Source organism: Pseudomonas sp. SCB32 (assembly GCF_009189165.1).
In the GTDB taxonomy this organism is placed as follows: domain Bacteria; phylum Pseudomonadota; class Gammaproteobacteria; order Pseudomonadales; family Pseudomonadaceae; genus Pseudomonas.
On the sequence record NZ_CP045118.1, the window covers coordinates 4,525,651 to 4,982,428 of the forward strand.

Consider the following 456,778-nt stretch of genomic DNA (forward strand, 5'->3'; position numbering starts at 1 on the left):
CGCGCCTTCGTCCAGACGCTGGTGGAAGCGACAGGTACGGCACAGGCCGAAGCCCGGCACATCCTCCTGGCGCTGGATGGTCGCCAGCAGTTCGCGCAACAGCACCACCAGAAGCTCGCCACGCTCACCCAGGGCATCTTCCGCACGACGGAGGAAAGCCGGTGGTACCAGCGACTCGATCATTCCCTGTCCCGCCGCCGTCAGCTCCAGGTGCACGCTGCGCCGATCCTGCGCATCCGGACGCTTGCGAATCAGCCCTTTCGCCTCCAGCGCCTTCAAGGATTGCGACACCGTCCCCTTGGTCAGCCCAAGGTAATCCGTAACTGCCAGCGGGGTATTCGAATAACGATTGCAGCGCGCCAGGTAGTTCAGCGCACTCAACTGGATCGGCTGCAGATCGGCCATCAGCGGCTGCTCGCGGGCCCAGGCGCGCATCAGGCTGGCGATGCGTTCGAGGTAGTCGTAAAGGCTCGTATCGGTCATGGGCTAATCCTCCCGACAGATAGTATCGATCAAAAACCAGTTTGACAGAAGCCAGTTCGCACTCGCAGACTGAGCTGGTATCGATTCGATACATAACTGGTCAGGAGAAGGAATCATGAACAACGCCGTCTATTACCATGCCGGTTGCCCCGTCTGCGTCGAAGCTGAACGCGCACTGCTGCCGCTGTTGAACCGGGACGTGGAAGTGGTGCACCTGGGCGAACAGGCGCCGCGCATCGCCGAGGCGGAAGCTGCCGGAGTCAGATCGGTGCCCGCCCTGGTGGTCGATGGTCAGGTGCTGCACCTGAACTTCGGCGCCGCCATCGCTGACCTCAAGTAACGGGCCCGCCATCCGGGAACAGAGGGGCTTGCCCAGAGTTACCAGGAGATTGCCGCGCCTGAAGTGCGGGGCGGTTTGAGATCCTGCTCTCACCACGCGATCGCGGCGGGCAAAGGATGCACTGCGCAGGAGTACGAGCGGACGACACCAGCCGGAATACCGGCTGGATCGTCTGCGCGCCATCAGGCCACGGCTGCGGCGGCGCGCTTGGCAGGGGTAGTGCTGAACCCGGCCTGAAGTCCGGCCGGGACGGCCTTACCACATGAGGTCGTCGGGCACCACGTAATCCTTGTACGGATCGTCATCGTCCGGTTCGCCGCTGGGCTCGTTGAGCAGCACGATGCGACGCTCGTCGCGCTCCTTGATGCGCAGCGCCGCGTCACGCGGGACGATCTCGTAGCGGCCGTCGTAGCTGACGATGGCCAGGCTGCCGCGGCTCAACTTGTCGCGGATCAGGTCATTCACCGCAATACGCTTGACCTTCTTCGCGTCGACGAAGTTGTAGTAGTCCTCAGTCTCCAGTTTCGGCAGACGCGTGCCTTCGATCAGTTGTTTGATCTGGGCGGTTCTGGCTTTCTTGTCAGCCTTTTCCTGCTGCTGGCGATTCAACTCGGCATCGCGGGACTGCTTCTCGGCCTGCGCCTGAAGGGCGGCCTGACGCTGACTGTCATCCTTCTCCACCTGGCCCTTGTGCTCCAGGCGCTGCTGCTTCTGCTTCTGCTTGCCGGCCTGCTTGGCCTGCTTCTCGCTGACCAGCCCGGCTTTCATCAGCTGGTCACGTAACGACATGCTCATTCGATAAGACTCTCGACAATCCTTGATTGACGCGGGGCAACTTTACTGATGGCACAAGGCTTTGCGCGCCCGCCACAGTGGGTATAATCCTCGGGCCTGTGCGTGCGCTGCGCAAGAGCCCAGCTCGATTTCACTCATCCAGGGCCCCCATGATCAAGTTCATCGTTCTCGCGATTCTTGCCATATTCCTTGTCGCCATCCTCTACGTGCACCTGCGCGGCAAGGTGCGACTGCCCTTCCTGCGTCAGGTGGTGAACCATTCCGCGTGGTTCGCCCCGTACAACTCGCTGATGTATCTGAACTCCAGCGTGCCTTCCAAGCCGTACCTGGACCGCGAGCACTTCCCCGAGCTGGACAAGCTGCGCGACAACTGGCAGATGATCCGCGAGGAAGCCGAGAAGCTGTTCGACGAGGGCTACATCCGCGATGCCCTGAACAACAACGAGGCCGGCTTCGGCTCCTTCTTCAAGAAGGGCTGGACCCGCTTCTACCTGACCTGGTACGACGGCCCCCTGCCCTCGGCGCAGCAGCTCTGCCCCAAGACCGTGGAGCTGGTCAGCAGCATCCCCAACGTCAAGGGTGCGATGTTCACCCGCCTGCCGCCGCGCAGCCATCTGAACAAGCACCGCGACCCCTATGCCGGCTCGCTGCGCTACCACCTGGGCCTTGCCACGCCGAACTCTGAAGAGTGCCGCATCTTCGTCGACGGCCAACCCTACGCCTGGCGAGATGGCCACGACGTGATGTTCGACGAGACCTTCGTCCACTGGGTGAAGAACGAAACCGACGAATCGCGCCTGATCCTCTTCTGCGACATCGAGCGCCCCCTCAAGTCCTCGCTGCTGACCCGCATCAACCGCCGCGTCAGCGCCTTCCTCGGCCGCGCCACCGCGCCGCAGAACGTCGAGGGCGAGCGTGTTGGCGGGATCAACCAGGCCTACTCGGTACTGATTCGCCTCGGCGACGCCGTGGGCAGCAAGGTAAAGGTGTTCAAGCGCCGTTATCCGAAGGCCTACCGCATCGGTCGCCCGATCCTCGCGGTGGTGCTGCTGGTGTGGCTGCTGCGCTGGATGTTCGGCTAACTGTTCGTGTAGGAGCGCGCCATGCGCGCGATCGCGGGCATGGCCCGCTCCTACAGGAAGCCCCATGAAAAAGCCCCGCGTTTGCGGGGCTTTTTCATGGGTGGAAGAACTTATCCGCAGCTGAGCGGGTTCTTCTCGTCGCGCTTGGCCGCGCCCCAGAGCTCGTCCATTTCTTCCAGGCTGGTGCCTTCGAGGTTGCGGCCCTGATCGCGCAGGGCTGTCTCGATGTAGCGGAAGCGTCGTTCGAACTTGGCGTTGGCCGCGCGCAGGGCGGTTTCCGGGTCGACCTTGAGCTTGCGCGCCAGGTTGACCACCACGAACAGCAGGTCGCCCACCTCTTCCGCCTGGGCCTCGGTGTCGCCACCGGCCATGGCTTCGAGCACCTCGTCCAGTTCCTCGCGGACCTTGTCCACCACCGGCAGGGCATCGGCCCAGTCGAAGCCGACCTGGGAGGCCCGCTTCTGCAACTTGTTGGCGCGGCTCAAGGCGGGCAGTGCGTTGGGCACGTCATCCAGCAGGGACAGCTGGACCGGCTCGGCAGCCTTGGCGGCGCGCTCCTCGGCTTTCAGCTCTTCCCAGCGCTGCTTGACCGCCGCCTCCTCCAGTTTCGCCGGGTCCGGCTCGCCGTAAAGGTCACCGTCGGGGAATACGTGGGGGTGCCGGCGGACCAGCTTGCGGGTAATACCGTCGACCACCGCGTCGAACTCGAAGCGCCCTTCCTCGCGCGCCAGCTGCGCGTAGTAGACGACCTGGAACAGCAGGTCGCCCAGCTCCTCGCGCAGGTGGACGAAGTCACCGCGCTCGATGGCGTCGGCGACCTCGTAGGCTTCTTCGAGAGTGTAGGGAACGATGGTCGCGTAGCTCTGCTTCAGGTCCCAGGGGCAACCGTTCTGCGGGTCGCGCAGACGGGCCATCAGGTACAGCAGGTCGTCGAGCTTATACATCCTTGCCACCCGCGCGGTCGCGGCGCGCCTCGATGATGTTGGGCAGCTGGGATACCCGCGCCAGCAGGCGCCCCAGGGCATCGAGTCCGGGGATCTCGATGGTCAGGCGCATCACGGCGGTGTTGTCTTCCTTGTCCGAGCGGGTGTTCACCGCCAGCACGTTGATGCGCTCGTTGAGCAGCACCTGGGAGACGTCGCGCAGCAGGCCGGAGCGGTCGTAGGCGCGGATGATGATATCCACCGGATAGGTGCTGACCGGCACCGGGCCCCAGCTCACCTGGATGATCCGCTCCGGCTCGCGACCGGCCAGTTGCAGCGCGGTGGCGCAGTCCTGGCGGTGAATGGTCACGCCACGGCCGAGGGTGATGTAGCCGACGATCGGGTCGCCCGGCAGCGGCTGGCAGCAGCCGGCCATCTGCGTGAGCAGGTTGCCGACGCCCTGGATCTGGATGTCGCCACGCTTGCCGTGGCCGATCTTGCTCGGCTTGCGCGGGATGAGCTCGAGCTGCTCGCTGCCGCGCTCCGGCTCCACCAGCTGCTGTGCGTAGCTGACCACGTGCGCCAGACGCAGGTCACCGGCGCCCAGGGCGGCGAAGAGGTCTTCGCCGGTCTTGTAGTTGGCTTTCTCGGCGAGCTTCTCGAAGTCCACCGGCGGCAGCGCCAGGCGACCCAGTTCGCGTTCGAGCATGGCCTTGCCGGCGGCGACGTTCTGGTCGCGCGCCTGCAGCTTGAACCAGTGGACGATCTTCGCCCGCGCCCTGGAGGTGGTGACGTAACCCAGGTTCTGGTTTAGCCAGTCACGACTCGGCCCGCTCTGCTTGCCGGTGATGATTTCCACCTGCTCGCCGGTCTGCAGGCTGTAGTTCAGCGGCACGATGCGGCCGTTGATCTTGGCGCCACGGCAGTTGTGGCCGACCTCGGTGTGCACGCGGTAGGCGAAGTCCAGCGGGGTCGAGCCCTTGGGCAGGTCGATGGCGTGGCCATCCGGGGTGAAGACGTAGACCCGGTCGGGCTCGATATCCACCCGCAGCTGTTCCGCGAGACCGCCGATGTCGCCCAGTTCCTCGTGCCACTCGAGTACCTGGCGTAGCCAGGAAATCTTCTCTTCGTAGTGGTTGGAGCTGGCCTTGACGTCGGTGCCCTTGTAACGCCAGTGCGCACATACGCCCAGCTCGGCTTCTTCGTGCATGGCGTGGGTGCGGATCTGCACTTCCAGCACCTTGCCTTCGGGGCCGATCACTGCGGTGTGCAGCGAGCGATAGCCGTTTTCCTTGGGGTTGGCGATGTAGTCGTCGAATTCCTTGGGGATGTGCCGCCAGAGGGTGTGCACGATACCCAGCGCGGTGTAGCAGTCGCGCATTTCCGGTACCAGCACGCGTACGGCGCGCACGTCGTAGATCTGGCTGAAATCCAGGCCCTTGCGCTGCATCTTCCGCCAGATGGAATAGATGTGCTTGGCGCGCCCGGAGAGGTCGGCCTTGATGCCGGTGGCGGCCAGGGCGTCCTTGAGCTGCTGCATCACGGTGGCGATGTATTGCTCGCGGTCCAGCCGGCGCTCGTGCAGCAGCTTGGCGATCTGCTTGTACTGGTCGGGTTCCAGGTAGCGGAAGGACAGGTCCTCCAGCTCCCATTTGATGTGGCCGATGCCCAGGCGATGGGCCAGCGGCGCGTAGATGTCGAACACCTCGCGGGCGACCCGCATGCGTTTTTCATCGTCGCCGTTCTTCACCGCGCGGATCGCGCAGGTGCGCTCGGCCAGCTTGATCAAGGCGACGCGGACGTCATCAACCATGGCCACCAGCATCTTGCGCAGGTTCTCGATCTGCGCCTGGGTGCCAAGCACCAGGGACTGCCGGGGACTGAGGCTGGTGCTGATCGCAGCCATGCGCAGCACGCCTTCGATCAGCTTGGCGACCACCGCGCCGAAGCGTTGCTGGACCTCTTCCAGACTGGTCTTGCCCTCGCGCACGCCACGGTAGATCACCGCCGCGACCAGGGACTCCTGGTCAAGCTTGAGGTCCGCCAGGATCTCGGCGATCTCCAGGCCCGTCTGGAAGCTGGAGGTGCCGTCCGCCCAGGAGTTGTCCGCCTTGCGGACCGCCTTGCTTTCCACCTCGCGGGCAAATTCGCACGCGTCCAGCAGGACCTTGCGATCCAGTACCGGGACCAGGGTCTGGACATGGTCCAGCCAGGCCTCGAGGTTGATGCTGCCGTCGGTATTGACCGGCTGGTGCGCTCTCACCTGTACCATCGTGTCTACCCTTCCCCACGGTGCCCCACGGTGCACCGCTCACAGCGCCGGCCTTTCTTCTTGCTCGGGCCGGTCGGATTGCGCGAGCCGTCCTAGCTCGCCTCGAACAAAGCCATGGCCTCCACATGCGCCGTCTGCGGGAACATGTCGAGGATGCCGGCGCGCTTGCAGCGATACCCTTGTCGGGCCAGTTCGCCTGCATCGCGCGCCAGGGTCGCCGGATTGCAGGACACATAAAGTACCCGCTCGGCGCCCAATGAACGCATTTCCCGTGCCGCTTCGAAGGCCCCGTCGCGCGGAGGGTCGAGCAGCACAGCGGTGAAATCCTCCGCCGCCCAGGGGGCGCCGGCAAGCGGTTTCGAAAGGTCCGCCTGGTGGAACCGAGTATTTTCCAGGCCGTTGGCCAGGGCATTGGCTGCGGCGCGGTCGACCATTGCCTGCACGCCCTCCACGCCGACCACTTCGCGAACCTGGCGCGCCAGCGGCAGGGCGAAGTTGCCCAGGCCGCAGAACAGATCCAGTACACGCTCATCGGCAGCCGGCTTCAGCCAGTCCAGCGCCTGGGCGACCATGGCCTCATTGACCGGCGCATTCACCTGAACGAAATCGCCGGGACGGTAGGCCAGGGTCAGGTTCCAGGTATCGAGCCGGAAGCCGAGGTCGGCGTTCCCGGCGTACGGCGTCGGTTCCCCGTCGCCCTGCAACCACAGCTGCACATCGCGTGCCGAACAGAATTCCAGCAGTCGCGCCAGGTCGCCATCGGACAAGGGCTCGATATGCCGCAGCAGCAACGCGCTGGCGGTGCCCTGGAACAGCTCGACGTGCCCCAGTGCCTGCGGTTTGGAAAACCCGCGCAGCAATTCCGGCAGCTCGCGAGCGAGGGTTTGCAGTTCGGGCACCAGCACCAGGCAGTCGTCGAAGGCGACGATGGCTTGGCTGGCGGCGGCACGGAAGCCGACTTCCAGGCGCTTGGCCTTGACGTCCCAGCGCACGGCGAGGCGCGCGCGGCGACGGTAGCCGAACTCCGGACCGACCAGCGGTGCGGCCCACTCTTCCGGAATCAGCCCGGAGAAGCGTTCGAGTTGTTCAGCGAGGGTGCGCTGCTTGAGTGCCAGCTGGTCGGCATGGGGCAGGTGCTGCAGGCTGCAACCACCGCAAATGCCGGCCACCGGGCAGGGCTCGGCGCGACGGTTCTCGGCCGAGGTGAATATGCGTTCGCTGCGGGCTTCCACGACCTGGCTGCGGGCAGACAGCACACGGGCCTCCACCGCTTCGCCCGGCAATGCGCCGGCGACGAACCAGGTGCGACCGTCTGCATGGGCGATGCCGCGACCGTCGTGGGCCAGGCGCTCGATGTTCAGGCGCTGCTTCTTGCCCACCGGTACCGCGGGGCCTCGCGCTCCGCCGCTAGGCTGGAAGCGCAGGCCGGATCTCTGTTTGGCCATGTCAGTGGGGATCGAACACGCCCGAGGACAGGTAACGGTCGCCACGGTCGCAGATGATCGCCACCAGGGTCGCGTTTTCCAGTTCGCGCGACAGGCGCAGCATGGCCGCCACCGCACCGCCGGACGACACGCCGCAGAAGATGCCCTCTTCACGGGCAAGGCGGCGCATCACGTCTTCGGCTTCGCTCTGCTGCATGTCGACCACGCGGTCAACGCGGGTCGAGTCGAATATCTTCGGCAGATACTCCTCCGGCCAGCGGCGGATGCCGGGGATGGCCGAGCCCTCCATCGGTTGCAGACCGACGATCTGCACCTTGGGATTCTGTTCCTTGAGGTAGCGCGACACGCCCATGATGGTGCCGGTAGTGCCCATGGCGCTGACGAAATGGGTGATCTCACCGCCGGTCTGGCGCCAGATTTCCGGGCCGGTGGAATAGTAGTGGGCCTCGGGATTGTCACCGTTTGCGAACTGGTCGAGCACCTTGCCCTTGCCTTCGCGCTGCATCTGGTCGGCGAGGTCGCGGGCGCCTTCCATGCCCTGCGACTGGGTCACCAGGATCAGCTCGGCGCCGTAGGCGGTCATGGCGGCCTTGCGCTCGGCGGTCGAGTTGTCCGGCATGATCAGGATCATGCGGTAGCCCTTGATCGCCGCCGCCATCGCCAGGGCGATGCCGGTATTGCCGGAGGTGGCTTCGATCAGCGTGTCGCCGGGCTTGATGTCGCCGCGCAGCTCGGCTCGGGTGATCATCGACAGCGCCGGGCGATCCTTCACCGAACCCGCGGGGTTGTTACCCTCGAGTTTCACCAGCAGAGTATTGGAAGTATTCCCAGGCAGGCGTTGCAGGCGCACCAGCGGGGTATTGCCGACGCAATCGGCGATAGTCGGATACTGCACGGTCATGGAGGCACTCGGATCTGAAACCAGACCACCTATGATAACGGCAAACCGCGGCGCGCCATACGAAGTTTCCTAACAAGCCGTGTGCAATTGCTTAGAGGCCGCTCGCGGCGGGCAAGCGCAGGTGCACACGCAGCCCCGCCTCACCGCGATCCGCCCAGAGTTCACCGCCCTGCATGCGTACCGAGCTGCGGGCGATGCTCAGCCCCAGGCCGAAGCCTTCGTCGCTGCGCGCGGCGGACAAGCGGGTGAAGGGCTGGAAGATACGTTCGAGATCGCCACTCGGAACGCCGGGGCCGTCATCTTCAAGCCAGAGGTGCCAGTCCGAGGCCTCACGACAGCCATTCAAGCGGACACAGCCGTTCTCAGGGGAGTGGCGGATAGCGTTGCGCAGCAGATTCTCCAGCGCGCGCGCCAGAGCGTTGAGGTGGCCTCGCACACGACACTCCGCCGGCAGCTCATAGAGGAAGCGCTCCGGTGCCCAGCCGGCTTCGAAGCAGGCGTCCTCCACCAACAGCTCCCAGAGCGGCATCAGGTCGATGTCCTCCAGCTCCAGGTGCGGCCGCTCGGTATCCAGCCAGGCCAGCTCCAGGGTATCGGCGACCAGGCGCTGCATCACCTCCACCTCGCGCTCCACCCGCTGGCGCAGCGCCGCTTCGCTGATCGGGCTGTCACCCGCCACGCGCAGGCGGCTGAGCGGTGTACGCAGCTCATGGGACAGGTCGCGCAGCAATTGCCGCTGGAAGCCCACGTAGCTGCGCAGGCGCTCCGCCATGTGGTCCAGCGCGCGCCCCAGCTCGCCCAGTTCGTCGCGGCGGGTACTGAGTTCGGGGCCAGCCACTGACCCCAGGTCGTCGGCCTGCAAGGCGTTGGCGTGCTCGCGCAGCCGAGCCAGCGGACGCACCAGGTGCCGGTACAGCAAGGCACACAGCAGCAGCGCCAGCACAGCCGGCACCAGGCCGTGGGTCACCGACTGGTGCATGAGCGTGAAACCGCTGGGCAGGTAGCGCGCCGGCAATTGCAGTACCAGGCGGCCCGCAGCCGGCTCGTCGGGGAACGGGATGCCGATGTAAGGCAAATGCACCGAGCGCGAACTCGCCGGCCAGTCCAGGCCGCGCTGGAAGGTCAGGTGGGCGACCTCTTCCAGCGTCAGCGGCGCGCTGCCAAGCGCCTGCAACCGGGCGTCGACCACGGTCATCCAGCTCGCTTCGCGCTGGCGCATCCGCGTAAGCCAGGCATCAACCCCGACAGCGCCGCCGGAGCGCCATGCCTGCTCCGCCTCGCGGGCGTATCCAGCGAGGACTTCCCGGGCTTCGGCGGACAGGTAGTAGCTCTGCCGCTCGACCTGCTTGCCCCACGACCAGGACAGCCAGATCAGCAACAGGCAGAACGCCACCAGCGCGACCGCCAGCGTCCAGAACAGTGAATGACGCCCGGGTACCTTAGCCATCGCCGTCACGCAACACGTAGCCCTTGCCCCACACCGTGTGCAGTTGGTGACGCAGGTAGCCGATGGCCTGCAGCTTTCGGCGCAGGTGGCTGACGTGCATGTCCAGGGAGCGGTCGTGAGGGGTGAAGGCGCGGTGCAGGACGTGCTGGTAAAGGAAGGCCTTGCTCAGGGTCTCCCCCTCACTTGCGAGGAAGGTCTCCAGCAGTCGGAACTCGGTAGCCGTCAACCCTGCCGTGCGACCGTCGAGACTGACGTCGGCCTTCTCACTGTCCAGTTGCAGACCGTCCCCACCACCCTGCGGCACCTGTACGCCGCGCTCCAGCGCCACGCGGCGCAGCACGGCATCGACCCGCACGCTCAGCTCCAGCAGGCTGAAGGGCTTGGGCAGGTAGTCGTCGGCGCCCTGGGAGAAGCCAGCGATGCGGTCCTGCTCGGCGCCCAGGGCGGACATCAGGATCACCGGCACCGAGTGCTCGCGACGCAGCCGGCGCAGGATGTCCAAGCCACCGATGCCCGGCAGCAGGATGTCCATCAGCACCAGGTCGTAATCGCCGCCACGCGCCTCGGCCAGGCCGGCGTCGCCGTCCCGGCACCAGGTGACCTCGAAGCCACGCTCGCTCAAATGGGCAGACAGGTGCGCGCCCAGGGTCGGATCGTCCTCGATGGTCAGCAGGCGCAGCCCCGAGGAGGAAAATGCGTTCATATTGAATAAGAGTGATTAGCAATTGCGCCCAGTATTCCCGATTCAGCGCAATCTCGGCAAGGCAAAGGCTCCGCCGGCAGGTCCGAACCGCTACACTGCCGTGGAAAACCGCACCGGAGGAATCGCGTGTTCAAGGATCTCGGCATCAAGGGACGTGTCCTGCTGCTCACCCTGCTGCCCACCAGCCTGCTGGCGCTGGTATTGGGCGGCTATTTCACCTGGGTGCAGTTGTCGGACATGCGTGCCCAGCTGATCGAGCGCGGCCAGCTGATCGCCGAGCAACTGGCACCGCTGTCCGCCCCGGCGCTGGCGCAGAACAACACCGAGCTGCTGTCGCGCATCGCCGCAGAGGCGCTGGACCAGCCTGACGTCCGCGCCGTCACCTTCCTCAATGCCGAGCGGGAACGCCTGGTTCACGCCGGACCCAGCATTCTCACCCCCATGCCCAGCGGCGACGGTTCGCGCCTGAGCATGTCCAGCAACCTCGATACCACCCATTTCCTCCTCCCGGTGCTGGGCCGGCACCGCAGCCTGTCCGGCGAACCGGACAGCGACGGCGCGAAGCTGCTCGGCTGGGTCGAACTGGAGCTGTCGCACCACGGCACCCTCCTGCGCGGTTACCGCAGCCTGTTCACCAGCCTGCTGCTGATCATCACCGGCCTGGTCGTCACCGCCCTCCTCGCCCTGCGCATGAGCCGGGCGATCAACGCGCCGCTGGGACAGATCGCCCAGGGTGTGGCGCAGCTCAAGGAAGGCCGCCTGGAAACCCGCCTGCCGGCGCTCGGCAGCCACGAACTGGACGAGCTGGCCGGCGGCATCAACCGTATGGCGGAAGCCCTGCAGAGCGCGCAGGAGGAGATGCAGCACAATATCGACCAGGCCACCGAGGACGTGCGGCAGAACCTGGAGACCATCGAGATCCAGAACATCGAACTGGACCTGGCGCGCAAAGAGGCCCTGGAGGCGAGCCGGATCAAGTCCGAGTTCCTCGCCAACATGAGCCATGAGATCCGCACCCCGCTCAACGGCATCCTCGGCTTCACCAACCTGCTGCAGAAGAGCGAACTCACCTCGCGCCAGCAGGACTATCTCGGCACCATCCACAAGTCCGCCGAAAGCCTCTTGGGAATCATCAACGAGATCCTCGACTTCTCGAAGATCGAGGCCGGCAAACTGGTGCTGGAGAACATCCCCTTCAACCTGCGCGAACTGATTCAGGACACCCTGACCATCCTCGCCCCCGCCGCCCACGAAAAGCAGCTGGAACTGGTCAGCCTGATCTACCGCGACACCCCGCTGCAGCTGGTAGGCGACCCGCAACGCCTGAAGCAGGTGCTGACCAACCTGGTGAGCAACGCCATCAAGTTCACCCACGAAGGCAGCATCGCCGTGCGCGCCATGCTCGAAGACGAGAGCGACGACCGCGCGCAGCTGCGCATCAGTGTGCAGGACACCGGCGTCGGCCTCACCGACGCGGACCTGCGCGCCCTGTTCCAGGCCTTCAGCCAGGCCGACAACTCGCTGTCACGCCAGGCCGGCGGCACCGGGCTGGGACTGGTCATCTCCAAGCGCCTGATCGAGCAGATGGGCGGCGAGATCGGCGTCGACAGCAGCTCCGGCGAAGGGTCGGAATTCTGGATCAGCCTCAACCTGCCCAAGGCCCGCGACGACGGCGACGACCTGCTGCCGGCCCTCTCGGGCGGGCAGCGCGTGGCCCTCTACGAACCCCATGAACTGACCCGTACCGCACTGCACCACCAACTGGAGGACTGCGGGCTTGAGGTCAACGAATTCGCCGATCTGGCGGCGCTGGAACGAGCACTGGCGGTCGACCCACAAGGCAAGCCGCCGATCAGCCTGGCCCTGCTCGGCGTGACCTCCGCCACCCATCCGCCGGAATTGCTGCGGCAGTCCATTCGCGAACTCGAGCAGCACGGCTGCAAGAGCCTGGTGCTCTGCCCGACCATCGAACAGGCGCACTACAACGCGGTGCTGCCCGAATCCCAGGTACAGAGCAAACCGGCCTGCACGCGCAAGCTGCAGCAGGCGCTGAACGAACTGCTGCACCTGCGACCGACCCGCAAGGACAAGATCGTCAACGGGATGCTGGAGCGCGCACCGCACCTGCTGTGCGTCGACGACAACCCGGCCAACCTGCTGCTGGTGAAGACCCTGCTCGGCGACCTGGGCGCCCAGGTGGTGGCCGTCGACAGCGGCCAGGCCGCCGTGGACGCGGTTCAGCGCGAGCGCTTCGACCTGGTGTTCATGGACGTGCAGATGCCCGGCATGGACGGTCGCCAGGCCACCGACGCGATCCGCCACTGGGAAGCCGAGCGCGAAGTGAGCCCGGTACCGATCATCGCCCTCACCGCCCACGCCCTGGCCAACGAGAAGCGCGCCCTGCTGCAGGGCGGCATGGACGACTACCTGACCAAGCCCATCGACGAACGCCAGTTGGCCCAAGTGCTGCTGAAATGGACCGGGATGCGCCTGGGCGCACCGCGCACGGAGCCGCACGGCAGCGATTCGGGACTGAGTGCCCTGAGCGTGCTCGACGCCACCGAAGGCCTGCGCCTGGCCGCCGGCAAGGCGGAACTGGCCGCCGACATGCTCGGCATGCTGCTCGCCTCCCTGTCCGCCGACCGCCAGGTGATCCGCCAAGCACGCGAGCGCAATGACCGCAACACCCTGCTCGAACGCATCCACCGCCTGCACGGCGCCACCCGCTATTGCGGCGTGCCGATGCTGCGCGCCGCCTGCCAGCGCGCGGAGACGCTGCTCAAGCAGAACGACCCGGACGCCCCCTCCTCCCTGAACGAGCTCGACAATGCCATGGCCGAGCTGGCCAGGGTCACGGAAGACCTCGAGACAGAGGCCGACGCGGCGCTTCCGCAAGACACGCCCTGAGACCGCAAGACGATGCGCATCATCCTGTTCAGCAACCAGCCCTACGACCACGACAGCTTCCTCGCGGCCAACCGCAGCCACGGCTTCGACCTGCACTTCCAGCAGGCGCAGCTGCGCCTGGACACCGTGGCCCTGGCCAGCGGCTTCGACGTCGTCTGCCCGTTCGTCAACGACGACCTGTCGCGTCCGGTACTGGAACGACTGGCCGCCGGCGGAACCCGCCTGATCGCGCTGCGCTCGGCCGGCTACAACCATGTCGACCTCAAGGCCGCCCACGCCCTGGGGCTCTCCGTGGTGCGCGTTCCAGCCTATTCACCCTATGCCGTGGCCGAACATGCCGTAGGCTTGGTCCTGGCGCTCTGTCGGCAATTGCACCGAGCCTACAACCGCACCCGCGACGGCGACTTCTCGCTGCACGGGCTGACCGGCTTCGACCTGCACGGCCGCACGGTCGGCATCATTGGCAGCGGCCAGATCGGCGAAGTCTTCGCCCGCATCATGAGCGGCTTCGGCTGCCACATCCTCGCCTATGACCCTTACCCCAACCGAGCCATCGAATCCCTGGGCGGCCGCTTCGTCGCGCTGGACGAACTGCTCGCCCAGTCCGACATCCTCAGCCTGCACTGCCCGCTCAACGACGCCACCCGGCACCTGATCAACCCGCGCAGCCTGCAGCAGATTAAGCGCGGCGCGATGCTGATCAACACCGGACGCGGCGCGCTGGTGGACACCCCGGCGCTGATTGAAGCTCTCAAGAGCGGCCAGCTCGGCTACCTCGGCCTGGACGTCTATGAAGAGGAAGCCGACATCTTCTTCGCCGACCGCTCCGACCTGCCACTGCAGGACGACGTGCTGGCACGCCTGCTGACCTTCCCCAACGTCATCATCACCGCCCACCAGGGGTTCCTGACCCGCGAGGCGCTGGCCGCCATCGCCGAAACCACGCTGGACAACATCGGTGACTGGCAGGCCGGCAAACCCGTCAACCTGGTCGAAGGCTAGTCGGACGGCGCTCGCATCCCGACGCCGCGCCGCCTAGAATGCCGCGCTTTCCCGGAGGACCCATGGCCCAGCACGATTTCCGCTACACCCTGCTCAACCCGCAGTTCACCCTCAATGAATGCCGCGCGCTGACCCCGGGCCGCTATCAGGTCACTGGTGTCGGCGGCTCGATCCAGGCAGGCGACACCCTGCTGGTCAGCCTCAAGGGCAGCAAAGACCTGAGCATGAACCTGGAGGTGGAAAAGGTCCGCCACCTGATCAACCCGCCGGGACAGTGGATGGCGGTGGCCAAGGGTCCGGTATTCCGCGAACTGGCCATCCATGAATGGACGGTCAACTGTGACGGTTGCGCGGCTACACTGAAGTTCGAATTCGCCGTCGACGCCAGCCTCGGCAAGGCCGCCCAGAAGCCCGCCGCTGAAGCGCGCATCGGCGAACTGGGTTGGACGAAAGTCGGCACCCGCCATCTCTGCCCGGACTGCCAGAGCAAGGAGACCGCATGAAAGTCCTGATCGCCGGCGCCTGTGTGGCGCTGGCCCTGGCTGGCTGTGCCAGCAAGCCGGTACCTGAAACCGATCAGACCTACCGCATCGAATGGATCGGCGAGCGCCCGCTCATCGACTACAGCCACGTCACCCTGACCCTCGACGGCCAGGGCCGCGCCTACGGCAGCGCCGGCTGCAACCATTGGTTCGCCAGCTACACGCTGGAGGGCGACAAGTTGACCTTCGGCCAGCCGGGCTCCACCCGCAAGATGTGCGCCGACGCGCTGATGGAGCAGGAACAGCACTTCCTCAAGATGCTCGGCGAAGTCCAGCGCTGGGACATCACCGACGAAGGCGAACTGCGTCTGTGGCCGACCTCGGGTCGCGCCATGCGTATGTGGCCGGAAGGCTGACCCCGGCATCGGCGGCCTCAGAACAGGCTGAGCTGCTCGTGCGCCCCGCGCATATCGACGAGGCGCACGCCCACGCCGATCAGCCGCACAGCCCTGTTGCCGCGCTGGAACGCCTGCCCCAGCAGCGACCGGTAGCTGTCCAGGTCGCGCGCCGCGCCAGCCTGCTCCAGGGTGGTCTGGGTGAAGTCGTGGAATTTCAGCTTGATGAAAGGCTTGCCCGGCCGGTAGCTGGCATCCAGGCGGGTCATGCGCCGCTCCAGCTCGCCCAGCAGTGACGGCAATTCTTCCTGGCACGCCGCGAGGTCCGGCAGGTCCTGGTCGAAGGTGTTCTCCACGCTGATCGACTGGCGCCGACTGTCGACCTGAACGGGACGCTCATCGATCCCCCGCGACAGCCCCCAGAGGCGCTCACCGAAGCTGCCGAACTCCTTCGCCAGCTGGATACGCGACCAATCGCGCAAGTCCGCGCAGGTACGGATACCCAGGCGCGCCAGCTTCTCCGCGGTGACCTTGCCCACGCCGTGCAGCTTCTTCACCGGCAGTTCGGCGACGAAGCCGTCCACCTCGTCCGGCGTGACCACGAACAGGCCGTTGGGCTTGCGCCAGTCGCTGGCGATCTTGGCAATGAACTTGTTCGGCGCCACCCCGGCCGACACCGTGATGTGCAGGGTTTCCCACACCCTCCGGCGAATCTCCTGGGCGATCCGCGTGGCGCTGCCGCCACAGCGCTCGCAGTCGCTGACGTCCAGGTAGGCTTCGTCCAGCGACAGCGGTTCGATCTGATCGGTGTAGTCGCGGAAGATCGCGTGGATCTCGCGGGAAGTCTCGCGGTACACGTCCATACGCGGTCGGACGATGGTCAGGTCGGGGCACAACTTCACTGCCGTGCGCATCGCCATCGCCGAATGCAGGCCGTAGGCGCGCGCCTCGTAGTTGCAGGTGGCAACCACCCCGCGCTTGTCCGGTGAACCACCCACGGCCAGCGGCTTGCCCACCAGGCTGGGGTCGTCGCGCATTTCGATGGCGGCATAAAAGCAGTCGCAATCGATGTGGATGATTTTTCTCTGCCGAGTCACGAAAAAGCGCCTGCATCACCATCGGAGGCCGCCCGGAAGGCGACGGGAATCCTCTCCATGGTAATGCAAAAAGCCTCCGGCCCCGTTATCCACAGCCGAGAAAATCCCGCTCAACAGCCCCCTGTCCGTACGCCGGGCCGCAGCCTTAAGCCGCTGCTAAATATTTGATAAAAAATCACTTTTCCCAGTTTTTCATTGACACCCAGGGCGACCGGCGTAGAATGGCTGCCGCGGGATGGAGCAGTCTGGTAGCTCGTCGGGCTCATAACCCGAAGGTCGTAGGTTCAAATCCTGCTCCCGCAACCAGACACCGTGAAAAGGCCACTCTTCGGAGTGGCCTTTTTCGTTTGCGCGCGATTTAAATTATTGATCAAACAAGAAATATCGATTGACAAGACCTTTTACCTGCGTAGAATGGCCGCCGCGGGATGGAGCAGTCTGGTAGCTCGTCGGGCTCATAACCCGAAGGTCGTAGGTTCAAATCCTGCTCCCGCAACCAGACACCGTGAAAAGGCCACTCTTCGGAGTGGCCTTTTTCGTTTGCGCGCAATTTGGGCGTGAATTTAAATTATTGATCGAAAACGAAAAATTGATTGACAGACCCTCTCATATCCGTAGAATGGCCGCCGCGGGATGGAGCAGTCTGGTAGCTCGTCGGGCTCATAACCCGAAGGTCGTAGGTTCAAATCCTGCTCCCGCAACCAGACATCAAGAAGAAAGCCACTCTTAGGAGTGGCTTTTTTCGTTGGGCCAGAGAAACTGCCTCAGCAAGTCGTCGCCCCCTAGGAAGAAATCCTCCCGAGGGACTTGGGAAAACGCGCTACTGCCCCTACTCTGTCGCGCAAAATCGATGAGGTGCCCGATGAGCGCCAACCCTGCCCCACCAGACAGCCCTGCAACCGGCGAACAGCCGCAGCGCAGTGGGCTTCTGCACTGGATCAATGCCAATCGCCAGCCGATCGGTCTGGGCGTTACGCTGCTACTGTTCAGCCTCGCGTTGATCGCCTGCTATCACCTGCTGCGCGACATCGACGCCTACTCCCTGCACGACGCCATTCTCGACGTCCCCACCGCCTCGCTGGTGGGCGCCTTCGCCGCCACCGTCGCCGGCTTCATCACCCTGCTGGGTTATGAATGGTCGGCCACCCGCTTCGCCGGGGTGAAACTCTCCCCTTCCGCGCTGCTCACCGGCGGCTTCTCGGCCTTCGCCATCGGCAATGCCGTGGGGCTGTCGATGCTTTCCGGCGGATCGGTACGCTATCGCCTGTACGCCCGCCAGGGTCTGGGCGCCGCCGAAGTCGCGCGGATGACGCTGTTCGCCAGCCTGTCCCTGGGCTGCGCCTTGCCGATACTGGCCGCGCTGGCCGCCCTGAGCGATCTGTCCGACGCCTCCCTCGCCCTGCACCTGCCGAGCTGGCTGGTCGCAGTGCTCGCCGTGGGCATCATCGCCTTCTGCATCCTGCTGGTAGTGGGCATCGAACGCCGCCGCCTGCCGGATCAGCCGTCGCCCGACAGCCACCTGGTGCGCATCGGTCGCCGCACCGTACGCCTGCCTGGCCTGCGCCTGTCGCTGCTGCAACTGCTGATCACCGCGCTGGACGTCGCCTGCGCCGCCACCGTGCTCTATATGCTGCTGCCCGAGGCCCCGCCCTTTGGCGCATTCCTGCTGGTCTACCTGATTGCCCTGGCCGCCGGCGTGCTCAGCCACGTGCCGGGCGGTGTAGGGGTCTTCGAGGCGGTACTGCTGGCGGCCTTCGCCGGGCAACTGGGCGCCGCGCCGCTGGCCGCCGCACTGCTGCTGTACCGCCTGATCTACGTGGTGCTGCCACTGATCGTCGCCTGCCTGCTGCTGCTGTTCCTCGAAGCCCACCGGGTCCTGGTGGCCAAGCAGGCGGTACGCGTCGCCTCGGGCTTCGCCGCGCAGATACTGTCCCTGCTGGTGTTCATCTCCGGCGTCGTCCTGCTGTTCTCCGGCGCCACGCCGTCCATCGACACCCGTCTGGAGGACATCGGCTTCCTGGTTCCCCATCGCCTGATCGACGCCTCGCACCTGGCCGCCAGCCTGATCGGCGTGCTCTGCCTGCTGCTCGCCTACGGCCTGCGCCGTCGCCTGTCCGCCGCCTGGGCGCTGACCCTCGGTCTGCTGGTAGCCGGCGCGGTTCTGTCGCTGCTCAAGGGCTTCGACTGGGAAGAGGCACTGATCCTGAGCTTCACCGCCGTCCTGCTGGTGGTTTTCCGCAGCGCCTTCTATCGCCGCAGCCGCCTGATGGACCTGCCCTTCTCGCCGCTCTATCTGGGCGCCGCGGCCTGCGTGATCGCCGCCTCGATCTGGCTGCTGCTGTTCGCCTACCAGGACGTGCCCTACAGCCAAGAGCTGTGGTGGCAGTTCGCCCTGGACGCCGACGCCCCGCGCGGCCTGCGCGCCGCCCTGGGCAGTTGCCTGCTGCTGGCCGCGCTGGCGCTGTACTGGCTGCTACGTACCGAACCCCCGGCAATCCTCGAGCCCAGCCGCGAAGAACTGGACACCGCCGCCGGCATCCTGGCCAATTCCTCGCAACCGGACGGCGGCCTGGCCCTGTCCGGTGACAAGGCACTGCTGTTCCACGCCGGCAACGACGCCTTCCTGATGTACGCCCGCCGTGGCCGTAGCCTGGTGGCGCTGTTCGACCCGGTGGGCCCGGCGCACTCCCGCGCCGAGCTGATCTGGCAGTTCCGCGACCTCTGCGACCTGCACCACGCGCGCCCGGTGTTCTATCAGGTACGGGCGGAGAACCTGCCGCTGTACATGGACATAGGCCTGACCGCCCTCAAGCTCGGCGAGGAGGCGCGGGTCGACCTGCGCCGCTTCGACCTGGAGAACAAGGGCAAGGAAATGAAGGACCTGCGCTACACCTGGAACCGTGGTCAACGCGACGGCCTGAGCCTGGAATTCCACGACGCAGGCCAAGCGCCGATGGAGGAGCTGCGGGCGATCTCCGACGCCTGGCTGGGCGGCAAGAACGTCCGCGAGAAAGGCTTCTCCCTGGGCCGCTTCACCCCCGAATACCTGAGCTATTTCCGCATCGTGGTGATCCGCCACGAAGGCCGCGCCGTGGCCTTCGCCAACCTGCTGGAAACCGGCAGCAAGGAACTGGCGAGCATCGACCTGATGCGCATGGCGCCCGACGCGCCGAAGCTGACCATGGAATTCCTCATGCTCGGCCTGATCCTGCATTACAAGGAAAGCGGGCACACCCGCTTCAGCCTGGGCATGGTGCCGCTCGCCGGCCTGCAGCCGCGCCGTGGCGCGCCGCTGACCCAACGCCTGGGCGCCCTGGTCTTCCGCCGGGGTGAGCAGTTCTACAATTTCCAGGGGCTGCGTCGCTTCAAGGACAAGTTCCAGCCCGATTGGGAACCCCGTTACCTGGCCGTGCCCGCCGGATTGGATCCGCTGGTGGCCCTGGCCGATACCGCCGCACTGATCGCCGGCGGTCTGAGTGGATTGGTGAAACGCTGAAATGTTGAAACGTCGCTGGCGGCATCTGCTCGCCCTGCTCCTTCTGGTCATTATTGCCGCGGGCCTGTTCCTGTGGAGCCGCCCCGCCGCCCAGGCCGTTCTGGAACACCACCAGTTGGCCGATGGCAGCGCGATCGGCCTGGCCATCCCTGCCAAGCAACCCACTGCGCGCGTCCTGCTGGCGGTGCAACCGGACCAGAAACTGGAAGACGGTCAGCTGCTGGCCCTGGCCCACGACACCGGCGCCCGCGTGGTGCAGTTCGTCTTCCCGGACAAGGACTGCGCCGCCCAGCAGGCACGCATCAAGGCCGCCAGCGAGCTGCTGGATGGCCAACCGACCCTGGTGGCCGGCATCGGAGAGGGTGGCGCCTATGCCTGGCGCTGGCTCGCCGGGCAAAGTGACGACAAGGCCCACGCCCTGTCCGTCGGCTTCTCCCTGGAAAAAACCGACTGCACCGCCACGCCGCTGCCGCAGAGCGCCGCCCACGGCCACTGGCTGGCCGCCTGGAACGACAACCCCGACGACGCCAGCGCGCGCTTCGCCCGTGGTCTGAAGAACGCCGAAACGGTGATCAGCGACTACGACACGCCGCTGCCCAAGGTCCTCGCCGACCAGCTTCGCCACCTGCTGCAGGGCGGCAACGACAACGTGCCGGTGGTGGAAGTCCCCGCCGCCAAGCCGTCGGAAACCGTCACCCTGTTCTACTCCGGCGACGGCGGCTGGCGCGACCTGGACCGCGATGTTGCCGCGCAGATGGCCGAGCTGGGCTACCCGGTGGTGGGCGTCGATGCGCTGCGCTACTTCTGGGAGCACAAGAGCCCCGAGCAGAGCGCCGCCGACCTCGCCGTGCTGATGCAGCACTACCGCCAGAAGTGGGGCGCCAAGCACTTCGTGCTGGCTGGCTACTCCTTCGGTGCCGATGTGCTGCCGGCGATCTACAACCGTCTGCCGGCCGACGCCAAGAAGGACGTCAGCGCGGTGATCCTGCTGGCCTTCGCCCGCAGCGGCAGCTTCGAGATCGAAGTACAGGGCTGGCTGGGCAAGGCCGGCCAGGAAGCCGCCACCGGCCCGGAAATGGCTCGCTTGCCGGGGCCCAAGGTGCTCTGCGTGTACGGCATCGAGGAAAAGGACGAGAGCGGTTGCACCCAGCCGCAGTCGGTCGGAGAGAACCTCCAGCTCCCTGGTGGCCACCACTTCGACGAGAACTATCCAGCCCTCGCCAAGCGCCTGGTCAACGCCATCCGCTCGCGCCAGGCGGCCGACAACGAAGGTTGATCCCCATCAAAGGGCCGCGCAATGCGGCCCTTTCTCCATGGCCCGGTGCTGCTTCAGACTTGCTTAAGGCTCTACACTGACACTTTAAGCCCCGCTGCCAGAGCGGGGACCGTGAAGCTGAACAAGGAACCGTCATGAGCCTGACAAAGAAACCCTCCCGGTACGGAAGCCTGTCGATCGCCATGCATTGGCTCATGCTGCTGCTGATTGCCGCCGTATACGCCACCATGGAGCTGCGCGGGAACTTCCCGAAGGGCAGCGAAGCCCGTGAACTGCTCAAGCAATGGCACTTCATGCTCGGCCTCAGCGTCTTCGCGCTGGTCTGGCTGCGCCTGATCGGCCGTTTCATCTACCCGACCCCGCCGATCCTCCCCGCTCCGCCGAGCTGGCAGATGACGCTGGCCAAATTGATGCACGTGGCACTCTACGTCCTGATGATCAGCCTGCCCCTGGCCGGCTGGGTGATTCTCAGCGCCGCCGACAAGCCCATCCCCTTCTGGGGCATGGAGCTGCCACCCCTGGTGGGCAAGAACCCTGACCTGGCCAAGCAGGTCAGGGAATGGCACGAGGTCATCGCCTCGCTGGGCTACTGGCTGATCGGCCTGCACGCGCTGGCCGCCCTGTTCCACCACTACATCAGCCGCGACAACACCCTGGTACGCATGCTGCCAGGCAAGGGCGAGGCACGGCCGGAGTAACGGGCCAGTCACTGTTCGCGAGCAAGCTCGCTCCTACACGGATGAGCCGCTACGGAGCCAGCTTTGCTCTTGAGGACTTCCAGCGAAACCTCCGCACACGCCAGAACGCCCCTTCAGGAGGCCGAGTGGAATCGGAGTTTCAGGGGTTGAGCGGCATGGATGCCGCGAGAGCGTCGTTGGGCCATGGATGGCCCGTCGACGCGTGCCCCTGAAACTCCGATGGAGCGAGGGAAACGAAGCGAAGCGTAGTAACAGCCGAAGGATGGCCCGAAGGGTGAGCGAAGCGAATCACCCCCGGCGAAGCCGGGGCCGGATGATGGGGCAAGACCTTTGCCTCCTTTGGGTCGTTTGCCAAAGGAGGTCGCCCGAGGGGGCGAAACAAGAAATCCCAATACACGCCGAAGCGGCGCAGAACACCGAACGAGAAGAGCATCGCGGAGAAGCTCCGCTCCTACGAAAATCAACAGCGGCTTAATCTCAGCGAGCCGCCCAACAAAAAAGCGCGCCATCGGCGCGCTTTTTTAATGCAGCAGAAACTCAGATCTCCACCTGCGTCCCCAGCTCGATCACCCGGTTCAACGGCAGGTTGAAGTAGCGCAGGTTGCCGTTGGCGTTCTTCAGCAGGAAGGCGAACAAGCCCTCGCGCCAGCGCGCCATGCCAATCAGCTTGGACGGGATCACCGTCTCGCGGCTGAGGAAGTAGGTGGTGCGCATCGGGCTGAAGTCCAGTTCATTGAGGTGGCAGAGCTTGAGTGCCAGCGGAATGTCCGGGTCCTCCATGAAGCCAAAGTGCAGCACCACGCGGAAGAAGCCTTCGCCGTAGGCATCCACCTCGAAACGCCGATCCGGGCTGACGCGCGGGCTGTCTTCGTTGACCACGGTGAGCAGGACCACCTGCTCATGCAGCACCTGGTTGTGCAACAGGTTGTGCAACAGCGCGTGGGGTACGGCGTCGGAGCGCGCGGTGAGGAACACGGCGGTACCCTGCACTCGGTGCGGCGGCTGCGAACGGATACTGGAGATGAACAACGGCAGCGGCAGCGAGCCTTCGTCCAGGCGGTCCACCAGCAACTGGCGGCCACGCTTCCAGGTGGTCATCAGGATGAACAGGGCAATACCGGCGATCACCGGGAAGGCACCGCCCTGGACGACCTTGGGCAGGTTCGCAGCAAAGAACAGGCTGTCCACCAGCAGCATCAAAAGGAAGAACGGAATGGCCAGCCACATCGGCCATTTCCACAGCAGCCAGATCACCACACCCATCAGCAACGTGGTCATCAGCATGGTGCCGGTGACCGCCACGCCATAGGCCGAGGCCAGGGCCGCGGAGGACTCGAAGCCCAGCACCAGCAGCACCACGCCCACCATCAGCGCCCAGTTCACCATGCCGATGTAGATCTGCCCCTGCTCATGGCTGGACGTGTGCTGGATCACCATGCGCGGCACGTAGCCGAGTTGGATGGCCTGGCGGGTCAGGGAGAAGGCACCGGAAATCACCGCCTGGGACGCAATCACGGTCGCTGCGGTGGACAGCGCCACCATCGGCACCAGTGCCCAGCCGGGGGCGGTCAGGTAGAAGGGGTTACGTGCAGCTTCGGCGTTGACCAGAATGGTTGCGCCCTGGCCGAAGTAATTGAGCACCAGCGCCGGCAGCACCAGGGCGAACCAGGCGCGGGCGATCGGCTTGCGGCCGAAGTGACCCATGTCCGCATACAGCGCTTCGGCGCCGGTCAGCGCCAGTACGGTTGCGCCGAGGATGGCCACGCCGATGCCGGGATGGGAGATGAAGAAGTTCATCGCCCAGGCCGGATTCATCGCCTTGAGCACTTCGGGCTGCTGCGACACGCCATAGGCGCCCAGCGCCGCCAGGGCGACGAACCAGGCCACCATCACCGGGCCGAACAGGATGCCAATGCGCGCCGTGCCGTGCTTCTGGATCAGGAACAGGCCGACCAGCACGATCAGCGACAGCGGCACCACCCAGTGTTCCAGGCCGTCGAAGGCGATCTCCAGGCCCTCGATGGCCGAGAGTACCGAGATCGCCGGGGTGATCATGCTGTCGCCGTAGAACAACGCCGCGCCGATTAGGCCGGCGATCACCACGAACGCCTGCATCCGATGCCGGCCGGTGGCAGCGCGACGGGCCAGGGCCGACAGCGCCATCACCCCGCCCTCACCCTGGTTGTCGGCGCGCAGCACGAAGATCACGTACTTGATCGACACCACCCAGATCAGCGACCAGAAGATCAGCGAGAGTACGCCGAGCACGCCGTCATGGTTGGGCTGCACACCGTAGCCGCCGACGAACACCTCCTTGAGGGTGTACAGCGGGCTGGTCCCGATATCGCCGTAGCAGACGCCTACGGCGCCAACCATCAGACCGATCGCGGAGCTGGAATGGGGCTGTTCATGCTCAACGGTGCCGGCACTTGCATCGGACATGTAACAAAATTCCTCGAAAAATTCGGCGCATCCTGCTCCGACCCTTTCGGCGATGCAAGAGCCGGTAGCATTCGATTTGAAAGACTATAGAGCCTGTTGCCCACAATTACCGGCTGGCCGGCGTTATCGAGAGCCTGCGACAGCTTGTCCCAGGGAGACTGGTCAAGCGCGCGGCCTGCCGCTAGAATTGCGCACTTTTTGATCAGAGGCGCCACCAGCGCGCCCTTCGAGGTTAGCCGCACATGTCCACCGCCACCCCAAAAGTCGGATTCGTCTCGCTCGGATGCCCCAAGGCGACCGTCGATTCCGAACGCATCCTCACCCAACTGCGCATGGAAGGGTACGAAATCGTCCCCACCTATCAGGACGCAGACGTGGTGGTGGTGAACACCTGCGGCTTCATCGATAGCGCCAAGGCCGAATCCCTCGACGCCATCGGCGAGGCCATTGCCGAGAACGGCAAGGTCATCGTCACCGGCTGCATGGGCGTATCCGAAGACAGCATCCGCGACGTACACCCCAGCGTGCTGGCCGTGACCGGCCCGCAGCAGTACGAGCAGGTGGTCAGCGCCGTCCACGAGGTGATCCCGCCCAAGGCCGAGCACAACCCGCTGATCGACCTGGTGCCGCCGCAGGGCATCAAGCTGACCCCGCGCCACTACGCCTACCTGAAGATTTCCGAAGGCTGCAACCACAGCTGCAGCTTCTGCATCATCCCGTCCATGCGCGGCAAGCTGGTCAGCCGCCCGGTGGGCGACGTGCTCAGCGAAGCCCAGCGCCTGGTCAAGGCCGGCGTGAAAGAGCTGCTGGTCATCTCCCAAGACACCAGCGCCTATGGGGTGGACCTGAAGTACAAGATGGACTTCTGGGACGGCCAGCCGGTGAAGACCCGCATGCTGGAGCTGTGCCAGGCGCTCTCCTCCATGGGCGTATGGGTGCGCCTGCACTACGTCTACCCGTACCCCAACGTCGACGACGTGATCCCGCTGATGGCCGAGGGCAAGCTGCTGCCCTACCTGGACATCCCCTTCCAGCACGCCAGCCCGAAAGTGCTCAAGTCCATGAAGCGCCCCGCCTTCGAGGACAAGACCCTGGCGCGCATCAAGAAGTGGCGCGAGATCTGCCCCGAGCTGACCATCCGCTCCACCTTCATCGTCGGCTTCCCCGGCGAGACCGAGGAAGATTTCCAGTACCTGCTGGACTGGCTGACCGAAGCCCAGCTCGACCGCGTAGGCTGCTTCCAGTACTCCCCGGTGGAAGGCGCCCCGGCCAACGACCTGGGCCTGGATATCGTTCCGGACGACGTCAAGCAGGACCGTTGGGAGCGCTTCATGGCGCACCAGCAGGCGATCTCCGCCGCCCGCCTGCAACTGAAGGTCGGCAAGGAAATCGACGTGCTGATCGACGAAGTGGACGATGAAGGCGCGGTCGGCCGTTCCTACGCCGACGCCCCGGAAATCGACGGCGCCGTCTACATCGACAGCTTCGACGTGAAGCCGGGCGACAAGGTGCGCGTACGCATCACCGACGCCGACGAGTACGACCTCTGGGCCGAACTGGTCTGATCCGCAAAAGCCCCGCTGAAGCGGGGCTTTTCATTTCAATGGTAAGAACATGACCAACAACGACGTACTGCGCAGCCTGCGCTACCTGCTGGATATCCGCGATGCCCAGGTCGCCGAGATCACCGCGCTGGCCGGCTTCAACCTCAGCGCCGAGGACGTCGGCGCCTTCCTCGCCCGCGACGACGAGCCGGACTTCAAGCCCTGCAGCGACCGCGTGCTGGCGCACTTCCTCGACGGCCTGATCGTGCATCGCCGTGGCCGCGACGAATCCCGCCCGCTGCCGCCGGTGGAACTGCCGCTGACCAACAACATCACCCTGAAGAAGCTACGTGTCGCCTTCGAGCTGCGCGACGACGACATCCTCGCGATCCTCGACAGCGTGGGCTTCATCGTGACCAAAGGCGAACTGGGCGCGCTGTTCCGCAAGCCCGGCCACAGCAACTACCGCCCTTGCGGCGACCAGTTGCTGCGCAATTTCCTCAAGGGCCTGACCCTGCGCCAGCAGCGCTGAGGCGGCCGTGCTCCAGCGCCTCGCCGCCGATGCCGTGGTGTTGCTGCACCTGGGCTTCATCCTCTTCGTCGTGCTCGGCGGGCTGCTGGTGCTGCGATGGCCACGCCTGGCCTGGCTGCACCTGCCAGCGGCAGGCTGGGGCATGGCGGTGGAATTCCTCCACCTATATTGCCCGCTCACGCCGCTGGAGAATCACTTCCGCCAGTCCGCCGGCGGGCTGGGCTACAACGGCGGCTTCATCGAGCACTACCTGATCCCGCTGATCTACCCCGCCGGCCTGACCGAGGCGATTCAGATCGTCCTCGGCCTGGCGGTGCTGGCGATCAATCTGCCGCCTTACCTGCTGCTGGCTCGGCGGCGACTGCGCTCCCGCTAGCAGGCGCCGGCAAATAGGCCAGGCTGGTGTCCGTGGTCTTGTGTCCCAGCCGCTGGCCGTTGTTCGGCCCGGACTCGACGACACTGTGATCCTTCTCCAGCCACGTCAGCGGGCGCGCGCCGCGATGCGATGCCAGAGTGATGATCAGGGTCCGCTGCGGGTTCCAGTCATCACCGGTACGCTGGCGCAACCAGGCGAACAGAGCGGCGCTGTCTGTCTCGGGATATCCGGAACGTACGTAGAGGAACGGATGTGCCTGGGGAGAGCCGAACTTCTCCAGGTACATCGGCACCCGCGCATCGAGATCGCCCAGCATCACCACTCGCCACTGCGACCACGGCGCCGTGCGCTCAGCCTGGCTACGCACGTCGCTGGCGAAGGTCGGTGCGCCGCCATTGCCATTGCTCCACGGATAGACCACACCCAGCACCAGCAGCATCAGCACGGCCGCTGCCGCCACTCCGCGTGGCCACGCACGCCCGAGGCCTGCCAGGCCACGCTCGTGGCGGGATTCGACGACCCACCAGGCCGCGATCAACTGGGCGAACGGCACCAGGGGCAGCACGTAATAGCTGCGGCGGCTGCCACTGGCGGTAAAGAACGCGAACAGCAGGATCAGCGCCCAGATCAGCCAGCGCGCATTGGGTTCCAGCTGCTTCCAGCGGCGCGCGGCGAACCACAGCCCGAGAATCCATAGCGGCGCCCAGGGCAAGGTGTAGGCCGGCAGATAAAGGAGATAGGTATAGATCGGCCCCACGTGGTCGAAGGGCTGGAAGAAGCGCACCACGTTCTCGCGGAACACCAGGGCCAGGCCGCTCTCGCCATAGGTGGGTTGGCCATAGAAGTGCGACAGCACGAAGGGAATCGCGTACACCCCGCCAGCCACCACCACGGCCGCCACCAGCCGCAGGTTCAGATGCCGGCGCCAGCGCCCCTCGCTGAACAGGTGCGGCACCAGCGCCAGCACGGGCAGGATGAAGCCGATCAGCCCCTTGCACAACGAGGTCAGCGTCAGGAGCAGGCAGAACCCCAGGTAGCGCGAGAAACGCGTATCCTCCGGCCCGCGCCAGTACCACGCCAACGCCGCCAGCACGCCGAACACCGTCAGCATGTCCGCCGTCGCCACCCGCGCCCAGAACAGGAAGTAGAAGGTGGTCGCCATCAGCCAGCCGGCCAGCAGGCCGGTGCCCTTGCGCAACAGGTGCTCGCCCAGCCACCAGACCAGCCAGACGCTGCCCAACCCTGCGAGCACGCTGCTCGCACGCAGCGTCCAGTGATTGAGGCCGAACAGGCTGGCGGGGGCGGTGATCAGCCAGTAGGACAACAGCGGCTTGTCGTAGTAGGGCCGTCCGTTCAGGTAGGGGTCAAAGTAGTCCTTCGACTGCAGCATCTGCAGCGCGATATCCGCCCAGCGTATTTCCGGTCCCCAGAGTTCGCGGCCTCCCAGGCCGAACACCAGCAACAAGAACGTGGCGCCCAGCAGTATCGCCAGCGCTTTCCGCTCCCTCGTCCACTCCCGCATCACCATCCCCTCAGAGGCACCGCGCCCAATTTGCGCCAGCAGACACTAGTCCGGAAAAGGTTATGCCGTCGTTAAAGTTTTGCTGGAATCCTGTGATATGCCGCCATTTGCGCTCAGTTCGACGCCCTCAGCGCCAGCGGCCCGTCCGGGGCACGGCGGCCTCAGATCAGGTACCATGGCGCCCCCTGCACCCGCTTCCGCCGCCATGCCCCACGCCATCACCCCCATCGGCCACGTCCGCTCCTGTTTCAAGGAGAAGTTCGCCATTCCGCGCCAGCCGCAACTGGCCCCAGCCGCGACCGGCGTGCTGGAGTTGCTGCCGCCGTTCGACACCGGCGACGCGGTGGAAGGCCTGGAGCAGGTCAGCCATGTCTGGCTGCTGTTCCTCTTCCACCAGGCGCTGGAAGACAAGCCGCGACTGAAGGTGCGTCCTCCGCGCCTGGGCGGCAACCGCTCCCTCGGCGTATTCGCCACCCGCGCCACCCACCGCCCCAACGGCATCGGCCAGTCGGTGGTGAAGTTGGATAAGGTCGAGCCCGGCCGTCTCTGGCTGTCCGGCATCGACCTGCTGGACGGCACGCCGGTGATCGACATCAAACCCTATGTGCCCTACGCCGACATCGTCGACGATGCGCGCAATGCCATCGCCGATGCTCCGCCTGCGCCCATCGCCGTGCACTGGAGCGACGAAGCCCTGCGCCAGGCCCATGAGCACGGCCTGCGCCTCGGCCAGCCGGTGCATGAACTGGTCGAGCAGTGCCTCGCCCAGGACCCGCGCCCGGCCTACCAGAAGCCTCCGCCCGAGCGCCGTTATGGCGTGCGCTTGTGGGACCTGGACGTGCACTGGCACTACCCCGCCGACGGCGAAATCCGCGTACTCGACCTGACGCGCAGCGCCGACTGAACCGGATCAGCTCACCGGGTTGAGGGCGATCACGTCGCTCTCGAAGCAATCCTGCTCAAGAATCAGCGGCTCCACCAGCGGACGGCTGTCGCGGAAGTGCGCGGTCTGGGTATGCGCGTCGTACGCCGCATCGTCGCGATAGATCTCGTAGAGGTAGATCACGTCCGGATCGAGGCGGTCCTGGGACACATCGAACACCAGGCAGCCCGGCTCGCTGGCAACCGACGCGGCGGCATTGACCTTGATGGCGGCGAGGAAGTCGTCGGCGGTTCCGGGCTTTACACGGGTCTTGATAAAGAGACTGTACACAGGGCGATCCTTTTGTTTTAAATTTGAAAACAAATTGTATACAAAAAAGGAATCCCGTTCATGTCCGATCTCCCCGCCCGCCCCGGCCGCCTCAATGGCCTGCGCCACCTCGCCCTGCTGGTGCCGAACCTGGAAGAGTGCGAGCGCTTCTATGTCGACGTGCTCGGCATGCAGGTGCTCAATCGCGCCAACGAAGACCTGGTCTACCTCACCTGCGGCAACGACAACCTCTCCCTCGGGCGCGGGATAGGCGCGGCCAACGGCCTGCAGACCATGGACCATTACGGTTTCATCGTCGACAGCGTGGAAGAGCTGGAAGCCTGGTACCAGTACTTCAAGGCCCGCGGCGTGACCCTGCTGGACCGCCCCTTCGACCATGGCGACGGCGCGCGCAGTTTCCACCTGCTCGACCCGGCCGGGAACAAGGTGCAGCCGCTGTATCACCCGGCGGTGTCCGGGCAGCGCCTGGCTTGAAGCATTTGTAGGAGCGAGCTTGCTCGCGAACGGTGGCGCACCGTGCCTCGCCCTACTCTGATTGGCGGGTTATTCGTGCGTGCGGCTTTCCCGTAGGAGCGGACTCCGTCCGCGATAAGCCCCGAGCGGAACCTGATCGTGGACGGAGTCCGCTCCTACGAAAAACCAAGCTCCAGGCGAAAATACGGCCCATAAAAAACGCCGCGATCCCCAGAGGAATCGCGGCGTTCTTTCGACTGAATCGTCGGGCGCTGCTTACTTCTCGACGAAGGCGCGCTCGATCAGGTAGTCACCCGGCTCGCCCATGCGCGGGGAGATCTGCAGGCCGAAGCTGTTCAGCACTTCGCTGGTCTCGTCGAGCATGCTCGGGCTGCCGCAGATCATGGCGCGGTCATCCTGCGGGTTCATCGGCGGCAGGCCGATGTCGGCGAACAGCTTGCCGCTGCGCATCAGGTCGGTCTGGCGGCCCATGCTGTGGAACTCTTCGCGGGTGACAAGCGGGCAATAGATCAGTTTCTCTTTCACCATGTCGCCGAAGTACTCGTGCTCTGGCAGGACCTTGGTGATGAAGTCCGCGTAGGCCAACTCGCTGACCCAACGCACGCCGTGAACCAGGATGACCTTCTCGAAGCGCTCATAGACTTCCGGGTCCTGGATGACCGACAGGAACGGCGCCATGCCGGTGCCGGTGCTCAGCAGGTACAGGTGCCTGCCGGGCTTGAGGTCGTCCAGCACCAGGGTGCCGGTGGGCTTGCGGCTGACCATCAGCTCGTCGCCTTCCTTCAGGTGCTGCAGACGCGAGGTCAGCGGACCGTCCGGGACCTTGATGCTGAAGAACTCCAGGTGCTCTTCGTAGTTCGGGCTGGCAATGCTGTACGCGCGCATCAGCGGACGACCGTTGACTTCCAGGCCGATCATCACGAACTGACCGGTCTTGAAGCGCAGGCCCGGGTTACGGGTGGTCTTGAAGCTGAAGAGGGTGTCGTTCCAGTGGTGCACGCTGAGAACGCGTTCGGTGTACAGGTTGCTCATCAAGGACTCCTAGGAAAATCGTGGCGCACCCCAGCAAATCCCGGACGTAGCGCAATTGCGCGACATTTTATAGGCGGCGACAATATCCGCAAAATAAATTATCTGGATATTGCTAATCCAAAACGCAGATAAGGCCGCGTCATGTCGACGCGCAAGGATACTGTCAGACCTTTCCTAGAGCGGGGCGACCGAATGTCGCGCTGCCCTTCCGGAGTCCATCCAATGAAATTCACCCTGCGCCAGCTGGAGGTCTTCGTCGCTGTCGCCCAGCAGGAAAGCGTCTCCCGCGCCGCCGAGGCGCTGTCGATGTCGCAGTCGGCCACCAGCACCGCCCTGGGCGAGTTGGAGCGACAGTTCGACTGTAAGCTGTTCGACCGTTCCGGCAAGCGCCTGACCCTCAACGCCCTCGGCCGCCAATTGCTGCCGCAGGCGGTGGCCCTGCTAGACCGGGGCAGCGAGATCGAGAACATGCTCAACGGCAAGAGCGCCTTCGGCTCGCTGGACCTGGGCGCCACGCTGACCATCGGCAACTACCTCGCGACTCTGCTGATCGGCACCTTCATGCAACGCCAGCCGGACTGCCGGGTGCGCCTGCACGTGCACAACACCGCCCACGTGGTACAGCGCATTGCCCACTACGAGCTGGACCTGGGATTGATCGAGGGCGACTGCCAGCACCCGGACATCGAGGTGCAGCCATGGATGGAGGACGAACTGGTGGTGTTCTGCGCACCGCAGCACCCGCTGGCGCGCGAAGGCCGGGCCGACCTGGCGCGGTTGATCGAGGAAGCCTGGATTCTGCGCGAACAAGGTTCCGGCACACGCCTGACCTTCGACCAGGCCATGCGGCACCACGTCGAGCCGTTGAACGTGAGACTGGAGCTGGAACACACCGAGGCAATCAAGCGCGCGGTGGAGTCGGGCCTGGGGATCGGCTGCATCTCGCGCCTGGCCCTGCGCGATGCCTTCCGTCGCGGCAGCCTGGTACCGGTGGAAACCCCGGACCTGGACCTGCGTCGGCAGTTCTATTTCATCTGGCACCGGCAGAAGTACCAGACCGCGACCATGCGCGAGTTTCTCGAGCTGTGCCGCAGCGAAACGGCCGGAGTGACGCGCAGCGACGATATCGTCCTGCCGATGATTCCGTAGGCCATACAACCGCTCGCGGTTGCACGCCGCTACACCGCGCCCGGCGCGGGCGACAGGGTCGAATCCAGTGGGCTCTGAAACCAAGGCCAACCGGGGTATAACGCGGAGCGTTATACGCCCTGCGCTCTGCCGATGATTCCGTGTGGATGCGCTTTTCGTAGGAGCGGGCCACGCCCGCGAATCGCGCCCTTGGGGCGCTCCTGCAAATGAATGACCAGCACTTAACCCAGCAGGATTCCCGCCCAGGTCACGGTGATGATGGTCAGCGCCACGAACTGGGCCGCGCTGCCCATGTCCTTGGCGTTCTTCGACAGCGGGTGGCGCTCCAGGGAAACGCGGTCCACCACCGCCTCGATGGCGGAGTTGAGCAGCTCGACGATCAGCGCCAGCAGGCACACCGCGATCATCAGCGCGCGCTCACCACGGGTGACGTCGCAGAAGAACGACAACGGAATCAGGATGACGTTGATCAACACCAGCTGGCGGAAGGCCGCTTCACCCTTGAAGGCGGCGACGAAGCCGGCCAGGGAATAACCGGCGGCGTTGAGGATGCGTTTCAGGCCGGTCTGGCCTTTGAAGGGGGAAGCGGACACAGCGGTTCTCACAGGTAAAAGTCGCGGCACTCTATACCAGTGCGCGTCAAAAAGGATTCATACGGTTTGACAGGATGTGACGAGGTCAAGCCCCGGGGACCGACTCCATCTGTTGCAACAGCAGCGCCGCCTGGGTGCGGGTGCGCACATTGAGCTTGCGGAAGATGGCGGTGACGTGGGCCTTCACCGTGGCCTCGGAGACGTTCAGCTCGAAGGCGATCTGCTTGTTCAGCAGGCCCTCGCAGACCATGGTCAGCACACGGAATTGCTGCGGCGTGAGGCTGGCGAGGCCGGCGCTGGCCGCGCGGGTCTCCTCGCTCAGCTCGGTCACCGCATCCACCTGCGGCGGCCACCAGACGTCGCCGTCGAGCACCGCGCGCACCGCCTGCTGCAGGACGCTCAGCTCACTGGATTTGGGGATGAACCCGCTGGCACCGAACTCACGGGAACGCTGCACCACGGCGGCGTCTTCCTGGGCCGAGACCATCACCACCGGAATCTGCGGGTACTGCCCGCGCAGCAGCACCAGGCCGGAGAAGCCGTAGGCGCCGGGCATGTTCAGATCCAGCAGCACCAGGTCCCAGTCCGCCTTTTCGTTCAGCCTGGCCTCCAGCTCCGCGATACTCGCCGCCTCCGACAGTCGCGCCTCGGGCCCCAGGCCGATGGTCAGGGCCTGGTGAAGAGCACTGCGGAACAGCGGGTGATCGTCAGCGATCAGGATCTCGTAGGAAGCCATGGAAATTCCTTGAAGGCCGCGCCGAAGTCATGCCGTGGATAACAGCCAGACTTGCGCAGGAAAGGTCGGAGCCGGATAGAGCACTGCCCTTGCATTGTACGCAAAGACAGCACCCGGTGTCCGCGCGAATGCGCCGCCCAGTCACTGTCATTGCGCCCGCGCGCAAGGTGCGCCTCTTTCCAACAGCCCGGGCTTGCGGCAGAGTTCCGCTTTTTTCCTGCCGTTCGAGAACAACAAGATGAAAAGCCACGCGCTGCGCGCCGATATCCTGATGCTGTTTACCGCGATGATCTGGGGGGTTTCCTTCGTCGCGCAGCGCCTGGGGATGGACGCCATCGGCCCGTTCCTCTACACCGGCCTGCGCTTCGCGCTGGGCGCGCTGGCGCTGCTGCCGCTGCTGGCCTGGTCGCGCAAGCGTGGCGCCCAACCCTTCAACCGCGGCCTGCTGCTGGCGGGCCTGGCCATCGGCGTTGCGCTGACCCTGGGGATCAACCTGCAGCAGGTCGGCCTGCTGTTCACCAGCGTCACCAACTCCGGCTTCATCACCGGCCTGTACGTGATCATCGTGCCGCTGCTGGGGCTGCTGCTCGGCCATCGGGCCGGCGTGGGCACCTGGCTGGCCGCCGCGCTGGCGGTGATCGGCATGGCCATGCTGAGCATCGGCCCGGACTTCCACGTGGCCTCCGGTGACTGGCTGCAGCTGACCGGCGCCTTCGTCTGGGGCGGCCACATGCTGCTGGTAGGCCTGTTCGCCAGCCGCTACGACCCGATCCGCCTGGCCTTCCTGCAGTTCATCACCTGCTCGGTGGTGAGCCTGATCCTGGCCATGATCTTCGAGGAGATCCACTGGGCCGCCATCGTCCAGGCCGGCCCCGCGCTGCTCTATGGCGGCCTGTTCGGCGTCGCCACCGGCTTCACCCTGCAGGTCGTGGCGCAGAAGCACGCCATCGCCTCCCACGCGGCAATCATCCTGTCGCTGGAAGCGGTATTCGCTGCTATCGCCGGGGCCCTGTTCCTCGACGAAAGCCTGCATATGCGCGGCTACATCGGCTGTGCGCTGATGCTCGCCGGCATGCTGGTGGCACAGCTGTGGCCGAAGAAGGCCGAGGCAAGGGCCGCCTGATAGCCATTTGACGCTTCGCCCGCTACGACAGACGAGCCACATGCGTGCCGGCTGTCGTAGGAGCGGACTCTGTCCGCGATCGATTCAACCTCACTCCGAGCGACCAGGTGGCACCAGTCCCCCATCGCGGACGGAGTCCGCTCCTACGCTCGTCTCAGCGCCGGAGTGCCCTTGCAGGAGCGCCTTCGCAAGAATGCGTGGAGCGCAGCGATATCTGCCCTGCAGGCGAGCCCGGAGGTATCCTGTAGGAGCGCCGGCAAGGGGACTTAACGCTGGGTAAAGGGCATCAGCGCCTGGTGCGCCGGGCTCTGCTCGTCCAGCGGCTGCTGGCGCTTGGAGCCCAGGTAGCGCTCGCTGAACACATCCAGATAGGCATCCAGCGCATCCCCGGCGCGGCGGTCGCCGGCCAGCCCCAGGCACAGCGCGGCCACTTCGGCGGTGCACAGGTGCTCGTCGAACTTGGAGCGGCGCAGGCGGTAGCGCGACAACGCATCGGGGGTGATGCTCAGCACCGGGAAACGGTCCAGGTACGGACTCTTGCGGAACATCTTGCGCGCCTCGTTCCAGGTCGCATCGAGCAGGATGAACAGCGGTCGCTTGCCTTCCTGCGGCACCACCTCGGTCACCACGCGCTCGGGCTGGACGAACTCGCCGGGGAATACCACGTAGGGTTGCCACTTAGGATCGTCCAGCAAGGCCACCAGGGCCGGATCGACCTCGATGCGCGACCAGCCGAAAGCCCAGGTATCGGGCACGGTCTCGGCGATCAGCCAGCCGGTGTTGCTGGGCTTGAGCGGTTCGGTATCGAACATCACCAGGCACATCGCCGAGTTCGACTCCACCTGCGGACGCAGGCCGCACATGCAGTAGTTCGGCCGCAGGCGGCAACCGGCGCAACGCGGCGAGCGCGAACCACGGGCCACGAACGGCTTGACGCAACGGGCCAGGCGTTCATCGCGAAGACGGGCAACGGCGTGGCTCATGGTTGCGCCACCGGAGGGGAAAGACGGGATCGGAACATCGGTGGCTCGGATAGAACGATGAATGCAGACCGCCGATTGTACCAGAGCCGCCCTCGCGCCCTGCTCCGGGATGACCGGCGAATCCTTCGCCGGCGGTCATTCGCCGTCCGTGTGACAAGTGTTTCTCGGCACGGACGCGCTTTTCAGGGACAATGGCGGCCTTGAAATAACCGGCGAACCCAAATCGGTCCGCACGGTCGAATTGGCACCATTGTCAGGAGATGCCCATGCTGCGCCTCACCGCCCTCGCCCTCTGTCTCGTCCTTCCCGCTGCGCACGCGGCCTCGAAGAACGACTACGAACTGTCCAAGATGCTGGACAAGGTCGCCAAGGAAAGCAGCGAGGGCACCCCGCGCGCGATCAACGAGGACATTCTCGACCAGGGCTACACCGTCGAGGGTAATCAGCTGATCAACCACCTCAGCGTACGCGCCAGCCACGCCGAACGGATGCGCGCCAACCCCGACAGCGTGCGCAGCCAGCTGGGTGACAGCGTCTGCCGCAACACCGGCTATCGCCAGTTGCTGGCCAAGGGCGCGATCCTCACTTACAGCTTCACCGAGTACAAGACCAACGTTCCGGTCGCCACCGAGCGCTTCGACGCCGGCAGCTGCAAGATCAAGCTGCAGAAGTAACCTCGCCCCGCCATGCTCGACAAACTGCAGCTGCTGAAGATCGCGCGCACGCCGATGCCCTTCGGCAAGTACCAGGGACGCATGCTCGTGGACCTGCCCGAAGAGTACCTGCTGTGGTTCCACCGCAAGGGCGAGTTTCCCAAGGGTGAGCTGGGTCAGCTGATGCAGCTGACCCTGGAGCTGAAGATCGATGGCCTCGACGGCCTGATCAAACCGCTGAAGCGCTGAGCACCGCGCAATCGTCCGCTGACGATTGCGCGCCGTACCCATTCCTTCAACGCAACAACGCCGGATCACCCTTTCCCGCCACCGCCGCCGTCTCTTCGGGCGTCAGCAGCGCGGTGCGCGGAACGTCCATCAGACGCGCACAGGCAACCAGCACATTGGCCCAACAGGCGCGGTTGGCAAACAGCATGCCGGCCTCATCGAGCGTGCCACCCTGGTTGCGATAACCCAGCACCGAGGTTTTCAGCGCATCGGGCAGGATCGGCCAGAGATGCCCACGCGCCACCTCCGGACGCATGTGCGTCAGCAGTACCCGGCGCTCGCAATGATCCGGGAATAGCCTTGCAGTCAGCGCCTCGTCGGCGACCGCCTGCAGCTCCCAGTTGTCGCGCGGGGCGCGGAATCGCCCGGGTTCCTGCAGGTAGACCAACCGATACGGGTAGCCGGCTTCCTCCAGGCGCATTGCTGCGCGGCGCATCTCCGCCAGTTGATAGCTGCCGTTGGCGATCAGCAGCAGCGGATTGCTGCCCGGATGCTCCTCCAGCACCAGCGCGCCATCACGCGCCAGCTGCTCGGCCTGGGCGCGGCTGAACTCCGAAGGTCGTTCGCGCTTGGGAATCACCATGCAGGTCAGTTGCCCACGGCTGCGATAGATCTCCGGCAGCAGCGCCAATGCACTGTTGTGGTCGGCGGGGAAGACCACTCGCACCATATCGCTCATCTCGCCGAGCAGCGCCTCGCAGAACGTGGTGTCCTGGTGTGACTGCTGGTTCTTGCCGTTCTCCCAGGTATGCGAGGTCGCCACCAGCGGCCAGCCGAGCCAGCCGGCGGGCCGGCCGACTTCCTTCTGCTGGCGGGCGAAGAGGATCGTCTGGCGCACCGCTCCCAGCATCTTCACACAGAAGGCCTCATAGCTCGCCACCAGATTGAGCCCGCCCTGGTTGGCGAGGCAGGCGGAAACCACCGCCTCCTCGTTGAGGGCAGTGATCACTCGCCCGTCGACGGCCTCCAGCTCGCTTTCCGGCTCACATACCCGGTGCTTGAGTGCCTTGAGGATGCCGCCCAGGCGATTGCTCGCCAGCTCATCCGGGTTGCCGACGCGAGCGCGCAGGTCGGGGTTCGCGGCGCACATTTCCACATAGAAGCGGTCCAGCGCCGCCATTGGCGAACAGAAATCGCTGCGGTAATGCAGTTCGGGAATCGAGGGCTCGATGGGACGGCGCACCGCCAGCGGGTTGTCTCGCTCCAGCCCCCGGCCGGCGCGGGAGGCGCTGAACAGCGCACAGGCATCGGCCAACTCCTGCGGCTCGACCCAGAGCGGCGCCACGTGCTGGTTGAACAGCTCGCGCGCTTCGGCATTTTCACTCGGATTACCCGGCAGCGGCAGGTTATGCGCCGCATTGCTGCCCGCGCCATAGAAGCCAAAGCCCTTGACCGTTTCGGCGATGCCGTAGGGGATCGGTAATGGGTAGTGGAGGATGCCACGGGCCATTTCCTCCACTCGGTGCTCCAGCCGCTGCTCCATTTCCCACAGGGCGCAGACGAAGGCGGCGGGGTCGCGCCCGTCGAAGCTGATCGGGTCGAAACCGCAGCGGCGCAGGTGCTGCTTGAAGCCTTCCAGCCCTTCGTGGGTACCCAGGTCCGTGCGCTGCTCGATGCGCCGGCCGTTGGCGATCATCACCGGTAACGCCGCGCCACAATCCTCGGCGCGCCACCAACGGGGAATCCAGTCGCTGCCGCGCTGCTCCTCGGCCGCACCGTCGGAAAGGAAGGCCACTAGGGTCTCCCCCGGCAACGGCATGTGCGCATACATCAGCTCGGCGAAACCGAGGTAGCCGCCTTCGGCGATACCCCCCGCGGTGTGCGGATTGACGTGGCTACCCAGCGGTGCGGCAACCTTACCGTCCGCCGCCTGGACATAGCTGTAGAAGTCCTGCACCAGGCGATTCAGACCGTTATCACCCTGTCCGTAGGCAGCGGCCTGCTCGGCATGCAGATTGCCGGTCAGCACGTTCAGCGCGTCGATGGCCGCCACACAGTGCCCCTGCCCCATCAACCAGCCCCGCGTCTTGCCGCTCAGCGCATTGAGCGCCAGGTAGCCCGCGTAGGCCGGCACCATGTTCAGCGCGCCGCCCGTGTGCCCCTCGGGTTGCGCCTTGAAGTCTTCGACCTCAAGCGGCGCGCCGTCCAGGCGCACGCGCTGGGCATAGGTCATGTGCGCGACCAGCCAGAGGCCGGCGCAGGTCAGTTGGTCCAGTGCGCTGAACAGCCGGTAGACACTGGCCAGGTCCGGCTGCAGCCGGTACTGGACCAATTGATGAGCCATGCGAAAGACCGCCGCCCGGGTCTGCGCGCTATGCTGAAGCGGACCTCGGCCATGCAGCCACTGGGCATATTCCGGATTGGCTGCCGCATGGGCGGCAAGCTCTTCCGGACTGGGCAGGATCTGGGACATATCGACTCTCCTCGGGTATGACAGGAAGTCTAGGTCGCCAGGCCGATGGGGCGCTGATATGTATCAACGCCCCGCCCAGGCAATCGGGCAAGGCTGAAAGAGAATTCCGACAAGGAGGCGACATGGCGCTACTCACCTTCATCGGTGCGATCCAGGAAGTCACCGGTTCCTGCTATCTGCTGGAAACCCACGACGGCGTGCGCGTGCTGCTCGAATGCGGCATGCGCCAGGGACGCAGCCCGAGCAAAGGCACCCGCGACAACGAAGCGAGCAACCGCACACCCTTCCCGTTCGACCCCAAGGAACTCGACGCGGTGGTACTGTCCCACGCCCATCTCGACCACAGCGGCCTGCTGCCGCGACTGGCGAAGGAAGGCTACACCGGACCGATCTACGCCACCGAATCCTGCTGTGACCTGCTGGAACTGATGCTGATGGACTCGGCACACATCCAGGAAAAGGACGCCGAGTGGGAGAACAAGTGGCGAGCCCGCCTCAACCGTCCCCTGGTGAAACCGCTTTACACCCTGGAGGACGCCTCCCGCGCACTGAACCAGCGCCGCCGCGTCAGTTACGGCAGCACGGTCGATGTAGCACGGGGCATTCGCGTCACCTTCCACAACGCCGGCCACATCCTTGGCTCGGCCATCGTAGAGATCGAGATCCACGAATTCGGCATGACTCGCCGCCTGGTGTTCTCCGGCGACCTGGGCAGCACCTGTTCGCCGCTGATGCGCACGCCGACGCCGCTGACCCGCGCCGACGTGGTGCTGTTGGAGTCCACCTACGGCGACCGCGACCACCGCGACGCCAACGAGACGCTGCTGGAACTGGCCGGCATCCTCGCGCAGGCGCAGAGTGACGGCGGCAATGTGCTGATACCGTCCTTCGCCGTCGGCCGCACCCAGGACCTGATCTACTACCTCGGCCGCTTCTACCAGGAAGGCCGGCTACCGCAGCAGGTGGTCTACCTCGACAGCCCGATGGCCGCCCAGGCCAACCGCATCTACCTGCAGCACATCGGCGAGATCGCCGACGTCGATCGTGAGTACATGCGCGGCACCGGTACGGCGAAAGAGGGGGAATGGCTGCCGATCCTGCGCACCACCCAGAGCGCCGAGGAGTCCATGGCGCTCAATCGCATCCAGAGCGGCGCGATCATCATCGCCGGCAGCGGCATGTGCACCGGCGGACGGATCGTCCACCACCTCAAGCACAACCTCTGGCGCGAGGAGTGCCATATCGTCTTCCCTGGCTTCCAGGCCAAGGGCACACTGGGGCGCGCCATCGTCGACGGTGCCGAGAGCGTCCGCATCCTGCGCCAACGCATCGGCGTGAAAGCGCAGATCCACACCCTCGGCGGATTCTCCGCTCACGCAGGACAATCGCAATTAATTCAGTGGGTTGGCCACTTCGAGCACAAACCCGAGCTATACCTGATACATGGCGAACGAGAAAAGATGGATGCGTTGCAGAAAGCGCTCCACGAACGCCTTAACTGGAACGCGAACATTCCGGAACCGGGGGACCGGATAGCGATCTGAAGTGGAGGTCTCACGGACTGTCACACCCTGCGTGTCAGACTGCACAGGCCTCCTGCATGAGACCTGTGCATGACGCACGCGATACCCGCCATGGCGACACCTTGCGTGAACGGCTGCGGCGCATGGACAGGCCAACAGGGGTTGATGAACAAGGAGTATCAACATGCCCTATGAGCCCGACGACTACCTCTCCAGACACTTCCAGACCAGCGGCACGGACCTGACGCAGAAGATCGAGGAACTGGCCGAACTGGCCGCCCCCGGTGACAGCCAGAACCTGCCGCTGTACCGCGAGATGCTCACCACCGTCGCCCGCATGGCCCAGGCGGACCGCAACCGCTGGGACGCCAAGATCATGCTGCAGACTCTGCGCGAGATGGAACACGCCTTCAGTATCCTGGAGCAGTTCAAGCGTCGCCGCAAAGTCACGGTATTCGGCTCGGCCCGCACGCCGGTCGACCACCCCGTCTACGCCCTGGCGCGCGAGCTGGGCGAAACCCTCGCCCGCTATGACCTGATGGTCATCACCGGTGCCGGTGGCGGCATCATGGCCGCCGCCCACGAAGGCGCAGGCCTTGAAAACAGCCTCGGCTTCAACATCACCCTGCCCTTCGAGCAGCATGCCAATCGCACCGTGGACGGCACCAGCAACCTCCTGTCGTTCCACTTCTTCTTCCTGCGCAAGCTGTTCTTCGTCAAGGAAGCGGACGCTCTGGTGCTCTGCCCCGGCGGCTTCGGCACCCTCGACGAAGCGCTGGAAGTCCTGACCCTGATCCAGACTGGCAAGAGCCCGCTGGTGCCCGTGGTTCTGCTCGACCAGCCAGGCGGACACTTCTGGGATCACGCCCTGGAGTTCATCAAGGAACAGCTCGAAGACAACGGCTACATCCTGCCCAGCGACATGAACCTGATGAAGCTGGTGCACTCGGCGGAAGAAGCAGTCGAGGAAATCGCCCAGTTCTACAGCAACTTCCACTCCAGCCGCTGGCTCAAGGACCGCTTCGTGATTCGCCTGAACCACCCGTTGAGCAACCGCGCACTGGAATTGCTGGAGCAGGAATTCGGCAGCCTCTGCGTGACCGATGGCTTCCACCAGCAGCCCTACAGCGAGTCGGAGCTGGACGAACCGGAGTTCTCCCAACTCACCCGCCTGGCCTTCGCCTTCAATGGTCGCGACCAGGGGCGGCTGCGCGAGCTGTTGAATTTCATCAACCAGCCGGAAAACTGGGCTCGCTGATTCATGGCCCCAAAACGAACAAGGCACCCTTGCGGGTGCCTTGTTCGTTTCAGTCGTCCGACTGTCGACCGCTCAGCACTCGACTGATGGCCTCCATCGAATAGCCTCGATAGCTCAGGAACCGCCCTTGCTGAGCTCGCTCGCGTGCGTCCTGTGGCAGCCGGGCGAACTTGCGGCGCCAGACTTCACGCAGGTTTTCGCTCCAGTCGACACCCGATTCGCTCAAGGCGCTATCGATTTCGCCACGGGGCAAACCACGCTGCGACAGCTCCTCGCGAATCCGCACCGGACCGTAACCGGCCCGCGCGCGACTGGCGATGTAGCTTTCCAGATAGCGGCTTTCGTTGAGCAACCCCTCCTCGGCCAGACGGTCGAGGGCGGGGTCGATCAGTTCCTGCACAGCACCACGTTGCCGCAGCTTGCGCGAGAGCTCAGCACGGCCATGCTCGCGTCGCGCCAGCAGGTCCATGGCGACCCGCCGCACCGCGACGGGGTTATCGAGCTCGACGGCCATGGCTATCAGTAGTCGGCTTCAGCTTCCGCTTCGGCTTCCGCCGCTGCGAGCTCGGCCTTGGTCGGCGCCGGCTGGTTGGTCAGCAGTTGCTCGCGGATGGCCTTGTCGAGGGTGTTGCAGATCTCGGTGTTGTCTTCCAGGAACTTGGCGGCGTTGGCCTTGCCCTGGCCGATCTTGTTGCCCTGGTAGCTGTACCAGGCGCCGGACTTCTCGATCAGGCCCAGCTGCACGCCCAGGTCGATGATCTCGCCGGTGCGGTAGATGCCGCGGCCGTACATGATCTGGAACTCAGCCTGACGGAAGGGCGGTGCAACCTTGTTCTTCACGACCTTGACGCGGGTTTCGCTGCCGACCACCTCGTCGCCTTCCTTCACCGCGCCGGTACGGCGGATATCCAGGCGGACCGAGGAGTAGAACTTCAGCGCGTTACCACCGGTGGTGGTTTCCGGGTTGCCGAACATCACGCCGATCTTCATACGGATCTGGTTGATGAAGATGACCAGGCAGTTGGCATTCTTGATGTTGCCGGTGATCTTGCGCAGGGCCTGGGACATCAGGCGCGCCTGCAGGCCAACGTGCTGATCGCCCATCTCGCCTTCGATTTCGGCTTTGGGTACCAGCGCGGCCACGGAGTCGACGATGATCACGTCAACGGCGTTGGAGCGCACCAGCATGTCGGTGATTTCCAGGGCCTGTTCGCCGGTGTCCGGCTGGGAAACCAGCAGGTCGTCGACATTGACGCCCAGCTTGCCGGCGTAGTCCGGGTCCAGCGCGTGTTCGGCGTCGACGAAGGCGCAGGTGGCGCCGGCCTTCTGGGCCTGGGCGATGACGGACAGGGTCAGGGTGGTCTTACCCGAGGATTCCGGACCGTAGATTTCGACGATACGGCCCTTCGGCAGGCCGCCGATGCCCAAGGCGATGTCCAGGCCCAGCGAGCCGGTGGAGATGGCCGGAATGGCCTGACGCTCATGGTCGCCCATGCGCATGACCGCGCCTTTGCCGAATTGGCGTTCGATCTGTCCCAGGGCCGCGGCCAGGGCGCGCTTCTTGTTCTCGTCCATTGAAGTCCTCGCGAAGTCAGGGGGCCGGACGGCCACGAACAACTGTATAAGTAGCCAGTATTATTCCACAGGGCAAGCCGCTCGCCTACCCCTGGAGCGGATTTTCCCCGTCCGCCAGTCGCAACAGCCCGGCCAGAGCGGTCGCCACGGTCTGCCGGCGCACAGCCTCCCGATCACCGGCATATAGGCGGCGTTCGCTGAACACCCGTTCGCCTTTCCGCCAGGCCAGCCAGACGGTGCCTACGGGCTTCTCGGCGGAACCGCCATCCGGACCAGCAACGCCGCTGACCGCGACGGCGATATCCGCGCCGCTACGCGGCAACGCACCGGCAACCATCGCCTCGACCACCTCCCGGCTCACCGCACCAACCTCGGGAAACAACTCGGCCGGCACATCCAGCTGGCGGGTCTTCTGTGCATTGGAATAGGTAACGTAGCCGGCCTCGAACCACGCCGAGCTGCCGGGAATACGGGTGATCGCCTCGGCGATCCCGCCGCCGGTGCAGGATTCGGCGGTGGTGACGCGCAGCCTGTTGGCGGCGAGTCGCGCCCCCAGTCGGGCAGAGAGTTCGGTAATCGTGGAATCGGTGACGGGCACGGCGCGCTCCGGGGTTAAAGAAGGCCAGGCGGATACCGTACACTAGGCGCTTTTGCATGTTGAAGCCGGACAGCCAGAAGCCATGAGTCAAAGCGACCTCTCCGCCCACACACCGATGATGCAGCAATATTGGCGACTGAAGAATCAGCACCCGGATCAGCTGATGTTCTATCGCATGGGCGACTTCTACGAGCTGTTCTACGAGGACGCCAAGAAGGCCGCCAAGCTGCTCGACATCACCCTGACCGCGCGTGGCCAATCCGCTGGCAACTCCATCCCCATGGCGGGCATCCCCTTCCACTCCGCCGAGGGCTACCTGGCCAAGCTGGTGAAGCTCGGCGAATCGGTGGTGATCTGCGAGCAGATCGGCGACCCGGCCACCAGCAAGGGCCCGGTGGAGCGCCAGGTGGTGCGCATCCTCACCCCCGGTACCGTCAGTGACGAAGCGCTGCTCGACGAGCGCCGCGACAACCTGATCGCCGCCGTGCTGGGTGACGAGCGTCTGTTCGGCCTGGCCGTGCTGGACATCACCAGCGGCCGTTTCAATGTCCAGGAAATAAAAGGCTGGGAAACCCTGCTGGCCGAACTGGAACGCATGAACCCCGCCGAACTGCTGATCCCCGACGACTGGCCCCAGGGCCTGCCGGCGGAGAAACGCCGTGGCGCGCACCGCCGCGCGCCCTGGGATTTCGATCGCGACTCGGCGAAAAAGAGCCTGTGCCAGCAGTTCGGCGTGCAGGACCTCAAGGGCTTTGGCTGCCAGGAACTGACCCTGGCCATCGGCGCCGCCGGCTGCCTGCTGGCCTACGCCAAGGAAACCCAACGCACCGCCCTGCCGCACCTGCGTAGCCTGCGCCATGAGCGCATCGACGACACCGTGATCCTCGACGGCGCCAGCCGCCGCAACCTGGAGCTGGATACCAACCTCGCCGGTGGCCGCGACAACACCCTGCAATCGGTGGTCGACCGCTGCCAGACCGCCATGGGCAGCCGCCTGCTGACCCGCTGGCTGAACCGCCCGCTACGCGACCGCGCCGTGCTCGAAGCCCGCCAGGAGTCCATTGCCTGCCTACTGGAGCGCTACCGCTTCGAAATCCTCCAGCCGCAACTGAAGGAAATCGGCGACGTCGAACGAATCCTCGCCCGAATCGGTCTGCGCAACGCCCGCCCGCGCGACCTCGCTCGCCTGCGCGACGCTCTGGCCGCCCTGCCGGAACTGCAGAACGGCATGACCGAGCTGGAAGCACCGCATCTCGGCGAACTGGCTGGTAGCATCCGCACCTATCCGGAACTGGCCGACCTGCTCGCCCGCGCGGTGATCGAGAATCCGCCTGCGGTGATCCGCGATGGCGGCGTGATCGCCCGTGGCTACGACGCCGAGCTGGACGAGCTGCAGATGCTCAGCGAGAACGCCGGCCAGTACCTGATGGACCTGGAAACCCGGGAGAAGGCCCGCACCGGCCTGCCGAACCTGAAGGTCGGCTACAACCGCATCCATGGCTACTACATCGAACTGCCCCGCGTGCAGGCCGAACAGGCGCCCGCCGACTACATCCGCCGGCAGACGCTGAAAGGCGCCGAGCGCTTCATTACGCCGGAGCTAAAGGCCTTCGAAGACAAGGCTCTGTCCGCCCAGAGCCGAGCGCTCGCCCGCGAGAAACAGCTCTATGAAGAGCTGCTGGAACTGCTGATCGACCAACTGGCACCGCTACAGGACACCGCCGCCGCGCTGGCCGAGCTTGATGTACTGTCGAACCTCGCCGAACGTGCGCTGAACCTCGATCTGAATCGCCCGCGCTTCGTCGAAGAGTCGGGCATCCTGATCGAACAAGGCCGCCACCCGGTCGTCGAGCAGGTGCTGGATACGCCGTTCGTAGCCAACGACCTGAACCTCGACCAGGACACCCGCATGTTGGTGATTACTGGTCCGAACATGGGCGGTAAGTCTACCTATATGCGGCAAACGGCGCTGATCGTGCTGCTCGCTCATATTGGCAGCTTCGTCCCGGCGGCGCGCTGCGAATTGTCGCTGGTGGACCGTATCTTCACCCGTATCGGCTCCTCGGATGATCTGGCCGGCGGTCGCTCCACCTTCATGGTGGAGATGAGCGAAACCGCCAACATCCTGCACAACGCCAGCGACCGCAGCCTGGTACTGATGGACGAAGTGGGCCGCGGCACCAGCACCTTCGATGGCCTGTCGCTGGCCTGGTCCGCCGCCGAGCATCTGGCCAAGCTGCGCGCCTTCACCTTGTTCGCCACCCACTATTTCGAGCTGACCGTGCTGCCGGAAAGTGAGCCGGCAGTGGCCAACGTGCACCTCAACGCCACCGAACACAACGAGCGCATCGTCTTCCTGCACCACGTGCTGCCCGGACCGGCCAGCCAGAGTTACGGCCTGGCAGTGGCACAACTGGCCGGCGTTCCGGGTGCGGTAATTCAGCGCGCCCGCGAGCACCTGGCTCGCCTGGAAACCACCAGCCTGCCCCACGAAGCCCCGCGCTCCAACGACTCGAAAAGCCCGGCGCCGCTGCAGAGCGACCTGTTCGCCAGCTTGCCGCATCCGGTCGTCGACGAGCTGATGCGCGTCACCCCCGACGACCTGACGCCGCGCCAAGCTCTCGATTTGTTATATGCATGGAAGATGCGAGTCTGACGGACCGTGAAACAAGCTGTTAGAATCGCGCGCGCTTAGCCGCCCGCCTGAGGAGAGAATTAGAAAATGACCTTCGTCGTCACCGACAACTGCATCAAGTGCAAATACACCGACTGCGTGGAAGTCTGCCCGGTCGACTGCTTCTACGAAGGCCCGAACTTCCTGGTCATTCACCCGGATGAGTGCATCGATTGCGCCCTGTGCGAACCGGAGTGCCCGGCCCAGGCGATCTTCTCCGAGGACGAGGTCCCGGATGGCATGCAGGAATTCATCGAGCTGAACAAGGATCTGGCTGACGTTTGGCCGAACATCACCGAGAAGAAGGAATCGCTGCCGGACGCCGAAGAGTGGGACGGCAAGCCGAACAAGCTGCAGCACCTGGAGCGCTGATCTCCGAAAAGGCCCGCCTCGCGCGGGCCTTCTTATTTCTGCTGTGCCACTTTTTCGCGGGCAAAAAAAAGGGGCGGGATAACCCGCCCACTCTTTCTTCCCTAATTCATCATCCTGATGAATCGCCATCCTGCGATGTCCTGACCGGCATCCTTACCGGCCTGCGCCTTTCCGTGTACGCAGGAGTGATATTACTCGGCTCCCGCATCGCAGCAACCGGGCCAGTTTGCCCCATGCGCCCCTCTCCTACGCTGATGCAGAGAAATAAAATCCTTATAAAACAATAAGATAAAAAATATTGCAGCTTAGGCGAGCAGCATTTGAAGCTGAACACTCACACGCCGCGTAAGCGAATGCTTACATCGAGACGCATAAAAAAGCCCGGAATCATCCGGGCTTTTTTGGGGTCGATCCGTGTTAACGGAACAGGGCGCTACTGGAACAGGGCGTCGCTGGAGAGACCATTCTTCTCGAGTATCTCGCGCAAGCGCTTGAGTGCCTCGACCTGGATCTGGCGAACCCGTTCGCGGGTCAGGCCGATTTCCTGCCCAACCTCTTCCAGTGTGCTGCTTTCATGCCCACGCAAGCCGAAGCGACGGATCACCACTTCCCGCTGCTTATCGGTCAACTCCGACAACCACAGGTCGATGCTCTCGCTGAGGTCATCGTCCTGCAGCAACTCGCAGGGGTCGGTCGGCCGGTCGTCCGTGAGCGTATCGAGCAGCGTCTTGTCGGAGTCCGGGCCAAGCGAGACGTCCACGGAGGTCACCCGCTCGTTGAGGCCCAGCATGCGCTTGACCTCGTCTACTGGCTTCTCAAGCAGGTTGGCGATTTCCTCGGGCGAGGGCTCGTGGTCCAGCTTCTGGGTCAGCTCACGAGCCGCCCGCAGGTAGACATTGAGTTCCTTGACCACATGGATCGGCAGGCGAATCGTGCGCGTCTGGTTCATGATGGCCCGTTCGATGGTCTGTCGAATCCACCAGGTCGCATAGGTGGAGAAGCGGAAGCCACGTTCCGGATCGAACTTTTCCACCGCCCGGATCAAGCCGAGGTTGCCCTCTTCGATCAGATCAAGCAGCGAGAGGCCGCGATTGACGTAGCGCCGCGCGATCTTCACCACCAGACGCAGGTTACTCTCGATCATTCGACGTCGGCCGGCAGGATCGCCCTTCTGCGCAAGGCGCGCAAAGTGGACTTCTTCTTCCGGGGTCAGCAACGGCGAAAAGCCGATTTCATTGAGATACAGCTGGGTCGCGTCGAGCGCCCGCGTGTAGTCGATGTGCTTGTGTTGCTTGAGAGAGGAGAGTGTTGAGGCTTTGGGAGTGACTTGAAGCGATACCTGCTCTTCGGCAAGCGACTCTTCAAAAATGATGCCGGGCTCCAGAAGGAGCACTTCATCATCGACGTCAAACTCCGGCCCTTCTTTTTTAAGTGCCATGTCGTTATCCCTTGCTGAGTTCGACAACAAGCCCAGGTGCGTCCTTATCCTTAGGACACCGAGGCCCGCTCACCCACGCAGGGGAACAGCAAACGTCAACGACTTGGCAGGTATTGCAGAGGATCTACAGGCTTACCCTGGCGGCGAATCTCAAAGTGCAGCTTCACCCGGTCAGTCCCTGTGGAGCCCATCTCGGCAATGTTCTGCCCGACTTTGACCTGTTGCCCTTCCCGCACCAGCAACCTGCGGTTGTGACCGTAGGCGCTTACGTAGGTATCGCTGTGCTTGATGATCACGAGTTCGCCGTAGCCCCGCAAACCACTACCGGCATACACAACCGTGCCATTGGACGCAGCCAAGACAGGCTGGCCCAATTGCCCGGCTATATCAATCCCTTTATTCAAACTGCCGTTTGATGCAAAACGCCCAATCAGGGTGCCGTCGGTTGGCCATATCCACCCACTCACACCACCGCCCGAAGGCGCGGGAGTTGCGGTGCTGGCGCTGGCCTGCGACGAAGGTGTCGCCGCTGGCGAAGTCGGTTTACTGGCACTGGACGTCGTAGTAGCCGGTTTATTGACAACCACCGGAGCGACGGGCGCAGAATTTTTGGCGACGGACGGTTGTGCCGTAGAAGAGCCGCCATCGAAGCGGATCGCTTGTCCGGGGCGAATGGTATAGGGCGCGTCAATGTTGTTGCGCGCGGCCAGGGCTTTCCAGTCCCAGCCGTAGCGGAAGGCAATGGAATACAGGGTGTCGCCGCGACGTACGACGTACTGCCCGCTGGTCACGGCCGGCTTGCGCGCAGAGGCGCCGCCGTCGACCACGGTGGTGCCGCTACGTGACGAGGATGAACAGGCTCCCAGCAGAGAGCAAACGGCAATGGCCAGCACAGCATGGCCCAGGCCCTTGATCCAGTTCCGTTGTCGCAGGGTCGCTGTCAAGCTCACCCATCCCCCTTATCCATGAATTACGTCCAGCCTGTTGGCCGGTATTGTATCCGCTGCCGCTGCGCCTGTTTCAGCCCAGCGGGCCGTTGAGCAGCGGAACGAAGCGTACCGAGTCCAGCACCTGGCGCTGGAATCCATCCTCGGTGCGTACGATCAGCAACAGTTGCTGGACCTCGCCGCCACCCACCGGGATCACCAGGCGCCCACCCGGCGCCAGCTGGTCCAGCAAGGCCTGCGGGACTTCGGCCGCCGCCGCGGTGACGATGATGCCGTTGTAGGGTGCCAGAGCTGACCACCCTTCCCAACCATCGCCCCAACGAAAGACAACATTTCGCAGGTTTAGCTCCGCAAGTCGCTCTTTCGCACGATCCTGCAGCGCCTGGATACGCTCGACCGAGAACACCCGCTCGACCAATTGCGACAACACGGCCGTCTGGTAACCGGAGCCGGTGCCGATCTCCAGCACCTTGTCCAGGGGACCTGCCGCCAGCAACAGCTCGGTCATCCTCGCCACCATGAAGGGCTGCGAGATGGTCTGGTTATGCCCGATCGGCAGCGCCGTGTCTTCGTAGGCGCGATGCGCCAGCGCCTCGTCGACGAACAGGTGGCGCGGCGTGCGGCGAATCACTTCCAGCACGTGCGCGTTGGAAAGCCCCTCTTCGTACAGACGCTGAATCAGGCGCTCGCGGGTGCGCTGGGAGGTCATCCCGATCCCGCCGCGGCGAGACATTTCATTGGCCATGGTCGAGCCCTCCGATCCAATCGCCAAGGATATTGAACGCCTCACGGAAGGTCCGGTCCATCTGCAACGGCGTGATGGACACGTAGCCCTGCATCACCGCATGGAAATCAGTGCCCTCCCCGCCATCCTCGGCGTCGCCGGCGGCGGCGATCCAGTAACCTTCCTTGCCACGCGGGTTGACCACCTTCACCGGTGCGGCGGCGCGGGCGCGATGCCCCAGGCGGGTCATCTGGATGCCACGCACGCGATCCAGCGGGAGGTTGGGGATGTTCACGTTGAGCACGGTGCGCGGCGGCAGATCGAGCTTCTCGTGGGACTCCACCAGCAGACGCGCGAAGTGCATCGCGGTGGGCAGGTTGTCCGTCAGGCGCGAGCACAACGAAAAGGCGAACGCCGGGCGGGACAGGAAGCGCCCCTCCAGGGCAGCCGCGACGGTGCCCGAATAGAGCACGTCGTCACCCAGGTTGGCGCCCAGGTTGATCCCCGATACGACCATGTCCGGCAATTCATCCAGCAGGCCGTTGAGGCCCAGGTGCACGCAGTCGGTCGGCGTACCGTTGAGACTGATGAAGCCATTGCCCAGGCGATGGGGATGCAGCGGCCGGTCCAGCGTGAGCGAACTACTCGCTCCGCTGCGGTCGGCTTCCGGGGCGATCACGACACAGTCCGCATGATCGGACAGCGCGTCGTAAAGCGCGGCGATACCGGGTGCAGTCACCCCGTCGTCGTTGGCAATCAATATGCGCATGGGTTTTCCGTCTGCCCTGCCGGCACGAGTTCGATCAGCTCGCGCACGACCGCGGTGGCGAAGCAGCCAGCCGGCAGGACGAATTCCAGTTGCAGAATGTCAGGGGCGGGATAATGCCATGCCAGGCTCGGGATGGGGAGGCGCAGAATGCGCCGTTCGTGCGCCAGGTCCGCACCGGCAAGCCACTGGCAAAGCGCCATCTCCGCCTGTTGCACACTGCGCTCGAGGTCGCCGGGCGCACCGCTGGCCGGTGAATCGCCTTCGCCCCACATCGGCCCAGTGGGATGCAGGTCCAGCGCTGCCAGGCGCGGATCGGCACACTCCGCCTCTCCCGCCGGGAAGAAGCTGCGGCTATCGGTGAAGGCCAGCAGATCGCCGACCTGCGCCTGGTTCCAGATTCCTTGCGCCACGCGTTGCGCCAGTACCTGATTGAAGAGGTAGCTGCGTGCTGCCGACAGCAGGCGCGAACGGATATTGCGGTGGTCCGGCAGCTTGCCGCGTTCGGCGAAGCCCCGTGCGTCGAAGACGTTGCCGCCACCGTGGCCGAAGCGCTGGGTACCGAAGTAGTTGGGCACGCCGATGGCCGCGATGGCCTTCAGGCGTGCATCCAGCTGCTCCCGGTCCGCCTGCAGCTCGGTCAGGCGCAGGGTGAAGCCGTTGGCCGAGTGCGCGCCGCGCTGCAGTTTGCGGCGATGGCGGTTGCGTTCGAGGATGCGCAGGCTGTCGTCTTCGGCGGCCGACAGGTCCGGATCGGACTTGCCCGGCAGGTGCAGGCTGAACCACTGGCGGGTCAGTGCCTGGCGATCCTTGAGGCCGGCGTAGCTGATCATTTTCACCGGTACACCGGCGGCGCGGGCCAGGCGACGTGCCGCTTCCTCGGTGTTCAGGCCACGCTTTTCCACCCACAGCCAGAGGTGTTCACCATCACCCGACAAGGGAATGTCCAGTACTTCGTCGACCTGGAAGTCCTCGGCCACGGCCTTGAGCACGCCTCGCCCGCAAGGCTCCCCATGGGCGCACGGCCCCAGCAGCTCCAGCTCGGTCATGCGCGGCTCAGCAGGGCAACGGCGTGTACCGCGATGCCCTCTTCGCGGCCGGTGAAGCCGAGTTTCTCGGTGGTGGTCGCCTTGACGTTGACCTGGTCCAGTTCGACCTTCAGGTCGGCGGCGATGGTCTCGCGCATGGCCTGAATGTGCGGCGCCATCTTCGGTGCCTGGGCGATGATGGTGGTATCGACGTTTTCCACTTTCCAGCCTTTTGCCTCCACCAGAGACAGCACGTGGCGCAGCAGCACGCGGCTGTCGGCGCCCTTGAACTGCGGGTCGGTGTCGGGGAAGTGCTTGCCGATGTCACCCAGCGCGCAGGCGCCGAGCAATGCGTCGGAAAGGGCATGCAGCAGCACGTCGCCGTCGGAATGGGCGATCAGCCCGAACTTGTGGGGAATGCGCACCCCGCCAAGGGTGATGAAATCGCCCTCGCCGAAGCGATGCACGTCGTAGCCATGTCCGATTCGCATGAAAAAACGCCCTGTTGAAGTCAGGGCGTCGATTCTACCGGATCAGCGTTGCCATGCGGCGACACCCCGACCTTCTCAGCTATAGAGCACTTGGGCGTGATGCCGCAAGTGATCCTCGATGAAGCTGGCGATGAAGTAGTAGCTGTGGTCATACCCCGGCTGCAAGCGCAGCTCCAGCGGATGACCGACTGCAGCCGCCGCTTCACGAAGGGCTTCGGGCTTGAGCTGAACGGCCAGGAAGTCGTCGCGATCGCCCTGGTCCACCAGTATCGGCAGGCGCTCGCTGGCATTTGCCAGCAGTTCGACCGCATCCCACTCCCGCCAGGCAGCCGGGTCTTCGCCAAGGAAGCGGCCGAGCGCCTTCTGCCCCCAGGGACAGTCGCTCGGATGGGTGATGGGCGCAAACGCTGACAACGACAGATAGTGCCCCGGATTACGCAACGCGCAGACCAGAGCACCGTGGCCGCCCATGGAGTGGCCACTGATGCCGCGCCGCTGGGACACCGGGAAATTGGCCTCGACCAGCGCAGGTAGCTCCCGCACTACATAGTCATGCATGCGGTAATGGCGCGACCAGGGTTCCTGGGTGGCGTTGACGTAGAAGCCGGCGCCAAGGCCGAAGTCCCAGGCGCCGTCCGGATCACCCGGCACTTCAGGGCCACGCGGGCTGGTGTCCGGCGCGACGATGACCAGGCCCAGCTCGGCCGCCATGCGGTGGGCACCGGCCTTCTGCATGAAGTTCTCGTCGGTGCAGGTCAGCCCGGACAGCCAGTACAACACCGGCAGGCCCGCCTCGGGCTCGGCCTGGGGCGGCAGGTAGACCGCGAAGACCATGTCGCAGCCGAGCGTTTCGGAACGGTGGCGATAGCGCTGATGCCAGCCGCCAAAACTCTTCTGGCTGCTGATCAGTTCGATGGAATCCGTCATGGGAACCTCCTCTCCTGTGAAGCCGGGCGCTCAAGGCGCCCGGCTACCCGATCAGTAATGGATGACGGAACGGATGCTCTTGCCTTCGTGCATCAGGTCGAAGGCCTCGTTGATCCTCTCCAGCCCCATGGTGTGGGTGATGAAGGTATCCAGCGGGATTTCGCCCTTCTGCGCCTTCTCCACGTAGCTCGGCAGCTCGGTGCGACCCTTCACGCCGCCAAAGGCGGAGCCACGCCAGACGCGACCGGTGACCAGCTGGAACGGACGGGTGCTGATTTCCTGGCCGGCACCGGCGACGCCGATGATGGTGGATTCGCCCCAGCCCTTGTGGCAGCACTCCAGCGCCGCGCGCATCAGCTGCACATTGCCGACGCACTCGAAGGAATAGTCCACGCCGCCGTCGGTCATCTCGACGATGACGTCCTGGATCGGCTTCTGGTGATCCTTCGGATTGACGAAGTCAGTGGCGCCCAGTTGCCTGGCGATGTCGAACTTGGACGGGTTGATGTCGATGGCGATGATGCGCGCGGCCTTGGCCATCTTCGCACCGATGATCGCCGCGAGGCCGATGCCACCCAGGCCGAAGATGGCGACGGTGGCGCCCTCTTCCACCTTGGCGGTGTTCAGCACCGCGCCGATGCCGGTGGTCACGCCGCAACCGAGCAGGCAGACCTTCTCCAGCGGCGCCTCTTCGGGGATCTTGGCCAGGGAGATTTCCGGCAGCACGGTGTACTCGGAGAAGGTCGAGCAGCCCATGTAGTGGAAGATCGGCTCGCCCTTGTAGGAGAAGCGGCTGGTGCCGTCGGGCATCAGGCCCTTGCCCTGGGTGGCGCGCACGGCTTGGCAGAGGTTGGTCTTGCCGGATTTGCAGAATTTGCACTCACGGCATTCAGCGGTGTACAGCGGGATCACATGGTCGCCGACCTTCAGCGAGGTGACGCCCTCGCCCACCGCTTCAACGATGCCACCGCCCTCATGACCGAGGATGCACGGGAACACCCCTTCGGAATCCTGGCCGGACAGGGTGTAGGCGTCGGTATGGCAGACGCCGGTGGCGACGATGCGTACCAGCACTTCGCCCTTCTTCGGCGGCGCCACATCGACTTCGACGATTTCCAACGGCTGGTTGGGAGCGAAGGCGACGGCGGCACGGGACTTGATCATCTGGAAACTCCTGAACGAAGGAAAACGACAACGCCCGCTGCGCGGACGGGATTCGGCAGCAGGGCCGAGAAACCGGCGACGGGCCGTAGCCACGTCGGAGATTGCCGGGGCCGCTCATGGAAAAGCGCGCCCTAAAGCCTTGGAAGTGTAGAAAACCCCGTTTCAGGGAATAATCAGGCAATAATCAAAACATTATTGCCATACAGGGATAATCCAGATGCACCGCTGGGAAGGACTGGACGAATTTGTCGCTGTCGCCGAAACCGGTCAATTCACCGCCGCCGCCGAGCGCCTGGGCGTGTCGTCGTCCCATGTCAGCCGCCAGGTGGCGCGGCTTGAAGAGCGCCTGCAGACCCGGTTGCTCTACCGCAATACCCGCAAGGTCACGCTGAGCGAGGCCGGACAGACTTTCCTGCAGCACTGCCGACGTTTGCAGGACGCCCGTGAGGAAGCCCTGCGCGCGGTCAGCGATCTGTCTGCCGAACCCAAGGGCTTGCTGCGCATGACGTGTGCGGTGGCCTACGGCGAACGCTTCGTGGTGCCGCTGGTGAATGAATTCATGGCGCACTTTCCGCAGCTGCGGGTGGAGATCGAGCTGTCCAATCGCCAGCTCGACCTGCTGCATGAAGGTTTCGATCTGGCGATCCGCCTCGGCCGCCTGAGCGACTCGCGGCTGGTGGCGACGCGCCTGGCGCCACGAGTGATGTACCTGTGCGCCACGCCGGATTACCTGGCGCGCCATGGCTCGCCGCAGCACCCGACGGAACTGGCGCAGCACAATTGCCTGGTGGGCAGCAGCGACCAGTGGAGCTTCCTTGAGGGCGGCCGGGAAACCCAGCACCGGGTACAGGGCAATTGGCGCTGCAATAGCGGCCAGGCGGTGCTCGATGCGGTTTTACGCGGATTCGGCCTGTGCCAGCTGCCGGACTATTACGTGCTGGAGCATCTGCGCAGCGGCCGCCTGGTTTCCTTGCTGGAGGCGCATCAGCCGCCGAATACCGGGGTCTGGGCGCTTTATCCACAGCAGCGGCACCTGTCACCCAAGGTTCGGCAATTGGTGGATCACCTGAAGGAAGGCCTGCAACACCTGCAGCCACAGCCCCTGTCATAGGACAAGCGTGGCCGGGCCTGCTTGGCTAGAATGGCGGGCTTCCCGCAACACAGGTTCAAGGACGACAGATGTCAGCCCTATTCTCCTTCCGCGAGCGCTATCTCGTGCGCTTCTGGTCGCCACTCCCGACCTTGATCGCCCTCGGCGTCGCCTCGGCCTACTACTTCGCCATGACCGGCACCTTCTGGGCGGTCACCGGCGAATTCACGCGCTGGGGCGGGCATGTACTGTCCTGGTTCGGCCTGCAGCCGCAGGAGTGGAGCTATTTCAAGATCATCGGCCTGCAAGGCACGCCGCTGGACCGCATCGATGGCGTGATGATCATCGGCATGTTCCTCGGCGCGTTGTGCTGCGCACTCTGGGCCGGAAACGTCAGCCTGCGCTGGCCAACCAGCAAGCGGCGCCTGCTGCAGGGGCTGGTCGGTGGAGTGATCGCCGGCTTCGGCGCGCGCCTGGCGATGGGCTGCAACCTTGCGGCTTTCTTTACCGGCATCCCGATGTTCTCGGTGCACGCCTGGGCCTTCATGTTCTCCACCGTGATCGGTGCCTGGTTCGGCGTGAAGATCAGCCTGCTGCCTTTTCTGCGCATTCCACTGAAAGTTGGCGGCAAGGCTGCGGCCTTGCCAAGCGCCAAGGCCCTGGCCCGCCGCGCGAAGCTGCAATGGCGCCTGGGCATGGGCGTCCTGGCGCTGGCCGCGCTGTTCGCCGCCTGGCGCTTCGAGGCCTCCCTCGTGCTGGGCATGGCCTGTCTGTTCGGCCTGCTCTTCGGCGGCCTGATCGAGCGTGCGCAGATCTGCTTCACCAGCGCCGCCCGCGACCTCTGGACCACCGGCCGGACCCAGGCCGCGCTGGGCATCCTGCTAGGCATGGCGGCCGCCTGTCTCGGCACCTTCGCCGCGATCCACAACGGTCTGCCGCCGAAGATATTCTGGATGGGCCCCAACGCCGTGATCGGCGGCGTGCTGTTCGGCATCGGCATCGTGCTGGCCGGCGGCTGCGAGACCGGCTGGATGTACCGTTCGATGGAGGGCCAGGTGCACTTCTGGGTAGTAGGTGTCGGCAACGTGATCGGCGGCACGCTGGTCGCCGTGTACTGGGATCAGTTCGGCACCAGCCTCGCCCTGCCCTATCCCAAACTCAACCTGCTGCAGGAATTCGGCCCTGGAGGCGGCCTGCTGATCACCTTCGCCGGCCTCGCTCTCTGCATGCTGTTGGTGCAACTCAACGCGCAACGATTCACCCGCAAACGGAAACCGTCCGATGCCCGACACCAAGACGCCGACGCTGTCGCTTGATCTGCGCGGCGAACACTGCCCGTACAACGCCATCGCCACCCTGGAAACCCTGGAGACGCTCAAGCCGGGCGATCTGCTGGAGGTGATCACCGACTGTTCGCAATCGGTGCATGGCATTCCCGAGGACACCCAGCGTCATGGCTACCACTGCCTGGCAGTGGAGCAGCATGGGGCGTTGTTCCGCTTTCTGATTGAAGTGCCGATGCTGGGCTGATGAACGTGGTGTAGGAGCGGACTCCGTCGCTCGACCTGTAGGAGCGCGCCATGCGCGCGATCGCGGGTATGGCCCGCTCCTACAGGGAGGTTCGTTCTAACCGCGAATGACTCAGTGCTTGGCGAAGTTACGCTGCAGGCGCTGCAGGTCTTCCGGGGTGGTGACCTTGATGTTGTCCACCCGCCCTTCCACCATGCGCGGCTTGTAGCCCGCCCATTCCATGGCCGAGGCTTCGTCGGTGATGGCCGCGTCGGCCACCAGCGCATCGGCGAGCGCGCGATGCAGCGCACCGAGGCGGAACATCTGCGGGGTGTAGGCCTGCCAGACCACACTGCGGTCGATGGTCTCGACCACACGGCCATTGGCATCGACGCGCTTCAAGGTATCCCGCGCGGGCACGCCAAGCAGGCCGCCCACGGTATCGAATTCCAATTCGTCCAGCAGGCGATCCAGATCGGCGCGCGCCAGGTTCGGCCGGGCAGCGTCGTGCACCAGCACCCAATCATCGGTGGCGGCGCCGAGCTCACTCAGGCGCAGCAAGCCATTGAGCACCGAAGCGGCACGCTCACGGCCGCCTTCGGCACGCTGGATCAGTTCGTTGGAGGCGCTCGGCAGGGTCGGCCACCAGGGATCATCGGCGGCCAGGCACACCACCAGGCCCTTGAGCCGGGGATGACCAAGGAAACAGTCGAGAGTACGTTCGAGAATGCTGCGACCGGCAAGGTCGAGGTATTGCTTGGGGCGATCGGCACGCATCCGCGAACCGATGCCGGCGGCCGGTATTACGGCCCAGAAGGCAGGAGTGGTCATTGCGCGAGCTGGTAGAGGGTTTCCTTGTCCTTGACCATGCCGAGTTCGTGGCGGGCACGCTCCTCGACCGTCTCGGTGCCTTTCTTGAGCTCGGCCACTTCGGCCTCGAGGATGCGGTTACGCTCGAGCAGACGCTCGTTTTCGCCCTGCTGGTCGGCGATCTGCTTCTGCAGGTCGCGCACCTGCGCCAGGCTGCCATCGCCGACCCACAGGCGATACTGCAAACCGGCCAACGCCAGGATCAGCACGACGAACAGCCAATAAGGGCTACGTAACCTCAAACCATCAGCTCCATATGCAAAGGGGTGGCTCCTGCCACCCCTTCACCGTACCAGACTAGCGTCAGCCGCGGAATTCCGCGCGACCACGGTACGGCGCCTTGGCGCCCAGTTGCTCTTCGATACGCAGCAGCTGGTTGTACTTGGAGACGCGGTCGGAGCGGCACAGGGAGCCAGTCTTGATCTGACCGGCGGCGGTGCCGACAGCCAGGTCAGCGATGGTGCTGTCCTCGGTTTCGCCCGAACGGTGCGAGATCACTGCGGTGAAGCCGGCGGCCTTGGCCATCTGGATGGCTTCCAAGGTTTCGGTCAGCGAGCCGATCTGGTTGAACTTGATCAGGATCGAGTTGCCGATCTTCTCGTCGATGCCGCGCTTGAGGATCTTGGTGTTGGTTACGAACAGGTCGTCACCGACCAGCTGCACCTTCTCGCCGATCTTGTCGGTCAGGACTTTCCAGCCAGCCCAGTCGGACTCGTCCATGCCGTCTTCGATAGAGATGATCGGGTAGCGCTGAGTCAGGCCGGCCAGGTAGTCGGCGAAACCTTCGGCGCTGAACACTTTACCTTCGCCTTCCAGGTCGTACTTGCCGTCCTTGAAGAACTCGGAGGAAGCGCAGTCCAGGGCCAGGGTCACGTCTTCGCCCAGCTTGTAGCCGGCGTTGGCGACGGCTTCGGCGATGGCGGCCAGGGCGTCTTCATTGGAAGCCAGGTTCGGCGCGAAGCCACCTTCGTCACCCACGGCGGTATTCAGGCCACGGGCCTTCAGCACGGCTTTGAGGTGGTGGAAGATCTCGGCGCCCATGCGCAGCGCGTCGGCGAAGTTCTTGGCGCCAACCGGCTGAACCATGAACTCCTGGATGTCGACGTTGTTATCGGCGTGCTCGCCGCCGTTGATGATGTTCATCATCGGAACCGGCATGGAGTACTGGCCCGGGGTGCCGTTCAGGTCGGCGATGTGCGCGTACAGCGGCACGCCCTTGGCCTGAGCGGCGGCCTTGGCGGCAGCCAGGGACACGGCCAGGATGGCGTTGGCGCCCAGCTTGCCTTTGTTCTCGGTGCCGTCGAGGTCGATCATCGCGTGATCCAGACCTTTCTGGTCAGCCGCGTCCTTGCCCAGCAGCAGGTCGCGGATCGGGCCGTTGATGTTGGCCACGGCTTTCAGCACGCCCTTGCCCAGGTAACGGCTCTTGTCGCCATCGCGCAGTTCGAGAGCCTCGCGGGAACCGGTGGATGCACCGGACGGGGCGCAAGCGCTGCCGACGATGCCGTTGTCCAGGATCACGTCCGCTTCAACAGTCGGGTTGCCGCGGGAGTCCAGGACCTCACGGCCCTTGATGTCGACGATCTTTGCCATTCTTGATAACACTCCGAAGATAGAGATAAACGGGGCGGCTGGTGAGACGTTCAGAACCTGCTCGATGTCTGCTCAAGGCAGCATCGAGCGGATTCTCAGGCAGTCTCGATAGTGGGGAAACTCTTGACCAGGTCGTCCAGCTGCTTGAGCTGGGACAGGAAAGGCTCGAGCTTGTTCAGGCGCAGGGCGCACGGACCGTCGCATTTGGCGTTCTCGGGGTCCGGATGGGCCTCCAGGAACAGGCCGGCGAGGCCCTGGCTCATGCCGGCCTTGGCCAGGTCGGTGACCTGGGCGCGGCGGCCGCCGGCGGAATCGGCGCGACCACCCGGCATCTGCAGGGCGTGGGTCACGTCGAAGAACACCGGGTACTCGAACTGCTTCATGATGCCGAAGCCGAGCATGTCCACCACCAGGTTGTTGTACCCGAAGGAGGAGCCACGCTCGCAGAGGATCAGCTGGTCGTTGCCTGCCTCCTCGCACTTGCGCAGGATGTGTTTCATCTCCTGCGGCGCAAGGAACTGGGCCTTCTTGATGTTGATCACCGCGTTGGTCTTGGCCATGGCCACGACCAGGTCGGTCTGCCGGGACAGGAAGGCCGGCAGTTGGATGATGTCGCAGACCTCGGCCACCGGAGCGGCCTGGTAGGGCTCATGCACGTCGGTGATGACCGGCACCTTGAAGGTCTTCTTGATCTCTTCGAAGATCTTCAGCCCTTCTTCCATGCCCGGACCACGGAACGAAGTGATCGAGGAACGGTTGGCCTTGTCGAAGCTGGCCTTGAACACGTAGGGGATACCGAGCTTCTCGGTGACCGTCACGTACTCTTCGCAGACCTGCATCGCCAGATCGCGCGACTCCAGCACGTTCATGCCGCCGAACAGCACGAACGGCAGGTCGTTACCGATCTGGATATCACCGACGCGAATGATCTTCTGGGTCATGCTCAGGCTTTCCCGGCTTGCTTCAGGGCGGCGTTGACGAAGCCGCTGAACAGCGGGTGGCCATCACGCGGGGTGGAAGTGAATTCCGGGTGGAACTGGCAGGCCACGAACCACGGATGGTCCGGAGCTTCCACGACTTCCACCAGCGCGCCGTCGCCGGAGCGGCCGGAAATCTTCAGGCCGGCGGCTTCCAGTTGCGGACGCAGGTTGTTGTTCACTTCGTAACGGTGGCGGTGACGCTCGACGATCACGTCCTTGCCATAGCAATCGTGCACCAGGGTACCGGCGGACAGCAGGCATTCCTGGGCGCCCAGGCGCATGGTGCCGCCCAGGTCGGAAGCCTCGGTGCGCACTTCGGTGGCTCCGGTAGCGTCCTGCCATTCGGTGATCAGGCCGACGACCGGGTGGCCGCTGGACTTGTCGAACTCGGTGGAGTTGGCATCGGTCCAGCCCAGCACGTTGCGGGCGTACTCGATGACGGCCACCTGCATGCCCAGGCAGATGCCCAGGTACGGAACCTTGTTTTCGCGGGCGTACTGGACGGCGGTGATCTTGCCTTCCACGCCGCGCAGACCGAAGCCGCCCGGAACCAGGATGGCGTCGGCGCCTTCGAGCAGGCTGGTGCCCTGCTGCTCGATGTCCTCGGAGTCGATGTAGCGCAGGTTGACCTTGGTGCGGCTCTGGATGCCGGCATGGGTCATGGCTTCGATCAGCGACTTGTAGGCGTCGAGCAGTTCCATGTACTTGCCGACCATGGCGATGGTGACTTCACGCTCAGGGTTGAGCTTGGCGTCGACCACGCGGTCCCATTCGGACAAGTCGGCCGGGCCGCACTCGAGGCCAAAGCGCTCGACGACGAAGTCATCGACGCCCTGGGCGTGCAGCACGGACGGAATGCGGTAGATGGTGTCGACGTCTTCCAGCGAGATGACCGCGCGCTCTTCCACGTTGGTGAACAAGGCGATCTTACGGCGGGAGGACACGTCCACCGGATGGTCGGAGCGGCAGACCAGGATGTCCGGCTGCAGACCGATGGAGCGCAATTCCTTGACCGAGTGCTGGGTCGGCTTGGTCTTGGTCTCGCCAGCGGTGGCGATGTACGGGACCAGCGTCAGGTGCATCAGCATGGCGCGGCGCGAACCGATCTCCACGCGCAGCTGGCGGATAGCCTCGAGGAAGGGTTGCGACTCGATGTCACCGACGGTGCCGCCGACTTCAACCAGGGCCACGTCGGCATCGCCGGCGCCCTTAATGATGCGACGCTTGATCTCGTCGGTGATGTGCGGGATGACCTGCACGGTGGCGCCCAGATAGTCACCACGGCGCTCCTTGCGGAGCACGTCCATGTAGACGCGGCCGGTGGTGAAGTTGTTGTTCTGGGTCATCGTGGTACGAACGAAACGCTCGTAGTGGCCCAGATCGAGGTCGGTTTCCGCGCCGTCGTGGGTGACGAACACCTCACCGTGCTGGAACGGGCTCATGGTGCCCGGATCGACGTTGATGTAGGGGTCCAGCTTGAGCATCGTGATCTTCAGGCCACGCGCTTCCAGAATGGCAGCCAAGGAAGCCGAGGCGATGCCTTTCCCCAATGAAGAAACAACACCACCCGTGACGAAGATGTAGCGCGTCATGAAAAGCCCTGAATGTCAGCGTTTAGGCGGCTCGGCCGCCGGGGAAGCGAAGGTGTCGGACCGTAGTCCGGCTCACGACTTCGTCGTGATCAATAGCGAACTCCCGCTGATTCCAAGGGAATCGGCAGGAGCGATATAAGACGGGAGCGTAGTCTACCGGAAAGCGGCTATCAGCTCAAACCCGAGTCATTCGTCGGAGGTGTCCAACCCAGGATCCAGGACTGTCCCGGCTCCACGCGCAGCTCCGGCAGCAGCGCTACACCCAGCAGTTCGTCGGCTCGCCAGAGCAGTGGCAGGCGGCCGCGAAGGAACGCCGGAACCCCAGCCTCGTTGAGTAGGCGCTTGAGATCGCGGTGGCCACGTCCAGGCAGCGCCATGACTTCCCCGCCCTGTCGGTAGCGAACCTCCAACGGCCCGCGCGGCGACTCGCCCTCGACGTGCAACGAGCCGTTTCCAGGCAGCACCAGTGCGTGAGAGGCATCCGCCCAGGACTGCACCTGCGGCACGAACGCCAGCCAGGCATTCGCCAACCACCAGAGCCGACCATTGGCGCGGCGCAGCTCGCCGTCGGCGAGGCGCCAGACGGGCTCGGCATCCGCCCGCGCATCGCGCAGATCCTGCCAGCCGGCCCAATGCGCGCTGTCGGGTAATCGAGCCAGGGGCGCCAGCCAATGACGAAGGGCATTACGCTGGCGCGCCTCGCTCAGGGCAATCAACGGCCCGATTGCCAGGGAAGGCAACGGCATTTCCCGGTAATGCGCCTGCTGGTCCGCCGCCATCAGATCAGCCTGGGCCAACTCCGTCAGCAGACCGTCAGCCTCGGCCAGATGCCCGGCACTGCGAACGATGGTTTCGCCCGCTGCCGGCCAACGCCAGGCGATGAACGGTAGCAATTGGTTGCGCAGGTAATTGCGGTCAAAATCGTCGCTGGCGTTGGACGGGTCCTCCACCCAACTCAGGCCATGGCTGCGGGCATAGCGCTCCAGCTCGTCGCGGGAGATGCCCAGCAACGGCCGCAGCAGAAGCCCGCTACCCAGCGAGCGACAGGCGGGCATTCCTGCCAGACCGCGCACGCCCGCACCACGGAACAGGCGGAACAGCACGGTTTCGGCCTGATCATCGCGATGCTGGCCGGTCAGCAGGCACTCGCCCTCCCCCAGGATTGCGGTGAATGCGCCATAGCGAGCCTCCCGGGCGGCACGCTCCAGGCTCGCCCATCCATCCACCCGCACACGCTCGACACGCAACGGCACGCCAAGCGCGTCGCAAAACCTCTGGCAGTGCTCCGGCCAGGCATCGGCGACGGTCTGCAGGCCGTGATGAACATGAATGGCGGAAATCGGCGGCAACACCTCGCGACGGGCGAGCTGTACCAGTAGATGCAGGAGAACGGTGGAATCCAACCCGCCAGACAGCGCCACCCGCCACGCCGGCGCGCGGCGCCAGGGTACGAGTGCAGCTAGAAGTCGGTTTTCCAGAGACACGGAGTCAAGGGACATGGCGCAGTAAGGCGGGATGGATGACGAGGCAAGGATACCTCGTCATCCACGCTGCGCCGAAGGCATCGATCAGGCGATGCCGTAGCTCATCAGGCGCTCGTAGCGGCGCGCCAGCAGTTCTTCGGTGCTCAGCTGCTTGAGGGTATCCAGCTGGCCGGTCAGGGCCTTGCGGATCGACTCGGACATCGCGGCCGGGTCGCGGTGGGCGCTGCCCAGCGGCTCGGCAATGATGTTGTCGACGATGCCCAGGTCCTTCAGGCGATTCGCAGTGATGCCCATGGCCTCGGCGGCTTCCGGCGCCTTCTCGGCGGTACGCCAGAGGATCGAGGCGCAACCTTCGGGCGAGATCACCGCGTAGGTGGAGTACTGCAGCATGTTCAGTTGGTCGCACACGCCAATGGCCAGTGCGCCGCCGGAACCGCCTTCGCCGATCACGGTAGCGATGATCGGAGTCTTCAGGCGCGACATGACGCGCAGGTTCCAGGCAATCGCCTCGCTCTGGCCGCGCTCTTCGGCGTCGATGCCCGGGTAGGCACCGGGGGTGTCGATGAAGGTCAGGATCGGCATCTTGAAGCGTTCGGCCATTTCCATCAGGCGGCAAGCCTTGCGGTAGCCCTCCGGACGCGGCATGCCGAAGTTGCGGCGGACCTTCTCGCGGACTTCACGGCCTTTCTGGTGACCGATGATCATTACCGGCTGTTCGTCCAGACGGGCAACGCCGCCGACGATGGCCGCGTCATCGGCGAAGTGACGGTCGCCGTGCAGCTCTTCGAACTCGCCGAAGATGTGCTCGATGTAGTCGAGGGTGTAGGGGCGACGCGGATGGCGAGCGAGCTGGGCGATCTGCCAGCTGGTCAGGTTGCCGAAGATGTTCTCGGTCAGCGCCTTGCTCTTCTCCTGCAGACGGGAGATTTCGTCGGTGATGTTCAGGGCGTTGTCGTTACCGACCAGGCGCAGCTCTTCGATCTTGGCGTGCAGGTCGGCAATGGGCTGTTCGAAATCGAGAAAATTCGGGTTCATGGGCTATCCGTCGTGATGATGGCGGCAGGGCCTGGTCCGTAAAGCGCCCTACCTTACGGTATCGGGCGCAAGGGGTCGAGACTGGCGGGCGGGCGGCCTATGGCCACCGACCTCACTAGCGGTAGTTCAGGAAGACGTTGTCGCGGCCGAACTGGTCACGCAACGCTTGAATCAGGTTGTCAGCGGGGTCGATCCGCCACTGCTCGCCAAACTGCAGCAAGGCGCGCGCCTGCTCGCCGCTGTAGTCGACAGTGACCGGGCAACTGCCGCGGTGGCGGGTGCACAGATCGGCCAGCCAGCGCAGGCGATCACCCTTGAGCGCATCGGCATGGACGCGGACCCGCAGGCTCTCGGCCAGCGAGGTGCGGGCCTCTTCCAGGCCCATCACGCGTTTGGCGCGCAGGCGCAGGCCGCCGGAGAAATCGTCCTGGCTGACTTCACCCTCGATCACCACCAGCGCGTCAGTCTGCAACAGCGCCTGGTTGGCGGCGAAGGCTTCGGCGAACAGCGAGGCTTCGATACGGCCGGAGCGGTCGTCCAGGGTCACGAAGCCCATCTTGTCGCCGCGCTTGTTCTTCATCACCCGCAGGTTGACGATCAGACCGGCGACGGTCTGGGTATCACGCGCCGGTTTCAGTTCGACGATGCGCTGGCGAGCGAAACGTCGCACCTCGCCTTCGTACTCGTCGATGGGGTGACCGGTCAGGTACAGGCCGAGGGTATCCTTCTCGCCCTTCAGGCGCTCCTTGAGGTTGAGCTCCTTGACCTTGCGGTGGTTGGCGTAGACATCCGCCTCGGGCTCGGCGAAGACACCGCCGAACAGGTCCATGTGGCCGCTGTCGTGGCTGCGCGAGGTCTGCTCGGCGGCCTTCACGGCCTCTTCCATCGACGCCAGCAGCACCGCGCGGTTGATGTCGACGTGGGCGTGGTAGGCCTTGGGCTCGTCATAGAAGTGCGGGCCGAGACGATCCAGCGCGCCGGCACGGATCAGCGCCTCCAGGGTGCGTTTATTGACGCGCTTGAGGTCGATGCGGTCGCAGAAGTCGAACAGCGTCTTGAACGGTCCGCCTTCGGCACGGCACTCGGTGATGGCTTCCACCGGGCCTTCGCCGACGCCCTTGATCGCGCCCAGGCCGTAAACGATTTGATCTTCGTCATCCACGGTGAAGCGGAATTCGGAGTTGTTCACGTCCGGCGCGACGATGCGCAGCTTCATGTGGCGGCACTCTTCGATGAGCGTCACCACCTTGTCGGTGTTCTGCATATCCGCGGTGAGTACCGCGGCCATGAACGGGGCTTTCCAGTGGGTCTTCAGCCAGGCGGTCTGGTACGACACCAGGCCGTAGGCGGCGGAGTGCGACTTGTTGAAGCCGTAGCCGGCGAACTTCTCCACCAGGTCGAAGATGTTGCCCGAGAGGTTGGCGTCGATGCCGTTGCTGGAGCAGCCTTCGATGAAGCCGCCGCGCTGCTTGGCCATTTCCTCGGGCTTCTTCTTGCCCATGGCGCGACGCAGCATGTCCGCACCACCGAGGCTGTAGCCCGCCATCACCTGGGCGATCTGCATGACCTGTTCCTGGTACAGGATGATGCCGTAGGTGGGCTTGAGCACCGGCTCGAGGCCGGGATACTGGTAGTCAGGGTGCGGGTAGGAGATTTCCTCGCGACCGTGCTTACGGTTGATGAAGTCGTCCACCATGCCCGACTGCAGCGGACCGGGACGGAACAGCGCCACGAGTGCGATGAGGTCTTCCAGGCAGTCCGGCTTGAGCTTCTTGATCAGCTCCTTCATGCCGCGCGATTCAAGCTGGAAGACCGCGGTGGTTTCCGCCTTCTGCAGCAGGTCGTAGGTCTTCTTGTCGTCCAGCGGGATGCGGTCGATGTCGACCAGATCGGTATCGCCGGCTTTCTGCTGCTTGCGATGGATGATCTCCATCGCCCACTTGATGATGGTCAGGGTACGCAGGCCGAGGAAGTCGAACTTCACCAGGCCAGCAGCTTCCACGTCGTCCTTGTCGAACTGGGTCACCAGGCCGGCGCCCTCTTCGTCACAGGCGATGGGGGCGAAGTCGGTGAGCTTGGTCGGCGCGATCACCACGCCACCGGCGTGTTTGCCGGTACCACGGGTGACACCTTCCAGCTTGAGCGCCATGTCCCAGATTTCCTGGGCTTCCTCGTCGGTCTTGAGGAAGTCGCGGAGCATTTCTTCCTGCTCGAAGGCCTTCTCCAGGGTCATGCCGACTTCGAAGGGGATCATCTTCGACAACTTGTCGGCCAGGCCGTAGGACTTGCCCTGCACCCGCGCCACGTCGCGCACCACCGCCTTCGCGGCCATGGAGCCAAAGGTGATGATCTGGCTCACCGCGTTGCGGCCGTACGCGCCGGCCACATAGTCGATCACCCGGTCGCGGCCTTCCATGCAGAAGTCGACGTCGAAGTCGGGCATGGAAATACGTTCGGGGTTGAGGAAACGTTCGAATAGCAGGTCATAGGCCAGCGGATCGAGGTCGGTGATCTTCAGCACGTAGGCGACCAGCGAGCCGGCACCCGAGCCCCGGCCAGGGCCTACCGGCACGCCGTTGTTCTTGGCCCACTTGATGAAGTCCATCACGATCAGGAAGTAGCCGGGGAAGCCCATCTGGATGATGGTGCCCAGCTCGAACTCCAGGCGGTCGACGTAGATCTGCCGCTTCTCTTCGTAGTTCGGCGTGGTGTCCTGCGGCCAGAGCACCGCAAGACGCTCTTCCAGGCCCTCGTAGGAGACATGGCGCAGGTAGTCGTTGATGTCCATGTCGTCGTACGGGATCGGGAAGTTGGGCAGGAAGTACTTGCCCAGCTGCACATCGATGTTGCAGCGCTTGGCGATCTCGACGGAGTTTTCCAGAGCCTCGGGGATATCGCTGAACAGCTCGGCCATTTCCGCCGGGCTTTTCAGGTATTGCTGGTCGGAATAGTTGCGCGAACGGCGCGGGTCATCCAGGGCGCGGCCTTCGCCGATACAGACGCGGGTCTCGTGGGCCTCGAAGTCCGACTCCTTGATGAAGCGCACGTCGTTGGTCGCCACCAGCGGCGCGCCACTGCGCGCGGACAGAGCCACGGCGGCATGCACGTGCTCTTCATCGTTGACCCGGTTGGTACGCTGGATGTCCAGGTAGAAGCGGTCCGGGAAGACTTCCAGCCACTCGGCCAGCAGTGAGTCCGCGAGGCCGTCGTCACCCTCCAGCAGGGCCATGCCGATCTCGCCTTCCTTGGAGCCGGACAGCGCGATCAGGCCTTCGGCGGCCTCCTTCACCCACGCGCGCTCGATGATGATCTCGCCGTTGCGCTGGCCTTCCTGCCAGCCACGGGAAATCAGCTCGGTGAGGTTGCGGTAGCCCTTGGCGTTCATCGCCAGCAGGGTCAGGCGGGTCAGCGGGCCGTCCTCGTCACGGTTGGCCAACCAGATGTCAGCGCCGCAGATCGGCTTGATGCCGCCGCCCATGGCCGTCTTGTAGAACTTCACCAGCGAGCACATGTTGCTCAGATCGGTCACCGCCACCGCCGGCATGCCCGAGCCGCCCACCGCCTTGACCAGCGGCTTGACCCGCACCAGCCCGTCAACCAGGGAGAATTCGGTGTGCAGACGCAGGTGAACGAAGGTGGCGGTCATGGTGGTCCTTGGGCAAACGCGAAAAACGGCAAGCCCCGGATTGTACCGGGGCTGTCCGCAAAGCTACAGGGATCAATGGGCCAGCCGTCGCGCCGGGTGATTCAAGTCACCGACGGGCCGCTGGCCGCGAGGAATTCCAGAGTAATAACAGCGTGTTACAGGATGCCGGCAGGATTTTCCAGCAGGGCGCGCACCGGTCCGAAGGAGCGGCGATGGATCGGCGTCGGGCCCAGGCGCCGGAGGGCTTCCAGGTGCACCGGGGTCGGGTAACCCTTGTGCCCACCGATACCGTAGCCGGGGTACATCGCCTCCATTTCCTGCATCTCTCGGTCGCGGCTGACCTTGGCCAGGATCGAGGCGGCGGCGATGGCCGGCACCTTGGCGTCGCCCTGCACGACCGGCGCGGAAGGCACCTTCAGCTTGGGGCAGCGGTTGCCGTCGATCAGCGCCAGTTTCGGCGTCACACTCAGGCCTTCGACCGCACGCTGCATCGCCAGCATGGTGGCGTGGAGGATGTTCAGTTGGTCGATCTCGTGCACGTCCGCACGGGCGATGCACCAGGCCAGTGCCTTCTCGCGGATCTCGTCGAACAGCGCCTCGCGGCGCGCTTCGCTGAGCTTCTTGGAGTCGTTGAGACCCTTGATCGGGCGCGCCGGATCGAGGATTACCGCCGCCGTGACCACGGGGCCACACAGCGGACCACGACCGACTTCGTCGACACCCGCGACCAACTCTTCCACCAGGGTGAAGTCCAGGCCCATCTGCATCAGCGTTTCTCCACCAGGGCGAGCACCGCTTCGGCGGCCTGCGCCGACGCATCCTGGCGCAGGGCGCGATGGATGGCGTCGAAGGGTTCAGTCTGCACACTGCCGTCGTCCAGCAGCGGCAGCAGGGTAGTGGCCAGCGCCTCGGGCGTCGCCGCATCCTGGATCAGTTCAGGCACCAGCAAACGCCCGGCCAGCAGGTTCGGCAGGGAAATATAGGGGCTCTTCACCAGCCGCTTGAGGATGCGATAGGTCATCGGCGCCACCTTGTAGGCGACAACCATCGGTCGCTTGTACAGCAGCGCCTCCAGCGTGGCGGTGCCGGAGGCGATCAGGACCGCATCGCAGGCCGCCAGGGCTTCATGAGAAGCACCGTCGAGCAACTGCACCGGCAGATCGCGACCGACCAGCATTTCTTCGATCTGGGCACGACGCTCCGGACTGGCGCAGGGCAGCACGAAACGCAGGCCGGAGCGGTCTTGAAGCAGACGTTGGGCCGTATCGAGGAACAGCGCGCCGAGCTTGCCGACCTCCCCTCCCCGGCTGCCCGGCAGCAGGGCTACGACACTGGCGTCCTGCGGCAGGCCAAGTCGTTCACGCGCACCCGCGCGGTCGGCTTCCAGGGGAATGGTATTGGCCAGCGGATGGCCGACGAAGCGCACCGGTACTGCATGCTCTTCGTAGAATCGCGCCTCGAAGGGGAAGAGCGCGAGCATCAGATCGCAGGCTTCCTTGATCTTCAGCACGCGCTTCTGCCGCCAGGCCCAGACCGACGGGCTGACGTAGTGCACCGTGCGGATGCCCGCGTGGCGCAGCTTCAATTCGATGTTCAGGTTGAAGTCCGGCGCGTCGATGCCGATGAATACGTCCGGCTTGGCCGCGATCAGCATCTGGACGAGGTCCTTGCGCCGGCGCAGCAGTTCGCGCAGGCGGCCGAGCACCTCGACCAGGCCCATGACGGCCAGGCGTTCCATCGGGAAATGCGATTGCAACCCTTCAGCCTGCATGCGCGGACCGCCGACACCGATGAACTCGATGTCGGGGTGACGCTGCTTGAGCGCCTGCATCAGGCCGGAGCCGAGGATATCGCCGGACGCCTCGCCCGCGACCAGGGCGACGCGCAGCTTGCGTACGGTCGATTGCATGGTCAGCGGGTGATGCCGCGGGTGGAGCTCTGGATGGAGTCGCGGAATACCGCTACCTCCGGGAACTGCTCCGAAACCTCGACCAGCTCGGCCAGGGCCTCGTCTACCGTCAGCCCCTGGCGGTAGACCACCTTGTAGGCCCGACGCAGCGCGTGGATGGCCTCGGCACTGAAGCCACGACGGCGCAGGCCTTCGAAGTTCATGCTGCGGGCTTCGGCAGGGTTGCCAAAGACGGTCACATAGGCCGGAACGTCCTTGCCGATCGCACTGCCCATACCGGTGAAGCTGTGCGCGCCGATGCGGCAGAACTGATGCACCAGGGTGTAACCGGACAGGATCGCCCAGTCATCCACGTGCACATGGCCGGCCAGCGCCGTGTTGTTCACCAGAATGCAATGGTTGCCGATCACACTGTCATGGCCGATATGCACATAGGCCATGAGCAGGTTGTGGTCCCCGATTGTGGTTTCCGAACGATCCTGGATGGTGCCGCGATGGATGGTTACACCCTCGCGGATCACGTTGTGGTCGCCGATCACCAGGCGAGTCGGCTCGCCCTTGTACTTCAGGTCGGGAGTGTCCTCGCCGACGCTGGAGAACTGAAAGATGCGATTGTGCTTGCCGATCTTCGTGGGGCCCTTGAGCACCACGTGCGGACCGATCACCGTACCTTCTCCGATCTCCACATCCGGCCCGACGATGGACCAGGGGCCCACCTCTACGTCGTCAGCCAGTTTTGCGCGCGGGTCGATGATGGCGCGAGGATCGATCAAACTCATAGTTTGCGTTCCGCACAGATGATTTCAGCCGAGCATACCGGCTTGTCATCGACGGTGGCGTGGCAGTCGAACTTCCAGATGCCGCGCTTGACGCTGATGAACTGGGCATGCAGCTGCAGCTGGTCACCCGGCAGCACCGGCTGGCGGAAGCGCAGCTTGTCGGAGCCGACGAAGTAATACAGGGTGCCGTCGGCCGGCTTCACGTCGAGCATCTTGAAGCCGAGGATACCGGCCGCCTGGGCCATGGCTTCGATGATCAGCACGCCCGGCATGATCGGGTGTTGCGGGAAATGGCCATTGAAGAACGGCTCGTTGATGCTGACATTCTTGTAGGCGCGAATGCGCTTGCCTTCGATGTCCAGCTCCACCACCCGATCCACCAGCAGGAAGGGGTAGCGATGAGGCAGGTATTCGCGAATCTCGTTGATGTCCATCATGTTCAGGGAAGCCTGTTCAGAAAAGGGAAACGCCAAAAAATGCGCTGATCACGCATCAGATGGAGCGTCTCCGCTTGGGGTCACGGCAGCCAGACGCTTTTCCAGCTGCTGCAGACGACGGGCCATGTCATCCAGCTGGCGAATGCGAGCGGCGCTCTTCTTCCATTCGCCGGCCGGCTGCATGGCGGTACCGGACGAGTAGGAACCCGGTTCGGTAATCGAACGGGTCACCATGGTCATCCCGGTGACGAAGACGTTGTCGCAGATCTCGATGTGGCCAACCAGACCGACACCACCGGCGAGCATGCAATGCTTGCCGATCTTGGCGCTGCCGGAAATCCCGCAGCAGCCCGCCATCGCGGTGTGGTCACCGATCTGCACGTTGTGGGCGATCATGATCTGGTTGTCCAGCTTCACGCCATTGCCCACCAGGGTATCGGACAGCGCACCGCGGTCGATCGTGGTATTTGCGCCGATCTCGACGTCATCGCCAACGGTCACACCGCCAATTTGCGCGATCTTCTGCCAGACGCCCTTGTGGTTGGCGAAGCCGAAGCCTTCCCCTCCCAGCACGGCGCCGGACTGGATCACCACGCGCTTGCCGATGCGTACGTCGTGGTACAGGGTCACTCTCGGAGCCAGCCAGCCGCCCTCGCCGATCACACTGCGCGCGCCGACGAAGCAATGGGCGCCGATGGTGACGCCTGCGCCGATCAGCGCACCAGCCTCGATCACCGCATAGGGACCGATGCTCGCGGCTGGATCGACCTGGGCAGCCTCGTCGACCACCGCAGTCGGATGGATGCCGACTGGAGCCTTGGGCTTGCGGTCGAACTGGTGCGACAGGCCGGCGTAGGCCAGATAGGGGTTGGCGACGATCAGCGCGTTGCCGGTGAAGCCTTCGGCATCGGCCTCCGTCAGCAGCACTGCACCCGCCTTGCACTCAGGCAGGAACTTGCGGTACTGCGGATTGGCCAGGAAGCTCAGTTGGTCCTCGCCGGCTTCCTGAAGGGTTGCCAGGCCGCGAACGACTAGAGCGGGATCGCCACGCAGCTCGGCATCGAGCTGCGCAGCCAGTTCAGCGAGGGTAAAGGACAGCTCGGTCATCATCAGCGCAGCTGGTTCATGCGCTCGATGACTTGGCGGGTGATGTCGTACTGCGGCTTCACGTCCACCACGGCACCACGCTCGACCACGAGGTCATAGCCACCCTTCTTGATGGTTTCCTCGACGGCCTGGTCCAGCTTCGGCTTGAGCTTCTTCAGCATGTCGCGGTCGGCGACGGCCTTGGCCTCGTTCAGCTCCTTGGACTGGAACTGGAAGTCACGGGCCTTCTGCTTGAAGTCGTTCTCGGCCTTTTCACGCTCGGACTGGGACATCTTGCTGCCGCCGCTGACCAGCTTGTCCTGCAGCGTCTTGGCGTCGCTTTCCAGCGCCTTCAGCTTGTTCAACTGGGGACCGAACTTCTTCTCGGCATCCACGGCATATTGCTTGGCCGCATCCGACTCGAGGAGTGCCATCTGATAGTTGAGCACCGCAATCTTCATGTCGGCGAACGCAGGGCTCGCCATCAGGGCAGCGGTGATCAGAACGAACTGGGTCAACTTACGCACAATGCACTCCTGCACAAAGCTTGGTTGTCATTACAACGATACGGCCAATTAGAAAGTCTGACCCAGGGAGAACTGGAAGATCTGGGTTTCGGCGTTCTGCGGTTTCTTGATCGGGGTTGCCAGGGCGAAGCTCAGCGGACCCAGCGCGGTGATCCAGGTCAGGCCCACACCGGCGGACATAGCCATGTCATTGAACTTGACGCCATCGCAGCCCTGGGTGGTGGAGATCGGGCATTTGCTATCGAACACGTTACCCACATCCCAGAACACTGTGCTGCGCAGCTGGCGCTGATCCTTCACGAACGGCAGCGGGAACAGGATTTCCGCACCACCGGTGATCAGGATGTTACCACCGAAGGCTTGCGGGCTCTGATCCGGGTCGGTGTAACGACCCTTGGCATCGGGGCCACTGGTGCCTGGCGGCGTGGTTGCCGGATCGGCCACACTCGGTGTACTGCGTGGGCCGAGAGAGCTGTCCTTGAAGCCACGCACCGAGTTGAAGCCACCCGCATAGTAGTTCTCGTAGAACGGCAGGCTGTCGGTGGAGCCATAGCCATCACCGTAGCCGAGCTCGGTGTGGAAGCGCATGGTGTAGTTTTCGGTGAGCGGCGCGAAGAGCTGGCCGCGGTAGTCGAGCTTGTAGAACGACAGGTCGCTGCCCGGAACGGTGGACTCCAGCACCAGGCTCTGCGAGTGACCACGGTTGGCCAGCACGCCCTTGTTCAGGGTCGACTCGGACCAGCCGACCGACGCCTTGTAGTTGGTGAAGGTGTCGCCTTCCTTCTGGATGAAGTCGAAGATCTCGTCGACGGTATAGATGCCGGTATCGATCTGGTCCCGCTGCGCGGTCAGGCCATAGGTCAGGCGCGAGGTTTCGCTGATCGGGTAGCCAATGCTGACGCCGGCACCGTAGCTGTTGACCGAGTAGCTGGAAACGTCGACGTTCAGGTTGCTGTAGTCGGTCTTGCGGTAGAAGGCGTTGTAGCCAAGGCTCACGCCGTCGACGGTCCAGTAGGGATCGACGAAGCCGAAGTTGTAGCGGGTCTGGTAGTCGGACTTGGTCAGACCGATGCTGACCTTGTTACCGGTACCCAGGAAGTTGTTCTGGCTGATCGAGCCACCGAGGATCAGGCCGGCGCTCTGGGCGAAACCGACGCTGGCGGTGATGGAGCCGGACGGCTGCTCTTCCACGCTGTAGTTGACGTCTACCTGGTCGTCGGTGCCCGGCACGGCCGGTGTCTCGACGTTGACTTGCTTGAAGTAGCCCAGACGCTCCAGGCGCTGCTTGGACTGATCGATCAGGTAGGTCGAAGCCCAGCCTCCTTCCATCTGGCGCATCTCGCGACGGAGTACCTGGTCCTCGGTCTTGGTGTTGCCACGGAAGTTGATGCGGTTGACGTAGGCGCGCTTGCCCGGATCGACCACGTAGGTGATCGAAACGGTCTTGTCGTCGTCATGGGGCTCCGGCACGCCGTTGACGTTGGCGAAGGTATAGCCCTCGTTACCCAGACGGCGGGTGATCAGGTCGGACGTGGTGGTCATCACCTTGCGCGAGAAGACCTGGCCTTTCTTCACCAGCAACAGCTTCTTGATATCGTCTTCCGGCACTTTCAGGTCGCCGGAGAGCTTCACGTCGCGAACGGTGTACTTCTCGCCTTCGTTGACGTTGACGGTGATGTAGACGTGTTTCTTGTCCGGCGTGATGGAGACCTGAGTCGAGGCGATATCCATGTGGATATAGCCACGGTCCAGGTAGTAGGAGCGCAGACGCTCCAGGTCGCCGGAGAGTTTTTCGCGGGAATACTTGTCGTCGTTCTTGAAGAAGGACAGCCAGTTGGTCGTCTTCAGCTCGAACAGATCGGTCAGGTCTTCCTCGGAGAAGACGGTGTTGCCTACAACGTTGACGTGGGCGATAGCCGCCACGGTGCCTTCGTTGATGGTGATCTTCAGGGCGACGCGGTTGCGCGGCTGCGGGACCACCTCGGTTTCGATCTCGGCGGAGTAGCGGCCCTGGGCCACGTACTGGCGCTGCAGCTCGTTACGCACACCTTCGAGGGTCGCGCGCTGGAAGATCTCGCCTTCGGCCAGGCCCGACTGCTTCAGGCCCTTCATCAGGTCTTCGGTGGTGATGGCCTTGTTGCCGGAGATCTCGATGCTGGAGATCGACGGACGCTCGACCACGTTGACGATCAGCACATTGCCGTCGCGGCTGATCTGGATGTCCTGGAAGAAGCCGGTCTTGAACAGCGAGCGGGTCGCCTCGACCAGGCGACGGTCGTCAATCTGCTCCCCCACGTTCAGCGGCAGGGCGGCGAACACGCTACCGGCGGAAACGCGCTGCAGACCATTGACCCGGATGTCGGAGACAGTGAAGGACTCGGCGTGAACCTGGGCGATCATCAGCGCGGAAAGGGCCGCGGATAGCAGAAAGCGTTTCATGGAGTCCTTTTATTCCAACTGACAAATAAAGAATCTGCCGCAGGTGGCGGCAGATCCGGAATTCAATGGCGGGTTACAGTCGACTCAGATCGTTGACCAGGGCCAACAACATGACCCCAACCACCAGGCTGATGCCAATTTGCATCCCCCAAGCCTGGACCCGCTCCGACAGTGGGCGACCTCGCACCCACTCGACCACGTAGAACAGCAGATGCCCGCCGTCGAGGACGGGAATCGGCAACAGGTTGAGAACCCCCAAACTGATGCTCAGATAGGCGAGGAAATGAAGAAAGTCCCCCACGCCCGACTGGGCTGAAGCGCCCGCCACTTTAGCAATGGTTATCGGCCCGCTCAAGTTTTTTACCGAGAGCTGTCCGAGCACCATTTTCTTTAGAGAATCTAGGGTTAGCAGGCTCATCGACCAGGTTCGAGAGAGTGCCTGCCCGACTGCGTCCACCGGTCCGTAGCTGATTTTGCGAAGCATGTCCGCCGGCCATTGACCCGCCGCGACCCCCGCCCCCAGGTATCCAGTGCGAGCCTTGCCCTCACCTTTCGCCGCCAGGGTCAGCGCTATTTCCTGCCGCTGGGCGTCGCGCTGGATACCCAGCACCACACGTGCCTCAGGGCGAGCCCGGACCTTGTCCACTACCTGCTGCCAGTCGTCCACCAACTGCCCATCGACACTCAGCAGACGATCCCCGATCTTGAGCCCGGCGGCCTTGGCCGGCCCCTTCTCGTCCAGTTCCGCCAATACCGGCGCAATGGCAGGACGCCAGGGCAGGATCCCCAGCCCCGCGATGGGGTCGGGATTGTCGGCGCTCTTGAGCCAGGCATTGAGCTGCAGTTGATGCATGACCGGCACGGAAGAGCCCTGCTCGAGCACGGAGACGCTCAGTTCGCCGGTCTCGCCAAGACGACGCACCAATTGCAGGTTGACGCCGTTCCAGCCATCCACGGCCTTGCCGTCGACCGCCACCACTTCCTGGCCCGCGGCCAGACCGCCGAGCGCCGCAGGGCTGTCAGCAACAACGGAGCCGATGACCGGCTTGATCTGCTGGCTGCCCAGCATGGCCAGCACCCAGAAGAACAGGATCGCCAGGAGGAAGTTGGCCACGGGCCCGGCAACGACGATGGCGATACGCTGGAACACCGGCTTGCGATTGAAGGCCTGCTCGAGCAACTCCGGGGGAACCTCCCCCTCGCGCTCATCGAGCATTTTCACGTAACCGCCCAGCGGAATGGCGGCCACGACGAACTCGGTGCCCTGGCGATCATGCCAGCGGACCAGTGGGGTACCGAAGCCCACGGAGAAACGCAGGACCTTCACCCCGCAGCGGCGCGCCACCCAGAAGTGCCCGAATTCGTGAAAGGTAACCAGCACACCCAGTGCGACCACCAGGCCGACGATCATGTATAGGGCGCTCATCGCTACCTCCTGGGCATCAACGCCCGCGTTCCTGCAACCACGCCTGAGCGGCGTCACGTGCACGCCGGTCCGCCGCGAGCACCGCATCGAGGGATTCGACCGGGGTATGCGACTCGCGGTTCAGCACGTCTTCGATGATAACCGCGATCTCGGTAAAGCGGATGCGTCGCTCGAGGAAAGCCGCCACCGCGATTTCGTTGGCCGCATTGAGCATGGCCGGGACGCTGCCACCGACTTCGGCCGCCTGCCGGGCCAGGCGCAGGCAAGGGAAACGCTGCTCGTCCGGCGGGCAGAAATCCAGCCGTGCAATAGCGAACAGGTCCAGCGGCGAGACACCGGAATCGATCCGCTGCGGCCAGGCCAGCGCATGGGCGATGGGTGTCCGCATGTCCGGGTTACCCAACTGCGCCAGCACCGAACCATCCACGTAGTCCACCAGAGAGTGAATGACGCTCTGTGGATGAATCACCACCTCGACCTTCGAGGGCGGCGCATCGAACAGCCAGCAAGCCTCGATCAGCTCCAGCCCCTTGTTCATCATGCTGGCGGAATCGACGGATATCTTCCGTCCCATCGACCAGTTGGGGTGAGCGCAGGCCTGCTCCGGGGAAACGTCCGACAAAGCTTCCAGAGGCGTCTCGCGGAAAGGGCCGCCCGAGGCCGTCAACAGAATCCGGCGCACCCCGACTTGACCGAGTCCGCGCGCATAGTCCGACGGCATGCACTGGAAGATCGCATTGTGTTCGCTATCGATGGGCAACAGCACGGCGCCACTGGCGCGGACGGCGTCCATGAACAGCGCGCCGGACATCACCAGCGCTTCCTTGTTGGCCAGCAACACCCGCTTGCCGGCCTCGACTGCAGCCAGCGTGGGCTGCAGCCCGGCGGCACCGACGATGGCCGCCATGACGACATCCACCTCCGGATGACCGGCGATCTCGCAGAGCCCCGCCTCGCCGACGAGCACGCGGGTATCCAGCCCCGCCGCCTGCAGGCCACCCTGCAGGTGCCTGGCCTGATCAGCGTCCGGCACCACGGCGAAACGCGGGCGATGCCGCTGGCAGAGCACCTCCAGCTCCGCGAGTCGCGAGAAGCCACTGAGGGCAAAGACTCGATAGCGATCCGGATGCCGGGCCACTACATCCAGGGTGCTGAGACCGATGGAACCGGTCGCCCCCAGTACGCTGATCCACTGCGGAGCGTTCACGGCGCGCCCCAGCCCACGGCCCACAGCAGCGCGGTGAACACCGGGATCGCCGCCGTCAGACTGTCAATGCGATCAAGCACGCCACCATGCCCCGGCAGCAGGTTGCTGCTGTCCTTGAGGCCCGATTGGCGCTTGAACATGCTCTCGGTCAGGTCACCGACCACCGACAGAGCGACCACGATGGCGGCGCACGGCAGGGCCAGCAGCAGCTCACGCACGGTCCAGTCGCGATAGATCGCCACCACGACAGTAATTGCAAGGCTCAGCGCCAGGCCGCCGTAGAAACCTTCCCAGCTCTTGCCGGGGCTGACCCGCGGAGCCAGCTTGCGCTTGCCGAAGGCCTTGCCGGAGAAATAGGCGCCAATGTCGGCCGCCCAGACCAACACCATCACGGCGACGATCAGCCAGTTGGCCAGCGGCCATTGCTTGAGCAACACCAGCCCCTGCCAGGCCGGCACCAGGATCAGCAGACCGATCAACAGGCGGCGCCAGCGACCACCCCAGCTGGATGCACTATCGGGATAGGTCAGCACCATGGCGGTCGCCAGCAGCCACCAGAGTAGCGCCAGTACCAGCACGGCCCCGGCCAGTTGCGGCACCCAGGAGAGGATGAGCATCAGCGCTACCACCACGCCGGCATAGCCAACCCGTGCAGCCTGCTCGTTGTAACCAGCCAGGCGCGCCCATTCCCAGGCGCCGATGCTGACCACCAGACCGATGAACAGCGAGAACGCCGCGCCATCGAGGAGGAAGAAACCACCCAGCGCGACCGGCAACAGGATCAGCGCCGTGATGATTCGTTGTTTCAACATGTCGGAGGAGCCTCGGCCTCGACCTGCTCGCTGGTCTTGCCGAAGCGACGCTGGCGAGAGGCGTAGTCGACCAGCGCAGCCTGCATGGCATCACACTTGAAGTCGGGCCAGTAGAGATCGGAAAAATACAGCTCGGCATAAGCCAGCTGCCAGAGAAGGAAGTTGCTGATCCGGCGCTCGCCACCCGTACGGATGCACAGGTCGGGCAACGGCTGATCGCCGGTGGACAGACAACCCTGGATCAGCTCCGGGGTGATCTCGTCCGGCGCCAGGTGACCGGCCTGCACCTCGCGGGCCAAGCGCTGGGCAGCCTGGGTGATATCCCATTGGCCACCGTAGTTGGCCGCTACCTGCAGCAGCATGGCGGAGCCATTGGCGGTCAGGTTTTCCGCCTCGCGCATTGCCGCCTGCAGTTCGGGAGCGAAACGGCTGCGATCACCAATGATGCGCAGGCGGATGCCATTGGCACTGAGCTTGCGCACCTCACGGCGCAAGGCCATGAGGAACAGCTCCATCAGCGCGCCGACCTCATCGGCCGGGCGCTGCCAGTTCTCGCTGGAGAAGGCGAACAGCGTCAGCACTTCGACGCCCGCCTCGGCGCAGGTCTTGATCACCGCGCGGACCGCATCCACACCCGCTTTATGCCCGGCGACACCGGGCATCAGGCGTTTTTTCGCCCAACGGTTGTTGCCGTCCATGATGATTGCCACGTGCCGGGGCACGGGCGTCACCTGCTTGGTCTTTTCCATGACGAGAGCCCGGCCGTCAGACGGCCATCAGATCCGCTTCCTTGGCCTCGAGGGCCTTTTCGATGTCGGCGACGAACTTGTCAGTGATCTTCTGGATATCGTCACCGGCGCGGCGCTCGTCGTCCTCGCTGATTTCCTTCTCTTTCTGCAGGTCCTTCAGCTGCGCCAGGGCATCGCGGCGGATGTTGCGCACGGACACGCGAGCCTGCTCCGCTTCGGCGCGGGCCTGCTTGGTGAAGCCCTTGCGGGTTTCCTCGGTCAGGGCCGGCATCGGAACGCGGATGGTGGTGCCGGCGGTTGCCGGGTTCAGACCCAGGTCGGAGGTCATGATGGCCTTCTCGACAGCCTGGATCATGCTCTTGTCGAACACGCTCAGGGCCAGGGTACGGGAATCTTCCACGGTGATGTTGGCGACCTGGCGCAGCGGGGTGTCGGAACCGTAGTAGGACACCATGACGCTATCCAGGATGCTCGGGTGAGCACGGCCGGTACGAATCTTGGCGAAGGCATGACCCAGGGCTTCCAGGGTTTTGCCCATGCGATCCTGTGCTTCCTTCTTGATCTCGTTGATCATCTCAATCCTCCTCGATCAGGGTGCCTTCAGCACCACCTACAACAATATTCAGCAGCGCACCGGGCTTGTTCATGTTGAACACGCGCAGCGGCATTTTCTGGTCCCGGCACAGGCAGATGGCGGTAAGGTCCATCACACCCAGCTTGCGATCGAGCACTTCATCGTACGTCAGACGTTCGAATTTCTCGGCATTCGGGTCCTTGAACGGGTCGGCAGTGTACACGCCGTCCACCTTGGTCGCCTTCAGCACTACGTCAGCATCTATTTCAATGGCACGCAGGCAGGCAGCGGAGTCAGTGGTGAAGAACGGGTTGCCGGTACCGGCGGAGAAGATCACGACCTCACCGCTTTTCAGATGGCGCATGGCCTTGCGGCGATCGTAATGATCGGTGACGCCCACCATGGAAATGGCCGACATGACGATGGCGGTAATGTTGGAGCGCTCCAGGGCATCACGCATGGCCAGACCGTTCATCACGGTGGCGAGCATGCCCATGTGGTCGCCAGTGACGCGATCCATGCCCGCAGCGGACAGCGCCGCGCCACGGAACAGGTTGCCACCACCGATGACCAGGCCGACCTGGACACCGATACCCACGAGCTGGCCGATTTCCAGGGCCATCCGATCAAGCACCTTGGGGTCGATACCGAATTCCTCGGCCCCCATCAGGGCTTCGCCGCTCAGTTTTAGAAGAATGCGTTTATAGCGAGGTTGACGAGCGCTCAGCTGCTGAGCCATGACCTATTTCTCCTGCGGCGATTGAATGCTTGGCGCCCACGGCGCCTTGGTTTGGAAGCATGGACTCGCCACGCTTACGGCGCCGTTAACCCGCCGTGCGGGCCTGCGCCGTGGAAGCCGCCCCATTTGGCTTCCCCAGTTTGGCAAAGAGGCCGCGCGCGTTAGCGGGCAGCCTCTTGCGGGGCGACAGTCGCGAGACCGTCTATTACTGCTTGGAAGCGGCTACTTGAGCAGCAACCTCGGCAGCGAAGTCAGCTTCGACTTTCTCGATGCCTTCGCCTACTTCATAACGAATGAAGGAAACGATTTCGGCGCCGGCTTTCTTGGCCAGGTCACCGACCTTGACTTCCGGATCCTTGACGAACGCTTGCTCGACCAGGCTGGCTTCGGCCAGGAACTTCGAGATACGGCCTTTGACCATGTTCTCGACGATGTTTTCCGGCTTGCCGGCGATCTTGTCGGCGTTCAGAGCGAGGAAGATTTCCTTCTCTTTGGCAACGGCTTCTTCGGAAACCTGCGACGGATCCAGGAACTGCGGGTTGCTGGCAGCGATGTGCATGGCGATGTCGCGAGCCAGGTCAGCGTTGCCGCCCTTCAGGGTGACCAGAACGCCGATGCGGTGGCCGTGCAGGTAGGCGCCAACCACGTCACCTTCGGCGCGAGCCAGACGACGGATGTTGACGTTTTCGCCGCACTTGGCGACCAGGGCTTCACGGGCCGGCTCTTGTTCCGCGATCAGCGGAGCGGCGTCGGTCAGCTTCTGGGCAACAGCCTTGCCCAGGCTGGCAGCCACGAAGCCTTTGAAGTCGTCCTGCAGGGCCAGGAAGTCGGTCTGCGAGTTGACTTCGATGATGGTGGCGGCCTTGGCGTCGTCAGCCACTTTAACGGCGATGGAGCCTTCGGCGGCGATGTTGCCAGCCTTCTTGGCGGCCTTGATGGCGCCGGAAGCGCGCATGTCGTCGATGGCCTTCTCGATATCGCCTTCGGCGGCTACCAGGGCCTTCTTGCACTCCATCATGCCCTGGCCGGTACGCTCACGCAGTTCCTTGACCAGTGCTGCAGTAATTTCTGCCATTTCGAAATCCTCTTGAGTTGCTCTCAAAACCAGATCGCCCGGATGCCCGGGCGGAATTTACAGGGTGGCAAAAAGGGGGCCTAGCCCCCTTCCTGCGCACCGTAGGACGTCTGGACGTCCTGGAATCAGCCTTCGGCGGAGTCGGCCGGCGCTTCTTCTACGAACTCGTCAGCAGACACGCCACCGGCGCTCTTGCCACGCAGTACGGCTTCGGCCATGGAGCCCAGGTACAGCTGTACGGCGCGGATGGCGTCGTCGTTACCCGGGATAACATAGTCAACGCCTTCCGGGCTGCTGTTGGTATCGACGATGCCGATGACCGGGATGCCCAGCTTGTTGGCTTCGGTGATAGCAATGCGCTCGTGGTCGACGTCGATCACGAACAGAGCGTCCGGCAGGCCGCCCATGTCCTTGATGCCGCCCAGGCTGCGATCCAGTTTTTCCAGATCACGGGAGCGCATCAGAGCTTCTTTCTTGGTCAGCTTGGCGAAGGTGCCGTCCTGAGCCTGGGTTTCCAGCTCGCGCAGACGCTTGATCGACTGACGGATGGTCTTGTAGTTGGTGAGCATGCCGCCCAGCCAACGGTGGTCGACGTACGGCATGCCGCAACGGGCAGCTTCTTCGCGAACGATCTTGCCGGCGGAACGCTTGGTGCCGACGAAAAGGATCTTGTTCTTGCCCTGGGCCAGGCGCTCAACGAAGGTCAGGGCCTCGTTGAACATCGGCAGGGTTTTTTCGAGGTTGATGATGTGGATCTTGTTGCGCGCGCCGAAAATGAACTTGCCCATTTTCGGGTTCCAGTAACGGGTCTGGTGGCCGAAGTGCACACCGGCCTTCAGCATATCGCGCATATTGACTTGGGACATGATAGTTCCTCGATAAGTCGGGTTAGGCCTCCATGCATCCCAACGGCCAACCCTCCGAACCAGTCGAAAGGCACCCAGGCCATCGTGTCGATGCATGTGTGGGTTTATGCCTCGAAACAGCCGTAGCCTTCGAAGCGGGGCGCTTTATACCACAACCTCGGCCCCAGCGAAACCCGAACAGATATCCGGCACCACCCCTGCGCCCCGTTTCGCCTTTATATAGCAGGCGCCCAAGTCTGATAGACTTGCGTATTCCTCTTATTCACCCGCGCGTACGCAGCGCCTGAAGAGAAGTCGCATGACCGTTACCATCAAGACGCCCGAAGACATCGAGAAAATGCGCGTCGCCGGCCGTCTGGCCGCCGAAGTGCTGGAAATGATCGGCGAGCACGTCAAGCCCGGCGTCACCACCGACGAATTGGACCGCATCTGCCACGACTACATCGTCAACGTGCAGAAGGCCATCCCGGCGCCGCTGAATTACAAGGGCTTCCCCAAGTCGATCTGCACCTCGATCAACCACGTGGTGTGCCACGGCATCCCCAACGACAAGCCGCTCAAGGAAGGCGATATCGTCAACCTCGATATCACCGTGATCAAGGACGGCTACCACGGCGACACCAGCAAGATGTTCCTGGTCGGCAAGACCCCGGAATGGGCTGACCGCCTCTGCCAGATCACCCAGGAATGCATGTACAAGGGCATCGCCGTGGTCAAGCCGGGCGCGCGCCTGGGCGACATCGGCGAGGTGATCCAGAAGTACGCCGAGAAGAATGGCTTCTCCGTGGTGCGCGAGTACTGCGGCCACGGCATCGGCAAGGTGTTCCACGAGGAGCCCCAGGTGCTGCACTACGGCCGCGCCGGCACCGGCCTGGAACTGAAGGAAGGCATGATCTTCACCATCGAGCCGATGATCAACCAGGGCCGTCCGGAAACCCGCCTGCTGGGCGATGGCTGGACCGCCATCACCAAGGACCGCAAGCTGTCCGCGCAGTGGGAGCACACCGTGCTGGTCACCGCCGACGGCTACGAGATCCTGACCCTGCGTAACGACGAAAGCTTCCCGCGCACTTCGGCGTAAGCCGCCCGGTTTGCATTCTTGCCGACGGCTGGGTAGAACATAGAAATCCCGGCCCGGCATGCCCGGGCCCGGCGCCACGCGCCAGGCCCGTCGCACATCTTGCCCCTGCCCTCCCTCAATCCCTGAATCAGGAAGGCCGCCATGCCGCAGGTGGATCCCGAGTTGTTCGACCGTGGGCAGTTCCAGGCGGAACTGGCCCTCAAATCCAGCCCCATCGCTGCCTTTAAAAAGGCCATTCGTCAGGCCAACGAGGTGCTCGACGCCCGCTTCAACGGCGGCCGCGACATCCGCCGGCTGATCGAGGACCGCGCCTGGTTCGTCGACCAGATCCTGCAGCAGGCCTGGAACCGCTTCAGCTGGGGCGATGACGCCGATATCGCGCTGGTCGCCGTGGGCGGCTATGGGCGTGGAGAACTGCACCCGCATTCGGACATCGACCTGCTGATCCTGCTCGACAGCGAAGACCAGGAAAGCTTCCGCGAACCCATCGAAGGCTTCCTCACCCTGCTCTGGGACATCGGCCTGGAAGTCGGCCAGAGCGTGCGCTCGGTGGCCGAATGCGCCGAGGAAGCGCGCGCCGACCTGACGGTGGTCACCAACCTGATGGAATGCCGCACCATCTCCGGCCCGGACGGTCTGCGCCAGCGCATGCTGGACGCCACCAACGCGCAGCAGATGTGGCCCAGCGGGCAGTTCTACCTGGCCAAGCGCAAGGAACAGATCCACCGCCACACCAAGTACAACGACACCGAGTACAACCTCGAACCCAACGTGAAGGGTTCGCCCGGTGGCCTGCGTGACATTCAGACCCTGCTCTGGGTCGCCCGCCGCCACTTCGGCAGCCTCAACCTGCACGCCCTGGTGCGCGAAGGCTTCCTGGTGGAAAGCGAATGCAGCGTGGTCGCCTCCAGCCAGGAATTCCTCTGGAAGGTCCGCTACGCCCTGCACATGCTGGCCGGTCGCGCCGAAGACCGCCTGCTGTTCGATCACCAGCGGAGCATCGCCGGCCTGCTGGGCTACGAAGACAGCGACGCGAAGCTCGCGGTAGAGCGCTTCATGCAGAAGTACTACCGCGTGGTGATGGCCGTGTCAGAATTGAACGACCTGATCATGCAGCACTTCGAGGAAGTGATCCTGCGCGCCGGCGAGAATGGCCAGATCACACCACTGAACAGCCGCTTCCAGTTGCGCGACGGCTACCTGGAAATCACCCACGTCAACGTCTTCAAGCGCACCCCGTTCGCCCTGCTGGAGATCTTCGTACTGCTGGCCCAGCACCCGGATATCAAGGGCGTGCGCGCCGACACCATCCGCCTGCTGCGCGACAGCCGGCACCTGATCGACGACGATTTCCGCCACGATATCCGCAACACCAGCCTGTTCATCGAGCTGTTCAAGTGCAAGGAAGGCATCCACCGCAACCTGCGGCGGATGAACCGCTACGGCATCCTCGGCCGTTACCTGCCGGAGTTCGGCCTGATCGTCGGGCAGATGCAGCACGACCTGTTCCACATCTATACGGTCGACGCCCATACCCTCAACCTGATCAAGCACCTGCGCAAACTGCGCCGCCCGGACATCGCGGAGAAATACCCGCTGGCCAGCAAGATCATGGAGCGTCTGCCCAAGCCGGAGCTGATCTATATCGCCGGCCTCTACCACGACATCGCCAAGGGCCGTGGTGGCGACCACTCGGAACTGGGCGCGGCGGACGCCGAGCACTTCTGCCAGCGCCACCAGTTGCCGCCATGGGACACCAGCCTGGTGTCCTGGCTGGTGCAGAACCACCTGATCATGTCCACCACCGCGCAGCGCAAGGACCTGTCCGATCCACAGGTGATCTACGACTTCGCCCAGCTGATGGGCGACCAGACGCACCTGGACTACCTCTACGTGCTCACCGTGGCCGACATCAATGCCACCAACCCGACGCTGTGGAACTCCTGGCGCGCAAGCCTCCTGCGCCAGCTCTACACCGAGACCAAGCGCGCCCTGCGCCGTGGCCTGGAGAATCCGCTGGATCGCGAGGAGCAGATCCGCCAGACGCAGAGCGCGGCCATCGACATCCTGGTGCGCGACGGCATCGACCAGGACGACGCCGAGCAGCTCTGGAGCCAGTTGGGCGACGACTACTTCCTGCGCCACAGCGCCGCCGACGTGGTCTGGCACACCGAAGCCATCCTCCGGCACCCGGACGACGGCACGCCGCTGGTGCTGATCAAGGAAACCGCCCAGCGCGAGTTCGAGGGCGGCACCCAGATATTCATCTACGCCGCCGACCAGCACGACTTCTTCGCCGTGACCGTGGCGGCCATGGACCAGCTCAACCTGAACATTCAGGATGCGCGGATCATCACCTCGACCAGCCTGTTCACCCTCGACACCTACATTGTGCTCGATGCCGATGGCGGCTCGATTGGCGACAACCCCTCTCGCGTCGCCGAAATTCGCGAAGGCCTGGTCAATGCCCTGAAAGACCCGGACGAGTACCCGACCATCATCCAGCGCCGCGTACCGCGCCAGCTCAAGCACTTCGCCTTCGCCCCGCAGGTGACCATCTCCACCGACGCGGCCCGCCAGGTGAGCGTGCTGGAAGTCACCGCTCCCGACCGGCCGGGCCTCCTGGCGCGCATCGGCGGCCTGTTCCTCGACTTCGACCTGTCGGTGCAGAACGCCAAGATCGCCACCCTGGGCGAGCGCGTGGAAGACGTGTTCTTCATCACCGACGCGAACAACCAGCCGCTGTCCGACCCGGAGCTGTGCAAGCGCGTGCAGACCGCGCTGGTCGACATCCTTTCGGACAGCGGCCAGTACACCATGCCAATTCGCATCAGCATCTAGCCCGTATTTTGTAAGAACCAAGAACGTATGAGCCTTGCCATGAACCCTGCCCTCGATTCGCTCCAGCCCTACCCCTTCGAGAAGCTCCGCGCCCTGCTGGCCGGCGCCCAGCCGCCGGCGGACTTGAAGCCCATCGCGCTGTCCATCGGCGAGCCCAAGCACCGCTCGCCGGCCTTCGTCGCCCAGACGTTGAGCGACAGCCTCGACCAGTTGGCCGTGTACCCCACCACCCTGGGTATCCCCGCCCTGCGCGAAGCCATCGCCGCCTGGTGCGAGCGCCGCTTCAAGGTGCCGGCCGGCTGGCTGGACGCCGCGCGCCACGTATTGCCGGTGAACGGCACCCGTGAGGCGCTATTCGCCTTCACCCAGACCGTGGTCGACCGCAACGCCAACGGCCTGGTCGTGAGCCCGAACCCCTTCTACCAGATCTACGAAGGCGCAGCCCTGCTGGCCGGGGCCGAGCCGCACTACCTGCCCTGCCTGGAAAGCAACGGCTTCAACCCGGACTTCGACGCCGTACCGGTGGACGTCTGGGCGCGCTGCCAGATCCTCTTCCTCTGCTCCCCGGGCAACCCCACCGGCGCGCTGGTGCCGCTGGAGACCCTGAAGAAACTCATCGCCCTGGCCGACGAGCACGACTTCGTGATCGCCGCCGACGAGTGCTACAGCGAGCTGTACTTCGACGAGCAGAACCCGCCCGCTGGCCTGCTGACCGCCTGCGCCGAGCTGGGCCGCTCGGACTTCAAGCGCTGCGTGGTGTTCCACAGCCTGTCCAAGCGTTCCAACCTGCCGGGTCTGCGCTCGGGCTTCGTCGCCGGCGATGCCGAGGTGCTGAAGAAATTCCTGCTCTACCGCACCTACCACGGCTGCGCCATGCCGGTGCAGACCCAGCTGGCCAGCGTCGCCGCCTGGAAGGATGAAGACCACGTGCGCGCCAACCGCGACATGTACCGCGAGAAGTTCGACGCCGTGCTGGACATCCTCGCCGGCGTGCTCGACGTACAGCGCCCGGACGGCAGCTTCTACTTGTGGGCGAAGACGCCGATCGCCGACACCGAGTTCTGCCGCGGCCTGTTCGACCAACAGCACGTCACCGTGGTGCCGGGCTCCTACCTGTCCCGCGACGTGAACGGCGAGAACCCCGGTGCCAACCGCGTGCGCATGGCATTGGTCGCCCCGCTGGCCGAGTGCGTCGAGGCGGCCGAGCGGATCAAGCGCTACGTTCAGGGCCTCTGATACTGCCCCACTCCCTGTAGGAGCGCCCCATGGGCGCGATCGCGGGCATGGCCCGCTCCTACAGGGAGCAATCTCCGTTACACCCATCGCCCGGCCTTGCTGGTCACCCAGGCCTCCTGGTTATCCAGCTCGCCCAGCACGCCGCGCAGGAGCTCGTCGTCGATCTCGTTCTCGTGCCGCATCCGATACAGCTCCAGGCGCTGGGCGCGCAGCGCCTTGATGCGCAGCGCCTGATCGGCCAGCTCAAGAGCACGGGCGCGCAGGCGGGCCTCCAGGCTATCCGGGGCCGGGTCGAGTTCGTGACGGTATTCGGCCATCAGCTTCGCCTTGACCTCTGCCAGCCGCGCCGTTTCCTCGGCGTCGGCGCTTTCCTTGAGCGGTAACGCCTCGGCTTCCAGCATGCGGATCGCCGCCGCGGCGGTCTTGCGCCAGACCTGCTGCACCTCCAGCTCGCGGCGGTCGTTACTGGCCACCGGTAATCCACGCAGCAGGATCGGCAGGCCGATAGTCGCCGCCAGCAGCGAGATCAGGATCACTCCGGCGGCGATGAAGATGATCAGGTCACGCTGCGGGAAAGGCGATCCATCCCCCAGCAGCAACGGCACCGAGAGCACGCCCGCAAGGGTTACCGCGCCGCGCACTCCACCCAAGGCGGAAATAGCCGACAGCCGCAAGGTCGGCTCGCCTGGGCGGCCACCCAGCTCGACACCCCACCAGCGCTCGAAACGCACCGAGACCTTCCAGTAGCACCAGACCCAGGCGAAGCGCAGCAACAGCAGCGCGGCAAACACCGCCAGTACGTAGAACAGCAGCAGCGACGAGCGCCACAGCATATCGTCGGCGTGGTGCGCCACCGACTTGAGGATGTCGGGCAACTGCAGGCCGAGCAGCAGGAACACCACCCCGTTGAAGGCGAACTCCAGCATCGACCACACGCTGCGGTTGAGCAGCCGGGTATTGGTCTGCCGCGGCAGCAGATCGACCCAGCTCTGCATCATGCCGGCCGCCACGGCGGCGAGGATGCCCGAGACGCCTACTTCCTCGGCCACCATGTAGGAGGCGAATGGCAACAGCAGCATCAGCACCACATGGGTCGCCGGATCGTCCCAACCACGGCGGATCATCCAGCCACGGATGCCCCCCAGCAACCAGCTCAGCAGCACCCCGCAGGCCAGGCCGCCCACAGCCACCAGCAGGAACGACAGACTGGCATCCACCAGCGAGAAGGCACCGGTCATCGCCGTGGCGATGGCAAACTTGAAGGCCACCAGGCCCGATGCGTCATTCATCAGCGCCTCGCCCTGGAGGACATGCATCAGACGCCTGGGCAGGCGATTCTGGGCGATCGCCGATACCGCCAGCGCATCGGTGGGCGACAGTACCGCCGCCAGGGCGAAGGCCGCCGCCCAGGGAATCTGCGGGATCAGCAGGTGGATGAAGGCACCGCCGGCCACCACAGTGATCAGCACCAGCACGAATGCCAGTGCCAGGATCGGCCCGCGCATCTTCCAGAACTCACCCTTGGGCATGCGCCAGCCGTCGACGAACAGCAGCGGCGGGATGAACAGGAACATGAAAAGCTCGGGGTCCAGCGCCACGTGCAGCCCCAGGCTCGGCCAGGCCAGCGCGGCGCCGGCAGCGATCTGGATCAACGGCAGCGGCAGCGGGATCAGCTGCGCGGCGAGTCGCGTACCGCCCACGGTCAGCAGCAGGATCAGCACGGTGTAAACGGTTTGCATCGACGAACTCCCGGCACAGTGCTCCATTGAACCATCGGCGCAGCAGCGTATCAGCCACCTGATCGACAACAGACTGTTGCAATCCGTGGGATTCCCACCGGCATCCCGCAAGGCAGCGGGAAGTGGCATAATCCCGCGCCTGTAGAAAGCATGAATGAGGAGATGCGCCCCGTGAGTCAGCGGACGCTGTTTGGAATCAAGGCCTGCGACACCATGAAGAAGGCCCGCACCTGGCTGGACGAGCATGGTGTCGAGTACGCCTTCCACGACTACAAGGCTAGCGGAATAGACCGCGCGCACCTGGAGCAATGGTGTGGCGAGCACGGCTGGGAAACCATCCTGAACCGCGCCGGCACAACCTTCCGCAAGCTCGACGATGCGCAGAAAGCCGATCTCGACCAGACCAAGGCCATCGAGCTGATGGTCGCCCAGCCGTCGATGATCAAACGCCCGGTGCTCGACCTGGGCGGCCGCACCCTGGTCGGCTTCAAGCCCGACAACTACGCCGCCGCGCTGGCCTGAGCCTTTCCGCCATGAGCATCGCCTGGGCCCTGTTCCTCCCCGCCTGCTTCGCCCTGAACCTGGCGCCGGGACCGAACAACCTGCTGTCGCTGAACAACGCCGCGCGTTTCGGCCTGCTGCGCGCGACGCTCGCTGGCGGCGGCCGCCTCCTGGCGTTTTCCGGCATGTTGGCCCTGGCCGCTTCGGGTCTGGCACTGGTGCTGCAGGCATCGGCCTGGCTGTTCCTGGTGATCAAGGTGATTGGCGCCGCCTACCTGCTGTGGCTGGCCGTGCAGCTCTGGCGCGCGCCCACCGCTGATCTGCAGGTCGTCGGGGCAGACGCCCCGGCCAGCAGCCTCTGGCGCCTGACGCGCCAGGAATTCTGGGTCGCCGCCGGCAATCCCAAGGCGATCCTGATCTTCACCGCCTTCCTGCCGCAGTTCGTCGATCCGAACCAGGCCGTGGGCGACCAGTTCGCCCGACTCGGCGCAGCCTTCCTGTTGCTGGAATGGCTGGCCATTGCTCTTTACGGGCTCGCCGGGGTCCACCTCGGCAAGCTGCTCGCCGGCGCACGCGCCCGGCGCCTGTTCAACCGTGGTTGTGCCGCGCTGCTGGGCAGCGCCGGGCTGGGCCTGCTGCTCAGCCGCCGTCCGGCCTGACCGAATTCATTCGTCGAGAATCTCTTTTCAAGGAATCACCCACATGTCGAAATCCCTGTTCAGCCTGGCCTTCGGTGTCGGTACCCAGAACCGCCAGGGCAACTGGCTGGAAGTCTTCTACGCGCAGCCGCTGCTGAACCCGAGCGCCGAACTGGTCACCGCCATCGCCCCGCTGCTGTCGTACGAAAGCGGCAACCAGGCGATCGCCTTCACCGCCCACCAGGCCTACCAGCTGGCCGATGCCGTCAAGGGCGTCGACGCCGCCCAGGCCGCCCTGCTCAACCGCCTGGCCGAAAGCCAGAAACCACTGGTCGCCACCCTGCTGGCCGAAGACGCCGCCCCCAGCTCCACCCCGGAGGCGTACCTCAAGCTGCACCTGCTGTCCCACCGTCTGGTCAAGCCGCACGGCCTGAACCTGACCGGCATCTTCCCGCTGCTGCCGAACGTGGCCTGGACCAACCAGGGCGCCATCGACCTGAGCGAACTGGCCGAACTGCAACTCGAAGCGCGCCTGAAGGGCAAGCTGCTGGATGTCTTCTCCGTGGACAAGTTCCCGAAGATGACCGACTACGTGGTGCCGGCCGGCGTGCGCATCGCCGACACCGCCCGCGTACGCCTGGGTGCCTACATCGGTGAAGGCACCACCGTGATGCACGAAGGCTTCGTCAACTTCAACGGCGGCACCGAAGGCCCGGGCATGATAGAAGGCCGCGTTTCCGCTGGCGTGTTCGTCCGCAAGGGCTCGGACCTGGGCGGCGGCTGCTCCACCATGGGCACCCTGTCCGGCGGCGGTAACATCGTCATCAGCGTCGGCGAAGGCTGCCTGATCGGCGCCAACGCCGGTATCGGCATCCCGCTGGGCGACCGCAACATCGTCGAAGCCGGCCTGTACGTCACCGCCGGCACCAAGATCGCCGTGCTAGACGACCAGAACAACCTGGTGAAAGTGGTCAAGGGCCGCGACCTGGCTGGCCAGCCGGACCTGCTGTTCCGCCGCAACTCCCAGACCGGCGCGGTCGAATGCAAGACCAACAAGACCGCGATCGAGCTGAACGAAGCGCTGCACGCACACAACTGAGCGGGTAGGTCCCCGCTCGCGCGGGGTTCGCACTAAGCTTAAAAAACGGGGGCAGCGGCCCCCGTTTTCCATTTTCCGCAACCGGCCATACGCCCATGTCCATTCCCTCGCCCTGGCGCTCCGACTTCCCGGCCATCGCCGCCTTCGAGGCCGAAGGCCAGACCTACCTCGACAGCGCCGCCACCGCGCAGAAGCCCCAGGCCATGATCGATGCCCTGGCCGGCTACTACGCCAGCGGTGCCGCCAACGTGCATCGCGCCCAGCACCTGCCGGGCGAGCGCGCCACCCGCGCGTTCGAGGCGACCCGCACCCTGGCCGCCAACTGGCTCAACGGCGGCAGCCCGGCGCAGGTCATCTTCACCCGTGGTGCCACCGAAGCGCTGAATCTGCTGGCCTATGGGCTGGAAAACCAGTTCCAGACCGGCGACGAGATCGCCGTCAGCGCCCTGGAGCACCACGCCAATCTCCTGCCCTGGCAGCAACTGGCACTCCGGCGCGGGCTGAAGCTGGTGATCCTGCCGCTGGACCGCAGCGGACGTATCGACCTGGAGCGCGCCGCCGGCCTGATCGGCCCGCGCACCCGGCTGCTCGCCGTCAGCCAGCTGTCCAATGTGCTCGGTACCTGGCAACCGCTGCCGGAACTGCTGCAGATGGCCCACCAGCACGGCGCGCTGACGGTGGTCGACGGTGCACAGGGCGTAGTCCACGGCCGGCACAACCTGTCGGCATTGGGCTGCGACTTCTACGTCTGTTCCAGCCACAAGCTCTATGGCCCGGAAGGCCTCGGCCTGCTCTGGGGCCGCCCGGATGCCCTGCAACGGCTGGCCCACTGGCAGTTCGGCGGCGAGATGGTGCGCGTGGCCGACTACTTCGACGCACAGTTCCACAACGCGCCCATGGGCTTCGAAGCCGGTACTCCGCCCATCGGCCCGGTGATCGCCCTCGGCGCCACCCTGGAGTGGCTGGCCGCCCAGGACAGCGCCGAAGTCAGCGCCCACGAGGATTTCCTCCACGCCCGCCTGCTCGCCGGGCTGCGCGCCCGCGACGGTGTGCGCGTGCTGGGCGAACCTGAAGTGGCGCTGGCCAGCTTCGTAGTCGATGGCGTGCACGTCTCGGACCTCGGCCACCTGCTCACCGAGCAGGGCATCGCGGTGCGCGCCGGGCACCACTGCGCCATGCCGTTAATGAAGACCCTGGATGTCGCCGGCGCCTTGCGCGTCTCCCTCGGCCTGTACAACAACGGGGCCGACCTGGAGCGCTTCTTCACCGCGCTGGACAGCACCCTGGACCTGCTGCGATGAGCCTGCCTACCGCTGCCGCCGAAGCGCTGCAAGCCTTCACTGCCCTTCAGGGTTGGGAGCAGCGCGCCCGCCTGCTGATGCAATGGGGCGAACGGCTGGAGCCGTTGAGCGAAGCCGAACTCGGCGACGAGCATCGCGTGCAGGGCTGCGAGAGCAACGTCTGGCTGGTGGCCGATCGGCGTGATGACCGCTGGCACTTCCGCGCCTACAGCGACGCGCGCCTGCTACGCGGGCTGCTGGCGTTGCTGCTGGTACGGGTGGAAGGCTTGCCGGCGGGCGAGCTGTCCGCCATCGATCTGCCCGATTGGTTCGATCAGCTCGGACTGGGCCGGCAACTGTCGCCGTCGCGCAGCAACGGTTTGAATGCAGTGCTGACGCGGATGCAGGATTTGATCAGCGCCTGAGGCGCTTGCGTATGCGTAGGAGCGGACTCCGTCCGCGATTGCTGCGCATCGCGTCGGAGACCATCGCGGATAAATCCGCTCCTACAAATGCGCTTAGCCCGCAGCGCGCTCCGAAGGTCGGCGGGCCCCGGCGACGATCTTGTCCACAGCCCTGGCAGCGGCAACCATGCCGAAGGTCGCGGTGACCATCATCACCGCACCGAAACCGCCGGCGCAGTCCAGCTTCACCCCTTCGCCGACGAAGCTCTTGGACTGGCACACGGTGCCATCCGGCTTCGGGTAGCGCAGCTGTTCGGTGGAGAACACGCACTGCACGCTGTAATGCCGGCCCGGCGTGCGCGAGAAGTTGTAGTCGCGGCGCAGCATGGAGCGGACCTTGGCGGCCAAGGGGTCGTTGAAGGTCTTGTTCAGGTCGGCGACCTGGATCTGCGTCGGATCGACCTGCCCGCCCGCGCCGCCGGTGGTGATGATCTGCAGCTTGCGGCGCTTGCACCAGGCGATCAGCGCGGCCTTGGCGGCGACGCTGTCGATGCAGTCGATCACGCAGTCCAGCTCGGGGGTGATGTAGTCGGCCATGGTCTCGCGGGTGACGAAATCCGCCACGGCGTGCACCACGATGCCCGGATTGATCGCCTTCAGGCGCTCGGCCATGACCTCGACCTTGGGCTTGCCCACGGCGCCCTGCAATGCATGCACCTGGCGGTTGGTGTTGGTCACGCAGACGTCGTCGAGGTCGAACAGGGAAATCTCGCCCACCCCGCTACGCGCCAGCGCCTCGGCGGCCCAGGAACCGACGCCGCCGATCCCGACCACCGCCACATGGCTGGCCGCCAGCCGTTCCAGGCCCTCGCGGCCGTACAGCCGTGCGATACCACCGAAACGCTGTTCATCCAGTTCCATACACCACACCTCAAGTCGAAACGGCCGGCATTCTATAACCATCCGGCGGCGCCGTCGGCATGCCTGCAACAAACCTGATTTGGCGCAGTCTCATTCACGCGCCTACAGCCCATTCTAAACTGTCGCAGGCCAGCGTCCGACGCCCCATGGCGGCGAACCGCCGGCAATCTGTACAGTCCCCGGAGTGCGGGGTAGGATGCGCCCCGACCGGACGCCAATCCGGCCCCTCCCCGTTCCACCCTTTGGAACCCGATCGCACCATGCCTGCACGCAAGTTCGGCCTCAACCTGGTGGTCTTCGTCGCCCTCGCGGCGCTGTTCACCGGCTTTTGGGCCCTTTACAACCGTCCCGTCAGCGTTCCCGACTGGCCGGAAAGCATTTCCGGATTCTCCTTCTCGCCCTTCCGCCTGAACCAGAATCCGCAGAAGAACCAGTTCCCCAGCGACGACGAGATCCGTTCCGACCTGGAACTGGTGTCGAAACAGACCGACAACATCCGCACCTACTCGGTGAAGGGCTCGCTGGCCGACATCCCGCGCCTGGCCGAGGAGTTCGGCATGCGCGTCAGCTTGGGGATCTGGATCGGCCCGGACGAAGCCGAGAACGAGGCCGAGATCGAGCGCGGCATCGAAATCGCCAACAACTCGCGCAGCGTCGTGCGGGTCATCGTCGGCAACGAAGCGCTGTTCCGCCGCGAGGTGACGCTGGAGCAACTGACCGGCTATCTCGACCGCGTGCGCAAGGCGGTGAAGGTGCCGGTCACCACCGCCGAGCAGTGGCACATCTATGAGAAATTCCCGGCGCTGGCCAAGCATGTCGACCTGATCGCCGCGCACGTGCTGCCCTATTGGGAATCCACCCCGATGGAGAACTCGGTGCAGTTCGTCCTCGACCGTGCCCGCGAGCTGCGCGCCAAGTTCCCGCGCAAGCCGCTGCTGCTGGGCGAAGTCGGCTGGCCGAGCAACGGCCGCATGCGCGGCGGTGCCGATGCCACCCAGGCGGACCAGGCCATCTACCTGCGTCGCCTGACCAACGCGCTGAACAAGAAAGGCTACAACTACTTCGTCGTCGAAGCCTTCGACCAGCCGTGGAAGGTCGGTGACGAAGGCTCGGTCGGCGCCTACTGGGGCGTCTACAACGCCCAGCGCCAGCCGAAGTTCAACTTCGACGGGCCGGTGGTGAACATTCCCCAGTGGCGCGTCCTGGCGGTCGCCTCGGTGGTGATGGCGCTGCTCGCCCTGACCCTGCTGATGATCGACGGCAGCGCCCTGCGCCAGCGTGGCCGCACCTTCCTCACCGTGGTCGCCTTCGCCGGCGGTTCGGTGCTGGTGTGGATCGGCTACGACTACAGCCAGCAATACAGCACCTGGTTCAGCCTGACCGTTGGCGGCCTGCTGGGGATCGGCGCGCTGGGCGTGTTCATCGTGCTGCTCACCGAGGCTCATGAACTGGCCGAGACCGTCTGGGTGCGCAAGCGCCGCCGGCCGTTCGACCCGGTGCTCGCCGACCTCGGCTACCACCCCAAGGTCTCGGTGCACGTGCCCTGCTACAACGAACCGCCGGAGATGCTGAAGAAGACCCTGGACGCCCTGGCCAAGCTCGATTACCCGGACTACGAAGTCCTGATCATCGACAACAACACCAAGGACCCGGCCGTCTGGGAACCGGTGCGTGACTACTGCGAGGTACTCGGCCCGCGCTTCCGCTTCTTCCACGTCGCGCCGCTGGCCGGCTTCAAGGGCGGCGCGCTGAACTACATCCTGCCGCACACCGCGCCAGACGCCGAAGTCGTCGCGGTAATCGACGCCGACTACTGCGTCGAGCCGAACTGGCTCAAGCACATGGTGCCGCACTTCTCCGATCCGAAGATCGCCGTGGTGCAATCGCCGCAGGACTACCGCGATGGCGAGGAGAACATCTTCAAGAAGCTCTGCTACGCCGAGTACAAGGGCTTCTTCCACATCGGCATGGTCACCCGCAACGACCGCGACGCGATCATCCAGCACGGCACCATGACCATGATCCGCCGTACCGTGATGGACGAGCTGAAGTGGGCCGACTGGACCATCTGCGAAGACGCCGAACTGGGGCTGCGGGTGTTCGAGAAGGGCTATTCCGCCGCCTACTCGCACCAGAGCTTCGGCAAGGGCCTGATGCCGGACACCTTCATCGACTACAAGAAACAGCGCTTCCGCTGGGCCTACGGCGCCATCCAGATCATGAAGGGGCATGCCCGCGCGTTGTTCCAGGGCAAGGACAGCCACCTCAAGACCGGCCAGCGCTATCACTTCATCGCCGGCTGGCTGCCGTGGATCGCCGACGGCATGAACATCTTCTTCACCATCGGCGCCCTGCTCTGGTCGTCGGCGATGATCATCGTGCCCAAGCGGGTCGACCCGCCGCTGCTGATCTTCGCCATCCCGCCGCTGGCGCTGTTCTTCTTCAAGTTCGGCAAGATCATGTTCCTCTACCGCCGCGCGGTGGGCGTGAACCTGCTGCGCTCGTTCCAGGCGGCCGTGGCGGGCCTGGCGCTGTCGCACACCATTGCCAAGGCGGTGCTTTACGGGGCGTTCACCAAGACCATCCCGTTCTTCCGCACGCCGAAGATGGCCTCCAACCACGGCATCCTCGTGGCGCTCGCCGAGGCGCGCGAGGAAGTGTTCATCATGCTCCTGCTGTGGGGTGCGGCGCTGGGGATCGTGCTGGTGCAGGGTGTGCCGAGCCGGGACATGATGTTCTGGGTGGCCATGCTGCTGGTGCAGTCCCTGCCCTACCTCGCCGCACTGGTGATGGCGCTGCTGTCATCGGCGCCGGGGCCGCAGGAGGCGCCGGCGGCTGACGCCGCACCAGCCAGCTGAGGAGATATCTCGTAGGAGCGGACTACGCCCGCGATTGACGGAAAAGCATCGCGGACGGAGTCCGCTCCTACAGATCATCCAGCACCATCCGTCTCCTCCCAAGAACGCCGGCCAATCGCCGGCGTTTTTGCTTTAAGATGGGCGCCTTTTCCGTTCCACCCCCAGGAAGCCCTCAATGTCCCTCTCGCCGACACTGGCCCTCGCCTGCGAGCTGATTCGCCGTCCCTCCGTCACGCCGGTCGATGCCGACTGCCAGCAGCTGATGATGCAGCGCCTGGACGCCTGCGGCTTCACCCTGGAGCCCATGCGCATCGAGGATGTGGATAACTTCTGGGCCCTGCGCCAGGGCCGCGACGGCGTCAACGGCCCGGTGCTGTGCTTTGCCGGCCACACCGACGTGGTCCCCACCGGCCCCGAACAGGCCTGGCAACACCAGCCGTTCGACGCGCTGATCGATGCCGACGGCATGCTCTGCGGCCGCGGCGCGGCGGACATGAAAGGCAGCCTGGCGTCGATGATCATCGCCACCGAGCGCTTCGTCGCCGACCACCCGGACCATCGCGGCAGCATCGCCTACCTGATCACCAGCGACGAGGAAGGCCCGGCCCATCACGGCACCAAGGCCGTGGTCGAGCGCCTGAAGGCGCGCAACGAACGCCTGGACTGGTGCATCGTGGGCGAGCCGTCCAGCACCACCCTGGTGGGTGACATCGTCAAGAATGGCCGTCGTGGCTCCCTCGGCGCCACCCTCAGCGTGCGCGGCAAGCAGGGCCACGTGGCCTACCCGCACCTGGCGAAGAACCCGATCCACCTGGCCGCCCCGGCCCTGGCGGAACTCGCCGCCGAGCACTGGGACAACGGCAACGACTACTTCCCGCCGACCAGCTTCCAGATCTCCAACATCAACGGCGGCACCGGTGCCACCAACGTGATTCCGGGCGAGCTGAAGGTGATCTTCAACTTCCGCTTCTCCACCGAATCCACCGTGGAAGGCCTGCAGCAGCGCGTCGCCGCCATCCTCGACAAGCACGGCCTGGACTGGCACATCGACTGGGCGCTATCCGGCCTGCCGTTCCTCACCCAACCGGGTGAGCTGCTCGACGGCGTTGCCGCCGCGATCCTCGCCGTCACTGGCCGCGAGACCACCCCGTCGACCTCCGGCGGCACCTCCGACGGACGCTTCATCGCCACCATGGGTACCCAGGTGGTCGAGCTCGGCCCGGTGAACGCCACGATTCACCAGGTGGACGAACGCGTACTGGCCAGCGACCTCGATGTCCTGACCGAAATCTACTATCAGACCCTGGTGCGACTGCTGGCATGAGTGGAAACAACAAGAAGTTCTGCCTGGGCGCCGTCCAGCCCGATACCCCGCCGCCCGCGCCCGCCGCCGAACGCCGCTACGCCCTGCGCGTGTACCAGATCGCCCAGCGCCGCCGTTCGCTGCCGACCGTGCTGCGCAACGACCTGCCGCAGCCGCTGGGGCCGACCCTGGGGAAGAAATAATGCTGATCTGCCCGCTCTGCCGCGAGGCGCTCGCTGAGGTCGACAACGGCGTGGCCTGCGCCGCCGGGCACCGCTTCGATCGCGCCCGCCAGGGGTACCTGAACCTGCTGCCAGTGCAGCACAAGAAGAGCCTCGACCCGGGCGACAACGCCGCCATGGTCGAGGCGCGCCGACACTTCCTCGGCGCCGGCCACTACGCGCCACTGGCCAAGCGCCTGGCCGAACTGGCCGCTGAGCGCGCGCCGGGTCGCTGGCTGGATATCGGCTGTGGCGAGGGCTACTACACCGCGCAACTGGGCGAAGCCCTGCCGCAGGCCGACGGCTATGCGCTGGACATCTCCCGCGAGGCCGTCAAACGCGCCTGCAAGCGCGCCCCGCAACTGACCTGGATGGTCGCCAGCATGGCCCGCGTGCCACTGGCCGACGCCTCCTGCCAGTTGCTGGCCAGCGTGTTCAGCCCGATCGACTGGAAGGAAGCCGCGCGCCTGCTCACCCCTGGTGGCGGCGTGCTGCGCCTGGGCCCTGCTCGCGACCACCTGCTGGAACTGCGCCAGCGCCTGTACGACGAAGTGCGCGAGTACGTCGAGGACAAGCACCTCGCCGACCTGCCCGAAGAGCTCAAGCTGGCGCACACCGAACAATTGAGCTTCAAGCTGCCGCTGCACACCCGCGAAGCCCGCGAGCACCTGCTGGCGATGACACCCCACGGCTGGCGGGTAAACCCCGAGCGGCGCGAGCGCATCCTCGCCGAGCCCTTCGAGGTGACCGTCGCAGTACGCTACGATTGGCTGGAACGCCAAGAACCCTGAAGCCGGCCCAAGGCCGGTCTGCGCTCGCTCATGCGGCGTTAAAAACAAACTCGTGCGCGAGTCCGATCAAAATACTCATTTATCCACGTAAACTGCGTTTCTGAATTTATTTTTGCCTAGCCTGAGCATCGCTCGGCTCGGCCTTGAACCGGCTAACGAGGACGCCATGCGCCAACCGGATATCGAGATCTACATCAAGGATGCCGACCAGGCCTCCGTCGCCGCCTGGCTGGAAAAGGCTCTTGGCCCCTGCTCCGAATGGCGCGCCCAGGGCGAGACCTTCAAGTGCACCGCCGGCAGCATCCCGGTGACCTGGCTGCCCAAGGCCGTGGGCAAGTGGAACAGCGTGTTCCTCGACAGCGATGCCACCCCTTGGGACGACGATGTCGCTTGCGCCCGCGATGCCTACGCCGCGCTGGAGGTGGAAGTGCGCTGCGCACCGGGCAGCTGGAGCGAAGACCAGGGCGAGGAGGACGCGGATCGCTGGCTGAAGGTGACCGCCGCGGGCGTCGAAGAGATTACCTGGCGCACGGGCTGAAGCCGTCCTGCGCAAGGCTGTAAAAACAAAGGCCCGTCCAATGGACGGGCCTTTGTATTCGGGGGCTCAGACCTTCGAGACGTCTTCCGCCTGGAGGCCTTTCTGACCCTGGATCACCGAGAACTCCACTTTCTGGCCTTCGACCAGGGAGCGGTGACCATCGCCACGAATGGCACGGTAGTGAACGAAAACGTCCGGACCGCTATCGCGTTGAATGAATCCATAACCTTTGGCGTCATTGAACCACTTGACGGTTCCGACCTCACGATCAGCCATTACCACACTCTCCAACTTGCCTATTATTTTTGGGTGGCCCCCGAAATGAGGACTTCAACGGTTCGTCCGACGAACGTTTTCCTCATTATCCGACCCGTGCCCGAAGCGCGTTGGAAGGCAATTCGAATAACGCCCGAAGGCGACCGCGATCCCGAGTATATAAATCAAAAGTTACAGCTGAAAAGCACTTTTTCAACAAGTCCGCGAGCCTATGACCAAACAGGCCAAAGTGCCATTTTACGGGGCCTGCAGGGCCATTTTGGTGCTCGTTACCCTGCGTAACGAAAGTGTTTCGAACTTGGACTCCCGCACAACTTTGCACGATGGTTCCGGGCGTTTTCGCAACACCCGGAGCCACTTTTCCGATCAGGGTTTGCATCCCTGCATATCGATCCGATGCATTGCCAGAATCCTGCCCACGGCGAAACCCTCAACTGGCCGACACAGCCTGCGGTCGCGAGATATCACGGGTTGACCTGGTAGCCACGCCCCTGCAGGCAGCTGCTGTAGGCGGTGGAGCTGGCCGAACTCTGCGTGGCCTGCTGGTCGCGGCGGTCCTGGCGGCGATCCTGGCGCTGGCGGGAGGCCCCCACCACGGCTCCGGCGGCGGCCACTTCGCCGGCACGGTTCTGCCGGTACTGTTGCTTGGCATCGTCGCTGGCCCGATCGTAGATCTCGTCGTGCTGCTGACCGCGCACTTCAGCGGCGACCGCCCCTGCCGCCGCGCCCCTGGCCGCACCACGCACTCGCCCGCCGGTCTTCGGGTCGGTGGTAGTGGTTGCGTTGCTCGCGGCATTGGCGGCCACTCCGTTGCAGTAGTCCATGTCCTGCTGCACCTGCTGACTGCTCTGGCCTTTGAGCGGTACCACCGACTGCGCTCCTGCCGGCGCCACGCAGGCCAGTGCCAACAAGCATCCAAAAGTAAATTTACGCATCGTTCCACCTCCATAAATTGGAACCCTGATTAAGCAGAATAGTCCCTGCCGATAGCGCGCCAGCTGCCGCCGACCAGCCGCCCGCGGCTTTGCCGCGCGCCTCCTGATCCGGCAAACTACGCTCCTGAGCAATCGCTCGTTTTATTTCTGCCAGCCATAGGGCCTGTATGCCTCGTTACCCGTTCCGCCGCTTCGGTTTTGGTGCCCTGCGCCGCCTGCTCTACCTCTGGGTGCGCTCGGAAACCATCAACCAGTCGTCCTTCAGCCTGAAGATCGACCGCAGCAAACCGGTCCTCTACGTCCTGCAGCAGCCCTCGGTCAGCGACCTGGCGGTAGTCGACACCGAATGCCGCAAGGCCGGCCTGCCGCGCCCGGTGATGCCGGTCGCCATTGGCGAGTCCATCGAGCCCGCAGCCTTCTTCTACCTGACCCCGGAGCCCGACTGGCTCGGCCGCCAGGACAAGCGTGGCGCGCCGCCAGCGCTGGTACGCACGCTCAATGCCATTGGCCAGAACGGTATCGACGACGCGCAGATCGTCCCAGTCAGCGTGTTCTGGGGACAATCGCCGGATAGCGAAAAGAGCGCCTGGAAGTTGCTATTCGCCGACAACTGGGCGGTGACCGGGCGCCTGCGCAAACTGGCGCGCATCCTGATCCTCGGCCGCAAGACCCGCGTGCAGTTCTCCGCGCCCATCCACCTGCGCGAACTGGTGGAACAGGACAAGGGCCACGCGCGTACCCTGCGCATGGTGCAACGCATCCTGCGGGTGCACTTCCGCAACCAGAAGACAGCGGTTATCGGCCCGGATCTCTCCCATCGCCGCACCCTGGTGAAAGGTCTGCTGCGCGCTCCGCTGGTGCGCCAGGCGATCCAGGAAGAGTGCGACACCCAGAAGATTTCCCAGGAGAAGGCCGAAGCCACCGCGCTGCGCTATGCCAACGAGATCGCCGCCGACGTTTCCTACCCGGTGATCCGTTTCCTCGAAGTGACCCTGACCTGGTTCTGGAACAAGCTCTACGAGGGCGTCAAGGTCAACCACATCGAGCGCGTGCAGGACGTCGCCCAAGGCCACGAGATCGTCTACGTGCCCTGCCACCGCAGCCACATCGACTACCTGCTGCTGTCCTACCTGCTGTTCCGCAATGGCCTGACGCCGCCGCACATCGCCGCCGGCATCAACCTCAACATGCCCATCGTCGGCTCGATCCTGCGCCGTGGCGGCGCCTTCTTCATGCGCCGCAGCTTCAAGGGCAACCAGCTGTACACCGCGGTATTCAACGAATACCTGCACACCCTGTTCAGCCGCGGCTTCTCCACCGAGTACTTCGTCGAAGGCGGCCGCTCTCGCACCGGGCGCATGCTGCATCCGCGCACCGGCATGCTGGCGATCACCCTGCGCAGCTTCCTGCGCGACTCGCGCCGCCCCATCGTCTTCGTTCCCGTGTACATCGGCTACGAGCGCGTGCTCGAAGGCCGCACCTACCTGGGCGAACTGCGCGGCGCGGCGAAGAAGAAGGAGTCGATCTTCGACATCTTCAAGGTCATCGGCGCGCTGAAGCAGCGCTTCGGCCAGGTCTGGGTGAACTTCGGCGAACCAATCCACCTCGAGCGGTTCCTCGACCAGCAGCAACCGGACTGGCGCCAGCAGGACCTGGGCCCCGAATTCCGTCCGACCTGGCTGTCGGGCGCCACCAACCACCTGGCCCGCGACGTCGCCCGCCACCTCAACGACGCCGCCGCGATCAACCCGGTGAATCTGGTGGCCCTGGCGCTGCTCTCCACCACCCGCCTGGCGCTGGACGAAACCGCGCTGGCACGGGTGATCGACCTCTACCTCGGCCTGCTCCGCAAGGTGCCCTACTCACCCAGCGCCACCCTGCCCGACGGCAACGGCCAGCAGCAGATCGAATACGTGAAGAGCATGAACCTGCTCAGCGAGCAGAAGGACGCCCTCGGCCGCATCTGCTACCTCGACGAGCAGAACGCGGTACTGATGACCTACTACCGCAACAACGTACTGCACATCTTCGCCCTGCCGGCGCTGATCGCCAGCTTCTTCCAGAACAGCGGTCGCATCAGCCGCGAGCAGCTGCTGCGCTACACCCGCGCGCTCTACCCCTACCTGCAGGCCGAGCTGTTCATCCGCTGGAGCCTGGAGGAACTGGACGCAGTGGTCGACCAGTGGTTGCAGGCCATGGTCGACAGCGAGCTGCTCAAACAGGAGAACGACACCTTCATCCGCCCGGCGCCCAGCTCGCGCCAGTACGTGCTGCTGACCCTGCTGGCCCGTGCCATCGCGCAGACCCTGCAGCGCTTCTACATGTCCATCTCGCTGGTGCTCAACGCAGGGCAAAAGCAGCTCACCGCCGAGGAGCTGGAAAACCTCTGCACCGTGATGGCCCAGCGCCTGTCGATCCTGCATGGCCTGAACGCCCCTGAGTTCTTCGACAAGAGCCTGTTCCGCCACTTCATCCAGACCCTGTTGGACGAGGACGTGCTGCGCAAGGACGAGAACGGCAAGCTGAGCTTCCACGAGCTGCTCGGCGAGCTGGCCGAAGGCGCGGCGAAGCGGGTGCTGCCGGCGGAAATCCGACTCTCCATCCGCCAGGTCGCCCTGGAGCAGCCGCATCAATCAGCGCCAGCCGGACAACCCGCGGTCACTCCGGGGAACTGACCCATAGCGGCCGGCTGCTACCGGCCGCTTGACGCCTGCGCATCGCGGCCGATAGATTTCTGGCGGTCAATCCATCGGTCGCGGTCAGGAACGTTCTCGTGATCAACAGGATTCTTGTCGTCTGCACCGGCAACATCTGCCGTAGCCCCACCGCCGCACATCTGCTGCGCGAGGCCTTGCTGGGCTGCGACATCGCCATCGGCTCCGCCGGACTCGGTGCGCTGATCGGCCAACCTATCGACGGCGCCGCACTGGCGACCCTCGAATGCCACGGCCACCGCCCGCAACTCCACCGCGCACGCCAACTCACCGCCGAGCTGGCCCAGGAGGCCGACCTGATCCTGACCATGGAGCAGGGCCAGGTCCAGGGCGTGATCCAACGCATCCCAGAGGTACGCGGCAAAATCTTCCTGCTCGGCAAGTGGCAGGGCGAGCTGGAGATCCCCGATCCCTACCGCCAGGGGCCGGAAGCCTTCGAGCACAGCTACGGCTTGATCGAGCGCGCCGTGGCAAGCTGGGCGGGCCGACTACTGCTGCGCCGATAAGCGGACCGCCGACGAGCGAGGCATCCGGTCTTCAACTCGCGCCGGGAAAAAGGGCTACGCTGAGGTTCTGCACGACCATATTCCGCTGTTTGGTCTCTCCTGGTAGTCGCTCAACGGACTCGGAGCCCGCCTCAGCCTATGAAGACTCTTCACATCACCGATACCTTTCGGCGACGGCTTCCCCGTTCAAACATAACCTCTTCAATCAAGAGGTCCGCCTGATGAAAGTCGCGATAATCCACTATTGGTGGCTGAGCAATCGTGGTGGTGAGGCTGTCTGCTCCGCTATCGCAGAACTCTATCCCGATGCAGACATCTTCATTCACGTCTGCGATGAGCAGGTCGTACGCCAGGCACTGCCTGGAAACTTCCGGGGAAATATATACAACACATTCATTTCGAAACTTCCAAAGGCCCGCAAGCACTATCAGAAGTACTTACCCTTCATGCCACTGGCGCTCGAGCAGCTCGATCTCACCCAATATGACCTGATCATCAGCAGCGAATCGGGCCCTGCCAAGGGAGTCATTACACGCCCGGATGCCGTGCACATCTGTTATTGCCACTCCCCGATGCGCTATGTGTGGGACATGTACCATGAGTACCTCGCCGGCGCGGGACGTTTCGTTCGCACGCTTTTCCCCGTCATTGCCCATTGGCTCCGGGTCTGGGACAGGCTCTCGGCGGATCGAGTCGACTACTTCATCGCCAACTCGACCTTCGTCGCCTCGCGCATCCGCAAGTTCTACCGACGCGAATCAGAAATCATCTATCCCCCCGTCAACGTCTCGGACTTCAATCCGCGACTGGAGCGTGGCGACTTCTATCTATGCCTGGGACAACTGGTCGCTTACAAGCGCGCCGACATGGCGGTTGAAGCCTTCAACAGACTCGGACTCCCCCTGGTTGTGGTCGGCGAAGGTGAATTGTTCGAGTCGCTGAAGAAGATTGCCGCTCCGAACATCAAGTTGATGGGGCGTCAGCCTTTTTCAGTCATCCAGGATCTCTTGCAGCGCTGCCGTGGCCTGATTTTCCCGGGGATCGAAGACTTCGGCATCGTCCCGGTCGAAGCCATGGCGGCAGGCGCCCCCGTGTTGGCCTATGGCAAAGGCGGTGCCCTGGACACCGTCATTCATGGCCAGACTGGCATCCTGTTTCAGGAGCAGAGTGTCGATGCGTTGATGGCGGCAGTGGGTCAGCTTGAGCGCGGCGAGTTCGACTTCTCGCCGGCGGAAATGCATCTGCATGCGCAGCGGTTCGCCAAGCCCGTATTCCAGCAGCGCATCAAGGCATTCGTTGACCAAGCACTGGCCATTACCCATGCGCCCTCGACAGAAAAGCATGAAGCCAATTCATCTCAAGAGGCCAGACACCACTCTTGAGGACGACGACGGGGCCATTCCCGTCGTCATGACTGGTGACCGCCCGCCGTCCAGCAGTTGATGGCTCACTTCAATACTCACCTATTGCAGGTCCACTATGCGCTGCGCTGTCATCTTCGGAGGCTCCGGATTCATTGGCGTTTTCTTCGCCAGGCACCTGCTTTCGACGGGGGCCTTTGACAAGGTGTACCTGTTCGACAAAGAGCAGGTCTCCGACAAGCCTTTCCCCTACCGGACGAAGCTGGTGCGAGAGTCGGCCGGCATCGTCGAGATTCCCGGCGACGTTCGCCAGCCCATCGACTGGGCGCCCATGGAGCCGGTTTCAATCATTGCCAATTTCGCGGCCGTGCATCGCGAACCCGGACATGACGACTTCGAGTATTACGAAACCAACCTCCAAGGCGCCCAGCACGTCTGCGCCTGGGCCGAGCACGTGAGTTGCAACGAAATCATCTTCACCAGCTCCATCTCTCCCTACGGACCGAGTGAAGAACAGAAAGATGAGCGCTCGCTGCCAGTGCCCATGACCGCCTATGGCGGATCGAAGCTGGTGGCGGAGAAGATGCACCTGGCCTGGCTTGCCGCGGACCAGGACAATCGGCATCTGGTGATCGTTCGACCCGGCGTCGTGTTCGGTCCTGGCGAGGGTGGCAACGTCTCCCGCTTGATCAAGGCAGTGTTGCGCCGTTACTTCTTCTACATGGGCAATCGCGATACCCGCAAAGCCGGCACCTACGTGAAGGAGCTGTGCAACGCCATGTGGTGGATGCTCGAACGGCAGAAAGCCCAGGGAGAGCACTTCTCACTGTTCAACATGTCGATGAATCCCGGCCCATCGATCCAGGACTATGTCGACACCGTCTGCCAGGTGGCCGGAGTAAAACGGCGCGTGCCGGAGATCCCTTTTCCCGTCCTGCTTTGCACAGCCCACTGCATAGACCTGATCGCTCGTCCGTTGGGCATTCGCCACCCCTTCAGTCCGGTCCGCATCCGCAAGCTGGTGCGCTCCAACAATATCCATCCCGCTCGCCTCGTCGAACTGGGCTATCCCTATCAGTTCGACTTGAAGTCGGCGTTCAGCGACTGGAAATCCGCCGCACCCGAGGAGTGGCGCTGATGACCTCGACGCCAGTCCATAGCGCTTGACGACAGCGCCTCTGAAGAGGGAACCAACCTTGCCCAGGTCGGTCCGATAGACTGGCCCGGGAGTTGGCGCGGCCGGCGCTGGGAGCAAGCCCGCACGGGCCGCAGCACGTGCACATCGACCCAATGCGCTGATTCACCGCGCCACCGGGTTTTCCCCAACGGCCTTCGTCCGTTAATCTCCCCGCCTCATTCTCCACCTCGACGGCCACAACGGCCGCCGAGCTTCGTTCAAGGAAGTCTCGATGTTGCGAATTCCCGCTCTGCTGGTCGGCGCCCTGCTCTCGGTCAACGCCTTCGCCCTGTCCCTCTCCGACCTCAGCCAGAACGACGCCTCCACCGGCCTGAAGGATGCTCTGACCCAGGGTGCGCAGGTAGCCGTGAAACAGCTCAGCCAGCCCGGCGGTTTCAGCAATGACCCGCAGGTGCGCATCGAGCTGCCCGGCAAGCTGGGCAAGGCCGCCAAGACCATGAAGCAGTTCGGCATGGGCGCCCAGGTCGACCAGCTGGAAGCGAGCATGAACAAGGCCGCCGAGGCCGCCATGCCGCAGGCCCAGGCCCTGCTGGTGGACGCGGTGAAGAAGATGACCGTGACCGACGCCAAGGGCATCCTCCAGGGGGGCGACCATTCCGCCACCGACTACCTGAACCGCAGCAGCCGCGAGCAACTGCGCGCCAAGTTCCTGCCGATCGTCAAGCAGGCCACCGACCAGGTCGGCGTGGCCAAGCAGTACAACGCCTTCGCCAGCCAGGCCGCAGCCTTCGGCGTGGTCGACGCGAAAAGCGCCAACGTCGAGAACTACGTGACCGAGCAAGCGCTGGACGGCCTGTTCAAGGTCATCGCCGAGCAGGAGAAGAACATCCGCCAGAACCCGACCGCCGCGGCCACCGGGATGGCCAAGAAGGTGTTCGGGGTGCTCTGAGCCTCTCGCAGAAAGACAAAAGAAAAAGCCCGGCATCTGCCGGGCTTTTTTGTATGGCACGAATCACGACTTGCAAGAGCGGGACTGTAGGATGGGTGGAGCCCAGGCGATACCCATGCTGCCGGCGCCACAATTGATGGGTATCGCTGCGCTCCACGCCATCCTACGAGATCAGTACCGCGACTATCAGGCTTCCTTCTTCACCCTGAACCACGCCGCATACAGCGCCGGCAGGAACAGCAGGGTCAGCGCCGTGGCGACGATCAGGCCGCCCATGATCGCCACCGCCATCGGGCCGAAGAACACGCTGCGCGACAGCGGGATCATCGCCAGCACCGCCGCCAGCGCGGTCAGCACGATGGGGCGGAAGCGCCGCACCGTGGCCTCGATGATCGCGTGCCAGGTATCCAGGCCGTGGGCACGGTCCTGCTCGATCTGGTCCACCAGGATCACCGAGTTGCGCATGATCATACCGGCCAGCGCGATGGTGCCGAGCATCGCCACGAAGCCGAAGGGCTTCTGGAAGATCAGCAGGAACAGGGTCACGCCGATCAGCCCCAGCGGTGCGGTGAGGAACACCATGATCATCCGCGAGAAGCTGCGCAGCTGGAGCATCAGCAGGCTGAGCACTACCACGATGAACAACGGGATACCGGCGTTCACCGAGTTCTGCCCCTTGGCCGAATCCTCCACCGTGCCACCGACGTCCAGCAGGTAGCCGTCGGGCAGCTCCGCGCGAATCGGGTCCAGGGTCGGCGAGATCTGCTTCACCAGGGTGGCCGGCAGCGAGTCGTCGTAGATGTCGGCGCGCACGGTCACGGTGGGCAAGCGGTTGCGCCGCCAGATGATGCCTTCCTCGAAGCCGTACTCCAGGGTCGCCACCTGCGACAGCGCCACGCTGTGCCCGCTGCTGGTCTGCATCGACAGGCTCGGCAGCTGCGACAGGTCATGCCGTTCGCGCTCGTCGCCGCGCAGGAGGATTTCGATCAGCTCGTTGTCCTCGCGGTAGAAGCTCACCGTGGAGCCGGTCAGCGAACTCTGCAGGAACTGCGAGATATCCGCCGTGCTCACCCCGAGGGCGCGGGCGCGCTCCTGGTCGATGTCGAGGAACACCGCCTTGCTCGGCTCCTCCCAGTCCAGATGCACGTTCACCACGTGGGGGTTCTCGCGCATCTTGTCGGCGACCTTGCGCGCCAGCGCGCGGACTTCCGGGATGTGCTCGCCGGAAACGCGGAACTGCACCGGGTAGCCCACCGGCGGGCCGTTCTCCAGGCGGCTGATGCGGGTGCGCAGCGTGGGGAAATCCTCGTTCATGTGCTTGATCAGCCACTGGCGGATTTCCTCGCGGGTCTCCAGGTTCTTCGCCAGCACCACGAACTGAGCGAAGCTCGCCGCCGGCAGTTGCTGGTCCAACGGCAGGTAGAAGCGCGGCGAGCCGGTGCCGACATAGGCCACGTAGTTGTCGATGCCCGGATGCTCGGCAAGCATCTTCTCCAGGCGGTTGACCTGTTCGGTGGTGGCGGTGAGCGAATCGCCCTCGGCCAGCTTCAGGTCCACCAGCAGCTCCAGGCGCGCCGACGGCGGGAAGAACTGCTGCGGCACCAGGCGGAACAGCATGATCGAGCCGACGAAGGCGGCCACGGTGAGCAGGATCACCGTCTTGCGGTAACGCACGCACCACTCCACCACGCGGCGAAAGCGCTGGTAGAAGGCGGTCGAATACGGGTCGTGCCCCTTGTCGGTGCCTCCGTGCTTTTCCGCGTAGCGCTTGGCCAGGTCCGGCAGCAGCTTCTCGCCCAGGTAGGGCACGAACACCACGGCGGCGACCCAGGACACCAGCAGCGCGATGGTCACCACCTGGAACAGTGAGCGGGTGTACTCGCCGGTGCCCGACTGCGCGGTGGCGATCGGCAGGAAGCCGGCGGCGGTCACCAGGGTGCCGGTGAGCATCGGGAAGGCCGTGCTGGTCCAGGCGTAACTGGCCGCCTTGAGGCGGTCGTAGCCCTGCTCCATCTTCACCGCCATCATCTCCACGGCGATGATCGCATCGTCCACCAGCAGGCCCAGCGCCAGCACCAGCGCGCCAAGGGAAATCTTGTGCAGGCCGATGCCGAAGTAGTACATGCAGGCGAAGGTCATCGCCAGCACCAGCGGGATCGACAGCGCCACCACCAGGCCGGTGCGCAGGCCGAGTGAGAAGAAGCTCACCAGCAGCACGATGATCAGCGCCTCGGCCAGCACACGGACGAACTCGCCCACGCCCTCGCGCACCGCCGCGGGCTGATCGGACACCTTGCGCAGCTCCATGCCCGCCGGCAGGGTCTGCTGCAGATGCGCGAACTCGTCGTCCAGCGCCTTGCCCAGCACCAGGATGTCGCCGCCGTCCTTCATGGCCACGGCGATGCCGATGGCGTCCTCGCCCATGAAGCGCATGCGCGGCGCGGGCGGGTCGTTGAAGCCCCGGTGCACCTCGGCCACGTCGCCGATGCGGAAGGTGCGGTCGCCGACGCGGATGGGGAAGGCACGGATGTCCTCCACCGAATCGAAGCGGCCGGAAACGCGCAATTGCACGCGATCGGTGGTGGTCTCGAAGAAGCCGGTGGCGGTCACCGCGTTCTGTTCTTCCAGCGCCTTCTGCACTGCCGCCAGCGGCAGGCCGAGGGTGGCGAGCTTGGTGTTGGACAGGTCGATCCAGATCTTCTCGTCCTGCAGGCCGACCAGCTCGACCTTGCCGACGTCCTTGATCCGCTGCAGCCGCAGTTGCAGGCGGTCGGCATAGTCCTTGAGCACCGCGTAGTCGAAGCCCTTGCCCGACAGCGCGTAGATATTGCCGAAGGTCGTGCCGAACTCGTCATTGAAGAACGGCCCCTGGATGCCCTGCGGCAGGGTGTAGCGGATGTCGTTGACCTTCTTGCGGATCTGGTACCAGAGCTCGGGGACATCGCGGGAGCGGAAGTCCTCGCGGGCGATGAACGTGACCTGGGATTCGCCGGGGCGGGAGAAGGAAATGATGCGGTCGTAGTCGCCGGTCTCCATCAGCTTCTTTTCGATGCGCTCGGTCACCTGGCGCGAGACTTCCTCGGCGGTCGCGCCCGGCCAGTTGGTCTTCACCACCATGGCCTTGAAGGTGAACGGCGGGTCCTCGCTCTGCCCCAGCTTGGTGTACGACAGCGCACCGACGATGCCCAGCAGCAGCATGAGGAACAGGACGATCTGACGGTTCTGCAACGCCCAGGCGGAAAGGTTGAATTGCATCGGGCGTTACTCCTTCGCCACCAGCTTGACCGAGCGGTTTTCCCGATCGACCGGCCGTACCTCCTGCCCTTCACGCAATACCTGCACACCCGCGGCTACCACCCAGTCGTCACTGCTCAGCCCTTCGAGCACCGGCACGCGGTCCTCGGCGAAGGGGCCGATGCGCACCGGACGGCGGTGCAGGGTGGAATTCTTCGGATCGACCACCCAGACGAACGGCTTGCCGCCCTCGGCGGTCACCGCCGCCAGCGGTACCGCCAGGGGTACCTTGCCGGCGGCCTGGATGTAGACCCGCGCACTCTGGCCCAGCTCGGCGGGCACCTTGACGTCATCGAAGGCGACCCGCGCGGCGAAGGTGCGCGACTGCGGATCGGCGGCCGGCGACAGCTCACGGATCTTGCCGCTGAAGCGCTTGTCGCGCTGCGACCAGAGTTCAACGCTCACCGCCTCGCCAATGCGGAAGCGGTCGATGGCATGTTCGGGGAAGCTGATCAGCACTTCGCGGTCACCGTCGGCGGCGAGAGTGAAGACGGTCTGCCCGGCGGCGACCACCTGCCCCACTTCCACCCGGCGGGTGGCGATCACGCCGTCCTGGGGCGCGCGCAGCACCGCATAGTCCGCCTGGTTGCGGGCCACGTCGTACTCGGCGCGAATCTGCTTCACCCGCGCCTCGCCGGCGCGGTAGGTGTTCTCGATGTTGTCGAACTGCGACTGGCTGACCAACTGGCGTTCGAGCAGCGTCTTGTAGCGGGCGTATTCGGAACGGACGGTCTGCAGGTTGGCCTCGGCGGCGGCCACCTGGGCGCGCGTGGCTTCGAGCTGCAGGCGGACGTCTTCCGGATCGAGCTCCGCCAGCGGCTGGTCCTTCTTCACGCGCTCGCCCACCTCGACCAGTCGTCGGCTGACCTTGCCGCCGATGCGGAAGGCCAGCTCCGGCTCATGCCGGGCATGTACCTCGCCGGGATAGGCTTCGGTAACATCCCGGGCCGGCAGCGGCTGCACCACCATCGCCGGGCGTACCGCCGGCTTGGGCGGCTCGCCGGAACCGCAGGCGACCAGGGACAGGGAAAGGACGGCAGGAAGCGCGACAGACAGAGCATGGCGGAACATGATGTGTGACCTTTCGCAAAGCGCGGTTGAATTCTTATACTCCCCGGTATAGTAAAAATACAGAACCCACCAGTCCAGTATTAGAAATGTAAAATCATGTCACTCTCGACTCCCTCCAATGGGCCGGGTCGCCCCAAGGACCCCGCCAAACGCAAGGCCATCCTCGAAGCGGCGAAGGACCTGTTCATTCGCTTCGGCTATGACGGCAGCAGCATGGAAGCCATCGCCGCCGAGGCTGGCGTCTCGAAACTCACCGTCTACAGCCACTTCACCGACAAGGAGACGCTGTTCGTCGAAGCGGTGCAGGCCAAGTGCGCCGAGCGCATGCCCGAGCTGTTCGCCGAGCCGCCGGCCGACGAGCCGTTCGAAAGTCTGTTGCTGGCCCTGGCGCGCGGGTTCAACCAGCTGATCAACAGCCCCGAGGCGATCTCCCTCAGCCGGCTGATGGTGGCCCAGGGCGCGGGGAACCCGCACCTGTCGCAACTCTTCTTCGAGGCCGGCCCGCAACGCGTGCTGGACCAGATGGAGCGCCTGCTGGAGCTGGCGCGCCAGCAGGGCAAATTGCAGATGGACTGCCCGCGCCGGGCGGCCGAGCACTTCCTGATGCTGGTACAGGGCTGCGTGCACTTCCGCCTGCTGATCGGCTGCGAAACGGCGCCCACGGAAGCGGAAGCCGAGGCCCATGTGCAGGAAGTGGTGGCGTTGTTCCTCAGGGCGTTCCAACCCTGAAGCAACCGTTACCGGCTGATCGCGGGCATGGCCCGCTCCTACAATTGTTTTGGCGTATCCCCGTAGGAGCGGGCCATGCCCGCGAAACGCGCCGACAGGTGCGCAGGGTCAGCCCTTCAGGCTTTTCAGCGGATAGATGTCATAGCGGCTGGACTTGCCTTCGAGGCTGTAGCTCGGCTTCTGCCCCTCGATGATCGGCGCCTTGCGCGGGCGCTTGACCACCACCCGGTGGCTGGCCAGTTTCAACGCCGCTTCCAGCAGCGCCGGGGCATCCAGGTCGTCGCCCACCAGCGGGCGGAACAGGCGCATTTCCTTCTTCACCAGGGCGCTCTTGTCGCGGTGCGGGAACATCGGGTCGAGGTAGATCACCTGCGGTGCCTCCCCTTCCCACGCGGCCATGCGCTCGATGGCGTTGCCCTGCAACAGACGCATGCGCGCAACGATGGCGCCGACCTCGTAATCCCCCGCCGCACGAGCCAGCCCGTCCTCAAGCAACGCAGCGATGATCGGCTGGCGCTCGGTCAGATCCATCTCGCAACCCAGGGTCGCCAGCACGAAGGCGTCTTTGCCCAGCCCAGCGGTGGCGTCCAGCACATGGGGACGCACACCCTGCTGGATGCCCACCGCCTTGGCGATCATCTGCCCGGCCCCGCCACCGAACTGCCGGCGATGGGCGGTGGCGCCTTCGAGGAAGTCCACCCGCACCGGGCCAGGCGAGTCCGGCCCCAGTTGCAGCAGCTGCAACCCGTCATCGCCCAGTTGCAGGGCAAAGTCCGCATCACCCTCGCCCATCGGCAGCCCGAGCCGCTGCGCCCACTGCTCGGCGGCGGCCTGCCAGGCGGGCGCCAGCGCCTGGACGACGAAGCGCGGCGGGGTGAGAGTCTCGGTCATGACGGGCGATCCTGGAAAAAACCGCGATTCTAGCGCAGCGCGCCGCCCTCCGGCCTTAACGGCGTATCGGTGACGACAGCTCAGCCGCGGAACAACTGGTTGATCCGGTCGAACGGCATCGCCCTGCCCATCAGCGTCAGGTCGCCCTTGGCCAGCGCTTCGGCCGCGCTGAAGAAGGCGCCGAAAGCTACCCGCGCCAGGTTGGAGCCAACGCTCACGCGCTTGACGCCCAGCTCTGCCAGCTCCTCCAGATTCAACTGCAGCGCCTGTGAGCCCACCAGTACGTTGACCGGCCTTGGCGCCACCGCGCTGACCACTGCTGCGATCTCTTCCCTGGTCTTGAGGCCCGGCGCATAGAGCACATCGGCGCCAGCCTCGGCGAAGGCCACCAGTCGGCGAATGGTGTCATCCAGATCGTAGCGCCCATGCAGCAGGTTTTCCGCCCGCGCCGCCAGGGTGAAGGGGAACGGCAGCGCTCGGGCGGCCTGAACGGCGGCGCTGACCCGCTCCACGGCCAGTTCCAATGGGTAGATCGGCGTATCCGGGCGCCCCGTGGCGTCCTCGATGGAGCCACCGACCAAGCCACAGGCAGCGGCGAGGCGGATGGTTTCGGCGCAAGCCTCCGGTTCGTCGCCATAGCCGTTTTCCAGGTCGGCGGCCACCGGAAGCGGTGTGGCCTCGATGATCGCCCGTGCATTGGCCAGCGCTTCCTCGCGGCTCACAGCACCCTCGGCATCGGGCCGGCCGAGGGTGAAGGCCAGCCCCGCGCTGGTGCTGGCGAGCGCTTCGAAGCCCAGGTGGGCGAGCATCTTCGCCGAGCCGGCATCCCAGGGGTTGGGCAGAACGAACAGGCCATCGCGCTGGTGCAGCGCCCGGAACGCTTCGCCGCGCTGTTGTTGGGTGCTTTCGTGCTGGGAAGGCATGGCTATCTCCTTGCCGATCAGGGGAAGGAGCAGGTTAGTCCCGTCGCCGCCGGCATGCCATGCACAGTCGGCCGCTCAGAGCAGGCCGAGCTGTTCCACTTCCGGCTTGGGCGCCGCCAGTGCAGGCAGGCCCGGCAGACGTTCGCGCAGCAGGGCATGGAAGCGCTGCGCCTGCTCGGCCGCGCGGTGGTTGTCCGGGGTATGCAGGAAAACGTGGGGCGTCAGGCCTTGCTCGATCCACTCGACAACCTTGCCCACCCAGGGCCCGAGGTAGGTCGCGTTGGCATCCAGATCGGGGCCGCCGATGAAGCGCACCTGGGGACTGTCGCTGAAGGCTGCCGGACGCACCGGCACCTTCGGTTTCTTCGACTGCGCATGCAGCACGGCGGGGTCGTCCGAGCGGCAGGCGAACAGCGCGCGCGAGTCCAGGCAGATGCGTTCGACGCCACGGTCCAGCAGCAACCGGTTAAGCGCCCGCTCCTCCTCGCCCTTGGCGAAGAACGCCGGGTGCCGCACCTCCACCGCCAGCCGGCGTTCGGCAAAAGCGTCCAGCCAGGCCGCCAGCTCACCGAGGCGATCCGGACCGAAGCTTGCGGACACCTGCAGCCACAGCGGCGCAACCCGCTCGCCCAGCGGCGCCAGCAGGTCGAGGAAGTCCTGGGTATTTTCCAGCTGTCCGCGCAGGTCGCCTTCGTGACTGATGTCGCGGGGCAGCTTGGCGCAGAAGTGGAAGTTCGCCGGCATGGTCTGCGCCCAGCGCTTCAGGGTGTCGGCATTGGGCCGCGCATAGAAGGTGGTATTGCCTTCCACCGCGTTGAACACCTGGGAATAGAAACCGAGGGTCTCGGCGGCGCGCAGGTCGCCGGGATAGAAGCTGCCGCGCCAGGCCGGCTCGTTCCACGAGGGACAGCCCAGGTAATACGGCAAGCTCATGGAATCAGGCGTAGAGGTCGAGACCCAGGACTTCCTGGCCCTCGTACTGGCCGCCCATGCTGGCGGTGCTGGCGTAGCTGGCTAGCGCCTGGGCGGCTCGGGAACTCAGGGGGCGCTGGTACTCGAGGTTATCGCGCAGGGTAGCCGGCACGCTGTAGCTGCTGGCGCTGCCGGCCTCGACACGGCGGGCCTGCGGCTGCTGCTCGAAGCCCTGGCTGGCCGAGGTGGGCGCGGGCCGCTCGCGGCGCGACTCGACGTCGCGCTGCACTTCCCGATAGGGCATGACCGCAGTGCCCGTGCGGGCAGTGCGCTCAGGCGCCTGGGAGGTGGAAACGAGACCGTCGATACGCATTTCGTGGAAACTCGGAGGGGATACCAATCACTCTAACGAGGGCCCTGGGCCTTGGCAATTGGCATGGATCAGGCCTTCTTGGGGGTCGCCACGTTGTCGCGCAGATAAACCGGTTGGGCCTGCTCTGCGTCAACGGCGTCGCCGCGCGCCCAGGCGAATTCGGCCAGGGTCAGCAGGTCTTCGGCATGGGGAAGCAGGCTGGCGTCGCGACCGGCGACCTTCACTGCCAGGCGCTCCTCGAAGCCCCAGCCGGTGCCGGAGCCGAACCATTCACCCTGGGCATCGCGCGGCAGCTCCACACGCTCCGGCGGCAGCACCGCTTCGGCGCCGGCCAGACGCATCTCGCCCTGCTCCTCGCGGTAGCAACCCCAGTACACCTCGTCCATGCGCGCGTCGATCGCCGCGGCCACCTGCGTAGCGCCCTGCTCGCGGTGAGCACGCTGGGCGAGCACCGCCAGGTCGGAAATCGGCAGCACCGGTTTCTGCAGCGCGAAGGCCAGGCCCTGGACCACGCCGATGGCGATACGCACGCCGGTGAAGGCGCCGGGGCCGCGACCGAAGGCGATGGCATCCACGGCGGCCAGTTCGATACCGGCTTCGCCGAGGATGTCCTGCACCATTGGCAGCAGGCGCTGGGCGTGCAGGCGCGGGATCACCTCATGGCGAACAAACCGGCGGCCGTCATGCAGCAGGGCGACGGAACAGGCTTCAGTCGAGGTATCCAGGGCCAGCAGCGTGGGCATGGTGTTTTCCATAGGACGTTAAAAAACAGGGCGATGAAAAAGGGCAGGCATTATAAACGCCAAAGGCCCGCATTGTGCGGGCCTTTGGCATTGCGCGGGGCAATCAGCTCAGAGCGGCGAGCACCTTGGCGGTGATCTGCTCCACCGAGCCGACACCTTCGACGCAGGTGTACTTCGGGGTGCCTTCGACGGCGGCCAGCTTCTGGTAGAAATCGACCAGCGGCTTGGTCTGCGAATGGTAGACCGACAGGCGGTGACGCACGGTTTCTTCCTTGTCGTCTTCGCGCTGCAGCAGGTCTTCGCCGGTCACGTCATCCTTGCCTTCCACCTTCGGCGGATTGTGCTGGATGTGGTAGACGCGGCCGGAGGCTGCGTGTACGCGGCGACCAGCCATGCGGCCGACGATTTCCTCGTCGTCCACGGCGATCTCGACCACGTTGTCGATGGTGACACCGGCTTCCTTCATGGCTTCAGCCTGGGGAATGGTGCGCGGGAAACCGTCGAACAGGAAACCCTTGGCGCAGTCGGGTTGAGCGATGCGCTCTTTCACCAGGTTGATGATCAGGTCATCGGAGACCAGACCGCCGGCGTCCATCACGCTCTTGGCCTTCAGGCCCAGTTCGGTGCCCGCCTTGACCGCCGCACGCAGCATGTCGCCGGTGGAGATCTGCGGAATGCCGAACTTCTCAGTGATGAAGCGAGCCTGGGTACCTTTGCCGGCACCGGGCGCCCCGAGCAGAATCACACGCATCGATATGCTCCTTAATACTTGTTAAGCGAAATCACGGATCCGCCTCTTGGGGCCAATCTCATCATGCTTTTTATGGCGCAGATGCGCGCCGAAAGGTTGCCAACGATACACAGCGGCCCCCCACCATACAAGCCGCCCTCGGCGACCGTACAAGCCGATCGTGGGCGACAAAATCACCCCCGATCAGCCTTCAAATTACCCCCATTTCGGGGTCGTGCAATCCACCATTAGTGGGGGGTGGAACGACCTCAGCCGGTGTTGCGCAAACCGGCGGCGATACCCGCCACCGTGACCAGCATCGCCTGCTCCAGACCGCCGCAGGCGTCGCCCGCGCAGCGCCGGGAGCGGGCAAGGAGTTCGGCCTGGAGCAGGTGCAGCGGGTCCAGGTAGGTGTTGCGCACACCGATCGATTCGCGCGTCTCGGCGGCGTTGCCAAGCAACTGGGATTGCCCGGTCAGCCCCAGCACCACGCGCACCGACTGCGACAATAGGTCGCGTAAATGTGCACCTAATGGTCGCAGTTCCGATTGCACCAGTCGTTCGTCATAAAGTTGGGCGATTTCCCGGTCGGCCTTGGCCAGCACCATCTCCAGCATGTCGATGCGCGTAGTGAAGAACGGCCACTCCTTGCGCATACGCCCCAACAGCGCGCCTTCGCCGCGCTCGATAGCCTTGAACAGGGCGTGTTCCCAGCCCAGCCAGGCCGGCAGCATCAGGCGCGTCTGGGTCCAGGCGAAGATCCAGGGAATCGCCCGCAGGCTTTCCACTCCACCCTCGCGGCGCTTGGCCGGACGGCTGCCCAGCGGCAGGCGGCCCAGCTCCTGCTCCGGCGTGGCCTCGCGGAAATAGTCGACGAACTGCGGGTTATCCCGCACCACGGCGCGGTAGGCCACCAGGCTATCGGCGGCGAGCCGGTCCATCTCCTCGCGCCAGGCAGGTTCCGGCACCGGCGGCGGTTGCAGCGTGGCTTCGAGCACGGCAGCCAGATAAAGGTTGAGGTTCTGTTCGGCAATGCCCGGCAAGCCGAACTTGAAGCGGATCATCTCGCCCTGTTCGGTGGTACGGAAACGCCCGGCCACCGAGCCCGGCGGCTGCGAGAGGATCGCCGCGTGGGCAGGGCCGCCGCCACGACCAACGGTGCCGCCACGGCCATGGAACAGCAGCAGCTCGACACCGTGGTTGCGGCAGATTTCCACCAACGCCTCCTGCGCGCGGTACTGCGCCCAGGCAGCGGCCAGGGTGCCGGCGTCCTTGGCCGAGTCGGAATAGCCGATCATCACTTCCTGCGGGCCGGCCAGGCCGGTGCGATAGCTGTCCAGGCTGAGCAGGCGGTCGATGCAGGGGCCGGCGTTGTCCAGGTCGTCCAGGGTCTCGAACAGCGGCACCACGCGCATCGGACGCTGCAGTCCGCACTCCTTGAGCAGCAACTGCACGGCGAGCACATCGGAGGGCTGCCCGGCCATCGAGATCACGTAGGAACCCAGCGACGCCGTCGACGCCTCGGCCACTACCCGGCAGGTCGCCAGAACTTCGGCGGTCTCCGGCGATGCCGCGTAGTTCGCCGGCAGCAGGGGGCGACGGCTGGCGAGTTCTTCCAGGAGGAATTCCTGGCGCACGGTTTCGTCCCATTCGGCGTAGTTGCCCAGGCCGAGGTATTCGGTGATGTCGCTCATTGCCCTGGCGTGGCGCGTGGAGTCCTGGCGTACGTCCAGGCGCACCAGGAACAGGCCGAAAGTGGCGGCGCGGCGCAGGGTGTCGAGCAGCGCGCCATCGGCGATCACGCCCATGCCGCAGTCCTGCAGTGAGCGATAGCAGAGCTGCAAGGGTTCGAGCAGTTCGCGGTTGTCCGTCAGCACTTCCGCGCAGGGCGCTTCACCGCTGTGGATGGCCCGCTCGGCCCAGGCGCGGGTGGCGCGCAGACGTTCGCGCAATTGCTTGAGCAACGCGCGATAGGGTTCGGCAATGTCCCCCACCTCGGCGCGCAGCTCGGCGCTGGCCTGCTGCATGGAGAGGTCCGCCGCCAGGCTGTCGACATCGCGCAGGTACAGGTCGGCGGCCATCCAGCGCGCCAGTAGCAGGACTTCGCGGGTGATTGCGGCGGTGACGTTGGGGTTGCCGTCGCGGTCGCCGCCCATCCAGGAGGCGAAGCGGATCGGCGCGGCGGACAGCGGCAGGCGCTCACCGAGCGTCTGTTGCAGAGTGGCGTCGACATGCCGGAGGAAGGCCGGCAGCGCTTGCCAGAGCGAGTGTTCGATGACCGCGAAACCCCATTTGGCTTCGTCCACCGGCGTTGGCCGGGTGCGGCGGATTTCCTCAGTGTGCCAGGCCTCGGCGACCAACCGCTGCAAGCGTTCGCGTACCGCTTCGCGCTCTTCCGGCAGCAGATCGGTGTGATCGTCGGCGGCCAGTTGAGCGGACATGGCGTCGTATTTCTGGATCAGGGTGCGGCGCGCCACTTCCGTGGGATGCGCGGTCAGTACCAGTTCGATCTCCAGCTCCGCGACCTGCCGCGCCAGCCCTTCGGCGCCCAGGCCGGACTTGCGCAGGCGCGCGAGCAACTCGCCCAGCACACGGTTCTCGAAGGGCTCCGGCTCCTTGGGGGTGCGCCGGCGAATGCGGTGGTACTGCTCGGCGATGTTGGCCAGATTGAGGAACTGGTTGAAGGCCCGCGCCACCGGCAGCAGTTCGTCCTCGCCCAGCACGTCGAGGGTTGCCGTCAACTGCCGGGCGCCCTCCGCCGAGCCGCGCCGCGCGGCCTTGGCGCCGGTGCGGATGAGTTCGATCTTGTCGAGGAAGCCCTGGCCGTACTGGGCGCGGATGGTGTGCCCCAGCAGCTCGCCCAACAGGTGGACGTCCTCGCGCAGGCGCGCATCGATATCCGGCATGACCATTCTCCTTGAGTGAGAGAGCCCTCGAGTTAGAGAGTCCTTGAGTTAGAGAACCTTGGCGTTAGAGATCCCTGGACGAGAGACCTCGGCTGAGTGATCTACACAGTGCCGCTGACGACACGCACTGACAAGCGTGCGACGAACGCCAGCATTCCAGCTCGGACAGCGACTAGGCTCAAAGTGATCCCGAAGCGATCGGGAAAACACCCAGGCGGCCCCACGAGGCCCGCCCCACATGCCCGCCACGAACGGGCCACAGAGGTGAACATGAAAATCCGCTATCTGGTACGCCATTGGGAACAGAACGCCAGGGGGCGCATGACCAAGCATCACTACAGCATCCCGCTGGACGTGGAAACCGCCGCGCGGCTGGCGGCGCTGCATGACATGTACCCCAAGCGCAGCGTCGAGGAAATCCTGGGAGAGCTGGTCGGCTCGGCCCTTGAAGAGCTGGAGGCGAGCTTCCCCTACGTGCAGGGGCAGAAGGTGGTGGCGCAGGACGAACAGGGCGATCCGATCTACGAGGACATCGGCCCGACACCGCGTTTCCTGCAGCTGTCGCGCAAGTACCTGCAAGAGCTGACGGAGGCCGAGGGGCAGGCCAATCACTCCTGAATGAAAACGCCCCGGCAATCGCCGGGGCGCTTTGCTTTAACTGTAGGAGCGAGCTTGCTCGCGAACACACTTTCCGGCGACTCCGCTATTGGTCGGGTTCGCGAGCAAGCTCGCTCCTACGAAGAGCCCGCAGCCGCGTTTGCCATGCAAGCGCCAGTGAGGCCGTCAGTGCCGGCCGTGAACGCCCGGCACATGCAAATGCCCCGCCTCCACGCAGGCCTCTGGAATCACCGACGGTTCCGCCGGCTGCTCCAGTTCGCGCAGGATGCCGCAATCCTCGCTATTGCCATCGCCGCTGCAACGGGCGCGCAGGTCCTGCAGTTGCTGGCTGAGCGACTGCAACTCGGCGATTCGCACCTCGACGTGGTGCAGGTGTTCGTCGATCAGCCGGTTGGCGGTGCCGCAGTCGGACTCGGGGCGATCACGCAGCCCCAGCAGGATGCGGATCTCCTCCTGGGTCATGTCCAGCGAGCGGCAGTGGCGGATGAACGACAGGCGCTCCACGTGGATGGCATCGTACTGCCGGTAGTTGCCCTCGCTGCGCGAAGGCTCCGGCAGCAGGCCTTCGCGCTCGTAGTAGCGGATGGTCTCCACCGGGCAACCGGTCAGCTTTGCCAGTTCACCGATCTTCATCTTTGACCTCCTGGTTGAATACAGGCTTGACTCTGTAGTTACTACAGGGTGTGCAATCAGCAGCAACTCGTCAAACAGGAACGGACGACATGACTGCCAATCGCCAGGGTCCGATCATCCACGGCCCCGTCCAGGATCAGGAACACAGTGCAGCCGCCAGCTGCTGCGGCTGCGACAAGGGCGCGCTGTTGCGCGCTCCGGCCGCCGAACCTGCCCCGCACAAACACGAGCATGGCCACGATCACGATCACACCCATGATCACCGACATGGCGAGGATCGCACTGCTCGGGCCCAGGAAGCCGCAACGGCGGCAAGTGGCGCCGCCAGTGGCGAACTGCGCTGGTCCAGCCTGCGCATCGAGGCCATGGACTGCCCCACCGAGGAACGCCTGCTGCGCGACGCCCTCGGCCGGGTATCAGCGGTGGAAAACCTCGACTTCAACCTGATGCAGCGCCTGCTGCGCGTACAGCACCGCTTCGACAGCATCGAGCCGCTGCAGAAACTGGTGGCCTCGCTGGGCATGCAGGCCGAGCCGCTGGACGACAACGCCCCGATCGCCGCCCCCGCCGCCAAGCAGAAGCCCTGGTGGCCGCTGGCGCTGGCCGGCGTTGCCGCAGCGGGCGCCGAATTCTTCGAATGGTTCGCCATCGGCCCGCAATGGCTGGTGGCGGCGCTGGCCGTCGCGGCCATCCTCGGCGCCGGCCTGCCGACCTACCGCAAGGGCTGGATCGCGCTGAAGAACCGCAACCTGAACATCAACGCCCTGATGAGCATCGCCGTGACCGGCGCCATGCTGATCGGCCAGTGGCCGGAAGCGGCGATGGTCGCCGTGCTGTTCGCCATCGCCGAGCTGATCGAGGCGAAGTCCCTGGAGCGTGCGCGCAACGCCATCCGCGGGCTGCTGCAACTGGCGCCGGAGCAGGCCACCGTGCAGCTCGATGGCGAGTGGCGCGACGTGCCGGCCAAATCGGTGGCACTGAACGCCCGTGTCCGCGTGCGCCCCGGCGAACGCATCGCCCTGGACGGCGAGGTGCTCGACGGTCGCTCCAGCGTCAACCAGGCGCCCATCACCGGCGAGAGTCTGCCGGTAGAGAAACAGGCGGGTGACACCCTGTTCGCCGGCACCATCAACGGCGAGAGCGCGCTGGAATACCGCGTCACCCGCGTGGCCGACGACAGCACCCTGGCGCGGATCATCCACGCCGTGGAAGAAGCCCAGGGCTCGCGCGCGCCGACCCAGCGCTTCGTCGACCAGTTCTCGCGCATCTATACCCCGGTGGTGTTCCTCATCGCCATCGCCACGGCCCTGCTGCCGCCCCTGTTCTTCGGCGCGGCCTGGCTGGACTGGGTTTACCGCGCCCTGGTGCTGCTGGTGATCGCCTGCCCCTGCGCCCTGGTGATTTCCACTCCGGTGACCATCGTCAGCGGACTGTCGGCGGCGGCACGCATGGGCATCCTGATCAAGGGCGGGGTCTTCCTCGAACTGGGTCGCTCGCTCAACTGGATCGCCCTGGACAAGACCGGCACCCTGACCGAAGGCCGGCCGCGCCAGACCGACTTTACCGCCCTGCGCGAATCCGCCGCCGGCGACGTGCGCGCCCTGGCCGCCAGCCTCGCCGCTCGCTCGGATCACCCGGTGTCGCACGCCGTGGCCCAGGCCGCCGAAGCCGACAACGTCGCGCTGTACAGTGTCGGCGAGCTGACCGCCCTGCCCGGCCGCGGCGTGAAGGGCGAGATCGACGGCCGCACCTACCACCTGGGCAACCACCGGCTGGTGGAGGAGCTGGAGCTGTGCTCGAAGGAGCTGGAAGCCCGCCTCGACGCACTCGAACAACAAGGCAAGACGGTGATCGTGCTACTCGACGCTGAAGGCCCGCTGGCCCTGTTCGCGGTGGCGGACGCGGTCAAGGAAACCAGCCGCGAAGCCGTTGCGCAGCTGCACGAACTGGGGGTGAAAACCCTGATGCTCACCGGCGACAACCCGCACACCGCCGCCGCCATCGGCGCCCAGGTAGGCATCGATGCGGCGCAGGGCAACCTGCTGCCGGAGGACAAGCTCAACGAAGTGAAGCAGCGCCAGGAAGGCGGGCGTCGCGTCGGCATGGTCGGCGACGGCATCAACGATGCCCCGGCCCTGGCCCGCGCCGACATCGGCTTCGCCATGGGCGCGGCGGGCACCGACACCGCCATCGAGACCGCCGGCGTGGCGCTGATGGACGACGATTTGCGCAAGCTGCCGTCCTTCATTCGCCTGTCGCGCCAGACCCATCGCGTACTGATCCAGAACATCAGCCTGGCGTTGGGCATCAAGGCCGTGTTCCTGGCCCTGACCCTGGCCGGCGAAGGCACGCTGTGGATGGCGGTGTTCGCCGACATGGGCGCCAGTTTGCTGGTGGTGTTCAATGGGTTGCGGTTGTTGCGCTACCAGGGCTGAGTTGCCTTGGCCTCTTGCTCGCTCCTGCCCTTGCAAGAGCGAGGGGGACGCCTAGTTCTTGCTCGCGAACAAATTTCCCGGCTGCATCGGCGTTGGGCGATTCGCGAGCAGCCCGTAGGGCGAATAACGCGCAGCGTTATCCGCCACGATGGGTATCGCTTCGCTCCACGCCATCCTACGTTCGAGGCTCCCGGTGCGGCAGGAGCGGGCCGACGGATAAGCCCTCAGCCCAACAGCCGCCGGTACAACTCCGCCATCTCGGTCGAGAACGCCACCAGCACCATCTCCCTCAGCGAACTCCCCTGCCCGCGCGGACGTCGCAACTCATCGACAGCGATCTGCGCCGCCGCTTCGGCGGGAAAGCCATAGATACCGGTACTGATGGCCGGGAAGGCGATGCTGGCCAGGCCGCTGTTCTCGGCCAGTTGCAGGCTGTTGCGGTAGCACTGGGCGAGCAGCGCCGCCTCACCATGCCCACCGCCGTGCCAGACCGGCCCGACGGTGTGGATGACGAAGCGCGCCGGTAAACGAAAACCGGGGGTGATTTTCGCGTCGCCGGTCTTGCAGCCGCCCAGCGGACGGCAGGCGGCGAGCAGTTCCGGGCCGGCGGCCCGGTGGATGGCGCCGTCGACACCGCCACCGCCCAGCAGCGAGCTGTTGGCGGCGTTGACGATGACATCGAGGTCGAGGCGGGTGATGTCGCCCTGCCAGACGCGGATTTCGGGGTGGCTCATGGTGCTTCCTCCCTTGTCGCGCCAGGGTGCTCCCGTCACTTCACTTGCTGGGGAGTCTCCTGGCCCATGCAGCGTACGGCACGCTTGCGGCCGTCGACCAGTACGCCAGTCAGGCCCTTCTGGGTCATATCGAACATCACCAGCACACCGTCGATGCACTGCGCCTGCTGGTCGGCCGGGTCCAGCGACAGCTTGGTGTCCTGGCCGGGGATGCTTTTGAGCATGGTGAACTGGCTCAGCTCAAGTGCGTCCTCGGGTTTGGCGAAGTGCAGGTAGCCGTAGTACCAGAGCGTGCCGATCGACACGAAGATGGTGGCGATGACGGTGAGGATGTACGAAATCGGATTGCGGTCGTTCATGGCTTGCCTTGTTCTGGGGAGTCCGCCTTGGCGGAGGCTGCTTTAGCAGGTTCTGGCGTTGACGAGTTCGGGACTTCGGCCAGCCGGCGCAATCCGGTGAAGCGCTGCGGATCGTCGAGGAAGCGCAGCATCACTTCGCGCCAGACCGGTTCGCCGAAGGTTTCCACATGGTTGCCGCGGGTCAGCTGGAAGACTTTCGGCGGCGGCGCGGCCTTGTACAGGCTCAGGCCGTTGTCCAGGGGCACAATGGTATCGTCGATGCTGTGGAAGAACAGCACGGGTGCGCCAGAAAGTCGCGGCATGGAGCGGATCGCGCTGTCACCATCGGGCACCACCCAGGACAACGGCACCTGTAACGGCCAGGTCAGCCAGGTCTTGCCCAGGGTGTAGCGCGCCACGTCGCGATAGCTGGCTGGCACGCCATCGAGAACGACCGCCCGCAGCTGCTTCTGCCGCTCGGGGTGCATTCCCAGGTAGTGCACCGCCATGGCGCCGCCCAGGCTCTGGCCGAGCAGTACCACCGGCTTGCCCTGCACCTCGGGCGCCTGGTCCAGCCAGGCGAAGGCGGCGTCGATGTCCCGGTAGACCGCCGGCAGGCTCGGCGCGCCCTCGGAGTGTCCGTAGCCGCGGTAATCGACCATCAGCACCTGGTAGCCCTGCTCCGGCAGCCAGTAAGTGCCCCCCAGGTGCCAGGCCATGTTGCCGCCGTTGCCGTGCAGCTGCAGCACGGTGCCCTTCACCGCTACGCCGGCCTTGGCTGGCAGCCACCAGCCGGCAAGCTTCACGCCGTCGGCGGTGGTCAGGGTGACGTCGCGGTAGTCGAGCTTGGCGCGGGCCGGAGTGATGGCGACGTCGTCGCTGGGATAGAACAACAGCGAGCTGCAACCGCCAAGAGCTAGCAGCAGCGAGACGGCAACAGCGCGGAAACAGCGGTTCAGCATGAGTTCATCCATGGCATACGTCGCGCTCTGATTGCAAGGAAGCGCCTCACTTAGGATGGGTGGAGCTTGCGATACCCATCACCCTGCAGCGCCGGAATATCGATGGGTATCGCTTCGCTCCACGCCATCCTACGACCGAGGTCCATCGCGCACAGGCAGTCAGAGGATATTGGCGTAATCTGCCTCGATACGGTCGAGGCTGAGATGGTTGAGGAAGTTGGAGAAGCACATCCAGGCCGACAGCGCGTTGAGGTCGCGGAACTGCGGCGGCAGATACTTGGGCGGCACCACCAGCCCCTCGTCCACCAGCTGGCGCAGGGTACGCATGTCTTCCAGGGTGGCCTTGCCGCAGAACAGCAGTGGGATCTGCTCCAGCTTGCCTTTACGCACGGCGAGCTGGATGTAGTTGTAGATCAGGATGAAGCCCTTGAGGTACGACAGGTCCTTGGTGAACGGCAGGCCCTCGGGCGTCGAGCCACGGAACACCCGGCTGGAGTTCTGGTAGCTGCTCTCCATGCTGTAGCCCTGCTCGCGGTAGAAGTGGAAGACCTCGAGGAAGTCCGCGCCCTCCTCCGCCATGTGGATGGCGCGGGTGCGGTTGGTGAGCTTGCGCAGGCGCGTCGGGTAGGAGGCGAAGGCAATCACTTCCATCAGGATCGCCAGGCCCTCCTGGGTCACGGTGGAGGACGGCGGGCCCTTGGCGAGGAAGGTGCAGATCGGCTGGTTGAGGCCGTTCAGGGTGGTGCCGACGTGCACCAGGCCCTCGTGGACCTCCAGCGCACGCACGTCGCGCTCGTTGAACAGCGCGTCGGCCCGTACCTTGATGTAGTCGGCGCCGGCCGCAGCGTCGGCGACGATGCCGTCGGACTCGAAGACGCGGATGGTGTCTTCGCCGGAGTCGAACACTTTGTTCAGGCGCTCCTGCAGCATCGCTACCACTTCCGTGGCGGTCAGTGTCTTGGGTTCGTCCTTGAGGTCGCCGCGGTCGGCGATGTTGTTCAGGTAGTCCGAGAGCATCAGCCCCAGGTCGGCCAGGGTCGGGTCGCCGGCGTGGAAGGCATCGGACGCCGAGCCGTAGAGTTCCTGGGAGATCAGCCCGAAGTCCTGGGTGCCGCGCGCTTCGAGCATGCGGATGACCATGCGGTATTCCTTGCACATGCGCCGCATGATCTGCCCGACCGGGTTGAACTGCCCCAGGTGGCGGGTGATCTCGCGCTCGATGTTCTGGAATTCCTGCTTCTTGGCACTGGCGTCGAAGGCCAGCGGGCGGCCGTCGTAGTAGCTGCGGTCGACCTTGGGCGCATGCTTGCCGCGCCCCTTGAGGAAGTCGTCGCGGATGCCGTCGTCCCATTTGATGGCATCGAGCACGCGGATTGGCGTCTGCGCCTCGACGATGCGGTCGGACAGGCCACGGATGATCTGCTGGTATTCGGTGGGCGAGGTTTGCTTGCGCCGCGGCGTCATTGCCGTTCTCCCGGAGTCAGGCGTGAAAAGCGCAGGGCTTCGACGAACACGTCCGAATTGGCCGGGTCGTTCAGGTAGGCGATCACCCGGGGCAACGGGCTGGTCACCAGGGCACCCTCGCCCTGCTCGGTGTCCACCTTCTGCCCTTTCAGGGCGCCTTCACCCATGTCCTGCAGGATGTGCTCGACATCCAGGTTATAGATCACCAGTTCGTCCTTGTCGGTGATCTCGAAGCCGGCCAGGGCGAAGTTGCCGCCCATGCTCTTCGGCAGCCCGGCGGAGAGATACCACCGCTTGCCGTGGTGGGCGACGGTGAAACCGAAGTCCTCGACGCTGTCGGTGTTGTCCTTGCTGTCGACGTAGCTGATCGCGCGATAGACATTGGAGCCGGAACGGGTCACCTCGAGGAACTGCTCCTCGCCATACTCGTTCACCCGCGACCACTGGCCCAGGAGGTGGACAGGCGCAGCCTCGTTGGCCGGAATCGGGTCCTTGAACGTCACCAGGCAGCCACTGAGCAGACATATGCTCAACAGCAGCAGTGCACGCCAGACTTTCATCACGCCCTCCTTAGGTCCCGCCGCCCCTCACGTGGAAGAGAGTTTGGCGTCGGGAGCAGAAAACCCCGCCGGACGGCGGGGTTGCAATGCTGCTGCGCTTACAGGCCCATCACCAGATCGAGGTAGCGGCTAAGGATGCCACGCATTTCCTCCACCTGCAGGTGCTCGGCACCGTCCAGCAGGCCCTGATACTCCATCTGCAGGATGATGGCCGTCAACACCTTGGCATCCTGCTCCGGCTGCTTTGAACCAAGCACTTCGAAGAAATGCACGACGCCCAGGGAGAGGATGCGCCGGTGCCGCTGCGCCAGCTCCACCAGGCTCGGGTTGAGCAGCGCCTCCTGGCGGAACGCCTGCTCGGCCAGCAGGTGCTCGCGGCGCGCGGTGAGCTGCGCCTGCACGTACTTGATCGCCAGCTCGACGATATTGTCGGTCAGCGCGCGGCGCGCCTTCGGGTCGTCCTGGCCGAGGCTCGCGGCCATCGCCTGCAGATCGCCCTCGACGCTGGCCCAGAAGGCCGCGAGCGCCTCGGCGCTGCGTTCGACGAAGAGCGCGAAGGTGTCGGTGATGAGGTCCTGGATGTCCTTGAAGTAGTAGGTGGTGGCCGACAACGGCACACCGGCCTCGGCGGCTACGGCGCGGTGACGCACGGCACGCACGCCGTCGCGGACGATGATCCGCAGCGCAGCGTCGAGGATCGCCTGGCGGCGCTGCTCGCTGCCCTGGCGGCTGGCCTTGCGGCCCTGGTACTGAACACTTTCTGCGATGGCGCTGGCGACTTGCGCGGCGCTGTCTCGCGGGGACACTGGGGTCACTGGCATTACCTCCGGCGGCACGGCCTGATGGCGCATTGTTCGAGCTTTTCGATGGGGAATCAATTGCCGTTCCGCGCCTGCTTTCTTGCAACAGCATGGAGCGGGTATGGCACGGCGGCGGCAGAAAGTCCGGCCTGGGGTGTATGACGTGCTACATGGCGTCCGGGCCACCTATGCGAGCGCACAGTTCGTCGGGCGGGGCAGCCATAGGCCGTACAACCGTTCGCGGTTGTCCGCCGTTGCACCCGGCCGTCATCGACTCGCGAGCGACACACGGCCAAGGTGGGACGGCGTATAACGCAGAGCGTTATACGCCCTACGTTCCTGAACCATTGTGAAACCCTTGTAGGAGCGGGCCATGCCCGCGATCGCGCGCGTGGCGCGCTCCTACAGGCTGGCCTCGGTGCCATCCGGTAGCGCAGGTTGGGTTTCGCCGCCGCGCAGCAACGAAAAAGGCCGCCCGAAGGCGGCCTCTTTCACGCAGTTCCTGCGCTTACGCCTGCGGGCGCATGTGCGGGAACAGGATCACGTCGCGGATCGACGGCGAGTTGGTCAGCAGCATCACCAGGCGGTCGATGCCGATGCCTTCGCCGGCGGTGGGCGGCATGCCGTATTCGAGCGCGTTGACGAAGTCGGCGTCGTAGTGCATCGCCTCGTCGTCACCGGCGTCCTTCTCCTTGACCTGCAGCATGAAGCGCTCGGCCTGGTCTTCGGCGTCGTTGAGCTCGGAGTAGGCGTTGGCGATCTCGCGGCCACCGATGAACAGCTCGAAGCGGTCGGTGACGCTCGGGTCGTTGTCGTTGCGGCGGGCCAGCGGGGAGACTTCGAACGGGTACTGGGTGATGAAGTGCGGCTGTTCCAGCTTGTGCTCGACCAGTTCCTCGAAAATCATCACCTGCAGCTTGCCCAGGCCTTCGTGGCCGAGGACCTTGGCGCCGGCCTGCTTGGCGATGGCACGGGCCTTCTCGATGTCGTTCAGGTCAGCCGCGGTGAGCTCAGGGTTGTACTTGAGGATGGCGTCGAACACGGACAGGCGGGCGAACGGCTCGCCGAAGTGGAAGACCTTGTCGCCATAGGGCACGTCGGTGCTGCCGAGCACGGCCAGGGCCAGCTCGCGGAACAGCTCCTCGGTCAGGTCCATGTTGTCTTCGTAGTCGGCGTAGGCCTGGTAGAACTCGAGCATGGTGAACTCGGGGTTATGCCGGGTCGAAACGCCTTCGTTACGGAAGTTGCGGTTGATCTCGAAGACCTTCTCGAAGCCACCGACCACCAGGCGCTTGAGGTACAGCTCCGGGGCGATACGCAGGAACATGGCCATGTCCAGTGCGTTGTGGTGGGTTGCGAAGGGCTTAGCCGCCGCGCCGCCGGGGATGGTCTGCAGCATCGGGGTTTCCACTTCGAGGAAACCGCGCTCGGACAGGAAGCGGCGGATGTGGGCGATGACCTGGGAACGCACGCGGAAGGTGTGGCGGGTTTCCTCGTTGACGATCAGGTCGACGTAGCGCTGGCGGTAGCGCTGCTCGGTGTCGGTCAGGCCATGGTGCTTGTCCGGCAGCGGGCGCAGGGACTTGGTCAGCAGGCGCACGCTGGTCATCTCGACGTACAGGTCGCCCTTGCCGGAACGGGCCAGGGTGCCTTCGGCGCCGATGATGTCGCCCAGGTCCCAGGTCTTGATTTCGGCCAGGGTCTCTTCGGGCAGGGTCTTGCGGTTCACGTAGGCCTGGAGGCGGCCGCTGCTGTCCTGCAGGACGATGAAGGAGCCGCGGTTGAGCATGATGCGACCGGCAACCTTGACCGGAATGGCGGCTGCTTCCAGCTCTTCCTTGGTCGCGGTTTCGTACTTTTTCTGCAGGTCCGCGAAGTAATCGGCGCGGCGGAAGTCATTGGGGAAGGCAATGGCCTGGGCCTCACGCACGGCGGCAAGCTTTTCCTTGCGCTGGGCGATCAGCTTGTTTTCTTCCTGTTGCAGTTCGTGCTGGTCGAGTTGTTGGTCGCTCATGGTCGTTCTATCTGCCTGGCGTCTATATCAAATGGGGTACGGGTAGGAGCGGCCGGCCGGTTCGCGAGCAAGCTCGCTCCTACAGGGTGCGGTTTACAGGCCCTGTTTCAGGCTGGCTTCCAGGTATTCATCCAGGTCGCCGTCGAGAACCTTCTGGCAGTCGCTACGCTCGACGCCGGTCCGCAGATCCTTGATGCGCGAGTCATCGAGCACGTAGGAGCGGATCTGGTGACCCCAGCCGATATCGGACTTGGTGTCTTCCAGCGCCTGCGCGGCGGCGTTGCGCTTCATCATCTCCAGCTCGTACAACTTGGCCCGCAGCATCTTCATGGCGGTGTCCTTGTTGGCGTGCTGGGAGCGTTCGTTCTGGCACGCCACCACGGTGTTGGTCGGCACGTGGGTGATACGCACCGCGGAGTCGGTGGTGTTCACGTGCTGACCGCCGGCGCCGGAGGAACGGTAGGTGTCGATGCGCAGGTCCGCCGGGTTGATCTCTATCTCGACCTTGTCGTCGATCTCAGGGGACACGAACACCGCCGAGAACGAGGTGTGGCGGCGGGCGCCGGAGTCAAACGGGCTCTTGCGCACCAGGCGGTGCACGCCGATCTCGGTGCGCAGCCAGCCGAAGACGTACTCGCCCTTGATATGCACGGTGGCGCCCTTGATGCCGGCGACCTCACCCTCGGACAGTTCGATGATGGTGGCGTCGAAGCCGCGCTTGTCGGCCCAGCGCAGGTACATGCGCAGCAGGATATTGGCCCAGTCCTGGGCTTCGGTGCCGCCGGAGCCGGCCTGGATGTCCAGGTAGGCGTTGTTCGGGTCCATCTCGCCGCTGAACATGCGGCGGAACTCGAGCTTCTCGAGGATCTCGCGCAGGCGCTGGACTTCGGTCTCGACGTCGTTGACGGCGCCTTCGTCATTCTCCTCGACCGCCATGTCGAGCAGGTCGCGGGAGTCGGCCAGACCGCCGGTGAGCTCGTCGAGGGTCTCGACGATCTGCGCCAGCATGGCGCGCTCGCGGCCCAGGTTCTGGGCGTATTCGGGCTTGTTCCAGACCGCTGGGTCTTCCAGCTCGCGGTTTACTTCGACCAGACGATCATGTTTCAGATCGTAGTCAAAGATACCCCCGAATGGACTGGGTACGGTCGGAGAGGTCCTTGATGCTGTTGAGGATTGGTTGGATTTCCATGGCGGGCATCTCTCACGGGTAAAGGGCGTAGAAAAGCCGGCAAGTATACGTGATTTTTCGCAAGCCTTTCAGGCTTTACGACAAAGCACCGCCGTCGTTTCCACGCCCCTGCGCCGTTGTTCAGCCCGCGATTCCCACCTGGTTGCGGCCGCCGTGCTTGGCGTTGTAGAGCGCCTGGTCGGCCATCTCGATCAGTTGGCGGCAGGGCTGGCCGGCCTGCGGAGTCACCGTGGCGACACCGATGCTGATGGTCAGCGGCGCGCCGGGATGGGGCAGTTCGTGGGCGATGCCCAGATCCTCCACCGAACGCCGCAGCTTCTCCGCCAGCAGGCGCGCGCCACCCGGCGAGGTGCCCGGCAACACCAGGACGAACTCCTCGCCGCCGTAGCGCGCCGGCAGGTCCGATGGCCGGCTGCAACTGGCGCGGATCGCCCCCGCCACCTGGCGCAGCGCCTCGTCGCCCTGCACGTGGCCGAAGGTGTCGTTGTAGATCTTGAAGTGGTCCACGTCGATCAGCAGGATCGACAACTGGGTCTGCTCGCGCTGGGCGCGGCGCCACTCCATCTCCAGGTACTCGTCGAAATGCCGGCGGTTGGACAGCCCCGTGAGGCCGTCGGAGTTCATCAGCCGCTGCAGCACCAGGTTGGTTTCCAGCAGCTGCTGCTGGCTTTCGCGCAGGGCACGGTAGGCCTCGTCGCGCTGCAGCAGCGCAAGGTACGAGCGCGAGTGGTAGCGAATGCGCGCCACCAGCTCGATGGCGTCGGGCAGCTTGACCAGGTAGTCGTTGGCGCCGGCGGAAAACGCCGCGCTCTTCACCGACGGTTCTTCCTTGGTCGACAGCACGATTATCGGGATGTCGCGGGTCGCCACGTTGGTCCGGTAGTCGCGCACCAGCGCCAGACCGTCGGCGCCGGGCATCACCAGGTCCTGGAGAATCACCGTCGGCTTGATCTGGATCGCCAGGGCGATCGCCTGCTGCGGATCGGCGCAGAAGTGGAAGTCGATGCTGGGATCGTCCGCCAGTGCGCGGCGCACGGCCTCGCCGATCATCGGCTGGTCGTCGACCAGCAGCACCATCACGGCGGAATCGCCTGGAGTGGTCACGGGGTAGTTACTCTGTGTCGGGTTCATGAAAGCTCCTAGACGCACACGTCGGCGAGACGGCGGGCGATGTCGCCCAGCGCGCGTATCTCTACGGCGGCGCCGATCGCTGCCGCGGCCTTTGGCATGCCGTAGACGGCACTGCTGCCCTGATCCTGGGCAAGGGTGAGAAAGCCGCGCTCGCGCATGTGCTTGAGCCCTTCGGCGCCGTCACGGCCCATGCCGGTGAGCAGCACGCCGACGGCGTCACCGTTCCAGTTCTCCACCACGCTGTCAAAGAACACGTCGATGGACGGACGGTATATGTGGCTGCTCGGTTCGGCGGTGTAGGCCAGCTCGCCGTTGCCGAGCAGTCGGATATGGTGATTGGTGCCGGCCAGCAGCACGCAGCCGGGCTGTGGCGGCTCGCCCTGGCGGGCCAGGCGCACCGGGATGCTCGCCTGGGTCGCGAGCCAGTCGGCCATGCCGGCGGCGAATACTTCGTCGACGTGCTGGACCACGACGATGGCGGAGGGAAAGCTCGCCGGCAGGCGGCTGAACAGCTCCGCCAGCGCCGCAGGACCACCGGCGGAAGAGCCAATGGCCACCAGCTGGCGCGCGCCGCCGCCCTTGCGCAACGGCGCGATGGCGGTCGCCGGGCGCTCGTCGCTCGGCGCATTGAGCCAGGCCAGGTTCTGCAACTTGCGCAGCAGCGGGCGGGCCGCATCCAGGGGGTCGCCCGTGCCGATGCTCGGGGTGTTCACCGCGTCCACCGCGCCATGGCCCATCGCGTCGAACACGCGGGTCATGTTCCGTTCCAGGTCGACAGTGACCACGATGATCGCGCAGGGGCTCTGCGCCATGATCCGGCGCGTAGCCTCGACGCCATCCATCACCGGCATCAGCAGGTCCATCAGCACCACGTCGGGCTTCTGCGCGGCGCACATCTCGATGGCTTCCGCGCCGTTGGCGGCGACCCAGATCACCCGGTGCGCCGGCTCGAAGGCCAGCGCGCGGCGCATCGCCTCCACCGCCAGGGGCATATCGTTGACAATCCCTATCCGCACTATGCACCTCCGATCAGGTCGACCACCGCATCCAGCAGGGCCTCATCGTGGAAGCTGGCCTTGGCCAGATAATAGTCGGCGCCGGCATCGAGCCCACGCCGTCGGTCTTCTTCGCGGTCTTTGTACGACACCACCATCACCGGCAGCGACTGCAGGCGGGTGTCGCGGCGAATCAGGGTCACCAACTCGATGCCGTCCATGCGCGGCATGTCGATGTCGGTGATGACCAGGTCGAAATGCTCCGAACGCAGTGCGTTCCAGCCGTCCATGCCATCCACTGCCACCGCGACGTCGTAGCCGCGCCCGAGCAGCAGCTTGCGTTCCAGCTCACGCACGGTGAGCGAGTCGTCCACCACCAGCACGCGCTTGCGCGCCGGGCCGCTGAGGCGGCCAGTAGGATCGATGCGTTCCAGGCGGCCGGTGGCCAGCAATTTCTCCACCGAGCGCAGCATGTCCTCGACGTCGAGGATCAGCACCGGCGTGCCGTCGTCCAGCAGCGCTCCGGCGGACACATCCGGTACCTTGCCCAGGCGCGGGTCGAGCGGCAGCACCACCAAGGTCCGCTCGCCGATGAAACGCTCCACCGCTACGCCGTAGGCCATGTCGCGCTCGCGGATCACCACCACGGCGATATCGTCGTCACCCGCGCTCCCCTCGGGGCGCTGGAGCAGCTGGCTGGCAGAGACCAGACCGACGTGCCGCCCCTCGTGCCAGAACTGCTGGCGGCCTTCGAGCTGGACGATCTCGTCCGGCGCCAGTCGACGCATGCGTTCGATATGCGCCAGCGGGAAGGCATAGGCCTCGCCGCCGATGGTGACTACCAGGCTGCGCACCACCGAGAGGGTCAGCGGCACCTCCAGGTGGAAGCGCGAGCCCTGCCCGCTCACCTGCTCCATGCGAATGCCGCCGCGCAACTGGCGCACCATGTGCTGCACGGCATCCAGGCCGACACCACGGCCGGAAACCTCGGTGACCTGCTCGCGCATGCTGAAGCCGGGCAGGAACAGGAAAGTCAGCAGCTCGTCCTCGGTCAGCCGCGCCACGGTCTCTTCGGTGGCCAGATGACGGCGCACGATGGCGCCGCGCAGGCGCTCCAGGTCGACCCCGGCGCCGTCGTCATGCAGTTCCAGCACCAGCATGCCGGCGTGGTGCCGGGCCAGCAGCTGGATGCAGCCCTCTTCCGGCTTGCCGGACTGACGGCGCACCTCGGGGGACTCGATGCCGTGATCGACGGCATTGCGCAGCAGATGGGTGAGCGGCGCTTCGAGCTTCTCCAGCACCTCGCGGTCGACCTGGGTGGAAACGCCCTGCATCTCCAGGCGCACGCTCTTGCCCAGCGAGCGCCCGAGGTCACGGACCATCCGGGTCTGCCCGCCGAGCACATCGGAGAACGGTCGCATGCGGCAGGCCAGCGCGGTGTCGTAGAGCGACTGGGCGCGCTGGCCGGCCTTGAAGCTGAATTCATCGAGCTCGGCGATCTGTTCACTGAGCAGTTGCTGACACTCGCCAACCAGCCGCCGCGCATCGGCCAGGTACGCCTGGGCCTCGGGATCGAGCGTGGCACTGCCAACGGCATCGCGGGCGCCGTCGAGCACGCGGCTGGCACTGGCCTGCACGCGCTTCAAGCGCTGCAGCGAATCGAGCAGCGGCTTCAGGCGCTGGGACTCCACCAGCGCCTTGCTGGAGTAGTCGAGCAGTTGATTGAGACGCTCGGCGGTCACCCGCAGGACGCGGTCGCCAACGTCGTCGCCGTCGCTGGCGCGGCGGCGTGGAGCCGGCTCGGCCGCGACCTCTGCCTCAACTGGAGGCGCGGGCGGGACCGCAGCTGTCGCTGGCGGCGCCGGCGGCGTGGCACGGACCGGAGTCTGGCCGCTCACCAGCGCCTGCAGATGCTGCACCATCGCCGGGATCGCCTGCTGCGCCTGTTCGGCGCGCGCGGCCTCGGCATCCACGATGTGCAACAGGATATCGGTACCGGCCAGCAGCGCATCGATATGCTCCGGCGCCAGCAGCAGCCGGCCCTCCTGGGCACCGACCAGGCAGTCCTCCATCACGTGGGCGACCTGCACGCCGGCATCCAGCCCGACGATCCGTGCCGCGCCCTTGAGCGAATGGGCGGCGCGCATGCAGGCTTCCAGCTGGTCGGCCTGGGTCGGGTTGCGCTCCAGCGCCAGCAACCCCTGGCTGAGCACCTGCGTCTGGGCCTCCGCCTCCAGGCGGAACAGCTCCAGCATCGAGGCGTCCTTCATCTGATCCGGCGTCATGCGAGGCTCCGGGTGGCGGCTTCGAGCAACGCCTCGGGGTCGAGCAGGCGGACACTGCGGCCGCTCCACTGCAGCACGCCGTGGGTGAATCGATCATTGGCCGCCAGCGACTGCCCGGAGGCGGCGATCACGGCGGCGCTGTCCAGCTCATGAATGCCGTCCACCTCATCCACCGGCGACAGCACCGGGCCGCTGGCGGCCGCGAGGATCAGCATACGCGGCACCACTCGCCGTCCGTCGGTGGCGACCGAGCGGCGGTCGAGGCCGAGCAGCTCACCCAGCGAGACACAGGCCACCAGCGTCCCGCGCACATTCGCCACGCCCAGCAGAGCCGGCGAGCGCTGGTGCGGCAGGGAGTGCACCGCCGACTCGGAGGCGACCTCGGCCAGGGCGCGGGTCGGCAGGCCCAGCCATTCATCGCCGAGACGGAAGATCAGGTAGGCACAGCCTTCCTCCGGTGCGACCTCGTTGGCCGCCGGCGCCCGCGCGGCGGACTCGTCGCCCAGCGAATAGCGGTCCAGCAGGCGGATCGCCGCTGCCGCGTAGACCGGGCAGTTGCGGCAGTGGATGTGCTCGACCAGCTTCAGGCAGGACTTGTCACCGCGCACGCCAACGCGGTTCCAGCAGTCGTCCACCGGCTCGGCGTGGGCATCCAGTTGCAGTTCGTAGTCGTGCTCAGGCATCGCGCTTCACTCCTCGCGCGGCGCGTTCCTGCAGGCGCCGGGCTCCCTCCGCGTCGCCCTGGGCGGCGAGCAGCGCGGCCAGATGCAGGAGGCTTTCCTGATGATCGGGTTGCAAATACAGCGCCTTGCGGTAGTAGCCCTGCGCCTGCGCCGACTGTCCCTGGGCATCGCTGAGCAGGCCCAGCCAGTAGAAAGCCTCGGCGTTGGGCCCCTGCTCGACGAGCAATGCTTCACAGTGCTCGCGCGCCTCGGCGGTCTGGCCGGAATTGGCCAGCCGGGCGATGTCCGCGAGGCCCGCGCTGGCCGGGACGGGCGGCGGAGCTGGCTGCAACACCGGGGCCTGCGGCTTCGCAATGCTCGGGCGGATTGGCGCAACGCTGGCTCTGGGCGGCGTCCGGACGGGCCGGGGTGACGGCGGAACAAAGGCGGGACGCGCCCCCGGCTCCTGACTGTCCAGCGGAAAGGCAAAGGACTGCGCCACGCCCAGCGGGCGCAGCCCCTGGCGGGACAGCAGGCTGGCCTCGGCGGGCCCGATGAACAGCACCCCGTCCTCACGCGCCAGGCGGCGCAGCACCTCGACCACCTGCTCCTGGGTGGTGCGGTCGAAATAGATCAGCAGGTTGCGGCAGAACACATAGTCGTAGGGCGCCTCGTCGGCCAGCAGCGCTGGCGTCAGCAGGTTGCCGACGCGGAATTGCACCTTGGCCTGCACCGTCTCGCTGATCTGGAAATCACCGTCAACGCCGGTGAAATAACGGTCGCGGAAACCCAGGTTGTCGCCGCGGAAAGAGTTGCGGCCGTATCGACCGGCTTCCGCGCGTTCGAGCACCGAGCGGCTGACGTCCAGCGCGTCGACCTGGAAGGCCGAAGGCGCGAGACCTGCGTCGAGCAGCGCCATGACCATCGAATAGGGTTCCTCGCCCGACGAGCACGGCAGGCTGAGCAGGCGCAGTGGGCGCGCCCCGGCCATTGCATGCACCCGGCGACCGGCCAGCTGGGCCAGCGCGGCGAACGACTCCGGATAGCGGAAGAACCAGGTCTCTGGAACGATCACCGCCTCGATCAGCGCCTGCACCTCTTCGGCGGACGCCTGCAGGCGCTCCCAGTAAAGGCCGGCATCGCCCTCGGCAACCTTGGTGCTGCGCTGGCGCACGGCGCGGCCGATCACCGCATCGCCTACCGACTCGGCATCCAGGCCGATGCGTTCCTTGAGCAACTGGGCAATGCGCGGATCGGTCATAGCGCATTCCCCGCATCACGCAGCAGACGCTCACGCGCCTCATCGGTCAGCAACTGGTCGACCCGCACGCGCTGCAACAACCCCTGCTCGTCTTCCAGCACCGGGCCAAGGTAGCGGGCGCTGCCGTTGTCCAGTTCATAGTTGCGGAAGGCCGCCGGATCGCGACGCAGGGTGTGGGTGGCCTGCTCGAGGATCAGCCCGAGAGACTGTTCCCTCGCCTGTGCGTCCACGCGATAGCGCACCAGCACCAGGCGCGTACTGGTGCGCCGGGGCGCGCTGTGGCCGAAGGCGAGCTGGCTGAGGTCGAGCACCGGCAGCAGCTCACCCCGGTGAGCGTACAGCCCGGCGACCCAGGCCGGCGCTTCGGGCAGGCGCTTGAGCGCCGGCAACGGCAGCACTTCGATGACGTCGTGCACGTCCAGCGCATAGCGGTCCGCGCCGAGGCGGAACTGCAGGTAGAGCCTGCCGGCCACCGCAGCGTCAGACCTTGAAGCGGGAGACGCCATTGCGCAGTCCGTTGGCGACCAGGTTCAATTCATCGATGGCGAAGCTGGCCTGGCGCAGCGATTCCACGGTCTGCCCGGTGGCCTCGCCGAGCTGCACCAGCGCCTGGTTGATCTGCTCGGCACCGGTAGCCTGGGCCTGCATGCCCTCGTTGACCATCTGCACCCGCGGCGCCAGCGCCTGTACCTGCTGGATGATCTGCGAGAGCTGCTCGCCGACTTGGCCGACTTCGGAGATGCCGCGACGCACTTCCTCGGAGAACTTGTCCATGCCCATCACGCCGGCGGACACGGCGGACTGGATCTCGCGAACCATCTGTTCGATGTCGTAGGTGGCCACGGCGGTCTGGTCGGCCAGGCGGCGCACCTCGGTGGCCACCACGGCGAAGCCGCGACCGTACTCGCCGGCCTTCTCGGCCTCGATGGCGGCGTTGAGCGAGAGCAGGTTGGTCTGGTCGGCGACCTTCACGATGGTGGTGACCACCTGGTTGATGTTGCCGGCGCGCTCGTTGAGGATCGCCAGCTTGGCGTTGACCAACTCGGCGGCGCCCATCACGTGATGCATGGTTTCTTCCATGCGCGCCAGGCCCAGCTGGCCGGAGCCGGCCAGGGTGGAAGTCTGCTCGGCGGCCGAGGACACCTCGGTCATGGTGCGCACCAGGTCGCGCGAGGTCGCGGCGATCTCCCGCGAGGTGGCGCCGATCTCGGTGGTGGTCGCGGCCGTCTCGGTGGCGGTGGCCTGCTGCTGCTTGGAGGTGGCGGCGATCTCGGTGACCGAGGTGGTGACCTGGATGGCCGAGCGCTGGGCCTGGGATACCAGGGTCTTGAGCTCCTCGGCCATGCCGTTGAAGCCGGTTTCGATCACGCCGAACTCGTCGTTGCGCTCCAGCGCCAGGCGGGTGGTGAGGTCACCGCCGCCCATCGACCCCAGGCCGCGCACCACCTGGCGTACCGGCTGGGTGATGGCGCGCATCAGCAGGAAGCCGCAGATCGACGCCACCACCAGGGCCAGCAGCATCGACACCAGCATGATCAGCTTGGCCCGCTGCACTTCGACGACGATGGCGGCAGCCGCGGCGTCGGCGATCTGCTTGTTCAGGTCGATCAGGTCGTTGAGCGTCCGGCGGCCTTTCTCCCACGTCGGGTCCAGCGTCTCCACCAGCATCTTGCGCGTGGCGACGCGGTCCTTGCCGTACAGGTCCAGCACCTGCGCCAGTTGCTCCTCGTATTCCTGCGCCTCTAGCTTGAAGCGCTCCAGCATCTGCCGGTCGCGCTCCTCATGGATGGTCAGCTCGTACTTGGCGATGCGATCGAAGAGCACGTCATGGTTGGCGTTGAACGCCTGGCGGTCGGTCGCGTCGAGCGGCTTGTCGTCGTTCAGGCCGACCAGCATCTGCACCATCAGGATGCTATCGGTCCAGGCTGAGCGCACGGTGGTCAGGGCGTAGGTGCCCGGCATGGCGTCGTGGCTGACCCGTTCCGTGCTGGCTTCCACGTCCAGCAGGCGGATATAGGAGATCACCACCATGAGCAGCATGATCGCGATGACGACAGCAAAGCTGGCCAGGATGCGTTGGCGTAGAGTCCAGTTCTTCACAGCGTTCCCCAGAGATGATCGAGACGAGCTGACGGAAGTGCATGCGAAAGAGCTTAGGCTCGCAAATGCAAATTCCTACTAATTCCTCAGCAAGATAGGACATATAGTATCTGGACACGCCTAAAGCTCGCCTCTTTATTCCAAAAAACCAGCACTTTTTTCTGTCCCGGAAAGTCGACGAATTTCCCCCATGCTGCCTCTCGCCCTGGCCGCCCACGCCGGCCTGTTCCTCTCGGCCTTCGGCGCCGCCACCCTGCTGCCCCTGCAATCGGAAGCCGTGCTGGTCGGCCTGCTGCTTGGCGGGCAATACCCGCTGTGGTCGCTGCTGCTGACCGCGAGCCTGGGCAACGTGCTCGGCTCGCTGGTGAACTGGGTGCTGGGGCGCGGCATCGAGCGCTGGCATGACAAGCGCTGGTTTCCGGTCAGCCGGCAAGCGCTGGAAAAAGCCCAGGCGCGTTACCGGCGCCTGGGTTGCTGGTCGCTGCTGCTGAGCTGGGCGCCACTGATCGGTGATCCGCTGACCCTGATCGCCGGCGTGATGCGTGAGCCGCTCTGGCGCTTCCTACTGCTGGTGACGCTGGCCAAGGTCGGGCGCTACGCGGTGCTGGCCTGGCTGACGCTAGGCTGAAGTGCCCGCCCCACAAGAGCTTGCAGGGCTTCCTGGCCGTTCGTCTTGTTGTGTCGCCGCCCCAATGAAAGGCGTCAATAATGTCACTGCGCCATTATTTTGTGCCAGAAGGCACGTCGGGCCGCAGACCACGAATGACAGAAAGGACGTCACTATGTACAGAAGCATGAGTATCGGCCGCCGCGCCTCCCTGGGGTTTGCCATCATGGGTGTGTTGCTGGTGTTCCTCGGCGCATTCTCACTGCTCAAGCTTTCCACCCTGCGCGCCGCCTCGGAAGAGATCGACAGCAACTGGCTGCTGAGCCTCAACCACATGACCGAGCTGTCCAACGACATCGCCCGTATCCGCCTGGAGTCGATGCGCCTGCTGGTCAACCGGGATGCCGCCACCCGCCAGCGCAGCCTCGACCTGATCGCCGACGCCCGGCGGAACAAGGAAAACGTACTGCGTGACTACAAACGCCTGATCCTCAGTGCGGAAGAGCAACAGCACACCGACGCGCTGACCCGCTCCCTGGATACCTACCTCAGTCACGTTGACGAACTGCTGGAAAAGATTCGCCAGAACGACCACGAAGGCGCATTGCAGAAGCTCAACGGCGACATCGCCCAGCAAGGAAAAGACCTCAACCAGCGCCTGACCACGCTGATCGAATTCAACCGCCACGGCGCCGCCGCAGCCGCCGAACGTGCGGTGGAGCAGTACCAGAACGGCCGCCTGGTGGTCGCCGGGGTACTGATCCTCAGCATCGCGCTGACCGTGCTGCTGGCCTGGCAGCTCACCCGCAGCATCGTCCTCCCGCTCAATCAGGCGGTGCGCGTGGCCCAGACCATCGCCAGCGGCGACCTCAGCCAGCGCTTCAGCGTCGAAGGCCGCGACGAGCCGGCGCAACTGCTCAACGCGCTGGCCGACATGCAGGGGCAGTTGCGCGAAACCATTCGCGGTATCGGCAACTCAGCCAGCCAACTCGCCTCCGCCGCCGAAGAGATGAACAGCGTGATGGAGCAGAGCAGCCGAGCGCTGCAGCAGCAGAGCGACCAGATCGAGATGGCCGCCACGGCGGTCAACCAGATGACCAGTGCCGTCGAGGAAGTGGCCAACAACGCCGCCTCGACCTCCGCCGCCTCCCGCGACGCCATCGAGGCCGCCCGCTCCGGCCAGGGCCGGGTATATGAAACCTCCAGCTCCATCGGCGCACTGGCCGGCGAGGTCGGCAGCGCCTCGCAGCAGGCCGAGGCACTGGCCAACCAGGCGCAGGACATCGGCAAGGTACTGGAAGTGATCCGCAACGTCGCCGAGCAGACCAACCTGCTGGCGCTCAACGCCGCCATCGAAGCGGCGCGGGCCGGCGAGGCCGGACGCGGTTTCGCGGTGGTCGCCGACGAAGTCCGCTCGCTGGCGCAGCGCACCCAGAGCTCCACCCGCGAGATCGAGGAACTGGTGTCGGCCATCCAGACCGGCAGCGACCAGACCGTGGCCGCCCTGCTCAGCAGCAGCGCCCACGCCGAACGCACCGTGGCCCGCACCAGCGAAGCCAGCGCGGCGCTGGAGGTGATCCTGGAGCGCATGTCGCTGATCAACGAGCGCAACCTGGTGATCGCCAGCGCCACCGAGGAACAGGCGCAGGTCGCCCGCGAAGTGGACCGCAACCTGCTAGCGATCCGCGACCTGGCCACCCAGACGTCCGCCGGCGCCACCCAGACCAGCGCGGCAAGCCAGGAGCTGTCCCGCCTGGCCGTGGACCTGAACGGCATGGTGGCGCGTTTTATCGTTTAATCAGGGAATTTTTCCTACGCTGACGTATCCAATGGCCATCATGGAACGCCACGGGGTGGATAGATGAACGTATTGAAACTGTCGGCCGTGCTGGCTGCCGCTGCGCTGCTGAGCGCTTGCGGTGGCGGCAATCAGGCCAAGGTCTGCGGGTCGGATGACGTGAAGAACCAGTTGGTGAAGATCTTCCTCAGCGGCTCACTGTCCAGCCAGGCCGATGCGCTGACCAAGGCCGAGCTGAAGGACGTGGCCATCATCGAGAAGGACCCGGACAGCGGCGTACTGGAATGCGTCGGTACGCTGTCGGTGCCGGTGGTTGGGCAGGTGGCGTCCGGCACCCTGAAATACCGCATCGCCCCGGCGGCCAAGTCGGACCACGACTACCTGCTGCTGCTCGCCGACGGCGACCTGGCGAATGCCTTCGCCAAGCGCATCGAGAACATGGTTCCGCGGCAGTAAGGTTACCCACAGGCAATGAAAAACCGGCCCCTGTGGCCGGTTTTTTATTGGGTGCGTTTTGCCGTTATCGATCGCGGAAGAGCACCGCGGGCGCATGACGCCGGCGTTCACATAGAGCACCGAGTCGGCCGCGATGGATTTCGCGGACAAGGTCCGCTCCTACGAAGAGCCCCTCTCCGTTCCCAGCCTTGGCTCTTAAAAGACTTCCAGAGAAACCTCCGCACACTCCGGAGCGCCCCTTCAGGAGGCCGAGTGGAATAGGAGTTTCAGGGGTTGAGCGGCATGGATGCCGCGAGAGCGTCGCTGGGCCAGGGATGGCCCTTCGACGGGGGACGCCTAGTTCGGGCCCCTGAAACTTCGATGGAGCGAGGGAAACGGAGCGCAGCGAAGTAACAGCCGAAGGCTGGCCCGTAGGGTGAGCGAAGCGAATCAGTCCCGCGAAGCGGGACCCGGATGCAGGGGCAAGACTTTTTGGTTCCTTTTGTGAGGGCGGCTATCCGACGTTTGGCAAAAGGGACTCGCCCGAGGGGGCGAAACCAAAAAACACCAGCACACGCCGAAGCGGCGCAGAACACCCAAAGCAGAAGCATCGCGGACAGAGTCCGCTCCTACGGGAACGGAGACGGCGGAGTCAGTCTGTAGGAGCGGGCCATGCGCGCGATCGCGGGCATGGCCCGCTCCTACAGGAAAATTACGAACTCAGAACCCATCCAGATCGATCAGCTCTCCCTCAAAGAGAATCGACCCACCCTCCTCGTTCGCCTCGCCGCCCTTGATCTCACCGTAATAGGACAGCCCATTCTCCAGCGTCACGCAGACATGGGTCGGCTCATCCGGCGCATCCAGCTGGCCCTTGAAGCGCAGCTCGATCACCCCCTCCTCCGGAGCACTGAGGCTGATGGTGACCCGGGCGTTGTCCACCGCTTCGGCTTCGCGGCCCCAGTGCTCGGCGCTGACGGTCACGGTGGCGATTTCCTGTTTCATGCTCGATGGCTCTCCAGACGGCTCCGACGCCATGCGCGCCGGGAAGTGACAACAAGGATACCGCGCCTCGCCACAGCGCCGAAACGCCGGTTTCCCCCGCCTACCGCTTGTCGCCTGCCCCTCCCCCATCCATACGAACCGCCCGCCAGCGCTGGCTCGGGACACTTCCACCCCAGGGTAATCAGGTCTTGCACAAAGCGTATTATGGTATACCATGATACCGAATCCCTTCCCCAACCCAGCCGAAGTCACAACTGGAGCGACCCATGAGTTTCGAGATTCGCAAGATCGTCACCTACAGCGAGCAGACCTTCATCGAAGCCGGCAAGGCCACCGATACCCCGGTGACCATGGTCGGCCTGGCCGTGGTGATCAAGAACCCCTGGGCCGGTCGCGGCTTCGTCGAAGACCTCAAGCCCGAGATCAAGGCCAACTGCTCCGACCTGGGCGCGCTGATGGTCGAGCGCCTGACCGCCGCCATCGGTGGCGCTGACAAGATCCAGGCCTACGGCAAGGCCGCCGTGGTCGGCGCCGATGGCGAGATCGAGCACGCCTCCGCCGTCATCCACACCCTGCGTTTCGGCAACCACTACCGCAAGGCGGTCGATGCCAAGAGCTACCTGAGCTTCACCAACAAGCGCGGCGGCCCGGGCACCTCGATCCAGATCCCGATGATGCACAAGGACGACGAAGGCCTGCGTTCGCACTACATCACCCTGGAAATGCAGATCGAAGACGCCCCGCGCGCCGATGAAATCGTGGTGGTACTGGGTGCCGCCGACGGTGGCCGCCTGCACCCGCGCATTGGCAACCGTTACATCGACCTGGAAGAGCTGGCTGCCGAACAGGCTCAGTGATCCACACCGTGCAGGAGCGCTCCATGATTCGGCTCACCGCTGAACGCACACCGGCCGGCACCAGTTACCTGGCGACCGGCCAGGGCCACCCCGTGGTACTGATCCACGGCGTCGGCCTGAACAAGGAAATGTGGGGAGGCCAGATCGTCGGCCTGGCGCCGCAATTCCAGGTCATCGCCTACGACATGCTTGGCCATGGCGCGAGTCAGCGTCCGCAGCCGGACTGTGGGCTGGTCGGCTATGCCGACCAGCTGCGCGAGCTGCTCGACCACCTCGGTGTGTCCCGCGCGACGGTCATCGGCTTCTCCATGGGCGGTCTGGTGGCGCGGGCATTCGCCCTGCACTGTCCCGAGCGCCTCGAAGGCCTGGTGATCCTCAACAGCGTGTTCAACCGCAGCGCCGAACAGCGCGCCGGCGTGATCGAACGGACCCGCCAGGCCGCCGAGCACGGCCCGGACGCCAACGCCGAGGCGGCCCTGTCGCGCTGGTTCAGCCGCGAGTACCAGGCCGCCAACCCGGCGCAGATCGCCGCGATCCGCCAGACGCTTGCGAGCAATGACCCGCAGGGCTATCTGACGACCTACACCCTGTTCGCCACGCAGGACATGTACCGCGTCGACGACCTGGGCAACATCAAGGTGCCGACCCTGGTCGCCACCGGCGAGCTGGACCCCGGTTCGACGCCGAAGATGGCCACGGAGCTCGCCGAACGCATTCCGGGCGCCAAGGTCAGGGTGCTCGAAGAACAGCGCCACATGATGCCGGTGGAGTCGCCGCGCCTGGTCAACCAGATGCTGCTCGACTTCCTGCAACAGGCACAGGTTTCCAAGAATCACGTACAGGGGAATGTCGCATGACCCTCGCACGCTTCCAGATGTTCATCGATGGCCAGTGGGTCGACGCCATTTCCGGCAAGACCTTCGAGAGCCTCAACCCCGCCCTGGCACAGCCCTGGGCCGAACTGCCCGATGCCGATGAAGCCGACGTCGAGCGCGCCGTGCAGGCCGCCCAGCGCGCCTTCAACGACCCGGCCTGGCGTGGCCTCACCGCCACCGCGCGCGGCAAGCTGCTGCGTCGCCTGGGCGACCTGATCGCCGAGAACAAGGAACACCTGGCGCAGCTGGAAAGCCGCGACAACGGCAAACTGATCCGCGAGACCCGTGGTCAGGTCGGCTACCTGCCGGAGTTCTTCCATTACACCGCCGGTCTTGCGGACAAGCTCGAAGGCGGCACTCTGCCGCTGGATAAGCCGGACCTGTTCGCCTACACCGTGCACGAGCCGCTAGGCGTGGTCGCTGGGATCATCCCGTGGAACAGCCCGCTGTACCTGACCGCGATCAAGCTGGCCCCGGCCCTGGCCGCCGGCAACACCATAGTGCTCAAGCCTTCGGAACACGCCTCGGCGACCATCCTCGAACTGGCCCGCCTGGCTACTGAGGCCGGCTTCCCGGCTGGCGTAGTCAACGTGGTCACCGGCTTCGGCCCGAGCACCGGCGCGGCACTGACCCGCCACCCGCTGGTGCGCAAGATCGCCTTCACCGGCGGCGCCGCCACCGCGCGGCACGTGGTGCGCAGCAGCGCGGAGAACTTCGCCAAACTGTCGCTCGAACTGGGCGGCAAGTCGCCCAACATCATCTTCGCCGACGCCGACCTGGACAGCGCCATCAACGGCGCCGTGGCCGGCATCTACGCCGCCTCAGGGCAGAGCTGCGTCGCCGGTTCGCGCCTGCTGGTGCAGGACGAGATCTACGACGAGTTCGTCGCCCGCCTGGTGGAACGCGCCCAACGCATCCGCATCGGCAACCCGCAGGACGAGCAGAGCGAGATGGGCCCCATGGCCACCGCGCAGCAGCTCGCCGTGGTCGAAGGCCTGGTCGCCGACGCCCTCGCCGAAGGCGCCCGCCTGCGCCTGGGCGGCAAGCGTCCGGACATCGATTCCGCAGGCTGGTTCTACGAGCCGACCCTGTTCGAGTGCGACAGCAACTCGATGAAGATCATGCAGGAAGAAGTCTTCGGCCCGGTGGCCTCGGTGATTCGTTTCAAGGACGAAGCCGAAGCGCTCGCCATGGCCAACGACTCGCAGTTCGGCCTTGCCGCCGGCATCTGGACCCGCGACCTGGGTCGCGCCCATCGCATGGCCCGTGGCGTGCGCAGCGGGATCATCTGGGTCAACACCTACCGCGCGGTGTCCGCCATGGCGCCCATCGGCGGCTTCCACAACAGCGGCTACGGCCGCGAGAGCGGCATCGATTCGGTGCTGGCCTACACCGAGCTGAAGACGGTGTGGATCAACCTCTCGCAAGCGCCCATGCCCGATCCCTTCGTGATGCGCTAAAAGGAGCGACGAGATGATCGAACCCGGCATCTACAAAGAAGTGATGGGCTCCTTCCCGTCCGGTGTCACCGTGGTCACCACCCTGGACACCAACGGCGAGATCGTCGGCATCACCGCCAGCGCGTTCAGCGCGCTGTCGATCGAGCCGGCGCTGGTGCTGTTCTGCCCCAACTACGCCTCGGACACCTACCCGATCCTGCGCGACAGCAAGCAGTTCGCCATCCACCTGCTGTGTTCCGACCAACAGGCGGAGGCCTACGCCTTCGCCAAAAAGGGCAAGGATAAGGCCAAGGGCATCGAGTGGCATCTGAGCGAACTGGGCAACCCGCTGCTGAGCAAGGCCACCGCGATCATCGAATGCGAGCTGTGGCGCGAGTACGACGGCGGCGACCACGCGATCATCGTCGGCGCGGTGAAGAACCTGATCCTGCCGGAGCAGGAGGTCACCCCGATGGTCTATCACCGCGGCAAGCTCGGCGCACTGCCGGTGATAGCCGGATAGAGCTTTGCAAGGCCGCTCGCCATCACCCTCGGCAGCGGCCTTTTTTATTCCAGCCTGCGGGCTGATGCTTTTCGTAGGAGCGAGCTTGCTCGCGAACGGATTTCCCGGCGACACCGATGCTGGACGGGTTCGCGAGCAAGCTCGCTCCTACAGGGATAGAAAGGAGCGACCGATGAGCAACGAGAAATACGAAAAAGGCCTGGCGATCCGCACCCAGGTGCTGGGCGAGGCCTACGTGAACAAGTCGATCCAGAACGCCGACGACTTCACCCGCCCCCTGCAGGAGCTGGTCACCGAGTACTGCTGGGGCCACGTCTGGGGCCGGGAGGGCTTATCGCTCAAGGAACGCAGCATGATAAACTTGGCGATGATTTCGGCACTCAACCGCCCTCACGAACTCAAGCTGCACGTACGCGGGGCCCTGCGCAACGGCCTGTCCCGAGAGCAGATCCGCGAGATCCTCCTGCAGGTCGGCATCTATTGCGGAGTGCCCGCGGCAGTGGACAGTTTCCGCCTCGCCCGCGAAGCCTTCGCCGAGGCCGACGCCGAGGAACGTGGTTGATTGCTGACCCTACTTGACGAGGGAGCCCCTGAGCGTGCTCCATCGTTCCTCCTACGGACAGCCAGTACACAGAGCGGACCCCATGAAACGCTTGCCACTCGACGATAGCTTCAAGGTCAATCGCAACCCCGTCACACTGCGCGAAATCGTCCTCGACAAGCTGCGCGGCGCCATCCTGAATTTCCAGCTGCTGCCGGGTGACCGCCTGGTGGAGCGCGACCTGTGCGACCGCCTGGGCGTGAGCCGCACCTCCGTGCGCGAAGCACTTCGCCACCTGGAGTCCGAGGGCCTGGTGGAGTTCGCCGACGCCAAGGGTCCGCGCGTCGCCATCATCACCCTGGAAGACGCCGTCGACATCTACGAGCTGCGCTGCGTGCTCGAAGGCCTGATCGTCCAGCTCTTCACCCTCAACGCCAAGGCCCGCGACATCCGCAACCTGGAGCGCGCGCTGGAGGAAAACCGCAAGGCCCTGGAAGATGGCGAACTGCAACAGGTGATCGAGTCGGTGCAAGGCTTCTACGACGTGCTGCTCGAAGGCTCGGGCAACCGCACCGCCGCCACCCAGCTGCGCCAGCTGCAGGCGCGCATCAGCTACCTGCGCGCCACCTCCGTATCCCAGGAGAACCGCCGCAGCGCCAGCAATCAGGAAATGGAACGCATGGTCGAGGCGATCAAGAGCGGCGATCCGGTCGCGGCTCACCAGGCCTCGGTCGATCACGTCCGCGCCGCCGCCAAGGTCGCCCTGGATTACCTGCGTTCCAAGCAGGATGGCGAAGGCAACGTCCGCGACATCGCCACCCCCATCGCGCTCAAAGAGCCGCGCATCGGACGCTGACGCCATGACCGCCCCGCGCTTCTGTCCCGCTTGCGGCAGTGGTGGCCTGAGCCGCCAGTGCCCGCCGGGGGATACCCATGAGCGCCTCATCTGCGCGGGCTGCGGCTACATCCACTACGAGAACCCCAAGGTCATCGCTGGCTGCATCGTCGAGCGCGACGGCAAGTACCTCCTCTGCCAGCGCGCCATCCCGCCGCGCCCCGGCACCTGGACCCTGCCGGCCGGCTTCATGGAAAACGGCGAGACCACCGAGCAGGCCGCCCTGCGCGAAGTCTGGGAAGAGACCGGAGTGCGCGCCGACATCGTTTCGCCCTACTCCATCTTCAGCGTGCCGAAGATCAGCGAGGTCTACATCATCTTCCGCGCCACCGTGATCGAGGAAACCGGCGAGCATGGGCCGGAGTCCCTGCAGGTGAAATTCTTCGCGCCGGAAGAGATTCCCTGGGACTGCATCTACTACCCGGCGATCCGGCAGATTCTCGAGCGTTACATCGAGGAGCGGCAGGCGGGGGTGTATGGGATCTACATGGGTAACGATGACACCGGGAAGGTGCATTTCATTCGGTAGTCTCCTGTAGGAGCGCGCCATGCGCGCGATTCGCGGGCGTGGCCCGCTCCTACGAGGAGCCAGTCAGCCCTCGATCCCCTCCACGATGACAATCTCCGCCTTCGCCACGCCCTGCCGGTGCGCGCAGGCCTCCTGGTATTCCGCCGAGCGGTAGCAGGCCACCGCCTGCTCGAAGGAATTGAACTCGATCACCACGCTACGCTGAGGAGTAGCCCTGCCCTCCAGCGCTTCGGCGCGCCCGCCGCGGGCGAGGAATTTGCCGCCGTAGCGGGCGAAGGCCGCCGGGGCACGGCGGGTGTATTCGCTGTACTGCTCGGGATCGGTGATGTCGACGTGGGCGATCCAGTAAGCCTTCATGCTGACCTCTGCGGTTCTGGTTGCTATGGCGAGTTCTGTTTGGACAATAAAGGTATTATGGTATACCAGATTACCCCTCCATTGATCCAGCCGAGTACCGCACCATGCCGTTCGACCGCATCGAAGACATCATCGAAGACTACCGCCAGGGCAAGATGGTGCTCCTGGTCGACGACGAAGACCGCGAAAACGAAGGCGACCTGCTGCTCGCCGCCGAGCGCTGCACGCCGGACGCGATCAACTTCATGGCTCGCGAGGCGCGTGGGCTGATCTGCCTGACCCTGACCGACGAGCACTGCGACCGCCTGGGCCTGGAGCAGATGGTGCCGGCCAACGGCAGCGTCTATTCCACTGCCTTCACCGTTTCCATCGAGGCCGCCACCGGGGTCTCCACCGGCATTTCCGCCGCCGACCGCTCGCACACCGTGCTCACCGCCGTGGCGCCGAATGCGCGCGTCGAAGACCTGGTGCAGCCCGGCCACATCTTCCCCCTGCGCGCCCGCGAAGGCGGCGTGCTGACCCGCGCCGGGCATACCGAGGCGGGCTGCGACCTGGCGCGCCTGGCCGGGATGACGCCGGCCTCGGTCATCGTCGAAGTGATGAACGACGACGGCAGCATGGCCCGGCGACCGGACCTGGAAGTCTTCGCCAAGCGCCACGGCATCCGCATCGGCACCATCGCCGACCTGATCCACTACCGCCTGAGCAACGAGCACACCGTCGCGCGTATCGGCGAGAGCGAATTGCCGACCGTGCACGGCACCTTCCGCCTGGTCACCTACGAGGACCGCATCGAAGGCGGCGTGCACATGGCCATGGTGATGGGCGACATCAAGCGCGAAGACCCGACCCTGGTGCGCGTGCACGTGATCGACCCGCTGCGCGACCTGGTCGGCGCCGAGTACACCGGGCCGAAGAACTGGACGCTCTGGGCCGCCCTGCAGAAGGTCGCCGAAGTCGGCCACGGCGTGGTGGTGGTACTGGCCAACAACGAATCTTCCCAGGCGCTGCTGGCCCGCGTGCCGCAGCTGACCCAGGCGCCACGGCAGTTCACCCGCTCGCAGTCGCGCATCTACTCCGAGGTCGGCACTGGCGCGCAGATCCTCCAGGACCTCGGCGTCGGCAAGATCCGCCACCTGGGTGCGCCGCTGAAATACGCCGGCCTCACCGGCTACGACCTGGAAGTGGTGGAAACCCTGCCTTTCGAAGGCTGATCCGTTCGTCCGCTCGCCGTGCTGGCGCTTCGCCAGAAATTTCCAGCACGGTCAGCCCAGGAAAACTTTTCCTTTTTCAATCAACAACCTGAGCAATACGAGGAGAGACGCGGGTTTCACCCAGTCTTCGCTGCCACGATGGCCGGTGTCGCCGAGGACTTGCGGAAAGTTTGGAATACCATAATATGACATTCCGTAGGCCTTACTTTTTCCACCAGTCAGCGCGCCTCACCGACGCTGCCTGAAACGCTACGGCTACCTGCTCCAGACAAGCGGTCCACGAAGTCCGCTGTTAACAAACACAACAACGAGGGCAAGCAAGATGGTGTTCAAGAAACGTGTGATCGCGGTCCTGGCCGCTGCAGTCCTGGGCGCAACCGGCACCGCTGCCTTCGGCGCCGACAGCCTCAGTTTCGTCAGCTGGGGTGGCACTACCCAGGATGCACAGAAGCAGGCCTGGGCCGATTCCTTCAGCAAATCCACCGGCGTCCAGGTGGTCCAGGACGGCCCCACCGACTACGGCAAGCTCAAGGCCATGGTCGAGAGCGGCAACGTCCAGTGGGACGTGGTCGACGTCGAAGCCGACTTCGCCCTGCGCGCCGCCGCCGAAGGCCTGCTGGAGCCCCTGGACTTCAACACCATCAAGCGCGACCGCATCGACCCGCGCTTCGTCTCCGACCACGGCGTCGGCTCGTTCTATTTCTCCTTCGTGCTCGGCTACAACCAGGGCAAGGTCGGCGGCAAGCAGCCACAGGACTGGACCGCCCTGTTCGACACCGCCACCTATCCGGGCAAGCGCGCGCTATACAAATGGCCAAGCCCCGGCGTGCTGGAACTGGCCCTGCTGGCCGACGGCGTGCCCAAGGACAAGCTCTACCCACTGGATCTGGAGCGCGCCTTCAAGAAACTCGACACCATCAAGAAGGACATCGTCTGGTGGGGCGGCGGCGCTCAGTCGCAGCAACTGCTGGCTTCCGGCGAAGCAACCCTCGGCCAGTTCTGGAACGGCCGCATCTACGCCCTGCAGCAGGACGGCGCGCCGGTGGGCGTGAGCTGGAAGCAGAACCTGGTCATGGCTGATTTCCTCGTGGTGCCCAAGGGCTCCAAGAACAAGGACGCGGCGATGAAGTTCCTGGCCAATGCCAGCAGCGCAAAGGGCCAGGCCGACTTCGCCAACCTGACCGCCTACGCTCCGGTGAACCTGGACAGCGTCGGCCAGCTCAAGTCTGACCTCGCGCCGAACCTGCCCACCGCCTACGCGCAGGAGCAGATCACCCTCGACTACGCCTACTGGGCGAAGAACGGCCCGGCGATCGCCGCACGGTGGAACGAATGGCTGGTCAAGTGAAAATGGCTGTGATGCAGCCGGGCCAGGCAGCCGGAGGCGCATCCAGCGCCGCCGGCGCCACCGCCCCGAAGGCAGAACCCATGCGACAGGATGAAGCTCTCACACACCGTTGGCGCGGTTTCCGCAACCTGCTGCCGGCGTTGCTGTTCCTCGGTCTGTTCTTCCTCGCCCCGCTGATCGGGCTGCTGCTGCGCGGCGTGCTCGAACCCACGCCGGGCCTGGAGAACTACGCCCAGCTGTTCGCCAACTCGGCGTACACCCGGGTGCTGTTCAACACCTTCGCCGTCGGCGCGCTGGTCACGATTATCAGCCTGCTGCTGGGCTTCCCGCTGGCCTGGGCGATCACCCTGGTGCCGCGCGGCTGGGGTCGCTGGCTGCTGAACATCGTGCTGCTGTCGATGTGGACCAGCCTGCTGGCGCGCACCTACTCCTGGCTGGTGCTGCTGCAGGCCTCGGGGGTGATCAACAAGACCCTGATGGCGCTGGGCATCATCGACCAGCCGCTGGAGATGGTGCACAACCTCACCGGCGTGGTGATCGGCATGAGCTACATCATGATCCCGTTCATCGTGCTGCCGCTGCAGGCCACCATGGCGGCCATCGACCCGATGGTGCTGCAGGCCGGCTCGATCTGCGGCGCCAGCCCCTGGACCAATTTCTTCCGGGTGTTCATCCCGCTGTGCCGGCCGGGGCTGTTCTCCGGTGGCCTGATGGTCTTCGTCATGTCCCTGGGCTACTACGTCACCCCGGCGCTGCTGGGCGGGGCGCAGAACATGATGCTGCCGGAGTTCATCGTCCAGCAGGTGCAATCCTTCCTCAACTGGGGCCTGGCCAGCGCCGCCGCCGCGTTGCTGATCGTCATCACCCTGGTGCTGTTCTACCTCTACCTGAAGCTGCAACCGGAATCCCCGGTGGCTTCCAGTAGCGCGAGGTAAGCCATGCTGCTCTCACCCAATGCCATGAGCCGGAGCATGCGCGTCGGCCTCTACCTCACGACCGGGACCATCGCGGCCTTCCTGCTGCTGCCCATTGTGTTCATCGTGCTGCTGTCCTTCGGCTCCTCGCAGTGGCTGGTGTTCCCGCCGCCGGGCTGGACGCTGAAGTGGTACACGCAGTTCTTCTCCAACCCCGAGTGGATGAGCGCAGCGTTCACCAGCCTGAAGGTGGCGATCCTCACCACCCTCTGCTCGGTGGCCCTGGGCCTGCCCACCGCGTTTGCCCTGGTGCGCGGCAAGTTCCCCGGCCGCGAGATGCTCTACGGGCTGTTCACCCTGCCGATGATCGTGCCGCTGGTGATCATCGCGGTGGCGGTGTACGCGCTGTTCCTCAAGCTCGGCTACACCGGCACGCTGTTCTCCTTCGTGGTCAGCCACGTCATCGTCGCGCTGCCCTTCACCATCATCTCGATCATCAACTCGCTGAAGCTGTTCGATCAGTCCATCGAGGACGCCGCGGTGATCTGCGGTGCCTCGCGCCTGCAGGCGGTGATGAAGGTGACCTTCCCGGCGATCCGCCCCGGCATGGTGGCCGGCGCGCTGTTCGCCTTCCTGGTCTCCTGGGATGAAGTGGTGCTGAGCGTGATGATGGCCAGCCCGACCCTGCAGACCCTGCCCGTGAAAATGTGGACCACCCTGCGCCAGGACCTGACCCCGGTGATCGCCGTCGCTTCGACGCTGCTGATCGGCCTGTCCGTCCTTGTGATGGTGATCGCCGCCGCCCTGCGCCGGCGCAACGAAATCAGCGCCTGAGCGCCGAGGTAAATGCCATGAGTGCCGTGATCCAAGAATCCCGCGAGCAGAAGACCCTGGTCAGCCTGCGCAACCTGAACAAGTTCTATGGCGACTTCACCGCCGTGGACAACATCTCCCTCGACATCCAGGACGGCGAGTTCCTCACCTTCCTGGGCTCCAGCGGCTCGGGCAAGAGCACCACGCTGTCCATGCTGGCCGGCTTCGAGACACCCAGCAGCGGCGAGATCCTGGTCGAAGGCCAATCCCTGGTGAACGTGCCGCCGCACAAGCGCGACATCGGCATGGTGTTCCAGCGCTACTCGCTGTTCCCGCACCTGTCGGTGCGCGACAACATCGGCTTCCCGCTGGACATCCGCAAGCAGAAGGGCGCCGAGCGCGACCGTCGCGTCGACGCCATGCTCAAGCTGGTGCAGCTGGACAAGTTCGCCCACCGTCGCCCGGCGCAGCTCTCCGGTGGCCAGCAGCAGCGCGTCGCCATCGCCCGCGCGCTGGTCTATGAGCCGCGCATCCTGCTGATGGACGAGCCCCTCGGCGCGCTGGACAAGAAACTGCGCGAGGACCTGCAGGACGAACTGCGCCACCTGCACCGCCGCCTGGGCATCACCATCGTCTACGTGACCCACGACCAGGAAGAAGCCATGCGCCTGTCCCAGCGCATCGCCATCTTCAGCCACGGCAAGATCGTCGGCCTGGGCAGCGGCTATGACCTCTACCAGAACCCGCCGAATGCCTTCGTCGCATCCTTCCTCGGCAACTCCAACTTCCTTCGCGCCCGCGCCCACGGCAACGCCGCGGCGGAGTTCGAAGGCCGCGTACTGTCGATCAGACCGACCGCAAACCTGTGCGAAGGCCAGGACATCCTGCTGATGGTGCGCCCGGAGAAGGCCCAGGTGCTGAGCCCGGCCCAGGCGTCTGCCACTCCCCTGGCGGCTGGCTGGAACGAGATCCCGGCGCGCGTGGCCGAAACGGTGTTCCTCGGCGAGAGCCTGACCTGCAGCGTGGTGACCGCCAGCGGCGCGAACCTGACGCTCAAGGAATTGTCCGGCAACACCCAGCCACTGGCTCCCGGCAGCGAAGTGCGTGTGCGCTGGGCGGCTGCCGATGCGTGCGTGTATGACCAATGGAACGAGAGCGACCTGACCAAGGGCGCGCACTGATCCACGACTGAAGAGTTGTCCCTTGAACCCCCGGTTTGCTTCTTGGAGCCGGGGGATTTTTTTGGCTGGTGTTTTTTAGCTTGCTGCCGTGCTCACACGTCGAGCCTGTAGGAGCGGACTCCTTCCGCGATGCTTTTGCTCTTCGTAGGGCACATAACGCCTCTGGCGTTATCCGCCGTTCGGGTATTGGTGTTTCTGCGCTGCTTCGGCGTGCTCGGATGTTTCTTGTTTCGCCCCCTCGGGCACGTCACTTCTTCCAAACGTCGGAAGGCCGCCCCCAAAGAAGTAACCAAGAAGGCTCGTCCCGACATCCGGGTCTTCGCTTCGCTCAGACTCCCCTCCTTCCGGTATCGCTCCGAGGGTCGGCGTCCATGCCGCTCGCCCCTCTGCGCAATACCTCCACTCGGCCTCCTGACCGGACTCTGCGCGCGCCTGATGCATGGGCAGTACCTGAGTGGCTCGTGTGTGAACGCTCTTCGTAGGATGGCGTGGAGCGAAGCGATACCCATCAGGGCGTACCTGTCTGCGACTCTGGTTGCCCTTCGTAGGAGCGAGCTTGCTCGCGAACCGCCCCTCCATCGCTGTTTCGGCGTTGCCTGCAACGCTGATCGCGGGCATGGCCCGCTCCTACAAGAGATGCATCGCCCTCGCCCATCCCACAGGCAAAAAAAAGCCCCACCAAATCCCGGCAGGGCAGAGAGTGTAACGACGAAAACGAAAGCTTATTCCGCGATCCCCAGCCCCACCGGCTGGCCCATCTCGCGCGCCTGGCCGCGAGTCGCCAGGCAGTAGTAAAGCGGGCAGGTCACCAGCAGGCCGAACAGCCACGACAGGTCCACCCCATCGATGTAATTGGCATATGGCCCGACAAACAGCGCCGTATTGGCAAACGGCAACTGCACGACGATGCCCAGGAAGTACGCAATGATCGCGTGCGGATTGAAGCGCCCGTACACCCCACCGTCACGACTGAAGATCGACTGGATGTCATAGCGGCCACGCTTTATCAGGTAGAAGTCGACCAGGTTGATCGAGGCCCAGGGCACCAGAACCACCAGCATCGCCAGGATCAGGCCGATGAAGTGGGAGATGAAGTCGGCCGAGGCGCCCAGCGCCATCACGCAGCTGCCCGCCAGCACCGCCGAGGACAGGACCACGCGCACGCGCACGCTGGGTGTCCAGCTGCCGGCGAAGGTCTGGATCGAGGTGACGATGGAGAGCACCGCGCCGTACAGGTTCAGCGCGTTATGGCTAACGATGTTGAGCAGGAACAGCAGCATCAGCACTGGGCCGAACATCCCGGTGGCCTGCTTCACCGCGAGCATCGCGTCGGTGCCTTCCGGGGTCGCCAGTACGGCGACGGCGCCGAAGCTGAACGACAGGCTGGTACCCGCCACCGCGCCGGCGAAAGTCGCCAGGAACGGTTTACCGATACCCACGCTGGCCGGCAGGTAACGCGAGTAGTCCGAGGTGTAGGGGGCGAAGCTGATCTGCCAGATGATGCCCAGGCACAAGGTGGCCAGGAAGCCCGACAGGTTGAAAGCGCCGCGGGAGAAGAAGTCCGCCGGCAGCTCGCCGCCGAACATGATGACGAAGCCCGCCAGCAGCGCGCCGCCCATCACCCAGGTGCCGATGCGGTTGAGGGTGTGGATGAAGCGGTAGCCGATCACGCCGATGGCGGTGGCGCCCAGCGCGCCGAGAATGATCGCCACCGGCGTCGGGGTCGCCGGCACCAGGCCCTGGATCGACTTGCCCGCCAGAACGATGTTGGAAATGAAGAAGCCGACGTAGATCAGTGTGGTGAAGAACACGATCAGCAAGGCGCCGTAGCGGCCGAACTGGCCCCGGCTCTGGACCATCTGCGGGATGCCCATCTGCGGCCCCTGCGCCGATGCCAGGGCGAGGAACACGCCACCGAACAGATGGCCGAGAACGATGGCGATCAGCCCCCAGAGCAGGTCGAGGTGGAATACCTGGACCGCCATCGCGCCGGTGACCACCGGCAATGGTGCGATGTTGGTGCTGAACCACAGCGTGAAGAGATCGCGGGACCGCCCATGGCGCTCGGCCGGCGGCACGTAATCGACGGTATGGTTCTCGATCAGCGGAGTCTCGGACATCGTTGTTTGCCTTGCTTATTGTCTTTGTAGGTCTGGTCATCCGGCGCCTTGAAACGGGCAGAATCGGTGCTTCGGCGACAGCGGCAATATTATGGTATTCCAAATACCAGGCAAGGGGTTTCTGCCTAACCGTTGGTCGAATGGCCGTCGACCGGGTACCCGCCGGCAACCTTCAGCCACGCTGGAAGCCCCGTAGTCAGCAGCCTCCAGCCGATCATCGAGAAACCTCCATCCATCCATCGGGAAAAGAAAGGGCTTGCTTTCGAAGTATTACGGTATACCATCAGACGAAACGGTCACCCCCGATGACCGGATCACAAGACAGGTACTCGCAATGATCGACAACGCTGCCTACAAACAAGTCATGGGTTCCTTCCCGTCCGGCGTCACTGTCATCACCACCATGGACGACGACGGCCAGGTGGTCGGTCTCACCGCGAGTGCCTTCAGCTCCCTGTCCATGGACCCGGCGCTGGTACTGTTCTGCCCCAACTACAGCTCCGACTCCTACCCGGTGCTGATCCGCCGCAAGCACTTCGCCATCCACCTGCTCTCCGCCGACCAGCGCGGCGAGGCCTATGCCTTCGCCAGCAAGGGCAAGGACAAGGCCCAGGGCATCAGCTGGACCCTGAGCGAACGCGGCAACCCGTTGCTGGACAACGCCACCGCCATCATCGAGTGCGAGCTGTGGCGTGAATACGAAGGTGGCGACCACGCCATCCTGGTCGGCGCTGTGAAGAACCTTATCGTCCCCGAGCAGGAGGTCATCCCGATGATCTACTGCCGCGGCAAGATGGGTGCCTTGCAGGCCTTCGCCTGAAACCTTGCGTGAGACCCGCCGGCGGGCAGGTTCCCGGCCAGGCGGCCATTATTGAAATATCCGGCCCGACGGCCGCAGTAATCGCCCCGAGGTAACGCCATGAAATTCTCCTTGTTCGTACACATGGAGCGCTATGACGAGCAAACCAGCCAGCGCCAGCTCTTCGAGGACCTGACCGAGCTGACGCTGATGGCCGAGGCCGGTGGCTTCAGCACCGTGTGGATCGGTGAACACCATGCGATGGAGTACACCATCTCGCCCAGCCCGATGCCGCTGCTGGCCTACCTGGCCGCTCGCACCGAGACCATCCGCCTGGGTGCCGGCACCATCATCGCGCCGTTCTGGAACCCCATCCGCGTCGCCGGTGAATGCGCGCTGCTCGACGTGATCAGCAACGGCCGCATGGAAGTGGGCCTGGCGCGCGGCGCCTACCAGTACGAGTTCGACCGCATGGCCAATGGCATGCCCGCCTCCGAAGGCGGCAAGTACCTGCGCGAGATGGTCCCGGTGGTGCAGGCGCTGTGGCAGGGCGATGTCGCCCACGAAGGCGAAATCTGGAAGTTCCCCACCTCCACCTCCTCGCCGCGCCCGATCCAGAAGCCGACCCCGCCGATGTGGATCGCCGCCCGCGATCCGGACTCGCACAACTTCGCTGTGGCCAACGGCTGCAACGTGATGGTCACCCCGCTGATGAAGGGCGACGAGGAAGTCCTCGACCTGAGGAACAAGTTCGAAGCCGCCCTGGCCAACAACCCCGGCATCCCGCGTCCGCAACTGATGGTGCTGCGCCACACCCACGTGCACAACGCGGACGATCCGGAAGGCTGGAAGGTCGGCGCGCAGGCCATCTCGCGCTTCTACCGCACCTTCGACGCCTGGTTCGGCAACAAGCAGGTACCGGTCAACGGCATCCTGCCGCCCAGCCCCGAGGAGAAGTTCAAGGACCGTCCGGAGTTCGAACTGGAGAACATCCGCAAGAACACCATGATCGGCACCCCGGAAGAAATCATCGCGCGCATCCGTTACTACCAGGAACTGGGCGTCGACGAATTCAGCTTCTGGGCGGACAACAGCCTGTCCCACGCCGAGAAGAAGAAGTCGCTGGAGCTGTTCATCCAACATGTGATTCCGGCGTTCCGCTGATCATTGCTGCCACATGCAAAGGGCGCCTTTGGGCGCCCTTTGCTTTTGTGGCGAGCACAAAGCCCCCACGTAGGATGGGTGGCGCTTGCGATATCCATCGAATGCCTCCTGGGACTCTGGCAATGGGTATCGCTTCGCTCCACCCATCCTACGGTCGTGCCCAAAGATAGGCGCGGACTCCGCCCGCGATCGCGCCCATGGGGCGCTCCTGCAAAAACACCGCACAAACGAAAAGGCCCGGCATCACGCCGGGCCTTCTCACATCAACAACCGATCAATCCGCATGAATATCGTTGTGCCGCGTCTCACCCAGGAACAGCAGCGCGCACACCAGGCTCACCGCCGCGATCAGCACCGGGTACCACAGGCCGTAGAAGATATCCCCGGTGTACACCACCAGCGCGAACGACAGGGTCGGCAGCAAACCGCCGAACCAGCCATTGCCGATGTGGTACGGCAGCGACAGCGAGGTATAGCGGATGCGGGTCGGGAACAGTTCCACCATCAGCGCCGCGAGCGGGCCGTAGCAGAGGCAGGAGATCAGCACCAGCGCCACCAGGATGGTGATCACCATGCCCTTGTTGACCAGAGCCGAATCCGCCTTGGCCGGGTAGCCCGCCGCCTTCACCGCCGCGCTCAGGGCAACGGCGTCGAAGCCTTCGAGGCGCGTCTCGCCCACGGTCACCACCACGCCACTGCCGACCGGCGCCGCCTGCGTGCTATAGGGCACACCGCTCTTCACCAGCAACGTTTTCACCTGGTCGCAAGGGCTGTCGAATTTGGCCTTGCCCACCGGGTCGAACTGGAAGGTGCAGGTCGCCGGGTCCGCCATCACGGTGATCGGCGCACTGCGCGTGGCCTGGTCGATCTGCGGGTTGGCGTAATGCGTCAGCGCCTGGAACAACGGGAAGTAACCCACCGCCGCCAGCGCCAGCCCCGCCAGCAGCACCGGCTTGCGGCCGATCTTGTCGGAAAGCCAGCCGGCCACCACGAAGAACGGCGCACCGATCACCAGCGCGACGATCAGCAGTTCGTTGGCCAGCGCGCCATCCACCTTCAGCACCTGGGTGAGGAAGAACAGCACGTAGAACTGCGCGGTGTAGAAGGTTACCGCCTGGCCTGCGTTGATGCTGAACAGCGCGGTGAGGACGATGCGCAGGTTCTTCCAGTTGGTGAAGGACTCCTTGAGCGGCGACTTGCTGGTCTTGCCCTCGGCCTTCATCTTCAGGAACGCCGGCGACTCCTGCATCGACAGGCGAATCCAGGTGGAAATACCCAGCAGCACGATCGACAGCAGGAACGGCAGGCGCCAGCCCCAGGTCTCGAACTCATCGCCGGTCAGCTGGCGGCAGGCGAGGATCACCAGCAGCGACAACAGCAGGCCGCCGGTGGCGGTGGACTGGATCCAGCTGGTGTAGCTGCCGCGCTTGTTCGCCGGGGCGTGCTCGGCCACGTATATCGCCGCGCCGCCATACTCGCCGCCCAGCGCCAGGCCCTGGAGCATGCGCAGGGCGATGAGGATGATCGGCGCGGCCACGCCGATGGTGGCGTAGGACGGCAGCAGGCCGACGGCGAAGGTCGACAGGCCCATCAGCAGGATGGTGGCGAGGAAGGTGTACTTGCGCCCGATCATGTCGCCCAGGCGGCCGAACACCAGTGCGCCGAAGGGCCGGACCAGGAAGCCGGCGGCGAAGGCCAGCAGGGCGAAGATGAAGGCGGTGGTGTCGTTCACCCCGGCGAAGAACTGCTTGCTGATGACCGCCGCCAGGGCGCCGTAGAGGAAGAAGTCGTACCACTCGAACACCGTGCCGAGCGACGAGGCGAAGATCACCTTGCGCTCTTCGCGGCGGGACGGCACGTGCCGCTCGAAGGACCTGCTCTGTGTCGCGTTCGTCACTGCTGGATCAGACATTGCGGGCTCTCCTGCCCCTTCCCGGGGCTCTTATTGTTGTTTCAGCGTCGACTACCGCGGGTGACGTACCGCGCGATAGTGGTTTCTGAGGCTCCTGTTCGAGCGACTGTCTTCGACGGAACCTGCGAAACAAGGCCCGCCCATACTGAAAATTCGGCCTACGCACGGCCCCGTAGGATGGTGTGGAGCGAAGCGATACCCATCAATTCAGTGCACCGACAGCATGGGTATCGCTTCGCTCCACCCATCCTACAAAGCGTTCGCCAACGAACCTCCACTCACGCAACGGGAGCTTGCTGCTGCGCTTGCGCAGTAGAGGGGATGACCTCCGGTTTGCGCATGGGTTCGCTCAAAATCATCTGCGCCGCCTTCTCGGCGATCACCAGCACCGGCGAGCAACTGTTGCCGGAGGTCAGGCTGGGCATGATCGAGGCATCGGCGATGCGCAGGCCGGGAATGCCGTGCACACGCAACTGGCTGTCCACCACCGCCCCCGTGCCCTGCCCCATGCGGCAGGTGCCGGCCGGGTGGAAGATGGTGGTGCCGACCTCGGCGGCGGCGCGGTGCAAATCCTCCTCGGTCTGGTAGTCCGGGCCGGGCTTGAACTCTTCCGGGCGGAAGCGCGCCAGCGCGGGAGCGGCGGCGATACGACGGGTCAGGCGGATGGCATCGGCGGCCACGCGCAGGTCTTCCGGATGGCTCAGGTAATTGGGCTGGATGATCGGCTTGTCGCTTGGGTCGAGCGAGCGCAGCGTCACCCAGCCCCGGCTCAGCGGGCGCAGGTCGCAGACCGATGCGGTGAAGGCCGGGAAGCTGTGCAGTGGCTCGCCGAAGCGCTCCAGCGAGAGCGGCTGCACGTGGTATTCGAGGTTGGCCGAGCGCTGGTTCGGGTCCGACTTGGCGAAAGCGCCGAGCTGGCTGGGCGCCATCGACAGCGGGCCGCTGCGTTTGAACAGGTACTCCAGGCCCATGCCCATCTTGCCCCAGATCGTGGAGGCGATCTGGTTCAGCGAGGGCGCGCCGCTCATGCGATAGATCAGGCGCAACTGCAGGTGGTCCTGCAGGTTCCCGCCCACGCCGGACAGCTCATGGCGCACGCCGATGCCGTGTTTCTCCAGCAGGTCGCGCGGGCCGATGCCGGAGCGTTGCAGCAGCACCGGCGAGTTGATCGCGCCCGCACAGAGGATCACCTCACGCCTCGCCCGCAGCTCACGGCGCGCACCCTGCCAGTTCACTTCCAGCCCGCTGGCGCGGCCGTTTTCCAGCAGCACGCGCTGGGCTTCCACGTTGGTCAGTACGGTGAGGTTGGACCGGTTGGCGATGGGCCGCAGGAAGGCCTTCGACGCATTCCAGCGCACGCCCGAACGCTGGTTCACCTGGAAATAGCCGCAGCCTTCGTTGTCGCCACCATTGAAGTCCTCGACGAAGGGGATGCCCGACTGCGCCGCCGCCTCGCGGAAAGCATCGAGGATCGCCCACGACAGCCGCTGCTTCTCCACCCGCCACTCGCCGCCGGCGCCATGCAGCTCACTGGTGCCGGCGAAGTGGTCTTCCATCCGGATGAACAGCGGCAGCAGATCGCTCCAGCCCCAGCCGGGATTGCCCTCGGCAGCCCAGCCGTCGTAGTCCAGCGCCTGGCCACGCATGTAAATCATGCCGTTGATCGAGGAACAGCCACCCAGCGTGCGCCCGCGCGGGTACTTGATGGCGCGGCCATTTAGCCCCGGCACCTGCTCGGTGTCGAAGCACCAATCGGTGCGTGGATTGCCGATGCAGTAGAGGTAACCGACGGGGATGTGAATCCAGGGGTAGTTGTCCGGGCCGCCGGCTTCGAGCAGCAGCACGCGGTTGGCGGGATCGGCGGACAGACGATTGGCCAGCAGGCACCCGGCGGGGCCCGCGCCGACGATCAGGTAGTCATACACATCCAGTGCCTGGTGCATCGAAAGTCCCTCGTCGTGCTTGTTCTTTTTGTATGACGACCGAGCCGAGGCTCAGTTCGACAGTCGTCGAGCGAAGGTCAGGCGAGGCAAAAATCGGTGAGGACACGGAGTTAACACGCAGTTAATGAGCAGTCCGAACCGACTTTTAACGAAGCATCACCGATGCGTAGACACTGTCGGGCTGAGCCTAGTCGTTCGTTCGTGATAAAAGAACACTCGTTTCGAGTCAGCTGCTGTGCGTTTTCTAACAACAAGGGCCGCCGAGATGTTCGACTGGAATGACCTGCGCTACTTCCTGGAACTGCACCGCAGCGGCCGCCTGCTGACCACTGCCAAGCGCCTCAGCACCACCCATGCGACCGTGGCGCGGCACATCGATAACATCGAGCGCGACCTCGGCACCCAGCTCTTCGCCCAGCACACCGGCGGCTACCAGCTCACCCCGGCCGGACAGGCGCTGCTCAAGCACGCCGAGGCCATGGAGAACGCTGCCCTCCTCGCCCAGGAGGAAATGAGCCAGGCCATCTCGCCGCTGGGGCAGATCCGCATCGGCGTCACCGAAGGCCTGGGCAGCATGTTCCTCGCCTCGCGCATGGGCGAGCTGATGCGCCGCTATCCGGGGCTGGAAGTGGAACTGGTGTCGGTGCCGCGCTTCGTCAGCATCACCAACCGCGAGGCGGACATCGCCATCACCCTGGAGCGCCCCAGCGCCGACCTGGTGATCAGCCGCCGCCTCACCCGCTACCGCCTGAGCCTGTTCGCCAGCCCGGCCTACCTCGAATCCGCCCCGCCTCTGCGCGACCGCGAAGACCTGTGCAAACACCCCTGGATCGGCTACGTCGACGACCTGCTTTTCAGCCAGGAACTGCTGTTCCACCACAGCTTCTGCCGCCACCCGCAGGTGGTGTTCCGCAGCACCAGCGTGGTCGCCCAGCAGCAGGCCGCCCAGGCCGGCATCGGCATCGCCATCCTCCCGCAGTACATGGGCCTGCACGATCCGCTGCTGGTGCCGGTGCTGCCGGAGGAGTTCATCGAGCGGGAATACTGGATGTGCACGCGACGGGAACTGCACCGGTCGGTACGGCTGAGATTGGTGTGGGATTTTCTGCTGGACTTGTGCGAACGCGAGCAGCAGATGCTGGTCGGTGGCAAGACCGCCGCGCTGACGTAGGGCGTACAACCGTTCGCGGTTGTACGCCGATATACCTCGGCGTGTCGTCGGCGTCAGGGTGACGTCCGGAGTGCCCTGAAGCCAAGGTCAAGCGGCGGATAACGTCGAACGTTATCCGCCCTACGCGTTCAAGACATTAAAATAATACAGAGATTAATATACTTTCTTTTTATTCAAACAAAAATAGCGACCATCCAACTCAACATCAAATATCTTTATAGCCACACCAGTAGACCTAACCAGCCTCACAATCTCTGCGCGAACATCTGGACTCATCCTTGCCCCAAGGAAAACACTTCGAATCGCCGCCACTGGGAAATCATAAACCCCGGGACCACCATTACTTGAAATCAACTCAGAGATTTCATCAAGGCATGCTTCCCCATTTTGATATCGCTCAAAATAAAAATCCCGCTCATCTTCTTCAATTGTGCGTCTTATCACTCGCCACTCACCCTCATACTCCCAGTGAATGGATTTTTTCAAGAATACATTCTCCAAAAGCTCATCAGACGAAGAGCCAATAGTCACACAAGGTCGATCAGGACTGTACAAGACCTTTATTGCATCATGAAACGGCGGATAACCAGTATCAAACCCAACACAAATACCGGAATGATCAAATGCATAATGAGACCACATCAATATGCTCAAAGGATATTCTGAAAGGCATAATATCCCTATTTTACCCTTCCAATCATTCGAAACAGCGTCCGGATTGGCCAATCTAAACAATCTATTTACTTCACCCGCCTGCCGCCTGGAGAGCCCATACATAAGTGGCGACCTAGATATATCAATCTTTGCCGAAAGCTCAAATGGGTCATTAAATCTCAGCGGCGAAGAAAAATAGATATTCCCCTCCAGCAGCCTCTTAAATCTGCGGACATTCTCAGGAGAGCTAACAGAGCAATATTTGTAAAGAGTCCTTTTCAATTTTATCCTCAAACTCATAGCTCGAATACATAGCCAAACAGGTCAGTAATTTAGCACCAGGCCATCGTTTAGCCCTCATCCGCGACTAGGTGGTTGACCACCCTCTATCAACCGTCTAGATTCCGCCCCGGTGCTGAACACACCTCTCACGACGTCCCACCGCTCCGAAATGGCGGCCTAAGCGGCTATAGCTCTTGCTATGGCCGGGTAGCGCGCAGCCATACAAAACCCGAAAGGGGAAAACTGCGGGCGGTTCGTGAGCCGTGTTCAAGTACCCGGTCACCCCTCTGAACAAGGGGTGGAATGAACAAATCTCACGAGTTAATCATCATGACCACGGACGTCATCACTGCCTCCGGGCAGCCATCTTCACCTCTTTTCCCCACCCTCTTCTTCCGCCACAAACGCCGCATGCGCGCCCTGTTGATCGAGGGCCAGCCCTGGTTCGTCGTGCAGGATCTGGCCAAGCTGATGAACGCCTTTCTGGAAGACCGCGTCGGGCGCAATCTCGATGCGGATCAGGTGTGCCGCCTGATGGTCCAGGGCGACCACGGGCTGGCCGAAGAAATGGAGCTGATCAGCGAGTCGGGCCTGTATGCCTCGCTGATCTACTTCCACCATCCGGAGAACCGCTGCATTCGCCAGTGGATCACCCACACCGTGGTGCCGAGCCTGCGGGCGGAGACACAGACGCCGGATGAGCGGCCGCAGCGTCGCTTGCTGCGCTGGGAGCGCCAGCAGTTGAGTGTGCTGGATTGGCAGGGGCAGGTCTGGGTGCCGTTGCCGGACCTGTCGCAGGTGTTGCCGCCGAGTTGAGGTCGGGCGCCCCGCAGCTAGTGCTGCGGGGCACTTCAGCCGCCGTAGCGGCGGATCATGCGGCGGCTTTCACGGTGGGAACGTTGTTGCCGGCGGCGTGCAGGACGTTCGGGTGCTCGTCGAGATACGCCTTGATGCGCCTGGCGCTGCGCATTGCCTCGTAGGTCTTGCCGACCCACCCCGCCACCAGCACGGAAAGCAGGAAGCCGGCGGCGCCCAGGAGGAATCCATAGATCGGCATTTTCACGATCAGTGCCGCCCAGACCAGTGCGCCGCTCAGGGTGAGTGCGATGCTGACGATCAAGGCGCTCCAGGCTTCGAGGATGTCTATCGGCTCGAAGTGAATCCGGGGGTATTGCCCGAGCGGCAGCATCTTCAGGTACCTGGCCGCGGCGCGAACCTCTTCCGGCGCCCAGATACCGGCCCGGAACAATTTGATGAGCACCAGCATCTGCTTGCGGTTGGCCCGTACGCCGGAAACCGCGCGGAATTTCGCCAGCTCCATTTCGCTGTCGAGGTAGTTTGCCAACTCACCCTCCGTTCGAGCGTCGGCGCACACTTCCGTCAGGGTTTTCAGTTGTCCTCTGGCGAAGTACCCAAGCTCGAAATCGGACGCTCTCCACAGCATGATCAGGGCTCTGACCAGCGCAGCCGCCACGCCGACGAAAGCCGACACGCCCGCCAGCCCGGTCAAGAGTAAATCCCACCAATTGGCCGCCATTTCCGCTCCTCCTACGACAAGAAAGGACGCACCCTGCCACGGCGGAAGTTGCGGTCTCCATAGGCGACCCTGCGGATAGGAAAGTCCGCTATGAACTACGGAAATGGCACACACGCGGGTCAGCGAAATGCCAACTTTCTGAGACGCGCACGGGGGAGCTTTTGTAGGGGGAACTGCCATTTGCGTACTTGTAGGATGGCGTAGAGCGAAGCGAAACCCATCAATTCCGTGCACCGACAGCATGGGTATCGCTTCGCTCCACCCATCCTACGAACTGCGGCAACGCGAGACTGGGGCCTTCAGGAAGAATGTTCGCGAGCAGGCTCGCCCCACGAAGAGTACTCGGCGTCAGACCCGCAACACTCCACGGAACCCGCGCGCGGCGTAATAGGACTGCGCGCCATTGTGGTAGACGAACACAGTGTCGTAGCGGCGGTCGCAGAACAGCGACCCGCCGAGCTTGCGAATGGCCGGCGGCGTCTGCACCCAACTGGAAGTCTTGGCGTCGAACTCGCCAAGCTTCTGCAGTTCGCGGTACTGCGCTTCGCTGAGCAGTTCGATGCCCATGGCCTGGGCCTGCTCCAGCGCGCTGCCGGCGGGTTTGTTCTCTTTCCTGGCGTCCAGCGCCTCGCGGTCGAAGCAGAGGCTGCGGCGGCCGGCGGGGCTTTCGGTAGAGCAGTCGACGAAAAGGTATTCGTCGGTGGCGTCATCCTGGCCGATGACATCCGGTTCGCCCCCTGTGCTTTCCATGGCCTGCAATGAACGCAGCTTCTCCGGCCTGGACTCCAGCCGGGCCCGGACCCGGGCCCAGTCGATGCCCGGGTGACGGCTGGCATGCTTGTCGAAACGTGCTTGCAGCAGGCCCAGCAGCTCTGCTTGTTGCTTGGCGTTCATCGGGTTCTCCAGTCGGTCCTTCGAGTGCGTCGATCGAGCGTAGCGGCAACGCTCTCTCGGCGCACGTGGGTGGAAGCCCGATAGAAGGCGGGATTATTCCGCGCGGGCGTGTTCGACCTTCTCGGACGCCGACCAGATGCGATAGCGCACTTCGACATCCTTCGGTGCATAGATCACGATCGGCAGCTTGCTGTTGTAACGCAGCACGAAGCCATCGCCGACCACCGGCACGAAGTCCTTGCGGGTCTTGCCGTCCGGGCAGGCCATCAGGGTGCTGGCCGGGCCGCTGACCTTGTCCAGGCGATAGTAGGAGTAACCCCAGCCTTCCAGGGTCTTCTCTTCCAGGGAACCGCCCAGGCGCTGGCGATTGCAGTCGACGGCCAAGGTCTTGCCGGCCAAGACCTCGACCTTGAGGTCGTCTTCGCGAGCCTGCTTGGGCAGGTGGATGACCTGACGGACGAAGCCGTCCTCGGCCTTGGGATAAGGCGCGACGTCTTCGAGCTTGGCGGCATTGGCCAGGGTGGCGGTGACGCTGAGCAGCAACGCGGTGGGGAGGGTGAAACGAACGAACGGCATGAAGCCTCCTTGCAGAATTGAAGAACGAACGCACCACGTGGGTGCGCTCGTCTGAATTCCTTTGACCTCAAAGTTGTACGAACGCTCCTACAGCCGGACTTGAAGTTGTATCAAGCTGCTTCACCACCGGCCTTGGCCTGCTGCTCCAGGTGAGCCTGCAGTTCCGGGGCGAGGTTGAGGTTGTAGGCGAGTTCGTCCAGGTAGGTGCGCTCGGTGCCCTGCTGGTCGTCCACCAGCATCACGCTGACCAGGTACATCTCGGCGGCCACGGCCGGGTCGCCCTGGGCGGATTCGGCGACTTCGGCGGCGTCCAGCGGTTTGCGCACCTCGGCGTCGAGCCAGTCCTGCAGTTCCGGCTCATCGGTGTGGCGGGCAATCTCCGCCTGGATGGCAGCCTTCTCCCTTTCATCGATGCGGCCGTCCGCCTTGGCGGCGGCGATCATCGCGCGCAGGATCGCGTGGCTGTGGGCTTCGGCCTCGGGGCCGGAAAGCTGGTCCACGGTCATCAGTGACTGCTGCTGCGAGGGATTGGCGTTCTGCTGGCGCTGCCAATTCTCGTAGGCCTGGAAGGCCATCATGCCCAGCGAGGCGAGCATGGCGTAATTGACTCCGCCGCTGCTGCCAGTACGGCTCTGGGGCGCGCCGCCGCCGAGCATGCTGCCCAGCACATCGCCCAGCCCGCCGCCGGCACCGCCAGAGGAGCCGCCGAGCAAACCACCCAGTAACCCGCCAAGGCCGCCCAGGCCTCCCGCGCCACCTTGTTGCACCGACGTGCCTTGACCGGCGCGCAGCAATTGTTCCAGTAGATCCGAAGTGTTCATGGAGTGACCCTCGCCGGCTTGCGTGACGCGCTTTGCCGCGTCGCCAACCTGTTGCAGCAATGAACTCTGACCTGCCTTGAGCAGTTGTTCGAAAAGAGAACCAGCATTCATGAGATGACAACTCTCGCTATGCGTTGGGCAACGATAGTCCCGCCTCGCCGATGCGCCAGCGCCGTTCGCCGGCCTGTGCAACGTGGCGGAACGCCTGGCGGCGGAGACTAGCGCTGACAGGAACGACGCACCGGCCGGGCGCTGCCCGAGTGGGTCATTTCATGCGGATTGCGAGGGGTGTCACGCTGAGCTTCCGGCACTTCGCGACCCCCTCGTCCCGGCGCCCACTCGTGCGCCGCAACCAAACCTTCAGCGATATCTGACAGCCGTTTCCGAATCATCCATGAGCCCTTTTGCAGAAGATATCCGGCATCCCCTCCCGGAGAAAATTCATGCGCCAGCGCCAACCCAGCCTGTCATTGCAGACCATCATCGATGCACTCAAAAGCGGCGCCCTCGCCCGTGGCGAAACCCTGGCGCGACAGCTCCTGCGCACGCAGCCGCGCAATGCCGACGCGCTGCATCTCTGCGGTGCCGCCTGCCTGATGCAGGAGAAGGCAGCCCAGGCGCGGGACCTGTTCAAGCGGGCCCTGAGCGTTCGCCGGGACGGCACCTTCTACCTGAATCTGGCCCTGGCCGAGCGCGCGTTGGGGAACGATCACGCGGCGGAAGCGGAGTTCCGCAATTGCCTGCAACTGCAACCGGGAAATGCCAAGGCAGCCAACAATCTGGCGAATATCCTCAATCACCAGCGCCGTTACGCCGAGGCCGAACAGCTCTACCGCCAGGCGATCGCCAGCAATCCCGGCTATGTACTGGCCTACAGGAATCTGGCCAATCATCTGCGTGAACGTGGCTACAGCGAGGCGGCCATCCCATTGATCAACCAGGCGCTACGGATCAGCCCCGACGACCGGGAACTGCAACTGGAGCTGGCGCGGGCCCTGGAGAAGCGAAAGCGCTATGTCGAGGCGGCCCAATGGTTCAACAGAACCCGCCATTGGGGCGACTTGCAGTTCGTCCTGCGCAACCTCGGCGACTGGTCACGGTTGGCAGAGGTGGACTCGGCGCTACTGCAGCAGCTGCAAGATCCCGCGCAGGAACGCACCACGCCCTGGAGCCTGATCAACCTACCTGAGCTCTCCCCGCAGCTGCACTGCGACGCCGCCAGACACTACGCCGAATCCTGCTGGCCCGGAGAGCTGGCCGCCGCAGCGCTGGCCGGCGAACCGGCACCGGGTGAACGCCTGCGCATCGGCTACCTCTCCAGCGACTTCTACGGCCATGCGACCATGCACCTGATGATGGGCGTGCTGGAGGCCCACGACAGCGTCAAGGTGGACATCCATCTCTTCGACTACAGTCCGGAGCGCGAGGACTACTTCACCCACCGCATCGCCGCGACCGGACTGCCCCGCCACAACCTGCGCGAGCTGTCCGACGAGGCGGCGGCCAAGCTGATCGCCGAGCAGCGCCTGCATATCCTGGTGGACCTGAAGGGCTACACCACCGGCGCGCGCCAGGGCATAACCGCCCTGCGCCCGGCGCCGGTGATCGTCAACTGGCTGGGCTACCCGGGCAGCCTGGGGCATCCGCGCCTGGCCGACTATCTGATTGGCGATCCAACCGTAACGCCCGCCGGGCACGCCGAACATTTCAGCGAAACCCTGGCGCTGATGCCGCACTGCTACCAGCCCAATGATCGCGATCGGCCATTGAGTCCGCCACCCGGCCGCATCGAAGCGGGACTGCCGGAGCAAGGCGTGGTGTTCTGCAGCTTCAACCAATTACTCAAGCTCAACCCGAGTGAGTTCGATCTGTGGTGCCGTCTGCTGCGCGAGGTGCCCGGCAGCGTGCTCTGGCTGCTCGAACCTGAGGTGAAGGAAGCCCGCGACAATCTCCGGCGCGAGGCGCTGCAACGGGGAGTCGCGCCCGAGCGCCTGGTGTTCGCGCCGCGCCTCAAGCAGGCGGAGCACCTGGCCCGGCTGGCGCTGGCCGACCTGGCCCTCGACAGCTTCCCCTGTACGTCGCACACCACCGCCAGCGACGCGCTCTGGGCTGGAGTGCCGCTGGTGACACGGCTGGGCCGGACCTTCACCAGCCGCGTGGCCGGCAGCCTGCTCCAGGCGCACGGGTTCGAGGAGCTGGTGGCAGAGGATGCGCAGGACTACTTCGAGCGTTTGAAAGCACTGGCTCTCGACGGCCTCATGCGCGATGACCTGCGCCTGCGACTGGGCGCGGCAAGACTGAACTCGCCGCTATTCGACACGGCCCGCTTCACCCGCGATCTGGAAGCGCTGTACCGAGCCATCTGGGAGCACCACCGTTGCGAGCCGGAGGAGCGCACGGCGGTGGTCACGATCAGTGAGAAACGGCCCGAGCACTGATCAGGCTGGCACTGCATCCAGCGCCTTGCGCGCCTGGGTTTCCAGCTCCACCTTGAGGCCGGCGTCGAGGCTCAGCTGGCGGGCCAGCTCATCGAGGTAGGCGCGCTCCATGAAGTTGGTCTCGTCGATCATCAGCAAGCTGGCCAGGTACATCTCGGCGGCCATTTCCTCGCTGGTGGCGGCGCGGGCGACTTCGGCCGGGTCCAGCGGCTTGGCCAGCTCGCCGTCGAGCCAGCCCTGCAGTTCCACGTCGCCGGTGAGCTTGGCGATCTCGCCGTCAATCATCTGGCGTTCGCGATCATCGATGTACCCGTCGGCCTTGGCCGCCGCAACAATGGCCCGCAGGATAGCGTGGCTGTGCTGTTCGGCCTGCGCCGGAGGCAGGCGGTCGACGGTCTGCGGCTCGCCGCGCGGGGCGCTGGCCTGCTTCTGCTGCCAGTCGCCGTAGGCCTTGTAGGCGAGCACGCCGAGCGCTGCGAGGCCGCCGTAGGTGACGACCTTGCCGCCGACCTTGCGTGCCTTCTTGCTGCCCATCAGCAAGCCCAGCGCGCCCGCAGCCAGGGCGCCACCACCGGCGCCGGAGAGCAGGCTGCCCAGGTCCAGGCCGCCCGCCTTGCCAGAGGAAGAGGATGGCTGACCGCCACCCTTGTTCTGCAGGAGGTCCTGGCCGGATTTGAGCAACTGGTCGAGCAGGTCGCGCGTGTTCATGGCGTTCTCCACTGTCTATCGATAAATGTGGATTCCGACTCTAGCCCGGAGCTCGATTCAGACGGAGCGGCAGTGTGCATCCGGATATTGCGAGCCTCTGCCAGCGGACCCGCAGGGCAATAAGCCGCTTTCATTCGATAAAAAAGAATGGTCCTATAGATTTTCGATAATCAACAATGAAAAGCGCTGGAGTGCCGTCCTAGACGCCTGCACTCTGCCATCACCGATTCGCAAGCGGCCCACCGCCCATGATGACGCTCCGTCAGATCCGCCATTTCATCGCCGTCGCCGAGACCGGTTCGATCTCCGCCGCCGCCCAGGCTGTGTTCATCTCCCAGTCGACCCTGACCCTGGCCATCCAGCAGCTGGAGGAGGAAATCGGCGTGCGCCTGTTCGACCGCCACGCCAAGGGCATGACCCTGACCCACCAGGGTCACCAGTTCCTGCGCCAGGCGCACCTGATCCTGGCCACGGTGGAGAACGCCAAGCGCAGCCTGCAGCAGAGCACCGACCAAGTAGCCGGCAGCCTGACCATCGGGGTGACCAGCCTGGTAGCCGGTTATTACCTCGCTGACCTGATCAACCGCTTCCAGCGCGCCTACCCCAACGTGCAGACCCGCGTGGTGGAGGACGAACGCCCTTATATCGAACACCTGCTGGTGAGCGGCGAGATCGACGTGGGCGTGCTGATCCTCTCCAACCTGGAAGACCGCCACGCCCTGCAGACCGAGGTACTGACCCACTCGCCGCACCGCCTCTGGCTGCCGGCGCAGCACCCGCTGCTGGAGCGCGACAGCATCGGCCTGGCCGATGTGGCCGGCGAGCCCCTGATCCAGCTGAACGCCGACGAGATGGGCCTGCACACCCAGCGCATCTGGTCGCGCGCCGGGCTGGTGCCGCAGGTGACGTTGCGCACGGCGTCCGTGGAAGCGGTGCGAAGCCTGGTAGCGGCCGGCCTGGGCCTGTCGATCCAGCCGGATATGACCTACCGCCCCTGGTCACTGGAAGGCGACATCATCGAAGCGCGGCCGCTGGTGGACCTCTCCGAGCCGCTGGACGTGGGTCTGGCCTGGCGCCGTGGCACCGCGCGACCGGCACTGGTGGACCCGTTCCTCACCGTGGCCCGCGAGCAGCCCAACGCGAAGAAGCTGTCGATCTGAGGAGGGCCAGACGACTCCGAGCCAACGTAGGGCGCATAACCGCTTGCGGTTATCCGCCGAAAGGGATCACGGAGGCACCAACGGCGGATAACGCTTGTGGCGTTATCCACCCTACGACTCTGGCACGAAGGAACCAGTCATTCGATTTAATCGAATGCCACTTTCAGTAATTAGAATTTGTCGACCCCACGCCCGGACTCTAGTCTCTGCCTCCATACAAAGGACCAGTTTCGGGTATCGCCCCCACCCGGAGCACGCACATGGTCCCCGAAAACAAGACAGATAAAAGACGAGCTTCGAAGATGACCGGCGCAACCCTGCACACCGCCTTGCTGATCGACGGCCAACTGGTCGCCGGCGAAGGCATTGCCGAGCCGATCATCAACCCGACCACGGGCGAGACCCTCATCAGCATCGCCGACGGCTCCCTGGACCAGGTCGAGCAGGCCATCGCTGCCGCGCACCACGCCTTCCCCGCCTGGGCCCGCACCACGCCCGCCCAGCGCGCCACCGCCCTGCTCGCCATCGCCGACGCCATCGACAAGCGTGCGAACGACCTCGCCCAGCTGGAATCGCTGAACTGCGGCAAGCCGCTGCACCTCGCCCGCCAGGACGACATCCCGGCCACCGCCGACGTGTTCCGCTTCTTCGCCGGCGCCGTGCGCTGCCAGCAAGGCCAGCTCGCCGGCGAATACGTACCCGGCCACACCAGCATGGTGCGCCGCGACCCGGTGGGCGTGGTCGCCTCGATTGCGCCGTGGAACTACCCGCTGATGATGGCCGCCTGGAAGATCGCCCCAGCCCTGGCCGCCGGCAACACACTGGTGTTCAAGCCGTCCGAACACACCCCGCTGAGCATCCTGGCGCTGGCCCCGGCACTGGCGGAAATCCTCCCCGCCGGTGTGATCAACATCGTCTGCGGCGGCGGCGAAGGCGTCGGCAGCCACCTGGTCAGCCACCCGAAGGTGCGCATGGTGTCCCTCACCGGCGACATCGTCACCGGGCAGAAGATTCTCCAGGCCGCCGCGCGCACCCTCAAACGCACCCACCTGGAACTGGGCGGCAAGGCGCCGGTGATCGTCTGCAACGACGCCGACCTCGACGCCGTGGTCCAGGGCGTCCGTACCCACGGTTACTACAACGCAGGGCAGGACTGCACCGCCGCCTGCCGCATCTATGCGCAGGCCGGTATCCATGACCGCCTCGTCGCCGAACTGGGCGACGCCGTGTCGAGCATCCGCTTCGCCCGCAAGCGCGACGCCGACAACGAGATCAGCCCGCTGATCAGTGCCCGCCAGCGCGACCGCGTGGCCAGCTTCGTCGAACGCGCCCTCGGCCAGCCGCACATCGAGCGCGTCACCGGCGCCGCCGTGCATTCGGGCCCCGGTTTCTACTACCAGCCGACCCTGCTGGCCGGTTGCAAGCAGCAGGACGAGATCGTCCAGCGCGAAGTGTTCGGCCCGGTGGTCACCGTGACCCGCTTCGACCAGCTGGAGCAGGCGGTGGACTGGGCCAACGACTCCGAATACGGCCTGGCCTCCTCGGTGTGGACGCAGAACCTGGACAAGGCCTTCCAGATCGCCAACCGCCTGCAGTACGGCTGCACCTGGATCAACACGCATTTCATGCTCGCCAGCGAGATGCCCCACGGCGGGCTCAAGCGCTCGGGCTACGGCAAGGACCTGTCCAGCGACTCGCTGCAGGACTACAGCGTGGTGCGCCACATCATGGCGCGCCACGGCCAGCAACTGGATTGAACCATCCGGCGGGCCACCCGCCGGCACACAAGAAAGTCCCCGACGGTTCGGCACGCCCGCCCGTACAGAGGGACGTTGCTCGATTGAACTGCCCCACCAATAGAGACAACAACGAGAGGGAGACACCCGATGCGCAAGACCGCACTGCTCAGTGCCATCACCACCGCCCTGCTGGCCAGCGCCGGCGTCCAGGCCGCCGAGGCCCTGAAGGAAGTCGGCAAAGGCGAAGGCCGCCTGGACATCATCGCCTGGCCCGGCTACATCGAACGCGGCCAGTCCGACAAGAACTACGACTGGGTGACCCAGTTCGAGAAGGACACCGGCTGCCAGGTCAACGTGAAGACTGCCGCCACCTCCGACGAGATGGTCAGCCTGATGGCCAAGGGCGGCTACGACCTGGTCACCGCCTCGGGCGACGCCTCCCTGCGCCTGATCTACGGCAAGCGCGTGCAGCCGATCGATCCGTCGCTGATCCCCAACTGGAAGAACATCGACCCGCGCCTGAAGGACGCCGCCTGGTACGTGGTCAACGGCAAGACCTACGGCGCACCGTACCAGTGGGGCCCGAACCTGCTGATGTACAACACCAAGGTCTTCCCCACCGCGCCGGACAGCTGGAAGGTCGTCTTCAACGCCGAGAACCTGCCCGACGGCAAGCCGAACAAGGGCCGCGTGCAGGCCTACGACGGCCCGATCTATGTCGCCGACGCCGCGCTGTACCTGAAGGCCACCCAGCCGGAACTGGGCATCACCGATCCGTACCAGCTCGACGAGAAGCAGTACGCCGCCGTGGTCGAGCTGCTGCGCAAGCAGCATGAGCTGATCCACCGCTACTGGCACGACACCACCGTGCAGATGAGCGACTTCAAGAACGAAGGTGTCGCCGCTTCCAGCGCCTGGCCGTACCAGGCCAACGCCCTGAAGGGCGAAGGTCAGCCGATCGCCACCGTGTTCCCGAAAGAAGGCGTCACCGGCTGGGCCGACACCACCATGCTGCACGCCGAGGCCCAGCACCCGAGCTGCGCCTACAAGTGGCTGAACTGGTCGCTGGAACCCAAGGTCCAGGGTGACGTCGCCGCCTGGTTCGGCTCCGTGCCGGCCGTGCCCGAAGGCTGCAAGGCCAGCACCCTGCTGGGTGCCGAAGGCTGCGCCACCAACGGCTACAACCAGTTCGACAAGATCGCGTTCTGGAAGACCCCGGTGGCCGAGGGCGGCAAGTTCGTCCCGTACAGCCGCTGGACCCAGGACTACATCGGGATCATGGGCGGCCGTTAAGCCGCTGTTTATTGGGTCCCCGCGTTCGCGGGGATGACGGGTCCGCGCTTCGCCGCCGGTACTGAGCAGGCCCCACCACGACTCCGCCAGGACATCGACGCCTGGCGGACGTGGCAGGGCCCCACAAACCCAGGTCATCCCCGCGAACGCGGGCACCCAGCAAACCCATCTCGAATAACACCGTATCACCCGTATCTCAGATTCACGGGCAGGGCTTCCCTACGCCGGATTCCTGCCCCTTGGAGCGTGCACCATGACCACTCCCGCTGTTCAATTCACCCAGGTCTCCCGCCAGTTCGGCGAGGTGAAAGCCGTTGACCGGGTGTCCATCGACATCAAGGACGGCGAGTTCTTCTCCATGCTCGGCCCGTCGGGTTCGGGCAAGACCACCTGCCTGCGCCTGATCGCCGGCTTCGAGCAACCCACCGCAGGCTCCATCCGCATCCATGGCGAGGAGGCCGCGGGCCTGCCACCCTACCAGCGTGACGTCAACACGGTGTTCCAGGACTACGCGCTGTTCCCGCACATGAGCGTGCTGGAGAACGTCGCCTACGGCCTGAAGGTGAAAGGCATCGCCAAGGCCGAGCGCCTGAAGCGCGCCGAAGAAGCCCTGGCCATGGTCGCCCTGGGCGGCTACGGCGTGCGCAAGCCAGTGCAGCTTTCCGGCGGCCAGCGCCAGCGCGTCGCGTTAGCGCGAGCCCTGGTCAACCGCCCGCGCGTACTGCTGCTGGACGAACCCCTCGGCGCGCTCGACCTCAAGCTGCGCGAGCAGATGCAGAGCGAGCTGAAGAAGCTGCAGCGCCAGCTGGGCATCACCTTCATCTTCGTCACCCACGACCAGAGCGAAGCGCTGTCCATGTCCGACCGCGTGGCGGTGTTCAACAAGGGCCGCATCGAGCAGGTGGATACCCCGCGCAACCTCTACATGAAGCCGGCTACCCCGTTCGTGGCCGAGTTCGTCGGCACCTCCAACGTGCTGCGCGGCGACATCGCCCAGGGCCTGACCGGCAACACCCAGCCGTTCTCCATCCGCCCGGAGCACATCCGCTTCGCCAACGGCGAACGCGCCGCCTCGGACATCGAGATCAGCGGCCTGCTGCACGACATACAGTACCAGGGTGCGGCGACCCGCTACGAAATCCGTCTCGACAACGGCCAGAACCTCTGCCTCAGCCAGGCCAACAGCCAGTGGGCCGACATCGACCTCGCCCACCAGCCGGGCCAGCGCGTGACCGCCCGCTGGGCGCGCGAGGCGATGGTGGTGCTGAACGAGGGCGCGTGAGATGGAACTGACGATGAATGCAGCGCTGCCGGCGGCCAGCAATGGCCCGCTGCGGCGCCTGTCCAACCTGCTCTACCGCAAGCCGACGCTGTACCTCTCGCTGCTGCTGGTACCGCCGCTGCTGTGGTTCGGCGCGATCTACCTGGGCTCGCTACTGACGCTGCTGTGGCAGGGTTTCTACACCTTCGACGACTTCACCATGACGGTGACGCCGGACCTGACCTGGGCCAACTTCGGCTCGCTGTTCAGTGGCTCCAACTTCGACATCATCCAGCGCACGGTGCTGATGGCCGTGGCGGTGTCCATCGCCAGTGGCGCGGTGGCCTTCCCCATCGCCTACTACATGGCGCGCTACACCACCGGCAAGACCAAGGCGTTCTTCTACATCGCCGTAATGATGCCGATGTGGGCCAGCTACATCGTCAAGGCCTACGCCTGGACCCTGCTGCTGGCCAAGGGCGGCGTCGCCATGTGGTTCGTCCAGCATCTGGGCCTGGAGCCCGTGCTGAACCTGCTGCTGGGCATTCCGGGCGTCGGTGGCAACACCCTGTCCACCTCCAGCTTCGGGCGCTTCCTGGTGTTCGTGTACATCTGGCTGCCGTTCATGATCCTGCCGATCCAGGCCTCCCTGGAACGCCTGCCGCCGTCGCTGCTGCAAGCCTCGGCCGACCTCGGCGCGCACCCGCGGCAGACCTTCCTGCAGGTGATCCTGCCGTTGTCGATCCCCGGCATCGCCGCCGGCTCGATCTTCACCTTCAGCCTGACCCTGGGCGACTTCATCGTGCCGCAACTGGTGGGCCCGCCCGGCTACTTCATCGGCAGCATGGTCTACGCCCAGCAGGGCGCGATCGGCAACATGCCGATGGCCGCCGCCTTCACTCTCGTGCCGATCGTGCTGATCGCCGTGTACCTGTCCATCGTCAAACGTCTGGGGGCTTTCGATGCACTCTGAGAAAGCGTCTTTCGGCCTCAAGGCCGCCGCCTGGGGCGGGCTGGTGTTCCTGCACTTCCCGATCCTGATCATCTTCATGTACGCCTTCAACACCGAGGACGCGGCCTTCAGCTTCCCGCCCAAGGGCTTCACCCTGCACTGGTTCAGCGTCGCCTTCGCGCGCCAGGACGTGCTCGAAGCCATCGAGCTGTCGGTGAAGATCGCCAGCGTCGCCACGCTGATCGCCATGTGCCTGGGCACCCTGGCCGCGGCCGCGCTGTACCGCCGCGACTTCTTCGGCAAGGAAGGCATCTCGCTGATGCTGATCCTGCCGATCGCCCTGCCCGGCATCATCACCGGCATCGCACTGCTGTCGGCGTTCAAGACCCTGGGCATCGAGCCGGGCTTCCTGACCATCGTCATCGGCCACGCCACCTTCTGCGTGGTGATCGTCTACAACAACGTCATCGCGCGCTTCCGCCGCACCTCCCACAGCCTCATCGAAGCCTCGATGGACCTGGGCGCCGACGGCTGGCAGACCTTCCGCTACGTGATCCTGCCCAACCTCGGCTCGGCGCTGCTGGCCGGCGGCATGCTGGCGTTCGCGCTGTCCTTCGACGAGATCATCGTCACCACCTTCACCGCCGGCCATGAACGCACCCTGCCGATCTGGCTGCTGAACCAGCTGGGCCGCCCGCGCGACGTGCCGGTGACCAACGTGGTGGCGATGCTGGTGATGATCGTGACCATGCTGCCGATCCTCGGCGCCTACTACCTGACCAAGGGTGGCGAAGGCGTGGCGGGCAGCGGCAAGTAAGGCAACAGAACCCCTCAGGCCCGCCGGCCCAAACCGGCAGGCCCCCAAGAAGAAACACCCGAATCGAATTTGCACCACGCTCCTGAACTAGAGGACTCAACCATGCAAACCAAACTGCTGATCAACGGCCAACTGGTCGCTGGCGAAGGCGAGAAGCTCGCCGTCCTGAACCCATCCCAAGGCACCACCCTGGTGGAAATCGCCGAGGCCACCCCGGCCCAGGTCGACGCCGCCGTGCTGGCCGCCGACGCCGCCTTCGACAGCTGGTCGCAGACCGCGCCGAAAGACCGCGCCCTGCTCCTGCTGCAACTGGCCGACGCTATCGACGCCAACGCCGAGGAACTGGCCCGCCTGGAATCCAATAACTGCGGCAAGCCCTTCTCCGCCGCGCTGAATGACGAACTGCCGGCCGTGGCCGACGTGTTCCGCTTCTTCGCCGGCGCCTGCCGCGTGATGCAAGGCTCCGCCGCTGGCGAATACCTGCCGGGGCATACCTCGATGATCCGTCGCGACCCGGTGGGCGTGGTCGCCTCCATCGCGCCGTGGAACTACCCGTTGATGATGGTCGCGTGGAAACTCGGCCCGGCCCTGGCCGCCGGCAACACCGTGGTGCTCAAGCCCTCCGAGCAGACCCCGCTGACCGCCCTGCGCCTGGCCGAACTGATGGCCGGCATCTTCCCCGCCGGCGTGGTCAACCTGGTCTTCGGCCGTGGCCCGAGCGTCGGCGAGCCGCTGACCACCCACCCGAAAGTACGCATGGTGTCCCTGACCGGCTCGGTCGCCACCGGCAGCCGCATCATCGCCGGCACCGCCGACACCGTGAAGCGCATGCACATGGAACTGGGCGGCAAGGCCCCGGTGCTGATCTTCGACGACGCCGACATCGACGCCGCCGTGGAAGGCATCCGCACCTTCGGCTTCTACAACGCCGGCCAGGACTGCACCGCCGCCTGCCGCATCTACGCGCAGAAAGGTATCTACGCCAAGTTCGTCCAGAAGCTCGGCGAAGCCGTCGGCAGTATCCAGTACGGCGAGCAGGACGACCCGAATACCGAGCTGGGCCCGGTCATCACCGAGCAGCATCTGGAGCGCGTCATCGGCTTCGTCGAGCGTGCCCGCCAGGTGCCGCACATCGAAGTGGTCACCGGCGGCAAGCGTGCCGACCGTCCGGGCTTCTTCTTCGAGCCGACCGTGCTCGCTGGCGCCCGCCAGGACGACGAAGTGGTCCGCCGCGAAATCTTCGGCCCGGTGGTTTCGGTCACCGAGTTCGACGACGAAGCACAGGCGCTGGCCTGGGCGAATGACTCCGACTACGGCCTGGCCTCCTCGGTCTGGACCAGCGACATCGGCCGCGCCCATCGCCTGTCCGCCCGCCTGCAGTACGGCTGCACCTGGGTCAACACCCACTTCATGCTGACCACCGAAATGCCCCACGGCGGCATGAAGCTGTCGGGCTACGGCAAGGATATGTCCATGTACGGTCTCGAGGACTACACAGCGATCCGCCACGTAATGATCAAGCACTAAAACGACCGGCTGCGCGTCGGCAGTACAGCGTTGGATACGGGGACGGGCCCAGTCATTTACTACTCGTAAACTCCTGGGCCCGTCCCCGTATCCGCCTCGTCCTGCTCTAGCTCGCGCGGTCGTTGGCTCCTCGCAACACCGTAAAGATCAAAAGCTTCAGATCGGCGCCCCGCTCGACCGGGACCGCCGCGCGGCCACGCATGCCGCCCCCCCTTCCGGAGCGAAGGGCAAAACCATGACAGCCCCTGCCCCGGGCCATCACCTTGCAAGGATTTCCCATGAGCATCACCCGCCGCGACTTCCTCAACGGCGTTGCCCTCACCATCGGCGCGGGCCTGACCCCGCTGCAGCTTCTCCAGGCCGCACCCTCCGGCCGCTACTACCCGCCCGCCCTCACCGGCCTGCGCGGCAGCCATCCCGGCGCGTTCGAGGTCGCGCACCAGATGGGCTGGGAGAAGAAGGTGTTCGACACCGATGGCCTGAAGATCGAGGAGCAGTACGACCTGGTGGTGGTCGGCGGCGGCATCAGTGGCCTCTCCGCGGCCTGGTTCTACCGGCAGAAGCACCCCAAGGCGCGCGTGCTGATCATCGAGAACCACGACGACTTCGGCGGCCACGCCAAGCGCAACGAATTCCAGGCCGGCGGCCGGGTGATCCTCGGCTACGGCGGCAGCGAAGCCTTCCAGTCGCCCAAACACCTGTACAGCGACACGGTCAACAGCTTGCTCAAGCAGCTCAACGTCGACGTGGACCGTTTCGAAACCGCCTTCGACCGTGATTTCTATCCGAACCTGGGCCTGTCGCGCGGCGTGTTCTTCGACAAGGCCGGCTTCGGCGAAGCGAAGCTCGTGACCGGCGACCCGACGCCCATGGTGGCCGACGACATCGCCCCGGAAAAACTCAACGCCCGCAGCTGGCGCGCGTTCATCTCCGACTTCCCGCTGCCCGAGGCCGACCGCCAGGCGCTGATCGACCTGCACGAAGCGCCCAGGGACTACCTCGCCGGAAAGACCCGTGAGGAGAAGGAAGCGCACCTCGCCAAGACCAGCTACCAGGACTTCCTGCGCAAGGACGTGGGCCTGAGCGAAGCCGCCACCCGCTACTTCCTGAGCCGCACCAACGACTTCTCCGCGCTGAGCATCGACGCCGTCCCGGCTGACTCCGCCTACTCCGTGGGCTTCCCCGGCTTCGCCGCGCTGGACCTCTCGCCCATCAGCGAGGAAGCCAAGGCCGAGATGGAAGAGCCGTACATCTACCACTTCCCCGACGGCAATGCCTCCCTGGCGCGCCTGCTGGTGCGCGGCCTGATTCCGGGCGTGGCGCCGGGCAAGGACATGAACGACGTCGTCCTCGCGACCTTCGACTACTCCAAACTGGACCAGCCGAAGAACGCCGTGCGCCTGCGCCTGAACAGCACCGCGGTGAGCGTGAAGAACCGCGACGGCGGCGTGGACGTCGGCTACAGCCGCGCCGGCGCCCTGCATCGCGTGCGTGCCAAGCACTGCGTGCTGGCCTGTTACAACATGATCATCCCCTACATCCTGCGCGACCTCTCCGCCGAGCAGAGCCACGCCCTGGCGCAGAACGTGAAGTTTCCGCTGGTGTACACCAAGGTGGTGATCCGCAACTGGCAGAGCTTCATGAAGCTGGGCGTGCACGAGATCTACGCGCCGAGCCAGCCGTACAGCCGCGTGAAGCTGGACTACCCGGTGGACATCGGCGGCTACAGCCACCCGCGCGATCCGAACCAGCCCATCGGCCTGCACATGGTCTACGTGCCCACCAGCCCCAACGCCGGCATGGACGCGCGCACCCAGGCCCGCGTCGGCCGCGGGAAGCTCTACGCCATGAGCTTCGAGCAGATGGAAGGCATGATCCGCGACCAGTTGCAGGCCATGCTCGGCCCGGCCGGCTTCGATCATCAGAAGGATATCCAGGCGATCACCATCAACCGTTGGTCGCACGGCTATTCGTACTTCTCCAACAGCCTCTTCGATGATGAGCAGGAGAGCGAAAAACTGATGAACCTGGCTCGTACCAAGGTCGGCAACGTCACCATCGCCAACTCCGATGCCGCCTGGGACGCCTACGCCCACGCGGCCATCGACCAGGCCTGGCGCGCGGTGGGCGAACTGGCCTGATGTATCCGGCGCCACGCTGTGCGTGGCGCCGTACTCAACGGCCGTCCGGCCGACAACCCGCGGGTACGCCCGCAACGGAGGCAAGCATGCGTCACCTCGTCAGAGCGTTTTACCTGCTGTCGCTGTTCACCTTTGCTGGTCTTGTCCAGGCCGCAGAGTCGCCAAAACAGATCGTCGATGCCTACATGGCCGCGTGGAACGCCCACGATGCCGAGAAGGCCGCCAGCTACCTGGCCAAGGACGCGGAGTACTTCGACGTCACCGTCGGCACCCCGCAGAAGGGTCGCGAAGCCGCGCGCGACAATGTGATCAAGGTGTTCGTAGGTGCCGTTCCGGACCTGAAGTGGAAGATGAATGGCAAGCCGATCGTCGACAAGGATGGCATTGCCTTCCAGTGGACCTTCAGCGGCACCAACACCGGCGCCTGGGATGCCCAGACCCCGGCGACCAACAAGCCGCTGTCGTTCGACGGTGTGAGCTACGTGAAGGTGAAGAACGGCAAGATCGTTTACCAGGGCGACTATTACGATGCCCTCGGCCTGCACAAGCAGCTCGGCTGGTAAGCGGCTCTCGTAGGATGGGTAGAGCGCAGCGAAACCCATGCGATTCGCGCCAAGCACGATGGGTATCGCTTCGCTCCACGCCATCCTACAACCCGCATGACCGCGCCCCAGGGCGCGGCTGACCCAAGAAGAATCGAGGCCCTCGTCTTGATCTGCCCTCACCCGACACAGCAGTCCCACGTCATGCCAACCACACTCGAAAAACGGCCCGCCAAGGCCGGAGACAGCTCCAGCACCCGCTCCACCATTGACCAGGTCAAGCAACTGATCGCCGACCTCAACGTGCGCTGGACAGAGATCAGCAAGGTCTCGGAAGTCATCAAGCAGATCGCCAAGAACACCAACCTGGTGGCCCTCAACGCCGCCATCGAAGCCGCCCGCGCCGGGGAAAGCGGGCGCGGCTTCGCGGTGGTCGCCGACGAGGTGCGCCGCCTGGCCACCCAGTCGGCCAACGCCACCGCCGACATCGGCAACGTCGTCGCCTCGATCAAGAGCGAAAGCGCCCGCGCCCTGGCCGACGTCGAGCAGGCCGAGCACTCCAGTCTGCTGGACACCGCCCGCGTGGTGCTCGCCAGCGAGACCCAGCGCCTGGAAGCACGCTTCGCCGTGATGGCCACCGCGCTCTACGGCCTGAAGAACTTCATCCTCGGCATGAAGGCCCGCAACCTCGGCCCACAGCGTGAGCAGATCGATGCGGTGATGCACGAATACCTGACCCGCAACCCGGAGTTGCTGGCCTTCGCCTGCGGTTGCGAGCCCAACGCCTTCGACGGTCGCGACGCCGAGTTCGCCAGCGCCTCGGGGCACGACGCCAGCGGCCGCCTCATGGCCTACTGGCACCGCGGCAGCGGCGTGGCCCAGCGCGAATGCCTGGTGGGCTACGACAAAGCCGACGGCAGCGGCGACTGGTACCAGATTCCCCGCGACAAGGGCCGCGACGTATTCATGGAACCCTACGAATACAGCGTTGGCGGCAGCACCGTGCTGATGACTTCGTTCATGTCACCGATGTTCGCCAACGGCCGCTTCCTCGGCATCCTCGGCGCCGACTACACCCTGCACCAGTTGCAGGAGAGCCTCGGCAAGCTCACGCCCATGGGCAACGGACAGTACGCGCTGATCTCCAACGCCGGCGTCTACGTCACCCACCCCGACGCCCGCCGCCTGGGCGACAAGGCCAGCGAACTGCCGCAGGAGGCGCGCAATGCCATCGCCCTGGGCAAGAGCTGGGAACAGGTGAAGGGCCGCCGGGTTGAGCTGCTGCAACCGATCCGCGTCGGCGACAGCGATGCGCCCTGGGCATTGATGATGAGCTTCGAGCTGGCGCAGGCCGGGGAGTGATTTCGTCTCTCTGACCGGGCGCCCTTCCAGACGTACGCGACCGCATGACTGTAGGAGCGCGCCATGCGCGCGATCGCGGGCATGGCCCGCTCCTACAGGGGGTGCACGAACTAACCCCGGTCGGGCAATTCGGTGATATGGATTTCCGTCACCAGCGTCGGCTTCACCAGCGGCGTGCGTGACAGCAGCGGACAAAAGCGCGCCAGGGCGCCGATCAGCTCCCACTGGGTATCCAGCGATTTCGACAGCACGTCCACATCCGCCAGCACCCGCTGCCCCACGCGCTGCAGGTGCGGGTCCGGACTATGGCCGAGTTCCACCGACAGCTGGGTGATAAGCGCGCTGAGATTGCTCATGTTGCGAGTCGCGAGCGCAAGGATATTCGCCAGCAGGGCGATTTCGGATTGCGGGATCGCGGAGGGCGTTGCAGAGGCGTCCATGCGTGCTCCGGTGGGAAATGCGCAGTCCTTGCGCGAGCAGGGGCAAGCCTAGCATCAGAATGGAATTTTGCGACAGCTGTCACATTTCAATTTTTGTCCTGACACACGCTCACATCGGATTGACCAATCCCGACCTGGTGGCCATGCGGCAGTGCCACGGGTCATTCCACCCTACCCCGCCCGCGCAGGGTGAACAGTGTCTGGTAGACCGGGAACATCTGATTGGCCATCGGCTGAGAGCGTCCAGTCCACAACTCAAAAATCACGCCAAGATCGTCGATAAGAGCGTAAACACAGCCACTAAGCGCCCATCCCAGTCGCTGAACTCCCGGCACAAAGCGCGACCCACCGCTCAATTCGCCCTTTCAGCGGCAGGAAGGCCTACAAGCGTTGGAGCGTAAGAAATCGAACACCTACGATTCACCACTGAATTGTCAGAACTTTGAATTCTTTCTTTTCGTGATGAACAGCGGCTTGTCCATATCCTTCACGCGCGAGAACAAGGAAGTTCCCTGTTTCAACGTCTCGAAGATACAGCCCCAATGGAATCGACCGCGAACACCACTCGAAACACCAACGCTCGGACACCTCTGAATAGTTCAGCCCCGGTAGCGGTCCCTCACCAGCCCCATGCCTCCCCGTATAGTCCGTACCGCACGGCGGACAATGAATACAGGTCCACCGCTTTCACCCAGCGCGATGCCGATACCAGGGACCAACGTCATTCCGAGCGATATTCCCTGATCATGGCTCCCGGCATGCACAGCTCCGTTGGAGAGGCCCGCGTGCCCAACCAGCCCACGCAGTCGGCCCATGAGGTAGAACCTGACGCCTGGGAGGTCGGCGGTACCGCCTACGACGTGACGCCGCTCCCCGAGGTTCGTTCGCCAGTATCTGCTCAGGAATCACTCCAGGCCGAGAGGACGCTGGACGACGCGCTGCTGCCCGGTATCTCCGGCTTGCCGGCGCCCGCGTCACGCCTTCTTGAACCGACACCCAGGCCGGCATTGAACTGGGCGCTGATCGGTGGCATCGCCCTGGGCACGCTGCTCACTGCAGTGGTTATAACGCAATGGCGACCATGGGCAATCGATAGCACTGTCAGTGGCCCGCTCGATCACGATGCAGGCACCAGCACCTCGCTGACAGATGCCGAAAGCCACCACGAGGCCACTGTTGCCGCAACGCTGGAGCCCTCGGACAGCGGACATCTTTTCATCCCACCGTCCGAGCCCGTGCCGGAAGATTCACCCCCGGTGCATCCCGAACCCGAGTGGTCCGCCAGCCCGCCCTCGCCCGCCTCGGAAGCGGATGGCCAGATACAACCGGCCCAGCCGAGTCCCCTGGCTCAGGTGCCATCGGCGTCCTTGGCGCCCGTCCCCCCGGATACGTCCGCACCGGGACAATCAGAATCCGCGCCACCTGCCAGTGGGGAGCAGAAAGCACGCCCTGCGCCTTTGCCAGCCATGACCATCACGGCGGCCAAGCCCGCACGTGTCACCAGGCCGCAACATCCTGACAGCGCGCATCCGCAGGCCAAGGTCGGCACGCTGATCGTCGCGATCAAGCCCTGGGGGGAGGTGTGGATCGACGGCCAGAAGCACGGCATCAGCCCGCCGCTACTCAAGCTGCAACTGCGCCCCGGAACCTACCTGATAGAGCTTCGCAACCCGGGCCTGCCCAGCGTCAGCCAGAGGCTGCAGATCTCCGCCGGCCAGGCAACGACGCTGCAGCACAGCTTCCAGTGAACCGCCGGCAAGACCACTTTCAGTAAACGGACAGCAGCATGAAAACTAACCGCCTTTGGCCGACGTCGCTCCTGATCGCCTGCATGGCGGCGACGTCAGGTTGCAAAAACCGGATCGAAGCGCCACCCGCACCCGCGCCAAACGAGACACAAGTGCGCGCCGAGAACACCTTCAATGAAGGGATGCGCCTGTACGAGGGTGGCCATTACTACCTCGCCGAAGCGCAATTCCTCTCCCCGGACATCTGGGCCGTCGATACCGAGGTGCAACTGAAAGCGCTCAAGTACCTGGCGTTCAGCTATTGCGTTACCGAGCGACCGATCCAATGCCGGTTCGCCTTCGAGCGGGCTCTGCAGATCGATCCTTCGTTCCACCTTGAAAGTGCCGAATCGGGTCATCCCTTATGGGGCCCTGTATTCACCCTGGCGGCGAGCTACTGAACATATTTCCTGAATGCGAGACACCCATGCGGCTCACCACCCGGCTACTCCCCTACCTCCTGCCACTGCTGGGCCTTATGCAACCGGCCCATGCCGATGTCGATGAAAGCCTCGCCGTCGCGCTTGAGAGCATCTGGAGCGGCGAGCAGCTTTCCACCTCAGTACTGAGTGCACACTTCGGCAACCAGGTTTCGAAGACTGGAACGGCCTATCGCGCCGACGTGAAGAACTCGCCGATCTATCTGGACGGCGGCGAAGAGGCGGCTTCGCTGATGATCGGCAAGAAGCGCTTCAATGCCATCGCAACCCCCTGGGGCAATTTCCCCCGGCTGGATATGCCCAACGCTCGCCTACTGGCAATGAACCTGCCGAAGAAGCGCTATCTGGTCCTCGCCGGCCCCGGAGACGGCCTTTTCACGGCCGGAGACTGGCAGCGCTACAGTTTTCTCCACGTGATCGATATCAGCTCACCTTCGGCCCCCGCCTATTACCCGTTGTACTCCGATGCTCATCTGGGTGAGCACATCCTCGGGCAACTGGCCGGCTCGCCGGTGCTCAACTATGCACGCCTGGTTCCCTCCAGTCGTAGCAGGACGGGTGACACCGAGGCCTATGAAGTATCCCTCTATGCCCTCGATCGCAAGGGCCCGGAACGCGTGGTGAGAAACGGAGTTCCGCTGTCCTACTTGCTGAAACGCAAGGATGACGCCTGGATTATCGAGCACCTCGACAGAACCCCCGTCACCAGTGCACGGGACGAGGAAGCTCGTCCCTTCACCGCACCGCTTCGCCCCGCCCTGTTCACGGCCAGGGACAGTCGCAACGAATGAGTGGCGGCAAGCCTTTCTGATACGGCGGCATCGCCACGGGTTCGAGAAGAGTTGTGTGCGGGCGGCTGCCGGACCATTCGCGAAGAATGGCCCCGCATCACTGATCCACCGGGTCACGCGGTACCGGGCCGCGTGACCCGGCCAGGCATCAGACCTGCCCGAAGGCCTTGCGCTTGGGTGTTCCACGCTGGGCTGCGCGCAGGTATTGCGCCGGCCACGGGACCTGCTGGCCGCCCAACTCATCGGCGGCGTGCAGTGGCCAGTAAGGATCGCGCAGCAGCTCGCGGGCCAGCAGGATCAGGTCGGCCTGACCGGTGCGCAGGATGTGCTCGGCCTGAACCGGCTCGGTGATCATGCCGACGGTGCCGCTGGCTACCCCGGCTTCCTTGCGCACGCGCTCGGAGAACTGCGTCTGGTAGCCCGGCCCCACCGGGATCTCGGCGTTCGCCGCAGTGCCGCCGGAAGACACGTCGATCAGGTCCACGCCCAGGTCTTTCAAGCGTCGCGCCAGCACAACAGTCTCGTCGGGGTTCCAGCCGTCCTCCACCCAGTCGGTGGCGGACAGACGGACGAATAGCGGCAGCTCCTGCGGCCATACCGCGCGCACGGCTTCGGTGACCTCCAGGAGGAAGCGGATACGATTCTCGAAGCAGGTGCCGTACTGGTCGCGGCGCTGGTTGGACAGCGGCGAAAGGAACTGATGCAGCAGGTAGCCGTGGGCCGCGTGCACTTCGACGATCTTGAAACCGGCGGCCAGGGCGCGCTCGGCGCCGCGCACGAACTGCTGCTTGATGGTCGCCATCTGCTCTTCGCTCAGGGCGATGGGTGCGGTGTGCTGCGGGTCGAAGGCGATGGCCGAGGGTGCCACCGGGGTCCATCCTCCCTCGCTGAGCGGCACCGAACCGTGCTTGCCCAGCCAGGGCGCCCAGGTACTGGCCTTGCGTCCGGCGTGGGCCAGCTGCACGCCGGCCACTGCCCCCTGGGATTCCAGGAAGCGGGTGATGCGCCGCAGCGGCTCGATCTGTTCATCGCTCCAGATACCCAGGTCTTCGGCACTGATCCGCCCTTCCGGGGCGACAGCAGTGGCTTCGACTATCACCAGCCCGGCGCCTCCGACGGCGCGGCTACCCAGGTGGACCAAGTGCCAATCGTTGGCCAGTCCGTCCTGGGCGGAGTATTGGCACATGGGGGAAACGGCGATGCGGTTGGGCAGGGTCAGCTGGCGCAGGGTCAAGGGCTCGAACAACTGGCTCATGGCGAAACTCCCTCTGGTCGTGTACCTCACACTGTAGACCGGGATCGCCGGGCAGCGTGCGACAGTCGTCGCCCGATGCCGTATTTCAGCCATTCGCCAGCGCCGCGCCCCTGGGCGGCGCCATAACGGCAAAGCCTCAGCGCGGCGCGATATGCATCACCATCAGCTGCACGGTCTCATTACCGCGGAATTCGTTGACGTCCAGCTTGTAGGCCACTTCCGCCCAGCGCACGGTGGGGTTCGGCCAGATTTCGCGGTCGATGTTGAAGGCGATGGCGTCCAGTTGCAGCGAGCCGCATTCAGTCTTGAGCACCAGCTTCAGGTGACGCTCGCCGACCACGCGCTGCTGGACGATCTGGAAGATGCCGTGGAACAGCGGCTCGGGGAAATGCTGGCCCCAGGGACCGGCCTGGCGCAGGGCGCGGGCCAGTTCCAGGTGGAATTCCTCGGCGCCCAGTTGGCCGTCGGAGAGCAGGCGGCCGGTGAGGTCTTCTTCATCCAGCTGGCGGCGCACCTCGGCATCGAAAGCGGCGGCAAAGGCACCGAAGTTCTCCTGCGGCAGCGACAGGCCGGCGGCCATGGCGTGGCCACCGAACTTGCTGATCAGCCCCGAATGACGGGCGGCCACGGCGTCCAGCGCGTCGCGGATGTGGAAGCCCGGCACCGAGCGCGCCGAGCCCTTGAGCGTGCCGTCGCCGGCATCGGCGAAGGCGATGGTCGGACGGTGGTAACGCTCCTTCAGGCGCGAGGCGAGGATGCCGATCACGCCCTGGTGCCATTCCGGGTCGAACAGGCACAGGCCGAAGGGCATCTCCTCCACCGGCAGTTCCTTGAGCTGGGCCAGCGCCTCGCGCTGCATGCCCTGCTCGATGGCCTTGCGGTCCTGGTTGAGCGCGTCGAGCTGCACTGCCATTTCACGGGCCAGGCCTTCGTCCTCGCAGAGCAGCATTTCGATGCCCAGGGACATGTCGTCCAGGCGGCCGGCGGCGTTCAGGCGCGGACCGAGGATGAATCCCAGGTCCGTGGAGGTGATTCGCCGGCAATCGCGCCCAGCCACTTCCAGCAGCGCGCGCAAACCGGGACGGGCACGGCCGGCGCGGATGCGCGCCAGGCCCTGGTGCACCAGGATGCGGTTGTTGGCGTCCAGCGGCACCACGTCGGCGACGCTGCCCAGGGACACCAGGTCGAGCAGTTCGGCCAGGTTCGGCTCGGCGATGCCGCGGGCGGCGAACCAACCGCGTTCGCGCAGGCGGGCACGCAGGGCGAGCATCACATAGAAGATCACGCCGACACCGGCCATGGCCTTGCTGGGGAAGTCGCAACCGGGCTGGTTCGGGTTGACGATGGCGTCGGCGGCGGGCAGCTCAGACCCTGGCAGGTGGTGGTCGGTGACCAGCACGCGCAGCCCGGCGGCCTTGGCGGCGGCGACGCCATCGATGCTGGAGATGCCGTTGTCCACGGTCACCAGCAGGTCCGGGCGCTTTTCCAGCGCTACGGCGACGATTTCCGGGGTCAGGCCGTAGCCGTACTCGAAGCGGTTCGGAACCAGGTAATCGACCCAGGCCGCGCCGAGCATGCGCAGTGCCAGCACGCCGACGCTACTGGCGGTGGCGCCATCGGCGTCGAAGTCGCCGACGTAAAGAATCCGCTGGCCCTTCTCCAGCGCATCGACCAGCAGTTCCACCGCCGCGTCCACGCCCTTGAGCTGCTGATACGGGATCAGCCGCGCCAGCCCCTTGTCCAGCTCGGCGGCGCTCTGTACGCCACGGGCGGCGTAGAGGCGGGTCAGCAGCGGCGGCAGGTCGCCCAGGTTGGGCAGGGTTTCCGGGAGGGGGCGGGATTCGATGCGCATGGGTGTTCCGATTCTTTCGTCTCAGGCGCCGATCCCGACGCCCTGGTTACAGCGGATACCGCAGGCGATTAACGCTCGCCCATCAACCATTCAACCTGCAGCTCGTGCTGGCCGCGTTCGTCAGTCACGAAGATGGTTCCTTCGCTGATCATCACGGTCCAGTTGATCGAACGCGGCAGGTCGCGGGAGATTTCCTCCAGCGGCTCCTGGGGCATGGCAACGACGTTCAGGTTCTTCAGGTGGCGCACGGTGTCGAGCACCTTGGTGGTCCACACGCGCAGGTTACCGTAGGCCACCAGGGTCAGCTTCTCGCAGCGGCGGGAGCACCAGGTCAGGCGCTCGGCGTCAGGCTGGCCGACTTCGATCCAGTGCAGTACGCGGTCATCCAGGCTCTTTTCCCAGAGCGACGGTTCTTCCACGTCCGACAGGCCGCGACCGAAGGCCAGCTGCTCGTTGTACCAGATGACGTAGGCAAGCAGACGCACTGCCAGGCGCTCTTCGGTTTCCGAGGGATGGCGAGCGACGGTGAAGCGCAGGGTCTCGTAGACCCCACGGTCGAGGTCGGTCAGGCTGATATCGGCTTTGTAGGGCGTGGCGGACAGGGCCATGGGGGTTCCCGGCGAATTTTCGAAGACGGCAAGTCTACCGCGAAAGCGCCGGCCGAGGGTCCATCACTCGCGGGGACGACGATCGGTTCCCGGCTCCGGCGCGGCCAGCTCGATGCGGTTGCGACCCTTGGCCTTGGCGGCGTAGAGCGCCTGGTCGGCCAGCGCCAGCAGTCGCTCCAGATCATGGCCGGCTTCGCGGGTGGTGGCGATGCCAATGCTCACGCTGAGCTGTCCTTCGCCCATGAACGGCAGTTCGGCGAATTCGCGACGCACCCGCTCGGCCACCTGGCAGGCGCCCTCGGTATCGGCGGACACCAGCAGGCAGGCGAACTCTTCTCCACCGATGCGGGCGAACAGGTCCTGCTTGCGCATGCGCGACGCGGTGATACGGCTGAACTCCACCAGTACCCGGTCCCCGGCGGGATGGCCGAAGGAGTCGTTGAGGCGCTTGAAGTTGTCCAGGTCGCAGAGCAGCAGCGAGGCCAGCTCGCCGCGTTCAGCGCACAGGCGCAGCACCCGCTCGCCGGAATCCATGAAGGCCCGGCGATTGCCCACCCCGGTCAGCGGGTCGCTCAGGGCCGCGCTGCGGAACTGCAGCTCGGCACGCTCCTTGACCATCGCGAGGGTCGCGAAGGCGATGCCGATGGCGTAAAGCATGGTCTCGAAGACCAGCAGGGTAAAGAAGGTACTGCCCTGGCCATTGTTGCTCACGCTCTCGAATGGCATGCCGTGATCGACCACCAGGCGCACCGCGTAAAAGCCGCCGTGGAACAGCATCAGCAGCAGGGTCGGACGCAGCTCCACCTCCAGCTTGCGGCGGCTGCGCAGCAACTCGCTGATCGAGGCCAGGCAATAGGCGATGGTGATCGAGGTACTGACCAGCACCCGTGCCGCCAGCGACTCGTAGAACGCCGGCCAGAGACACAGCAGGGCCCAGAGGGCCGCGCCGGCGCCAATCAGCGGCCAATGCGGTCGACGTCCGGTGAACACCCGCATGGACGTCCAGTTCATCGCCGCGCAGAGCTGCAGGATGACGTTGCCCAGCAGGATCGGCACCAGATCGATGCCCATTCCCCGCAAGGTGCCGAGGAAGGTGCCGAGGGCACCCAGCAGGAGCATCGCGCTCATGTAGCCGAGCGTTGGCTCACGACGGCCGCTGTGCCAGGCAAACGCCATCAGCACCCCGACCAGGGTGAGCACATAGAGATCGACCACGACCAGCGTCGGCAGGCTCAGGACCATGCCACCCCCTTGCCATCCGCCTGCACGCATCCCTGAGGGAGCGCCGGAGGGCCGGGGAAGTGGAATGACGGAAGCGCGCGCATCGGGGGTTACCCTGCCCAGAGTCGGACGAGCTGACAGAAGAGTCCTCGGATAGGGTTACTCTACGCGTGCCCATCGCCGGCGCAAAGCACCGATGGTAGACGGCCGGCCCGGCGGCCTGTTCGAACGCCCGCGCGGGCGGTAAAGTCCGCCGACCACCTGCCGAACGGACCGACCGATGAACACCACCACCAAACCCCTCGCCGGCCTCAAAGTGATCGAGCTGGGCACGCTGATCGCCGGTCCCTTCGCCTCGCGCCTGTGCGCGGAATTCGGCGCCGAGGTGATCAAGGTCGAGTCGCCCGACGGCGGCGACCCGCTGCGCAAGTGGCGCAAGCTCTACGAAGGCACCTCGCTGTGGTGGTTCGTGCAGGCGCGCAACAAGCGCTCGCTGACCCTGAACCTCAAGCACGAGGCCGGGCGCGAGGTGCTGAAGAAGCTGCTGGCCGAAGCCGACATCCTGATCGAGAACTTCCGCCCCGGCGTGCTGGAAAAGCTCGGCCTGGGTTGGGACGTGATCCACGCGCTGAATCCGAAACTGGTGATGGTGCGCCTGTCCGGCTTCGGCCAGAGCGGCCCCTACAAGGACCAGCCGGGCTTCGGCGCCGTGGGCGAATCCATGGGCGGGCTGCGCTACATCACCGGCTTCGAGGACCGTCCGCCAGTGCGTACCGGCATCTCCATCGGAGACTCCATCGCCGCCCTGTGGGGTGTGATCGGCGCGCTCATGGCGCTGCGCCACCGCGAGGTCAATGGCGGCCAGGGCCAGGTGGTGGACGTGGCGCTGTATGAAGCGGTGTTCGCCATGATGGAATCGATGGTGCCGGAGTTCGACGTGTTCGGCTTCATCCGCGAGCGCAGCGGCAACATCATGCCCGGCATCACCCCCTCCTCCGTGCACACCACCGCCGACGGCAAGCACGTGCAGATCGCCGCCAACGGCGACGCGATCTTCCGCCGCTTCATGCTCGCCATCGGTCGCACCGACCTGGCGGAGGACCCACAGCTGGCGGACAACGCCGGGCGCGACCAGCGGCGTGACGAGCTGTACGGCGTGATCGACCGCTGGGCGCGCTCAGAGTCGCTGGATACCGTACTGAAGGTGTTGGGCGAGGCCGAGGTGCCGGCCAGCCGTATCTACTCCGCCGAGGATATGTTCGCCGACCCACAGTTCCTCGCCCGCGAGATGTTCCTCTCGGCCAAGCTGCCGGACGGCAAGCCGTTCCGAATGCCGGGTATCGTGCCCAAGCTGTCCGAGACCCCCGGCTCGGCGGACTGGATCGGCCCGGGGCTGGGCGAACACACCGACGAGGTGCTCGGTGGACTGGGTTATGACGCGGCGGCCATTGCGGCACTTCGTCAGCAGGGGGCGGTGTAACGCGTACGACGTTACGGCCATTCTTTCGCAGCTTCGTAGCCGCCCTTGGGGAAACCGGCTTTCGTAGGAGCGGACTTTGTCCGCGATGCTTTTGGGTTCAGTGTGTGCGCCGCTTCGGCGTGCGCTGAGAGATTTTGTTTCGCCCCCTCGGGCGACCTACTTTGCCAAACGACGCAAAGTAGGCAAAAGTCTCGTCCCGACATCCGGCCCCGGCTTCGCCGGGGTTCCCTCCTTCCGGTATCGCTCCGAGGGTCGGCCTCCTGACGGGACTCTGCGCGCGCCTGCAACTCTGGCTGCTTCATGCTGAATTGCTCTTCGTAGGATGGCGTAGAGCGAAGCGAAACCCATCAAGGCGGATAACGCTGCGCGTTATTCGCCCTACGGGTGTTCATCCTGCAGCGTGGGTGCAGTGGTGAGACTTCGCGGACAAGGCCCGCTCCTACGGAAGCAGAGCCAGCTCGGAGCGAGGCGCTCTTCTTTTGCCCTTGAAGATTTCCAGAGACATTTCCGCGCGCACCTGAGCGCCCCTTCAGGAGGCCGAGTGGAATCGGAGTTTCAGGGGTTGAGCGACATGGATGTCGCGAGAGCGTCGTTGGGCCATGGATGGCCCGTCGACGCGTGCCCCTGAAACTTCGATGGAACGAGGGAATTTTTCGCCTAAGCGAAAAACCGGATGCAGGGGCAAGCCTTCTTGGTTACTTCTTTTGGGGCGGCCTTCCGACGTTTGGAAGAAGTGACTCGCCCGAGGGGGCGAAACAAAAAGTCCCCGCGCACACCGAAGCGGCGCAGAAACACCCAAACCAGAAACGAAAAGCATCGCGGACAAAGTCCACTCCTACGAAAGCCACGCCCCGTAGCTGCAGACCTTGGAGTCTCTTGGTCGGGGCTAGTAACGCAAACGCCGCCCATGGGGGCGGCGTTTCGTATAGCGCAGACCAGGAAAAATCACGTCCCGTAACTGAGCACCTGCGCACGCTGCCTCAGGGCGACGATGACATCGTCTTCCATCCGCCCTTCCTGGATCAGCAGGTCACGGCGAACCGACTGGATCGCCTCTTCGCACTGGTGCTCGTCGGCCAGCTGCTGGCCGTCGAGTACCCGGCGCAGCACGACCTCGCCTTCGTCGTTGGTCAGGGTCAGGATACGGCCGCCATCGGGGCGTGCCGCCCCCAGGGTGGGGGTGTAGGGAGCGAAGGTCTCGGTCAGCAGGGCGCTCAGCCGGTCCATGTCATATCTCCTTGTTGCGAAATGAAAAAACTTGAAGAGAAGACCTCACCGTTGGCGATTAAGTTCGTCCTGCTTAGTACCGTTGGTCCATAAAACGGCAACAGTCGCCCATGAAAAAGCCCGTCATGAAGGCGGGCTTTTTCATCGATCAGTCACTGATCAGAGCGGCTTGCCACGGTTGCCGTGGGCGCTGACGAAGGCCTGGACCTTGGCCAGTTCGTTCGCCAGAACGGTGCAACGCTCTTTGCGCTGGAACAGGTCGGCCAGGTGCGCCGGCAGTGCCGGAACAGCCTCGATGCCAGCCTTCTCCACCGCTTCCGGGAACTTGACCGGATGCGCGGTACCCAGGGTCACCATGGGCACGGCCAGGCTGCGGCGGCATTCACGAGCGGCGCGCACGCCGATGGCGGTGTGCGGGTCCAGCAGTTCGCCACACTCGGCGTAGACCTGGGCGATGGTCTCGCAGGTCTCTTCGTCGTTCACCGCCAGGGAGTCGAACAGGCGACGGGCTTCGGTCCAGCGGTCATCCTCGACGGCCAGCTTGCCGGTGGCCTTGAAGTTGTCCATCAGCTCGGCGACGGTCTTGCCGTTGCGGCCGTGCAGGTCGAACAGCAGGCGTTCGAAGTTGGACGAGACCATGATGTCCATGGACGGCGACAGCGACGCGTGCAGGGTGTCCTTGTCGTAGCGGTTGCCGGACATGAAGCGGTGCAGGATGTCGTTGCGGTTGGTCGCGACGATCAGCTGGCTGACCGGCAGGCCCATGTTGCGCGCCAGGTACCCGGCGAAGATGTCGCCGAAGTTGCCGGTGGGCACCGAGAAGGCCACGGAGCGGGCCGGTGCGCCGAGCTGCAGGGCGGCGTGGAAGTAGTAGACGATCTGGGCCATGATCCGCGCCCAGTTGATCGAGTTCACCGCCACCAGACGGGTGCCTTTCAGGAAGCCCTGGTCGGCGAAGCTGGCCTTGACCATTTCCTGGCAGTCGTCGAAGTTGCCTTCGATGGCGATGTTGTGGATGTTCTCGCCGAGGATGGTGGTCATCTGACGGCGCTGCACCTCGGACACACGGTTGTGCGGGTGCATGATGAAGATGTCGACGTTCTCGCAGGCCTTGCAGCCTTCGATGGCGGCCGAGCCGGTGTCGCCGGAGGTGGCGCCCATGATTACCACGCGCTCGCCGCGCTTGGTCAGCACGTGGTCGAGCAGGCGGCCGAGCAGCTGCAGGGCGAAGTCCTTGAAGGCCAGGGTCGGGCCGTGGAACAGCTCCAGCACCCACTCGTTGCCGTTGAGCTGGCGCAGCGGCGCCACGGCGTTGTGGGCGAAGACACCGTAGGTCTCTTCGAGGATCTTCTTGAAGTCGGCGTCGGAGATGCTGCCGGCAACGAACGGGCGCATCACGCGGAAGGCCAGCTCGTGGTACGGCAGGCCGGCCCAGGAGGCGATCTCTTCGACGGTGAAGCGCGGCAGGTTTTCCGGAACGTAGAGGCCGCCGTCGCTGGCCAGGCCAGCCAGCAGCACGTCTTCGAAGTTCAGCGCGGGCGCCTGGCCGCGGGTACTGATGTAACGCATGGTGTGAAACCTTCGGGTTGGCGGCGGCGCTCAAGCGCCGCCGCGATCGATTCAGTTCAGTTGTTCGACGCGGATGCGTACGACATTGCCGACGACGTCATCCAGCGCTTCCAGCGCGGCGATGGCTTCGATGATGCGGGACTCGAGCACGCGGTGGGTAACCAGGATCATCGGCACCAGACCATCATGCTCTTCGACTTCCATCTGCATGATCGATTCGATGTTGATGCCGCGCTCGGAGAGGATGGTCGCCACCTGGGCCAGTACGCCCGGATGGTCCTTGGCCTGGATGCGCAGGTAGTAGGCGCTTTCGCAGGCGTCGATCGGCAGGATCGGGTGATCGGAGAGCGAGTCCGGCTGGAAGGCCAGGTGCGGCACGCGGTTCTCCGGGTCGGCGGTCATGGCGCGAACCACGTCCACCAGGTCGGCGACCACCGAGGAAGCGGTGGGCTCCATGCCGGCGCCCGCGCCGTAGAACAGCGTGGAACCGGCGGCATCGCCGTTGACCATGACTGCGTTCATCACGCCGTTCACGTTGGCGATCAGGCGGTCGGCCGGGATCAGGGTCGGGTGCACGCGCAGCTCGATACCGCTGTCGGTACGGCGGGCGACGCCCAGGTGCTTGATGCGGTAGCCCAGGGCTTCGGCGTAGTTCACGTCAGCGGTGGTCAACTGGGTGATGCCTTCGGTGTAGGCCTTGTCGAACTGCAGCGGGATGCCGAAGGCGATGGACGCCAGGATGGTCAGCTTGTGCGCGGCGTCGATGCCTTCGACGTCGAAGGTCGGATCGGCTTCGGCATAACCCAACGCCTGGGCTTCCTTCAGCACGTCAGCGAAGGCGCGGCCTTTCTCGCGCATCTCGGTGAGGATGAAGTTGCCGGTGCCGTTGATGATGCCGGCCAGCCAGTTGATGCGGTTGGCGGCCAGGCCCTCGCGGATCGCCTTGATCACCGGGATGCCGCCGGCCACCGCGGCTTCGAAGGCGACGATGACGCCCTTCTCGCGGGCCTTGGCGAAGATCTCGTTGCCGTGCACGGCGATCAGCGCCTTGTTGGCGGTGACCACGTGCTTGCCGTTTTCGATGGCCTTGAGCACCAGCTCGTGGGCCAGGGTGTAGCCACCGATCAGCTCGATGACCACGTCGATTTCCGGGTTGTTCGCCACGTCGAAGATGTCGGCAGTAATGGGGGTACTGCCGGTTTCACACTTCGGATTGGGGCGACGGGCGGCAATCTGCGCAACCTCGATACCACGCCCGGCACGGCGGGCAATCTCCTCGGCGTTGCGTTTGAGTACATTGAAGGTACCGCCACCGACGGTCCCCAACCCACAGATTCCCACTTTCACCGGATTCACGCTGAAACTCCCCATGATTACAGCAGCAAAGTGCCTGACGCAGCGTACCCGCAACGAAGCGGGCACGGTGGCCAGGCACCAGGATCGAACCGGACCTGCGCCCGGTTCATTGTCGAAAGGAACCGCACATTACGAAGCGGCTCTTTATTAGTCAATCAAAGCGCAGCCCGCGGCTTACTTGGCTTCCAGGGCCAGCTTGGCGATCTGGCCGGCCGGCTGGTAGCCCGGCAGCATGGTGCCGTCGGCCAGGATGATCGCCGGGGTGCCCTGCACACCGACCATCTGGCCCAGGGCGAACTGCGCATCCACCGGGTTTTCGCACTTGGCGGCCTTCACTTCCTTCTCGTGGAACATGTCGCTCATGGCCGCCTGGCGGTCCTTGGAGCACCACACGGCCTGCAGCTGGGCATCGCCCGGCGAGTTCGGACCCTGGCGCGGGAAGGCCAGGTAGCGCACTTCGATGCCGCGCTTCTGCAGTTCCGGCACTTCGGCGTGCAGCTTCTGGCAGTACGGGCAGGTGGTGTCGGTGAAGACGGTGATGTGCGCCTTGGTCTCGCCCTTGGCCGGGAACACCACCATGTCCTGGGCGGCGATAGCGTTGATGGTCTTGGCCACGCCGGCGCTCTCGGCCTTCTCGGTCAGGTTGGTCGGCTTGCCGTCCTTCACCTGGTAGATGTTGCCCTGCACGACAAACTGGCCGTCGGCGCTGGCGTAGAGCACACGGCCGCCCTTGAGCTGCACCTGGTAGATGCCCTCCAGGGGCCCCTTGGAGATGTTCTCGATGGGCAGGTCAGGCTGCAGGGACTGCAGGGTGGCACGGATGGCCTGGTCCGGCTCGGCGGCCAGGACGAAGGTGCTGGCGAGGCCAAGGGCCGCGGCAGCCAGAAGTCGGGACAAACGCATGGAAAACTCCTGATGTCAGTCGGCGAAGACTATCACACCGTACCGATGAGGCCGAGCCAAAGGCTGTAGCAGGAAGCTTCGGCGTAGCGGTACTTCATACGACTGAATCGCAAAGATCGAACAAGGTGTAGACATCCCTGTCGGTACAGCCTGCCCAAGTTCAGCCCCAGCCCGGCCATCCGTGGCCGGCCGTTCGCGGGGCAACGCATGCGTTGCTAGAGCCCCCGCTCACCCACGCGGATGGTGCTGGGCATGGAGGTCCTGCAGACGCGCTCGGGCAATATGGGTATAGATCTGGGTGGTAGAAAGATCGCTATGCCCCAGCAGCATCTGCACCACCCGCAGATCGGCGCCGTGATTGAGCAGATGAGTGGCGAACGCATGGCGCAGGGTGTGCGGCGACAGGCTCTTGCCGATGCAGGCAACTTTCGCGTGCAGCTTGATGCGATGCCAGAAAGTCTGGCGGGTCATCTGCTCGCCGCGCAGGCTGGGGAACAGCACATCGCTGGGCCGTCCGCTCAGCAGGTCCGCACGTGCTTCCCGCAGATAGCGTTCGATCCACAGGATGGCTTCCTCGCCCAGCGGTACGAGACGCTCCTTGCTGCCCTTGCCCATGACGCGCACCACGCCCTGGCGCAGGTTGACCTGTTCCAGGGTCAGCCCGACCAGTTCGCTGACCCGCAGCCCACAGGCGTAGAGCACTTCGAGCATGGTGCGATCGCGCAGGCCGAGCGGGTCGTCGGTCTCAGGCGCTGCCAGCAGTGCTTCGACATCGGCTTCGGAGAGCGACTTGGGCAACGGCTTGCCCAGCTGCGGCAGTTCGATCAGTAGTGTCGGGTCCTCGCCGATGACTCCTTCGCGCAGGCAGTAGCGGTAGAAACCCCGCACCCCCGAGAGGAAGCGAGCGGTGGAGCGTGCCTTGTAGCCCTCGTTCAGGCGCCAGGCGAGGTGTTCGAGGATCACCTCGCGCCCCGCCGCCTCCAGCACTACCCCGCGCTCGTCGAGCCAGCCGTTGAACAATGCGAGGTCGCTGCCGTAGGCGCTGCGAGTGTTGTCGGAGAGGCCTTTTTCCAGCCAGAGGGCATCTAGGAAACGATCGATCAGTGAATGTGGAACCGGCATCATGTCAGGCTATATCGATAGAGAGAGCGTGGGTCTAGTCTTCCACAGCCGCCCCCCGCAACTCCACCGTCAACCGCGCAAGGACTCCGCCCCGCATGGACGAACACAGCACTTATTACGCCTTCGCTGGCATCGGCATCGCCGCCCTCATCAGCCAGTGGCTGGCCTGGCGCCTGCGCCTGCCGGCGATCCTGTTCCTATTGCTGAGCGGCATCCTGGTCGGCCCCGTCCTGCACCTGCTGACGCCGGAGCACCTGTTCGGCCCGCTGCTGTTCCCGCTGGTGTCGCTGGCGGTGGCACTGGTCCTGTTCGAGGGAAGCCTGACCCTGCACCTGGACGAATGGAAGGAGATTGGCACCGTCGTGCGCCGCCTGGTCAGTATCGGCGCGCTCGTCACCTGGGGCGTGATCGCCGTGTCGACCCACTACCTGCTGGATTTCACCTGGGAAATGGCGCTGCTGTTCGGCACCCTCACCCTGGTCACAGGCCCCACGGTAATCGTGCCGATGCTGCGAGTGGTGCGTCCGAACGCGACCATCGCCAACATCCTGCGCTGGGAAGGCATCGTCATCGACCCGGTCGGCGCCCTGCTGGCAGTTGTGGTCTACACCTTCATCGCCGCCAGCGGCAACGGCCAGGGCTGGACACAGAGCCTGACGACCTTCTTCAGCGTGGTCGGCTGCGGCATCGCCTTCGGCCTGGCAGGCGGCCAGGCGCTCGGGGTGGCCCTGCGCCGCCACTGGCTGCCCGACTACCTGCACAACCTGGCATCGCTGTCCGTGGTCCTGGGCGTCTTCGTGCTGTCGAACACCGTGATGTCGGAGTCGGGGCTGCTCGCCGTGACCGTAATGGGGCTGCGCCTGGCCAATATGCAGGGCGTCGATGTACGGCACATCCTGCACTTCAAGGAGAACCTCAGCGTACTGCTGATCTCCGGACTGTTCGTGCTGCTCGCCGCGCGCCTGGACCTGGCTGCGCTGCTCGGCCTGGGCCCGGTGGCATTGCTGGTGCTGGCGCTGATCCAGTTCGTCGCCCGCCCATTGAGCGTGATGATTTCCACCGCCGGCTCCTCGCTGAGCTGGCGCGAACGCGCGTTGCTGAGCTGGATCGCTCCGCGTGGCATCGTCGCTGCGGCAGTCTCGGCGATCTTCGCCATTCGCCTGATTGAAGCCGGCCATGCCCAGGCCGGGGTGCTGGTGCCCCTGACCTTCCTGGTGATCATCGGCACCGTGGTCCTGCAGAGCGCCACCGCGCGCCCGCTGGCCCGGCTGCTGAAGGTCGCCGAACCGGTCCCCACGGGCTTCCTGATCATCGGCGCCAACCCCGTTGCGCGAGCCATCGGCGTCGGCCTGCAGAACGCCGGGGTGAAGGTGCTGCTCACCGACTCCAGCTGGGAGAACACCCGCGCCGCGCGCATGGAGAACCTGCCGACCTACTTCGGCAATCCCGCCTCGCAACATGCCGAGGCGCACCTGGATCTGATCGGCCTCGGGCACCTGCTGGCGCTGTCGCCCAACGCCGAGCTGAACGCCCTGATGTGCATGAGCTTCCGCCACGAGTTCAGCCCCTGGCAGCGCTTCATCCTGCCCAGCAGCCAGGACGGCCGCCGCAGCGAGAAGCATCGTGTCAGCGACCGTCACCGTGGGCACCCACTGGGCCAGACATCCGTCACTTACCCACAGATGGCCGGACTGATCGCGCGCGGCGCGGAAGTGCGCTCGACGCTGCTCAGCGCCAACTTCGGCTGGGAGCAATACCAGGCGCAGCATGGCAGCCGCGCGCTGCCGCTGTTCGCCCGGGACCCGAACGGTCGCCTGCATATTGCCAGCCCCGACCGGCCACTGGCGCCCGGCACCGGCTGGACGCTGATCGCGCTGGTGGAAGAAGCCCCGGAAAATGCCGTGGGTACAATCGAAGCAGCGCAAGCTGCAACAACCTGACAATCGGCCACGTCTGCCTATCTTTAGGTGGGTGACAGAATCCGTGTGGAAGACAATGATTGCACCACGCCATCATTGCGCAAATGAAGCTTACCGCCATGCCCAGTCAACAGAATTCCCGCCTCGGTCAGATCCTGGTCAGCAAGGGACTGATCACCTCCCAACAGCTGGACCAGGCCATCCAACTCCAGCTCACCAACGGCCTGCGTCTGGGCGAAACTCTGATCCAGCAGGGTTGGATCAGCGATCGCCAGCTCGGGCGCGCGCTGAAGAAGCAGAACAACGTGCGCCTGGCGGCGACGCTTCTCGCGGCACTGCTCAGCCCGTTCCAGCTGGCCAGTGCGGACGTGCAGCGCCAGGCCCCGACCAGCATTACCCGCCATGAGTCCCCCCAGGGCCTTAAGCCTCTCAGCGACCACGAGATGAGCGACATCAACGCCCAGGGATTCGATGACACGCTGCAGAGCCTGCTGGTCAGCGCGGAAGGCGGTGACGGCGTCGGTACCGTCAAGCAGCTCGCGCGGCTGGTGCTGCCGGTGGTGGACAGCCTGGACGCCGAAACGTCCATGCGCGATGTGCAGTACGACACCCAGCACGCCTCCTCGACCCTCAATGCCGATGGCTCGATCAACGTGCGCCTGCCCAGCTCCATCGGCGAAGTTCGCTTCGATAACATCCGTGTTGCCGGCGCGCCGAAAACCCAGAGCATGGGTAGCCTCAGCCTGCAGAACATCGACCTGTCCCAGGCTTCGCTGAAGATCAGCCTGCGCCACTGAGCCCGATCCGCCATGAAAGAAGGCGCCTTTGGGCGCCTTCTTGCGCTTCAGGCCTGGAAGCCAGGCAGGACCGGCACCGGGCGCTTCTCATCGTCGATGGCGACAAAGCTGAACAGGCCGTGGATGGCCTTCTCGCGGCCATCGGCCGACATGCTCTCGACGAACACCTCCACCTCGACCTTGAGGCTGGTGTTGCCAACCTTCACTACCCGGCCGATCAGCTCGACAATGGAACCGGCGGGAATCGGGTGCTTGAAGTCGATGCGGTCGGTGGACACGGTCACCAGCGGCAGACGGCAGAACCGGGTCGCGGCGATGAACGAGACTTCGTCCATCCAGGCCAGCGCGGTGCCGCCGAACAGGGTGTTGTGGTGATTGGTGGTGGGCGGGAAGATCGCCTTGGTCACGCGGGTCTCCGAAAGCGTCGTGCGACGGAGGATTTCTTGCTCTCTGGGGCTCATGCCACTGCTACCTGATGCATTGAGGGTGGCTGCCGGTGCTGCGGGTGTTGTGCTTGTCGTGCGCTGCCGGGGGCAGATGGAAGAAGGGCCGAAGCGGCCCGCCGGCAAACGCCGGGCAAGAAAAAAGCAGCCCGTGGGCTGCTTTTTTCGGGAAGGACTGGTGAATTAAACCAGTTTTTCCTTGATGCGCGCTGCCTTTCCGGACAGTTCGCGGAGGTAGTACAGCTTGGCCTTGCGCACGTCGCCGCGACGCTTGACGGAAACGCTGTCTACCAGCGGGCTGTAGGTCTGGAAGGTACGCTCTACACCTACACCGTTGGAGATCTTGCGAACGGTGAACGCGCTGTTCAGGCCGCGGTTGCGCTTGCCGATGACAACGCCTTCGAAGGCCTGCAGACGCTGACGGTCGCCTTCCTTCACTTTAACTTGGACGATTACGGTGTCGCCGGGGGCGAACGCCGGAATCTCTTTGTTCATCTGTTCAGCTTCGATCTGCTGAATGATCTTGTTGGTCATTTCAGTGCTCCTAAGACAAGCGCTCGCGCTTGCCATCGATACGTTAACTATCGTTCCGCTGGCGGATGTATTCCTCCAGCAGCTTCTTCTCTTCTCCAGAAAGCGAGCGGCAATCCAGAAGATCGGCACGTCGTTCCCAGGTCCTGCCTAAGGACTGCTGCAAACGCCAGCGCCGGATGTGTTCGTGGTTGCCGCTGAGCAGCACCTCAGGAACACGCTTGTCTGCGTACACCTCAGGTCGGGTGTAGTGCGGACAGTCGAGCAGGCCGTCCGTGAAGGAGTCCTCCTCGGCGGAGTCCACGTGGCCCAGTGCACCGGGCAACAATCGCGTGACCGCGTCAATCAGCACCATGGCCGGAAGCTCACCCCCGGACAGGACATAATCGCCAACTGACCATTCCTCATCGACATGCTCTTCAATGAAGCGCTCGTCGATGCCTTCGTAACGCCCGGCGATCAGGATCAGTCGTTCCTCGTTCGCCAGTTCTTTCACGGCCGCCTGCGTGAGCTTGCGACCTTGCGGCGAGAGGTAGATCACCTTCGCCGGTCCGCCTGCGGCTTGCCGGGCATCGCCCAGTGCGCCTTCGAGCGGCTTGATTTTCATCACCATGCCGGGACCACCGCCGAAAGGCCTGTCGTCCACCGTCTGGTGACGGTCCTCGGTGTTGCTTCGCGGGTTGAAGCACTGAAGCTGAATCAGCTCCTGCTTGACCGCGCGACTCGTGATGCCATAGTCGCTGATGGCGCGAAACATCTCTGGAAAGATGCTAATGACTCCAATCCACATGGGTTAGAAGTCCGCGTCCCAGTCCACCCGCATCTCGCCGGCTTCCAGGTCCACCGCTTGCACGCACTGTTCCGTATACGGAAGCAGGCGTTCACGGTCGTCCAGGCTGCCTGCGCAGGGCTTGACTACCATCACATCGTTGGCGCCGGTCTCCAGCATGTGGTCGAGAATCCCGAACAGTTGCCCGTTCTGGTCGATCACCTTGAGACCTTCCAACTGGCTCCAGTAGAACTCGCCATCGTCCAGCACCGGCAGCTCGCTGCGCGGAACCAGGATTTCGAATTCAGCGAAGGTGCGGGCGATCTCGCGATCATCCAGTCCCTTCAGCTTCGCGACCAGGACATTGCCCTGCACGCGACCTTGAACCAGCTCAGCCTGTCGAACCTCGTTGCCACGCTTGAGCGTCCAGCGGCGATAGTCCAGCAGGTTGTCCAACGGATCGGTAAAGGAATACACCTTCACCTCACCACGAATACCGTGCACCGATACGATCTTGCCGAGAACAACCATCTCCTCGGCGGGAGCAGTATTCGTGTTCATCGATCTCAGGCAGCCTTGGCGGCGTCCTTGATCAGCTGAGCAACACGCTCAGACGGTTGAGCGCCTTGGCTCAGCCAGTAGTTCAGACGCTCCTGGTTGATCGAGACCTTGACCTCGGCACCAGTTGCAACGGGGTTGAAGAAACCGACGCGCTCAACAAAACGGCCGTCGCGAGCGTTGCGGCTGTTGGTCACGGTCAGGTGGTAGAACGGGCGCTTCTTGGAGCCGCCACGAGCCAGACGAATGGTTACCATGCGTACGTTGTTCCTATGGTTTGCTTGCAAAAAAGAAATGCAGCCCTCGGGCACATAGCCCGAAAGGCCGCATATTCTATGAGCTAAAGCCCAGCGCCGCAAGCCGCAGCGCGTCCGGCCCGCCGGGTGGCGAGCCGTCTGGGGTCACATCTTGGGCATGCCGCCGGGGAACATGCTGCCCATGCCGCGCATCATCTTCGCCATGCCACCCTTGGCGGTGACCTTCTTCATCACCTTCTGCATCTGCTTGTGCTGCTTGATGAGTCGGCCGACGTCCTGCACCTGGGTACCGGAACCCAGGGCGATGCGGCGCTTGCGCGAGCCACTGATCACTTCCGGGTCGCGGCGCTCGGCCGGGGTCATGGAGTTGATGATCGCCTCCATCTGCTTGAACTGCTTTTCCGCCGCGTTCTGCGCATTGCCCATCTGCGACAGGTTGACGCCACCGAGCATCGGCAGCTTGTCCATCAGGCTGCCCAGGCCGCCCATGTTCTTCATCTGCTGCAGCTGGTCACGGAAGTCTTCGAGATCGAAGCCTTTGCCCTTCTTGATCTTCTTCGCGAGCTTTTCGGCCTTCTCGCGATCCATGTTCTGCTCGGCCTGCTCGATCAGGCTGAGCACGTCGCCCATGCCGAGGATGCGCGAGGCCACGCGGTCGGGGTGGAACGGATCGAGCGCTTCGCTCTTCTCGCCCATGCCGAGGAACTTGATCGGCTTGCCGGTGATGGCGCGCACGGACAGCGCGGCACCGCCACGGGCGTCGCCATCGACCTTGGTCAGCACCACGCCGGTAAGCGGCAGCGCGTCGTTGAAGGCCTTGGCGGTATTGGCGGCGTCCTGGCCTGTCATGGCGTCGACCACGAACAGGGTTTCCACCGGCTTGATCGCCGCGTGGACCTGCTTGATCTCCTCCATCATGTCGGCGTCGATGTGCAGACGACCTGCGGTATCGACGATCACCACGTCGATGAACTTCAGTTTGGCTTCACGGATCGCGGCTTCGGCGATGGCTACCGGCTTCTGGCTGGTATCGGACGGGAAGAAGGTCACTTCCAGGTCGTTGGCCAGGGTTTCCAGTTGCTTGATCGCCGCCGGGCGGTAGACGTCGGCGGACACCAGCAGCACGGACTTCTTCTTGCGCTCTTTAAGGAAGCGCGCCAGCTTGCCGGCGGTGGTGGTCTTGCCCGCGCCCTGCAGGCCGGCCATCAGGATGACCGCCGGGGGAGCGGCGTTGAGGTCGAGGTCCTCGTTGGCCGCGCCCATCAGCTCGACCAGTTCGGCCTGGACGATCTTCACGAAGGCCTGGCCCGGGGTCAGGCTCTTGGAGACTTCGGTGCCGACCGCGCGATCCTTGATCTTGGCGACGAAGTCCTTGACCACCGGCAGGGCCACGTCGGCCTCCAGCAGGGCCATCCGCACTTCGCGGAGCGTGTCCTTGATGTTGTCCTCGGTCAGCTTGGCCTTGCCAGTGACGTGGCGCAGCGTTTGCGAGAGGCGATCTGTAAGGTTTTCGAACATGCGCGTTCCTAATCAGACCCGGTCGGGTCAGGGTTTGGCTTGTCAGCAAGCCGGCGATTATAGCGAAGTGCGGCCAGCGCCAACACCGCCGATGATCCCTCTGTGACGGACCGCGCCCAGGCCAGAAGCGAACTGTTCTCAGCGGCTTTCTAGACCCGGCCGTTCTGTGCCACACTCACGGCCTTTCGGGTCCCCCTACCAAGGACTGTTCCAAGGACTTATGCAACCTCTGCTGCCCAGCCTGATCGCCGCCGTCCTTTATATCGGCACTACCGTCTACCAGAGCGCTAGCCTGGCCCGCCGCACCCCGCCGCAGAAACCGCTGCTCCTCCTGCTGGGCCTGGTCGCCCTGCTCTGCCAGGCCTTCAGCCTGAGCCAGGAACTGCTGACGCCCGGCGGCCTGGTGCTGGACTTCTTCAACGCCGCCAGCCTGATTTCCGCCGAGATCATCGCGCTGACACTGCTGGCCTGCCTGCGCATCCCCGTGCACAACCTGCTGATCGTGCTTTATCCACTCGGAGCCCTGACCTCCCTGCTGGCGGCATTCGTGCCCCACGGCACCATCGAGCCGATCAACGAACAGCCGGGCATCCTCGCACACATCCTGCTGTCGATCCTGGCCTACGGCCTGCTGACCATCGCCGTGGTCCAGGCGCTGCTGTTGCTGGTGCAGGATCACCAGCTCAAGCACAAGCATCCGTCGGGACTGATCCGCAACTTCCCGCCGCTGCAGACCATGGAAAGCCTGCTGTTCGGCTTCCTCTGGGGCGGTTGGTCGCTGCTCTCGCTGTCGCTGATCTCCGGCTGGCTGTTCGTCGACAACCTGTTCGCCCAGCACCTGGCGCACAAGACCATCCTGTCCTGCTTCGCCTGGGTGGTGTTCGCCGTACTGCTGTGGGGCCGCCACCAGCTCGGCTGGCGTGGCCACAAGGCAATTCGCTGGACCCTGGCGGGCTTCTGCCTGTTGATGCTGGCCTATTTCGGCAGCAAGCTGGTCAAGGAATTCATCCTGCACATCTGACGCTGGCGGCGGTATCGCACTGCCGCGAAACGCCGAAGGAACCCGACGCATGGGCGACATCCACCCCGGCTACATGATCGGCCTGCTGGTCTTCCTGCTGCTGTGTTCCGCGTTCTTCTCCAGCGTCGAGACCGGCGTCCTCAGCCTCGACCGCTATCGCCTGCGCCACCTGTCCAAGCAGGGCAACCGAGGCGCGCGGCGCACCAGCTGGCTGCTGCTGCGCACCGACCGGCTGTTGGGCACCATCCTGATCGGCAACAACTTCGTCAATATCATCGCCTCCGCCCTGGCGACGCTGCTGGCCTTGCGCCTGTGGGGCGAGGCCGCCGTCGCGCCGACCACCATCATCCTGACCCTGGTGTTGTTGATCTTCGGCGAGATCACCCCCAAGACCTACGCCACGCTGCGCCCCGAAAACGTCGCCTTCCCCGCCAGCCTGCCCCTGCTGTGGCTGCAGAAGCTGTTCAGCCCGCTGCTGTGGCTGATGACCGGAGTCAGCAACCTGCTGCTGCGGGCCTGCGGCCTCGACCCGACCCAGCGCGTCAGCAAACCGCTAAGCAGCGAGGAACTGAAAAGCGTGGTCACCGAGTCCAGCGAGAAGCTCACCGCCAACCGGCAGAACATGCTGCTGAGCATCCTCGACCTGGAAAAGATCACCGTGAACGACCTGATGGTGCCGCGCAACGAAGTCCAGGGCATCGACCTGGACGACGAGCTGGAAACCATCATCAGCCAGCTGCGCAACACCACCCACACCCGCCTGCCGGTGTTCCGCAACGACATCAACCAGGTCGAGGGCGTGGTGCACATGCGCCAGATCGCCCGCCTGCTGACGCACAACCAGTTGACCAAGGAAAGCCTCAAGGCAGCCTGCCTGGAGCCCTACTTCGTGCCCGAAAGCACGCCGCTGTCGACCCAACTGATCAACTTCCAGAAGCAGAAGCGGCGCATCGGCATCGTCGTCGACGAGTACGGCGAGGTGATCGGCATCATCACCCTGGAAGACATCCTCGAAGAGATCGTCGGCGAGTTCAGCAACCAGGATGCCTTGCGCAACCCTGACATCCACCCGCAGGCCGACGGCACCTACGTGATCGACGGCTCGGCCAACCTGCGCGACCTCAACCGCGCCCTGGGCTGGCAACTGCCCAGCGACGGCCCCAAGACCCTCAACGGCCTGGTCACCGAAGCCCTGGAGCAGATTCCCGACTGCGCGGTGTGCCTGAAGATCGGCCGTTACCGCCTGGAGATCCTCCAGTCCGGGGAAAACCGCGTGAAGAGCGTGCGCGTCTGGCAACCCGGCATTCCCACGCCCCCCTTGCCACACCGCGACGAGCTTGCCTGAGCGGCCCCACCCGCCCCTATAATCCGGACGGCTTACCCAGCCTCCCGCCAGCCGCGCCCGCTATCCGCGCCGCCCCGCTGGCCAGTCACCCGCACGCCCGCCGAGCCTCGACCCCGCGTCGTTGCCTTGCGAAGCAGCCGGCCTCGCCCCGACCCGCCGCGAGCCGCGCCTCCCCTGCCCCGACACCGGGCCGCGCTTTGCGTCTCGCGCCACGGCGATGCCTCCCATGAAGCCGGACACGACCGCAGAGTCGTCTGCCGAGCAGGACTGCCAGGGACCGACCCGCATGACCAGCACCACCCTCGACGCCGGACAGCCGGCCGAACAGACCAATTCCACCACCCGCGTCGCGGTGGCCAGCTTCATCGGCACCGCTATCGAGTTCTACGACTTCTACGTCTACGCCACCGCCGCCGCACTGGTGATCGGCCCGGTGTTCTTCCCGCAGACGTCCGGCACCGCCCAGGCCCTGAGCGCCTTCCTCACCTTCGGCATCGCCTTCCTCGCCCGCCCGCTGGGTTCGGCGCTGTTCGGTCATTTCGGCGACCGCATCGGACGCAAATCGACCCTGGTGGCTTCGCTGCTATTGATGGGCGTGTCCACCACCCTGATCGGCCTGCTGCCGGGCTACGACAGCATCGGCGCCTGGGCGCCCATCCTGCTCTGCGTGCTGCGCTTCGGCCAGGGCCTGGGGCTGGGTGGCGAATGGGGCGGCGCCGCGCTGCTGGCCACCGAGAACGCGCCCAAGGGCCGCCGCGCGTGGTTCGGCATGTTCCCGCAGATGGGCCCATCGATCGGCTTCCTCGCCGCCAACGGCCTGTTCCTCTGCCTGGCGATGCTGCTCAGCGAAGAACAATTCCGCGCCTGGGGCTGGCGGATTCCGTTCATCCTCAGCGCCCTGCTGGTGATCGTCGGCCTGTACGTGCGCCTGAAGCTGGTGGAAACCCCGGTATTTGCCAAGGCCATGGCGCGTCATGAGCGCGCAAGCCTCCCCATCGCCGAACTCTTCGCCAGGCACTGGCGACCGACCCTGCTCGGCGCCCTGGCAATGGTGGTGTGCTACGCCCTCTTCTATATCTCCACGGTGTTCTCGCTGAGCTACGGGGTGACCAGCCTGGGCTACAGCCGCGAGCAGTTCCTCGGCCTGCTGTGCTTTGCCGTGCTCTTCATGGCCGCCGCCACGCCGCTCTCCGCCTGGCTGAGCGACCGTTTCGGGCGCCGCCCGGTACTGATCGTCGGCTGCATCGCCGCGATCATTTCCGGCTTCACCATGCAGCCGCTGCTGAGCCAGGGCTCCTCGGTCGAGGTGGCTATCTTCCTGGCACTGGAGCTGTTCCTGATGGGCGTAACCTTCGCTCCGATGGGCGCGCTGCTGCCGGAGCTGTTCCCGACTCACGTGCGCTATACCGGCGCATCGGCGGCGTACAACCTCGGCGGCATCCTCGGCGCCTCGGTGGCGCCGTACATCGCGCAGAAGCTGGTAGGCATGGGTGGGTTGAGCTGGGTGGGTGGCTATGTCTCGGTGGCAGCCGCGCTCAGCCTTTTGGCCGTGCTGTGCCTGCGGGAGACACGCGAGAACGATCTGAACTCTATCCACTGAAGCCCACGCCGGCCTTGTCGGTTTATCGCAGGCAGGGTCCGCTCCTGCACTGCCTCTGCGTCCCCGCGCTCGCGGGGATGACGAGTGCGGAGAGCAGTGCATGACACCGTCACTCCCGCGAACGCGGGAGCCCAAAAAGCAGTTGATCCTACAAATTCAATCCTGGTCGAGCAGGGACATAGGGCGAATAACGTTCGACGCTATCCGCCGACTTCCCCTGCCTCGGAACGCTCCGGGCCTGGCCCCAAAGCGCCCTACGACTGCACCAGCCACTGTGCCAGGTGCTCGCCCCAGACCTGATAGCCCAGCGCCGACGGGTGATAGCCGTCGATGGCGAGGAACTGCGGCCGCATTTCCAGGCTGACTTCGCAGTAACCGGCGTCCTGCGCCAGCGCCAGAGCGCTGAGCTGACGATCCAGCAAGGTCGCGCGCCAGCCCAGCAGTTGTCGCAATAACCAGGGCAGCGCGGTGAAATGCTGCAACGGCGGTACCGCTGTACACACGACCCGCGCGCCACGCCCCCGGAAATGCTCGATCAGCTGTTGCAGGGAGCCCAGCCAACGCTGGCTGGAACTGAAATGAGTGGTGTCATTGACGCCGAAGACCAGCACCACCAGGTCGTAATCCTGATCCGCCGCCATTGGCAGCAAGCGCTCGCAAGCCTCGCTGGCGGTAATCCCGTTCTCGCCAACGGCACGCCAGGCAACGGGACGCTGGAGACGACCGGACAGCGCTGAAGCCAGTCGACCGGCCAGCGCGAAGTCCAGGCAGGATGCACCGACACCAGCGACGGTGGATTCACCCAGCAGCAACAGACGAAAAGGTTCGCCGGAACACTCCACCCCCGCGACGCCTTCGCAGACGCCAGCGGCAGGAGCCAGGCGCATGGCCGTGCGTCGGGTGCGCACGGCCATGGGCAGGGCCAGCGGCAGCAGCGGCAAGGCCGCCGCCCACCACATCAACCCCGCCCAGCGGCTCACAGCTCGACGTTGACCGCCTGGGCCGAACGGGTGGCCTTGGCGCGGGCGGCATCGATGGACTCGTCGCGCGCCAGTGCCACACCCATGCGACGCTGACCTTCCACTTCCGGCTTGCCGAACAGGCGCAGCGCGGTATCCGGCTCGCTCAGGGCGGCACCGAGGTTGGCGAAGGCCACCTTGTCGGACTTGCCCTCAACCAGGATCACCGCTGAAGCCGAATCGCCCAACTGGCGGATCACCGGAATCGGCAGGCCGAGGATGGCGCGGGCATGCAGGGCAAACTCGGAAAGATCCTGGGAGATCAGGGTCACCAGGCCGGTGTCGTGCGGACGCGGCGACACCTCACTGAACCATACCTGGTCGCCCTTCACGAACAGCTCCACGCCGAACAGGCCGCGACCGCCCAGTGCCTCGGTGACCGCCTTGGCCACGCGCTCGGACTCGGCCAGCGCCTTCGGGCTCATGGCCTGGGGCTGCCACGACTCGTGGTAGTCGCCCTTCACCTGGCGGTGGCCGATGGGCGCGCAGAAGGTGGTGCCACCGATGTGACGGACGGTCAGCAGGGTGATCTCGTAGTCGAAGTCGATGAAGCCCTCGACGATCACCCGGCCCTTGCCGGCGCGACCACCCTCCTGGGCATAGTCCCAGGCGGTCTTCAGGTCGGCGTCGGACTTCAGCACGCTCTGGCCCTTGCCCGAGGAGCTCATGATCGGCTTCACCACGCACGGATAGCCCACGGCGGCGACACCAGCGGCGTAAGCCTCGTAGGTGTCGGCGAAGTGATAGGGCGAGGTCGGCAGGCCCAGCTCTTCGGCGGCCAGACGACGGATGCCCTCGCGGTTCATGGTCAGCTGCGCGGCACGGGCGGTGGGGATGACGGTGTAGCCTTCGTTCTCCAGCTCGACCAGGGTCGCGGTGGCGATGGCTTCGATCTCCGGCACGATGTAGTGCGGCTTCTCCTGCTCGATCACCGCGCGCAGGGCCGCGCCATCGAGCATGCTGATTACGTGGCTGCGGTGGGCGACCTGCATGGCCGGCGCGTTTGCGTAGCGGTCGACGGCGATGACTTCGCAGCCCAGACGCTGCAGCTCGATCGCCACTTCCTTGCCCAGCTCGCCGGAGCCACAGAGCAGTACGCGGGTCGCGCTCGGCGACAGGGGAGTTCCAATACGGGGCATTGCGTGAACCTCGGGAAATGAAAAATTCGGGGGCGCGCTAGATCAGTACACCCTGTTGGCGGGCGCGCTCTTCGCAGCGCAGGAGCACTTCGCGGCGCTCGGCGTTGTCCATGCGCCCCCAGCGGGTAATTTCGTCGGCGCTGCGCTGGCAGCCCAGACAGATGTCGGCGTCATCCAGCGCGCAGACATGCACGCAGGGCGAGGCCACGGGACGCTCGACGCTCACTCTTCCTGCTCGGCCAGCTCGCGGGCGTAGCGCTGGGCGTTGTGCACGTAATGGGCGGCGCTGGCTTCGAGGATCTTCTTCTGCGCCTCGGTCAGCTCGCGCACCACCTTGCCGGGCGAGCCCATCACCAGTGAACCGTCGGGAATCTCCTTGCCCTCGGGGATCAGCGCGTTGGCGCCGATGATGCAGTACTTGCCGATCTTCGCCCCATTGAGGACCACCGCGTTGATGCCGATCAGGCTGTAGTCGCCCACCTGGCAGCCATGCAACATGGCGTTGTGGCCGATGGTCACGCCCTTGCCCAGGGTCAGGGGGAAGCCCATGTCGGTGTGGATCACGGTGCCGTCCTGGACGTTGCTGTTCTCGCCGATGTGGATCAGCTCGTTGTCGCCCCGCAGCACGGCGTTGAACCACACGCTGGCGCCAGCCTCCAGGCGAACCTTGCCGATCACCGTGGCGTTCGGGGCGATCCAGCTTTCCGGATGGGTTTCGACTCGGGACGAGCCCAGGCGGTACTTCATGGGTTTCTCCTCAGGCGGGGGCCGCTGATTCTGCTCTTTATGGGAATCAGCTCAACTTGATGAACTTTGCGGGCGGTTGGTGCAGGTCGATGCGCGCGTCGTACAGCAGGTTGACCAGTTCGACCAGCATGATCGCCGACAGCCCCCAGATCTTGTAGCCCTCGTAGAGGTAGCTGGGGACGTACCAGCTGCGGCCGAAATAGTCGATGCGATGGGTGGTTTCCCGCGGGTCGCCGCGGAAGAACTCCAGCGGCACCTTGAAGACTTCGGCGATCTCGCCATCGTTGGGGCGGTACTCGACGAAATCGGGCACGAAGCCGACGAATGGCTTGACCAGGATACCGTGACGGGACAGCAAGGTGCTCAGCGGCCCGACCACTTCCACCAGCCCCGGCGGCAGGGCGATCTCCTCCTCCGCCTCGCGCAGGGCGGTATGGATCAGGTCGACATCCTCGGGATCGCGCCGTCCACCCGGGAACGCCACTTCGCCACTATGGGTCGACAAACCCGTCGCACGCAGCGTGAGCACGAGTTCTTCCCGGGGAGTGATGGGGAGCAGGACCGCCGCTTCCGGGAAGCTGCGATCCGTTTCGATGTCGAGAGGCGTGTGCGCCTGTATGCGTTGGCGCAGCTGGTCCAGCATGCCGAACATCCTGCGGGAAAGGGCCGATTCTTTTAATTGAAGAATCATGGCACGAAAGACCGAACTGCCCAAGCCCCGCCCCTTGCTGCGTGCCAGGCGCAACGCGCAAGATGAACGCACATTCGAACAAGGAACCGGCATGAAATTCTGCAGTCAGTGCGGCGCTCCCGTGAGCCTGCGCATCCCCAGCGGCGACAACCGCCCGCGCTATGTCTGCGACCAGTGCCACACCGTGCATTACCAGAACCCCCGGATCGTCGCCGGCTGCCTGCCGGTGTGGGAAGGACGCATCCTCCTGTGCCGTCGCGCCATCCAGCCACGCCTGGGCTTCTGGACCCTGCCGGCCGGTTTCATGGAAAACGGCGAGACCCTGGAGCAGGCCGCCGCCCGGGAAACCCTCGAAGAGGCCTGCGCCCGCGTCCGCGACCTGCAGCTCTATACCCTCTTCGACCTGCCGCACATCAGCCAGGTGTACATGTTCTTCCGCGCGGAGCTGACGGACCTCAACTTCAGCGCCGGGGAGGAAAGCCTGGAAGTGCAACTGTTCGAAGAATCCGACATCCCGTGGGGTGAGCTGGCTTTCCCCACCGTGGGCCGTACCTTAGAATGCTACTTTGCCGACCGGCTCAAGCGGAGCTTCCCGGTACGCAACGAAGCCATCGCACCGATGCTGGCACAGAAAAAGAACTAAAAGACCTGTACACCGCCTCTAAGGCATTAGGATCATTGGGGAATACGTTTCAATGCGCTGGCTGATTGCCGTCCTTTGTCTAACCTTCGCAGCGTTCTCGAACGCCAGTGCGACGCCTACGCTCGACGGTCATATCGACAAGATTCTCGTGCTCAAGTCGGAGCGCAAGCTGCAGCTGATGAGCAACGGCAAGATTCTCAAGAGCTATCGCGTCTCCCTGGGCAAGCGCCCGCAGGGACCGAAGCTCGCCGAAGGCGACAACCGTACGCCGGAAGGCTTCTACTGGATCGACTGGCGCAAGACCAGTGACAAGTACAACCTCTCCATGCACATCTCCTACCCCAATGCGCGCGATGTGGCCAAGGCGCGGGAGAAGAACCTGTCGCCGGGCGGCATGATCATGATCCACGGCACCCCGCTGGATGACGAATACCCCGAGTGGTACTTCTCCACCCTGGACTGGACCAACGGCTGCATCGCCATGACCAATTCCGACTTGCGCGAAGTCTGGAGCCTGGTGAAGGACGGCACGCTGATCGAGATCCGTCCCTGACCGGACACACCCATGAAAAAGGCGCCTGAAGGCGCCTTTTTCATGGGTGTGAAAGAGCCTGTTCACGATCTAGCGAGCTAGAGCCGAACAAGGCACAAACGGGCGAGGACGCGGAGTTTGCGGGCTGTAAATGAGCAGGCCTCGCCTGTTTTTAACGCAGTTGTGCCGACGCGCAGCTGATCGTGGATAGGCTCTCAGAACACCATGTCCGACAGCCGCCACACCTCGAAAGCCGGCGTCTCGTACGGATGCGCGGCCTTCAAGGCCTTGACCGAGTCGTGGATCAGCTCGTCGGCCACCACCATCTCGACCTTCCACTCGGACACCTGCTCGACGATGCCCGCCTGGCCGATGAACGGGTTGCTGTCCTGCAACGGCCGGAATTGCCCCTGTCCCAGCGCCTGCCAGCAACAGCTGTCATAGGCGCCGATGCGTCCTGCACCCGCAGCGAATACCGCCTTCTTGACCGGTTCCAGATGACTCTCCGGAACGTAGAAACACAGTTTGTACATCAGATGCTCCGAATCAGGGAGATCGAAACAGGGAACGCCGTGGCAGAAGGCGCCACGTATGACAAATGCTGCCACAAATAGTGGCACATTGCCTCTTATGACCTGCAAGTCGTCGGGAAAGTTCGACCGTCTGGTGCCGCGGGCGTTCGCCGGTGAGCGACTTTGTACGAAATCTGTGACCGACTTCGAGATCAGCGCCCCATGAAGCGCTGCCAGCGCGCTTTCAGACCAGGCGCCTCGGGCGCGTGGGAACCGTCGCAATAAGGCAGACTAGTCGATCTGCCGCAGCGGCAGAGCAGCAGGTGACGCTCGCGCCCCACCGTCAGCACCAGCACACCCGCACAGTCCGCGGCGGCGTCCGGCAGGCTCGCGCAGCGCCCGCAGCGACACAGGCGCAGGACCTGCCCCGGAGCGACCGAGCGGACTTCGGGAAGCATCTGATCAGCCAAAGCGCTCTCCTCTTCCCACGTAGGGCGCATAACGTTCGACGTTATACGCCGCTTGACCTTCGCCCAGGAGCGCTCCGGGTTCAACCTTGGAGGCGACGGCCGATCGAAGCGAATCGGCGTACAACTGCGAACGGTTGTACGCCCTATGTACGCCCAAATAAAAAGGGGAAAGCCGAAGCTTTCCCCTTTTTGTGTTTCACCGCAGAGCCGGACTCAACCCACCCAGACGCGGGCGTTGCGGAACATGCGCATCCAGCCGCCGTTCTCTTCCCACTCGTCCGGACGCCAGGAGTTCTGCACGGCGCGGAACACACGCTCCGGGTGCGGCATCATGATGGTGACGCGACCGTCGCGGCTGGTCAGGCCGGTGATGCCACGCGGCGAACCGTTGGGGTTGGCCGGGTAGGCTTCGGTGACCTTGCCCATGTTGTCGACGAAACGCAGGGCCACGGTGCCTGACAGATCGGACTCCAGCAGCGCTTCCTCGCTCTCGAACTCCGCATGGCCTTCGCCGTGGGCGATGGCGATCGGCAGGCGGGAACCGGCCATGCCTTGCAGGAAGATCGACTGCGACTCCTGGACCTGGACCATCGCCACGCGCGCTTCGAACTGCTCGGAGCGGTTGCGCACGAAGTGCGGCCAGAACTCGGTGCCGGGGATCAGCTCGTGCAGGTTGGACATCATCTGGCAACCGTTGCACACGCCCAGGGCGAAGCTGTCCTTGCGCTCGAAGAAGGCCTGGAAGCCATCGCGGGCACGGCTGTTGAACAGGATCGACTTGGCCCAGCCCTCGCCGGCGCCCAGTACGTCGCCGTAGGAGAAGCCGCCGCAGGCCACCAGGCCCTTGAACTGCTCCAGGCTTACGCGGCCGGAGAGGATGTCGCTCATGTGCACATCGATCGCAGCGAAGCCGGCGCGATCGAAGGCCGCGGCCATTTCCACCTGGCCGTTGACGCCCTGCTCACGCAGGATCGCCACCTGCGGACGCACACCCTTCTTGATGTAGGGCGCAGCGATGTCGTCGTTGACGTCGAAGCTCAGCTTCACCGACAGCCCCGGATTGCCTTCGTCCAGCAGACCGTCAAACTCCTGGTCGGCGCAGTCGGCGTTGTCACGCATGCGCTGGATGCGGTAGCTGGTTTCGCTCCAGATACGCTGCAGGTCGCGGCGCTGGGCGTTGAACACCTGTTCGCCATTGAAGGCCAGCTCGATGTCGCCGCCGGTGGCCGGCTGTCCGATGACCGCCACGCAGTCTTCCAGGCCGGCAGCGCTGAACTGTGCCAGTACTTCCGGAGTGGCTGCGGAGCGAACCTGGATGACCGCACCCAGTTCTTCGTTGAACAGGGCGGCGGTCAGATCGTCGCGGCTTTCGGCCAGCGCGTCGAGGTTCAGGTCGAGGCCGCAATGGCCGGCGAACGCCATTTCCACCACGGTAGCCATCAGGCCGCCGTCGGAACGGTCGTGGTAGGCCAGCAGGTGGCCATCGGCGTTCAGCCCCTGGATCACGGCGAAGAAGGCCTTGAGGTCCTCGGCATCGTCGACGTCCGGAGCGGCGCGGCCGATCTGGCCGTTGACCTGGGCGAGGATGGAGCCGCCCATGCGGTTCTTGCCACGGCCGAGGTCGATGGCGATCAGGTCGCTCTCGCCCTTGTCCAGGCGCAGCTGCGGGGTGAGGGTCTTGCGGATGTCGTTGACCGGGGCGAAGCCGGAGATGATCAGCGACATCGGCGAGGTGACGCTCTTCTCGGCGTCGCCGTCCTGCCAGCGGGTCTTCATGGACATGGAGTCCTTGCCCACCGGGATGGTGATGCCCAGCGCCGGGCACAGCTCCATGCCGACGGCCTTGACGGTGTCGTACAGGCGCGCGTCCTCGCCCGGGTGACCGGCGGCGGCCATCCAGTTGGCGGAGAGCTTGATCTCAGAGATCTTGTCGATGCTGGCGGCGGCCAGGTTGGTGATGGTCTCGCCGATCGCCATGCGGCCGGAGGCCGGGGCATCGATCAGGGCCAGCGGAGTGCGCTCGCCCATGGCCATGGCTTCACCGGTGTAGACGTCGAAGCTGGTGGCGGTGACGGCGCAGTCGGCCACCGGTACCTGCCACGGGCCGACCATCTGGTCGCGAGCCACAAGACCGGTGATGGTGCGGTCGCCGATGGTGATCAGGAAATTCTTGCTGGCCACGGCGGGGTGACGCAGCACGCGCTCGGTGGATTCGGTCAGGTCCAGGCCGGCGGCGGCGAAGTCATCGCCCAGCTCGGCTTCGCGACTGACCGAACGGTGCATGCGCGGCGGCTTGCCCAGCAGCACTTCCAGCGGCATGTCCACCGGCTTGTTGCCGAAGTGGCTGTCGGCGACGGTCAGCTGCTTCTCTTCGGTGGCTTCACCGACCACCGCGAACGGGCAGCGCTCGCGCTCACAGATGGCCTTGAAGGTCTCGAAGTCGGCGGCGTCCACCGACATCACGTAGCGTTCCTGCGACTCGTTGCACCAGATTTCCAGCGGGCTCATGCCCGGCTCGTCGTTGGGCACGTTGCGCAGTTCGAAGCGGCCGCCACGACCGCCGTCGTTGATCAGTTCCGGCAGGGCGTTGGAAATGCCGCCCGCGCCCACGTCGTGGATGAACTTGATCGGGTTGTTCTCGCCCATCTGCCAGCAGCGGTCGATGACCTCCTGGCAACGGCGTTCCATTTCCGGGTTCTCGCGCTGCACCGAGGCGAAGTCCAGGTCAGCGGCGGATGCGCCAGTGGCCATGGAGGAAGCGGCGCCGCCGCCCAGGCCGATCAGCATGGCCGGGCCGCCGAGCACGATCAGCTTGGCGCCGACCGAAATCTCGCCCTTCTGCACGTGGTCTTCACGGATGTTGCCCATGCCGCCGGCGATCATGATCGGCTTGTGGTAGCCACGAACTTCCTCGCCGCGCGGGGTGACGATGGCCTGCTCGAAGGTACGGAAGTAGCCGGCCAGGTTCGGGCGGCCGAATTCGTTGTTGAACGCGGCGCCGCCCAGCGGGCCTTCGATCATGATGTCCAGCGGGGTGACGATGCGCTCGGGCTTGCCGTAGGGCACCTCCCAGGGCTGCTCGAAACCGGGGATGTTCAGGTTGGAGACGGTGAAGCCGACCAGGCCGGCCTTCGGCTTGGCGCCGCGACCGGTCGCGCCCTCGTCGCGGATCTCGCCGCCGGAGCCGGTGGAGGCGCCGGGGAACGGGGCGATGGCGGTCGGGTGGTTGTGGGTCTCCACCTTCATCAGGATGTGCACCGGCTCTTCGCTGGCGCCGTACTGGCGGGTCTCGGCGTTGGGGTAGAAGCGGCCGGCGACGTAGCCCTTCATGACCGCGGCGTTGTCCTTGTACGCGGACAGCACGCCTTCGCGGTGCATTTCATAGGTGTTCTTGATCATGCCGAACAGGCTCTTGTCCTGAGCCTGGCCGTCGATGTCCCAACTGGCGTTGAAGATCTTGTGGCGGCAATGTTCGGAGTTGGCCTGGGCGAACATCATCAGCTCGACGTCGTGCGGGTTGCGGCCCAGCTCGACGAAGCTCTTCACCAGGTAGTCGATCTCGTCTTCGGCCAAGGCCAGGCCCAGCTCGAGGTTGGCCTTCTCCAGCGCGGCGCGACCGCCGGCGAGGATGTCCACCACGGTCAGCGGCTTGGGCTGGGCGTGGCTGAACAGGGCGGAAGCTTCTTCCAGCTGGCTCAGGACCAGCTGGGTCATGCGGTCGTGCAGGCGGGCGGCGACGGCTTGCGCGTCGGCCTCGCTCAGCTCGCCGGTGACGTAGTAGGCAATGCCGCGCTCAAGCCGCTCGATCTTGGCCAGGCCGCAGTTGCGGGCGATGTCCGACGCCTTGCTCGACCACGGCGAGATGGTGCCGAAGCGCGGCACCACCAGGAACAGGCGGCCGCTGGGCTCCTGGACCGGTACGCTCGGGCCGTACTTGAGCAGGCGGGCGAGTACCTGTTCTTCCTCGGCGTTGAGGGCTCCGGTGACCTCGGCGAAGTGCGCAAACTCGGCATACAGCCCGGTGACGGCGGGCACCTGCTGGGTCAGCAGGTCGAGCAGTTTGCCGTGGCGGAAAGCGGAAAGGGCGGGAGCACCGCGCAGGATCAGCATTGTCGGAACAGCCTCTGGAGACGGGGAAGTGTGGGGGCCGGACGGGCCGGCCCACAGAGGCCGTGCATTCTACCGTAAAGCGCGGGGCGGCGGCACCTTTCCAGCGCCATCCTCGCAGCCACCGCCGTCGAACCGATTTTTCACCTTCGAACGGCTTCGACCGGCCCGTAGCCAACCCGCCTGGCCCGGCCTTGAGCGCCAAAATACCGACGAACGGTGCGTCAGCTAGCAGAGAAGCGTCAAGCTGTCGAGATATGGCGCCACACGGCCTTTGCGTATACTGCGTCGATGCTTGCCCTGACTGTGTCCCGCGTGCGTCGCACCGCCTGGTTCTTGGCGGCCTGTATCTTTCTGCTGATTTCCGGCTGTACCGAGGCGAAAGTCCCGACGGCCCTGGAGCGTGTGCAGAAGGACGGCGTCCTGCGCGTGATCACCCGTAACAGCCCCGCTACCTACTTCCAGGATCGCAACGGCGACACCGGCTTCGAATACGAGCTGGCCAAGCGCTTCGCCGACAGCCTGGGCGTCAAGCTGGAAATCGAAACCGCCGACAACCTGGATGACCTCTATGGCCAGCTCGGCCGAGAGGGCGGCCCCAACCTCGCCGCCGCAGGCCTGACCCCGGGTGGCGATCGCAGCTCGCAGGTGCGTTACTCGCACTCCTACCTCGATGTCACGCCCCAGGTCGTCTTCCGCAACGGCGAACAACGCCCTACCCGCCCCGAGGACCTGGAGGACAAACGCATCGTCGTGCTCAAGGGCAGCAGCCATGCCGCCCAGCTGGCCGAACTGAAGAAGCAGTTCCCCAGGATCACCTACCGCGAATCCGACGCCGACGAGATGGTCGACCTGCTGCGCATGGTCGACGTCGGCGAGATCGACGTCACGCTGGTCGACTCCAATGAACTGGCGATGAACCAGGTGTACTTCCCCAACGTCCGCGTTGCCTTCGACCTTGGCGACTCCCGTGGCCTGGCCTGGGCGCTGCCGGCCAGCGACGACAACAGCCTGCTGGAGAAGGTCAATGCCTTCCTCGACAAGGCCAAGCAGGACGGCCTGCTGCAGCGCCTGAAGGATCGCTACTACGGCCATGTCGACGTACTGGGCTACGTTGGGGCCTACACTTTCGCCCAGCACCTGCAGCAGCGCCTGCCCAAGTACGAACAGCACTTCCGCCAGAGCGGCCAGAAGCTCGAAGCCGACTGGCGCCTGCTGGCCGCCATTGGCTACCAGGAGTCCATGTGGCAGCCCGACGCCACCTCCAAGACCGGCGTGCGCGGCCTGATGATGCTGACCAACCGCACCGCGCAGGCCATGGGCGTGGCCAACCGCCTCGATGCGAAGCAGAGCATCCAGGGCGGCAGCAAGTACTACATCCAGGTCAAGGACGAGCTGCCCGAGAGCATCCAGGACCCGGACCGCACCTGGTTCGCCCTGGCCGCCTACAACATCGGCGGCGCCCACCTGGACGATGCGCGCAAGCTCGCCGAGCAGGAAGGCCTGAACCCGAACAAGTGGCTTGATGTGAAGAAGATGCTGCCGCGCCTGGCGCAGAAGCAGTGGTACCGCAAGACCCGCTACGGCTATGCACGCGGCGGCGAGACGGTGCACTTCGTGCAGAACATACGGCGCTACTACGACATTCTTACCTGGGTGACCCAGCCGCAGATGGAAGGCGGCCAGCTCGCCGAGAGCGGCCTTCACCTGCCGGGCGTGAACAAGACCAAACCGCAGGACACCCCGTCGGACGAGAAGCTCTGAGCGCTCGTCAGAACAAGCATCCAGACATGAAAAAGCCCGGCATCAGCCGGGCTTTTTCATGCAGCGGAGAAGCAGGTTACCAGCCCGAAGGCAGCAGGCTCAGCGCACTGCAGATCGCGTAGACGGCACTGGACAGGTAGATCAGCACGATCACCACCTGGATCGCCGGATTGGCGATCCAGCCGCATTTCCAGGCCGGCTCGAAGTCACCGTTCCGGCGTGCCGAGCGCAGCATCAGGATCGGCATGATCGACAGGATCACCCCGCTGAAGGCGCCGGCGAAGTACAGCGCGTTGACGAAGCCCACCAGGCCGCTGTAAGCGAGGACGAACGGTGGCAGCGCCACGATCGCCAGCACCAGCAGGCGGGTCCTGGGCTGACTCTCCGAGCCGAGCGAGTGGAACTTGTCGAAGATGTTGGTCAGGAAGCTGCCACCCAGGCCCCAGTACGAGGTCAGCATGGCGCACAGGGCGAAGGTGTTGGCGGTGAAGAACGCCCACTGCCCCAGCGCCTGGCCCCAGGCCAGGGTCGCCACTTCCGACTGGCTTTCCAGGCCGGTCAGCGCGATCACCGACATCGGCACCACGCTGAGCAGAACGAAGGTGGTCAGCATCCCGGTGATCACCGCCCTGGGCAGCAGCCTGGGCGCATGGCTGAAGCCGCGCGCCATCTCCGGCACGATGTACTGGGCGGAGAAGCAGAACACCGCGATGTTGAACACCGGCACCATGTAGATCCAGTCGCCATCGAGCAGGCGGACGAAGTCGGTGTTCTCGTTCAGCAGAGTCGCGGCCACCAGGATCAGGATCATGCTGACCATGCCGATACTGATGAACTTCTCGCCCTTGCCGATGGCCCCCAGGCCCATGTAGAGCACGGCGGCGGCCGGGACGAAGAACAGCAGACTCCCCAACGCCGGACTGATGCCGAAGAACGCCGCGAGGATCTTGCCGCTACCGCTCATGTAGGCGATCAGCGCACCAATGCTGTTGACCGCTACCGAGAGGAAGATCGCCCAGGCGCCGAAGGAGCCGACATAGCGCTGCGCGAGACCGCTCAACTGGTTGTGGGTACGGGTGCGCAGCGCCGTCTCGGAGACGTAGAGCATGGAGATGGTGGTGAACACACCCGCCACCGCCAGCCACAACAGAAGCGGCATGAAGCCGGCCTTGCGGCTGGCGTAGGCCATGGACAGTACGCCGGCGCCGATATTGGTGCCGACGATCATCGCCACGGCTTCGAGGAAGCTCAGGCGCTTGACCTCAAGGCCCGACGAAGCCACCGCTTCGCTGGCGGTGGGGTCCTGGAACGTGGGGTTCCCGGATTGGCTCATAACAAGTCCTCTACAGAGTAATGACGAACTCCGGGGCGACCAGCGTCGGCGTGCTGATGGCCTTCCAGGACAACGGCATTGCAGAACAGCGAGGAACAGGGCGCCTCCGGGTCGTTCATGGGCAGCATGAATCGTTGGAGTGCCGCAGGCGTCCTGGCTTTTGTTCTTGGACTTGCGCGCCTGTCAGCGCCGCCACGAGGGCGGCCGTGCAAAATAACACACGAAAAACAGGATTCCGGGAGACGGGATACGACTTTAGGCGCAGAAGAGACGACTCAATCTTTACAGCAAGTTACTGAAATATATTAATTTTCAGCAGATCAAATCGATCGAGCGAATGAACCGGCAGCTGTTTGTCTATTCGAACAGATCAATCCGCCGGAGGCTTGTTCGCCCGGCGTGCCTTGAAGAAAGCGGAGAGCATCGCGCTGCACTCCTCGGCCAGCACGCCCCCCTCCACCAGCACCCGGTGGTTGAGGAAATCCTGCTCGAAGAAGGTGCCACGGCTGACGGCCACGCCCGACTTGGGCTCGGTCGCGCCATACACCACGCGCTGGATACGCGAATGAACGATCAACCCGGCGCACATGCTGCAGGGCTCCAGGGTCACGTACAGGGTGGCACCCGGTAGACGGTAGTTCTGCGTCGCGGCGGCCGCTTCGCGGATGGCGACCATTTCGGCGTGGGCGCTGGGGTCATGGGAGGTGATCGGCCGATTGAAGCCACGGCCGATCACCTGGCCGTCCAGCACCAGCACGGCGCCCACCGGCACCTCGCCCAGGGCCGCGCCCTGTTCGGCCAGGGCCATGGCTTCGCGCATGAAGGGGATGTCCTGGCTGCGGTCGATGACCGGCCGCAGCCCCTTCACGGTCGGATGCCCCTGGCTGTTGGTCAGCCGCACCATGCCTCACCCACTGCGATGGTTCCCATCAAACCAGTCTCCATGTGATCGATCACGTGGCAGTGGAACATCCACAGGCCGGGGTTATCCGCCACCAGCGCCACGCGTGCCGTCTCATTCTTGCCCAGCAGGTAGGTGTCGGTGAAATACGGAATGATCTCCCGACGATCGGAGTCCAGCACCTTGAAGGTCATGCCGTGCAGGTGGACCGGATGCTGGTACTGGGTCATGTTGCGCAGCACGAAGATGTAGCTCTTGCCTTCCTTGAGCTTGGCCAGCGGCGGCGCGTTGTGCTTGTGCTCCTCGCCGCCCTGCCAGGCCACGCCGTTGATCTGCCACAGCGAAGGCGCGGACTGCCCCTTGGAGTAGTCGGAAATGGCGCCGACCCACTCGAACTTGAAGTTGATGGTCTCGGCGTTCTTCAGATCCGGCTCCGCCACCGGGTTGTGCGGCAGCGCCGCCGGCCACTTGGCGGTGGGCGCCTTGGGATTGGCCACGCCACGAATGGTCGCCAGGCGCACCGGGCCATTGCGCAGCGAAAGCTCGGTGCCTTCCGCCGGGCCACGAATACCGAGCTCCAGGCGCATGCCCGGGCCGATCCAGTACTGGTCCTTCGGCCCCTTGCCGAAATCGCGCGGCGCCACCGGGTGGCCGTCGATGGCGTAGATCTTCGCCTCGGCGTCCGGCAGGTTGAGCCGGTAGGTCACGGTGCTGTCGACGTTGAGCAGGCGCACCCGGCCGATCTCGCCGGCCGGCAGCTCGATCACCGGATTGCTCTCGCCATTGATGGTCGACAGGCGCCCGCGGGTGCCTTCGCGCGCCGCCTCACGGGGAACGCTGAAGGGCGTGAAATTGCCCTCCTCGTCCACGTGCCAGGTCTTCAGGCAGAGGATCTTCTCGCTGGTGAATTCGGTCGGTTCGCGCTCGTCGATGATCAGCGGCCCGACCAGGCCACGGCCCAGCTGCTCGCTGCTCATCAGATGCGGGTGATACCAGTAGCTGCCGGCGTCCGGCGTCTTGAACTGGTAGATGAAGCTCTCGCCCGGCTGCACCGGAGGCTGCGATATGTAGGGCACGCCGTCCATCTCGATGGGCAGGCGGATGCCATGCCAGTGGATGGTGGTCGGCTCGTCCAGCTTATTGGTGAAGCGCACGCGCAGCCAATCACCCTGGCGCGCACGAATCTCGACACCGGGAGCCTGGCCGCCAAACCCCAGGCCGGGCGTCTTGTGGCCGGGTACCAGCTCCAGATCGAGCGGAGCGGCGATCAGTTCGTAATCGTGTTCGGCAGCAACCTGCGGACGCGCCAACCAGATGCGCGCACCACCGGCGCCCAGGCCGAGCACGGCCAGGCCGGCGAGGCCGCCGAGTACTTGTCTACGGGTGAACGACATGGGGTCCTGCTCCTGGAATCGAAGTCAATGCGGCCCCATCAGGCGATCGAGGGGAAGCCGACTCTGGCGGTCAGCCTGGCAACGCAGTTGAACCTGTAATGGCGCAGCCCGCCGTGCGCCGGATCGATCGCGGGCGCCGCGCTGGAGGCACTGGCAGGTCACGGGACACGCAGTTCTCAGTCGCGGCGGCAAGGACGCGGATGATACTGCAAATGACAATCAGTGTCAGGACCGCATTCACCGGGAACGCAATGACGCTCTCCGGAAACGACAAGGGGCAGCCGTGGCTACCCCTTGTCAGGTCGGACCGCGCGGGCTCAGGCCCGCGCGGAATCGATCATTCCCACTCGATGGTGGCCGGCGGCTTGCTCGACACGTCGTAGGTGACGCGGGAGATGCCTTCGATCTCGTTGATGATACGGTTCGAGACCTTCTCCAGCAGCTCGTACGGCAGGTGCGCCCAGCGAGCGGTCATGAAGTCGATGGTTTCCACCGCGCGCAGGGCGACGACCCAGGCGTAGCGACGGCCATCGCCGACCACACCGACGGATTTCACCGGCTGGAAGACCACGAAGGCCTGGCTGGTCTTGTGGTACCAGTCGAAGTTGCGCAGCTCTTCGATGAAGATGTGGTCGGCGCGACGCAGCAGGTCGGCGTACTCCTTCTTCACCTCGCCGAGGATGCGCACGCCCAGGCCCGGGCCCGGGAACGGGTGGCGGTAGACCATGTCGTAGGGCAGGCCCAGCTCCAGGCCGATCTTGCGGACTTCGTCCTTGAACAGCTCGCGCAGCGGCTCGACGAGTTCGAACTGCATGTCTTCCGGCAGGCCGCCGACGTTGTGGTGCGACTTGATCACGTGGGCCTTGCCAGTCTTGGCGCCGGCCGACTCGATCACGTCGGGGTAGATGGTGCCCTGGGCGAGGAACTTCACGTCCTGCAGCTTGGTGGCTTCCTGATCGAAGACTTCGATAAAGCTGCCGCCGATGATCTTGCGCTTCTGCTCCGGGTCGGAGACGCCGGTCAGGCGACCGAGGAACAGCTCTTCGGCGTTGGCGCGGATGACCTTCACACCCATGTTCTCGGCGAACATGGCCATCACCTGGTCACCTTCGTGCAGGCGCAGCAGGCCGTTGTCGACGAAGACGCAGGTCAGTTGGTCGCCGATGGCCTTGTGCAGCAGAGCCGCGACCACCGATGAGTCGACACCGCCGGACAGGCCCAGCAGCACCTTGGACGAACCCACCTGGGCACGCACGGTGGCGATGGCGTCGTTGACGATGTTGGACGGGGTCCACAGGGCTTCGCAGCCGCAGATGTCCAGCACGAAGCGGGAGAGGATGCGACCGCCCTGCTTGGTGTGGGTCACTTCCGGGTGGAACTGTACGCCGTAGTAACCACGGGCGTCATCGGCCATGGCGGCGATCGGGCAGCTCGGGGTGCTGGCGAGGATGTGGAAACCGTCGGGGATCTCGGTGACCTTGTCGCCGTGGCTCATCCACACGTCGAGGCCCAGCACGCCGTCTTCATCGACGTGGTCTTCGATGCCGTCGAGCAGGCGGGCCTTGCCGACCACGTCGACGCGGGCGTAGCCGAACTCGCGCAGCTCCGAACCCAGCACCTTGCCGCCCATCTGCTCGGCCATGGTCTGCATGCCGTAGCAGATGCCGAACAGCGGCACCTTCAGGTCGAACACGGCCTTCGGTGCGCGCGGGCTGTTGGCTTCGTGCACCGACTCCGGGCCGCCGGCCAGGATGATGCCGCGCGGGGCGAAGGCGCGAACGTCCTCGTCGCTCATGTCGAACGGATGGATCTCGCAGTACACGCCGATCTCGCGAACGCGGCGGGCGATCAGCTGGGTGTACTGGGAGCCGAAGTCGAGGATCAGGATCCGGTGAGCGTGAATGTCTTGGGACATGGTCATCTCTCGTAGCGAAATTCTTAAACGACACGGGGCTGTATCAACCAGCCCCGTGTCCTGCAACTTTTAAAAATGGCTTTGCCGCGTCGCGAGCGCAGGACTGGCAAGGCGGGAAAACAGGAGAAAGCGGAGTTTGCTGAAGCAAATGAGCATTTCGACTGTTTTCCCAACGCAGCTTGTCCAAGCGCAGCAGCGTCAAAGCCATTTTTTTAACCTACGCGGTAATTCGGCGCTTCCTTGGTGATCTGTACGTCATGCACATGGGACTCGGCCATGCCGGCGCCGGTGATGCGGACGAACTGCGGCTTGCTGCGCATCTCCTGGATATCGGCGCTGCCGGTGTAGCCCATGGCGGCGCGCAGGCCACCCATCAGCTGGTGGACGATGGCGGTCAGCTGGCCCTTATAAGGCACGCGGCCTTCGATGCCTTCCGGTACCAGCTTCTCGGCGCCGGCGGAGGCGTCCTGGAAGTAGCGGTCGGAGGAACCGGTGGAGCCGGCCATGGCGCCCAGCGAGCCCATGCCACGGTAGGACTTGTAGGAGCGGCCCTGGAACAGCTCGATCTCGCCCGGAGCCTCTTCGGTACCGGCGAACATCGAACCCATCATCACGCAGTAGGCGCCAGCCACCATGGCCTTGGCCAGGTCACCGGAGAAGCGGATGCCACCGTCGGCGATCAGCGGAACGCCGGTGCCTTCCAGGGCAGCGGCAACGTTGGCGATGGCGGAGATCTGCGGCACGCCCACGCCAGCGACGATACGGGTGGTGCAGATGGAGCCCGGCCCGATGCCGACTTTCACGGCATCAGCGCCAGCGTCAGCCAGCGCCTTGGCGGCTTCGCCGGTGGCGATGTTGCCGCCGATGACCTGTACGTGCGGGAAGGTTTCCTTCACCCAGCGAACGCGGTCGATCACGCCCTTGGAGTGACCGTGCGCGGTGTCGACGACCACGACGTCAACGCCAGCGGCGACCAGTGCGGCAACGCGCTCGCCGGTGTCGGCGCCGGTGCCGACGGCTGCGCCGACGCGCAGGCGGCCTTCGTCATCCTTGGAGGCCAGCGGGTAGGTCTTGGCCTTCTCGATGTCACGGAAGGTCACCAGACCGGTCAGGCGGAACTTCTCGTCGACGACCAGCATCTTCTCGATGCGGTTCTCGTAGAGAGCGGCCTTGATCTCTTCCAGGGCGGTGCCTTCGCGGGCGGTGACCAGCTTGTCCTTCGGAGTCATGATCGCGGAAACGCTGTCGCCGACGTTCGGCTTCACGCGCAGGTCGCGACCGGTGACGATACCGACCAGCTCGCCCTCTTCCACCACAGGGAAGCCGGAGAAGCCGTATTCACGAGCGATCTGCAGCAGCTCGATGATCTTGGTCGACGGGGTTACGGTGATCGGGTCGCGGACGATCGCGGTCTCGTGCTTCTTGACCTTGCGAACTTCGGCGGCCTGCTGCTCGATACCCATGTTCTTGTGGATGATGCCGATACCGCCTTCCTGCGCCATGGCGATGGCCAGGCGGGACTCGGTCACGGTATCCATCGCGGCGGATACCAGCGGAATGTTCAGCTCGATGCCACGGGTCAGTCGGGTTTTCAGGCTCACGTCCTTGGGTAGGACTTCCGAATAACCGGGAATCAGGAGGACGTCGTCGAAAGTGAGGGCTTCTTGGCTGATGCGCAGCATGGCGGGGGCTCCCGATCGGGAAAAATGGAAGCGCGGCATTATATCCCAGCTCAGGGGCGCGGCTCAACGTAACCAGACGATCTGAATAAAGCTTTCTCAACCCTGCGCGCTGGCCCCTGTCCACCGGCCCGCTTATCATCCTTCGCCATGCAGAATGATCCCTTCCAACGGCTGGGCCTCGACCGCGAGGTTCTGACCGTCAGCCAGCTCAACCAGCGCGCCCGCCACCTGCTGGAGGACGTGTTCCCGCAAGTGTGGGTCGAGGGCGAGATTTCCAACCTCGCCCGCCCCGCGTCCGGCCACATGTACTTCACCCTGAAGGACAGCAACGCCCAGGTGCGCTGCGCGCTGTTCCGGCAGAACGCCCTGCGCGTGCGCCAGGCCCTGCGCGACGGCCTCGCCGTGCGCGTGCGCGGCAAGGTCTCGCTGTTCGAAGGACGCGGCGACTATCAACTGATTGCCGATACCGTCGAACCGGCCGGCGACGGCGCCCTGCGCCTGGCCTTTGAGGCGCTAAAGGAAAAACTCGCCGCCGAGGGCCTGTTCGCCACCGAGCGCAAGCGCGAGCTGCCGGCGCATCCGCGACGCATCGGCATCATCAGCTCGCCCACCGGCGCGGTGATCCGCGACATCATCAGCGTGTTCCGCCGCCGCGCACCACAGGTCGAACTGACCCTGGTACCCACCGCCGTGCAGGGCCGTGAGGCTATCGCACAGATCGTCCGCGCGCTGACGCTGGCCGATGCCCAGGGCTTCGACGCACTGATCCTGGCCCGTGGCGGCGGTTCGCTGGAAGACCTCTGGTGCTTCAACGAGGAGGCGGTGGCCCGCGCCATCGCCGCTTGCGTGACGCCCATCGTCAGCGCCGTGGGCCACGAGACCGACGTCTCCATCAGCGATTTCGTCGCCGACGTGCGCGCCCCTACGCCCTCGGCCGCCGCCGAACTGCTGGCGCCCCACAGTGGCGACTTGCAGCAACGCCTGGACAGCCTGCGCCGCCGGCTGATCCTGCGCATCCAGGACCGCCTGACCCGCGAGCGCCTGCGCCTGGAGGGAACCGCCCGACGCCTGCGCCACCCCGGCGAACGCCTGCGCCAGCAGGCCCAGCGCCTGGACGACCTGGACATGCGCCTGCGCCGTGCTTTCGAGCGCCAGTTGCAGATCCGCCAGGAACGCGTCGCGCGCCTGGACACCCGCCTCGCCGCGCAGCACCCCGGCCGCAACCTGGCCCTGCTGCGGCAGCGTCTGGAGAATCTCAGCGGTCGCCTGCCCCGCGCTACCCAGGCGATCCTGCGCGAACAGCGCCAGCGCCTGGACAACCTGATGCAGACGCTGCACATCGTCAGCCCGCTGGCGACCCTGGGGCGCGGCTACAGCATCCTGCTGGACGACAAGGGCCAGGCGATCCGCAGTGCCGCGCAGACGAAGAACGGACAGCGCCTGAAAGCCCGGTTGGCCGAAGGCGAACTGGAGGTGCGGGTGGAGGACAACCACCAGGCACCGGTCACCCTTTCCCTGCTGGACTGACTCGCGATGACTGACCTGCTCGCACCGATCCTGCCTCAGCCCGAACCAGACTGGGCCGAAGCCTTCCGCATGCCCATCATAGAATGTGGCCAGCCGCTGCAGGCACTGGGCATCGCCACCGGCTTCGCGGTGTGGCCGGCTTATCACCGCCTGGGCGTGCCCAATGCGCAGCCCGAATGCTACGCCCGCAACGAGGTTTTCGAGCGCCTGCTGCAGGCCGCGAGCCTGCTGCCGAATGGAATCCGCCTGGTGATCCTCGATGCCTGGCGGCCCTTCGCGGTGCAGCAGCATCTGTACGACACGCTCTACGAAATCCTTCGCCAGCACGAACCGGATACCGATCCCGCCGAGCTGACCCGGCGCACCCGCGAGTTCGTCGCCCCGCCCAGCACACGTGCCGAGTCGCCCAGTCCGCACCTCACCGGTGGCGCCATCGACCTGACCCTGTGCGACCGAGACGGTCGCTGGCTGGACATGGGCAGCCTGTTCGACGAGGCGACACCGCGCTCCTACACCCGTCACTACGAAGAGATCGCTGAGCCGGACGAGTCCCAGCGGCAAATCCGCGACAACCGCCGGATGCTGTTCAATGCCATGGCCGCGGCGGGGTTCAGCAACCTCTCCAGCGAGTGGTGGCATTACGACTATGGCGACCAGCTGTGGGCGGCGCATCTGGGCAAGCCCCACGCGATCTATGGCCCGGCGCAGGTGCTGCCGCTGGAGCAGCTCTGGCGCCAGCAGCTCGAAGGGCTGCGCCGCTAGCGATTGGCGCTCCTACAAATCGCGCGCATGCCACCCCATCGTGCTTTCGACGAAATCGCGCCGATCCCGCCATCGGCCCGTGTAGACTGCCCGCTTCATCCGCTGTCGCCTCACGGAAAGCCTGCATGATCCGCGCATTCTGCCTGCTGTTCGCCACCCTCCTCGTCCTGCCCGCCCACGCCGAAGGCTTCATCAGCCGCACCCTGAACAAGCCGGTGCCCGGTGGCGTTGCCGTGGTGCAACTGGGCCAGGATGCCGCAGTACCCACCGCCACCTACCAGGGCAAACAGGTATTGGTGGTGCGCGAGGAAGGCCGCGACTGGATCGCCATCGTCGGTATCCCGCTGACCGCCAGGGCCGGCAGCCAGCAGATCGTCGTGAAGCAGGCCGGCGCCAGCCGCAACCTCGGCTTCGACGTCGACAGCAAGCACTATAAAGAGCAGCACATCACCCTGAAGAACACCCGCCAGGTGAACCCGCTGCCCGAGGACCTCAAGCGCATCAATCGCGAACTGGCCGAGCAGACCGCCGCCTACCGCAGCTTCAGCGCCGGCACGCCGAGCAACCTGCTGCTGGACAAACCGGTCAACGGCCCGCTCTCCAGCCCCTTCGGCCTGCGCCGCTTCTTCAATGGCGAGGAGCGCAACCCGCACTCCGGCCTGGACTTCGCCGTGCCCGCCGGCACCCCGATCAAGTCTCCAGCCGCCGGCAAGGTGATCCTGATCGGCAACTACTTCTTCAACGGCAACACCGTGTTCGTCGACCACGGCCAGGGCTTCATCAGCATGTTCTGCCACATGTCGAAGATCGACGTGAAAGTCGGCGATCAGGTCCCGCGCGGCGGCGTGGTCGGTCGCGTCGGCGCCACCGGCCGCGCCACCGGGCCGCACATGCACTGGAACGTCAGCCTGAACGATGCCCGAGTCGATCCGGCGATCTTCATCGGCGCGTTCAAACCCTGACGGATCAATAGCCGCCCTCGTGCTGCGGTTTCTTCGGCACCCGCTCCAGTTCGTAGAGCTGGCCGATCAGGCAGGGCTCGGCGATGCCCGCGGAATTGACCGAGATGATGCGGTCGAGCGTCGTGACCGAGCCCACCGTATTGCTGATATTCAGCCGATTGCTGAACGCCAGGTTGTTACACGGCGCGGAAAAGGCCACCAGGTAACGCCGCCCCGGCGATTGACCAAGGACGATGTGGCCCTTGTCGAGGTATTGCCAGCCAGCGGTATCCCACACCGGGATCGACTTCACCGCATCGCCCTGGCGCAAGCCCAGCTTGGCCAAATGCTCGTCCAGCGGCAGCTGGTCGTCGAGCAGACTGGACTGGCTGCAGGCGCTCAGCAGTGAAATAGCCGCCAGCAGGATGGCACCCTGTACGCTACGCATACCGCACCTCCCGGCCACCGGTGGTGGTCGTTGGCCGGATCACCTGGGATCCGGCCCCATTTTCCCACCAGGCGGCAGCGGCGGCGCGCAGCCGGCCAGGCGGTCAGTCCATCTTCATGCCGTGCATGTCGTGGCCCATGTCGGTGCCTTTCGGTGCTTCTTTCTGCACAGCAACCTCGACCTTCACGTCGCCGGCCTTCTGGAAGTGCAGGGTCAGCGGGAAGCGCTCGCCATCGGCCAGCGGTTTCTTCAGGCCGAACAGCATCAGGTGGTATTGGCCGGGCGCGAAGACGATCTTGCCGCCGGCGGGGATGTCTACGGCCTCGACCTTCTGCATCTTCATCATGCCGTCCTTCTCCACGTGCTGGTGGATTTCCGCGCTGGCGGCGCGCTCGGTATCGGCGCCGAGCAGGCGGTCGGCGTCCTTGCCGTGGTTTTCCACGATGAAGTAGGCCGCGCCATTCACCGAGTTGGCCGGCAGCAGCAGCGACCAGGGATGGTCGATGTGCAGGTTGCCAGCCTCGTATTCGTGGGCCATGGCGGCGCCGGAGAAGCCCAGCAGGACAGCGAAAGCGAGCAGGGTTTTACGCATGTTCAAGACTCCATTTGGCTTGTGATCAGGTCCGCCATCACGGCGGAAAAACATCGGGCCGCGGACGACGTGATCGCGCCGCAGCATAGCCCGCCTCGCGGCAGGCGTCAGGGTGAAAACGTGTTCCACCCTCAACACTTCTTCAACCCAGCGCCGGGATGCGCGGCTTGATGCGCGACAGCACGGCCCAGTCCAGCGCCCACACCAGCACCAGCGACACGCCCACCAGCGGGAAGGCGACGCCGAGGATGAGCATGACCGCCACTCCGCCCTTCCACACCGGCAGCGCGTGGGGCATCGGCGGTACGCCGAGACGCCCCTGCGGGCGTCGCTTCCACCAGATCCACAGGCCACTGACGGCACTGAGCAGGATCATCAGGCAGACAGCGAGCATGAGCAGCTGGTTGAACACCCCGAACATCTTGCCTTCATGCAGCATCACGCCGGATTCGACGCCCTTGGCCACCAGCCCGTAGTCCTTCCAGCGTACGTCGGCGAGGACCTTGCCGGTGTACTGGTCGATGTGCAGCGTGGCGTCGTTGCGCGAGTCGTCGGCGAACACCGAGACGGTGAACACGCCTTCCGTGCCTTTGGGCAGCGCTATGGCGTAGCCCGGCGTCACGCCGGCCCGGTCGGCGGTATCGACCACCTGCTGCAGGCTGATCTGCGGCATCGCCATGCCGCCGGAGCCGTGGGCCATGTGCTCGGCGTGGGCGCCACCGGACATCGGCATCGGGGTGTTTTCCATCGCCCAGGGGATGGTCTGGCGGTGCGCCTCGTTGAGCGTGCGCGCCTCCAGGTCCGACTTGGGCACCTCGTTCCACATGGCCACCGGGAAGCGGTTCCACACGTCGGCGAAGGACTTGCCCCAGAAGCCGGTCCAGGTCATGCCGGTGAGCAGCATGAACAGCATCAGCAGCGAACCCCAGAAGCCGACCACCATGTGCAGGTCGCGCCACAGCGCACGGCCACGGCGCGTCAGGTCCGGCCAGAGCAGCACGCGCAGCGAACGCTTGCGCGGCCACCACAGGTACAGGCCGGACACCACCAGCACGACGCCCCAGCCGGCGGCCAGCTCGATCAGCCGGTCACCGATCGTGCCGATCATCAATTCGCCGTGCAGCGCGCGGGCCATCGCCTGCAGGTTGGACTTGGCGTCCTGCAGGCCGAGCAGCTTGCCGCTGTAGGGATTGACGAAGGCGCTCACTTCGCGCCCATCAAGCTGGGCAACGAACTGGGCGCTGCGGTCGGCGGCAGGCGCCGGCAGGTACTGGCTGACCTGCAGCTGCGGGTTCTGGCGATGCAGGTGCATCAGTTGCTCATCGGCGGACAACCGCACCTCGCCCGGCTGCACCTGCAGCAGGTCGCGGTACATCAGCGGATCGAGCTGCGGCTTGAACAGGTAGATGATCCCGGTGATCGACAGCAGGATCATGAAGGGGGCAACGAACAGCCCGGCGTAGAAGTGCCAGCGCCAGGCCAGGTTGTAGAAATCGAATGTCTTCTTCTGCATTCGTAGTCTCCTCACGCAAGGAGGCCCCCGACCAGCGGGGGCCGGTCGGGCTTAGAAGGCGAAGTCCACTTTGCTCCAGAGCGTGCGCCCCGGTTCGTGGATCGATTCGGGATTGTCCGCCGGATAGCCGAAGCCGGCGTTGCCCGCCAGGTTCAGGTGCTCGGCGTAGTCCTTGTCGAACAGGTTGTCGACGCCGGCACTGACCTTGAAGTGCTGGCTCAGCTTGTACGCGCCGTTGAGCGAGAACACCGCGAAACCCGGGCTTTTGTCGAAGTCGTAGCCGACCACGTTGCCCTGCCCTTCAGCGACCCGCCCCTGGCGTGCCACCACCCGCCAGAGGCCACCGGCGCTCCAGACATCCTGTTCATAGGTCAGGCCGAAGCGCGCCTCCAGCGGCGGCATCTGCGGCAGCGCGCGGTCGTCGGTGGTGTTCTTGCCCCAGGCGTAGGCCAGGGTCGCGTCGGTCTTCCAGTTAGCGGTCAGCGCGTAGGCCGCGCCCAGCTCTCCCCCCATGATCCTCGCGTCGACATTCCGCGCCTGGGACGTCTTGCCCATCATGCCGTCGCTGTACTCGAACAGGATGTAGTCCTGGATCACCCCGACGTAACCAGACGCCCAGGCCTTGAGCTTTTCGTCCTCGTACTGGGCGCCGAAGTCCAGTTGGGTGGTCTTCTCAGGCTCGATGCTGTCGAAGGCGTTGACCGAGCCGGCCGGTCCCTTGTCCGGGGAGAACAGCTCCCAGTAATCGGGGAAGCGCTGTACATGGCCGAGGCCGGCGTACAGGGTGGTCGGCATGTCGGCAAGATCGTGTTCGTAGCGCACGAAGCCGCTGGGCAGGGTGTCGGCGCGGGTGTCGTCGGCGGTGGGGTTGGGATGGGTCATGTGTCCCGAACCCGTGGTCTGCCGATAGTCCTTGGCCGAGGCACGGTCCAGGCGCGCGCCACTGATGACGCGGTCGCCTTCGGCGGCGTACCAGGTCAGTTCGCCGAAGGCGCCGTAGTTGTGGAAAACCGCGTCCTTGTTCCATGGCTGGTCATCGTAGGTATTGATGCCCATGCCGCTACGTTCGCGGTGCTCGTTGGTCTGCGCATCGACACCGGAGATGAGCTTGAAGTCGTCCCAGCGCCAGGTGGCGGCCAGGCGTCCACCCAGGGTGCGGCGGTCGACGTTGGACGCCATCGGGCCGGCCATCATGCCGGTGCCCGAAGGCGTGCGCAGGCTGTAGTTGTCCATCACATGGTCGGCGTAGTTGTAGTAGACCTGCGCCTCCAGCTTATCGAGCACCTCGCCAAGGTTGGACTTCTCGAAGCGCAGGCCCAGGCTCTCGCGCTTGAACTGCGAACCGTCCATGCCACGCCCGGCATAACGCGCCTCGCCGTCGCCCTTGCCGGCGGTGAGCTCGACGACGGTATCGGCGTCCGGGGTCCAGCCCACGGCCACGTCGCCGCTCCACTTGTTCCAGCGCGAAGGCACGGTTTCACCGGCACCGTCTTCGTAGTCATCGGACTGCGACTTGTTGCCGGTGAAACGCAGGTAGCCCTCGGGCCCACCGGCAGCGGCGTCCAGTACACGGTCGAAGCGTCCATTGGAACCAGCCACCAGGCTACCGTTGATCCGCGAGCCCAGCTCGCCGAAGCGTTCCGGCTCGCGGTCGAAGCGGATGGTTCCGGCCGAGGCGCCGGGCCCCCAGATCACAGTCTCGGGCCCCTTCACCACGGTGAGCCTGTCGTAGGTCTCCGGCGAAATATAGGAAGTGGGCGCGTCCATCCGTGCCGGGCAGGCGCCGAGCATGGTGGTGCCGTTGGTGAGGATGTTCAGGCGCGAGCCGAACATGCCGCGCAGCACCGGGTCGCCGTTGGTGCCGCCGTTACGGATGGCGGAGAAGCCGGGGATGGTCTTGAGGTAGTCGGCGCCGTCGCTGGCGGGGATCGGCTGGCGCGGCTGTTTGGGGTCGGTGACGATGGTGAGCGGCGAGCTCTGCGCTACGGCGATGATGACGCTCGGCTCCAGCTCCACTGCGTGGGCGGCGTGGTCATCTTCCTCGGCCAGGGCCGGGACAGCAGTGAAACCGCCAAGGGCGGTCAGCGCACACAGGGCGCGCAAGCCGACAGCACGGGGCCGACGGCGCATGGGCATGCGGGACATTCCATTTTTCCATGATCGGTGATTACGCCCGTTCCATGCGGACACGCACGGCGCACAGGCGAAAGCGGTCATCCGCGCCTGCGGTCGATGGATTCGGGATAGGGGATCAGCCGATCAGGGCCGGTGGAGCGCGAGAGCGGGCGCCGGGGAAGACCGGCGAGGCGGGAATGGCGGACGTGGTGGACTGGGCGACTGGCGTGCTGGTGGTTGGCAGTGCGTGGTCGAGCAGGACCGGCGGCGGGGTCAGCGGCGGGCTATGGATCAGCAGGCTGCAGTAGCCGCACCTCTCCATGAAGGCGTCAGCGGTGAGGGACTTCTCGCCATGGGAGGCCGGTGCCGCGTGCGGCCCCTCGGCGCGATGACCGTCGACACAGGCCATCTCGTCCATGCCGGCCATGTCGTGCGCCGACAGGGTCTGGCCGTGCTGCATCCCGTCGTGGTGCGCCGCGGACGTCCCATGCTGCATCGGCATGGGATGATCCATGGGCATAGGGTGATCCATCGGCAGCGACTGGGATACCAGCGGGCCGACATAGATCATCAGCATGGCGAACAGCGCCAGCCAGGTTCCTATGCCTTGTCGGGTGCGACGGGTCACGAAATGTCCTTGCGGAAGGAAGCCCCGCCTTGAGCGGGTGCGCAATGATCGCATGGAGTTCCGCAGCTCCGCTGCGGCACGTGGACGCAGAATCAGTTAAGCACAGTGGAGGTGCTCTTATAAAAATTGCTGAGATATATATTTTTCAGCAATTATTTTTCGATAAAATGCAACAGGAAGGCTTTTCTACCAATTTTTCACGAATGCTTGCCATAGCCTTCTCAGGCCATTAGGTTGGCACTCATGAAAACCGCACACACCCTCATCCTGCTTCGCCAACACGCCTGCCTGCGCCTGGTCAGCCCGCGACTGCGTGGCTGAACCCCCCTCCCCGGTTTCGTCCCTTTTCATCTTTTTTTCGCGCAGGCCCGCTGGCCAGAAAGAACAAGGATTCCGCTCATGAGCATGTTGAAAGATCCGTCGAAGAAATACCGTCCGTTCACCCAGATCACCCTGCCCGACCGCACCTGGCCGGACAAGATCATCGACAAGGCGCCGATCTGGCTGTCCACTGACCTGCGCGACGGCAACCAGTCGCTGATCGAACCGATGGACGCCGAGAAGAAGATGCGCTTCTTCAAGTGCCTGGTTCAGGTCGGCCTGAAGGAAATCGAAGTGGGCTTCCCGTCCGCCTCGCAGACCGACTTCGACTTCGTTCGCGAGCTGATCGAGGGCGGCCATATTCCCGATGACGTCACCATCCAGGTGCTGACCCAGGCCCGCGACGATCTCATCGAGCGCACCTTCGAGTCCCTGAAGGGCGCGAAGAAGGCCATCGTCCACTACTACAACGCCTGCGCGCCGAGCTTCCGCAAGATCGTCTTCAACCAGGACAAGGCCGGCGTTAAAGCCATCGCCGTGGCCGCCGGCCAGACCATCAAGCGCCTGGCCGCCGCCGCACCGGAAACCCAGTGGGGCTTCGAGTATTCGCCGGAAGTGTTCAGTTCCACCGAGACCGACTTCGCCGTCGAGGTGTGCAACGCAGTGATCGACGTGTTCCAGCCGACCCCGGCCAACCGCCTGATCCTGAACCTGCCCGCCACCGTCGAGTGCGCCACCCCGAACAACTACGCCGACCAGATCGAGTGGTTCGGCCGCCAGATCAACAAGCGCGACAGCGTGCTGCTCAGCCTGCACACCCACAACGACCGTGGCACCGGCGTCGCCGCTTCGGAACTGGCCCTGATGGCCGGCGCCGACCGCGTCGAAGGCTGCCTGTTCGGCAACGGCGAGCGCACCGGCAACCTGTGCCTGGTGACCATGGCGCTGAACATGTACACCCAGGGCATCGACCCCGAGCTGGACTTCTCCGACATCGATGCCGTGCGCAAGGTGGTGGAAGAGTGCAACCAGATTCCGGTGCACCCGCGTCACCCGTACGTCGGCGACCTGGTTCACACCGCCTTCTCCGGCTCCCACCAGGACGCCATCCGCAAGGGCTTCGCCCAGCAGAAGGACGACGCCGTGTGGGAAGTGCCGTACCTGCCGATCGACCCGGCGGACATCGGCCGCAGCTACGAAGCCGTCATCCGCGTGAACAGCCAGTCCGGCAAGGGCGGCATCACCTTCCTGCTGGAGCAGGAATACGGCATCAGCCTGCCGCGCCGCATGCAGATCGAGTTCAGCCAGGTGGTGCAGAACGAGACCGATCGCCTGGGCCTGGAGATGACCGCCGAGCAGATCTACAACCTGTTGCAGAACGAGTACCTGCAGGCCGTTTCCCCGTTCGGCCTGAAGAGCTACCGCCTGCAGGAAGAGAACGGTATCTGCGCCATCGACATCGATGTCACCCACAAGGGCGAACAGCACCGCTGGCACGGCAAGGGCAAGGGCACCTTGGAAGCCCTGGTCGCCGCGCTGCCGGTGGACGTCGAGATCATGGACTACAACGAGCACGCCATTGGCGCCGGCACCAACGCCCGCGCAGCCGCCTATATCGAACTGCGCGTCGAGGGTGGTCGTTCGCTGCACGGCATCGGCATCGATGAAAACATCACCACCGCGAGCTTCCGTGCGCTGTTCAGCGCCCTGAACCGCGCCGTGACGCTGGGCCACGCGAAAGCCGCGTAAGCCCGGTAGCACCGCTGTCCCCTTTGCCCCGGACGCCTTGTGCGTCCGGGGCTGTTTTCGAAGGAACGAAAACATGAACGCCCCCAAGGACAACCCCTTCAAGACGCCCCACGCCTCCCTGCTGGACAACCCGCCGGGAAAGCCGCTCTACCGCCTTGCCGCCGTCGGCATCGCCACCTTCTTCGGCACCCCAATCGCCGGCGCCTGGGTCATCGTCCACAACCTGCGACACCTGGGTCGGGATGATCAGGTCCGCAATGCCTGGCTGATGGGCTTCGGACTGTTCGTCGCCCTGTCGCTGATCGGCTGGTTGCTGCCCGACAACGTCTCCGCCGCCCCCACGACCATCGCCGCCGTGCTGGGCATGTACCAATACGCCAGGCATGGCACCGGCGATGCACTGGAGCAACACGCGTCCAGGGGCGGCACCTTCCTGTCGAACTGGCGCGCCTTCGGTATCAGTCTGCTTTGCCTGCTAGCCATCGTGGTCGTGGCGTTCATCGTCTCGTTCATCATCGTGCTGGGCCAGCGCTTCGCATAGGCCATCGCGGCTTTCAGCACCCGAAAACACCGAAGGCCCCTCGGGGCCTTCTCGTCTTACTCGTCGTCGCCGCTGGCGCTCACTGCGCCCAGGCAACACAGGCGATGCTCGTGGCCACCTGCGTGCAGCAGCCAGGTTTCATCCCCGGCCTGATAGCGCGCTTCCATCACCTCGTTGTAGGTGAAGGCCCACTGACGGCGGTCACGGCCATCGATGGACTCGATCAGCAACACCACCTCTTCGCTGGCGAAGGGCTGGTCCGCATGGGCGGCGGCATCCGCCTGGTCCAGCAATGACTCGTTCAGCTCGAACTGCCAGGCATGCAGGCCGTCGATCAACAGCATGTCGGCGGTTTCCAACTGGTCCAGCAGATAGGGAGTCGTGGTCATGGCGGGCACTCGGCAATGGGCAGGCCGTCATGATAGAGCAAAACCCATTGCCGGCCCTCCCCTCCTAGTCGGCCAGCGCCGCCAGCACGCCGCGCAGCCGCTCGATCGTGGCCGGCGCACAGGCCTGCATCGGCTCACGCAGCTCGCCACCGATCAGTCCCTGCAGCGCCAGCGCCGCCTTGACCGCCGCGGGGTTCGGCTCGGCGAAGGCGGCCTGAATCCATGGCAGCAAGCGGTAGAAGGTCCCCCGCGCACCGGCCAGATCCCCCGACTCGACCTGTTGCTGCATGCGCACATAGAGATCGGCGCGCACATGGGCGGAGGCGGAAATCGCCCCGGCGCCGCCCAGGCACAGGTTGTTGAATATCTGCAGGTCCTCGCCCGTCAGCACCTCGACCTCGCCGTCGGCGATCAATGCCAGGGTGGTTTCCAGGTCGCCGCCGCAATCCTTGATCGCAGCGATGCGCGGGTGGCGCACGATGCGCCGCAGGGTTTCGCGCTCGATGCGCACGCCGGTACGGTAGGGAATGTCGTAAAGCACCACCGGCACCGTGGCGGCATCGGCCACGGTCCGGAAGAATGCCTCCAGGCCCGCCTGCGACGGTCGGATGTAGTACGGCGCCGGCACCAGCAGACCAGCCAGCGGGCGACGCTGGATCTCCTGCTGGAAGGCCAGCAGCTCGCGCAGGTTGTTGCCCGCCAGGCCCATGATCACCTGATGCGCCGGCACCCACTGCAACACGGCGTCGAGAACGGCAAGTTGCTCATCATGGCTCAACGCCGCCGCCTCACCGGTGGTGCCACAGACCACGAAGCCGGCGACGCCGTCTTCCAGCAGTCGGGCGACCAGGGTGTGCAGCGCGGCGAAGTCGACTTCCCCGGCACGGAAGGGAGTGGCCAGGGCCACCCAGATACCTCGAAACGTAGACATGCAAAAAACTCCTTGTGGCTGACCGTCTGGTCGCCGTCAGGGAGGGATGCGGGAATCAAGCGGGGAGAATTCTAGACCTTGCGCCTTGTGTCCTGTCAGCCCATCTGACGGGACAGCACGCCCCGGTCAAATGAGCGACTGTTTCTTCGATTTCTTGGCAACGACGACGCAGGCGCAAGCCTGGGCAGGGAAGCCCGGGAGAAGCAGCGCGGAGTCGAGGTTGGCAAGCATGGGAAATTCGGTATGGGAAATCAGGTAGTCGATAGTGCTTAAGCTCCCATATGCCTGTCAACCGCGTCCCATGTCTTTCGCGTCTCAGGGTCTATGCTGGTTCAACCAACGTGCAGCCGGGGGAGACCTGACAGATGAAGCGTCGCGAACTGGGCCAGTCCGGACTGGTAATTCCACCCCTGGTGTTCGGTGGCAACGTGTTCGGCTGGTCGGCGGACGAAGCCACCTCCTTCCGCCTGCTGGATGCGGTGGTCGACGCCGGGATCAACTGCATCGACACGGCCGACCTGTACTCGCGCTGGGTGCCCGGACACGTCGGCGGCGAGTCGGAAACCCTGATCGGCAAGTGGCTGAAGAAGACCGGCAAGCGCAACCAGGTGCAGATCGCCACCAAGGTCGGCATGGATATGGGCAACGGCCACAAGGGGCTGTCGGCGGTGTACATCGAGCAGGCCCTGGAGCGCTCGCTCAGGCGCCTGCAGACCGACTACATCGACCTCTACCAGGCCCACTGCGACGACCCGCACACCTCCATGGAAGAAACCATGGGCGCCTTCGCGGAGGCGGTGGAGAACGGCAAGGTGCGGGTGATCGGCGCGTCCAACCTCGACGCCCGACGCCTGCGCGAAGCCCGCGAGCTTTGCGACCGCCTGAAACTATCGAACTACCAGAGCCTTCAGCCCAACTACAACCTCTACGACCGCGCCAACTACGAGACCAATCTGGAGCCCACGGTGCATCAACTGGGGCTCGGGGTGATCAGCTTCTATTCCCTGGCCGCGGGTTTTCTCACCGGGAAGTACCGCAGCGAGGCGGACCTTAACAAGAGCAGCGTGCGCGGCTACAAGGTGAAGAACTTCATGAACGAGCGCGGCTTCGCCATCATCGATGCGCTGGAGGAAGTGGCCGGCGATCTCCAGGCCACGCCAACCCAGGTCGCCCTGGCCTGGCTGATGGCCCGCCCGAGCATCACCGCACCGATTGCCAGCGCGTCGAAGCTGGAGCAACTGCCGGACCTGATTGCGGCGGTGGAGCTGAAGCTCAGTGACGAGGCGATACAGCGGTTGAACACTGCCAGCGCGTACTGAGGAACTCTCAGGAAAACTTCGAACGTAGGATGGTGTGGAGCGCAGCGATACCCATCAATTCTGGCACCGACAGCATGGGTATCGCTCCGCTCCACCCATCCTACCGTGGAGCTGCGCCGCATAATCGCTTTCGGGGCGAATACATCGCGGACGGAGTCCGCTCCTACGAAAACATCATGCGGCGTAGGAGCGGACTCCGTCCGCGATTGATTTCAGCGAGGCACGATTTCAAAGACGGATATCGAACTCATCCGCATCCAGATAGGCCGGGAAGCGCTCGCGATAAGCGGCCAGTTCCGCCGCGCTCAGGGCGACATGGAACACGCCGTCGGCGCTCCCTGCCGCCAACAGGTTGTCACCCTGGAAGTCCAGCACCTGGCTGTCGCCGGAATAGGCGTGGCCCTTGCCGTCTTCACCCACACGGTTGACCGCCGCGACATAGCAGAGGTTTTCAATGGCCCGCGCCGGCAGCAAACGGTTCCAATGCTGGCGGCGCGCGGCCGGCCAGTTGGCGGTGTAGAGCAGCAGGTCGGTGTCCTGGGCATCACGGCTCCACACCGGGAAGCGCAGGTCGTAGCAGACCAGCGGACGAATCCGCCAACCCTTCCATTCCAGCAACACCTGCTGCTCGCCCGGCGTGTAGTGCTTGTGCTCGCCGGCCATGCGGAACAGGTGGCGCTTGTCGTAATGCCGCACCTCGCCGTCCGGGCGAACCCAGAGCAGGCGATTGCGGTAGCTGCCATCGGCGGCACGGATGATCACACTGCCGCAGACCACGGCATCGAGCTTGGCAGCCTGCCCACGCAGCCAGGCGTAAGTCTCGCCCTCCTCCGCCTCGGCCAGCGCCTCGGAGTCCATGGAGAAGCCGGTGGTGAACATCTCCGGCAGGATCACCACGTCCGCGCCGCGGGCACTCTCCAGCAGCGCGTCGAAGCGTTCGCAGTTGGCCTTGGCGTCGTGCCAGACCAGGGTGGTCTGCACCAGGGCCAGCTTCAGATCCGGCACCGGGCTCATATCGCGCATAGTCTTTCCGCCGCCTGGCGCAGCGTCTCCTCTTTCTTGGCGAAGCAGAAGCGCACCAGGCGCATGTCCGCCGGGGGTTGCTGGTAGAACACCGAGACGGGGATGGCGGCCACGCCGTGCTCGCGGGTCAGCCACTCGGACATGGCGACGTCGTCCAGGTCCGGACGGATCGTCGAGTAATCAACTACCTGGAAGTAGGTGCCAGCGGCGCGCTGGAAGTGGAAGCGCGAGCTCTCCAGCAGGTCGCAGAACAGGTCGCGCTTGGCCTGGTAGAAGCCCGGCAGCTCGTGCAGGTGCTCGGGGTGCGCGGCCATGTAGTCGGCCAGCGCCCACTGCAACGGGGTCACGCCGCAGAAGTTCACGTACTGGTGGATCTTGCGCATCTCCGCCGACAGCGTCGGCGGCGCCACTACGTAGCCGGTCTTCCAGCCGGTAACGTGGTAAGTCTTGCCGAAGGAGCTGATCACGAAGGCGCGAGGATAAAGCTCGTCGTGGGCGAGCACGCTGGCGTGCTGCACACCGTCGTAGATCAGATGCTCGTAGACCTCGTCGCTGATCACATAGATCTCGCGGTCACGGATCAGCGCCGCCAGGCGGTCCAGGTCGGCGCGGTCAATCAGCGATCCACTGGGGTTGTGCGGGCTGTTGAGGAAGATCAGGCGGGTGCGCGGGGTGATGGCGTCGGCCATGCGTTGCCAGTCGATACGGAAGTCCGGCAGGCTCAGTGGCACATGCACGCAGCGGCCGCCGGCGAGCTCCACCGAGGGTTCGTAGCTGTCGTAGCAGGGATCGAGGACGATGGCCTCGTCGCCGGGACGAATCAGCGCCTGCACGGCACAGAAGATTCCTTCGGTAGCACCGGGGACGATCGTCACCTCGGTATCGGCGCTGACGTTACGACCATAGAGGCCGGCGACCTTGGCCGCGACCTGTTCGCGCAGGGCCGGCAGGCCGGTCATCGGGCTGTACTGGTTATGCCCGGCCATCACGTGGCGGGCGACGGCTTCGAGCAATGGCGCGGGGCTGTCGAAGTCGGGGAAACCCTGGGAGAAATTCAGTGCACCGCATTCGGCGGCGAGCTGGGACATGCGGGTGAAGATGGTGGTGCCGACGTTCGGCAGTTTGCTGGTGAGCATGGCGTGACTACAGGCTGCGGGCGATGAGAGGGAGGCCCTACTCTATCGCCTACAGCCGTACGCCTGAAGCCCGACAGGCGTTATTTACGCTTGTCTTTCTTCTTCTTCTCGGCCTTCTTGTGGTGCGACATCAGCCGGCGCTTCTTGTTGACCTGGCGTTCGGTGAGCTGGGTCTTCTTGCCCTCGAACGGGTTGTCGCCGCCCTTGTACTCAATGCGGATCGGCGTACCGACCAGCTTGAGCACCCGGCGGTAGGTCTTCTCCAGGTAGCGCGTGTAGGCCTTGGGCACCGCGTCCACCTGGTTGCCGTGGATCACGATCAGCGGCGGGTTGGCGCCACCCAGGTGCGCATAGCGCAGCTTGATGCGGCGGCCGTTGACCATCGGCGGCTGGTGGACCTGGATGGCGTCCTCCAGGATCTGCGTGAGCTTGCTGGTGGGCCAGCGGGTCACGGCGGAACGGAACGAGTCCTGCACCGACTTGTACAGGTGGCCAACGCCGGTGCCGTGCAACGCGGAGATGAAGTGGATGTCGGCGAAGTCGGCGAACATCAGCCGGCGCTCGAGCTCGGTCTTCACGTACTCGCGCTCGGCCGATTCCATGCCATCCCACTTGTTCAGCGCGATGACCAGCGCGCGGCCGGTCTCCAGCACGAAGCCGAGCAGGTTGAGGTCGTGTTCGACCACGCCTTCGCGGGCGTCCATGACGAAGATGACCACGTTGGCGTCCTGGATCGCCTGCAGGGTCTTCACCACGGAGAACTTTTCCACCGCCTCGAAGATCTTGCCGCGGCGGCGCACGCCGGCGGTATCGATCAGGGTGTACTTCTCATCGTTGCGCTCGAAGGGGATGTAGATGCTGTCGCGGGTCGTACCGGCCTGGTCGTACACGATCACCCGCTCTTCACCGAGCATGCGGTTGACCAGGGTGGACTTGCCGACGTTGGGGCGACCGATGATGGCGATCTTGATGCCATCCTTCTCGCTCGGGCCGGGAATGCGCTTGGCTTCCTCGCCCTCGGCGACTTCTTCCAGCTCGCCCGGCAGCTCGTTGTCTTCCGGCGCCTCAGGCTCCGGAGCGAACATCTCGCCCAAGGCTTCCTGCAGCATCTGGGTGATGCCGCGGCCGTGGGCGGCCGCGATCGGGATCGCATGCCCCAGGGCCAGCGGGCTGAATTCGGCGCGGGCGATGTCCGGATCGACGGTGTCGACCTTGTTGGCCACCAGGAAGCTGCGCTTGTTCTTCTTGCGCAGGTGCTCGGCAATCATCTCGTCGGCGGCGGTGAGGCCGGCGCGGGAGTCGACCATGAACAGGACGGCATCGGCCTCTTCGATGGCCTGCAGCGACTGCTCGGCCATCTTGGCATCGATACCCTCTTCGTCACCGGAGATACCACCGGTATCGATGACGATGAATTTCTTGCCCTGCCACTTGGCCTCGCCGTACTGGCGGTCGCGGGTCAGACCTGCGTACTCGGCGACGATGGCGTCACGGGTGCGGGTCAGGCGGTTGAACAGGGTGGACTTGCCGACGTTCGGACGGCCCACCAGGGCTATTACGGGAACCATGCGGCTCTCCAGGAAATTTCAGATTTTCAGAAAACACGACGGCCGCTGCCGTTTTTCACGGCAGCGGCCGGCAGTAACACTCAGCTTAGCGGAGCGTGTAGGCGACCAGCTTGCCGCTGTTGCCGAACACGTACATCCAGTTGCCGACCACCAGCGGGCGAACCCGTACACCGTCGCCGTCGACCTTCTGGCGACCAACGAAACGACCGTCCACCTGGCTCAGCAGGTGCACGTAACCTTCCAGGTCACCCACGACCACGTTGCTCGAGAACACTGCCGGAGCGGACAGCTGGCGACGGGCCAGGGCGTCGTTGCTCCACAGCGAGGACGAGCCGCGCGAATCCAGGCTTTCCACGGTGCCGGTGGCTTCGCTGATGAACACGCTGCCGGTACCCTCGGCAACGCCGACGTAGCTGGAAGCCTCACGCTGCCAGATCACACGACCGGTGTTCACATCCAGCGCCGCAGCGCGGCCCTGGTAGCTGGCGACATAGAGAACGCCATCCACCAGCAGCAAACCGCCGTCGATATCAACCACGCGGTCCAGTTCGGAACGACCCTGCGGGATAGCAACGCGCTGTTCCCACACCGGCAGGCCACGCTGGACATCTACCGCGACTACCTTGCCGCTGGCCAGACCGGCCAGTGCCAGACGGCCCTCGATCAGCGGCGCGCCGGTACCACGCAGGGTCAGCACCGGTACGGTGCCTTCGTAGAGCCAGCGCTGGTTGCCGGTGGAAGCATCGAAGGCGACCAGTTTGTCGTCCTGGGTCTGCACCACCACCACGTCACCGTTGGTGGCTGGAGCGGCCAGCACTTCGCTGGAAACCTTGGCGCGCCATTTCTGTTCGCCGCTGCCGGCGTCCAGAGCGATCACGTCGCCACGCATGGTGCCCAGCAGGACCAGCCCGTTACCCACACCAACGGCGCCGGAAACCGGCAGGTCCAGATCCTTTTTCCACAGCACGTCACCGCTTTCGCGCTGGATCGCCATGACCCGGCCTTCTGCGGATGCGGCGTAGATGGTCTGGCCGTCGACAGCGGGTTCGAGCAGGTTGTAGAGATCGCCCTGGCCGTCACCGACCGAACGGCTCCACTGCTTCTCCAGACGGACCTCTTCCTTGAAATCGGTGAGCTCCGCCGGCGGCAGTTCTTTCTTGCTGTTGCTGCTGCAGCCAACGGCCAACAAGGTAAGCGCGAGCAGCGCGGCGTGTTTCCAGCGCAGCATGTCAGGCGTCTCCCTTGGCCAGGTCGTCGAGTTTCATCTGCAAGGCGCCGACGGCGGCGTCTTCCGGCAGAGCGGCCTTGGCCTTCTCGTAGGCGCTACGCGCCTCGTCCGCACGCTTGAGCTGGACCAGCAGGTCGCCGCGCAGTTCTTCGCGGGTGGCGACGTAAGCCTTGTCGGCGTTGCCGTCGAGCAGCTTCAGGCCTTCCTCGGCCTTGCCCTGGGCGCTCATCACGCGAGCCAGGCGCTGACGCGCCAGTTCGCCGAGGGTGGCGTCCACCGGCTTGTCGATGATGGCCTTGAGTTCCAGAACGGCGTCATCCAGCTTGCCGCTGTCCACCGCAACCTTGGCCACGAACAGGCGACCGTACTGAGAGTACGGAGTGCCGGCGTATTGGCTGGTCAGCTTGTTGGCCAGCTCGGCGACCTTGGCGGTATCCGGCTTGCCGGCGGGGTTCAGGGCAGTTTCCAGCAGGGCCTGGTAGATCACCGAGGCACCCTGGGCCTGATTGTTCTGGTACTTCTTCCAGGCCTGCCAGCCGAATACCACCACCAGCGCCAGAGCGGCACCGGTCAGCAGGGGCATGCCGTTGCGCTGCCACCAGTCCTTGATGTCAGCGATCTGTTCTTCTTCGGTACGGTTACTCACCCCAATACTCCTATCCGCTCGATTCAGGCCTGCTTGAGGCGGGCTGCCAGGTGCTCGGGCAGAGCGTCCCAGGCGATGTTCTGTTGTTCGCCCTCGCCACGCAGGGGCTTGAAACCTACCACGCGGTTGGCCAGTTCGTCGTCACCCAGAATCATTGCGAACTGTGCACCGCTCTTGTCGGCCTTCTTGAACTGGCTCTTGAAGCTGCCACCGCCGGCATTGACCAGCAGGCGCAGGCCCGGAATGGCCTCACGCAACTTTTCGGCCAGGGTCAGCGCAGCCAGCTCAGCCGGCTCGCCGAAGGCGCAGACGTAGAGGTCGGCCGGGCGGTTCAGCTCAGCGGGCACCACGCCCAAGGTTTCCAGCAGCAGCACCAGGCGCTCCACGCCCATGGCGAAACCCACGCCCGGCGTCGGCTTGCCGCCGAACTGGCTGACCAGGCCGTCGTAGCGGCCCCCGCCGCAGACAGTGCCCTGGGCGCCGAGCCTGTCGGTGACCCATTCGAAAGCCGTGCGGCAGTAGTAGTCCAGGCCGCGTACCAGCTTCTGGTTGATCTCGTAACGCAGGCCGATCGCGTCCAGGCGGGCCTTCAGGCCCTCGAAGTGGGCGATCGACTCATCGTCCAGGTAGTCGTGCAGGCTCGGCGCGCCGACCAGCAGGGCCTGGGTGCTCTCGACCTTGCTGTCGAGGATGCGCAGCGGGTTGGTGGTCATGCGGCGCTGGCTGTCTTCGTCCAACTGCTCGAAGCGTTCCTGCAGGTAGGCCACCAGGTCATCGCGATAGCGCGCACGGGCTTCGCTGGAGCCCAGGGTGTTCAGCTGCAGGGTCACGGCGTCGGCCATGCCCAGCTTCTGCCACAGGCGCCAAGTGAGGATGATCAGCTCGGCGTCGATGTCCGGGCCGGGCAGGTTGAAGACTTCCACTCCGATCTGGTGGAACTGGCGATAGCGGCCTTTCTGCGGCTTCTCGTAGCGGAACATCGGGCCGGTGTACCACAGTTTCTGTACCTGGCCGCCGCCCGACAGGCCATGCTCCAGCACAGCGCGCACGCAGCCCGCAGTGCCTTCCGGACGCATGGTCAGGGATTCGCCGTTACGATCGAGGAAGGTGTACATCTCCTTGTCGACCACGTCGGTGCCTTCACCGATGCCGCGGGCGAAGAGCTCGGTGAACTCGAGGATCGGCAGGCGGATCTCGCTGTAGCCGTAGCTATCCAGCAGGCCGGCGAAGGTGCGTTCAAGATAGCGCCAGGCCGGGGTCTGCTCCGGCAGGATGTCGTTCATGCCACGGATGGCTTGCAGGGACTTGCTCACGTAGGATCCTTGTTGCGGTCAGCCGCGCACGATCAGTGCGGCGTCGGCCTCGGCCTTCTCGGCCGCTTTTGCGCGGATCAGCCGTTCCAGCTCATCCACCAGGTTTTCGTTCTGCAGCTTCTGCGCCGGCTTGCCGTCGATGTAGATCAGGTTGCTCGGCGTGCCACCGGTGAGGCCGATGTGGGCCTCCTTGGCTTCGCCGGGGCCGTTGACCACGCAACCGATCACGGCGACGTCCAGCGGCACCAGCAGGTCCTCCAGGCGGCCTTCCAGCTCGTTCATGGTCTTCACCACATCGAAGTTCTGCCGCGAGCAGCTCGGGCAGGCGATGAAGTTGATGCCACGGGAGCGCAGGCGCAGTGACTTGAGGATGTCGAAGCCTACCTTGATCTCTTCCACCGGATCGGCGGCCAGGGAGATACGGATGGTGTCGCCGATGCCTTCGGCGAGCAGCATGCCCAGGCCGACGGCCGACTTCACGGTGCCCGAGCGCAGGCCACCGGCTTCGGTGATACCCAGGTGCAGGGGTTGTTCGATTTCCTTGGCCAGCAGGCGGTAGGCGGCCACCGCCATGAACACGTCGGAGGCCTTCACGCTGACCTTGAAGTTCTGGAAGTCCAGGCGGTCGAGATGGTCGACGTGGCGCATGGCCGACTCCAGCAAGGCTTCCGGGGTCGGCTCGCCGTACTTCTTCTGCAGGTCCTTTTCCAGGGAACCGGCGTTGACGCCGATGCGGATCGGGATGTTGCGCTCGCGAGCGGCATCCACCACGGCCTTCACCCGATCCTCGCGACCGATGTTACCGGGGTTGATGCGCAGGCAGTCGACGCCCAGTTCGGCTACGCGCAGGGCGATCTTGTAGTCGAAGTGAATATCGGCGACCAGCGGAACCTTGACCTGCTGCTTGATCTTGCCGAACGCCTCGGCGGCGTCCATGTCCGGCACGGAGACGCGCACGATGTCGGCGCCGGCCTCTTCCAGACGGCGGATCTGGCCAACGGTGGCGGCCACATCCAGGGTATCGGTGTTGGTCATGCTCTGCACGGCGATGGGGGCATCCCCACCCACCGGCACGTTACCCACCCAGATCTTGCGGGACGGGCGACGTTTGATCGGAGACTCGCAATGCATCGTTACTGTCCACCCAACGTCAGGCGCGCGGTACCGCCGCGCGCCGGTGTCACTTCGACCGGCTGGCCGTTGTAGCTGACCTGTGCACCACGGGCGAAGCCCAGGCGCAGCTGAACCGGTGCCTTGGCCGCCATTTCCAGGCTGTCACCCTTGCGCTTCAGTGCGCCGAACAGGACCTTGCCATCGGCATCGGTAACCTGGGTCCAGCAGTCTTCGATGAACTGGATCTTGACCACGCCCTGGCCCGCCGCGGCGACCACTGGAGCAGCCGGCGCGGCCTCGACCGGAACAGCCGGTGCAGCGGGAGCGACGGGGGCAGCGGCCAGCAGAGCAGCGGCGGGTTGTACGGGAGTTGCCGGTGCCTGGACCGGAGCGGGCACGGCAGCAGCAGGCGCCCCCGGAACAACCGGAGAGGCAGGGGTGGCTGCAACTGGCGGAGTACCTTCAGCCGGAGCATCCACCGTGGCGTTATCGCCGGCTGGCTCGGCAGGCACCGCAGAGGGATTGGCCTGGTCTTCGGCAACCGCCTGGTCTTCCGGCTCGTCGAGCGTATGGATCTCGGTGGTGCCGTCGGCGCTCTCCACCTCGACATGTTCCATACTCAGGTTGCCGCTCTCGGTGGTGCGGGCAGTGCGCTCCTGCCACCAGAAGTAGCCGAAGCCGATCAGCAGGGCGAGCAGCACCAGGCTGAACAGGCGCAGCAGATTGCGCGACAGGCGTACCGGCTCGACCACGCGGCCGAGGCTGTGCACGTTGCTGCCGGTAGCATCGGTGCCGGTGTACTGGTCGAAAGCCAGGACCATCTGCCCCTGGTCCATGCCCAGCAGCTTGGCGTAGGCGCGGACGTAGCCACGGGCGAAGGTGTGCCCGGGCAGCTGATCGAACGAGCCCTGCTCCAGCTGGCGCAGGGAATGCTCGGTCAGGTTCAGCTGGCCCGCGACCTGTGAAACGCTCCAGCCTTTGTTCTCGCGCGCCTGGCGCAGCGTGTCGCCAGGATTGGCGCGGGTCGTGCCGATGACATCGGACTGCGACGTGCTCATCATTTATCCGCCTGGTATGCCTGGTATTCAGGAGAAGCGGGATACAGACGCTTGAGTTGCAGCCCGTAGCTGGCAGCGGTATCCCGGTCGTCGTAGATCTTCGCCAGTCGGATTCCCAGCAGCAGGCTGCGCGCGGTCTGCGGTCCCTGCTTGAGGTATTCCTGGTAGTAGGCTCGCGCCGGAACGTACTGACGATCCTGGTAATTGAGTTCGGCCATTTCGATCAGCGCGCTGGGCTGATTGCGATTGAGGCGAATGGCCTTCTCGAAATATTCCTTGGCCTGATCGCGCTGCTTGAGCTCCAGGCTGACCAGCCCGAGATTTTCGAAGATGCGCGAGCGCTCGGGATAGAGACCATCCTCGGAGGCCTTGATGTAGACGTCGTAGGCTTCCTTGTAGCGCTTCTGCTCGAACAGGAAGCCGCCGTAGTTGTTCAGGATGCGGGCATCACCGGAACGAGCGGACAGCGCCTTGCGGTACTCGGTCTCCGCCAGTTGGGGTTCCATCTCGGTCTGGTAGACCGCCGCGAGCGCAGCATGGGCGTCGGCGCTGGACGAATCCAGTTCCAACGCCTTGCGCAGCGGAACCTTGGCCTGTTCGGCGTTGCCCGCGCGCAGATAACCGAGACCGAGCTGGACAAACGCGTCGCGCGCATCTTCCCGGCCCTTCTCGGTTTTCAGAGGATCCTGCTTACCAGACGTCACGCAACCCGTCAGCACGGTTGCCAACAGCAAGAAGAGCGCGGCGCGCAAGGTCATTGGAATCCTCCCAAAGTCAGTTCTGGTTGGCGGCGTTCGACGCCTGCTCGTTTTCCGTCGCCAGTTGGCGAACGGCGATATAGCGTTCACTGCGGCGGGTGCGGTCCATCACCTGGCCCACCAGCTGACCACAGGCGGCATCGATGTCGTCACCACGGGTGGTGCGCACCGTCACGTTGAAGCCGCCTTTGTGCAGCATGTCCTGGAAACGGCGGATGGCGTTGTTGCTCGGCCGCTCGTAGCCGGAGTGCGGGAACGGATTAAACGGAATCAGGTTGATCTTGCAAGGGAAATCCTTGAGCAGCGCGATCAGTTGCTCGGCATGCTCGGGCTGGTCGTTGACGTTGGCCAGCAGGGTGTACTCGATGGTCAGCACGCGCTCCTTGCCCAGGCGCGTGATGTAGCGATAGCAAGCGTCGAGCAGCATATCCAGCGGGTACTTCTTGTTGATCGGTACCAGCTTGTTGCGCAGTTCGTCGTTCGGCGCGTGAAGCGACAGGGCCAGGGACACGTCGGTGACCTCGGCAAGCTTGTCGATCATCGGCACCACGCCAGAGGTGGACAGTGTCACCTTGCGCTTGGAAATGCCGTAGCCGAGGTCTTCCATCATGATGCTCATGGCGCTCACGACGTTGTCGAAGTTCAGCAGCGGCTCGCCCATGCCCATCATCACCACGTTGGTGATGGCACGGTCGATCTTGCCCGGGACGGTCCCGAACGATTGGTTGGCGATCCACACCTGGCCGATGATCTCGGCGGAGGTCAGGTCGCTGTTGAAGCCTTGCTTGCCGGTGGAGCAGAAGCTGCAGTCCAGCGCGCAACCGGCCTGGGACGACACGCACAGGGTGCCGCGGCCGCCTTGCGGGATGTACACGGTCTCGACGCAACTGCCCGAGGCCACACGCACGACCCACTTGCGGGTACCGTCAGAGGAAATGTCCTGGCTGACGATCTCCGGAGGACGAATTTCGGCAACGGCCTTGAGCTTTTCGCGCAAGGCCTTGCCGACGTTCGTCATGGCGTCGAAATCGACGGCGCCAAAGTGGTGAATCCATTGCATCACCTGGCCGGCGCGGAAGCGCTTTTCACCGATGGACTCGAAGAATTCCTCGAGCTGGGGCTTGGTCATACCCAGCAGGTTGGCCTTTACAGCGGTATCAGCAGTCATGGATTCACCCTCGCTCATTCGCCTGGATCAGCGAATGCGCTCGCACACCTCGGTGCTGGAGAAGAAGTAAGCGATTTCGCGAGCAGCGGAAGCTTCCGAGTCGGAACCGTGTACGGCGTTCTCATCGATGGAAACAGCGAAGTCGGCGCGGATGGTGCCAGCGTCGGCTTTCTTCGGGTCGGTGGCGCCCATCAACTCACGGTTGCGCAGGATGGCGTCTTCGCCTTCCAGAACCTGCAGGACGACCGGGCCGGAAGTCATGAAGGCAACCAGATCCTTGAAGAAGCCGCGCTCTTTGTGCTCGGCGTAGAAACCGCCAGCTTCGCGCTCGGACAGCTGAACCATCTTCGAAGCGACAACGCGCAGGCCGGCTTTTTCGAAGCGGGTCAGGATTTCGCCGATGACGTTCTTGGCAACAGCGTCGGGCTTGATGATGGAGAAGGTACGTTGCAGGGCCATGGAAATAACTCCGGAAAGCAAGGTTGGTAAAGCCAAGAAGCCCCTGGCGCGGGCCAGGAGCTCCTGTGATTCAAGGGTTTGCCGCTGGCGACGCCCGGCGGGCGACAGCGCGGGACCGCCTCCGACGGTGCGGGGACGGTAGCTGAAGAAACTCCCTTGGGAATTTTTTCAGGGCACACCTATAGATAAAACCCGCGAATTATACGCGGGTTCATGACAAATGGGTACGCGGCAAGCGTGCCGCGCGCCCTCAGTCGAGCTCCTCGATCCAGGCGGCCTGGATAGCCTCCAGGACCTTTTCACCGCCCCGGGAAGGATCGTCGCTGAACTCCGGCAATGCCAGCACCCAGCCGTGCAGATCGACGAAGTTCACGTAGCGGGGATCGACGTCCGGCTTGGATTCGGCAAGCTGGATGGCGATTTCGAGCACATCAACCCATTTCAGACTCATCGCTGGCGCTCCGCTCAGTGGCCTTCGGAAACCTGGTTGATGGTGTACTTCGGAATCTCGACCACCAGATCCTCGTCACCCACCACCGCCTGGCAGGACAAACGCGAATCCGGCTCCAGACCCCAGGCCTTGTCCAGCATGTCGTCTTCCAGCTCGTCGGAAGCCTCCATGGAGTTGAAGCCTTCACGCACGATCACGTGACAGGTGGTGCAGGCACAGGACATCTCGCAGGCGTGCTCGATCTCGATGCCGTTGCGCAGCGCCGCCTTCATGATGGTTTCGCCCGGCTGGGCCTCGATCACCGCACCTTCCGGGCAATGTTCGGCGTTCGGCAGAAATACGATCTGCGGCATCTTGGCTTATTCCTCGATTTCGTTGAGCCGGCGACCGGCCAGTGCGGCCTTGACGGTGGCGTCCATACGGCGCGCGGCAAAGGCGTCGGTCACTTGGGACAGGCGCTTGATCTGTTGTTCGATGGCAGCGGTCTCGCTGCCGGCCGCCAGTTCGCGCAGGCTTTCCATGTTGGCGTCGATGGCCAGGCGCTCTTCGGCATCCAGCAGCCGCTCACCGTCGACATCCAGCGCGGATTGCACGGCTTCCAGCAGCCGCTGGGCCTCGACCTGCTGCTCACGCAATGCACGGGCAGCCATGTCGTCGCCGGCATACTGGAAGGAATCCTGAAGCATGCGGGCGATCTCGCCATCAGTCAGGCCATAGGACGGCTTGACCTGGATACTGGCCTCGACACCCGAAGACAGCTCGCGGGCGGACACGCCCAGCAGGCCATCGGCGTCGACCTGGAAGCTGACGCGGATCTTCGCCGCACCAGCCACCATCGGCGGAATGCCGCGCAGCTCGAAGCGCGCCAGGGACCGGCAGTCCTTGACCAGCTCACGCTCGCCTTGCAGCACATGGATCATCATGGCCGTCTGGCCATCCTTGTAGGTGGTGAACTCCTGGGCACGCGCCACCGGGATGGTGGTATTGCGCGGAATCACCTTCTCCATCAGCCCACCCATGGTTTCCAGGCCGAGCGACAGAGGAATCACGTCCAGCAGCAGCAGCTCTTCGCCGCGCTTGTTGCCAGCCAGGGCATCGGCCTGGATGGCGGCACCGATGGCGACCACCTGATCCGGGTCGATATCGGTCAGCGGCTCGCGACCGAACAACTCACCCACCAGCTCGCGAACGCGCGGCACGCGGGTAGAACCGCCGACCATGACCACCGCACTGACTTCCTCCAGCTCTACACCGGAGTCACGCACGGCACGGCGGCAAGCCTTGAGGCTGCGCTGGATCAGCGGATCGATCAGCGACTCCAGGCGCTCTCGACTCAGCTCACCGCTCCAGCCTTCGTAAGCGACCGGAACGCTGGCACTGTCGGTCAACGCCTCCTTGGCCGCGCAGGCGGTCTGCAGCAGACGGCGCTGGGCACCCGGATCGAGGTCAGCCGAAACACCGGCCTGCTCGATGATCCAGCCGGCGATGACATGGTCGAAGTCGTCGCCACCCAGGGCACTGTCGCCGCCAGTGGCCAGCACCTCGAAGACACCACGAGTCAGCCGCAGGATGGAAATATCGAAGGTGCCGCCACCCAGGTCATAGATGGCGACCACGCCCTCGGCATTCTTGTCCAGGCCGTAGGCCACGGCGGCCGCGGTCGGCTCGTTGAGCAGACGCAACACATGCAGACCAGCCAGACGTGCGGCGTCCTTGGTGGCCTGACGCTGGGCATCGTCGAAATAGGCAGGCACGGTGATCACCGCGCCAACCAACTCGCCACCCAGGGTGGATTCGGCGCGCTGACGCAGGGTACGCAGGATCTCCGCCGAGACTTCCACCGGGCTCTTGGCGCCCTGGACGGTCTCGATGAAGGGCATGTGCGATTCGCCCTGGACAAAGCGGTACGGGAGCTGGCCACCCAGCTGCTTCACATCTTCCAGGCCGCGCCCCATCAGGCGCTTGACCGAGATAATGGAGTTCAAGGGGTCCAGGGATGCGCCAACACGCACGCTCTCCCCCACCTCGATGCGATCGGCGAGATAACGCACCGCCGACGGCAGGATGACTTCACCGTGCTCATCGGGCAGCGGCGCGGCTACACCGCTACGCACGGCGGCGACCAGGGAATTGGTGGTGCCCAGGTCGATCCCCACGGCCAGGCGACGCTGGTGTGGCTGGGGGCTTTGTCCGGGCTCGGCGATCTGCAGTAGGGCCATGCGGTTTCTAATCAGGCTTATCGGGCGCAGCGTGGGCCGCGCGGATTAATCGTCGAGTCGCTCTTCCAGCTGGCGCACTTCCTGCGCCAACTTGTCGAGGAACTGCATGCGCCGCACCAGGCGCTCGGCCAGCTCGCGACGAGCGGCGTCATCCCAACAGTCGGCAAACTCCGCATCCAGCTGCTGCTGGGCCGATTTCAGCTGGCGCTTGAAGTGCGCCACACCATCGAGATCGGCGCTGTCGTGCAGATCTTCCAACTCCTCACGCAGACGCATCTGCTGCAGGAGGAATTCCGGATCCTGCACCGTCGCCTCCAGCGGCAACGCATTACCGCGCAGAGCCAGCAGATACAGGGCGCGACGCGGAGCGCTCTTCAGCGTCTGGTACGCGTCGTTGAGTTCGGCGGCCTTTTCCAGCGCCAGTCGCTGCTCACGCTCGGAAGCATCGGCGAAACGGTCCGGATGGACAGTGCGCACCAGCTCGCGGTAGCGGTTGCCAAGGGCCTCCAGGTCAATCCGGAAGCCCGGCTGCAGGTCGAACAGCGCGAAGTGACAGGGACTACCCACACCCAGCCTCAGACGTTGAAGCTTTCGCCGCAGCCACACTCACCGCGCACGTTCGGGTTGTTGAACTTGAAGCCCTCGTTGAGGCCTTCCTTGGTGAAGTCCAACTCGGTGCCGTCGAGGTAGACCAGGCTTTTCGGGTCGATGATGACCTTCACGCCGTGGCTCTCGAACACCTGATCCTCGGCTGCCAGTTCGTCGACGAACTCCAGCACGTAGGCAAGGCCCGAACAGCCGGTGGTACGCACGCCAAGACGAATGCCCTCGCCCTTGCCGCGCCCTTCGAGGGAGCGGCGAACGTGATTGGCGGCGGATTCGGTCATGCTGATGGCCATGGGAACTCCTTACTCAACGATCGCGGTTCAGAGAAGACCTTTCTTCTGCTTGTAGTCGCGCACGGCCGCCTTGATGGCGTCCTCGGCGAGCACCGAGCAGTGGATCTTCACCGGCGGCAGGGCCAGCTCTTCGGCGATGGTGGTGTTCTTGATCGACTCGGCTTCGTCCAGGGTCTTGCCCTTCATCCACTCGGTAGCGAGGGAGCTGGAGGCGATTGCCGAACCGCAGCCGTAGGTCTTGAACTTGGCGTCTTCGATGACACCCTGCTCGTTGACCTTGATCTGCAGGCGCATCACGTCGCCGCAGGCCGGCGCACCGACCATGCCGGTACCGACGTCCGGGTCCTCGGCGTTGAGCTTGCCGACGTTGCGCGGGTTTTCGTAGTGGTCGATGACCTTGTCACTGTAAGCCATGGCTAATCCTCACTTCTATGGGGCGGGTCAGTGGGCCTGCCATTCGACCTTGGAAAGGTCGACGCCCTCTTTGTACATATCCCACAGCGGCGAGAGTTCACGCAGCTTGGAAACGGCTTCCACCACCTTATTGGCGGCATAATCGACCTCTTCTTCAGTAGTGAAGCGGCCGAAGCTGAAACGGATGGAGCTGTGCGCCAGTTCGTCGTTGCGACCCAGGGCGCGGAGCACGTAGGACGGCTCCAGCGAGGCCGAGGTGCAGGCGGAGCCGGACGATACGGCCAGGTCCTTGAGCGACATCATCAGCGACTCGCCCTCGACGTAGTTGAAGCTGACGTTGAGGATGTTCGGCGCGTAGGAGGTCGGGCTACCGTTGAGGTACAGCTCTTCCAGGTCCTGCACCTGATCGAAGAAGCGCTTGCGCAGGCCTTCGATGCGGACCATTTCCTGATGCATTTCTTCCTTGGCGATACGGAAGGCTTCACCCATGCCGACGATCTGGTGGGTCGCCAGGGTGCCCGAACGCATGCCGCGCTCGTGACCACCGCCGTGCATCTGGGCTTCCAGGCGCACACGCGGCTTGCGGCGCACGTACAGCGCGCCCATGCCTTTGGGACCGTAGACCTTGTGAGCGGAGAAGGACATCAGGTCGACCTTGAGCTTTTCCAGGTCGATGTCGATCTTGCCGGCGGACTGGGCGGCGTCGACGTGCAGCAGGATGCCGCGGGCGCGGGTCAGTTCGCCGATGGCGGCGATGTCGTTGATGCTGCCGACTTCGTTGTTCACGTGCATGACCGAGACCAGGATGGTGTCGTCACGCAGGGCGGCCTCGACCATCGCCGGGGTGATGATGCCCTCGGGAGTCGGTTCCAGGTAGGTGATCTCGAAGCCTTCGCGCTCCAGCTGGCGGCAGGTATCCAGGACCGCCTTGTGCTCGATCTTCGAGGTAATGATGTGCTTGCCCTTGGTCGCGTAGAAGTGCGCGACGCCCTTGACAGCGAGGTTGTCCGACTCGGTGGCACCGGAAGTCCAGACGATTTCGCGGGGGTCGGCATTGACCAGTTCGGCGACCTGGCGACGGGCGTTCTCCGCCGCTTCCTCGGCCTTCCAGCCAAAGACGTGGGAGCGCGAGGCCGGGTTGCCGAAATTGCCATCTACCAGCAGGCAGTCAGCCATTTTCTGAGCGACACGCGGATCCACCGGGGTTGTGGCGGAGTAGTCGAGGTAAATCGGCAATTTCATCAGGTAACTCCTACAGGCGGGCGTTCGCTCAATCGATGGCGGACGCTTCAATCTTGTCGAGGCGCGGCGTCTTGCTGCCCGAGCAGCGGCGCTCGTCCTGGCGCTGGGCCACCTCTTGAACTTCGCGGCGCTCGACCAGGTCGGCCAGGCTGATGCCGCTGAGGAACTCGTGAATCTGCTGGCTGAGGTCGCACCACAGGTGGTGGGTCAGGCAGGTATCGCCGGAGTGGCAGTCGCCCTGCCCCTGGCAACGGGTAGCGTCCACCGATTCATTGACCGCATCGATCACCTGGGCGACGTGGATGCCGGTCATGTCGCGGGACAACTGGTAGCCGCCCCCCGGACCGCGCACGCTGACCACCAGGTTGCCACGGCGCAACTTGGCGAACAGCTGTTCCAGGTAGGACAGGGAGATACCCTGGCGCTCGGAAATATCGGCGAGAGAAACCGGGCCACGCTGGGCGTGCAACGCCAGATCGAGCATGGCGGTGACGGCATAGCGGCCTTTGGTGGTCAATCGCATGGGGAAATCCGGAAGAATCGCTGGTGTAGGGGGAGTATGCTCTTTTCCGACTATTTAGGTCAACTATAAGCCCTATTACTTTAGTCGGAATTAACCAGCGCGGCGGCGCAGCATTTTAGCAGAGAGCCAGCGTCGGCGCATCACTGCGCCGACTTGCTGCCCTCGGCATCCTTCACGCCGGCGAAGTCCTCTTCACGCAGCACCGGCAGATCTTTCGCACAATAGTCGCTACCCAGAGCTGTCAGCGCTTTGCACATCCCCTCCAGGCGACCATCGACTGCCTGCAGGTGATCGAGCAACTGACCAATGGCGCGCGCCACCGGGTCGGGCATGTCCTGACTGACGCCGTAAGCATCGAAGCCGAGCTTCTCGGCCATGGCCTGGCGCTTGGCCTGCTGCTCGTCGTCATCCTTCATGATGATCCGCCCCGGAATACCGACCACGGTCGCTCCCGGCGGCACTTCCTTGGTCACCACGGCATTGGAGCCGACCTTGGCGCCGGCGCCCACAGTGAACGGGCCGAGCACCTTGGCGCCCGCGCCGACGACCACGCCATCGGCCAGTGTCGGGTGACGCTTGCCCTTGTTCCAGCTGGTGCCACCCAGGGTCACACCCTGGTAAATGGTCACGTCATCACCGATCTCGGCAGTCTCGCCAATGACGATGCCCATGCCGTGGTCGATAAAGAAGCGCCGACCGATCTTCGCGCCGGGATGGATTTCGATACCGGTCATCCAGCGACCGAAGTTCGACACCATGCGCGCCAGCCACTTCCAGCCGGACACCCACAGGGCATGAGCCAGGCGATGCAGCCACACCGCGTGCAGCCCCGGATAGCAGGTGAGCACCTCGAAGGCGTTGCGCGCCGCCGGATCACGATGGAATACGCTCTGGATATCTTCGCGCACACGCTCAAACATCTTCATCACTCCGCTTGGAAAGCTCCCCACGGGCAGCCTTCTGTGTTTCGGTCAGAATACCCCGCAGGATATTCATCTCCAGCTTGCTGACGCCGCTGCGGCCGTACAGGCGACGCAGGCGCGACATCAGGTGGCGCGGCTTCTGCGGGTCGAGGAACTGGATATCCACCAAGGTCGACTCCAGGTGCGCGTAGAAGCGCTCCAGCTCATCCGACGTCACCGGGATGCTGTTGAGCATCGCGGTGGACTCGACCTTCTCCTGCTTGGTCGGCTGCCCCTGAACGGCCAGCCAGGCCATGCGCACTTCGTAGACCAGCACCTGCACCGCCGTCGCCAGATTCAGCGAGCTGAACTCGGGATTGGCCGGGATATGCACATGGAATTGACATCGCTGCAATTCCTCATTGGTCAAGCCTGCGTATTCGCGACCGAAGACCAGCGCGACCTCGCCACCCTGCTGCACATGCTGCAGACTGGTGGTCGCGCACTCACGGGGGTCGAGCAGCGGCCAGGGAATGCGACGGTCGCGCGCACTGGTGCCCAGCACCAGGCTGCAACCGGCCAGGGCATCTTCCAGGGTCGGCACGACCACGGCCGCATCGAGGATGTCATCGGCACCGGAAGCACGGGCGCGCGCCTCGCCGCTGGGGAAATCCATCGGATCGACCAGCACCAGACGCGACAGGCCCATGTTCTTCATCGCACGAGCCGTACCGCCGATATTGCCGGGATGACTGGTATTGACCAGCACCACGCGAATTCTGTCGAGCAACGCCAGCGACTCCACACAAAAGCGAAAAAGGGAGGGAATCCTACCGCAGCGGTGGGTCTTGCGCCACGCAAGCGACAGGTCGCTCTATGAGCGCCATGGTTTTCTGTTAGAATACTCGGCTTTCTTTATCGACCCAGGTGACCTCTCCATGCAGCCTATGCTGAATATCGCCCTGCGCGCCGCTCGCAGCGCCGGTGAACTGATCTTCCGCTCCATCGAACGCCTGGACACCCTCTCGGTCAACGAAAAAGAAGCCAAGGACTACGTCACCGAAGTCGACCGCGCTGCCGAACTCTCCATCGTCACCGCCCTGCGCAAGGCCTACCCGAACCACGGAATCATGGGCGAAGAAGGCGGCATGCTCGAAGGCAGCGGCGAAGGCGCCGACTACCTGTGGATCATCGATCCGCTGGACGGCACCACCAACTTCATCCATGGCGTTCCCCACTTCGCCATCAGCATTGCCTGCAAATACCGCGGCCGCCTCGAGCACGCCGTGGTCCTCGACCCGGTCCGCCAGGAAGAATTCACCGCCAGCCGTGGCCGTGGTGCTGCACTGAACGGTCGCCGTCTGCGCGTCAGCAACCGCAAGAGCCTGGAAGGCGCCCTGCTCGGTACCGGCTTCCCGTTCCGCGACAGCCAGATGGACAACCTGGATGCCTACCTGGGCATGTTCCGCAGCCTGGTCGGCCAGACCGCCGGCATCCGCCGCGCCGGCGCCGCCAGCCTGGACCTGGCCTACGTCGCCGCCGGCCGTTACGACGCCTTCTGGGAGTTCGGCCTGTCCGAGTGGGATATGGCAGCCGGCGCCCTGCTGATCCAGGAAGCAGGCGGCCTGGTGAGCGATTTCACCGGCGGTCACGAGTTCCTCGAGAAGGGCCAGATCGTCGCCGGCAACACCAAGTGCTTCAAGGCTCTGCTGACCAGCATCCAGCCGCACCTGCCGCCGTCGCTCAAGCGCTGAGCCTGAGCCACTACGCAAAAAGCCCGGCAATGCCGGGCTTTTTTTGTGCCTGAGAGAACGTTTTCCTTGTAGGAGGAGCTTGCTCGGGAAGCTTTTTCATTCTGACGCTACGGCTCTGGGCTATTCGCGAGCAAGCTCGCTCCTACGAAAAACCAGGCAAAGAAAAAGGCGCCAGATAGGCGCCTTTTTCGTTCACTCCTGGCGAATGCTTATTGCTGACCCAGGATCAGGCGGCCGTTCTTGTCGACCGGAATCTGCGAACCCGGATCGCGATCCATGCGGACCTGGCCAGGCTTGCCATCCAGCAGGTACTTCACGTCATAGCCGACCACCTTGTCGCTGGTGTCGTTGACGGTGCTGCAGCGGGTTTCGTTGGTGGTGTAGGTGTCACGCTCCTGCATGCCTTCCTGCACCTTGTTGCCCGCATAGCCGCCGCCGATGGCACCGGCCACGGTGGCGATCTTCTTGCCGTTACCGCCGCCGATCTGGTTGCCCAGCAGGCCGCCAGCGATGGCGCCAATCGCCGTACCCGCGATCTGATGGGTGTCCTTCACAGGACGCTGGTGAGTCACCGCGACATCCTTGCAGACCTGGCGAGGCGTCTTGATGGTTTCCTTGACCGGCTGGACAGCGAGCACTTCGGCGTACTGAGGCCCGTGGTCCACCAGCTTGTAAGTGGCCACGGCGCCACCGGCAGTCACGCCTATAGCGCCCAGCACGGTACCGATGAGCAACGACTTGTTCACATAAACCTCCTGGTCTTTCGTCTCGTTCGGGCTCTGCCCATTACCTTGCCTTGGAGCGGTTGAAGTGTAAGAAAGTTCCAGCAAGCTCGCAGAACCTGGCCGACAAATGAAAACTCCCGCCGTAGCGGGAGTTTTCCTGGAGACCTGGAAGCGCTCTATTACGGGCGCTCGTCGGCTTCCTTGCTCGGTGGCGGAATCAGGTCCTCGCTGGACAGATTCAGCCAGATCAGCACCACGTTGGCGATGTAGATCGACGAGTAGGTACCCGCCATCACACCGACGAACAGGGCGATGGAGAAGCCGAACAGGTTGTCGCCACCGAAGAACAGCAGGGCGGCGATCGCCAGCAGGGTCGACACCGAGGTGGCGATGGTCCGCAGCAGGGTCTGGCTGGTCGAGATGTTGATGTTCTCGATCAGGGTGGCCTTGCGCAGTACGCGGAAGTTCTCGCGCACCCGGTCGAAGATCACGATGGTATCGTTCAGCGAGTAGCCCACCACCGCCAGTACCGCGGCCAGCACGGTCAGGTCGAAGGTGACCTGGAAGAACGACAGCACGCCCATCACGATGATGGCGTCGTGGATCAGCGAGAGGATCGCACCCAGGGCGAACTTCCACTGGAAGCGGAAGCCCACGTACAGCAGGATGCCGCCCAGCGCCAGGAGCATGCCGAGGCCGCCCTGGTCGCGCAGCTCTTCACCCACCTGCGGGCCGACGTATTCGACGCCATTCACCTTCGCCGGGTTGGAAGCATCGGCCTTCTGCAGCGCAGCGGCGACCTTCTTGCCCAGCTCCGGGTCTTCGCTGGGCATACGCACCAGCACATCCTTGGTGTCACCGAAGCTCTGCACCACGGCTTCGCCGAAACCGGCGGCGACCAGTTGCTCACGCACCTTGGCCAGGTCGGCAGGCTGCTCGTAGGCCAGCTTGATCGACGTACCGCCAGTGAAGTCGAGGCCGAAGTTGATGCCCTTGACGAACCAGCTGCCGAGGGCGATCAGGGTCAGGATCAGGGTGCCGGCGAACGCAATATTGCGAACGCCCATGAAGTTGATAGTACCGATCTTGATGTTCATCTCAGGCCCCTTAGATCCACAGCTTCTTGAAGTCGCGGCCGCCGAAGATCAGGTTGACCATCGCACGGGTGACCAGAATGGCCGTGAACATCGAGGTGATAATGCCGAGGGACATGGTCACGGCGAAGCCTTTCACCGGGCCGGTGCCCATGGCGTAGAGGATGCCGCCGACCAGCAGCGAGGTCAGGTTGGCGTCGATGATCGCGGTGAAGGCACGGTTGAAGCCCTCATGGATCGCGCGCTGCGCCGACATGCCCGCCGCCAGCTCCTCGCGTATCCGCGAGAAGATCAGCACGTTGGCGTCCACCGCCATACCCATGGTCAGCACGATACCCGCGATACCCGGCAGGGTCAGGGTCGCACCGAGGATCGACATCAGCGCCACCAGCATGACCATGTTGAAGGCCAGGGCGACGGTGGCGATCACGCCGAAGAAGCGGTAGATGACGATGATGAACAGGGACACGAAGACCATGCCCCACAGGGACGCATCGACACCCTTGGCGATGTTGTCCGCACCCAGGCTCGGACCGATGGTGCGCTCTTCGGCGAAGTACATCGGCGCAGCCAGGCCACCAGCGCGCAGCAGCAGGGCCAGCTCCGAGGACTCGCCCGGAGCGTCCAGGCCAGTGATGCGGAACTGATTACCCAGCGGCGACTGGATGGTCGCCAGGCTGATGATTTTCTTCTCTTCCTTGAACGCCGGAACAGCGACGTCCTGTTCGACGCCGTCGACCACCTGCTTGGTATAGCGAGTGATCGGCTTCTGCTCGATGAACACCACCGCCATGCTGCGGCCGACGTTATTGCGGGTCGCGCGGTTCATCAGCTCGCCGCCATGGCCATCCAGACGGATATTCACCTGCGGACGGCCGTTCTCGTCGAAGCTGGCGCTGGCGTCGGTGACCTGGTCACCGGTGATGATCACGCCACGCTCCAGGGTGGCCGGCGGACGACGCGGCTCACGGAACTCGAAGGTCTCGGTGGCGGACTTGATCGCATCCGGCTCGGCGGCCAGGCGGAACTCGAGGTTGGCGGTCTTGCCGAGGATACGCTTGGCTTCTGCGGTGTCCTGCACGCCCGGCAGCTCGACGACGATACGGTTGGCGCCCTGGCGCTGAACCAGCGGCTCGGAAACGCCCAGCTCGTTCACGCGGTTGCGGACGGTGGTGAGGTTCTGCTTGATCGAGTACTCACGGATTTCCGCCAGCTTCGCCGGGGTCATGCCCAGGCGCAGTACCTGCATGCCGGTGCGCTCGCTCTGGGAAACTGCGAAATCGCGATAATCCTTGGCAATGATGGACTTGGCCTTGTCCAGGTCGGCCTCTTCGGTGAAGCCCAGCTGGATGTCGCCATCCTGCGCCGGCAGGCTGCGGTAGCGCACGCGCTCCTTGCGCAGGGCACTCTTGATTTCGCTTTCGTAGACCTTCATGCGGGCGTCCACGGCCTTGTCCATGTCCACTTCCAGCAGGAAGTGCACACCACCGGACAGGTCGAGACCCAGCTTCATCGGGTGGGCGGCGATGTTGCGCAGCCAGTTCGGCGTGGTCTGCGCCAGGTTCAGGGCGACCACGTAATCGTCACCCAGAGCACGACGGACGATGTCCTTGGCCGGCAGTTGGTCTTCCTGCTTGACCAGGCGGATCAGACCGTTGTTCTTGCCGAGACTGCCCGCCTTGACGGCGATACCCGCATCGGTCAGCGCCTTGCTGGCCTTATCCAGATCGGCCTGCGATATCTGCAGCGCGGTACTCGCACCACTGATCTGCACGGCCGGGTCATCCGGGTAGAGGTTGGGTGCGGAATAGATGAAACCGACGGCCAGGACCGCCAGGATCAGCAGATACTTCCACAGGGGATACTTGTTGAGCATGACACCGCCCGTTATGACGCGGGGCGCATCATGCGCCCCGTCGATTGGGTTTCTGTTGGTTGGCTCAGATGGCCTTCAGCGTGCCTTTCGGCAGGGTCGCGGCGATTGCGCCCTTCTGGAACTTCAGCTCGACGCTGTCGGAGACTTCGACCACGACGAAATCGTCAGCGACCTTGGTCACCTTGCCGGCGATACCCGCGGAAGTGACAACTTCGTCACCCTTCTGCAGGCCGGCGATCAGGTTTTTGTGCTCCTTGGAACGCTTGGCCTGGGGACGCCAGATCATCAGGTAGAAGATGACCAGGAAACCGACCAGGAACACCCACTCGAAGCCGGTGCCAGCCGGGCCGGCAGCGGCGGCGGGAGCTGCAGCGTCAGCGAAGGCCGCGGGAATTAGAAAGCTCATTGGAAACTCCTGTCACAAAGCTTTTTCGATGAAAGGTCAGTCCGCCAGCGGCGGCGTGGGAAGGCCGCGCTTGGCGTAGAAGGCGTCGACAAAGTTCGCCAATGTACCCTGTTGGATTGCCTCGCGCAAACCAGCCATAAGCCGCTGATAATGCCGCAAGTTATGGATTGTATTGAGCATGCTGCCGAGCATTTCGCCGCACTTGTCCAGGTGGTAGAGATAGGCGCGGGAGAAGTGCTTGCAGGTGTAGCAATCGCAGGTCGGGTCCAGCGGCGATTCGTCGTGCTTGTGCACCGCGTTGCGGATCTTGATCACCCCGGTGTCAACGAAAAGGTGGCCATTGCGCGCGTTGCGGGTAGGCATGACGCAGTCGAACATGTCGACGCCCCGGCGCACACCTTCCACGAGGTCCTCGGGTTTGCCCACACCCATCAGGTAACGAGGTTTGTCAGCCGGCATGTGCTGCGGCAGGAAGTCCAGCACGCGGATCATCTCTTCCTTGGGCTCGCCCACCGACAGACCGCCGATGGCCAGGCCGTCGAAGCCGATTTCCTGCAGGCCTTCCAGCGAGCGCATGCGCAGCTCTTCATGCATACCACCCTGGACGATACCGAACAGCGCCGAGGGGCTGTCTCCGTGAGCGATCTTCGAGCGCTTGGCCCAACGCAGCGACAGTTCCATGGAGCGCTTGGCCACATCGAACTCGGCCGGATACGGGGTGCACTCGTCGAAGATCATCACGATGTCCGAGCCCAGCGCGCGCTGCACGGCCATGGACTCTTCCGGCCCCATGAAGACCTTGGCGCCGTCGACTGGCGAGGCGAAGTACACGCCCTCTTCCTTGATCTTGCGCAGCGCACCCAGGCTGAACACCTGGAAGCCGCCCGAGTCGGTGAGGATCGGACCTTTCCACTGCATGAAATCATGCAGGTCGCCGTGCTTCTGGATTACTTCGGTGCCCGGGCGCAGCCACAGGTGGAAGGTGTTGCCGAGGATAATCTGCGCGCCGATGCTCTCGATGTCGTGCGGGAGCATGCCCTTCACGGTGCCGTAGGTGCCCACCGGCATGAACGCCGGGGTTTCCACCACGCCACGGGGGAAGGTCAGGCGGCCGCGACGGGCCTTGCCTTCAGTGGCCAGCAGTTCGAATTTCATGAAACTCATGGATCAGTCCTCGGGGCCGCGCGGTGCCGGATTGCGGGTGATGAACATCGCATCGCCGTAGCTGAAGAAGCGATAGCCCTGCTCCACCGCGGCCGCATAGGCGGCCATGGTCTCCGGGTAGCCGGCGAAGGCCGAAACCAGCATCAGCAGCGTGGATTCGGGCAGATGGAAATTGGTGACCAGGGCATCGACCACATGAAAGGGCCGGCCCGGGAAGATGAAGATGTCGGTGTCACCGCTGAAGGGCTTGAGCACGCCATCGCGGGCGGCGCTCTCCAGCGAACGCACGCTGGTGGTGCCAACAGCGACGACCCGACCGCCGCGCGCCTTGCAGGCGGCCACGGCGTCGACCACGTCCTGGCTCACTTCCAGCCATTCGTGGTGCATATGGTGGTCTTCGATGCGCTCCACGCGCACCGGCTGGAAAGTACCCGCGCCGACATGCAGGGTGACGAAAGCGGTATCCACACCCTTGGCGCGAATCGACTCCAGCAGCGCCTCGTCGAAGTGCAGACCGGCAGTGGGCGCCGCCACGGCACCTGCACGCTCGGCGTAGACGGTCTGGTAGCGCTCGCGATCCGAATCCTCGTCCGGGCGATCGATATAGGGCGGCAGCGGCATATGGCCGACGCGCTCCAGCAGCGGCAGCACGTCCTCGGTGAAGCCCAGCTCGAACAGCGCGTCATGGCGCTGCAGCATCACGGCCTCGCCACCGCCGTCGATGAGTATCTTCGATCCCGGCTTGGGCGATTTGCTGGAACGCACATGGGCCAGCACACGGTGACTGTCCAGCACGCGCTCGACGAGGATTTCCAGCTTGCCGCCGGAGGCCTTCTGGCCGAACAGGCGAGCAGGAATCACCCGGGTGTTGTTGAACACCATCAGGTCACCTGGCTGGAGGAAGCCGAGAACATCGGCGAATTGCCGATGGCTGAGCTCGCCGCTCGGACCATGCAGCACCAGCAAGCGGCTGGCGCGGCGTTCGGCGAGCGGATGGCGGGCGATCAACGCCTCGGGCAGATCGAAATGAAAGTCAGCGACACGCATGGAGGGGGCTATCTCGAAGGGCCGGCTATCTTACTGGAAATGCCAAATTCTGACCAATCGAGCGGATTGACCGATGCAGAGCGCCTCCCTATACTTCGCCGCCATTGCCTCGGTGGCGGAATCGGTAGACGCGGCGGATTCAAAATCCGTTTCTGGCGACAGAGTGAGAGTTCGAGTCTCTCCCGGGGCACCACCTGACACGTTGAACAACATGCCAGGACACCACTAAAAGCCGGCCTTAGAGCCGGTTTTTTGTTGCCTGCGATTTATAGGGATTCAAGCCTGCAGATATTGCGGGCGCCCCTGCCCTTTCGCGCAGGGAAGCGCACCTCGATCATGCGGAATGGGGAAGACACTGACTCTGACCGCGTTGGCCACGGACGCGCCGAGAGTCGCCTCCGCGATTAGCCTGCGGTATATCGCACTCGCCCCGGCGCGCGTTACGAGCAACTGCCATTGGTGGTCTTGCTGACGTAAGCGCGTCCCGTGGCATCGACTTGCACTACCCGTTCCTGCGAACCCACGGTGGGCGTAGCCCGGCAGACAGTGATAGTCGCCTGGGTATTACCGACACCGGACGGCTGGAAGTCTATCTTCGCGGCGGTGGAGGTGACCTTGAAGCCACCCGGCGCCGCGGCATGTTTCTGGATCACCGAGCCACCACTGAGAATGATCCAACCCTGCTCCCAACCGCCACTGGCGAGACAGGTGCTGCCATTACTGGACACGCACATCGACGTCACCGCATTGCGCTTGATTGCCTCGCTGCGCCCCAGCGCCACGCCAGCAACCAAGTCATTGGCGCTGGCGGTGAGCTTGCCGGACAGCGTCGCGTCGGTGAACGACGGTACGGCGAGGGAAAGCAGAACCGCCGCCACCGCAATGGTGACCATCAGCTCGAGCAGAGTGAAGCCCTTGGAGGCTCGGCGAAAGACCATTGCCATCCCCACTCCTTATTGCTCGATGTTCCAGAACACCCAGGACTTCGGCCGGATGCTGGCTGCCGGCGGCTTGGCTTCACAGCCCTGCAGCGAAGAATCGGTCGCGCAGTCGCCACCACCGATGATGAACGGCTTCTGCGTGCCATCATCCAGTATCACGATGCCTGCCACCGGCGACGGCGCAAGCCCCCCGCCGGAAATCACCGAGAAACGGTCTCCGGTGGAGCCAGCGGCATTCTTGTAGTTGATATCGTAGTTGCGCGCCGTCCCGAGGCTGACGCAACTGGTCGCGCTCGCCACCGCAGGCTGGTGGGTACTGAAAATAATGGTATCGAACAACACCAGCGCCGAGGTCACGACCTGTTCTGTTGGCTGTAGCGCCAGGTACCAGCCCTTCGGCTTGGTCGCCAGATCGGCGGCCGACGGCGTTGCGCTGGTGGTGATGGCCAGCAACGATGCGTTACAGATCACATTGGCGCCGCAGGTGGCATTCTCGGAAGTCAGCCAGGTCGAGTCGGCGGGATTGTCACGCAGGCTGTAGAACCGGTTGGACACTGCGGCGGCAGAGGTATAGCTGAGGAGCGGTTTCTCCCGATCCCCCGAACCGAGCGCGATCACATACTGGCCATTGGAGACCGCCACTTCAGGGCCATACATGAACTTGCGATTCGCCGTGCAGCTGGACGCAGTGTCGCATCCCAGCGAGGCAATCTTGGTCATGGTCCAGTTGGCCGGCGCAGTGTTACCGAAGGCGCTGGCGGCATTGACGCCGGAAAGACGATAGACATTGCCTCCCAGATCCGCGGCATAGCCATACATCGCTTGACCATTGTTATCGGTCACCATGGTCACGTCACCAACAACTCCACGGTCAGTGGTGAAGGTATTGAGCAGCGCGCCGGTATCGGCGTCCATCAGATAGATCTTGTTGCCCTTGTTACTGGAGATGCAGGTATTGGGATCATTGTCCTCACAGGCATCGTAGCCCCCGCCCATCGCCAGTATCGTGCTCGTGCCACTGTTGTAGCCGGCCGCCGTGAAGGCTTTTGGCGTGGCCCAGGTCTGTCCGATACCACTGAAACCGGAGCTGCAGCCCGTGTCGTTGGTCATATTGGGGCAGCCGAGCTTCCACTTCAAAGTCGGGCTGGCTGTGGAGGACGAAACGTCAAATGCATAGATCGACCGCCCACCACGGCGCATGGCGGCGTATATCCAGGTACTGCCGTTCTGCTGCACCGTGCTGACCGAACCATCCATACCGTAGGACTTGGGCTGGGGCGTGGGCGTACCGGTGGTATGGCCGGGGAAGCTGATGGTCACAGCGTTATCGCGCAGCCGCTTGATGCTTGGGTAGAACTCAGGCGGCATGAACGACCAGAGTTCGCTACCGGGAGTCACCGAGCCGATGTTGCCAGTACGGTTGCCGTTGATGGCGTGGAGCAGGCCATCGTTCCCACCGTAGTAGACCACCACCTTGGGATTCGTCTGGTTTCCATAGTTGATGGCTGCCGGACGCGAATGCACGATATCACCGTGCACCGAGGGACGCATTTCGGTGAGGTTGCCGTTGGTATTTTCGTCCTGATTGTCAGCACCCAATGCCCAGCTGATGATATTGCTGCGCTCAGTGGCATCCGCCGCCCCCAGCAATGCCTGAGTTATGGCTGCGTTGCTGGTATTGAAATCGGTGAGCGTGGTGCACCCAGTCAGCGGGCAGGTCTTCATCGTGCGGGTAGAGGCCTGACGCAGCATGTAGGCCTGCGCCCCTTTTTCCACGATATTGCCATCCGGATAGTTGGAAACGTCCGAGTTCAGTACCGTCAGGCAATTGCCTTGCGGCTTGAAGGTCCAGTAACTGTCCGTGGTGGTAGGCGTCCAGAAGCTCCTGGCGCACTCGGTAATGAAACCGGTAGCACTGTTGATCGCACTGTTGCCATCGGCATCCACCGTTTGCAATTTGCCGTTGACCATCCCCAGTTTGTACTGCTTGAGGTTACCTGCCCAGCGCGGGAAGGAGTCAGCATCAGGGCGGAACATGCCGACGAATACCTGGTTCAGGTAGGTGCTCTGGGTATTAACGCTGACCGGCAATGTGACGGACGCGAATACACTGTTGGTTGCCTGAATCTCGGAGAAGATGGCATTCAATGCGTCGGAGATCTGGGTACCGGAAGCCGTCACGTCAAAATATTTGCCACCGCTGACGTTGGCCATGCTCTTGAGCAACGCCGTCCAGCCCGGCCCCTGGCCCGTGGTGACCTTGTCGATATCCACCGTATAGGTGGTGATCCCCAGGGTGCTCTTCTTCATGAAGCGCGCCCATTCGTCGGCCATGTTGTCCTGGGAGCCACTGGGGGAAATCGGGATAGCAGTGGTATTGCCGCCCGCCGCGCTCAGCGCACTGGTGGCCTGCTTGAGGTCGTTGGTGTTGTCCTGCGCTGCGCCGTTGCTGATGTAGATGATGAAGTTGTTGGCGCAACCGGTAACGATGGGATTGTTGTAGGGGCTGCCGTTCACTGACGACAGTGCGTTGCCGCTGAGGGCGTAGATGGCATTGGAAGATGCAGTGCCCGAGTTGTTCCCGGTGTAGTCAGTCTTGACCTTCTGGTTACCGGAGTTGGGCACGCCCGCCGAGTAGTAAAGCCAGGCCTCCTCCATGGTCTTGCTGATCTTGCCACCGTTGGACTTGTCCGCGCCCACGTCCAGGCTGTTCACCAGGGCCTGGTACTTGGTCTTGTTGGGAGCATCGAACAGACGAATAGCGGCGCGGACATAGCCACCGTCATCGCCCTTGTTGCCGCCTCCGGACTCGGTGAACATCATCAGACCGACCCGGAACTTGTTCGCCTGCAGCCCGTTGATCACCGATACCAGTGCAGCCTTCTCGTTAGTGAACGGCGTATTCCAGTTAGCCGTGTTGTCGAGGACGATCAATACGTTGGGGGCATCCGCGGCGTTGGGCGGCGTGCCAACGAACAAATCGATATCGTCGGCGCGAGCCATCGCACCGGCGAGGAGCAGCATGCACAATGCGGATACTCGCCCGAGTGCCGAGACATTGTCCTGAGTCTTCATATTCATGCTCCGCACGCTGCGAGTTTCTGCGAATCGGTGAGTTGCACACGCACCCCCGAACGCACCTTGACTGCCGCACCGCTCACGTTGTCCGTCACCGAGGCATTCAGGGTCCAGGTGGTATTCCAGCTCTGAGTGCACATGTTCTTGGTCCCCATGCCACAGAGCGATGAATTGCCAGTCTGCCGCGCACCGCTGCACACCGGTGGCGCCACGATGACCGTATAGTCCGTGACACCGTCGTTGTTGATGTCGACATTGATCGGCTGCGTCCCTGTCGGAGTGGTGGCGAAGGACGAACCGATCACTTGCTGGATGCCGACGTTTGCAGCGGCAATGGCCTCATTGCGGAACTGCATGTTGCCCACCGCTTTCAGGTTGGTTCCGCTCAAGGTGTAGGCACTCCCCACCATCAGCATCAGCATCAACAGCATCACCAGGGTGACCACCAGGGTCGCCCCCCGCTGCTCCCCCGCCTTACCGTTTGTGCTCATGGCGTCTGCCTCCTGCGGGACACGTTCACCAACGCTGCGCTGGAAGTGAACAGGTGCCGCTTGTAGCTATCGGTGAACGGCCCGAGGGTGGCGCCCCCAAGGGCATACGTCTTGTCCGAGGTGTAGCCCGGCGCCACCGAACGGCTGCGCACCAGGACATAGAGCTTGGCTTCCACGACATTCATGAGGTCCGCCAGCGCACAGGAGCCTGCACCGCAATGGATGAAGCTGCCGTCCGCCGTCCCATCACCACGATTGGTCGGTGAAGTCTGGTTGGTGGGGTCGGTCCAGATAATCGCCTGGTCGTATCGCACGGCGCCGCCGGTCTTACTGATGTTGTCGATCCCCAGCTCGACGCGGAACGCCTCGATGCCCTCGATGAGTGGCACCGCCGCCTGCTGGCCGGTGACGGGCGTAGCGCCGCCAGAAGAGTCGAACTGCGAGCGCATCAGTGTGGGAATGCCATCTCCCGGCGTTACCGCATAAGTGCGCACGTAATAGATGTCGGTAACGTACTTTCGACTCTCAGCCAGGGCGAGGCAGTCGCGCTGATGCAGGACGAATCCGCCCGTGCCGAACACATAGGAGGAGGCCGGCTCGGTGCTGCAGGATGAAACCTGGAAATACACCTTACCCGCCGTAGAAGCCTCGCAGTTACCAACACCCGGAGAACAGGTAGCGACATGCCGGACCACCAGCACATCGGAATTGGTGGCCAGGTTGGTCACTATCCCGGAGCATCCCGCAGGAACCGCCGAAAAGGCCTGTACGGCGACGCCAAGCACGGCCGTCTTGTCCGCTGCCGTCCAGGTCGAGAAGTCTCCACATACCGGCGGCAGCGCCGCAGGAACGTCAGTCGGAACGTCGGACCAGGTCAGATCGTCGAACTGTGGGATATAGCCATTCCAGAATCCGGCATGGGACAGGTCTTCCTGCATCAGCTGCACCGCGAACCGACCATTTTCGATCAGCGCGTTGGTGTTGGCCATGTCGTCATTGGTTCGACGCAAATTCAGGTAGAGCGACAGGACGCCAACCATGATCAGCAGACCGATGGTCACGGCGACCATCATCTCTACCAGGGTGAACCCTCGCTGCTGGACAAGGCGCCTCATAGCGTGGCTACCCGCACGATGGTGGTCACCACACGGCGACAGAGATCATCTTTGCAGTCCGATGTACCACCACCATTGTACTGGCCGCTGCCGCAGGCCACGCTGGTGGGTGGCGCCGAAATCGGGCTCATGCCCTGCCAGGCCACGGTGATCAGGTACTGCCCGCTCCCCAGGGACTCGACGCAACCGCGCCCTCCCAGCATGGCGCCCGCCTTGACGTTTCCACCGCCGACTTCGGCGGCACCCTGCAGATTGTTGCACCAGTCGGCCAGGTCAGCCTGTTGGCGCGTGGCGGTACTGGTCGAACAGGTCATTCCAGCACCCACGGGGCTGGCGCTACCGGTGACGTAGTTGGCGGAGTTGTTCGGATTGGCAGTCATCCGACTGGACATATCGTTGAGCAGCAACAGCGCCTGGGCACGCTGATAGGACTCCATGTCCGATAACTGCATGCGCGTCTGCAGCTTGGCCAACCCGAGCAGGCCCAGAGAGATGATCAGGATGCTGACCAGCAACTCGATAAGGGTCAAACCACGCTGTCGAGAGAGAACCATAGCGCTCACCACTTTGCCGTCGGAGTCTTGTTGCCGATGCTGTCGAGGGTCAAGGCACCGTCACTGGCTTGCCTGCCGCTAGGGGTAAACGTGATGGTGTAGGTCGGCGGCGTTGCTGCGTTATTGACGGTGATGCTGTAGCTGTAGTTGCTCGACACATCACTGGTCAGTGTGTAGCCGCTGCTCGCCATCGCCGCCGAATCCGCATAGATGCGATTGGCCAACAGGTATTGCTGCTCGCGATTGGCGATGTCCATCATCTGCGCCTGCGCGGCCGAGCGCTTGCCACGGATGATGTACTGCTGATAGCTGGGATAGGCGATAGCCGCCAGAATGGCGACGATCGCGACAACAACCATCAATTCGATCAGGGTGAATCCACGGGAACGAATAGGCATTATTCGGACTCTTGTTCTTTAGCCTTCCAAGACAACTCTATTCGCGAAATGGCGAACTGCCATTCCATTGACCGGCAATTTGAGACCAGTCGTCGCTCAGCGTTGTATAGGAAATCAATCAACGAATAATTCACGGGACCAAATCCCTCGAAAGACCGACCCAAAACGGCTCAAAGCCAGCAAGGACGCGTCATTAGAGCGAACCCCTCCGATTGCGACAAGTGCTATAGCGAGCGCTCATAGCCATCGTTTTTTTAATCTTTTCCCTGAAATACGCGATCTATGGCAGCCAGGGGCTGAAACTCTCCCTTAAAACCAAATAACGGATGTCAAAAAAAAGTTAAGGAATTGCCAGCATCAATTCAAAAGTGTGAACCACTTATCAGTATCCCTTCTCCATCGCACCGGGTTTGGAAGCAGGACGCAGACGGGCCATTTGACCGAAACATTCCTCCAACGACCACGGCGGACAACAGCCCAAGCCATGGGTTGGACATGCTCTGAAAGCCCCTCCCGACAGGAAATCAGCCGGCGCTTTCGCGTCCTTCACGCAAAGCCTGCGCGAAAGCATCCAGCGGCATCGGCCTGCCAAACAAGTACCCCTGCAGCACATCCACCTTTCGCTCGTTCAGGTAGCGCCACTGCTCCTCGGTTTCCACACCTTCGGCGATGATCATCAGGTCCAGCTTGCCGCACAGCTCGACGATGCTGTCGAGGATACGCACTGAAAGCGCATCGACACCGATCATCGCAACGAAGCTCTTGTCGATCTTCAGTGCATCCACCTTGAAACGATGCAGATAGGCCAAGCTCGAGTTGCCGGTACCGAAATCATCGAGAGCGAGCCGGATTCCCTGGGCATCCAGGCGCTCGAACAACTGGTCAGTCAATTCGCTGGCGGCGATCAGCTCCCGCTCGGTCAGCTCCAGCACCAGGTTCAGCTGGTGCGGCAGGAACTTCGCCTGCAGCTTCAGGCAATCATCGAACAAGCCCGCTTCGCTGCAGTGCACGGCACTGATGTTGATGCCCAGATGAAAATCCGCCCCCAACAACTCGGCATAGGGAGCCAGTCCATCCCCCACCTGACGCATCAGGTCGCGCGTCATCGGCACGATCAGGCCCGAACGCTCGGCCATTGGGATGAACAGGTCCGGCCCGACCATACCCTCTCGCGGGTGCTGCCAACGCATCAACACCTCCGCGCCGACCCAGCGCCCATCACGCGCATCCACCAATGGCTGCAAGTAGGGGATGAACTCTCCGGCCATCAGTGCCCGCTCCAACTCCAGGCTCGGCGTCGCGGAACGCCCCCATAGCCAGTAGCAGGCCAATCCCGAGATGGCCCCCAGCATCAGCAGCAAGATGGCGAGCGGCAGTGCCTCCTGACGAATGTGACGCCACTGCGAACCCTCGGGATAGCCTCCTATCACCGCATACGGGAAGCGTTCGGAGACCAGGCGAATATGGCCGATCGGCAAAGGGGCGGGCTCCCCTTCATGCACATTCCCCTCTTCATCCATCCACGTCGCGCCGACCTGCAACTGCAGGTCACTGCGTTGATTGACCAGTTGCAGAGTGGTGCTCAGATAGCGCCCATCGACAGTGGCCAGTGCGCCGTACTCCCCTTTGACTTCGCGCAGGATCAGCACGGCAACCTTGGGCGTCACCGGATTGCCCGCCATCAGGCGCAAGCGTCCTTCCACGTAGGAAGCGCCCTCCAACGGCTCCTTGAAATCACCAAATAACGAGGTGCAGTAGATATCGTCACCCCGCGTGAGATTGACCGAGCGCACGAACGGAACCACAGCGACCTGTTCCCTCAGCACCAAGGTCGAGTCATTGCAGGGCTTACCCGCCTGCGAAAGCGCCACCCGGGCCGCCCCCTCGGCATTGCCCAGCATGAGATCGAACAGGCGCAGCGCCTCGCTGGAGGCCGTATGCGCCTCGACGGACATGCTTCGCAAGGCCTGCCAATAGATGATGATGCCGCCCAGCGTCAGGGGGAGCACCGCCATCGACAGGGCAAACACCAAGCGTGGCACCCGCCGGCGTCGGGCATAGTTGCGTAACGGCATCCTCGTTCCTTGCTGTGCGACCTTTCGCCTCGCTTCCTGGGAAGCGTCATGGGTGCAGCTTAGAACAGAGGTCGCTCGATAAAGGCCGAATCTGGCCGGAAAACGTATAATCCCGCCCGACTCATCCAGGGCACCGCCCTGCCGACCCACGATTCGCTCCAGAAGGCGCCATGTCCAGACCGCAGCTCCAGCCCGCGGGAAACTTCCCGCCCGCCACGCTCATCCGCCGCTTTGCCGCCATGTTCTATGACTTCCTGCTCTGTGTGGCACTGATGATGGTCGTGACCCTGATCTATCAGCAGGGCTTCCTGCGGCTCATCTATGGCAGCGAGAAGCTCAAGCAACTGGCCGACCAGGGCGGCTTGATCGGCGACCCGCTGCTGTCCAGCCTGTTGTTCATCAGCCTGTTCGCCTTCTTCGCCAAGTTCTGGACTCATAACGGCCAAACCCTCGGCATGCAGGTCTGGGGCATCCGCGTACAGAACGCCAACGGCTCGCGGATCAGCCTGCTACAGGCGTTGCTGCGCTTCGTGATTTCCATTGGTTCCTGGGCCTGCCTGGGCCTGGGCTTCCTGTGGATGCTCTGGGACAAGGACAAGCGAACCTGGCAGGACCGTTACTCGGAGAGCGTGGTGATCCAGATTCCCAAGGAAGTACGCAAGACGACCCAAGGACGGAGCTGAGCCCTTACCTGAGCCCGAACAAAAAAAAGCCCGCCAATTGGCGGGCTTTTCGTTGCTTCGAGCAGGGGCGCGGTCACCCCGCCCGTCGAAGCAGCAACGCTCCCAGGAAGGCGCAGATTGCCGCCGGCACCAGCACCGCCAGCAACGGCGGGAAGTTGAAGACCTGGCTGGAAGGGCCGAGCAGATCCTGGGCAATGCGGAAGGAGAAGCCCACGAGCACGCCGGTGAACACGCGCTGCCCCAGCGTCACGCTGCGCAGCGGGCCGAAGATGAAGGAAATCGCCATCAGCACCAGCGCAGCCGTGACCGCCGGCTGCAGGATCTTGGTCCAGAACGCCAGCCAATAGCGATTGGCGCTCAACCCCTGGTCCTCCAGGTAATGGATGTAGCTCCACAACCCGCTGATGGACAGGGCTTCAGGCTCCATCACAACCGTATTCAGCAGTTGCGGAGTGAGCTGGATATTCCATGGTTCGTACTGCGCCTCACGCACTTCGCTGCGCTTCTCATCCATATGCAGCACCGTGGTGGTGACGTTCTCCAGCACCCACTGGTTGTCACGGAAGCGCGCACGCTTGGCGAAGCTGGAAGTCTGCAGACGACGTGCTTCGTCGAAGTCGTAGCGGGTCACGCCCAGCAGGACCCCATCCGAACGCACCACGTTGATCTGGATGAACTCGCGTCCCTGGCGGTGCCACAGGCCGGACGTCGAGTTCGTCACCCCGCCACCGCTCTGCGCCAGGGCACGGTCGTTCTGGGCCATGGTCTCGGTGTAAGGCACCACGTATTCGCCCAGCAGGATGCCGGCGCACATCAGCACCAGCATCGGTTTCATGACTGCCCAGACGATGCGCTGCAGCGATACGCCAGCGGCGCGCATGATGGTCAGCTCGCTGTTGCTGGCCAGGGTGCCGAGACCCACAAGGCAGCCGATCAGCGCAGCCATCGGCAGCATGTCGTAGGCGCGGCTGGGCGCGGTGAGAAGCACGAACTTGAGGGCATCAACGAGCGTGTAGGTGTCGTTGATCTGGCCCAGTTGATCGACGAACGCGAACAGTTCGGCCAGGCCGAGGATCACCCCGAGCACGGCGAGGATGGAGATGAAAACGGTGATGCCGATGTAACGATCCAGCTTACGCATGGTTCAGCCCCCGCGCAGATTTCGCCTGTGCGGCGGCGAGCTTGAGCCGCAGCGGCTCCCAATACAGCAACAGCAATCCGATGCTCAGGAACAGGGCATGGATCCACCACAGTCCCAACGCCAGGGGGATCTTGCCCTTGTCGAGCATGCCGCGGCCGGCGATCAGCAGCGCAAGGTACGCCATATAAAGCAGAACCGCCGGCAGCAGCTTGAGGAAACGCCCCTGACGCGGATTGACCCTCGAGAGCGGAACCGCCAGCACGGTGACCACGAAGACCAGCAGCGGAATCGAGAGGCGCCATTGCAGCTCGGACTTCATCCGCACGTCAGTACTGCTGATCAGCTCGGAGGTGGGAATGGCGTCACGGTCATCGATCTCGCTGCTGACTTCCGGCTTGGGCAGCAGCACGCCGTAGGTGTCGTACTTGATCACCCGGTAGTCGGCCTGTCCCGGCGTGCCGTCGTAGCGATAGCCGTCCTTGAGGATCAGGTAGCGACTGCCATCGGCATGGATCTGCTGTTCGCCAGTGTTCGCCACCAGCACCGAAGCCCCGCCGTCCTTACCATTACGCGGCGGATTCTTGTCGGCAATGAATACGCCGCCCAGTTGCGTACGCTCATTGGCCAGGGTCTCGGTGTAGGTCACGCGCGAGCCTTCGCGCATCGACTGGAACCGCCCCGGCGCCAGGGTATCGAACTCGGTCATCGCATCCTGCTTGTTCAGCAGCAATTGCATCTGAGTAATACCCTGCGGCGCCGCCCACAGGCTCAGCCAGGCAACGACCAGCGACACCAGCAGCGCAGGGGCCAGGCTATAGACCGTCAGGCGCTGCTGGCTCATGCCGGTAGCGGTCAGCACCGTCATCTCGCTGTCCAGGTACAGCCGCCCGTACGCCAGCAGGATGCCCAGGAACAGCCCCAGCGGCAGGATCAGCTGGAGGAAGCCCGGCAGGCGCACGCCCATGATCATGAACAGCGAGCCCGGATCGAGCATGCCTTGGGCGGCCTGCGCCAGGTACTTGATGAAACGGCCGCTCATGATGATCACCAGCAACACGGCGCTCACCGCGCTCATGGTGATCAGCACTTCACGGGACAGATAACGGAAGACAATCAAACCGGACACTCCAGGGTTGTCACGCTCAGCCGGCTACGCTCAAACTAGCCGTCGTGAAGCGTTTGCCGGCCCGCGCGAGCGCGATCCAGCGAAAATAGCCGGCATTATCCTGCGATTCGCCAGGCCTGTCACTGCACAGTCTGCCTGAGCCTCGCGGACCACCTTGCCATCGTGAGCCTTTTGTCCTGGGGACACCAAGCCATGGAATTCCTTGTAAAAAGCGTACGCCCGGAAACCCTGAAAACCGCCACCCTGGTCATCGCCGTGGGCGAAGGCCGCAAGCTCGGCGCCACCGCCAAGGCCGTTGACGACGTCACCGGCGGTGCCATCGGCACCCTGCTCAAGCGTGGCGACCTGGCGGGCAAGGTCGGGCAGACGCTACTCCTGCAAGATTTGCCGAACATTAAGGCCGAGCGCGTGCTGCTGGTCGGCGCCGGCAAAGAGCGCGACCTCTCCGACCGCGCCTACCGCAAACTGGTTTCCTCGGTCCTCTCCAGCCTGAAGAACCTGGGTGGCGCCGACGCCGTCCTGGCCCTGGGCGACCTCGCCGTGAAAGGCCGCAACGCCCACGGCAAGGCCCGCCTGCAGGTGGAAACCCTGGCCGACGGCACCTACGTCTTCGACCGCTTCAAGAGCCAGAAGGCCGAAGCGCCGAAGCTGAAGAAGATCACCCTGCTGGTCGACAAGGCCGATACCGCCGCCGTCGAACAAGGCGCCAAGGAAGCCCAGGCCATCGCCAACGGCATGGCCCTGACCCGCGACCTGGGCAACCTGCCGCCGAACCTCTGCCACCCGACCTTCCTCGGTGAGCAGGCCAAGGCCATGGCCAAGGAGCACAAGGGACTGAAGGTCGAGGTCCTCGACGAGAAGAAACTCCGCGAGCTGGGCATGGGCTCCTTCCTTGCCGTCGCCCAGGGCAGCGACCAGCCGCCGCGTCTGATCGTGCTGCAGTACAACGGCGGCAAGAAGGACGAGGCGCCCCACGTACTGGTCGGCAAGGGCATCACCTTCGACACCGGTGGCATCAGCCTCAAGCCCGGCCTGGGCATGGACGAGATGAAGTTTGACATGTGCGGCGCCGCCTCCGTGTTCGGCACCTTCCGCGCCGTGCTGGAACTGCAGCTGCCGATCAACCTGGTGGGCGTGATGGCCTGCGCCGAGAACATGCCCAGCGGCGGCGCCACCCGTCCGGGCGACATCGTCACCACCATGAGCGGACAGACCGTCGAAATCCTCAACACCGACGCCGAAGGCCGCCTGGTGCTGTGCGACGCACTGACCTACGTCGAACGCTTCAAGCCGCAGTCCGTGGTGGACATCGCCACCCTGACCGGCGCCTGCATCGTCGCCCTGGGCTCCAACACCTCGGGCCTGATGGGCAACAACGACGCCCTGATCAAGCAACTGCTCAAGGCCGGTGAAGTCGCCGACGACCGCGCCTGGCAGCTGCCGCTGTTCGACGAGTACCAGGAGCAGCTCGACAGCCCCTTCGCCGACATCGCCAACATCGGCGGGCCGAAGGCCGGCACCATCACCGCTGGCTGCTTCCTGTCGCGCTTCGCCAAGAAGTTCCACTGGGCGCACCTGGACATCGCCGGCACCGCCTGGATCAGCGGTGGCAAGGACAAGGGTGCCACTGGCCGCCCGGTTCCGCTGCTGACCCAGTACCTGCTGGATCGCGCCAAGTAATGGCACAGTGCAACCTGCCGATGGGATCGAACGCATGACGCGCGTAGACTTCTACGTCATTCCCAGCGCCGATCCCGACGCACGCCTGACCATCGCCTGCCGCCTGGCCGAAAAGGCCTGGCGGCAAGGCATGCGCATCTTCGTGCTGTGCTCGGACGAGGACCAGCGTGAAGCGCTGGATGCTCGCCTGTGGAACTTCCGTGGCGAAACCTTCATCCCACACAATGCGGTGGAAGAAGACGCCGACTCACCGGTGGTTCTCGCCCTCGGCGAGCCGCCGGAGAGCCACCGGGACCTGCTGATCAACCTGACCCTGGCCATTCCCAACTGCGTCGACCGCTTCAACCGGGTCGCCGAACTGGTAATCGAGGAACCGGCAATTCGTCAGGCCGCGCGGGAGAATTTCCGACGCTACCGCGAGCAGGGCTATCCTTTGCAGGACCACCGCCTGCCACGCCCTTGAGAACGTTTCAGCCAAGACCATGGACAGCCGTAAGCCTCCGCACGACCCCGACCACCTGCTGGAAGACCTGAAATCGATCCAGGAACTGCTGGACGAGTCAGGCGTCGAGCCGCCGCTGCTCACCGAATCCTTCGAGCCGGACAACATTCCACTGCTGTCCGACGTCGTCACGCCTGCGCAGCAACCGCCGGAACTGCCGGCCGCCAAGCCCGCCGAGCCCGCCGAGCCGAAAGTCTCGGAACAAGCCAGCGACCTCAATCGCCTGGACCTGGAGCTGCGCGCCGCCGCCCATCTGATCCTGCAGGACGTGATCGATGACTTCGCGCCGCAGATCGAAGCCGAGCTCAAGCGTCGCCTGGAAGCCCGGATGCAGCGTCTGCTGGCCCAGCGCAAGAGCTGATTGCCCGCTCTGCGCACGCGGAAACGCCGGAGCCAACCTATAGGAGCGCCCCGTGGGTGCTATCGCGGGCAGGGCCCGCTCCTACAGGCGAGCATCGGCGCGATCACCATCAGCAAGCCCCCGGTGGCCTGATCTCCCCGCCTCCCGTTATACTCAGCGGTTTTCCGTCTAGCCTTATCAGGGTCCCGCCGCGCTCATGGACAAGACCTACCAGCCCCACGCCATCGAATCCCACTGGTATCCCCTGTGGGAACAGAACAACTATTTCGCCCCGCAAGGTTCCGGCGAGCCGTACACCATCATGATCCCGCCGCCGAACGTCACCGGCAGCCTGCACATGGGTCACGGCTTCAACAACGCCATTATGGACGCGCTGATCCGCTATCGCCGCATGCAGGGCCGCAACACCCTGTGGCAGCCGGGTACCGACCACGCCGGCATCGCCACCCAGATGGTGGTGGAGCGCCAGCTGGCCGCCCAAGGCATCGCCCGTCATGACCTGGGTCGCGAGAAGTTCCTGGAGAAGGTCTGGGAGTGGAAGGACCAGTCCGGCGGCACCATCACTCGCCAGATCCGCCGCCTGGGTTCCTCCGTGGACTGGTCGCGCGAGCGCTTCACCATGGACGACGGCCTGTCCAACGCGGTGAAGGAAGCCTTCGTGCGCCTGCACGAGGACGGCCTGATCTACCGTGGCAAGCGTCTGGTCAACTGGGACACCAAGTTCCACACCGCCATTTCCGACCTGGAAGTGGAGAACCATGATGAGAAGGGCCACCTCTGGCACCTGCGTTACCCGCTCGCCGACGGTCACAAGACCGCCGACGGCAAGGACCACCTGATCGTCGCCACCACCCGCCCGGAAACCCTGCTCGGTGACAGCGCGGTCGCCGTGCACCCGGAAGACGAGCGTTACGCCGCCCTGATCGGCACCTTCGTCGACCTGCCGCTGGTGGGTCGACGCATCCCGATCATCGCCGACGACTACGTCGACCGCGAGTTCGGCACCGGCTGCGTGAAGATCACCCCGGCCCACGACTTCAACGACTATGAAGTCGGCAAGCGCCACGACCTGCCGCTGATCAACATCTTCGACAAGGACGCCGCCGTCCTCGCCGTCGCCCAGGTGTTCAAGCTCGATGGCAGCGTCAACGCCGAACTGGACGCCAGCCTGCCGGCTGCCTATGCCGGCATGGACCGCTTCGTTGCGCGCAAGCAGATCGTCTCTGACATGGAAGCCGCCGGCTTCCTCGACAAGATCGATGACCACGCGCTGAAAGTGCCCAAGGGCGACCGCTCCGGCACCATCATCGAGCCCTGGCTGACCGACCAGTGGTACGTCTCCACCAAGCCGCTGGCCGAACCCGCCATCGCCGCCGTGGAAGATGGCCGCATCCAGTTCGTGCCCAAGCAGTACGAGAACATGTACTTCAGCTGGATGCGCGACATCCAGGACTGGTGCATCAGCCGCCAGCTGTGGTGGGGCCACCGCATCCCCGCCTGGTACGACGACGCCGGCAACGTCTACGTCGGCCGCAACGAGGCCGAAGTGCGCGCCAAGCACAACCTGGGCGACGCCAGCCTGCGCCAGGACGAAGACGTGCTGGACACCTGGTTCAGCTCAGGCCTGTGGACCTTCTCCACCCTCGGCTGGCCGGAACAGACCGAATACCTGAAGACCTTCCACCCCACCGACGTGCTGGTGACCGGCTTCGACATCATCTTCTTCTGGGTTGCGCGCATGATCATGCTGACCATGCACCTGATCAAGAATGGCGATGGCACCGCGCAGATCCCGTTCAAGACCGTCTACGTCCACGGTCTGGTGCGTGACGGCCAGGGCCAGAAGATGTCCAAGTCCAAGGGCAACGTGCTCGACCCGCTGGACATCGTCGATGGCATCACCTTGGACGAGCTGCTGGAGAAACGCACCAGTGGCATGATGCAGCCCAAGCTCGCCGAGAAGATCGCCAAGCAGACCAAGGCCGAGTTCCCCGAAGGCATCTCCAGCTACGGAACCGACGCCCTGCGCTTCACCTTCTGCTCGCTGGCATCCACCGGGCGCGACATCAAGTTCGACATGGGCCGCGTCGAGGGTTACCGCAACTTCTGCAACAAGCTGTGGAACGCCGCCAACTTCGTCATCGAGAACACCGATGGCAAGGACACCGGCGTGAATGGCGAGCCGGTCGAGCTGTCCTCGGTGGACCGCTGGATCATCTCCGCCCTGCAGCGCACCGAGATCGAAGTAGCGCGCCAGCTGGACGCCTTCCGCTTCGACCTGGCCACCCAGGCCCTCTACGAGTTCATCTGGGACGAGTACTGCGCCTGGTACCTGGAGCTGGTCAAGCCGGTACTGTGGGACGAGAACGCGCCCATCGAACGCCAGCGCGGCACCCGTCGCACCCTGGCGCGCGTGCTGGAAACCGCACTGCGCCTGGCGCATCCGTTCATGCCGTTCATCACCGAGGAAATCTGGCAACGCATCAAGGCGTCCGCTGCCAAGACCGGTGACACCCTGATGCTGCAACCCTGGCCGATCGCCGACGAGGCGAAGATCGACGCCGCCGCCGAAGGCGACATCGAGTGGGTCAAGGCCCTGATGCTGGGCATCCGCCAGATCCGTGGCGAGATGAACATCTCCATGGCCAAGCGTATCGACCTGGTGCTGAACAACGCATCGCCCGAGGATCACCGCCGCCTGGCCGACAACGAGCCGCTGCTGATGAAGCTGGCCAAGCTCGAGACCATCCGCGTGCTGGACGAAGGCGAAGAGCCGCCGATGTCCGCCACCGCGCTGGTCGGCGACCTGCAGGTGCTGGTGCCGATGGCCGGCCTGATCGACAAGGCCGCCGAGATGGCCCGCCTGGACAAGGAAATCCAGCGCCTGGAAGGCGAAGTCAAACGCGTGGGCGGCAAGCTGTCCAACGAAGGCTTCGTCGCCAAGGCCCCGGCCGACGTGATCGAGAAGGAACGCGCCAAGCTGGCGGAAGCCGAGCAGGCGGTGACCAACCTGATCCAGCAGCGCGAGAAGATCGCCAGTCTGTAAGGCGTCATCCACAAGGCCCGCAAATGCGGGCCTTGTGCTTTTCGGGGCCACAAATCCCTCCGCGTCCCCAACGATCAACTGTAGGAGCGCGCCATGCGCGCGATCGCGGGCATGGCCCGCTCCTACGGCGCTTAGACTCACTCTGGCAAACAAGCTACGTCACCACTCCAGGCAGATCGATGCTGCCCTCGTCATTCCCCCACGGAATGACCTCGCGAAGAATGGTCACTTGGCGCCCGCCGCGCTTTACACCGAAGATCGCAACGCCGGGCCGCTCCAGGGGCTCGTCGGCACTCTGCCCGGAGCGGCCCCGGCATCAGCCCAAGGAGCCCGAAGTCCATGTCCGACCTCCCCGTCCGCAATGGCGGCCAGATCCTCGTCGAAGCCCTGCTGCGCAATGCGGTCGATACCGTCTACTGCATCCCCGGCGAAAGCTACCTTCCGGTGCTCGATGCCCTGCACGACGCCCACTCGATCAGCACCATCGTCACCCGCCACGAAGGCGCCGCCTCGAACATGGCCGATGCCTACGGCAAGCTCACCGGGCGCCCGGGCATCTGTTTCGTCACCCGAGGGCCGGGGGCCACCCACGCGGCCAACGGCGTGCACACGGCCAAGCAGGATTCGACGCCGATGATCCTTTTCGTCGGCCAGGTGGAAAGTGCCTTCATGGGCCGCGAGGCCTTCCAGGAGGTGGATTACCGGCAGATGTTCGGCGGCCTGGCCAAATGGGCCACGGAGATCGACGACATCCGCCGCATCCCCGAAGTGGTCGCCCAGGCCTTCGCCGTGGCCCAGTCCGGACGCCCCGGTCCGGTGGTGGTGGGCCTGCCGGAGGAAGTGCTGTTCGGCTCGGCTCCCGTAGCCGATATCCCCGCTCCGCGCATCGCGCAGAGCACCCCGCCACAGGAGTCGATGGAGGAACTGCGCAACCTGCTCGCCCGTGCCCGCAAACCGCTGCTGGTGGTCGGCGGCACAGGCTGGGATGACGCCTCGCGCCATGCCTTGCAACGCTTCGCCAAGGCCAATGATCTGCCGGTGGTGGCCTCGTTCCGCCGCCAGGACCTCTACGACAACCGCGACGCCCAGTACGCCGGCCAGCTCGGCTTTGGCGCCTCGCCCAAGCTCACCGCGCGGGTGCAGGAAGCCGACCTGCTGCTGGTGCTCGGCTCGCGCCTGAGCGAGACGCCCAGCGCCGGCTACACCCTGGTGCAAAGTCCGCGCCCCACGCAGACGCTGATCCACATCCACCCGGACGCCAGCGAACTGGGCAGGGTCTATCAGGCCGACCTGCCCATGCAGGCCAGCATGCCGGCCATTGCCGCGGCCCTCGACGCTCTGCCGGCCCTGGCCGAACGTCCCTGGGCCGAATGGACCGCCGCCGCCCGCGCCGACTACCTGGCTTACTCCACACCAACTGCCAGTCCGGCAGAACTGAACGGTGTGGACCTGGCCGCCGTGGTCGGCCACCTCAGCGAAGTCCTTCCCGATGACGCGGTGATCAGCAATGGCGCCGGCAACTATGCGGTCTGGGTGCATCGCTTCTACCGCTACCGCGTCGCGCGCTGCCAGTTGGCGCCCACCAACGGCGCAATGGGCTACGGCTTCCCGGCAGCGATCGCCGCCAAACTGCGCGACCCGCAGCGCAGCGTGGTGTGCTTTGCAGGCGACGGCTGCTTCATGATGTACCCGCAGGAACTGGCCACCGCCGTGCAGTACGGCGCCGCGCTGATCGTCATCGTGGTCAACAACGGCATGCTCGGCACCATCCGCATGCACCAGGAACGCGAATACCCTGGCCGCATCAGTGCGACCGAGCTGCGCAACCCCGACTTCGTCGCCCTGGCCAAGGCCTTTGGTGCCCACGGCGAACGGGTCGAACGCACCGAGGACTTCGCCGCCGCTTTCGAGCGTGCCCAGGCCAGTGGAAAACCGGCGCTGCTCGAGTTGCGCACCGACCCACGGCAGATCACTCCAGTGGCTCGCCTGCCATAGAACCCGTGCGACTGCACGCCAGCGCCAGGCTTCGCTAAGCTGCACCGGATCAAGGCATTGCGCCCGCCCCTGCGGGCACAATGTCTGCCGACATACCGCTAGGGAAGCGCATGAGTCTGCCACTGATCTGGGTCCTGTTCCTGCTTGCCACCGCCGTGGCGTTGTTCGTCATCAACCGCCCGCGCATGGACGTGGTCGCCCTGTTGGTGATGGTCGCCCTGCCCCTCTCCGGGGTGATCAGCGTGCAGGAGTCACTGGCCGGCTTCGCCGATCCCAACGTGGTGCTGATCGCCGCACTGTTCGTTATCGGCGAAGGGCTGGTGCGCACCGGCGTGGCCTACCGCATCGGCGAATGGCTGACCCGCCGCGCCGGCGCCAGCGAAACGCGCCTGCTGGTGCTGCTGATGCTCGCCGTGGCCGGGCTGGGCTCGGTGATGAGCTCCACCGGGGTGGTCGCTATCTTCATTCCCGTGGTCCTGAGCATCGCTGCGCGCCTGCACGTCTCGCCGCGCCGGCTGATGATGCCGCTGAGCTTCGCCGGGCTGATCAGCGGCATGCTCACCCTGGTCGCCACTGCGCCCAACGTGGTAGTGCACAGCGAACTGGTGCGCGAAGGCGCTAACGGTTTCGGCTTCTTCAGTTTCACCCCCTTCGGCCTGGTCATCCTCGTCCTGGGCATCGGCTACATGCTGGTGGCCCGCCGCTGGCTGGGCGACGATGACGGCGACGCCGGGCAGCGCGCCAAGCGTCGCACCCTGAGCGACCTGATCCGCGACTATCAGCTGGCCGGCCGCGAACGCCGCCTGCGCATCCGCGCCGACTCGCAACTGGTGGGCATGAGCCTGGGCGACGTGGAGCTGCGCGCCCGCGCGGGCACCAACGTGGTCGCCATCGAGCGCATGGTGCACTTCCGCCTGAAGATCTTCGGCCCCACCGCCAATATCACCCTGCACGCCGGCGACGTGCTGCTGGTGGACATCTACGGCGAGCGCGGCGACCTGCTGGGCCTGTACCACGAGTACGGCCTGGAACCGTTGAGCCTGCAGGGCGACTACTTCACCGAACGCGCCCACGAAGTGGGCATGGCCGAAGTGACGCTGCCGCCGGAATCCACGCTGCTGGGCAAAAGCGTGCTGGAGCTGGAGTTCCGCAGCCAGTTCGGCCTCAACGTGGTGGGCCTGCGGCGCAACCGCGAGGCGCTGGTGGACGGTCTGCTGGAGGCCAAGCTGAAGGTCGGCGACACCCTGCTGGTGATCGGCGCGTGGAAGGACATCCGCCAGCTCCAGGCCCGTGGCCGCGACTTCCTGGTGCTCAGCTTGCCCGCCGAGGTGGACGAAGCCGCCCCGGCCGCCAGCCAAGCCCCCCACGCGCTGTTCAGCCTGGCGGTGATGGTGATCCTGATGGTCAGCGGGCTGGTGCCCAATGTCATGGCCGCGCTGATCGGCTGCCTGCTGATGGGTGCATTTCGTTGCATCGACATGGACAGCGCCTACCGCTCCATCCACTGGCAGAGCCTGCTGCTGATCGTCGGCATGCTGCCCTTCGCCCTGGCCCTGCAGAAGACTGGCGGCATCACCCTGGTGGTCAACGGCCTGGTGGGTGTTCTTGGCGAGGCCGGGCCCTACGCCATCCTCGCCAGCCTGTTCGTGCTCACCGCGCTGATTGGCCTGTTCATCTCCAATACCGCCACCGCCGTGCTCATGGCGCCGGTCGCCATCGCTACGGCGAAAGCCCTGGGCGCGTCGCCCCAGGCCTTCGCGATGATCGTCGCGCTGGCTGCCTCGGCGGCCTTCATGACACCGATTTCCTCGCCGGTTAACACCCTGGTGCTGGGCCCCGGGCGCTATCGATTCGGAGATTTCGTCAAGGTTGGCGTACCTTTCACGATTCTGGTGATGATCGTCAGCGTTCTGCTGGTACCCTGGCTGCTGCCGCTGTAGCGGTCCAACAAGGCCAACAAGGAAACGTCTCGATGGAAGTGAGCAAGACGAAAAGCAGTTTCTACCGCCGCCTCTACGTCGCCTGGCTGATCGACAGCGGCACCGCCACCAGCGTCCCGGCGCTGATGGAGGCCACCGGCATGCCCCGGCGCACCGCCCAGGACACCCTGGCCGCGCTGGCCGACCTCGACATCGACTGCGCCTTCGAGCAGCACGACGGCGAGCGCAACAATGCCGGCCACTACCGCATCCGCGATTGGGGCGCCATCGATCCGCACTGGATCGTCCAGCACCTGGCGCAGATCAAGGACGTCCTGCAGTATCCCTGAGCCCACCCGCATGCCGTCCCTCCCACCCCTGATCTGGCGCTCCCGCCGACTGATCCTGCTGCTGGCCTTCGCCCTGGTGCTCTTCGCGCTCTACCGCGCCAGCGGCCTGCACGAGGACTTCAGCCTCGACTACCTGCGCAGTGAACTGCAGGACAACCGCCTGCGCGGCCTGCTGCTGTTCGTCGGGCTCTTCGCCCTGGGCAACCTGCTGCACATCCCCGGCCTGCTGTTCCTCGCCGCCGCCGTGCTGGCGCTGGGCAAGCTGTGGGGCGGGCTGATCACCTACGGCGCGGCGGTGTTCTCCTGTGGCTTCACCTTCCTGGTGATACGCGCGGTGGGTGGCAACGGCCTCCGCCTGTTGAACAATCGGCTGACCCGAGCGGTATTCAGCCACCTCGACCAGCGCCCGGCCACCAGCGTGTTTCTCCTGCGCCACGCCTTCATCACCGCGCCGACGCTGAACTACAGCCTGGCGCTGTCGGGCATAGGCTTCCGGCCCTACATGCTCGGCACCCTGCTCGGACTGCCCCTGCCCCTGCTGCTGTGCTGCCTGCTGTTCGACCGTCTGAGCAACGTGCTGCTCGGCTGAAGCGCCCATCTGTGGGAAAATCGCCCACCGCTTCCCTGCCCCGCCAACGCCATGCCGAAACCGCCGAAACACCCCGCCGCCCCCTCGAAACCTGTCGAACCCCTGCGCGACCCCACCGCCAAGCGGCCAAACCTGCTGCACCCGCGCAATCGGCACCAGGGGCACTACGACTTCCCAACACTGATCGAGGGCTGCCCGGAGCTGGGCCGCTTCGTCATCACCAATCCCTACGGCAAGCCGAGCATCGACTTCGCCAATCCCGAAGCGGTGCGCGTGTTCAACCGCGCGCTGCTCAAGGCGCAGTACGGCATCGGCCAGTGGGACATTCCCGCCGGCTTCCTCTGCCCGCCGATCCCCGGCCGCGCCGACTACGTGCATTACCTGGCCGACCTGCTCGCCGAGGAAAACGGCGGCAAGGTTCCGCGTGGACCGGATGTGTGTGTGCTGGACATCGGCGTCGGCGCCAACTGCATCTACCCGCTGATCGGCCACCGCGACTACGGCTGGCGTTTCCTCGGTTCGGACATCGAGCCTGCCGCCCTGAAGTCCGCCCACGCCATCCTCAATGGCAATCCGGGTCTCAACGAAGCCATCGAACTGCGCCAGCAGCACGAGCCGAAGCACATCTTCCATGGCCTGCTGGATGCTAATGAACGCTTCGACGCAACACTGTGCAACCCACCCTTCCACGCATCCCCCGAGGAAGCCAGCAGCGGCAGCCGGCGTAAGTGGAAGAACCTCGGCAAGCTCGACCCGTCGCGCAAGCTGCCCGCCCTGAACTTCGGCGGGCAAAGCAACGAACTGTGGTGCGAAGGTGGGGAAATCGCCTTCCTGCGCAAGCTGGCAGCGGAGAGCGCGGAAGTGGGCAAGCAGGTGCTGTGGTTCAGTTCGCTGGTGTCCAAGGCCGGCAATCTCGACGAGTTCCGCCGCGCCCTGAAGAAGACCGGTGCCGTCACCGTGCGCAGCGTGGACATGGCCCAGGGCCAGAAGCAGAGCCGCTTCGTCGCCTGGACCTTCCAGGAACCCGAACAGCGCGCGAAATGGCGCGCCGGGTGGAAATGAGCCTCAGCGGATGTATTGCTTACTGATCTCACGGAAGACTTCCGTGCCGGCGCGCTCCATCCATTCGAAGGCAACCATCTCCCGCGAGACGATCATCGCTCCGGCCTGACGCATGCGCTCCAGCGCCAACGCCTTGTCCCGGGGACGGCGCGAGCCAACCGCCTCGTCCACCACGAACACCTCGCGGTCCTCGGCCAGCAGGCCCAGCACCGTCTGCAGCACGCAGACATGCGCCTCGGTGCCACAGACCACGAACTGCCGGCGCTCGCCGCCGGGCATCTGCAGCAGGCCGGGATCGGTCACGGCGGAAAAGGCGATCTTCTCCAGCAGCGCCTCCACCGGCAGCGCGTCGCGCAGCGCGGACAGGGTCGGCCCCAGGCCCTTCGGATACTGCTCGGTGGCCAGCGCCGGCACGCCCAGGCGCTGCGCCACCGCCAGCAGCCAGGCCGCGTGTTCGAGCACCGACTCGGCTTCGCGAATGGCCGGGAACAGGCGCTCCTGGATATCGATGATCAGCAAGGTGGACGTCTGGGCGCGTAGCAACATGGCGTGCTCTCCTCTGCTCGGTAGGTGGTCGTCAGCCGGCATAACCCTCGGCGATATGCTGATCCTTGAGCTTTACATAGTTGCCGGCGCTGTAGGTGAAGAAGGCGCGTTCCTTGTCGGTCAGCGGGCGGGCCTTCTTCACCGGGCTGCCAACATAGAGGTAACCGCTTTCCAGCACCTTGCCCGGCGGCACCAGACTGCCGGCGCCGAGGATCACCTCGTCCTCGATCACCGCACCGTCCATCACGATCGAGCCCATGCCCACCAGGATTCGGCTGCCGACGGTGCAGCCATGCAGCAGCACCTTGTGACCAACGGTCACGTCGTCGCCGATGGTCAGCGGGAAGCCGTCCGGGTTGAACGGGCCAGCATGGGTGATGTGCAGCACGCTACCGTCCTGCACGCTGGTGCGCGCGCCGATGCGGATGCGGTGCATGTCGCCGCGGATGGTGACCAGCGGCCACACCGAGCTGTCGGCGCCGATCTCCACATCACCGATGACCACGGCGCTGGCGTCGACGAACACGCGCTCGCCCAGCGATGGCGTTTTGCCCTGATACGAACGAATAGTCACGATAGAGTCTCTCTGGCTGCGAATACGGCCGATTGTATTTAAGATGGCCGAGTGTTTCTTCAACCAAGGTGCCACCGTGAGCGCGAATCCCCTTCTGCAGAGCTACGACCTGCCGCCCTTCTCGTCCATCCGTCCGGAGCACGTGAAGCCGGCCATCGAGCAGATCCTCGCCGACAACCGCGCGGCCATCGCGCGCATTCTCGCCGAGCAGAACGGCACCCCGACCTGGACCGGCCTGGTGCTGGCCATGGACGAACTGCATGACCGCCTGGGCAAGGCCTGGAGCCCCGTCAGCCACCTCAATGCGGTGTGCAACAGCGCCGAACTGCGCGAGGCCTACGAAGGCTGCCTGCCGCTGCTGTCCGCCTACTGGACCGAACTGGGCCAGAACCCCGAGCTGTTCAAGGCCTACGAGGCGCTGTCCGCCAGCCCCGAGGCGAAGAACTTCGATGTCGCCCAGAAGACCATCCTCGAACACGCCCTGCGCGACTTCCGCCTGTCGGGTATCGACCTGCCGGCCGACCAACAGCAGCGCTACGCCGAGATCCAGACGCGCCTGTCCGAACTGGGCAGCCGCTTCTCCAACCAACTGCTGGACGCCACCCAGGCCTGGACCAAGCACATCACCGATGAAGCGGCGCTGGCCGGCCTGACCGACTCGGCCAAGGCGCAGATGCAGCAGGCCGCGCAGGCCAAGGAGCTGGATGGCTGGCTGATCAGCCTGGAATTCCCCAGCTACTACGCGGTGATGACCTACGCCGAAGACCGCGCACTGCGCGAAGAGGTCTACGCCGCGTACTGCACCCGCGCTTCCAATCAAGGCCCGAACGCCGGTCAGAACGACAACGGCCCGGTGATGCAGGAAATCCTCGACCTGCGCCAGGAGCTGTCGCGCCTGCTGGGCTTTGCGAACTTCGCCGAGCTGTCCCTGGCCACCAAGATGGCCGAGACCCCCGAGCAGGTCCTGAACTTCCTCCGCGACCTGGCCGTGCGCAGCAAGCCCTTTGCCGCCCAGGACCTTGCGCAGCTCAAGGCCTACGCCGCTGAACAGGGTTGCCCGGACCTGTCGAGCTGGGACGCCAGCTACTTCGGCGAGAAGCTGCGCGAGGCGCGCTACAGCGTGTCCCAGGAAGCCCTGCGCGCCTACTTCCCGGTGGACAAGGTGCTCTCCGGCCTGTTCGCCATCGTGCAGAAGCTCTACGGCATCCAGATCCGCGAACTGTCCGACTTCGAGCGCTGGCACCCGGACGTGCGCCTGTTCGAGATCGAGGAGAACGGCCAGCATGTCGGCCGCTTCTACTTCGACCTCTACGCCCGCGCCAACAAGCGCGGCGGCGCCTGGATGGACGGCGCCCGTGACCGTCGCCGCACCGCCGGTGGCGAGCTGCAAGCGCCGGTGGCCTACCTGGTGTGCAACTTCACCCCGGCGGTCGGCGGCAAGCCGGCGCTGCTGACCCACGATGAAGTCACCACCCTGTTCCACGAATTCGGCCACGGCCTTCACCACCTGCTGACCCGCGTCGAGCACGCCAGCGCCTCGGGCATCAACGGCGTGGCCTGGGACGCGGTAGAGCTGCCCAGCCAGTTCATGGAAAACTGGTGCTGGGAGCCCGAGGGCCTGGCCCTGATCTCCGGTCACTACGAAACCGATGCGCCGCTGCCCCAGGACCTGCTGGAGAAGATGCTCGCCGCGAAGAACTTCCAGTCCGGCCTGATGATGGTCCGCCAGCTGGAGTTCTCGCTGTTCGACTTCGAGCTGCACGCTAGCCACGGCGACGGCCGCAGCGTCCTCGACGTGCTGGAAACCGTGCGCAATGAAGTCGCGGTGATGCGCCCGCCGGCATACAACCGCTTCGCCAACAGCTTCGCGCACATCTTCGCCGGCGGTTACGCGGCTGGTTACTACAGCTACAAGTGGGCCGAAGTATTGTCCGCCGATGCCTTCTCCCGCTTCGAGGAAGAAGGCGTGCTCAACCCGGCGACCGGCGCGGCGTTCCGCGACGCGATCCTGGCCAAGGGCGGCTCCCAGGAGCCGATGGCGCTGTTCGTGGCCTTCCGTGGCCGCGAGCCGTCCATCGACGCCCTGCTGCGCCACTCGGGCCTGTCCGAGGAGGCAGCCTGATGAGCGAAGTGAAGAAGCGCTTCATCGCCGGGGCGGTATGCCCGGCGTGCAGCGAGCAGGACAAGATCGTCATGTGGGAAGAGGATGGCATCCCGCACCGCGAGTGCGTGGCCTGCGGCTATGCTGACACCCTCAACGCGCAAGGCCAGTCGGTGCCGAAGGAGTTGACCACCCGGGTCAACGTCAGCGGCCTGAAGAAGCCCGCCGATCCCAAGGTGCAAAGCGTGCAGTTCTTCCCCAACCCGAAGCTGAAGAAGCCGGGCGAGTAAGTCCACGCTGCCGATAAAAAAGCCGTTTCTCCTCCCGGAGAAACGGCTTTTTTCATACGCCGGAAAATCAGTGGCCGGTGCCGTCACCGCGGCGGCTGGTTTCGAAGAGGAACCAGGTGCGCTGCTCGGTCTCGTCGATCCAGTTCTCGATCAGGCTGGCCGTGGCGATGTCGTGGTGCTCGTCGCACAGGTCGTGCACTTCACGCATGTAGGCGGTCAGCGCCTTGTTGTCGCCTTGCAGCTCGGCCAGCATGTCCAGCGGCTGAACGAACTCGGCGTCGTCGTCGAGGATGCGCTTGTCACGGGCGATATGGCCGATGGAGCGAATGGTGTTGCCGCCGATCTTGCGGGTGCGCTCGGCAATGACATCGGTCATCGCGAAGATCTCGGTGGCGTGGTCGTCCAGCAGCAGATGGTAGTCGCGGAAGTGCGGCCCACTGACGTGCCAGTGGAAGTTCTTGGTCTTCAGATAGAGGGCGAAGACGTCGGCGAGCAGGCGGTTGAGCGCGGCGGAAAGATCACGGGTGGAGTTCTTGCTCAGGTCCGAAGGCGTGGCCAGGGCGGGCGCGCGGCGCACGGCGGGTTTCGCGGCAGCTGGCTTGGCGGCGGGCTTGCTGGCGGCGGCCTTCGCGGCCGGCCTGGCTGCAGGTTTGGCGGCCGCTTTCGCTGCCGGCTTCGCAGCGGCGGGTTTCGCCGTCGCAGGTTTCTTCGGAGCCGATGCGGATTTCTTCATCACAAATCACCTCTACGAAAGATCACAGTACCTGTGGGTGCCTTCCCGTACGGGATGTAGCTGAATCAGCGGTCTTGAGCCTATATCGCTCACCGTTGATTGCAAGTCGACATCCGCCAGCGCCGCCGCGTTCCCCCGACTGCGGATCAATCGTGCATCGTCAGTCTTTCTCCGGAGTGAAGCGGAAGCGCCCGTCGAGCTGGCTGTAGCCCATGCCGACGCCCTTGTGCACCTTGAGCTGCACCGGGATGCGCTCCTTGAGCGCTTCGACGTGGCTGATCACGCCGATGGTCTTGCCCGTCGCGTTGAGGCTGTCGAGGGCGTCGAGCGCCACTTCCAGCGTCTCGCCGTCGAGGGTGCCGAAGCCTTCGTCGAGGAACAGCGAGTCGATGCTGGTCTTGTGGCTGACCAGGTCGGACAGCGCGAGCGCCAGGGCCAGGCTGACCAGGAAGCTCTCGCCGCCGGACAGCGTCTTGCAGTCGCGCGCGGTGTCGCCTTGCCAGGTATCGATCACCTCCAGTTCCAGCTCGCCGTCGCTGCGCCGCGCCAGTTGGTAGCGGCCGTGCAGGCGCTGCAACTGGCGATTGGCGAGGTGCACCAGATGGTCGAGGGTCAGGCCCTGGGCGAAGCGCCGGTAGCGCGCACCATCGGCGGAGCCGATCAGGCTGTTCAGGCGCTGCCAGAGGTCGTGCTCCTCCTCCTGCCGGCGAATCTCTTCGAACAGGCTCTGCTGGCTGGCGCGGCGCGCATCGTCGCCCTGCAACTGCGCGCGGATTTCGCCCTGGCGCTGGCCCAACTCACGCAGTTCGGCGTTGAGGGCGAGCAGTTGCTGGGCCAACTCGTCCAGCGACAGGTCGCCATGCGGTTCGGCTTGCAGGCGCTCGACGTCCTGCAATGCCGCGGCACGCAAGGCCACGGCCTCGGCAATGGCGGTTTCCAGCTTCTGCTTGAGGGTGCTGAGCTCGGCGCGCTGGGCGTCGTCCAGCAGCGCGGCAAGATACGCGGGCTCGTCGCCGAACGGGCTCTGCTCCAGTGCGTGCTGCCAGGCCTCCAGGCTTTTCGCCAGTCGCGCCTGATCCTGTTCCAGATGCTCCACCAGCGTCTGCTCGCGGCCCTGCAGCGCATCGGCCTGGCGCTGGCTGGCGCTCAGCCGGGCCTCGGACTCGCCCAGCGCCTGCTGCGGATATTCAGCGTTCGGTAATGCGGGCCGAGCCTCGAATGCCGCGTCCTGCCAGCGCTGCTGCCATTGCTGTGCGATGTCTCGCGCCGAGCCTGCGGCTTGCGCAGCATCACGCTCGGCGGCGGCCAGCTGCTGGCCGAGTTGCTGGTCCCGTTGCCAGTGCTGCCATTCTTCAGTGCGCTCGGCCAGCCATTGCTCGCCGTCTTCCGGCAGGCCGTAGCCCAGTTCCGCCAACGCGGTGGCCAAGACTTCCTCCTGCTGTTGCAGCTCGGCACGCAGACTGGCGATCTGCTGCGTGCGCTCGTCCTGGCGCTGCCGGGCGAACTGCTGCTCGCCCTCGAACAATGCCAGTTGCTGCACCGCCTCGCTGTGGGCGCGCTCGGCATCGATGTGTGACTGCGCGCTCTCCTGCAGGCGGGCCCTGCGCTCGTCCAGCGCCTTCAACTGCTGTCGCAGATCGGCCAGCGCGGTCTCGTGACGCTGGCGCTCGGCGGCCATTGCCTGCTGATCGTCCAGCTGCAGTCCCAGGGCCGCGCAATGCTGCTGCCAGGCCTCCTGCTGCTGCCCGAGCGCCGCTTCGGCCTCTTCGAGCTGGCGTTGCCCCTGCTGTATCTGCGCTTCCAGTTCGGCCAGCTCGCCGCGCAGGGCGATGCCCTGGGTCTCCAGCTCCGCCAGCGCCCGCTTGCTCTCGTCGAGCGCCGTCTGGGTGGCCGACACATCCAGCGCCTGGTAGGCGTCCACCGCCGGGTGCTGCTGTGAGCCACACAGCGGGCAGGCTTCGCCCGGCTGCAATTGCGCGCGCCAGTGTTCGAGCTGGTGGATGCGCTGCTCCTGCTGGAGGAGCTTTTCCCGGTCGGCGGCCTGTTGCTGCATCGTTTTGTAGCGCTCGCGCAGGGCGACGATGGCGCCATCGCGCTCGCCCTTGCGCTGGCGCAGCGCGAGCAGTTCCGGCTGCCAGCGGGTGAGCTGCGCGGCGGCCTGGGAGCGTGCCTGGGCGATCTGCTCCAGGCGGTCGAAGCCGCGACCGAGCACTTGCAATTGCTGCTCGCGCTCACGCAGTTGCGCTTCAGTCGCGCCAGCGAGCAGTGCCTCCAGTTGCTGCCGGGCGGTGGACTCGTTCTGGCGAGCCTCGCCCAGCTTCCGCTCGGTTTGAGTGACAACATCTTGCAGCACGTTGCGACGCGCGCCGGCCTCGCTGAATGCCTGCTCCGAAAGATCGAACTGACGCTGGCTATCCGCGCTGGCCAGCAGCAGCCGGGTGCGTTGGGCAAACTGCGCGCGCCAGACCCCCAACAGCTCGCCCAATCGCGCACGTTGCGGCTGCCGGGCCAGTCGGGCTTCCAGCGCTTGGCGTTGCCCGGCCAGAGCATTCATTTCTACGCCACGAGCATCGCTCAGTTGCCGGGCGAACTGACTGGCGCTCCACAGCGCCTCGGCGATCCGTTCGCGGATGACGGCCTGTTCGGTGCGATTGCCCTCCAGCGCGGCGCGATCCTGCGTCAGGCTGTCCTGGCTGGCGCGCCAGGCCTGATGCAGAGGCTGCAGGCGCGCGGCGGGCTCACTGGCGGCCAGGCGTTGCAGGTCAGGCTGCGCCGCGTCGAGGGACTGACGGGCGCCGGCTTCCTTCTCGCTGGCCTGCTGCATCTGCTGCTCGGCACGGCCGAGGTCCTCACGCCAGCGATGCTGGGCCTGCAGCGCAACCTGGCGCCCCTGCAGCGAGGCTTCCTGCAACAACGCCTGATGGCTCTGCTGTTCGAGGGCTTCGCGCTGCTCGCCGCTGAGCAACTCGACACCCTCGGCACGGGCGCGAAGCTGGTCGAGCGCGCCGCGCACTTCACGGGTGCGCTCGAAGACGCGCTGCGAGATCAGCCCGTAGATCTCCGTGCCGGTCAGCTCTTCCAGCAATTCCGCACGCTGGTTGGCGTTGGCTTCGAGGAAGGCGGCAAAACCGCCCTGGGCCAGCAGCATGGATTTGGTGAAGCGCTCGAAGTCGAGGCCTGTGAGGGTTTCAGTCTGCTTGAGCTTGTCGTTGATCTTGTCGGTGAGGATTTCCCCCTCACCGCTGTCACGGTCGATGCGCACCAGCTCCACCTTCGGCGCCTGCAGCGCTCCCTCGGCCTTGTCACGGGCGCGGCGCTGGCTCCAGAAGGCACGGTAGGGCTGACCCTTCACCTCGAATTCCACCTCGGCGAGGCAGTCGGCGGTGTGCCGGGTCATCAGCTCGTTGCCGCTCTGCGACAGCACGCTCATGCGCGGCGTGCGGTGGTATAGCGCAAGGCAGATGGCGTCGAGCAGCGTGGTCTTGCCGGCGCCGGTGGGGCCGGTGATGGCGAACAGGCCATTGCCGGCGAAGGGCTCGGCGGTGAAGTCGATCTTCCACTCGCCTTTCAGCGAATTGAGGTTCTTCAGGCGCAGGCTGAGGATTCTCACAGTTGCTCCTCCTGCAGGTCACTGACCACCTGCCGGTACAACCCGGTCAGGCGCTCGCGCAGGGGCGCGTCCAGTTCCTCACTGTCCAGGCGTTGCTGGAGCACATCCTCGGGGCTGAGTTCATCGAGGGTTTCCTTGGCCTCGCTGAACAGCGCCGCCTGCGCGTTACCGCGCTCGCGGCGAGTACGCAGCACCGTCACCGGCAGGTCCTCGCAAAGCTTTTCCACACGCAGCTGGATGTCGGTGAGGTAGTCGTCGGTGTGCACCAGCACCTCCAGCCACACCGGCTGCTCGGCACTACCCTCCTCAGCCGCGCGGGCCAACTCGGCGGGCAGTCTGGCAAGGCTGCCCGACACCGACTTCAACGGCTGGAAGCGCGGCACCGGCAAGGCGCTGACGCTGCGCAATCCGTTGTCATCCAGGTCCACCAGCAGCACCTCCTTGCCCTGGATGGCCTCATCGAAACTCAGGGCAATGGGCGACCCGCAGTAGCGGATGTGCTCCAGCCCGCCGACCTTCTGTGGCCGGTGGATGTGTCCGAGGGCGATGTAGTCCGCCGCCGGGAAGGCACTGGTGGGGAAGGCTTCCAGGGTGCCGACGTAGATTTCCCGCACCGACTCGCTGGCACTGGCGCCCACGGTGGTGAGGTGCCCGCTGGCGATGATCGGCAGGCGGCGGCCAAGGGCCTCGCGCTGTGCCTCAGCGCGCTGGAACAGTTCGCGGTAATGCGTCTGGATCGCCTGCTGCAGTGCAAGCTGCTTGTCCTGCGCGCTCTGGCCTGCCTGGCTGGTGAGCAGGTCGCGTGGACGGATGAAGGGGATCGCGCAGAGGATCGCGCCGGGCTCGCCATCGCGCCTGGGCAACACCAGCACCTGCGCATCAAGGTCGGTGCCGACCGCGGCGATCACCCGGGTATCCAGGCGCGCCAGCAACTCGCGGGACTCGTCCAGCATGGCCACCGAATCATGGTTGCCGCCCAGCACCACCAGCCGCGCCCCGGTATCGCGCAGCTCGACGATGAAGCGGTTGTATTGCTCGCGGGCATAACTGGGCGGCGCGCCAGTGTCGAACACGTCACCGGCGATGATCACCGCGTCCACGGCCTGCTCGCGCACCTGCCCGACCAGCCAGGTGCAGAACGCCTGGTGCTCGGCCTCGCGGCTCTTGCCCATGAAATGCTGGCCCAGATGCCAGTCGGAGGTGTGGAGAATGCGCATACCGTGACGTCCGCAGCCGTGATCCAAAGGCTGGGATGATAACGGGTTGCGCCGCCGTGATGGCGGAATCGCCGGCCGCAGCCGCTCAGGCTGGCTATCTTTTCCCGAAGGCACGTCGCGATAAGGACTTCCCATGCAACGCCTCGTCAACATGCTCAAGGACCTCGCCATCCTCGTCCGCGCCAACCTCTGGCTGCTGCCGGTACTGGCCGCACTGGTGGCCGCGCTGTTCTACTTCGTCGCCCCGCCCCCGCCCATGAGCGCCACCCTCGCCACCGGTGCGCCCGGCGGTGGCTATGCGATTTTCGGCGAACGCCTGAAGGAGGAACTGGCCAAGCAAGGCTTCGAGCTGACGCTGATGCAGACCGCCGGGTCGAGCCAGAACCTGGACAAGCTGCTGGACAAGAAAAGCGGCGCGAATATCGGACTGGTGCAGAGCGGCCAGGAGCAGCAACTGACGCATGACCAGCGCGCCAGCCTGCAGACGCTCGGGGCGATGTTCCAGGAGCCCCTGTGGCTGTTCCAGCGCCGTGACGTGAAGATCGACCGCATCGCCGACCTGCTGCCGCTGCGGCTGGCCCTCGGCACGCCGGGCAGCGGCACCGAGGCGGTGACCGAAGCCATCCTCAAGGCCAATGACATTCCCACCGAGCAGCTGCCACCGAACTGGCAGGCCCGCGGCGGCAACACGGTGGCCAATGAACTGCTGGCCGGCACGCTGGACGCCGCGTTTTTCGTCGGCCCGGCGGAGAACCCCCTGATCCAGCGCCTGGCGGCCAGCCCGGACCTGAAGCTGGCCGGCTTCCGCCGCGCCCATGCCTATGAGGCGCGAATTCCGTTCCTCAAGCGCGTAGCCGTCAGCGAAGGCCTGTTGAACCTGGCGCAGAACGTCCCGGAGCACGACCTTGCCACGCTATCGCCGGTCGCCACCCTGGTGATCAACGACAACTTCCACCCGGCGCTGACCCCGCTGATCCTGGAAGCCGCCCGCCGGGTGATGAGAAAAGGCACCCTGCTCGACCCCGCCGGGGCGTTCCCCAGCGCCGAACCGCGCACCCTGGCCCTGCAGAGCGACGCCGAGCGCTACTACAAGAGCGGCCCGCCGCTGCTGCAGCGCTTCCTGCCGTTCCGTATCGCCTCCCTGGCCGATCGCTACATCATCCTGCTGATCCCCTTCATCGCCATCCTGTTCCCGCTGCTCAAATCCATCGGTCCGCTGTACCGCTGGCGCATCCGCGCACGAATCTACCGCTGGTACCGCTACCTTCGCGAGATCGACCGACGCCTGGACGAGCGCGCCGGCAGCGCCGAGCTGAGCACCGAGATCACGCGCCTGGAGCAACTGGAAGCCGAACTGGCCAAGGTCGAGGTGCCGCTGTCGTACTACAACGAGCTGTACGAATTGCACCTGCACCTGAACTACGTGATCCGCCGTCTGCGCCAGTTGCGTCGCAACCGGCGCGAGCGCGACGGCGAGAAGATGCCGACAACGGACTGACCGACTTCACACCTCGCGCCAGGAAAGAACTGCAGCCGATAGGCGTACACGGCAACCGTAGTGGGTTGTAGTATCTTGTAGTGCAACACACTACATCTGAGGTGCTCCATGCCTGTCATGTCCCTGCGCCTGTCGGACGACCAGTCCGAAACGCTCGCCAAGCTGGCCCATGCCACTGGCCGCAGCAAGAACTTCCTCGCCGCCCAGGCGCTGGAGGAATATCTGGTTCGCGAGTCGTGGCAGATCGGCGAAATTCTGGAAGCCATCGTCGAAGCGGATGCCGGCGACTTCGCCAGCGACGCCGAAGTGAAGGCCATCCTAGACAAGTGGACGCACGATGCGGATTGAGTGGCTGCGAAAGGCACTGCGCAACCTCGATGACGAAGCCACCTACATTGCCCAGGACAACCCCGCTGCCGCGCGTGCATTCGTCATCGCCGTGGTGGCCGACGTCGAGCGCCTGGCGTTGAATCCCGCCTCAGGTCGTGAGGGAAGAGTTCCCGGGACTCGTGAATGGGCGATGACCAGCCATCCGTATCTGATTCCCTACCGCATCCGTGACGGCCGACTGCAGGTCCTGCGCATCTTCCACACCCGGCGTCTACCGCCTGCACAGTGGTAGTAGCGGCGCGTTCGCAACGCGCACGGCGGCGCCGGGTCGGGTAAACTCTGGCGTTTTCCAATCCTCTGCCCACCCCGCCGCCCCGTATGCGGCGAGGCCGGCACTGAACCTCCAGGTCCGCCATGCCGATTCGCCACGCCATCGTCCACCTGATCGACAAGAAGCCCGACGGCAACCCCGCGACGCTGCACGCGCGCGAAGCCGAGCTGGGCGACTCCCAGGCCATCGAGAACCTGATGGCCGACCTCAACGAAAGCTACAACGCCAAGCCGAACAAGGCCTGGGGCCTGTTCCAGGGCGAGTCCGGCGCCTACCCGTTCAGCGGCTGGCTGGGCGAGTACCTGGATAGCGGCAAGGACTTCGTCGCCTTCACCAAGCAGGCGGTGGAACACCTCAAGACGCTGATGGAAGAATCCAATCTCTCCACCGGCGGCCACGTGCTGTTCTGCCATTACCAGCAGGGCATGACCGACTACCTGTCCATCGCCCTGCTGCACCACAGTGAAGGGGTGGCGGTGACCGAGGCACTGGAAGTCACCCCGTCGCGTCACCTGGACCTGGGCCAGCTGCATATGGCCGCGCGGATCAACATCTCCGAGTGGCGCAACAACAAGACCTCCAAGCAGTACATCTCCTTCATCAAGGGCAAGGGCGGCAAGAAGGTCTCGGACTACTTCCGCGACTTCATCGGCTGCACCGAGGGCGTCGACGGACCGAGCGAGACCCGCACCCTGCTCAAGGCCTTCAGCGACTTCGTGGAGAGCGAAGACCTGCCTGAAGAGCAGGCCCGCGAGAAGACCGACGTGCTGGTGGACTACGCCACCAGCCAGGCGAAGATCGGCGAGCCGATGGCCCTGGACGCCCTCTCCGAGCTGATGGACGACCAGGCCCCGCGCGCCTTCTACGACTACATCCGCAACAAGGACTACGGCCTGTCGCCGGAGATCCCGGCGGACAAGCGCACCCTCAACCAGTTCCGCCGCTTCACCGGCCGCGCCGAGGGGCTGTCGATCAGCTTCGAGGCGCACCTGCTGGGCAGCAAGGTGGAGTACGACGAGGAGCGCGACATGCTGATCATCCGCGGCCTGCCGACCCAGTTGCAGGACCAGCTCAAGCGCCGCAAGGACTGACGTCCACCGCTGACGAAAAAGCCCATCGCGAGATGGGCTTTTTTGTGACTGAGGATTTTCCGTTGGGCGGTTCGCGAGCAAGCTCGCTCCTACAGACAGCCGGCAAGCGCGGTGCGCTTTTCGTAGGAGTGAGCTTGCTCACGAACCTGCCTAACGCCGGCCTTGCCGGCGGATAGCCGGACAAGGTCCGCTCCTACATAGTTTTCTGGGTCCCCGCGTTCGCGGGGATGACGTGTGCAGAGGGCGATGCATGACACCGTCACTCCCGCGAACGCGGGAGCCCAAAAGACAGTTGCCCCTACAGTGAAAACACCGCTTCCGACGGACCGCCGAAAACCTCCCCGTCGCGACTGCTAGAGTCAATCAAGGCGTCTCACGTTCGTGGTGGCCGCCATGTCCGCCCCTCACGCATTCTCAACTGTCTCGCAGTCGCTCTCCGGGTGCCCCCGGATGCACCGCTCGTATCTCGCACTGCTGTTCCTGCTCTGCGCCGGCATCGTCGGTGCCGATCCCGTCCCCCCGCTTTCGCCCAATGTCGCGCGCTTCGTGCTGGCCAACGCCGAATTCAGCGTGATGCACGAGATGGGGCACATGCTGATCGCCGAATACAACCTGCCGGTGCTGGGGCGCGAAGAGGACGCCGCCGACCAGATCGGCTTCATCCTGCTGTTCCGCCTCTACACGAAACTGCCCCAGGACGAGATCGACGCGCGCCTGTTGGATATCGCCGATTACTGGCGCCTGGAATGGCAGACCCCCAAGCCGCAGGCGGAGCAGGTGCTGGCCTGGGACAGCCATCCGCTGGACGAGCAGCGTTACTACAATCTCGTCTGCCTCTTGTATGGCAGCGACATGCAACGGCTGGACTGGCTACCCGCGTTCACCGGGCTGCCTTACGAACGCGCTGTTTATTGCGATCAGGAGTTCCAGCAGGCCATCAAGGCCGTGAACTGGGTCCACCACGCCCGTCACACCCTGGATATACGGCACCATAGCGGGGCACGCCTGGAGTTCGAGACACCCTTGATCGATCGCGCGGCGACCGAGCCGCTGGTCGCCCTGCTGCGTGACGAGAACCGCCTCCAGGAGTTGGTGAACGCGGTCTTCCAGCAGTTCCGCCCGCCCCGCCCGCTGACCCTGCGACTGCTCAACTGCGGCTCGCCGGACGCCTGGTACGACATCAACGGCGGGGAAATGGCGCTCTGCTACGAACGCCTGCAACGCTTCCGCGAGATGGCCGAGAACCTGCCGCGCCTGCGTACCCCGGCAACACGGCAGTGCCCCGGCCCCACGGAGCTCAGACCGGCCGGATGCTGAAGCCCAGACGCGGGAAGTGCACGTGGACGGTGCCCGCGCGCGGGTCCTCGCGGCGCAGGATCAGGCTTTCACGCCCGGCGTGCAGCAGTTCGCCCTCCACCGGATCGACGCCGTAGTCGGTGGCGGCGATCACCACGCGCTGACCGGCACTGAAGCCATTGGGATCGACGAAGCCGTCGTCCGGCAATGCGGCGGGCTGGCTGTCGCGGGCGATGGCGATCGCCTCCTCCGCGCTCATCTCACTGTGGGCGCCGTGGCCGAAGCCGAGCACGCGGCCGAGCCAGGCACTGACCGACGGGTAGTCATCCACCAGCGGCGCGGTCACCGGCGTGCCCTTGACGAACCAGAGGCAGTGGGCCAGGGCAAAGTCCGCAATCGACGGCTCGCCGAACAGGAAGTCGCCCTCCTCCCGCGCCAGTTGCTGCTCGACGCGGGCCATGAACACCGGCCACTGGTGCCGGGCCTGCTCGGCCGCCAGGCGGCTCGCGGTACCGCCGCTGAACAACTGGCTGCGATCGGCGACGAAGGCCTTGAGGAACTCCGGCGGCAACTTGCCGAAGCGCACCGCGATGGATTCGGGCTGGAACACGAGGCTGACGGCATGCTGGAAGATCACCGCGTCGGCCCATTGGGCGAAGCTGGCGGCGGTGAACTCCTGGCCTTCGGGGAACAGCGACGGCACGGCCTTTTCCTGCTCCAGGCGGCGGGCGATCAGCGCGGTGTCGCAGTAGATATCGGCACCGACCTGCAGCACCGGGGTCCGGCGGTAGCCGCCGGTCAGGGCCATCAGGTCCGGCTTGGGCATCAGCGGCGGAATGGTCACCGAATGCCAGGACAACTGCTTGAAGCCCAGCAGCAGACGTGCCTTTTCGGCGAAGGGCGAGGTCGGATAGTGGTGCAGGATCAGCTCGGACATCACGGGCTCCAGCGGCCGGAAGGTAGACAGGCAGCTTAGCTCGCAGGGCGACGCAGGCCTACCTCAGGCCTCGGATAGGGCAACATCCACGGCAGTGATGGGCGGGCTGGCCTGCACCAGACGCTCCTTGGCCAGCTTGGTCAGCCCCTTGATCGCCCGCTCGCGGCGCAGGGCATCGCCCTTGCCGGGGCAGGCCTCGACGTAGACCAGCGCCTGCGCCGGGCTTGAGTGGAAAAAGCGCGCGCCGCGTCCGCTGCGATGGGTCTCGAAACGACGCTGCGGGTCATCGCTGATGCCGCAGTAGAGCGCGCCATTGACGGCGCGCACCAGGTAGACGAACCAGGGTTTGGCAGGTGCTGTGGTCACGATGCCCAGACTCGCGCCTGCATGCGCTCGCAGTAGGCCACCAGGCGCTCATAGCTGCGCGCCATGTCGTTGAGCGGAGTTTCCAGGGTGCTCAGCACCAGGTTGGCCAGCACGCCGTACGCGGCGGCGTCGGCGCTGCAGGGCTGCGCGCCACCGTAGAACGGCAGGTCGCCGAGCATGCCGTCGAGCGCGTCGAGATCGTCACGGGCAAAGCTCAGCAGTTCCTCACGGCTGTGCCGGGTCAGGCCGCGACCGGTGAGGTCACCACGGATCTTGCGCTGGATGAGCTGCCCCACCAGTGGGCGCAGGGGTGCCGGGATGCTGCGGAACATCACGTCCTTCACCTGGCGGAAGCCCTGCTCGTCGAGCCAGCGGAAGTAGACCAGCAGCGGCGCCAGGTGTTCGTCGCACAGGCGGGTGATCGACACCGCCCAGCCACGGCCACGGGCATCGAGCCCGGCGTCGAGGTCGAATCCGTAGTACTGCTGCAGGGTGCGCATGATGATCGCGGTATCCGCGATGGCCTTGCCGTCCAGGGTGATGAACGGCAGCTTGCCCTTGGGCCCCTTGCGTGGGTCGGTCACGTGCTTGATCTGGTATTCCAGCCCGGCCATGCGCAGGAAGGTTTCCAGCTTCAGGCAGAAGGGGCTGATGTTGGGCACATTGAACGCGGGCGGGAACTGAAAAAGAGTGATCATGGCGGCATCCTGTCGGAGTCGCCTGTCATTTAAGCCTATCCGACCCGCGCGGGCGAGCCCGGCACCTTGACATCAGGCCTTTGCGCCCCGTTGTGAGCGGTATACCGCAAGTCCTCTGGCAGCCTGCGCGCGGATCGCCGCCTGCACCGGAGGCGCCCAGCCCAGCAGCGCGCCCTTGGCGCCGAGGGCCTGGCGCGACCACTTCCACAGGTCGAACCTGTCGACGTGACGACAGATCAGGCCATCGCGAAATTCGAATTGTGCCTGGATGTGATTGACTACCCGGCGACCGGTCTGGCTGAAGGTATAGGACGCCACCCAGCGCGCCGTGCCGCGTCGCTCATCCGCCTGGACGTCCTCGTAGCTCAACGAGAAATCCTCGGCGCGCGCGGTGAGCATGCGCCACATGTCCCCGGCCTCGGCGCCACGCAGATCGGTGAAGACCGGATCGCTGAAGTGCACGTCCGCGCTGTAGCAGGCGGCCATGGCGTCGCCGTCGCGGCGCTGGAAGGCCTGGTAGAAGCGTTCGATCAACTGGGCGTTGGGATGAGCCATGGTGGCGCTCGCATAGTAGGGTTGAGCGCAGTATCGATGACGTTTCGACTGGACACGATTGGCAATATCGACAAAATTATGATCGATAACGCCAAAGCAGTAGTGAGACGTCATGTTCAGGATAGCCCTGTTCGTCTGCCCGCAAACACTGTGTTCAAGCCTTGGCCTGGCCATGGATGCCTTCCACCTGGCCAACCGGCTCGACGGCCGTCGCCTCTTTGAGGTGCAGCGGGTAAGCGCCGACGGCGCACCGGTTGCGCTCTCCTTCGGACGCATCGAAGTGGAAGGTGGTCTCGACCTCGCCAGTGGCTGCGACTTGCTGCTGATTCCCGCCACCGGACCGGACGTCGCCGCTACCTGCAACGCCAATCAGGCATTGCTCGCCTGGTTGCGCGACAGCCCGCCCGGCCTGCAACTGGGCAGCCTGTGCAGCAGCGCCTTCCTGCTTGCCGAAGCGGGCGTACTGGACGGCCGCCGCGCTACCACCCACTGGGCGCTGGAAACCGCCTTCCGCGAACGTTATCCACAGGTGAACCTGGACATCGATGCGTTGTGCACCGAGGACGGCGGGCGTCTCTGCTCCGGCGGCGCGCAGGCCGGGCTGGATCTGTGCCTGTACCTGATCGAGCGCCATGCCGGCGCGGCGCTGGCCCGGCGTGCCGCGGCAACCCTGGTGTTCGAGCATGGCCGAGGCCGGCAGCGGCGCTTCACCCCGCTGCTGCCCGAGCCGCTCCCCGAGGGCTCGGCGCTGGCCCCATTGCTCGAATGGCTGGACGACAACTATGCCGAGCCGTTCGACCTGGCCGCGCTGGCGCAGCGCGTGCACTGCTCGACACGCACGTTACTGCGGCGCTTCCGCGAGCAGTTGGGGATGACCCCGAACGATTACGTGCAGCGCCTGCGCATCGCCTCGGCACAGGAGGCGCTGGGGGACCCGGGGCGCTCGCTGGAGCGCATCGCCAGCGACATCGGCTACGCCGACCGCGCCAGCTTCGCGCGGTTGTTCAAGCAGTTGTGCGGGGAGACGCCGGGGGCTTTCCGGCAGCGGATGCTGGGACGGTAGGCGGAGGGCCACAGCGGGTGGCGATCGAGCAGGGCGCAACGGGGAGTCAAGGTCAGACCGCGCACAACCGCGAACGGTTGTACGCCCTACGAAAAGCTTCCTAGTGGAACCACTCCATCGCGGTGCGCCAGACGCACACGCCGACGAAGTACGCCGATGCGGCGAACCACAGGCCGAGTTGCCAGGGCTGGTCGAGCGGCTGCTGGAGGATCAGCAGCGCGCTGCTGAGCATCCAGATGAAGGTCACGGCGATGTTCAGCGGCATGAACTGGCGCACGCGGAACGGGTGCAGGAACTTCATCTTGGTCAGGGTCAGCGCGGCCAGCACCAGCACGGTGATGAAGCTCACCCAGGGGTGCAGGGCGAGTACGTAGAAGTACACCGCGACCACGTTCCACGCAGCCGGGAAGCCGACGAAGTAGTTGTCCTTGCTCTTCATGTTCACGTTGCAGAAGCAGAACAGCGAGGACACCAGGATCACGCCCACCGCCAGCAGCTCGGTGTGCGCCGGCAGCGGTATGTAGCGGTAGATGAAGATCGCCGGGATGAAGACGTAGGTGAGGTAGTCGATCACCAGGTCCAGGGTGGAGCCATCGAAGTGCGGCAGCACCGCCTTGACGTCGAACTTGCGCGCCAGAGTGCCGTCCAGCCCATCCACCAGCAGGGCCACGCCCAGCCACAACAGGCAAGCCTGGGGCCGGTTGTCGACCAGTGCCAACAGCGCCAGCAGCGCAAGGATGACACCGCTGGAGGTCACCGCATGGGCGCTCCAGGCTTTGGCTTTGCTCAGGTTCAATGGCGATAGGATCAGGTTCACGTCGGCTCTCTTCCTTCGGACGTCGATGCAGGCGAGCTATTAGAAACGTTAGCCCATCCCTGACAAACCACTGCACATGGGAACACCAATCCGCCGGTCGAGTTCAGCCCGTGCGTATCGTTGCCGTCATCACGGCGGTGGGAGTCCCAGCATACGCTGTCGCGGCGGCGAGGTGCCATCGCGGGAGACGAGCGTGAGGTTTCCAGGCATTGCGCCAGGCACGGACAGCCCCTCTCCCCCCTGGAGGGAAAGGGGCGCTTCCCGTCAGTGCAGAATCTGGCTGAGGAAGAGCTTGGTCCGGTCCGACTTCGGGTTGTCGAAGAACTGGTCCGGCGGGGCCTGCTCGACGATCTCGCCCTTGTCCATGAAGATCACCCGGTTCGCCACGGTGCGCGCAAAGCCCATCTCGTGGGTCACGCAGAGCATGGTCATGCCGCTCTGCGCCAGGCCGATCATGGTGTCGAGCACCTCCTTCACCATCTCCGGATCCAGCGCCGAGGTCGGCTCGTCGAACAGCATGATCTTCGGCTTCATGCACAGCGCCCGGGCAATCGCTACGCGCTGCTGCTGGCCGCCGGAGAGCTGCCCCGGGTACTTGTTGGCCTGCTCCGGGATGCGCACGCGCTCCAGGTAATGCATGGCGATTTCCTCAGCCTGGCGCTTGGGCAACTTGCGCACCCACATGGGCGCCAGGATGCAGTTCTGCAGCACGGTCAGGTGCGGGAACAGGTTGAAGTGCTGGAACACCATGCCGACCTCGCTGCGGATCGCCTCGATCTGCTTGAGGTCGTTGGTCAGCTCCGTGCCGTCGACCACGATACTGCCCTGCTGGTGTTCCTCCAGGCGGTTGATACAGCGGATAGTGGTGGACTTGCCCGACCCGGACGGGCCGCAGAGGACGATGCGCTCGCCCTGCTTCACCTCCAGGTTGATGTCCTTGAGTACGTGGAACTGGCCGTACCACTTGTTCACGCCCTTCATGGTGATCATCGTGTGATCGCCGACGGCCGGCTGTGCGGTCTTTTGGGTGGCTTCAGACATGATGATCGCTCCTAATAGGGCCTGATGACGCTTGATCGTGCGCCGCGTTGCTGCGCCAAATCACGCCAGACAAGGCGCAGGACGCCGGCAATGGCACTCCCTTGTCCAGTCCTGCAACGCAGGCTGGCGTGATTTGCCGCGCAACCCGCAGGGACGAGGTCCCATTTTGCGCAGCGCTGCGTTACTCGTCGTTCATCTGGGAAAACCAAACTTCTCTCCTCGCGCCTTGCCCTGCGCAAAATGGGACTTCGTCGCGGCCACGATCAAGCGTCATCAGGCCCTACGATGACCGGTGTCCAGCTTGCGCTCCAGGTGCTGGGAGTAGCGGGACATGCTGAAACAGAAGATCCAGTAGACCGCCGCGGCGAACACATAGCCTTCGATGGCCATGCCCAGCCAGGCCGGGTCCGCGGTGGCGCGCTTGATGCTGTTGAGGAAGTCGAACAGGCCGATGATGATCACCAGGCTGGTGTCCTTGAACAGGGCGATAAAGGTGTTGACGATGCCGGGAATCACCAGCTTCAGCGCCTGCGGCAGGATCACCAGGCCCATGCTCCGCCAGTAGCCCAGGCCCATCGCGGCAGCGGCCTCGTACTGGCCCTTGGGGATAGCCTGCATGCCGCCGCGCACCACCTCGGCGATGTAGGCGGCCTCGAACAGCACCACCATCACCATGGCCCGCAGCAGCTTGTCGAGGTTCATGCCCTCGGGCAGGAACAGCGGCAGCATCACCGAGGACATGAACAGCACCGTGATCAGCGGCACGCCACGCCAGAACTCGATGGTAGTGACGCAGATGACCTTGATCGCCGGCATCTTCGAGCGCCGCCCCAGCGCCAGCAGGATACCCAGTGGCATCGCCCCGCAGATGCCGACCGCGGCGATCACCACGGTGAGCATCAGGCCGCCCCACGCGCTGGTGGGTACGTTGTCCAGGCCTAGGAAGCCGCCGTGCAACAACCAGAAGGCCACCAGCGGCAAGGCCACGAGGAAACACGCGCCGTACTTCAGCTTGTAATGGAAACGCTTGAGGAACAGCGGCGCCGCCCCGAAGATCACGAAGAGCACGGTGAGGTCCACGCGCCAGCGCAGTTCCTCGGGGTAGAAGCCGTACATGAACTGGCCGAAGCGCGAGGCGATGAACACCCAGCAGGCGCCCTCGCGGGAGCAGTCGGCGCGGGTCGCCCCGACCCAGTTGGCCTTGATGAACGCCCACTCCAGCAGCGGCGGCAGGATCAGGAACACCAGGTACAGGCCCACCAGCGTCAGCAAGGTGTTGAACCAGCCGGAGAACAGGTTGGCGCGCAGCCAGCCGAGGACACCCACGCTCATCGCTGGCGGCGGCAGGTCGGGCTTGAAGGTATGAATGGCCATCGTCCTCTCCCTACCGCTCGATCAGCGCGATTCGTTTGTTGTACCAGTTCATCAGCAACGAAATGCTGATGCTGATGGCCAGGTACACGCTCATGGTGATGGTCATGGTCTCGATGGCCTGGCCGGTCTGGTTGAGCACCGTACCGGCGAACAGCGAGACCATGTCCGGGTAGCCGATTGCGGCCGCCAGCGAGGAGTTCTTCGCCAGGTTCAGGTACTGGCTGGTCAGCGGTGGGATGATCACCCGCAGCGCCTGCGGGATGACCACCAGGCGCAGGGTCTGCCCCGGCCTCAGGCCGAGGGAGCCGGCCGCCTCGGTCTGGCCATGGCTGACCGCCTGGATACCGGCACGCACCGTCTCGCCGATGAAGGCGGCGGTGTACACCGACAGCGCGAGGATGATCGACACCAGCTCCGGGATCACCACCCAGCCGCCGCGGAAGTTGAAGCCCTGCAGCACCGGCACGTCCCAGTGGAACGGCGCGCCGGCGAACAGCGATACCAGTGCAGGCAGCAGGATCAGCAAGGCCAGGCCGCTGAGGAATACCGGAAAGGTCTTGCCGGTGGCGTGGCGGCGGGCCTTGGCCCACTTCCAGATCACCGTCCAGCCGACCAGGGCCAGGATGAACGCAACGATGAACGGCCCCAGGCCATCGGCGGCCAGCGGCTGGGGCATCTGCAGACCACGGTTGTTGACGAAGAACAGGTTGCCGAAGCTGATGCTCTGCCGCGGGTTCGGCAGTGGGCCGAGCACGGCGAAGTACCAGAAGAAGATCTGCAGCAGCGGCGGGATGTTGCGGAAGGTCTCGATGTACAGGGTCGCCAGCTTGCGGATCAGCCAGTTGCGCGACAGCCGCGCCACGCCGAGGATGAAGCCGATGACGGTGGCGAAGAAGATGCCAACCACCGTGACCAGCAGCGTGTTGAGCAGGCCGACCAGGAACACCCGGCCATAGGTATCGCTTTCGCTGTAGTCGATCAGGTGCTGGGAGATGCCGAATCCGGCGCTGTTCTTGAGAAATCCGAAGCCGGACTGGATGCCCCGGTGGGCCAGGTTGGTCTGGGTGTTATCGAAGAGAAACCAGCCGACCGCGACGACAGCGATCACCGCTATGATCTGGAAGGCCCAGGCACGCACGACGGGATCGGTGAGCGAAAGCCCTCGCGGGCGCTGGGCTTTGATGGAGTTCTGCATGTAAGCCCTCTTTCGAAGGCTCCGCGGCAGACGCAGGACTACGCCCGCGTCGCCAGCGGAGGCTTCATGTCATCGGAAACAGGGCCGGCGCCCACCATCAGGGCGCCGGGCACGCGCGGGTACGGTCAGCGCACCGGCGGTGCGTACTGCAGACCACCCTTGTTCCACTGGGCGTTGAGGCCACGCTTGATCTTCAGGTCGCTGCCGTCGCCGACGTTGCGATCGAAGATCTCGCCGTAGTTACCCACTTGCTTGACGATCTGCACCACCCAGTCCTTGGACAGCTTCAGATCCTTGCCGTAGTCGCCTTCGGCGCCGAGCAGGCGGGCGACGTCCGGGTTCTTGGTGTTCTTGGCCATCTCCTCGACGTTCTTCGAGTTCACGCCCAGTTCTTCGGCATTGAGCATGGCGAAGAGCGTCCAGCGCGCGATGTGGAACCACTCCTCGTCACCCTGGCGTACCGCCGGGGCCAGCGGCTCCTTGGAGATGACTTCCGGCAGCACCACGTAATCATCCGGCTTGGCCAGCTTGATGCGCTGGGCATAGAGCTGCGACTGGTCGGAGGTCAGCACGTCGCAACGACCGGACTCCAGCGACTTGGCGCTCTCGTCGGAGGTGTCGTAGGTGATGGGGGTGTACTTGAGGTTGTTGGAACGGAAGTAGTCGGACAGGTTCAGCTCGGTGGTGGTGCCTGCCTGGATGCACACGGTGGCGCCGTCGAGTTCCTTGGCGCTGGAAACGCCGAGCTTCTTGTTCACCAGGAAGCCCTGGCCGTCGTAGTAGGTCACGCCGACGAAGCTCAGGCCCATGGCGCTGTCGCGCGAACTGGTCCAGGTGGAGTTGCGCGAGAGGATGTCGATCTCGCCGGACTGCAGCGCGGTGAAGCGCTCCTTGGCGGTCAGCGGGCTGAACTTGACCTTGCTGGCGTCGCCGAACACCGCGGCTGCCACGGCGCGGCAGACATCGACGTCGATGCCCTTGTACTGCCCCTTGGCGTCGGCATAGGAGAAGCCCGGAAGACCATCACTGATACCGCACTGCACGTAGCCTTTCTTCTTCACTGCATCAAGGGTGGCGCCCGCGTGAGCGAGGCCGCTGATACCGAACACGGCGGCGGTGGTCAGCACTGCCAGGGTGGATTTCACCATCTTCATCGATCTTCTCCGTTGCTTTTTTAGTGTTCTGGAGTCCCGGCTCCACCGCCGTACCCTCGTGAGGCACAAGCAGGACCACTGACGGGATGGAGACCTAAGGGTGAGTCTAGTCGGCTCTCGGAAACCGCACCGAGGCGTTGCAGACGTCCCCCGCGCCCGCGGGTGATGCGGGCGGGAACGGGTTCGAGCAGATCATTGCGCGTGAAGGCGAAGGTCCGTCACGCCAACCGTTGACCGCGGCCGGACGTGACGGACCCTGAAGCGGCCCAAGGCAATTACCACCGCGCTTGCGGTACAGCTTTCCGGATGGGGTCGGTAAAGTGTTACCGCAAGCGGGGTGGCATAGCCTGGAGCCTGAATTAGCAAGGGCCGTACCAGCTCCGCGTAGCTTCCTGCAATCGGGCAGCGTCAAGCCCTGCAAGTTATGGCAATGCGACATCTTCTTGCAGCGCACTTTCGACCGTTTTCGCGCGCGGTGCGCCAGCCTAGAGCGCCCGCCCCACTCTGGAGCCTCCATGACCCAGCCCCTGATCTTCGAACCCTCCCGTCCAGCCGACGCCTGCGTCATTTGGTTGCACGGCCTGGGTGCCGACCGTTACGACTTCGAACCGGTAGCACAGATGCTGCAGCGCAGCTTCAGCAGCACCCGCTTCATCCTCCCGCAGGCGCCGACCCGTCCGGTCGGCATCTTCAATGGCATGTCGGTCCCCAGTTGGTACGACATCCTCGGTGCGACCCCTTCGCGGATCATCGACGAGACACAGTTCGCAAGCTCCGTGCAGAGCATCACAACGCTCATTCAGGAGCAGATCGACCAGGGTATCGAAGCATCGCGGATCATCCTGGCCGGCTTCTCCCAGGGCGGCGCCGTGGCCCTGCACACGGGCTACCTGGGCTGGGAGGGTGAACTGGGAGGCGTTATTGCGCTGTCCACCTACGGCCAGACATTCAGGGACGGCGTAAACCTTTGCGCGGAGAAACGGCGCCTGCCGGCACTCTGCCTGCACGGCACTCTGGACAATGTGGTGGCGCCCGCCATGGGCCGCGCTGCGTATGACTTCCTCATCGCCCAGGGCGTGCCGGCGCGTTGGTACGCCTACCCGATGGCCCACGAGGTGACCAACGAGGAACTCGGTGACATTGCCGCGTGGCTGCGGGAGCGTCTCTGACCCCTCGGGGGAATGGGCCGGCGAGCATACAGGTCTATCCAGGCGAACAGCCTGGAGCTCGCGTGAGAGCCGAAAACTCGCCGGGCCGACCGCCGGTCGGCCCGGCATGGCACCAGATTGCCAGTATCCAAATCTGATTAATACTGATGGCTCAATGTGCGTATTGGACTACTAGGGAGAGTCGGTCGTGCACATCATCAGTCCCTTCCCCACCTCCATTGCACCATGAAGCCCGCGCAATGGAAGGAAGACATCCGGCAACTGCAGCACCTTCGCCTGTTCCAGAACGTGGCTGCGGCCAGCCTGCAACAGTTGTTGAAGAGCTTTCGTGCCTGCGAGCTGGAAGCCGGTGAAATCCTTCTCTCGCCGTTCAACCGCAACCACTTCCTTTATATGGTCCTGCACGGCCAGTTGAAGGTGTACCTGGGCTCGCTCGACAACCAGCCGGTCACCACCCTCAATCCCGGCGAGTGCGCAGGCGAGATCAGCTTCATCGACAACGATCACCCCTCCGCTTACGTGGTGGCCGGCGAATCCACCACCGTCCTGCGCCTGCATCGCGAATCGCTGATCAGCCTCTTCCAGCACTCCCCACAGGTGATGCAGAACCTCCTCGGCGTACTCTGCGAAAGGATCCGCCAGGGCAACCGGATCATTCTCGACACCGAGCAGAACGCCAACATCGACACCTTGACCGGGCTGTTCAACCGACGCTGGCTGGAGCACATCTACGACCGCGAAAGCACCCGCTGTGCCTTCAACGAGCACCCTCTGTGCCTGCTCATGCTGGATGTCGACCGCTTCAAGGACTACAACGACGAGCACGGCCACCTGGCCGGCGACTACGCCCTCTGCCTGGTCGCCCACACCCTGCGCAGCCAGTTGCGGCCCAAGGACAGCATGGCGCGTTATGGCGGCGAAGAGTTCGTCATCCTGCTCCCGGAGATCGGCGCGGAAGAAGCGCGGCGCATCGGCAACCGGCTACGCCAGAGCCTGGAGGAGGTGAAGACCTTCTATTCACCGATGGGAGTACTGCCCGGCGTCACCGTGTCCCTGGGCCTTGCCCAGATGGACTACCAGGAAAACCTGCCGAACCTGATCCTGCGGGCCGACAGCGCCCTCTACCAGGCCAAGCAGGAAGGCCGCAACCGCCTGGTGGGATGACCCGCCCACGCCAGCCGCGAGGATTTCCCGCGCCTGCCCCTCCCCGCCTTTGCTAGAGTCCGCGCACGAGAACAAGACAGCCGGGAAGCTGACATGCGCAAAATACTGATCGCATTGCTATTACTGGTGGCCGTTGGCCTGGGGATATTCTTCAACCTGCCAGGGTACCTGGACCGCAAGATGAACACGGTGGCCGCACCGTCGCCCTACCCCGCCTCCGATGCCGCAACCGCCCTGCACAAGACCCTGTTCGTCGCCGACCTGCACGACGACGCCCTGCTCTGGGACCGCAACCTGCTGGAGCGCCACGACTACGGCCACAGCGACCTGCCTCGCCTGCTGCAAGGCCACGTCGGCCTGCAGGTGTTCTCCACCGTCACCAAGACCCCGCGCGGCCTGAACTACGAGCGCAATGGCGCCGACAGCGACAACATCACCCCGCTGGTCATCGCCCAGCGCTGGCCCAGCGCAACCTGGACCAGCCTGCTCCAGCGCTCCCTCTACCAGGGCAGGATGCTCGAGGAGGCCGCCGCCAACAGCCAGGGCAAGCTGACCCTGGTGCGCAGCCGCGCCGACTTCGCCCGCTACCTCGCCGCCTGGAACAAGGACCCGAACCAGGTCGCCGCCGTGCTCGCGACCGAGGGCCTGCACCCGTTGGAGGGCCGGCTTGAGAACATCGACCGCATGTACGACGCGGGCTTCCGCATCATGGGCCTGACGCACTTCTTCGACAACGAAGTCGGCGGCTCCGCCCACGGCCTGAAAAAGGGCGGTCTGACCCCCTTCGGCCGCGAGGTGATCGCCCGCCTGGAAGAAAAGAAGATGCTGGTAGACCTGGCGCACGCCTCCCGCGCCCTGATCGACGACGTGCTGGCCATCGCCACGCGTCCGGTGCTGGTGTCCCACACCGGCGTCGAAGGGACCTGCCCCGGCATCCGCAACCTGACCGACGCCCATTTGCAACGCATCGCCGCCACCGGCGGGGTGATCGGCATCGGCTACTGGGACGGCGCCGTGTGCGACACCTCGGTCAAGGCCATCGTCAAAGCCATCCGCTACGCCGCCGACAAGGTCGGCGCGGAGCACATCGCCCTGGGCTCGGACTTCGATGGCGCCGTGCATACCCCCTTCGACAGCAGCGGCCTGGCGCAGCTGACCCAGGGACTGGCCGAAGCCGGCTTCAGCCAGCCGGACATCGCCGCCATCATGGGCGGCAACGTGCGCCGGCTGCTGCTCGAAACCTTGCCCTGAAGCCCGTCGCCGCTTCGTTGCCAACGCGCCGAAACGGCATTCAGCCTGTCCGTCAAGCCCGCGCGATCCTGTGGCACTTCGCCCTGCGGGCATCTTGCATTACACTGGCGGCCGTTCATTCCTTAACCAGTACGAGACCACCGTGCTCAAAGCACTCAAGAAAATCTTCAGCAAAGGCGAGGGCGAGCAGCCCGTCGCCACGCCGGCAGCCCCCGCCCCCGCTGCCTCCGAGCCCGCCCAGAGCGGCGAGAAGCGTCCGCGCAAACCGCGTACTCCGCGTCCCGAAGGCGAGGCCGCCGAGAAGCAGGCCCGCGCCCCCAAGGGTGACAAGCCCCGCGCCGAGCGTTCCGAGAAAGCCGAACGCGGCGAAAAGACCGAACGCGCCGACAAGCCCCGCGAGCCCAAGGCCGACAAGCCGCGCCGCGAGCGCAAGCCGCGTCCGCCGGTGGTGGACAACTGGAAGCTGGAAGATTTCGTGGTGGAACCAGCCGAAGGCAAGACCCGTTTCCACGACTTCAACCTCGACCCGCGTCTGATGCACGCCATCCATGACCTGGGCTTCCCGTACTGCACGCCGATCCAGGCGCAGGTACTGGGCTTCACCCTCAAGGGCCAGGACGCCATCGGCCGCGCCCAGACCGGCACAGGCAAGACCGCCGCGTTCCTGATCTCCATCATCACCCAGCTGCTGCAGACCCCGCCGCCGAAAGAGCGCTACATGGGCGAGCCGCGCGCGCTGATCATCGCACCGACCCGCGAACTGGTGGTGCAGATTGCCAAGGACGCCGTGGGCCTGGCCAAGTACACCGGCCTGAACGTCATGAGCTTCGTCGGCGGCATGGACTTCGACAAGCAGCTCAAGACCTTGGAGTCGCGCTTCTGCGACATCCTGGTCGCCACCCCGGGCCGCCTGCTGGACTTCAACCAGCGCGGCGAGGTGCACCTGGACATGGTCGAGGTGATGGTCCTGGACGAAGCCGACCGCATGCTCGACATGGGCTTCATCCCGCAGGTCCGCCAGATCATCCGCCAGACCCCGTACAAGGGCGAGCGCCAGACCCTGCTGTTCTCCGCCACCTTCACCGACGACGTGATGAACCTGGCCAAGCAGTGGACCGTCGACCCGGCCATCGTCGAGATCGAGCCGGAGAACGTCGCCAGCGACACCGTAGAGCAGCACGTCTACGCGGTTGCCGGCAGCGACAAGTACAAGCTGCTATACAACCTGATCGCACAGAACGACTGGACCCGCGTGATGGTCTTCGCCAACCGCAAGGACGAGGTGCGCCGCATCGAGGAACGCCTGACCAAGGACGGCATCAGTGCCGCCCAGATGTCCGGCGACGTGCCGCAGCACAAGCGCATCAAGGTCCTGGAAGGCTTCCGTGAAGGCAAGATCCGCGTGCTGGTCGCCACCGACGTTGCCGGCCGCGGCATCCACGTCGACGGCATCAGCCACGTGATCAACTTCACCCTGCCCGAAGACCCGGACGACTACGTGCACCGCATTGGCCGTACCGGCCGTGCCGGCAGCACCGGTACCTCCATCAGCTTCGCCGGCGAGGACGATGCCTTCGCCCTGCCGCCGATCGAGGAACTGCTGGGCCGCAAGATCAACTGCGAAATGCCGCCCACCGAGCTGCTCAAGCCGGTACCGCGCAAGCACTGATCCGCTGCGGCAACAGCCGTCAGTTCCAGGAAAAGGCGAGGCCACCCGGCTTCGCCTTTTTTGTTTCCGCAGGCGTTACGTCCGGTGACGCCCTTCCCGCCTTCCCCCACTCCAGCGCAGCCCATTTGTCCCCCCGGACCCGCCGGGACGACCTTGCGCAATGCCCCCACAAACAATGGCAACACGCCATCCTCCTGCAAGGGCGCCAGGTTCGCGCCCTCTTCGATCATTTTTATTTACAGTCGTAAATTAATTCGCACGCTTCTTGCAGAGCACGCGAGAACAATTCCAAGAAACCTCGCTGGAACCCGCCCATGCCCCTGCGCGCCAAACTTGCCCTCAGCTTCCTGTCGATCGGCCTGATTCCCGTATTGGTGATGGCCATCGTGGTTTACCTCCAGGCCAGCCGGGCCCTCGAAGAGCAAAGCCTGAATGCCCTGGAAGCAGTCGCGAATATCAAGCAACGGCAATTGATGGATGCCTGGAAGGCGCGGCACGACCAGCTCAGCAGCCTCGCCAACAACCTCGGCAGCAACTATGCGGGCCTGGACAGCGAGTCCCTGGTCACCACCGCCAACTACGATCGCCCGGTCTTCGAGAACTTCATCAAGACCTTCGGCTACCGCGAACTGCGCCTGGTGGCCGGCGATGGAACCGTAGTCTTCAGCCTCGGACGCGGTACCGACTACCAGCAGAACATCGGCACCCCGAAGTGGCGCGACACCCCGTTCGGGCGCTTCATCCGCTCGGCACTGGACAGTGGCAAGGCCAGCATCAGCGATCTGGAGCCCGCGCTGGACGACCAGCAGCCCGTGCAGTGGCTGGCCGCCCCGATCAAGGACAACGACAAGCTGAAACTGCTGCTGGTCCTGGAGCTGCCGCTCACCGCGATCAACGACGTGATGCAGAACCGCCAGGGCCTGGGTGACGCCGGGGAAACCTACCTGGTAGGCGGCGACGGTCGCCTGCGCTCGGACTCGGCGCGCTTCGCCGATCACCACGTGCGCCGCGACAAGGAGAGCCCCGTCGCCCTGCCCGGCCACGCCATCGAGAAAGCCCTGGCCGGCGAGCAGGGTCGCCTCGCCGAAGCCGGCCTGAACAACCAGCCGGCGCTGAAATCCTTCGTCCCACTGGACCTGGACGGCCAGCACTGGGCATTGGTGGCGGAAATGGATCAGGACCAGGCCTTCGCCCCGGTGCGCAAGCTGATGTGGCAGATCCTGGTGCTGGGCCTGCTGACCCTGGCCGCCGTAGCCGCCGCGACCTGGCTGGTCAGCCGCAGCGTAATGCGCCCGCTGGGCGGCGAGCCGGCAAACATGGCGGCGCTGGCCCAGCGCCTGGCCGGTGGTGAATTGCGCCTGAGCGACGATGCAGACGCCAGTAGCGGACTGATGCAGGCCCTGCGCGAGATGACCGCGGCCTGGCGCCAGGTGGTCGAGCGCCTGCGTCAGGCCAGCGAAGCGGTGGGCGATGCCAGCGGCGATATCCTCGACGCCGCCGGGCGCACCAGCAGCCACCTCGACCAGCAACAGGAGGCGCTGGAGATGGTGGTCAGTGCCGTCGACCAGATGGCCGCCACCGTGCAGGAGATCGCCGGCAGCGCCAGCCGCAGCGCCGACGGCAGCGCCGCCGCGCGGCAAGCCTTCGTCGCCATGCAGGGCACCCTGCAGCACATGATCGGCCGCCAGGACCAGCTGCTGGTCGGCCTGCGCCAGGCCGACGGCGTGGTGCAGACCCTGGCCGGCGAGAGCCAGCAGATCGGCTCGGTACTGGACGTGATCCGCTCGATTGCCGAACAGACCAACCTGCTCGCCCTCAATGCCGCCATCGAAGCCGCCCGCGCCGGTGAAGCGGGCCGTGGATTTGCCGTGGTCGCCGACGAGGTCCGCAATCTCGCCCAACGCACTCGCAGCGCCACGGACGAAATCGTCGCCATCGTCGGCAGCCTGGGCGACTCCTCGGTCCAGGCCCAGGCAAGCATGAGCGGCGCCAGCGAACAGGCCCATAACCTCGAACAGGACACCCAGGCGGTCCTGCAGACCCTGGGCGCGCTGGACGAGTCCTTGCAGGGCGTGCACGCCATGGCCTTCCAGATCGCCGCAGCCGCCGAACAGCAGGCCGCCACGACCCAGGAAGTGAACCAGCACATGCACCGCCTGAGCGACATGACCGTGGAAAACCGCAAGACCGCCGCGCACACCCGCGACTGCGGCGAGCACCTGCGCCGCGTGGCGGGCAGCCAGGAAGAGCTGGTGGCGCAGTTCAAACTTTAAACACTGTGTAGACCTGTAGGAGCGGGCCATGCCCGCGATCGCGCCCATGGGGCGCTCCTACAGGTCAGCTCCGCCGCGTTGACTCCCGTAGGAGCGGAGCTTCTCCGCGATCCGGCCGGCAGGCCGGTGTCCATAGTAATGCACCGCTGTCGAGGTGATCGTGGACAAGGGCCGCTACACATCATTTTCTGGGTCCCCGCGTTCGCGGGGATGACGTGTATGGGACGACGGCGCATGACACCGTCACTCCCGCGAACGCGGGAGCCCAAAAGACCGTTGCTGCTACGAAAGCAATTGCCCATCGGTCCACACGCCCTTGCCGATCAAGACAACAGAGTCCAGAATGGAAAAATAAATCTACCTCCGGAGTCTCGCCATGTCCGCCACCACGCCCCTCACGCTCAACCAGGCTGACGCCGAACGCCTGCTCGAACAGGTCGACGTGCTCCAGGCGATGCGAGACATGTTCGTCGAGCTGGCCGACGGCAATGCCGTACAGCCCGCGCAGCAACTGGTGGAATTCCCCAACGGTGGCGGCGACTTCATCAACTACCTGGGCGTGCTGGCCTCGCAGAAGGTCTACGGCGTGAAGACCTCGCCCTACATCGTGCGCCAACCCAAGTCACTGGTTACCGCCTGGAGCCTGCTGATGTCCATGGAGACCGGCCAGCCGCTACTGTTGTGCGACGCCGGCAGCCTGACCACCGCGCGCACCGCCGCCACTACCGCCCTGGCAGTACAGGAGCTGGCCCGCCCGGACGCCAAGCGCCTGGCCATCGTCGGCAGCGGCCCGGTCGCTCGTGCGCACCTGCGTTATGTGGCCGGCCTGCGTGACTGGCAGAGCATCCGCGTCTATTCGCCGAACCTGAATGCCGGCGTGCTGGCCCAGTTCGGCGCCATCGATTCCCGCGCCGAACCGGCCGCCAGCATCGAGGCCGCCATGGCAGACGCCGACGTGGTCCTGCTGTGCACCTCTTCCGGCACCCCGGTGCTCGATCCGGCGATCCTAGCCAAACCCGCGCTGATCACCTCCATCAGCACCAACGTCGCCCGCGCCCACGAAGTGCCGCCGCAATCCCTGGCGCAGATGGACGTGTACTGCGACTACTGCGCCACCACTCCAGCGTCGGCCGGCGAGATGCGCCTGGCGCGCGATGAGCACGGCTGGGACGGCAACATCGTCGGCGACCTTCCGGAACTGGTCAGCGGCCAGGCGGCCAAGCCGGACTACCAGCGCCACGCCTTCTTCCGCTCCATCGGCCTGGGCCTGGAAGACGTCGCCCTGGCCAATGCGCTCTACCATCTGCAAACGAAGAACGCCTGAGCCGGAGACGAACATGATCGAAGTCGACTACCTCATCATCGGCGGCGGCATCGCCGGCGCCTCCACCGGCTATTTCCTCTCCCGCCACGGCAAGGTCGCCGTGCTGGAGCGCGAGTCCCACGCCGGCTACCACTCCACCGGCCGCTCGGCGGCGCTCTATACCGTCGCCTACGGCACGCCGCAGGTGCGCGCCCTGACCGCCGCCAGCCGCGCCTTCCTCGACAACCCGCCCGAAGGCTTCGTCGAGCACCCGATCCTCACCCCGCGCGGCGAGATGACGGTGGACTTCGAAGGCAACCCGGAAGAGCTCCAGCGCCAGTACGAAAGCGCCCGCGCCAGCGTGCCGGAAATGCGCCTGCTGGATGCCGATGAAGCCTGCGCCATCGTCCCGGTGCTGCGCCGCGAGAAGGTCCACGGCGCAATGATCGACCCCAGCGCCGCCGACATCGACACCGACGGCCTCCTGCAGGGCTACCTGCGCGGCATCCGCCGCAACGGCGGAAGCGTGCAACTGGACAGCGAAGCGCTGGAGATCCGCCATATCGACGGCGCCTGGGAAGTGCGCTGCGCACAGGAGACCTACCGTGCGCAGGTCTTGGTCAACGCCGCCGGCGGCTGGTGCGACAAGGTCGCCGAACTGGCCGGCGTCACCCCGCTGGGCCTGACGCCCAAGCGCCGCGCGGCCTTCCTGTTCAGTCCGCCGGAGGGTGTAGACAGCCACGCCTGGCCGGTGCTGGTGAGCCTGGACGAATCCTTCTACTTCAAACCCGACGCCGGCATGCTGCTCGGCTCGCCGGCAAACGCAGACCCGGTGGAACCCCACGACGTGCAGCCCGAAGAGCTGGACATCGCCCTGGGCATCTACCAGATCGAGGAGCACACCACCCTCAACATCCGCCGACCCAGCCACACCTGGGCCGGGCTGCGCTCGTTCTTCGCCGACGGCGACCTGGTGTCCGGCTATGATCCGGCCACACCTCGCTTCTACTGGGTGGCCGGCCAGGGTGGCTACGGCATCCAGACCTCGGCGGCGATGGGCGAGGCCAGTGCCACGCTGATTCGCGGCGAAGCCCTGCCCGAGCATCTGGCCCGCCACGGCCTGACCGCCGAGATGCTGTCGCCGGCACGCCTGCTCCAGAACTGACCGTGACAGCCAACGGGCGCTTGCTGCACACTCGCCAGCGCCCGCCCGGCCCCATCGCCAAAGAGCCTTGCCCATGACCGCCGCAGACCCGCTGGACAACTACAAGGCGATCGCCGATGCCATCGCCACCCTGTTCTTCCCCCATGCCGAGGTGGTCATCCACGACCTGCGCAACCAGCGCGTGGCCTATCTGGCCAACAACATCTCCAAGCGCGAGATCGGCGACGATTCGGCGCTGGAAGACATGCTCGAAGGCAGCAGCGACGAACGCAACATCGGCCCCTACGAAAAGCTCAACTGGGACGGGCAGAAGATCCGCTCCGTCAGCACCGTGCTGCGCGACGGCAAGGGCGAGCCGCTGGCGGTGCTGTGCATCAACCTCAACATCACCCTGTTCGAGACCGCCAAGGCTGCGCTGGACCTGTTCCTGTCCTCGAACAAGCTGATTCCGCAGCCGGACGCACTGTTCCGCGACGACTGGCAGGAGCGCATCAATACCTTCCTTCACGCCTGGCTGCGCCAGCGCCAGCTGAGCCTCAATACCTTGAGCCGCGACCACAAGCGAGAGCTGGTCCTGGCGCTGCACACCGAGGGCGCATTCAAGGGCAAGAGCGCGGCGAACTATGTGGCCAATGTGCTGAACATGGGGCGGGCGACGGTTTACAAGCATCTGAAGGAGTTGAAGGAGGAGGTCTGATGGGCCCTCTTTCCGCTCCGCTCGGGTTTGTCCTCGATGCGCTTCTTGTTTGGGTGTTTCTGCGTCGCTTCGGTGTGTGCTGAGAGATTTTGTTTCGCCCCCTCGGGCGAGTTACTTTCTCAAACTGCGGATGGCCGCCCCACAGAAAGTAACCAAAGGTCTTGCCCCTGCATCCGGTTTTTCGCTTAGGCGAAAAATGCCCTCGCTCCATCAGAGTTTCAGGGGCACGCGTCGACGGGCCATCCATGGCCCAACGACGCTCTCGCGGCATCCATGCCGCTCAACCCCTGAAACTCCGACTCCACTCGGCCTCCTGAAGGGGCGCTCCGGTGCGCGCTTGGGCTTCTCTGGAAGTCTCCAGTGCAAAGCAAAAGCACAGCGTCCTGCTCCGAGCGGCTTTTGCTCTCGTAGGAGCGGACCTTGTCCGCGAAGGCCCACCACAGCACACGCGTTGCAGGATGAACACCTGTAGGGCGAATAACGCGCAGCGTTATCCGCCTTGATGGGTTTCGCTTCGCTCTACGCCATCCTACGAAGCGCCATCCAGCATGAAGCAGCCAAAGCCTCCGGCGCGCGCAGAGTCCCGTCAGGAGGCCGAGTGGAGGTATTGCGCAGAGGGGCGAGCGGCATGGATGCCGCGAGAGGCGTAGAGGGCCAGGGACGGCCCTTGTACGCCGACCCTCGGAGCGATACCGGAGCGAGGGGACCCCGGCGAAGCCGGGGCCGGATGTCGGGACGAGACTTTTGCCTACTTTGTGGCGTTTGACAAAGTAGGTCGCCCGAGGGGGCGAAACCCAATACATCAACGCACGCCGAAGCGGCGCAGAAACACCAATACCCGAACGGTGGATAACGCCAGAGGTGTTATTCACCCAATGAAGAGCAAGAGCATCGCGGACAAAGTCTGCTCCTACGAAAAGCAAAACAAAAAGGCCGCCCGAAGGCAGCCTTTCCTGCAACTCAACGGAACGATCAATCCCCGTAGATATCGCTCTTGAAGTACTTGCCTTCGATTTCCTTGTACTTGCCATTGGCTCGCAGCGCATCGATGGCGGCGTTGAGCTCGCCCACCAGTTCGGTATTGCCCGTGCGCACTGCGATACCGGCGCCCTCGCCGAAGTATTTCGGGTCCTTGAACTCCGGCCCGGTGAAGGCAAAGCCCTTGCCGCGCGGGGTGTCCAGGAAGCCGATCTGCAGCGGGATGGAGTCGGCGAAGGTAGCGTCCAGGCGACCTGCGACCAGGTCCAGGTAGATCTCGTCCTGGCTGGTGTAGCGCACCACGTTGGCGCCGGCCTTGCCCAGTACCTCGGTGGCGAAGCGATCAGCCGTGGAGCCACGCTGCACGCCGACGTTCTTGCCCTTGAGCTGGCTGAACTTATCGTCCAGCTGCGAGCCTTCCTTCATCACCAGGCGGCCCGGGGTGAAGTAGTACTTGTGGGTGAAGTCCACCGAGCGCTTGCGCTCGTCGGTGATGGTGATCGACGACAGCGCGGCGTCGATCTTGCGCACCTTCAGCGAGGGGATCAGGCCGTCGTATTCCTGCTCGATCCACTGGCACTTGCGCTTCATCTGCTCGCACAGGGCGTTGCCGATGTCGTAGTCGAAGCCGGCGATGCCGCCTTCGGGAGTCTTGTAGGCGAAGGGCGGATAGGCCGCCTCGATGCCAATGCGCAGCGGCTTGTCGTCGGCATGGGAGAAGGTGGCGAAGGTGGCCAGCAGCAGGCCGCCCAGCAGGGCTTTACGATTCATCGATGAACTCCGTGGCGTGATCTGGGAACCCGACAGCCGAGCCGCCGGGACGTCGTTGGCAGTGCGCAGGAAGAGCATGGCTCGTCCGGGGTCGCGGCGCAGAACGCCACAGCAGCATTGCCTTGCTCTTACCCAGGCGACCGTCTTGTTGTTGTTCGTCCATGTGCGGCAGCGCACATAAACTTAAAATCCAATCTGGACTAAAAAGTACAGAACGTCAATCACCCCTGACGCAGGCTGCGACCGTAGGGCGGATAACGCCTCAGGCGTTATCCGCCATCCTCGGCTGATGCATGCAAAGACGACGGATAAAGCGTTCCGCTTTATTCGCCCTACGAATTGCCCCGGCGCAGCATCGTCCTGCGACCGTCCGGCGCACTCTCTTTTGCTGCCCCGCCGCTACTCCTTCGGAGGAATGTCGGCCGCAGGCCGGCGGCCTTAGTCTGGAGGTGTTCCAGCCAATCCGAGGAGGAGTCGAACAGCTCATTCGCATGATTTTCCGTAGCTTCCACGGTTCAACTTGGCAGATTGCCCGAGGCCCCGCGATACGCTCATGTCGCCGGGGCCTTTTCTTTGGCTCTGCGGACGTAAAACATGCAGGCACGCCAAAGTGGCGGATAACGCTGCGCGTTATTCGCCCTACGGGTGTGTACAGGGACGCAATGCAAGCGGCGGACCTGGGGCCCGCCGAGGAAGGAAGGCTCAGCCGCCGCTGAGGTTCATGAAGCGCAGCACCTGCACGTCGCCAACGCTGAACTCGTGGCGCGCCGGCTTGCGTTGCAGGGCACCGCGCAGGGCTTCGAGGATGGGTTCGTCGTGCAGCGGATGGCGGCGCAGCAGGCCGCGCAGGTCCAGGGAGTTCTCGTGGCCCAGGCACAGCAGCAAACGCCCTTCGGCAGTCAGGCGCAGGCGATTGCAGGTGGCGCAGAAGTTGTGCGAATGCGGCGAGATGAAGCCGATGCGCGTGCCCGGATGCTGCGCCAGGCGCACATAGCGCGCAGGGCCGCCGCTGTGTTCGGCGCTGTCCAGCAGCTCGTGGTGCTCGGCGATCAGCGCGCGGACCTCGTCGCTGGAGCAGAAGCTTTCCTCGCGCTCGCGGCCCACCTGGCCCAGGGGCATTTCCTCGATGAAGCTGATGTCCAGCCCACGGGCGATGGCGTAGTCCACCAGTGCCGGCACCTCGTCGGCGTTGCGGCCCTTCATCACCACGCAGTTCAGCTTGATGTGCTCGAAGCCGGCCTGTTGGGCAGCGTCGATGCCGCGCAGCACCTGTTCCAGGCGGCCGGTTCGGGTGATGGCGGCGAAGCGCTGCGCATCGAGGGTGTCGAGGCTGATGTTCAGGCGTGTAAGACCTGCCGCGTGCAGATCACCGGCCAGCCGGGTGAGCTGCGAGCCATTGCTGGTCATGCACAGTTCGCGCAGGCCGGGCAGCGCAGCGAGGCGCTCACAGAGATGGACGATGCCGGGGCGCACCAGCGGTTCGCCGCCAGTGAGGCGCAGCTTCTTCACCCCGCGCTCGACGAAAAGACGCGCCACCCGCTCGATCTCCTCCAAAGTGAGCACCTGCTGGCGCGGCAGGAAGCGCATGTTCTCCGACATGCAGTAGACACAGCGGAAGTCGCAGCGGTCGGTTACGGACAGGCGCAGGTAGTCGACCTTGCGCCCCTGGCCGTCGATCCATTCGGACATGGTGATTCACTCCAGCCGGCCTCTTGCCCAGGGCATGAGAGCCGAGATTCGTATCCGTTTCCGAAGCCCCTCCCTCCGTGGGGAGGGAAGGTCGGGAGAGAGGGGCCCGGAACCGGTTCACTGCACCAGCGGCGACTCCGCTCCGTCGAATACGAAGCCGTCGATCCGGGCCTCGCCGGCCAGCACGCTGATGTACTGGCTGACCGCGCGCTGCAGCACCTGGGCGCGCAGGTAGGCGGCGATGCGCGGGCGCGCTTCGGCGAAGTCCAGCGGCTCGCCGCCATCGCGCTCGATCAGCTCGACCAGGTGCAGGCCATAGCGGCTTTCCAGCGGATGGCCGAGCAGGCCGGGTTGCTGTTGCAGCAGGCGCTTCTCGAACTCAGGGACGGTCTGCCCCGGTTCGATCCAGCCCAGGTCACCGCCGTCGTCCTTGGACGGGCAGTCGGAGAAGCGCATCGCCTTTTCGGCAAAACGCTCGGGATGTTCGCGCAGTTCGGCCAGCAGTTCTTCTGCCTGTTCGCGTGCCTTGGCGCGGCCTTCCAGATCGTCCGGCGCGCTGCCCAGCAGCACATGGCGCAGGCGCATGCGCCAGGGCGCGGTCAGGCGGGTGGGATTGGCTGCGTACCATTGGCGGCAGCTGGCTTCATCGGCTTCGGGAACACCGACTTCACGGTCGATCAGGGCGCGGATGCGCGCTTCTTCCGGCGCCTCGCCTTCCTCCGCGTCGGCCGTAAGACCCAGCGTGTCGGCGCGCTGCACCAGCAACTGGCGCACCACCAGCGCGCGGCAGGCGGAGTACAGCGCCTCGGCGTGGCTGGAAGCGGGATGGTATTGCAGCTCGCGGGCCAGTTCGTCCTCAGCGATGGCGACACCGTTGACGGAGATGGCAGGCAGGTCGACGTGTTCGACTTTGGCTTCGTAGTGGGAGCAACTCATTTCGCTTACCTCCGGTTGGTGGATAACGCCGGTGGCGTTATCCACCCTACGGGTTCGAGGTGGGGCGAATAACACGCCAGCGTTATCCGCCGCTTCATCACGCTGCGCGACGCTTGGTACGGACCACCTGGTAGCGGCGGCCGAAGTACCACACCGGGGCGCTGACGATGTGCACCAGACGGGTGAAGGGGAACAGCACGAACAGGGTCAGGCCGAGGGTCACGTGCAGCTTGTAGACCAGCGATACCGGAGCGATGGCTTCGGCGGCGGCCAGCGGCTGGAAGGTGACGATGGACTGCGCCCAGTTGGCGAGCATGACCATCACCGAACCATCCAGGTGATGGGTGGAGGCGACGATGGTGGACAGGCCGAGGATCAGCTGGACATAGAGCACCAGCAGGATCATCAGGTCCGACGCGTTGCCGGTGGCGCGTACGCGCTCATTGGTCAGGCGGCGCAGGATCAGGCCGGTCAGGCCGATGAAGCAGAGGATGCCGAAGAAGCCGCCGGAGACCATCGCCAGCAGTTGCTTCTGCTCGGTGCTGATCAGATGCTCATAGACCGCGTGCGGGGTCAGCAGGCCGACGAAATGGCCGGCGAGGATGAACAGCACACCGACGTGGAACAGGTTGCTGTAGACCCGCATGCCCTTCTTGCTCAGCATCTGGCTGGAGCCGGCTTTCCAGGTGTATTGCGAGAGGTCGAAGCGCGCCCAGCTGCCGATCAGGCAGATGAGCAGCGCCACGTAGGGATAGATCCCGAACGCTAGAAGATCGAGGGACATGTTCAGACTCCTTCTCTGGCCGCCCGGTACTGCATCTGCGGCACCGGCTGGGCGACCCACTGCATGGGTTGTTCTGCGCCGGAGGAAATCCGCCGGGCGCTGGTGGACGGGCAACCGGCGGCGGGCTCGGTAAAGCTCACCGGGGTTTCCTCCCAGGCCTTGTCGATGGCTTCCAGGCTGTCGTCGCGCACTTCCTGCTCGCGGTCGCGCTTGAGCGCGCCGAGGTCAGGCTGTTCGCCGGACATCTCCAGCAGGCTGTTGAAGACCACCGCGTAGCTGCTGCCGCGTTCTTCCAGGCGCAGTGCGATCAGCGCGAGGATGTGGGCGACTTCGGCGAGGCCCGCGCGCGCCGACTCGGCGTCCTGCAGGGCGAGGAACTCCAGGTACAGCGGCAGGTAGTCCGGCAGCTCGTTGACGTCGATGACCAGGCCCGCCTGGGTGTAGCGGTCCATCAGGTCGACCATCGCCTGGCCACGGTCACGGCTCTCGCCGTGCACGTGTTCGAAGAGCAGCAGCGAGACCGAGCGACCGCGCTCGAACAGGCCGTCGTAACCCGCCTGCACGTCGAGGATGTCGCCCTGGCAGAGCTCGTTGAGCAGCGCGGCGAGGCCGTCGCGCTGCTGTTCTGGAAGGTCGCAGGTACGGATCAGGGCATGCAGCGCCAGGCTTTCCTCGCGCAGTTCGACGCGCGGGTAGTCCAGCAGCAGCGCGCTGAGCTTGAGCAGTTGGCTATGCGAATCCATGGCCATTACTCCTGAATCTGCACGGTCTGGATGACGTTGCGCTTGTCCACGGCCTTGCCACCGAACAGGTTCACGCCGGAGTTGCTGGAGCAACCATTGCCGAAGCTGAAGCCACAACCCGAACGCTCGGCGAAGGCATCCGACAGCGCTTCCTCGCGGTGGGCAGTCGGAATGACGAAGCGGTCTTCGTAGTTGGCGATCGCAAGGTAGCGGTACATCTCTTCCACCTGGTTCACGGTCAGGCCGACCTTCTTCAGCACGTCCAGGTCCTGCTTGCCTTCCACGTGCTCGGCGCGCTTGTAGGCGCGCATGGCCAGCAAGCGCTTGAGGGCCAGCAGCACTGGGGCGGTGTCGCCGGCGGTGAGCAGGTTGGCCAGGTACTGCACGGGAATGCGCAGGGACTCGACGTCCGGGATCACCCCGTCGCTGCCGATGTGGCCTTCGGAAGCGGCGTTCTGGATCGGCGACAGCGGCGGCACGTACCAGACCATCGGCAGCGTGCGGTATTCCGGGTGCAGCGGCAGGGCCAGCTTCCAATCCATGGCCAGCTTGTACACCGGCGACTTCTGCGCGGACTCGATGACGCTGTCCGGTACGCCGTCCTTGCGGGCCTGCTCGATCACCTTCGGATCGAACGGGTCGAGGAAGATTTCCAGCTGCTTCTGGTACAGCTCGCGCTCGTTCTCGCAGGTGGCCACTTCGTGGATGCGGTCGGCGTCATACAGCAGCACGCCGAGGTAACGGATACGGCCCACGCAGGTTTCCGAGCAGACGGTCGGCTGGCCGGCCTCGATGCGCGGGTAGCAGAAGATGCACTTCTCGGATTTTCCGCTCTTCCAGTTGAAGTAGATCTTCTTGTACGGGCAGCCGCTGATGCACATGCGCCAGCCGCGGCACTTGTCCTGGTCGATCAGGACGATGCCGTCTTCCTCGCGCTTGTAGATCGCGCCGCTCGGGCACGAGGCCACGCACGTCGGGTTCAGGCAGTGCTCGCACAAGCGCGGCAGGTACATCATGAAGGTGTTTTCGTACTCACCGTAGATGTCCGCCTGGACCTGGTCGAAGTTCTTGTCCTTGCGGCGCTTGGCGAACTCGGTACCGAGGATTTCCTCCCAGTTGGGGCCCCACTCGATCTTCTGCATGCGCTGGCCGGAGACCAGCGAGCGCGGGCGGGCAACCGGCTGGTGCTGGGCCTTGGGCGCGGTGTGCAGGTGCTGGTAGTCGAAGTCGAAGGGCTCGTAGTAGTCATCGATTTCCGGCAGGTCCGGGTTGGCGAAGATGTTCGCCAGCACGCGGAACTTGCCGCCGATGCGCGGGACGATAGAGCCGTCGGCGTTACGCTTCCAACCGCCTTTCCACTTCTCCTGGTTCTCCCATTCTTTCGGGTAACCGATGCCGGGCTTGGTTTCAACGTTGTTGAACCAGGCGTACTCGACGCCCTCGCGGCTGGTCCAGACGTTCTTGCAGGTGATGGAGCAGGTGTGGCAACCGATACATTTGTCGAGGTTCAGCACCATGCCGACTTGCGAACGAATTTTCATGGCAGTAATCCTCAAATGTCCTGGGGCAGCGGTTGCGGCAGAGCGTCACCGCCCAGTCCGCCCTGCTCCGGCTCGTCGAGCCAGTCGACCTTGTTCATCTTGCGCACCACGACGAACTCGTCGCGGTTGCAGCCCACCGTGCCGTAGTAGTTGAAGCCCCACGCCTGCTGGGCATAGCCGCCGATCATGTGGGTGGGCTTCAAGACCACGCGGGTCACCGAGTTGTGGTGGCCGCCGCGGGTGCCGGTGGTCTCGCTGCCCGGCAGGTTCACGATGCGTTCCTGGGCGTGGTACATCATCACCATGCCGTCCTTCACGCGCTGGCTGACCACCGCGCGGCAGGTCGCGGCACCGTTGGCGTTGAAGACTTCGCACCAGTCGTTGTCCTCGATGCCGGCGCTTCTCGCGTCGTTCTCGCTCATCCAGATGATCGGGCCGCCGCGCGACAGGGTGAGCATCAGCAGGTTGTCGCTGTAGGTGGAGTGGATGCCCCACTTCTGGTGCGGGGTGATCCAGTTCAGGGTGATCTCGGTGTGGCCGTTGGGCTTCTTGTTGAACAGCTTGTCGGTGCTGCGGGTATTGACCGGCGGCCGGTAGCTGACGAAGCCCTCGCCGAAGGCCTGCATCCAGGGGTGATCCTGGTAGAACTGCTGGCGACCGGTGAGGGTGCGCCACGGGATCATCTCGTGGACGTTGGTGTAGCCGGCGTTGTAGCTCACGTGTTCGTCTTCCAGGCCCGACCAGGTGGGGCTGGAGATGATCTTGCGCGGCTGCGCCTGGACGTCGCGGAAGCGGATCTTCTCTTCTTCCTTGGGCAGTGCCAGGTGGGTGTGGTCGCGGCCGGTGAACTTCGACAGCGCTTCCCAGGCCTTCACGGCGACCTGGCCGTTGGTTTCCGGCGCCAGGGCGAGGATCACCTCAGCGGCGTCGATGGCGCTTTCGATGCGTGGACGGCCTTCGCTGACACCCGGTTCGGTGACCTTGTGGTTCAGCTCGCCGAGCAGCTTGATTTCCTTCTCGGTGTTCCAGCCGATGCCCTTGCCGCCGTTGCCGAGCTTGTCCAGCAGCGGGCCGAGGGAGGTGAACTTCTTGTAGGTGTTGGGGTAGTCACGCTCGACCAGGTGCAGGGTCGGCATAGTCTTGCCTGGAACCGGCTCGCACTCGCCCTTCTTCCAGTCGCTGCCGCCGAACGGCTGCGCGAGTTCGTTGGCGGTGTCGTGCAGCAGCGGCACGGTGACCAGGTCTTTTTCCACGCCCAGGTGGCCGACGGAAACCTCGGAGAACTTCCTGGCGATGGCCTTGTAGATTTCCCAGTCGCTCTTGGCTTCCCAGGCCGGATCGGTGGCGGCCGACAGCGGGTGGATGAAGGGGTGCATGTCGGAGGTGTTGAGGTCGTCCTTCTCGTACCAGGTGGCGGTCGGCAGGACGATGTCCGAGTACATGCAGGTGGAGGACATGCGGAAGTCCAGTGTGGTGACCAGGTCCAGCTTGCCTTCGGCGCCCTGGTCGACCCAGTCGACCTCGCCCGGGCAGGGACCGCCGGCCTTGCCGAGGTCGTCGTTCATCACGCCGTTCTTCGCGCCCAGCAGGTACTTGAGCATGTACTCGTGGCCCTTGCCCGAGGAGCCGAGCAGGTTGGAGCGCCAGATGAACATGTTGCGCGGGAAGTTCTGCGGATCGTCCGGCTGCTCGCTGGCCACGCGCAGGTTGCCGGCCTTGAGCTCGCGCACCACGTAGTCCTGCACCGGGATGCCGGCGCGCTCGGCATCAGCGGCGATGTGCAGCGGGTTGCGGTTGAGCTGCGGGGCGGACGGCAGCCAGCCCATGCGTTCGGCGCGGATGTTGTAGTCCAGCGCGTGCTCGGGGAACTGCCTGGTGTCGGCCAGCGGCGAGAGCACCTCGTGCATCGAGATCTTCTCGTGACGCCACTGCGAGCTGTGCAGGTAGAAGAAGCTGGTGCCGTTCATCTGCCGCGGCGGGCGGCTCCAGTCGGTGCCGAAGGCCAGCGGGACCCAGCCGGTCTGCGGGCGGAGTTTCTCCTGGCCCACGTAGTGCGCCCAGCCGCCACCGCTCTGGCCGATGCAGCCGCACATCATCAGCATGTTGATGACCGCGCGGTAGTTCATGTCCATGTGGTACCAGTGGTTCATCGCGGCGCCGATGATGACCATGGCCTTGCCGTGGGTCTTGTCGGCGCTGTCGGCGAACTCGCGGGCCACCTGGATGGCGCGGGCGGCCGGTACGCCGGTGATGCGGGCCTGCCAGGCCGGGGTGTAGGGCACGTCGGCGTCGGTGTAGGAGGCAGCCACGTTGGCGCCGCCCAGGCCACGGTCGACGCTGTAGTTGGCCATCTGCAGGTCATACACGGTGGCGACGCGCAGGGTCTGGCCGTCTGCGCCGGTGACTTCGCGGAACGGCACGCGGCGCACCAGCACCTCGTCGTTTTCCACACCCTTGAAGTGCGGGTGCTCCTGGCCGGCGAAGTACGGGAAGCCGACGTCACAGGCTTTTTCCGGGCCGTCGATCAGGGTCAGTGCCAGGCGGGTTTCACGCTTCTCGCCGCCTTCGGTTTCCTCGATGTTCCACTTGCCCGACTCGCCCCAGCGGTAGCCGATGGCGCCGGTGGGCGAGACCAGTTCGCCGGAGATTTCGTCCAGGCCGATGGTCTTCCACTCGGGGTTGTTGTCCTGGCCGAGGTTGTTCGCCAGGTCCGCCGCGCGCAGGTAGCGGGTCGGCTTGAGCACGCCCTCGGTGTGCGGCTCCAGCAGCACCAGCATCGGCATGTCGGTGTACTGGCGGCAGTAGTCGACGAAGTAGGCTCTGGGCTTCTCGAGGTGGAATTCCTTGAGGATGACGTGACCGAATGCCATGCCCAGCGCGGCGTCGGTGCCCTGCTTGGGGTTGAGCCAGAGGTCGGTGAGCTTGGCCACTTCGGAGTAGTCCGGGGTGACGGCCACGGTCTTGGTGCCCTTGTAGCGGACTTCGGTGAAGAAGTGCGCGTCGGGGGTACGGGTCTGCGGGACGTTGGAGCCCCAGGCGATGATGTAGCTGGAGTTATACCAGTCGGCCGACTCCGGCACGTCGGTCTGCTCGCCCCAGATTTGCGGGCTGGCCGGCGGCAGGTCGCAGTACCAGTCATAGAAGGACAGGCACACGCCGCCGATCAGCGACAGGTAACGGGCGCCGGCGGCGTAGCTGACCATGGACATGGCCGGGATCGGCGAGAAGCCGATGACGCGGTCCGGACCGAACGTCTTGGCGGTGTAGACGTTGGCGGCGGCGATGATCTCGGTGACTTCGTTCCAGCTGGAGCGTACGAAGCCGCCCAGGCCGCGCTCGCTCTTGTAGCTCTTGGCCTTGGCGGAGTCCTCGACGATGCTGGCCCAGGCGTTCACCGGGTCCTTGTGCACCGCGCGCGCTTCACGCCACAGCTTGAGCAGCGGCTTGCGCACCTTGGGGTACTTCAGGCGGTTGGCGCTGTACATGTACCAGGAGTAGCTGGCGCCACGGGGGCAGCCGCGCGGCTCGTGGTTGGGCAGGTCCGGGCGGGTGCGCGGGTAGTCGGTCTGCTGGGTTTCCCAGGTGATCAGGCCGTTCTTCACGTAGATCTTCCAGGAGCACGATCCGGTGCAGTTCACCCCGTGGGTGGAGCGCACGATCTTGTCGTGCTGCCAGCGCTGCCGGTAACTGTTTTCCCAGGCACGGCTCTCGTTGCTGACTTCGCCATGGCCATCGGCGAATTCACCCTGCTTCTTCTTGAAGAATTGCAGGCGGTCGAGCAGGTAACTCATCGGTATCTCCTCACCCGGTCTACGCCGGGCGTTCAAACGCTAATCAACTCGCGAAACGGGTTTGCGGCGGGCGCTGGTGCGCCGGCCACGGCAATCAGCACGGGCTCTCGGCCCCCTTGCGCGCGTACCACCACCAGGTGGCGACGATGCAGCTCAGGTAGTAGGCGACGAACACGTAGAGGGCGCCCTCGGCGCTGCCGGTCATGGCCAGCGAGGTGCCGAACGCCTTGGGAATGAAGAAGCCGCCGAAGGCGCCGATGGCGGCGGAGAAGCCGATCACCGCGGCCGATTCCATGCTCGCGCCCTTGGCTGCCTGGGCCTCGCTGAAGCCGCCCTGTTTCAGGCGTGCGGCCCACTCGTTGCGGAAGATCACCGGGATCATGCGGAAGGTGCTGCCGTTGCCGATGCCGGCGAAGAAGAACAGCGCGATGAAGGAACCGAGGAAGCCGAAGAAGCTGCCGGCACCGTTCGCACCCGGCAGGAAGCTGATCACCGCGAACACGCCGGCGATCATTGCCGCGTAGTTCCACAGGGTGATGCGCGCACCGCCGAACTTGTCCGCCAGCCAGCCGCCCAGCGGCCGACTCAGGGCGCCCACCAGCGGGCCGAGGAAGGCGTACTGCAGGGGGTTGATATCCGGGAACTGGGTCTTGCTGAGCATGGCGAAGCCGGCGGAGAAGCCGATGAACGAGCCGAAGGTGGCCACGTACAGCCAGCACATCAGCCAGTTGTGCTTGCGCGTGAAGATCACCGACTGCTCGCGGAACGAGGCCTTGGCATCGGCGATGTCGTTCATGCCGAACCAGGCGGCGACGGACACTACGGCAATGAAGGGCACCCAGATCCAGCCGGCGTTCTGCAGGAACAGGTGGCCGCCGTCGGAGAGCTGCTGCGGTTCGCCGCCGAAGGCGCCGAACAGGCCACCGGCCACGGCCAGCGGTACGGCGAACTGCATCACCGAGACCCCCAGGTTGCCCAGGCCGGCGTTCAGGCCCAGGGCGGTGCCCTGCTGGTTCTTCGGGTAGAAGAAGCTGATGTTGGACATGCTGGAGGCGAAGTTGCCGCCGCCGAAACCGCACAGCAGCGCGATGGTCGCGAACACCCAGTACGGGGTGGTCGGGTCCTGCACGGCGAAGCCCAGCCAGAGGCAGGGAATCAGCAGCGAAGCGGTGGACAGTGCAGTCCAGCGGCGGCCACCGACCATCGGCACCATGAAGGAGTAGAACACCCGCAGGGTGGCGCCGGAGATCGACGGCAGCGCGGCAAGCATGAACAGCTGGTCATTGCTGAAACTGAAACCGGCGGCGTTCAGGCGCACGGTGACAGTGCTCCAGATCATCCACACGGCGAAGGCCAGCAGCAGCGCGGGAATCGAGATCCACAGGTTGCGCGCGGCGATGCGCTTACCGCTGCGGGCCCAGAACTCGGCGTCCTCGGGGCGCCAGTCGATCAGCAACGGACCGCTGGCGGCTTTGAGTTGAGTGTTGATCATGCCCATGACGGCACTACCTCAGGATTGACTGGAAGGAATGGGAGTTGCGTCGACGTCGGCCGCCCGGGCCTGGCCGTCGAGGCGTTGCTGCTGCTTGATCGCGTAGTGCATCCAGACCATGCAGACCACGGTCAGGCCGAACAGCAACATGAAGCAGGAGGAGCGCACGCCGATGTGGTCGGCGGCGTAGCCGAACAGGATCGGCAGGCAGAAGCCGCCGAGGCCGCCGATGACCCCGACCATGCCGCCGACGGTGCCCATGTTCTGCGGGTAGTAGTCGTGGATGATCCGGTACACGCTGGCCTTGCCGAAGCCCTGGGCGATGCCGACGATGAACACCAGGAAAGTGAACAGCCAGACGTTCAGGCCTATCCCTAAGCTCACGTCGCCCTTGATGCCGTGGATGGTCATGGTGGTCTGCGGATAGGAGAGGAAGAACAGGCAGACCAGGCAGATCCAGAACACGCCCCAGTTCACCGCGCGGGCGCCGTAGTGGTCGCTGAACCAGCCGCCCAGGGCGCGGATCAGGCCCGACGGCAGGGTGAACAGCATGGTGATGAAGGACGCGGTCTTCAGGTCCAGGCCGTACTCGGCGATGTAGTACTTGGGCAGCCACAGGGCCAGGGCGACGAAGCCGCCGAAGACGAAGAAGTAGTACAGGCCGAAGCGCCACACGCGCAGCTCGCCCAGCGGCGCCAGCTGCTTGGCCAGGGTCGGGCGCGGCCGGCTCGGGTCGGCGTCGCCGCCCTTGGCGTGGGCCGGATCGTTCCAGGTGCAGAACCAGAACAGCAGCGCGGTCACCAGCATGGCCACCGAGTAGATCTGCGGGACCATGCGCCAGCCGAAGGCGACCACGATCATCGGTGCCACCAGGTTGGTGATCGCCGCCCCCGCGTTACCGGCGCCGAAGATGCCCATGGCGGTGCCCTGGCGCTCCTTCTCGAACCACGAAGAGGTGTAGGCGATGCCCACCGCGAAGGAGCCGCCGGCCAGGCCGACGAACAGGCCCAGTACCAGGTAGTGCCAGTACAGGGTGGCGAAGGCCAGGCCGTAGATCGGGATGGCCACCAGCAGCATGTGGATGAAGAACACGATGCGGCCGCCGAAGCGATCGGTGATCAGCCCCAGCGGCAGGCGCGCCAGGGCGCCGGTAAGGATCGGCAGCGCCACCATCAGGCCGAACTGCGCCTCGGACAGGCCCAGCTCCTCCTTGATGCGGATACCGATGATCGAAAACATCGTCCAGACCGCGAAGTTCACGGCGAACGCCAGTGTGCTCATGCCGAGCACGGAGTACTGCTTCTGACGGTGGGACAACATGGCTTAGCTCACTTCCTGACGGCCTTTGCCCGCACGTTAGGTAAGGCCTGAGCCCCTTCTCTTGACCGCCATCAATGAGCCAAAGGGCGTTTCATGAGCGAATGCATACTGCTACCTCCTAGGAGGTAGCCACCCCATGAACTCTTAACACATTGTTTTTAAAGACATTTAAGATGATCAGCGCCCCCTCCACCGAGCCCTCCGCAAGCGATCGGATCTTTGTGGGTAGTCCACCCGCCAACCGCCCCGCCCTGCGCAAATCCATCGTCGTGCGCTTCGGCTGCTACCTCACCCTGCTGGTTTCCCTGGCGCTGGCCGGGATGTTCAGTGCCCTGCTGTTCGCCGACTATTCGCACCAGGATGCGGCAGTGATCAACCAGGCTGGCTCGCTGCGCATGCTCACCTACCGCCTGGCCCTGGACCCATCGCCGATCAACCGTCAGGCGCTGCAAGGCACCCTGCGCGCACGCCTGGAGAGCGAAGAGATCGCCCGCCTGCTGCGCCGGGCCGACGCCGAGGCGCCGATTCGCCTGCAGCACGAAAAATTGCGCCAGGAGCTGAAGAAGCTCGACCTGGCGCGAGGGCCGGCACTGGAGACCCTGGATACCTTCGTCAGCCACATCGATGCCTTCGTCAGCACCCTGCAAAGCAACGCCGAGCAGCGCTCGCAGATGCTCAGCACGGTGCAGGGGCTGTGCCTGTTCCTCAGCCTGCTGGTGGTGTTCATCAGCCTCTACGACCTCAGCTACCACGTGGTCGGTCCGCTGCGCGACCTCACCACCACCGCCCGCCGCCTCGGCCAGGGCGACCTCAGCGCGCGGGTCAGCAGCAGCGGCGAAGACGAACTGAGCCAACTGGGCGAGCGCTTCAACCAGATGGCCACGGAGTTACAGGCCATCTACCGCGAGCTGGAAGCGCGGGTGGAGGACAAGACCCGCGACCTCTCCAACAGCCACCAGCGCCTGGAGCTGCTCTACGCCAGCGCCCGCCGCCTGGGCCAGGACCCGTACGACGAACGCACCCTGCAACCGCTGTTGAACCAGCTGGAGCGCGTGCTGCAGGCCGGCAAGGTGACCCTGTGCCTGAACAAGGACGGCGTCGAGCGCGCCTACACCTCGCTGACCACCGATGGCATCACCGGCAGTTTCTGCCTGCAGGGCAACTGCGGCGACTGCCGTGCCCAGGCCGATCACTGCGGCGAGCCCGTCACGGCACTCAACCCGCTGCTGATGCAACCGCTCTCCATCGGTGAGCATCGCTTCGGCGAGCTGTTCATCGAGACCGCCAGCGGCCGCCTGGAAGACTGGCAACGCCAGTTCGTCGAAGGCTTCTGCGACAACATCGCGCGCACCTTCGCCCTGTCCCTGCAGCAGGAACAGGAGAACCGCCTGGCGCTGTTCGCCGAGCGCAGCACCATCGCCCGCGAGCTGCACGATTCGCTGGCGCAGTCGCTGTCCTACCTGAAGATCCAGGTCAGCCGCCTGGCCACCCTGCTCAAGCGCGACGTGCCGGCCGAGAAGATCGACGAGACCCTCGACGAGCTGCGCGAAGGCCTCAACAGCGCCTATCGCCAGCTGCGCGAACTGCTCACCACCTTCCGCCTGAGCCTGGAGCAGTCCAGCCTGGAAGCGGCGCTGGTGAAGACCGTCGAGGAATTCGGCGAACGAGGCGACCTGACCATCGATCTGGACAACCGCCTGGCGCATATCCCGCTCAATCCCAACGAGGAAATCCACATCCTGCAGATCGTCCGCGAAGCGCTGTCCAACGTGGTACGCCATGCCCGGGCCAGCCACGCGAAGGTCAGCCTCGCCGAAGATGCCGACGACCAGGTGTGCATCACGGTGGACGATGATGGCGTGGGCTTTGACCCAGCGCAGAGCCGCAATGGGCACTATGGGCTTAGCATCATGCGGGAGCGCAGCCAGACCCTGGAGGCGAACTTCAGCATCGCCCCGCGCGAGCCGCAGGGCACCCGCGTCAGCGTGCGCTTCACCCACAAACCCCTCTCGCAGTCCCCGGAGAACACCCCATGACGGCCACCCCCACCGACGACCGTGCGCGCATCCTGCTCGTCGACGATCACCCGATGATGCGCAAGGGCGTGATCCAGCTGCTGGAGTTCGAGGACGACCTGCAAGTGGTGGGCGAAGCCGGCAGCGGCGAAGAGGCGCTGCACATGGCCGCGGAACTGGAGCCGGACATGATCCTGCTCGACCTCAACATGAAGGGCATGACCGGCCTCGACACCCTGCGCGCCATGCGCGAGAACGGCGAGGCCGCGCGCATCGTGGTGTTCACCGTCTCCGATGACCGCAATGACGTGATCAACGTGCTGCGCGCCGGCGCCGACGGCTACCTGCTCAAGGACATGGACCCCGAGCGCCTGCTGGAACACATTCGCCAGGCCGCTACAGGCCAGCTCACCATCAGCCCGCAGCTGACCCAGGTGCTGGCCCAGGCCTTGCGCGGCGACGACCGGCCCAAGGGCATCGAGGAGCTGACCGACCGCGAGCGGCAGATCCTCCGCCAGCTCGCCCATGGGTACAGCAACAAGATGATCGCGCGCAAACTCGACATCACCGAAGGCACCGTGAAGGTCCACGTGAAGCGTGTGCTGCACAAGCTGGGGATGCGCTCGCGGGTGGAAGCGGCGGTGTGGGCGGTGGAGAACCACCTGGTCTGACCTCGACGCCAAACGCAATTTGTAGGGCGCATAACGCCAACGGCGTTATCCGCCATCGGGTCTGACGGCGGATAAAGCGTTCCGCTTTATGCGCCCTACCTCACTGGTAATAGTCCGCTCGCCGACTTGATTCAGATCATGTCGCGCCAGCCCACGGCGGCAGGACACTGCGGGACTCACCCTGGAGGTCCCCATGCCGCCCTCGCCGCACCTGCCCCTCGTCTACTCCTGCTCCGGCTGCTCAAATCTTGCGCAACTGGCCAACGACCTCGCCCTGCGCCTGGACCGTGACGGCCTGGCGGAGATGTCCTGCATAGCGGGAGTCGGTGGCGACGTACCGGCACTGGTGAAGAAAGCCTGCTCGGGCCGGCCGATCATCGCCGTGGACGGCTGCCACCTGCACTGCGTGCAGAACTGCCTGGCGCGACATGGCGTGAAGGCCGCGCACGAGGTCACCCTGACCGAGTACGGCCTGAAGAAACGCTACGGGCAGGACGCGCCGGTGCAGGATTTCGAGATGCTCTACGAGGAACTGCAGTTCCTCGTGCGCACCCCGGCCTGAGCGTTAATCGATCAGACCAGCCTCAAAGCCAAAGGATGGCTCCAACGTAGGATGGAGTGGAGCGAAGCGATACCCATCGATTGACGCGCCAAAACAACATGGATATCGCAAACGGTGAGCGGATCAGGCGTTCTCCTGCACCACCCGGCTGGCGCGGCGCATGGCGCTCCACAGCCAGGCTGGCAGGCTGTCCGGGTCGAGACTGTCGATCAGGTTCTTCACCGCCAGCCCCAGTTCGGTATCGCCCTCGATCACCAGGCGACGGCGGAAGAACAGCGTGTCCGGGTCTTCCTGCCGGCCCGCCAGCAGCAGGAAGTCGCGCCAGCTGCCACGGATGGTCACGCTGGGCGCACAGGCATCGGCGAAACGCAGGCCCTGGCGATCATGGGTAAGGCTCCAGGCCAGGCCGAGATCGCTCACTTCCAGTCTCAGCCAGTGGCCGTCGAGGATATCGAAGGCACCGTCGGCCAGCGCCTCGGCGAACAGGCGATTGGCGGCACGCTGCAGCACCACGCGCTGCAGTCCCGAAGGGACGCGCGCGGCCAGCGGCAGGAGTCGATCGGCGGCGCGCAAGGCGCCGGTTTCCAGAGTCAACACAGGTTCACCTCGTCACTGCGCAGCATGCCCGGTCGGCCATGCCAGTATCCGTTGCATCCCTCCACCGCCAGCGGCGGCGTGGCACCCTTGCGCACGCGGTCGAAGGCCTGCACGACGTCCACCATGCCCTCGGCGCGGGGGCTCAGGCGCAGCAGGTCGGCGCCGCAATCACGCAGCGAGGCGTAATCCGCCAGCAGGTTGCTGGCCTCGCCGGACATCGTCTGGATGCCGTTGAGGGTGAACAGCGGTATGCCTTCCTGGCTCAGCATCGACAGGCCCTCCGGGTAATTCAGACAGCAGAACTGGCAGTCATCCTTGGGCCGGTTCTCGGCCCGCGCGGTGAAGCAGCGCGCCGAATAGGCCAGCGGCAGATGGCCGTATGCGAATACCTCGGTCTCCACATCGTCGATGCCCAGCTCGCGGGCCTGCTCGATCACCGCGTGGATCTGCTCGCCGGAGCACTCCACCGGCGGCACCCAGCGACGCAGGCCGGCTGCGCGCAGCTCCGCCAGCGTGTGGCCGTTGTAGACGTTGAGCGCCGGGCCGCCGACGAACTCGACGCCGAGGGCGCCGAGAATCTGCACCGCGCCCATGTCGTTCGCCTCGACCCGCAACTCACCGTTCGCGCACAGCCGGCGCAGTGACGACAGCTCCGAAGCCGCCTCGATCAATGCAAGGCCGGAGATTAGGATTTCCGCCCTGCTCTGCTGCTGGAGCTCGCGCCCAAGTCCGAGCCAGTCGTCCAGCGACAGCGCGCGGCGTTTGGAGCAGACCGTTTCGCCGATGGTGATGGCGTCCAGCGGCTGCTCGGCCATCTGCGCATAAAAATCCAGGAGTGTCCGGCGGTCCCAGTAGAACAGCACGGGGCCCAGGCTGAGTTTCATCAAGAGGTCCTCACTGCCAGGAGCGATGGTAGGCGCCCAGGGTCGTCTGGTGGCCTTCGGAAAGCTTGTCCAGGGCGTCCTGCCATTGCGTCAGCGCGCGGTAGTTCTCCGGTGCGCGCTGCCACGCATCCAGCGCCTGGCGCCAGACGCGGGTGACCTGCTCGACATAGGCCGGGCTGCGTTGCCGACCCTCGATCTTCACCGCTGCGACGCCGATTTCCGCCAGCTGCGGAATCAGGTCGATGGTGTTCAGGCTGGTGGGTTCTTCGAGGGCGTGGAAGCGCTCGCCGTTGACCACGAAGCGGCCCTTGCACAGGGTCGGGTAGCCCGCCGGCTCATCCGGCGCATAGCGGTCGATCAGCACGCCGCCCAGGCGCGAGGTCAGACCCTCGGGCTCCTCGCTCCAGCGCACCGCCTTGGCCGGCGAGCAGACGCCGCAGAGATTGGGTGACTCGCCGGTGACATAGGACGACAGGTGGCAGCGCCCCTCGGCCATGATGCACAGGCTGCCAAAGGCGAAGACTTCGATGGGCACCGGGCTGTTCGCCGCCACCTGGCGCACCTGCGCCAGCGACAGCACGCGCGGCAGCACGGCGCGGCGGATGCCGTAGCGCTCGTGGTAGAACGCCAGCGCCGCCACATTGGTGGCCGAACCCTGAACCGAAAGGTGCAGCGCAAGATTCGGATGGCGCTTGGCGGCATAACCGAGCACCGCGCAGTCGGCGGCGATCAGCGCATCCACGCCCAGCTCGGCCGCGTGGTCCACGGCGCGTTGCCAGCGGGCCCAGCCGGCCGCGCCGGGGTAAGTGTTGACCGCCACGTACATCTGCTTGCCGGCGCTGTGGATAAGTTCCACGCCCTGGCGCAACTGGCGGTCGTCGAGGTTGAGGCCGGCGAAGTGCCGGGCGTTGGTGTCGTCGCGAAAGCCGACGTAGATGGCATCGGCGCCCTCGCGCAGGGCCGATTTCAAGGCGGGCAGACTCCCCGCCGGACAGACCAGTTGCATGCTTCCCCCTGACCCGTGGAAGGCCGCCGGCCCTGCCGGCGGCAGGGATCGGCGTCAGGCGCCGAGTTCGCTGAAAGACAGGAATGACACCGGTTCACCCATACGCAGCGTGCGCCCGGCTTCCACCACCGCCAGGCCGTCGGCCCAGCTCGCCGCCCGCAGCATGGCCGAGCCCTGCTGTGGATGCGGGCAGATGCGGGCTACGCCGGCGCCATCAAGCTCCAGGCGTGCGCGCAGGTACTGGCGGCGTGAGTTGGGCGTCAGCCAGTCGAAGCCCGCCGGCAGCGTCACCGGCAGCGTCTCCACATCGCTGCGCCCCTGGGCGCGCCAGAGGAACGGTCGCGCCACCACCAACGCGGTGACCAGCGCGGCAGCCGGATTGCCCGGTAGGCCGATCCACGGCTTGCCGGCGATGCTGCCGAACGCCAGCGGCTTGCCCGGCTGCATCTTCAGCTTCCACAGGTGCAGTTCGCCCAGTTCGCGGATCGCCTGCTTGAGGTAATCGCGGTCGCCCACGGATACACCGCCGCTGGTGATCAGCACGTCCCATTCGGACGCGGCGAGGCTCAGCGCATCGCGACTGGCCGCCAGGGTATCGGCGAGCACACCGTAGTCATGCACGTCCATGCCCCAGCCGCGCAGCAGTGCGCCGATGCTGAAGCGGTTGGCGTTGTAGATCTGCCCCGGAGCCAGCGACTCACCCGGCTCACGCAGCTCGTCGCCGCTACTCAGCAGGCAGACGCGCAGCGGGCGGTACACATTCACGCGGTCCAGGCCGACGCTGGCCAGCAAGCCAATGTCCTGGGCGCGCAGTTTCTTCCCGGCGCTGAGCAGCACATCGCCCTCGCGAAGTTCTTCGCCACGCCGGCGCACGTGGCTGCCGCGCGCGACCAAAGGCACCTGCAGCCAGTCGCCAACGACCTGGCAGTCCTCCTGGGCGATCACGCTGTCCGCCCCCGGCGGTAGCGGCGCGCCAGTGAAAATGCGCATGGCCTCGCCGGGGTGCAGCTCGACCTGGGCGGCATCACCGGCGGCGATGTAGCCGGCGATCGTCAACCGCGCACCCGACGGCCCCATGTCAGCGCTGCGCAAGGCGTAGCCGTCCATCGCGCTGTTGTCCCACAGCGGCAGGTCGATGGGGGAATGCACATCCTCCGCCAGCACACGGCCCAGGGCGTGTTCCAGGTCGACACGCACGGTCGGCGGCGCCTGGGGGACGAAGTCCATCAACGCCGCGATGGCCTCGTCCACCGGACGCAGGCCGGAGCCGGAACAGCCGCAGGCGCTCATGAGCGTGTACCGCAGACCAGCACAGGACGCTCGGGCAGGCGCTTGAGATGGGGGACGAAATTGCAGGGCCTGGTGCGGCTGTCCAACTGCTGCAGGAGGATCTTTTCCCAGGCGGTCAGGCAGGCGCCGGTGGAGCCGGGCAGGCAGCAGATCAGCGTGCCGTTGGTGATGCCGGCGATGGCGCGGGATTGGATAGTCGAGGTGCCGATTTCCTCGCGGGAAATCTGCCGGAACAGCTCGCCGAAGCCGTCCACGATGCGCTCCAGCAGCGGCGCGACGGCCTGCGGGGTGTTGTCGCGAGCGGTGAAGCCGGTGCCCCCGGTGATCAGGCCGACCTGGACCTTGGGGTCGGCAATCCAGGCCGAGACCACGGCGCGGATCTGGTAGATGTCGTCGATCACCAGCCGGCGTTGCGCAAGGGCGTGACCGGCGCGTTGCAGCGAGGTCACCAGGGCTTGGCCGGAGGTGTCGTTGTGCAGGCTGCGGGTATCGCTGACGGTGAGGACAGCGATCTCCAGCGGCTGGAATTCCTGGGTGCTGAGATGGCTCATGAGGGGCTCTCCGATTCGGAGCAAAAAGGGCTGGCGCCAGCCTGCGCCCCTTCCCCTGTACCGCCCATTCCTCCTAGTAGGTACGACCCCGGCGCGTGCGGGGCATCGCTCTCGCCGTGCGTTCAGAGCGCACGCGTAGGAGCGGACCTTGTCCGCGAAATCCTGATCCGTAACCCCGGAGCTAACCTGTAGGAGCGCGCCATGCGCGCGATCGCGGGCATGGCCCGCTCCTACAGGGAAACGTTGCAGCCAGCCTTGATCGCCGAAGCGGCGGCAAGGCTTCGCGGACAAGGGCTAGGCGCCCCCGTCGCTCCTGCAAAAGCAGTGACGCCGTAGCCAGGCGGATCAGCTCTTCCAGCGCTCGGCGGCTTCCTTGTCGCTGCAGCGGCCTTCAACCCAGCGCGGGCCTTCGGTCGTGTCTTCCTTCTTCCAGAACGGCGCGCGGATCTTGAGGTAATCCATGACGAAGTTGCAGGCGTCGAAGGCCGCCTGGCGATGGGCGCTGGCGGTGCCGACGAAGACGATCGGCTCACCTGGCTCCAGACGGCCGATGCGATGGAGGATGTCCAGGCGCAGCAGTGGCCAGCGCTCGCGGGCCTCGACGGCGATCTTCTCCAGGGCCTTCTCGGTCATGCCGGGGTAGTGTTCGAGGAACATGCCGCCGACTTCGCGGCCATCGTTGAAGTCGCGCACGTAGCCGACAAAGCCGACCACCGCGCCTACACCGACGTTGGCGTCGTGCAGCGCATTGAGTTCGGCGCCTGGATCGAACGCCGCCGACTGGACGCGGATCGTCATGGCCTCAGCCTCCGGTCACGGTGGGGAAGAAGGCCACCTCGTCGCCGTCGGCGAGGGGCTCGTCGAGGGAGCACAGTTCCTGGTTGCGCGCGCACATCAGGTTCTGCTCGCCAAGCACCGCCCAGGCGCCGCCGCGCTCCAGCAGCAGGCCGCGCAGGGCATCGAGGCTGGCCAGGGAGGGGCTCCAGTTCAGCTGCTCGCCGTCCAGGCCGAGGGCCTCCCGGTAGCGGGCGAAGTACTGCACGCGGATCATGGGGTGTCTCCTGCGACGCTATCCGATGCCAGGTAGTGCCCGCTCTTGCCGCCGAGCTTCTCCAGCAGGCGCACGCTTTCGATGGTCATGCCGCGATCCACCGCCTTGCACATGTCGTAGATGGTCAGCGCGGCGACGCTGGCGGCGGTCAGCGCTTCCATCTCCACGCCAGTCTGCCCGGCCAGCTTGCAGCGGGCGACGATGTGCACGGTGTCCTCACCCTCGGCGGCCAGCTCGACCTTGACGCTGGTGAGCAGCAGCGGGTGGCACAGCGGGATCAGTTCGTGGGTCTTCTTGGCCGCCTGGATGCCAGCGATGCGCGCCACGGCGAACACGTCGCCCTTGGGGTGACCGCCGTCCTGGATCAGCTTGAGGGTGTCCGGGAGCATGCGCACCCGGGCTTCGGCCACCGCCTCGCGGGACGTCACGGCTTTTTCGGTGACATCGACCATGTTGGCGCGGCCTTGGGAATCGAGATGGGTCAGCACGGGCGGGAACTCTCCGGAGGATCAGGGGAACAGTGTAACCCCGGGGCACGCGACTGGCTGTAAGGCGAGCGGCGCGTTGGGGAGAGGATTGTATACAAAAAGAGGTATGCCAGGGGGCGGGAAAGAAGAGGCCCGCCGGACGGCGGGCCTCTTCGATTACAGCTGAACTCGTGTCTCTGGGTTCCCGCGTTCGCGGGAATGACGGGTTGGCGCATCCCCTTTCCAGTCACGTCATCCCCGCGAATGCGGGGAGCCAATAGACAGTTGCTCTCCGCTTACAGATGGGTCTCGGCGAACTCCGCCAGCACCGAGCGCGGCACCCCTTGCAGGGTCACGTGCACGCCGTGGGGGAAGTCCTTGAAGCGCTCGGTCAGGTAGGTGAGACCCGAGCTGGTCGCCGACAGGTAAGGCGTATCGATCTGCGCCAGGTTGCCCAGACAGACCACCTTCGAACCGTTGCCGGCGCGGGTGATGATGGTCTTCATCTGGTGCGGGGTGAGGTTCTGGCACTCGTCGATGAGGATCAGGCTCTGCTGGAAGCTGCGACCACGGATGTAGTTCAGCGATTTGAACTGCAGCGGCACCTTGCTGAGGATGTAGTCGACGCTGCCATGGGTGCACTCGTCGTCCGAATGCAGCGCCTCCAGGTTGTCAGTGATGGCGCCGAGCCACGGCTCCATCTTTTCCGCCTCGGTGCCCGGCAGGAAGCCGATGTCCTCGTCCAGCCCCTGCACGCTGCGGGTAGCGATGATGCGGCGGTAGCGCTTGCTGACCATCGTCTGCTCGATGGCGGCGGCCAGGGCCAGGATGGTCTTGCCCGAACCTGCGGCGCCGGACAGGTTGACCAGGTGGATATCCGGGTCGAGCAGCGCGTAGAGCGCCAGCGCCTGGTAGATATCGCGCGGCCTCAGGCCCCAGGCCTCCTGGTGCAGCAACGGTTCCTGGTGCAGGTCGAGGATCAGCAGTTCATCCTGCTGGATACCCTTGATCCAGCCGACGAAACCCTGCTCGTCGACGATGAACTCATTGATGTGCACCGCCGGCAGGTTGTCGGTGAGCTGCACGCGATGCCAGGTGCGTCCGTGGTCCTGGCGGGTCTCGACCTTGCTCACGCGGTCCCAGAACGAGCCGGACAGCGAATGGTAGCCACGCGACAGCAGGGCGACGTCATCGACCAACTGGTCGGTGTGGTAATCCTCCGAGAACACGCCACAGGCACGCGCCTTCAGGCGCATGTTGATGTCCTTGGTCACCAGCACCACGCGCTTGCTGCTATGGCGACTCTTCAGCTCCACCAACTGGTTGATGATCTTGTTGTCGTTCAGGTGCTCGGGCAGCCAGGTGATCGGCTCGGCCCGCTTGCTCATGAGGATCGACAGGCTGCCGCAGGGGCCGCTCTTGCCTCGCTGGATGGGAACGCCATCCTCCACCTGCTCGGGTGTCGCTTCACCCAGCACCGAATCGATGAGACGGATCGCCTGGCGGCACTCCGCAGCCACGGTGTGTTTGCCGGTCTTGAGCTTGTCCAGTTCCTCCAGCACCGTCATCGGAATGGCGACGTGGTGCTCCTGGAAATTCAGCAACGCGTTTGGATCGTGGATCAGAACGTTGGTATCGAGGACGTACAGGGTGGGCTGGGTCGGGCTGGAGCGTCCATGGTCATCCATACGCGGTTCACCTCTTGAGGGGGCGTTACGACGGAATGCCATTACAGCGCTCCGCCGCGCGGTGAGCCGCCTGCTCTCGCTGCCGGGGCGCGAGAGGTCTGCATATAAGGGGACGGGCCGGGGCCGCCACCTGTCTGCAGGGTTCGGCGGTCTACGTTTCCAGAAATACAGGAAAAAACATGACGATAAAAAGTCTTTTTCCTTCTCAAGCAGCTTTTTTTCTTCCCACGCCGAAATAGCTTGGCGAGGCCTTCATGGAGCGCTAGTTTTAAAAGTCTTACCCCCGGCAAAACCTTCTCGCCCCCGCTCCCGATCAGTGCTCCGGCCCATCGAAGATCGCTCGCGCGGTCAGTACCGGCGCCCGCACTCCGGCGGCCCCGCCGGCAACCTCGTCCACCACGCCCCAGTTCGCAAGCCTCAATGCGGACCGCCACCGGGCGACCACCGCACCGGCAGATGCTAATCGTCCCCATAGCTGGAGCCATGGCCCGCGAATCCCTACAATCGCGCCTCGCTTGTAGGAGACCGCACGATGCTGATGGTGATTTCCCCCGCCAAGACCCTGGACTACGACACCGCCCCGGTGACGCAGCGCTTCACCCTGCCCGAGCACCTGGACGATGCCCAGGAGCTGATCGGCATCCTGCGGGAACTGTCGCCGGCGCAGATCGCCGAGCTGATGCACCTGTCGGACAAGCTGGCGGGCCTGAACGCCGCGCGCTTCGGCAGCTGGCACCCGGATTTCACGCAGGCCAACGCCAAGCAGGCGCTGCTGGCCTTCAAGGGCGACGTCTACACCGGCATGCAGGCCGAGGACTTCAGCGAGGACGATTTCGCCTTCGCCCAGCGCCACCTGCGCATGCTGTCCGGCCTTTATGGCGTGCTGCGCCCGCTGGACCTGATGCAGCCATATCGCCTGGAAATGGGCACCAAGCTGGCCAACGCCCGTGGCAAGGATCTCTACGCCTTCTGGGGCGAGCGCATCAGCGCCTGGCTGAACCAGGCCCTGGCCGAGCAGGGCGACGACGTACTGCTGAACCTGGCCTCCAACGAATACTTCGGCGCGGTGAAGCGCAAAGCGCTGAACGCACGGGTGATCGACACCGAGTTCAAGGACCTGAAGAACGGCCAGTACAAGATCATCAGCTTCCACGCCAAGAAGGCCCGCGGGATGATGGCGCGCTACGTGGTCAAGGAGCGCCTGCAGGGCCCCGAGGGCCTGAAGGACTTCAACTACGCCGGCTACTTCTATAGTGCCGAACACTCTGGGCCTGACCGGCTCGTGTTCCTGCGCGACCACCCCGAAGACTGAGCCCTTTCCCTGGGAGCCCGACGGGCTCCCTTCCCCGCCATTTCCGCCCCACCTTCCCCCCTGATACCAAGTCGCCTGTAAGCCATTGACCATGAAATGGGTCAGCCAAGGGGCTACGGGCTGGCTATTTCTTGCGCAAAAAACGCCTCATTGGCCCTACAGTTCAAAGGGGCTCGACGACCGTTCGTCTGCTTCGCGGTAAATCGTGAGATTTTTTTCGACCGCCGATCCGCCCTTCCCGGCAGGAAAACCTTCCGCATTTCCCCTCCGCCAGCAATTCATTGGCCATTAGCAGCCGATTGCCATGACGTGCATTTCACGATTGCAACTTGCAATGGAGAAAGCTGAACGGCAGCTGAACGAACCGGTTAATGGCGATACACGGTCATTTTTGGCGGAAAAATAAATTGAACTTTTCGCCATCTTGCAGATTGCACTAACCCGCATTTCTCCCGATTAACTCCTCTTTTGCCACTATCACGGCATCAAGTGATATCAATTGGATATTTCGGAAGTTTTCAGATGTGGGATAAGCGGGAAGGAACTAACCCTGTTTTGGATAAATCCTATTTCCGCAACGATCATTGATGCAGATCAGGAAGCAGATCAGGAAGCAGATCAGAAAGTGCATTGATGAGATGAACCTTTTGTTCTAACGGTAATTACATACCGGCATTGAACAATCACAAGCTCATGAAAAATCTGGGTTTACAGATTACAAGGCAATCATCGCCCCGAACTGGAGCACATCAGCGCGGATAACGAATACACACTGAGATCTGCCTGAAACATAACAGGGCAAGTATTTGAAATTTTCCCACAAATAGTGCCCTGCAGTTTAGAAATACTTTCCCTGCCTGACCAGAGGAAGTACGGAGGACACCCCAAAGTGCCTTCCGCGGGTTCTTTCAACCTGAATAAAGCGCCCTTCGGGGCAGCCTGAAAAAACCGCCCTTCGGGGCAACTTTGAAAGCTCGACAATTGAACGAGGTGAATGCGATGCGAATCAGCATCTTTGGTCTTGGGTACGTTGGCGCAGTATGTGCCGGCTGCCTGTCCGCACGAGGCCACGAAGTCGTCGGGGTGGATGTTTCCACCACCAAGATCGATCTGATCAACAAAGGGAAGTCGCCCATCGTCGAACCCGGTCTGGAATCGCTGCTGGATCAGGGCATCCGTTCCGCTCGCCTGTCGGGCACGACCGACTTCAAGAAGGCCGTCCTGGATACCGATGTGTCGTTCATCTGCGTCGGCACGCCGAGCAAGAAGAACGGTGACCTGGACCTGGGCTACATCGAGTCGGTCTGCCGCGAAATCGGTTACGCCATCCGCGAGAAGAAAGAGCGCCACACCGTGGTGGTCCGCAGCACCGTGCTGCCGGGCACCGTGAACAACGTGGTGATCCCGATCATCGAAGACTGCTCGGGCAAGAAGGCCGGGGTCGACTTCGGCGTGGGCACCAACCCGGAGTTCCTGCGCGAATCCACCGCGATCAAGGACTACGACTTCCCGCCCATGACCGTCATCGGCGAACTGGACGCCCAGACCGGCGACCTGCTGGAAGAGATCTACCGCGAACTCGACGCGCCGATCATCCGCAAGACCATCGAGGTCGCGGAGATGATCAAGTACACCTGCAACGTCTGGCACGCCGCCAAGGTCACCTTCGCCAACGAGATCGGCAACATCGCCAAGGCGGTGGGCGTCGACGGCCGCGAGGTGATGGACGTCATCTGCCAGGACAACAAGCTCAACCTGTCGCGCTACTACATGAAGCCCGGCTTCGCCTTCGGCGGCTCCTGCCTGCCCAAGGACGTGCGCGCCCTCACCTACCGCGCCAGCCAGCTGGACGTCGAGCACCCGATGCTCGGTTCGATCATGCGCAGCAACCAGCACCAGGTGCAGAAGGCCTTCGATCTCATCACCGCGCATGGCAGCCGCAAGGTCGGCCTGCTCGGCCTGTCGTTCAAGTCCGGCACTGACGACCTGCGCGAGAGCCCGCTGGTGGAGCTGGCTGAGATGCTCATTGGCAAGGGCTACGAGCTGCAGATCTTCGACCGCAACGTCGAGTACGCCCGCGTCCATGGCGCGAACAAGGAGTACATCGAATCGAAGATCCCTCACGTCTCCTCGCTGATGGTTTCCGACCTGGATGTGGTGGTGAAAACCTCCGACGTGCTGGTGCTGGGCAACGGCGATGAGCTGTTCGTCGACGTGGTGAACAAGGCGCCCCAGGGCAAGAAGGTGGTCGACCTGATCGGCTTCATGGCTCACGGCAGCAACGAGCGCGCCGAAGGCATCTGCTGGTAAGCGCCCTGCGCTCTTCGTAGGAGCGAGCTTGCTCGCGAACGCTCTCCGCCAAATCACTGTGCCAGGCGGGTTCGCGAGCAAGAACCAGGCGTCCCCCTCGCTCCTACAAGAGCCTTCCGCCCCCACGAAGCGACTGACGGAACCCATCATGGACACCTACAAACGAGCAATCGGTGAAGCCACGGGCTGGCTGGCCTTTCTCAGCCTGCTGATGGTACTGGCGCTGCTGGTGCCCAAGACCGTGTTCGACGCCGACTCCAAGGACTTCGTGCTGCTGATCGGCGCGGTCGGCATCTGGCGCTATTCCATGGGCGGACTGCATTTCCTGCGCGGCATGCTGTTCCTCTACGGGGTCTACCCCTACTACCGCCGCAAGCTGCGCAAGATGGGCGACGCGGCCGATCCATCGCATGTCTTCCTGATGGTCACCAGTTTCCGCATCGACGCGCTGACCACCTCCATGGTCTATCGCTCGGTGATCCAGGAGGCGATCAACTGCGGCTATCCCACCACCGTGGTGTGCTCCATCGTCGAGATGTCCGACGAGGTGCTGATCAAGCAGCAGTGGCAGAAGCTCAATCCGCCGGAGCACGTTTCGCTCGACTTCGTGCGCATCCCCGGCACCGGCAAGCGCGATGGCCTGGCCCACGGCTTCCGTGCCATCTCCCGCGACCTGCCGGACGAACACGCGGTGGTCGCGGTGATCGACGGCGACACCGTGCTGGAGCCCGGCGTGGTACGCAAGACCGTGCCCTGGTTCAAGCTCTTCGGCAACGTCGGCGGCCTCACCACCAACGAATTCTGCGAGGTGCAGGGCGGCTACATCATGAGCGAGTGGCACAAGCTGCGCTTCGCCCAGCGCCACATCAACATGTGCTCCATGGCCCTGTCCAAGCGCGTACTGACCATGACCGGGCGCATGTCGGTATTCCGCGCCCAGGTCGTCACCGACCCGGACTTCATCGCCGACGTGGAGAGCGACCACCTCGACCACTGGCGCCTGGGCCGCTTCCAGTTCCTCACCGGCGACGACAAGTCCAGCTGGTACAGCCTGATGCGCCTGGGCTACGACACCTTCTACGTGCCGGACGCGGCGATCAACACCGTCGAGCACCCGCCGGAGAAGAGCTTCGTCAAGGCCAGCCGCAAGCTGATGTTCCGCTGGTACGGCAACAACCTGCGGCAGAACTCTCGCGCCCTGGGCCTGGGTCCGCAACGCCTGGGCTGGTTCACCAGCGTGGTGCTGTTCGACCAGCGCCTGTCGATGTGGACCTGCCTGCTCGGCCTGGTCGCCGCGATCATCGCCAGCATCAAGTACAGCATCGTCTTCCTGCTGGTCTACCTGCTGTGGATCGGCATCACCCGCCTCGTGCTGACCCTGCTGCTGTCGCTGTCAGGGCACCACATCGGACCGGCCTACCCGCTGATCCTCTATTACAACCAGATCGTCGGCGCCCTGGTGAAGATCTACGTGTTCTTCCGCCTCGACCAGCAGTCGTGGACCCGCCAGAACACCAAGCTCGATCGCGGCCTGGCCAGCTTCCAGCGCTGGTTCAACACCTGGTCCTCACGCGCCATGACGTTCTCCGCCGCCAGCGTCTTCGTCGCCATTTTGCTGACCATCGTCTGAAGGCTCTCGCCAGCCACGCCCCCTCTTTAGCTACGAACAGGACTCGCCCCCATGAATACCGCCGTCAACGTCAATGTCGTGCACGAATCCGAAGCCCAGCGCCAGCACGCCCGGGTCAAGCTGCCCGCGCGCATCCGCTACATCGGTGCCAACCGTGAAGGCGTCGATGCCCGCCTGCTGGACATCTCCGCCGGGGGCTTCGCCTTCACCGCCAACAGTGCGTCGCCCCAGGTGGGCGACCTGCACAAGGGCAAGCTGCTGTTCCAGATCGACAGCATCAGCTTCTCCCTGGAAGTGGACTTCCAGGTGCGCTCCTTCGACCCGGACAGCCGCCGCGTCGGCTGCGAGTTCCAGCACCTGAAGCCGCGCGAGATCGCCGCCCTGCGCTACCTGATCACCTCCTTCCTGGCCGGTGAAGTGATCAGCGTCGGCGACATGCTCAACACCCTGCAGCGCGAGAACTTCACCAAGGCCCGCAAGCACGGTATCGGCAGCGGCGGCATGGGCTTCTTCGGCCGCATGCGCGCAGTGACCCTGAGCACCGCGATCTTCGTGGTCGGCGTCGGCGCCTTCGCGGTGATCCTCAACCAGATCTACAACCTGTACTTCGTCACCCACGCCGATTCGGGCGTGGTCAACGTCGCCAACCAGCAGATCACCATGCCCCGCGAGGGAACCGTGGAGAGCCTGGTGGATGCCGGCGCCGAAGTGGCCAAGGGCGCACCGATCGCCACCTTCTCCGCCAACCTGCTGGACCTGCTCAAGGGCAACCTGACCGAAGAGCAGCTCAGCCCGAGCAACATCGAGAAGCTGTTCGGCCACCAGATGAAGGGCACCCTGACCAGTCCGTGCGACTGCCGCGTGGTCGAGCAGCGCGTGGCCAACGGCCAGTTCGCCAACAAGGGCGACATCATCTTCACCCTGACCCCGCGCGACAGCACCGCCACCGTCGAAGCGCGCTTCCCCTACCGCAACGCCGCCGAGCTTTCCCCCGGCACCCCGGTGAACTTCCAGATCGCCGGTGACAGCGAAGTGCGCGCCGGCCGCATCGTCCGCACCGCCCCGGTGGACGGCGACCTGGCCTCGGAAATCCGCGTGCAGATCCAGCCCGACCAGCCGCTGGACAGCCAGCTCGCCGGCCGCCCGACCGAAGTCAGCATCGGCGGCCTGCCGGGTCGCACCCTGCTGAACAAGGCGATGGCCCTGGCCACCGCACGCTAAGAGGACTCCCGCCATGAATCGACCTGTCTCACGACTGGCCCCGCATCTGGCCCTGGCACTGGCCATCGCCGCAGCCGCGGGCTGCGCCGGCCTGCCCGACCAGCGTCTGGCCCAGGAGGCCCTGGAGCGTGGCGACATCGCCACCGCCCAGGCCAACTTCCAGAGCCTGGCCACCCTGGGCTACGCCGACGCACAGGTCGGTCTGGCCGACATGCAGGCCGCCACCGGCGATCCGGCCGAACAGGCGCGCGCCGAGAAGCTCTACCGCGATGCGGCGGAAACCTCGCCGCGTGCCCGCGCCCGCCTGGGCAAGTGGCTGGCAGCCAAGCCCGGCGGCACCGACGCCGAGCACCGCGAAGCCGAGCAGTTGCTGACCCGCGCCTTCAACGAAGGCGAGGACAGCGCGCTGGTGCCGCTGATCGTCCTCTACCTGCAATACCCGCAGGCCTGGCCGAACGTGAACCCGCAGCAGCGCATCGACCAGTGGCGCGAACAGGGCCTGCCGCAGGCGGACCTGGCGCAGATCATCCTCTACCGCACCCAGGGCACCTACAACCAGCACCTGGGCGAGGTCGAGCAGGTCTGCCAGCGCTGGCTGAACCGCATGGACGTGTGCTGGATGGAGCTGGCCACCGTGTACCAGATCCAGGGCAACGCGGATAAACAGAAAGCCCATATCGAAGCGCTCAAGGCCGCCTGGAAAGCCGGCCGGGTGCCGTCCGAGCGCGTCGACTCGGTGGCCGGCGTACTGGCCGCCCCGAACCTCGGCACGCCCGACCCGCAAGCCGCGCAGGCGCTGTTGACGGAAATCGCCCCGACCTACCCGGCGGGCTGGGTGAGCCTGGCCAAGCTGCAGTACGACAACCCCGACCTGGGCGACCTGGACCAGATGCTCGACTACCTGAAGAAGGCCCAGGACGCCGCCCAACCCCGCGCCGAGCTGCTGCTCGGGCGCCTCTACTACGACGGCAAATGGGCCCCGCAGGAGCCGCAGAAGGCCGAGCAGCACCTGCTCAAGGCCGCCGCCACCGAGCCCCAGGCGCACTACTACCTGGGCCAGATCTACCGCCGCGGCTACCTCGGCAAGGTCTACCCGCAGAAAGCCGTGGACCACCTGCTGATCGCCGCCCGCGCAGGACAGGCCAGCGCCGACATGGCCCTGGCGCAGCTGTATTCGCAGGGACGTGGCGTGCGGCCAAACCTGGTCAACGCCTTTGTCTTCGGCGAGCTCGCCAAGCGCCAGCAGGTCCCCACCGCCAGCGACCTGATGGCGCAGCTCGAGCCGCAGATCCAACCGGCCGACCGCACCGCGGCCCAGCAGTTGCTCAAGCGCGAAGAACAAACGCGCGGCGCCAACTGGCAGGCCACCGTCAGCCTCCTGCAGAACAACCAGGAACAAGAAAACCTATGAAGCGCTTTGACCCGATGACCACCCCGCCGTTTGCTCTTATCGAAGGGATTCAACCGCGCGTTCTGGCCTCTGCTGTTCGCCGCGCACGCCTGTTCCCCGCCATGCTCGGCGCCGGCCTGAGCCTCGCCGGCACCCTGTTCGGCAGCCTTGCCTATGCTGCCGATGAGCCGCCGAAGAACTTCGGCCTCGACGTCAAGGTCACGGCCGAATCCGAGGACGACCGCGACCTGGGCACCGCCCCAGGCGGCGACCTCAACGGTATCGGTCTCGACGTGCGCCCCTGGGCCCTCGGCCAATGGGGCGACTGGAGCGCTTTCGTGATGGGCCAGGCGGTCACCGCGACCGACACCATCCAGACCGACACCCTGCAGTCCGACGAGGTCAACAACGACAGAAGCGGCAGCAACAACCAGCGCGAGCCGGACAACTCCTACCTGGCCCTGCGCGAGTTCTGGGTGGACTACGCAGGCCTCACCCAGTATCCCGGCGAGCACCTGCGCTTCGGTCGCCAGCGCCTGCGCGAAGAAAGCGGCATGTGGCAGGACACCAACATCGAAGCCCTGAACTGGACCTTCGACACCACCCTGCTGCGGGCCCACCTGGGCGCCGCCCAGCGCTTCTCCGACTACCGCACCGACATCAGCGACCTGGCGCCGGCGGACAAGGACCGCAGCCACGTCTTCGGCGACATTTCCACGCAATGGATGCCCCACCACTGGGTCGGCCTGCGCCTGCACCACTCCGACGACAGCGGCAGCCTGCCGAACCCCGGCGAGACCGTCGACTCGCTGGACAAGCAAACCACTGGCGACCTCACCTGGGTGGGCGTCGAAGCCAACGGCGACGGTTACAACTGGCACTCGCAGATGCCCGTCAACTACTGGGCCAGCGCCACCTGGCTGACCGGTAACCGCGACCGCCTGACCACCACCGCGGTGGACGGCGAGCGCATCGCCACCGGCAAGCAGAGCGGCGACGTGAACGCCTACGGTGTCGACCTCGGCCTGCGCTGGAACATCGACGAGCAGTGGCGCGCCGGCGCGGCATACGCCCGTGGCAGTGGCGGCGGCAAGAACGGCGAGGACCAGTTCCAGCAGACCGGCCTGGAGAGCAACCGCTCCAACTTCACCGGCACCCGCGCCCGCGTGGCCCGCTTCGGTGAGGCCTTCCGTGGCGAACTCTCGAACCTCCAGGACGCCACCCTGTTCGGCTCCTGGCAGATGCGCGAGGACTACGACGCCAGCGTCGTGTACCACAAGTTCTGGCGCGTCGACGGCAACTCGGACATTGGCAACAGCGGCATCAACGCGCCGCTGGTCAACGACTCCAAGGACCTGGGCCAGGAAGCCGACCTGGTAGTGACCAAGTACTTCAAGCAAGGCCTGCTGCCGGCTTCGATGAGCCAGAGCATCGACGAGCCCTCGACGCTGGTGCGCTTCCGTGGCGGCGTGTTCAAGCCCGGCGACGCCTATGGCAGCCACGTGGACTCGACCATGCACCACGCCTTCATCGACGTCATCTGGCGCTTCTGAGGACTCAGGCGATGGGTGGTTTGAATCTGGGTCCCCGCGCTCGCGGGGAAGACGAAAAGCGCGACGGCAGCCTGGCCGACTCGCGCACCCGCGCGGGCGGAAATTGCGCGAAGGCTGGCATGACGAGCATGCACGGCAGCGCACCACTCTCGCGTCTCTCCCGCGAACGCGGGAGCCCAGCGAACCGCCCAGGCGCCCGCAAGGAGACAACGGCCATGAACCGCCATCCGATACACGCCCTGCCGCTGACCGCGCTACTGCTCGGCGGCCTGTTCAGCGCCGGCGCACCGGTCTGGGCCGCGCAGCCCGCGGCCAAGGCCGAAGCCAGCGCCAGGACGGCAGCTGCCGCCCCCCATAACGCAAAGGACAGCGCAAAGGGCGAAGGCACCGAAAAGGCACCCGACCGGCAACCGGGCGGCGAACCCGGGCACACCCAGACGCTGAAGGAATCCGGCAACTACACCGTGACCGCCGCGCCCAGCGAGCCGCTGCAGCTGGACCCGCCGAAACTGCCTGACCTCTCCGGCTACACCGCCGAAGCGGTGCAGCAGAAGATCGACCGCAGCAAGCATGGCAAGGCCGTGGTGCAGCGCATGGTCCAGCAGATGCCGCTGAAGGAATTCACCGGCGGCAAGAACCGCCTCGCCGAGTGGGTGAAGCGCCAGCGCCAGATGCCCCAGGCCATCTTCATCGAGGGCGGTTATGTCGACCTGGCCGAACTCGCCAGCAAGCTGCCGAAGACCGCACTGGAAGAGGTCGAACCGGGCATCTACGTCGCCCGCCTGCCCATCGTGGTCAGCCAGGGCGCGACGCTGGAGATCGACGGCAAGGTCAAGGAGCTGCGCCTGTCCCAGGATCGCGGTTCGTTCCTGGTCAACGACGGCAAGCTGTTCGTGCGCGACTCCAAGGTCACCGCCTGGAACGAAGCGAAGAATGAGCCGGCCTGGTTCAAGTCCCCGAATGAATTCCGTCCCTTCCTGATCTCCTGGGGCGGCGCCGAGGCCTACCTGGTGAACAGCACCTTCACCAGTTTCGGCTACAACGCCTCGAAGGCCTACGGCATCTCCATCTCCCAGTACAGCCCGGGCATGGACAAGACCATGCGGCGCCCGCGCCCCAAGGGCTGGGTGATCGGCTCGACCTTCGTCGACTCCTGGTATGGCTTCTACTGCTACGAGGCTGACGACCTCGTGGTGCGCGGCAACACCTACCGCGACAACATCATCTACGGCATCGACCCCCACGACCGCTCGCGCCGCCTGATCATCGCCGAGAACGAGGTCCATGGGACCAAAAAGAAGCACGGCATCATCGTCTCGCGTGAGGTGAACGACAGCTGGATCTTCCACAACAAGACCTACGACAACCACCTCTCCGGGATCGTCCTGGACCGTAACTCCGAGCGCAACCTGGTGGCCTACAACGAGGTGTACCGCAACCACTCCGACGGCATCACCCTCTACGAGTCGGGCGATAACCTCATCTACGGCAACCAGGTGCTGGCCAACCTGCGCCACGGCATCCGCATCCGTAACAGCGTGAACATCCGCCTGTACGAGAACCTTGCGGCCGGCAACCAGCTGATGGGCGTGTACGGCCACATCAAGGACCTCTCCGACACCGACCGCAACATCGACCTCGACCCCTTCGACACCAAGGTCTCGCTGATCGTGGTTGGCGGCAAGCTGGCGGGCAACGGCTCGGGCCCCTTGTCGGTGGACTCGCCGCTGTCGCTTGAGCTCTACAAGGTGAACATGCTCGGCCCGACCAAATCTTCCGGCATCTCCTTCAACGGCGTGCTGGGCGAGAAACAGGAACAGATCTTCGACCTGCTGGTACGCCAGCAACGCGCCGTGCTGCTCGACCCCGTGCAAAGCCAGGCCGAACTGCAGAACTGAGGACCGACCGACCATGAAACGTATGACATCCAACTTGCTGCGCCTGTCGGGCCTCACCGCCGGCCTGCTGCTCGCCCACCAGGCCCTGGCCGCCGACGCCGCGGCGCCGACCTACACCGCCCAGCCGACCGCTGCGCTGTGCCCGAACGCCGCCAACGACGCGGCCTACAACACCAAGTACCTGGGCTTCTTCACGCACCTGGTGCCGGCCCAGGAAGACTGGCTGTTCCGTACCACCTACGACCTGCGTACCGACTTCGGCACCAGTGCCGAGGGCTGGCGCGAACTCAAGCAGCTGCGCGATGAACTCAAGCGCAAGGGCATTGACCTGGTGGTGGTCTACCAGCCCACCCGTGGCCTGGTGAACCGCGAGAAGCTCAACCCGCAGGAGAAGGCCAGCTTCAACTACGAACTGGCGAAGAAGAACTACCTGGCGACCATCGCCCAGTTCCGCAAGGCCGGCATCTACACCCCGGACTTCTCCCCGCTGTTCGACGAGAAGCAGGAACACCCCTACTACTTCAAGGGCGACCACCACTGGACGCCTTACGGCGCCATGCGCAGCGCGAAGATCGTCGCCGAAACGCTGAAGGAAATCCCGGCGTACAAGGACGTGCCGAAGCAGGAATTCGAAAGCAAGCGCGTGGGCCTGCTGTCCAAGCTCGGCACCTTCCACAAGGCCGCCGCCCAGCTGTGCGGCAGTGGCTACGCACCACAGTACGTCGATCGCTTCGAGACCGAGCCGGTGGGCGACTCCGGCGGCGGCGACCTGTTCGGCGAAGGCGGCAACGCCCAGGTCGCCCTGGTCGGCACCTCCAACAGCGGCCCGGCCTACAACTTCGCCGGTTTCCTGGAGGAGTACGCCAAGGTCGACATCCTCAACAACGCGGTCTCCGGCGGTGGCTTCGACAGCTCCATGCTGGCCTACATGACCAGCCAGGAATTCCACGACAAGCCGCCGAAGATCCTCATCTGGGAATTCGCCACCCACTACGACATGGCGCTGAAGAGCTTCTACCGCCAGGCCATGCCGCTGGTGGACAACGGCTGCGCCGGCGGCACGCCTGCGCTCTCCCGCAAGGTCAAGCTGCACGCGGGCAGCAACGAGGTGCTGGTCAACAGCGGCGCCCTGCCGATCCGCTCGGGCAGCTACACCGCCGACGTCACCTACAGCGACCCCGGCGTGCACGAGCTCAAGAACACCGTCTGGTACATGAACGGTCGCCGCGAGCAGTTGAAGATCGAACAGGCCAAGTCCGTGGACACCGGCGGCCGCTACGTCTTCGAACTGCGCAACGACGAAGACTGGTCGAACCAGCAGTTCCTCTCCCTGGAGATTGAGGCGCCGGATGACATGCCGGCGGGCCTGGAGGTCGAGGCCAAGCTCTGTCAGACCCCCAAAGCGAAGTCGGCCGATATGGCCGCCAACTAGAGAGAGCGGGGACGAACGCCATGCCCAGCCTACGTAATATCAAGACCCCCATCGTTGCCCGCGTCGGCCTGACCGTCGCCGTGGTCGGCGCACTGTTCGGTGGCCAGGTGACCCACGCGGCCGACCTGGTACCGCCACCGGGCTACTTCTCCGCCGTCGGTGAAAAAGGCAGCAAGAAGGATTCGGACAGCTGTCCGGCCATCCCCACGCCCTACACCGGCAGCCTGCAGTTCACCAGCAAGTACGAGGGCTCGGACTCGTCGCGCTCGACGCTCAACGTCGACGCCGAAAAGAAATTCCGCGCCCAGATCAAGGACATCACCGAGATGGAGCGCGGCACCGCCAAGCTCATCACCCAGTACATGCGCAGCGGCAACAAGGGTGACCTGGACTGCGCGATGAACTGGCTGGAAGCCTGGGCCCAGGCCGGTGCGCTGGAGAGCACCGACTTCAACCACACCGGCAAGTCCATGCGCAAATGGGCGCTGGGCAGCATGTCGTCCTCCTACATGCGCCTGAAGTTCTCCAGCAGCCGTCCGCTGGCGGCCTACCCGGAGCAGGCGAAGACCATCGAGAGCTGGTTCAGCACACTGGGCAGCCAGGTGGTGCGCGACTGGAGCGACCTGCCGCTCAAGCAGATCAATAACCACTCCTACTGGGCCGCCTGGTCGGTGATGTCCACCGCCGTGGTGACCGACCGCCGCGACCTGTTCGACTGGTCGGTGCAGGAGTTCAAGCTGGCCGCCAACCAGGTGGACGATGACGGCTACCTGCCCAACGAGCTCAAGCGCCGCCAGCGCGCCCTGTCCTACCACAACTACGCGCTGACACCGCTGGCCATGATCGCCGCCTTCGCCCAGGTGAACGGCGTCGACCTGCGCCAGGAAAACCACGGCGCCCTGCAGCGCCTGGCCGACCGCGTGATGAAAGGCGTGGATGACCAGGAAGCCTTCGACCAGAAGGCCGGCGACAACCAGGACATGGACGACCTGAAGGACAACAGCAAGTTCGCCTGGCTGGAACCCTACTGCGCGCTCTACAGCTGCGCGCCCAAGACCCAGGACTGGAAGAAGAAGATGGAGCCGTTCAACAGCTTCCGCCTGGGGGGTGAAGTGACCAAGGTTTTCAACCGACAGGGGGCGGGGAGCTGAAGCAGCGACCCACCCCGCCCTCTCCGTGAAAACGAGAGGTTCGATGCAGCACCAGGGGAGAGCGAGGCGGGTTTGAGAGCCCCCTCACCCTTCCTCTCTCCCGTAGGGCGCATAACCGCTTGCGGTTATCCGCCTTGCCACGGGCTCGGAACCACGGCGGATAACGCTTCGCGTTATTCGCCCTACAAGAGCTCGCCCCTAGGGAGTGGGGATAGTCCGAGCGATCGGACAGCAGCAAACCTCCCGGCGGGTACGAGCACACCCGCCGTAAGGGATACCCCCTCTCCCTCCGGGAGTGGGCTGGGGTGAGGGCAAGCCCCGCTCCGAAGCAACACCCCCGACCCACGCAAAAAAGACGCGGGCGGGCGCAAGAAATTAAGCAACACCAGGGGAGGAATGGCGGGTTGTCCCGGCCTTTCCTCTGGGCATCGAAAGATGCCGGAAAGGCTGGAGCGACCTTAGGTTTTAAGCTCCAGAGAGAGACGCGGAATGGTCTTTTCTTCCAACGTGTTCCTGTTCCTGTTCCTACCGGTCTTCCTCGGCCTGTACTACCTGAGCGGGAACCGCTACCGCAACCTGCTGTTGCTGGTAGCCAGCTACGTCTTCTACGCATGGTGGCGTGTGGACTTCCTGGCGCTGTTCGCCGGCGTGACGCTGTTCAACTACTGGATCGGCCTGCGCATCGGCGCCGCCGGCGTGCGCACCCTGGCTGCGCGGCGCTGGCTGATCCTCGGCGTGGTGGTCGACCTCTGCGTGCTGGGCTACTTCAAGTACGCCAACTTCGGCGTCGACAGCCTCAACCAGATCATCACCTCGATGGGCATGCAGCCCTTCGTGCTGACGCACATCCTGCTGCCCATCGGCATCAGCTTCTACACCTTCGAATCGATCAGCTACATCATCGACGTGTACCGCGGCGACACCCCGGCCACGCACAACCTGATCGACTTCGCAGCCTTCGTGGCGATCTTCCCGCACCTGATCGCCGGCCCCGTGCTGCGCTTCAAGGACCTGGTGGACCAGTTCAACCACCGCACCCACAGCGTCGACAAGTTCGCCGAAGGCTGCACCCGCTTCATGCAGGGCTTCGTCAAGAAGGTATTCATCGCCGACACCCTGGCGGCGCTGGCCGACCACTGCTTCGCCCTGCAGGCCCCGACCACGGGCGACGCCTGGCTCGGCGCCATGGCCTACACCGCGCAGCTGTACTTCGACTTCTCCGGCTACAGCGACATGGCCATCGGCCTGGGCCTGATGATGGGCTTCCGCTTCATGGAGAACTTCAACCAGCCCTACATCAGCCAGTCCATCACCGAGTTCTGGCGGCGCTGGCACATCAGCCTGTCCACCTGGCTGCGCGACTACCTGTACATCAGCCTGGGCGGCAACCGCGGCACCACCCTCCAGACCTACCGCAACCTGGTGCTCACCATGCTGCTGGGCGGCCTGTGGCATGGCGCCAACGTCACCTACATCATCTGGGGCTCCTGGCACGGCGTGTGGCTGGCCATCGAGCGCGCCCTGGGCGTGAACGCCGCGCCGCGCGTGCTCAATCCGCTGAAGTGGGTGTTCACCTTCCTGCTGGTGATCGTCGGCTGGGTCATCTTCCGCGCCGAGAACCTGCACGTGGCCTGGCGCATGTACGAGGCCATGTTCAGCTTCGGCGACTGGAAGCTCTCCGAGCTGAACCGCGCCAGCCTCACCGGCCTGCAGGTCGGCACCCTGGTCATCGCCTACCTCGTGCTCGCCTTCTTCGGCCTGCGCCAGTTCTACAACCAGCCGCTGCAGAGCAAGGCGCCCAAGGCCGCCGCAAAAACCGAGCGGGCCGAGCCCGGCAGCGCGACCGGCACGCAGCCGCACAACCCGGCCGCCATCGACTATTCGCCCAGCGCCGCCGTCTACCCGCAGCACTGGACGACCCAGCTGCCAGTACTGGCCACCCGTGTCGCCCTGCTCCTGCTGTTCGCCGCCTCGGTGCTCAAGCTCTCGGCGCAGAGCTACTCGCCGTTCCTCTACTTCCAGTTCTGAGCGAGGCCGGATCATGCAACCGACACTCTCGAAACCCTTGCAGTACACCTACATCGCCGTGTTCGGCGGGATGCTGCTGGGCCTGGCCGGCCTGTCGCTCAAGGCCTTCCCCAGCTTTTCCGTCGCCGAAGGCACCACCGTGCTCAACGGCAAGCTGGCCCACGCCTTCGAAGGTCACTACGACGATGAATTCCCCATCAAGCGTCTGGGCACCAACCTCTGGGCCGCGCTGGACTATGCCGTCTTCGAAGAAGGCCGTCCGGGCGTCGTGCTCGGCAAGGACGGCTGGCTGTTCACCGATGAAGAGTTCAAGCCAGCCCCCAGCCAGCAGCAGCTGGACGACAACTGGGCGCTGGTGCGCGGCGTGCAGCAGGAGCTGGAACGCCGTGGCGTGAAGCTGGTGCTGGCAATCATCCCGGCCAAGACCCGCCTCTATCCCGAGTACCTGGGCCGGGAACAACCGGCGGCGCTACACGCCTCGCTCTACCAGGACTTCCTGCAACGCGCCCGCCAGGCCGGCATGGCCGCCCCGGAACTGCTGGAGACCCTGGAAAAGGCCAAGGACAACGGCCAGGTGTTCCTGCGCACCGACACCCACTGGACACCGCTGGGCGCCGAAGCCGTGGCCCAGCGCCTGGGCGAAAGCATCCGTGCAGGCCAGGGGGCCGACCTGCCGACCCAGACCTTCATCACCGAAGCCGGCAAGAGCACCCCGCACAAGGGCGACCTGCTCAGCTTCCTGCCGCTGGACCCGCTGTTCACCAACCTGCTGCCGTCCGAGGACCAACTGGAACAGCGCCAGACCCATCCGGCCGAGGACAGCGCATCGGCCTCCGGCGACGGCGGCAACGGCGACCTGTTCGGCGACAGCGCCCAACCGCAGGTCGCCCTGGTCGGCACCAGCTACAGCGCCAACCCGCGCTGGAACTTCGCCGGCGCCCTGAAGCAGGCGCTGTCGGCGGATGTCATCAACTACGCGAAGGAGGGCAAGGGCCCCCTGGAGCCGATGCTCGAACTCCTGCAGGACGAAGGCTTCAAGCAGAAGCCCCCGCAACTGCTGGTCTGGGAATTCCCCGAACGCTACCTGCCGATGCACAGCGACCTCAGCCAGTTCAACCCGGACTGGGTGGCCCAGCTACGTGCGGCGGGCAACAGAGACGAACGCCTGGCTGCCAACCAGGCAGGCAACCCAACGGCGCATTGAGTGCCGCTACAGGGCACCTCCCGTGCCCACAAGAGAGAGAAGACGGAGGTACAACCCCATGAACCGACTGACCATTCGCACCCTGAAATCGTCCGCGCTGGCCCTCGCCCTGGGCGCTGCGTCCTTCGGCGCCTTCGCCGGCGGTGAAGGCGCGCTCTACGGGCCGCAGGCCCCCAAGGGCTCGGCCTTCGTGCGGGCCTACAACGCCGGCAGCTCCGAGCTGAACGTCGCGGTCGGCAACGCCAGTCTCAACGACGTCTCGCCGCTGGGCTCCAGCGACTTCAAGTTCCTCCCCGCGGGCAACTACACCGCCCAGGTCGGAACCCAGAGCCTGCCGGTAAAACTCGATCCGGACGCCTACTACACCCTCGTCAGCCAACCCGGCGGCCAGCCGCGCCTGGTGCCCGAGCCACCGTTCAAGAACAAGCAAAAAGCCCTGGTCCGCATGCAGAACTTGAGCGGCAAGGCCCTGACCCTGAAGACCGCCGACGGCAAGACCGACGTGGTCGCCAACGTCGCCCCGCAAAGCCGCGGCGACCGCGAGATCAACCCGGTGAAAGTGAACCTGGCGCTGTTCGACGGCGCGACGAAAGTCAGCGACCTCAAGCCCGTCACCCTCGCTCGCGGCGAAGTGGTCTGCCTCTACGTCACCGGTGAGGGAGGCAAGCTCAACCCAGTGTGGGTCAAGCGTCCGGTCAAGGCGGACTGAGGGCTGTTCATTGGGTCCCCGCGAACGCGGGGACCCAGAAAAGAAGCACAACAAGACCGGCAACGCACCGGCGGAAGAAACCGTGCGCCGCAACGACGGCACGCACAGGAGAGGTCACCCGCAAGGACGCCGGGCCACATGGTGTGGCACGGCAAACAGTACGCATGAACGCTTTAGGAGAAACCACATGATTCCAGTAATTCTTTCCGGTGGCAGCGGCTCGCGACTCTGGCCTCTTTCCCGCAAACAGTATCCCAAGCAGTTCCTCGCCCTCACCGGCGAGCACACCCTGTTCCAGCAGACCCTGGAACGCCTGGTCTTCGAAGGCATGGAAGCGCCGGTGGTGGTCAGCAACCAGGAGCACCGCTTCATCGTCCAGGAACAGCTCGACGCGCTGCACCTGAAGACCCAGGCGATCCTGCTCGAACCCTTCGGCCGCAACACCGCGCCGGCCGTGGCGATTGCCGCCATGAAGCTGATCGCCGAAGGCCGTGACGAGTTGCTGCTGATCCTTCCCGCCGACCACGTGATCGAAGACCAGCGCGCCTTCCAGCGTGCGCTGGCCCTGGCCACCAACGCCGCCGAAAAAGGCGAGATGGTGCTCTTCGGCGTCCCCGCCGACCGCCCGGAAACCGGCTACGGCTACATCAAGTCCGGCGACGAGCGCGGCCTGCCGGACGGCGTGATCCGCGTCGAGCGCTTCATCGAGAAGCCCGATGAAGCGCGCGCCAAACAGTTCGTCGAGGAAGGCGGTTACTACTGGAACAGCGGCATGTTCCTGTTCCGCGCCAGCCGCTTCCTGGAAGAGCTGAAGAAGCACGACACCGACATCTACGACACCTGCCTGCTGGCCCTGGAGCGCAGCCAGCGCGACGGCGAGGTGGTGAGCATTGACGCCGCCACCTTCGAGTGCTGCCCGGACAACTCCATCGACTACGCCGTGATGGAGAAGACCCGCCGCGCCTGCGTGGTACCACTGGCCGCCGGCTGGAACGACGTCGGCAGCTGGTCGTCGATCTGGGAAGTCCACGAGAAGGACGCCGACGGCAACGTCACCATGGGCGACGTGGTGGTCCACGACAGCCGCAACTGCCTGGTGCACGGCAACGGCAAGCTGGTCTCGGTGGTGGGCCTTGAAGACATCGTGGTGGTCGAGACCAAGGACGCCATGATGATCGCCCACAAGGACCGCGTGCAGGACGTGAAGAAAGTGGTCAATCAGCTCGACGCCGCCGGCCGCAGCGAAACCCAGAACCACTGCCAGGTCTACCGTCCGTGGGGTTCCTACGACTCGGTGGACATGGGCGGCCGTTTCCAGGTCAAGCACATCACCGTGAAGCCCGGCGCACGCCTGTCGCTGCAGATGCACCACCACCGCGCCGAGCACTGGATCGTGGTCTCCGGCACGGCCGAGGTGACCTGTGACGACAAGGTCTTCCTGCTCACCGAGAACCAGTCCACCTACATCCCGATCGCCTCGGTCCACCGCCTGGCCAACCCGGGCAAGATCCCGCTGGAGATCATCGAGGTGCAATCGGGCAGCTACCTGGGCGAAGACGACATCGAGCGCCTGGAAGACGTCTACGGGCGCACCAGCGACAACGTGGAGCCGCTGCGCGCAGTAGCGCGCTGAGTCCGGCGCTTCCCTCATCGGCGCCAACGCCCCCGCACCCAATGGTGCGGGGGCTTTTTTATGCGCGTGACATGAACAGCAGGATGGGTAGAGCGAAGCGAAACCCATGCCGCCGGCGCACGGGCTCGATGGGTTTCGCGTTGCTCTACCCATCCTACGTTTGGGGTGTATCCAGCCGGGCCACCTTGGGCAATTCCTCGAACGGAACCCACAACCGGCCATGCCACTCCAGCACGCCCAAGTGCTGATCGCTCCAACTGAGCTGCCGCTCCCTGGGGCGCACCGCCGGGCGCTCTTCGCTGCGCAGCGCGGGCACCACCTGGCGGTTGAGCCAGTGACGGATGCAGCGGTTCTCCGGGAGGTAATAGAAGATCAGCACGGCGTAGGCGCCGGACTCATTCACCAGCAGGGACTTTTCGTAGTGGCCGTTGCTGTCGGTGATCCAGCAGGTGCGCAGCTGATCTTCGTCGAGGCTGTTGTGCAGACGCTCATCGAGTGGGCGGCCGATCAGGCGACCCAGGTCGGTGGCACAGAACCAGGGTTCGTCATCGAGGAGGAAGGCGCGCAGTTGGCGGCGGTGACGGATAAAGGTCGTGGGGATGAGGATTTCGTCATCCATGGCGGACCGCCTTGGAGAGAAGGTCTGGCTTGAGGGCAGAAGCAGTATTCCAAAGCATCGTAAGTCTCCAAGTAACTGTTCATTTTCGCCCCCTGTTCAAGAGGGGCGATCGGGTACCTGAACACCGTACTTGGAACGGCCCGCAGCTTTTCCCTTTCGGGTCTTGTATGACTGCGCGTTACCCGACCATAGCAAAGCTACGGACTAGCAAAGACCGCAAATACTTTCGGGAGCGGCAGGCCGCCAAGTTCAGTGTGTTCAGCACCGGATGCGAAGGTACTGAATCGACTTGGACGCTGTTAGCACTCCCAGAGCGGTTTGGAATGATACGAAAATGTCGCACGCAAGATACCGGTATCAGTTCATGGGAACGCGCGCTGCTTGCAGGCAAATGCCCAGGGTCGGGATGGCTAATACTGTAGGACCGAGGACATACCCCGCTCCTACAGGTTGAACTCGGTGCGTCCGCCCCTTGTAGGAACGGACTCCGTCCGCGATGCTCTTGCTCTTCGTAGGGCGGATAACGCCTCCGGCGTTATCCGCCGTTTTGGTGCTCGGAGTTTCTGCGCCGCTTCGGCGTGCTCGGATGTTTCTTGTTTCGCCCCCTCGGGCGAGTCACTTTGCCAAACGACGGATGGCCGCCCCACGCAAAGTAACCAAAGGTCTCGTCCCGACATCCGGGTCCGGCTTCGCCGGACTCCCCTCGCTCCGGAGGCTTTGGCTGCTCCATGCTGGATGGCGCTTCGTAGGATGGCGTAGAGCGAAGCGAAACCCATCACGGCGGATAACGCTGCGCGTTATTCGCCCTACAGGTGTTCATCCTGCAACGTGGGTGCACGGGTGAGCCTTCGCGGACAAGGTCCGCTCCTACGGAAGCAGAGCCAGCTCGGAGCGAGGCGCTCTTCTTTTGCCCTTGAAGATTTCCAGAGACATTTCCGCACACACCGGAGCGCCCCTTCAGGAGGCCGAGTGGAGTCAGAGTTTCAGGGGTTGAGCGGCATGGATGCCGCGAGAGCCGCGATGGGCCAGGGATGGCCCTTCGTCGGGGGGACGCCTAGTTCGTGCCCCTGAAACTCCGATGGAGCGAGGGAAACGGAGCGCAGCGAAGTAACAGCTGAAGGCTGGCCCGTAGGGTGAGCGAAGCGAATCAGTCCCGCGAAGCGGGACCCGGATGCAGGGGCAAGACCTTTGGTTACTTTCTGTGGGGCGGCCATCCGCAGTTTGAGAAAGTGACTCGCCCGAGGGGGCGAAACAAAATCTCTCAGCACACACCGAGGCGGCGCAGAAACACAGAACAAGACGGCGGATAACACCTGAGCGTCATCCGTCCTAAAAGAGCATCGCGGACAAAGTCCGCTCCTACGAAGAGCCACGCCCCGCTCTGCATCAACCCACCCCACCCCGCCTCCTGCTAAGGTAATCAGCAAATCCCCGCGGAGCGCTCCATGCTGTACGGCATCCTGCTGATCGTCACCTGGGTCATCCTGCTGATCCGCTACCCCTCCCGCGCCCTGCCCATTTCCGGCGCCGGACTGGTCGGGCTGGCGGTGGTGATCGTCATCGCCATCTGGCAGGACAGCAATGACACCCGCCAGCTGCAGCACCTGGAATTACGCATCGCCTACCAGCCCGAGCAATGCCCGCCCGGTCGCCCGCTGGCCGTCAGCCTGAAGAACGGCGCCTCGCGCCCGTTGCTGGAACTGCGCTGGAAGGTCGCCGCCTACCGGCCCGGCGACACCACGGACCTTGCCGAAAACCTCTACGAAGCCCCACGCTACCGCGGCCCCGGCGCGCTGCTCGCCGGTGATGCCTGGAGCGACTGCCTGCCACTGCCGCCGCTGCGCCCCGGCTACCGCGCCAGCACCCTGGAGTTTCGCGCGGAACACGTGAACGGCCGCTTCGGCAACTGACTCCACTCCTGTCACTGGCGGAAAGAACCCCATGACACTGCGAACCCGACTGCTGGTCGGCCTGGGCTGGCTGGTGAGCCTCCTGCTGCTGGTACTGGCCGCCAATCTCCGCGACCCTCACCTGCTGCCCGCGCGCAGCTTCGCATTGCCGGTCCTGCTGGCGGCCGGTGCCATCGGCATCTCCATCTGGCTGTCGGTGGGACGACGCTGGTACTGCTGGCTCGGCAGCCTTCTCCTGCTGCTGGCGATACTGCTGGCCGGCTGGAACGACTACCGATTCCGCGACGACAAGACCCTGGTCCTGGAAACCCGCAACGCGGACCTGCAAGCCCTCGGCGGGCACTTCATCGTCGGCGTCGGCGACCCACGGACCGTCGAGCCGCTGATTCGCAAGGGGCTGGTCGCCGGCCTGTTCATCAGCGCACGCAACGTCCAGGGACAGAGCGCCGAAGCCCTCCGCCGGCAGATCGGGAAATGGCAGGCGCTACGGCGCGACGCGGGATTGCCCCCGCTGATCATCGCCGCCGATCAGGAGGGCGGTATCGTGTCCCGCCTCTCCCCGCCACTGCCCAAACGCCCGCCGCTGGCCGCGCTGTTGGCGACCAATCCCGCGCCGGACGCCCTCTACGCAGCCGCCTTCGATTACGGCGTAGCCCAGGGCCGCGAGCTGGCCGAACTGGGCGTCACCCTGGACTTCAGTCCGGTGGTTGACCTCAAGCCGGCGCAGCGGGCGCGACTGGATTTCCACAGCGCCATCGCGCTGCGGGCGATTTCCCCAGATCCACAAGTGACCACGACCGTCGCCCTCGCCTACGTTCGCGGGCTCGAGCACAGCGGGGTGCGAGCCACGCTCAAGCACTTCCCGGGGCTGGGGATGGTGCCAGAGGACACCCATCACTTTTCCGCCAGCCTGGCGGCGACCGTCGGCCACCTGCAGGACTACGACTGGCGCCCGTTCCGTGAGATAGCCAGACAGACCGATGCGCTGATCATGCTCGGTCATGTGAAGGTCACGGCACTGGATGCGGTCAACCCGGCGTCCTTCTCGGCCGCCGTGGTGCAGAAGATCATCCGCGAAGGCTGGAAGCATGACGGCGTGCTGATCACCGACGACCTGACCATGGCCGCCGCCTACAACCAGGGCCTCTGCCATGCCACGGTGCAGGCCTTGAACGCTGGCGTCGACCTGCTGCTGGTCAGCTACGACGACGAGAAGATCTACCCTGCGCTGGCCTGCGCCTTGCGCGCCCTGGAAGACGGCAAGCTCTCCACGCAGCGGCTGCAGCAGAGTGCGCAGCGCCTGGCGCGGACCTTCGCCCCGCCGAAATGATTCACCGATCCGACGCAATCCGGTACGTTAGTGCCGCCCATCGCCCAAGGACCGCCCACCATGCCCCAACCCGTCGCCCTCATCACCGGTTGCTCCAGCGGCATCGGCCGCGCCCTGGCCGATGCCTTCCAGAAGGCCGGCTACCAGGTCTGGGCCACCGCGCGCCGTGACGAGGATGTCGCCGTCCTCCGCCAGGCGGGTTTTCGTTGCGTGCAGCTGGACGTCAATGACGAACCCGCGGTGGAACAGCTCGCCGAGCAGCTGCAAAGCGAAGCCGGCGGCCTCGATGTACTGGTCAACAATGCCGGCTACGGCGCCATGGGCCCATTGCTGGACGGCGGCAGCCAGGCGATCCGCAAGCAGTTCGAGACCAACGTGTTCGCCGTGGTCGGCCTGACCCGCGCCCTGTTCCCGGCGCTGCGCATCCGACGCGGACTGGTGGTGAACGTCGGCAGCGTGTCCGGCGTGCTGGTCACGCCCTTCGCCGGCGCCTACTGCGCGTCGAAGGCAGCGGTGCATGCGCTGAACGAAGCGCTGCGCCTGGAGCTCGCGCCCTTTGGCATCGAGGTGCTGGAGGTGCAACCGGGCGCCATCGCGTCCAACTTTGGCGCCAACGCCAGCCGCGAGATGGCGGCGGTGGTCAGCGAGGATTCCGCCTGGTGGCCGCTGCGCGCCTTCATCCAGGCACGCGCCGCCGCGTCGCAGGACAAACCCACCCCGGCCAGCGACTTCGCCCGCCAGCTGCTGGCAGCCGTGCAACGCTCACCGCGCCCGCGCCTGGTGCGCATCGGCCACGGCAGCCGTGCCCTGCCCCTGCTCGCCCGCTGGCTGCCTGGGGCGGTGCTGGACAAGGTGCTGAAGAAGCGCTTCGGCCTCGACGGGCAACTCTGATGACGTACCAGGTCCGCTACCTCGCCCTCGCCGGCATCCTCGCCGCCTTCTTCCTCAACGTCGTGGCGCGCGGGCTGCTGCGGATCGGCAATGTGCCAGCGACCCTGCTGGTGGCGGCGCTGATCGCCGCAAGCATGGCCCTCTGGTTCGCCCGCCGGCACAAGCGCCTGGCCCAGACCGGCGAGCGCTGGAGGCTGACCGCGCTCTATGGCGGCGGCCTGGCGGTGCTCTACCTGGCCCTGGTGGGACTCGCGGCCTGGAAGAACACACCCAGCCCGGCCGGGCTGCTGCTCTACGGCCTCAACTATCTGTGCTACCCGCTGAGCCTCTGGTGGTTCTTCCGCCCCGGCGTGCTGGTGCGTTTCCTGCCGAAAGACGCCCGCTGATCTGCGACAGGGGTACACACCAACTGCTTGCAAGTGCGGTAGGTTAGGAGACCTCCCCCAAGCCGCTCGACAGGCCCGCCATGACCGCCCCCCGCTTCAGCGCCGTCACCCACACCCGCTACATCGACCACGCCGGGCTGGACGCCTTTTGCGCCGACTACGACGGTTTCCTCCTCGACCTCTGGGGCGTGCTGATCGACGGCCTCGAAGTGTTCCCCGGCGCCCTCGCCTGGCTCGGCCGGCGCGCCGCCGAAGGGCGCCCGGTATGGTTCCTGAGCAATGCCTCGCGCAGCGTCAACGAGATGGCCGAAACCCTGGAGCGGTTGGGCGTCCCCCGCAATCTCTACTGCGGTATCACCACCTCCGGCCAGTTGGCCATCGACGCCCTCACCCACGACCGCGAGCTCCAGCGCGGCGGCATCCACACCGTGGGCGTGGTCGACTCGCTGGCCACCTGGCCCGGCGAGATCCGCGAGCGCTTCTGCGATGACCTGCGCGCCGCCTCGCTGATCCTCGGTGTCGGCAGCTTTCCCCAGGTTGAACTGGAGGCCCGCTTCAACCCACTGCGCGGTGCCACCGACAAGCCTTTCCTCTGCGCCAACCCGGACCGCGTGGTGGTCAGCGGCGGCAAGACGCTGTTCGGCGCCGGACGCCTGGCCGAAGCCTTCGCCGAGGAAGGCGGCAGCGTGCACTGGTACGGCAAGCCCGATCCGTCGGCCTTCCGCATCGCCCAGCGCCAGCTGGAAGCCCGCGGCGCGAAGCACATCCTGTTCGTCGGCGACTCACTGGTGACCGATGTGCCCGGCGCGCTGGCCGCGCGCATCGACACCCTCTGGCTGGCAGCCACCGGCATCCACCGCCAGGCACTGGGCGTGCCGTTCAACGGTGCACTGGACCCGGAGCAGACCAACGCGCTGCTCGACGGCTACCCGGTTCGCCCGCACTTTGCCGCGCCGGGGCTGGTCTGAGCGCGGGACGCCGCCATCAGCCCGACGTGACGGCTGACGGGCAGTCACGAAGTCTCCGATAGCCCCTTGGGAAGCCATCCCCTGTTCGCCTGAGCGTCCGGTTGCTCGAATGCGCCTTCCCTCCTTTGGCGCACACACCCATGGCATCCCCTCTGAAACTGTTCCAGGGCCTTCGCCGGGGCACGCTGTGCGATGCGCTGGCCGGTATGTCCCTGGCGGCGATGGACATCCCGCAACTGCTTGGCTACGCCCGCATCGCCGGCATGCCCGCCGTCGCTGGGCTCTACACGGCACTGCTGCCCCTGCTGGCCTTCGCCCTGTTCGGTGCCTCGCGGCATCTGGTGGTCGCCGCCGACTCGGCCACGGCGACCATCTTCTCCAGCCGCCTGTCCGGCATGGCGAGCATCGGCAGCGCGGAATACATCGCCCTGGCCGGCACCGTGGCGCTGCTCACCGCTGGCCTGATGCTGATCGCGCGTCTGCTGCGACTGGGCTTTCTTGCCGACTTCCTTTCACGTACCGCACTCACGGGCTTCCTCGCGGGCGTCGGCGTGCAGGTGGCACTGGCCATGTGCGGCGACCTGCTTGGCCTTGCCATCGACGCCCCGACTTCCGTGGGCAAGCTGCTGTACCTGCTCGGCCATCTGCCACAGGTCCATGCGCGACCGCCGCCCTGGCCCTGCCGCTGCTGCTGCCGCTGCTGCTGCTGCTGCTGCTGCTGCTGCTGGCATTGTTCGCCGCCAAGCGCTGGCTGCCCCATCTACCGATTCCGCTGCTGGCGCTGGTCGGCTGCATCGCCGCCAGCGCGGCCTTCGACTTCGCCGCCCTGGGCATCCAGGTGCTCGGCCCGGTCGCTGGCGGCCTGCCCTCGCTGACGCTGCCCCGGTTCGGCTGGAAAGACATCCTCGACCTGCTGCCGATCGCGGGCGCCTGCTTCGTCATGATCATCGCCCAGAGCTCGGCTGCCAGCCGCGTCTACGCCGACCGCCACCATGAACACGATGACCAGAACGCCAACATCCTCGACCTCTCCGTGGCGAACGCGGCAGCGGCCTTCAGCGGCGCCTTCGTGGTCAACGGCAGCCCGACCCAGACGGCCATGGCTGAGCAGGCCGGCTCGCGCAGCCAGGTCGCCCAGCTGAGTTTTGTCGTGGTGGTGGCGCTGGTGCTGCTGTTCCTCTGCCAGTGGCTGCAATACCTGCCGCACTGCGTGCTGGCTGCGGTGGTGTTCGCCATCGCCGTCGGACTTGTGGATGTGAAGACCCTGCGGGCCATGCGCAAGGAGAGTCGGACCGAGTTCCGCATGGCGATGATCACCGCCGCAACCGTGCTGCTGGTAGGAGTCGAACAGGGCATCCTGCTGGCCATGGCACTGTCGCTGATTCACCACGTACGCCACAGCTATCGCCCGCACGCCCTGATGTTGGAGCCGGCCGACGACGGCCGCTGGCAACCCGTGGCCGTCCAGCCGGGCCGGGAGACGGCGCCGGGGCTGATCGTGTTCCGCTTCGGCGCCGACCTGTTCTATGCCAACGACACCTTCTTCGCCTGCCAGGTTACGCAGCTGGTCAACCAGGCGCCTGCCGGGCTGCGCTGGTTCATCGTCGATGCCGGCGCCATTACCAGCCTGGACTACTCGGCGGCGCGCACCCTGCTCGACCTGTATCGCAACCTCTCGCAGCAGGGCGTGCAGTTGGTGTTCGGGCGGGTCAACAGCTACCTGCGCGCGGACATGGCGCGCCATGGCATCGATAAGGTCGTCGAGGCGCGCTATCTGCTGCCGACGCTGCATGAGGCGCTGGCGGTGGCCGGAGTGGAGCCTCAACACATGATGCTTGCCGCTCCGGAATGAAGAGCCCCGCACCCCAGACAAAAGAAAACGGGAGCCGAAGCTCCCGTTGTCATTCATTGGATCAGATCACTGCGCCGTCGCAGCCGCGCCGTCGGAATGCTCCGCATTGCGCGACTCCGGATTGACGATCACGGTGGCGGTAATGCCCGCCGCCAGCAGCACGCCGTCCGGCACGCCGTCGATGTGGATGCGCACCGGCACGCGCTGGGCCAGGCGCACCCAGTTGAAGGTGGGGTTCACGTCGGCCACTAGCTCGCGGCTTTCCGGGTTGTCGCGGTCGTAGATGGCGCGGGCGATGCTTTCGACGTGGCCCTTCAGGCGCTCGCCGCTCATCAGTTGCAGTTCGGCGGGATCACCGAGGCGGATGTGCGGCAGCTTGGTTTCCTCGAAGTAGCCATAGATCCAGTAGGAGTTCTCGTCGACCACGGCCATCTTCGCCTCGCCGACGCGGGCGTAGTCGCCTCGGTGCACGTTGAGGTTGGTCACGTAGCCGTCCACGGAGGCGCGCACCTGGGTGCGCTCCAGGTTCAGCTTGGCGGCGTCCAGCGCGGCCAGGGCCTGCTGGTAGTCGGCCTCGGAGGCGGCGGCGGTGTTGCTGGCGTCGTCCAGACTCTCGCGGGAGACCACTTCCTCATCCATGGCGCGGCGGCGCTTGGCGTTCGACTGGCGCATCTGCAGGGTGGCCTTGCGCGAGGCGACCGCCGCTTCGGCCTGCTTCACCGCGATGCGGTAGTGGTCCGGGTCGATCTGCATCAGCAGGTCACCTTTCTTCACCTGCTGGTTGTCGCGCACCGGCACGTCCACCACCACGCCGGAGACGTCGGCGGCGACGTTGATGATGTCGGCGCGCACCCGGCCGTCGCGGGTCCAGGGGGTATCCATGTAGTTCACCCAGAGGGCGCGGCCGATCAACGCGGCGACCGCCAGGATGATCAGGGTCGCCAGCAGGCTGATGATGGATTTGAGGGTCATGGATGCACGCTCGTTACTTGTAAATGGTGAGGGAGAGGCCGCCGAACAGGCAGGCGAACAGGCACACGCGGAACAGCGCCGGGTGCCAGGTGAAGCGGTACAGGCCGATGGAGGCGAAGATCCGGTCGATGCCCCAGCAGATCACCGCAGCGACGATGAACATCAGGGTCAGGGTCGGCATGTAGACCCCGTGGAACGCGATCTCGCGGGGCAGGTCAGGCAACATGGAGAGTCTTTCCCGAAGAGGTTTTGCTGTCGCGCAGCGGCGACTGCGGGTCGAGCAGGCTGCTGCGGATGAAGTGCAGGTAGCTGAGCACGCGGCGCAGGGGCGAACTCTCGAAGTCCGGCGCGCGCGGCTCGTCGGTGTTCTTCACGCAGTCGATGGCCTGCTCCACGGCGGCCAGGGCGCGCTCGCGGTTGGCTTCGCTGGGGCGTACGAACAGTCGGATCAATGCACGGCCCATGGCGCGAATGGCCTGGCGCCAGGGCGAGGACTCGGCGTAGCAGGGCTCGTCGGGCAGGGCCTCCTGTTCGACACGCAGCTCGATGACCGCGTGACCGATCTCCAGCACCACGAAGGTCCAGCGCAGCAGGCGACGCTGCATCTGCGGGCTGCGCGCGGCCGCGCCGTAGGCCTGGTTGAGCAGGTCGCGGGTGCCGCTTTCGAAGGACGACACCAGGCCGTCGAGCTTGCCGCTGATGGCTTCCACCACGCGCAGGCGCAAATCATTCTCCAGGCGGCGCCACAGCCAGGCGCTGGTCGGCGGCATGATCACCGCGACGATCACCGCAGCCAGGCTCTGCGACAGCACCAGGGCGATGTATTCGTTGAGCATGCGGCCCGGATCGTAGACGGTGAGGTTCGCCGGGATCGCCCCGAAACTGAAGAACACCAGCAGGCCCAGGCCGTAGCCGGCGTACTTGGGCTTGATCGAGAGGAACGCGCCCACCGCGAACACCGGCGCCAGGGCATAGGCCAGCAGGGCGAAACCGTCGAGGTGCGGGAACACGAAGAAGGTCTCGGAGAAACCGAGGATCGCCGCGAAGAAGGTGCCCACGGCCATCTGCATGGCCAGCTTCGCCGGGTCCGGCGCGGCCGAGACCAGCGCAGCGACGGCGGCGGCGTTGAGCACGAAGGTGCTGCCGCTGGGCCAGGCGGTCTCGATCCAGAACAGGCCGAAGGTCAGCACCATCAGCGCGGTACGGCCACCGGCCACCAGCGAGGCGACCAGGTTGGCCTTGGGCGAGAAGCCGTGCTTCCAGTTCTCCCGCTCGTGCTTGTGGGCGGCGAGGGAGGCGTGGGTCAGGGCATAGTTGTAGAGATCGTCGGCCAGGCGGTAGAGCAATTCGCCGGCGGTGTTGTAGTCCAGCAGCGCGGACGGATCATCCTGCTCGTCGAGCAGTTGCCCGCGGCCGGCGCGGATGCACTGCATCATCCGCGAGCGGTGGTTTTCCAGCTGCGCGGCGAGATGTTCGGCGTCGCGCTCGGTGACCGACTGGCCACGCCAGGGGGCGAGCACCTGGGCCAGTTCATCCAGGCAAGGCTGCAGCGCGCGCAGCACCGCTTCGGCCCCCTGCGCACGCAGGCGCACGAGCAACTGGTGCAGCGCGTTGTAGCGGGTGGTGAGGACCATGAACTCGTTGTTCAGGCGCGACAGGCGTCCCGAACGCAGGCGCATGTGCGGGTCTTCGAAGCGAGTGGCGCTACGCAACGCTTCCAGGCCCACGGCCTGGGAGGCGAAGGCCACGTTGGCGGCCTCGAACTTCGCGCGCTCGCCGCCAGCGAGGTTGTCCAGGACGAACCCGGCGAAGGCGCCGAAACGCTGGTACAGCGCGCTGCGCATGGCGGTGGTGGAGGTCTGCGGGAACAGCGTGGCGCTGACCACGGTGGAGCAGACGATGCCCAGGCAGATTTCCAGCACCCGCCAGATCGCCGACATGAACGCGGCCTCGGGGTGCAGGGTCGCGGGCAGGCCGATCAGCGTCGCGGTGTAGCCGGCGAGCATGCAGGCGTAGGAGCGGAAGTCGCGGTAGCGCGCGGCGCCCACGGTACACAGGCCGATCCACAGCGCGGAGACGAGCAGGAACAGCACCCGCTCCTGGGCGAAGATGGCGATCAGCGCGACCATCACGGAAAGGCCGATCAGGCTGCCGAGAATCCGGTAGAAGCTCTTGGCGAACACCTGGCCGCTCTGCGGCTGCATGACGATGAACACGGTGATGGTCGCCGTGCTCGGCTGCGGCAACTCCAGGCGCATCGCCAGCCACAGGGTCAGCAGCGAGGCGAGCAGCACCTTGGCGATGTAGATCCAGGTGACGCCGTCGCTGCGCCCCCACTCCAGCAGCGCGCGGCGCAGGGCGTCGAGCGCTGCCGGCGAGCGGCCGGCAGCGTTGCCGCTGCCGGGATAGGAATTACCCGCCATCTCAGCGCTCACCCACCGTGCGGACGTCGACGGTGCCCGGGACCATCTTGTGCTCCTTCGGGCCTTCCTGCTTGTCCATCAGGCCGCCGCCCAAGGCGACGACGAGGCCGGCATGGGTGGCCAGGCGCGCGGCGCGAACCTGCTGTTCCACCAACTGCTGCTGGAACAGGCGGGTCTGCGCGTTGAGCACGTTGAGGTAGTCGGTCAGGCCGCCACGGTACGCCTTGGTGGCGATGTCATAGGTGCGCTGGGCGGAAGCCACGGACTTCTCGGCGAAGCCCTGCTGCAGCTCCATGGAGTGCATGCGGATCAGCTGGTCGGAGATGCCCTTGAGCGCATTGACCAGGGTCTGGTTGTACTGCGCCACGGCGGCGTCATAGCCGGCCGACTCCTGGCCGAGCTGCGAGCGACGGCGGCCGCCATCGAAGATCGGCAGCGAAATGGCCGGGCCGACGCCGTAGGTGAACTTCTCGGCGTTGAGGAACTCCAGCACGCCGCCGCCCACCGCGCTGTAGCCGATGCTGGCGACCAGGTCGACGTTGGGATAGAACTCGGCGCGGGCGACGTCCACGCCCTTGGCTTGCGCCGCGACCTTCCAGCGGCTGGCGACCACGTCCGGACGGTGGCCGAGCAGTTCCATCGGCAGCTTGCTGGGCAGGCCCGGCCCTTCGGTGAGCTTCAGGCTCGGGCGCTGGATCGAGGCGCCGGCGCCGGGGCCCTTGCCCGCCAGGGCGGCGATCTGGTTGCGGCTCAGCTGGATTTCCTCGTCCACCGATTCGATCTTGCGCTCGGTTTCCGGCAGCGGGGTTTCCGCCTGGCTGACTTCGAAGTGGGTGCCGATGCCGCCGGCCAGGCGACGCTGGGCCAGGGCCAGGATGTCCTGCTGCTGCTTGAGCATGGCCTTGCCGATGTCCAGCTCGGCGTATTGCAGCGACAGCTGGATATAGGCGCGGACGACATTGCTCTCCAGCTCCAGCTGGGCCATGCGCGCCTCGGCGGCGGTCATCTTGGCGATGTCCATGTAGCGCTCGGTGTTGCTGCGCTCGCGTCCCCAGAGGTCCAGCGAGTAGCTAAATCCCAGGGCGGCGTTGTTGTTGAAGGTGGTGGTGTCGGCCAGGTCGCCCGGACCGTAGAAGTAGTCGGTCGGCCAACGGTGGCGGGTCAGCGAGGCATCGAGATTGACCTGCGGCGACTCGGCGGATTCGGCGACGCCGGCCATGGACAGGGCCAGGCGTACCCGCGCCTCGGCCTGCGCCAGGGTCGGGCTGCCCTCCAGCGCGGTCTTCACCCAGGCATTCAACTGCGGATCACCATAGGCGCGCCACCACTGCTCGGCTGGCCAGCCAGCTTCCTGGTTGGCGTGCGCGATGGCGGCGTCGGTGCTCAGCTGCGCGTCGCCCAGGCGCTGTTCCTGCGGGGCGATGCCATTGGTGCTGATACATCCGGCGATTGTTGAAAAAATGACAAAGGAGCCGACGAACGTCAGTCCTTTCACGAGGTGACGCGACACGGTGAGGGTCCTGGAAGTGATCTGGCTTTTCAGCATGGGTCCGGCGTGGAGATACCGGCAGAGCCAATTGCGGCAATTGAATTTTAGGGAGACGGAAGGAAACGGATAAGACGGCTGATTTGTGATTGTTTGTTACCGATAATGAAACAATCTCTATCTTCATCCGTGTGACAATGCACCGCTCCCACTGACGAGGCCCCCATGGACACACTGCAGACCATGCGAGCGTTCGTCTGCGTCGCGGAAACCGGCAGCTTCACCGCCGCCGCGCAGCAGCTGAACACCACTACCGCCTACGTATCGCGCGCGGTGGCCAATCTCGAGTCGCACCTCCAGGCACGCCTGCTCAATCGCACCACCCGGCGCATCGCCCTGACCGAAGCCGGCCAGCGCTACCTGCTGCGCTGCGAGCAGATCCTCGCCTACGTCGAGGAAGCCGAGGCCGAGGCCAGCGACGCCCACGCCCGCCCCGCCGGTCGCCTGCGCGTGCACTCGATGACCGGCATCGGCCAGCACTACGTGATCCGCGCCATCGCCAACTACCGCCAGCTGCATCCGGAAGTGACCTTCGAGCTGACCATGGCCAACCGCGTGCCGGACCTGCTCGACGAGGGCTTCGACGTGGCCATCGTAGTCGCCTCGGAACTGCCGGACTCGGGCCTGGTGTCGCAGCGCATCGGCGAGACCTACAGCATCCTCTGCGCCTCGCCGGACTACCTGACGCGGCGCGGTGCGCCAAAGACGCCGTCGGAGCTGATCGAACACGACTGCCTGCGCCTTATCAGCCCAGTACTACCCCTGGACAAGTGGTTGTTCGATGGTCCCAACGGCCAGGAAATGATTACTCTAGGCCCCTCGCCCTTCCAGGTGAACGTCGGCGACGCCATGACCGAGGCCATCAGCTCCGGCATGGGTATCAGCGCACTGCCCGTCTACTCGGCCATCGAAGGCCTGCGCGACGGTTCGCTGGTGCGCGTATTGCCGCACTACAAGCTGCAGCAGCTGAACGTCTATGCGCTGTATCCGTCACGGCAGTACCTGGATGCGAAGATCAAGACCTGGGTCGCCTACCTGCGGGAAAACCTGCCTGGCGTGCTCCAGGCCGATGGTGCGGGCGTCGCCAGCGTCACGCCCTGATCCACTTTCCCGCGTTTGCGGGCAAGTTCGCTCGATGTAACTCCTCCCCCCGGTGTGAGCGAACTTGCCCGCAACCCTTATGCCTCTGGCTCCCTGTAGGAGCGCGCCATGCGCGCGATCGCGGGCATGGCCCGCTCCTACAACAAACTCCAGCGCCAAGCCTGCCTACCGTTCGATAACCGCCCGACGTGCACACCAGCCTTGCCCCGCCCCATCCCGCCGGTGGTAGGGTTGGCCCCTCATCTATTTCCAGCCGTCCGAGCACCATGAAAAAGAACGTCTTCGTCTTCAGCCGCCTCGCCCCGGAACATCTCGACCGCCTGCGCAGCCAGTTCAACGTCACCGTGCTCGATCCCAAGCAGGGCGATGTGAACGAACAGTTCGCCGCCGCCCTGCCGACCAGCCACGGCATGATCGGCGTGGGCCGCCCGCTGGGCGAGAAGCAACTGGCCCAGGCCGGCCAACTGGAAGTGATTTCCAGCGTCTCGGTCGGCTACGACAACTACGACCTCGCCTACCTGAACCAGCGCGGCATCCCGCTGACCAACACCCCTGACGTGCTCACCGAAACCACCGCGGACCTCGGTTTCGCGCTGATCATGGCCACCGCCCGGCGCACCGCCGAGCTGGACGCCTGGACCAAGGCCGGTCAGTGGAAGCGCACCGTGGACACCCCGCAGTTCGGCGTCGACGTGTACGGCAAGAAGCTCGGCATCCTCGGCCTGGGCCGCATCGGCGCCGCCATCGCCCGCCGCGGCCGCTTCGGCTTCAACATGGACGTGCTCTACCACGGCAACAGCCGCAAGCCGGAACTGGAGCAGGAACTGGGCGCGCGCTTCTGCGGCTTCGAGGAGCTGCTGGGCGAGGCGGACTTCGTCTGCGTGGTGGTGCCGCTGTCGGAGCAGACCCGCAAGCTGATCGGCAAGCGAGAGCTGGAACTGATGAAGCCCAGCGCCATCCTGGTCAACATCGCCCGCGGCCAGGTGATCGACGAAGCCGCGCTGGTGGAAGCGCTGCAGGAAAAACGCATCCTCGCCGCCGGCCTGGACGTCTACGAGAAGGAGCCGCTGGCCGAGTCGCCGCTGTTCGCCCTGCCCAACGCCGTGACCCTGCCGCACATCGGCTCCGCCACCTTCGACACCCGCCGCGCCATGGCCGAGTGCGCGCTGGACAACTTCGAGACCGCGCTGCGCGGCGAGCGGCCGAAGAACCTGGTCAACCCGCAGGTGTGGAAGGGCTGAGGCCCACCACTCATCCGGCTGCCGCGTCGCGCCACACAGCGCACCTATCCTTATCAGGCCTGCCCGGCCGGGCAGGCCTGCCTGGAGGAGCAGCCTATGAGCGAATTGCCCACCATCGTCCTGGTCCACGGCTTCTGGGGTGGCGCCGCGCACTGGAGCAAGGTCATCGTCGAGCTGACGCGGCTGGGCCACACCGGCCTGCACGCGGTGGAGCTGCCATTGACCTCGCTGGCCAACGATGTCGAACGCACGACGAAAATGATCGCGCAACAGAAGTGCCCCGTCCTGCTGGTCGGCCACTCCTACGGCGGCGCGGTGATCAGCCAGGCCGGCAACCACCGGCAGGTCGCCGGTCTGGTCTATATCGCGGCCTTCGCCCCGGATGCCGGGGAAAGTCCGGGCGCCATCACCCAGGAACACCTGCCCGAGGCCGCACCCAATCTGGAGCCCGACAGCGACGGTTACCTGTGGATAGAGGCCGACAAATTCCACCAGAGCTTCTGCCAGGACCTGAGCGCCGACGAAGCACTGGTGATGGCGGTGACCCAGAAGGCGCCGCTGGCCAGCACCTTTGGCGACGCGGTCAGCAGCCCGGCATGGAAGGCCAGGCCGTCCTGGTACCAGCTGTCCAGCGCGGACCGGATGATCGCGCCCGCCAACCAGCAGCGCATGGCCGCGCGGATGAATCCGAGAAAGGTGGTGAGCCTCGACTGCAGCCATGCCTCACTGGCATCGCGGGCCGGGGAAGTGTCGGCACTGATCGACGAGGCCGCCCGGTCGCTCTGACCGGCTCGAAACTGCGCTGGGCTGGATACTCGCCAGCCCAGCGCCCCGCTCACGCCCGCGCGGGTTGCGCCGTCATCTTCGGCTGACGCTTGCGGAACACCAGCACGTTGCCCGCCATCACCAGCACCAATCCGGCCAGCGCCGGCAGCGTCCACTGATAGCCCTCGACATAGGCCGAGACGTTCAGCGCCACCACCGGGAACAGCACGGTGCAGTAGGCGGCGCGCTCCGGCCCCATGCGTCCGACCAGGGTCAGGTAGGCGGTGAAGCCGATCACCGATCCGGGGATCGCGAGGTACAGCAGCGAGCCGACGTACCGGGTGCTGCTGTCGAAGGTCAGCGGCACGCCCTGCACCACGCAGATCGCCAGCAGGATCAACGAGCCGTAGAGCATGCCCCAGGCGTTGGTGGACAGCGGGCGCAAGCCGGCTTTCTGCTGCAGGCTGGACAGCAGGTTGCCCGCCGAGAAACACAGCGTGCCGGCCAGGGCCAGCCCCAGGCCGTAGTAAGTCTCGCGGCCGGCGCTGTGGCTGGAGAGCTCCGGCCAGAACAGCAGCACCAGCCCGACCAGCCCCAGGGCGCCGCCCGCCAGCACGTTCGGCGCGATGCGCTGGCCGAAGAAGACCCGTGCGTTGAGCGCGTTCCACAGGGTGGCGGTGGAGAACACCACGGCGACCAGCCCGCTGGGAACCCACTGGCTGGCGGTGTAGAAGCACAGGAAGTTCACGCAGAACAGGCACAACCCCTGGGCGAGACAGATCGCCTGACCGCGCCGGCCCAAAGGCTGCAGGCGGCGCGAGACCAGCAGCAGGGCGAACAGCACCAGCGCCGCCAGGCTGAAGCGGTAGGCGATGGACAGCGGAATGGCGACCACGCCGACCTGCAGCTTGATGGCGATCCAGGTGGTGCCCCAGATGAGCACGGTGAGCAGGTAGAGCGAGAGGTTCATGGCGGTCTCCGGGTTCCAGGGAAACAGTCTCCCGCCCTGCCCCAGCGCCGGCTTGCAGATTCTTGCGCTTATTGCGAAAACCAAGCTGGCAACTCACGCCCGCGCGAGTAGAGTTGGGCGCAACAGGGGAACCTCCATGACCGCCATCCAACAGCTCGAAGTCTTCCAGTCGATGAACTCGTCGCCCAACGCCCGCCTGGAGCGTTGCGCCGAGCTGGGCGACGGGCTGTCGGCGGCGATCTGGAGCAACAGCCACGACGCCCGCGACTACCACGCGCCCAGTCACCACACGCTGTCCTGCTACCTGAACGACGGCACCGGCACCTTCCGCCGTGGCGACCCCGGCAGCAAGGGCGCGCCGGACAAGCTGTGCGTGATGCCCGCCGGTTCCGAGTCGGCCTGGATCGTCAACGGCGACATTCGCCTGGCCCACCTGTACATCGACCAGGAACAGTTCGCCCTGGGCTGCATCCGCCTGCTCGATCGCGAACCGCGCGAGTTGCAACTGCACGAGCGGACCTTCCTCGACGACCCGCAGCAGGCGGCGCGCTTCCGCCAACTGGTGAAGCTGGACTGGCACGAACCGGGTGAGCGCATCCGCACCAGCAGCGTGGCCCATGAGCTGATCGATCATCTGCTGCTCAATCAGGTGGGATTGCGCGAGGGACTCCGGTTGAAAGGCGGTCTGGCCCCGGCGATGCGCCGGCGCGTGGCCGAGTACATCGAACAGCGCCTGGACCAGCCGCTGTCGCTGGGCGAGCTGGCGATGCAGACGGCGCTGTCGGAATACCACTTCGCGCGGATGTTCCGCGAAAGCTTCGGCATGCCGCCGCACCAGTACGTCCTGGCCCGCCGCGTGGCCCTGGCGCAACGCCTGCTGCGCGACACCCGCCAGCCGCTGGCCCAGGTTGCCTTGGCCTGTGGGTTTTCCAGTGCCAGCCACTTCGCCAACCGGTTCCGCTCGGTGGTGGGGGGGACGCCGGGGGAATATCGGCAGGCGTTCGAGGAGTAGGGTTCGGGCGCGTATCGGGCGGTATGCGGGGCTTTGCGCTTCCAGTTGGGTGTTTCTGCGCCGCTTCGGCGTGTACTGGGACTTTTTGTTTCGCCCCCTCGGGCGAGTCACTTTGCCAAACGACGGATGGCCACCCCACGCAAAGTAACCAAAGGTCTTGCCCCTGCATCCGGTTTTTCGCTTAGGCGAAAAATGCCCTCGCTCCATCAGAGTTTCAGGGGCACGCGTCGACGGGCCATCCATGGCCCAACGACGCTCTCGCGACATCCATGTCGCTCAACCCCTGAAACTCCGATTCCACTCGGCCTCCTGAAGGGGCGCTCCGGTGCGTGCGGAAGTTTCTCTGGAAACCGCTTTTCGTAGGAGAGACGGGGGCGCCTAGCCTTTGTCCGCGAAGGCTCACCTTTGCCCCCATGCTGCAGGATGAACACCTGTAGGGCGAATAACGCGCAGCGTTATCCGCCTTGATGGGTTTCGCTTCGCTCTACGCCATCCTACGAAGAGCACCTCACAGTCGCCGGCGCGCGCAGAGTCCCGTCAGGAGGCCGAGTGGAGGTATTGCGCAGAGGGGCGAGCGGCATGGATGCCGCGAGAGGCGTAGAGGGCCAGGGATGGCCCTTCTACGCCGACCCTCGGAGCGATACCGGAGCGAGGGGACCCCGGCGAAGCCGGGGCCGGATGTCGGGACGAGACTTTTGCCTACTTTGTGGCGTTTGACAAAGTAGGTCGCCCGAGGGGGCGAAACCCAATACATCAACGCACGCCGAAGCGGCGCAGAAACACCAAGCAAGACGGCTTGTTCCTACAAAACTCCCCTCAGCCCAACACCGCCACTACCCCGCCCAGCAGCGGCATCGCCGCCACCGTCGGCAACACCCAGCGCGGTCGCCAGGCCAGCAGCAGGACCAGCATGGCACCGGCAATCATCAACAGGCACGCCCAGTAGACGATGCCCAGTTCAATCCCCTCGCGGTGAATCGCAAAGGCCAACGCCAGGGCACCATCCACCAGCGCGACGACGCGCAGCAGTCGCACACGGACATCGGACGGCGCGCTGCCGAACAGATCACGATGATGGCGCGACAGCGACAGGCAAACCGCCGCCAATGCCAGCAGGTTGAGACCGAACACCAGCAACATCAGGCGAACTCCTCGGTACGGCCACGACGCACACGCACGGGCTCGGCGCGTTCGCGACCCGGACGCCAGGCCAGGAAGGCACACAGTGCACCCATCAGCAGAAGGCCGAGATCGATACCTGCCATCAACCAGTCGCCCTCGGCCATACGGGTCGTCAGTTGGCCGGGCTCGGGTCCCAACAGGCCAAGCACCGGCAGCAGGAGCGCCAGTGCGGCAAGCGCACCGAGCTGCTCGCGGGCCATGCCACGGCCGCCACGACGCCAGACGGCATGGGCCAGCGCCAGCAACCAGATCACCACGAACGCGGTCGCCTCCCAGCGCTCACGCCCGATCATCTCGGCAGGCAGCAGGCGCGACGCGGCCAGCAGACCCAGCGAGGCCAGCGGCAGGCCGCCGCACACCGCGCCATTGAGCACCCTCACCAGCGCCAGGGCCCGGTGTCCGCGAGCCTCGCGCTTGCTCACCCAGACCTGCAGACCGCCGAAGACCATCGCACAGCCCAGCAGACCAAGGACGAAGTACATGACGCGCAGCAGATGGTTGCCGAACTGCGCCATGTGCAGGCCGGTCAGCCAGGCGTAGGTGTGATAGCCGGGCTTGTAGGGCGGCTGGACATGCAGCAGCGCTCCGCTGCCGGAGTCGAACGACACCGTGCGCTGGTCGTTCGCCATGCTGCGATCGACGGCCCGTCGGATCTGGACCATCGCCGCGGCGTCGTTGGGATGCTCGACGTTGATCCAGCCCACGGCGCTGTCGTCGCCCCAGGCCTCTCGCGCTTTCAGGATCATGCGGTCGATGGACTTCGGCGGCTTGGCCGGCTTTCCCAGCTCCTCCCGCTCGAAGGCGCCCTGCACTTCATGCTCGAAGCGTTCCATGTCGTTCTTGTAGGCGGCCTGGATGCCGGCGGTCATGTAGAAGGTGATGAAGATCGCCAGCCCCGTATAGGCCATCAGCAAGTGGAACGGCAGGCCGAGTACGCCCAGCACGTTATGCGCATCGAGCCAGGCGCGCTGCCGGGCCGCTTGCGGCCGCAGGGTGAAGAAGTCCTTGAAGATGCGCCGGTGCACGATCACGCCGCTGACCAGCGCCACCAGCATGAACAGACCGGCCACGCCCACCACATAGAGGCCGATGAGGCCACCGTGCAGTTCGTAATGCAGTTCGAAGAAGAAGTTGCCGCCGACGCTGCGCGGCAGCACTTCGCCGCTCTGCGCATCGACCAGGAAAGACTGGAACTCACCCACGCCCTCCGGCTCCCAGCCGGCGGTCCAGTAGGGCATGCGCTCGCTCGGCGGCAGCATCCAGTAACCGTGGGCTCGCGGCGCGCGCTCGGCGAGCAGCTCGCGGACCTGGTCGGCGCCGACCTGGATTTCTTCCAGCGGTTGGAGCTGCGGCAGCATCCAGCGAGTCAGCTCCTTGTCGAACACCGCCAGGGTGCCGGAGAGCAGCACCACGAACAGAATCCAGCTGACCAGCAGCCCGCTCCAGGTGTGCAGCCCGGACATGGATTGGCGCAGGCTCATGGGCGCACCCCGTAGCCACCGGGAAGGAAGGCCGCCAGGCCAAGCACGACACTCAGCGCCACCGGCGCCCAGACTGCACGCCAGGGGCTGCGCACGCCGAAGACGTAGATGATCGCGGCAACCCAGACGAAGAAGCTGGCCAGGCTGGCGAACGACACGCGATCAGGGCGCGCCATCGGCAAGTAGACACTGAGAAAGGCCGTGGCGGTGTAGGCCAGGGCATAACCACCGAACACGGCACTCAGGATACGCGCAGCGACGGCGCCGGCCCGGATACCGCTCAGGCGTCGGGCGTGCGGGGAAGCAGACATTGGGGTGAATCCTGCAAAGCCTCCCGGGGAACTCCCAGGAGGGTTATTGAAAAGCAGAATTATATGATATTGCTTCTCAATTAAAAGAAATCAGTCAGCCTCTTTGTCAGCGCCTGTGTCCGTCTTCCGCTGCACGGCATAGGTCCCGCTGACATCCATGGCTCGCAGCAAACCACCCATCACCCGGTCGGCCTCGACGGTGAGATTCTCCGGCAGCTCTCCCAGCAGGATGCGCGACTGGCCGGGAACGAGCTCCACGGCAGCAACCACGCTGCCCTGCTCGAACAGGTATTCATAGATCAGCAGGTGCCCCACCCCCGGCGGGTCCGTGAAGTCGGCGATCCGGCGCAACACGTTGAGCGCGCCGATCACCCACTCGCGGCTCTCGGCGAACTCCAGCACCGCCAGGGTCCAGATCCCGGTGGTCTCGTCGTAGTGGTTCCGGGCCGGCGAGCGAAGGTGCCGGCTCCAGCCGTCGATCCAGGCCTGCGCCGTGGTGCCCTGCCCCAGTTCGCACAGCTCGCGCCAGGTCATGTCACCGCGCCAGCGCCGATTGGCATCGAGCCAGTGCTCAAAGTCATCGAAGCAGGCTGCGGAGCCCGCTTCGCTTTGCAGGAAAGCCTCGAGATTCGGGCGACTGATGGCAACCTTCAGGTACAGCTGGCACGGCTGGGCCATGGAACATCCTCAGTTCTTCTACTCATTGTTGTCACCCCGGGACGCCAGGCCCCCGGGTGCTGAAGCGATTATCCTAGAGCCTCGCCGCATCCCGGTTTCGCCCCATGAAGTCATCTATTTCCGATCACTTCGTACGACAGTTCAAAATCCCTGCAATCGAGCGCCCATGTGCCTGCACGCGCCGCAGACCTGGGCAAAACGCCATCCCTGGCGCCCGTCTCACCAGCGGTAGGTCGCGGTCCCGGTGACGATGCGACCGTTGCCGAAGATGCAGCGGGTGGCGTCGTAGCAGCCGGCGATGTATTCGCGGTCGGTGAGGTTGGTGGCGTTGACGGCGAAGCGCCAGGGGCCGGTTTCGTAGTGCACGGCGGCGTCCAGCAGCGTGTAGCTGGGCACGTTCAGCGAGTTGTCCGGGGCGCCGGGGCTGCGGCCGTTGTAGCGCGCACCGGCGCCGAAGCCCAGGCCCTTCAGCTCGCCGTCACGCAGGGTGTAGTCGGCCCACAGCGAGGCGAGATTGCGCGGCGTGGGGATGCTGACCGGCGTCTTGCCGTCGCTTTCATCGTTGGCCTTGGTGATCTTCACGTCCTGGTAGGTGTAGGTCGCGACCAGGTTCAGCTCGTCACTCAAGCTGGCCACGCCCTCCAGTTCCAGCCCCCGCGAGCGCACCTCGCCGGTCTGCACGTTGCTGTTGATGTGGGTCGGGTCCGGATCAGGGGTGACCACGTCGCTCTGGGTGATCTCGAATACCGCGGCGGTCAGCGAGCTGTCCGAGCCCCTGGGCTGGAACTTCACGCCGGCTTCGTACTGCTTGGCCTTGGTCGGATCGAAGGGTTTGCCGAAGTAGTCCGTGCCGGCGTTGGGCGTGAAGCCTTCGCTGTAGCTGATGTAGGGCGCGAGGCCGTTGTCGGCGAGATAGACCAGGCCAACGCGGCCGCTGAAGGCCTCGTCGTTCTGGCTGGCGTGATTGCTCCCCGCAGTGCTGCTGGTGTCGGTAGTGGAACTGGCCCAGTCATAGCGGCCACCCAGGGACAGCACCCAGTGGTCGTCGAAGTGCAATTGATCCTGCAGGTAGACACCGGTCTGGCGCTGGGTCTGGTCGGTGTAGGTCCAGTCATCCGGGGTGAAGGCGGACGGGTCCACCGGGCCGTAGGACGGGCCGCCGTAGAGGTCCAGCGGCGTGGTCAGCACATAGGCCTGCGGGTCCTTGGTCTTCTGCCGCTGCCAGTCCAGGCCGAGCAGCAGGGTATGGCGCAGCCAGCCGGTGCTGAAGTCGGCCTGGGCCTGGTTGTCCAGCGTCCAGCGGGTGTATTCGGGGTTCTCGATCCCGGCGTAGCGCATCAGCGTGCGGTCGTCGCCGCCTTCCATGCCCCAGTAGCCGGTGGTGCCGACGCCATAGACCATGTTGTCGTTCAGATCGAGATGGGCATAGCGCAGGTTCTGACGGACCTGCCAGACATCGTTCAGACGCGTCTCGAACTCGTAGCCGAGGCTGAATTGCTCCTTCTCGTACGTGGAGAAGTGCTTGTCGCCGGTGAACAGGCTGCGGTGGATCCTGCCATAGGGACTGTGCTCGACCGTGCCCACCGCCGGCAGGAAGTTATCCTGGGCGTTGGTGTCGTCCTTCAGGTAGCTGGCCATGACCGTCACACGAGTATCCTCGTCCGGCTGCCAGCTCAGCGATGGCGCCAGCGCCAGGCGCTTGTCTTCCCAGGGCGTATCGCGGATGTCGCCCTCGTGGCCGACCATCACCACGCGATAACTCCAGACCCCGGCGTCATCCAGCGCACCGGTGCTGTCGAGACCCAGTTGCTTGCGTGCGTCGCTGCCGTACTGCACCTGGACTTCATGACTGGCGATAGTGCTCGGTCGCTTCGACACCTGGTTGATCACCCCGCCGGGATCGCCCTGACCGTAGAGCACGCCGGCCGGGCCGCGCAGCACTTCGACGCGCTCCAGCATGTAGGGGTCGATCATCCAGCTGGCGAGGTTGATGGTGTTGGGCAGTTGCAGACCGTCCTGGTAGGTGGTCGGCGAGAAACCGCGGATCACGGTGTACCAGTCGGAGCGGTTGTTCGAGCCGTAGGACGACACGCCCGGCGTATAGCGCAGCGCCTCGTTCACCGAGTGCACGGCCTGGGCCTCCATGCGCTCGCGGGTCACCACCGAGATCGACTGCGGCGTCTCGTGGATCGGTGTGTCGGTCTTGGTCGCGGTGACGCTGCGCTTGGCCACGTAGCCCTGTACCGGGCCCTTGGGGTCCTCCTCGACCTGGCCGGTGATGGTCTGCGCGTTCATTTCCAGCGCGCCTTCGGTGGCGCTGCGCTGCAGGCGGTAACTGCCATCGGTGCTGGCCTCGGCGGAAAGCCCGCTACCGGACAACAGCACGGCGAAGCCGGCATCCACCGAATAGTCGCCGGCCAGGCCCTGGCTGCCGTGGCCACGGGTCAGTGCCGGGTCGAAGCTCAGTAGCACTCCCGCCTGGCGGGCGTAGGCATTCAGTGCATCTTCGAGGCTGCCGGCGGGCACGCTGAAGTGCTGCGCGGCGGGCGCGGCCATGGCGCAGGAGTAAGGCAGCAGCGGCAGGCTGGCGGCCAGGCCGAGCGCGGCGATGCGCAGGGCGCGCGTCAGCGGACGCAGGCTCGCAGGGTGAACGGCAGACATGGCATTTCCTTGTGCAGATTAAGCGGGACTGCACAGAGGCCGTACGACGAAGGAAAACCTGCAAGCCGATCTGAAAATTTTTTCCGTCAGCGCCCGCGCGCCACGTCCATGGCCCGTTCCAAGCCTTCGAACACGCGCGGCGACAGGCACTGGGCGACGTTGAAACGCAGGAAGCCGGTGGCGCTCTGGCTCAGGCTGAAGACGTTGCCCGGCGCCAGCACCAGGTTGTCCGCCAGCGCCGCGCGGGACACCTCGGCGGCGTCCAGCCGACCCGGCAGGCTGGCCCAGATGAACACGCCGCCGCGCGGCTCCAGCCAGGGCTGGATATCCAGCGCGCGCAGCCGCTGCAGCGTTTCGCCCATGGCGTCGGCCAGACGCGCGCGCAGGCTGTCCAGGTGCCGGCGGTAGCTGCCCTTGCGCAGCAGCTCGTAGAGCATTTCGGCGCTGAACGGACTGTTGCCGAAACTGGTGGCCAGCTTCAGGTCCACCAGCCGCTCGCACCACTCGGGCTTGGTGGCGATATAGCCGCAGCGCACCGAGGCCGACAGCGTCTTGGAGAAGCTGCCGACCTGGATCACCCGCTCCAGGCCGTCGAAGGCCGACAGGCGTGGTGCGCTCTCGTGTTCGAAGTCGCCGAAGATGTCGTCCTCGACGATCAGCAGGTCATGGGCCTCGGCCAGCTTAAGCAGGCGATGGGCGACCAGCGGCGAAAGCACCGCCCCGGTGGGGTTATGGAAGGCCGAGTTGGTGATGTACAGGCGCGGCCGGTGCTGCTCCAGCAGGCTCGCCATGGCGGCCACGTCCGGCCCGCTCGGCGTGTAGGGCACGCCGACCACCTGCACGCGGTGCGCACGCAACAGGGCCTGGAAGTTGAAGTAGCCGGGGTCGTCCACCAGCACGCAATCGCCCGGTTCCAGCAGAAAACGGCAGACCAGGTCGATGGCCTGGGTGCCATTGTCGGTGAGCACCATCTGCTGCGGGCCGACCGGCACGCCGTAGTCGGCCAGACGCCGCGCCAGCTGCTCGCGCAGGCCGGAATGGCCGTAGGGGCGACCGTACTCCAGCAGGCTCGACTGCGGCGCCCGGGCGATCTGCCGCAGTGCGCGGCGCAGCTCATCCTCCGGCAGCCAGGACGGCGGCAGCCAGCCGCAGCCGGGCTTGAGCGAGGTGTCGGCGGCCTCCAGGGACTGCCGGGATATCCACAGGGGATCGATGCTGCGGTCCAGCGCCGGGCTGATCTCCGCCAGCGACAACGGCGGTGCATGGCCGCTGACATAGAAGCCGGAGCCGCGCCGGGCGGCGATCACCCCATCGGCGACAAGGCGGTCGTAGGCTTCGACCACGGTGGTCTTGGACACCTCCAATTGCTCGGCCAACTGGCGGATCGACGGCAGCCGCTCCCCCGGCACCAGCGCCCGCGCGGTCAGGCGCTCGCGCACATGGTGCATCACCGAATCGACCCGCGTGCTCTTTGGCCTGCCCATTTCGCCCTCGCCCGCCCCTGACTAATATGTACCGGGATAATTTACGGACAGTTTGCGCAAATTGTACCCCTCTGTCACTGGCCGCTCGGCGGGCCCCGGCGCATCCTCGAAGCTCGCTCTCCTGCTGGATGAACCACCATGAACAACACTCTCGCCATGAACCGCAATCTCGGCGGCTGGCTCAGCGGCTTCCTCGGCGTCCTCATCTTCAGCGGCTCGCTGCCGGCGACGCGGGTGGCGGTGGCCGATTTCGACCCGACCTTCCTCACCCTGGCCCGCGCCAGCATCGCCGGGCTGCTGGCGGCGGCCATCCTCATCGTGCTGCGGCAGAAGCTGCCGGCGCGCAAGGACCTGATCCCCCTGCTGGTGGTCGCCGGCGGAGTGGTGGTGGGTTTCCCGCTGCTCACCGCCCTGGCGCTCAAGCACGTCAACTCGGCCCATGCCATCGTCTTCGTCGGCCTGCTGCCGCTGGCCACCGCGCTGTTTGGGGTGATGCGCGCCGGCGAACAGCCGCGCCCGGCGTTCTGGATCTGCTCGCTGCTGGGCAGCACCGTGGTGGCAGGCTTCGCCCTGTCGCAGAGCGGTGCGGGCAACCTCACCGGCGACCTGCTGATGCTCGCCGCCGTCACCGTCTGCGGCCTGGGCTACGCCGAAGGTGGGCGCATCGCCCGCCACCTGGGGAGCTGGCAGGTGATCTGCTGGGTGCTGGTGCTGTCCCTGCCGCTGATGCTGCCGCTGGCCTGGTACACCCAGCCGGCCACCTTCACCGGCGCCAGTTGGCCGGCCTGGCTGAGCCTGGGCTACGTGTCGCTGTTCAGCATGCTGATCGGCTTCTTCTTCTGGTACCACGGCCTGGCCACTGGCGGCATCGCGGCGGTCGGCCAGCTGCAGCTGCTGCAGCCGTTCTTCGGCCTGGCGCTTGCCGGCCTGCTGCTGCACGAGCAGATCAGCCCGCTGATGGCCGGCGCCACCGTTGCCGTGGTGCTCTGCGTCGCCGGAGCCAAACGCTTCGCCCGGTGACTGACCGCTGGTTTCCTTCCGCGCCCACTAAAGAAAAATCGCGGTATCATCGGGCGTTTGCGTACTCGGCTGGATCGCCGGAAGGAAACTCGGATGAAGCCACCCGCCGAATCTCCACTGCCCGCCATGGAGCGCGACGAATTCGCGCCACGGCCGCGGCTGACCCTGGGCAGCCATGTGCACAGCGGCTTCGACCTGCGCAGCGGGCGCATGCAGAACATCTCCCGGCATCGCGCCGCACTGGCCTTCCTGTATGACGACATGCCGGTCTCCGGCAGCGTCACCCCGCGTTCGGGGCGCGAGATCCGGGTGTTCCGCGACGACCGCATCGTCCGCGTCAGCCGCCAGCTGGAACTCGAGCATGCCTGGCGCCTGGACCTGCGCGAACTGGGCTTCAAGCCGGCAATGCGGCGCAGTGATGCGCTGGAGGACAGCGCCGGGGAAATGTTCGAGCTGCCCGACGACAGCGCTTGGCAGGAGTTCATGCGCGAAGGCCTGCCGCAGCTGCGTGACCAGGGCTGGGAAATCGACGTGCGCCCGGAGTTCGTTTTCGACATCTCGCCGGTCGAAGACTGGTACGCCGAGATCGAGGAAACCGAGGACCGCCAGTGGTTCGACCTGGAGCTGGGTATCCAGGTCGATGGCCGCCGCATCAGCCTGTTGCCGTCGCTGATCGAGCTGATCCGACGCATGCCGGCGCTGCTCGACCCGGTCGCCCTCGCCCGTCACGCCGACGACGAACAACTGGTCCTGCGCCTGGATGCCGGGCGCACCCCGATCCACACCTGGCAGACCGCTTCCGACCGTCCGCTGCGGGTCTCACTGCCATTCGGCAAGCTCAAGCCGATGCTCGGCACGCTGTCAGAGTTCTACATCGGCGAACAGCCGCCGGTACGTCGCCTGCGCATGGGCGCGGCCGACGCCTCGCGCCTCTCCGAGCTGGAAGAGTTGCCGCTGGCCTGGGAGGGTGGCGAGCAGCTACGCGAGATCGCCCACCGCCTGCGCGACTATCGCGCGCGCCCAGCGCAGATTCCCGCCGGCCTCAACGCCGAACTGCGCGCCTACCAGCACGAAGGTCTCAGTTGGATGCAGACCCTGCGCGAAGTCGGCGCCAGCGGCATCCTTGCCGACGACATGGGCCTGGGCAAGACGCTGCAGTCCCTCGCCCACATTCTGCTGGAGAAGCAGGCCGGGCGCCTGACCAGCCCGGCGCTGGTGATCATGCCCACCAGCCTGATCCCCAACTGGCTGGACGAGGCCGAGCGCTTCACCCCGGACCTGCGCGTGCTCGCGCTGCACGGCGCCGGCCGGCGCAAGGCGTTCGCGAAGATCGCCGAGCACGACCTGATCCTCACCACCTACGCCCTGCTACCCCGTGATGCGGAGAAGCTCGCGCAGCACGAGTATCACCTGCTGATCCTCGACGAGGCGCAGAACATCAAGAACGCCGGCACCAAGGCCGCCCAGGCCGCGCGCCACCTGCACGCGCGCAACCGGCTGTGCCTGACCGGCACCCCGCTGGAGAATCACCTGGGCGAGCTGTGGTCGCTGTTCCACTTCCTGCTGCCCGGCTGGCTGGGCGATGCCCGCCAGTTCGCCATCGACTACCGCACCCCCATCGAACGCCACGGCGACCAGGCGCGGCTGACGCACCTGGCCGCGCGCATCCGCCCCTTCCTGCTGCGCCGCACCAAGGAGCAGGTGGCATCGGAGCTGCCGCCCAAGAGTGAGTTCATCCAGCATATCGAGCTCAGCGAGGCGCAACGCGACCTCTACGAAACCGTGCGCCTGGCGCTGGACCGCAAGGTGCGCGACGAGATCGCCCGGCGCGGCCTGGCGCGCAGCCGTATCATCATCCTCGAGGCACTGCTGAAGCTGCGCCAGGTGTGCTGCGACATACGCCTGGTGAACAAGGAAGCCCCGCCGCCGTCCAGCAAGTCGGCGCGCGCGGTCACCTCGGGCAAGCTGGTCTACCTGCTCGACATGCTCGAAGAGCTGCTCGCCGAAGGCCGCCGCGTGCTGGTGTTCTCGCAGTTCACCTCGATGCTCGCGCTGATCGGCGAGGCGCTGGCCGAGCGCAATCTGGAGTACACCCTGCTCACCGGCGACACCCGTGACCGCCGTGCGCCGGTGAAGGACTTCCAGGAGGGCCGCGTGCCGCTGTTCCTGATCAGCCTGAAGGCCGGCGGCGTCGGCCTGAACCTGACCGCCGCCGACACCGTGATCCACTACGACCCCTGGTGGAATCCGGCCGCCGAGAACCAGGCCAGCGACCGCGCCTACCGCATCGGCCAGGACAAGCCGGTGTTCGTCTACAAGCTGATCGCCCGAGGCACGGTGGAAGAGAAGATCCAGCTGCTGCAGCGCGACAAGGCGGCGCTGGCGGCGGGCATCCTCGAAGGCACAGGCTCCGACTGGCAGCTCGACGACGCGGATATCGACGCGCTGTTCGCGCCCTTGCCCAAGGCGGTGTGAACCTGTAGGAGCGGGCCATGCCCGCGATTCGCGCCCATGGGGCGCTCCTACAAAGGCAACGCCCACGGAGCGATGGAACTCAAGCCACCGGCACCAGCGTCACCCACCAGCGCGTCCGATACTGCGCACGCACTGGTAGGCTGCGTTGCAGGGCGGCAATGGCCTGCTCCGGCCGGTCCAGCGGGAACACGCCGGAGATCGCCAGGTCCGCCACCGCCGGATCGCAACGCAACACCCCGGATCGGTAGCGCGCCAACTCCGCGCACAGACGGCCGAGTGTCCACTGCCGTGCCACCAGATAGCCGTCGCTCCAGGCCAGCGAATCGGCGTCCAGCGCCGTCTCGCCGTACAGCCCCTGGCGGTCGAAACGCACCTGGCGACCGGCGACTATCACCTCGGTCGGCTCATCGCGCAGTGCCGGCGTGACGGCCACCGCGCCCTCCTGCACGCACAGCCGCGCATCGCTGCCATCCAGGCGCACGGCGAAGCGTGTGCCCAGCGCCTGTAGGCGGCCCAACGGAGTGTCTACCCAGAAGGTGCGGCGAGCCCTGTCCGGGCCGGTCTGCACCAGCATCTCGCCGCTGTACAGGCGCACGCGGCGGACTTGCGAGTCGTAGGTGATATCCACGGCACTGTCGGTATTGAGCTGCAACCAACCGCCATCGGGCAGCGCAATGCGCCGGCGCTCGCCGACCGAGGTGCGCTGTTGCGCCAACCAGGGCGAATCACGCAGGCCGAAGGTGCCGCTGCCTACCACAGCCGCGCTGCTGGCGAGCAGCAACAGGCTCTTCAAGGCCCGTCGCCGCGCCGGATCGATCGCCGCTCGGCGCAGCGAGCGGCTGGCCACGGCCGGTGCGACGCCGCCCAGGCGTCCGTCGAAGAATTCCAGGCGCTGCCAGGCCTGCTCATGGGCCGGATCGGACGCCCGCCAGCGCTGGCAGGCAGCGATCTCGTCGGCGGCGGCCAGCCCGGAGGCCAGACGTACGCGCCAACCGATGGCCTGCTCCACCACCGAATGCTCCAGACGCGGGGCCGCGTCCACTGCGCCGCTGGGATTCATGGGTAGAGCGCCTGGTAGCAATGGCTGAAAGCCTGGGTCATGTATTGCTGCACCGAGCTGAGCGAAACGCCCAGGCGCTCGGCGATCTGTGGATAAGGCAGGCCGTCGAGCTGCGACAGCAGGAAGGCGCTGCGTACCACCGGTCGCAGGCCGTCGAGCAGGCGGTCGATTTCCATCAGGGTCTCCAGCACCATCGCCCGCTCCTCGGTGGACGGCGCCTCGGCCTCGGGCTGCTGCGCCAGGCTGTCGAGCCAGGCGCGCTCCAGGCTCTGGCGGCGGAAATGATCGACCATCAGTCCGCGGGCGACGGTGGCGAGGAAGGCTCGGGGCTCGCGCAGGCCCTTGAGTTCGCTGCGACCGAGCAGGCGGACGAAGGTGTCCTGGGCGAGATCGGCGGCCTGGTGGCGGCATTCCAGGCGGCGATAGAGCCAGCCGAGCAGCCAGGAGTGATGGCCGGCGTAGAGCTCGCCGACCTGCGAATGGTGTGTAGCCGACGTCACGGGAGCCCCCTGCGCACGAACGCCCTGCATCGAGGCTCAGGTGAAACAAATCCTCAAATGCGAAAACTTATCATTTGCGCAAAGATGCCATGAGCAAGCCATCACGGCAAGGGCTGTGTGCGGGGAAACAAACGTAGGGCGTACAACCGTTCGCGGTTGTACGCCGATAGCCGGGCGCACCGGCGGTGCCAGGCCAAGCCCGGAGCCCCTTGAACCAGCGGCGTCGTGCTGGGTTCGGAGCCCGGACATCAAGACCAAACGGTGTAGAACGTCGAACGTTATACGCCCTACGCTCCCTGTCACATGGGAACAGGGAGCTCAGCGCATTCCCCATCCATGACTCACCAACACCGACTGCCCGGTGAGTGCCGCCGAGGGGAAGCTGGCGAGGAACAGCACGGTCTGCGCCACGTCCTCGACGGTGGTGAACTCGCCGTCCACGGTGCCGCCAAGCATGACCTTCCTGACCACGTCCTCCTCACTGATGCCCAACTCCTTTGCCTGCTCGGGAATCTGCTTCTCCACCAAGGGTGTGCGCACGAAGCCGGGGCAGACCACGTGGGAGCGCACGCCATGCGGACCGCCTTCCTTCGCCAAAGTGCGGGCAAGGCCGAGCAGGCCATGCTTGGCGGTGACATAGGCGGATTTGAGCGGCGAGGCCTCGTGGGAGTGCACCGAGCCCATGTAGATCACCACGCCACCGCGTTTGGCCGGGTACATGTGACGCAAGGCTGCGCGGGTGGTGAGGAAGGCGCCGTCGAGGTGGATAGCGAGCATCTTCTTCCAGTCGGCGAAGGCGAAGTCCTGCAGCGGATTGACGATCTGGATGCCGGCGTTGGAGACCAGGATGTCGATGCTGCCGAAGGTGGCGGCGACGCGGTCGATGCCGCTGTCGACCGCCTGCTCGTCGGTGACGTCCATCGCTACCGCCAGGGCCTTGCCGCCAGTGCCTTCGATCTCATCCACCACCCGCTGGGCGGCGTCCTGCTGCAAATCGGCAATGGCCACTGCTGCCCCCGACCCGGCCAGGGTCAGGGCGACCTGTTTGCCAATGCCACTGGCCGCGCCGGTGACCACCGCGACCTTGCCGTTCAATTGCGTCATTTCATCCTCCGGGTTCTGCGTTGGACGTCAGTCGCGCACGAGCTGGATATCACCGTCGCGGTTCTGGCGGTACAGGGTATAGGGTAGCGTCAGCGTGTCGGCCACAGCGGACAATCCCATATCAATGACCGAATACGGCACCAGCGCAGGCATGTAGCGATAGCCTGAGCCACCGCGCTCGCCGGAGCCGCCATTCATCACGCACAGGTTGTAGACCACGCCGCCATAGACCCGCGGGATAGTGTCACCGCAATAGGTCCCCTTGAGATGAAGATCATCGACCTTGGCAACGTTGTCACTGGACAACGTACGCACCGAGCCGCACCCCGTAACACCCGTCGCGATCAGCAACGCGGCGATCAAGCGATGGATCATGATTCGACTCCCTTTCAACGAATGGCTCACCCGCCTGAGCGGGGAGGCTGCCCCACTCAGTCGCGACGCAGCTCGATACTCCCGTCGCGATGCTGGCGGTAGAGCGTGTACGGCAGGGACACCGTGTCGGTCACGCCGGACAGCAACATGTCCGCCAGCGGCCAGATCACAGTGGCACCGCTGACGCCGCCGCGCGGAACGAAGCGCTCGCCGTGCATCCAGCACAGGTCGTAGGTCACGCCGCTGTAGACCCGGGGAATGACATCGCAATAGGTGCCCTGGAGCTTGATGTCGCTGGCATTGACCACCTCGTCGCTTCCCAGGGTGTGCAACGAACCGCAGCCGGACAGACCGACGGCGAGCAGCAATAGAGCGGTCATTCGAATGTGCATCATGGTGTCCTTTCCTCTTCTTGCGTGAAGCGTTCCATCACCAGCCCTTGAGCTGGTCCCAGCGCCAGTTACGGTACTGGTAGATCAGTGTACCCAGCAATCCATACGCCGCGGCCATGGCAAGGAGGATGAGAATCCTGTCAGCCACGGCCGATAATGGCAGGTTCATCTGGTTCATCTCCACCACGGCGCGGATCGCCCAGGTGGAGGGGATCGCGTCGGCCAGCAGTTGCACCCACTGCGGCATGGCCTGGGGCGGCCAGGTGAAGCCGGCCATGTAGAACAGCGGCAGGGTGATGAAGGTCATGGTCAGGTAGACCGCCTCCTCCGAGGGCAGCAACTCGGCGACGAACTCGCTCATGGCGATCACCGCCAGCAGGAACGGCAGCACCAGCCCCATCAGCATGAAGAACGAGGCGGTCTGCCGGTAGCCCATCATCCACGGCCAGATCACGTAGAAGAGCATCGCCAGCACCGTCCAGATCAGCAGTTGCGCGGCGTAGCGGCCGAAGCGCGTGGAGGTTGGCTGGCGTAGCGAGCGCGGGGTGCCGCCGCGCAGGTTGAGGTTCACCCGCGTGCAGGAGAGCAGCAGGCTGTGCTGCAGGATCAGCGTCACCAGCCCTGGCAGGACGATGGCGGCGAAGCTGGTGCCGGGGTTGAACAAGTCAGTGAGCTGGCCAACCGCCGGTTGCAGCAGGACGTTCGCCTGGGTCTCGGAGAAGCCGCCGCGCATCAGCCGCTCGCGGTTGTAGCGCAGCGACAGCTCGGCGTAGGTGGCGCTGATGTCCTGCTGGATCTGCCCGTTGGCCATGCGGTTGGTGGCGTCGCCAAAGATCGGCACGGTGACCGACTCGCCGCGCAGCACGCGCTTCTCGAAATCCAGCGGAATCACCACGATGGCGAACAGCTTGCGCCAGGCCAGGTCGTGCTGGGCCTCGGGCAACTGGTCGTAGCCGACCGTGGCGATCTTCGGCGCGGCGTCGAGCAGGCGTATCAGTTCGCGGGAAACCGCGCTGTGGTCCATGTCGATCACCGCCACCGGCAGGTCGTTCATGGTGCGGTGCGCGTAGGGCAAGGTGGTGAGTGCCACGGACAGCACCATCAGCAACCACAGCGGCTTGCCCAGCATGTTGGCCAGGGATTCGCGGAAGACGTTCCAGAAGTTTTCCATGCGCTTTCCTTACGCCGGGCTCAGGTCGAGGCGCCGGCGCAGGCGCATCTTGGCGATCATGTAGGCGACCAGCGGATACAGCAGCAGCTTGCAGCAGGTGTACAGGCCCGACTCGGCCGGCGCCTTGCGCAGGAACTGGTCGAACAGGCCATGCAGGGTGTGGGTCAGCGGCTCGGCCTCGGCGATCACCCGGGCGATCTGCGGCATCGCCAGCTCCGGCAGCAGCACGCCGGAGTAGGTCTGCGCCAGGCCGATCAGCAGGCCGATCAGCGAATAGGCGCTGAAGCGGTTGGCAGTGAAGATGAACAACACCAGCCCGAGGCTTTGCGCCGCCGCCACGTAGCAGACGGCGATCGCCAGCATCCACCAGGGATTGCCGTTGATCCGTGCGCCGTTGAGCTCAACCAGCAGGAACAGCTCCACCATCAGCAGCGTGCTGAACAGCAGGGTGTAGGGCGCCAGTTTGCCCAGTAGGCGCACGCCGAGGGCCTGGGCGCGCAGGATATGTGGCGAGGATGCGCGCAGCTCCGGCGCCTCGCGGGCCAGCACATGGACGGTGGCAACGATCACGAAGAGCTGCAGCAGGTGGACGATAGCGGCGAACTGCTGGAAGTAGATGTAGTTGCCGCTGGCGTTGAACAGGCTCTCGTAGGACACCGCGACGCTCGCCAGCGCCGGCATCGGGCGGTCCATGCCGACTGCCAGGCGCGGGCGCAGCTCGGCGTTGACCGAACTCATCAGCCCGCTGAAGTCCTGGGTCGAGTAGAAGCCGGCGGAATAGAACAGCGAGTTGTAGTACAGCTCGGCGGTGGGCTGGCGGCCGGCCAGCGCGTCGGCCTCGAAGTCGCGCGGGATGTACAGCAGCGCATAGTCATCGGCCATGCGCAGCCGGCGCAGCCCTTCCGGCAGACCGCCGCCGAGCACCTCGACCTTGGCGTGGGAGCCGGCGTCCAGCTCGCGGACGATCTGTCGCGACAGGCTGCTGTGGTCGGCATCGACCACCGCCACCGGCATATCCAGCAGGGTGCCTGCCTGGTACACGCCGCTGATCACCACGAACAGCAACAGCGGCCAGAGCCAGCCGAGCCAGTGGATGGTCCAGCTGCGCAGGGCGACCCGCGTTTCGCTGCCAAAGGCCTGGGCGAAACGCAGCAGGTTGCGCCTTACTGCTGCCAGTGCCACAGCGCGCTCATCCCGGGACGCAGACCTTCCACCGGCTTCTCGGGGTAGAGCCGCACCTCGAAGGTTTTCAGATCGAAGTCGCCGGTGGCGCGGGTGGCGCGCTTGGTGGCGAAATCGCCGAGCGGTGCGATGTAGCTGACCTTGGCCGTCACCGAAAGGTTCTTCAGGGCCGGCACCTGGATCGCCACTTCGTCGCCCTTGTTCACGTCGGCGAGGATGTCTTCACGCAGGTTGAACACGAAGTAGGCGTCGGATAGCCGCACCAGCGTCAGCAACGGACTGTAGGCATTGACCAGTTCACCCTGCTCCGCCGGGATCGGCCCCACCTCGCCGTCCACCGGCGCCACCACGTTGAGGTCGTCGGTCTGCGCCTGCAGTTCGAGTATCTGCGCATCGGCCCTGCGCACCGCCGCTTCCAGCGCGCGGCGACGTTCCTCGCGATCACCCTGGTTGCCCTGGTCAAGATTGGCCTGGGCCTCGGCGACGCGATTGCGCGCCACGTCGCGGCCACGGCGGGACAGGTCCAGCTGCGCCTGGGAAACGAAACCGCGCCCGGCCAGCTCTTCGTTGCGCTGGTACTCCAGGTCAGCGTTGCGCAGCTCGGCCTGGGCCTGGGACAGGCTGGCCTGCAGGGCGCGCAGGGTTTCCTCGCGGGTACCGTGGAGGGATTCGTCAAGGTTGGCCTGCACCTGGTTGCGTGCGGCACGCAGGGAGTCCAGCTGGGCCTGCAGCTCAGGGCTGCTGAGGGAAATCAGCACCTGGCCCTGCTTCACATCGTCGCCGCGGCGCACGTGCAGCACTTCGACCCGGCCCTTGGCCTTGGAGGCGACGATGACGTCGGTGGCGTCCGCCTCGCCCTGCAGCAACAGGGGTTGCGCGTGCAGACGCAGGTACAGTGTGATGGCGATGATCACCAGGATCAGCAGGGGTGCGAACAGCTTCCATCCCTTCATGGGCTCGGTCTTCCTCGGCGGCCGGATGCACCGATGGTAGTGCATCCGACCACGCTGCGGCGGGCCGGAATCAACGCCTGTGCAATCAGCGCTCGTCGTCGCTGATCAGGTCACGCTCGCCGCTGCGCTGCGGCGAGGCGGGCGATGGGAAGCGCGAGGAGGCATAACGCACCACCAGGATCGCCAGCGCCAGCAGCAACAGGGCTACCGAAACCAGGATGATGCCGTCGTCGGGCACATGGTTGTGCTGGATGTCGGCGATCATCAGGCGGGTCAGCGCGGTCATCGCCACGTAGATCAGGAAGCGCACCGGCATGTGGTTGGTCTTGAAATAGATACCGACCATCGCGCCCAGCTCGAGGTAGATGAACAGCAGCAGGATGTCGTCGATGCTCGCATGGCCCTTGCTCATCATCTCGCCGAACGCCACCGCCGCCGACCAGAACACCGAGCCGCCGATGGCGAACAGCGCCAGGTAGTGGAAGCCCTCCACCAGCAGATTGCCCAGGGATTCGGCACAGCCGTGCATCCGTTCGCGCAGGCGCTCGGCCCAGTCCAGTTTCATTGGTCGCATCTCCGTGTCGTAAAGGATTCTTCGCGTAATACCCGCCGGTCAGAGCCTGCAAGCACTACGCCATTGATCTTGCGCAGTCATGTCAGCGATCCACTGCGGCAACATGGCGGCGAACTTTTCCGGTGGCCCTCCGGTCCATCCAGAGGCACGCCCACAACAGGCAGGACCGATTCATGGAAAGTCCCTTTCAGGTACTGACCGACGCCTTCCAGCAGCAGTACCGCGTCAACTTCAGCCTCGAACGGCTCGACGGCAGCATCATGCTCACCCTCTCCACCGAGGACGGCGTCGCCGCGCGTCGCATGATCCGCAGCAGCCAGTTGCAGGACCCGGAGCAGCTACAGCAGGTCATCCAGAGCGTCCGTTTCGGCATCGCCATCGAGCACGGCCGCATCGCGCCGCAATTGCTGGCCACGATGGCTGGCAGCGGCCACGGTCTGCTCATCGCGTCCTAAGCCAATTTCCTACCTTCTGGAGATTTCTGACTGACGGCGCCCTGCTCCGGTCACGTCGGAGCAACTGCGCGCGCCAACAGGGCGCGCGCACCACTTCGGGCCGCCGCAATAGTGGCCGAATACCGGCATTCCTCTTCGCTGCGTCTAGGCTTCTGGCGAATGGTTCGCGCATGAGCAGTAGCATTGCGCGATCACTTTACTGTATAAATAAACAGTAATTTCCACACTCCCAACATAGAGAAGGCTTACGAGGTGATGAATGGCCGTCGAAGTGGTGTACCGCAGCAGCCGCGATCCGGAGCGCCTGTTCATGGATAAGGCAGAAGCCGACCGGCACGACAAGATGCTGGAGCTGGCGGAAACGCTGGCTGAGGTACTGCAGAAGGCGGTGCCTTCACTGAAGGAGGACCAGGTCGAGGAGATCGGCATCTTCATGGCCAAGAACCGCGACGCCTTCGCCCGCGCCTTCAAGAACCAGCCCGACGCGCTGAACGAGATTTTCAGCGAGGCGGCTGCCGAGGAGTGAGGCAGTCCATCGCGGACGGACTCCGGGATCGCGCCGAGCGTTCCCTGTAGGAGCGGGCCATGCCCGCGATCGCGGACAAAGTCCGCTCCTGCAGCCTGAGTTCAGCCCCGGATTTCAGTGCCCCGAATACTCCCCGTAGAGAATCCGCTCGGCCAGCTTGTCGGCGACACGCGCCGGCGACAGGTGATCGGCCTGGGCGTGGGCGTAAACCTCGGTGAGCCGCTCGGCGATCCGTGACAGGTGCGCGGTGATGACCGGCAGCGACTCGCCCTGGTGCTGCAGCGCGACGTAGATCAGGCCGCCTGAGTTGATCACGTAGTCCGGCGCATAGAGTATTCCCCTCGCCTCCAGCTCATCGGCCACGTCCGGCTGCGCCAGCTGGTTGTTCGCCGCCCCCGCCACCGCCGCGCAGCGCAGGTGGCCAACCACCTGCGACGTGAGCACGCCACCCAAGCCGCACGGCGCAAGGATGTCGCACGGCGTGGTGAGCAACGCCTCGTTGGGCACCGGGCGCGCGCCCAGCTGCTCCACCGCCAATTGCACTTTCCCCGAATCGATGTCACTGACCAGCAGCTCCGCACCAGCGGCGACCAGGTGCTCGGCCAGCGCGTAGCCCACATGCCCCAACCCCTGGATGGCGACCCGCAGGCCGTCCAGGTCATCGCTGCCCAGACGCGCCTGGGCACTGGCGCGGATGCCGGCGAACACCCCGAGCGCCGTGTGCGGCGAAGGGTCGCCGCCACTGGTGGTGCTGGTGACATGGCGGGTGTACTGGGCGATGCAGTCCATGTCCGCACTGGAGGTGCCGCTGTCCACCGCGGTGATGTAGGCGCCGCCCAGGGCGTCGATGAAGCGGCCGAAGGCTTCGAACAGTTCGCCGCGATTGGCCACATGGGGTGGACGGATGATCACCGCCTTGCCGCCGCCCTGGCGCAACCCTGCCAGCGCGGCTTTGTAGCTCATGCCCTGGGCCAGCCGCGCCGCATCACGCAGGGCGGAGTCCTCGCTGGGATAGGGGAGATAGCGGCAGCCACCCAGCGCCGGCCCGAGCCGGGAATTGTGGATGGCGATGATGGCCTTGAGCCCCGTGGCCGGGTCCTGGGTAAGATGCAGCGACTCGAGCCGGGTGGCTTCCATCATGGCGAACATGGCGGCGCTCCCTTGCTAGTGACCGGGCGCCCTTGCTTCAGGGCCCTAACAGTATAGGCAGCGCACTGCACCCGCGTTTGCCCGCAACGAGCCAAGTGCTGGACGAGCGCAGCCCGCAACGGTTAAAACCGCAGGATCAGCCGGAGACCGCCATGAATCCGCGTCAAGCCTGCCTCGCCTGCCTCGCCCAGGAGCCACCGGCCCTGTTCGAGGCAGCATTGTGGATCGCCGCCGAGCACGAGCCGCAACAGAGCCCGGAACAGGCACGCCGCCTGCTTGACAGCCTGGCGCATCAGGTTGTGGTGGCGTTGCCGGTGGCCACCACCGATGCCGAGCGGGCCCAGGCATTGCTCAGGCGCATGAGCGAACTGGGGTTTGCCGAAGACGACGAATTTCCCCTGCAGCCTCGCGCCGCCCTCCTTCCACGGGTACTGCAGCGACGCCATGGCCAGCCGCTGTCGCTGGCGCTGATCGCCCTGGAGCTGGCGCGCCAGCAGGGCATTGCCCTGGTCGGCGTGAACTTCCCCGGACGCTTCCTGCTGCGCGTCCCCGGCGCAGATCACCTGCTCGACCCAGCCACCGGTCGCCGTCTCTACACCCGCGACTGCCGGGACCTGCTGGCGCGCCAACTGGGGCCGCTGGTGGAGCTGACCGCCGCGCATCTGCAAACCGCCAGCGCCGCCGAGATGCTGCAGCGCCTGTCACGTAATCTGCGGCAGCTGCACCTGGGCATCGGCGAGCCGCTCGCCGCGCTGAAGGACGCCCAGCGCGTGCTGGAACTGGGGCCGCCGAGCGTCAGCGATCACCTGGCCCGCGCCGACCTCTACCACACCCTGGAATGCCCGCAGGCCGAACGCTACGACCTGGAGCGGGCGATGCTGCTCAGCGACGACCCCGCCGAGCAGTTACGCCTGGCCCAGCGCCTGGCGGAGATCAGCGTGCCGCCCAAGGCCCTGCACTGAGCCCCGGACCGTCCGCAATACGCGCGTAATCTCCCGACACAAGCGCCGCGACAAGCTCCTGCTGGCGGCGCTGACACAGCGCCATGACAGGCCTGGAGCATTGCCACTACCCGAACGCCGCTGTCTGGGGCAGACTTGGCACCCTATGCAAGCCATCGACCAACGCCCCACCGACCGCCATCTCACCGACCAGACCCGCGCGGTGGTCCTGCGCTATCACGAGTGCTGGAAGCATCGCGACCTCGAAGCGGTGCTCGCGCTCTACCATCCGCAGGTGGAGTACAACGACTTCTTCCAGAACCGCCGCCTGGGACTCTCAGAGCTACGCGATTACGTGCTGGGCACCATGCCCAGCCGTCCGGAGGAGTTCCTCGACCACATCGACCGCATCCGCGTGGATGGCGACACCGCGTTCATCCAGTACCGCATCGCCGTCACCCTCAGCGGACGCCTGGCGACCTTCCACTCCAGCGAAGCGATCACCGTGCGCGACGGCATGATCTGGCGGATCAACGAGTACGCCTCGGTGGTGCGCGAAGGCGTCGAGAACCGCTCGCAGATCAGCGATCCGCGCCCGGCCACCAGCCGCCTGGGTCTCTCGCCGCGCCAGCTGAGCCAGCTGGCCAACGACCTGGAACAGTACTTCAGCAAGAGCCAGCCGTACCTGGCGCCGGACCTGGACCTGACCCAGGTGGCCACCGCCACCGGCTACACCCGCAACCAGATTTCCTACCTGCTCAACCAGGTGATGGGGCTGAGCTTCTACCAGTACGTCAACCAGACGCGCCTCACCCACCTGCTCGACCAGCTTCGCCCACCATTGCCGGCGCGAATCGACGAACTGGCGTTCTCCGCCGGCTTCAACTCGCTGTCGGCCTTCTACCGCTGCTTCCGCCAGCACACCGGGCAGTCCCCGCGTGAATACCTGAAGCGTCTGCGCGACGAGCAGAACGACGCCTGACCGGCAGTTGCCGGCGGGCGCGCCGGCACTCCCCGCGTACCCGCGCAGACGACAGAACCCCGCGCCACCTCTAGGCTTGACGACATTCCCCCACTTCCCCTCCGGAGTCGTCTATGTCGGCATGGCGTCATATCAGTCTGTGGATGAACCAACTGGACGACGACCTCGTTCCGCGTCCTTCCCTGCAAGGCTCGCTGGATGTCGATGTGGCCATCGCCGGCGCCGGTTACACCGGACTGTGGACCGCCTATTACCTGAAGCAGCGCGCGCCGCAGCTGAAGATCGCCATCGTCGAGGCGGAAACCGCCGGCTTCGGCGCCTCCGGCCGCAATGGCGGCTGGCTGATGGGCAATATCCTCGGCGAGGACCGCCTGCTCGCCGGCCTCTCGCCGGAACAGCGACGCGCCTCCTACGACCTGCTGCATGACATCCCCGACGAAGTCGCCCGTGTGCTCGAGCGCGAAGGCATCGACTGCGACTACCGCAAGGGCGGCGTGCTCTACACCGCCGCCCGTTACCCGGAACAGGAAAAGCGCCTGCGCGACTACCTCGCGCACCTCTATGCCGAGGGCCTGACCGAGGACGATTACCGCTGGCTCACCACCAGCCAGCTCGCCGAACAGCTGCGCATTCCCAGCGCGCTGGGCGCCATCCACACCCCGCATTGCGCCACCATCAACCCGGCCAAGCTGGTTCGTGGCCTGGCCCGCGCCGTGGAGCGCCAGGGCGTGCAGATCTTCGAGAAGAGCCGCGTGACCCACTGGGCGCCGGGCCTGCTGCGCACCGACCAGGGCGAGCTGAAGGCCCACTGGGTGGTGCCGGCCATCGAGGGCTATGCCGCCGACCTGCCGCCGCTTGGCAACTACCAACTGCCGGTGCAGAGCCTGCTGGTGGCCACCGAGCCGCTGCCCGAATCGGTGTGGGCCGAGATCGGCCTGGAACAGGGTCAGGCCTTCAGCGAATTCAGCCGCCAGGTCACCTATGGCCAGCGCACCGCCGACAATCGCCTGGCCTTCGGCGCTCGCGGCGGCTACCGCTTCGGCGGCAAGCTGCGCACCGATTTCAGCCTGACCGACGATGAAGTGGGGCTGCGCCGCTACCTGTTCGGCGAACTCTTCCCGCGCCTGAAAGACGTACGCATCACCCACACCTGGGGCGGCAACCTGGGCATGGCGCGTCGCTTCCACCCGCACATGCTGATCGACCGTCGCAACGGCATCGCCCTCTCTGGCGGCTACGGCGGCGAAGGCGTCGGCGCCACCAACCTCGGCGGCCGCACCCTGGCCGACCTGATCCTCGGCCAGCACAGCGAACTGACCCGGCAACCCTGGGTGATCGACGACCGCAGCCTGCAGGACGGCCTGCGCGGCTGGGAGCCCGAGCCCTGCCGCTGGCTGGGCTACAACGCGATCATCCGCAGTTTCGTGCACGAAGACGAAGTGCTGGCCAACCCGCACAGCGCCCCGTGGCGCCGCCGCCTGGCGGAGAAAGTCGCCGCGACCATGGAAGGCCTGATGACCTGGAAGGTCGGCTGATCAGCCGTTAGAAGAAACCCCACTGGAGCCCCGAATGAAACTGACCCACCTGAAGAACACCCTGCACGCCGAACTCGGTGAAGCCAACCCGGTCGCCGTGCCGCTGGGCGAGCCGGTGTCGGAAACCCGCGTGGAATCCATCGAGCGCACCGACCGCGTGGAAACCGGCATCTGGGAGTGCACCCCCGGCCGCTGGCGCCGCCAGATCGTCGAGCAGGAGTTCTGCCACTTCATCTCCGGCCGCGGCACCTTCACCCCGGACGGCGGCGAGACCATCGCCTTCCAGGCCGGCGACGCCTTCCTGCTGCCGCAGAACAGCCTGGGCGTGTGGGACATCCAGGAAACCGTGCGCAAGACCTACGTAATCATCCAGCGCGATTGATCGACGTACCGTAGGGCGTACAACCGTTCGCGGTTGTACGCCGATACACCTTCCGCCATCCGCGATCAGCAGCGAGGTCGGTGCCTCGACAAGTTCGCGAGCAAGCTCGCTCCTACGAAGAGCGGCGCGGCTTTCCTGCGGGACCGACGAGACGCTCAGCCCGATCCTCAAAACTCCCCGTGCCGCCCTTCCCCATCGGCAAACCGCTTGGCCCCGTTTACCGTCTCGCCGCTCTCGATCACGGCCATCCCGCCCTGGAACTCATTGGCCAGCGCCACATCGAAGGACAGGTTCCACTGCGTGAAGACACTGGCGCGGTCGGCCAGCATGCAGCGCTGGGGAAACTCGGCGATCTCCCGCGCCAGCTCCTCGGCCGCCTCCAGTGCCTGCCCGCGCGGCACCACGCGGTTGGCCAGGCCCATCATCAGCGCTTCCTGCGCACTCACCGGACGGCCGGTGAGGATCATGTCCAGCGCCCGGCCCTGGCCGATGATGCGCGGCAGGCGCACGGTGCCGCCGTCGATCAGCGGCACACCGAAGCGCCGGCAGAACACCCCGCACACCGCGTCCTCGGCCATCACCCGCAGATCGGCCAGCAGCGCCAGCTCCAGCCCACCGGCCACCGCATAGCCCTCGATGGCTGCGATCAACGGCTTGGACAGCTGCATTCGGCTGGGGCCCATCGGTCCATCGCCTTCGGTTTCCAGGCGGTTGCGTCGCTCGCCGCCCTCGGCCACCGCCGCCAGATCGGCACCCGCGCAGAAGGTGCCGCCAGCGCCGGTGAGCACCGCGACCCGCGCCTCCTCGTCCTGCTCGAAATCGCGCAAGGCATCGGCCAACGCCTGGGCGGTGGGCAGGTCCACGGCATTGCGTACCGCAGGGCGGGCGATCACCAGGGTGGTCACCGGGCCGTTCCTCTCGATTATCACGCTCATGGCGAACTCCTCAGGGCCTGTTTACGGTCTAGCAGGCTGGCGCCGCCGGCACCAATGCAAAGGACCGGCTACAAGCCGGCCCTTTCACCTTACTGCGTCCGCCGCCACGGAACAGCCTCATTGGCTATTCCGCCGGTCAGGCTGGCCGGATCAACCGACGTATTTCTGCAGGTTCGCCATCATCTCGCGAAGCGCTTCGACGTTGTCCTTCGGATGCGCGGCATTCTCGAAATCGCAGATCTGCGCAAAGTTCGCCGCCACGTCCTCGACGCTGAAGCCCTTGCGCGGGTCGAAGCCCACGCCCAGGCTACGCTCCCAGCGCACCTTGCCGATCCAGCCGCCACCCACTTCGAACAGGCCGGAGGTCTCCTGGCAGGCTTCGCTGCCCAGGTACACCACCAGCGGGCTGACCAGCTCGGGCTTGAGCTGCTCGAACACCTGCGGCGGAATCAGGCCTTCGGTCATGCGGGTGCCGCCGGTAGGGGCGATGGCATTGACGAAGATGTTGTTCTTGCGCCCTTCGATGGCCAGGTTGCGAGTCAGGCCATAGAGGCCCAGCTTGGCCATGCCGTAGTTGCTCTGGCCGAAGTTGCCGTAGATCCCTGAGGTGGACGAGGTGAAGATCACCCGGCCATAACCCTGCTCGCGCATGAACGGCCAGGCGGCGTGGGTCACCTTGTAGGCGCCCTCGACGTGGACCTTGTAGACCAGGTCCCAGTCGGCGTCTTCCATCTTGTGGAAGGTCTTGTCGCGCAGGATGCCGGCGTTGTTCACCACCACGTCGATGCGGCCGAATTCCTCCACCGCCTGGCGGACGATCTTCTCGCCGTCGGTCACCGAGTCATGGTTGGCGATGGCGGTGCCACCGGCTTCGCGGATTTCCGCCACCACGCGGTCGGCGGCCGAAGCGTTGGCGCCTTCACCGTGGGTGCTACCGCCCAGGTCGTTCACCACCACCTTGGCGCCGTGCTTGGCGAACAGCAACGCATGGGCGCGGCCGATACCGCCGCCAGCTCCGGTAACGATCACGACTCTTCCGTCGAAACGCAGGGCATCACTCATGGTCGGGACTCCAGGCAGGTCTGTTTTTTCCGGAGTGTCCGGCAGTCACGATTCGGTCACAAGCAAGACGATTGGGGCGAATGTTGCCCAATAAGGCCGGGGGATGATCAGCGGATCGGCAGGTTCAGTTCCTCGCGCGGGCCGAGCTTGAACAGCCACCAGTCGTACTCGCTCCAGAACAGCAGCAGGCCGAAGGCCGGCAGCAGCGCCAGGACGCCCAGGGCGGCGGGAACCCAGTTCTGGATCATCCAGGCGTAATAGCAGCCGGCGGCGCAGACACCCACCAGCAGCAACAGCAGGGGGATGGCGACGAAGGCGAAATCCCGGCGCAGGTTCAGCAGCGCCCGGTACAGCAGCGAACCCTGCGGCTGACGGACGGGAATGACGGATCTGAGTGGCATGGCGGCCTCCGGCTGGACAAGGCCGGGAAGCTACCGCCGCCACGCGGAACCCAGCTATCAGCCGGTTCCGAATCTCCGGAAGGATCGATCCGTACCTATCGAGCCCGCTCCTGTCGGAAGGCCAGATAGTGCTGTAGCACCTGCTCCGGCGCCTCGACCTGCGGGTAATGGCCGATGCCGGGAAGCTCGACGGTATCCGGCCTGGGGATCAGCTCCCGGTAGCGCGCCACCATGTGCGCGCCGGAAATCGGGTCCAGCGGCCCGTCGATCACCCGCAGCGGCACCTGCGTGCGCTGCATGGCGCCGACCCAGCGCTCGCGGTGCTCGCGGCGGTCGAGGATGTAGTGGATCAGTCGGTGCATCGCCTTCGGCCCATCGTTATGCCGGATCAGCTCCCAGAACGCATCCAGTTCCGCCTCAGACGGCTGGGTCGCCGGACCGAAGACCCTGGCGAAGTTGTGCGCCAGGCGCCGGCGATTGAACAGCCGGGCGAACAGGCCGCCCAGTGGGCTGAGCAGCAGCTTCTGCGACACCACCGCACGGTGGGTCTCCGGGAACAGGCCGCCGTTGAGGAACACGCAGGAGGCCAGGGCGAACCCGCCCTCCTCGTGCCGCGCCAGCAGTTCCTGGGCGACGCTGTTGCCGTAGTCGTGGACCAGCAGGTGAACCGGTTCGCGCAGGTCCAGATGGACCAGCAGCGCCTGTTGCAGGTCGGCCTGTTCGAGGATGCGGTAGTCGTGGCCGCGCGGCTTGGCCGAATCGCCGAAGCCGAGCATATCGCAGGCGATCACCCGGTAGCGCTCGGCCAGCGGGTGCCACAGGTAGTGCCAGTCCCAGGAGGCGGTGGGAAAGCCGTGGACCAGCAGCAGCGGCTCGCCGCTGCCGGCGCTCCAGTAGCGAATCTCGTGGCCGCGAAAGGTGAAGGAGGTGCCCTGCGCGCGCCAGTCGCGCAGGGCGATGCCAGGCAGGCCCATCAGTCGCGGTAGCCGGGGTTCTGCTGGTCCAGCTTGCGCAGCAGCGCCGGCCACGCCAGCGCGCCGCCCAGGCCCTGCTTGCTGCGGGTGACGCCAGCGGCCATGGCCATGGCGCCGTCGAGGATCTGCTGGGGAATCATGATCAGCTCAGCGCCTCCGCCCTGGGCCAGTACCTGGATTTCGCAGGCCCGCTGCAGGATGAACATCATCAGGAAGGTATCGGCGATGCTCGGCCCGCAGGTCATCAGGCCGTGGTTGGGCAGGATCATGAAGCCGGCTTCGCCCAGGTCGGCCTGCAGGCGCGCCTTCTCGTCGTGGTTCAGCGCCACGCCCTCGTAGCCGTGGTAGGCGAGGCTTGCGAGAACGAACAGCGACTGCTGGGAGATCGGCAGCAGACCCTGCTTCTGCGCGGAAACGGCGATGCCGGCGGCGGTGTGGGTGTGCAGCACGCAGGTAACGTCGTGGCGGACTTGGTGGACGGCGCTGTGGATGGTGTAGCCGGCCGGGTTGATCTCGTAGGGGCTGTCCATCAGCTTCTTGCCGGCCAGGTCGACCTTCACCAGGCTGGACGCAGTGATCTCGTGGAACATCATGCCGAAGGGGTTGATCAGGAAGTCTTCGGTGCCGGGAACCTTGGCGGAAATATGGGTGAAGATCAGGTCATCCCAACCGTGCAGCGCGATCAGTCGGTAGCAGGCGGCCAGGTCGACGCGGGTCTGCCATTCGGCGGCGGAGACCTGGTCCTTGACGTTCGCGGTGGGCAGCGGGTGTGCGGCGTGCATGGTCGGAACCCTCTTCGTTGTTGTTATGCGAGCCCGCAGTCTAGCCAGCGCTGCCAGCCGCGGACTGTCACGGAGCTGACAGTCGCGCCCGACATGGCTTGCCGAATGACGCGCCATAAGCCGGGACGTGGGCAATCCCACGTCCCGGCGCTACAACGATGAGCGAAAACGCCCGGCCTCAGCCGATCACAGGCAGTACGCCAGGACCGGCGCCAGCAGCAGGTTGAACAGGCCGGTGAGGACCATCAGCAGGCCCGCCGCCGAACCTTCCTCGCCGCCGAATTCATAGGCCCGGCTGGTACCCGCACCGTGGGCGCCGACGCCCAGCAGAGCACCACGGGCCAGGGCCGAACGCAGGTGCAGCAGGCGCATCAGCACGCCGCCGACCAGGGCGCCGAACACCCCGGTGATCATCACGAAGGCCGCGGTCAGCGCCGGCACGCCGCCCAGGTCATGGGACATCTCCATGGCGAACGGCGTGGTGATCGAACGCGGCAACAGCGACAGGGTCACCTGGCCGTCCAGAGCCAGCGCATGGGCCAGCGCCCAGGAGCTGCCGATGGCCATGGTCGAGCCGGCGAGCATGCCGGTCAGCAGTGCCGGCCAGTGGCGGGCGAGCAAGGCGCGCTGCTGCCAGATCGGGATGGCGAAGGCCACGGTGGCCGGGCCGAGCAGCGCCACCAGCCAGTTGGTGTCACGGGCGTAGTCGGCATAGGTCGCACGCATCGGGATCGCCAGGGCGAACAGCAGCACCGGGACGAACACGATCGGCGACAGCCAGTACTGCTGGTAACGCCGGTACAACAGGCGGCTGAGCAGATAGCCACCAAGGGTGGCGGCCAACCAGAACAGGGGTTGCTTATCGAGATTCATGACGCGACCTCCAGTGGCACATCCATTCCACCGCCAGCGCGGTAGCCAGCATCACCAGCACGGTGCTGGCGGCGATCACCAGCAGGATCTTCCAGCCCTCGCTGCGCAGCAGCGGACCGTAGTCCAGCAGGCTCATCAGCGCGGGGATGAAGAACAGCAGCATCTCTGCCAGCAACACCGCGGCACCGCCTTGCAGCAGGGCCGGGCGGATCGCCCCGCAGGCGAACAGCACCAGCAGCAGCGCCAGCCCGATCACCCCGCCCGGCAGCGGCAGGCCGGTGAGCGTGGCGATCCAGCCGCCGATCCACCAGAAGGCGGCCAGGGTGGCGAGTTCGAAAATCAGGCGGAAGGCGCGGCGGAACATGGCGGCGATCTCGACGTGTTGGGGAAGCAGAAATGCTTCGGGAATGGTGCAAAGCCTACGCCCGCGCCTATCATCCCCAAAGCGAATTGATCGAATCGGAGCCATTCCAGAATGGAATTCAAGCAATTGCGCACCTTCGCCGAAGTGGTGCGCCAGGGCAGCTTCACCCAGGCGGCGGTGCACCTGAACGCCAGCCAGTCGGCGGTGAGCAAGCAGGTCGCCCAGCTGGAACAGAGCCTGCGAGTGCAATTGCTGGAGCGCAGCGGCCCGCACATCCGCCTGACCGCCGCTGGCGAGGTGGTACTGCGCCGCGCCGAGGACATGCTTCGCCTGCGCCGCGAACTGCTTACCGAACTGGATGACCTCACCCACCTGCACCGTGGCGAGCTGCGCCTGGGCCTGCCGCTGCTGGGCGCCGACGCGCTGTTCGCCGGGCGCTTCGCCGAGTACCGGCGGCGCTACCCGAACATCGCCGTGCACCTGATCGAGGGCGGCAGCAAGACCATGGAAGAGCTGGTCTACAGCGGCGAGCTGGAGCTGGGCGGCGGCCTCACCCCGGAAGACCCTGCCTTCGACCACCAGCCGTTCTGCAACGAGCCGCTGGACGCCCTGCTGCCCGCCGATCATCCGCTGGCCACGCGGGAGAGCCTGAGCCTGGTGGAACTGGCCGAGACGCCGTTCCTGCTCTACCAGCAGAGCTTCACCCTCAACGACCGCCTGCTGCGCGACTGTCGCGAGCTGGGTTTCGAGCCACGCGAAGGTGGTCGTAGCGGCCAGGCGGACTTCCTCGGCGCACTGGTGGCCGCCGGCCAGGGCGTGGTGCTGCTGCCACGGGTGGTGGCGGAGGAGCTGGAGCGTCCGGGCGTTGTGCGCGTGCTGCTCAGCCAGCCGGACCTGCGCTGGGACATCAGCTTCATCTGGCGGCGCGATGCCTATCTGTCGAACGCCGCGAAGGCGTGGCTGGCGTTGATGGAGGAGATGCCGCTGCACTCCGACGGCTCGGAGTGAGGCAGGATCGTAGGATGGGTAGAGCCTAAGCGAAACCCATGCTGTCGGCGGCGCTCCGGATCGATGGGTTTCGCTGCGCTCTACCCATCCTACGAAACCGCTTCAGAGCAGCTCGGGAAACTCCCCGACCAGCTTCGGCCACGCCCGCTGCGCCTCGGCATCATCGGCCAGCAGCCTGAATCCGGCGAATTCGAACCCCGGCGACACCGTGCAGCCCACCAGCACGTAATCCCCCAGGCAGCGGGCGGCCTGCCAGGCATGGGCGGGCACCGCGCGCTGCGGCAGACTGCCCTCGCCCACGGGACCGAGGGTTTCGATGCGTACGGGAGCGTCCGGCTGTTCGGCCACCAGCAGTTCCAGTGGGCCACCCTCGTGGTAATGCCAGAGCTCGTCGGCATCGATGCGGTGCCAGCGGCTCGCCGTGCCGCCGGGCAGCAGGAAGAAAATGGCCGAAGATTGCTGGCGGCCATCCGCGCCCACCAGTGCCGAATCGAACACCCGGCGATAGAAGCCGCCCTCGGGGTGCGGGGCGAGGCCGAGGGTGTCGATCAGGTGACGGGCGCGGGGATGCATCAGGCCTTCAGCGCAGCGATGAACTCGGCGATCCAGGGCTCGGAATCGGTCTCCTGGTCCACCGTCTCGCTGCCGTCCAGGCGCAGCATTGGCACCACTTCACGCATGCCCAGCTCCACCAGCAGTTCGCGCACCAGCTCGCCGCCGCCGCAGTAGGTGTCGCCATAGCTGGAGTCACCCAGGGCGATCACGCCGCCCGGACGATCGCGCCAGTCCGGCAGGCGGTCGCGCAGCGCGTAGTACAGCGGCTGGAAGGTATCCGGCAGGTCGCCCATGCCAGTGGTCGAGGTCACCACCAGCAGCGCCTCGGGGGCGAAGGCCAGCAGGCCGTCGAGGGTCACGCGCGGGTCGTGCCAGGCTTCGAAACCGGCGGCTTCGAGCAGGCGCTTGGCGTGGCGCGCGACCTCTTCGGCGGTGCCGTAGACCGAGCCGGACAGAATGGCGACTTTCATGATCACTCCCACAAGGCAAGACAAGGCCTCCCATTATGCCCCAACCGTGCCCGGCCGCGCCGGGGCTGGTATAGTTTTGCCCTACCCGGCCGCTCGGATATTCCAACGCGCGCCGTTTCCCCCGACTGCACGAGGCGCGCATGGGCAACACCCCGGCTCCCACCCTGATCACCGGCGCCAGCCAGCGCATCGGCCTGCACTGCGCGAAACGCCTGTTGCAGGACGGCCACCCGGTGATCGCGACCTACCGCCAGGAAAAGCCCGGCGTCGATGAGCTGCGCCAGCTGGGCGCCATCTGCCTGCACGCGGAACTGGCCGACGAAGCCGGCATTCTCGCCTTCATCGATGCGTTGCAATCGCGCACCGACCGCCTGCGCGCGGTCATCCACAACGCCTCGGCCTGGATTACCGAAGAGCCCGGCCACGAAGCGGACGCCTTCGGCGAACTGTTCCGCCTGCACATGCTCGCGCCCTACCTGATCAACCTGCGCTGCGCCGAACTGCTCGAACGCGATGCGGTCGAACGTGGCTCCCCGGCGGACATCATCCATCTCTCCGACGACGTCGCCCGCAAGGGCAGCGCCAATCGCATCGCCTACTGCGCCAGCAAGGCCGGCCTGGACAACCTCACCCTGTCCTTCGCCGCGCGCCTGGCACCGCGCATCAAGGTCAACGGCATCGCGCCGGCCCTGATCATGTTCAACCCCGATGACGACGCGGACTACCGCGCGCGTACCCTGGCGAAATCCGCCCTGGGTATCGAGCCGGGCGCGGACGTGATCTACCAGAGCGTGCGCTACCTGCTCGACAGCCCCTACGTGACCGGCACCACCCTGACCGTCAACGGCGGCCGGCACCTGAAATGACCCGCCCAGTGCGGGCGCGAGGATTCCTCCGATGATCGAAGACCTGTCTCACCACTACCGTGAGATTCTCCTGGGGCTCGGCGAAGACCCCGACCGCGAGGGCCTGCTCGACACGCCCAAGCGCGCGGCCAAGGCCATGCAGTACCTCTGCCAGGGCTACCAGCAGACGCTGGAGGAGATCGTCAACGGCGCGCTGTTCGCCTCGGACAATGACGAAATGGTGATCGTCAAGGACATCGAGCTCTACTCGCTGTGCGAACATCACCTGCTGCCCTTCATCGGCAAGGCGCATGTGGCGTACATTCCCACCGGCAAGGTGCTGGGCCTGTCGAAGGTCGCGCGCATCGTCGAGATGTTCGCGCGCCGCCTGCAGATCCAGGAAAGCCTGACCCGGCAGATCGCCGAGGCGATTGCCCAGGTCACCAGTGCCGCCGGCGTGGCGGTGGTGATCGAGGCGCAACACATGTGCATGATGATGCGCGGGGTGGAGAAGCAGAACTCGGTGATGAACACCTCGGTGATGCTCGGCGCCTTCCGCGAGTCCAACACCACCCGCCAGGAATTCCTGCAACTGATCGGACGGAGCAAGTGAAATGACGCAACTTGAGCCAGGCATGGCGCGAATCCGGGTCAAGGATCTGCGCGTGCGCACCTACATCGGCATCAAGGAGGACGAGATCCTCAACAAGCAGGATGTGCTGATCAACCTCACCATCCTCTACCCGGCCGACGACGCGGTGCAGGTCAACGACATCGATCACGCCCTGAACTACCGCACCATTACCAAGGCGATCATTGCCCACGTGGAAGAAAACCGCTTCGCCCTGCTCGAACGCCTGACCCAGGAATTGCTCGACCTGGTGATGAGCAACCCGGCCGTGCACTACGCTGAGGTGGAAGTGGACAAGCCGCACGCGCTGCGTTTCGCCGAGTCGGTGTCCATCGCGCTGGCTGCCCAGCGCTGACCGGGAGGTCACGCAAGCTGTACGCCCGTGCCAGTCGGCCAATGGACGTTGCTGGCCGATCGTCCCGCTCTATAGAATCGCGCCAGCCCCGCCATGCGCCTCTGTTGCGCCCACTGAGAGACACGCCATGACCGAGCCCATGAATCTGACCGACGAACAGCGCACGGAACTCGAAGCCGCCGCCTTCCGCACCCTGGTGCAGCACCTGCGCACCCGCAAGGACGTGCAGAACATCGACCTGATGAATCTTGCCGGCTTCTGCCGCAACTGCCTGTCCAAGTGGTACAAGGCCGCGGCCGACGACATGGGACTGGACGTCAGCCCCGACCAGGCCCGCGAAGAGATCTACGGCATGCCTTACGCCGAATGGAAGGCCAAGTATCAGACGGAAGCGTCGCCTGCCCAGCAAGCGGCCTTCGATCACGCGAAAAAGCACTAACGAGTTTGCCTTGATGACCCTCACCGATTTTCGCGCGCGCCTGCGCAGCGAGCAGCACCTGTTCACCGACACCCTGGCGTACATCGCCGAACACTACAGCTACACCCCCAGCGCCTTCAGCAACGGCACCGTGGAAAACCCCGCCGGGCAGAACGAGGGCTCCTGCAAGGCCCTGGGCTTCGCCATCCTCGAAGGCCTGAGCCAGGAAGAGTCGCTGCTGGCGTTCGGCGAGCACTACCGCGCCGTGCGTGAACATCCCGAAGGCACCGACCACGCCAACATCCGCGCCCTGCAGACCACCGGCCTTGCCGGCGTCAACTTCGAGCGCCAGCCGCTGTCGCGTCGCGGCTGAGGTTCATTGCGTCATGAAAAAGCCCCGCCCTGGCGGGGCTTTTTCATGTCCGGGCAAGGCACGGCGCGGGTGCTTAGCCAAACGACTCATGTGATTGAAAAACAACATAGATTGACGCGAAAAGAGGCGATTGGAACACTCCTGGGCACTTCCTCACCCAACACCGGGAGCTTCGCCAAATGACAAAAACAATGCGCGCCCTGGCCAGCAGCCTGCTGCTGGCATCCACTTGCCTCCTGCCCTTTCTCGCCCACGCCGGCGACCTCGACAGCATCAAGCAGAAAGGCGAGCTGAGCTTCGCCCTCACCGGCAAGTACCCACCCTTCAGCTTCATCGACATGGACGGCAAGCTGCAGGGCTTCGACGTCGACATCGGCGGTGGCATCGCCCAGCGTCTCGGGGTGCAGGCCAAGCCGGTCACCACCGCCTGGGACGGCATCATCGGCGGCCTGCTCGCCGGCAAGTACGACGCCATCATCGGCAGCCTGGCGATCACCGACGAACGCATGAAGGCCGTGGACTTCTCCGAGCCCTACTATCTTTCCGGCGCGCAACTGTTCGTGCGCAAGGACAGCCCGCTGCAGAGCATCGACGAGATGGACGGCAAGGTGATCGGCATCACCCTGGGCGAGACTTACGAAACCTGGCTGCGCGAGCACAAGCCGAACGTCACGCTGAAGACCTACAAGGGCCTGCCGGACATCCTCCTCGACCTGCAGAACAAGCGCCTGGACGGCTTCGTCACCGACAAGATCGCCGGCCTTCTGACCATCCGCGACCGCCACCTGGACGCTCGCCCGGCCGGTGCACTGCTCTACCCCGAGAAGATGGGCATCGCCGTACGCAAGGACAGCCCCGAGCTGAAGGCCGCCATCAACGCGGCGCTCGCCGACCTGGACAAGGACGGCACCTACAAGGGCATCAGCGAGAAATGGCTGGGCACTGACATCCGCTGAAGGACATCGAGCCATGTTGACCTACTTCCACCCCGACCAGTACCTCCACCATCCGCGCACCTACCTGTCCCGTGGGCAGATGCGCGTGCCGCAGGAAGTGCCCGAACGCCCCCGGCGCCTGCTGCAGGCAGTCGAGCAGTTGGGTTTCGAGCTGCGCCAGCCCGACGACCACGGCATGCAGCCGCTCAGTGCGGTGCATTGCCCCGAGTACCTGCGTTTCCTCGAAGAGGCCCACGGCGAATGGAAAGCCACCGGCCAGGACTGGGGCGCGGAGGTGATCTCCAACGTCTTCGTCCGCGAACCCAACCCGCTGCGCGGCATCCTCGCCAAGGCGGCGCGCTACCTCGCCGACGGCAGCTGCCCGGTGGGTGAGCAGACCTGGCGCGGCGCCTACTGGTCGGCGCAGAGCGCCATCGCCGGTGCCCGCGCCCTGCTCGACGGCCAGCCCGAGGCCTACGCGCTGTGCCGCCCGCCGGGGCACCATGCGCGGCGCGATGCGGCCGGTGGTTTCTGCTACCTGAACAACGCCGCCATCGCCGCCCAGGAACTGCGCAAGGGCCACGCCCGCGTCGCCGTGCTGGACACCGACATGCACCACGGCCAGGGCATCCAGGAAATCTTCTATGAGCGCGACGACGTGCTCTACGTGTCGATCCACGGCGACCCGACCAACTTCTACCCAGTGGTCGCCGGCTACGAGGACGAAAAGGGGGCGGGGGCCGGCTACGGCTACAACCTCAACCTGAGCATGCCCCACGGCTCGCCCGAGTCGGTGTTCTTCGAACGTCTGCAGGAGGCCATCGCCGCGCTGCGCCGCTTCGAGCCGGACGCCCTGGTGCTGTCGCTGGGCTTCGACATCTACGAGCTCGACCCGCAATCCCAGGTCGCGGTGACCGGCGACGGCTTCCGCCGCCTCGGCCAGGTGATCGGCGAACTGAACCTGCCGACGCTGATCGTGCAGGAAGGCGGCTACCACCTGGAAAGTCTGCAGGACAACGCCGAGCAGTTCTTCAACGGTTTCCTCGCGCCACGGCGCAATGCCTGATGTACCCGCGGGCGGCTTCGGCCGCCCGCTTAAGAACCTGTTTACGATCTCGCGATCGTAAACAGGTTCTCACGCCGCCGGCAGGCGCAATGCCCCGGCACAATCCTCGCGCTGCAACATCGCCTCGACCACCTGCGCTAGCGCCAGGCGCACGTCGCCCACCAGGCGATTGCTTTTCAGCTCCTGCTTGTACACCAGGTAGAAATTGAACCACTGCTCCAGCGCGAACGGCCGGCTGACCAGCTTGGGGTTGTCGCACAGGTCCGCGGCGGTGATCGCGTTGACCAGGCTGAGCCCGCCAGTCAGTTCGATCATCGCGCCCATGCACGACAGGCTCGACTGCAATTCGTGGCGCAGCAGCCGGCGCAGGCTGTTGTCGCGGTAGATCAGGTGGTCGGACTGGATCGGCTTGATCAGCGTCTGTCCGTCGAGGTCGGCCAATTCCAGTTCCGCCTTTTCCGCCAGCCCACTGGCCGCCGGCATCAGCACGCGCATGCGCGCCGAGACCATGGGCGCGAACAGCAGGTTGGGCTCGTGCACCTCGTAGGAAACCAGCGCCATGTCCAGCCGACCGGCCTCCACCTCGGCGATCAGCCGGCCGCTGGCCGCCACGTCCAGCGACACCGCGATGCCCGGATGGGCCTGCAGGTAACGCTGCACCAGGCCGGGCCCGAAGCGATGTCCCAGGCCGGGTGCGCAGCCCAGCTTCAGCGACGCCACGCCGCTGTCCTGGAGGACGAACAGGTCCTCTTCGATGCGCGCCAGGTTACCCATCAGCAGGACCGCCTCGTTGAGCATGTAGCGCCCGGCGGCAGTGATCTGCAGGCGCTGGTTCTCGCGGGCGAACAGGCGGATCTTCAACGACTCCTCCAGCCGCGCCAGGGCGTGGCTCACCGCCGACTGGGTGAGCCCCAGCTGCACCGCGGCCTGGCGCGTCGAGCCGGTGGTGGCGATGGCGTGGAAGATTTCCAGGTCGCGCAGGCTGAACTCGGTACGCATGGTGGGAACGTCCTGCCGGTCAAATGATGAAAAAAGATCATAAATTGACGCTGTTTTTTGTCAATGCAAGACTCACCCCGTGTTCTCGAACAACTGAAACCCTCGTATATCGCGGATCTCAGATCGAACACCTGGGTATTAAAATAATTTGTAGGAACAGCCATTCGCTCACCACGAACGGCTCCAGAGACCCAACCCGAGAATAAGAATGTTCGACTTCAACCTGGTGCTCCAATACCTCCCCATGCTGCTCAAGGCAGCCGGAGTCACGGTCGAGCTGACGCTGCTGGCCATCGTCTTCGGCCTGCTGATCGGCCTGCTCGCCGCCCTCGCCCGCCTGTCCCGCCATCGCGTGCTGCGCTGGATCGCCGGCGGCTACATCTGGCTGATCCGCTCGACGCCGCTGCTGGTCCAACTGTTCATCATCTACTTCGGCCTGCCGCAGTTCGGCCTGGAACTGTCGCCCTTCACGTCCGGGGTGATCGGCCTTGCGCTGAACGTCGGCGCCTATAACGCCGAGACCATCCGCGCCGGCATCCAGGCCATCCCCCACGGGCAGATCGAGGCGTCGCGCTCGCTGGGCTTCGGCACCGTGCGCACCATGCGCCTGATCATCCTGCCGCAGGCCTTCAAGCTGATCGTGCCGCCGCTGGGCAATAACCTGATCATCCTGATCAAGGACACCTCGCTGGTCTCCACCATCACCCTGGCCGAGCTGTTCATGCGCACCCAGCAACTGGTGGGCGCTACCTTCAAGCCATTCGAGCTGTACTTCGCCTGCGCGCTGATCTACGCGCTGCTGACCAGCATCACCAGCCTGCTGCTGCAAGTGTTCGAGCGGCGGCTTCTGCTCAAGGGGGGACGGGCATGAACATCGCCGACGTGCAAATCCAGCTGAAAGATATCCACAAGCACTACGGCCCGCTGGAGGTGCTCAAGGGCATCGACCTCGACGTCCGCCGGGGCGAGGTGATGGTGCTGATCGGCCCCAGCGGCTCGGGCAAGAGCACCCTGCTGCGCTGCGTGAACATGCTCGAACAGCCCACCCGCGGCGAAATCCACTTCCAGGGGCAGCTGATCAACGACCGCCGGCGCAGCCACGGTGCCCAGGAGAAATACCTCAACAGCCTGCGCATGAAAGTCGGCATGGTGTTCCAGCACTTCAACCTGTTCCCCCACCTCACGGTGCTGGAGAACATCACCATCGCCCCGACCCAGCTGCAGGGCATCGACCCACGCCAGGCCCGCGCCGAAGCCGAGGAACTGCTGGAGAAGGTCGGCGTGCTGGACAAGCGTGACGTCTACCCCGGCAACCTCTCCGGCGGCCAGAAGCAGCGGGTGGCCATCGCCCGCGCGCTGGCGCTGAAACCCGATGCGATGCTGTTCGACGAACCCACCTCGGCGCTCGACCCGGAAATGGTCGGCGGCGTGCTGACGGTCATGGAAAGCCTGGCCCGCAGCGGCATGACCATGATGGTGGTGACCCACGAGATGCGCTTTGCCGAGAAGGTCGCCGACCGCGTGGTGTTCATGGCCGACGGCAACATCGTCGAGCAGGGCACCCCGCAGGAAGTGTTCCGCCAGCCGCAGCAGCAACGCACCCGATCCTTCCTCGCCGATATCGGCTGAGCCACCTCATACCCAGGGCGCCCACTTGGAGGGGCGCCTGCCACCAGGGGATTCGCATGTCCGACTACCTGTTCTACCAATCCTCCGTGCGCCTGCCGACCGTCTCGCACGCCCAGGGCATCTACGCCTGGGACGAGCATGGCCGGCGCTACCTGGACGCCTGCTCCGGGGCCATCGTCGCGCAGCTCGGCCACGGCCATCCGGCGGTGCGCGAGGCGATGCTGGCGCAGCTGGACAAGGTCGCCTTCGCCTACCGTACCCAGTTCGAGAACCAGCCGGCGCTGGACCTCGCCGAGCGCCTGGTGAACCTCACCGGCCAGCGCTTCGACCGGGTGTTCTTCTCCTCCGGCGGTTCCGAGTCGGTCGAGTCGGCGCTGAAGATCGCCCGCCAGTACTGGTACTGCAAGGGCGAGCCGCAGCGCAGCATCTTCATCAGCCGCAAGCCGGCCTACCACGGCTCGACCATGGGCGCGCTGGCGATGACCAGCTACACGCCGCTGACCCAGCCGTTCGAACCGATGTTCCAGCATTACCCGAAGATCGCCTCGCCGACCCAGTACCGCGTGCCCGCCGGCCTGAGCCCCGAGGCCCACGCCCTGGCCTGCGCCGACGAGCTGGAAGCGGCGATCCTGGAGGTCGGCGCGCACAACGTCGCCGCCTTCATCGCCGAGCCCATCGGCGGCGCCAGCACCGGCGCGGAAGTCCCGCATGACGTCTACTTCCCGCGCATCCAGGCGATCTGCAAGCGCCACGGCATCCTGCTGATCCTCGACGAAGTGATGACCGGCATCGGCCGCACCGGGCGCTGGTTCGGCTACGAACACTGGGACGTGCAGGCCGACATCCTGTGCCTGGCCAAGGGCCTGGGCGCCGGTTACTACCCGGTGTCGGCGGTGCTGACCCGCGCCGAACTCACCGACCCGATCCTCGCCTCCGGCGGCTTCCAGCACGGCTACACCTACGCCGGCAACCCGCTGGCCAGCGCCACCGCCCTGGCGGTGATCCAGGCCATCGAGGACGAGAACCTGGTGGCCAAGGTGGCCGAGAACGGCGCCTACCTGCTGGAGCGCCTCAAGGCACTTGGCGCGCAGTACGAATTCGTTGGCGACGTGCGCGGCCGTGGCTACCTGCAGGCGGTGGAGTACGTGGCCGACCGCGCCGGCAAGACGCCCTACCCGCTCTCCGCCAACGTCAGCGACAGCATCACCCGCCTGGCCCGCGAACGCGGCCTGATCATCTACCCGCGCCGCTCGCTGATGGGCGAACAGGGCGACCACACGCTGATCTCGCCGCCGCTGATCACCACTCGCGAGCAGTGTGACGAGATCGTCGAACTGCTCGGCGCCACCTTCGACGCCTTCCAGGCGCAGCAGGCCGGCCGATGAACAAGCAGTGCTCGCTGGAGCAGGCCATCGCCGGCATCGCCGATGGCAGCAGCATCATGGTCGGCGGCTTCGGCTCGCCCGGCACGCCGTTCTCCCTGCTGGAGGAACTGGCGCGCCAGGACAAGCGTGAGCTGACCATCATCAAGAACGACGCCAACCAGGACGGCTACGGCGTCTCGCGGCTGATCGAGGCCGGGGCCATCCGCAAGATGATCACCACCCACCTGGGCCTGAGCGGCGCGGCGCGGCGGGCCTTCACTGCCGGCACGCTGGAAGTGGAGTTCGTCTCCCAGGGCCTGTTCGCCGAGCGCATCCGCTGCGCCGGCGTCGGTCTACCGGCCTTCCTCAGCGACATCGAGATCCCCGAGGAGTTGGGCGAGGCGCGCCAGACGGTGTCCCTCGACGGCCGCCAGCTTTATGTCGAACCGGCGCTGCGCGCCGACTACGCCTTCATTGCCGGGCATTGCGCCGACCACGCCGGCAACCTGCGCTACCACGGCAGCGCGCGCAACTTCGGGCCGCTGATGGCGATGGCCGCCGACCGCGTGATCGCCGAGGTCTACGACCTGAGCGAAACCGCGCTGCCCGCCGACAGCATCCACACCCCCGGCATCTTCGTGCACCACCTGGTCGCCGTCACAAGGAGCTCCCATGAGTACCAGCCCATCCCTCGCTGATCCGCGGGAAACCATCGCCCGCCGGGCAGCCGGGGAAATCCGCGACGGCCAGCTGGTGAACCTCGGCATCGGCCTGCCGACGCTGATCCCGGCCTATGTTCCCGGCGACATCCAGGTATGGATTCATTCGGAGAACGGCATCGTCGGGGTCGGCCCGCAGGCCGGCGAACACAACCTCGACGCCGAGCTGATCGATGCCGGCGGCGGCTACGTCACCGTGGTGCCGGGCGGCGCCATCGTCGACAGCGCCACCTCCTTCGGCATCATCCGCCGCGGCCTGCTCGACATCACCTTCCTCGGCGCGCTGCAGGTTTCGCAGCACGGCGACCTGGCCAACTGGCTGGTGCCGGGCAAGATAGTCGCCGGCATCGGCGGCGGCGCGGAGCTGGCGCAGAAGGCCCGGCAGGTGATCGTCACCATGCCGCACTGCGACAAGGACGGCCGCGCGAAGATCGTCGAGCGCTGCGACCTGCCGCTGACCGCCCGGCGCTGCGTGACGCGGATCATCACCGAGCACGCAGTATTCGACATCGACGCCGAGGGCCTGCTGCTGCGGGAAATCCTCAGCGACCTGAGCCCTGCGCAACTGCAGGACATCACCGCGCCCTTCCGCGACGCCCGCACCTGATTCGGACTTCATCATGACCATGACTTCCACTCCGGCGTACATCGCCGGCTACGCCCGCACGCCCATCGGCCGGGCTTACCGCGGCGCCTTCAACGACACCGACGCCCCGACCCTGGCCGCCTTCGCCCTGCGCGCAGTGCTGCAACGCGGCGACATCGACCCGCAGCTGATCGACGACGTGATCCTCGGCTGCGCACTGCCCGAGGGCTCGCAGTACTACAACATCGGCCGCATGGCGGCGCTGGCGGCGCAGCTGCCGGTACGCACCCCCGGCATGACGGTGGACCGCCAGTGCGCCTCCGGGCTGATGTCGGTGGCCATCGCCAGCCAACGCATCCAGGCCGGCGACGCGGAGCTGATCCTGGCCGGTGGCGTGGAGTCCATCAGCCTGGTGCAGAACCCGCACATGAACGCCTACCGCCGGCAGGATCGCCAGCTGCTGGAACGCCTGCCGGCGGCCTACATGCCGATGGTGGAAACCGCCGAAGTGGTCGCCAAACGCTATGGCGTCAGCCGCGAGGCGCAGGACGCCTTCGCCCTGCGCAGCCAGCAACGCGCCGCAGCGGCCCGCGCACAGGGCCTGTTCGACACGGAGATCGCGACCGTGCGAACGGTGCAGCGCATCGAGGATCGCAGCAGTGGCGAGCTGTCTTTCGTCGAGATCGACGCAAGCCAGGACGAGTGCCCGCGCCCCGCGACCAACGCCGAAGGCCTGGCGGCGCTGGCGCCGGTGTTTCCCCAGGGATCGGTCAGCGCCGGCAATGCCTGCCCGCTGTCGGACGGCTCGGCCGCTTGCCTGGTCGTGTCGGAAGAGCAGTTGCAAAACCATGGGCTGCAGCCGCTGGGGCGCCTGGTCAGTTGCGTGGTGGAAGGCTGCGCGCCGGATGAAATGGGCATCGGCCCGGTCCCGGCGATCCGCAAGCTGCTGCAACGAAATCGCCTCTCGGTGGACGACATCGACCTCTGGGAAATCAACGAAGCCTTCGCCTCGCAGGTGCTGTACTGCGCGCAGACCCTGGGCCTGCCGGCCGAGCGCCTGAACGTCAACGGCGGCGCCATCGCCCTCGGCCACCCCTACGGCATGAGCGGCACCCGGCTGGTGGGCCACGCGCTGCTCGAAGGGCGGCGCCGCAAGGCGCGCTACGTCGTGGTCAGCATGTGCATCGGCGGCGGCCAGGGCGCGGCGGCGTTGTTCGAGTGCCTGCCCTGATGCCCACCTGCTCGCCGGCAGAGGACTTGGCCTGAATCCCGCTCACGGGACGGGCGCCTCGGCCGGCGAACGCTCGCCGTCCTCGCGCGCCTTGTCCATCAGCCACTGGCGGAACAGCAGCACCTCCGGCGGCGGTCGCTTGCCGCCCTTGGGCAACAGCAGGTAGTGCGCCTGGTCGATGGGCAGCTCCCCCTCGAAGGCCGCCACCACCTTGCCCGACTCGATATAGGGCCGGGCCAGGCTGCGCAGCACCAGGGCGAACCCTGAGCCCGCGGCCGCCAGCTCCAGCGCCGTCAGCGAGGTGTCGACCTGCACGCCCTTGCGGCAGGTGAACTCGGCGCCCCCCGCCGCCCTGAACCAGCGCGTCCACAGGTCGTCGCAACCCATGATGTGGATGAGGTTGTCCTGCGCCAGACGCACCAGCGCCTCGGCGCTCCCGGCCCTCTCACGCCACGCCGGACTGCAGACCGGTACGGACGCCTCGGTCTGGATCAGCTCGACATCGAATCCCTCCCAGTGCCCGTCGCCGAAACGGATATCGATGGCGTTCTGGTCCGCGCCCAGCGCATCGGCCCAGATGTCGGCGAACAGCCGCACTTCGATGTTCGGGTAGGCCGCCATGAACTCTCCCAGCCTCGGCGCCAGCCAGAGCACGGCGAAGGCCGCCGTCGAACGCACGGTGATGGAGCGATCGCCGCGGCTGCCGAACAGGCCGACGGTCGACATCGACAGCTCATCGAACGCCTTGCGGATCGAAGGCAGATAGGCCAGCCCCATGTCCGTCAGCCGCACGCCGCGCGGCAGGCGCTCGAACAACTGGAAACCCAGGTACTGCTCCAGGGAGCGAATCTGCAGGCTGACCGCGGCAGGCGTCATGTGCAGCTCGTTGGCCGCTGCCGAGAAGCTCAGGTTGCGTGCGGCGGCTTCGAAGGAGCGCAGCCAGGGGAGATGAGGAAGTTGGTGGCCCACAGTACACCTTTAAATTTTTTCGCCCCAAAGGAGCGTTTTTTCTTGTTTGTCTTAAGGCGAGCCTCGCTCAAACAATCCCCCCTACGCAAGCACTGCGGATCGAGCCCGACTTCGTGAACGGGCCGCCACAGGCAATCACCTTGGCTGGGAGGGACGCATGGCGTCAGTGGGCGAGTTCGACTACATCATCGTTGGCAGCGGATCGGCCGGATCGGTGCTCGCCGACCGACTCTCCAGCGACGGGGCGTCGGTGCTGGTGCTGGAAGCGGGCGGCAGCGACCGGCGCTTCTGGATCAAGGTGCCGATCGGCTACGGCCGGACCTTCTACGACGAGCGGGTCAACTGGAAGTACAGCACCGAGCCCGATCCGGCCACCAAGGAGCGCCGCAGCTACTGGCCGCGCGGCCGGGTGATCGGCGGCTCCAGCTCGATCAACGCGATGGTCTATTGCCGTGGCCTGCCGGTGGACTTCGACGGTTGGCGCCAGCTCGGCAACCTTGGCTGGGGCTGGAGCGACGTGCTGCCCTACTACGAGCGCAGCGAGCGGCGTGTCGACGCCCAGGGCAACGCCCAGCCCGGCGGCCCCTTGTACGTGTCCGATGTCAGCGAGGAACTGCATCCGCTACGCGAACACTTCTTCGCCGCCGCCCGCGAACTCGGCCTGCCCTTCACCTCGGACTTCAACGGGGCCAATCCCGAGGGCGTGGGCAGCTACCAGATCAATACCCACGCCGGCATGCGCTGCTCCGCCGCCGACGCCTTCCTGCGCCCGGCCCTGCGCCGCAGCAACGTGCGGCTGATCACCCAGGCGCTGGCGCGGCGGGTGCTGTTCGACGGGCACAGGGCGATGGGCATCGAGTTCGAGCGCAACGGCGAACTGCTCCAGGCACGCGCCCGTCGCGAGGTGATCCTCAGCGCCGGGGCGATCAACTCCCCGCAACTGCTCCAACTGTCCGGCGTCGGCCCCGCCGAGCTGCTGCAGCGCCTCGGCATCCCGGTGGTGCTCGACCAGCCACTGGTGGGCGGACAACTGCAGGACCACCTGGGCATCAACTACTTCTACCGCTCCACCGAGCCGACCCTGAACAACCAACTGGCGCCGCTGCACGGCAAGCTGCTCGCCGGCATGCGCTACCTGCTGACCCGTCGCGGACCGCTGAGCGTCAGCGTCAACCAGTCCGGCGGCTTCGTCCGCGCCGACGAGCACAGTGGCGCGCCGGACATGCAGCTGTATTTCAACCCGGTCACCTACTCGACGGCACCCGAAGGCAAGCGTCCGCTGATGAGCCCCGATCCGTTCCCCGGCTTCATCATTTCCTTTCAGCCCTGCCGCCCGCTGAGCCGGGGACGCATCGACATCCGCTCGGCGAACCCACGGGAAACCCCGGTGATCCGTCCCAACTACCTGAGCGAGGAAGAGGACATCCGTGGCGTGATCGCCGGCGGCCGCCTGATCCAGCGCCTGATGCGCACCCAGGCGCTGCGCCGGCTGGCCAAGGAAGCCATGCCGCCGGACCTCGACGGGATGGACGATGCGCAGATCCTCGACGACTTCCGCGAGCGCTGCGGCTCGGTCTTCCACCCTGTCGGCACCTGCGGCATGGGCACCGACGCGCACCGTTCGGTGGTCGACACCCGCTTGCGCGTCCACGGCCTGCAAGGGCTGCGCGTGGTCGATGCGTCGATCTTCCCCACCATCACCTCCGGCAACACCAACGCCCCTACCATCATGGTGGCGCAGAAGGCCGCGGACCTGATCCTGGCCGATCACAAGCAAAAGGTAAGCGCATGATGCGAATCAGCAAGCTCGAAACGTTCTGCAACGCCCATGTAGGGTTCGTGCGGGTCACCAGCGAGTGCGGGCAGATCGGCTGGGGGCAACTGTCCACCTACAACGCCGACATCACCGCCCAGGTCTTCCACCGGCAGATCGCGCCCTGGGCACTGGGCGCCGACGCCCAGGACATCGAACAGCTGGTCAACGTGATTCCCGAGCGCGAGCACAAGTTTCCCGGCAGCTACCTGTACCGCGCCCTCGCCGGGCTGGATACCGCGCTGTGGGACCTCAAGGGCAAGGCCGCCGGCAAGCCGGTGGTCGAACTGCTCGGCGGCACGCCAGGCAAGCTGCGCGCCTATGCCTCGTCGATGAAGCGCGACATCACCCCGGAAGCCGAAGCCGAGCGCATGCAGCGCCTGCGTGACCGCTACGGCTTCGACGCCTTCAAGTTCCGCGTGGGCCGCGAGTGCGGCCACGATCGTGACGAATGGCCGGGCCGCACCGAAGCCATAGTACCGGTCATGCGCCGCGCCCTGGGCGATGGGGCGGAACTGCTGGTCGACGGCAACTCCGGCTATTCGCCGCGCCGTGCCATCGAGGTCGGGCGCCTGCTGGAACAGCACGGCATCGTCCACTTCGAAGAACCCTGCCCCTACTGGGAACTGGAGCAGACCCGCCAGGTCACCCAGGCGCTGGCGCTGGACGTCACCGGCGGCGAACAGGACTGCGAGCTGGCGACCTGGCGACGGATGATCGACATGAAGGCGGTGGACATCGTGCAGCCGGACGTCCTCTACCTGGGCGGCATCTGCCGCTCGCTGCAGGTGGCCGGCATGGCCGCCGAAGCCGGCCTGCCGGTCACCCCGCACAGCGCCAACCTGTCGCTGGTGACGCTGTTCACCATGCACTTCCTCAAGTCCCTGCCCAACGCCGGCAAGTACCTGGAGCTGTCCATCGAAGGGCTGGACTACTACCCCTGGCAGGACGGCCTGTTCGTCGAGTCGCCCTACCGCGTGGAAGACGGCCAGGTCAGCGTGGGCGACGCGCCCGGCTGGGGCGTGGAAATCGCACCGCAGTGGCTGGAAAAGTCCACCTACCAGATCAGCGAGGCCAGCCGATGAACCAGACCACCGATGCCCTGATCCACGAGTACTTCAGCACCGGCACCCTCGCCTACCTGCCCGACTCGCACTTCATCGACGGCAGCTGGCGCGCCAGTGCCGGCCGGGAAACCCTGGAGGTCTTCGACCCCGGCCTGGGCAAGGCCTTCACCACGGTGGCTGCCGGTGACGAGGAGGATGTGGACGCCGCGGTGAGCGCCGCCGACGCCGCCACTCGCGGCCCCTGGCGCAAGATGCTGCCCGCCGACCGCAGCCGCATCCTGTTGCGCGCCGCCGAGGCGATTCGCAGCAACGCCGCGCGCCTGGCGGTGATCGAGACACTCGACAACGGCAAGACCCTGGCCGAGGCGCAGAGCGACGTGCGCAATACCGCGCGGATCTTCGAGTACTACGCCGGCATCGCCGACAAGCTGCAGGGCGAGACCATCCCCCTGGGCGCCGATCACTTCGCCTGCACCCAGCTCGAACCGGTGGGCGTGACGGCGCACATCATCCCCTGGAACTACCCCATTTCCACCGCCGCCCGCGGGCTCGCCCCGGCCCTGGCGGCGGGTTGCACGGCGGTGCTCAAGCCCGCCGAGCAGACCCCGCTCAGTGCCCTGCTGCTGGCCGGGCTGCTACACCAGGCGGGACTGCCGCCGGGCGTCTGCAACGTGGTGAACGGCACCGGCAGCCAGGTCGGCAGCGCGCTGACCAGCCACCCAAAGGTGCGCCACGTGACCTTCACCGGCTCGGTCAACACCGGCATCCATGTGATGCAGGCGGCGGCGCGCAATATCGCCAGCGTCACCCTGGAACTGGGTGGTAAGTCCCCGGCCATCGTCCTCGCCGACGCTGATCTGGATGCCGCAGTGGAGGACGTGCTCTGGGCCATCTATTCCAACGCCGGGCAGATCTGCTCCGCCGGCTCGCGGTTGATCATCGAGCGCAGCGTGCATGAGCACTTCGTCGAGCGTCTGGCCGAGCGCGCACGTCAGCTCAGGTTCGGACACGGCCTGCGCAATCCTGATATCGGCGCCATCACCACCCCGGAACAATTGCAGAAAATCGATGCCTACGTGGACGGCGCGCGTAGCCGTGGTGTGCGCATCGCCGCCGGTGGCCGGCGTGTCTGCGATCCCGCATCCGATGCCGGCTGGTTCTTCCAGCCGACGCTTCTGGATAACCTGCCGATACACGATCCGCTGGTGCAGGAAGAAGTCTTCGGGCCGGTGCTCTCGGTGCAGGTCGCCGACAACGTCGAGCACGCGCTGGAACTGGCCAATGCCACGCCCTTCGGCCTCGCCGCCGGTATCTACACCCGCGACTTCTCGCACGCGATGCGCCTTGCGCGAGACCTGGATGCCGGGCAGATCTACATCAACGAATACTTCGCCGGCGGCGTGGAAACACCTTTTGGCGGAAACAAGCGCTCCGGCTTCGGGCGTGAGAAAGGACTGGAGGGACTACGCGCCTACTATGCGGTGAAGACCGTCACCGCCCGCATCTGAAGCACCCCGTTCGAGACGACTCCTGACAAGACATCCAATAAAAAGGAACACTCATGGGCAACCACATCGACGACCTCGTACAACGCCTGCGCCTCGGGCAGATCGACCGCCGCACCTTCATGAAAGGCATGTTCGCCGCGGGCGCGGGCGCGGCCCTGAGCGCCGGCCTGGCCGGCCAGGTGTTCGCCGCCGGAGAGGCCGGCACGCCCAAGCGCGGCGGCCATTTCAAGCTGGGCATCGCCTCCGGCTCGACCACCGACTCCTTCGACCCGGGCACCTACGGCGACAACTACATGCAGTCGGTGGGGCATTCGGTCCACAACTACCTGACCGAGATCAGCAACAGCGGCGAGCTGGTGGGCGAACTGGCGCAGAGCTGGGAGCCCTCGCCCGACGCCAAGACCTGGACCTTCACCCTGCGCAACGGCGTGGAGTTCCACAACGGCAAGTCCCTGGAAGCCGACGACGTGGTGGCCTCGCTCAATCACCACCGCGGGCCGGACTCCCGCTCCGCCGCCAGCAGCATCCTGGCGCCGATCAGCGACATCCGCGCGGACGGCAAGAACCGCGTCATCGTCACCCTGAGCGGCGGCAACGCCGACTTCCCCTATCTGGTCTCGGACTACCACCTGCCGATCATGCCGTCCAAGGACGGCGCGGTGGACGCGAACGCCGGCGTCGGTTGCGGCGCCTACATCCGCGAGAGCTTCGATCCGGGCGTGAAGACCATGGTCAAGCGCAACCCCAACTACTGGAAGACCGACCGCGGCTGGTTCGACTCGGTGGAATTCCTGGTGATCGCCGACGTCGGCGCCCGCACCAACGCGCTGAACACCGGCGAAATCCACGCCATGAACGGCTGCGACCTGAAGACGGTGCACCTGCTCAAGCGCAACCCGAAGCTTGAGGTCTCCTCGATCAAGGGTGGTCAGCACTACAGCCTGCCGATGAACGTCACCCAGGCCCCCTTCACCGATCCCAACATCCGCCTGGCGCTCAAGCACGCCATCGACCGCGACGCCCTGCTACAGACCATCCTGCGCGGCCACGGCGAAGTCGCCAACGATCACCCGATCAACTCGGGCTACCGCTACTTCGACAGCCAGATTCCCCAGCGGCAATACGACCCGGACAAGGCCCGCTACTACCTCAAGCAGGCCGGGCTGGACAGTCTCAAGGTCGACCTCAGCGCCGCCGACGCGGCCTTTTCAGGCTCGGTGGATACCGCCGTGCTGTTCAAGGAGCACGCGGCCAAGGCCGGCATCGACATCAATGTGGTGCGCGAGCCCAACGACGGCTACTGGAAGAACGTCTGGATGAAGAAGGCCTGGAGCATGGACTACTGGGGCGGCAAACCCACGGAAGACTGGGCCTTCTCCCTGGTGTACGGCAAGGGCGCGGCGTGGAACGAAACCTTCTGGGACAACGCGCGCTTCAACGAGCTGCTGGTCAATGCCCGCTCCGAACTGGACGACGCCAAACGCCGGCAGATGTACGGCGAGATGCAGCTGCTGCTGCGCGACCAGGGCGGCGCGCTGATTCCGCTGTTCGCCAACTACGTCGATGGCATTTCCACCCTGATCGGACACGGGCGGCTGGGCAACAACTGGGACCTGGACGGCCTGCGCGCCGCCGAACGCTGGTGGTTCGCCTGACCGCTCGCGGTCAGGTTGCCTACGAAGTCGCGGTCGCCGAGGAGGTCCGTCGAAATGCGTCATCCGTTGTTGAAAATGCTCACCCAGCGCCTGCTGCTGGGGCTGCTCAGCCTGTGGGTGGTCTCGGTCATCATCCTGCTGGGCGTGTCCCTCCTGCCGGGCGACATCGCCACGGAAATCCTCGGCCAGTCGGCCACCCCGGAAGCGGTGGCCGCCTTCCGCCAGACCCTGGGGCTGGATCAGCCGCTGTACCTGCGCTACTTCCACTGGCTGGGGGGGATGCTGCACGGTGACTTCGGCCATTCCCTGGCCAATGGCCGGGCCATCGCCGAGCTGCTCGCCACGCGCCTGCCCAATACCCTGCTGCTGGCGCTGTTCGCCGCGCTGATCGCCGTACCGCTGGCGCTGGCCCTGGGCTTCCTGGCGGCGATCTACCGCAACGGGGTGTTCGACCGCCTGATCAACGTCTTCACCCTGAGCTGCATCTCCTTCCCGGAGTTCTTCCTGGCCTACCTGCTGATCCTGGGGTTGTCGGTGAAGGCCGGCTGGCTGCCCAGCCTGGCCAGCGTCGACGCCAGCCAGCCGCTGGCTGAGCGTCTCTACTACATGGCGCTGCCGGCGTTGACCCTGACACTGGTAGTGGTCGCCCACATGATGCGCATGAGCCGCGCCGCCATCGTCAACCTGCTCGCCAGCCCCTACATCGAAATGGCCCGGCTCAAGGGCCTGCCGCGCTGGCGCATCATCCTCCAGCACGCGCTGCCCAACGCCTGGGCGCCGATCATCAACGTCATCGTGCTCAACCTGGCCTACCTGGTGGTCGGCGTGGTGGTGGTCGAGGCGGTGTTCGTCTATCCCGGCATGGGGCAGCTGATGGTCGACTCGGTGAAGAAGCGCGACCTGCCGGTGGTGCAGGCCTGCAGCCTGGTGTTCGCCTCGACCTACATCCTGCTCAACCTGAGCGCCGACGTCCTGGCCAACCTTGCCAACCCCCGCCTGAGGCACCCGCGATGATCGAACAGGGCAGCAATCTTCCCCTGGCGGAGCAACACGCCATGCCGGGATACACCACGTCACCGCACAAGGCGGCAGCCTGCCTGGGCCGGATGCTCCGCGCGGTGCGCCACGCACCCTGGAGCGCTCAGCTGGGCCTGCTGATCATCGTCCTCTACACGCTGGCGGCGCTGCTCACGCCCTGGATCGCCCCCTACGGCGAATCCCAGGTGGTCGCCAGCGAGTTCGAGCCCTGGAGCCAGCAGTTCCTGCTGGGCACCGACAACCTCGGGCGCGACCTCTTCACCCGCCTGCTCTACGGCGGCCGCAACACCCTGGGCATCGTCCTGCTGGCCACCTGCCTGGCGTTCCTCCTGGGCGGCATCGCCGGCCTGCTGGCGGCGGTGCGCGGCGGCTGGACCGACCAGCTGCTGTCGCGCCTGGTGGACGTGCTGATGGCGATTCCACAGCTGATCTTCGCCCTGCTGCTGCTCACCCTGTTCGGCACCTCGGTGCCGATGCTGATCGCCATCATCGCCGTGCTCGACTCCACCCGGGTATTCCGCCTGACCCGCGCGGTGGCCTCCGGCGTCGTGGTGCTGGACTTCGTCGAAGCCGCCCGCCTGCGCGGCGAGAGCACGGCGTGGATCATGTTCCGCGAAGTGCTGCCGAACATCCTGCCGCCGCTGGTGGCCGAGTTCGGCCTGCGCTTCTGCTTCACCTTCCTGTTCATCAGCGCCCTGAGTTTCCTCGGCCTGGGCATCCAGCCGCCCACTGCAGACTGGGGCTCGATGGTCCGCGACAACGCCACCCTGATCAGCTACGGCGAAATCACTCCGCTGCTGCCGGCCGCGGCCATCGCCATCCTCACCATCGGGGTGAACTTCGTAGTGGACTGGTTCCTGCACATGACGAGTGGACTGCACGATGAGCAATGACAGCGCAAAGCGCCAACGCGACGAACTGCTGCTGAAGATCGACGGGCTGCACGTCCAGGCGCTGGACGGCAAGCCGATCATCCGCGGCATCGATCTGCAACTGCGGCGGGGCGAAGTCCTCGGCCTGATCGGCGAATCTGGGGCCGGCAAGTCCACCCTCGGGCTGTCGGCCATGGGCTACGAGCGTCCAGGCTGCCGGATCAGCGCCGGCAGCATCCTCTTCGATGGCGAAGACCTGGCCCAGGCGCCGGAATCCCGCAAGCGGCAGCTCTGGGGCTCGCGCATCGCCTATGTGGCGCAATCGGCGGCGGCCTCGTTCAACCCGGCGCACCGGCTGATCGATCAGTATGTGGAAACCGCCGTGCAGCACGGCGTCATGCCCGAGCAACAGGCGCGGGCGGACGCCGTCGAGATGTTCCGCCGCATGCGCCTGCCGCAGCCGGAGAGCTTCGGCCTGCGCTACCCGCACCAGGTCTCCGGTGGCCAGCTGCAGCGCGCCATGACCGCCATGGCGATGGCCTGCCGTCCCGACCTGATCGTCTTCGACGAGCCCACCACGGCACTGGACGTCACCACCCAGCTGGAGGTGCTGGCCACCATCCGCGACCTGGTCCGCCAGTTCCACACCGCCGCGCTGTACATCACCCACGACCTGGCGGTGGTCGCGCAGATGGCCGACCGCATCATGGTCCTGCGCCACGGCCAGACCGTGGAGGAAGCCGCCACCCGCGACATGCTCGACAACCCACGGGAGGCCTACACCCGTACGCTCTGGTCGGTACGTTCGCTGCAGCACGAAACCCGGCTCGCCGAAAGCCAGGCGCCACTGCTCGCCCTCTCGAACATCAGCGCCAGCTATGGCCCGCTGCCCGTGCTGCAGGACGTCTCGCTGGAGATTCCAGAGGGCGCGACCGTCGCCGTGGTCGGCGAGTCCGGCTCCGGCAAGTCGACCCTGGCGCGGGTGCTCACCGGACTGCTGCCGCGCAACCGTGGGACGCTGGCCTTCCAGGGAGAGCCCCTGCCACCGCGCTGCCAGTCGCGCTCCCCGGCGACGCTGAAGAACATCCAGATGATCTACCAGATGCCGGATACGGCGCTGAACCCGCGCCAGCGCATCCGCGAGATCCTCGGCCGTCCGCTGGCCTTCTATCTCGGACTGAAGGGAGCGCAGAAGGAAGCACGCCTGGGCGAGCTGATGGAGCAGATCGAGCTACCGCCCGAACAGTTCCTCGACCGTTTCCCGGGCGAACTCTCCGGCGGGCAGAAGCAGCGCATCTGCATCGCCCGCGCGCTGGCGGCCGAGCCCCGGCTGATCATCTGCGACGAAATCACCTCGGCGCTGGACCAGGTGGTGGCCAAGGGCGTCCTGCTGCTGCTCAAGCGCCTGCAACAGCAGTTGGGCCTGTCCTACCTGTTCATCACCCATGACCTGGATACCGTGCGCAGCATCGCCGACCACATCGTGGTCATGCACCAAGGGCGGATCGTCGAGCAGGGCCCGGCGCCCCAGGTGCTCGCCCCGCCCCACCACGATTACACCGCACGCCTGCTGGCCTCGGTGCCGCAGATGGACCCGGACTGGCTGACCCGTCGGCTGGCCGCCCGCGCCGCAACCCCTGGAGTTCCCGCATGAAGCACAAACCGCAGCTGACCCAGCTGGAAACCGACCGCATGCTGCGTGTCGCCCGAGATGAAGCCCAGAGCAACCAATGGGCGGTGTCGATCGCCATCGTCGACGACGGCGGTCACCTGCTGGCGTTCGAGCGCCTCGACGGTTGCGCGCCGATCGCCACCTATATCGCCACCGAGAAGGCGCGCACCTCGGCGCTGGGTCGCCGGGAGTCCGGAGCCTACGAAAGCATGATCAACGGAGGGCGCCACGCGTTCCTCAGCGCGCCGATGTTGCAGGGCATGCTCGAAGGCGGCGTGCCGGTGCTGGTCGATGGACAGGTCGTCGGCGCGGTGGGCGTGTCCGGTGTGATGGCGGCCCAGGATGCCCAGGTCGCCCGCAAGGCGATCTCGGCGCTGGAATCCTGAGTAGAAAAAGGCCCCGCTAGCGGGGCCTCTTCCTGCACGCCGGCTCTTCGGGCCGTTACAGGGAATCCAGGTAACGTTCCACGTCCAGCGCGGCCATGCAGCCAGCGCCGGCGGAGGTGATGGCCTGGCGATAAATATGGTCAGCCACGTCGCCGGCGGCGAACACACCGGGGATGTTGGTCGCGGTGGCATTGCCCTCGCGGCTGCCGTTGACCACCAGATAGCCGTCCTTCAGTTCCAGCTGGCCCTCGAACAGCGAGGTGTTGGGCGTATGGCCGATGGCGACGAACAGGCCGTCAACTTTCAGCTCGGACGTCTCGCCATCGTTGTGGCGCAGGCGTACGCCGGTGACGCCCAGGGCATCACCCAGCACTTCATCGACCTGCGCGTTCACCCGCAGCTCGATCTTGCCCTCAGCGACGCGGGCACGCAGTTTGTCCTGCAGGATCTTTTCGGCACGGAAGCTGTCGCGGCGGTGTACCAGTGTCACCTTGCTGGCGATGTTGGCCAGGTACAGCGCCTCTTCAACGGCAGTGTTGCCGCCGCCCACTACAGCCACTTCGCGGTTGCGGTAGAAGAAGCCGTCGCAGGTGGCGCAGGCGGACACGCCCTTGCCCATGAACGCTTCTTCCGAAGGCAGGCCGAGATAACGGGCACTGGCGCCGGTGGCGATGATCAGCGCATCGGCCGTGTAGGTACCACTGTCGCCCTTGAGCACGAAGGGTTTGCCGGCCAGATCCACGCCGTGGATATGGTCGAAGACGATCTCGGTCTCGAAGCGCTCGGCATGCTCCTGCATGCGCTGCATCAGCGCAGGCCCGGTGAGGCCATGGGGGTCGCCCGGCCAGTTGTCGACTTCGGTGGTGGTGGTCAGCTGGCCGCCGGCCTGCAGGCCAGTGATCAGCAGCGGCTTGAGGTTGGCGCGGGCGGCATAGACCGCGGCGCTGTAGCCGGCCGGGCCGGACCCCAGAATGATGACCCGCGCGTGGCGACTCTCGGACATTGCAGCCTCCTGATGTTCAGTTGAAGAACGACGTTCAGAAGAACGTCAGGCAAAGAAAAGGGAGCTGCCAAATACCAGGGGGAAGGTTGGAGGAACGGCAGCTCCTCTGAAAGGTTTCTTGCGCGGACCGCATGGCCTGGAGACCTTCGGCAATGCGGTGTGGCCTGAACCACGGAACCCATTGTCCTGCAGAATTTCCAAGTACCCTTGAGATAAGTCAGGCAGTTCCCGATTCGCCGTGGCGAGCTTGATATGGGTCAAGGTGATCCGGGTTGGCCCTCGAACCTTTGCGATTCGACATGGCGCGCAGATTACCGCCACGACCGTGTCCTGTAGAAATGGCCAATCTCAATGCCATCCATAGGCCATGTCTATGTCCCCGGCATCCACCTACGGGCTGTCTAGAATCAAGCAAATCCAATGATCAACAGTCACTCCATGAATCTTCGCGCCCGTCTGCTCCTGCTGTTCCTGCCCCTGTTCGCCGCGAGCCTCGCCGGGGTATGGATGCTGTCGGACATGATCCTGCTCGACCGCTTCGACCGTGGCGACCGCCAGCGCCTGGCCGACGAGGTGCGCATCGTGCACAAGCGCATTGCCTTCGAGAAGCAGCGATTCCTCGACATCGCGCGCAGCTACGCCTGGTGGGACACCAGCTACGCCTTCATGCACAAGCCCGATCCGAAGTTCGTCGCGGAGAATCTCGAAGTCGACATGCTCGGCTTCCTCGGCTTCGACTATGTGCTGTATGTCGACCGCCAGGGCGGGATCGTCGGCCAGCAATGGAAGCTCGACGACCTGCCCGAGCGCTTCCCCGGCACCTCTACTCCCAGCCCGGAAGATCTCAAGCGCGACATCCTGAAGACCGCCCTCGATCTGGGCGCCCTCGATATTGCAGGCGATGCGCGGCACAGCATCGACCAGCTGGTGCAAATCGACGGTGTGCCGCAACTGCTGCTGAGCTATCCGATCAGCGATACCGCCGGCCGCGCCGAACCCGCCGGAGCGCTGATCGCTGGCGTGCTGTTCGACAAGCGGCGGATGGCCGCCCTGGAAAACCAGATGGGCGCTCGCCTGCGCCTGGCCGACGACAGCAGCCCGGACAACACCTGGCGACCACTGAGCATCCCCAACAACCGCGGCGCTACCCTGCTCAGCCCGCGCCAACTGCTGGGCAAGAACCAGCAGCAGATGTCGCTGCTGTACCTGAGCTCGAAGGGCAAGCCGCAGCTGCGTATCGAGGTCATCAGCCCCAGGCCGTTGTACCTGCAGGGCCGGCAATCCATCCGCCTGTTCCTCTACCTGGCCCTGGCCCTGCTCGCCACCGCCCTGCTATTGGCCTACCTGGCGCTGGAGTTCTGGATCATCCGCCGCGTGCGCACGCTCAACCGGGAAGTCTCGAGCATCGGTCCGGACCACAACCAGCAACGCCTGGGCAGCCTGGGCGAGGATGAACTCGGCAAGCTCGCTGGCGAGATGAACCACATGCTCGACCGCCTGGAGCAGAGCGAGGCGCGAGACCGGGCGATCCTCGATGCGATCCGCGACGGCTACTTCGAGATGGACCAAAAGGGCATCATGCTCACCGTCAACGCCGCGCTGTGCCGGATGCTCGGCTACTCGGCCGAGGAGATCGTCGGCCGTCACTACAGCCTGCTGCTGCCCGAGGAAGACGCCCGGCGCGCGCAGGCGCTTTACGTCCAGGTGCGCGACGACAAACGCGAGACCACTTTTTCCGCCCCCTTCAAATGCGCAAATGGACGTCTGCTCAACTGCGAGACGCGCTCGTCGGCGATCCGCGACAACCAGGGCGTGTTCACCGGTTTCCGCGGCATCCTGCGCGACATCAGCCAGCATGTGGCCTACCAGAACCAGCTGATCGACCTGGCCTTCCGCGATGCCGTGACCGGCCTGGGCAATCGCAAGGCGTTCGACGGGCAATTGCCCGCTGCGATTACCCGTTGCGAACGGGCCGCCCTGCTCTACATCGACCTGGACCGTTTCAAACAGGTCAATGACAGCTTCGGCCACGCCACCGGCGATGCGCTGCTGAGCGCCGTCGGAGAGCGCCTGCACAACAGCCTGCGCCAGCCCGACCAGGCATTCCGTCTGGGCGGGGACGAGTTCGCCGTACTCCTGGAAAACGCCGAGCCGCAGCAGGCCGAAAGCCTGGGCATGCGCTTGTTGCAGGTGCTGGGCAGCCCTTATGAAGTGAGCGGCCAGACCATCGACTTCGTCACCCCGAGCATCGGCATCGCGTTTTATCCACAGGACGCGGGCGACGCCGAGGCCCTTACCCGCGCCGCCGACGTCGCCATGTACCAGGCCAAGCAGGAGCGCAACCGCTGCCGACGCTACAGCCCCGCCTGAACCGCCACACACCCGGCAAAACAGACGGCTCGCCGGCTCTTCGCCGGGTCTGCTAAGGTCGCTGTCGCTTTACCTTTGGAAGTCCCCTGGAGAGCCCAATGTCTACCCTGAGCGGCCCGCAATACCTGAGCGAAGGCCTGAAACTGATGATGCGCCCCGGCCTGCGGCTGTTCGTCCTGCTGCCCTTGAGCATCAACCTCATCCTGTTCGTCGGCCTGATCGGCTTCGCGGTCAACCAGTTCAGCCACTGGGTCGATGCCCTGATGCCAAGCCTGCCGCACTGGCTGAGCTTCCTGCAGTTCATCCTCTGGCCGCTGTTCGTCGCGCTGGTCCTGCTGATCGTGTTCTTCACCTTCACGATGCTTGCCAACCTGATCGCCGCGCCCTTCAACGGCTTCCTCGCGGAAAAGGTCGAAGTGGTGGTGCGCGGCACCGACGACTTCCCGGCCTTCAGCTGGAGCGAACTGATGGCCATGGTGCCACGCACCATCGGCCGCGAACTGCGCAAGCTCGGCTACTTCCTGCCGCGCGCCATCGGCCTGTTCATCCTCAGCCTGATCCCCGGCCTGAACCTGATCGCCGCGCCGCTGTGGCTGGTGTTTGGCGTGTGGATGATGGCCGTGCAGTACATCGACTACCCAGCGGACAACCACAAGCTGGGCTGGAACGAGATGCTCGCCTGGCTGCGCAGCAAGCGCTGGGCCTGCATGGGCTTTGGCGGCATCACCTACCTCGCGCTGCTGATCCCGCTGGTCAACCTGGTCGCCATGCCCGCCGCCGTGGCCGGCGCCGTGCTGTTCTGGGTACGCGAGGGTGGCGACAAGGCCCTCACCCGCTGAACCCACCGGAAGGGGCCCTGCCCCTGCCGATCACCTGTCGGCTCTTGAGGCACGACCGTCGTACTTCAGCGAAAGGCTTCAGGGCTTTCCGGCGTGAGGCAGAGGCTGTCCGACTGCAGCCAGGGAGGCGGTCAATCGCTCCCGCAGCGTTTGCACCTTGATGGAGTGGCGGTTGTGCGGGGGGTAGGCGATATACAGCCACTCGCCGTATTTCGGCAAAGGCTTGGCCGGGATGTCGGCAAGTACCTGCACCAGCTTGCCCGTCGCCAACTCCGCCCCCACCAGCCAATAAGGCATCAGGGCGACTCCGTGGCTGGCAACGGCCGCGGAAATCACGGCGTCCGAGAGATTGGACGAAAAGGCCCCCTGCGGCAGGAAACTGATTGTCCCTGTGCCATCGGAAAATACCCAGTTCTTATCCAGCCCCGGTATTTCATGGCGTATGCAGCGATGATGTTCCAGATCCTCAATACTCTCCGGTACTCCATATCGCGCCAGATAGTGCGGACTCGCACACAGCACATGGGTATTGGAAGTCAGTTTGTGCTGAATCAGACCCGATGAATGATCCTCCCCCACCCGGATACTCAGATCAAACCCTTGGGCCATCGGATCTCGATATTCATCACTCAGATCAAGTTCTATTTCCAGCTCTGGAAATTCTTCAAGCAACGTCGAGATAAGGTCGATCAGATAACGCCTGCCAAAGTTCTCGGGAGCGGTGATCCGCATCCTTCCCGACATCCCGCCCGTTGCTCCCCTTATTGCCTTCAGCGTCTCATCCAGTTTCGACAATTGCTCTCTTGATTGCAGCAACCGATAGCCAGCTTCGGTGATTGACAGCCGCCGCGTCGAGCGGGCGAACAGTTTTACCCCAAGGCTCTGCTCCAGTTGGCTGATGCTTCGGGTGATCGAAGAAATTGCCGTCTGATGGGTACGAGCGACGACAGAGAAGCTGCCCTGGTCGGCAACCTCGAAGAACAATCGAAGGGTAGTCAGGGTATCCAAAGGGCCTCCCGCGCAGATTTGCGAAAAACGCAAAATACATTTCGATCCCGAGGAGTATCTGGGGCCCGACGATCCAGATAGAGTTCCATCACGGTCGAGCTTCAGACTTTCACCGAGAGTCGCAGCTCAATGTAGTTACTCACAGAGCACGAATCGAATCAACTTTCCAATAGCATTGGATATTCAAAATATTACGCATGAGCAGATAACTCAAACCTCAGCAAACCTTTTGCCATGGCAATAAACCCGATTAATCATCAAGCTCTGAAACCGAACTCCTCACAACCTCTACAAAGCGAAGACACGAGCACCAACAGGCCCGTTAATTCGCAGCGCATTAATAAATAAAACTGCGAACCTGTAATGAGTCGCCACGGCACTCAATCCCTCAGGCGTACAAAAACAAATAAGATTCTGGTGGAATTATGCTCAACTTCGTTTCCGAACCGGCAATGGACGGCTATGACTACATAATCATTGGTTCCGGCTCTGCTGGCAGCACCCTGGCAGGTCGGCTGGCCGAAAAGACTTCGCTGAGAATACTGCTGATCGAGGCCGGCGGTTCGGATATCAACCTGGGCATCATCATGCCGGGAGCCATGGGCCTGCCATTGCTCAGCAACAGGACCAACTGGAAACTGTTCTCCGACGATCAACCCGAAGGGATCTACGAACCGCGCGGCCGCGCACTGGGTGGCTCCTCCTCGGTGAATGGCATGAACTGGATGCGCGGCAATGCGCAGGATTACGATCACTGGTCGGAGTTGGGCGTCAGCGGGTGGCGCTATCAGGATGTTCTGCCCTTCTTCCGCAAGGCCGAATCCTTCGAGGACGGCGCCAGTTTCTGGCGAGGCGGCACCGGCCCGATCAGCGTGGAAAGATCGCCTTGCGAAAACACCTTGTTCGAATCCTTCCTGGCTGCCGGCCAGCAAGCGGGATATGCCTTCAACCCGGATCAGAATGGCGAGAAGCAGGAAGGGATGCACCGCATCCAGCGCAATATCGGCAAGGGGCGGCGCATGAATGCGTCCTACGCCTACCTGCGGCAGAAGTCGATGAAGAATCTCGACATCATGCTGCATACGCGGGTGACGCGACTGGTCTTTTCCGGCAAGACTTGCGTGGCCGTGGAAGCGACCCGGCGCGGCAACCAGTATCGAGTGCCTGTCGGCCGGGAAGTCATTCTCAGCGCAGGCGCCCTGATGTCGCCGCAACTCCTGATGCTCTCCGGCGTAGGGGACGCCGATGAGCTGCGAAAGCAGGGCATCAAGTCCGTGGTCCATCTTCCGGAAGTGGGCCGGGGACTGTCCGACCATACCGCGCTGGTCGTCGACTGGGACGTCATCAATGAGCGGAACTCGATGGCGCGGGAGCTGGCCCTGCACCGGCGCCCGATGATCGGGGCAAAATGGCTGCTGTCCCGCCGCGGCCTCGGCTCCTCCAATCTGTTCGAAGCCGGCGCGATGCTTTCGACCGATGGTTCCGGCCGCCCGGATATCCAACTGGAGTGCGTCGCCTTTCGCCCCTACTTCGGCCACGACGCCATACGCGTCAGCCCCGGCTATCACTGCTCGCTGAGTCTCCAGCGCCCGACCAGCACGGGACGAGTCTGGCTGCGCTCGGCCGACCCCATGGCGTCGCCTGCCTTCCAGTTCAATTACCTGACGACCGAGTACGACCAGAAACTGGCCGTCACGGCAATCAAGACGGTACGCGAGGTCATGGGGCAATCGGCCATGGCAAGCCGCCTCCGGGGCGAAGCGGGGGATATCGCAAGCGCACGCAGCGATGCGGAAATCCTGGCCTGGGCCAAGGCCACGGCGGAATCCAATTACCACCCCTCGTGCACCTTGCGCATGGGCAAGGTCACCGACTCGGAAGGACGGGTGATGGGCATTGAGCGCGTGCGGGTGGTCGACGCTTCCATCTTCCCTGCCATTCCATCGGCGAACCTCAATGCGCCGGTCATCATGCTGGCCGAGAAGATTGCCTCGGACATGCTCCAGAAGGTCGGTTGAAACCCGACCTTCCGGAACTTCGTTCACCGCATGACTCATCGCTCGACACCGCACGGCAGGACGTGGAAGCAGGAGCCCACATGAATGACGCCCGATTCAGCCAGGAAAAAATCATCGCGATCCTCAAGGCGGCCGATGCCGGACAGCCCGTGGCCAGCCTGTGCCGGGAACACGGCATCTCGCATACCCTCTTCAACCGGTGGCGGAGCAGGTTCGATGGCATGGGGGTTGCCGGTGCTCGCCGGGTCAAGCAGCTGGAAGACGAAAACGAGCGCCTCAGGCGACTGGTCGCCGAACAAGCCCTCGACATCGACATGCTGATGGAGGTGGTCACCCAGCGCGGCATGGCCCGGCCCTGCCGTTATGCCACGGTGCAACGCGCAGTGGCCATACGCAGCAACCTGCCTGCTTCCACTCAGCCGCTGCGGCTCCACGAGGGCCGCGCAAAGGCCCTGTAGCCCTGCCCGGCAGCCGCTCCGGCGGATGTCATATTTCGATCATCGCCGCGTCATCGGCGCGCCACCGCGCGTCGTGACACTGCGTTCATGACCACGACTCCCCTGCGCATTGCGCTGATCAGCGAAACCTTTCCGCCGGAAATCAACGGCGTCGCCAACACCCTCGGCCGGCTGGCCGCCGGGCTATTGCGCCTGGGCCATCACATCCAGGTGGTGCGGCCACGGCAGCAGATCGACGGCGGCCGTCACAGCGATGCCGAGCTGGTGCTGACGCGGGGCTGGCCGTTGCCGGGCTATCCGGGGCTGCAATGGGGCCAGTCGTGCCTGCACAAGCTGCTGCGCCACTGGAACGGGCTGCGCCCGGACGTGCTCTACATCGCCACCGAAGGCCCACTGGGCCTGGCTGCCCTGCGCGCCGCACGGCGCCTGCGGATTCCGGTGATCAGCGGCTTCCACACCAACTTCCAGCAGTACAGCGCGCACTATGGCTTCGGTCCGCTGATGCGCCTGGTGACCCTGTACCTGCGCTGGTTCCACAACCGCACGCAGCAGACCCTGGTACCCAGCGTCAGCCAGTCGCTGGAGCTGCAACGGCGTGGCTTCGAACATCTCGCGCAGCTTTCGCGAGGGGTCGACAGCCAGCTGTTCCAGCCCGGACGGCGCGATGACGCATTGCGCCGGGAATGGGCCCTGGGCGAGCGCGACATTGCCGTGCTGCACGTGGGTCGACTGGCGGCGGAGAAGAACCTTTCGCTGCTGGGCAACAGCTTCCGCGCGCTGTGCGCGGCGCACCCGCAGCGCAAGCTGCGCCTGGTGATAGTCGGCGACGGCCCGCAACGCGTCCATCTGCAGAAGGAACTGCCCGAAGCCGTATTCTGCGGCCTGCAACGCGGCGAGGAACTGGCGCGGCACTACGCCAGTGGCGACCTGTTCCTCTTCCCCAGCCTGTCGGAGACCTTCGGCAACGTGGTGCTGGAGGCACTGGCCTCGGGGTTGGCCGTGGTGGCCTTCGACCAGGCGGCAGCGGGGCAGCATATCCGTCATGGGCACAACGGTGCACTGGCGAGCCCAGGCGACAACCAGGGCTTCTTCGAGGCGGCCAGCTGGCTGCTGGAAGATCCCGAGCGCTTGCGCCGGGTGCGTTTGAACGCCCGCCACCACGCCAGCCATCAGGCCTGGGACGCGGTGGTGGAGCGCTTCGAGAGTTATCTGCAGGAAGCCTGCCGCCTGGCACTGTCAGGGAAGACCTCTACCGGCCTGGGGCCGGTGGGAAGGTCCTCCCTGCACAAGTGAGGCTCAGGCGAAGGGTATCGGCTGCGCCGCGAACGACAGGCTCATGGCGCCCGCGCCCAGGTTGATGCCGCCGGTGGGGCTGAGCATCGCCAGGTGCACCGCAATGCCCCTGGCCTGGCAGGCCGATTCCAGCGCAGCGAAGCCCGGCAGGTCGCGCAGCGCGGAAGGATCGCCGGCGTAGCTCAGGCACATCTGCGGCGCCAGCAGCTCGCCCGCCTCGACCCTCGCGCGGGCGAAGTTGAGCAGGCGCTCGGCGGACTTCTCGTAGTTCGGCGATACCGACACCGGCTTGTCCTCGCCCTGCACCAGGCTCAGCACCGGTTTCATGTCGAGCATCGAACCGATGCCGAGGAAGGCACCCCGCAGGCGGTCGCCGATGCTGCTGCGGTCACCCTTCTGGAAGCCACGGCGGCGGATGTGCCCAAGGTCGCTGGCGACCAGGAAGGTGTTCATCTGCTGGCTGAGCTGCTCCAGGCGGGTGCGCACGGCGTTGGGGTGCTGGTCCTCGGCGAGCAGGCGCGCGCCTTCGGCGGCCAGCACGGCAAGGCCGGCGAACACCGTCTGGCTGTCGATCACCCGCAGTGCGAAAGGCCCTGCGATGCCGGCGGCAGTGCGACGCTCCTTGTAGCTCTGCAACAGGCTGAAGGACGCCTGGGTCGCGTGCTCGAAAATCGGGCTGCGCTGGCTGGTGACGGTCAGGCAGATGACGTAATCGAAATCGGTGACCAGTTGTTCCAGGAACCAGTCGTGGGTCTGCGTGGGCGTCAGCGGCTCGCTGCCGTCCTCGGGGCCGACCTTGGGCAGGTCCTGGGAGTAGAACTTGAGGGTGGTGTCGGGGTCGCGATCATCGACGATGCGACGCTCGCCCACACGGATGCCGATGGGCAGGACGCGAATGTTGTTGGCCGCGAGAAATTCCGGGGGAAGGTCACAGGTTGCATCGACCACCAAGCCGATCCGCATGGCTTACTCCTATGGCCGTATACCGGCCTATTGTTGTGTGAACGCGGTCATACAATGCCCGTTTCAGACCGTGAAGTCAGCAAGCGGAAAGGAGGGTCTCGGAAAAGATTTGTAAACGCCTAGGACGGGGCTTTCAGACCATTCATGCAATTTATGTAGAGCCATAATCAGAACGCAGATTACTGGGCAGAGGACACGAACTGTAGGAGCGCGCCATGCGCGCGATCGCGGGCATGGCCCGCTCCTACAATGGGGTTCGGCTTACGGAATGTTCGCGGAGAAGCGCTGCTCCCGTAGGAGCGGATCTTATTCGCGAAATCCGCAGCGCAGGAATCCGATGCCATGGGGAAATACCGGAACCGACCGCATGCTCCAAACGCCGGCCCTGCCGGCGGATCGCGGATAAAATCCGCTCCTACGAAGAGCAACTGCCGCGACATTCGAGCACCAAGAAGAAAGCCCCTGGCACTATCGGCGCCAGGGGCTTTTTCACATCAACGCGTCGCGAATCAGGCCAGCGACATCAGCGCATCGCGGCTGAACGGCTTGATGTCGGCCAGGCGACCGTCACGTACCTTCACCGCCCAGTCCGGGTCGACCAGCAGGGCGCGACCAACGGCAACCAGGTCGAACTCTTCCTTGTTCAGGCGCTCCAGCAGGCCATCGATGCCCGACGGTTGCGCCACTTCGTCCGTCTTGCCGAAGAAGGCGAGGAACTCGCTGCCATCCAGGCCGACGTTGCCCACGGTGATGGTCGGCTTGCCGGTGAGCTGGCGGGTCCAGCCGGCCAGGTTGAGCTCGGAACCTTCGAATTCCGGAATCCAGAAGCGGCGAGTGGAGCAGTGGAAGATGTCCACGCCGGCATCCGACAGCGGCTTGAGGAAGGCTTCCAGCTCCTCGGCGGTCTGCACCAGGCGGGCGTTGTAGTCCTGCTGCTTCCACTGGGAGAAGCGGAAGATGATCGGGTAGTCGGGGCCGACGGCCTCGCGCACGGCGCGGATCAGCTCAATGGCGAAGCGCGAACGGTTGGCCAGGCTGCCGCCGTATTCGTCGGTGCGCTGATTGCTGCCGTCCCAGAAGAACTGGTCGATCAGGTAGCCGTGGGCGCCGTGGATCTCCACGCCGTCCATGCCGATGGCCTTGGCGTCGCGGGCGGCCTGGGCGAAGGCGGCGATCACGTCCTGGATGTCTTCCCTGGTCATTTCATGGACCAGCACGGTGCCGTCCTTGACCTTGCCGCTGGGGCCGTAGCCCGGAACGCTGGCGTCCGGCTCGGTGCCCAGGCGGCGCACAGCGCCGACGTGCCACAGCTGCGGGACGATCTTGCCGCCTTCGGCGTGCACGGCATCGACCACCTGCTTCCAGCCGGCCAGGGCGTCTTCGCCGTGGAAGCGCGGCACGTTCGGGTAGCCGTTGGCGGCCTTGTGGTTGACCGTGGTGCCTTCGGTGACGATCAGGCCGACCCCGGCGGCAGCGCGACGGCGGTAGTACTCCACGACCTGGGCGTGGGGCACGCCGCCCGGGGTGAAGTTGCGGGTCATCGGCGCCATCACGATACGCGTGGGCAGTTCCAGGCCGCCCAGGCGGAAGGGCGAGAACAGGGTGTCTACGGATGCGGTCATTGAAGTCTCCATGACGGCCAGGCGACCGGTCGTCTCGTCGTTTGGTGTAGGGGTGTGGGATGAAGAAGGATCAAGCCTGCAGCAGGTACTCCAGGCGTTCGATGAAGCGTTCCAGGGGCTTGAGCGAGGCGCTGACCTTCAGCCGCGCCAGCACGCCCTGCCAGGCGTTGCCGATGAACTCGGCCAAATGTTCGACGTTCTCCGCGGCCGACAGCTCACCGGCGCGCTGTGCGTCGGCGAGGCAGTCGCGCAGGGTGTCGATGGATTGCTGCAGGATGCCGTCGACCCGCTCGGTGATGGCCGGCGACAGTTCGGCCATCTCGAAACTGAGGCTGCCGATGAAGCAGTGGAACTCGAGCTTCTCCTGGCGGGAGAAGTGCGCCAGCAGCTCGCGGTAATAGGTGAGGATGCGCGCACGCGGCCCCAGCACCGGGTTGCCGAGGGCTTCGGCATAACGTGCCAGGCGCGGTGCGTAGAGATGTTCCAGGGCCTGCAGGGCAAAATCTTCCTTGCTCTCGAAGTAGTGATAGAAGGAGCCCTTGGGGATGCCGGCGGCCTGGACGATGTCCTGCACGCCGGTGCCGTGGTAGCCGCAACGGGTCATC

The 456,778-nt window shown here is 65.1% G+C and carries 415 protein-coding genes, 4 tRNA genes and 2 pseudogenes (2 of these 421 running past the window's edge); 188 read left to right on the plus strand and 233 right to left on the minus strand.

The genetic code is table 11. The features are described 5' to 3' along the window. Window positions 1-483 carry the 5' portion of a MarR family winged helix-turn-helix transcriptional regulator gene (locus GA645_RS20610; RefSeq protein WP_152224899.1) on the minus strand. The gene continues 87 nt to the left of window position 1, outside the view, so only the first 483 of its 570 coding nucleotides appear in the window; it begins with the start codon at window positions 481-483; its stop codon lies beyond the left edge, outside the window. A gap of 115 nt (window positions 484-598) precedes the next feature. Between GA645_RS20610 and GA645_RS20615 the strand changes: the two genes are divergently transcribed. Next, window positions 599-823, plus strand: a complete 225-nt coding sequence (locus tag GA645_RS20615) for a thioredoxin family protein (RefSeq protein ID WP_152224900.1) — start codon at window positions 599-601, stop codon at window positions 821-823. 255 nt (window positions 824-1,078) lie between these two features. Here GA645_RS20615 and GA645_RS20620 read toward each other — a convergent pair whose 3' ends face one another. Continuing rightward, the gene (locus tag GA645_RS20620; protein WP_152224902.1) at window positions 1,079-1,618 is read right to left on the minus strand and encodes a DUF2058 domain-containing protein; all 540 of its coding nucleotides are present in this window, start codon (window positions 1,616-1,618) and stop codon (window positions 1,079-1,081) included. A 149-nt stretch (window positions 1,619-1,767) separates the two neighbouring features. Between GA645_RS20620 and GA645_RS20625 the strand changes: the two genes are divergently transcribed. Continuing rightward, a complete protein-coding gene (locus GA645_RS20625; RefSeq protein WP_152224904.1) occupies window positions 1,768-2,700 on the plus strand; it encodes an aspartyl/asparaginyl beta-hydroxylase domain-containing protein in 933 nt (310 codons plus the stop codon). Between the two features lie 110 nt (window positions 2,701-2,810). Here GA645_RS20625 and mazG read toward each other — a convergent pair whose 3' ends face one another. From mazG to GA645_RS20655, 6 genes are all read right to left on the minus strand, one after another. Beyond that, window positions 2,811-3,644, minus strand: a complete 834-nt coding sequence (mazG, locus tag GA645_RS20630; protein WP_152224906.1) for a nucleoside triphosphate pyrophosphohydrolase — start codon at window positions 3,642-3,644, stop codon at window positions 2,811-2,813. Beyond that, window positions 3,637-5,895 (minus strand): GTP diphosphokinase, encoded by a 2,259-nt coding sequence (gene relA / locus GA645_RS20635; RefSeq protein ID WP_152224908.1) that lies wholly within the window; start codon window positions 5,893-5,895, stop codon window positions 3,637-3,639. Before relA ends, mazG begins: the two co-directional genes overlap by 8 nt. Before the next feature lie 92 nt (window positions 5,896-5,987). After that, a complete protein-coding gene (gene rlmD, locus GA645_RS20640) occupies window positions 5,988-7,340 on the minus strand; it encodes a 23S rRNA (uracil(1939)-C(5))-methyltransferase RlmD (RefSeq protein ID WP_152224910.1) in 1,353 nt (450 codons plus the stop codon). A 1-nt stretch (window position 7,341) separates the two neighbouring features. Next, a complete protein-coding gene (gene cysM, locus GA645_RS20645; RefSeq protein WP_152224912.1) occupies window positions 7,342-8,241 on the minus strand; it encodes a cysteine synthase CysM in 900 nt (299 codons plus the stop codon). A 91-nt stretch (window positions 8,242-8,332) separates the two neighbouring features. Continuing rightward, the gene (locus GA645_RS20650; protein WP_152224914.1) at window positions 8,333-9,688 is read right to left on the minus strand and encodes a sensor histidine kinase; all 1,356 of its coding nucleotides are present in this window, start codon (window positions 9,686-9,688) and stop codon (window positions 8,333-8,335) included. After that, window positions 9,681-10,391 carry a response regulator transcription factor gene (locus GA645_RS20655; protein ID WP_152224916.1) on the minus strand — a complete coding sequence of 237 codons (711 nt, stop codon included), beginning with the start codon at window positions 10,389-10,391 and terminating at the stop codon, window positions 9,681-9,683. The genes GA645_RS20650 and GA645_RS20655 overlap by 8 nt, the downstream gene beginning before the upstream one ends. 126 nt (window positions 10,392-10,517) lie before the next feature. Between GA645_RS20655 and GA645_RS20660 the strand changes: the two genes are divergently transcribed. The 4 genes from GA645_RS20660 to GA645_RS20675 all read left to right on the plus strand — a co-directional run bounded on the left by GA645_RS20660 (window position 10,518) and on the right by GA645_RS20675 (window position 15,198). Next, the gene (locus GA645_RS20660; protein WP_152224918.1) at window positions 10,518-13,298 is read left to right on the plus strand and encodes an ATP-binding protein; all 2,781 of its coding nucleotides are present in this window, start codon (window positions 10,518-10,520) and stop codon (window positions 13,296-13,298) included. Window positions 13,299-13,310: 12 nt separating this feature from the next. Further along, window positions 13,311-14,300: a 2-hydroxyacid dehydrogenase gene (locus GA645_RS20665; RefSeq protein WP_152224920.1), complete on the plus strand. Its 990-nt coding sequence runs from the start codon at window positions 13,311-13,313 to the stop codon at window positions 14,298-14,300. Between the two features lie 62 nt (window positions 14,301-14,362). Next, complete coding sequence (locus tag GA645_RS20670) at window positions 14,363-14,803, plus strand: hypothetical protein (RefSeq protein ID WP_152224922.1); 441 nt, start codon at window positions 14,363-14,365, stop codon at window positions 14,801-14,803. Then, entirely contained in the window at window positions 14,800-15,198 is a 399-nt protein-coding gene (locus GA645_RS20675) for an META domain-containing protein (protein WP_152224924.1), read from the plus strand. The genes GA645_RS20670 and GA645_RS20675 overlap by 4 nt, the downstream gene beginning before the upstream one ends. 17 nt (window positions 15,199-15,215) lie before the next feature. Here the strand turns inward: GA645_RS20675 and dinB are convergent, their stop codons facing one another. Then, a complete protein-coding gene (gene dinB, locus GA645_RS20680; RefSeq protein WP_256676207.1) occupies window positions 15,216-16,214 on the minus strand; it encodes a DNA polymerase IV in 999 nt (332 codons plus the stop codon). A gap of 289 nt (window positions 16,215-16,503) precedes the next feature. Here dinB and GA645_RS20685 point away from each other — a divergent pair. The 6 genes from GA645_RS20685 (at window position 16,504) to GA645_RS20710 (ending at window position 21,744) form a co-directional block, all read left to right on the plus strand. After that, window positions 16,504-16,580 (plus strand) — tRNA-Met (locus tag GA645_RS20685). A 116-nt stretch (window positions 16,581-16,696) separates the two neighbouring features. Then, window positions 16,697-16,773 (plus strand) — tRNA-Met (locus tag GA645_RS20690). A 128-nt stretch (window positions 16,774-16,901) separates the two neighbouring features. Beyond that, a tRNA-Met gene (locus GA645_RS20695) sits at window positions 16,902-16,978 on the plus strand. A 146-nt stretch (window positions 16,979-17,124) separates the two neighbouring features. After that, a complete protein-coding gene (mprF, locus tag GA645_RS20700) occupies window positions 17,125-19,770 on the plus strand; it encodes a bifunctional lysylphosphatidylglycerol flippase/synthetase MprF (RefSeq protein ID WP_152224928.1) in 2,646 nt (881 codons plus the stop codon). 1 nt (window position 19,771) lies between these two features. Next, window positions 19,772-21,046 (plus strand): virulence factor family protein, encoded by a 1,275-nt coding sequence (locus GA645_RS20705; RefSeq protein WP_152224930.1) that lies wholly within the window; start codon window positions 19,772-19,774, stop codon window positions 21,044-21,046. Between the two features lie 134 nt (window positions 21,047-21,180). Next, window positions 21,181-21,744 (plus strand): cytochrome b, encoded by a 564-nt coding sequence (locus tag GA645_RS20710; protein WP_152224932.1) that lies wholly within the window; start codon window positions 21,181-21,183, stop codon window positions 21,742-21,744. Between the two features lie 537 nt (window positions 21,745-22,281). On the opposite strand, the gene GA645_RS20715 is transcribed toward GA645_RS20710, so the two are convergent. Further along, window positions 22,282-24,186: a potassium transporter Kup gene (locus GA645_RS20715; protein ID WP_152224933.1), complete on the minus strand. Its 1,905-nt coding sequence runs from the start codon at window positions 24,184-24,186 to the stop codon at window positions 22,282-22,284. Window positions 24,187-24,428: 242 nt separating this feature from the next. Between GA645_RS20715 and rimO the strand changes: the two genes are divergently transcribed. The 3 genes from rimO to GA645_RS20730 are packed head-to-tail and all read left to right on the plus strand — an operon-like array spanning window position 24,429 to window position 26,638. Next, the gene (rimO, locus tag GA645_RS20720) at window positions 24,429-25,751 is read left to right on the plus strand and encodes a 30S ribosomal protein S12 methylthiotransferase RimO (protein WP_152224935.1); all 1,323 of its coding nucleotides are present in this window, start codon (window positions 24,429-24,431) and stop codon (window positions 25,749-25,751) included. 49 nt (window positions 25,752-25,800) lie between these two features. Continuing rightward, on the plus strand, window positions 25,801-26,262 hold the full coding sequence (locus tag GA645_RS20725; RefSeq protein WP_152224937.1) for a DUF1456 family protein: 462 nt from the start codon (window positions 25,801-25,803) through the stop codon (window positions 26,260-26,262). Window positions 26,263-26,269: 7 nt separating this feature from the next. After that, window positions 26,270-26,638, plus strand: coding sequence for a DUF2784 domain-containing protein (locus tag GA645_RS20730; protein ID WP_152224939.1), 369 nt, complete (start codon window positions 26,270-26,272; stop codon window positions 26,636-26,638). Here the strand turns inward: GA645_RS20730 and GA645_RS20735 are convergent. After that, window positions 26,586-28,160: a glycosyltransferase family 39 protein gene (locus tag GA645_RS20735; RefSeq protein ID WP_152224940.1), complete on the minus strand. Its 1,575-nt coding sequence runs from the start codon at window positions 28,158-28,160 to the stop codon at window positions 26,586-26,588. The genes GA645_RS20730 and GA645_RS20735 overlap by 53 nt on opposite strands. Before the next feature lie 205 nt (window positions 28,161-28,365). Here GA645_RS20735 and tsaA point away from each other — a divergent pair, with 205 nt between their 5' ends. Further along, complete coding sequence (gene tsaA, locus GA645_RS20740) at window positions 28,366-29,064, plus strand: tRNA (N6-threonylcarbamoyladenosine(37)-N6)-methyltransferase TrmO (protein ID WP_152228223.1); 699 nt, start codon at window positions 28,366-28,368, stop codon at window positions 29,062-29,064. Between the two features lie 6 nt (window positions 29,065-29,070). Here the strand turns inward: tsaA and GA645_RS20745 are convergent, their stop codons facing one another. Continuing rightward, complete coding sequence (locus GA645_RS20745) at window positions 29,071-29,373, minus strand: putative quinol monooxygenase (protein WP_152224942.1); 303 nt, start codon at window positions 29,371-29,373, stop codon at window positions 29,071-29,073. A gap of 60 nt (window positions 29,374-29,433) precedes the next feature. Between GA645_RS20745 and GA645_RS20750 the strand changes: the two genes are divergently transcribed. Further along, entirely contained in the window at window positions 29,434-29,847 is a 414-nt protein-coding gene (locus GA645_RS20750; RefSeq protein ID WP_152224944.1) for a VOC family protein, read from the plus strand. A gap of 255 nt (window positions 29,848-30,102) precedes the next feature. Here the strand turns inward: GA645_RS20750 and fpr are convergent, their stop codons facing one another. Further along, a complete protein-coding gene (gene fpr, locus GA645_RS20755; RefSeq protein ID WP_152224946.1) occupies window positions 30,103-30,879 on the minus strand; it encodes a ferredoxin-NADP reductase in 777 nt (258 codons plus the stop codon). Window positions 30,880-31,101: 222 nt separating this feature from the next. Between fpr and GA645_RS20760 the strand changes: the two genes are divergently transcribed. Then, window positions 31,102-32,028 (plus strand): LysR family transcriptional regulator, encoded by a 927-nt coding sequence (locus GA645_RS20760; RefSeq protein ID WP_152224948.1) that lies wholly within the window; start codon window positions 31,102-31,104, stop codon window positions 32,026-32,028. Window positions 32,029-32,249: 221 nt separating this feature from the next. On the opposite strand, the gene GA645_RS20765 is transcribed toward GA645_RS20760, so the two are convergent. Further along, on the minus strand, window positions 32,250-32,621 hold the full coding sequence (locus GA645_RS20765; protein WP_152224950.1) for a diacylglycerol kinase: 372 nt from the start codon (window positions 32,619-32,621) through the stop codon (window positions 32,250-32,252). A gap of 85 nt (window positions 32,622-32,706) precedes the next feature. Then, window positions 32,707-33,357 (minus strand): response regulator transcription factor ErdR, encoded by a 651-nt coding sequence (gene erdR, locus GA645_RS20770; protein ID WP_152224952.1) that lies wholly within the window; start codon window positions 33,355-33,357, stop codon window positions 32,707-32,709. A gap of 238 nt (window positions 33,358-33,595) precedes the next feature. Here erdR and GA645_RS20775 point away from each other — a divergent pair, with 238 nt between their 5' ends. After that, window positions 33,596-34,480: a DMT family transporter gene (locus GA645_RS20775; protein ID WP_152224954.1), complete on the plus strand. Its 885-nt coding sequence runs from the start codon at window positions 33,596-33,598 to the stop codon at window positions 34,478-34,480. A gap of 266 nt (window positions 34,481-34,746) precedes the next feature. Here GA645_RS20775 and GA645_RS20780 read toward each other — a convergent pair whose 3' ends face one another. Continuing rightward, on the minus strand, window positions 34,747-35,463 hold the full coding sequence (locus GA645_RS20780) for a tRNA-uridine aminocarboxypropyltransferase (RefSeq protein WP_152224956.1): 717 nt from the start codon (window positions 35,461-35,463) through the stop codon (window positions 34,747-34,749). A gap of 266 nt (window positions 35,464-35,729) precedes the next feature. On the opposite strand from GA645_RS20780, the gene GA645_RS20785 reads away from it, so the two are divergent. Together GA645_RS20785 and GA645_RS20790 are read left to right on the plus strand one after the other, a co-directional pair. Then, window positions 35,730-36,137: a quorum-sensing-regulated virulence factor family protein gene (locus GA645_RS20785; RefSeq protein WP_152224958.1), complete on the plus strand. Its 408-nt coding sequence runs from the start codon at window positions 35,730-35,732 to the stop codon at window positions 36,135-36,137. Window positions 36,138-36,149: 12 nt separating this feature from the next. Further along, window positions 36,150-36,365, plus strand: coding sequence for a DUF3820 family protein (locus GA645_RS20790; RefSeq protein ID WP_152224960.1), 216 nt, complete (start codon window positions 36,150-36,152; stop codon window positions 36,363-36,365). 46 nt (window positions 36,366-36,411) lie between these two features. On the opposite strand, the gene GA645_RS20795 is transcribed toward GA645_RS20790, so the two are convergent. Then, on the minus strand, window positions 36,412-38,817 hold the full coding sequence (locus GA645_RS20795; protein ID WP_152224963.1) for a xylulose 5-phosphate 3-epimerase: 2,406 nt from the start codon (window positions 38,815-38,817) through the stop codon (window positions 36,412-36,414). 122 nt (window positions 38,818-38,939) lie between these two features. On the opposite strand from GA645_RS20795, the gene GA645_RS20800 reads away from it, so the two are divergent. Then, window positions 38,940-40,361 carry an MBL fold metallo-hydrolase RNA specificity domain-containing protein gene (locus GA645_RS20800; RefSeq protein WP_152224965.1) on the plus strand — a complete coding sequence of 474 codons (1,422 nt, stop codon included), beginning with the start codon at window positions 38,940-38,942 and terminating at the stop codon, window positions 40,359-40,361. A gap of 163 nt (window positions 40,362-40,524) precedes the next feature. Then, complete coding sequence (locus tag GA645_RS20805) at window positions 40,525-41,598, plus strand: LOG family protein (protein WP_152224968.1); 1,074 nt, start codon at window positions 40,525-40,527, stop codon at window positions 41,596-41,598. Window positions 41,599-41,647: 49 nt separating this feature from the next. Here GA645_RS20805 and recX read toward each other — a convergent pair whose 3' ends face one another. From recX to GA645_RS20820, 3 genes are all read right to left on the minus strand, one after another. Then, window positions 41,648-42,112, minus strand: coding sequence for a recombination regulator RecX (recX, locus tag GA645_RS20810; protein ID WP_152224970.1), 465 nt, complete (start codon window positions 42,110-42,112; stop codon window positions 41,648-41,650). A gap of 5 nt (window positions 42,113-42,117) precedes the next feature. Next, window positions 42,118-43,173 (minus strand): recombinase RecA, encoded by a 1,056-nt coding sequence (recA, locus tag GA645_RS20815; protein ID WP_152224972.1) that lies wholly within the window; start codon window positions 43,171-43,173, stop codon window positions 42,118-42,120. 85 nt (window positions 43,174-43,258) lie between these two features. Then, entirely contained in the window at window positions 43,259-43,771 is a 513-nt protein-coding gene (locus GA645_RS20820) for a CinA family protein (protein ID WP_152224974.1), read from the minus strand. An 82-nt stretch (window positions 43,772-43,853) separates the two neighbouring features. Here GA645_RS20820 and mutS point away from each other — a divergent pair, with 82 nt between their 5' ends. Continuing rightward, on the plus strand, window positions 43,854-46,427 hold the full coding sequence (mutS, locus tag GA645_RS20825) for a DNA mismatch repair protein MutS (RefSeq protein WP_178119585.1): 2,574 nt from the start codon (window positions 43,854-43,856) through the stop codon (window positions 46,425-46,427). A gap of 66 nt (window positions 46,428-46,493) precedes the next feature. Continuing rightward, entirely contained in the window at window positions 46,494-46,817 is a 324-nt protein-coding gene (gene fdxA / locus GA645_RS20830) for a ferredoxin FdxA (RefSeq protein WP_152224976.1), read from the plus strand. Between the two features lie 433 nt (window positions 46,818-47,250). Here the strand turns inward: fdxA and rpoS are convergent, their stop codons facing one another. The 8 genes from rpoS to GA645_RS20870 all read right to left on the minus strand — a co-directional run bounded on the left by rpoS (window position 47,251) and on the right by GA645_RS20870 (window position 54,302). Further along, window positions 47,251-48,255 (minus strand): RNA polymerase sigma factor RpoS, encoded by a 1,005-nt coding sequence (rpoS, locus tag GA645_RS20835; protein WP_152224978.1) that lies wholly within the window; start codon window positions 48,253-48,255, stop codon window positions 47,251-47,253. 95 nt (window positions 48,256-48,350) lie between these two features. After that, window positions 48,351-49,169, minus strand: coding sequence for a peptidoglycan DD-metalloendopeptidase family protein (locus GA645_RS20840; RefSeq protein ID WP_372239813.1), 819 nt, complete (start codon window positions 49,167-49,169; stop codon window positions 48,351-48,353). A 106-nt stretch (window positions 49,170-49,275) separates the two neighbouring features. Then, a complete protein-coding gene (locus GA645_RS20845) occupies window positions 49,276-49,911 on the minus strand; it encodes a protein-L-isoaspartate(D-aspartate) O-methyltransferase (RefSeq protein WP_152224982.1) in 636 nt (211 codons plus the stop codon). 25 nt (window positions 49,912-49,936) lie between these two features. Then, window positions 49,937-50,695 carry a 5'/3'-nucleotidase SurE gene (gene surE, locus GA645_RS20850; RefSeq protein WP_152224984.1) on the minus strand — a complete coding sequence of 253 codons (759 nt, stop codon included), beginning with the start codon at window positions 50,693-50,695 and terminating at the stop codon, window positions 49,937-49,939. Next, window positions 50,683-51,741 carry a tRNA pseudouridine(13) synthase TruD gene (truD, locus tag GA645_RS20855; RefSeq protein ID WP_152224986.1) on the minus strand — a complete coding sequence of 353 codons (1,059 nt, stop codon included), beginning with the start codon at window positions 51,739-51,741 and terminating at the stop codon, window positions 50,683-50,685. The genes surE and truD overlap by 13 nt, the downstream gene beginning before the upstream one ends. Then, complete coding sequence (gene ispF / locus GA645_RS20860; protein WP_017521207.1) at window positions 51,738-52,211, minus strand: 2-C-methyl-D-erythritol 2,4-cyclodiphosphate synthase; 474 nt, start codon at window positions 52,209-52,211, stop codon at window positions 51,738-51,740. The genes truD and ispF overlap by 4 nt, the downstream gene beginning before the upstream one ends. 75 nt (window positions 52,212-52,286) lie before the next feature. Further along, the gene (fghA, locus tag GA645_RS20865) at window positions 52,287-53,138 is read right to left on the minus strand and encodes an S-formylglutathione hydrolase (RefSeq protein WP_152224988.1); all 852 of its coding nucleotides are present in this window, start codon (window positions 53,136-53,138) and stop codon (window positions 52,287-52,289) included. Window positions 53,139-53,189: 51 nt separating this feature from the next. Continuing rightward, window positions 53,190-54,302: an S-(hydroxymethyl)glutathione dehydrogenase/class III alcohol dehydrogenase gene (locus GA645_RS20870; protein ID WP_152224990.1), complete on the minus strand. Its 1,113-nt coding sequence runs from the start codon at window positions 54,300-54,302 to the stop codon at window positions 53,190-53,192. A 217-nt stretch (window positions 54,303-54,519) separates the two neighbouring features. Here GA645_RS20870 and GA645_RS20875 point away from each other — a divergent pair, with 217 nt between their 5' ends. The 3 genes from GA645_RS20875 to yedF all read left to right on the plus strand — a co-directional run bounded on the left by GA645_RS20875 (window position 54,520) and on the right by yedF (window position 56,922). Continuing rightward, complete coding sequence (locus tag GA645_RS20875; RefSeq protein ID WP_152224992.1) at window positions 54,520-55,413, plus strand: LysR substrate-binding domain-containing protein; 894 nt, start codon at window positions 54,520-54,522, stop codon at window positions 55,411-55,413. 68 nt (window positions 55,414-55,481) lie between these two features. Further along, entirely contained in the window at window positions 55,482-56,708 is a 1,227-nt protein-coding gene (yedE, locus tag GA645_RS20880; protein WP_152224994.1) for a selenium metabolism membrane protein YedE/FdhT, read from the plus strand. Then, window positions 56,674-56,922 (plus strand): sulfurtransferase-like selenium metabolism protein YedF, encoded by a 249-nt coding sequence (gene yedF / locus GA645_RS20885; protein ID WP_152224996.1) that lies wholly within the window; start codon window positions 56,674-56,676, stop codon window positions 56,920-56,922. The genes yedE and yedF overlap by 35 nt, the downstream gene beginning before the upstream one ends. Before the next feature lie 111 nt (window positions 56,923-57,033). On the opposite strand, the gene ispD is transcribed toward yedF, so the two are convergent. The 23 genes from ispD to rpsB all read right to left on the minus strand — a co-directional run bounded on the left by ispD (window position 57,034) and on the right by rpsB (window position 82,726). Continuing rightward, a complete protein-coding gene (gene ispD / locus GA645_RS20890) occupies window positions 57,034-57,732 on the minus strand; it encodes a 2-C-methyl-D-erythritol 4-phosphate cytidylyltransferase (protein ID WP_152224998.1) in 699 nt (232 codons plus the stop codon). Then, entirely contained in the window at window positions 57,729-58,013 is a 285-nt protein-coding gene (gene ftsB, locus GA645_RS20895; RefSeq protein WP_017521200.1) for a cell division protein FtsB, read from the minus strand. The genes ispD and ftsB overlap by 4 nt, the downstream gene beginning before the upstream one ends. A gap of 61 nt (window positions 58,014-58,074) precedes the next feature. Continuing rightward, window positions 58,075-59,364, minus strand: coding sequence for a phosphopyruvate hydratase (gene eno, locus GA645_RS20900; RefSeq protein WP_152225000.1), 1,290 nt, complete (start codon window positions 59,362-59,364; stop codon window positions 58,075-58,077). Window positions 59,365-59,459: 95 nt separating this feature from the next. Next, window positions 59,460-60,305: a 3-deoxy-8-phosphooctulonate synthase gene (gene kdsA / locus GA645_RS20905; RefSeq protein WP_152225002.1), complete on the minus strand. Its 846-nt coding sequence runs from the start codon at window positions 60,303-60,305 to the stop codon at window positions 59,460-59,462. Window positions 60,306-60,307: 2 nt separating this feature from the next. Continuing rightward, window positions 60,308-61,936, minus strand: coding sequence for a CTP synthase (locus tag GA645_RS20910; RefSeq protein WP_152225004.1), 1,629 nt, complete (start codon window positions 61,934-61,936; stop codon window positions 60,308-60,310). A 170-nt stretch (window positions 61,937-62,106) separates the two neighbouring features. After that, complete coding sequence (tilS, locus tag GA645_RS20915; RefSeq protein ID WP_152225006.1) at window positions 62,107-63,435, minus strand: tRNA lysidine(34) synthetase TilS; 1,329 nt, start codon at window positions 63,433-63,435, stop codon at window positions 62,107-62,109. Between the two features lie 69 nt (window positions 63,436-63,504). Then, entirely contained in the window at window positions 63,505-64,455 is a 951-nt protein-coding gene (gene accA, locus GA645_RS20920; protein ID WP_152225008.1) for an acetyl-CoA carboxylase carboxyl transferase subunit alpha, read from the minus strand. Between the two features lie 115 nt (window positions 64,456-64,570). Beyond that, a complete protein-coding gene (gene dnaE, locus GA645_RS20925) occupies window positions 64,571-68,101 on the minus strand; it encodes a DNA polymerase III subunit alpha (protein ID WP_152225010.1) in 3,531 nt (1,176 codons plus the stop codon). A 155-nt stretch (window positions 68,102-68,256) separates the two neighbouring features. After that, complete coding sequence (gene rnhB / locus GA645_RS20930; RefSeq protein ID WP_152225012.1) at window positions 68,257-68,868, minus strand: ribonuclease HII; 612 nt, start codon at window positions 68,866-68,868, stop codon at window positions 68,257-68,259. Continuing rightward, window positions 68,868-70,010, minus strand: a complete 1,143-nt coding sequence (gene lpxB, locus GA645_RS20935) for a lipid-A-disaccharide synthase (RefSeq protein ID WP_152225015.1) — start codon at window positions 70,008-70,010, stop codon at window positions 68,868-68,870. Before lpxB ends, rnhB begins: the two co-directional genes overlap by 1 nt. A gap of 2 nt (window positions 70,011-70,012) precedes the next feature. Next, a complete protein-coding gene (gene lpxA / locus GA645_RS20940) occupies window positions 70,013-70,789 on the minus strand; it encodes an acyl-ACP--UDP-N-acetylglucosamine O-acyltransferase (protein ID WP_152225017.1) in 777 nt (258 codons plus the stop codon). Continuing rightward, window positions 70,786-71,226: a 3-hydroxyacyl-ACP dehydratase FabZ gene (gene fabZ, locus GA645_RS20945; protein ID WP_152225019.1), complete on the minus strand. Its 441-nt coding sequence runs from the start codon at window positions 71,224-71,226 to the stop codon at window positions 70,786-70,788. The genes lpxA and fabZ overlap by 4 nt, the downstream gene beginning before the upstream one ends. Before the next feature lie 48 nt (window positions 71,227-71,274). Next, window positions 71,275-72,336 (minus strand): UDP-3-O-(3-hydroxymyristoyl)glucosamine N-acyltransferase, encoded by a 1,062-nt coding sequence (gene lpxD, locus GA645_RS20950; RefSeq protein ID WP_152225021.1) that lies wholly within the window; start codon window positions 72,334-72,336, stop codon window positions 71,275-71,277. Then, window positions 72,336-72,839, minus strand: a complete 504-nt coding sequence (locus tag GA645_RS20955; RefSeq protein WP_152225023.1) for an OmpH family outer membrane protein — start codon at window positions 72,837-72,839, stop codon at window positions 72,336-72,338. Before GA645_RS20955 ends, lpxD begins: the two co-directional genes overlap by 1 nt. 48 nt (window positions 72,840-72,887) lie before the next feature. After that, window positions 72,888-75,278, minus strand: coding sequence for an outer membrane protein assembly factor BamA (gene bamA, locus GA645_RS20960; RefSeq protein ID WP_152225025.1), 2,391 nt, complete (start codon window positions 75,276-75,278; stop codon window positions 72,888-72,890). A 73-nt stretch (window positions 75,279-75,351) separates the two neighbouring features. Then, on the minus strand, window positions 75,352-76,704 hold the full coding sequence (gene rseP / locus GA645_RS20965; RefSeq protein WP_152225027.1) for an RIP metalloprotease RseP: 1,353 nt from the start codon (window positions 76,702-76,704) through the stop codon (window positions 75,352-75,354). Between the two features lie 16 nt (window positions 76,705-76,720). Next, entirely contained in the window at window positions 76,721-77,911 is a 1,191-nt protein-coding gene (ispC, locus tag GA645_RS20970) for a 1-deoxy-D-xylulose-5-phosphate reductoisomerase (protein WP_152225030.1), read from the minus strand. Further along, window positions 77,908-78,723, minus strand: a complete 816-nt coding sequence (locus GA645_RS20975) for a phosphatidate cytidylyltransferase (protein ID WP_152225031.1) — start codon at window positions 78,721-78,723, stop codon at window positions 77,908-77,910. Before GA645_RS20975 ends, ispC begins: the two co-directional genes overlap by 4 nt. Next, on the minus strand, window positions 78,717-79,472 hold the full coding sequence (gene uppS / locus GA645_RS20980; protein ID WP_152225033.1) for a polyprenyl diphosphate synthase: 756 nt from the start codon (window positions 79,470-79,472) through the stop codon (window positions 78,717-78,719). Before uppS ends, GA645_RS20975 begins: the two co-directional genes overlap by 7 nt. Window positions 79,473-79,488: 16 nt before the next feature. Then, window positions 79,489-80,046 carry a ribosome recycling factor gene (gene frr / locus GA645_RS20985; RefSeq protein WP_152225035.1) on the minus strand — a complete coding sequence of 186 codons (558 nt, stop codon included), beginning with the start codon at window positions 80,044-80,046 and terminating at the stop codon, window positions 79,489-79,491. Window position 80,047: 1 nt separating this feature from the next. Further along, window positions 80,048-80,785 carry a UMP kinase gene (pyrH, locus tag GA645_RS20990; RefSeq protein WP_152225037.1) on the minus strand — a complete coding sequence of 246 codons (738 nt, stop codon included), beginning with the start codon at window positions 80,783-80,785 and terminating at the stop codon, window positions 80,048-80,050. A gap of 205 nt (window positions 80,786-80,990) precedes the next feature. Beyond that, window positions 80,991-81,860, minus strand: a complete 870-nt coding sequence (gene tsf, locus GA645_RS20995) for a translation elongation factor Ts (RefSeq protein ID WP_152225039.1) — start codon at window positions 81,858-81,860, stop codon at window positions 80,991-80,993. Window positions 81,861-81,985: 125 nt separating this feature from the next. Next, window positions 81,986-82,726 carry a 30S ribosomal protein S2 gene (gene rpsB / locus GA645_RS21000; protein ID WP_152225041.1) on the minus strand — a complete coding sequence of 247 codons (741 nt, stop codon included), beginning with the start codon at window positions 82,724-82,726 and terminating at the stop codon, window positions 81,986-81,988. A 298-nt stretch (window positions 82,727-83,024) separates the two neighbouring features. Here rpsB and map point away from each other — a divergent pair, with 298 nt between their 5' ends. The 3 genes from map (at window position 83,025) to dapC (ending at window position 87,884) form a co-directional block, all read left to right on the plus strand. After that, complete coding sequence (gene map / locus GA645_RS21005) at window positions 83,025-83,807, plus strand: type I methionyl aminopeptidase (RefSeq protein ID WP_152225043.1); 783 nt, start codon at window positions 83,025-83,027, stop codon at window positions 83,805-83,807. 141 nt (window positions 83,808-83,948) lie between these two features. Further along, entirely contained in the window at window positions 83,949-86,648 is a 2,700-nt protein-coding gene (locus tag GA645_RS21010) for a [protein-PII] uridylyltransferase (protein ID WP_152225045.1), read from the plus strand. Window positions 86,649-86,687: 39 nt separating this feature from the next. After that, on the plus strand, window positions 86,688-87,884 hold the full coding sequence (dapC, locus tag GA645_RS21015) for a succinyldiaminopimelate transaminase (protein WP_152225047.1): 1,197 nt from the start codon (window positions 86,688-86,690) through the stop codon (window positions 87,882-87,884). Between the two features lie 77 nt (window positions 87,885-87,961). On the opposite strand, the gene GA645_RS21020 is transcribed toward dapC, so the two are convergent. Further along, window positions 87,962-89,623 carry a Na+/H+ antiporter gene (locus GA645_RS21020; RefSeq protein ID WP_152225050.1) on the minus strand — a complete coding sequence of 554 codons (1,662 nt, stop codon included), beginning with the start codon at window positions 89,621-89,623 and terminating at the stop codon, window positions 87,962-87,964. Window positions 89,624-89,785: 162 nt separating this feature from the next. On the opposite strand from GA645_RS21020, the gene GA645_RS21025 reads away from it, so the two are divergent. From GA645_RS21025 to GA645_RS21045, 5 genes are all read left to right on the plus strand, one after another. Continuing rightward, window positions 89,786-90,145 carry an ArsC family reductase gene (locus GA645_RS21025; RefSeq protein WP_152225052.1) on the plus strand — a complete coding sequence of 120 codons (360 nt, stop codon included), beginning with the start codon at window positions 89,786-89,788 and terminating at the stop codon, window positions 90,143-90,145. An 11-nt stretch (window positions 90,146-90,156) separates the two neighbouring features. Beyond that, window positions 90,157-90,783, plus strand: coding sequence for a LysE family translocator (locus GA645_RS21030; RefSeq protein ID WP_152225054.1), 627 nt, complete (start codon window positions 90,157-90,159; stop codon window positions 90,781-90,783). A 43-nt stretch (window positions 90,784-90,826) separates the two neighbouring features. Further along, on the plus strand, window positions 90,827-91,861 hold the full coding sequence (gene dapD, locus GA645_RS21035) for a 2,3,4,5-tetrahydropyridine-2,6-dicarboxylate N-succinyltransferase (protein WP_152225056.1): 1,035 nt from the start codon (window positions 90,827-90,829) through the stop codon (window positions 91,859-91,861). Between the two features lie 95 nt (window positions 91,862-91,956). Further along, a complete protein-coding gene (locus tag GA645_RS21040; protein ID WP_152225058.1) occupies window positions 91,957-93,162 on the plus strand; it encodes an aminotransferase class V-fold PLP-dependent enzyme in 1,206 nt (401 codons plus the stop codon). Continuing rightward, window positions 93,159-93,566, plus strand: coding sequence for a SufE family protein (locus GA645_RS21045; RefSeq protein WP_152225060.1), 408 nt, complete (start codon window positions 93,159-93,161; stop codon window positions 93,564-93,566). Before GA645_RS21040 ends, GA645_RS21045 begins: the two co-directional genes overlap by 4 nt. A 93-nt stretch (window positions 93,567-93,659) precedes the next feature. On the opposite strand, the gene tcdA is transcribed toward GA645_RS21045, so the two are convergent. Next, window positions 93,660-94,466 carry a tRNA cyclic N6-threonylcarbamoyladenosine(37) synthase TcdA gene (tcdA, locus tag GA645_RS21050; RefSeq protein ID WP_152225062.1) on the minus strand — a complete coding sequence of 269 codons (807 nt, stop codon included), beginning with the start codon at window positions 94,464-94,466 and terminating at the stop codon, window positions 93,660-93,662. 260 nt (window positions 94,467-94,726) lie between these two features. On the opposite strand from tcdA, the gene GA645_RS21055 reads away from it, so the two are divergent. From GA645_RS21055 to GA645_RS21075, 5 genes are all read left to right on the plus strand, one after another. Then, window positions 94,727-97,324 carry a glycosyltransferase gene (locus GA645_RS21055; protein WP_152225064.1) on the plus strand — a complete coding sequence of 866 codons (2,598 nt, stop codon included), beginning with the start codon at window positions 94,727-94,729 and terminating at the stop codon, window positions 97,322-97,324. A gap of 175 nt (window positions 97,325-97,499) precedes the next feature. Then, entirely contained in the window at window positions 97,500-98,648 is a 1,149-nt protein-coding gene (dapE, locus tag GA645_RS21060) for a succinyl-diaminopimelate desuccinylase (RefSeq protein ID WP_152225066.1), read from the plus strand. Continuing rightward, a complete protein-coding gene (locus GA645_RS21065; protein WP_152225068.1) occupies window positions 98,645-98,830 on the plus strand; it encodes a hypothetical protein in 186 nt (61 codons plus the stop codon). Before dapE ends, GA645_RS21065 begins: the two co-directional genes overlap by 4 nt. Continuing rightward, complete coding sequence (locus GA645_RS21070; RefSeq protein ID WP_152225070.1) at window positions 98,830-99,639, plus strand: putative RNA methyltransferase; 810 nt, start codon at window positions 98,830-98,832, stop codon at window positions 99,637-99,639. The genes GA645_RS21065 and GA645_RS21070 overlap by 1 nt, the downstream gene beginning before the upstream one ends. Window positions 99,640-99,805: 166 nt before the next feature. Then, window positions 99,806-100,177: a hypothetical protein gene (locus GA645_RS21075; RefSeq protein WP_152225072.1), complete on the plus strand. Its 372-nt coding sequence runs from the start codon at window positions 99,806-99,808 to the stop codon at window positions 100,175-100,177. A gap of 66 nt (window positions 100,178-100,243) precedes the next feature. Here GA645_RS21075 and GA645_RS21080 read toward each other — a convergent pair whose 3' ends face one another. Next, window positions 100,244-100,453, minus strand: a complete 210-nt coding sequence (locus GA645_RS21080; protein ID WP_045209986.1) for a cold-shock protein — start codon at window positions 100,451-100,453, stop codon at window positions 100,244-100,246. Window positions 100,454-100,917: 464 nt separating this feature from the next. Further along, complete coding sequence (locus GA645_RS21085; protein WP_152225074.1) at window positions 100,918-101,388, minus strand: YMGG-like glycine zipper-containing protein; 471 nt, start codon at window positions 101,386-101,388, stop codon at window positions 100,918-100,920. 167 nt (window positions 101,389-101,555) lie between these two features. On the opposite strand from GA645_RS21085, the gene plsB reads away from it, so the two are divergent. From plsB to GA645_RS21110, 5 genes are all read left to right on the plus strand, one after another. Further along, a complete protein-coding gene (gene plsB, locus GA645_RS21090) occupies window positions 101,556-104,063 on the plus strand; it encodes a glycerol-3-phosphate 1-O-acyltransferase PlsB (RefSeq protein ID WP_152225076.1) in 2,508 nt (835 codons plus the stop codon). Between the two features lie 98 nt (window positions 104,064-104,161). After that, window positions 104,162-104,608, plus strand: a complete 447-nt coding sequence (locus GA645_RS21095) for a low molecular weight protein-tyrosine-phosphatase (protein ID WP_152225078.1) — start codon at window positions 104,162-104,164, stop codon at window positions 104,606-104,608. Between the two features lie 221 nt (window positions 104,609-104,829). Further along, window positions 104,830-105,990: a glycosyltransferase gene (locus tag GA645_RS21100; RefSeq protein WP_152225080.1), complete on the plus strand. Its 1,161-nt coding sequence runs from the start codon at window positions 104,830-104,832 to the stop codon at window positions 105,988-105,990. Between the two features lie 97 nt (window positions 105,991-106,087). After that, on the plus strand, window positions 106,088-107,107 hold the full coding sequence (locus GA645_RS21105; RefSeq protein ID WP_152225082.1) for an NAD(P)-dependent oxidoreductase: 1,020 nt from the start codon (window positions 106,088-106,090) through the stop codon (window positions 107,105-107,107). 271 nt (window positions 107,108-107,378) lie between these two features. Next, window positions 107,379-108,056, plus strand: coding sequence for a DUF4197 domain-containing protein (locus GA645_RS21110; protein ID WP_152225084.1), 678 nt, complete (start codon window positions 107,379-107,381; stop codon window positions 108,054-108,056). A gap of 186 nt (window positions 108,057-108,242) precedes the next feature. Here GA645_RS21110 and GA645_RS21115 read toward each other — a convergent pair whose 3' ends face one another. Both GA645_RS21115 and GA645_RS21120 read right to left on the minus strand, forming a co-directional pair. Beyond that, window positions 108,243-111,311: an efflux RND transporter permease subunit gene (locus GA645_RS21115; protein WP_152225086.1), complete on the minus strand. Its 3,069-nt coding sequence runs from the start codon at window positions 111,309-111,311 to the stop codon at window positions 108,243-108,245. Between the two features lie 6 nt (window positions 111,312-111,317). Further along, window positions 111,318-112,421: an efflux RND transporter periplasmic adaptor subunit gene (locus tag GA645_RS21120; protein WP_152225088.1), complete on the minus strand. Its 1,104-nt coding sequence runs from the start codon at window positions 112,419-112,421 to the stop codon at window positions 111,318-111,320. Between the two features lie 96 nt (window positions 112,422-112,517). Between GA645_RS21120 and GA645_RS21125 the strand changes: the two genes are divergently transcribed. Then, a complete protein-coding gene (locus tag GA645_RS21125) occupies window positions 112,518-113,150 on the plus strand; it encodes a TetR/AcrR family transcriptional regulator (RefSeq protein ID WP_152225090.1) in 633 nt (210 codons plus the stop codon). Between the two features lie 108 nt (window positions 113,151-113,258). On the opposite strand, the gene GA645_RS21130 is transcribed toward GA645_RS21125, so the two are convergent. From GA645_RS21130 to ppc, 7 genes are all read right to left on the minus strand, one after another. After that, entirely contained in the window at window positions 113,259-114,041 is a 783-nt protein-coding gene (locus GA645_RS21130; protein WP_152225092.1) for a class I SAM-dependent methyltransferase, read from the minus strand. An 80-nt stretch (window positions 114,042-114,121) separates the two neighbouring features. Then, entirely contained in the window at window positions 114,122-114,964 is an 843-nt protein-coding gene (locus tag GA645_RS21135) for an oxaloacetate decarboxylase (protein WP_152225094.1), read from the minus strand. Window positions 114,965-115,039: 75 nt separating this feature from the next. Continuing rightward, a complete protein-coding gene (locus GA645_RS21140) occupies window positions 115,040-115,897 on the minus strand; it encodes a DUF72 domain-containing protein (protein WP_152225096.1) in 858 nt (285 codons plus the stop codon). Window positions 115,898-115,901: 4 nt separating this feature from the next. After that, window positions 115,902-116,249, minus strand: coding sequence for a hypothetical protein (locus tag GA645_RS21145; RefSeq protein WP_152225098.1), 348 nt, complete (start codon window positions 116,247-116,249; stop codon window positions 115,902-115,904). Window positions 116,250-116,317: 68 nt separating this feature from the next. Beyond that, complete coding sequence (gene tsaB, locus GA645_RS21150; protein WP_152225100.1) at window positions 116,318-116,992, minus strand: tRNA (adenosine(37)-N6)-threonylcarbamoyltransferase complex dimerization subunit type 1 TsaB; 675 nt, start codon at window positions 116,990-116,992, stop codon at window positions 116,318-116,320. Window positions 116,993-117,095: 103 nt separating this feature from the next. Further along, complete coding sequence (adk, locus tag GA645_RS21155; RefSeq protein WP_152225102.1) at window positions 117,096-117,743, minus strand: adenylate kinase; 648 nt, start codon at window positions 117,741-117,743, stop codon at window positions 117,096-117,098. 248 nt (window positions 117,744-117,991) lie between these two features. Beyond that, window positions 117,992-120,628: a phosphoenolpyruvate carboxylase gene (gene ppc, locus GA645_RS21160; RefSeq protein ID WP_152225104.1), complete on the minus strand. Its 2,637-nt coding sequence runs from the start codon at window positions 120,626-120,628 to the stop codon at window positions 117,992-117,994. 270 nt (window positions 120,629-120,898) lie between these two features. On the opposite strand from ppc, the gene GA645_RS21165 reads away from it, so the two are divergent. Next, window positions 120,899-121,246, plus strand: coding sequence for a pilin assembly protein (locus GA645_RS21165; protein ID WP_152225106.1), 348 nt, complete (start codon window positions 120,899-120,901; stop codon window positions 121,244-121,246). 165 nt (window positions 121,247-121,411) lie between these two features. Here the strand turns inward: GA645_RS21165 and cadR are convergent, their stop codons facing one another. After that, window positions 121,412-121,879: a Cd(II)/Pb(II)-responsive transcriptional regulator gene (gene cadR, locus GA645_RS21170; RefSeq protein ID WP_152225108.1), complete on the minus strand. Its 468-nt coding sequence runs from the start codon at window positions 121,877-121,879 to the stop codon at window positions 121,412-121,414. Between the two features lie 89 nt (window positions 121,880-121,968). Here cadR and GA645_RS21175 point away from each other — a divergent pair, with 89 nt between their 5' ends. Further along, window positions 121,969-124,314: a heavy metal translocating P-type ATPase gene (locus tag GA645_RS21175; RefSeq protein ID WP_152225110.1), complete on the plus strand. Its 2,346-nt coding sequence runs from the start codon at window positions 121,969-121,971 to the stop codon at window positions 124,312-124,314. Window positions 124,315-124,538: 224 nt separating this feature from the next. Here the strand turns inward: GA645_RS21175 and GA645_RS21180 are convergent, their stop codons facing one another. The 15 genes from GA645_RS21180 to GA645_RS21250 all read right to left on the minus strand — a co-directional run bounded on the left by GA645_RS21180 (window position 124,539) and on the right by GA645_RS21250 (window position 140,809). Beyond that, the gene (locus tag GA645_RS21180) at window positions 124,539-125,048 is read right to left on the minus strand and encodes an O-acetyl-ADP-ribose deacetylase (RefSeq protein ID WP_152225112.1); all 510 of its coding nucleotides are present in this window, start codon (window positions 125,046-125,048) and stop codon (window positions 124,539-124,541) included. 35 nt (window positions 125,049-125,083) lie between these two features. Beyond that, window positions 125,084-125,407 carry a hypothetical protein gene (locus tag GA645_RS21185; RefSeq protein ID WP_152225114.1) on the minus strand — a complete coding sequence of 108 codons (324 nt, stop codon included), beginning with the start codon at window positions 125,405-125,407 and terminating at the stop codon, window positions 125,084-125,086. Beyond that, window positions 125,404-126,348 (minus strand): alpha/beta hydrolase, encoded by a 945-nt coding sequence (locus GA645_RS21190; RefSeq protein ID WP_152225115.1) that lies wholly within the window; start codon window positions 126,346-126,348, stop codon window positions 125,404-125,406. Before GA645_RS21190 ends, GA645_RS21185 begins: the two co-directional genes overlap by 4 nt. A gap of 159 nt (window positions 126,349-126,507) precedes the next feature. Further along, window positions 126,508-127,812, minus strand: a complete 1,305-nt coding sequence (locus GA645_RS21195; protein ID WP_152225117.1) for a flavohemoglobin expression-modulating QEGLA motif protein — start codon at window positions 127,810-127,812, stop codon at window positions 126,508-126,510. Continuing rightward, complete coding sequence (locus GA645_RS21200; RefSeq protein WP_152225119.1) at window positions 127,809-128,372, minus strand: hypothetical protein; 564 nt, start codon at window positions 128,370-128,372, stop codon at window positions 127,809-127,811. The genes GA645_RS21195 and GA645_RS21200 overlap by 4 nt, the downstream gene beginning before the upstream one ends. 98 nt (window positions 128,373-128,470) lie before the next feature. Beyond that, a complete protein-coding gene (locus tag GA645_RS21205; protein ID WP_152225121.1) occupies window positions 128,471-129,187 on the minus strand; it encodes a TetR/AcrR family transcriptional regulator in 717 nt (238 codons plus the stop codon). Window positions 129,188-129,680: 493 nt separating this feature from the next. Next, a complete protein-coding gene (gene lysS / locus GA645_RS21210; protein ID WP_152225123.1) occupies window positions 129,681-131,186 on the minus strand; it encodes a lysine--tRNA ligase in 1,506 nt (501 codons plus the stop codon). Between the two features lie 93 nt (window positions 131,187-131,279). Further along, window positions 131,280-132,375 (minus strand): peptide chain release factor 2 gene (gene prfB / locus GA645_RS21215; protein ID WP_152225125.1). Its coding sequence is split into 2 segments (ribosomal slippage): window positions 131,280-132,302 and window positions 132,304-132,375, totalling 1,095 coding nucleotides; the frame shifts between segments, so codons are not numbered across the junction. Window positions 132,376-132,495: 120 nt separating this feature from the next. Beyond that, entirely contained in the window at window positions 132,496-133,506 is a 1,011-nt protein-coding gene (locus GA645_RS21220) for a PleD family two-component system response regulator (RefSeq protein WP_152225127.1), read from the minus strand. An 8-nt stretch (window positions 133,507-133,514) separates the two neighbouring features. Further along, the gene (locus GA645_RS21225; RefSeq protein ID WP_152225129.1) at window positions 133,515-134,522 is read right to left on the minus strand and encodes a chemotaxis response regulator protein-glutamate methylesterase; all 1,008 of its coding nucleotides are present in this window, start codon (window positions 134,520-134,522) and stop codon (window positions 133,515-133,517) included. Beyond that, window positions 134,522-136,786 carry a hybrid sensor histidine kinase/response regulator gene (locus tag GA645_RS21230; RefSeq protein WP_152225131.1) on the minus strand — a complete coding sequence of 755 codons (2,265 nt, stop codon included), beginning with the start codon at window positions 136,784-136,786 and terminating at the stop codon, window positions 134,522-134,524. Before GA645_RS21230 ends, GA645_RS21225 begins: the two co-directional genes overlap by 1 nt. Further along, window positions 136,783-137,469, minus strand: a complete 687-nt coding sequence (locus GA645_RS21235) for a chemotaxis protein CheW (protein ID WP_152225133.1) — start codon at window positions 137,467-137,469, stop codon at window positions 136,783-136,785. The genes GA645_RS21230 and GA645_RS21235 overlap by 4 nt, the downstream gene beginning before the upstream one ends. Further along, window positions 137,462-138,709 (minus strand): protein-glutamate O-methyltransferase CheR, encoded by a 1,248-nt coding sequence (locus GA645_RS21240; RefSeq protein WP_152225135.1) that lies wholly within the window; start codon window positions 138,707-138,709, stop codon window positions 137,462-137,464. The genes GA645_RS21235 and GA645_RS21240 overlap by 8 nt, the downstream gene beginning before the upstream one ends. Then, window positions 138,706-139,215: a chemotaxis protein CheW gene (locus GA645_RS21245; RefSeq protein WP_152225137.1), complete on the minus strand. Its 510-nt coding sequence runs from the start codon at window positions 139,213-139,215 to the stop codon at window positions 138,706-138,708. The genes GA645_RS21240 and GA645_RS21245 overlap by 4 nt, the downstream gene beginning before the upstream one ends. Then, entirely contained in the window at window positions 139,190-140,809 is a 1,620-nt protein-coding gene (locus GA645_RS21250) for a methyl-accepting chemotaxis protein (RefSeq protein ID WP_152225139.1), read from the minus strand. Before GA645_RS21250 ends, GA645_RS21245 begins: the two co-directional genes overlap by 26 nt. Window positions 140,810-140,999: 190 nt before the next feature. On the opposite strand from GA645_RS21250, the gene GA645_RS21255 reads away from it, so the two are divergent. The 3 genes from GA645_RS21255 (at window position 141,000) to GA645_RS21265 (ending at window position 143,670) form a co-directional block, all read left to right on the plus strand. Continuing rightward, entirely contained in the window at window positions 141,000-141,437 is a 438-nt protein-coding gene (locus GA645_RS21255; RefSeq protein WP_152225141.1) for a YqaA family protein, read from the plus strand. Window positions 141,438-141,591: 154 nt separating this feature from the next. Continuing rightward, window positions 141,592-143,214 (plus strand): methyl-accepting chemotaxis protein, encoded by a 1,623-nt coding sequence (locus tag GA645_RS21260; RefSeq protein ID WP_152225143.1) that lies wholly within the window; start codon window positions 141,592-141,594, stop codon window positions 143,212-143,214. 63 nt (window positions 143,215-143,277) lie between these two features. Then, the gene (locus GA645_RS21265; RefSeq protein WP_152225145.1) at window positions 143,278-143,670 is read left to right on the plus strand and encodes a hypothetical protein; all 393 of its coding nucleotides are present in this window, start codon (window positions 143,278-143,280) and stop codon (window positions 143,668-143,670) included. Window positions 143,671-144,369: 699 nt separating this feature from the next. Here the strand turns inward: GA645_RS21265 and GA645_RS21270 are convergent. After that, on the minus strand, window positions 144,370-144,654 hold the full coding sequence (locus GA645_RS21270; RefSeq protein ID WP_152225147.1) for a hypothetical protein: 285 nt from the start codon (window positions 144,652-144,654) through the stop codon (window positions 144,370-144,372). A gap of 266 nt (window positions 144,655-144,920) precedes the next feature. On the opposite strand from GA645_RS21270, the gene GA645_RS21275 reads away from it, so the two are divergent. The 7 genes from GA645_RS21275 to GA645_RS21305 all read left to right on the plus strand — a co-directional run bounded on the left by GA645_RS21275 (window position 144,921) and on the right by GA645_RS21305 (window position 150,313). Further along, the gene (locus tag GA645_RS21275) at window positions 144,921-145,511 is read left to right on the plus strand and encodes an amino acid synthesis family protein (protein ID WP_152225149.1); all 591 of its coding nucleotides are present in this window, start codon (window positions 144,921-144,923) and stop codon (window positions 145,509-145,511) included. Window positions 145,512-145,534: 23 nt separating this feature from the next. Beyond that, window positions 145,535-146,368, plus strand: a complete 834-nt coding sequence (locus GA645_RS21280) for an alpha/beta fold hydrolase (RefSeq protein WP_152225151.1) — start codon at window positions 145,535-145,537, stop codon at window positions 146,366-146,368. Continuing rightward, entirely contained in the window at window positions 146,365-147,846 is a 1,482-nt protein-coding gene (locus tag GA645_RS21285; RefSeq protein ID WP_152225152.1) for an aldehyde dehydrogenase, read from the plus strand. The genes GA645_RS21280 and GA645_RS21285 overlap by 4 nt, the downstream gene beginning before the upstream one ends. Before the next feature lie 13 nt (window positions 147,847-147,859). Next, window positions 147,860-148,348 carry a flavin reductase family protein gene (locus GA645_RS21290; RefSeq protein ID WP_152225154.1) on the plus strand — a complete coding sequence of 163 codons (489 nt, stop codon included), beginning with the start codon at window positions 147,860-147,862 and terminating at the stop codon, window positions 148,346-148,348. A gap of 172 nt (window positions 148,349-148,520) precedes the next feature. Further along, a complete protein-coding gene (locus tag GA645_RS21295) occupies window positions 148,521-148,910 on the plus strand; it encodes a carboxymuconolactone decarboxylase family protein (protein WP_152225156.1) in 390 nt (129 codons plus the stop codon). Window positions 148,911-148,992: 82 nt separating this feature from the next. Next, complete coding sequence (locus GA645_RS21300) at window positions 148,993-149,745, plus strand: GntR family transcriptional regulator (RefSeq protein ID WP_152225158.1); 753 nt, start codon at window positions 148,993-148,995, stop codon at window positions 149,743-149,745. Window positions 149,746-149,749: 4 nt separating this feature from the next. Next, window positions 149,750-150,313: an NUDIX hydrolase gene (locus tag GA645_RS21305; RefSeq protein WP_152225160.1), complete on the plus strand. Its 564-nt coding sequence runs from the start codon at window positions 149,750-149,752 to the stop codon at window positions 150,311-150,313. A 63-nt stretch (window positions 150,314-150,376) separates the two neighbouring features. On the opposite strand, the gene GA645_RS21310 is transcribed toward GA645_RS21305, so the two are convergent. Next, window positions 150,377-150,670, minus strand: a complete 294-nt coding sequence (locus GA645_RS21310; protein ID WP_152225162.1) for a DUF1330 domain-containing protein — start codon at window positions 150,668-150,670, stop codon at window positions 150,377-150,379. A 104-nt stretch (window positions 150,671-150,774) separates the two neighbouring features. On the opposite strand from GA645_RS21310, the gene ribBA reads away from it, so the two are divergent. The 5 genes from ribBA (at window position 150,775) to GA645_RS21335 (ending at window position 156,140) form a co-directional block, all read left to right on the plus strand. Beyond that, window positions 150,775-151,884: a bifunctional 3,4-dihydroxy-2-butanone-4-phosphate synthase/GTP cyclohydrolase II gene (ribBA, locus tag GA645_RS21315; protein WP_152225164.1), complete on the plus strand. Its 1,110-nt coding sequence runs from the start codon at window positions 150,775-150,777 to the stop codon at window positions 151,882-151,884. Between the two features lie 322 nt (window positions 151,885-152,206). Further along, on the plus strand, window positions 152,207-153,232 hold the full coding sequence (locus GA645_RS21320; protein ID WP_152225166.1) for a polyamine ABC transporter substrate-binding protein: 1,026 nt from the start codon (window positions 152,207-152,209) through the stop codon (window positions 153,230-153,232). Continuing rightward, window positions 153,217-154,167: an ABC transporter permease gene (locus GA645_RS21325; protein ID WP_152225168.1), complete on the plus strand. Its 951-nt coding sequence runs from the start codon at window positions 153,217-153,219 to the stop codon at window positions 154,165-154,167. Before GA645_RS21320 ends, GA645_RS21325 begins: the two co-directional genes overlap by 16 nt. A gap of 3 nt (window positions 154,168-154,170) precedes the next feature. Continuing rightward, window positions 154,171-154,980, plus strand: coding sequence for an ABC transporter permease (locus GA645_RS21330; protein WP_152225170.1), 810 nt, complete (start codon window positions 154,171-154,173; stop codon window positions 154,978-154,980). 17 nt (window positions 154,981-154,997) lie between these two features. Next, window positions 154,998-156,140: an ABC transporter ATP-binding protein gene (locus GA645_RS21335; RefSeq protein ID WP_152225172.1), complete on the plus strand. Its 1,143-nt coding sequence runs from the start codon at window positions 154,998-155,000 to the stop codon at window positions 156,138-156,140. 722 nt (window positions 156,141-156,862) lie between these two features. Here GA645_RS21335 and GA645_RS21340 read toward each other — a convergent pair. Continuing rightward, window positions 156,863-158,260, minus strand: coding sequence for a cytosine permease (locus GA645_RS21340; RefSeq protein WP_152225174.1), 1,398 nt, complete (start codon window positions 158,258-158,260; stop codon window positions 156,863-156,865). 334 nt (window positions 158,261-158,594) lie between these two features. Here GA645_RS21340 and GA645_RS21345 point away from each other — a divergent pair, with 334 nt between their 5' ends. Together GA645_RS21345 and GA645_RS21350 are read left to right on the plus strand one after the other, a co-directional pair. Further along, window positions 158,595-159,080, plus strand: coding sequence for a flavin reductase family protein (locus GA645_RS21345; RefSeq protein ID WP_152225177.1), 486 nt, complete (start codon window positions 158,595-158,597; stop codon window positions 159,078-159,080). A 99-nt stretch (window positions 159,081-159,179) separates the two neighbouring features. Beyond that, window positions 159,180-160,223 (plus strand): LLM class flavin-dependent oxidoreductase, encoded by a 1,044-nt coding sequence (locus tag GA645_RS21350; protein WP_152225179.1) that lies wholly within the window; start codon window positions 159,180-159,182, stop codon window positions 160,221-160,223. Between the two features lie 274 nt (window positions 160,224-160,497). Here the strand turns inward: GA645_RS21350 and GA645_RS21355 are convergent, their stop codons facing one another. Then, window positions 160,498-162,135, minus strand: a complete 1,638-nt coding sequence (locus GA645_RS21355) for an MFS transporter (RefSeq protein ID WP_256675984.1) — start codon at window positions 162,133-162,135, stop codon at window positions 160,498-160,500. Window positions 162,136-162,413: 278 nt separating this feature from the next. Beyond that, window positions 162,414-164,078, minus strand: coding sequence for a GMC family oxidoreductase (locus GA645_RS21360; RefSeq protein WP_152225181.1), 1,665 nt, complete (start codon window positions 164,076-164,078; stop codon window positions 162,414-162,416). A 265-nt stretch (window positions 164,079-164,343) separates the two neighbouring features. On the opposite strand from GA645_RS21360, the gene GA645_RS21365 reads away from it, so the two are divergent. After that, window positions 164,344-165,249: a LysR family transcriptional regulator gene (locus tag GA645_RS21365; protein WP_152225183.1), complete on the plus strand. Its 906-nt coding sequence runs from the start codon at window positions 164,344-164,346 to the stop codon at window positions 165,247-165,249. Between the two features lie 153 nt (window positions 165,250-165,402). Here GA645_RS21365 and GA645_RS21370 read toward each other — a convergent pair whose 3' ends face one another. After that, window positions 165,403-166,185 carry a DUF2971 domain-containing protein gene (locus tag GA645_RS21370; RefSeq protein ID WP_178119586.1) on the minus strand — a complete coding sequence of 261 codons (783 nt, stop codon included), beginning with the start codon at window positions 166,183-166,185 and terminating at the stop codon, window positions 165,403-165,405. Between the two features lie 330 nt (window positions 166,186-166,515). Between GA645_RS21370 and GA645_RS21375 the strand changes: the two genes are divergently transcribed. After that, window positions 166,516-167,001 carry a BRO family protein gene (locus GA645_RS21375; protein WP_152225187.1) on the plus strand — a complete coding sequence of 162 codons (486 nt, stop codon included), beginning with the start codon at window positions 166,516-166,518 and terminating at the stop codon, window positions 166,999-167,001. 55 nt (window positions 167,002-167,056) lie between these two features. Here the strand turns inward: GA645_RS21375 and GA645_RS21380 are convergent, their stop codons facing one another. The 4 genes from GA645_RS21380 to GA645_RS21395 form a co-directional block, all read right to left on the minus strand. Further along, window positions 167,057-167,722: a hypothetical protein gene (locus GA645_RS21380; protein WP_152225188.1), complete on the minus strand. Its 666-nt coding sequence runs from the start codon at window positions 167,720-167,722 to the stop codon at window positions 167,057-167,059. 348 nt (window positions 167,723-168,070) lie between these two features. Next, on the minus strand, window positions 168,071-168,616 hold the full coding sequence (locus tag GA645_RS21385; protein WP_152225190.1) for a DUF4256 domain-containing protein: 546 nt from the start codon (window positions 168,614-168,616) through the stop codon (window positions 168,071-168,073). A gap of 93 nt (window positions 168,617-168,709) precedes the next feature. Next, on the minus strand, window positions 168,710-169,192 hold the full coding sequence (eco, locus tag GA645_RS21390) for a serine protease inhibitor ecotin (protein ID WP_152225192.1): 483 nt from the start codon (window positions 169,190-169,192) through the stop codon (window positions 168,710-168,712). 110 nt (window positions 169,193-169,302) lie between these two features. After that, window positions 169,303-170,013 carry a tellurite resistance TerB family protein gene (locus tag GA645_RS21395; RefSeq protein ID WP_152225194.1) on the minus strand — a complete coding sequence of 237 codons (711 nt, stop codon included), beginning with the start codon at window positions 170,011-170,013 and terminating at the stop codon, window positions 169,303-169,305. 443 nt (window positions 170,014-170,456) lie between these two features. Here GA645_RS21395 and GA645_RS21400 point away from each other — a divergent pair, with 443 nt between their 5' ends. After that, entirely contained in the window at window positions 170,457-172,451 is a 1,995-nt protein-coding gene (locus tag GA645_RS21400) for a tetratricopeptide repeat protein (protein WP_152225196.1), read from the plus strand. Here GA645_RS21400 and GA645_RS21405 read toward each other — a convergent pair whose 3' ends face one another. Further along, window positions 172,452-173,159, minus strand: coding sequence for a tellurite resistance TerB family protein (locus GA645_RS21405; RefSeq protein WP_152225198.1), 708 nt, complete (start codon window positions 173,157-173,159; stop codon window positions 172,452-172,454). Window positions 173,160-173,407: 248 nt separating this feature from the next. Here GA645_RS21405 and GA645_RS21410 point away from each other — a divergent pair, with 248 nt between their 5' ends. The 11 genes and pseudogenes from GA645_RS21410 (at window position 173,408) to GA645_RS29200 (ending at window position 185,953) form a co-directional block, all read left to right on the plus strand. Beyond that, window positions 173,408-174,319, plus strand: coding sequence for a LysR family transcriptional regulator (locus tag GA645_RS21410; protein ID WP_152225200.1), 912 nt, complete (start codon window positions 173,408-173,410; stop codon window positions 174,317-174,319). Between the two features lie 302 nt (window positions 174,320-174,621). Next, a complete protein-coding gene (locus GA645_RS21415; RefSeq protein ID WP_256675985.1) occupies window positions 174,622-176,076 on the plus strand; it encodes a gamma-aminobutyraldehyde dehydrogenase in 1,455 nt (484 codons plus the stop codon). 129 nt (window positions 176,077-176,205) lie between these two features. Next, window positions 176,206-177,351: a putative ABC transporter substrate-binding protein YdcS gene (gene ydcS, locus GA645_RS21420; RefSeq protein WP_152225204.1), complete on the plus strand. Its 1,146-nt coding sequence runs from the start codon at window positions 176,206-176,208 to the stop codon at window positions 177,349-177,351. Between the two features lie 253 nt (window positions 177,352-177,604). Next, a complete protein-coding gene (locus GA645_RS21425; RefSeq protein WP_152225206.1) occupies window positions 177,605-178,633 on the plus strand; it encodes an ABC transporter ATP-binding protein in 1,029 nt (342 codons plus the stop codon). Between the two features lies 1 nt (window position 178,634). Further along, the gene (locus GA645_RS21430; RefSeq protein WP_372239769.1) at window positions 178,635-179,585 is read left to right on the plus strand and encodes an ABC transporter permease; all 951 of its coding nucleotides are present in this window, start codon (window positions 178,635-178,637) and stop codon (window positions 179,583-179,585) included. Further along, window positions 179,575-180,381: an ABC transporter permease gene (locus GA645_RS21435; RefSeq protein ID WP_152225209.1), complete on the plus strand. Its 807-nt coding sequence runs from the start codon at window positions 179,575-179,577 to the stop codon at window positions 180,379-180,381. Before GA645_RS21430 ends, GA645_RS21435 begins: the two co-directional genes overlap by 11 nt. Window positions 180,382-180,483: 102 nt before the next feature. Further along, a complete protein-coding gene (locus GA645_RS21440; RefSeq protein ID WP_152225211.1) occupies window positions 180,484-181,908 on the plus strand; it encodes a gamma-aminobutyraldehyde dehydrogenase in 1,425 nt (474 codons plus the stop codon). A 278-nt stretch (window positions 181,909-182,186) separates the two neighbouring features. Beyond that, the gene (locus tag GA645_RS21445) at window positions 182,187-184,049 is read left to right on the plus strand and encodes an FAD/NAD(P)-binding protein (protein ID WP_152225213.1); all 1,863 of its coding nucleotides are present in this window, start codon (window positions 182,187-182,189) and stop codon (window positions 184,047-184,049) included. Between the two features lie 86 nt (window positions 184,050-184,135). Next, window positions 184,136-184,612 carry an ester cyclase gene (locus GA645_RS21450; RefSeq protein WP_152225216.1) on the plus strand — a complete coding sequence of 159 codons (477 nt, stop codon included), beginning with the start codon at window positions 184,136-184,138 and terminating at the stop codon, window positions 184,610-184,612. A 183-nt stretch (window positions 184,613-184,795) separates the two neighbouring features. Next, window positions 184,796-185,089: pseudogene (locus GA645_RS29340) on the plus strand (methyl-accepting chemotaxis protein); the annotation flags it as partial. Window positions 185,090-185,176: 87 nt separating this feature from the next. Further along, entirely contained in the window at window positions 185,177-185,953 is a 777-nt protein-coding gene (locus GA645_RS29200) for a cache domain-containing protein (RefSeq protein ID WP_372239814.1), read from the plus strand. A gap of 110 nt (window positions 185,954-186,063) precedes the next feature. On the opposite strand, the gene GA645_RS21460 is transcribed toward GA645_RS29200, so the two are convergent. Continuing rightward, a complete protein-coding gene (locus tag GA645_RS21460) occupies window positions 186,064-186,393 on the minus strand; it encodes a hypothetical protein (protein WP_152225220.1) in 330 nt (109 codons plus the stop codon). A 785-nt stretch (window positions 186,394-187,178) separates the two neighbouring features. Here GA645_RS21460 and GA645_RS21465 point away from each other — a divergent pair. From GA645_RS21465 to GA645_RS21475, 3 genes are read left to right on the plus strand one after another with little or no spacing between them, the layout of a single operon-like run. After that, window positions 187,179-188,141 carry a hypothetical protein gene (locus tag GA645_RS21465; protein ID WP_152225222.1) on the plus strand — a complete coding sequence of 321 codons (963 nt, stop codon included), beginning with the start codon at window positions 187,179-187,181 and terminating at the stop codon, window positions 188,139-188,141. 38 nt (window positions 188,142-188,179) lie between these two features. Further along, a complete protein-coding gene (locus tag GA645_RS21470) occupies window positions 188,180-188,581 on the plus strand; it encodes a TssQ family T6SS-associated lipoprotein (RefSeq protein ID WP_152225224.1) in 402 nt (133 codons plus the stop codon). A gap of 26 nt (window positions 188,582-188,607) precedes the next feature. Further along, window positions 188,608-189,411 carry a hypothetical protein gene (locus tag GA645_RS21475; RefSeq protein WP_152225226.1) on the plus strand — a complete coding sequence of 268 codons (804 nt, stop codon included), beginning with the start codon at window positions 188,608-188,610 and terminating at the stop codon, window positions 189,409-189,411. Window positions 189,412-189,559: 148 nt separating this feature from the next. On the opposite strand, the gene GA645_RS21480 is transcribed toward GA645_RS21475, so the two are convergent. The 4 genes from GA645_RS21480 to GA645_RS21495 all read right to left on the minus strand — a co-directional run bounded on the left by GA645_RS21480 (window position 189,560) and on the right by GA645_RS21495 (window position 194,368). Then, the gene (locus GA645_RS21480; protein WP_152225228.1) at window positions 189,560-190,666 is read right to left on the minus strand and encodes an NADH:flavin oxidoreductase/NADH oxidase; all 1,107 of its coding nucleotides are present in this window, start codon (window positions 190,664-190,666) and stop codon (window positions 189,560-189,562) included. Window positions 190,667-190,802: 136 nt separating this feature from the next. Further along, window positions 190,803-192,518 (minus strand): single-stranded-DNA-specific exonuclease RecJ, encoded by a 1,716-nt coding sequence (recJ, locus tag GA645_RS21485; RefSeq protein WP_152225230.1) that lies wholly within the window; start codon window positions 192,516-192,518, stop codon window positions 190,803-190,805. Window positions 192,519-192,586: 68 nt separating this feature from the next. Next, window positions 192,587-193,126, minus strand: coding sequence for a YaeQ family protein (locus tag GA645_RS21490; RefSeq protein ID WP_152225232.1), 540 nt, complete (start codon window positions 193,124-193,126; stop codon window positions 192,587-192,589). Window positions 193,127-193,189: 63 nt separating this feature from the next. Further along, window positions 193,190-194,368, minus strand: a complete 1,179-nt coding sequence (locus tag GA645_RS21495) for a GGDEF domain-containing protein (RefSeq protein ID WP_152225234.1) — start codon at window positions 194,366-194,368, stop codon at window positions 193,190-193,192. A 259-nt stretch (window positions 194,369-194,627) separates the two neighbouring features. On the opposite strand from GA645_RS21495, the gene GA645_RS21500 reads away from it, so the two are divergent. After that, the gene (locus tag GA645_RS21500) at window positions 194,628-195,827 is read left to right on the plus strand and encodes a CaiB/BaiF CoA-transferase family protein (RefSeq protein ID WP_152225247.1); all 1,200 of its coding nucleotides are present in this window, start codon (window positions 194,628-194,630) and stop codon (window positions 195,825-195,827) included. A 945-nt stretch (window positions 195,828-196,772) separates the two neighbouring features. Here the strand turns inward: GA645_RS21500 and GA645_RS21505 are convergent. From GA645_RS21505 to xerD, 5 genes are all read right to left on the minus strand, one after another. Beyond that, window positions 196,773-197,054: a DUF3509 domain-containing protein gene (locus GA645_RS21505; RefSeq protein WP_152225249.1), complete on the minus strand. Its 282-nt coding sequence runs from the start codon at window positions 197,052-197,054 to the stop codon at window positions 196,773-196,775. Between the two features lie 159 nt (window positions 197,055-197,213). Then, complete coding sequence (gene thrC / locus GA645_RS21510) at window positions 197,214-198,623, minus strand: threonine synthase (protein WP_152225251.1); 1,410 nt, start codon at window positions 198,621-198,623, stop codon at window positions 197,214-197,216. A gap of 51 nt (window positions 198,624-198,674) precedes the next feature. Further along, window positions 198,675-199,979 carry a homoserine dehydrogenase gene (locus GA645_RS21515; protein ID WP_152225254.1) on the minus strand — a complete coding sequence of 435 codons (1,305 nt, stop codon included), beginning with the start codon at window positions 199,977-199,979 and terminating at the stop codon, window positions 198,675-198,677. 174 nt (window positions 199,980-200,153) lie between these two features. After that, the gene (locus GA645_RS21520) at window positions 200,154-200,882 is read right to left on the minus strand and encodes a disulfide isomerase DsbC N-terminal domain-containing protein (protein WP_152225256.1); all 729 of its coding nucleotides are present in this window, start codon (window positions 200,880-200,882) and stop codon (window positions 200,154-200,156) included. A gap of 228 nt (window positions 200,883-201,110) precedes the next feature. Then, complete coding sequence (gene xerD / locus GA645_RS21525; protein ID WP_152225257.1) at window positions 201,111-202,007, minus strand: site-specific tyrosine recombinase XerD; 897 nt, start codon at window positions 202,005-202,007, stop codon at window positions 201,111-201,113. 92 nt (window positions 202,008-202,099) lie between these two features. On the opposite strand from xerD, the gene GA645_RS21530 reads away from it, so the two are divergent. After that, the gene (locus tag GA645_RS21530; protein ID WP_152225259.1) at window positions 202,100-203,944 is read left to right on the plus strand and encodes a sodium:proton antiporter; all 1,845 of its coding nucleotides are present in this window, start codon (window positions 202,100-202,102) and stop codon (window positions 203,942-203,944) included. 98 nt (window positions 203,945-204,042) lie between these two features. Beyond that, window positions 204,043-204,720 (plus strand): hypothetical protein, encoded by a 678-nt coding sequence (locus tag GA645_RS21535; protein WP_152225261.1) that lies wholly within the window; start codon window positions 204,043-204,045, stop codon window positions 204,718-204,720. 47 nt (window positions 204,721-204,767) lie between these two features. Here GA645_RS21535 and GA645_RS21540 read toward each other — a convergent pair whose 3' ends face one another. The 6 genes from GA645_RS21540 to ffh all read right to left on the minus strand — a co-directional run bounded on the left by GA645_RS21540 (window position 204,768) and on the right by ffh (window position 208,796). Beyond that, window positions 204,768-205,181 (minus strand): acyl-CoA thioesterase, encoded by a 414-nt coding sequence (locus GA645_RS21540; RefSeq protein ID WP_152225263.1) that lies wholly within the window; start codon window positions 205,179-205,181, stop codon window positions 204,768-204,770. Window positions 205,182-205,346: 165 nt separating this feature from the next. Next, a complete protein-coding gene (gene rplS, locus GA645_RS21545; protein WP_009616363.1) occupies window positions 205,347-205,697 on the minus strand; it encodes a 50S ribosomal protein L19 in 351 nt (116 codons plus the stop codon). 43 nt (window positions 205,698-205,740) lie between these two features. Next, entirely contained in the window at window positions 205,741-206,484 is a 744-nt protein-coding gene (gene trmD, locus GA645_RS21550) for a tRNA (guanosine(37)-N1)-methyltransferase TrmD (RefSeq protein ID WP_152225264.1), read from the minus strand. A 3-nt stretch (window positions 206,485-206,487) separates the two neighbouring features. After that, window positions 206,488-207,024: a ribosome maturation factor RimM gene (rimM, locus tag GA645_RS21555; RefSeq protein ID WP_152225267.1), complete on the minus strand. Its 537-nt coding sequence runs from the start codon at window positions 207,022-207,024 to the stop codon at window positions 206,488-206,490. 5 nt (window positions 207,025-207,029) lie between these two features. Further along, a complete protein-coding gene (gene rpsP / locus GA645_RS21560; protein ID WP_152225269.1) occupies window positions 207,030-207,278 on the minus strand; it encodes a 30S ribosomal protein S16 in 249 nt (82 codons plus the stop codon). A 144-nt stretch (window positions 207,279-207,422) separates the two neighbouring features. Then, a complete protein-coding gene (ffh, locus tag GA645_RS21565; protein WP_152225271.1) occupies window positions 207,423-208,796 on the minus strand; it encodes a signal recognition particle protein in 1,374 nt (457 codons plus the stop codon). A gap of 220 nt (window positions 208,797-209,016) precedes the next feature. Between ffh and GA645_RS21570 the strand changes: the two genes are divergently transcribed. The 3 genes from GA645_RS21570 (at window position 209,017) to GA645_RS21580 (ending at window position 212,762) form a co-directional block, all read left to right on the plus strand. Further along, on the plus strand, window positions 209,017-209,817 hold the full coding sequence (locus tag GA645_RS21570) for an inner membrane protein YpjD (protein ID WP_152225273.1): 801 nt from the start codon (window positions 209,017-209,019) through the stop codon (window positions 209,815-209,817). 49 nt (window positions 209,818-209,866) lie between these two features. Then, the gene (locus GA645_RS21575; RefSeq protein WP_152225275.1) at window positions 209,867-211,162 is read left to right on the plus strand and encodes an HlyC/CorC family transporter; all 1,296 of its coding nucleotides are present in this window, start codon (window positions 209,867-209,869) and stop codon (window positions 211,160-211,162) included. Between the two features lie 286 nt (window positions 211,163-211,448). Further along, a complete protein-coding gene (locus tag GA645_RS21580) occupies window positions 211,449-212,762 on the plus strand; it encodes an MFS transporter (RefSeq protein WP_152228229.1) in 1,314 nt (437 codons plus the stop codon). 254 nt (window positions 212,763-213,016) lie between these two features. On the opposite strand, the gene GA645_RS21585 is transcribed toward GA645_RS21580, so the two are convergent. Genes GA645_RS21585 through GA645_RS21605 form a run of 5 tightly spaced genes read right to left on the minus strand, consistent with a single transcriptional unit; the run spans window position 213,017 to window position 216,310 of the window. Beyond that, complete coding sequence (locus tag GA645_RS21585; protein WP_178119587.1) at window positions 213,017-213,742, minus strand: SGNH/GDSL hydrolase family protein; 726 nt, start codon at window positions 213,740-213,742, stop codon at window positions 213,017-213,019. After that, window positions 213,739-214,920, minus strand: coding sequence for a formate-dependent phosphoribosylglycinamide formyltransferase (gene purT / locus GA645_RS21590; protein WP_152225277.1), 1,182 nt, complete (start codon window positions 214,918-214,920; stop codon window positions 213,739-213,741). The genes GA645_RS21585 and purT overlap by 4 nt, the downstream gene beginning before the upstream one ends. A 37-nt stretch (window positions 214,921-214,957) precedes the next feature. Beyond that, window positions 214,958-215,146, minus strand: coding sequence for a DUF1289 domain-containing protein (locus GA645_RS21595; protein ID WP_152225279.1), 189 nt, complete (start codon window positions 215,144-215,146; stop codon window positions 214,958-214,960). Continuing rightward, a complete protein-coding gene (locus GA645_RS21600; RefSeq protein WP_152225281.1) occupies window positions 215,143-215,667 on the minus strand; it encodes a gamma carbonic anhydrase family protein in 525 nt (174 codons plus the stop codon). The genes GA645_RS21595 and GA645_RS21600 overlap by 4 nt, the downstream gene beginning before the upstream one ends. Before the next feature lie 46 nt (window positions 215,668-215,713). After that, window positions 215,714-216,310 carry a CoA pyrophosphatase gene (locus tag GA645_RS21605; protein ID WP_372239770.1) on the minus strand — a complete coding sequence of 199 codons (597 nt, stop codon included), beginning with the start codon at window positions 216,308-216,310 and terminating at the stop codon, window positions 215,714-215,716. Between the two features lie 139 nt (window positions 216,311-216,449). Here GA645_RS21605 and GA645_RS21610 point away from each other — a divergent pair, with 139 nt between their 5' ends. Together GA645_RS21610 and GA645_RS21615 are read left to right on the plus strand one after the other, a co-directional pair. Next, complete coding sequence (locus GA645_RS21610; RefSeq protein ID WP_152225283.1) at window positions 216,450-217,001, plus strand: NUDIX hydrolase; 552 nt, start codon at window positions 216,450-216,452, stop codon at window positions 216,999-217,001. Window positions 217,002-217,053: 52 nt separating this feature from the next. Then, a complete protein-coding gene (locus GA645_RS21615; protein WP_152225285.1) occupies window positions 217,054-217,554 on the plus strand; it encodes a murein L,D-transpeptidase family protein in 501 nt (166 codons plus the stop codon). Window positions 217,555-217,748: 194 nt separating this feature from the next. Here the strand turns inward: GA645_RS21615 and GA645_RS21620 are convergent, their stop codons facing one another. From GA645_RS21620 to purL, 3 genes are all read right to left on the minus strand, one after another. Next, complete coding sequence (locus tag GA645_RS21620) at window positions 217,749-218,066, minus strand: YqfO family protein (RefSeq protein ID WP_152225287.1); 318 nt, start codon at window positions 218,064-218,066, stop codon at window positions 217,749-217,751. 191 nt (window positions 218,067-218,257) lie between these two features. Then, window positions 218,258-218,515: a CDGSH iron-sulfur domain-containing protein gene (locus tag GA645_RS21625; protein WP_256675986.1), complete on the minus strand. Its 258-nt coding sequence runs from the start codon at window positions 218,513-218,515 to the stop codon at window positions 218,258-218,260. A gap of 213 nt (window positions 218,516-218,728) precedes the next feature. Beyond that, on the minus strand, window positions 218,729-222,625 hold the full coding sequence (purL, locus tag GA645_RS21630; RefSeq protein ID WP_152225289.1) for a phosphoribosylformylglycinamidine synthase: 3,897 nt from the start codon (window positions 222,623-222,625) through the stop codon (window positions 218,729-218,731). Between the two features lie 288 nt (window positions 222,626-222,913). On the opposite strand from purL, the gene mltF reads away from it, so the two are divergent. Then, on the plus strand, window positions 222,914-224,386 hold the full coding sequence (gene mltF, locus GA645_RS21635) for a membrane-bound lytic murein transglycosylase MltF (protein WP_152225291.1): 1,473 nt from the start codon (window positions 222,914-222,916) through the stop codon (window positions 224,384-224,386). A gap of 76 nt (window positions 224,387-224,462) precedes the next feature. On the opposite strand, the gene GA645_RS21640 is transcribed toward mltF, so the two are convergent. From GA645_RS21640 to guaB, 5 genes are all read right to left on the minus strand, one after another. Continuing rightward, window positions 224,463-225,719, minus strand: coding sequence for an amino acid permease (locus GA645_RS21640; protein WP_152225293.1), 1,257 nt, complete (start codon window positions 225,717-225,719; stop codon window positions 224,463-224,465). Between the two features lie 370 nt (window positions 225,720-226,089). Beyond that, the gene (tadA, locus tag GA645_RS21645) at window positions 226,090-226,623 is read right to left on the minus strand and encodes a tRNA adenosine(34) deaminase TadA (RefSeq protein WP_152225294.1); all 534 of its coding nucleotides are present in this window, start codon (window positions 226,621-226,623) and stop codon (window positions 226,090-226,092) included. Beyond that, the gene (locus GA645_RS21650) at window positions 226,611-228,014 is read right to left on the minus strand and encodes a multicopper oxidase family protein (RefSeq protein WP_152225296.1); all 1,404 of its coding nucleotides are present in this window, start codon (window positions 228,012-228,014) and stop codon (window positions 226,611-226,613) included. Before GA645_RS21650 ends, tadA begins: the two co-directional genes overlap by 13 nt. A 337-nt stretch (window positions 228,015-228,351) precedes the next feature. Continuing rightward, window positions 228,352-229,929 (minus strand): glutamine-hydrolyzing GMP synthase, encoded by a 1,578-nt coding sequence (gene guaA / locus GA645_RS21655; RefSeq protein WP_152225298.1) that lies wholly within the window; start codon window positions 229,927-229,929, stop codon window positions 228,352-228,354. A 212-nt stretch (window positions 229,930-230,141) separates the two neighbouring features. After that, entirely contained in the window at window positions 230,142-231,611 is a 1,470-nt protein-coding gene (gene guaB, locus GA645_RS21660) for an IMP dehydrogenase (protein WP_152225300.1), read from the minus strand. Window positions 231,612-231,758: 147 nt separating this feature from the next. Between guaB and xseA the strand changes: the two genes are divergently transcribed. From xseA to GA645_RS21675, 3 genes are all read left to right on the plus strand, one after another. Then, window positions 231,759-233,138, plus strand: coding sequence for an exodeoxyribonuclease VII large subunit (gene xseA / locus GA645_RS21665; RefSeq protein WP_152225302.1), 1,380 nt, complete (start codon window positions 231,759-231,761; stop codon window positions 233,136-233,138). Between the two features lie 6 nt (window positions 233,139-233,144). Then, window positions 233,145-233,900 (plus strand): M15 family metallopeptidase, encoded by a 756-nt coding sequence (locus GA645_RS21670; RefSeq protein ID WP_152225304.1) that lies wholly within the window; start codon window positions 233,145-233,147, stop codon window positions 233,898-233,900. Window positions 233,901-234,025: 125 nt separating this feature from the next. Continuing rightward, complete coding sequence (locus GA645_RS21675; protein ID WP_152225306.1) at window positions 234,026-234,862, plus strand: M23 family metallopeptidase; 837 nt, start codon at window positions 234,026-234,028, stop codon at window positions 234,860-234,862. A 4-nt stretch (window positions 234,863-234,866) separates the two neighbouring features. Here GA645_RS21675 and GA645_RS21680 read toward each other — a convergent pair whose 3' ends face one another. From GA645_RS21680 to GA645_RS21700, 5 genes are all read right to left on the minus strand, one after another. Continuing rightward, on the minus strand, window positions 234,867-235,289 hold the full coding sequence (locus tag GA645_RS21680; protein WP_152225308.1) for a DUF6491 family protein: 423 nt from the start codon (window positions 235,287-235,289) through the stop codon (window positions 234,867-234,869). Window positions 235,290-235,392: 103 nt separating this feature from the next. Continuing rightward, window positions 235,393-235,881, minus strand: a complete 489-nt coding sequence (locus GA645_RS21685; protein ID WP_152225310.1) for a copper chaperone PCu(A)C — start codon at window positions 235,879-235,881, stop codon at window positions 235,393-235,395. A gap of 142 nt (window positions 235,882-236,023) precedes the next feature. After that, on the minus strand, window positions 236,024-237,394 hold the full coding sequence (locus GA645_RS21690; RefSeq protein WP_152225312.1) for a PepSY domain-containing protein: 1,371 nt from the start codon (window positions 237,392-237,394) through the stop codon (window positions 236,024-236,026). 51 nt (window positions 237,395-237,445) lie between these two features. Continuing rightward, window positions 237,446-239,539 (minus strand): TonB-dependent copper receptor, encoded by a 2,094-nt coding sequence (locus tag GA645_RS21695; RefSeq protein ID WP_152225314.1) that lies wholly within the window; start codon window positions 239,537-239,539, stop codon window positions 237,446-237,448. A 106-nt stretch (window positions 239,540-239,645) separates the two neighbouring features. Then, window positions 239,646-240,137 (minus strand): DUF2946 domain-containing protein, encoded by a 492-nt coding sequence (locus GA645_RS21700; protein WP_256675987.1) that lies wholly within the window; start codon window positions 240,135-240,137, stop codon window positions 239,646-239,648. 399 nt (window positions 240,138-240,536) lie between these two features. On the opposite strand from GA645_RS21700, the gene leuA reads away from it, so the two are divergent. Together leuA and GA645_RS21710 are read left to right on the plus strand one after the other, a co-directional pair. Further along, on the plus strand, window positions 240,537-242,207 hold the full coding sequence (gene leuA, locus GA645_RS21705; protein WP_152225318.1) for a 2-isopropylmalate synthase: 1,671 nt from the start codon (window positions 240,537-240,539) through the stop codon (window positions 242,205-242,207). A 73-nt stretch (window positions 242,208-242,280) separates the two neighbouring features. Next, window positions 242,281-242,748: a hypothetical protein gene (locus GA645_RS21710; RefSeq protein ID WP_152225320.1), complete on the plus strand. Its 468-nt coding sequence runs from the start codon at window positions 242,281-242,283 to the stop codon at window positions 242,746-242,748. 56 nt (window positions 242,749-242,804) lie between these two features. Here the strand turns inward: GA645_RS21710 and GA645_RS21715 are convergent, their stop codons facing one another. Both GA645_RS21715 and dapA read right to left on the minus strand, forming a co-directional pair. Beyond that, complete coding sequence (locus GA645_RS21715) at window positions 242,805-243,137, minus strand: DUF5629 family protein (RefSeq protein ID WP_152225322.1); 333 nt, start codon at window positions 243,135-243,137, stop codon at window positions 242,805-242,807. A 64-nt stretch (window positions 243,138-243,201) separates the two neighbouring features. Then, window positions 243,202-244,068 carry a 4-hydroxy-tetrahydrodipicolinate synthase gene (gene dapA / locus GA645_RS21720; RefSeq protein WP_152225324.1) on the minus strand — a complete coding sequence of 289 codons (867 nt, stop codon included), beginning with the start codon at window positions 244,066-244,068 and terminating at the stop codon, window positions 243,202-243,204. A 365-nt stretch (window positions 244,069-244,433) separates the two neighbouring features. Between dapA and GA645_RS21725 the strand changes: the two genes are divergently transcribed. Beyond that, window positions 244,434-245,387 (plus strand): aldo/keto reductase, encoded by a 954-nt coding sequence (locus GA645_RS21725; protein ID WP_152225326.1) that lies wholly within the window; start codon window positions 244,434-244,436, stop codon window positions 245,385-245,387. A gap of 228 nt (window positions 245,388-245,615) precedes the next feature. Here GA645_RS21725 and GA645_RS21730 read toward each other — a convergent pair whose 3' ends face one another. The 21 genes from GA645_RS21730 to trmJ form a co-directional block, all read right to left on the minus strand. Next, window positions 245,616-246,410 carry an amidohydrolase gene (locus GA645_RS21730; RefSeq protein ID WP_152225329.1) on the minus strand — a complete coding sequence of 265 codons (795 nt, stop codon included), beginning with the start codon at window positions 246,408-246,410 and terminating at the stop codon, window positions 245,616-245,618. Continuing rightward, window positions 246,398-247,546 carry a pyridoxal phosphate-dependent aminotransferase gene (locus GA645_RS21735; protein ID WP_152225330.1) on the minus strand — a complete coding sequence of 383 codons (1,149 nt, stop codon included), beginning with the start codon at window positions 247,544-247,546 and terminating at the stop codon, window positions 246,398-246,400. Before GA645_RS21735 ends, GA645_RS21730 begins: the two co-directional genes overlap by 13 nt. Before the next feature lie 80 nt (window positions 247,547-247,626). Then, window positions 247,627-249,114 (minus strand): ribosome biogenesis GTPase Der, encoded by a 1,488-nt coding sequence (gene der / locus GA645_RS21740; RefSeq protein WP_152225332.1) that lies wholly within the window; start codon window positions 249,112-249,114, stop codon window positions 247,627-247,629. An 85-nt stretch (window positions 249,115-249,199) separates the two neighbouring features. Further along, window positions 249,200-250,342 (minus strand): outer membrane protein assembly factor BamB, encoded by a 1,143-nt coding sequence (gene bamB / locus GA645_RS21745; protein WP_152225334.1) that lies wholly within the window; start codon window positions 250,340-250,342, stop codon window positions 249,200-249,202. Between the two features lies 1 nt (window position 250,343). Continuing rightward, window positions 250,344-250,988 carry a YfgM family protein gene (locus GA645_RS21750; protein ID WP_152225336.1) on the minus strand — a complete coding sequence of 215 codons (645 nt, stop codon included), beginning with the start codon at window positions 250,986-250,988 and terminating at the stop codon, window positions 250,344-250,346. 23 nt (window positions 250,989-251,011) lie between these two features. After that, the gene (hisS, locus tag GA645_RS21755; protein WP_152225338.1) at window positions 251,012-252,301 is read right to left on the minus strand and encodes a histidine--tRNA ligase; all 1,290 of its coding nucleotides are present in this window, start codon (window positions 252,299-252,301) and stop codon (window positions 251,012-251,014) included. Window positions 252,302-252,319: 18 nt separating this feature from the next. Further along, window positions 252,320-253,432: a flavodoxin-dependent (E)-4-hydroxy-3-methylbut-2-enyl-diphosphate synthase gene (gene ispG / locus GA645_RS21760; protein ID WP_152225340.1), complete on the minus strand. Its 1,113-nt coding sequence runs from the start codon at window positions 253,430-253,432 to the stop codon at window positions 252,320-252,322. A 2-nt stretch (window positions 253,433-253,434) separates the two neighbouring features. Next, window positions 253,435-254,475: a RodZ family helix-turn-helix domain-containing protein gene (locus GA645_RS21765; protein WP_178119588.1), complete on the minus strand. Its 1,041-nt coding sequence runs from the start codon at window positions 254,473-254,475 to the stop codon at window positions 253,435-253,437. Next, window positions 254,472-255,230, minus strand: a complete 759-nt coding sequence (pilW, locus tag GA645_RS21770; protein ID WP_152225342.1) for a type IV pilus biogenesis/stability protein PilW — start codon at window positions 255,228-255,230, stop codon at window positions 254,472-254,474. Before pilW ends, GA645_RS21765 begins: the two co-directional genes overlap by 4 nt. Before the next feature lie 16 nt (window positions 255,231-255,246). Then, window positions 255,247-256,398, minus strand: coding sequence for a 23S rRNA (adenine(2503)-C(2))-methyltransferase RlmN (rlmN, locus tag GA645_RS21775; RefSeq protein WP_152225344.1), 1,152 nt, complete (start codon window positions 256,396-256,398; stop codon window positions 255,247-255,249). Window positions 256,399-256,425: 27 nt separating this feature from the next. Next, window positions 256,426-256,857 carry a nucleoside-diphosphate kinase gene (gene ndk, locus GA645_RS21780; protein WP_152225347.1) on the minus strand — a complete coding sequence of 144 codons (432 nt, stop codon included), beginning with the start codon at window positions 256,855-256,857 and terminating at the stop codon, window positions 256,426-256,428. Window positions 256,858-257,107: 250 nt separating this feature from the next. Then, on the minus strand, window positions 257,108-257,308 hold the full coding sequence (iscX, locus tag GA645_RS21785) for a Fe-S cluster assembly protein IscX (protein WP_152225349.1): 201 nt from the start codon (window positions 257,306-257,308) through the stop codon (window positions 257,108-257,110). A 14-nt stretch (window positions 257,309-257,322) separates the two neighbouring features. Beyond that, the gene (gene fdx, locus GA645_RS21790) at window positions 257,323-257,661 is read right to left on the minus strand and encodes an ISC system 2Fe-2S type ferredoxin (RefSeq protein WP_152225351.1); all 339 of its coding nucleotides are present in this window, start codon (window positions 257,659-257,661) and stop codon (window positions 257,323-257,325) included. A 6-nt stretch (window positions 257,662-257,667) separates the two neighbouring features. Further along, a complete protein-coding gene (gene hscA, locus GA645_RS21795) occupies window positions 257,668-259,527 on the minus strand; it encodes a Fe-S protein assembly chaperone HscA (RefSeq protein WP_152225352.1) in 1,860 nt (619 codons plus the stop codon). A 45-nt stretch (window positions 259,528-259,572) separates the two neighbouring features. Next, window positions 259,573-260,094 (minus strand): co-chaperone HscB, encoded by a 522-nt coding sequence (hscB, locus tag GA645_RS21800; protein WP_152225355.1) that lies wholly within the window; start codon window positions 260,092-260,094, stop codon window positions 259,573-259,575. Between the two features lie 8 nt (window positions 260,095-260,102). Beyond that, window positions 260,103-260,426, minus strand: coding sequence for an iron-sulfur cluster assembly protein IscA (gene iscA / locus GA645_RS21805; RefSeq protein ID WP_017522292.1), 324 nt, complete (start codon window positions 260,424-260,426; stop codon window positions 260,103-260,105). Window positions 260,427-260,453: 27 nt separating this feature from the next. Beyond that, window positions 260,454-260,840, minus strand: a complete 387-nt coding sequence (gene iscU / locus GA645_RS21810; protein WP_015478505.1) for a Fe-S cluster assembly scaffold IscU — start codon at window positions 260,838-260,840, stop codon at window positions 260,454-260,456. Between the two features lie 27 nt (window positions 260,841-260,867). Continuing rightward, window positions 260,868-262,082, minus strand: coding sequence for an IscS subfamily cysteine desulfurase (locus tag GA645_RS21815; RefSeq protein ID WP_152225357.1), 1,215 nt, complete (start codon window positions 262,080-262,082; stop codon window positions 260,868-260,870). Between the two features lie 28 nt (window positions 262,083-262,110). Next, window positions 262,111-262,605 carry a Fe-S cluster assembly transcriptional regulator IscR gene (iscR, locus tag GA645_RS21820; protein ID WP_152225360.1) on the minus strand — a complete coding sequence of 165 codons (495 nt, stop codon included), beginning with the start codon at window positions 262,603-262,605 and terminating at the stop codon, window positions 262,111-262,113. A 140-nt stretch (window positions 262,606-262,745) separates the two neighbouring features. After that, window positions 262,746-263,525 carry a serine O-acetyltransferase gene (gene cysE, locus GA645_RS21825; RefSeq protein WP_152225362.1) on the minus strand — a complete coding sequence of 260 codons (780 nt, stop codon included), beginning with the start codon at window positions 263,523-263,525 and terminating at the stop codon, window positions 262,746-262,748. Beyond that, window positions 263,518-264,297: a tRNA (cytosine(32)/uridine(32)-2'-O)-methyltransferase TrmJ gene (gene trmJ, locus GA645_RS21830; RefSeq protein WP_152225364.1), complete on the minus strand. Its 780-nt coding sequence runs from the start codon at window positions 264,295-264,297 to the stop codon at window positions 263,518-263,520. The genes cysE and trmJ overlap by 8 nt, the downstream gene beginning before the upstream one ends. Before the next feature lie 148 nt (window positions 264,298-264,445). Here trmJ and suhB point away from each other — a divergent pair, with 148 nt between their 5' ends. Continuing rightward, window positions 264,446-265,261 (plus strand): inositol-phosphate phosphatase, encoded by an 816-nt coding sequence (suhB, locus tag GA645_RS21835; RefSeq protein WP_015478510.1) that lies wholly within the window; start codon window positions 264,446-264,448, stop codon window positions 265,259-265,261. Window positions 265,262-265,470: 209 nt separating this feature from the next. Here the strand turns inward: suhB and GA645_RS21840 are convergent, their stop codons facing one another. The 6 genes from GA645_RS21840 to queA form a co-directional block, all read right to left on the minus strand. Beyond that, window positions 265,471-266,007 carry a glycine zipper 2TM domain-containing protein gene (locus GA645_RS21840; protein WP_152225366.1) on the minus strand — a complete coding sequence of 179 codons (537 nt, stop codon included), beginning with the start codon at window positions 266,005-266,007 and terminating at the stop codon, window positions 265,471-265,473. A 158-nt stretch (window positions 266,008-266,165) separates the two neighbouring features. Then, window positions 266,166-267,083, minus strand: coding sequence for a protein translocase subunit SecF (gene secF / locus GA645_RS21845; RefSeq protein WP_152225368.1), 918 nt, complete (start codon window positions 267,081-267,083; stop codon window positions 266,166-266,168). 10 nt (window positions 267,084-267,093) lie between these two features. After that, window positions 267,094-268,956 carry a protein translocase subunit SecD gene (secD, locus tag GA645_RS21850; protein ID WP_152225370.1) on the minus strand — a complete coding sequence of 621 codons (1,863 nt, stop codon included), beginning with the start codon at window positions 268,954-268,956 and terminating at the stop codon, window positions 267,094-267,096. Window positions 268,957-269,020: 64 nt separating this feature from the next. Beyond that, on the minus strand, window positions 269,021-269,362 hold the full coding sequence (gene yajC / locus GA645_RS21855) for a preprotein translocase subunit YajC (RefSeq protein ID WP_152225372.1): 342 nt from the start codon (window positions 269,360-269,362) through the stop codon (window positions 269,021-269,023). A 36-nt stretch (window positions 269,363-269,398) separates the two neighbouring features. Next, the gene (gene tgt / locus GA645_RS21860; protein WP_152228239.1) at window positions 269,399-270,517 is read right to left on the minus strand and encodes a tRNA guanosine(34) transglycosylase Tgt; all 1,119 of its coding nucleotides are present in this window, start codon (window positions 270,515-270,517) and stop codon (window positions 269,399-269,401) included. Window positions 270,518-270,529: 12 nt separating this feature from the next. Beyond that, entirely contained in the window at window positions 270,530-271,573 is a 1,044-nt protein-coding gene (gene queA, locus GA645_RS21865) for a tRNA preQ1(34) S-adenosylmethionine ribosyltransferase-isomerase QueA (RefSeq protein WP_152225374.1), read from the minus strand. A 106-nt stretch (window positions 271,574-271,679) separates the two neighbouring features. On the opposite strand from queA, the gene GA645_RS21870 reads away from it, so the two are divergent. Next, a tRNA-Leu gene (locus tag GA645_RS21870) sits at window positions 271,680-271,766 on the plus strand. 247 nt (window positions 271,767-272,013) lie between these two features. Here the strand turns inward: GA645_RS21870 and GA645_RS21875 are convergent. The 7 genes from GA645_RS21875 to GA645_RS21905 form a co-directional block, all read right to left on the minus strand. Next, window positions 272,014-272,517, minus strand: coding sequence for a GspH/FimT family pseudopilin (locus tag GA645_RS21875; RefSeq protein ID WP_152225376.1), 504 nt, complete (start codon window positions 272,515-272,517; stop codon window positions 272,014-272,016). A 9-nt stretch (window positions 272,518-272,526) separates the two neighbouring features. Then, window positions 272,527-275,589, minus strand: coding sequence for a pilus assembly protein (locus tag GA645_RS21880; protein WP_152225378.1), 3,063 nt, complete (start codon window positions 275,587-275,589; stop codon window positions 272,527-272,529). Window positions 275,590-275,591: 2 nt separating this feature from the next. Next, entirely contained in the window at window positions 275,592-276,083 is a 492-nt protein-coding gene (locus GA645_RS21885) for a hypothetical protein (protein WP_152225380.1), read from the minus strand. Further along, the gene (locus GA645_RS21890) at window positions 276,080-277,198 is read right to left on the minus strand and encodes a PilW family protein (protein ID WP_152225382.1); all 1,119 of its coding nucleotides are present in this window, start codon (window positions 277,196-277,198) and stop codon (window positions 276,080-276,082) included. The genes GA645_RS21885 and GA645_RS21890 overlap by 4 nt, the downstream gene beginning before the upstream one ends. Continuing rightward, entirely contained in the window at window positions 277,195-277,752 is a 558-nt protein-coding gene (gene pilV, locus GA645_RS21895; RefSeq protein WP_178119589.1) for a type IV pilus modification protein PilV, read from the minus strand. The genes GA645_RS21890 and pilV overlap by 4 nt, the downstream gene beginning before the upstream one ends. A gap of 5 nt (window positions 277,753-277,757) precedes the next feature. Next, window positions 277,758-278,150 carry a type IV pilin protein gene (locus GA645_RS21900; protein WP_152225383.1) on the minus strand — a complete coding sequence of 131 codons (393 nt, stop codon included), beginning with the start codon at window positions 278,148-278,150 and terminating at the stop codon, window positions 277,758-277,760. Between the two features lie 524 nt (window positions 278,151-278,674). Then, the gene (locus GA645_RS21905; protein WP_152225385.1) at window positions 278,675-280,225 is read right to left on the minus strand and encodes an EAL domain-containing protein; all 1,551 of its coding nucleotides are present in this window, start codon (window positions 280,223-280,225) and stop codon (window positions 278,675-278,677) included. A 170-nt stretch (window positions 280,226-280,395) separates the two neighbouring features. Between GA645_RS21905 and GA645_RS21910 the strand changes: the two genes are divergently transcribed. Beyond that, window positions 280,396-280,908: an RDD family protein gene (locus GA645_RS21910; RefSeq protein WP_152225387.1), complete on the plus strand. Its 513-nt coding sequence runs from the start codon at window positions 280,396-280,398 to the stop codon at window positions 280,906-280,908. A gap of 73 nt (window positions 280,909-280,981) precedes the next feature. On the opposite strand, the gene lptG is transcribed toward GA645_RS21910, so the two are convergent. Further along, window positions 280,982-282,049 (minus strand): LPS export ABC transporter permease LptG, encoded by a 1,068-nt coding sequence (gene lptG, locus GA645_RS21915; protein ID WP_152225389.1) that lies wholly within the window; start codon window positions 282,047-282,049, stop codon window positions 280,982-280,984. Further along, window positions 282,042-283,166: an LPS export ABC transporter permease LptF gene (lptF, locus tag GA645_RS21920; protein WP_152225391.1), complete on the minus strand. Its 1,125-nt coding sequence runs from the start codon at window positions 283,164-283,166 to the stop codon at window positions 282,042-282,044. The genes lptG and lptF overlap by 8 nt, the downstream gene beginning before the upstream one ends. A gap of 201 nt (window positions 283,167-283,367) precedes the next feature. Here lptF and GA645_RS21925 point away from each other — a divergent pair, with 201 nt between their 5' ends. From GA645_RS21925 to rlmF, 9 genes are all read left to right on the plus strand, one after another. After that, window positions 283,368-284,855 (plus strand): leucyl aminopeptidase, encoded by a 1,488-nt coding sequence (locus GA645_RS21925; RefSeq protein ID WP_152225392.1) that lies wholly within the window; start codon window positions 283,368-283,370, stop codon window positions 284,853-284,855. Window positions 284,856-284,889: 34 nt separating this feature from the next. Then, a complete protein-coding gene (locus tag GA645_RS21930; protein ID WP_152225394.1) occupies window positions 284,890-285,318 on the plus strand; it encodes a DNA polymerase III subunit chi in 429 nt (142 codons plus the stop codon). A 19-nt stretch (window positions 285,319-285,337) separates the two neighbouring features. Continuing rightward, entirely contained in the window at window positions 285,338-285,718 is a 381-nt protein-coding gene (locus GA645_RS21935; RefSeq protein ID WP_152225396.1) for a DNA polymerase III subunit chi, read from the plus strand. A 196-nt stretch (window positions 285,719-285,914) separates the two neighbouring features. Continuing rightward, window positions 285,915-288,764, plus strand: a complete 2,850-nt coding sequence (locus tag GA645_RS21940) for a valine--tRNA ligase (protein ID WP_152225398.1) — start codon at window positions 285,915-285,917, stop codon at window positions 288,762-288,764. A gap of 339 nt (window positions 288,765-289,103) precedes the next feature. Further along, the gene (locus tag GA645_RS21945; RefSeq protein WP_152225400.1) at window positions 289,104-290,759 is read left to right on the plus strand and encodes a thiamine pyrophosphate-binding protein; all 1,656 of its coding nucleotides are present in this window, start codon (window positions 289,104-289,106) and stop codon (window positions 290,757-290,759) included. A 110-nt stretch (window positions 290,760-290,869) separates the two neighbouring features. Next, window positions 290,870-292,699 carry an SLC13 family permease gene (locus tag GA645_RS21950; RefSeq protein ID WP_152225402.1) on the plus strand — a complete coding sequence of 610 codons (1,830 nt, stop codon included), beginning with the start codon at window positions 290,870-290,872 and terminating at the stop codon, window positions 292,697-292,699. A 32-nt stretch (window positions 292,700-292,731) separates the two neighbouring features. Next, window positions 292,732-293,028: a helix-turn-helix domain-containing protein gene (locus GA645_RS21955; protein ID WP_152225403.1), complete on the plus strand. Its 297-nt coding sequence runs from the start codon at window positions 292,732-292,734 to the stop codon at window positions 293,026-293,028. Window positions 293,029-293,038: 10 nt separating this feature from the next. Next, window positions 293,039-293,617, plus strand: a complete 579-nt coding sequence (locus GA645_RS21960) for a VTT domain-containing protein (protein WP_152225405.1) — start codon at window positions 293,039-293,041, stop codon at window positions 293,615-293,617. A gap of 51 nt (window positions 293,618-293,668) precedes the next feature. Then, on the plus strand, window positions 293,669-294,679 hold the full coding sequence (gene rlmF / locus GA645_RS21965; protein WP_152225407.1) for a 23S rRNA (adenine(1618)-N(6))-methyltransferase RlmF: 1,011 nt from the start codon (window positions 293,669-293,671) through the stop codon (window positions 294,677-294,679). A gap of 3 nt (window positions 294,680-294,682) precedes the next feature. On the opposite strand, the gene GA645_RS21970 is transcribed toward rlmF, so the two are convergent. Both GA645_RS21970 and GA645_RS21975 read right to left on the minus strand, forming a co-directional pair. Then, window positions 294,683-295,225, minus strand: a complete 543-nt coding sequence (locus GA645_RS21970; RefSeq protein WP_152225409.1) for a hydrolase — start codon at window positions 295,223-295,225, stop codon at window positions 294,683-294,685. A 31-nt stretch (window positions 295,226-295,256) separates the two neighbouring features. Then, window positions 295,257-295,799 (minus strand): gamma carbonic anhydrase family protein, encoded by a 543-nt coding sequence (locus GA645_RS21975; RefSeq protein WP_152225410.1) that lies wholly within the window; start codon window positions 295,797-295,799, stop codon window positions 295,257-295,259. A gap of 76 nt (window positions 295,800-295,875) precedes the next feature. Between GA645_RS21975 and prlC the strand changes: the two genes are divergently transcribed. Both prlC and GA645_RS21985 read left to right on the plus strand, forming a co-directional pair. Then, entirely contained in the window at window positions 295,876-297,921 is a 2,046-nt protein-coding gene (gene prlC / locus GA645_RS21980) for an oligopeptidase A (RefSeq protein ID WP_152225412.1), read from the plus strand. Then, window positions 297,921-298,190 carry a YheV family putative zinc ribbon protein gene (locus GA645_RS21985; RefSeq protein WP_152225414.1) on the plus strand — a complete coding sequence of 90 codons (270 nt, stop codon included), beginning with the start codon at window positions 297,921-297,923 and terminating at the stop codon, window positions 298,188-298,190. The genes prlC and GA645_RS21985 overlap by 1 nt, the downstream gene beginning before the upstream one ends. 67 nt (window positions 298,191-298,257) lie before the next feature. On the opposite strand, the gene GA645_RS21990 is transcribed toward GA645_RS21985, so the two are convergent. The 3 genes from GA645_RS21990 to sbcD all read right to left on the minus strand — a co-directional run bounded on the left by GA645_RS21990 (window position 298,258) and on the right by sbcD (window position 303,750). Then, window positions 298,258-298,923, minus strand: a complete 666-nt coding sequence (locus tag GA645_RS21990) for a Dps family protein (RefSeq protein WP_256675988.1) — start codon at window positions 298,921-298,923, stop codon at window positions 298,258-298,260. Between the two features lie 160 nt (window positions 298,924-299,083). Beyond that, complete coding sequence (locus tag GA645_RS22000) at window positions 299,084-302,533, minus strand: AAA family ATPase (protein WP_152225418.1); 3,450 nt, start codon at window positions 302,531-302,533, stop codon at window positions 299,084-299,086. After that, window positions 302,530-303,750, minus strand: coding sequence for an exonuclease subunit SbcD (gene sbcD, locus GA645_RS22005; protein ID WP_152225421.1), 1,221 nt, complete (start codon window positions 303,748-303,750; stop codon window positions 302,530-302,532). The genes GA645_RS22000 and sbcD overlap by 4 nt, the downstream gene beginning before the upstream one ends. Window positions 303,751-303,883: 133 nt before the next feature. On the opposite strand from sbcD, the gene GA645_RS22010 reads away from it, so the two are divergent. The 5 genes from GA645_RS22010 (at window position 303,884) to GA645_RS22030 (ending at window position 308,317) form a co-directional block, all read left to right on the plus strand. Further along, window positions 303,884-305,248, plus strand: a complete 1,365-nt coding sequence (locus GA645_RS22010; RefSeq protein ID WP_152225423.1) for a TAXI family TRAP transporter solute-binding subunit — start codon at window positions 303,884-303,886, stop codon at window positions 305,246-305,248. Window positions 305,249-305,356: 108 nt separating this feature from the next. Next, window positions 305,357-305,596, plus strand: a complete 240-nt coding sequence (locus GA645_RS22015; protein ID WP_152225425.1) for a CopG family ribbon-helix-helix protein — start codon at window positions 305,357-305,359, stop codon at window positions 305,594-305,596. Beyond that, a complete protein-coding gene (locus GA645_RS22020) occupies window positions 305,586-305,870 on the plus strand; it encodes a type II toxin-antitoxin system RelE/ParE family toxin (RefSeq protein ID WP_152225427.1) in 285 nt (94 codons plus the stop codon). Before GA645_RS22015 ends, GA645_RS22020 begins: the two co-directional genes overlap by 11 nt. A gap of 122 nt (window positions 305,871-305,992) precedes the next feature. Beyond that, the gene (yejK, locus tag GA645_RS22025; RefSeq protein ID WP_152225429.1) at window positions 305,993-307,000 is read left to right on the plus strand and encodes a nucleoid-associated protein YejK; all 1,008 of its coding nucleotides are present in this window, start codon (window positions 305,993-305,995) and stop codon (window positions 306,998-307,000) included. Window positions 307,001-307,450: 450 nt separating this feature from the next. Beyond that, window positions 307,451-308,317 carry a DUF4344 domain-containing metallopeptidase gene (locus tag GA645_RS22030; RefSeq protein WP_152225431.1) on the plus strand — a complete coding sequence of 289 codons (867 nt, stop codon included), beginning with the start codon at window positions 307,451-307,453 and terminating at the stop codon, window positions 308,315-308,317. Here GA645_RS22030 and GA645_RS22035 read toward each other — a convergent pair. The 4 genes from GA645_RS22035 to GA645_RS22050 form a co-directional block, all read right to left on the minus strand. Continuing rightward, complete coding sequence (locus tag GA645_RS22035; protein ID WP_152225433.1) at window positions 308,298-309,233, minus strand: glutathione S-transferase family protein; 936 nt, start codon at window positions 309,231-309,233, stop codon at window positions 308,298-308,300. The two genes, GA645_RS22030 and GA645_RS22035, sit on opposite strands and share 20 nt — an antisense overlap. Window positions 309,234-309,296: 63 nt before the next feature. Then, window positions 309,297-309,599 (minus strand): GIY-YIG nuclease family protein, encoded by a 303-nt coding sequence (locus tag GA645_RS22040; RefSeq protein ID WP_152225435.1) that lies wholly within the window; start codon window positions 309,597-309,599, stop codon window positions 309,297-309,299. Beyond that, window positions 309,596-310,297 carry a glutathione S-transferase C-terminal domain-containing protein gene (locus GA645_RS22045; protein WP_152225437.1) on the minus strand — a complete coding sequence of 234 codons (702 nt, stop codon included), beginning with the start codon at window positions 310,295-310,297 and terminating at the stop codon, window positions 309,596-309,598. The genes GA645_RS22040 and GA645_RS22045 overlap by 4 nt, the downstream gene beginning before the upstream one ends. A 72-nt stretch (window positions 310,298-310,369) precedes the next feature. Continuing rightward, on the minus strand, window positions 310,370-310,852 hold the full coding sequence (locus tag GA645_RS22050; protein WP_152225439.1) for a nuclear transport factor 2 family protein: 483 nt from the start codon (window positions 310,850-310,852) through the stop codon (window positions 310,370-310,372). A 112-nt stretch (window positions 310,853-310,964) separates the two neighbouring features. On the opposite strand from GA645_RS22050, the gene GA645_RS22055 reads away from it, so the two are divergent. Next, window positions 310,965-311,915 (plus strand): GlxA family transcriptional regulator, encoded by a 951-nt coding sequence (locus tag GA645_RS22055; RefSeq protein WP_152225441.1) that lies wholly within the window; start codon window positions 310,965-310,967, stop codon window positions 311,913-311,915. A gap of 100 nt (window positions 311,916-312,015) precedes the next feature. Here GA645_RS22055 and pcsA read toward each other — a convergent pair whose 3' ends face one another. From pcsA to GA645_RS22080, 5 genes are all read right to left on the minus strand, one after another. Next, window positions 312,016-312,732 (minus strand): phosphatidylcholine synthase, encoded by a 717-nt coding sequence (gene pcsA / locus GA645_RS22060; protein ID WP_152225443.1) that lies wholly within the window; start codon window positions 312,730-312,732, stop codon window positions 312,016-312,018. 264 nt (window positions 312,733-312,996) lie between these two features. After that, window positions 312,997-313,773, minus strand: a complete 777-nt coding sequence (locus GA645_RS22065; protein ID WP_152225444.1) for an amino acid ABC transporter ATP-binding protein — start codon at window positions 313,771-313,773, stop codon at window positions 312,997-312,999. Between the two features lie 273 nt (window positions 313,774-314,046). Beyond that, entirely contained in the window at window positions 314,047-315,147 is a 1,101-nt protein-coding gene (locus GA645_RS22070) for an amino acid ABC transporter permease (protein WP_152225446.1), read from the minus strand. A 10-nt stretch (window positions 315,148-315,157) separates the two neighbouring features. Further along, the gene (locus tag GA645_RS22075; protein WP_152225448.1) at window positions 315,158-316,342 is read right to left on the minus strand and encodes an amino acid ABC transporter permease; all 1,185 of its coding nucleotides are present in this window, start codon (window positions 316,340-316,342) and stop codon (window positions 315,158-315,160) included. A 125-nt stretch (window positions 316,343-316,467) separates the two neighbouring features. Continuing rightward, a complete protein-coding gene (locus tag GA645_RS22080; protein ID WP_152225450.1) occupies window positions 316,468-317,496 on the minus strand; it encodes an amino acid ABC transporter substrate-binding protein in 1,029 nt (342 codons plus the stop codon). Between the two features lie 515 nt (window positions 317,497-318,011). Between GA645_RS22080 and GA645_RS22085 the strand changes: the two genes are divergently transcribed. The 8 genes from GA645_RS22085 to GA645_RS22120 all read left to right on the plus strand — a co-directional run bounded on the left by GA645_RS22085 (window position 318,012) and on the right by GA645_RS22120 (window position 328,187). After that, complete coding sequence (locus GA645_RS22085; RefSeq protein WP_152225452.1) at window positions 318,012-318,665, plus strand: alpha/beta hydrolase; 654 nt, start codon at window positions 318,012-318,014, stop codon at window positions 318,663-318,665. Window positions 318,666-318,890: 225 nt separating this feature from the next. Continuing rightward, complete coding sequence (locus GA645_RS22090; RefSeq protein WP_152225454.1) at window positions 318,891-319,829, plus strand: GGDEF domain-containing protein; 939 nt, start codon at window positions 318,891-318,893, stop codon at window positions 319,827-319,829. Window positions 319,830-319,922: 93 nt separating this feature from the next. Beyond that, window positions 319,923-321,080: a dipeptidase gene (locus GA645_RS22095; protein ID WP_152225456.1), complete on the plus strand. Its 1,158-nt coding sequence runs from the start codon at window positions 319,923-319,925 to the stop codon at window positions 321,078-321,080. A 142-nt stretch (window positions 321,081-321,222) separates the two neighbouring features. Next, window positions 321,223-322,749: an ATP-dependent RNA helicase RhlB gene (rhlB, locus tag GA645_RS22100; RefSeq protein ID WP_152225458.1), complete on the plus strand. Its 1,527-nt coding sequence runs from the start codon at window positions 321,223-321,225 to the stop codon at window positions 322,747-322,749. Window positions 322,750-323,063: 314 nt separating this feature from the next. Further along, window positions 323,064-325,022 carry a methyl-accepting chemotaxis protein gene (locus GA645_RS22105; protein ID WP_152225460.1) on the plus strand — a complete coding sequence of 653 codons (1,959 nt, stop codon included), beginning with the start codon at window positions 323,064-323,066 and terminating at the stop codon, window positions 325,020-325,022. A gap of 376 nt (window positions 325,023-325,398) precedes the next feature. Continuing rightward, the gene (locus GA645_RS22110; RefSeq protein WP_152225462.1) at window positions 325,399-326,346 is read left to right on the plus strand and encodes an ornithine cyclodeaminase family protein; all 948 of its coding nucleotides are present in this window, start codon (window positions 325,399-325,401) and stop codon (window positions 326,344-326,346) included. A gap of 13 nt (window positions 326,347-326,359) precedes the next feature. After that, window positions 326,360-327,490 (plus strand): FAD-binding oxidoreductase, encoded by a 1,131-nt coding sequence (locus GA645_RS22115; RefSeq protein WP_152225464.1) that lies wholly within the window; start codon window positions 326,360-326,362, stop codon window positions 327,488-327,490. 73 nt (window positions 327,491-327,563) lie between these two features. Beyond that, window positions 327,564-328,187 (plus strand): transcriptional regulator, encoded by a 624-nt coding sequence (locus tag GA645_RS22120; RefSeq protein ID WP_152225466.1) that lies wholly within the window; start codon window positions 327,564-327,566, stop codon window positions 328,185-328,187. A 972-nt stretch (window positions 328,188-329,159) separates the two neighbouring features. Here the strand turns inward: GA645_RS22120 and GA645_RS22130 are convergent. From GA645_RS22130 to GA645_RS22170, 9 genes are all read right to left on the minus strand, one after another. Further along, window positions 329,160-329,936 carry an ABC transporter substrate-binding protein gene (locus GA645_RS22130; protein ID WP_152225468.1) on the minus strand — a complete coding sequence of 259 codons (777 nt, stop codon included), beginning with the start codon at window positions 329,934-329,936 and terminating at the stop codon, window positions 329,160-329,162. Between the two features lie 702 nt (window positions 329,937-330,638). Further along, a complete protein-coding gene (gene moaA / locus GA645_RS22135; protein WP_152225471.1) occupies window positions 330,639-331,625 on the minus strand; it encodes a GTP 3',8-cyclase MoaA in 987 nt (328 codons plus the stop codon). Between the two features lie 117 nt (window positions 331,626-331,742). Then, window positions 331,743-332,561, minus strand: a complete 819-nt coding sequence (locus tag GA645_RS22140; RefSeq protein ID WP_152225473.1) for a peptidylprolyl isomerase — start codon at window positions 332,559-332,561, stop codon at window positions 331,743-331,745. Window positions 332,562-332,658: 97 nt separating this feature from the next. Then, the gene (gene narI, locus GA645_RS22145; protein ID WP_152225475.1) at window positions 332,659-333,345 is read right to left on the minus strand and encodes a respiratory nitrate reductase subunit gamma; all 687 of its coding nucleotides are present in this window, start codon (window positions 333,343-333,345) and stop codon (window positions 332,659-332,661) included. A 2-nt stretch (window positions 333,346-333,347) separates the two neighbouring features. Beyond that, window positions 333,348-334,088, minus strand: a complete 741-nt coding sequence (gene narJ / locus GA645_RS22150) for a nitrate reductase molybdenum cofactor assembly chaperone (protein ID WP_152225477.1) — start codon at window positions 334,086-334,088, stop codon at window positions 333,348-333,350. A 5-nt stretch (window positions 334,089-334,093) separates the two neighbouring features. After that, complete coding sequence (narH, locus tag GA645_RS22155; RefSeq protein ID WP_152225479.1) at window positions 334,094-335,629, minus strand: nitrate reductase subunit beta; 1,536 nt, start codon at window positions 335,627-335,629, stop codon at window positions 334,094-334,096. Between the two features lie 11 nt (window positions 335,630-335,640). After that, window positions 335,641-339,420: a nitrate reductase subunit alpha gene (locus GA645_RS22160; RefSeq protein WP_152225481.1), complete on the minus strand. Its 3,780-nt coding sequence runs from the start codon at window positions 339,418-339,420 to the stop codon at window positions 335,641-335,643. 94 nt (window positions 339,421-339,514) lie between these two features. After that, a complete protein-coding gene (locus tag GA645_RS22165) occupies window positions 339,515-340,918 on the minus strand; it encodes a NarK family nitrate/nitrite MFS transporter (RefSeq protein WP_152225483.1) in 1,404 nt (467 codons plus the stop codon). Window positions 340,919-340,930: 12 nt separating this feature from the next. Further along, window positions 340,931-342,232: a NarK/NasA family nitrate transporter gene (locus GA645_RS22170; protein ID WP_152225485.1), complete on the minus strand. Its 1,302-nt coding sequence runs from the start codon at window positions 342,230-342,232 to the stop codon at window positions 340,931-340,933. 173 nt (window positions 342,233-342,405) lie between these two features. On the opposite strand from GA645_RS22170, the gene GA645_RS22175 reads away from it, so the two are divergent. The 3 genes from GA645_RS22175 (at window position 342,406) to GA645_RS22185 (ending at window position 345,480) form a co-directional block, all read left to right on the plus strand. Beyond that, window positions 342,406-344,268 carry a histidine kinase gene (locus GA645_RS22175; protein WP_152225487.1) on the plus strand — a complete coding sequence of 621 codons (1,863 nt, stop codon included), beginning with the start codon at window positions 342,406-342,408 and terminating at the stop codon, window positions 344,266-344,268. Further along, window positions 344,265-344,918, plus strand: coding sequence for a two-component system response regulator NarL (gene narL / locus GA645_RS22180; protein ID WP_152225489.1), 654 nt, complete (start codon window positions 344,265-344,267; stop codon window positions 344,916-344,918). Before GA645_RS22175 ends, narL begins: the two co-directional genes overlap by 4 nt. 193 nt (window positions 344,919-345,111) lie before the next feature. Continuing rightward, entirely contained in the window at window positions 345,112-345,480 is a 369-nt protein-coding gene (locus GA645_RS22185; protein ID WP_152225491.1) for a putative zinc-binding protein, read from the plus strand. Between the two features lie 123 nt (window positions 345,481-345,603). Here GA645_RS22185 and GA645_RS22190 read toward each other — a convergent pair whose 3' ends face one another. The 9 genes from GA645_RS22190 to GA645_RS22230 all read right to left on the minus strand — a co-directional run bounded on the left by GA645_RS22190 (window position 345,604) and on the right by GA645_RS22230 (window position 353,014). Next, window positions 345,604-346,077: an SCP2 domain-containing protein gene (locus GA645_RS22190; RefSeq protein WP_152225493.1), complete on the minus strand. Its 474-nt coding sequence runs from the start codon at window positions 346,075-346,077 to the stop codon at window positions 345,604-345,606. Then, on the minus strand, window positions 346,071-346,961 hold the full coding sequence (locus tag GA645_RS22195; RefSeq protein ID WP_152225495.1) for a U32 family peptidase: 891 nt from the start codon (window positions 346,959-346,961) through the stop codon (window positions 346,071-346,073). Before GA645_RS22195 ends, GA645_RS22190 begins: the two co-directional genes overlap by 7 nt. Before the next feature lie 10 nt (window positions 346,962-346,971). After that, entirely contained in the window at window positions 346,972-347,967 is a 996-nt protein-coding gene (locus GA645_RS22200; protein WP_152225497.1) for a peptidase U32 family protein, read from the minus strand. Between the two features lie 54 nt (window positions 347,968-348,021). Further along, on the minus strand, window positions 348,022-349,257 hold the full coding sequence (gene glp, locus GA645_RS22205) for a gephyrin-like molybdotransferase Glp (protein WP_152225499.1): 1,236 nt from the start codon (window positions 349,255-349,257) through the stop codon (window positions 348,022-348,024). After that, entirely contained in the window at window positions 349,254-349,808 is a 555-nt protein-coding gene (gene moaB, locus GA645_RS22210) for a molybdenum cofactor biosynthesis protein B (protein WP_152225501.1), read from the minus strand. The genes glp and moaB overlap by 4 nt, the downstream gene beginning before the upstream one ends. A 345-nt stretch (window positions 349,809-350,153) precedes the next feature. Beyond that, window positions 350,154-350,606, minus strand: a complete 453-nt coding sequence (gene moaE / locus GA645_RS22215; RefSeq protein ID WP_152225503.1) for a molybdopterin synthase catalytic subunit MoaE — start codon at window positions 350,604-350,606, stop codon at window positions 350,154-350,156. 4 nt (window positions 350,607-350,610) lie between these two features. Next, the gene (locus tag GA645_RS22220) at window positions 350,611-350,859 is read right to left on the minus strand and encodes a MoaD/ThiS family protein (RefSeq protein ID WP_152225505.1); all 249 of its coding nucleotides are present in this window, start codon (window positions 350,857-350,859) and stop codon (window positions 350,611-350,613) included. Then, window positions 350,856-351,347 carry a cyclic pyranopterin monophosphate synthase MoaC gene (gene moaC, locus GA645_RS22225; RefSeq protein ID WP_152225506.1) on the minus strand — a complete coding sequence of 164 codons (492 nt, stop codon included), beginning with the start codon at window positions 351,345-351,347 and terminating at the stop codon, window positions 350,856-350,858. The genes GA645_RS22220 and moaC overlap by 4 nt, the downstream gene beginning before the upstream one ends. 275 nt (window positions 351,348-351,622) lie before the next feature. Continuing rightward, window positions 351,623-353,014 (minus strand): PhoH family protein, encoded by a 1,392-nt coding sequence (locus GA645_RS22230; protein ID WP_152225508.1) that lies wholly within the window; start codon window positions 353,012-353,014, stop codon window positions 351,623-351,625. A 532-nt stretch (window positions 353,015-353,546) separates the two neighbouring features. Here GA645_RS22230 and yaaA point away from each other — a divergent pair. The 13 genes from yaaA (at window position 353,547) to GA645_RS22295 (ending at window position 372,485) form a co-directional block, all read left to right on the plus strand. Further along, entirely contained in the window at window positions 353,547-354,326 is a 780-nt protein-coding gene (yaaA, locus tag GA645_RS22235) for a peroxide stress protein YaaA (protein WP_152225510.1), read from the plus strand. Window positions 354,327-355,325: 999 nt separating this feature from the next. Continuing rightward, the gene (algD, locus tag GA645_RS22240) at window positions 355,326-356,636 is read left to right on the plus strand and encodes a GDP-mannose 6-dehydrogenase (protein WP_152225512.1); all 1,311 of its coding nucleotides are present in this window, start codon (window positions 355,326-355,328) and stop codon (window positions 356,634-356,636) included. Between the two features lie 145 nt (window positions 356,637-356,781). After that, window positions 356,782-358,266, plus strand: a complete 1,485-nt coding sequence (alg8, locus tag GA645_RS22245) for a mannuronan synthase (protein ID WP_152228245.1) — start codon at window positions 356,782-356,784, stop codon at window positions 358,264-358,266. Window positions 358,267-358,317: 51 nt separating this feature from the next. After that, a complete protein-coding gene (locus GA645_RS22250; RefSeq protein ID WP_152225515.1) occupies window positions 358,318-359,487 on the plus strand; it encodes a PilZ domain-containing protein in 1,170 nt (389 codons plus the stop codon). A gap of 13 nt (window positions 359,488-359,500) precedes the next feature. Continuing rightward, window positions 359,501-360,898, plus strand: a complete 1,398-nt coding sequence (gene algK, locus GA645_RS22255) for an alginate biosynthesis TPR repeat lipoprotein AlgK (RefSeq protein ID WP_152225517.1) — start codon at window positions 359,501-359,503, stop codon at window positions 360,896-360,898. A gap of 101 nt (window positions 360,899-360,999) precedes the next feature. After that, entirely contained in the window at window positions 361,000-362,430 is a 1,431-nt protein-coding gene (locus GA645_RS22260) for an alginate export family protein (RefSeq protein ID WP_152228246.1), read from the plus strand. 215 nt (window positions 362,431-362,645) lie between these two features. Further along, entirely contained in the window at window positions 362,646-364,328 is a 1,683-nt protein-coding gene (algG, locus tag GA645_RS22265) for a mannuronan 5-epimerase AlgG (RefSeq protein WP_152225519.1), read from the plus strand. Window positions 364,329-364,341: 13 nt separating this feature from the next. Next, window positions 364,342-365,760: an alginate O-acetyltransferase gene (locus tag GA645_RS22270; RefSeq protein WP_152225521.1), complete on the plus strand. Its 1,419-nt coding sequence runs from the start codon at window positions 364,342-364,344 to the stop codon at window positions 365,758-365,760. A 38-nt stretch (window positions 365,761-365,798) separates the two neighbouring features. Further along, window positions 365,799-366,911 carry a mannuronate-specific alginate lyase gene (locus GA645_RS22275; protein WP_152228248.1) on the plus strand — a complete coding sequence of 371 codons (1,113 nt, stop codon included), beginning with the start codon at window positions 365,799-365,801 and terminating at the stop codon, window positions 366,909-366,911. 489 nt (window positions 366,912-367,400) lie between these two features. After that, complete coding sequence (locus GA645_RS22280; protein WP_152225523.1) at window positions 367,401-368,939, plus strand: MBOAT family protein; 1,539 nt, start codon at window positions 367,401-367,403, stop codon at window positions 368,937-368,939. Between the two features lie 13 nt (window positions 368,940-368,952). After that, window positions 368,953-370,143: an alginate O-acetyltransferase gene (locus GA645_RS22285; RefSeq protein ID WP_152225525.1), complete on the plus strand. Its 1,191-nt coding sequence runs from the start codon at window positions 368,953-368,955 to the stop codon at window positions 370,141-370,143. Between the two features lie 58 nt (window positions 370,144-370,201). Continuing rightward, the gene (gene algF / locus GA645_RS22290) at window positions 370,202-370,852 is read left to right on the plus strand and encodes an alginate O-acetyltransferase AlgF (RefSeq protein WP_152225528.1); all 651 of its coding nucleotides are present in this window, start codon (window positions 370,202-370,204) and stop codon (window positions 370,850-370,852) included. A 187-nt stretch (window positions 370,853-371,039) separates the two neighbouring features. Then, on the plus strand, window positions 371,040-372,485 hold the full coding sequence (locus GA645_RS22295) for a mannose-1-phosphate guanylyltransferase/mannose-6-phosphate isomerase (RefSeq protein ID WP_152225530.1): 1,446 nt from the start codon (window positions 371,040-371,042) through the stop codon (window positions 372,483-372,485). A 154-nt stretch (window positions 372,486-372,639) separates the two neighbouring features. On the opposite strand, the gene GA645_RS22300 is transcribed toward GA645_RS22295, so the two are convergent. Continuing rightward, window positions 372,640-373,104 (minus strand): Bro-N domain-containing protein, encoded by a 465-nt coding sequence (locus tag GA645_RS22300; protein ID WP_152225532.1) that lies wholly within the window; start codon window positions 373,102-373,104, stop codon window positions 372,640-372,642. Between the two features lie 1,445 nt (window positions 373,105-374,549). Between GA645_RS22300 and GA645_RS22310 the strand changes: the two genes are divergently transcribed. The 7 genes and pseudogenes from GA645_RS22310 to GA645_RS22335 all read left to right on the plus strand — a co-directional run bounded on the left by GA645_RS22310 (window position 374,550) and on the right by GA645_RS22335 (window position 380,441). Further along, entirely contained in the window at window positions 374,550-375,014 is a 465-nt protein-coding gene (locus tag GA645_RS22310) for a multidrug transporter (RefSeq protein WP_152225536.1), read from the plus strand. Window positions 375,015-375,045: 31 nt separating this feature from the next. After that, window positions 375,046-376,344, plus strand: coding sequence for a glycoside hydrolase family 3 N-terminal domain-containing protein (locus tag GA645_RS22315; RefSeq protein WP_152225539.1), 1,299 nt, complete (start codon window positions 375,046-375,048; stop codon window positions 376,342-376,344). Window positions 376,345-376,404: 60 nt separating this feature from the next. Next, window positions 376,405-377,235 carry an SDR family oxidoreductase gene (locus GA645_RS22320; protein WP_152225541.1) on the plus strand — a complete coding sequence of 277 codons (831 nt, stop codon included), beginning with the start codon at window positions 376,405-376,407 and terminating at the stop codon, window positions 377,233-377,235. Then, the gene (locus tag GA645_RS22325) at window positions 377,235-377,621 is read left to right on the plus strand and encodes a hypothetical protein (protein WP_152225543.1); all 387 of its coding nucleotides are present in this window, start codon (window positions 377,235-377,237) and stop codon (window positions 377,619-377,621) included. The genes GA645_RS22320 and GA645_RS22325 overlap by 1 nt, the downstream gene beginning before the upstream one ends. An 80-nt stretch (window positions 377,622-377,701) precedes the next feature. Continuing rightward, window positions 377,702-378,589 carry a TIGR01459 family HAD-type hydrolase gene (locus GA645_RS22330; RefSeq protein ID WP_152225545.1) on the plus strand — a complete coding sequence of 296 codons (888 nt, stop codon included), beginning with the start codon at window positions 377,702-377,704 and terminating at the stop codon, window positions 378,587-378,589. Between the two features lie 140 nt (window positions 378,590-378,729). Next, a pseudogene (locus GA645_RS29115) lies at window positions 378,730-379,236 on the plus strand (SulP family inorganic anion transporter); the annotation flags it as partial. An 83-nt stretch (window positions 379,237-379,319) separates the two neighbouring features. After that, window positions 379,320-380,441, plus strand: coding sequence for a SulP family inorganic anion transporter (locus GA645_RS22335; protein WP_256675995.1), 1,122 nt, complete (start codon window positions 379,320-379,322; stop codon window positions 380,439-380,441). 66 nt (window positions 380,442-380,507) lie between these two features. Here GA645_RS22335 and GA645_RS22340 read toward each other — a convergent pair whose 3' ends face one another. From GA645_RS22340 to GA645_RS22355, 4 genes are read right to left on the minus strand one after another with little or no spacing between them, the layout of a single operon-like run. After that, entirely contained in the window at window positions 380,508-381,413 is a 906-nt protein-coding gene (locus tag GA645_RS22340) for an HlyD family secretion protein (protein ID WP_152225546.1), read from the minus strand. Window positions 381,414-381,426: 13 nt separating this feature from the next. After that, window positions 381,427-381,627 carry a DUF1656 domain-containing protein gene (locus GA645_RS22345; RefSeq protein WP_152228250.1) on the minus strand — a complete coding sequence of 67 codons (201 nt, stop codon included), beginning with the start codon at window positions 381,625-381,627 and terminating at the stop codon, window positions 381,427-381,429. 1 nt (window position 381,628) lies between these two features. Next, on the minus strand, window positions 381,629-383,836 hold the full coding sequence (locus tag GA645_RS22350) for an FUSC family protein (RefSeq protein ID WP_152225548.1): 2,208 nt from the start codon (window positions 383,834-383,836) through the stop codon (window positions 381,629-381,631). 1 nt (window position 383,837) lies between these two features. After that, entirely contained in the window at window positions 383,838-385,346 is a 1,509-nt protein-coding gene (locus tag GA645_RS22355; RefSeq protein WP_152225550.1) for an efflux transporter outer membrane subunit, read from the minus strand. A gap of 201 nt (window positions 385,347-385,547) precedes the next feature. Between GA645_RS22355 and GA645_RS22360 the strand changes: the two genes are divergently transcribed. The 3 genes from GA645_RS22360 (at window position 385,548) to GA645_RS22370 (ending at window position 388,510) form a co-directional block, all read left to right on the plus strand. Further along, entirely contained in the window at window positions 385,548-386,483 is a 936-nt protein-coding gene (locus GA645_RS22360) for a LysR family transcriptional regulator (protein WP_152225552.1), read from the plus strand. A 266-nt stretch (window positions 386,484-386,749) separates the two neighbouring features. Continuing rightward, window positions 386,750-387,724, plus strand: coding sequence for a D-glycerate dehydrogenase (locus GA645_RS22365; RefSeq protein WP_152225554.1), 975 nt, complete (start codon window positions 386,750-386,752; stop codon window positions 387,722-387,724). Between the two features lie 96 nt (window positions 387,725-387,820). Further along, window positions 387,821-388,510 (plus strand): alpha/beta hydrolase, encoded by a 690-nt coding sequence (locus GA645_RS22370; RefSeq protein WP_152225556.1) that lies wholly within the window; start codon window positions 387,821-387,823, stop codon window positions 388,508-388,510. Window positions 388,511-388,559: 49 nt separating this feature from the next. On the opposite strand, the gene GA645_RS22375 is transcribed toward GA645_RS22370, so the two are convergent. After that, entirely contained in the window at window positions 388,560-389,459 is a 900-nt protein-coding gene (locus tag GA645_RS22375) for a DMT family transporter (RefSeq protein ID WP_152225558.1), read from the minus strand. Between the two features lie 136 nt (window positions 389,460-389,595). Between GA645_RS22375 and GA645_RS22380 the strand changes: the two genes are divergently transcribed. Then, window positions 389,596-390,471, plus strand: coding sequence for a helix-turn-helix domain-containing protein (locus GA645_RS22380; RefSeq protein ID WP_152225560.1), 876 nt, complete (start codon window positions 389,596-389,598; stop codon window positions 390,469-390,471). Between the two features lie 816 nt (window positions 390,472-391,287). Here the strand turns inward: GA645_RS22380 and GA645_RS22390 are convergent. The 6 genes from GA645_RS22390 to GA645_RS22415 form a co-directional block, all read right to left on the minus strand. Then, a complete protein-coding gene (locus tag GA645_RS22390; RefSeq protein ID WP_152225562.1) occupies window positions 391,288-391,611 on the minus strand; it encodes a DUF3325 domain-containing protein in 324 nt (107 codons plus the stop codon). Beyond that, window positions 391,611-393,134 (minus strand): PepSY domain-containing protein, encoded by a 1,524-nt coding sequence (locus GA645_RS22395; protein WP_152225563.1) that lies wholly within the window; start codon window positions 393,132-393,134, stop codon window positions 391,611-391,613. The genes GA645_RS22390 and GA645_RS22395 overlap by 1 nt, the downstream gene beginning before the upstream one ends. Beyond that, a complete protein-coding gene (locus tag GA645_RS22400) occupies window positions 393,131-393,445 on the minus strand; it encodes a DUF3649 domain-containing protein (protein ID WP_152225565.1) in 315 nt (104 codons plus the stop codon). The genes GA645_RS22395 and GA645_RS22400 overlap by 4 nt, the downstream gene beginning before the upstream one ends. Before the next feature lie 90 nt (window positions 393,446-393,535). After that, window positions 393,536-394,123, minus strand: coding sequence for a hypothetical protein (locus GA645_RS22405; protein ID WP_152225567.1), 588 nt, complete (start codon window positions 394,121-394,123; stop codon window positions 393,536-393,538). Window positions 394,124-394,342: 219 nt separating this feature from the next. Beyond that, window positions 394,343-396,784, minus strand: coding sequence for a TonB-dependent siderophore receptor (locus GA645_RS22410; protein ID WP_152225569.1), 2,442 nt, complete (start codon window positions 396,782-396,784; stop codon window positions 394,343-394,345). A gap of 86 nt (window positions 396,785-396,870) precedes the next feature. Beyond that, window positions 396,871-398,268, minus strand: coding sequence for a PLP-dependent aminotransferase family protein (locus GA645_RS22415; protein WP_152225571.1), 1,398 nt, complete (start codon window positions 398,266-398,268; stop codon window positions 396,871-396,873). A gap of 138 nt (window positions 398,269-398,406) precedes the next feature. On the opposite strand from GA645_RS22415, the gene GA645_RS22420 reads away from it, so the two are divergent. Beyond that, window positions 398,407-399,288: a DMT family transporter gene (locus GA645_RS22420; protein WP_256675996.1), complete on the plus strand. Its 882-nt coding sequence runs from the start codon at window positions 398,407-398,409 to the stop codon at window positions 399,286-399,288. A gap of 444 nt (window positions 399,289-399,732) precedes the next feature. After that, on the plus strand, window positions 399,733-401,763 hold the full coding sequence (locus tag GA645_RS22425) for a DEAD/DEAH box helicase (protein ID WP_152228254.1): 2,031 nt from the start codon (window positions 399,733-399,735) through the stop codon (window positions 401,761-401,763). Between the two features lie 79 nt (window positions 401,764-401,842). On the opposite strand, the gene GA645_RS22430 is transcribed toward GA645_RS22425, so the two are convergent. The 9 genes from GA645_RS22430 to GA645_RS22470 all read right to left on the minus strand — a co-directional run bounded on the left by GA645_RS22430 (window position 401,843) and on the right by GA645_RS22470 (window position 409,065). Then, a complete protein-coding gene (locus GA645_RS22430) occupies window positions 401,843-402,823 on the minus strand; it encodes a FecR domain-containing protein (protein WP_152225573.1) in 981 nt (326 codons plus the stop codon). Beyond that, window positions 402,820-403,353: a sigma-70 family RNA polymerase sigma factor gene (locus GA645_RS22435; protein WP_152225575.1), complete on the minus strand. Its 534-nt coding sequence runs from the start codon at window positions 403,351-403,353 to the stop codon at window positions 402,820-402,822. The genes GA645_RS22430 and GA645_RS22435 overlap by 4 nt, the downstream gene beginning before the upstream one ends. A gap of 288 nt (window positions 403,354-403,641) precedes the next feature. Continuing rightward, window positions 403,642-404,427: a 3-hydroxybutyrate dehydrogenase gene (locus GA645_RS22440; protein WP_152225577.1), complete on the minus strand. Its 786-nt coding sequence runs from the start codon at window positions 404,425-404,427 to the stop codon at window positions 403,642-403,644. 27 nt (window positions 404,428-404,454) lie between these two features. Beyond that, window positions 404,455-404,802, minus strand: coding sequence for a YceK/YidQ family lipoprotein (locus GA645_RS22445; RefSeq protein WP_152225579.1), 348 nt, complete (start codon window positions 404,800-404,802; stop codon window positions 404,455-404,457). Between the two features lie 56 nt (window positions 404,803-404,858). Next, window positions 404,859-405,197, minus strand: a complete 339-nt coding sequence (locus tag GA645_RS22450) for a YceK/YidQ family lipoprotein (RefSeq protein ID WP_152225582.1) — start codon at window positions 405,195-405,197, stop codon at window positions 404,859-404,861. 34 nt (window positions 405,198-405,231) lie between these two features. Next, window positions 405,232-406,365: an ABC transporter permease gene (locus tag GA645_RS22455; protein ID WP_152225584.1), complete on the minus strand. Its 1,134-nt coding sequence runs from the start codon at window positions 406,363-406,365 to the stop codon at window positions 405,232-405,234. 9 nt (window positions 406,366-406,374) lie between these two features. Continuing rightward, on the minus strand, window positions 406,375-407,547 hold the full coding sequence (locus GA645_RS22460; RefSeq protein ID WP_152225585.1) for an ABC transporter permease: 1,173 nt from the start codon (window positions 407,545-407,547) through the stop codon (window positions 406,375-406,377). Continuing rightward, a complete protein-coding gene (locus tag GA645_RS22465; protein ID WP_152225588.1) occupies window positions 407,529-408,500 on the minus strand; it encodes an HlyD family secretion protein in 972 nt (323 codons plus the stop codon). The genes GA645_RS22460 and GA645_RS22465 overlap by 19 nt, the downstream gene beginning before the upstream one ends. 85 nt (window positions 408,501-408,585) lie before the next feature. After that, window positions 408,586-409,065, minus strand: a complete 480-nt coding sequence (locus GA645_RS22470) for a phosphate-starvation-inducible protein PsiE (RefSeq protein ID WP_152225591.1) — start codon at window positions 409,063-409,065, stop codon at window positions 408,586-408,588. Between the two features lie 182 nt (window positions 409,066-409,247). On the opposite strand from GA645_RS22470, the gene GA645_RS22475 reads away from it, so the two are divergent. Further along, a complete protein-coding gene (locus tag GA645_RS22475) occupies window positions 409,248-409,529 on the plus strand; it encodes a DUF3509 domain-containing protein (protein ID WP_152225592.1) in 282 nt (93 codons plus the stop codon). A gap of 259 nt (window positions 409,530-409,788) precedes the next feature. Beyond that, on the plus strand, window positions 409,789-410,055 hold the full coding sequence (locus tag GA645_RS22480) for a YebG family protein (RefSeq protein ID WP_152225594.1): 267 nt from the start codon (window positions 409,789-409,791) through the stop codon (window positions 410,053-410,055). 114 nt (window positions 410,056-410,169) lie between these two features. Here the strand turns inward: GA645_RS22480 and GA645_RS22485 are convergent, their stop codons facing one another. After that, window positions 410,170-411,204: a Glu/Leu/Phe/Val dehydrogenase gene (locus GA645_RS22485; protein ID WP_152225596.1), complete on the minus strand. Its 1,035-nt coding sequence runs from the start codon at window positions 411,202-411,204 to the stop codon at window positions 410,170-410,172. Window positions 411,205-411,356: 152 nt separating this feature from the next. Here GA645_RS22485 and GA645_RS22490 point away from each other — a divergent pair, with 152 nt between their 5' ends. The 4 genes from GA645_RS22490 to GA645_RS22505 all read left to right on the plus strand — a co-directional run bounded on the left by GA645_RS22490 (window position 411,357) and on the right by GA645_RS22505 (window position 415,044). Then, window positions 411,357-412,166, plus strand: coding sequence for a SirB1 family protein (locus GA645_RS22490; RefSeq protein WP_152225598.1), 810 nt, complete (start codon window positions 411,357-411,359; stop codon window positions 412,164-412,166). Window positions 412,167-412,374: 208 nt separating this feature from the next. Beyond that, entirely contained in the window at window positions 412,375-413,127 is a 753-nt protein-coding gene (locus GA645_RS22495; RefSeq protein ID WP_372239815.1) for a helix-turn-helix domain-containing protein, read from the plus strand. Window positions 413,128-413,240: 113 nt separating this feature from the next. Beyond that, window positions 413,241-414,662 carry an FAD-binding oxidoreductase gene (locus tag GA645_RS22500; protein ID WP_152225602.1) on the plus strand — a complete coding sequence of 474 codons (1,422 nt, stop codon included), beginning with the start codon at window positions 413,241-413,243 and terminating at the stop codon, window positions 414,660-414,662. Between the two features lie 34 nt (window positions 414,663-414,696). Next, window positions 414,697-415,044 (plus strand): cupin domain-containing protein, encoded by a 348-nt coding sequence (locus GA645_RS22505; RefSeq protein WP_152225604.1) that lies wholly within the window; start codon window positions 414,697-414,699, stop codon window positions 415,042-415,044. Between the two features lie 167 nt (window positions 415,045-415,211). Here the strand turns inward: GA645_RS22505 and GA645_RS22510 are convergent, their stop codons facing one another. The 7 genes from GA645_RS22510 to GA645_RS22540 all read right to left on the minus strand — a co-directional run bounded on the left by GA645_RS22510 (window position 415,212) and on the right by GA645_RS22540 (window position 420,435). Then, window positions 415,212-415,979, minus strand: a complete 768-nt coding sequence (locus GA645_RS22510; RefSeq protein ID WP_152225606.1) for a crotonase/enoyl-CoA hydratase family protein — start codon at window positions 415,977-415,979, stop codon at window positions 415,212-415,214. Window positions 415,980-416,129: 150 nt separating this feature from the next. Then, the gene (locus tag GA645_RS22515) at window positions 416,130-417,041 is read right to left on the minus strand and encodes an SDR family oxidoreductase (protein ID WP_152225608.1); all 912 of its coding nucleotides are present in this window, start codon (window positions 417,039-417,041) and stop codon (window positions 416,130-416,132) included. Window positions 417,042-417,148: 107 nt separating this feature from the next. After that, window positions 417,149-417,442 carry a hypothetical protein gene (locus tag GA645_RS22520; protein ID WP_152225610.1) on the minus strand — a complete coding sequence of 98 codons (294 nt, stop codon included), beginning with the start codon at window positions 417,440-417,442 and terminating at the stop codon, window positions 417,149-417,151. A gap of 95 nt (window positions 417,443-417,537) precedes the next feature. Beyond that, window positions 417,538-418,416 (minus strand): alpha/beta fold hydrolase, encoded by an 879-nt coding sequence (locus GA645_RS22525; protein WP_152225612.1) that lies wholly within the window; start codon window positions 418,414-418,416, stop codon window positions 417,538-417,540. Further along, on the minus strand, window positions 418,416-419,198 hold the full coding sequence (locus GA645_RS22530) for a class II aldolase/adducin family protein (RefSeq protein WP_152225614.1): 783 nt from the start codon (window positions 419,196-419,198) through the stop codon (window positions 418,416-418,418). The genes GA645_RS22525 and GA645_RS22530 overlap by 1 nt, the downstream gene beginning before the upstream one ends. Window positions 419,199-419,384: 186 nt before the next feature. Next, entirely contained in the window at window positions 419,385-420,071 is a 687-nt protein-coding gene (locus GA645_RS22535; RefSeq protein ID WP_152225616.1) for an LrgB family protein, read from the minus strand. Further along, entirely contained in the window at window positions 420,058-420,435 is a 378-nt protein-coding gene (locus GA645_RS22540) for a CidA/LrgA family protein (RefSeq protein WP_152225618.1), read from the minus strand. Before GA645_RS22540 ends, GA645_RS22535 begins: the two co-directional genes overlap by 14 nt. A gap of 111 nt (window positions 420,436-420,546) precedes the next feature. Here GA645_RS22540 and GA645_RS22545 point away from each other — a divergent pair, with 111 nt between their 5' ends. Next, window positions 420,547-421,443 carry a LysR family transcriptional regulator gene (locus tag GA645_RS22545; protein ID WP_152225620.1) on the plus strand — a complete coding sequence of 299 codons (897 nt, stop codon included), beginning with the start codon at window positions 420,547-420,549 and terminating at the stop codon, window positions 421,441-421,443. 102 nt (window positions 421,444-421,545) lie between these two features. On the opposite strand, the gene GA645_RS22550 is transcribed toward GA645_RS22545, so the two are convergent. Together GA645_RS22550 and GA645_RS22555 are read right to left on the minus strand one after the other, a co-directional pair. Continuing rightward, window positions 421,546-422,016 carry a cupin domain-containing protein gene (locus GA645_RS22550; RefSeq protein WP_152225622.1) on the minus strand — a complete coding sequence of 157 codons (471 nt, stop codon included), beginning with the start codon at window positions 422,014-422,016 and terminating at the stop codon, window positions 421,546-421,548. After that, a complete protein-coding gene (locus GA645_RS22555) occupies window positions 422,016-422,468 on the minus strand; it encodes a flavodoxin (RefSeq protein ID WP_152225624.1) in 453 nt (150 codons plus the stop codon). The genes GA645_RS22550 and GA645_RS22555 overlap by 1 nt, the downstream gene beginning before the upstream one ends. A gap of 140 nt (window positions 422,469-422,608) precedes the next feature. Between GA645_RS22555 and folM the strand changes: the two genes are divergently transcribed. From folM to GA645_RS22590, 7 genes are all read left to right on the plus strand, one after another. Next, window positions 422,609-423,334 carry a dihydromonapterin reductase gene (folM, locus tag GA645_RS22560; protein ID WP_152225626.1) on the plus strand — a complete coding sequence of 242 codons (726 nt, stop codon included), beginning with the start codon at window positions 422,609-422,611 and terminating at the stop codon, window positions 423,332-423,334. A gap of 31 nt (window positions 423,335-423,365) precedes the next feature. Then, window positions 423,366-423,926: a GTP cyclohydrolase I FolE gene (gene folE, locus GA645_RS22565; RefSeq protein WP_152225628.1), complete on the plus strand. Its 561-nt coding sequence runs from the start codon at window positions 423,366-423,368 to the stop codon at window positions 423,924-423,926. Between the two features lies 1 nt (window position 423,927). Continuing rightward, window positions 423,928-424,299, plus strand: coding sequence for a dihydroneopterin triphosphate 2'-epimerase (folX, locus tag GA645_RS22570; protein WP_152225630.1), 372 nt, complete (start codon window positions 423,928-423,930; stop codon window positions 424,297-424,299). Window positions 424,300-424,426: 127 nt separating this feature from the next. Beyond that, a complete protein-coding gene (locus tag GA645_RS22575; protein ID WP_152225632.1) occupies window positions 424,427-424,738 on the plus strand; it encodes a DUF1244 domain-containing protein in 312 nt (103 codons plus the stop codon). A 13-nt stretch (window positions 424,739-424,751) separates the two neighbouring features. Next, complete coding sequence (locus GA645_RS22580; protein ID WP_152225633.1) at window positions 424,752-425,090, plus strand: HopJ type III effector protein; 339 nt, start codon at window positions 424,752-424,754, stop codon at window positions 425,088-425,090. Between the two features lie 179 nt (window positions 425,091-425,269). Next, complete coding sequence (locus GA645_RS22585; protein WP_218572336.1) at window positions 425,270-426,046, plus strand: ABC transporter substrate-binding protein; 777 nt, start codon at window positions 425,270-425,272, stop codon at window positions 426,044-426,046. Between the two features lie 13 nt (window positions 426,047-426,059). Next, window positions 426,060-427,091, plus strand: a complete 1,032-nt coding sequence (locus GA645_RS22590) for a histone deacetylase family protein (RefSeq protein WP_152225635.1) — start codon at window positions 426,060-426,062, stop codon at window positions 427,089-427,091. Window positions 427,092-427,160: 69 nt separating this feature from the next. On the opposite strand, the gene GA645_RS22595 is transcribed toward GA645_RS22590, so the two are convergent. Further along, the gene (locus tag GA645_RS22595; RefSeq protein WP_152225638.1) at window positions 427,161-428,090 is read right to left on the minus strand and encodes a LysR family transcriptional regulator; all 930 of its coding nucleotides are present in this window, start codon (window positions 428,088-428,090) and stop codon (window positions 427,161-427,163) included. Between the two features lie 208 nt (window positions 428,091-428,298). Here GA645_RS22595 and GA645_RS22600 point away from each other — a divergent pair, with 208 nt between their 5' ends. From GA645_RS22600 to GA645_RS22625, 6 genes are read left to right on the plus strand one after another with little or no spacing between them, the layout of a single operon-like run. Further along, complete coding sequence (locus GA645_RS22600) at window positions 428,299-428,961, plus strand: amino acid ABC transporter permease (protein ID WP_152225640.1); 663 nt, start codon at window positions 428,299-428,301, stop codon at window positions 428,959-428,961. Then, window positions 428,958-429,719 carry an amino acid ABC transporter ATP-binding protein gene (locus GA645_RS22605; protein WP_152225642.1) on the plus strand — a complete coding sequence of 254 codons (762 nt, stop codon included), beginning with the start codon at window positions 428,958-428,960 and terminating at the stop codon, window positions 429,717-429,719. Before GA645_RS22600 ends, GA645_RS22605 begins: the two co-directional genes overlap by 4 nt. Window positions 429,720-429,775: 56 nt before the next feature. Next, complete coding sequence (locus GA645_RS22610) at window positions 429,776-431,104, plus strand: aspartate aminotransferase family protein (protein WP_152225644.1); 1,329 nt, start codon at window positions 429,776-429,778, stop codon at window positions 431,102-431,104. Next, window positions 431,101-431,781 (plus strand): CoA transferase subunit A, encoded by a 681-nt coding sequence (locus tag GA645_RS22615; protein WP_152225646.1) that lies wholly within the window; start codon window positions 431,101-431,103, stop codon window positions 431,779-431,781. The genes GA645_RS22610 and GA645_RS22615 overlap by 4 nt, the downstream gene beginning before the upstream one ends. After that, window positions 431,756-432,409, plus strand: coding sequence for a 3-oxoacid CoA-transferase subunit B (locus GA645_RS22620; RefSeq protein ID WP_152225648.1), 654 nt, complete (start codon window positions 431,756-431,758; stop codon window positions 432,407-432,409). Before GA645_RS22615 ends, GA645_RS22620 begins: the two co-directional genes overlap by 26 nt. Before the next feature lie 19 nt (window positions 432,410-432,428). Next, window positions 432,429-433,619 carry a thiolase family protein gene (locus GA645_RS22625; RefSeq protein WP_152228258.1) on the plus strand — a complete coding sequence of 397 codons (1,191 nt, stop codon included), beginning with the start codon at window positions 432,429-432,431 and terminating at the stop codon, window positions 433,617-433,619. A 42-nt stretch (window positions 433,620-433,661) separates the two neighbouring features. Here GA645_RS22625 and GA645_RS22630 read toward each other — a convergent pair whose 3' ends face one another. Then, window positions 433,662-434,588: a LysR substrate-binding domain-containing protein gene (locus GA645_RS22630; RefSeq protein WP_152225650.1), complete on the minus strand. Its 927-nt coding sequence runs from the start codon at window positions 434,586-434,588 to the stop codon at window positions 433,662-433,664. A gap of 157 nt (window positions 434,589-434,745) precedes the next feature. On the opposite strand from GA645_RS22630, the gene GA645_RS22635 reads away from it, so the two are divergent. The 8 genes from GA645_RS22635 (at window position 434,746) to GA645_RS22670 (ending at window position 444,599) form a co-directional block, all read left to right on the plus strand. Further along, window positions 434,746-436,380, plus strand: coding sequence for a GMC family oxidoreductase (locus GA645_RS22635; RefSeq protein ID WP_218572337.1), 1,635 nt, complete (start codon window positions 434,746-434,748; stop codon window positions 436,378-436,380). Beyond that, entirely contained in the window at window positions 436,377-437,486 is a 1,110-nt protein-coding gene (locus tag GA645_RS22640; protein WP_218572338.1) for a mandelate racemase/muconate lactonizing enzyme family protein, read from the plus strand. Before GA645_RS22635 ends, GA645_RS22640 begins: the two co-directional genes overlap by 4 nt. Next, window positions 437,483-438,976, plus strand: a complete 1,494-nt coding sequence (locus tag GA645_RS22645) for an aldehyde dehydrogenase family protein (protein ID WP_152225652.1) — start codon at window positions 437,483-437,485, stop codon at window positions 438,974-438,976. Before GA645_RS22640 ends, GA645_RS22645 begins: the two co-directional genes overlap by 4 nt. Window positions 438,977-439,029: 53 nt before the next feature. Beyond that, entirely contained in the window at window positions 439,030-440,631 is a 1,602-nt protein-coding gene (locus GA645_RS22650; RefSeq protein ID WP_152225654.1) for an ABC transporter substrate-binding protein, read from the plus strand. A 54-nt stretch (window positions 440,632-440,685) separates the two neighbouring features. Then, window positions 440,686-441,645: an ABC transporter permease gene (locus tag GA645_RS22655; RefSeq protein ID WP_152225656.1), complete on the plus strand. Its 960-nt coding sequence runs from the start codon at window positions 440,686-440,688 to the stop codon at window positions 441,643-441,645. A gap of 92 nt (window positions 441,646-441,737) precedes the next feature. Further along, window positions 441,738-442,562 (plus strand): ABC transporter permease, encoded by an 825-nt coding sequence (locus GA645_RS22660; RefSeq protein WP_152228265.1) that lies wholly within the window; start codon window positions 441,738-441,740, stop codon window positions 442,560-442,562. Beyond that, window positions 442,552-444,195, plus strand: coding sequence for an ABC transporter ATP-binding protein (locus tag GA645_RS22665; protein ID WP_152225658.1), 1,644 nt, complete (start codon window positions 442,552-442,554; stop codon window positions 444,193-444,195). Before GA645_RS22660 ends, GA645_RS22665 begins: the two co-directional genes overlap by 11 nt. Continuing rightward, entirely contained in the window at window positions 444,192-444,599 is a 408-nt protein-coding gene (locus GA645_RS22670; RefSeq protein WP_152225660.1) for a heme-binding protein, read from the plus strand. Before GA645_RS22665 ends, GA645_RS22670 begins: the two co-directional genes overlap by 4 nt. 55 nt (window positions 444,600-444,654) lie before the next feature. Here GA645_RS22670 and trxB read toward each other — a convergent pair whose 3' ends face one another. Further along, window positions 444,655-445,602, minus strand: coding sequence for a thioredoxin-disulfide reductase (gene trxB, locus GA645_RS22675; RefSeq protein WP_152225662.1), 948 nt, complete (start codon window positions 445,600-445,602; stop codon window positions 444,655-444,657). Window positions 445,603-446,040: 438 nt separating this feature from the next. Between trxB and GA645_RS22680 the strand changes: the two genes are divergently transcribed. Continuing rightward, window positions 446,041-447,972, plus strand: a complete 1,932-nt coding sequence (locus GA645_RS22680; protein WP_152225664.1) for a diguanylate cyclase domain-containing protein — start codon at window positions 446,041-446,043, stop codon at window positions 447,970-447,972. A 98-nt stretch (window positions 447,973-448,070) separates the two neighbouring features. Next, the gene (cysZ, locus tag GA645_RS22685; protein ID WP_152225666.1) at window positions 448,071-448,811 is read left to right on the plus strand and encodes a sulfate transporter CysZ; all 741 of its coding nucleotides are present in this window, start codon (window positions 448,071-448,073) and stop codon (window positions 448,809-448,811) included. Window positions 448,812-448,889: 78 nt separating this feature from the next. Here the strand turns inward: cysZ and GA645_RS22690 are convergent, their stop codons facing one another. Beyond that, window positions 448,890-449,819, minus strand: coding sequence for a LysR family transcriptional regulator (locus GA645_RS22690; protein ID WP_152225668.1), 930 nt, complete (start codon window positions 449,817-449,819; stop codon window positions 448,890-448,892). Window positions 449,820-450,244: 425 nt separating this feature from the next. Here GA645_RS22690 and GA645_RS22695 point away from each other — a divergent pair, with 425 nt between their 5' ends. The 3 genes from GA645_RS22695 (at window position 450,245) to GA645_RS22705 (ending at window position 453,588) form a co-directional block, all read left to right on the plus strand. Beyond that, complete coding sequence (locus GA645_RS22695) at window positions 450,245-451,837, plus strand: GMC family oxidoreductase (RefSeq protein ID WP_152225670.1); 1,593 nt, start codon at window positions 450,245-450,247, stop codon at window positions 451,835-451,837. Between the two features lie 80 nt (window positions 451,838-451,917). Next, window positions 451,918-452,295 carry a transposase gene (locus tag GA645_RS22700; RefSeq protein WP_152225672.1) on the plus strand — a complete coding sequence of 126 codons (378 nt, stop codon included), beginning with the start codon at window positions 451,918-451,920 and terminating at the stop codon, window positions 452,293-452,295. A gap of 87 nt (window positions 452,296-452,382) precedes the next feature. Next, window positions 452,383-453,588, plus strand: a complete 1,206-nt coding sequence (locus GA645_RS22705; RefSeq protein WP_152225674.1) for a glycosyltransferase family 1 protein — start codon at window positions 452,383-452,385, stop codon at window positions 453,586-453,588. Window positions 453,589-453,591: 3 nt separating this feature from the next. Here GA645_RS22705 and GA645_RS22710 read toward each other — a convergent pair whose 3' ends face one another. The 3 genes from GA645_RS22710 to GA645_RS22720 all read right to left on the minus strand — a co-directional run. Next, entirely contained in the window at window positions 453,592-454,551 is a 960-nt protein-coding gene (locus GA645_RS22710; protein ID WP_152225676.1) for a DegV family protein, read from the minus strand. Between the two features lie 509 nt (window positions 454,552-455,060). Then, window positions 455,061-456,173 (minus strand): NADH:flavin oxidoreductase, encoded by a 1,113-nt coding sequence (locus GA645_RS22715; protein ID WP_152225678.1) that lies wholly within the window; start codon window positions 456,171-456,173, stop codon window positions 455,061-455,063. Between the two features lie 70 nt (window positions 456,174-456,243). After that, window positions 456,244-456,778 carry the 3' portion of a TetR/AcrR family transcriptional regulator gene (locus tag GA645_RS22720; RefSeq protein ID WP_152225680.1) on the minus strand. It continues 56 nt past the right edge of the window, so the window shows 535 of its 591 coding nt (coding positions 57-591); the start codon falls outside the window, past its right edge; the stop codon is at window positions 456,244-456,246.

Excerpts from the sequence above, each read along its gene's own strand:
- GA645_RS21955 (WP_152225403.1), top strand. The coding sequence starts at position 292,732 with ATGGAAGTGAGCAAGACGAAAAGCAGTTTCTACCGCCGCCTCTACGTC.
- GA645_RS22030 (WP_152225431.1), top strand. The coding sequence starts at position 307,451 with ATGCACCGCTCGTATCTCGCACTGCTGTTCCTGCTCTGCGCCGGCATC.
- plsB (WP_152225076.1), top strand. The coding sequence starts at position 101,556 with ATGCCTCGTTACCCGTTCCGCCGCTTCGGTTTTGGTGCCCTGCGCCGC.
- GA645_RS21570 (WP_152225273.1), top strand. The coding sequence starts at position 209,017 with ATGCAACCTCTGCTGCCCAGCCTGATCGCCGCCGTCCTTTATATCGGC.
- tsf (WP_152225039.1), bottom strand. The coding sequence starts at position 81,860 with ATGGCAGAAATTACTGCAGCACTGGTCAAGGAACTGCGTGAGCGTACC.
- GA645_RS21275 (WP_152225149.1), top strand. The coding sequence starts at position 144,921 with ATGAGTTTCGAGATTCGCAAGATCGTCACCTACAGCGAGCAGACCTTC.
- kdsA (WP_152225002.1), bottom strand. The coding sequence starts at position 60,305 with ATGACCCAGAAGATCATTCGCGTCGGTGATATCCAGATCGGTAACGAC.
- dapA (WP_152225324.1), bottom strand. The coding sequence starts at position 244,068 with ATGTCTACGTTTCGAGGTATCTGGGTGGCCCTGGCCACTCCCTTCCGT.
- GA645_RS21075 (WP_152225072.1), top strand. The coding sequence starts at position 99,806 with ATGCGCCAACCGGATATCGAGATCTACATCAAGGATGCCGACCAGGCC.
- iscX (WP_152225349.1), bottom strand. The coding sequence starts at position 257,308 with ATGAGTCTGAAATGGGTTGATGTGCTCGAAATCGCCATCCAGCTTGCC.
- GA645_RS21620 (WP_152225287.1), bottom strand. The coding sequence starts at position 218,066 with ATGTACAAACTGTGTTTCTACGTTCCGGAGAGTCATCTGGAACCGGTC.
- folE (WP_152225628.1), top strand. The coding sequence starts at position 423,366 with ATGATCGAAGACCTGTCTCACCACTACCGTGAGATTCTCCTGGGGCTC.
- GA645_RS20625 (WP_152224904.1), top strand. The coding sequence starts at position 1,768 with ATGATCAAGTTCATCGTTCTCGCGATTCTTGCCATATTCCTTGTCGCC.
- rimM (WP_152225267.1), bottom strand. The coding sequence starts at position 207,024 with ATGAACACGAATACTGCTCCCGCCGAGGAGATGGTTGTTCTCGGCAAG.
- GA645_RS21380 (WP_152225188.1), bottom strand. The coding sequence starts at position 167,722 with ATGGCGGCCAATTGGTGGGATTTACTCTTGACCGGGCTGGCGGGCGTG.
- cysM (WP_152224912.1), bottom strand. The coding sequence starts at position 8,241 with ATGACCGTGCAGTATCCGACTATCGCCGATTGCGTCGGCAATACCCCG.
- rpsP (WP_152225269.1), bottom strand. The coding sequence starts at position 207,278 with ATGGTAACCATTCGTCTGGCTCGTGGCGGCTCCAAGAAGCGCCCGTTC.
- GA645_RS21990 (WP_256675988.1), bottom strand. The coding sequence starts at position 298,923 with ATGAAGAAATCCGCATCGGCTCCGAAGAAACCTGCGACGGCGAAACCC.
- narH (WP_152225479.1), bottom strand. The coding sequence starts at position 335,629 with ATGAAAATTCGTTCGCAAGTCGGCATGGTGCTGAACCTCGACAAATGT.
- GA645_RS21385 (WP_152225190.1), bottom strand. The coding sequence starts at position 168,616 with ATGAACGCCAAGCAACAAGCAGAGCTGCTGGGCCTGCTGCAAGCACGT.
- algG (WP_152225519.1), top strand. The coding sequence starts at position 362,646 with ATGAACCGCCATCCGATACACGCCCTGCCGCTGACCGCGCTACTGCTC.
- GA645_RS21950 (WP_152225402.1), top strand. The coding sequence starts at position 290,870 with ATGAGTCTGCCACTGATCTGGGTCCTGTTCCTGCTTGCCACCGCCGTG.
- GA645_RS22250 (WP_152225515.1), top strand. The coding sequence starts at position 358,318 with ATGAATACCGCCGTCAACGTCAATGTCGTGCACGAATCCGAAGCCCAG.
- GA645_RS21065 (WP_152225068.1), top strand. The coding sequence starts at position 98,645 with ATGAGTGGAAACAACAAGAAGTTCTGCCTGGGCGCCGTCCAGCCCGAT.
- GA645_RS21105 (WP_152225082.1), top strand. The coding sequence starts at position 106,088 with ATGCGCTGCGCTGTCATCTTCGGAGGCTCCGGATTCATTGGCGTTTTC.
- bamA (WP_152225025.1), bottom strand. The coding sequence starts at position 75,278 with ATGAAACGCTTTCTGCTATCCGCGGCCCTTTCCGCGCTGATGATCGCC.
- GA645_RS21900 (WP_152225383.1), bottom strand. The coding sequence starts at position 278,150 with ATGCCTATTCGTTCCCGTGGATTCACCCTGATCGAATTGATGGTTGTT.
- GA645_RS22700 (WP_152225672.1), top strand. The coding sequence starts at position 451,918 with ATGAATGACGCCCGATTCAGCCAGGAAAAAATCATCGCGATCCTCAAG.
- moaB (WP_152225501.1), bottom strand. The coding sequence starts at position 349,808 with ATGAGCCATCTCAGCACCCAGGAATTCCAGCCGCTGGAGATCGCTGTC.
- GA645_RS21295 (WP_152225156.1), top strand. The coding sequence starts at position 148,521 with ATGAGCAACGAGAAATACGAAAAAGGCCTGGCGATCCGCACCCAGGTG.
- GA645_RS21245 (WP_152225137.1), bottom strand. The coding sequence starts at position 139,215 with ATGGCGTCTCCCGCTTCAAGGTCTGACGCTGCGGTGGCCGGCAGGCTC.
- GA645_RS20710 (WP_152224932.1), top strand. The coding sequence starts at position 21,181 with ATGAGCCTGACAAAGAAACCCTCCCGGTACGGAAGCCTGTCGATCGCC.
- GA645_RS22270 (WP_152225521.1), top strand. The coding sequence starts at position 364,342 with ATGAAACGTATGACATCCAACTTGCTGCGCCTGTCGGGCCTCACCGCC.
- GA645_RS21905 (WP_152225385.1), bottom strand. The coding sequence starts at position 280,225 with ATGCCGTTACGCAACTATGCCCGACGCCGGCGGGTGCCACGCTTGGTG.
- sbcD (WP_152225421.1), bottom strand. The coding sequence starts at position 303,750 with ATGCGCATTCTCCACACCTCCGACTGGCATCTGGGCCAGCATTTCATG.
- GA645_RS21325 (WP_152225168.1), top strand. The coding sequence starts at position 153,217 with ATGGCTGGTCAAGTGAAAATGGCTGTGATGCAGCCGGGCCAGGCAGCC.
- GA645_RS21145 (WP_152225098.1), bottom strand. The coding sequence starts at position 116,249 with ATGCGTATCGACGGTCTCGTTTCCACCTCCCAGGCGCCTGAGCGCACT.
- iscR (WP_152225360.1), bottom strand. The coding sequence starts at position 262,605 with ATGCGATTGACCACCAAAGGCCGCTATGCCGTCACCGCCATGCTCGAT.
- GA645_RS21875 (WP_152225376.1), bottom strand. The coding sequence starts at position 272,517 with ATGGCAATGGTCTTTCGCCGAGCCTCCAAGGGCTTCACTCTGCTCGAG.
- GA645_RS21355 (WP_256675984.1), bottom strand. The coding sequence starts at position 162,135 with ATGTCTGATCCAGCAGTGACGAACGCGACACAGAGCAGGTCCTTCGAG.
- GA645_RS20775 (WP_152224954.1), top strand. The coding sequence starts at position 33,596 with ATGAAAAGCCACGCGCTGCGCGCCGATATCCTGATGCTGTTTACCGCG.
- GA645_RS22635 (WP_218572337.1), top strand. The coding sequence starts at position 434,746 with ATGGCGTCAGTGGGCGAGTTCGACTACATCATCGTTGGCAGCGGATCG.
- GA645_RS21960 (WP_152225405.1), top strand. The coding sequence starts at position 293,039 with ATGCCGTCCCTCCCACCCCTGATCTGGCGCTCCCGCCGACTGATCCTG.
- ispD (WP_152224998.1), bottom strand. The coding sequence starts at position 57,732 with ATGACCACTCCTGCCTTCTGGGCCGTAATACCGGCCGCCGGCATCGGT.
- GA645_RS22470 (WP_152225591.1), bottom strand. The coding sequence starts at position 409,065 with ATGAAACTGGACTGGGCCGAGCGCCTGCGCGAACGGATGCACGGCTGT.
- GA645_RS21025 (WP_152225052.1), top strand. The coding sequence starts at position 89,786 with ATGCGCCCCGTGAGTCAGCGGACGCTGTTTGGAATCAAGGCCTGCGAC.
- GA645_RS22200 (WP_152225497.1), bottom strand. The coding sequence starts at position 347,967 with ATGCAACTGGTCTGTCCGGCGGGGAGTCTGCCCGCCTTGAAATCGGCC.
- GA645_RS21270 (WP_152225147.1), bottom strand. The coding sequence starts at position 144,654 with ATGAAACAGGAAATCGCCACCGTGACCGTCAGCGCCGAGCACTGGGGC.
- ydcS (WP_152225204.1), top strand. The coding sequence starts at position 176,206 with ATGCGCAAGACCGCACTGCTCAGTGCCATCACCACCGCCCTGCTGGCC.
- secF (WP_152225368.1), bottom strand. The coding sequence starts at position 267,083 with ATGAACATCAAGATCGGTACTATCAACTTCATGGGCGTTCGCAATATT.
- GA645_RS21255 (WP_152225141.1), top strand. The coding sequence starts at position 141,000 with ATGCTGCCTCTCGCCCTGGCCGCCCACGCCGGCCTGTTCCTCTCGGCC.
- GA645_RS21480 (WP_152225228.1), bottom strand. The coding sequence starts at position 190,666 with ATGAGCCAGTTGTTCGAGCCCTTGACCCTGCGCCAGCTGACCCTGCCC.
- GA645_RS22585 (WP_218572336.1), top strand. The coding sequence starts at position 425,270 with ATGACAAAAACAATGCGCGCCCTGGCCAGCAGCCTGCTGCTGGCATCC.
- GA645_RS22535 (WP_152225616.1), bottom strand. The coding sequence starts at position 420,071 with ATGAATCTCGATAAGCAACCCCTGTTCTGGTTGGCCGCCACCCTTGGT.
- GA645_RS21300 (WP_152225158.1), top strand. The coding sequence starts at position 148,993 with ATGAAACGCTTGCCACTCGACGATAGCTTCAAGGTCAATCGCAACCCC.
- GA645_RS21140 (WP_152225096.1), bottom strand. The coding sequence starts at position 115,897 with ATGAGCTTGCCGTATTACCTGGGCTGTCCCTCGTGGAACGAGCCGGCC.
- rpoS (WP_152224978.1), bottom strand. The coding sequence starts at position 48,255 with ATGGCACTTAAAAAAGAAGGGCCGGAGTTTGACGTCGATGATGAAGTG.
- GA645_RS21190 (WP_152225115.1), bottom strand. The coding sequence starts at position 126,348 with ATGCTGAACCGCTGTTTCCGCGCTGTTGCCGTCTCGCTGCTGCTAGCT.
- recA (WP_152224972.1), bottom strand. The coding sequence starts at position 43,173 with ATGGACGAGAACAAGAAGCGCGCCCTGGCCGCGGCCCTGGGACAGATC.
- GA645_RS22715 (WP_152225678.1), bottom strand. The coding sequence starts at position 456,173 with ATGACCGCATCCGTAGACACCCTGTTCTCGCCCTTCCGCCTGGGCGGC.
- rplS (WP_009616363.1), bottom strand. The coding sequence starts at position 205,697 with ATGACCAACAAGATCATTCAGCAGATCGAAGCTGAACAGATGAACAAA.
- GA645_RS21180 (WP_152225112.1), bottom strand. The coding sequence starts at position 125,048 with ATGAGCCACCCCGAAATCCGCGTCTGGCAGGGCGACATCACCCGCCTC.
- GA645_RS22140 (WP_152225473.1), bottom strand. The coding sequence starts at position 332,561 with ATGAGTTGCTCCCACTACGAAGCCAAAGTCGAACACGTCGACCTGCCT.
- GA645_RS22280 (WP_152225523.1), top strand. The coding sequence starts at position 367,401 with ATGGTCTTTTCTTCCAACGTGTTCCTGTTCCTGTTCCTACCGGTCTTC.
- map (WP_152225043.1), top strand. The coding sequence starts at position 83,025 with ATGACCGTTACCATCAAGACGCCCGAAGACATCGAGAAAATGCGCGTC.
- GA645_RS21200 (WP_152225119.1), bottom strand. The coding sequence starts at position 128,372 with ATGAAAGTCTGGCGTGCACTGCTGCTGTTGAGCATATGTCTGCTCAGT.
- GA645_RS22480 (WP_152225594.1), top strand. The coding sequence starts at position 409,789 with ATGGCCGTCGAAGTGGTGTACCGCAGCAGCCGCGATCCGGAGCGCCTG.
- yedF (WP_152224996.1), top strand. The coding sequence starts at position 56,674 with ATGCCCGACACCAAGACGCCGACGCTGTCGCTTGATCTGCGCGGCGAA.
- tgt (WP_152228239.1), bottom strand. The coding sequence starts at position 270,517 with ATGAAATTCGAACTGCTGGCCACTGAAGGCAAGGCCCGTCGCGGCCGC.
- tsaA (WP_152228223.1), top strand. The coding sequence starts at position 28,366 with ATGCCCCACGCCATCACCCCCATCGGCCACGTCCGCTCCTGTTTCAAG.
- GA645_RS20665 (WP_152224920.1), top strand. The coding sequence starts at position 13,311 with ATGCGCATCATCCTGTTCAGCAACCAGCCCTACGACCACGACAGCTTC.
- dapE (WP_152225066.1), top strand. The coding sequence starts at position 97,500 with ATGTCCCTCTCGCCGACACTGGCCCTCGCCTGCGAGCTGATTCGCCGT.
- GA645_RS22600 (WP_152225640.1), top strand. The coding sequence starts at position 428,299 with ATGTTCGACTTCAACCTGGTGCTCCAATACCTCCCCATGCTGCTCAAG.
- GA645_RS22365 (WP_152225554.1), top strand. The coding sequence starts at position 386,750 with ATGAAAAAGAACGTCTTCGTCTTCAGCCGCCTCGCCCCGGAACATCTC.
- mprF (WP_152224928.1), top strand. The coding sequence starts at position 17,125 with ATGAGGTGCCCGATGAGCGCCAACCCTGCCCCACCAGACAGCCCTGCA.
- algD (WP_152225512.1), top strand. The coding sequence starts at position 355,326 with ATGCGAATCAGCATCTTTGGTCTTGGGTACGTTGGCGCAGTATGTGCC.
- GA645_RS21535 (WP_152225261.1), top strand. The coding sequence starts at position 204,043 with ATGCCCAGTCAACAGAATTCCCGCCTCGGTCAGATCCTGGTCAGCAAG.
- GA645_RS21425 (WP_152225206.1), top strand. The coding sequence starts at position 177,605 with ATGACCACTCCCGCTGTTCAATTCACCCAGGTCTCCCGCCAGTTCGGC.
- GA645_RS20780 (WP_152224956.1), bottom strand. The coding sequence starts at position 35,463 with ATGAGCCACGCCGTTGCCCGTCTTCGCGATGAACGCCTGGCCCGTTGC.
- GA645_RS21330 (WP_152225170.1), top strand. The coding sequence starts at position 154,171 with ATGCTGCTCTCACCCAATGCCATGAGCCGGAGCATGCGCGTCGGCCTC.
- GA645_RS21335 (WP_152225172.1), top strand. The coding sequence starts at position 154,998 with ATGAGTGCCGTGATCCAAGAATCCCGCGAGCAGAAGACCCTGGTCAGC.
- GA645_RS22625 (WP_152228258.1), top strand. The coding sequence starts at position 432,429 with ATGACTTCCACTCCGGCGTACATCGCCGGCTACGCCCGCACGCCCATC.
- GA645_RS21410 (WP_152225200.1), top strand. The coding sequence starts at position 173,408 with ATGATGACGCTCCGTCAGATCCGCCATTTCATCGCCGTCGCCGAGACC.
- GA645_RS21680 (WP_152225308.1), bottom strand. The coding sequence starts at position 235,289 with ATGCGTAGCGTACAGGGTGCCATCCTGCTGGCGGCTATTTCACTGCTG.
- GA645_RS21475 (WP_152225226.1), top strand. The coding sequence starts at position 188,608 with ATGCGGCTCACCACCCGGCTACTCCCCTACCTCCTGCCACTGCTGGGC.
- GA645_RS22420 (WP_256675996.1), top strand. The coding sequence starts at position 398,407 with ATGAACAACACTCTCGCCATGAACCGCAATCTCGGCGGCTGGCTCAGC.
- GA645_RS22520 (WP_152225610.1), bottom strand. The coding sequence starts at position 417,442 with ATGCCACTCAGATCCGTCATTCCCGTCCGTCAGCCGCAGGGTTCGCTG.
- GA645_RS20875 (WP_152224992.1), top strand. The coding sequence starts at position 54,520 with ATGCACCGCTGGGAAGGACTGGACGAATTTGTCGCTGTCGCCGAAACC.
- GA645_RS21260 (WP_152225143.1), top strand. The coding sequence starts at position 141,592 with ATGTACAGAAGCATGAGTATCGGCCGCCGCGCCTCCCTGGGGTTTGCC.
- GA645_RS22130 (WP_152225468.1), bottom strand. The coding sequence starts at position 329,936 with ATGAATCGTAAAGCCCTGCTGGGCGGCCTGCTGCTGGCCACCTTCGCC.
- GA645_RS22595 (WP_152225638.1), bottom strand. The coding sequence starts at position 428,090 with ATGCGTACCGAGTTCAGCCTGCGCGACCTGGAAATCTTCCACGCCATC.
- GA645_RS22655 (WP_152225656.1), top strand. The coding sequence starts at position 440,686 with ATGCGTCATCCGTTGTTGAAAATGCTCACCCAGCGCCTGCTGCTGGGG.
- GA645_RS21520 (WP_152225256.1), bottom strand. The coding sequence starts at position 200,882 with ATGCGTTTGTCCCGACTTCTGGCTGCCGCGGCCCTTGGCCTCGCCAGC.
- GA645_RS22010 (WP_152225423.1), top strand. The coding sequence starts at position 303,884 with ATGCAACGCCTCGTCAACATGCTCAAGGACCTCGCCATCCTCGTCCGC.
- rlmF (WP_152225407.1), top strand. The coding sequence starts at position 293,669 with ATGCCGAAACCGCCGAAACACCCCGCCGCCCCCTCGAAACCTGTCGAA.
- GA645_RS22220 (WP_152225505.1), bottom strand. The coding sequence starts at position 350,859 with ATGATCCGCGTGCAGTACTTCGCCCGCTACCGGGAGGCCCTCGGCCTG.
- GA645_RS21640 (WP_152225293.1), bottom strand. The coding sequence starts at position 225,719 with ATGAGCCAATCCGGGAACCCCACGTTCCAGGACCCCACCGCCAGCGAA.
- guaB (WP_152225300.1), bottom strand. The coding sequence starts at position 231,611 with ATGCTGCGCATCAGCCAAGAAGCCCTCACTTTCGACGACGTCCTCCTG.
- GA645_RS21685 (WP_152225310.1), bottom strand. The coding sequence starts at position 235,881 with ATGCGTAAAACCCTGCTCGCTTTCGCTGTCCTGCTGGGCTTCTCCGGC.
- tadA (WP_152225294.1), bottom strand. The coding sequence starts at position 226,623 with ATGGTGCGGCTGACCAACAGCCAGGGGCATCCGACCGTGAAGGGGCTG.
- tcdA (WP_152225062.1), bottom strand. The coding sequence starts at position 94,466 with ATGGAACTGGATGAACAGCGTTTCGGTGGTATCGCACGGCTGTACGGC.
- GA645_RS21765 (WP_178119588.1), bottom strand. The coding sequence starts at position 254,475 with ATGATGAGCACGTCGCAGTCCGATGTCATCGGCACGACCCGCGCCAAT.
- tilS (WP_152225006.1), bottom strand. The coding sequence starts at position 63,435 with ATGTCCCTTGACTCCGTGTCTCTGGAAAACCGACTTCTAGCTGCACTC.
- GA645_RS21650 (WP_152225296.1), bottom strand. The coding sequence starts at position 228,014 with ATGTCGTTCACCCGTAGACAAGTACTCGGCGGCCTCGCCGGCCTGGCC.
- GA645_RS21010 (WP_152225045.1), top strand. The coding sequence starts at position 83,949 with ATGCCGCAGGTGGATCCCGAGTTGTTCGACCGTGGGCAGTTCCAGGCG.
- GA645_RS20620 (WP_152224902.1), bottom strand. The coding sequence starts at position 1,618 with ATGAGCATGTCGTTACGTGACCAGCTGATGAAAGCCGGGCTGGTCAGC.
- GA645_RS22620 (WP_152225648.1), top strand. The coding sequence starts at position 431,756 with ATGAGTACCAGCCCATCCCTCGCTGATCCGCGGGAAACCATCGCCCGC.
- GA645_RS20795 (WP_152224963.1), bottom strand. The coding sequence starts at position 38,817 with ATGTCCCAGATCCTGCCCAGTCCGGAAGAGCTTGCCGCCCATGCGGCA.
- xerD (WP_152225257.1), bottom strand. The coding sequence starts at position 202,007 with ATGATGCCGGTTCCACATTCACTGATCGATCGTTTCCTAGATGCCCTC.
- GA645_RS20975 (WP_152225031.1), bottom strand. The coding sequence starts at position 78,723 with ATGTTGAAACAACGAATCATCACGGCGCTGATCCTGTTGCCGGTCGCG.
- GA645_RS21195 (WP_152225117.1), bottom strand. The coding sequence starts at position 127,812 with ATGACGCCGCGGCGCAAGCAAACCTCGCCCACCGAATACCAGCAGATC.
- GA645_RS22670 (WP_152225660.1), top strand. The coding sequence starts at position 444,192 with ATGAAGCACAAACCGCAGCTGACCCAGCTGGAAACCGACCGCATGCTG.
- trmD (WP_152225264.1), bottom strand. The coding sequence starts at position 206,484 with ATGTGGATTGGAGTCATTAGCATCTTTCCAGAGATGTTTCGCGCCATC.
- GA645_RS21230 (WP_152225131.1), bottom strand. The coding sequence starts at position 136,786 with ATGACGCCGGATCAGATGAAGGACGCCTCGATGCTGGAGCTGTTCCGC.
- GA645_RS20910 (WP_152225004.1), bottom strand. The coding sequence starts at position 61,936 with ATGACGCGCTACATCTTCGTCACGGGTGGTGTTGTTTCTTCATTGGGG.
- GA645_RS21945 (WP_152225400.1), top strand. The coding sequence starts at position 289,104 with ATGTCCGACCTCCCCGTCCGCAATGGCGGCCAGATCCTCGTCGAAGCC.
- fpr (WP_152224946.1), bottom strand. The coding sequence starts at position 30,879 with ATGAGCAACCTGTACACCGAACGCGTTCTCAGCGTGCACCACTGGAAC.
- accA (WP_152225008.1), bottom strand. The coding sequence starts at position 64,455 with ATGAACCCGAATTTTCTCGATTTCGAACAGCCCATTGCCGACCTGCAC.
- pyrH (WP_152225037.1), bottom strand. The coding sequence starts at position 80,785 with ATGGCTCAGCAGCTGAGCGCTCGTCAACCTCGCTATAAACGCATTCTT.
- GA645_RS22395 (WP_152225563.1), bottom strand. The coding sequence starts at position 393,134 with ATGAGCCTGCGCCAATCCATGTCCGGGCTGCACACCTGGAGCGGGCTG.
- GA645_RS21055 (WP_152225064.1), top strand. The coding sequence starts at position 94,727 with ATGCCTGCACGCAAGTTCGGCCTCAACCTGGTGGTCTTCGTCGCCCTC.
- pilV (WP_178119589.1), bottom strand. The coding sequence starts at position 277,752 with ATGGTTCTCTCTCGACAGCGTGGTTTGACCCTTATCGAGTTGCTGGTC.
- purL (WP_152225289.1), bottom strand. The coding sequence starts at position 222,625 with ATGCTGATCCTGCGCGGTGCTCCCGCCCTTTCCGCTTTCCGCCACGGC.
- GA645_RS22035 (WP_152225433.1), bottom strand. The coding sequence starts at position 309,233 with ATGTCCGAGCTGATCCTGCACCACTATCCGACCTCGCCCTTCGCCGAA.
- GA645_RS22195 (WP_152225495.1), bottom strand. The coding sequence starts at position 346,961 with ATGAAACTCAGCCTGGGCCCCGTGCTGTTCTACTGGGACCGCCGGACA.
- GA645_RS22660 (WP_152228265.1), top strand. The coding sequence starts at position 441,738 with ATGCTCCGCGCGGTGCGCCACGCACCCTGGAGCGCTCAGCTGGGCCTG.
- GA645_RS22315 (WP_152225539.1), top strand. The coding sequence starts at position 375,046 with ATGACACTGCGAACCCGACTGCTGGTCGGCCTGGGCTGGCTGGTGAGC.
- GA645_RS21285 (WP_152225152.1), top strand. The coding sequence starts at position 146,365 with ATGACCCTCGCACGCTTCCAGATGTTCATCGATGGCCAGTGGGTCGAC.
- GA645_RS21070 (WP_152225070.1), top strand. The coding sequence starts at position 98,830 with ATGCTGATCTGCCCGCTCTGCCGCGAGGCGCTCGCTGAGGTCGACAAC.
- GA645_RS21290 (WP_152225154.1), top strand. The coding sequence starts at position 147,860 with ATGATCGAACCCGGCATCTACAAAGAAGTGATGGGCTCCTTCCCGTCC.
- algF (WP_152225528.1), top strand. The coding sequence starts at position 370,202 with ATGAACCGACTGACCATTCGCACCCTGAAATCGTCCGCGCTGGCCCTC.
- narL (WP_152225489.1), top strand. The coding sequence starts at position 344,265 with ATGACGGCCACCCCCACCGACGACCGTGCGCGCATCCTGCTCGTCGAC.
- GA645_RS21265 (WP_152225145.1), top strand. The coding sequence starts at position 143,278 with ATGAACGTATTGAAACTGTCGGCCGTGCTGGCTGCCGCTGCGCTGCTG.
- GA645_RS22095 (WP_152225456.1), top strand. The coding sequence starts at position 319,923 with ATGCGCAAAATACTGATCGCATTGCTATTACTGGTGGCCGTTGGCCTG.
- GA645_RS21240 (WP_152225135.1), bottom strand. The coding sequence starts at position 138,709 with ATGACCGATCCGCGCATTGCCCAGTTGCTCAAGGAACGCATCGGCCTG.
- GA645_RS21440 (WP_152225211.1), top strand. The coding sequence starts at position 180,484 with ATGCAAACCAAACTGCTGATCAACGGCCAACTGGTCGCTGGCGAAGGC.
- GA645_RS22340 (WP_152225546.1), bottom strand. The coding sequence starts at position 381,413 with ATGACCCTCAAATCCATCATCAGCCTGCTGGCGACCCTGATCATCCTG.
- fabZ (WP_152225019.1), bottom strand. The coding sequence starts at position 71,226 with ATGATGGACATCAACGAGATTCGCGAATACCTGCCTCATCGCTACCCC.
- GA645_RS22540 (WP_152225618.1), bottom strand. The coding sequence starts at position 420,435 with ATGTTCCGCCGCGCCTTCCGCCTGATTTTCGAACTCGCCACCCTGGCC.
- GA645_RS21115 (WP_152225086.1), bottom strand. The coding sequence starts at position 111,311 with ATGCAATTCAACCTTTCCGCCTGGGCGTTGCAGAACCGTCAGATCGTC.
- GA645_RS21910 (WP_152225387.1), top strand. The coding sequence starts at position 280,396 with ATGTCCAGACCGCAGCTCCAGCCCGCGGGAAACTTCCCGCCCGCCACG.
- uppS (WP_152225033.1), bottom strand. The coding sequence starts at position 79,472 with ATGGAAAAGACCAAGCAGGTGACGCCCGTGCCCCGGCACGTGGCAATC.
- GA645_RS21130 (WP_152225092.1), bottom strand. The coding sequence starts at position 114,041 with ATGACCGAGACTCTCACCCCGCCGCGCTTCGTCGTCCAGGCGCTGGCG.
- tsaB (WP_152225100.1), bottom strand. The coding sequence starts at position 116,992 with ATGCCCACGCTGCTGGCCCTGGATACCTCGACTGAAGCCTGTTCCGTC.
- GA645_RS20655 (WP_152224916.1), bottom strand. The coding sequence starts at position 10,391 with ATGAACGCATTTTCCTCCTCGGGGCTGCGCCTGCTGACCATCGAGGAC.
- GA645_RS21930 (WP_152225394.1), top strand. The coding sequence starts at position 284,890 with ATGACGCGCGTAGACTTCTACGTCATTCCCAGCGCCGATCCCGACGCA.
- dnaE (WP_152225010.1), bottom strand. The coding sequence starts at position 68,101 with ATGACCGCCACCTTCGTTCACCTGCGTCTGCACACCGAATTCTCCCTG.
- GA645_RS22705 (WP_152225674.1), top strand. The coding sequence starts at position 452,383 with ATGACCACGACTCCCCTGCGCATTGCGCTGATCAGCGAAACCTTTCCG.
- GA645_RS20750 (WP_152224944.1), top strand. The coding sequence starts at position 29,434 with ATGTCCGATCTCCCCGCCCGCCCCGGCCGCCTCAATGGCCTGCGCCAC.
- GA645_RS22300 (WP_152225532.1), bottom strand. The coding sequence starts at position 373,104 with ATGGATGACGAAATCCTCATCCCCACGACCTTTATCCGTCACCGCCGC.
- GA645_RS21430 (WP_372239769.1), top strand. The coding sequence starts at position 178,635 with ATGGAACTGACGATGAATGCAGCGCTGCCGGCGGCCAGCAATGGCCCG.
- cysE (WP_152225362.1), bottom strand. The coding sequence starts at position 263,525 with ATGTTTGAGCGTGTGCGCGAAGATATCCAGAGCGTATTCCATCGTGAT.
- GA645_RS21020 (WP_152225050.1), bottom strand. The coding sequence starts at position 89,623 with ATGCAAACCGTTTACACCGTGCTGATCCTGCTGCTGACCGTGGGCGGT.
- GA645_RS21400 (WP_152225196.1), top strand. The coding sequence starts at position 170,457 with ATGCGCCAGCGCCAACCCAGCCTGTCATTGCAGACCATCATCGATGCA.
- GA645_RS22610 (WP_152225644.1), top strand. The coding sequence starts at position 429,776 with ATGTCCGACTACCTGTTCTACCAATCCTCCGTGCGCCTGCCGACCGTC.
- xseA (WP_152225302.1), top strand. The coding sequence starts at position 231,759 with ATGCAGAATGATCCCTTCCAACGGCTGGGCCTCGACCGCGAGGTTCTG.
- mutS (WP_178119585.1), top strand. The coding sequence starts at position 43,854 with ATGAGTCAAAGCGACCTCTCCGCCCACACACCGATGATGCAGCAATAT.
- cysZ (WP_152225666.1), top strand. The coding sequence starts at position 448,071 with ATGTCTACCCTGAGCGGCCCGCAATACCTGAGCGAAGGCCTGAAACTG.
- GA645_RS22165 (WP_152225483.1), bottom strand. The coding sequence starts at position 340,918 with ATGGGCATGATCAACACTCAACTCAAAGCCGCCAGCGGTCCGTTGCTG.
- GA645_RS22475 (WP_152225592.1), top strand. The coding sequence starts at position 409,248 with ATGGAAAGTCCCTTTCAGGTACTGACCGACGCCTTCCAGCAGCAGTAC.
- secD (WP_152225370.1), bottom strand. The coding sequence starts at position 268,956 with ATGCTCAACAAGTATCCCCTGTGGAAGTATCTGCTGATCCTGGCGGTC.
- relA (WP_152224908.1), bottom strand. The coding sequence starts at position 5,895 with ATGGTACAGGTGAGAGCGCACCAGCCGGTCAATACCGACGGCAGCATC.
- GA645_RS22380 (WP_152225560.1), top strand. The coding sequence starts at position 389,596 with ATGACCGCCATCCAACAGCTCGAAGTCTTCCAGTCGATGAACTCGTCG.
- GA645_RS22510 (WP_152225606.1), bottom strand. The coding sequence starts at position 415,979 with ATGAGCGTGATAATCGAGAGGAACGGCCCGGTGACCACCCTGGTGATC.
- GA645_RS21445 (WP_152225213.1), top strand. The coding sequence starts at position 182,187 with ATGAGCATCACCCGCCGCGACTTCCTCAACGGCGTTGCCCTCACCATC.
- GA645_RS21885 (WP_152225380.1), bottom strand. The coding sequence starts at position 276,083 with ATGAGCACAAACGGTAAGGCGGGGGAGCAGCGGGGGGCGACCCTGGTG.
- GA645_RS20705 (WP_152224930.1), top strand. The coding sequence starts at position 19,772 with ATGTTGAAACGTCGCTGGCGGCATCTGCTCGCCCTGCTCCTTCTGGTC.
- folM (WP_152225626.1), top strand. The coding sequence starts at position 422,609 with ATGGGCAACACCCCGGCTCCCACCCTGATCACCGGCGCCAGCCAGCGC.
- GA645_RS22045 (WP_152225437.1), bottom strand. The coding sequence starts at position 310,297 with ATGATCACTCTTTTTCAGTTCCCGCCCGCGTTCAATGTGCCCAACATC.
- GA645_RS22505 (WP_152225604.1), top strand. The coding sequence starts at position 414,697 with ATGAAACTGACCCACCTGAAGAACACCCTGCACGCCGAACTCGGTGAA.
- eno (WP_152225000.1), bottom strand. The coding sequence starts at position 59,364 with ATGGCAAAGATCGTCGACATCAAGGGCCGTGAGGTCCTGGACTCCCGC.
- GA645_RS21405 (WP_152225198.1), bottom strand. The coding sequence starts at position 173,159 with ATGAACACGCGCGACCTGCTCGACCAGTTGCTCAAATCCGGCCAGGAC.
- GA645_RS21500 (WP_152225247.1), top strand. The coding sequence starts at position 194,628 with ATGAACACCACCACCAAACCCCTCGCCGGCCTCAAAGTGATCGAGCTG.
- GA645_RS22545 (WP_152225620.1), top strand. The coding sequence starts at position 420,547 with ATGGAATTCAAGCAATTGCGCACCTTCGCCGAAGTGGTGCGCCAGGGC.
- GA645_RS21310 (WP_152225162.1), bottom strand. The coding sequence starts at position 150,670 with ATGAAGGCTTACTGGATCGCCCACGTCGACATCACCGATCCCGAGCAG.
- GA645_RS20760 (WP_152224948.1), top strand. The coding sequence starts at position 31,102 with ATGAAATTCACCCTGCGCCAGCTGGAGGTCTTCGTCGCTGTCGCCCAG.
- GA645_RS21125 (WP_152225090.1), top strand. The coding sequence starts at position 112,518 with ATGTCACTCTCGACTCCCTCCAATGGGCCGGGTCGCCCCAAGGACCCC.
- guaA (WP_152225298.1), bottom strand. The coding sequence starts at position 229,929 with ATGTCCCAAGACATTCACGCTCACCGGATCCTGATCCTCGACTTCGGC.
- GA645_RS21085 (WP_152225074.1), bottom strand. The coding sequence starts at position 101,388 with ATGCGTAAATTTACTTTTGGATGCTTGTTGGCACTGGCCTGCGTGGCG.
- GA645_RS21935 (WP_152225396.1), top strand. The coding sequence starts at position 285,338 with ATGGACAGCCGTAAGCCTCCGCACGACCCCGACCACCTGCTGGAAGAC.
- lpxA (WP_152225017.1), bottom strand. The coding sequence starts at position 70,789 with ATGAGTTTGATCGATCCTCGCGCCATCATCGACCCGCGCGCAAAACTG.
- GA645_RS21165 (WP_152225106.1), top strand. The coding sequence starts at position 120,899 with ATGAAAATCCGCTATCTGGTACGCCATTGGGAACAGAACGCCAGGGGG.
- GA645_RS21530 (WP_152225259.1), top strand. The coding sequence starts at position 202,100 with ATGGACGAACACAGCACTTATTACGCCTTCGCTGGCATCGGCATCGCC.
- GA645_RS21305 (WP_152225160.1), top strand. The coding sequence starts at position 149,750 with ATGACCGCCCCGCGCTTCTGTCCCGCTTGCGGCAGTGGTGGCCTGAGC.
- GA645_RS22650 (WP_152225654.1), top strand. The coding sequence starts at position 439,030 with ATGGGCAACCACATCGACGACCTCGTACAACGCCTGCGCCTCGGGCAG.
- GA645_RS21940 (WP_152225398.1), top strand. The coding sequence starts at position 285,915 with ATGGACAAGACCTACCAGCCCCACGCCATCGAATCCCACTGGTATCCC.
- narJ (WP_152225477.1), bottom strand. The coding sequence starts at position 334,088 with ATGGATTCGCATAGCCAACTGCTCAAGCTCAGCGCGCTGCTGCTGGAC.
- trxB (WP_152225662.1), bottom strand. The coding sequence starts at position 445,602 with ATGTCCGAGAGTCGCCACGCGCGGGTCATCATTCTGGGGTCCGGCCCG.
- GA645_RS21575 (WP_152225275.1), top strand. The coding sequence starts at position 209,867 with ATGGGCGACATCCACCCCGGCTACATGATCGGCCTGCTGGTCTTCCTG.
- ispG (WP_152225340.1), bottom strand. The coding sequence starts at position 253,432 with ATGCATTGCGAGTCTCCGATCAAACGTCGCCCGTCCCGCAAGATCTGG.
- yaaA (WP_152225510.1), top strand. The coding sequence starts at position 353,547 with ATGCTGATGGTGATTTCCCCCGCCAAGACCCTGGACTACGACACCGCC.
- GA645_RS21375 (WP_152225187.1), top strand. The coding sequence starts at position 166,516 with ATGACCACGGACGTCATCACTGCCTCCGGGCAGCCATCTTCACCTCTT.
- GA645_RS21120 (WP_152225088.1), bottom strand. The coding sequence starts at position 112,421 with ATGTTCCGCCATGCTCTGTCTGTCGCGCTTCCTGCCGTCCTTTCCCTG.
- ppc (WP_152225104.1), bottom strand. The coding sequence starts at position 120,628 with ATGCCGGATATCGATGCGCGCCTGCGCGAGGACGTCCACCTGTTGGGC.
- GA645_RS20725 (WP_152224937.1), top strand. The coding sequence starts at position 25,801 with ATGACCAACAACGACGTACTGCGCAGCCTGCGCTACCTGCTGGATATC.
- ffh (WP_152225271.1), bottom strand. The coding sequence starts at position 208,796 with ATGTTCGAAAACCTTACAGATCGCCTCTCGCAAACGCTGCGCCACGTC.
- thrC (WP_152225251.1), bottom strand. The coding sequence starts at position 198,623 with ATGCGTTACATCAGTACCCGCGGCCAGGCGCCCGCGCTGAACTTCGAA.
- GA645_RS21415 (WP_256675985.1), top strand. The coding sequence starts at position 174,622 with ATGACCGGCGCAACCCTGCACACCGCCTTGCTGATCGACGGCCAACTG.
- GA645_RS22425 (WP_152228254.1), top strand. The coding sequence starts at position 399,733 with ATGTTCGAGCTGCCCGACGACAGCGCTTGGCAGGAGTTCATGCGCGAA.
- GA645_RS22020 (WP_152225427.1), top strand. The coding sequence starts at position 305,586 with ATGCGGATTGAGTGGCTGCGAAAGGCACTGCGCAACCTCGATGACGAA.
- rnhB (WP_152225012.1), bottom strand. The coding sequence starts at position 68,868 with ATGCAGATGGGCCTGGACTTCACCCTGGTGGAAGAGTTGGTCGCGGGT.
- eco (WP_152225192.1), bottom strand. The coding sequence starts at position 169,192 with ATGCCGTTCGTTCGTTTCACCCTCCCCACCGCGTTGCTGCTCAGCGTC.
- bamB (WP_152225334.1), bottom strand. The coding sequence starts at position 250,342 with ATGCTGCGCTGGAAACACGCCGCGCTGCTCGCGCTTACCTTGTTGGCC.
- yajC (WP_152225372.1), bottom strand. The coding sequence starts at position 269,362 with ATGAGCTTTCTAATTCCCGCGGCCTTCGCTGACGCTGCAGCTCCCGCC.
- recJ (WP_152225230.1), bottom strand. The coding sequence starts at position 192,518 with ATGCGCATCGAATCCCGCCCCCTCCCGGAAACCCTGCCCAACCTGGGC.
- GA645_RS21610 (WP_152225283.1), top strand. The coding sequence starts at position 216,450 with ATGAAATTCTGCAGTCAGTGCGGCGCTCCCGTGAGCCTGCGCATCCCC.
- GA645_RS21030 (WP_152225054.1), top strand. The coding sequence starts at position 90,157 with ATGAGCATCGCCTGGGCCCTGTTCCTCCCCGCCTGCTTCGCCCTGAAC.
- GA645_RS21110 (WP_152225084.1), top strand. The coding sequence starts at position 107,379 with ATGTTGCGAATTCCCGCTCTGCTGGTCGGCGCCCTGCTCTCGGTCAAC.
- GA645_RS21175 (WP_152225110.1), top strand. The coding sequence starts at position 121,969 with ATGACTGCCAATCGCCAGGGTCCGATCATCCACGGCCCCGTCCAGGAT.
- GA645_RS22575 (WP_152225632.1), top strand. The coding sequence starts at position 424,427 with ATGACCGAGCCCATGAATCTGACCGACGAACAGCGCACGGAACTCGAA.
- GA645_RS21460 (WP_152225220.1), bottom strand. The coding sequence starts at position 186,393 with ATGGACGCCTCTGCAACGCCCTCCGCGATCCCGCAATCCGAAATCGCC.
- GA645_RS21715 (WP_152225322.1), bottom strand. The coding sequence starts at position 243,137 with ATGACCACGACTCCCTATCTGCTGGACCAGTTGGAAACCGCCGACATG.
- GA645_RS21235 (WP_152225133.1), bottom strand. The coding sequence starts at position 137,469 with ATGCCTGAGCACGACTACGAACTGCAACTGGATGCCCACGCCGAGCCG.
- iscA (WP_017522292.1), bottom strand. The coding sequence starts at position 260,426 with ATGGCCATCAGCATGACCGAATCCGCCGCCAATCACGTTCGCCGCTCC.
- GA645_RS22080 (WP_152225450.1), bottom strand. The coding sequence starts at position 317,496 with ATGAAGATGGTGAAATCCACCCTGGCAGTGCTGACCACCGCCGCCGTG.
- mazG (WP_152224906.1), bottom strand. The coding sequence starts at position 3,644 with ATGTATAAGCTCGACGACCTGCTGTACCTGATGGCCCGTCTGCGCGAC.
- GA645_RS22065 (WP_152225444.1), bottom strand. The coding sequence starts at position 313,773 with ATGTCTGAAGCCACCCAAAAGACCGCACAGCCGGCCGTCGGCGATCAC.
- GA645_RS21135 (WP_152225094.1), bottom strand. The coding sequence starts at position 114,964 with ATGCCTTCCCAGCACGAAAGCACCCAACAACAGCGCGGCGAAGCGTTC.
- GA645_RS21675 (WP_152225306.1), top strand. The coding sequence starts at position 234,026 with ATGATCCGCGCATTCTGCCTGCTGTTCGCCACCCTCCTCGTCCTGCCC.
- GA645_RS21040 (WP_152225058.1), top strand. The coding sequence starts at position 91,957 with ATGTCCATTCCCTCGCCCTGGCGCTCCGACTTCCCGGCCATCGCCGCC.
- GA645_RS21470 (WP_152225224.1), top strand. The coding sequence starts at position 188,180 with ATGAAAACTAACCGCCTTTGGCCGACGTCGCTCCTGATCGCCTGCATG.
- GA645_RS20805 (WP_152224968.1), top strand. The coding sequence starts at position 40,525 with ATGCCCTATGAGCCCGACGACTACCTCTCCAGACACTTCCAGACCAGC.
- GA645_RS22645 (WP_152225652.1), top strand. The coding sequence starts at position 437,483 with ATGAACCAGACCACCGATGCCCTGATCCACGAGTACTTCAGCACCGGC.
- GA645_RS22170 (WP_152225485.1), bottom strand. The coding sequence starts at position 342,232 with ATGTTGTCCCACCGTCAGAAGCAGTACTCCGTGCTCGGCATGAGCACA.
- GA645_RS22055 (WP_152225441.1), top strand. The coding sequence starts at position 310,965 with ATGTTCAGGATAGCCCTGTTCGTCTGCCCGCAAACACTGTGTTCAAGC.
- GA645_RS21360 (WP_152225181.1), bottom strand. The coding sequence starts at position 164,078 with ATGCACCAGGCACTGGATGTGTATGACTACCTGATCGTCGGCGCGGGC.
- fdx (WP_152225351.1), bottom strand. The coding sequence starts at position 257,661 with ATGCCGCAGATCGTATTTCTGCCGAACGCCGAACATTGCCCGGAAGGT.
- GA645_RS21670 (WP_152225304.1), top strand. The coding sequence starts at position 233,145 with ATGACTGACCTGCTCGCACCGATCCTGCCTCAGCCCGAACCAGACTGG.
- rseP (WP_152225027.1), bottom strand. The coding sequence starts at position 76,704 with ATGAGCGCCCTATACATGATCGTCGGCCTGGTGGTCGCACTGGGTGTG.
- GA645_RS22525 (WP_152225612.1), bottom strand. The coding sequence starts at position 418,416 with ATGGGCCTGCCTGGCATCGCCCTGCGCGACTGGCGCGCGCAGGGCACC.
- pilW (WP_152225342.1), bottom strand. The coding sequence starts at position 255,230 with ATGACCTTGCGCGCCGCGCTCTTCTTGCTGTTGGCAACCGTGCTGACG.
- GA645_RS22295 (WP_152225530.1), top strand. The coding sequence starts at position 371,040 with ATGATTCCAGTAATTCTTTCCGGTGGCAGCGGCTCGCGACTCTGGCCT.
- GA645_RS21880 (WP_152225378.1), bottom strand. The coding sequence starts at position 275,589 with ATGAAGACTCAGGACAATGTCTCGGCACTCGGGCGAGTATCCGCATTG.
- GA645_RS21985 (WP_152225414.1), top strand. The coding sequence starts at position 297,921 with ATGAGCGAAGTGAAGAAGCGCTTCATCGCCGGGGCGGTATGCCCGGCG.
- GA645_RS20675 (WP_152224924.1), top strand. The coding sequence starts at position 14,800 with ATGAAAGTCCTGATCGCCGGCGCCTGTGTGGCGCTGGCCCTGGCTGGC.
- GA645_RS21100 (WP_152225080.1), top strand. The coding sequence starts at position 104,830 with ATGAAAGTCGCGATAATCCACTATTGGTGGCTGAGCAATCGTGGTGGT.
- GA645_RS20670 (WP_152224922.1), top strand. The coding sequence starts at position 14,363 with ATGGCCCAGCACGATTTCCGCTACACCCTGCTCAACCCGCAGTTCACC.
- rlmN (WP_152225344.1), bottom strand. The coding sequence starts at position 256,398 with ATGACTGCTGATACCGCTGTAAAGGCCAACCTGCTGGGTATGACCAAG.
- GA645_RS21925 (WP_152225392.1), top strand. The coding sequence starts at position 283,368 with ATGGAATTCCTTGTAAAAAGCGTACGCCCGGAAACCCTGAAAACCGCC.
- GA645_RS22230 (WP_152225508.1), bottom strand. The coding sequence starts at position 353,014 with ATGGATGACCATGGACGCTCCAGCCCGACCCAGCCCACCCTGTACGTC.
- GA645_RS22640 (WP_218572338.1), top strand. The coding sequence starts at position 436,377 with ATGATGCGAATCAGCAAGCTCGAAACGTTCTGCAACGCCCATGTAGGG.
- GA645_RS21730 (WP_152225329.1), bottom strand. The coding sequence starts at position 246,410 with ATGCGCGATATGAGCCCGGTGCCGGATCTGAAGCTGGCCCTGGTGCAG.
- frr (WP_152225035.1), bottom strand. The coding sequence starts at position 80,046 with ATGATCAACGAGATCAAGAAGGAAGCACAGGATCGCATGGGCAAAACC.
- iscU (WP_015478505.1), bottom strand. The coding sequence starts at position 260,840 with ATGGCTTACAGTGACAAGGTCATCGACCACTACGAAAACCCGCGCAAC.
- GA645_RS21505 (WP_152225249.1), bottom strand. The coding sequence starts at position 197,054 with ATGGACCGGCTGAGCGCCCTGCTGACCGAGACCTTCGCTCCCTACACC.
- GA645_RS21600 (WP_152225281.1), bottom strand. The coding sequence starts at position 215,667 with ATGAAGTACCGCCTGGGCTCGTCCCGAGTCGAAACCCATCCGGAAAGC.
- dinB (WP_256676207.1), bottom strand. The coding sequence starts at position 16,214 with ATGCGCGACGACCCCAGCCTGGTGGGCAAGCCGCTGGCCGTGGGTGGT.
- GA645_RS22435 (WP_152225575.1), bottom strand. The coding sequence starts at position 403,353 with ATGCAGGGCGTTCGTGCGCAGGGGGCTCCCGTGACGTCGGCTACACAC.
- lptG (WP_152225389.1), bottom strand. The coding sequence starts at position 282,049 with ATGCGTAAGCTGGATCGTTACATCGGCATCACCGTTTTCATCTCCATC.
- GA645_RS22580 (WP_152225633.1), top strand. The coding sequence starts at position 424,752 with ATGACCCTCACCGATTTTCGCGCGCGCCTGCGCAGCGAGCAGCACCTG.
- GA645_RS22615 (WP_152225646.1), top strand. The coding sequence starts at position 431,101 with ATGAACAAGCAGTGCTCGCTGGAGCAGGCCATCGCCGGCATCGCCGAT.
- ispF (WP_017521207.1), bottom strand. The coding sequence starts at position 52,211 with ATGCGAATCGGACATGGCTACGACGTGCATCGCTTCGGCGAGGGCGAT.
- GA645_RS22485 (WP_152225596.1), bottom strand. The coding sequence starts at position 411,204 with ATGTTCGCCATGATGGAAGCCACCCGGCTCGAGTCGCTGCATCTTACC.
- GA645_RS22260 (WP_152228246.1), top strand. The coding sequence starts at position 361,000 with ATGCTCGGCGCCGGCCTGAGCCTCGCCGGCACCCTGTTCGGCAGCCTT.
- GA645_RS22455 (WP_152225584.1), bottom strand. The coding sequence starts at position 406,365 with ATGGAAAACTTCTGGAACGTCTTCCGCGAATCCCTGGCCAACATGCTG.
- GA645_RS21490 (WP_152225232.1), bottom strand. The coding sequence starts at position 193,126 with ATGGCCCTGTCCGCCACGCCCTACAAAGCCGATATCAGCCTGACCGAC.
- GA645_RS22285 (WP_152225525.1), top strand. The coding sequence starts at position 368,953 with ATGCAACCGACACTCTCGAAACCCTTGCAGTACACCTACATCGCCGTG.
- GA645_RS20870 (WP_152224990.1), bottom strand. The coding sequence starts at position 54,302 with ATGATCAAGTCCCGTGCCGCCGTCGCCTTCGCTCCCAACCAGCCGTTG.
- GA645_RS22515 (WP_152225608.1), bottom strand. The coding sequence starts at position 417,041 with ATGAGTGATGCCCTGCGTTTCGACGGAAGAGTCGTGATCGTTACCGGA.
- GA645_RS22695 (WP_152225670.1), top strand. The coding sequence starts at position 450,245 with ATGCTCAACTTCGTTTCCGAACCGGCAATGGACGGCTATGACTACATA.
- GA645_RS22375 (WP_152225558.1), bottom strand. The coding sequence starts at position 389,459 with ATGAACCTCTCGCTCTACCTGCTCACCGTGCTCATCTGGGGCACCACC.
- GA645_RS21045 (WP_152225060.1), top strand. The coding sequence starts at position 93,159 with ATGAGCCTGCCTACCGCTGCCGCCGAAGCGCTGCAAGCCTTCACTGCC.
- rimO (WP_152224935.1), top strand. The coding sequence starts at position 24,429 with ATGTCCACCGCCACCCCAAAAGTCGGATTCGTCTCGCTCGGATGCCCC.
- GA645_RS21890 (WP_152225382.1), bottom strand. The coding sequence starts at position 277,198 with ATGAGGCGCCTTGTCCAGCAGCGAGGGTTCACCCTGGTAGAGATGATG.
- hscA (WP_152225352.1), bottom strand. The coding sequence starts at position 259,527 with ATGGCCCTACTGCAGATCGCCGAGCCCGGACAAAGCCCCCAGCCACAC.
- GA645_RS20735 (WP_152224940.1), bottom strand. The coding sequence starts at position 28,160 with ATGCGGGAGTGGACGAGGGAGCGGAAAGCGCTGGCGATACTGCTGGGC.
- lpxD (WP_152225021.1), bottom strand. The coding sequence starts at position 72,336 with ATGATGACCGAGCTGTCCTTTACCCTCGCTGAACTGGCTGCGCAGCTC.
- folX (WP_152225630.1), top strand. The coding sequence starts at position 423,928 with ATGACGCAACTTGAGCCAGGCATGGCGCGAATCCGGGTCAAGGATCTG.
- GA645_RS22120 (WP_152225466.1), top strand. The coding sequence starts at position 327,564 with ATGACCGCCGCAGACCCGCTGGACAACTACAAGGCGATCGCCGATGCC.
- GA645_RS21815 (WP_152225357.1), bottom strand. The coding sequence starts at position 262,082 with ATGAAATTGCCGATTTACCTCGACTACTCCGCCACAACCCCGGTGGAT.
- GA645_RS20615 (WP_152224900.1), top strand. The coding sequence starts at position 599 with ATGAACAACGCCGTCTATTACCATGCCGGTTGCCCCGTCTGCGTCGAA.
- GA645_RS22370 (WP_152225556.1), top strand. The coding sequence starts at position 387,821 with ATGAGCGAATTGCCCACCATCGTCCTGGTCCACGGCTTCTGGGGTGGC.
- GA645_RS22105 (WP_152225460.1), top strand. The coding sequence starts at position 323,064 with ATGCCCCTGCGCGCCAAACTTGCCCTCAGCTTCCTGTCGATCGGCCTG.
- GA645_RS22530 (WP_152225614.1), bottom strand. The coding sequence starts at position 419,198 with ATGCACGCCGCACACCCGCTGCCCACCGCGAACGTCAAGGACCAGGTC.
- dapD (WP_152225056.1), top strand. The coding sequence starts at position 90,827 with ATGTCGAAATCCCTGTTCAGCCTGGCCTTCGGTGTCGGTACCCAGAAC.
- GA645_RS20650 (WP_152224914.1), bottom strand. The coding sequence starts at position 9,688 with ATGGCTAAGGTACCCGGGCGTCATTCACTGTTCTGGACGCTGGCGGTC.
- algK (WP_152225517.1), top strand. The coding sequence starts at position 359,501 with ATGAATCGACCTGTCTCACGACTGGCCCCGCATCTGGCCCTGGCACTG.
- GA645_RS22075 (WP_152225448.1), bottom strand. The coding sequence starts at position 316,342 with ATGCAGAACTCCATCAAAGCCCAGCGCCCGCGAGGGCTTTCGCTCACC.
- ribBA (WP_152225164.1), top strand. The coding sequence starts at position 150,775 with ATGCCGTTCGACCGCATCGAAGACATCATCGAAGACTACCGCCAGGGC.
- GA645_RS22085 (WP_152225452.1), top strand. The coding sequence starts at position 318,012 with ATGACCCAGCCCCTGATCTTCGAACCCTCCCGTCCAGCCGACGCCTGC.
- GA645_RS22415 (WP_152225571.1), bottom strand. The coding sequence starts at position 398,268 with ATGGGCAGGCCAAAGAGCACGCGGGTCGATTCGGTGATGCACCATGTG.
- leuA (WP_152225318.1), top strand. The coding sequence starts at position 240,537 with ATGAGCATGTTGAAAGATCCGTCGAAGAAATACCGTCCGTTCACCCAG.
- GA645_RS21450 (WP_152225216.1), top strand. The coding sequence starts at position 184,136 with ATGCGTCACCTCGTCAGAGCGTTTTACCTGCTGTCGCTGTTCACCTTT.
- GA645_RS20785 (WP_152224958.1), top strand. The coding sequence starts at position 35,730 with ATGCTGCGCCTCACCGCCCTCGCCCTCTGTCTCGTCCTTCCCGCTGCG.
- GA645_RS22390 (WP_152225562.1), bottom strand. The coding sequence starts at position 391,611 with ATGTTGCTGGTGTTCGGTCTCAACCTGCTGGCATTGGCGGCGGTTTGC.
- GA645_RS21615 (WP_152225285.1), top strand. The coding sequence starts at position 217,054 with ATGCGCTGGCTGATTGCCGTCCTTTGTCTAACCTTCGCAGCGTTCTCG.
- GA645_RS22175 (WP_152225487.1), top strand. The coding sequence starts at position 342,406 with ATGATCAGCGCCCCCTCCACCGAGCCCTCCGCAAGCGATCGGATCTTT.
- GA645_RS20800 (WP_152224965.1), top strand. The coding sequence starts at position 38,940 with ATGGCGCTACTCACCTTCATCGGTGCGATCCAGGAAGTCACCGGTTCC.
- GA645_RS22410 (WP_152225569.1), bottom strand. The coding sequence starts at position 396,784 with ATGTCTGCCGTTCACCCTGCGAGCCTGCGTCCGCTGACGCGCGCCCTG.
- lpxB (WP_152225015.1), bottom strand. The coding sequence starts at position 70,010 with ATGCAATCGACCGTACGCAAGCTGCGCGTCGCCCTGGTCGCGGGCGAG.
- GA645_RS22330 (WP_152225545.1), top strand. The coding sequence starts at position 377,702 with ATGACCGCCCCCCGCTTCAGCGCCGTCACCCACACCCGCTACATCGAC.
- GA645_RS22440 (WP_152225577.1), bottom strand. The coding sequence starts at position 404,427 with ATGACGCAATTGAACGGCAAGGTCGCGGTGGTCACCGGCGCGGCCAGT.
- moaE (WP_152225503.1), bottom strand. The coding sequence starts at position 350,606 with ATGACGATCCGCGTCCAGTCGGCGGCGTTCGATCCAGGCGCCGAACTC.
- lysS (WP_152225123.1), bottom strand. The coding sequence starts at position 131,186 with ATGAGCGACCAACAACTCGACCAGCACGAACTGCAACAGGAAGAAAAC.
- GA645_RS21710 (WP_152225320.1), top strand. The coding sequence starts at position 242,281 with ATGAACGCCCCCAAGGACAACCCCTTCAAGACGCCCCACGCCTCCCTG.
- GA645_RS22360 (WP_152225552.1), top strand. The coding sequence starts at position 385,548 with ATGGACACACTGCAGACCATGCGAGCGTTCGTCTGCGTCGCGGAAACC.
- GA645_RS21395 (WP_152225194.1), bottom strand. The coding sequence starts at position 170,013 with ATGAACACTTCGGATCTACTGGAACAATTGCTGCGCGCCGGTCAAGGC.
- rpsB (WP_152225041.1), bottom strand. The coding sequence starts at position 82,726 with ATGTCCCAAGTCAATATGCGCGATATGCTGAAGGCCGGTGTGCACTTC.
- GA645_RS21185 (WP_152225114.1), bottom strand. The coding sequence starts at position 125,407 with ATGAACGACCGCAATCCGATTTCGTACATCCTCACCGTCATCGCCACC.
- GA645_RS22185 (WP_152225491.1), top strand. The coding sequence starts at position 345,112 with ATGCCGCCCTCGCCGCACCTGCCCCTCGTCTACTCCTGCTCCGGCTGC.
- GA645_RS22465 (WP_152225588.1), bottom strand. The coding sequence starts at position 408,500 with ATGAAGGGATGGAAGCTGTTCGCACCCCTGCTGATCCTGGTGATCATC.
- der (WP_152225332.1), bottom strand. The coding sequence starts at position 249,114 with ATGGTTCCCGTAATAGCCCTGGTGGGCCGTCCGAACGTCGGCAAGTCC.
- mltF (WP_152225291.1), top strand. The coding sequence starts at position 222,914 with ATGCTTGCCCTGACTGTGTCCCGCGTGCGTCGCACCGCCTGGTTCTTG.
- glp (WP_152225499.1), bottom strand. The coding sequence starts at position 349,257 with ATGAGCGCCTGCGGCTGTTCCGGCTCCGGCCTGCGTCCGGTGGACGAG.
- GA645_RS22350 (WP_152225548.1), bottom strand. The coding sequence starts at position 383,836 with ATGGCGGGTAATTCCTATCCCGGCAGCGGCAACGCTGCCGGCCGCTCG.
- GA645_RS21970 (WP_152225409.1), bottom strand. The coding sequence starts at position 295,225 with ATGTTGCTACGCGCCCAGACGTCCACCTTGCTGATCATCGATATCCAG.
- truD (WP_152224986.1), bottom strand. The coding sequence starts at position 51,741 with ATGACCGAGCTGGAGCTGCTGGGGCCGTGCGCCCATGGGGAGCCTTGC.
- GA645_RS22665 (WP_152225658.1), top strand. The coding sequence starts at position 442,552 with ATGAGCAATGACAGCGCAAAGCGCCAACGCGACGAACTGCTGCTGAAG.
- GA645_RS21365 (WP_152225183.1), top strand. The coding sequence starts at position 164,344 with ATGTTCGACTGGAATGACCTGCGCTACTTCCTGGAACTGCACCGCAGC.
- GA645_RS21080 (WP_045209986.1), bottom strand. The coding sequence starts at position 100,453 with ATGGCTGATCGTGAGGTCGGAACCGTCAAGTGGTTCAATGACGCCAAA.
- suhB (WP_015478510.1), top strand. The coding sequence starts at position 264,446 with ATGCAGCCTATGCTGAATATCGCCCTGCGCGCCGCTCGCAGCGCCGGT.
- GA645_RS21725 (WP_152225326.1), top strand. The coding sequence starts at position 244,434 with ATGAAGCGTCGCGAACTGGGCCAGTCCGGACTGGTAATTCCACCCCTG.
- GA645_RS21280 (WP_152225151.1), top strand. The coding sequence starts at position 145,535 with ATGATTCGGCTCACCGCTGAACGCACACCGGCCGGCACCAGTTACCTG.
- GA645_RS20715 (WP_152224933.1), bottom strand. The coding sequence starts at position 24,186 with ATGTCCGATGCAAGTGCCGGCACCGTTGAGCATGAACAGCCCCATTCC.
- GA645_RS22450 (WP_152225582.1), bottom strand. The coding sequence starts at position 405,197 with ATGATGCACATTCGAATGACCGCTCTATTGCTGCTCGCCGTCGGTCTG.
- yedE (WP_152224994.1), top strand. The coding sequence starts at position 55,482 with ATGTCAGCCCTATTCTCCTTCCGCGAGCGCTATCTCGTGCGCTTCTGG.
- GA645_RS22090 (WP_152225454.1), top strand. The coding sequence starts at position 318,891 with ATGAAGCCCGCGCAATGGAAGGAAGACATCCGGCAACTGCAGCACCTT.
- GA645_RS22400 (WP_152225565.1), bottom strand. The coding sequence starts at position 393,445 with ATGTCTGCTTCCCCGCACGCCCGACGCCTGAGCGGTATCCGGGCCGGC.
- GA645_RS22490 (WP_152225598.1), top strand. The coding sequence starts at position 411,357 with ATGAATCCGCGTCAAGCCTGCCTCGCCTGCCTCGCCCAGGAGCCACCG.
- cadR (WP_152225108.1), bottom strand. The coding sequence starts at position 121,879 with ATGAAGATCGGTGAACTGGCAAAGCTGACCGGTTGCCCGGTGGAGACC.
- GA645_RS22115 (WP_152225464.1), top strand. The coding sequence starts at position 326,360 with ATGATCGAAGTCGACTACCTCATCATCGGCGGCGGCATCGCCGGCGCC.
- dapC (WP_152225047.1), top strand. The coding sequence starts at position 86,688 with ATGAACCCTGCCCTCGATTCGCTCCAGCCCTACCCCTTCGAGAAGCTC.
- GA645_RS21540 (WP_152225263.1), bottom strand. The coding sequence starts at position 205,181 with ATGAGCCCCAGAGAGCAAGAAATCCTCCGTCGCACGACGCTTTCGGAG.
- GA645_RS22710 (WP_152225676.1), bottom strand. The coding sequence starts at position 454,551 with ATGCGGATCGGCTTGGTGGTCGATGCAACCTGTGACCTTCCCCCGGAA.
- GA645_RS22015 (WP_152225425.1), top strand. The coding sequence starts at position 305,357 with ATGCCTGTCATGTCCCTGCGCCTGTCGGACGACCAGTCCGAAACGCTC.
- GA645_RS22110 (WP_152225462.1), top strand. The coding sequence starts at position 325,399 with ATGTCCGCCACCACGCCCCTCACGCTCAACCAGGCTGACGCCGAACGC.
- surE (WP_152224984.1), bottom strand. The coding sequence starts at position 50,695 with ATGCGCATATTGATTGCCAACGACGACGGGGTGACTGCACCCGGTATC.
- GA645_RS21580 (WP_152228229.1), top strand. The coding sequence starts at position 211,449 with ATGACCAGCACCACCCTCGACGCCGGACAGCCGGCCGAACAGACCAAT.
- GA645_RS21605 (WP_372239770.1), bottom strand. The coding sequence starts at position 216,310 with ATGCTGGACCAGCTGCGCCAACGCATACAGGCGCACACGCCTCTCGAC.
- GA645_RS21495 (WP_152225234.1), bottom strand. The coding sequence starts at position 194,368 with ATGGTCCTGAGCCTGCCGACGCTGGTCGTGGTCGATCTCTATGTGCTC.
- GA645_RS21735 (WP_152225330.1), bottom strand. The coding sequence starts at position 247,546 with ATGCTCACCAGCAAACTGCCGAACGTCGGCACCACCATCTTCACCCGC.
- GA645_RS22550 (WP_152225622.1), bottom strand. The coding sequence starts at position 422,016 with ATGCATCCCCGCGCCCGTCACCTGATCGACACCCTCGGCCTCGCCCCG.
- GA645_RS20790 (WP_152224960.1), top strand. The coding sequence starts at position 36,150 with ATGCTCGACAAACTGCAGCTGCTGAAGATCGCGCGCACGCCGATGCCC.
- GA645_RS22050 (WP_152225439.1), bottom strand. The coding sequence starts at position 310,852 with ATGGCTCATCCCAACGCCCAGTTGATCGAACGCTTCTACCAGGCCTTC.
- GA645_RS22680 (WP_152225664.1), top strand. The coding sequence starts at position 446,041 with ATGAATCTTCGCGCCCGTCTGCTCCTGCTGTTCCTGCCCCTGTTCGCC.
- GA645_RS21690 (WP_152225312.1), bottom strand. The coding sequence starts at position 237,394 with ATGCAGAAGAAGACATTCGATTTCTACAACCTGGCCTGGCGCTGGCAC.
- GA645_RS22430 (WP_152225573.1), bottom strand. The coding sequence starts at position 402,823 with ATGAATCCCAGCGGCGCAGTGGACGCGGCCCCGCGTCTGGAGCATTCG.
- purT (WP_152225277.1), bottom strand. The coding sequence starts at position 214,920 with ATGCCCCGTATTGGAACTCCCCTGTCGCCGAGCGCGACCCGCGTACTG.
- moaA (WP_152225471.1), bottom strand. The coding sequence starts at position 331,625 with ATGTCCGAATGGATCGACGGCCAGGGGCGCAAGGTCGACTACCTGCGC.
- GA645_RS21695 (WP_152225314.1), bottom strand. The coding sequence starts at position 239,539 with ATGTCCCGCATGCCCATGCGCCGTCGGCCCCGTGCTGTCGGCTTGCGC.
- GA645_RS22325 (WP_152225543.1), top strand. The coding sequence starts at position 377,235 with ATGACGTACCAGGTCCGCTACCTCGCCCTCGCCGGCATCCTCGCCGCC.
- GA645_RS22605 (WP_152225642.1), top strand. The coding sequence starts at position 428,958 with ATGAACATCGCCGACGTGCAAATCCAGCTGAAAGATATCCACAAGCAC.
- GA645_RS21320 (WP_152225166.1), top strand. The coding sequence starts at position 152,207 with ATGGTGTTCAAGAAACGTGTGATCGCGGTCCTGGCCGCTGCAGTCCTG.
- ndk (WP_152225347.1), bottom strand. The coding sequence starts at position 256,857 with ATGGCCCTGCAACGTACCTTCTCCATCATCAAGCCCGACGCTGTTGCC.
- adk (WP_152225102.1), bottom strand. The coding sequence starts at position 117,743 with ATGCGTGTGATTCTGCTCGGGGCGCCCGGTGCCGGCAAAGGTACCCAG.
- recX (WP_152224970.1), bottom strand. The coding sequence starts at position 42,112 with ATGGCCGTCGAGCTCGATAACCCCGTCGCGGTGCGGCGGGTCGCCATG.
- GA645_RS21340 (WP_152225174.1), bottom strand. The coding sequence starts at position 158,260 with ATGTCCGAGACTCCGCTGATCGAGAACCATACCGTCGATTACGTGCCG.
- GA645_RS22445 (WP_152225579.1), bottom strand. The coding sequence starts at position 404,802 with ATGATCCATCGCTTGATCGCCGCGTTGCTGATCGCGACGGGTGTTACG.
- GA645_RS21435 (WP_152225209.1), top strand. The coding sequence starts at position 179,575 with ATGCACTCTGAGAAAGCGTCTTTCGGCCTCAAGGCCGCCGCCTGGGGC.
- GA645_RS22320 (WP_152225541.1), top strand. The coding sequence starts at position 376,405 with ATGCCCCAACCCGTCGCCCTCATCACCGGTTGCTCCAGCGGCATCGGC.
- GA645_RS21220 (WP_152225127.1), bottom strand. The coding sequence starts at position 133,506 with ATGAACCCGACACAGAGTAACTACCCCGTGACCACTCCAGGCGATTCC.
- GA645_RS22160 (WP_152225481.1), bottom strand. The coding sequence starts at position 339,420 with ATGAGTTACCTGCTCGACCGCCTGCAATTCTTCAAGAAGAAGCAGGGT.
- yejK (WP_152225429.1), top strand. The coding sequence starts at position 305,993 with ATGCCGATTCGCCACGCCATCGTCCACCTGATCGACAAGAAGCCCGAC.
- GA645_RS22310 (WP_152225536.1), top strand. The coding sequence starts at position 374,550 with ATGCTGTACGGCATCCTGCTGATCGTCACCTGGGTCATCCTGCTGATC.
- GA645_RS22500 (WP_152225602.1), top strand. The coding sequence starts at position 413,241 with ATGTCGGCATGGCGTCATATCAGTCTGTGGATGAACCAACTGGACGAC.
- fdxA (WP_152224976.1), top strand. The coding sequence starts at position 46,494 with ATGACCTTCGTCGTCACCGACAACTGCATCAAGTGCAAATACACCGAC.
- narI (WP_152225475.1), bottom strand. The coding sequence starts at position 333,345 with ATGTCCCTCGATCTTCTAGCGTTCGGGATCTATCCCTACGTGGCGCTG.
- GA645_RS21345 (WP_152225177.1), top strand. The coding sequence starts at position 158,595 with ATGATCGACAACGCTGCCTACAAACAAGTCATGGGTTCCTTCCCGTCC.
- GA645_RS21350 (WP_152225179.1), top strand. The coding sequence starts at position 159,180 with ATGAAATTCTCCTTGTTCGTACACATGGAGCGCTATGACGAGCAAACC.
- rlmD (WP_152224910.1), bottom strand. The coding sequence starts at position 7,340 with ATGGCCAAACAGAGATCCGGCCTGCGCTTCCAGCCTAGCGGCGGAGCG.
- erdR (WP_152224952.1), bottom strand. The coding sequence starts at position 33,357 with ATGGCTTCCTACGAGATCCTGATCGCTGACGATCACCCGCTGTTCCGC.
- GA645_RS22070 (WP_152225446.1), bottom strand. The coding sequence starts at position 315,147 with ATGGCCATTCATACCTTCAAGCCCGACCTGCCGCCGCCAGCGATGAGC.
- GA645_RS22590 (WP_152225635.1), top strand. The coding sequence starts at position 426,060 with ATGTTGACCTACTTCCACCCCGACCAGTACCTCCACCATCCGCGCACC.
- GA645_RS22555 (WP_152225624.1), bottom strand. The coding sequence starts at position 422,468 with ATGAAAGTCGCCATTCTGTCCGGCTCGGTCTACGGCACCGCCGAAGAG.
- queA (WP_152225374.1), bottom strand. The coding sequence starts at position 271,573 with ATGCGTGTCGCTGACTTTCATTTCGATCTGCCCGAGGCGTTGATCGCC.
- GA645_RS22405 (WP_152225567.1), bottom strand. The coding sequence starts at position 394,123 with ATGGCCCAGCCGTGCCAGCTGTACCTGAAGGTTGCCATCAGTCGCCCG.
- GA645_RS20845 (WP_152224982.1), bottom strand. The coding sequence starts at position 49,911 with ATGACCTCCCAGCGCACCCGCGAGCGCCTGATTCAGCGTCTGTACGAA.
- fghA (WP_152224988.1), bottom strand. The coding sequence starts at position 53,138 with ATGACGGATTCCATCGAACTGATCAGCAGCCAGAAGAGTTTTGGCGGC.